Source organism: Cobetia sp. PS-4MA (assembly GCF_057670765.1).
This window is the reverse complement of sequence record NZ_CM173107.1, coordinates 2,934,974-3,396,346: the sequence shown is the minus strand read 5'-3', so window position 1 is coordinate 3,396,346 and position 461,373 is coordinate 2,934,974. Positions and strand designations below refer to the sequence as shown.

The following is a 461,373-nucleotide window of genomic DNA, read 5'->3' as shown; positions in this document are numbered from 1 at the left end:
TCGCGGGCGGCGTCCAGCACTTCCTCGACATGGCCCTTGACCTTCACGCCACGCCATTCGCGCGCCAGGTTGCCGTCGGCGTCGATCAGGAAGGTGGAGCGCACCACGCCGAGACTTTCCTTGCCCATGAATTTCTTCATGTGAATGACGTCAAAGATCTTGCACAGGGTCTCGTCCGGGTCGCTGATCAGCTCGAACGGGTAGCCCTGCTTGGCCCGGAAGTTCTCGTGGGTGCGCAGGCTGTCGCGGGAGACGCCGAGAATCACGGTGTTGGCCGCTTCGAATTCCTTGAGGTGGTCGCGGAAGTCACCGCCTTCGGTGGTACAGCCCGGCGTGTGGTCCTTCGGGTAGAAATAGATGACGGCTTGCTTGCCCTTGAGGCTCGCCGGGGTGACTTCGGTGTCACTGGTGGCTTGTGCGGTAAAATCGGGAATTGGCTGACCGAGGCTGACGCTCATCGTGCTCTCCTGGCGATGACTGACGGCCATGTGGCGGCTGACAGTGTGGAATGAGGAAAAAAACCGGCAGCCATGGGCATCGCGCTTGCCCAGTTCTGCGGTATGTCCTGCATTACACGCAGGGCGCCCGAACTTGTCAAAGACGGGGCAGAACTCTTGTGTTTCACCGCCTTGGCGACCGGCGTCATCGGGCCCGTCCGGCGTGCATCTGTCCCGTGGACAGGCGAGGGAATCCATCGCTTTGCACAACCGGTGCAGATGGCGTCTGTACAGGCTTCGATGGTCTTTGTAACATCATCACCCTTGGCGCGACTCGCGTGTCGGCGTGCCCACGCAATCAGAGTCCTGCGTCAACCAATCTATGTCAGATGTCTGTCCCCGGGATCTGCTGTTTCAACAGCACAGGGACACGCCTGGCGCATCAGGCACCAGAGGAGAATTCGAGGGATGATCACAGGTAGCATTGTCGCACTGGCGACCCCGATGAAGGCCACCGGCGAGATCGACTGGGACGCCCTGCGCCAGCTGGTCGCCTTCCACCTCGAAAATGGCACCGATGCCATCGTCGCCGCCGGCACTACCGGCGAGCCGACCACCATGTCCTTCGCGGAGCACTTCGATGTGATCCGCTGTGTGGTCGAGACGGTCGCCGGCAAGATTCCGGTCATCGCCGGGACTGGCGCCAACGCCACCTCCGAAGCCGTCGAGCTTGCCCGTTATGCCAAGGAAGTCGGTGCGGATTACTGCCTCTCCGTGGCGCCGTACTACAACAAGCCGACCCAGGAAGGGCTCTATCAGCACTTCAAGGCCGTCGCCGAGCAGGCCGGCATTCCGGTCATTCTCTACAACGTGCCGGGTCGTACCTGCTCCGATATCTACAACGAGACGGTCTTCCGCCTCGCCGAGCTCGACAACATCGTCGGCCTCAAGGATGCCACCGGCAATCTGGAGCGTGGTCAGGAGCTGATCGACCGCCTCAAGGGCACCGATTTCGCGCTCTACTCCGGTGATGACCCCACGGCCTGCGACTTCATCCTGATGGGCGGCCACGGTGACATCTCCGTGACGGCCAACGTCGCACCGCGCCTGATGCACGAGATGTGCGCCGCCGCCGTCGCCGGCGATGCCGAGCGTGCTCACCAGATCAACACGCGTCTGATGCCGCTGCACTCCGCGATGGGCGTCGAATCCAACCCGATTCCGGTCAAGTACGCCATGCATCGCATGGCGCTGGCACCGGAAGCCGGCGTGCGTCTGCCGCTGACCTGGCTGTCCGAGCAGTATCACTCCACGGTCGATGAAGCGCTGCAACTGGCCGAGGTGCTCAACTGATGAGTCAGCGTCTTGTGCCACTGGCCCTGCTGACGGCTCTCGCGGTCGCCGGCTGCTCCAGTGATGGTTATTACTATGACCGCAACAGCGAGTATGCGGACGCCAGCATCGCGCCGCCGCTCGAGCTGCCCGAGACACGCAATCGTGCCGAATATCAGGACTCGATGCCGGTGCCACAGGCCAGCAGCGATTTCCTGGCCAGCGATGACTTCGAGGCGCCGCGTCCGCAGCCGCTGGCGACCAGCGAGAAGGGACAGCGCGAATTCGTCGCCCTGCGTCAGAGTGGCGATGCCCGCTGGCTGGCGGTGAATGCCGCGCCTGCGGCGGTCTGGACGCGCCTGCAGACCTTCGCGCGTGACCAGCAGCTGGACGTGCAGAGCATCGATGCCGGCAAGGGCGAGATCACCACCAGCCAGGGCGTGATCAGCGTCAATCAGGGCCTGCGTGCCGACGCCTCTGAAGTGCGTTGTCAGCAGGGCGGTGACGTCTCCGGCAGCTGCCTGAACGCACTGCGTGGCTATCTGGCCGCCTCGCCTGCAGACAGCGGTGTCTCGCTGGCGGCGCAGTCGCTCAGCCGTGACGACCGGGTGCGTCTGGAAGGCCGTGACGGTACCTGGCAGATTGACCTGGCACTGGATACCGAGCGCAGCTGGGCCGAGCTGCTCTACCAGCTGCAGAAGAACTTCAACACCGACTACCAGAAGCTGGTGGATCAGAACCGCTCACGTGGCGAATTCATGGTCAACTACATCCCGCGGGAAGATCGCGACGGTGGCTGGCTGGGGATCGGCGGGGATGGCGAGCCGCTGCCGATGGTGCTCACGCTGCGTGGCGAGCAGGATCATACGCTGGTCACAGCCAAGCGCGCCGACGGTGAAGAGACCACGCCTGCACTGGCCCGCGAGCTACTCGACGCCGTGGCGTCGACGCTGCGCTGAGCATGCTGCTTGATGCGTCTGCCGCCTCATTCGACCTTGCGTCGGATGAGGCGGCTGCGTTCTCGGCGCCGGCCCGCAGCGGCGTGATGTCGATGGCCTCGCTGGGCAGTGGCAGCAAGGGCAACGGCACGCTGATACGCACGCGCGAGGCGCTGGTGCTGGTGGACTGTGGCTTCACGCTCAAGGAGAGCGAGGCGCGTCTGGCGCGGCTCGGGGTGCATCCTTCGCAGCTGGATGCCGTGCTGGTCACCCATGAACATGGTGACCATCTGGGAGGCATCGGGCCGCTGGCGCGCCGTCATGGTGTGCCGGTGCATCTGACCACGGGCACCTGGCTTGCCGGCCGCGCGAAGAAGCTGGGCACGTTGCCGAGCCGTCATCTGATCACGCCGCAGCAGGAATTCGCGATCAAGGATCTCGAGATTCTGCCGGTGACCGTGCCGCATGATGCACGTGAGCCAGTGCAGTTCGTGTTCAGCCGACGTGGCGAGACGGCCACGCGGCGTCTGGGCGTGTTGACGGACCTCGGTCACGTCAGCGAGCACGTGCTGAGCTGCTTTGCCGACTGCGATGGTCTGGTGCTGGAGTTCAACCACGACCCGCAGATGCTGGCCAGTGGCCCTTATCCGCCCAGCCTCAAGCGGCGGGTCGGTGGACGGCTCGGCCATCTGGCCAACGCCCAGGCCTGTGCCGCGCTGCCGTATCTGGGGCTGGAGCGCCTGCAGCGGCTGGTCGCCTCGCACCTGTCGGAGAGCAACAATCATCCGTCATTGGCCCGGGAGGCACTGGCCCCCTGGCTTGCGGATGACGATAGCCGCCTGATCATCGCCGCGCAGGACAGCGGCTTTGGCTGGCAGGCCATCGCCTGATACTCATGACGCCCGGTCGCTTCGCGATCGGGCGTTTGTGATTCTGGATGAGCTGACCAGATGGACAGCTCTCGAATCACGCCATACACCAACGCCACGGTCCTTCTCGACTGGGCGTGACAGACTCAAGCGTGATCGATTCATCGTCGACCGCCTCAACACTCGACGCGACTAGCGTCATCAGGGGGAATCTCATGGAAAAGCGTGAAGAGCTCTACGCTGGCAAGGCCAAATCCGTCTTCGTCACCGACGATCCGGATCTTCTGCTGCTGGAATTCCGCGACGATACCAGCGCCTTCGACGGCAAGCGTATCGAGCAGCTGGACCGCAAGGGCATGGTCAACAACAAGTTCAATGCCTTCATCATGGAGAAGCTCAAGGCGGCCGGTATCCCGACCCACTTCGAGCGTCTGGTCAGCGACAACGAGTGTCTGGTCAAGCGTCTCGACATGATGGCGGTGGAGTGCGTGGTGCGTAACATCTCCGCCGGCTCACTGGTGCGTCGTCTGGGTGTCGAGGAAGGCCTCGAGCTCAATCCGCCGACCTTCGAGCTGTTCCTCAAGAACGACGAGAAGGGCGACCCGATGATCAACGAATCGCTGGTCGAGACCTTCGGCTGGGCAGAGCCCAAGCACCTGGCGCGCGCCAAGGAACTGACCTTCCAGGTCAACGACATCCTCAAGCAGCTGTTCCTCGATGGCGGCATCCTGCTGGTCGACTACAAGCTCGAGTTCGGTGTCTTCAAGGGTGAGGTCGTGCTGGGTGACGAATTCTCGCCGGACGGCTGCCGTCTGTGGGATGCCGAGACGCGCGAGAAGCTCGACAAGGACCGCTTCCGTCAGGGGCTGGGCGGCGTGATCGAAGCCTACGAGGAAGTCGGCCGTCGTATCGGGATCGATTTCACGGCGTGAGCATGGCGTGAGGCCGCCGCCTCACTCACGATGCACGCATGAACGAGACGACCCTCCTGCCAGTGGCAGGAGGGTCGTCTCGTGTCAGAGGTTTGCATGTGCAGAGGTTTGCATGTGCAGAGGTGAAGCGGTACGGAGGCGTTACCCGTGGCGCAGTCTCGCCAGTTCGATCACCTGCTGTGCGACACTCGCCAGCGCGTGATCCTGACCTTCGTCATCCAGGCTGCCATCCTCGCGAAAGGCACTGCCTGCCCGGGATACCGCGATCTGCTGGGGCGCGACCAGCATGCCGAGGTTGTTCAGATAGAGTCGCACGAACGGCAGGGCGCGCATGCCGCCCATCCCGCCCGGGGACGCCGAGACGATGCCGACCGGCATGCCGCGCAAGGCATCCATGCCGCTCTGGCCTTCGGTGTCCGGACGCGACAGCCAGTCAAAGGTGTTCTTGAGCAATGGGCTGAAGAAGCCATTGTATTCCGGGGTGGCCAGCAACAGCCCCTGATGGCTGGCAAACAGGGCCTGCAGACGGTCTGCACTGGCAGGACGCCCGTTGGCTTCTTCGCTGTCCCCATCGTAGAGCGGCATCGGGAAGTCGTTGAGGTCGAGCAGGTTGATCTCGGCTCCCTGATCACCGGCCAGATGGGCGAGGCGAGTGATCAGGCGCCGATTGACGGAGGCCTTGCGGGTACTGGCGGCAAAGGCAAGCAGACGAATACTCATGCGGCGGACTCCCGGTGGAACACGTGAAGATGCTGGAATGCACGCCCAGTATGGTCAGGAGTCGTGACGGTTCGCCAATGCAATCTGGCATTGTCCTGATCTGGTACCGCTCTCTCGTTCAGCTGGCCACGATGGCGGCGACCTGCATCGTCAGGCTGCCGTCGGGTTGGGTGTACGCCGTGAAGCGCACATCCACGTCCACCAGCTGCACGCCATATTGACGCTTGCCATCGGCAGTCTTGGCGGCGTGGTAGGCGGGGCGCGGGTCCTGGGCGAGCACTTCCTCGATCAGCGCGCGCAGCGTGGCACTGTCGGAGCGCTGTTCAAGCTGCTGCTCGGCCTCGTCACTGAACATGACGGCATGGCGTGGCGGCGGGGCAGGCGCGTAACCGGCACGTGCCTGGGGCACGGCATCGACCCACGGCAGATAGGGCTTGATGTCCATCACCGGCGTGCCATCCAGCAGGTCATGGCCGCGCAGCAGCAGGCGCACGCCGCTGTGCCTGCCCGTCTGTCTGCCCCCCGGCCTGTCGCTGGCGCCTGTCTCGACGCCTGCAAGCTCGACCACCGACTGGCCCAGTCGGTTGGGACGATGGGTACTGCGCGAGGCGAACACGCCGGTGCGTGCATTGCCACCCAGGCGTGGCGGGCGGATCAGCGGCGTCCAGCGTGTGGGGCTGGCGTGGAACAGGAAGTGGATCCACAGGTGGCTGAAGCCGTCGATGTCGCGCACGCAGTCCGGGTCATCGAAGGGCGGCAGCAGGTGCAGGATGGCGGTGGCATGGCGTGCCAGACCCGGCTGGCGGGGAATGCCGAACTTGTCCGGGTAGCAGCTCTCGATGATGCCCACCGGCTGCATGGTCTGTTGCCCCAGTGTCATGGCCTGCTCACGCAGATGAGGGGGTAGCAGCGGCATGCGTCTGGCCAGTGCGGCATCGCTCATCGGGCGCTCGGCCGTGTCGGCGGTCGGATGGGGGCTGGCGGGCTGATCGGAAGAGGACATGGCAAGACCGTGGCAGAGGCTGAAGTGATGACGGGGCAGGATGTCGTGTGACATCCCGGGCCGCCATGATGCCATGCTCGTCGTCGTACGGCATGACTGGTCTCGCCGGGCTGGCTTGTGTAGTCTGCCGCGAGAGCAGTGCCCAGCGGCACTGAGTCGTGATGCTGGCGTCGGAGCGAGAGCGCTCCACGCGATTCTTGAGGGCCAATCAGACCATGTCAGACCCCATCGCCATTGCCGCCACCGCCGATGGCCTGCAGCCGACGCTGGATCTTGATCATCTGGCGCAGGCGAGCCAGCAGTTGATCGAGGCCGGGCGCGCACTGGACGCTGCCGGTCAGGTGCCCGCCACGGGCGGCAACTTCTCCTGTCGCCTCAGTGATCGCCTGATGGCGGTGACTGCCTCGGGCTGCCACAAGGGCCGCCTGACCAGTGGCGATATCCTGGTCAGCGATTTCGCCATCAGGTTGCTGGGCACATCACGCAAGGCCTCGGACGAGGCACGCCTGCATGGCCAGCTCTACGAGGATCTGCCGCAGGCGCAGGCGATTCTGCATACCCACTCCAGGGCCGCCACCGTGCTGTCGCTGTGTCATGAGGGCGACACCCTGAACCTGGAGGGCTTCGAGCTCAACAAGGCCCTGGAAGGTATCAAGAGCCATGAGACGCCAGTACGTCTGGCGGTGTTCGACAATACTCAGGACATCGATGCACTGGCGCTGGACGTGCGGGCCCGCCTCAAGGCGGATGCCGGCCTGCATGGCTACCTGATCCGTGGTCATGGCCTCTATACCTGGGCCAGCAGCATGACGGCCTGCCGCCGGCATGTCGAAGCGCTCGATTTCCTGATGGGCTGTGAACTGGAACTGAGGAGACAGCGATGAGCTTTCTGGCCATCTACGCCGAACAGGACGCCTCGCGTCCGCAGTTGATCACGACCGATGGCGCGCGGATCGCCAGCGAACTCGAGGCCGAAGGCATCCGCTTCGAGCGCTGGACGGCGGGCTGCGAGTTGCGTGATCCCACCGACCAGGCTCAGGTGCTGGCGGCCTACGCCGACGATGTCGCGCGTCTCAAGCTGGAAAACGGCTTCGTGACCGCCGACGTGATCGGTCTGACGCCGGATCACCCCGAGCGGGAAGCGCTGCGGGGCAAGTTCCTCGATGAGCATCGCCACGCGGAGCACGAGGTGCGCTTCTTCGTGCGCGGCAGCGGCATCTTCTACCTGCATCTGGGCGAGCGGGTGCTGGCGGTCGGTTGCGAGAAGGATGACCTGATCGCCGTGCCGGCCGGTACCGCGCACTGGTTCGACATGGGACCGACGCCGGACTTCACCGCCATCCGCCTGTTCACCAATCCGGAGGGCTGGGTCGCCAACTTCACCGACAACGACATCGCCGCCCGCTTCCCGCGTCATGAAGCGCTGGCGGAACACTTCACCCAGACTGCCGCCCCGCATTCCCAGGAGTCCGCATGATTCGCGCCATCGTCACTGACATCGAGGGCACCACCGGCTCGATTCGCTTCGTGCATCAGGTGCTGTTCCCCTATGCGCGCGCCAATCTGGGCGATTTCCTGCGCGCCAATGCCGAGCGCGACGATGTCGCCGAGCAGCTGGCAGCCACCCGTGAGCTGGCCGAGGCGCCCGAGGCAGACCTCGAAACCGTGATCGGCATCCTGGAAGGCTGGATCGATGCCGATCGCAAGGCCACGCCACTCAAGGCCCTGCAAGGCATGGTCTGGGCGAAGGGCTACGCGGACGGCGACTTCACCGGCCATGTGTATCCCGATGCCGTGAAGGGATTGCGTGACTGGAAGGAACGCGGGCTGTCCCTGCATGTCTATTCTTCAGGCTCGATCCAGGCGCAGAAGCTGCTGTTCGGTCACTCGGATGCCGGGGATCTCACACCGCTGTTCGCGGGCTACTTCGATACCACGACAGGGCCGAAGCAGGAGGCCGAGAGTTATCGTCGGATTGCCGCGCATCTGGGCCTGCCGGGTGCCGAGATCCTGTTTCTGTCCGATGTGGTGGCTGAGCTCGATGCCGCCGCGGCCGCCGGCTTCCAGACCTGGCAGCTGGTCCGTGAGCCCGGCATGGTCACGGGGGATCACCCTCAGGCCAGTCGCTTCGATGAAGTGTCCTTCAGCGGGTGAGAGGCAGTCGCTGATCAGACGTCTCTCGACACCCTCTGCGCCACCGCGAGTCAGCCGCATTCCCGAAAGCGAATCGCCCCGTCCCGGGGCACAAGGAGGACCTACGATTGCACAGCCAGACCGATAGCCGCGCAGCAGCCTCGCGCATCAGCATCGTGACCGCGCAGCCGCGCCACGCCGCGGATCAGGCCGAGGTGTTCTATCAGGCCGTGATGCAGGGAGCGGCCAGTCACTATGATCTGGCGCAACGCCAGCAATGGGCGTCCCGTGTGCCCAGGGATGCCGAGCGCTGGGCGGCGCGCCAGCATCGCTTCGAAGTGCTGGTGGCCGAACGGGACGGGCGCTGCATCGCCTTCTGCGAGTATGCCCCTGAATGGCCGCTGGCCCGGATCGAGATGCTCTACGTCTACCCGGGGCTGACCGGGCAGGGGATAGGCACCCGCTTGCTGGAGGAGGCCGAACAGGACCTTCGCCGACGCAAGGTGCGGGTGGTGAGTCTGGAGGCCAGTCTGATGCTGTCGCCAGGGCTTGCACGCCGCGGCTGGGAGAGTCTGGGGCTTGAGCACGTCAAGCGAGGCGGCATCTGCCTCAAGCGCGAGCGCTTCGAGAAACGTCTCGACGAGTGACGCGTGCGTCACGGTGATATCGGACATGAAGACGCCCCCACCGGTCACCCGGTGGGGGCGTCTTGCGTTCGACAGGGTAACGGACCTGGCTGGCGATCAGGCCATGGTATCGACGATACCGCCTTCCACCCGCAGCGCGGCACCTGTCGTGGCACTGGCCTGCTCGGAGGCCGCGTAGACGCTCATGTTGGCGACTTCCTCGGGGCTTGCCATGCGCTGGAGGATGGAGGTGGGGCGGGTCTGCTGGACGAAGTCGGCCTCGACCTCCTCAAGCGTCCTGCCTTGCTCCTCGGCGTTCTTCTTGAGCATCTCGAGCACGCCCTCGGAGCGGGTCGGCCCCGGCAGGATGGCGTTGACGGTGACCTGCGTGCCGGACAGCACCTTGGCGAGCCCGCGTGAGACGGACTGGACGGCGGACTTGGTCATGCCGTAATGGACCATCTCGCTGGGGATGTTGAGCGCCGACTCGCTGGACAGGAACTGGATGCGCCCCCAGTCGCGCTCCTTCATGCCGCGCGCATAGTGGCGGGACAGGCGTACCGCCGACATCACGTTGACTTGGAAGAACTGCTCCCAGGTGTCGTCGTCGGTCTCGAAGAAGTCCTGTGGGGCGAAGATGCCGACATTGTTGATCAGGATGTCGGTGTTCGGGACGGTCTGGATCAGCGTGTCGCAGCCTTCGCGCGAGCCCAGGTCCGCGGCCACGCCCTGTACCTTGCTGTCAGGGACATCACGCTTGAGCTGGGCGATGGCGTCATCGACACGTGCCTGGGTACGGCCGGTCAGGGTGACGCTGGCACCCGCGCGGGCGAGTCCCGTCGCGATGGCAAGGCCGATGCCGGCGGTGGAACCACTGATGATGGCGCTGCGTCCGTGTAGATCAATCTGCATGCAACCTCCTTCACGGCAAGCGACGGCGTTCGCACACGATGGCCTGGCACCTGGGTGAGTGCCGGGACAACGGTCACGAATCGGCTCGCTGCTGTCATCTGGATGTCCTTGTTGCGTGGCGGTGCCGGGCGCGCAATGCAAGGGGCAGCGCCGGTGCGGATCAGATCTTGCGAAGGTGCATGTGACGCAACAGGCCGCCAGGCCCGAGGTCGCGGTCTTCCATGCGCTGTATGGCATGCCCTTCCAGCAGGCCATCTAGAGGCACGCTGAGATTGGTGGCCAGCAGGCGGGCCAGCGGATTGAGCAGCCGCCGGATCACCCCGGCTGGCTGCTGACCGCGCAAGCCCTTGTCGAGCAGGGACATCTCGCCGTCCGATGCCAGCACGCGCAATGCTTCATCGAAGGCTGTCTGCGGTTCTGGCACGACCGCGAAGATCAGGTGGGCGATCACGACGTCAAAGTGGCCATCGGGAAAGTCGAGTGCCATGGCATCGCCCAGCTTGACGTTGGCATCGAAGCCCAGCGCCTCGGCGCGCTCGCGGCAGCGGCGCAGCATGGCGGGCGAGGCATCGACCACCTCAAGCTCGATGTCACGGGGCAGGAAGGGCAGGTCGAGCCCGGTACCGCCGCCGAGCAGCAGCACGCGAGTCCCGGCTTTCAGGTCCAGTGTCGCGATGGCGTCTCGGCGTGCCGAGCGCAGGACACGCGCTGCCACGCGGTCGTAGATCGGTGCGTAGAGGCTCCAGCGGCGGGTCTGCCAGCGTCCGCCTGACACCGTGGAGGCGGCAGGCGGACGCTGATGAGGAGATGGCGAGGACATGGGGCGCCTCCCTGGCGGTATGGCAAGGCGTCATGAAGATGGGCCGGCGTCACCGGTGGCATCAGCAGGACAGGAGCTGACCAGCAGGAAGACACTCACCTGTCATCTGGCTAGCGGGTCTCGACAGTGTAGATGCGCATCGATAGGTCGATGGCCGTCACGTCCTTGGTCAGCGCGCCGATCGAGATGCAATCCACGCCGGTGGCGGCGATGCCGGCCAGGGTGCTCTCGTTGACGTTGCCCGAGGCTTCCAGCACGGCTGGCTGGGCATGCGCCTTGTTGCGCGCAACGGCCTCGATGAGCTGATCGTTGTTGAAGTTGTCGAGCATGATGACGTCGGCACCGGCATCCAGCGCCTGTTCCAGCTCCGCGAAATTCTCGACTTCCACTTCGCAGGTCAGGTCCGAGGCGATATCGCGTGCTTCACGGACGGCGGCCGCGATGCTGCCACAGGCGGCGATATGGTTTTCCTTGATCAGGAAGGCGTCATACAGGCCGATGCGATGATTGTGGCCGCCCCCGCAGCTGACGGCGTATTTCTGGGACACTCGCATGCCGGGCAGCGTCTTGCGGGTATCCAGCAGACGCACGCCGCTGCCTTCCACGAGTGAAGCGTAGTGGTGGGCGCGGGTCGCGGTACCGGACAGCGTCTGCAGCAGATTGAGTGCTGCGCGCTCTCCGGTCAGCAGCGAGCGAGCGGGGCCTTCCAGCTCAAGGAAGGGCGTGTCGGCCTCGAGTCGGTCACCATCGCTGGCCAGCCACTTGAGACTGACACGCGAGTCGAGGCGACGAAAGAGCTCATCCACCCAGGGCACGCCGCACAGAATGGCCGCCTCACGGCTGATCACCCGGGCCTTGGCCCACTGTCTTTCGGGAATCAGCTCGGCGGTGATGTCGCCACCGCCAACATCTTCGGCGAGCAGGCGGGCGGCGCTGGTGCGGATATCCTCGGCGAGGGCGTCGTGGAAGTTCATGCGCGTCTGATCCTTGTGCAAGAAGTGCTGCCGGAGCTGGTATCGCGCCGCAGGAAGCCCCCCGACACAGACCCATGGCTGCCGAGCATGCCATAATGTGCGCCATTATAGGAAAAGCCGCGCGGGCGGTCAGTCCCTGTGTGCGATACCGGTGCGATATCTCGCCTGACGGTGCACCGGGCCGGCAGGATCACGATCAGGCCGTCATGAAACTCACGCCCCGCGTGCAATGTCGTTCCCGTCTGGAGTCATCGATGCCCCCCTCGTCTTCCTCCCCATGGTCGGGCCAGCTGGCGCGACTGGCCGTCACCCCTGAGCACTGGCTGGAAAATGCCCGTCAGGTGCCGTCGCCCAACCACAATGCGCGTCCCGAGGGCGAAGTGTCGGCATTGGTGCTGCATTCCATCAGCCTGCCACCGGGGCGCTTCGGGGGGCCGGCCATCGAGCAGCTGTTCACCAATCAGCTCGACCCCGGTGCCCATCCCTACTTTGCCGACATCCATCATCTGCGCGTCTCGGCGCATGTGCTGATCCAGCGTGATGGTCGTCTGGTGCAGTTCGTGCCCTTCGATCGTCGTGCCTGGCATGCGGGGCGGTCGCGCTGGCATGACGGAGCGCGTGAGCGCGTGGAGCTCAATGACTTCAGCATCGGCATCGAGCTCGAGGGCGATGAGGTGCACCCCTACCGCGAGGTGCAGTACCGGACGCTGGTACGGACGGTCGCCGGCCTGATGGCCCGCTACCCGGCGTTGACCCGTGAGCGCATCACCTCGCATGCGCGGATTGCGCCGTTGCGCAAGACGGATCCTGGTCCCGCCTTTGACTGGGCTTACTTCGATCGCCTGCTGGACGACATTCAGGACTAAGGTCGCAAGTGCCTCGCGATGGTGCAATGCAGCATGCAGGGGCCGGATTCCGGTCAGGGAGCGTAGCCACGGGGCGCGTTGGTAGTTTTATTACAAGACGTGCTCCAGGCGACGGCTGGCATGCGGCGGGAAATCCCGCTCGGCACTGGCCGAGACCCGCACGGCCACGGCGGTGCCAGTCCATGGCGCACGGCTGCGCGGCCATGCGCACCGAATTGGCACGGGGGGGTGTTTGCGGTATCTTTCACGCCAAATGACTGCATCTTGTGCCCTGCTTTGACGCACGAAGCACAACGCATCTGGCAGCCGGAGTCTCCGGTTGCCGCGGTTTTATCGGAGACGCGGCCCACTCAGAAGGCTGTGCCCACACTGAAGAGCGCCACTGGTTCCGATGTAGCATTTCGTCGGAACAACTGACAAAAAATTTCTTCACTCGGAGAGACGTCTATGAGTCTGGAGGCAAGAGAAGATCTCGATCCGATCGAAACCACGGAATGGTTGGACTCCCTGGAATCGGTTCTGGATCGTGAGGGTGAGGATCGTGCCCAGTACCTGATGTCACGCCTGGCCGACCGCCTGCGTCGTGATGGCCATCAAGTACCCTTCTCGGTGACCACGCCCCATCGCAACAGTATCCCCGTGCACCGCGAAGCGCGCATGCCGGGCGACCTGTTCATGGAGCGTCGTATCCGTTCGCTTATCCGCTACAACGCCATCGCTCAGGTGATCCGCAACAACCGTGCCCACAAGGGCCTGGGCGGTCACATCTCGAGCTTCATGTCCAGTGCGACGCTTTATGATGTAGGTTTCAACCACTTCTTCCGTGCACCGGAAGGCGATTTCGAAGGTGACCTGCTGTATATCCAGGGCCACGTGGCACCGGGTATCTATGCACGTTCCTTCCTGGAAGGTCGTCTCAGCCAGGAGCAGATGGACAGCTTCCGTCAGGAAGTCGACGGCAATGGCCTGTCCTCCTATCCGCACCCGTGGCTGATGCCGGATTACTGGCAGTTCCCGACCGTCTCCATGGGTCTGGGCCCGATCCAGGCGATCTACCAGGCGCACGTCATGAAGTACCTCAACTCGCGTGAGTTGAAGTCCATGTACGACCGCAAGGTGTGGTGCTTCATGGGTGACGGCGAGTGTGACGAGCCGGAATCCCTGGGTGCCATCTCGCTGGCGGGTCGCGAGAACCTCGACAACCTGATCTTCGTCATCAACTGCAACCTGCAGCGTCTTGATGGTCCGGTGCGCGGCAACGGCCGCATCATGGACGAGCTGGAAGGCGTCTTCCGTGGTGCCGACTGGAACGTGCTCAAGGTCACCTGGGGTCGCTTCTGGGATCCGCTGTTCGAGCAGGACAAGAAAGGCATCCTGCAGAAGCGCATGGACGAAGCGGTCGACGGCGACTACCAGAACTACAAGGCCAATGGCGGCGCGTACACGCGTGAGCACTTCTTCGGCAAGTACCCGGAGACGGCCGATCTGGTCAAGGACATGTCAGACGACGACATCTGGCGTCTGAACCGTGGTGGCCACGACCCGTACAAGGTCTACGCGGCGTATCACGAGGCGGTCAACAACGCCAATGGTCGTCCGACCGTCATCCTGGCGCACACCGTCAAGGGTTACGGCATGGGCATGGGCGATGGCGAAGCGGCCAACGAAGCCCACCAGGTCAAGACCATGGAGCACGAAGCGCTCAAGACCTTCCGTGATCGCTTCGGTATCCCGCTGACCGACGAGCAGCTCGAGGAAGTGCCGTACTACAAGCCGGCGGACGACAGCCCGGAAATGAAGTACATGCACCTCATGCGCGAACGTCTGAACGGCTACCTGCCCCAGCGTCGCACCGAGTATGAAACGCTGGAAATCCCGCCGCTGGACGACAAGATCTTCGCGTCCCAGCTCAAGGGCTCCAACGGTCGCGAAGTGTCCACCACCATGGCCTTCGTGCGCGTGCTCAACGGTCTGGTCAAGCACAAGACCCTCGGCGAGCGTGTCGTGCCGATCATTCCTGACGAAGCGCGTACCTTCGGCATGGAAGGCATGTTCCGTCAGCTGGGCATCTACACCGCGGCAGGCCAGAAGTACGAGCCGGTCGACAAGGGTCAGATCATGTATTACCGCGAGGACCAGAAAGGTCAGGTCCTCGAGGAAGGTATCTCCGAAGCGGGCGCCATGTCCGCGTGGGTGGCGGCGGCAACGTCCTACGCCAACCACAACCTGCCGCTGATGCCGTTCTACGTCTACTACTCGATGTTCGGCTTCCAGCGCATCGGTGATCTGGCGTGGGCCGCAGGCGATCTGCAGGCACGTGGCTTCCTGGTCGGCGGGACCGCCGGGCGTACTACCCTGAACGGTGAAGGTCTGCAGCACCAGGATGGCCACAGCCATATCCTGGCCTCGACCATCCCGAACTGCCGCACCTACGACCCGACCTATGCTCACGAAGTGGCGGTCATCGTGCAGGACGGCATGAAGCGCATGTTCGAGCAGCACGAGCCGGTCTTCTACTACCTGGCGGTGATGAACGAGAACTACGAGCAGCCGGAGCTTGAAACGGTGCCCGCAGACGACATCATCAAGGGCATGTACCTGCTCAAGGAAGGCGCGAAGGACGGCAAGGCACGCGTTCAGCTGCTGGGTTCCGGCACCATCCTGCGTGAAGTCGAAGCCGCTGCCGTGATGCTGAAGGACGACTACGGTGTCGATGCCGACATCTGGAGCGTCACCAGCTTCAACGAGCTGCGTCGCGAAGCGCTGGAACTGGATCGTCAGGCCTTCCTCAAGCCGGAAGAGACCCCGGCCAAGCCGCACATCACCCAGTGCCTGGAAGGACGTGACGGCCCGGTCGTGGCGGCCACTGACTACATGAAGCTGTTTGCTGACCAGGTTCGCGCCTGGGTGCCGGCTGACTATCACGTGCTCGGTACCGATGGTTTCGGTCGTTCCGATACCCGCGAGAAGCTGCGTCACTTCTTCGAAGTCGACCGCAACTTCGTCACCGTCCAGGCCCTGAAGGCGCTGGCGGATCGTGGTGAGATCGACCGCAAGGTGGTCGCGGAAGCGATCAAGACCTACGGCATCGACCCCAACAAGCCGAATCCGCTGAGCGTCTGAGCGGAGATCGCGGAACAGGCGAGCGGCACTCCATCCTCGACATCAAGATGATGCGAAGGTGATTCGGGTGTCGCTCCCCGTGCACGTTTTGGAAGGAGCACGATCTTGAGCAGCGAAATCATCAAGGTTCCCGACATTGGCGGTAGTTCCGATGTCGAGATCATCGAGATACCGGTGGCGGTCGGAGATGTCATCTCCGCCGAAGACACCATGATCACTCTTGAGTCCGACAAGGCCAGCATGGATGTGCCGGCACCGAAGGGCGGCAAGGTGGTGAAGATTCTCGTCAAGGAAGGCGACACCGTCTCCGAAGGCGACGACATCCTGGAGCTGGAAGCGGAAGGCGGTGGTGACACCTCCTCTGATGCTTCTGACGAGCAGGAAGCGCCGAAGGAAGAGGCTCCCAAGCAGGAAGCTTCTGAGCAGCAGGCGCCGAAAGAGGCCGCTGCTGCACCGAAGGCCGCTTCCGGTGGTACCCGGACCGTCGACATCGTCGTGCCGGACCTGGGCGACTCAGAGGCCGTGCCGATCATCGAGATGGCGGTCTCCGAAGGCGACGAAGTCGACGCCGAGGATGCGCTGATCACGCTGGAGTCCGACAAGGCCAGCATGGACGTCCCGAGCCCGCACAAGGGCAAGATCGTCAAGCTGACCGTCAAGGAAGGCGACAACGTCGCGTCCGGTGATGTCATCGGTCAGATGGAAATCGCCGGTGAAGGCGGTGACAGTGCGGCGGAATCAGCGCCGGCGGAAGAATCCTCCGCGTCTGCGTCTGAAGAGACCGCCTCTGAAGCGCCGGCTGCCGAAGAAGAGCCGGCCTCCGGTGAGCCGGCCTCCGGTGAGCCGGAGCGCAAGGAATTGCGTGTCCCGGATCTCTCCGGCAGCGACAGCGTGCCGATCATCGAGATGGCCGTGGCCGTCGGTGATGAGGTCAACGAGGAAGACGCGCTGATCACGCTGGAATCCGACAAGGCGACCATGGACATCCCGAGCCCCTACAAGGGCAAGGTGGTGGAGCTTTCCGTCAAGGAAGGCGACACCGTGTCCGAGGGCGACCTGATCGGTTACCTCGAGGTCGCCGGTGCCAAGCCTGCGCCGAAGGCTGCCAAGGCGGAGGCTCCGGCCGCGCCCAAGGCAGACAAGGCCGAGCAGAAGCCTGAGCCGACACCGGCCGGTACGCCGAGCCCGGAAGCCCAGATGGCGGCCCACAAGCCGAGCAAGGGTGCCAAGGTCCACGCAGGGCCTGCGGTTCGCCTGCTGGCGCGTGAGTTCGGTGTCGATCTGGCGGACGTCTCCGGCAGCGGTCCGAAGGGCCGTGTGGTGAAGGAAGATGTCCAGGCCTACGTCAAGCAGATGATGCAGAAGGCCAAGTCCGCACCGGCAGCCCCTGCCGCGCAGGCCACCGGCGGTGCCGGTATCCCGCAGGTGCCGGATCAGGACTTCAGCCAGTTCGGTGAGATCGAAGAGTCGAAGATGGGCCGTCTGATGAAGGCGGGTGCCACCAACCTGCATCGCAGCTGGCTCAACGTCCCGCACGTGACCCAGTTCGATGAAGCCGACATCACCGAGCTCGAGGCCTTCCGCAAGTCCATGAAGGACGAGGCGGAAGCGGCAGGCGCCAAGCTCACGCCGCTGCCGTTCATGATCAAGGCGGCTGCCCACGCGCTGGCCAAGTATCCGCAGTTCAACGTCAGCCTCAAGTCTGACGGCGAGACCCTGGTGCACAAGAAATACGTGCACATCGGTATCGCGGTGGATACGCCGGACGGCCTGATGGTGCCGGTGATCCGCAATGCGGATCAGAAGAGCCTGCTGGAGCTGGCCCGCGAATCCGTGGAGCTGGCCAAGAAGGCGCAGACCAAGAAGCTCAAGCGCGAAGAGATGACCGGTGGTTGTTTCACCATCTCGAGCCTTGGCTCCATTGGCGGTACCGCCTTCACGCCGATCGTCAACACGCCGGAAGTCGCCATCCTGGGTGTCTCCAAGGCGCAGATGAAGCCGGTGTGGGATGGCGCTGCCTTCCAGCCGCGTCTGATGATGCCGCTGTCACTGTCCTACGATCACCGTGCGGTGAACGGGGCGGATGCAGCACGCTTCACGGCGTATCTGGCTCAGGTGCTGACCGACGTGCGTCGTCTGCTGCTCTGATCCGTACCTTGCATGACAAGGGCAGGTGCCAGATGGCCTGTCGACAGAACGGCCTCCTTCGGGAGGCCGTTTTTTTTGTGCATGTCCGTTGGCGTGGCAGGGCGGCGACAGCTGTTGCTGCCCTGCACAACATGCGATGCTTCACGCCAACCTGCCGCGATCTGCCGCATCGTGCTGGCACTACCCGGGAAGGCCGGTTCTCGCAACACACAAGGAGCAAGACAATGGAATGGTTGATGGACCCTTCGGCATGGGTGGCTCTGGCGACCCTGACCGCGCTTGAGATCGTGCTGGGCATCGACAACATCATCTTCCTGTCGATTCTGGTCGCGCGCCTGCCCGAGGCTCAGCGCCAACGTGGCCGCATGATCGGTCTCGGCCTGGCGATGGGCATGCGCATCGTGCTGTTGATGTCGTTGTCGTGGCTGATGTCACTGACGACACCGTTGTTCAGCGTGCTGGATTTCAGCTTCTCCGGGCGGGATCTGATCCTGGTCTTCGGGGGGCTGTTCCTGCTCGGCAAGAGCACCCATGAGATCCATGCCAACCTCGAGGGTGAGGACCCGGCGGAAGAGGGCGCGAAGAAGGGCGGTGCCAGCTTCATGGCGATCATGGTCCAGATCGCGTTGATCGATATCGTCTTCTCGCTGGATTCGGTGATCACGGCGGTGGGCATGGTCGACCATCTGACGGTGATGATCATCGCGATCGTCATCTCGGTGGGCATCATGATGGTGGCGGCCAAGCCGATCGGTGATTTCGTCGATCGCCACCCGACCATCAAGATGCTGGCCCTGTCCTTCCTGATCATGGTCGGCATGATGTTGATGGTCGAAGGCTTCGGCGTCCATGTGCCCAAGGGCTACATCTACGTGGCGATGGCCTTCTCGCTGGCGGTGGAAATGCTCAACATCCGGCTGCGCGGCAAGCGGGCCAAGGCGGTGCGGCTACGTCGCAGCAGCCAGGCGGAAGAGGTCGCCGAGTGAGGTCATGACCCCCAGGCCATGACGCCTGAACCCTGAAATGAGTGGAACCCTGCCATGACGCCCCTGCGACCGAGTGCCGCGGGGGCGTCATGCCATCGTGAGGCTGGATCACGAGGCGCTGCACGCGCCGATCGCCTCGTCCGTCATCAATGAGCCAAAACAGTGCCAAGGGGCGTCATGCGCGCCTTTGGTGTGCTTGTGCGATGGCCGTGTGAGCGGTATCGTCAGCCCTTGCGTTGCATAGCGATGACATAATGAGATCGTCAGTGCGTGGAGAGTGTTCGTCACGCCACCAGTCGGTCCGCTTCCTGTTTCATCCTGGTCGCAAGCCGCTCGAGGCCCCGTGGCTGTCTCCTTCACTGTCATGTCGATGGGGAGACACTGCGCAGGTCAGCGCGTGAGCCGAGTCGTCTTGAGCGCTCGGCGGCCAGAGCGCCTCGGATGGCCATCTGCCGTCGAGGGCAGGGCACACAAGCCCGGATGACCCATTTACACCCGTTTCACGCTTTTCATTTGCACACTCAAGGAGCAGTACCGATGCGTTTGATCCTGTTGGGCGCCCCCGGCGCCGGCAAGGGCACTCAGGCCCAGTTCATCTGCGAGCGTTTCAACATCCCGCAGATTTCCACCGGAGACATGTTGCGTGCAGCGGTCAAGGCCGGCAGCGAGCTGGGGCTCAAGGTCAAGGAGATCATGAATACCGGCGGGCTGGTGTCCGACGAGATCATCATCGCTCTGGTCAAGGAACGCATCAGCCAGCCCGACTGCGAGAACGGCTTCCTGTTCGATGGCTTCCCGCGCACCATTCCGCAGGCTGACGCCATGAAGGAAGCGGGCGTGAAGCTGGACCACGTGGTCGAGATCGCCGTGGCGGACGAGGAAATCGTCAAGCGTCTGTCCGGTCGTCGTGTGCACCCGGATTCCGGTCGTGTCTATCACATCGAGTACAACCCGCCGCGCGAGGAAGGCAAGGACGACGTCACTGGCGAAGCCTTGATCCAGCGTGAAGATGACCGTGAAGCCACGGTGCGCAACCGTCTGTCCGTCTACCATGAGCAGACCGAGCCGCTGGTCGAGTACTACTCCAGCTGGTCTGCCACTGGCGATGCCCAGGCACCGGCCTACCATCGCATCGAAGGCATCGGCTCCGTCGATGACATTCGTGCCCAGCTGGTCAGCGCGCTGGAGCAGTGAGTCGCGTTGCCTGAGACGGCATGAGGACTATGGCGCCGCCATGGCCCGCATGATGTGCTCTTTCGGTATCAAGCGCCTTGAAAACGCCCGCAGGCTTTGTCTGCGGGCGTTTTCTTTGGTCGCGAAAGCGAAATGGCGTGTTGCGACAGATCCCTTCTGCAGCGCAGGTTCGCGGCCTGTGGCACGACTGACGCACAGCGCCGACACCTGCCGTGGACACCCTGCGTCTTTTGCTGCTAGCGGGGGACGGGTAGAATCGCGTCACATTTTTCTGATGATGAACCGCCCATGACCACGCTTCTGGCCATTGATGCATCCTCCTCCGCCTGTTCCGTTGCCCTGTGGCAGGACGGCGTTGTTACTGCCGAGCGCTGTGAAGCTCCCCGTCAGCATACCCAGCTGATGATGCCGATGATCGAGACGCTGCTGGCAGACGCCCAGCTGACGTTGAAGGATCTGGACGCGCTGGCCTATGGCCACGGCCCGGGTTCCTTCACGGGCCTGCGCATCGCGGCTGGCACCATCCAGGGACTGGCCTTCGGGCTTGAGGTGCCGGTGATCGGTGTCTCGACCCTGGCGGCGCTGGCGCTGCAGGCCCATCGCCATCACCACGCCCGTTTCGTGTTGCCGATGCTGGATGCCCGCATGGGCGAGCTTTACACCGGCGCCTATCGTGTGGCGACCTCCGCCGAAGGTGAGGTCGAGGTCAGCCAGCTGCTGCCCGAGCAGGTCGTGGCGCCGGGACTCGTGGAGTTGCCCCAGGAGCTTCGTGAGCACGACTGGCTGGCCATCGGTTCCGGGCTGGTCATGCACGATGCGCTGCCGGAAGCCTTGCGCGCCAGCATCGTGCAGCGCCTGGAGGCACCGCAGCCGGATGCCGAGGACATGGTCATCCTGGCGGCGCAGGCCTTTGCGCGCGGCGAGGCAGTCGCTGCCGTCGAGGCGCAGCCTGTCTATCTGCGCAACGAGGTGGCATGGCGCTGATGGCGCCAGGGATCGCCATCCTCTCGCGTCAGTCAGGTGGTCTGCCAAGGCTGCCGTAAGGTTTCAGCATCACACTGCGGCCCCTGATATCGGTCGCGCATCGGCTGACAGGGAACCGTTCTGTCATCACCGCACCTCGCAGTGCCACAGGCGATGTCTGTCGTCCGTGTGGGCCATTGAGGCCCGTTACTCTTAAAAGGATGTTTCATGGAACTCATGCACGTGGTGGCGTTGGCCGTCATTCAAGGTCTGACCGAATTTCTGCCGATTTCCTCCTCCGCTCACCTGATCCTGCCCTCCCAGGTGCTTGGCTGGCCGGACCAGGGACTGGCCTTCGATGTCGCGGTCCATGTCGGTACTCTGCTGGCCGTGGTGATGGCCTTTCGCAAGGATGTCGTCAATATCCTCGCTGGCTGGTTCGGACAGTTCAGCGGCTCAGGCGGGCTTGCGGCGCGTCAGACCGACGACAGCCGTCTGGGCTGGGCGGTATTGCTGGCGACGCTGCCGGCCGTCGTCTTCGGTGGCCTGTTGGGCGATGTGGTGGAAACGGCCGGGCGTTCGACTGCCGTGATCGGCACGACCACCATCGTCTTCGGTCTGCTGCTGTGGTGGGCGGATGCCAAGGGCACGCGCACGCGGGATCTGGCGACGCTCACGCTCAAGGGGGCGTTGATCATCGGTCTGTTCCAGGCATTGGCACTGATTCCGGGCACCTCGCGCTCGGGCATCACCATCACTGCCGCGCTGCTGCTGGGCTTCGAGCGTCAGAGTGCGGCGCGCTTCTCCTTCCTGCTGTCGATTCCGCTGATTCTCGCGGCGGGCTCACTCAAGGGGCTGGAGCTGATCGAGACCGGCAGTGAAGCCCAGCTGTTCGATGTCGGACTGGGTGTGGTGCTGTCCTTCGTCTCGGCGCTGGTGTGCATCAAGCTGTTCCTCAAGGCCATCGACAGCATCGGCATGTTGCCCTTCGTCATCTACCGTCTGCTGCTGGGCGTGCTGCTGTTCGGCATGCTGTTGCTGTAAGTCGCTCACGGCAAGTTCAGTCTTTCTCCGACGGCGTCGCTCTTGCGGCGCCGTCGGCGTTTCTGTCAGCCTTGCTTGCGCTTATCATGTCGCCTTTGTGCTGGTCTTTCGCGAGTCCCAGCGTCTCTTCATTTCCATAGAGCCCGTTCATGCTGCCATCCGATCCCCTCGCTCTTTCCTCTGACGCCGCTGACGCGACCCCCGTGATCGCCATCGCTCGCTCGCAGCTGGCGGTGCATCCGGAGCTCGCCATGCTGGCGGCGCACTTCGGGATCGCCATCCGGGACGATGATGCGTTGCCGGCTCTGCGGCTCGAGGTGGCGCAGGACGAGCAGGGCATACCGCGGGTCGTGATCGCCGGTGACGAGCGCGAGTACGGCAAACCGCTGCATGTGGATTTCGTCGCTGGTCGGGCGGACCACCGCCGGCGTTTCGGCGGGGGACGCAATCAGCTGATCGCGCGGGCCTGTGGCCTGAATCGCGGCGTGCTGCCAAGCATCGTCGATGCCACCGCCGGGCTGGGGCGCGATGCCTTCGTGCTGGCCAGTCTCGGATCGCCGGTGCTGATGATCGAGCGTGTCGCCGCGACGGCGGCGATCCTGGTCGATGGCCTGACCCGCGCGCAGGGCTGTGCAGACGACGAGATACGTGAGATCGCGCTACGCATGCAGGCGCTGCAGGGGGATGCCTCGCGTGATCTGGGAGAGCTCGTCGCGCTGTGGGATCAGCCGCCGCAGGTGGTGCATCTGGATCCGATGTACCCGCACCGTGACAAGTCCGCGCTGGTGAAGAAGGAGATGCGGCTCTTCCGTGCCCTGGCGGGGGATGACGCGGATGCGCCGGCCTTGCTGGATTCGGCACTGGAGGTCGCGACCCATCGGGTGGTGGTCAAGCGTCCACGCAAGGCTGAGCCGATCGGCGGCATCGCGCCGAGTCATGTGGTGGAGGAGAAGACCAGTCGTTACGACGTCTACGTCAAGCAGGCGCTGCGCTAGCCGCGATGGCCGGGTGATGCACCCTGACGTGCATGACCGCTCTGAAGGTGACAGGACCCCGCTCGCGTCTGCCGCGAGCGGGGTCCTGTCGTTCATGCGAAGGGATGGCGTGGCACCGTTGTCAGCGTGGCTCGTCAGCCGAGTCAGCATTGTCCTCTGGCGTGTCCGGCGTATCGCGCAGGCGCACATGCTGCAAGCGATGGCGCAATGCCGGGTCGAACAGGTCGCGCCCACGGGTCTGCAGGTCTTCCAGCGCTTCGCCGAAGCACAGACGGTTGTCGTCCAGCCAGATGAAGTCCAGCTCCAGCAGGGTATCCAGCAGGCCACGGAACAGTCGCTTGTCGAAGAACTCGGGCGCGTTGAGGCCCGAGAGCAGCGTCAGCCGCTCTGCCAGCGCGCCGGAGTGGGTCTCGAGGGCTTCGCGATCCAGCGTGCCGCTGCCGTGTTGCAGCAAGGCCGCGATCAGCAGGTAGCCGCGCTCCAGCGTCGGCTGGACCGGCTGGGCCAGCAGCCGCAGCTGCTCGGAGGATTCCTGGCTTGCGACCGGACGCGACCAGCGTTCGGGCGTGTTCTCGGTTGCCGGCTGGTGCTCCAGCAGGCCCTCGTCGCTGAGCAGCGCGAGGGTGGCGGCGATATCGCCTTTCAGCTCCGGGGCTTCCGGCACGAACAGTTCACGTACCAGCACGGGCCAGGCCGGGCTGATCTGCTCATCCAGCGCCTGCAGGGTGTACTGGGCGGTGTTGCGGAAGGCGAAGGCGATCAGTGCCGGCAGCGCCAGCAGATGCAGGACGTTGTTGCGGTACCAGGTCAGCAGGCTGGCCTGTTCCGGTGTGGCGATCACCAGCTCACCGAGGTGCTGGGGGCGCAGGGTGACCAGCCCCAGGTGCGCACAGTGCGCGATCCATTCTTCCGGCGTGCCTTCGGGCAGACTGTGGTCCTGCCGGCCAGGCAGCTTGCCGGCCAGCCGCACCAGCATGGCCAGCTGGCGCTGCATCAGACTGGACTCGATGGCGTGGTGTGCGGTGGAAAGCAGTACCAGCGCCGACAGCGAGACAGGGTTGAGGGCCGCGGCGGCATTGATGCGCGTGGCGATCTCGTTGCCCAGTCGCGGCACGGCACTGGTCAGCCATTCCGGACGCCGCTGGTGGCGACTGGCCTGCCACTCGGGAGTGGTCTCGTCCAGCCAGGCTCCCAGCTTGAGCGGCTCGCCAATGTTGAGATAGACCTTGCCGAAGGGCTGCTTGAGCTGCCCCAGCACGCGAATCAGATCCAGCGGCGACTCCTTCTTCTTGCTGGCGCCCGACAGTTCACGCTGATAGCTGAGGCTCTCGAAGACCTTCTCGTAGCCGATGTAGACCGGGACGAAGGCGACCTCGCGGCGCGTGTCACGCAGGAAGGAACGCAGCGTCATCGCCAGCATGCCCGGACGTGGCGGCAACATGCGGCCCGTGCGTGAGCGTCCACCCTCGATGAAGTATTCCACCGGGTGCCCGCGGGTGATCAGCTGGTGGACATATTCATCGAAGACCGCGCCATAGAGGCGATTGTCACGGAAGCTGCGGCGCAGGAAGAAGGCGCCGCCACGCCGGAGGATCGGGCCGATCACCGGCATGTCGAGATTCTTGCCGGCTGCCACGTGCGGCGTCATCAGTCCTTCGTGGAACAGCACGTAGGACAGCAGCAGATAATCGATATGGCTGCGATGGCAGGGCACATAGATCAGCTCGCAGTCTCCGGCGATCGCCTTGACGCGCGACATGCCGCGGATCTCGATGCCGTCATACAGCTTGTGCCACAAGCGCTTGAGGGCGTGAGCCAGGAAGCGCTGCACGGGATAGCCCATGTTGGAGGCGATCTCGCGGCCGTATCTCAACGCGCGCTTCTCGAGACGCGCGGGACGCTGGTTCTGGTCGCGGGCCAGCTCGCTGATCACGTCCTGTACGGCGGGCGCCTTCTGCAGATTGCGGATCATGGTGTGGCGATGCGAGAGGTCCGGCCCCAGCAGTCGGGTGCGCACGCGACGAAAGTGCACGCGCAGCAGACGAGCGATGCGCCGGCGCGCCAGCGCCTGATCCTCGGGACCTTCGCGCAGCACCTCGTGGAGCTTGAGCGGCTGGCCGAAGTGCACATCCACCGAGCGACCATGCACGAGGATGGCGATGGCGCGACGCAATACCCCGGTGACACGCCAGCTGTCAGCGGAGATGAACTTCCAGAAGCCGAATTCCTTGCCCGGCGCACGCCCCCAGAACACGCTGACCGGTACCAGCTGGACCTCGACCTCATCCGGGGCGTTCTCCAGTGCCTCGATCAGCTGCGCGAGTCGTCGGGAGAGCAGGCCCTTGCCCTTGCGTGAGTGACGCAGCAGGCGCAACCGCGAGTGACTCAAGCGCATGTCGCCTATGCTCAAGGGCAGAGTGGGAGACGGCAGGCCACGCCCCTCGCAAAGCTGCTCGATCACCAGTTCATCGGAGAGCGCCTGATAGGGGAAGACGTAGACCACCGGCAGGTCGGGGTCGAGATTCAGGGCACTGTGGTCCAGCGCGTTGATGTCGGGTTCCACCGCGCGCAGCTCCACCCATTTGTCCAGCAGACGGCGGCTGAGGTTGCGCAGAGGGCGCAATAACAGGGTGACGGGCGACATGGCGGAGCCTCGCAGGTGTACTCGAAAAGTTCGATGGTGAGACGCTGTCACAAGCAGGATCGTTTGCGTTGACTCACAGGATGCGGGAGTGGCGATCTGAGGATATCGACGTTGGGTCGCCGCATGCATGATATTGATCATTATACGCATTCTGTTCGATGACGCCGATATCGGCTGTCATTGCCCAGTGCGGGAGCGATGGGAGGCATGTCATGCTCGGAATGTGGCGTTCAGGCAATCGATTTACCCTGCTGCCGGAGGGGGCGCGCTTTCTGCCCAGCATGCTGGAGGCGGTGGAAGGCGCACGTCACTCGATACTGCTCGAGCTGTATCTGGCCGAAAGCGGTCACCTCAGCCGGGTCCTGATCGAGGCTTTGAGCGCTGCGTGCCAGCGTGGCGTCAATGTACTGGTGCTGCTGGATGGTTTCGGCTCGCTGGGGCTCGAGGAGGCGGATCGCCAGCGCATGACCGAGGCCGGCATCGCCCTGCGCTTCTACAACCCGATTCGCTGGTGGCGGTTCGGTCGCAACCTGACGCGGGATCACCGCAAGCTGCTGGTCGTGGATGGCGAGGTGGGCTTCACTGGCGGTTTCGGGGCGGTCGATGAGTTTGCCGAGGCCTGGTCAGAAGTGGCGATACGCATCGAGGGGCCCTGTATCCGTGACTGGGTCAGGCTGTTCGCGCGGGTCTGGGATTCCGCTGCCAGCGAGGGGCAGGGGCGTCGTGAGGCCGTGCGCAGCGTCAACATCAATGTGGTCAACGTCGTCACGGGATATCTGGGGATGCGCGGGCGTGTCGTCTGGGGCCATGGATTTCGTTATCAGGCGATTCGCCACTCGCTCCAGCATCAGGCCAGCAGCACCCGCAAGCGGCTGTGGATCTGCACGCCTTACTTCGTGCCAACCTTCAGCATGCGTCGACGCCTCAAGCGGGCGGCTCGGCGCGGCGTCGATGTGCAGCTGTTGATCGCGGGACAGCATCACGACCATCCCGGCGTGCGTTCTGCAGGGCAGCGTTTCTATGCGAGTCTCCTCAAGGCGGGCGTGCGGATCCATGAATTCCAGCCGCGCTTTCTGCATGCCAAGTTCTCGCTGGCGGATGACTGGGTCACGCTGGGGTCATGCAACTTCGATCACTGGAGCCTGCAATGGAATCTGGAGGCCAATCAGGAGGTGCAGGACCATCGCTTCGCGGCGGAGGTGGCGGCGCTGTTCGAGCAGCATTTCGCGCGCAGCGTCGAGATCACCCGGGCTGCCTGGCAGCGACGCTCTCTGGCGCAACGCTGTCGCGAGTGGGGCTATGGCACCCTGGATAGCCTGGTGACGCGGCTGCGCTAGCCAGTTCACGGTGTCAGACACTGCTTCGTGACACGACAACGCCGGACGACCCCAAGGGGCGTCCGGCGTTGTCGTGTCTGGCGCTGCGCGGCGCAAAGAGGGGGATGGCGGGGGCTCAGCGCTTCTTGCCGCCACCCTTGCCAGCAGGCTTCTTCGCGCCGCCCTTGCCACTGCCCTTGCCGCCCGCATGCTTGCCACGCGGAATGCCCGCGGCGCCCGGCGTTGCGGCTCCCTTGCGGCGCGGTGATGGCTTGGGGCTTTCCGGCGGCACGCGATAGAGCAGATAGAGATCCAGCAGCAGTTCCGGCAGCTGGTTGACGAAGCGCTGGGCACCGACGGGGTCGGCGATCAGCTCGCCGATCTCCGGGTCTTCATCGTCGAATACGCCCGAGATGGCCATGAAGGGCAGCAGCAGCTCGGCCGCGGTCTCTTCCTGGGTCCCGAACCAGGCTTCCTCGTCCATGAAGACACCTTCCATGAAGCCTGCACACCAGTCACCGATCGGCGTCTCGACGGGGTCGAGGCCACCGAGTTCCAGCTCGAACAGCAGCTCAGGCAGGATACCGTGCTCGAGGGCGTCGATGGCATTGGCGCGCATCTGCTCGAACAGCGCGACCACCTGGGCTTCCTGCTCGGGGCTTTCATAGGCGGGCTGCCCCTGGAACAGCTCCGGCAGCCACAGGCTGGAAGGCACTTCGCGTGGTGCGATGGCCAGTGCCAGCATGAAGCCATGCGCGCTGATGATGTCGAGGGCTTCCGGGCCGACCAGGTCGGATTCAAGGAACTCATCGAGGATGTCGAGGGATTCATCATCCAGCAACGGCTGGGTCTGGACAGGCTCGGCCATGGGGAAGGTCTCACATGCGGGATAGAAGTCGGGCAGGGCGTCGCGGCCACTGCGAATGTGGCTAGTGTATCATCTCGTGGCAAGGGTTTTCGTCGCCACGAAAGCCCCTGAATCGTCGAATTCTCCACTTTCTTCAGCGGTTGCCGTTCACCTCGATCGTCTGGCATCAAGGGGTCGTCTCATGTCTTGTTCCCGTGTCGCGCACGCCGTGGATGGCAGTGTCGTCAGTCGATATCGCTTTCCCGTCGACCATGTGTTGGCGTGTCTCGGTGATGCGGTCGCCGACCCCCTGCCGTTGGCCGATGAGCAGACACTGGATGCCCTCAGCGAGCCGCAACTGCATGCCATGCTGCAATCCCGTGTGCTGGCCTGTCTGGCGCGCGCACGTGCGCACTATCCCGAGATGCGCATGCCCGCCGTGTCCTGTCGTCTCAGAGGACGCACTGCCGGGACAGCCGAACCGGCGCGCCAGCGCCTGCGCTTCAACTGGCAATTGCTGTGCGAGAACCGCCATCACTTCCTGAGCCAGACCGTCCCTCATGAGGTGGCGCACTGGGTGGTGATGGAAGTGGTGGAGCGCGCGTGCGGCCAGCGGGTCAAGCCGCATGGCCCGGAGTGGCAGCAGGTCATGACGAATCTCTATGGTGTCGCACCGGAGGTGACCCACCGCATGGATGTTTCCCGCGCGAGTCCGATGCCCTGGGCCTACGGATGCGATTGCGAGACACCGCACTATCTGAGTCATCGTCGACATGCCAATGCGCTTCGTGGGCAGCGTTACCGATGCCGGCAGTGCGGGAAAGCGCTCAAGGGGCCATTGAGCGATTCCTGATGCCTGCCATCGCCTTCCGTGCTGTCCTGCCTCCCGTTTTCAATGCCGCCGTGGCGCGCTCAGTCCCTCTGGAGTGCGGGTTTTCTGCGGCGAAAGTCGCTGTGACCTTGGTGTTATTTGTTGATAAATAGTTGAAATTATTGGGAAAAAATTGTCTACCAAGGTCTAGTGTGTGGCCCCCCCATGCTTGGGTTTAAGCTGAAACGGACTAGCCATGACTCGTCCGCAGCGTACCCGTGTCGTATGAGGCAGCCCGAGGCGTGTCGCCCGCCAACTTCCAGAGGTCGAACAACAATGAGCGAAGATGCCAAGGTCCACCCGGTCAAGCCTGATGTTGCCGCCCGTGCATGGGTAGATCGTGAGCGCTATCAGGCCATGTATCAGCAGTCTGTCGAGGCACCCGAGGATTTCTGGGCCGAGCAGGCGCAGTCGCTGGACTGGTTCAAGGCGCCCTCGGTGATACGCAGTACCGACTTCGGCCCTGAGAATGTCGATGTGCGCTGGTTCGAGGATGGTCAGCTCAACGTGGCCCACAACTGCCTGGATCGTCATCTCGAGGAGCGTGGCGACCAGGTGGCGATCATCTGGGAAGGGGATGACCCCAGCGAGTCCCAGTCGATCACCTATCGCGAGCTGCATGCGCGCGTCAGCCAGTTCGCCAATGGCCTCAAGGAACTGGGCGTGGGGCGTGGTGACGTGGTCACCCTGTACATGCCAATGATCCCCGAAGCGGCCATGGCGATGCTGGCCTGTACCCGTATCGGTGCGGTGCACTCGGTGGTCTTCGGGGGCTTCTCGCCGGACGCGCTGGCAGGACGGATCGCCGATTCCAGCTCGCGTATCGTGATCACCGCCGATGAATCGCTGCGTGGTGGCAAGCGAGTGCCGCTCAAGGAGAATGTCGACGATGCGCTGGAGCGCGATGGCACCGACTGCGTCGACCACGTGCTGGTGGTGCGGCGTACCGGGGGTGACGTGCACTGGGGGAGTCGTGATCTGTGGTTCCACGAGCTGGTCGACCGTCAGTCCAGCGACTGCCCGGCAGAAGCGATGGGCGCGGAAGACCCGCTGTTCATTCTCTACACCTCCGGCTCCACCGGCACGCCCAAGGGGCTGAAGCACACCACGGGCGGTTATCTGCTCTATGCCGCGATGACCCATCGCTACGTGTTCGATTACCACGATGGCGATATCTACTGGTGCACGGCGGATGTCGGCTGGGTGACAGGGCACAGCTACATCGTCTATGGACCGCTGGCCAACGGCGCGACCACGCTGATGTTCGAGGGGGTGCCCAGCTATCCGACTCACGGGCGCATGGGGGAGATCGTCGACAAGCATCAGGTCAATATTCTCTACACGGCCCCGACTGCCGTGCGCGCGCTGATGGCACACGGTGATGGCGTGATGGACTCCAGTTCCCGCGACAGCCTGCGCCTGCTCGGCTCGGTGGGTGAGCCGATCAATCCTGAGGCCTGGGAGTGGTTCCACCGCGTGATCGGCAAGGGCAACTGCCCGCTGGTGGATACCTGGTGGCAGACCGAGACCGGCGGCATCATGATCGCGCCGCTGCCGGGTGCCACGGATCTCAAGCCGGGTTCCGCCACCTTGCCGTTCTTTGGCGTGCAGCCGGCGCTGGTCGACAACGAGGGCAACATTCTCGAGGGAGCCACCGAAGGCAATCTGGTGATTCTCGACAGCTGGCCGGGGCAGGCGCGCTCCATCTGGGGCAACCATGAGCGTTACGTGCAGACCTATTTCTCCACCTATGCCGGCATGTACTTCACCGGCGATGGCTGCCGCCGTGACGAGGATGGGTATTACTGGATCACCGGACGCGTCGACGACGTGCTCAACGTTTCCGGGCACCGCATGGGCACGGCCGAGATCGAGTCATCGCTGGTCGCGCATGAGGCGGTCGCCGAAGCCGCGGTGGTCGGTTATCCCCACGACATCAAGGGGCAGGGGATCTACATCTACGTGACGCTCAATGATGGCATCGAGCCAAGCGATGAGCTCAAGAAGACCCTGACCCAGTGGGTGCGCAAGGACATCGGGCCGATCGCGTCACCTGATGTCATCCAGTGGGCACCGGGACTGCCCAAGACGCGTTCCGGCAAGATCATGCGGCGTATCCTGCGCAAGATCGCCGCCAACGAGACCGACGGTCTTGGGGATACCTCGACGCTGGCGGACCCGACGGTGGTGGATGATCTGATCGAGCATCGCGCCAACCGCTGAACTCGTCGGATGGCGGCCATGCAGGCCTGACGAGACACGTCGCGACATCGAAGCGCGGGAGCCTGGCTCCCGCGCTTTTTTCGTGTGCGTCCGGGTCATGCGCTCCTGTTTCGTGCGTGCCTGTCTCGTGAGTGCCTGTCTCGTGCACATCCTGGCCGTGTCTGAAGCAGGAAAGGTTGGCCATCGATGAGCGGCTGACTTGATAATGATGCGACAACCCGCATGCGACAGGTGGGCCTGATGGCCTCCATGAGCATTTCCTCATTCACTTCATGATCAAGGCAGCCCCCCATGTCAGCAGGCAAGTCGGATGCATCCTGCGCCACGTCTCAGCCCGCCACTTCCTCACAGGTTTCATCATCGTCATCCACCGAGGGCGAGAACCGTCCACGCGCTGTCGTGCTGATGTGCCTGTCGGCGATCTCCTTCGCGTTGATGGGGGCGATGGTCAAGTTGAGCGGTGACTTGCCGCTGTTCGAGAAGGTCTTCGTGCGCAACCTCGTAAGCCTGGTGGTTGCCGTCGTGATGGTACGCATGGCGGGTGCTCGTCTGCTGGGACACTGGCACCATCAGCCGTTGCTGCTGGCGCGCTCGCTGATCGGGCTTGGCGGCGTGATGAGCTTTTTCTACGCCATCGATCACCTGCTGCTTGCGGATGCGACTATCCTAAACAAGCTGTCGCCGTTTTTCGTGATGCTGTTTGCCGGCATGTTTCTGGCAGAGCGCCTGGGCGGCTGGCGGCTGGTAGGCATGCTGATTGCCTTCGTGGGGGCGACTCTGGTCATCAAGCCGCAGCTGGCGTTCGCCGAGGGAGGTGTGGAGGCACTGTTTCCGGCGCTGGTCGGATTGGGCTCGGCCATGTTGGCCGGCGCTGCCTACACGCTGATTCGGGCGCTGCGAGGGCGTGAGGCTTCCGCGACAATCGTGTTACATTTCTCGCTGGTCTCCAGCATCGTCACCCTGGTGCCGATGCTGATGAATCCGGTGATGCCCAGTGCGCCACAGGCACTGGCCCTGTTGGGGATCGGGGTCTTCGCGGCCGGTGGCCAGATCCTGATGACCACGGCCTATCGGCTGGCGCCCGCGGGGGAAGTGTCGATCTATTCCTATCTCACCATCGTGTTCTCCGCATTGGCCGGCTGGGCGATCTGGGGGGAAGTGCCGGACGCTGCCAGCCTCATGGGTTTCCTGCTGATTGCCGGTGTGGCACTGGTCGGTTGGCATGCGAGTCGCGTTGCGGTTAGGGTGGTCTGACTCTCCATCCGCAGGATGCTGTCAGAATTCACTTGTGCATTGTCCACTCATCATTGGGCAATCCGTGCGATACTCGTGTTCCCCGAGCGAAACATCAGTATGTCTCCCGATGGTGGGCTGCTTTGTTAAACGCGCGTTCCATGGGGTAACATGCCAGAAAATAACGGCGATCATTGACCGGCCAGGAAGGTCGGTGATGATCACCATCGGGGTTTTGGAGGAGACTCAATGGCCTTTGCCCAGAAGTTCATCGTTGCAGACGATCATCCGCTCTTTCGTGCCGCACTGACGCAGGCACTCAGGCAAGTGGCCTCACAGGCAGAGATTGTCGAAGCCGACAGCATGGACGCGACCAACGATATCGTTGCCCGCCACCCCGATGCTGATCTGATCCTGCTGGACCTGCACATGCCGGGAGCCCATGGCTTCTCAGGCCTGATCCAGCTGCGTGGTCAGACGCCGGATATCCCGGTCGCCGTCGTATCCGGTAGCGAGGAGCCCTACGTGGTGCGCCGTGCCATCGATTATGGCGCTTCCGGTTTCATCCCCAAGTCCGCAAGTCTGGATGTGATCGCCGAGGCGATCGGCGAGATTCTCGAAGGCGAAGTCTGGCTGCCGACGGACATCGCCGAAGCCATGGGCGAGTCCAGCGAAGATGAGTCCCGCTTTGCCGAAGCGATCGCCTCGCTGACGCCACAGCAGTTCCGCGTGCTCAACATGCTGACGGAAGGCCTGCTCAACAAGCAGATCGCCTATGAGCTGAATGTGTCCGAGGCCACCATCAAGGCGCACGTGACCGCCATTCTGCGCAAGCTTGGCGTGCATTCCCGCACCCAGGCCGTCATCGCGGCGCAGCGTCTGGAAGTCGAGCCGCCGAAGGTTCGCTCCTGAAGTGGCTGTGATTGACGGGATGATGCATCCCGTTCGATGAGCATGATCCTGCTTCGGAAAGACAAAAGCCCGCCCTGTCAGTGACAGGGCGGGCTTTTTGCGGATACAGCGCCTGCTCGTTCACAGGCGCTGCGCGATTCACCCGCGATCAGCCATCGCCGTTCTCCGGGGCTCCGCCTGTCTCATCCGAGGTACCGCTGGCATGCTTCTCGGCACGATTGGCCTGCAGGGTACGCGTCAGCAGTGCGCGCAGCGCCGCTGGACGCACCGGCTTGAGCAGCAGGTGATAGCCGGCACGGCGTACCTCCTCGGCGACTTCGTCAGTGCGATCCGCGGTGATGACGATGCCGGGCACGGAGCCTGCCAGGCGTTCATCCAGAGCATCCAGCGCCATCAGACCGGTCACTTCATTGTCGAGGTGATAATCGGCGAGGATGGCATCCGGATCACCATCCAGATTGCGAATCACGGATTTGGCGCCACCGATGGACGTGGCGGTGAAGACTTCGCAGCCCCAGCCGGACAGCATCGCCTTCATGCCTTCCAGAATCAGGCTCTCGTTGTCGATGCACAGCACGCGGGTGCCGGTCAGCTTGTTGCCGGCGCGCTTGCGGGCCGGGACGGCATCCGGCTGTTCAGCGGCCGGCAGTGTCTTGCTGATCGGGACGCTGACGGCGAAGACCGTCCCCACACCGACCCAGCTGCGCACCGTGATCGGGTGATCGAGCACGCGACTCATGCGCTCGGCGATCGACAGGCCCAGTCCCAGCCCCTTCTCGCTCTCCTTGTGACGCTCGCTCTGATCGAGACGCCGGAATTCCTGGAAGATCTCGGTCAGTTTGGACTCGGGGATGCCGGGGCCGGTGTCCCAGACTTCGATGCGAATGCGATCCCCCAGGCGGCGACAGCCCAGCAGCACGTGGCCCTGACGGGTGTAACGCACGGCGTTGGACAGGAAGTTCTGCACAATGCGCCGCAGCATCTGGCCGTCAGAATCCACCGCCAGCTGGGTCATCACCACCTTCAGGTCCAGCCCTCGGTCTTCCGCCATCACCTCGAACTCGGCCTTCAGCGGCTTGAGAATATCCGACAGGCGGAACACGCTGCGACGTGGCGCCAGCGCGCCGGCATCGAGCTTGGAGATGTCGAGCAGGGTGCTGAGCAGCTCCTCGGCGGCCTGCAGCGAGTTGTCGATGTGATTGGTGGTGGTCTTCATCTCGCCTTCCACCTGCTGGGCGAGAGCGGAGGTGAACAGACGTGCGGCATTCAGGGGTTGCAGCAGGTCATGACTGGCCGCGGCCAGAAAGCGCGTCTTGGAGGCGTTGGCATCCTCGGCCAGCTGCTTGGCCTGACGCAGTGCCTGCTCGGCTTCCGCGCGCACACGGTTCTCGGTACGCAATGCCTCGTTGACCTGTGACAGCTCCTGGGTACGCACGCGAACGCGTTCTTCCAGATTCTCGTTGGTTTCCTTGAGGGCAATCTCGGCCAGGCGGCGTTCGGTGATGTCCTGATAGAGCGCGAAGAAGCCGAGGATGTTGCCCTTGCCGCTGAAGTGCGGCGTATAGGTCACCAGCATGTAACGCACACCGCCCTCGGGGGCTTCCAGCGAGATCTCGAAGGAGACGCGTTCCCCCGCCAGGGCGCGCGTCATCCAGGGGGCGCGCTGGCGATAGATGTCTTCAGGCATCGCCGCCTCGGCCGGCTCGCCGATGACGGCGGTACGGTCGATGCCCATCACCGCTTCATAGGCGCGGTTGGTGAAGAGGTAACGACACTCCTTGTCGAAGTAGGCGATCAGCGCCGGCACGTTGTCGGTGTATATGCGGATGTTGTTTTCCGAGCGGATCAACGCCTCTTCGGTGCGCTTCTGCTGGGTGATGTCCTGGTAGGTATAGACGAAGCCGCCGCCGGGCATCGGGTTGCCCTGGATCTCCATCACGGTGCCGTCCTGGCGATAGCGCACGTAGCGATGCGGCTCGCCGTCACGGATGGCGTCCAGCAGCTGATCGACATGCTCTTCCGGGTCGCCCGGACCATATTCACCATTGTGCGCGTTGTAGCGGAAGATGCGATCGATCGGGGCGCCGACACGGATCAGGTTGTCAGGGAAGCGGAACATGTCCAGATAGCGCTGATTCCACACCACCAGGCGCATGTGCTGGTCGACCACGCTGATGCCCTGATGGATGTTCTCGATGGTGGCCTGCAGCAGGGCGCGGTTGAATTCCAGCACCTGTGAGGCTTCATCGACGATGGAGATGACATCCGAGATACCGATGCCGCGCCCCTGCAGGGCGGAGTTGACCACGATCCGCGCCGAGGAGGCACCGAGCACGGAAGCCAGGAAGCGCTCGGTGAACTGGATCAGGTCGATTGACGCGCGCCCGTGGAGTTCCAGCGGTTGGCCGCTGCGGCGTGCGTAATCTTCGAAGGCGCGTTCGACCTGCTCATGGCTCAGGAAGCGCTCACAGAGTACGCGCAGGTCCGAGACGGAGGTAGAGCCGGTCCACGGGCGCGAGACGCTGGTCTGACGCGTCTCGACGCTATCGACGAACAAGGATGCCTGGATGCGCTCGACCACGCGTTGCGGCGTCATCTGCGAGACGAAGATATAGCCGAACAGGTTGAGGCCGAGAGACAGCATCACGCCGTGGGTCAGCGGGTCACTGAAGCGGAAGCCGAACAGGCCATGCGGCGAGAGCCAGTCGATGCCGAGCGGACCGTAATTGACCATGTCGGCGGGCATCAGGCCTGCCTGGGCCAGTGCCGGAACCAGCAGGGTCCAGGCCCAGACGGCGAAGCCGAGGTTGAGGCCGACGATGACCCCCAGGCGATTGCCACGCTTCCAGTAGAGCCCGCCCAGCAGAGAGGGCGCGAACTGGGCCACGGCGGCGAATGACAGCAGCCCGATGGCTGACAGCGTGCTGTATTCGGCGATCAGCAGATAGAAGCCGTAGGCCAGGCCGAGAATCATCACGATGGTCAGGCGGCGGGCCAGCAGCACGATATGACTGTAGTCGCGGGCTTCGGTATCGAACCAGCGCAAACGGAACAGCAGCGGGATGACGATCTCGTTGGAGATCATGATCGAGACCGCGACCGCCGCGACGATGACCATGCCGGTCGCGGCCGAGAAGCCCCCGATGAAGGTCAGCAGGGTCAACCAGGTCTGATCTGCCGCCATCGGCAGTGCCAGCACGAAGCTGTCCGGTGATACCGAGCCATCCGGGAACATCGTCAGGCCGGCGGCGGCGATGGGCAGCACGAAGAAGGAGATGGCGATCAGATAGATCGGGAACAGCCAGCGGGCGCGGCGGGCATCCGAGTGGTGGGTGTTCTCGACCACCGCGACATGGAACTGGCGCGGCAGGCAGAAGATGGCCAGCATCGCCAGCAATGTCTGGGCCCAGAAGCCGGAGCCGAAGGTCTGGTTCTCGAGCTGTTGCTGGAGCTCCAGATAGGTGTCCGCCTTGGTGAAAAGATCCCCCAGGCCATTGAACATGCCCCAGGTGACATAGGCGCCCAGCGTCAAAAAGGCGATCAGCTTGACCAGAGATTCGAAGGCGATGGCCTGCAACAGGCCGACATGGTGCTCGGTGGCATCGGTATGCCGCGTGCCGAACAGGATGGCGAATATCGCCATCACCGCCGCGACATAGAAGGCGGTATCCCCTAGCCAGGCAGTGCGCGTGACGTCACTGGTGTCGGTCAGTACCTGATAGGCACTCGACACCGCCTTCAGCTGCAGGGCGATGTAGGGCAGGGTGCCGACCAGTGCCACCAGCGAGGCAAACACGGCCAGTGACTGCGTCTTGCCGTAGCGCGAGGCGATGAAATCGGCGATCGAGGTGATGTTCTGTCGCTTGGCGACGCGAATCATCTTCAAGAGGATCGGCCAGAACAGCAGACAGGTCAGGATCGGCCCGATGAAGATGCTCAGGTAGCTCCAGCCACTGGTCGCGGCCTGGCCGACACTGCCGTAAAAGGTCCAGCTGGTGCAGTAGACCGCAAGCCCCAGACTGTAGACTGCCGGTCGGCGACTGGCCGACCCGTGCTTCTTGGCGTTGCGATCCCCTCGCCACGCAATCATGAACAGTACCGCGATATAGCCCAGCGCCACTGCGATTAGCCACCACCCCTGGAACATGTTGCTCTCCTCTCTGGAAGCGCCATTCTACGCAGGCCCGGCCATGAGTCCCAAGCCTTGCAGGCCGCTCAGGGCTTCCTCCTGGCCATCAGACGACAAGATGTCTGCTCTCGCTCGTCCGTTCTCACCCGGCCTGAGGTGTCTCCGGCAGAAAATTGCGCCGCTTTCTTTCAGTGACATGACGAAAGAGCGGGGCCGTCTCGCCGTCATTTCCGACGCGTCACGAGAATGTCTCGTTACTCATTTGGCCAATAGACCAAGGGAGTGCGTCTTTAGTTTATCTTTCAAGTATCTGTTATTTAAGGAATTGATGAGAGGCGTCATGAGGTCTTCAAGCGGATGCTCATGCTCTCGACTAAAGTCAGCCTGCGATGAGCTGGCCCCTTGGCTACTGTCAGAAGCGAGTCGCCAAGTTTCCTGATAAGCAACGCAAGACGCAGGGAATATCACTCACTCCATGAGGACGAATGATTCAGTCAATGGAGACCATTCATCGGTTCATCGCCGATGGGTCTCTCGCCAATCACAATAACAATGCGAGAACTCCGTCATGAAGGAAGAGAATGCCAAGGCGTATTGGGCCGCCAATATCAGACTGATCATGGGGTATCTCGTGATCTGGTTTGTCGTGTCCTATGGATGCGGAATCCTGTTGGTGGATGTCCTCAACAATATCCAGTTCTTCGGTTTCAAACTCGGTTTCTGGTTTGCTCAGCAAGGGGCGATCTATTTCTTCCTCGCGCTGATCATCTTGTACGCCCGTTCGATGAACAAGCTGGATGAACGCTTCGACCTCCACGAGCAATGAGCGGTGTTGAACCGCTTCCGTGGGCAGGTCTGCGATGAATTCCAGCGACGGCTCTGCAGGAAAGGAACAGGACTGAGCGTTTCATCTCTCACGACAACAAGATGATCGATATCGCCAAGGACAACGCCAATGGATGTTCAATTACTGACGTACCTTTTCGTGGGCGCCTCGTTCGCGCTCTACATCGGCATTGCGGTGTGGTCGCGTGCCGGCTCTACCAAGGAATTCTACGTGGCGGGCGGAGGGGTCCACCCCATCGCCAACGGGGCCGCCACCGCTGCGGATTGGATGTCTGCCGCCTCCTTCATCTCCATGGCGGGCATCATCGCCTATGTGGGCTATGACGCCTCCGTCTATCTGATGGGCTGGACGGGTGGCTATGTGTTGCTGGCGATGTTGCTGGCACCGTATCTGCGCAAGTTCGGCAAGTTCACGGTGCCGGATTTCGTCGGTGACCGTTATTACTCGAGCGTCGCACGTACCGTGGCGGTGGTCTGTGTCATCTTCATTTCCTTCACCTATGTCGCGGGTCAGATGCGCGGCACCGGCATCGTCTTCGCGCGCTTCCTTGAAGTGGACGTGAACGTCGGTGTCGTCATCGGCATGGCGATCGTCTTCTTCTATGCCGTTCTGGGTGGCATGAAGGGGATCACCTATACCCAGGTGGCGCAGTACTGCGTGTTGATCTTCGCCTTCCTGGTACCGGCCGTCTTCCTGTCGATCATGATGACCGGACACGTGCTGCCTCAGACCGGCTTCGGCGGCACGCTGGTGGATGCACAGGGCAACGATACCGGCGTCTATCTGCTGCAGAAGCTGGATCAGGTCGTGACCGACCTCGGCTTCCGCGAGTACACCGAAGGCTCCAAATCCACCATCGATGTCTTCTTCATCACGGCGGCACTGATGTGCGGGACCGCGGGTCTGCCGCACGTCATCGTGCGCTTCTTCACGGTACCGACCGTCAGGGATGCGCGTATCTCCGCTGGCTGGGCGCTGTTCTTCATCGCACTGCTCTATACCACTGCGCCGGCCGTGGGTGCCTTTGCGCGGGTGAATCTGGTCGAGACCGTCAACGAGACAGCCTATGAGGAACTGCCGGGCTGGTTCTACAACTGGGAGAACACCGGTCTGATCGGCTGGGTCGACAAGAATGGCGACGGCATCATCCAGATGCGCGGCGGTGACCCCTTCGCGGGCAAGCCGAGCTATGAAGGCGACGCCGACAGCCAGGCCGCTCGTGGTGAGTATGGTCAGCGTCTGGTGAGCAACACGCCCACCGACAACGAGAGCGAGGTCTACATCGACCGCGACATCATCGTGCTGGCCAACCCGGAAATCGGCAACCTGCCGGCATGGGTCATCGCGCTGGTGGCGGCAGGTGGCGTGGCGGCGGCGCTCTCGACGGCAGCGGGGCTGTTGCTGGTCATCTCCTCGGCCATCTCGCATGACCTGCTCAAGAAGACCTTCAAGCCAGACATCACCGAGAAACAGGAGTTGATAGCAGCTCGCATGGCGGCAGCGGTGGCCATCGTGATCGCCGGTTACTTCGGCATCAATCCGCCAGGCTTCGTGGCGCAGGTGGTGGCCTTTGCCTTCGGTCTCGCGGCCTCGAGCTTCTTCCCGGTCATCCTGCTGGGGATCTTCTCCAAGCGCATGAACAAGGAAGGCGCCATCGCGGGCATGCTGGTCGGGCTGGTGTTCACCTTCAGCTACATCGTCTACTTCAAGTTCATCTCGCCGGAGCTCAACACGGCGGAGTACTGGCTGCTGGGCGTGTCGCCGGAGGGGATCGGCTCGCTGGGCATGGTGCTCAACTTCGTCGTCGCGGTCGTCGTCTGCAAGGTGACACCGCCGCCGCCCGAGCACATCCAGCATATCGTCGAGGATATCCGCGTGCCGCGCGGGGCAGGAACGGCAGTGGATCACTGATCCCTGACGACAGCGCCTGGCCCGCTTGACCTCTCGGTCTGCGGGTCAGGCCCTACATATCCCGAGGCCCCGTCGTGCATTCGCAGGCGGGGCCTCATGGCTTGATGATCCGTGCCCTTCGGGACGGAGAGCCAGTGGAGTCGTGTCATGCAAGCCACATTAGTCGAAATTCCGTTCGGCGAGCCGCCGTTCAGCCTGCTGGATGAGCGCAGCCGGGCACGCCTGGCCGAGAACGTCGACCTGCAGTACTTCGCGGCCCTGGAGCAACCGCTGATACCGGGAGCGGTGGGAGAGGCGCTCTTCATCATCCACAAGGGCGAGGTGGTCGAGCTGGCGGCAGAAACACCATTGCCGGACACCGCCACCCTGGAGCAGGCGCGACGTGAGGGTCACGACGCCTGGCTGAGTCTGCGCATCGGGCATTACAGCAAGGGAGATCTGTTCGGGGCCTTGACCCTGCTCAACGGCGAATGCCGGACACGCTTCGTCTGCGAGCAGGAAACGCTCTGCTATCAATTGCCGGCCGACCACTTCCATCAGCTGTGTGAAGACAATCCCGGGTTCGAGGAGTATTTCCAGCACAGCCTGCGTGACAAGGCCCGGCTGCTCGCGGCGTATCGGGACACCCGACTCGGCAGCAGCCGGGACCAGACAGGCTTCATGCTGGCGAGGGTGATGGATTGCATGCGTCCGCCACTGGTGATGCCAGCCAGCAGCAGCATCGAGGCAGGCGTGAAGGCCATGGGAGAGGCTGGTGCTGACAGTCTGATCATCGAGGTACAGGGCCGTTGTGGCGTGGTCACGCGCACCGATCTGCTCAACGCACTGGTGCTGGAGGGACTCCCTGCCACGCATCGTCTCGCCCCTCTGGGCACCTTCGCGCTGGTGGCGGTCACCGCCGAGGATTATCTGTTTCAGGCACTGGTCCAGATGACGCGTCATCGGGTCGCCCGCGTGGTGGTGCAGGAATCGATCGCTGCCGATGCCAAGGTGGTCGGAGTCATCGAGCTGACCGATGTGCTGGGCTTCTTCTCCAATCGTAGCCAGCTGGTCAGTCTCGAGATCGAGCGCGCGGCGGATCTGGAGGCGCTGGCGCTGGCCAGTGCTCGCCTGCCGGAGCTGGTCCGCGCGCTGGTTCTCCAGGGCGCGCATCTGCGCCATGCCATGGCACTGCTCAGCGCCCTCAATGGACGTCTGATCGAGCGCACCTTCGCCCTGCTGGTGGAAGAGCAGCACCGAGTCTCCTGCTGTCTGATGCTGATGGGCAGTGAGGGGCGTGGCGAGCAGATGCTCAAGACCGACCAGGACAACGGGCTGATTCTCGCTGATGGACATCAATGGCCAGACTGCAGCGACGCCATGCAGACCTTCAGCGCTACCCTGGCACGCCTCGGCTATCCACCGTGTCCGGGCAACATCATGGTCTCCAATCCAGAGTGGGTCGCGACCGAATCCCGCTGGCGCGGCAAGGTGGCGCGCTGGTGTGCCGGACGCGATGGGGAGGCGCTGATGAATCTAGCCATCGTCTTCGATGCACGCGCCAGCGGTGGCAATGCCGAGCTGGTCGACAGTCTGCGCGGACACCTGGTGCAGCATGCCCGACGTGATGAATTGCTGCTGTCGCACTTCGCGCGCCCGGCATTGCGGTTCTCGACGCCGTTGACGCTGTTCGGCTCACTGCGCTCACCCCGCCATGGCATCGACATCAAGAAGGGCGGCATCTTTCCCATCGTGCATGGGGTACGCACCATGGCGCTGGAGCGTGGCGTGATGGCGACCGGCACCTTTGCGCGTCTTGAGGCGCTGGTAGAGGAGGGGCGTATCGAGGCCAGCGACAGCGAAGATCTGTCTGAGGCCCTGTCGCTGTTCTCCGAACTGCGTCTGCGTCAGCAGTTGCGGCATCTCGAGGAGGCGCCGGCCAACGCTGGCAGACACGCTGAGCAAGAGCTGTCCGAGGCACGGGGTGACGCCAGCACCGCCAGTGCCAATCTCATCATCACCCAGTCGTTGTCTTCGCTGGAGCGGGACCTGCTGCGCGATGCCTTGAGTCGGGTCAAGGATTTCAAGCAGCGCCTGGCCCATCGTTATCACCTGGATTACTGACGCGCGGCCGAGCGCCGCAAGGAGATGGCATGTTCCAGCAGCTACGTCGTGCGGCAGACCGCCGCCGCCATGGGCATGGCGAGTTTGCCGAGCTGTTCAGACCCTGGCACGCCAGTGAACATGAGGGAGAGCGGGTGGCACTGGATTGCGAGACCACCAGTCTCGATGTCGAGCGTGCCGAGCTGGTCTCGCTGGCGGCGGTACGTTTCGATGCGCGCCGGGTGAGGACGGCCAGCGCGCTGTCGTTGCAGCTCCAGTGTCCGGAAGGCCTGCGCGGTGACTCCATCCGGATTCATCGCCTGCGCGGAATCGACCTGCATGGTGGCGAGGCGCTCGGCGACGCCTTGCACCAGTTGCTGGCCTTCATCGGCAATCGCCCGCTGGTGGGGTGGTGCATCGATTTTGATGTCGCGGTGATCAATCGCCACCTGCGGCCACGTTTCGGCTTCGACCTGCCCAATCTGCGTCATGATCTCGCGCGCGACTACCTGAAGCGCTGTCGTCACGCTCAGCCCGAGGCCGCGCCGGACCTGCGCTTCGAGGCCATGGCCGAGGCGCTGCAGGTGCCGGTGATCGGGCGGCACACTGCGCTGGGGGATGCCGTGACCAGCGCCATGATGGCGCAGCGCCTGATGCTGCCGGTCACTCAAGTCGTGCCACGTCACGATGCCTGTTAAGGCTCATGAGCCTGAGCCACCTGGTCCATGCGTCACCCGGGCGACGAGCCTGTGGTTGATGACCCTGTGGTTGATGGCCTTGCGATTGATGGCCCTGTCGTTGTTAAACCTCTTGGCTAATAAACCAAGGTCTGTTGCCGGAATGTCCAATGGCAAGACATCACCCGCTTGGCCACACTGGCCCTATACGACGACGCCACGCTGCTTTTCCTCATCGTGACAGGCATGCGCGAGCCCTTGTCGAACCGGATTACACGCCAGTGCAGTACCGACCAGCAACACGGTCAGCCATGCAGGATGCATTACCGAGCAGCTTGATAATCATAACGGGGTAGCGACAGCGTGCAGAGGTCATGATCGACGAAGACCTGCTGTCAGCCAGCCCCAGTCAGGCCCGAGGGATGTGAACGCTTCGCCCTGCGCGATGACGGATGCACTCTCGGGATCGCCATCACTACGCCAGGTGATGGCACCGGGCCTTGGGCACCTGCCTGAGGCCCGGTTTCAGATTGGGCACCACGCGCTGTTGCCTTTCTTGCCTATTCAGGGTTCTTGCCCACGAGGTGCGACATGCTGATCGCGACCAACACGTTATTGATCATTGGCCTTGCCATCGTTCTGTTTGCCTATTCCCTCTACATCCGTCGTACCCAGGATGTCCGGGGAGTACTGATGTTCTGGTCTCGCAAGCTGGCGCTCACCGCGCTCGAATTCCGACTGCAGCGCTTCGGCATCATGGTGATGCTGGGCGGAGTGGTCATCCGCTATCTGGAAGTCCTGCGGCTGTTCTGATCGCTTCCCGGCATCTGCACGAATCCCCCCACGCCCGCTGACTGCGGGCGTCTTGCGTATTGCGGCAGGCCGTCCGCCTCTGTGACGTGACACTGGCCGATGCTAGACTGTGTGCCCTCCCAAACTGCCTGTCTGATGCCCCATGTTCACACCTGAAACTGACGCCACCTCCCGCACGCATGACGCAGCGGATGCCAAGCATGAGCTGAACAAGCTGCAGAAGCGGCTGCGCCGCAATGTCGGCACCGCCATCACGGATTACGGCATGATCCGCGATGGCGACAAGGTGATGGTGTGCCTGTCAGGTGGCAAGGACTCCTACACCATGCTGGACATCCTGATGAACCTGCAGCGCAATGCGCCGGTCCAGTTCAGTCTGGTGGCGGTGAATCTGGATCAGAAACAGCCCGGTTTCCCGGAGCACGTGCTGCCGGCATGGCTTGAGTCAGTGGGCGTGGAATACCACATTCTCGAGCGTGACACCTATTCCATCGTCAAGGAGAAGGTGCCCGAGGGCAAGACGACCTGCGGGCTGTGCTCACGCTTGCGGCGTGGCTCGCTGTACGGCTTTGCCACCGAGATAGGGGCGACCAAGATCGCCCTTGGCCATCACCGCGATGACATTCTCGAGACGCTGTTTTTGAACATGTTCTTCGGTGGCAAGCTCAAGACGATGCCGCCCAAGCTGCTGTCGGATGATCAGCGGCATATCGTCATTCGTCCGCTGGCCTATTGCCGCGAATCGGACATCGAAGCCTATTCCACGGCGCGTCAGTTCCCGATCATTCCCTGCAACCTGTGTGGTTCCCAGGAGAACCTGCAGCGTCAGGTGGTCAAGGAGATGCTGCAGGACTGGGAGACGCAGCATCCCGGGCGGCTCGAGACCATGTTCCGTGCCGTCACTTCCGTGGCACCCTCGCACCTGGCGGACCGTGAGCTGTTCGACTTCGCGGGGCTGGATGAGAAGCGCGATCGCTTCCAGGCCACGCGTATCGATGCGCTGGACATGGACTCGGAGCAGGCCGGCATGGCAGAAGACCTCTTCGAAGCCGAGCGCCGTGTTCAGACTGCCTCCGAGACTGCGGCCTCATTGGGCCGGGAGCTCTAAGCCCGGATCCTGCTGACATCCGCGAATCCCCGACGCCATCTCGCCTGTCGCGAGGTGGCGTCGTGCGTTTCAGGGCCGGTAATCCTTAAATGGCAAGACGGGACAGCGCTGGCGTGCGTGAGTGGAACGTCATCGACAGTTGATGGCCCGCGACCATTGTCGTCTCGCCTGACGGGGCAACTGTCCGCATGCTCTGAGGATGTCGGATGACCCAAGGGCAGGGGGGCGGTGATGGACAATGATGTCGATGAACGTGGCAATGGTCAGCAGGGCCAACGTCTGGCGGCGACGGTGCTGCATGGCTTTGATGAGTACCGCTCGCGCTTCAAGCAGATTTCCAGCGATGCCAGACGGCGTTTCATCGAGGCCGACTGGCGTGAGGCACAGCAGGCCTCGGCGGCACGCATCAACCTCTATGACGAGAAGGTCGCCGCGACCATGGAGCGTCTGGCGCGCGCCTTCGAGCCTGAGCGTCTGAGCGAATGCACCCTGTGGGGCGAGGCCCGACGCCATTACATGACGCTGATCGATCAGCGCCTGGACTACAAGCTGGCCGAGACCTTCTACAACTCCATCTTCTGCAGTGTCTTTTCCCACCGTCATATCCGGGACGACTGGATGTTCGTGTCATCTTCCCGACAGGCGCCAGCTCGCCACTCCGGGATGAGCATCAGCCACCGTGTGCCGGTCGAGGGTGATTGGGCAGGGGCGCTGGACACGGTATTGAGCGAGGCCCCGCTGGGGATCGCCTTCGAACATCAGGGGCGCGACGTGACATTGGGCGCCGAGATGCTGCTCGAGGTGTTGCCACCCGAGGTGCGTGAGGCCTCCGATGCCACCTTCGAGGTGCTGCGCAGCGTCTTCTATCGCAACAAGGGGGCCTACCTCATCGGACGCATCGAGGGCGGCGGGCAGACGCTGCCGCTGGTGCTGCCGGTACTGCATACCGAACGCGACGGCGTCTATCTCGATACCGTGATCATCGAGCCCGAGGAAGTCTCGATCATCTTCTCCTTCACCCGCGCCTACTTCCAGGTCGAGATCGAGGTGCCCGGTGAGGTGGTGGGCTTCCTGCAGACACTGATGCCCGACAAGCCCATCGGCGAGCTCTACGCTGCCATCGGGTTCTACAAGCACGGCAAGACCGAGCTTTTCCGTGGCCTCAACGACCATGTCGCCAGTCGCACCGACCGATTCATCATCGCGCCGGGCGTGCGAGGCATGGTGATGGCGGTCTTCGTGCTGCCCAGCTATCGACTGGTCTTCAAGCTGATCAAGGATCGCTTTGCGCCCAGCAAGGACATGAGCCGCGACCAGGTGCGCCAGAAGTATCGTCTGGTCAAGCGCCACGACCGCGTCGGCCGTCTGGCGGACACCCAGGAGTTCTCCAATTTCGCCGTCGGACGCGATCATTTCGATCCCGACTGCCTGGCCGAGCTGCTGGAGGTCTGCAGCTCCTCCATCACGCTGCGCGGCAACAAGGTATTGATTCGGCATTGTTATACCGAACGCATGATGACGCCGCTCAATCTCTATCTCGAGCAGTGTGATGAGGATGAGACGCGCGCCGTGCTCAATGACTATGGCAATGCGATCAAGCAGCTGGCCGCGGCCAACATCTTCCCCGGCGACATGCTGCTGAAGAACTTCGGCGTGACCCGTCATGGTCGGGTGGTCTTCTACGATTACGACGAGATCAACTATCTCACCGAGTGCAATTTCCGCGAGATTCCCGAAGCGCTCTACCCTGAGCAGGAGATGGCCAGCGAACCCTGGTATTCCGTGGGACCGAACGACATCTTCCCGGAAGAATTCGGCCCCTTCCTGTTCGCGGATCTTGGGCTGCGCAAGCTGTTCTACGAGCTGCATCCGGAAATCTTCCAGGCCAGCTGGTGGAAGGGGCTGCAGGATGCCATCACGGCGGGACGGGTGATCGATGTCTACCCCTATCGCAACAAGCGACGTTTCGGGGTCGATCGCAGCCAGGACTTCATCGATGACTGAAGGCTTGCGTTCGGACAGGAAGCGCCCCCAGGCTCGGCAATGGGACGTCACGATCAAGTTCACAGCGAGAGAGAGTGTTGGATGAGTGAAGGTTTCAGGGATCCTGGCGCGCGCCATGGTCGGCATCTGGTCGTGCTCAGTGGCGCAGGCATCAGCGCGGAAAGCGGTCTGCGCACCTTCCGTGCGGAAGATGGCCTGTGGGAAGAGCACCGTCTGGAGGAGATCGCCACTCCGCAGGCATTTCGGCGTGATCCGCAGAAGGTGCTGCGCTTCTATGATGATCGCCGTGCCCAGGTCCGGCGGGCCAGGCCCAACGCGGCGCACAAGGCACTGGCAGAACTTGAACAGGCCGGTTTTCGTGTCTCGGTGATTACCCAGAATATCGATGATCTGCACGAGCGAGCCGGCTCGCGCGAGGTCATGCATCTGCATGGCGAGATTCTCAAGGCACGCTCGAGCGTCGACCACGGCTTGCGCTACCCGCTGCCGCGCGGTGGCATTCGGCTGGGAGACCTGTGTGACAAGGGCAGTCAGTTGCGCCCGGACGTGGTGTGGTTCGGTGAGGCAGTGCCACTTTACGGCGTCGCCGAAGGCATCGCGGCGGAAGCGGATCTGCTGTTGATCGTGGGGACCTCGCTCAAGGTGATGCCTGCCTCGAATCTCTATGCAGCGGCACCGTTGGATGCCCCCATCGTGCTGGTGGACCCGAATGCCCATGAGCTGGCGGAGCCCGGCGTGCATCCCCTGGCGGAAAGCGCCGGGCAGGCAGTGCCACGTCTTGTGCGCCATTGGTTGTATCAGGGACACCTGGGCCTGCCTGATACGTTATGATGCGCGGCTTCAGGCCTGCCATGGGCGGTGGGCCAGCAATCCCGGAGGCAAGCAACCTTCGGTGACCGGAAATTGAAAGCATGTTTGAGACGCTGAATCGTTTCTTCCCGCTGTGGGCCCTGTTGTTCGCCGGCCTCGCCGTGCTGGCGCCGGCGCCTTTCGTGGCCCTCAAGGATGTCATCCAGCCGCTGCTGGCCCTGATCATGTTCGCCATGGGACTGACGCTGTCGCGTGAGGATTTCATGCGTGTCGCACGTCGCCCGGGGCCCATCGCGCTGGGCCTGCTGCTGCAATACAGCGTGATGCCGCTGGCTGCCTTCCTGATCGCGCGGCTGCTGGGGCTGGACCCCGCGTTGACGGTCGGCATGGTGCTGGTGGGGGCCACTGCGGGGGGAACCTCCTCCAACGTGATGACCTGGCTCGCCGGTGGTCACGTGGCCCTGTCCGTCTCGATGACCATGGCCTCGACACTGCTCTCCATCGTGATGACGCCGCTGTTGACCTGGTGGCTGCTGGGGGCGGACATCGACGTGCCGGTGAGCGGCATGCTGCTGAGCATCGCCAAGCTGGTGGTGGCGCCCATCGTGCTGGGTGTCATCGTGCATCACTTCGCGCGTGACGCCATCCGCGAGTGGGAATCGGCGCTGGCGAGTCTGGCCATGCTGGCGATCGTGCTGATCATCGCCATCGTGGTGTCGCTCAATGTCGGTCGCCTGGCCACGCTGGGCCCGCTGGTGGCATTGGCCGTCGTGGCGCACAACGCCATCGGCCTGAGCGCCGGCTATGGCCTGTCGCGCCTGTTCGGACTGGATGAGCGTACCTCGCGCACCATCGCCATCGAGGTCGGCATGCAGAACTCCGGACTGGCGGCGTCACTGGCCAGCCAGTTCTTCTCTGCCACGGCGGCGTTGCCGGGAGCGATCTTCTCCATCTGGCACAACGTCTCCGGCTCGTTGCTGGCCGGTTACTGGAAGCGTCGGCCGCCGAAGTTCGTGACCGGCGGCAAGCACCGCTACGAGGTATAGCCGCGACACTTGCTGAGTGAACCACGCTCGGCGACACGAGACGGCAACATGAGAAAGGGACACGCATGCTAGAATGCGCGTCCCTTTTTCTTTGGTACTGACCACCCATCATGTGTGATTCCCGTCTTACGCCGGCCGCTGGTCATCCCGCCAGCGTTGATCAAGCCGCTTCCTCCGCCCCGGAGTCGACCGAGCCGGGCGAGGCCAGCGGTATCACGACGCTTCCCAGTGGCGAGCCGGATGAGTGGCACGGACGCCACCCGCGACGGGAATTCAAGGCGCGTGGCAGCCAGGTGATCCGTTGCGAGGCCTGCCGTCTGCCCAGGCTCAACTGCCTGTGCCCGTATCAGGTCTGCGCGCAGTCACGCATCACGTTCTGGTTGATCACCCACCCGCTTGAGCACTACAAGCCCACCAATACCGGGCGCCTGATCGCGGATGTGCTGGCGGGCACCGAGGTCTTCAGCTGGTATCGTGTCGAGCCGGACCCCCGCCTGCTGGCGCTGCTGGAAGATGAGCGCTATCAGCCGTTCATCATCTTCCCGGACGATCAGCCGGACTACGCTGATCGCGTGGTCGACGTGAACGCCATCGCCGGTGTCGGGCCCGAGGTGGCGACGCATACCGCCAGTGGCGAGGAGCGCATTCCAGTCTTCATCCTGCTGGATGGGACCTGGCGTCAGGCGCGTCGCATCTTCCGCAAGAGCCCTTATCTGGACGGTCTGCCGGTGCTGCCGCTGCACACCACGCGTCTGACGCGCTATCACCTGCGCAAGCCGGCGTCCCAGTCACATCTGTGCACGGCGGAGGTGGCGGCGGAGCTGCTGCGTCAGGCGGGGGAGGAGGAGGCGGCCAACGTGCTGGATGATTACTTCGACGCCTTCAACGACTGCTATCGCGCCAGCCGGATTCACTATGTGCTGGAGCCGACCGCACCGATGCGTCGGCTGTTGGCTCGCCGTGAGGCCAAGGCCGGCGAATAGCCGTGACACAGAAGTGAGAACGCCCCCGTCGGAGTCATCCGGCGGGGGCGTTCGCGTTCAGGGGCGGGCAGGAGCTTGTCCGCTCCGCCTGCTCGACGGGCAGGACTCAGCGTCGCCAGAAGGCCGGCGTGAACAGTACCAGAACCGTGAAGATCTCCAGGCGTCCCAGCAGCATCGCCAGAATCAGGATGCCCTTGGCCGCCCCCGGGATATCGCCGTAGTGGGTCGCGACCTCACCGAGTCCCGGCCCCAGGTTGTTGAGCGCAGAGCCGACCGCCGACCAGGCCGTGACCTGATCCAGTCCGGTGGCCAGCATGCCCAGCATCATCAGCACGAACAGCAGCAGGTAGACGGAGAAGAAGCCCCACACTGCCTCCGCGACCCCTTCGGAGATGCGCATCTTGCCCACCTTGACCGAGAGGATGGCGTTGGGGTGGATCAGACGATGCACCTCACGCACGCCCTGCTTGAGAATCAGCAGGATACGGATGACCTTCATGCCGCCGCCGGCGGACCCGGAGCACGCGCCGATGAAGGCGGCGATGAACAGCATCATCGGCAATACGCCCGGCCAGCCGGTGAAGTCGGCGACGCCGAAGCCGGTGGTGGTGGCCACCGAGACGGCCTCGAACAGGCCATGGCGCAGCGCCTTGCTGTCATCGTAGCTGCCGGTGAGCAGCAGGCCGGCGATGGTCACGCAGGTCAGGATCAGCAGCAGGATCAGGAAGAAGCGGGTCTCGGGATCGCGCAGATAATGACTGATCCGCCCCTCGCGCCAGGCGGCGAAGTGCAGGCCGAAACTGATCGAGGACACCACCATGAAGAACACGCAGATCATCTCGATGGTGGCGGAATCGAAGTAGCCGATGCTGGCATCGTGGGTCGAGAAGCCGCCCACCGCGACGGTGGAGAAGCTGTGGCCGAGGGCATCGAACCAGCTCATGCCGGCGGCCCAGTAGCTGGCGAAGCACACCAGGGTCAGGGCGGCGTAGATGTACCAGAGCGCCTTGGCCGTCTCGGTGATGCGCGGCGTCAGCTTGGAGTCTTTCAGCGGTCCGGGGATCTCGGTGCGATAGAGCTGCATGCCGCCGATACCGAGAGTCGGCAGGATCGCCACCGCCAGTACCACGATCCCCATGCCGCCCAGCCACTGCAGCTGCTGGCGATAGTAGAGGATGGAGTGGGGCAGCAGATCGAGCCCCGTCATTACCGTCGCCCCGGTGGTGGTAAGTCCCGAGAACGACTCGAACATGGCGTCGATGATCGACAGGTTCGGGTCCTCGGCGAGCAGGAAGGGCAGCGACCCGAAGGCACCCAGCACCGTCCAGAACAGTACCGTGATCAAGAAGCCATCGCGGTTGCGCAACTCCTTGCGGGCATGCCGGTTGGGATAGAACAGCGCGAAGCCGGTCAGCAGGGTGATGCCGAGGGCGATGGCAAAGGCGCTGAGGGTATGGTCCTCGAAGGCCAGCGAGATGAGCATCGGCGGGACCAGCGTCAGGCTGAACAGCATCAGCAGAATGCCGAGGATGCGATAGATGACGCGCAGGCTCATGCACGGCCCCCACGCATCATGACGCGAATGTGGCGGCCCATGCAGCGAGCCCGGCTTGCGAGAGACATCGTGGCGGCCATCATCAGAAGAAGGTCAGCCCGACCTGGAACAGGCGCTCGACTTCCCGGATACGGCGCTTGTCGACCACGAACAGGATGACGTGGTCGTTGGATTCCACCACCAGATCGTGATGCGCGACCAGCACTTCCTTGCCACGCACCACGGCACCGATGGTGGCACCCTCGGGCAGATTGATGTCCTCGATGCGCCGGCCCACCACCTTGGAGGAGCGCTCATCGCCGTGGGCGATGGCCTCGATGGCTTCTGCCGCGCCGCGCCTGAGAGAGTGCACGTTGACGATGTCGCCCTTGCGCACATGCGTCAGCAGACCGCCGATGGTGGCCTGCTGCGGCGAGATGGCGATATCGATCTCGCCACCTTGCACCAGGTCCACGTAGGCCGCGTTGTTGATCAGCGTCAGTACCTTCTTGGCGCCGAGTCGCTTGGCCAGCATCGAGGACATGATGTTGACCTCGTCATCGTTGGTCAGCGCGCAGAAGATGTCGCAGTCCTCGATGTTCTCCTCCAGCAGCAGGCGCTTGGAGGTGGCGCTGCCGTGCAGGACCACGGTGCGGTCGAGGCGCTCGGACAGGTCGGTGCAACGGGCCAGCGAGTGCTCGATGATCTTGACCTGATGGGTGTGCTCCAGCGTCTCGGCCAGGCGCTCACCGATGTGGCCGCCGCCGGCGATCACCACGCGACGGAAGTTGCGGTCCACGCGGCGCAGTTCGCCCATCACGGTGCGGATATCCTTGCGCGCCGCGATGAAGAACACCTCGTCATCGGCCTCGATCACGGTATCGCCACGCGGGATGATCGGACGATTGCGCCGGTAGATGGCTGCCACGCGAGTATCCACGTTGGGCATGTGACGACGCAGGAAACCGAGTTCCTGACCGACCAGCGGACCGCCATAGTAGGCCTTTACCGCTACCAGCTGGGCGACGCCATTGGCGAAGTCCAGCACCTGCAGGGCGCCGGGATACTCGATCAGGCGGCGGATGTGATCCGTCACCACCTGCTCGGGACTGATCAGCACGTCCACCGGGATGGCATCGTGGGAGAACAGGCCCTTGCGAGTCAGGTAGGCGGTGGAGCGCACCCGCGCGATCTTGGTCGGGGTATGGAACAGGCTGTGGGCGATCTGACAGGCAATCATGTTGACCTCGTCAGAATTGGTCACCGCGATCAGCATGTCGGCATCTTCGCCGCCGGCCTGACGCAGCACCTGGGGATAGCTGGCCGCGCCGGTGACGGTGCGGATATCGAGACGGTTGTGCAGCTCGCGCAGCCGCTCGGTGTCGGTGTCCACGACCGTGATGTCATTTTCTTCATGGGCCAGGTGTTCGGCGAGTGTGCCGCCGACCTGACCTGCACCCAGAATGATGATTTTCATGTCCGGCTCGTCCGCTGTTGCTCAGTCGGCACAGGATAAACCAGTGCCATGACGGAAGACAGCCGTGCCCCGGGAGTCGGGGCACGGCTGTCCTGGTGTGCCAGGCGCATCATCTCGCAAGCCGGGATGCGGTACGCCTGTCCGGTGATCCTGCCGAGCGTCAGGCGCCGGCCTTGGTGATGTGCGCCAGATAGAAGCCATCGTGGCCATTGACCTGCGGCAGCATCTGACGACCGGCACCGGAGACGCGGCCCCAGTCGGCCTTGATGGTCTCGGCCTTGGCATCCGGCGTGGCGGCCAGGAAGCGATCCATCACCCGAGCGTTCTCCTGGGTGATGATGGAGCAGGTGCCGTAGACCAGGGTGCCGCCGGGCTTGAGCATGCCCCACAGGTTCTCCAGCAGCTTGCCCTGCAGGCGCGCCAGGTCCCCGATGTCGTTCGGGCGACGCAGCAGCTTGATGTCCGGGTGACGGCGGATGACGCCACTGCCGGAGCAGGGCGCGTCGAGCAGGATGACATCGAAGGCTTCGCCGTCCCACCAGTCGCGCTCGCTGGCATCGGCGCACACGACGCCGGCGCCCAGTTCCAGACGCTCCAGCGTCTCTTCCACGCGTTCGAGACGCTCGCCGTCGATGTCGATGGCAGTGGCGTCCAGCGCGGGGAAGCGCTCCAGCATGTCCGCCAGCTTGCCGCCCGGCGCGGTGCAGGCATCCAGCAGGCGCACGCCTTCCCCTTCGGGGTTGATGGCCGTCACGGCGGGGGCCAGCAGCTGACCGGCCAGTTGGGCGGCCTCATCCTGCACGCTGACCAGGCCTTCCTCGAAGCCCGGCAGGGCACTGACGTCGCAGGCGCTGGCCAGGGTGATGCCGTGCTCGGCGAAGGGGCAGGCCACGGCGTCGATCTCGGCATCGGCCAGCTGGGCGAGGTAGTCCTCGCGGCTGATGGCGGCGACATTGACGCGCAATGTCATCGGGGCCTGGGCGTTGTTGGCGGCGGCGATGGCCTCCCAGTCGTCCGGCCAGTTGCGCTGGAAGGTGTCCAGCAGCCACTGCGGGTGGGAAAGCGCCACGGCGGGGTCCTTGTCGACCTCGGCTTCCAGTGCTTCCTGCTCACGCTGGAAACGACGCAGGCAGGCATTGAGCACGCCCGTCGCCCAGCCCTTGCCCAGGCCGCGTGCGGCGCCAGCGGTCTCACCGACGGCCGCATGCGGCGCGATGCGCATGTACAGCAGCTGGTAGAGGCCGAGCAGCAGCAGGGCGTGGATATCCTGGTCCTGCGCCTTGAAGGACGATTTCAAAAGCTTGCCCGCGAGTGCGTCCAGACGCGGCAGCTGGCGGCAGACACCGAAGCACAGTGCCTTGTAGAGGCCCTGGTCACGCCCGGCGACGCCAGACGGCAGGCCGTCCAGATTCAGAGAGGTCTTTGCCGCCAGTACCGGCGCCAGGGTGCGCGCAGCGGCAACCCGGACGGCAGCGCCCGGTGAGGCCGGGGCATTGTCAGGCTTGCGGCGCGCACCACCGTGCTTCGAACCACCGCCCTTGCTGCGGGCCGGCGGCAGGGAGTTGCGCTTCTTGCCGTTGCCCTTGGAGGACGGGTTGTCTGACTGGCTCATGCGGAAGTCTCGGTCTGTGAATCGGAATCAGGGGCGTGGTCGGCGCCGAGGACAAGGCCCTCGGGGAAGCGCGCGGCACGTGAGTTGAGCAGGTCCTTGACGGACAGCGGCTTGGCACCGGGCAGCTGGGCACGGGTGATCTCCAGCACCTGATGGCCATCACCGCAGGCGATGCGCAGGCAATCATTGCCGGGCGCCAGCAGAGTGCCGGGTGACACGAAGTCTGCGAGGCGCTGCTCGCCCGTGCGCGACATCCACAGGCGTAGCGGCTCGCCGTCCAGGCGTGTCCAGGCCACCGGCCACGGGTTGAAGGCGCGAATGCGCGCGTCCAGCTCGGCGGCGGGACGGGTGAAGTCGAGTTCCGCCTCGGCCTTGGAGAGCTTGGCGGCGTAGGTGACACCTTCCTCGGGCTGTCGGGTCGCCGGAAGATCGCCATCGGCGATGGCGTCGAGGGCCGTGACGATGGCCTCGCCGCCCTGTGCCGCCAGGGCATCATGCAGCTCGCCGCCAGTGGTGCTGGCGGTGATCGGGGTGCGACGGATCAGCAGCATGTCGCCGGTGTCCAGGCCGGCATCCATCTGCATGATGGTGACACCGGATTCGCTGTCGCCGGCCTCGATGGCGCGCTGGATCGGCGCGGCACCGCGCCAGCGTGGCAGCAGGGAGGCATGGATGTTCAGGCAACCGAGGCGCGGGATGTCGAGCACGGCCTGCGGCAGGATCAGCCCGTAGGCCACCACCACCATGATGTCGGCCTCGAGATCGCGCAGGATCTGGCGATCGGCCTCGTCCTTGAAGTTGAGCGGCTGATGGACGGGAAGGTCGTGCTGGAGTGCCAGCTGCTTGACGGGGCCGGGGGTCAGCTTGCGGCCGCGCCCGGAAGGGCGGTCAGGCTGGGTATGGACACTGACGATCTCATGGCGGCTTTCGAGCAGCGCGGCGAGACATTCGGCGGCGAAATCGGGGGTGCCGGCAAAGGCGATGCGCAGGGCTTTCGACATGCAAGAGCTCTCATATGGGGAGCGCGGCCGAGGGCCAGGCTCAAGGTGCTGACGGTAAAGGAGGGATTCAGGCGGTGCCGGTGAATCACTCATCAACAAGCAGGGAGGCCAGAGGAAATCCTCCGGCCTCCCTGCGATGTGACATGGCGCACCGGAGTCCCCTCCGGCGTGCGGATCACGCTTCCTGCAGCTTGTGGCGCTTCTGCATCTTCTTCATCACCCGATCACGCTTGAGCGGGGAGAGGTAGTCGACGAACAGCTTGCCTTCGAGGTGGTCGTTCTCGTGCTGGATGCAATGTGCCAGCAGGCCTTCGGCCTCGAGTTCGTAGGCCTCACCGTTGCGATCCTGAGCGTTGAGCCGTACTTTCAGATAGCGCGGCACTTCGGCGTAGTATTCCGGGATCGACAGGCAGCCTTCCTGCATCGGCTCCTGCGCTTCGCCGATGGGCGTGTATTCGGGATTGACCAATACCAGAGGCTGGGATTGATCTTCGCTGACGTCGATGACGATCAGACGACGATGCACGTCGACCTGGGTAGCGGCGAGGCCAATGCCACGCGCGTCATACATGGTCTCGATCATGTCGTCGATCAGGGTCTGCAGTTCCGCGTCGAAGGTGTCGATCGGGGCGGCAACATTGCGCAGACGCTCATCGGGGAATTCAAGAATTTCGCGCTTGGCCATGACTGGTGTAATTACCGTTGTGCTGTCAGTGGAGATTTGCCTGATATTGTAGTGTGCACAGCCGAGGAACGGAACCGATGGCCTTCAATGCTGCTACTATCGCGGCAATAGTCATGATTGATCGCGAGTTCCGTCAGGCAGGGGCAAGGCTGGGCGGCACGCGCTCGGCGCGGGTTTGAGACAGGCCATCACCACCGACAACAACAGGTGGCATCAACGCAAGGGACGCAGGAATGGGCATGAAACGACTGGTCGGCAACGCCGTGTTCACGGCACTCCTTGGCATGGCGACGCTGGGGGCAAGCGCAGGGACGTCGCTGGCGCAGGCGGCAACCGTACGTGATGACGTACCCTCCACCTATGTGGTGGTGCGCGGCGACACGCTGTGGGACATCTCGGGACGCTTTCTGCGTGAGCCCTGGCTGTGGCCGGAAGTCTGGCGTGCCAATCCGCAGATCAAGAATCCACACCTGATCTATCCGGGAGATCGCATCTCGCTCTATTACGAGAACGGCGAGCCTCGTCTGCGCCTGGAGCGTGGCCAGGGCGGCGTGGTCAAGCTCTCGCCCAAGATTCGCAAGATTCCCAAGCGCGAGGCCGTGCCACCGATCCCGCTCGAGAAGATCTCCGCCTTCCTCAAGGACCACCGCGTGGTCGATCCTGGCCTGCTCGAGAATGCGCCCTACGTGGTGGCCGGTGACGACACGCGTCTGATCAGTGGTGCCGGGGATACCGTCTATGCGCGTGGTCAGTGGCCGGCCTATGACACCTTCAGCATCTACCGGACGGGGCAGCGTTACCTGGACCCTGTCACCCAGGAATTCCTGGGCCTGGAGATGATCAGTATCGGGGATGTCCAGCTGGAGCGTCGCGAGGGCGACATCGGCGTGATGCATGTGGTCTCGGCCAATCGCGAGATTCTCAACGGTGATCTGCTGTTGCCGGCCGATGGCGGGGCCATCAGCACCAGCTTCCAGCCACAGCCTCCCGTCGAGGTGTCGGGCGGCGAGATCCTCGCGGCACCGGACGGACTGCGCAACATCGGTCGCAATGACATCGTGGCGCTCAACCGCGGGAGCCGGGATGGCGTGGAGCCGGGCTTCGTGTTCGGTGTCGAGCGTCAGGGCGAGACGATCACCGACCCCAAGACAGGGGAGCCGATCACTCTGCCGGGCGAAGAAGGCGGCCTGCTCATGGTCTTCCGTATCTATGACAAGGTCAGCTATGCCCTGGTGATGAGGGCGGAGCGCCCGCTGAGTGTCGGAGACAAGCTGCTGGAGCCGCATGGCTGAGCAGACATGCCCGGTATTTGATCCGCAACTGTGAGCATCCGCTCGGGAGGTGTGGCGTGTCGATCGATGGTGATGTCGAGCAGCGCCGCCCCTCGCGGGCGGATTTCGTCTTTCTGGCGCGTCTTCCGGGTATCGGTACGCACACCGTGGCCAAGCTGCTTGAACGAGCTGACTGGCCACAGGGGTGGCTGGCGGCACTGCCGTCGCGCCTTGCCGCGCCTGTGCGGCTGTGGTGTGAGCGACCCGCATCTTCACCGCTTCATCAACAGGTGATGACGGATCTTGCCTGGCATGCGCCAGAGCAGGGGCGTCATCTGCTGACCCCCGCCGATGCCGACTGGCCTGCCATGCTGGCGCTGTTGCCAGATCCGCCCATCGCGCTGTGGGCCCTGGGCAGGCGCTCCCTGCTCGAGCAGCCCATGCTGGCCATCGTCGGTGCCCGCAAGGCGAGCCCCGCTGGCATGACGCATGCGCATGACCTGGCCGCCGAGCTGGTCTCCCGGGGCTGGAGCGTTGCCAGTGGCCTGGCGCTGGGCATCGATGCCGCAGCGCATCAGGGGGCCTTGAATGCTGCGCAGCGCCTGGAAGCCGATGCCTATCCCGCGCCACCCTCGACTCTCGCCGTGCTCGGGTGTGGCGTCGACGTGACCTATCCTGCCCAGCACCATCAGTTGCGGCTCCGGCTGCTGGAGAGCGGAGGCCTGCTGCTGTCGGAGCATCCGCCTGGCACCGGGGCGCATGCCCGTCATTTCCCGCGTCGCAATCGTCTGATCACCGGCCTCTCGCATGGCGTGCTGGTGGTGGAGGCCACGCTGCGCAGTGGCTCGTTGGTCAGTGCACGTCTGGCGATGGAGCAGAACCGCGAGGTCTTCGCATTGCCCGGGCGGATTGATGACATCGCCTCCAGCGGATGTCTGGAGCTGATCCGTCAGGGGGCTACCTTGGTGCGTGATGTCGATGACATGCTTGCCGAGCTGAGTCATCTGATGCCGACGGAGCAGCGTCGCCCCTTGACCAGCCCTCGAGGTGTCGTTGACGCGCCATCCGCGCCTCGCGTCTCTTCCCCCCGTTCCGTGCCGACGGGGGCGCGCGGCAATGCGCTACCCGAGAATCTGCCGCTGCTGGAGGGGGACAGGCCTGTCGCGGAGACGTCGCCTGTGCCTGCCCCGCTGTGTTATCTGAGTGCGATGCCACTGGCACTGGATCAACTGGTGGAGCTCTCGGGGACGCATGTGAGTGTCCTGAGCATGCAGCTTCTGGAGCTGGAGCTGGAAGGGCGTGTGGTGCAGGCGCCGGGAGGCTGGAAACGCCTGTAAGCCGTTCAGACATCCCGTCATGGCCCGTCGTGTTTCACGCAAGCTTGCGCAGCGAGCCGTCTCTAGACATCAAAACGCCCTTCAGCGCTGCCTCGGCGGCATCTGAAGGGCGTTCCTGTTTTCTGCAGCCCTCAGGCGAGTCACGCTCGCCTGAGGGCGTTGCCGGCCATGCATGGCCGGCAACGTGAACTCACTTGCCTTGGCTGACGCTGCCGCTCTCGGGTTGCCAGACATTCAGTGCCGCCTCGCGCATGGCACGCTTCTCTGCATCGCTTGCTCCCCAGTTGCCGTCATAGACGACACCTTCCCATTCGCCGTAGGTCGGGTTGGGCAGCATGATGAAGCGGCGTCCGAATTCACCGGCCTGCTTCTCGACTTCCGCGTGGCGTGCCGCGCTGGTGGCTTGCTGGAAGGCCTGATCGAAGTCCCCCAGGTTGTCACCCATCAGGATGACGATGTCGTGCTCGGCCGTGACGCTGGCGCGGCGTGCGGTCTTGTCGGAGCTGTCGGTACGCGGCATCACGTGCTCGGCATTCGCCTGCGGGAAGCCCAGTGCGGCGAGATTGTCGATGGTGGCCTGCTTGCCGACCGCCTTGCGATTGGTGATGTAGTAGACATCGACACCGCTGTCGTGGGCGTAGTTGAGGAAGTCGACGGCGCCCGGGGAGGCGGTGGAGACGGCGTCGTCTACCCAGTCCGCCCAGCTCTGGCTGTCGTAGGTACGGCCTTCGCGCAGCGCCCAGCCACCATAGCTGGTGGTGTCGAGCACGGTATCATCGACATCCACGACCACCGCGAGTGGCTTGTCCTCGGCACTGCGGCGCGCGAGTGCCAGATTCAGACGATCATGCGCCACATTGAAGGCCTGCAGCGACAGGCCATGGAATTCAGCGCTGCGTTGTATCCAGAGGGTCGCCAGCATGGCCTGGTCGCTGAGTGGAGCGGCCTGGGCGGCGACGGGGGCCCCACCTTCGGTGGAATTCAGGGAGGGCGTCTGTTCCGCTGTCGGGGCTCCAGAGCTGGCACAGCCGGCCATCGTCAACAGGAGGGCGGCAGACGTACTGAGGGTCGCAAGACGGCGCATGAGGCAGGGTTTCCTTGTTCGGGAGGAGAGGGTGGATTCGTGGTGACCTGCGGTCATCGTGATCCAGGGATGATGCGATTGCGGGATGATGACGTGATGTCGGTGCCATCATAAGTCATGCCTGCGCGACTCAGCGTTGCGTCGGCCTCGCGCTGAGTGGCGTGGTAGAATCCGCCGACTGTCGATGCGGCGACAGGCAAGCCGCCTCGCCGTATCCTCTCTGCCAGTGTCCATTTCCAGGAGTCCGTGCGGATCATGAATGCCAGTGCTGTTTCGTTCGATCTTTCCGCGGTAGCGGCGGCTGCCGAGCATGTGCGTGGTGGCGGCATCGTCGCCTATCCCACCGAGGCCGTGTGGGGGTTGGGATGTGACCCCGACGATGGCGAGGCGCTGTCGCGCCTGATCCGGCTCAAGGAGCGCGATCCGTCCAAGGGACTGATCCTGATCGCCGGCGACGTGACGCAGATCGAGCCCTGGCTTGAAGGGATCTCCGAGCAGCAACGTGAACGGTTGATGGCCAGCTGGCCCGGCCCCTTCACCTGGCTGGTGCCTGACAATGGTCGCGCCCATCCGCTGCTCAAGGGAGAGCACGTGAGTCTGGCGGTACGTGTCAGTGATCATCCTCTGGTCCAGGCGCTGTGTGCGGCGCTGGATGGCCCGCTGGTATCCACCTCGGCCAATCGTGCGGGAGACGCTCCGGCGATGACGGCTGCCGAAGTGCAGGCTGCCTTCGGTGAGGCGCTGGCGGACGACGTGATTCTGACGGGGCCGCTGGGCGGCAATCCTCGCCCCAGTACCATTCGTGATCTGGTGACCGGCGAGGTCCTGCGGGCCTGAGCGTTCACTTTCTTGATGCAGGTCAGGCGCGCAGTCGAGTTCGTCTGCCCGGCCCGCGCGGGAGGGGTATGCTGGCGCTTTCGTTTTCCTCGGCAAGCGCAGCGACGTTATCGTCGCTTTGACATCTTTCATTTTTCGATTCATCGGAGGCATCGTGGCACACGCCAATCTTGAAGACGTGAAGGTCTACCTGCTCGACCTGCAGGACCGCCTGTGTGATGCATTGCAAGCCTGCGATGGCAAGGCTGACTTTCGGGAAGACAGCTGGGAGCGTGCCGAAGGTGGCGGCGGCCGCTCACGAGTCATCGAGAATGGCGGTGTCTTCGAGAAGGGCGGCGTCAATTTCTCGCATGTCTTCGGTCACGAGCTGCCGGCCTCGGCGACTGCCGTTCGTCCTGAGCTGGCGGGCCGCAGTTTCCACGCGGTGGGGGTCAGCTGGGTGTTGCATCCCCATAATCCGCATGTCCCGACCAGTCATGGCAACGTGCGCTTCTTCATCGCCGAGAAGGAAGGCGAGGAGCCGGTCTGGTGGTTCGGCGGCGGTTACGACCTTACGCCGTTCTATCCGGTGCTGGAAGATGCCCGTCATTGGCACCAGACCGCGCACGATGCCTGCATCGCCTTCGGCAGCGATGTCTATCCTCGCTACAAGGCCTGGTGTGACGAGTATTTCTATCTCAAGCATCGCGGTGAGACGCGTGGCATCGGCGGCCTGTTCTTCGATGATCTCAACGAGTGGGGTTTCGAGCGTTGCTTCGCCTTCCAGCAGTCAGTGGGAGACAGCTTCCTCGATGCCTATCTGCCCATCGTCGAGCGCCGTCGTGATACGGCCCATGGCGAGCGTGAACGCAACTTCCAGCTCTATCGTCGCGGCCGGTACGTGGAATTCAATCTGGTCTGGGACCGTGGCACCCTGTTCGGCCTGCAGAGCGGCGGACGCACCGAGTCCATCCTGATGTCGATGCCGCCGGTGGTCCACTGGGAGTATGGTTACCAGCCCGAGGAAGGCAGTCCCGAAGCCGCGCTCTATCGTGACTTCCTGCATGCCCGCGACTGGCTGGGCGGAGAGGCCTGATCGCGTCATTGGCCCTGATGTTTCACTGTGATTGTCACCGGAGTCCTGATGTCCCGCTACGCTGTATTCGGCAACCCGATTGCCCACTCGAAATCCCCGCTGATTCATCGTGCCTTCGCTGAGCAGCTCAAGGACTCCCTGAGCTACGAGGCGCGACTGGCGCCGGTGGATGACTTCGCGGCTGGCTGGGCCGAGTTCGTCGCTGAAGGCGGGCAGGGGGCGAATGTCACCATGCCCTTCAAGGAGCAGGCCTATCGGCTGGTCGAGGTATTGAGTCCGCGCGCTCGTCGCGCCGGGGCCGTGAATACTCTGCTGCTGGGCAAGAATGGCCAGCTGTATGGCGATACCACCGATGGCGTCGGGCTGACCCGTGACCTCGAGCGTCTCGAGGCCCCGCTCACGGACGCGCGTATCCTGATTCTTGGCGCTGGCGGCGCCGTGCGTGGCGTGCTGGAGCCTCTGTTGGCCAAGCAGCCTGCGGCATTGGTGATCGCCAATCGCACCGCTGCCAAGGCCAGCGCGCTGGCCGAGGACTTCGCGGACCTGGCGGGAGATGGCTGTCAGCTCTCCGGTGGCAGCTACGAGGCCATCGAGGGTCAGTTCGACCTGGTCATCAATGGCACCAGCGCATCGCTGGGCGGTGAGTTGCCGCCGTTGCCGGATTCGTTGTTCTCATCGCAGGCACTGGCCTACGACATGATGTATGCCGCCGAGCCGACCGTCTTCATGCGCTGGGCCAGCGAGCAGGGGGCACGGGGCGAGGATGGTCTCGGCATGCTGGTGGAGCAGGCGGCCGAGTCCTACTTCCTGTGGCGCCACAAGCGCCCGGATACGGCACCCGTGGCGGACATGCTGCGCAAGATGCTGGTCAGCGGCTGACAGGTCGCTGAGGCAGGTCAGTCAGTGACTGCAGCCCGGGTGGCCGGGATGCATGCAGGAGCCGGCACTTCGTTCAACGACGTGCCGGCTCCTTGCGTTGCGGGACAGAAAAGAAAGTGGATACCGAGGAGGTGGGTACGATTCTCAAGCGCTGGCAGCGGACAGCGCCGATGGCGTGCAGGTTTCCAGACGATAGCCATGTTGATACACGCTCTTCAGGCGCAGGCCACGCCGACCGTCGAGTTCCAGCTTGCGGCGCAGGCGACTGATATGGGTGTCGACGGTGCGGGTGGAGATGTCGCCGTTGATCCCCCAGACCATCTCGAGCAGGTAAGCCCGCGAGAACAGCTCTCCAACATGACGCAACAGCAGCACGGCAAGCCGGTATTCGCGCTGCGTCAGATTGACGGGATGTTCGCCGCACCAGATGGTGTGCTCATCCTGTTCGATCCGGTACTGGCCGGGGAGCGCTTCCACTTCCTGCGATCCATTGCTGGCCTTGCTGTTGGCAAGGCGTCGTCCCAGCGCGGACACCCGGGCTGACAGCTCTCTGGGATTGATGGGTTTGCTCAGGAAGTCGTCGGCACCATGCTGCAAGGCATGCACGACATCCTCCTCTCCCTGGCTTGCGGTGATGAACAGGATCAACCCCTGCCAGCCGTGTTCATTGCGCAGCGTACGCGTCAGTTCCATGCCGCAGGCATCCGGCAGCTGCCAGTCGATGATCAGCAGATCGAAGCTGCGTTCACGCAATGCGCGCAACAGTTGGCTCGCGCGTTCGAATCCTGCCACTTCATGCCCCTGGGACTCGAGACACAGGGTCAGATAATCACGTTGATCATGGTCATCTTCGAGAATGCCGATATGCATGTCGTTGCCTCCCTGCATGGGTATGACCAGCAGTCTACGCGCCCCTTGCGTGAGACCGCGTCACAATGGTTCACGTTTGGCCCGACGATGGCGGCTTATACTCGTTCCCAGCTGCTCTCTTGCTGTCGTGCACCTCTGCTCATGGTGGCTCGTGATTGGCGATGATGCCTCGCGACGGTGAATCACTGGCCGTGATCAATGGCTACCCATGATCCACAGGAGTCTCCCTCATGCCTCTTCTCGAACTCTCACGCCGCTTCATTCTGGCGTCATGTCGCATGCGCCACTGGCTCCTGCTGATGGCGTTGTCGCTCTCACCCTTCGCCATGGCGCTGGAAGCACCGCAAGGGCCGGTCGTGCTGCGCGTCACGGGTGATATCCGTCACGTCAATGCCGGTGATGAGGCACATTTCGATCGCGCGATGCTACAAGCGCTGCCACAGCGGGAAACCGTGACCACCACGCCATGGCATGACGGTGAAGTCAGCTTCAGCGGACCGCTCGGTTCGGCGCTGATGGAGGCGGTGGGCGTTGACAGTGGCACCATGCGCATCGTCGCGCTCAATGACTACGCGGCCAATGCCCCGGTGCAGGATTACTTCGACTACCCGGTGATACTGGCCATGCAGACCGAGGGCAAGCGTCTTCGGGTACGCGACAATGGCCCGATCTTCATCATCTATCCCTTCAGCGAGCAGCCGGATCTCCTCAACGAGGAAATCATGACTCGCTCTGTCTGGCAGGTGAAGCGGATCGTCATCGAACGCTGAGCCCACATTCTCCGCTCCGTCTGATGAGCTCTGGCAGGATGCCTGTGCATGAATCCTCTTCGTTCTCTGCATTTCAGAACCGCCATCGCCATTGCCGCGACGCTGTTTTTCGTCTCGGCACTGGTGACTGGCGTGTTGGTCTACCAACGCCAGCAGGCCCTTGAGCACAAGCTGCGCGAGAACCTGATCTGGGCGGTCTATCAGTTCGACAGGGAGGTACGCGAGCTGCGCATGGTGGTGGCCGAGGAGCAGCAGTCTCCCACGCCACCGGAACTGATGGATGACAGTGAGCTGCTGTTGCGTCTGGATATCCTGTACAGCCGGGTACAGCTGCTGCAGAACGGTCAACTCGGCAGCATGCTGGCGGGGATGCCGGAACTGCATGTCCAGCTGCTGGCGATGCTGCCCAGAATCGAGGTGCTGGACAACGGCATCATGGAGCTTGCGAGTCGTCAGCAGCGTGAAGAGGCACTCTACGCGCAGCTGCTCAGTCGCCTGGTCTCTCTTCAGGAGCAGACAGGCAAGCTGCTGCTGGATATCAACGCGGAGGCTGCCTTGCAGCGCACGAAGGAGCGTACGGAGCTTCTCAATCTGTATGCACTCGCGCTGTCACTGGTCCTGCTGATGACCCTCAGCGGCACTGTCCTGGTGGTCGCTCTGATCGTCGAGAGTCGCGGGCGGGCCTCCAAGACCCGCAAGCTGGAGGAGCGTACTCAGGAGCTGGATGGCATGGTGCAGCTGGCGCAGGCCGCCAGTCGTGCCAAGTCGGAATTCATGGCGATCATGAGTCATGAAATACGCACGCCTCTCAACGGCATGGTCGGCGTATCGGACCTCATCGGTGAGGAAGTCTCGACCCAGCGTGGGCAGCAATATCTGGTGATGCTGCGTCAGAGTGCCGAGAGTCTGCAGGCCGTCATCAATGACGTGCTGGATTACTCCAAGATCGAGGCCGGCAAGCTGGAGCTGGACCGGCGCTGCTTCTCGCTGCCCGACTTTCTCGAGTCATTGTCCGCGCATTACACCCGTCAGGCAGACGGTGCCGGCAAGGGGTGCTCGCGCATCTTCCTGGAGGAGCGTGCCGATGACCTGCCTGTCTGGGTCGAGGGAGACGTCAATCGTCTGCGCCAGGTGCTGACCAACCTGCTCAACAACGCGTTCAAGTTCTGTCCCCAGGGGACCATCCGGTTGCGGGTGTCGTCGCAAGAGGACGAGACCCTTCATTTCGAGGTCCACGACAGCGGTTGCGGTATCGCCTCTGACCAGGTGAGTCAGCTGTTTGCCCCCTTCACCCAGGTGGATACCTCGATGGCACGTCGCCATGAAGGGACCGGGCTGGGGTTGGCCATCTGCAAGCGGCTGGTGGAGGCAATGGGTGGAGAGATCGGCGTGGAGAGTCATCTTGGCCTCGGCAGTCGATTCTGGTGTCGCGTGCCGTTGCCGGTGCTGACAGCCTCCGAGGCCTGCCCCCAGCAGACGGCGAGGGAAGCCCCCTTGCCCGAGGCCCGCGTTCTGGTGGTGGAAGACAACGAGGTCAATCAGTCGCTGGCTCGCGCAATGCTGGAATATCTGGGGCAGCAGGTCACGATCGTCGAGGAGGGGGAGCAGGCGCTGGCCTGGCTGTCGCAGGCGGACCATGAGGTTGATCTGATCTTCATGGACATGCAGATGCCAGTGCTGGATGGTCTGGAGACGACACGACGCTGGCGTCAACGGGAAGCCGAGACGTCCGCGACCCGCCTGCCGATCATCGCGATGACTGCCAACGTGATGCAGGAAGATGCACGCCGTTGCATCGAGGCCGGAATGGACGGTGTCCTGCACAAACCCTTCACTCGTGATGACCTGCAGCAGGTGCTGCACCAATATCTGACGTCCCGCCAGCGGGAGATCCCCGTGGGCGCTGGCGTGGGCTCTGGCGCGGAGTCTGACGCGAAATCTGGCACGGAAGTTCTCGCCATGGCGAGCCTGGCGGAGGAGCCCTCCGCCAGTAGCGTCAACGTGCCGTTGGCGGATGAGCAAGCGGCGCCGCTCGGTACGGAGCCGTCATCTGATGAGACACATGCTGGCGCCGATCCGGCCTCTGATCAGTGTGACCTGAAGGGCAACCCGTCATCGCTGCTTCAGCAGGCGACCTGTCAGGAGCTGCTTGCCACCCTGAGTCGCGAGGCTTACTCACGACTGTTGAGCAATTACCTGACGCGCCTCGAGGGGCGACTCGACGTGATGTTGACCCTGCTACAGCAGAGGGATCTCGGGGAGCTCAAGCGGGAAGCGCATTCCCTGAAAGGGGCCTCTGCTTCGTTGGGATGCAGCGGTATCGCCAGCGGTGCCAGGGCGTTGGAGGAGGCCGCGATCTCCGAAGACATGACCCGGGCCCATCATCATGTCGCCACGCTGCGCGCCTTGAGTGTGCCGACGCGCGACAGTCTTCTCGAGCAGGGATATTTGCTCTCCTGAAGGGCTTTTTCTCATGAAGTGCCTTTTGCAGGAGCCCTCATGTGAGGGCGATAGGCGAGCGAAGGGAAGTGAAGCGGAAGAGAAAAGAGTGTAGGGAGTGTAGGAAGTGCAGGGCTCGCAAGACAGAAACGCCACCCATGGTGACATGAGTGGCGTTTCTGTCTTGAAGGAGCATCCGCTTGCTCGAGTCGGCTTTCTTGATCCGGGCATGCGTTGATGGGAAGCCTGTCCGTCAGTGAACGGAAGGCGCATGGCGCTGGATGAGGGCGCTGACGGCAGTGGGGGGGCAGTGGCTCCAGGCATTGAAGTCGGTGACTGTCATGGGCCGTGCGAAGAGATAGCCCTGGCCGAGATTGCAGCGAGTATCGCAGAGGTAGTCGCGTTGCTGTGTCGTCTCGATGCCTTCCCCGACGATAGCGAGATTGAGTCGCTGGCCAAGCTCGACGATGGTGCGCGTGATGGCACGGGCTTCCGGGTGGCTATCGCTGCGGCCGACGAAGCACTGGTCGATCTTCAGCTCGTCAAAGGGCAGATTGTAGAGCTGCATCATCGAGGAGAAGCCGGTACCGAAGTCATCCAGTGCCAGGCGATAACCGCGCTCGCGAATGGCGTTCAGGAGATGGCGGGCGTAGGTCAGACAGTCGATACCGCAACTTTCCGTGAGCTCCAGGGTGATCGTATGGGGGTCGACCTGATGCTGGCTGGCAAGTGCATCAAGCTTCTTCAGCATGTCACGCGAGCGAAGCAGTTGTGGGGAAAGATTGAGCGCCAGATTCAGCGTGAGGCCCTGTGATTGCCACTCCTGCTGCTGACCGAATCCCTGATGGATAACCTGCCAGGTAAGCGATTCGATGCGATTGCTGCGCTCCGCCAGGGCGATGAACTGGTTGGGCATGACCATGCCGCGCAGAGGATGCTGCCAACGCACGAGGGCCTCGGCACCACTCAGCTGGCCACTGGCAAGATCGATCTTGGGTTGATAGACGAGATGCAGCTGCTGTTGGGCCAGGGCCTCATCCAGCTCCGCGAGCGTCAGCGGATTATGGTGTTCATCGAGATCATTGAGCATGGACGCCAGATGCTTGAGATCGAACGGCTTGCTGAGCTGTCCCAGCATGTCCAGGCCACTGCGTCGGCCCTGATTGATCATCGCCTGCATGTCGTCATCGTGACAGGCGCTCATCAGAATGATGCCCGCCTCGACATTGCGCTCACGCAGATAGCTGAGAACATCAGCGCCGGTGAAGTCCCCCAGTTCATAATCCACCAGGATGAGGTCTGCCTGCAGAGAGGAAGGGTCACAGGCGATGTCCTGCAGTCCCTCACTTTCCATGCAGCTGAATCCGAAGGTGGAAAGCAGTCCGGCGATCAGCTCACGAAAGTCCGGATCATCGTCGATGATGAGTGCATGTCGCGTCATGTGATACATCCTTGGCTGGGGGCGAGAGGACGCTCACGGTGACATTTCTCGGGGGGTAGGTGAGCGCATGTCTGAAGACTAGCAACGTCGCCACTCACAACGCGTATATCGACACATTTGGCGCCACCTTTTTACATTCATGCGCCTGGTGGAGTCGTCCGGATTCAGAGTGGCGCACGGCGGTGAGACGTCGGGACACGAGATCGATGAATGCGCGGCAGAGATGCCAGAGGCGCCCGACAGGCGCCTCTGGAAGACGGGGACGTTCTCCTGCGTAAGCTGGCTCAGCGCAGCCTGTCGCAGTTGGGCTTCTCGCCGGCGGCCCGTGCCTGTTGGTAGGTCGGCAATGCGGTCTCGAGGCGCTCGTTGAGCGCGGTCATGCGCTGCTCGTCACTGGGGTGAGTGGACATCCAGACCGGAGGCTGAGCGCCACCGGAGGCGTTCATGTTGGCCCACAGCTTGATGCTGGCACGTGGGTCAAAGCCGGCTTCGGCCATCAGGTCCAGCCCCAGCAGGTCGGCCTCGGACTCATGTGAACGCGAGAACGGCTTGAGCACGCCATATTCCGCGCCCATGCCCAGCAATCCCATGAGCTGGTCACCGCCGGTGCCTTCCAGTCCGGCCAGTGCCTGGGTCAGGGAAAGACCTGCGGACGTCAGGGATTGGGTCGAGACGCGCTCATTGGCATGGCGGGCCAGCACGTGGGCGATCTCATGGCCGATGACGGTCGCCAGCTGATCCTGATTCTCGGCGACTTCCAGCAGACCGGTGTTGACGCCGATGTAGCCGCCCGGCAGTGCGAAGGCATTGGCAGAGTCATCCTCGAATACCTTGACCTGCCACTCGCTGATGCCATAGCTGGCGGGCACCTTGGCGGTCACGGCATCTGCCACGCAGCTGACATAGGCATCCTGGCGGCCTTCCACCACCGGCAGCTCCTGTTGGTACTTGCTAAAGCTGGCTTCTCCCATCTTCTCCAGCTCCTGATCCGAATAGAGCGTCAATTGGCTTCGGCCCAGAGGAGAACTGGCGCAGGCACTCAGGGTGACGGACGCCGCAAGAGCCGCCAGCGGGAGCAGACGGCGCAGGGCGCGGGGAGATGAGTGATCGAGCAATCCTGGCATTGAGGCCTCCTGGCAATGGTGACGATGACAACCTTCGAGTGCACGGCAAGGCGGTGCTGAACGTGCAAGAAACGTGCAGACAGCATAACCGGATAGGCGCAGTGGTGCAGTCAGCGAAATGATACGTTGCTGAGATCACAGCAACGTCAGGCCAGACGGGCTCGCCGGGCATGAGATACTGGGCGCGATCTCATGGGCCTGCCACGGCCCTTGCCCCATGTACCTGACAGGGAGTCATCATGTCACCAGAGTTTGAACACCGCCTCTCGCAGTTGCTGGACCGTCTGGAGCCGATGCTGCCGCCGACGGCTGTCGAGGTGGACTGGACACGAGACGTCGCCGCCTTGTGGACCCGCCACCCCCTGGGCGGCCGCCTGACCCCGATCGCGCCGCGTGATGCCCTGACGCTCGAGGATCTGCTCGGCATCGCCCGTCAGAAGCGCGAGCTGCTGGCCAATACCCGCGCCTTCCTGGCGGGTCGGCCGGCCAACCACGCGCTGCTGTGGGGCGCGCGTGGCACCGGCAAGTCATCGCTGGTACGTGCGCTGCTCAACACCCTGGGCAGTGAAGGCCTGCGGTTGATCCAGATAGACCGTCACGACCTGCCGGCGCTGCCGGGGCTGGTCGCCGAGCTGGCACAACAGCCGCACCGCTTCATCGTCTACTGTGATGACCTGTCCTTCGAGGGCAGCGATGACGCCTACAAGGCGCTCAAGAGCGTGCTGGATGGCACCCTGACGGGCCCGCCGGAGAACGTGCTGCTGTACGCCACGTCCAACCGTCGTCATCTGCTGCCGGAGCACATGAGCGACAATCACGACACCCATATCGTCGATGGCGAGCTGCATCATGGCGATGCGGTGGAAGAGAAGATCTCGCTGTCGGACCGCTTCGGCCTGTGGCTGGCCTTCCATCCCTTCAATCAGGATGCCTACCTGGAGACCTGTCAGCACTGGGTGGAATGGCGTCTCGGCGCGGGCAGCTTCGACGAGGCGGCGCGTGCCGAGGCGTTGCGTTACGCCACTCAGCGCGGGGTGCGCAGCGGGCGTGCTGCCTGGCAGTTCGCCAACCTGTGGGCGGGACAGAAGACGCTGGAAGCCTGATGCCATCATGTGACCGGGGTGTGCAGCACCGGCCACTGGCCTGAGGCAATGCGCCCAGACGAAGACGCCGCCCCTGCAGTCATCTGCGGGGGCGGCGTCGTTCAGGTGCGGAACCTGTTCAGAGCATGCGCGGCGGCTGTGATCAGCGGCGTTGCTTGCGTTCCTTGCGGGCTTCCTTGGTGCGCGCCAGTGAACGCTCTTTCGCGCGCTCGCGGTCATCGCTGCCCTGGGCACCGTCGAAGGGGTTGTCGCCTGAGCGGAACTCAAAGCGCATCGGCGTGCCCTTGACCTTGAGCACCTTGCGGAAGGTGTTGGTCAGATAGCGCTTGTAGGCTTCCGGCAGCTTGTTGGTCTGGTTGCCGTGCACCACGATCAGCGGCGGATTGGCGCCGCCCTGGTGCGCCATGCGCAGTTTGATGCGACGGCCGTTGACCATCGGCGGCTGGTGCGCCTGAGTGGCATCCTGCAGCAGGGTGGTCAGGCGCTTGGTCGACCAGCGGGCCACGGCACTCTCGAAGGCGCGGTCGATGGACGGGTAGAGGTCACCCACCGCCGTACCGTGCAGTGCGGAGATGAAGTGCAGGTCGGCGTAGTCGGCAAAGCCCAGGCGACGCTTGATCTCGGAACGCATCTTCTCCTTGGCTTCGCTTTCCAGGCCATCCCACTTGTTGACCACCAGCACCAGGGCGCGACCGCTGGTCAGCACGAAGTCCAACAGGTGGAGATCCTGCTCGACCAGGCCCTGACGGGCATCGAGCACCATCACGGCGACGTTGCACTTCTTGATCGCTTCCAGGGTCTTGATGATGGAGAACTTCTCCACCACTTCGCGCACGTTCTTGCGGCGACGGATCCCGGCGGTATCGACCAGCAGATACGGCTTGCCACGACGCTCGAAGGGAATCTCCACGGCGTCGGTGGTGGTGCCGGCCTGGTCAAAGACGACCACGCGCTCCTCGCCCAGCAGGCGGTTGACCAGCGTCGACTTGCCGACGTTCGGGCGACCGATGATGCCGATGCGCACGCCGCGGTCATCCAGCTCCGGATGCAGGTCCTCGTCTTCGCCTTCCTCGACTTCCGGGTAGGGCGAGAGTACCTCTTCCAGCAGCGTGGTGACGTTGCGACCATGCTCGGCGGCGATGGCGCGCGGGTCACCCAGACCCAGGGTCCAGAAGTCGGACTTGCCGATTTCCTCGTCCATGCCGTCGGTCTTGTTGACCACCAGCCAGGTCTTCTTCTGGTTGATGCGCAGGTGGTTGGCGATGGCTTCATCGGCCATGTTCAGGCCGGCGCGCGCGTCGACCATGAACAGCACGATGTCGGCCTCATCGATGGCGGCCAGCGACTGGCCCGCCATCATCAGGTCGATACCTTCCTCGTCACCGCTGATGCCGCCGGTGTCGATGACGGTGTAGGGCTTGCCACCGACCTTGCCGGTGCCGTACTTGCGGTCACGGGTCAGGCCCGGGAAGTCGGCGACCAGGGCATCACGGGTCTTGGTGAGGCGATTGAATAGCGTCGACTTGCCGACATTCGGGCGGCCGACCAGGGCGATCACGGGGTTCATGAAATCTCACAGCATTCGCAGGGATAGCATCGATGCCGGCCCCGGGCGGTCTGCTTCGAACCATGACGGCTGGAAAGCACCTTGTGCAGGCAGGGCGATAGCGATGATATCGGACTTGGGTCACTGAAGGGCGTCGTCGGCAGGCGCCTGACGAGGCGTGTCTCCAGTATGGCCCGCAGAGTGGGCCTTGGCACTCTCTGCGGAAATGATCTCGGGGCTGAGTTCAGCGAATCTGCCGACACCTTAGCGCGTCAGCCGACTCGTGTGGTCAGCGGGGGCGGTATTCTAGCACTGCGAGCATGACGCTACCAATGGCGTAGACGGCATTGCGTGCCCACAACGCATCAACGGCAGCACTGGGGCTGCCGTTGATGCGTTGCAGAGGCTTCCCGACCGGACTCAGGGAGCTTCGAGATCCAGTGCGGTCAGCTCGCCATCATTGGTGTAGACGAAGATGCGCTTGCCTTCGGTGAGCGGCGTGATGCTGATGCCGTCGCCACCGACGTCGTAGCGGCCAGCCATTTCCCCACTCTGGGCATCGATCAGGTGCACGTAGCCTTCATAATCTCCCACCACCAGCTTGCCATCGATGAAGGCGGGTGAGGTCAGCCAGCGACCCTCGAGGTCTTCCGATTTCCACAGCACGTTGCCGGTGTTGGCATCCATCGCCAGGATGTGGCTGGCGTTGTCGATGCTGAACAGGTAGTCACCCACGACGATCGGTGTCAGGTAGCTGGAGGAAGGCTTGTCCCACAGCGGCTCGCCATTGCGAGCATCCAGCGCGATCAGACGGCCGTTGTAGCTGGTGACGTACAGGCGACCGTCACGGGTCAGCACCGGCTGGCCATCCAGATCCACCAGCTGGTCCACTTCGGTACGCCCGGAGGGCACCGCGACCCGCAGGTCCCACAGCTCCTGACCCGAGCGGTTGTCCAGGGTCACGAGCTTGCCATTGGCGAAGCCGGCGAAGGTGACCGGCTGGATGACGCGCGGTGCGCCGGTGCCGCGCAGCGTCAACGCGGGGATGGTCGCGGAATAGACCCACTGTTCCTCGCCGGTGAAGCGATCCAGTGCGGTCACGCTGCCATCGACGCTCTGCACCACGATCAGCTCCTCGTTGTACTGAGGTGCGGCCAGCACTTCGCTGGAGACTCGCGTGCTCCATTCGATGCTGCCGTCCTGCTGGTCAATGGCGCTGACCTTGCCATCGCGGGTACCGACATACAGACGAGACGGGTCGGCATTCAGTGCACTGGTGATGCCGGCCGGCAGGGTGATCTGCCAGACCTCGTCGCCGGTCTTGGCATCGAAGGCTTCCAGCTCACCCTCTTCAGCCGCCACGAACAGCCGGTCATTGGCCACGATGGGGGCCAGCGGGTAGTGAGCGCGACCCAGGCCGTTGCCGACCGATTCGCTCCAGGCGGAATCCAGCGCCACCGTGGCATCGAAGTCGACGAGTTCCTTGGGGGCATACTCTGGCTGGGCACTGCTGGCGCAACCGGCCAACAGGCTGACGGTCAGCAGCGACACAGGCAGCGACAGGCGGTGATTCAGTTTCATGACGGGCTCTCCACGGCGAGGTCGGCGAGTTTCAGATCCAGCCCGTAGACCGGCTGGCCGCTCTGCTCGGACAGGCGGCTGGCTTCTTGATAGGCCGCGACGGCTTCATCACGCTTGCCTTGTGCCACCAGTGCATCCCCGCGCACGGCGGCGGCCTGTGCCGCGAGGGTCGTGGGCGGGTTCTCCAGCAGGCTCAAGGCCTTGTCCTGCTCGCCGAGCTCCACATGGAGTCGGGCCAGACGCAGGCTGGCCAGCCCCTTGAGATAGCTGTCGGCGTCGCTGTCCACCACGCTCTGCAGTGCCTTGGCGGCAGCGTCGAGGTCATCGGCCTTCACCGACATGCTGGCATCCAGCAGATGGGCCATCTGGGTATAGAGACTGTCGGCGTGCTCGCTTTCCAGCTCACTGATCAGGTTGCGTGCCCGCTGGACACCCGCATCTTCCAGCGTGGGCTGACTGACGAGGCTGATCAGCTGTTGATAGCGCATGGAGGCTGCCTCGGACTGACTGGCCTCGTAATTCTGCCAGGCCTTGAAGGCAAAGATGCCGGCACCGGCCAGCACGACACCGGCGATCAGTGACTTGCCGTTCTCGCTCCACCAGCGCTTGATGGCCTCAAGCTGTTCTTCTTCGCTTCTGAGCTCTTCCGCCACGGGCGGTCTCCTTGACCTGGCCGGTACGCCGGCACATGCATTCGGGAGGCGGGGCGCACTGGCCCCGCCGGATATTCACTGGCCGTCTCAGGCGCTGAAGACACTCGCGAGACGCTCGCCGAGGGCGCGCTGATTCAGGGTTTCCTGATCACGCTCCTCGCGCAGGAACTTGAGTCCCACGGTCCCTTCGATGACTTCATTCTCACCGAGAATCAATGCCACGCGTGCGCCGCTCTTGTCGGCCTTCTTCATCTGGCTCTTGAAGCTGCCGCCGCCGCAATGCAGCACGAGGCGCAGGTCGGGCAGGGCGCTGCGCAGATCTTCGGCCAGACGCATGGATTCGGCTTCCGCCTGCTCGCCCATCGACATCAGATAGACATCGACGGTCTCACGCACGGCCTCCGGGACCAGTTCCAGTGTCTCGAGCAGCAGGATCAGGCGCTCGACACCCATGGCGAAGCCGACCGCCGGTACCGGCTTGCCGCCCAGCTGTTCGAACAGGCTGTCATAGCGGCCACCGGCACACACGGTGCCCTGGCTGCCCAGTGCGGTGGTGGTCCACTCGAACACGCTGCGCGAATAGTAATCCAGGCCACGTACCAGGCGCGGATTGATGACGTACTGGATGCCCGCCGCATCGAGACGTGCCTTGAGGCCCTCGAAGTGCACGCGGGAAGCTTCATCCAGGTGATCGCCGAGACGCGGCGCGGCATCGACGACGGCGGCCATGTCCGGGTTCTTGGTATCGAGAATGCGCAGCGGATTGCTGTGCAGGCGACGCTTGGCGTCCTCGTCGAGCACATCCAGATGCTGCTCGAAGTATTCGATCAGCAGGTCACGATAGGCAGCACGTGCTTCCAGGCTGCCCAGTGAGTTCAGTTCGAGCGTGACGTGCTCCAGCAGGCCCAGCTGACGCCACAGGCGTGCCGAGATCAGGATCATCTCGGCATCGATGTCCGGGCCATCCATGCCGTAGGCTTCGACACCCACCTGATGGAACTGACGATAACGGCCTTTCTGCGGGCGCTCGTGGCGGAACATGGGGCCGGCATACCACAGGCGCTGGATCTGGTTGTGGACCAGACCGTTCTCCATCGCCATGCGCACGCAGCTGGCCGTGCCTTCCGGACGCAGGGTCAGGCTGTCGCCGTTGCGATCCTCGAAGGTGTACATCTCCTTCTCGACGATGTCGGTCACCTCGCCGATGGAGCGCTTGAACAGCGCCGTCTGCTCGACGATGGGCGTGCGAATCTCGCGATAGCCGTACTGGCCCATCAGGGTCTGCACCTGGCGTTCGAAGTATTGCCATACCGGTGAGTGGTCCGGCAGCAGGTCGTTCATGCCACGGATGGCCTGGATCTTGGTGCTCAACGTTCTCTCCTGAATCCTTGCGCATCTCCCCGCGGCAGCGGCATGCAACAGCATGACGTCAGGCGGGGAGACGAAGGCGCATCGTGATGATGCGCAAGCCGACTGAGACGTGCTCAGCCCTGGCGGATGATGGTATCGGCCTCACGGGCCTCTTTTTCGGCGACCTTGTCTCGAATCAGACGTTCCAGATCATCGACGAGCGTGTCGTTGGTCAGCTTGCTGGCCGGCTTGCCGTCCAGATAGACCAGATTCGCCGGGCTGCCGCCGGTCAGACCGACATCGGTCTCCTTGGCTTCACCGGGGCCGTTGACGACACAGCCGATCACCGAGACGTTCAGCGGCGTCAGCACGTCCTCGAGGCGATTCTCCAGCTCGTTCATGGTCTTGATGACGTCGAAGTTCTGACGTGAGCAGCTGGGGCAGGCAATGAAGTTGATGCCCTTGGCACGCAGCTTGAGACTCTTGAGCATGTCGAAGCCGACCTTGATCTCCTCGACCGGGTCCGCGGCCAGCGAGACACGGATGGTGTCGCCGATGCCGTCCATCAGCAGCATACCGAGGCCGATGGAGGATTTCACGGTACCGGAACGCAGACCACCGGCTTCGGTGATCCCCAGGTGCAGCGGCTGTTCGATGCGCGTGGCCAGATCACGATAGGCGGCGACGGCCATGAAGATGTCGCTGGCCTTGACGCTGACCTTGTATTCCTGGAAATCAAGGCGATCGAGGTGATCGATGTGGCGCATGGCGGATTCGACCAGCGCGGCCGGCGTCGGTTCGCCGTATTTCTTCTGGAGGTCCTTTTCCAGGGAGCCCGCGTTGACGCCGATGCGGATCGGGATACCGTTGTCACGCGCGGCACTGACCACGGCACGCACACGGTCTTCACGGCCGATGTTGCCCGGGTTGATGCGCAGGCAATCCACGCCGAGCTCGGCGACGCGCAGGGCGATCTTGTAGTCGAAGTGGATATCGGCCACCAGCGGGATGTTGCTCTGCTGCTTGATGCGACCGAAGGCTTCAGCGGCATCCATGTCCGGCACGCTGACACGCACGATATCGGCACCGGCATCCTCGAGACGCTTGATCTGCGCGACGGTGGCGGCGACATCGTTGGTGTCGGTATTGGTCATGCTCTGCACGGAAATCGGTGCATCGCCGCCGACGGCGACGTTGCCGACATGAATCTTGCGCGAGACGCGGCGCTTGATGGGGGAGTGACTATGCATGGGATTCCGGATCATTCACCGAGTGTGAGTTTGGCGACGGTGCCGCGTGTGGCGCTTTTCAGATCAACCGGCTCGTTCATGTATTCAAGGACGACGCCCGCAGATTTGCCGATGGTGAGCTTGAAAGGCGGCTTGCCTTCCAGCGTCTTGCTGCTGCCTGGCGGGTTGGTGCCGTAGAGCAGTTTCTTGCCATCCGCATCACGGATGTCGGTCCAGGAATCCGTATTGAAGGTCAGTGTCAGCTTGCGCGGGTCAGCGGCAGGGGCGGTAGCTTCCTGTACCGCTTGCGGTTCTGTCGTGTCCTCTGCGCCGGCAGCCGCGGTGTCGCTTGCGGTGTCCGCCGCGAGGCTGGCATCCGCCGGCGTGGTGCCGGTTTCGCTGACGTCGCCGCCAGTCATGGCCGGAGTCGCGCCGGGTGTCGTCGCGACGGATTCGCCGGTGCTGGCCTCCCCGGCATCGTCAGCGGCAGGCGCTGCTGCCGTCTGGGAGAGGGTCAGCTCGATCGAGCCATCGGCATTGACGACCGGTGAGCCATCGTCGGTCGCGCCTTCGCTGAGGGGAGCGGCGTCGGACGTCTCTGACGGTGAGGTGCGTCCATAGTCTCCACTCTGCCACCAGACGTAGCTGAGGCCGATCAGTCCGGCGATGACCAGCAGACTGACGAGTCGAAACAGGTACTTGCCCAGCTTGCCGGGCGGGCGCACCGAGGGGCTCATCGCAGGAGGATGGCGCTCCACCTCGGTGGTGCCGAACTGGGCATTGTACTGGCCGACGACCGCTTTCTCATCCATGCCCAGCAAGCGGGCATAGGCGCGCAGGTAACCGCGGCGGTAGGCCGCGATGGGGATCTGGTCGTAGTGGTCGCGTTCCAGGTCATCGACCAGACTGGGGCGCAGGTTGAGCTGTGTTGCCACTTCATCACGTGACAGCCCCTGATGCTCCCGCTCAGCCTTGAGAAGCTTGCCAGGCAGTGTGTCGCTGACGGACATGTCAGGGGAGGGCTGATGTTCGCTCATGGCGCATCCTTGTAGGGAAGAACGGACGACCGGATACCTGTCCGGGCACTCTTCCGGTATTGCTGTGAACAGTTACTGTAAACAACTGCTGTGAACGATGGTCGTGAAAACGGGTGACTGCCAACAGGAGTGACCATCCGCTCCGGCTGTCGAGCTGACATGCCACGACGGTGACGTGACCTCGCCGGCGATGGCAAGCCGTCATGCCATGTTGACGTCGGCACTATACCAAGGCCGGGCCAGAATTTTCACCGGCATTTCGGTCTTCCGGTGCCTCAACGAAGCAACCTGTCGCCGAGTGGCGCCCGGTGAGCCGGGCGCGCAGGGCGTTTCCCGCGTCACGCCACGCCCGAGCCCCGGTTTCATGGTGTGCGGATGACCGCGCGACCGGCCTCGCGTGTTCTGATCTGCTCCAGCTGTCGGCCGTAGAGGTCCGCCAGACGTGCATCACCGCGTGCCACGGCGACATCCACGGCCAGTTCCAGACTGTCACTGTCGGTGCCGTTCAGTCGGAAATATCGGCTCAGCGCCTGCTGGGCAGCGTCATCGTCACCGGCGTCGTGTTCCATGCGCGCCTTGGCGAGCCACGCCTCGGCTTCCCGCGGGTTGATCTTGACGGCACGATCGAAGTTCGCCCGTGCCTCGCTCGTCTTGCCCAGCTGCAGCTGACAGCGCCCCAGGTTGGTGTAGAGCTGGCCGCGGTTGTCATAGGTCAGATCCTGCGTGGCTTTTTCCAGCTGCTCGCAGGCGGCGACGTATTCCCCGCGCGAGTACAGGAATGCCGCATAGTTGTTGCGTGCCCGCGTGAACGAGGGGTCACTGGCGATGGACTGCTTGAAGTAGTCATCTGCCAGCACGTTCTCGCCCTGACGCTGATAGATCATCGCCAGCCCGGCCTTGGCTTCGGCATTCCCCTGCTGCAGCTTGAGTGCCTTCTGGAAGGCATTGTCCGCGCGTTGCAACTGATTACGACTCAGATAGGCCTCGCCGAGTTCCACATAGGCCGTCGATGCCTTGTTGTCATCGGGGGCCGCGTAAGGGTCATTGGTTTCCACGCGCGTCGCGCAGCCCGACAGGGTCAGGCCGGCAAGACTCAGGCACAGCAGCATGCCGCGAACTCGCGCCGTGGCGCCGCGGCGGGAAAAGCGATGAAGTGGCAGACGACTCGACATGCAATCCTCGCGAGATAAGGCTCGTGATCTGCCTGCGGGCGAGGATCGCTGCAGGCAACAGAAGCGCCTCCATCAAAGCGCTGCACTCCAGACAAGTCAAGGCGGGTTTGTCAGGCAGGGCGGTGGGGGTCGTCACAGTCGCGCGGCAGGCATCCCCATGGGCCATTTGCGGCTTCCCCGCGCGAAAACGCCAGCCATGAAAAGCTCATGGCTGGCGCTGGGAGTCACCGTGGTGGCCTCAGGTATCTGGCCCCGACAAGTGCTCTGGCTCAGTCGGCGTCGAGCTGGATGGCGTTGATGTAACGCTCGGCGCGACGGGTGCGGTCCTTGACCTGACCGACCAGCTGGCCACAGGCGGCGTCGATGTCATCGCCACGTGTCGCACGCACCGGGGCGGTGTAGCCCAGCTCATAGAGACGCTGCTGGAAGCGCATCACCTGATTGCGTGACGGCTTCTCGTAACCGGAATGCGGGAACGGGTTGAACGGGATCAGGTTGATCTTGCACGGCAGCTCGTCGAGCAGCGCGGCCAGTTCCTCGGCGTGCTGGATCTGGTCGTTGACGTCCTTGATCAGGGTGTACTCGATGGTGACGATACGCGCGTCGTCACACTTGGCCAGGTAGCGATGGCAGGAGTCGAGCAGCGCGCGGATGTTCCACTTGCGGTTGATCGGCACCAGCACGTTGCGCAGTTCATCGTTGGCCGCGTGCAGCGAGATCGCCAGGCTGACGTCCATCTCGTCGCCGAGCTGGTCCAGCTTGGGCACCACACCGGAGGTGGAGAGGGTGACGCGACGCTTGGACAGGCCGTAGGCGTTGTCGTCCAGCATCAGCTTCATTGCCGGCACGACGTTGTCGTAGTTCATCAGCGGCTCACCCATGCCCATCATCACCACGTTGGTGACCGGACGCTTGCGGGTGTCCTTGCGGTCTTCGGCGCCACGGGTGGCGACCCACACCTGGCCGATGATCTCGGCGGCGGTCAGGTCACGCTCGAAGCCCTGCTTGCCGGTGGAGCAGAAGCTGCAGTCCAGCGAGCAGCCGACCTGGGAAGACACGCACAGGGTGCGACGATTGCCGTTCTCGGACGGAATCAGCACGGTCTCGACATAGCTGCCGTCGCTGACTTCCAGCACCCACTTGCGGGTACCGTCCTTGGACTCGCCTTCATAGACGATGCCCGGCGCGCGAATCTCGGCGACCTGCTTGAGGCGTTCGCGCAGGGGCTTGGCGAGATTGGTCATCTCGTCGAAGCTGTCGACGCCTTCCTGGTGAATCCATTTCATCACCTGGGTAGCGCGGAATTTCTTCTCGCCGATGCTCTCGAAGAAGGCTTCCATCGCCGGGCGCGGCAGGCCAAGCAGGTTGGTGAGCTTCACGTCGGCAGGTGCCGCGGCATCGGTAGCGGTTGCAGTGGTATCAGTCATGGTCTCGGGCCGGTCGTGTCAGGGATGGGCAGGCGTCAGCTACAAGGATAGACGTCTGCAGGGTGGCGCTGTCAGCGGAGGTGGCGATGACTCGCGGACCTCAATGGACACTCGCAGTCAGGCAATGGGCAGGGAATGGCCGCACGGCACTGGCGGAGGTAGCTGCAGGGCTTCAAGAAAAGCGTATCGGACCTGCTCAAGCGTCGAATCTGCTTCAGGGAATGCAGATTGGCGCACGACGCTTCAGCACGTCCGATACCACGACGGCCCCGCCACGCAGGCAGGGCCGTCGAGTCATGCACGGCTGGTGATATCACGCCCGCAAGGGACAGACATCATCAGGCGCACAAGGCGAAATCAACCGCGCGGGCAGATTTCGTTGTCGCCGAAGAAGTAGGCGATTTCGCGAGCAGCGGATTCCGGCGCGTCAGAACCGTGAACGGCGTTGGCGTCGATGGAAGTGGCGAAGTCTGCACGGATGGTGCCAGCTTCTGCTTCCTTCGGGTTGGTAGCGCCCATCAGGTCGCGGTTCTTGGTGATGGCGTCTTCGCCTTCCAGCACCTGGATCATGACCGGGCCGGAGGTCATGAAGCCGACCAGCTCACCGAAGAAGCCACGTTCGCTGTGCTCAGCGTAGAAGCCTTCGGCCTGTTCCTTGGACAGGTGAACCATCTTGGAAGCGACGATCTGCAGACCGGCCTTCTCGAAGCGAGAGTAGATCTCGCCGATCACGTTCTTGGCGACGGCGTCCGGCTTTATGATGGACAGAGTACGCTGGGTCATGGTGAATCTCCTGAGACAAGCTTTGAAGAGCCGCACGGCCTGGGGCCTTGCGGCGGAAAAGGGCTCTGTCGACGCAGGGCTCGACAAAAGTGGGCGGCATTATAGCTGCTCGCGTCATCCACTGCATCCATCATGCGGATACTGGATGACGCGCGGATGGCAGGCGTCTTGTCTGCAATGACGCTCTACGCGCTGAGCCAGCTCTACACGCTGAAGCTGGATCTACACGCTGAGCCAGGTCTACACGCTGAAGCTCTCGCCACAACCACACTCGTCCTTGACGTTGGGGTTGTTGAAGCGGAAGTAGCGGTTCAGACCGTCCTTGACGTAGTCCACTTCGGAGCCGTCGAGCACGGCCAGCGCTTCGCTGTCGACATAGACAGTCGCGCCGTGATCGACGAAGACGACATCTTCCTCGTTGGCCTCATCGGCGAAGTCGAGCACGTAGCTGTAGCCGGAGCAGCCGCTGGGCTTGACCGAGACGCGCAGGCCAAGGCCGTGGCCGCGCTCGGCCAGCACGACACGGATCTGGTCGGCGGCGGAGGGGGAAATCGACAGGTGTGCCATGAGCAGTCTCCCGGGTCAGGCGCGCAGCGAGGTCAGGGCATGCCTGAGCTCGCCGAGCGCGGATTCAATGTCGGCGGCGGTGGTGAAGCGTCCGAAGCTGAAGCGCAGTGACGCCAGCGCCAGTGGACGGGGCACCCCGATGCCGGTGAGTACGAAGGACGGTTCGACACTGGCGGAATTGCAGGCCGAACCGGTGGAAATCGCGATGCCGCGCAGTGCCATCAGCATCGCCTCACCGTCCACGCCTTCGAAGGCGAGGTTGAGGATGCCGGGGGCGCTGACGTCTATATCGGTATTGAAATGCACGCCTTCAAGGCCGGATAGTCCGGCGACGAATTGCTGGCGCAGCGTGATCAGGTGCTGGTGGTCGGCATCGAACTGTTCGGCGCACAGGCGGTAGGCCTCGCCCATGCCGACGATCTGATGGGTGGGCAGGGTGCCGGAGCGCATGCCGCGCTCATGCCCGCCGCCGTGGATCAGGGCCTCTACCTTGATCTGCGGCTGACGTCGCACGTACAGCGCGCCAACCCCCTTGGGGCCGTAGGCCTTGTGCGCGGACAGCGACAGCATGTCGATGGGCTGTCGGCCGACATCGAGCTGCACCTTGCCGGGAGCCTGGGCGGCATCGACATGGAAGGCCGCGCCATGCGAGCGGGCGATATCGCCGAGGGCATCGAGATCATTCAGGCTGCCCAGCTCATTGTTCACTGCCATCAGCGATACCAGGATCGTGTCGGCGCGCAGAGCGTCACGCAGGCTCTGGGGGCTGATGCGGCCATCCGGCTGCGGTGCGATACGCGTGACCTCGAAGCCCTCGGCTTCCAGCGCACTGGCGGTATCCAGAATCGCCTTGTGCTCGATGGTCGAGGTGATCAGGTGACGCCCACGCTCGGCATTGGCGCGCATGTAGCCGGTCAGCGCCAGGTTGTCGGCTTCGGTGGCACCGCTGGTCCAGACGATCTCGCGCGGGTCGGCGCCGATGGCGTCGGCTACCTGACGACGCGCGCCCTCGACCGCCTGCTCGGCCAGCCAGCCCGGCATGTGACTGCGCGAGGCCGGGTTGGCGAAGGTGCCGTCCTGCGTCAGGTGACGCATCATCAGCTCGGCGACGCGTGGATCGACGGGCGTGGTGGCAGCATAGTCAAGGTAGATCGGCTGGGACATGGTGACTTCCTGAAGACATGACGAACGGGTTCAGCTGCCGGGCATGACGGTGATCGGTGTCGGCTCGCAGGCCTTGCGCTGACGACTGGCAATCTGGCGAACCTCCTCACGTGCGACAAGGTCCGCCAGGCTGATGCCATCGAGAAAGCCATGGATCTCATCGGACAGGTCACACCACAGATGGTGCGTGAGGCAGGTGTCGCCTGCCTGACAGTCCGAGAGTCCCTGGCAACGGGTGGCATCCACCGATTCATTCACGGCATCGATGATGCGCGCCACGGAGGTGCTTTCCAGCTCGACGTCCAGCAAGTAGCCGCCACCCGGGCCGCGTACGCTCTTGACCAGCCCGGCACGGCGCAGGCGAGCGAACAGCTGCTCGAGATAGGACAGGGAAATGCCTTGGCGCACGGAGATGTCGGCAAGGCAGGTCGGACCACAACTGGCATGAAGCGCCAGATCGAGCATCGCGGTGACGGCGTAGCGTCCCTTGGTGGTCAGGCGCATGGCGGAACTCGTGAGCTGGTGGAGCGAATGGCATCGGCGACAGGGCCGCAGTGTCGGCGCCGTCTGCAGGCAGACGGCGCATCAGACTGTCCATTATGGTGAGACGCGGCGAGGGGGTCAATCCCGACTGATTTGGTCAACTTTATCCGTGCTGGCGCTCGGACTCGCCATGACCGGAGGCGCTGGGTGTGGCGTCGGCTTCGCGGGTAACCGGCCGGGCCTGCGGACGCTTGTCCGCGGGCTCACCACCACAGGGCCCCAGCTCATCGATCAGCTGCGCGAAATCGGCGTCGTCCAGCTCGGGAAGGTGGCCGGCGCGATAGCTGGCATCCAGCTTGCGCAGCGTGCCGCACATCTGTTCGATCCGCTTGTCCACCGCATGCATGTGATCGAGCATCGCGTGCATGGAGCGCGCGACCGGGTCGGGCATGTCCTGGCCCATGCCGTAGGCATCGAAGCCGAACTTCTCCTTCATGGCTTCGCGGCTTTCCGGATCGACGGGCGGCTCCTCCGCCACGTCCGGTTCGGCGCGCTTGACGATCTTGCCGGGAATCCCGACCACGGTGGCACCGGCCGGGACTTCGCGTGTGACCACGGCGTTGGAGCCGACCTTGGCCCCGGCGCCGACCGTGAACGGGCCGAGAATCTTGGCGCCGGCCCCGACGATGACGCCATCGCCGAGGGTCGGGTGACGCTTGCCGGCATTCCAGGTGGTGCCGCCGAGGGTGACGCCGTGATAGAGCGTCACGTCATCACCGATCAGCGCCGTCTCGCCGATCACGACGCCCATGCCGTGGTCGATGAAGAAGCGGCGTCCGATGGTGGCGCCCGGGTGGATCTCGATGCCCGTCAGCCAGCGCATCAGGGTCGAACCGGTGCGCGCCAGCCACTTGGCGTTGTGACGCCACAACCAATGATTGATGCGATGCGCCAGCAGGGCGTGCAGACCCGGATAGTTGGTCAGGACTTCAAAGAAATTGCGTGCCGCCGGGTCGCGAGCAAAGACGCTGTTGATGTCTTCACGCAGTCGAGTGAACATGGCGTGTCCTCAAAGAGTGCGGTTTGCCGCGTCGGTCTGTGCCAGGCGGACCTGCTTGTCGACTGACGAGAGAATCCCGCGCAGGATGTTGATTTCCATGCTGTCGGGGCGGGCGCGCAGGTACAGTCTGCGCAGGCGTGCCATCAGCTGGCGCGGTTGTTCCGGGTCCAGGAAATCGATGCTGATCAGCGTCTTTTCCAGATGCTCGAACAGGCGCTCGAGGTCTGCGTGGCTGGCCAACGGACTGTCCCAGTCGATGCCGAATGGCTGGTCATCCTCGGCCCGCGGGGTCTCGCCGGCGGCTTCCTGATCAGCCAGCCATGCCTGGCGGCACTCGTAGGCCAGCACCTGCACGGCCGCGGCCAGATTCAGCGAGCTGAAGTCCGGATTGGTCGGGATGTGGACGTGACGATGGCAGCGCTGCAGCTCTTCATTGGAGAGCCCGGAATCCTCGCGCCCGAACACGATGGCCACGCGGGCCTCCGGCAGGCGGGTCTCATCGGCCAGGGTGGCGCCGAAGGCGCGCGGCGTGATCATCGGCCATGGCAGATTGCGGGAGCGTGCGCTGCACCCGACCACCAGACTGCAGTCCGCCACGGCCTCTTCCAGCGTCTCATGCACGTGGGCATTGGCGACCAGAGTATCGGCACCGGAGGCGCGTGAGGCGGACTCCTGACATTGCACCTGACAGCGCGGCGCGACCAGAGCGAGGTCGGCCAGGCCCATGTTGAGCATGGCGCGGGCTGCACCACCGATGTTGCCGGGATGGCTGGTACCGATCAGGACAATGCGCAGACGTTCAAGCATGAGGACTTCCAGGATAGCGATTGAAGGGCGGGGCAATCGACGCGGCCCGGACACCGGGCAGGGCGGGACGTGCGTCAGGACCCGATATCCTAGCATGAAGCCGGCGCGGGGAGCAGTCAGGCGCTGACCGATCAGGCCGGCTCTCTTCGCCGAAGATCGGGGATGGCGATGGCAGCCGGGCGTCGCATCTGCTAGACTTCGCCGTCCTGTTGTAGCGTATTCGCTCTCCTGCATTGCCGACCCCCGTGTCCGGCAGGTGTCATGAGCGTGGCCGTTGCACCCGCTGGCAGATTTCCGGGCCAGCCGCCTTACTGCGTTACACACCGTTCTTTAACAGCTTCCGACTCGTCAAGGCCTTGATCATGCATCCGATGGTCCAATTTGCGCTGCGTGCTGCACGCGGCGCCGCAGAGCAGTTCGTCCGTGTTCGTGAACGTATCGAAGTCGCGCGCAACGACAACGATCTCGATACCTTCATCGCTGACACCGCACGCCGCGCCGAAGCGCACATCGTGCGTCAGCTGGAACGCGGCTATCCGCAGCACGGCCTCTCCGGCCGTTACACCGACCATCGTGATGGCGAAGGCCAGGGCGCTGACTACCACTGGCGCATCGAGCCGGTGCACGGGTATTCCAACCTGGCATCCGCCTCTTCCGGCTTCGCGCTGTCCGTGGTCTGCCTGTTCAAGGGGCGTGCCGAGCACGCCGTGGTCATCGCGCCGTTCACCGACGAAGAGTACATCGTCAGCCGTGGTCGTGGCGCCCAGCATTCCGGTCACCGTATCCGCGTGACCAATGCCACCTCCATCGAAGGTGCGCGTCTGGCGATGGGTCTGCCGGAAAGCTGGCAGCGTCCGCGTCACCTGGCCACCTACCTGTCCATCGTCCAGCAGGTCGGCCCGCAGCTCGATACCCTGCGTGCCAATGGCTGTGCACTGCTGGATGTGCTCGAACTGGCCGCCGGCCGTGTCGATGCCGTCTACGTGCTGGGTCTGGAAGCCGGTGACAGCGAGATCGTCAGCCTGTTCCTGAAGGAATGTGGCGCACTGGCCGGCAGCGCCGATGGTACGCCGGTTGTCGTGGCGGAAGGCACGCTGATGGCCGCGGGTGCTCGCCTGTACAAGGCGCTGGCGCAGACCATGCAGCCGCACCTGTAAGATGCCGTGATTCGCAGTCCTGCCAGCCGCAGGACGACACGGAGAACGAAAAAAACCCCACCTCTTGCGAGGTGGGGTTTTTTTGTGCCTGGCGATCCGTGCCGGGCTGTCGAGCGAGGCGCTTACGGCGCGCCGTCCTCGAACTGCTCCTTGGGCGGGGGAATCAGATCCACGCGCTTCAGGCCGACCACCAGCAACAGCGCCGCTGCCACGTAGATGGACGAGAAGGTCCCCGCGACCACGCCGATGATCAGCGCGATGGCGAAGTTGTGGATCATGTCGCCGCCCAGGAAGAATAGCGCCAGCAGCACCAGCAAGGTGGTGCCGGAGGTGGACAGCGTGCGTGACAGCGTCGCGTTGATCGCGTCATTGAAGATCGACGGCATGTCATCGGTACGCGATTTGCGAATGTTCTCGCGAATGCGGTCGTAGACGATGATGGTGTCGTTCAATGAGTAGCCGATCACGGCCAGCACCGCGGCCAGTACCGTCAGGTCGAAGTCGAGTCCGAACAGGGCGAAGATGCCCAGCAGGATGATGACGTCGTGACCCAGCGAGATGAGAGCGCCGAGGGCGAACTTGTACTGGAAGCGGAAGGCCACGTAGACCATCACCACGGCCAGGGCGAGCAGCATGCCGAGACCGGACTGGTCACGCAGCTGATCACCGACCTGAGCACCGACGAACTCGGCGCGGATCAGGTTCACGCTATCGCCGGTGGCCTGCAGGTGCGCCACGATGTCATTGCCGATGCCGGCCTCGAAGCTCTGCTGCAGACGTACCAGAATCTCGTTGCTGGCACCGAAGGTCTGGACCGAGACGTCCTTGTAGCCGGCGGCTTCCAGTGTCTGGCGTACGCTGTCCAGCGCCGGCGCTGCCTGGTATTGCACTTCCACCAGGGTGCCGCCGGTAAAGTCGAGGCCCAGGTTCAGGCCGTGAATCACAAGGGCGCCAATGGCCACGATCGTCAGCACGATGGAGACGATGAAGGCCGCGCGCCGCTTGCTCATGAAGTCAAACTGTCGCATCACGATGGCCCCTCAGATCCAGAGTTTCTTGAGTGTCTTGCCGCCAATGGCAAGATTGATGATGCCGCGCGAGACCATGATCGCCGTGAACATTGACGTCAGGATGCCGATGGACAGCGTGACCGCGAAGCCCTTGACCGGGCCACTGCCGATGGAGAACAGGATCACCGCGACCAGCAGGGTGGTGATGTTCGCATCGACGATGGAGGTGAAGGCGCGTTCGAAGCCGGTATGCACGGCCTGGTGCAGCGGCATCTTGGAGCGCATTTCCTCGCGGATACGCTCGAAGATCAGCACGTTGGCATCCACCGCCATGCCCAGCGTCAGCACGATACCGGCAATGCCCGGCAGGGTCAGGGTAGCGCCCAGCATCGACATCGCGGCGATCAGGATCGCCAGGTTGGCGGTCAGGGCCACGTTGGCGACGACACCGAAGGCCTTGTAGCGGGCCAGCATGAACAGCACGACCAGCAGCAGGCCCAGCTCGACGGACAGGATGCCGCGCGAGATGTTCTCGGCACCCAGGCTCGGGCCGATGGTGCGTTCCTGCACGAAGTAGATCGGCGCGGCCAGCGAGCCGGAACGCAGCAGCAGCGACAGCTCCTTCGCCTCGGTCGGGGAATCCAGACCGGTGATGCGGAAGCTGTTGCCCAGCGCGCTCTGGATGGTCGCCAGACTGATCAGGCCCTTCTCGGTGTAGGGGATGCGCTTCTCGACTTCCTCGCCATCCTCCATCACGGTGCGCGTGCGGGTCTTGTGCTCGATGAACAGCACCGCCATGTTGCGGCCGATGGCAGCACGCGTGACGCGGTTCATGATCGAGCCACCGGTGCCATCCAGGTTGATGTTGACCTGCGGACGGCCACTTTCATCGAAGCTGGTGCTGGCGCTGGAGACACTGTCACCGCTGATGATCACGTCCTTCATGATGTTGGCGGTGCGCCCCGGCTGGTTGCGGAAGGCGAAGGTTTCCATCTCGCTGGAGGGCGTGTCGCTGGCCGCTTCGAGACGGAACTCGAGGTTGGCGGTGGCACCCAGTACGCGCTTGGCGGCGGCCGTGTCCTGCACGCCCGGCAGCTCGACCACGATGCGGTTCGGGCCCTGGCGCTGCACCAGCGGCTCGGAGACGCCCAGCTCGTTGACGCGATTGCGGATTGTGGTCAGGTTCTGATTGACCGCGTAATCCTGAATCTCCTTGATGGCGGCGGTCGTCAGAGTGAGATCCAGTACGGCCCCACGATCGACATCGCGCTCATCGTATTCGAAGTTCTGGAAGTCGCGCGAGACCAGTGAACGTGCCTTCGAGCGGTCTTCGTCGTCGGAGAAGGTCAGGCTCAGCGTGCCATCGTTGACCTCACTGCCGCGGTAGCGGATACGCTCCTCGCGTAGGGTTTCCTTGATGGCGCTGGCGTTGACTTCCAGGCGTTGCTTGACCGCGGCGTCCATGTCGACTTCCAGCTGGAAGTGGACCCCGCCGCGCAGATCAAGCCCCAGCTTCATCGGCGAGGCGCCGAGACTGGAAAGCCACGACGGCGTGGCATCAGCCAGATTCAGCGCGACGATGGCGTCATCGCCAAGGGTGTCGCTGATCAGTTCCTTGGCACGCAGCTGCTGGTCGTTGCTGGTGAGGCGAATCAGGCCGGTGGAACCATTGAGTTCCTCGGATTTGGGCGTGATGCCGGCGTTTTCGAGGGCGCTGGTGGCGCGATCGAGATCTTGCTGATCGATGGCATCGGCGCCGCTGGCGGCACTGATCTGCACGGCCGGGTCTTCGGGGTAGAGATTCGGCAATGCGTAGATCACGCCGACGGCAAGTACCAGGCAGATCACCAGGTACTTCCAAAGCGGATAGCGGTTGAGCATGGCAGCCCTGTCCTTGGTGGAGCGGGAGAGAAATAGCATGCTGCCGGCACAGGGGCCGGCAGCAGGAGGGAGATCAGATGGACTTGATGGTGCCCTTCGGCAGGACCGCAGCCACGGCGGACTTCTGCACGTTGACTTCGTTGCCTTCGTTCAGCTCCATGGTGATGAACTGCTCGCTGACCTTGGTGATGCGGCCGACCAGGCCACCACCGATGACGATCTCGTCACCCTTGGCCAGGTTGCTGATCAGGTTCTTGTGTTCCTTGGCGCGCTTGGACTGCGGACGCCAGAGCAGGAAATAGAAAATGACCACGAAGCCGACCAGCATGACGATCTGGCCGATGGCGCCGCCGCCGGCGACAGCCGCTTCGGCTTCCGCGTGTGCGGCAGGAATCAGGAATTCCAGCATGTGTATCTCCAGAGGTTACGAGTGAACTGTTGTTATGCAATGAGCGTGATTCGAGCGCTGCTTCACGCCTGTCTCGAGTCAGATACCAAGGCGACCGGAGCGGGTTGCTCTCCGGTCGCGCTTCGATTCGATCAGTCGGCCAGCGGCGGCACCGGCAGGCCGCGCGCGGCATAGAACTGTTCCACGAAGTCCTGCAATGTACCCGCTTCAATTGCACCGCGCAAACCAGCCATCACGGTCTGGTAGTAGCGCAGATTGTGGATGGTGTTGAGCATGGAACCGAGCATTTCTCCACAGCGATCAAGGTGATGCAGGTAGCCGCGTGAGAAGTTGGTGCAGGTGTAGCAATCGCAGTCCGGGTCCAGCGGTGACGTATCGTGCTTGTGGACGGCATTGCGGATCTTGACCGTACCGGTCGGCGTGAACAGGTGGCCGTTGCGCGCGTTGCGGGTCGGCATCACGCAATCGAACATGTCGACACCACGGCGCACGCCTTCCACGAGATCCTCCGGCTTGCCGACACCCATCAGGTAGCGCGGCTTGTCCTCCGGCATCCACTCGGGGAGGTAGTCGAGCACCTTGATCATCTCGTCCTTGGGTTCGCCCACGGACAGGCCACCGATAGCGTAGCCATCGAAGTCGATCTTCTTCAGGCCCTCGAGGGATTTCTCGCGCAGGTCCGGATACATGCCGCCCTGGATGATGCCGAACAGTGCCGAAGGGGAATCGCCATGGGTATCGCGGGAGCGCTGGGCCCAGCGCAGTGACATCTCCATCGACTTGCGGGCTTCATCATGCGTGGCCGGATACGGCGTGCACTCATCGAAGATCATCACGATGTCGGACCCCAGCGAGCGCTGGACGGCCATCGACTCTTCCGGGCCCATGAAGACCTTGGAGCCATCCACCGGTGAGCGGAAGTGAACGCCCTGTTCGGTAATCTTGCGCGTCTTGCCCAGCGAGAAGACCTGGAAGCCGCCGGAATCGGTCAGGATCGGCTTGTCCCATTGCGCGAAATCATGCAGGTCGCCATGCGCTTCGATGACTTCCGTGCCCGGGCGCAGCCACAGGTGGAAGGTGTTGCCGAGGATGATCTCGGCGCCGATCTCCTTGATGGATTCCGGTGTCATGCCCTTCACGGTGCCGTAGGTGCCGACCGGCATGAAGGCCGGGGTTTCCACCGTGCCGCGCGGGAAGGTCATGCGGCCGCGTCGCGCGCGACCATCGGTGGCGAGCTTCTCAAAGCTCATGAAGCATTCTTTGCGCATGGTTCTCTCTAAGGCTTGGCGGCGAAACAGGCCGCAGCGGGTGTGGGGCTAGCGTAAGCCACGTCGTGTTAACTGCGCATGACGTGGCTCATGTGATGAGGTATCGCTCGGGTCAGGCGCGTTCCAGCAGCATGGCATCGCCATAGCTGAAGAACTGGTAGCGCTCCTGCACGGCAGCCTGGTAGGCGGCCATGGTGTGCTCGTACCCGGCGAAGGCCGAGACCAGCATCAGCAGGGTCGATTCCGGCAGATGGAAGTTGGTGATCAGCAGATCCACCACCTGCCATTCATAACCGGGGTAGATGAAGATGTCGGTGTCACCGGAGTAAGGTGCCAGCTCGCCACCGTGGGCCTTGGCAGCACTTTCAAGGCAGCGCACGCTGGTGGTGCCGACAGCGACCACGCGACGGCCGGCGGCACGAGCGCGGGCGATCGTGTCACAGGCTTCCTGACCGACCTCGATCCATTCGCTGTGCATGTGGTGCTCGAGAATGCTGTCGACACGCACCGGCTGGAAGGTGCCGGCACCGACGTGCAGGGTGACGAAGGCGGTCTCGATGCCTTTCTCGGCCATGGCGGCCATGATCGGCTCATCGAAGTGCAGGCCAGCCGTCGGTGCGGCCACGGCGCCATCGCGCCTGGCATAGACCGTCTGGTAGCGCTCGCGGTCCGACAGCTCGTCATCGCGGGTGATATAGGGCGGCAACGGCATGTGGCCATGCTGGTTGAGCAGCTCGATCATCGGCGTCTCGCCGTGGAAGCGCAGCTCGAACAGCGCGTCCTGCCGACCTTCGACCACGGCGGTGATGCCGCCTTCGAAGATCAGCTCGGTGCCCGGCTTCGGCGACTTGCTGGAGCGAATGTGCGCCAGACCACGGTGTGCATCCAGCGGACGCTCCAGCAGCATCTCGATCTTGCCGCCGGAGGCCTTCTGGCCGTGCAGGCGCGCGGGGATCACGCGGGTGTCATTGAAGACCACGACATCGCCGGGTTCCAGCTGCTCGAGCAGGTCAGGAAAGTGGCGATGCACGATCTCGCCGCTCTTGCCGTCCAGGTGCAGCAGACGGCAATCACTGCGCTGCTCGGAAGGGTAGCGGGCAATCAGCTCATCCGGCAGACTGAAATCATAATCACTGCGCTGGAGCGGGCGCTCGGAAGCGGAGGGGGCAACGCCAGAGGCATCGCCGGAATCGATTCGTGACATGGCCAACGGAAACTCTGGTGGCACGGCGCGCAGAAGGCGCTCCGCTGCAATGGAGATACCCTGCTCGCAGGCGTTCATGCCGTTAGCGCGTCTGTCTGTCTGCCCGCTCTCGAGAGGCAGTGGTCAGGGGCGATACGCAGGATGGACTGGCGAGCCTGGGCAGGCGAAAAAGGTGGCTCATGATACCGAATGGCATGGCTCCCGCGAAGTCCCGTTTTCGAACGACCTGTCCCGCTCAGTGCGTGAATCCGTCGCTGGGATGCGTTGCATGTGTCTGATCTGGCGTGAAAACTCGTTGACCTCGGCGTAGGCTTCCGTATAATTTCGCTCCATTGCCGGTGTGGCGGAATTGGTAGACGCAGCGGATTCAAAATCCGCCGCTTAATAGGCGTGTCGGTTCGAGTCCGACCACCGGCACCATCTTGAAAACAGTCGCTCACGAGCGGCTGTTTGCGTTTCTGGCCCTCGCCTCAGATTCATTGCTCTCAACTTCATTGCCTTGTGATCCCAGAGCACTCTTCTTTCTATTTCCTCTTTCCTCTCTGTCCTTTCTTCGCGCTCTTGCCAGATGATGGTCTGGGTGTCTGAGGCATAAAAAAGCCCCGACCGGATGTCGGGGCTTTCTTGTCTCTGGCGCATCTGCCGGCGATTCACGCCTGATGTGGAACGCTCTTGACGCGTCGGTAGATGCTGTTGCTTGCGAGGGAAGGGTCAAGGAGTGCAATGCGCGTGCTCTGTATCGCGAGTTCCTGGCGCAGGGTAGACCACATGCCGATGAACTCGCGGCAATCCTGGCAGTTCACGAGATGGTCGGCGGATGGTGCATGGTATTGATAGTCCATCTTGAGGCCGGAACATACCGGACAACACAGAGCCGCTCGAGCTTTCCCTTTCATTTCTCCTCTCCCTCTCAGCATTCGACTGAATTCGGTGAGGTTCAGCGTAGTGGTCTCATTTCCTTGAGTTCGCGAGCTTGCCAGTCATCAAGATTCGTAAGCCCACCAGCTCAGGCTTACGGATCTTTCTGGCCGCGTGGCATAGCCCCCACACTCGCGAGTCATCCTCTGACAGGGCCTTTCCCTGGCTGCACTTGCCTGTGCACTTAGCCCATCACTACGCTGAACTCGCCGCTCTCCCTGAGCAGCGATTAAGAAATTACTGATTATTGAAAACTTGTACAAGAGTTAATTTGTTGCACAAGTTTTCAGGTATGTAAGATCGTGTACTTCAAGATAGTCTCATATCAAGATGTTCTCATGTAATGTGGCGTTCGATCGTTCTGATTCGCTGGCGACGCTGTCCGGCGCGCTTGATGGTCCACGTCATGTGCAAGACCAATGTCGCCTACATGACATGGTGATGTCGCTGCCGGGCCAGTCTGACGCTTGGTACAATCGGGCGTATCCGCTGGAGCTGCAGAGGGGAAGGCTGAATACGGAAAGCGCTCTCATCCCGTCAGCCATCGCGGGCAGGGGATTCAGAACCTGTACTGAACTTGAATGGAACTCGCGTGATGCTCGAGGGGCGCCTGGCGGCGAACCGCTGTTCAAGCATCGCTTTCACGAACTGCCATGGAACATGGAAAGACTGTCATGCATTGGATGCCACTGAATCTGTGGTTGTCACTGGTTGCGCTGTGCGCCATGGGGGCGATGTCGCCCGGGCCGAGTCTGGCGATGGTGCTTCGCCACACGCTGGGAGGTGGCAGAAGTGCGGGAGTCGCCGCTGGTATCAGCCATGCATTGGGGGTCGGGTTGTATGCCGCGCTCACCGCCTGGGGACTTGGTGCCTTGATCGTTCATTATCCGGGCATGTTCCAGGCGATCATGATTCTGGGGGCGGCCTATCTGGCCTGGTTGGGCGTCAAGGCATTGCGGGCGGGCCGTGGCGGGGCGCTGGAGGCGCAGGCCGTCACCACATCCCGTTCCATGGCGATTCGCGATGGCTTCATGGTGGCGCTGGCCAATCCCAAGCTGATCCTGTTCTTCGTGGCGCTGCTCAGTCAGCTGATCACGCCGGAGATGAGCGAGATGGGCAAGTGGCTGGTGGTCGTGACGGCGATGGGCATCGACGGTGCCTGGTATGTGCTGGTGGCGATGGTACTGTCGCACTCGCGGGTGCTGCCCTGGCTTCAGGCGCGGGCGGTATGGATCAATCGCCTGACCGGTATCGTGTTGCTGGCGTTGGCGCTGCGGGTCGTATGGGGTGTCTGACCGGCGCATGTCGGGAGTGACATGCACCGTTGAGGAATGAGATTGCCTGGTAGAAGACGGCCGCCCTGACAGGTGATGTCAGGGCCGCGTTGCGTTGCAGGGGGTGGCTGGTGGAGCCGGAAGATCACGGAGTGAAGATGTCGGAGTAATCCTTCACGGGAACCCTGATCTGCTGATCCGGACGTGCCTGAAAGTGCAGGGTCACGGGGATTTCATCGCCTGACGAGATGGGCTGAGTCAGCCCTGTCAGCATCAGATGGGGCCCACCTCCCGGCCGCATCTTCAGTGGGGACTTGGAGGAGAGGTGCAGGTGCCCCAGCTGGCGCATGTGCATCCGGCCTTCGCGCATCTGCATCTCGTGCAGCTCGATGCTCTGCGCCACGGGAGAGCTGGCGCCTGTCAGCGTGACCTTGCCTCGGGGGAGCGAGAGCGTGATATAGAGTGCAGCGGTCGTCGCGCCCGGAGGCGTGGGTAGTGCGAAGGCATCTTCCAGTACGGGATTTTCCAGCACGGGATTTTCCAGCATGGGGTCTGTCGCCACGGGGGGCGTCGCGGCGCTTGCATCGGTGCGCATCCACAGGATGCCGCTCATGGCGATTGCCAGCATCAGGCTCGCGCGTGAGAGTCGTGTCACGTGGTGTCGTCTCCTTGGCCTCTCATGGCAGTACCCGTGCCAACAGATGGCGCGGTGACATGCCCGGCGGCAGCCCATGTACGCCAGTGGCGCCGGGGATGTCGGTGCCTGCCAGTCGTGTGGCGCAGAAAGCCTCGGCCACGTCGGCAGGGGCATGGCGAATCAGCAGGGCAGCCTGCCATAGCACGGCCAGTGACTGGACCAGTTGCCGGGCTCGGGCTTCCTCGGCGTGATGAAGGAGGTTGCCGCGTTCGAAGGTGGCCAGTGCGGCGTCATAGCGAGGACTCTGCCCCCGGGCGTCCCTGAGCTCGCTGAGCAGCGCCTCGCCTGCGTCGGGGTGACGGGTCAGGGTGCGCAGGACATCCAGACACAGCACGTTTCCAGAACCTTCCCAGATGGCGTTGACAGGGGCTTCGCGATACAGGCGCGCTGTCAGGTGTTCCTCTATGTAGCCATTGCCGCCCAGGCATTCCATGGCCTCTGCCAGCAGTGCCGGTGCACGACGATTGTGCCAGTACTTGGCGATCGCCGGCGCAAGGCGGGCCAGGGGGCGCGCATCCGGTTCCCGTGTGGCGTCATCGAACTGTCGCGCAATGCGCAGACACAGTGTGATGCCGGCTTCGACTTCCAGTGCGATGTCTGCCAGCACCTGCTGCATCAAAGGTTGACTGGCCAGCGGCTTGCCGAAGGCATGACGTTGCTGGCAGTGGTGCAGTGCCTCGACCAGTGCCTGGCGCATCAGTGCCACCGGCGCGGTGGCAGCATCCAGTCGGGTCTGGTGGACCATCTCGAGAATGGTGGTGATGCCACGTCCTGGCTCACCAAGGCGCTGCCCTCGCGCATCGACCAGCCGGACTTCGCTTGAGGCGTTGGCGCGATTGCCGCACTTGTCCTTGAGGCGTTGCAGTTGCAGGCCATTGTGGCTGCCATCCTCCCGTCGCCTCGGTACCACGAAGCAGGTCAGCCCTTCCTCGAGCTGCGCCAGAGTCAGAAAGGCATCTGACATCGGGGCACTCATGAACCACTTGTGACCGTTGAGGCGATAGCCTTCACCCTCAGCGTGTGCCTGTGTCAGGTTGCTACGGACGTCGCTGCCGCCCTGACGTTCCGTCATGGCCATGCCGAAGGTCGCGCAGTGCTTGTCGCGAGGGGCACAGGTTCTCGGGTCGTGGCTGCGGGCCCGCAGGCGAGGGCCCCAGAAGGCGGCCAGAGATTCATCCTGACGCAGCGCGGGCCAGGCGGCATGGGTCATGGTGATCGGGCAGCAGAAACCGGGTTCGGCCTGGGTGAGCAGGTAAAGGGCGGCGACATGGGCCTGATGTCCTCCGCAGCCTTCCGCCTCCCAGGCGACACTGTGCCAGCCACCTTCCAGAGCGATGCGCATCAGCCGGTGATAGTCGGGGTGATACTCGACGTCATCCCGCCGCCGCCCTTGTGGGTCATGGGTGTGGAGGACCGGCGGATGCGCATTGACGGCAAACCCCATCGCGCGGGTCTCTAGCGTGCCCACCTGCGCCCCGAGGTCGGCCAGGCGAGTGAGCAGGTCCGCCGAGAGCCCAGGCGCGTGGCAGCGCAGCGCCTCACGCAAGGGGAGGTCATCGACGAAGGCATGGCGCAGCGGTGGTGCCGATTGATTGAGCACCTCATCGCGCCATGGAGCAGGCCGCTCCTCTTCACGAGAGTGCTCAGTCGAGGACGCAGGCAGCGAGTCGGGCATCGTGGGGTCCTGTCATGAGAGGTATGCCTTGAGCGTAGAACACCTGCGGCCTGCTGGCGGAGTGGAAGGCAGCTGCGTCGCATTCTGCTACCGTGGGGGCATCAGTCGGTGCGTGGCATCGCGACGATCAGCACAGGGAAAGGACAGGGTACGGTGATCCAGGACGAAATCATTCAATTGGTTGATGCACGCAATCGCCCATGCGGTACGGCTCCTCGTCGCCAGATGCGACGTTATCGCTACTGGCATCGAGCGACCTATGCCTTCGTGCTCAATGCCAGTGGAGAGCTGTGTATCCAGAAACGCACCATGAGCAAGGAAGTCTTTCCGGGGTATTTCGACCTCGCCAGTGGAGGGGTGGTCGGCGCGGGCGAAGCGGTCCACGTGGCCGCACGACGCGAGCTGGAGGAGGAGATCGGTGCCCGGGGCGTCGCGCTCAGACATTGCTTCGATTTCTGCTATCGCGATGCCACCAATCATGTCTATGGCAGCGCCTACCTCGCACGTTATGACGGTCCCTTGACGCTTCAGGCCGAGGAGGTGGCTGACGCCTTCTGGGTGACACCGCAACAGGCGCTGGAATTGCATCCTTCAACGCCGGACAGCCGTATGGCGCTTGAACGCCTCATTCGTGAGGGCTTTCTCGTCTCTGCCATGGAAGAGTAGGCAATGATGGCCTGTCGGCGGCGCGCCATGACCCTGCACGCGCCTGCATGTGCTTTCTCTGTCCCGCTCTCCCTACCACTCTCTGTGCTGGAGTCTGCGCATGAATGCCAAGGTATCGCCCCAACAGCTGGAAGAGGTGGAGGTTGCACTGTCGAGCGTGCTGGCGGGCAAGCCGCATCAGATCCGGCTCGCTCTGTGCTGCCTGCTGTGTCAGGGCCACGTGCTCATCGAGGATCTGCCCGGGCTTGGCAAGACGACGCTGGCCCAGGGACTGGCGCGTCTGATCGGCACCGACATGCAGCGCGTCCAGTTCACCAGTGATCTGCTGCCCGCCGACATTCTCGGCGTATCGGTCTTCGACCCTCGCGAGAGCGCTTTCCATTTCCATCCGGGCCCCGTCTTTCACTCGCTGGTGCTGGCGGATGAGATCAATCGTGCCACGCCCAAGACCCAGAGTGCGCTGCTGGAGGCCATGGAAGAGCGACAGGTGACCGTGGAGGGCGAGACGCGTCGTCTGCCGGAGCCTTTCTTCGTCATCGCCACTCAGAACCCGCTTCAGCAATCCGGTACCTTCCCGTTGCCTGAGTCCCAGCTGGATCGCTTTCTGATGCGTCTGTCGCTGGGGTATCCAGAGCCTGCGGCTGAGCGAGAGATACTGAGAGGCAATGCCGGTCGCCAGCACATCGAGGCGCTGCGTCCCCTGTTGCCGCTCGAGGTACTGCGTGAGTGGCAGGCATCCGTGACGCGCGTGCGTCTCTCTGAACCGCTGCTGGATTACTTGCAGGCACTGGTCGCTGCCACACGGTCGTCGCCGGAAGTGCCTTATGGCCTGTCGACGCGAGGCGTGCTGGCATTGGCCAACGCCTCGCGTGGCTGGGCGTTGCTCGCGGGGCGTGACTACGTGCTGCCGGAGGATGTCCAGGCCGTCTGGGCGCCGGTGGTCGGCCATCGCCTGAGCGAGGGCAGTGTCGCGGAGGGAGATGCCGTGGCTCGCCATCTGCTGGGGCAGGTGGCGGTGGTGCCTGCATGACACGAGCGGCCAGTGTCGGACCATGGGGCCGGCTCAAGGCGCGCATGTTGCGCAGGATGTCCATCGCCGGCGGTGAGGCGCTCCATCATGCCCGTCTGATGATCCTGCCCACGCCCTTCGGCCTGTTCTGGGCGGTGCTGGTGTGCATGCTGCTGCTGCTGGGGATCAACTACGAGAATTCCCTCGCGCATGCGCTCGCATTCTGGCTGTTCTCGCTGGCGGTGATCAGCATCTTTCGAAGCTGGCGCAATCTTGCCGGTGTGCGCGTCCAGTTGATCGCGGATGGCGAGGCCTACGCAGGCGGTGAGTTGCGCCTGCTGGTCCGGCTGAGCGGGCGGGCGCGGGCGCGCGCCATCGATGTGCGTCTCGGGAATAGTCGTCAGCGTCTCGAGATTCATGCCGGAGAGGGCAGTGCGCCTATGGGGCTGCCGGTCGCTCTTCGTGGGCAGTTCACCTTGCCGCCATTGACGCTGGAGTCTCGCTGGCCGCTGGGGCTGGTGCGTCTGTGGTCCTGGGTCGCGATCGAGATGCCGGTGATGATCCACCCCTGTCCGCAGATGCCGGCCGCACCGCAGGGCAGTCGCAATACGCTGGAACAGGTCGAGCAGGGCGACTTCGCCGGCCTGCGTCGCTATGTGGCCGGTGATCCACCGGCGCATGTGGCCTGGAAGCACTGGGGGCGCAGCGGTGAGCTGGTCACCAAGCGTTTCGAGACGCCGGCACGCCCCTCCTTGTGGCTGGACTACGAGGCGTGCCATGGCGACATGGAACAGCGTCTCGGCGAATTGACGGCACGCGTGCTGGCGGCGGAGAAGTCACAAGCGACCTATGGGCTGCGCCTGCCGGGCCAGACGCTGGCCATCGCCAGTGGTGGGGCGCATCGGCGACGCGTACTGGAAGCGCTGGCCTTGTTTGGAGGAGAGACGGTGCTGCCCTGGGAGGTTCAGCAGCAGGCCGTGGCGTCTCGAGAGCTGGCCGGGAGGGCAAAGACATGACGCGAGCACATGGCAATGTCTCTCGCCGCTGGTGGCAACGCAAACCTCTGACGCCTGATCAGGCGCTTGGCTGGCTTGAACTGCGCCACCTGTTCATTGGCCAGTGTCTCGTGCTGGCGCTGCATCTGTTGTGGATGCCGATCTGGCTTGCACTCCCTGCGCTGCTGGCGGCGCTATGGCGGTTTCAGCAATTGCGCGCCCGCGTGCCGCGTGCCGGCATTCTGCTGCGGCTGGCGGCGGTATGTCTGGTGGCAGCAGGGCTGTTTCTGGAATACGGGCAGATGTTGCGCCTGGAGGCGATGATCGGCCTGCTGGTGGGAATCTATCTGCTCAAGCTGCTGGAAACTGACAGCCTGCGTGATGGTCGCGTGGTCTGTGGGCTGGGGTTTGTCGTGCTGGCCTCCGCATTCCTGCATGATCAGGGGCCGGTGATGGCAGCTGCGGCGATTCTGGCCGCTGGCTGGCTGATCGGTGGTCTGGTCCTGATCGCCGGAGCGCGCCGCAGTGGTGAGGCACTGCGTGAGACTTGCTGGTTGATGGGCTTGTCATTGCCGCTGATGCTGGGATTGTTCGTGCTGTTTCCCCGTCTGCCGCCACTCTGGAACGTTCCTCAGCTGGAAGAGGCCACGACCGGTCTGACGGATAGCGTATCGCCCGGTGATATCGCAGCGCTGGGGCGCAGTGACGAGCTGGCTTTCCGAGCCCGTTTCGACGGTGCCTTGCCGGCAGCTTCAGAGCGCTACTGGCGTGTCTATACCTTGAGTCTGTTTGATGGCGTGCGCTGGTCACGTGCCTCCCCTGATAGGCTGCAGAGTGCGTTGGGTGGGCCAGCGTCGCGCTATGCCGTGCGTGGCAGGGGCGTGGATGGCGGGAGCCCCCGGCACCGTTATGAGCTGTTGCTGGAGCCGGACCCGCGCCCTTGGCGGCCAAGCCTCGGCGCTCCGTTGTCGAGTGATCAGGAGGCGCGTTATCTGGTGGACGGCACTCTGGAAGGGATGTCGTCACTCAACACCCGTGCATTGCTGAAATTGAGTTCCTCCGGTCAGCCTCCCTTGGCGGCACCACAATGGATGCAGCGTCTGGATCTGCTGTTGCCTGAGGATGGCAACCTCCGTGCTCGCGCATTCGCTCGTGATCTGATGCATCAGGCGGGTGGAGACCCCCAGGGCTTCCTTCGCCTCCTGTTCCAGCATTTCCATCGTCAGCCTTACCACTACACCCTCACGCCCCCGCGTCTTGAGGGCATTAATCGTGTGGACGATTTCCTGTTTGATAGCCTGCAGGGGTATTGCACGCATTACGCATCGACTACCGTCTTTCTGGCGCGGGCAGCAGGAATCCCGGCGCGCATGGTGGCGGGCTATCTCGGTGGAGAGGCGCAGGGTGGCGCCGCGAGCGGTGAGCGTGAGTTGAGCATTCGGCAGTACGACGCCCATGCCTGGGTCGAGGTGTTCCATGGGGGGCGCTGGCACCGGTTCGACCCGACGGCGGCGGTGGCTCCCGAGCGTATTGCCCAGGGGGCGCTCAGTCTGCAAGGTCAGCCGGGTTTCATGGCAGATGCCGGTCTGCGCGCCTTCACGCTGAATAATTCCATGCTTCGTGATCTGAGGCGTCAGTGGGAGCGTTTCGAGTACCGCTGGCAGCGAAGTGTCGTGGGGTTCCGCCTGGAACAGCAGCGTAGTCTGTGGCAGCGGATGTTCGGCGAGTTTCGCTGGGAGTGGCTGGTCTGGGGGGTACTCGGATTGCTGGCTTGTGTGGTACTGGTAGGAGCGGTGCTGGTGCTCTGGTCTGGTCGTGAGGTAACGACACATGCCGGTGTCAGAGCCTACCGTCGGCTGGCGAAGCGTCTGGAGCGCTCCGGGCTTGGCCCTGGCCCGGGTGAGGCGCCCGGCAGTCACCTGCGGCGTGTCGCACGGCTGCAGCCGGAAAATGTTAAAGAATTGTTACAGCTGTCGGAAGTCGTTGAACAATGGATTTACAATGATGACGCGCAAGAGGGCGCTTCTCATGCCGGCGGCTCGTCTTCTCGTAGCATGCGTCGCCAGTGGTCAGCGTTATGCCGTAAGTTGTCATAGTTCACGTTTTCCATCGTGGTGGTGTGTGATTCCTTGTTTTCTGGGCATTTTTCGAGATTAGGTATCTCAGTCTCGTTGCGTGGCACCACTACGGAAAATTGCTAGGTTGCGGTAAGTGTTTTTGTGTATCAAAATGTAACCATCTGATTTTGTCGATCATGCCATTGCGCCCTTCGCAGCATGATGCAGCACCTTTCCCCAGCAGGAGTAAGTCCCCATGGTTCAGGTCATTCGCACAGAAGGCACAGTACTTGTTGTTTCCGCCACTAACGAGTCGCAGCGTGTCGTCAATGGAATGACGCTTGAACCTACTGCCACCCTGATCGCGCCGCAGGGAGCGATCATCGTGCTGGAAGACGGTTCTCGGTTGGTGGTGCCGCAAGGGGCCCCGATCGGTATCGAGGTACTGCTCGCAGAGTCTCGCGATGACGCACCTGTCGACCCGACGGTAGAAGCATTGCGCGAAGCGATTGCCCGAGGCGAAGACCCGACGGCCATTCAGGAGGCACCGGCAGCGGGGGAAAATGCAGGGTCTCCGGGCAGCAGTCGCAGTGGCTTCCTGGATGCCTCTGGCGTCGGTCGGGATGGCCGTGTCGAGCGCACTTCCTACGAATATGAAGGTGGGTTCACCGATCCCACCTATACCGATGAAGACGAAGATGGCCTCGGGTTGGATCCTGAATCGACGGAAACCGACCTGGCCTTGACCGTCGATGCGCCGGCGCTGACCTCCGACACCACGCCGACCATCGTCGGCACCACCGATGCCGAAGACGGCAGCACCGTCACGCTGGTCATCACCGACAGTGACGGCAACGAGCAGACCGTCACCGCCACCGTCGAGAATGGCACCTACAGCGTCGATGCCGAGACGCCGCTGAGCGAAGGCGAGTACAGCGTCGAGGCCACTGTCACCGACCCGGCCGGCAACACCGCGACCAGCAATGATGTAGGCGAGGTCGACGCAAGCGCGCCGGCGCTGACCGTCGATGCCCCGGCACTGACCTCCGACACCACGCCGACCATCGTCGGCACCACCGATGCCGAAGATGGCAGCACCGTCACGCTGCTCATCACCGACAGTGAAGGCAACGAGCAGACCGTTACCGCGACCGTCGAGAACGGCACCTATACGGTTGACGCCGAGACCCCGCTGAGCGAAGGCGAATACAGCGTCGAAGCCACCGTCACCGACCCGGCCGGCAACACCGCGACCAGCAATGACGTGGGCGAGATCGACGCAAGCGCGCCGAGCCTGACCGTCGATGCGCCGGCGCTGACCTCCGACACCACGCCGACCATCGTCGGCACCACCGATGCCGAAGACGGCAGCACCGTGACCCTGGTCATCACCGACAGTGAAGGCAACGAGCAGACCGTTACCGCGACCGTCGAGAACGGCACCTATACGGTTGACGCCGAGACCCCGCTGAGCGAAGGCGAATACAGCGTCGAAGCCACCGTCACCGACCCGGCCGGCAACACCGCGACCAGCAATGACGTGGGCGAGATCGACGCAAGCGCGCCGAGCCTGACCGTCGATGCGCCGGCGCTGACCTCCGACACCACGCCGACCATCGTCGGCACCACCGACGCCGAGGACGGCAGCACCGTCACGCTGCTCATCACCGACAGTGAAGGCAACGAGCAGACCGTCACCGCCACCGTCGAGAACGGCACCTACAGCGTCGACGCCGAGACGCCGCTGAGCGAAGGCGAGTACAGCGTCGAAGCCACCGTCACCGACCCGGCCGGCAACACCGCGACCAGCAATGACGTGGGTGAGATCGACGCAAGCGCGCCGGCGCTGACCGTCGATGCGCCGGCGCTGACCTCCGACACCACGCCGACCATCGTCGGTACCACCGATGCCGAAGATGGCAGCACCGTCACGCTGCTCATCACCGACAGTGAAGGCAACGAGCAGACCGTTACCGCGACCGTCGAGAACGGCACCTATACGGTTGACGCCGAGACCCCGCTGAGCGAAGGCGAGTACAGCGTCGAAGCCACCGTCACCGACCCGGCCGGCAACACCGCGACCAGCAATGACGTGGGCGAGATCGATCTGTCCGCCCCGGCACTGACCGTCGATGCGCCGGCGCTGACCTCCGACACCACACCGACCATCGTCGGCACCACCGATGCCGAAGACGGCAGCACCGTCACGCTGGTCATCACCGACAGTGACGGCAACGAGCAGACCGTCACCGCGACCGTCGAGAATGGCACCTACAGCGTCGACGCCGAGACCCCGCTGAGCGAAGGCGAGTACAGCGTCGAAGCCACCGTCACCGACCCGGCCGGCAACACCGCGACCAGCAATGACGTGGGCGAGATCGATCTGTCCGCCCCGGCACTGACCGTCGATGCGCCGGCGCTGACCTCCGACACCACACCGACCATCGTCGGCACCACCGATGCCGAAGACGGCAGCACCGTCACGCTGGTCATCACCGACAGTGACGGCAACGAGCAGACCGTCACCGCGACCGTCGAGAATGGCACCTACAGCGTCGACGCCGAGACCCCGCTGAGCGAAGGCGAGTACAGCGTCGAGGCCACTGTCACCGACCCGGCCGGCAACACCGCGACCAGCAATGACGTGGGCGAGATCGATCTGTCCGCCCCGGCACTGACCGTCGATGCGCCGGCGCTGACCTCCGACACCACGCCGACCATCGTCGGTACCACCGATGCCGAAGATGGCAGCACCGTCACGCTGCTCATCACCGACAGTGAAGGCAACGAGCAGACCGTTACCGCGACCGTCGAGAACGGCACCTATACGGTTGACGCCGAGACCCCGCTGAGCGAAGGCGAGTACAGCGTCGAAGCCACCGTCACCGACCCGGCCGGCAACACCGCGACCAGCAATGACGTGGGCGAGATCGATCTGTCCGCCCCGGCACTGACCGTCGATGCGCCGGCGCTGACCTCCGACACCACACCGACCATCGTCGGCACCACCGATGCCGAAGACGGCAGCACCGTCACGCTGGTCATCACCGACAGTGACGGCAACGAGCAGACCGTCACCGCGACCGTCGAGAATGGCACCTACAGCGTCGACGCCGAGACCCCGCTGAGCGAAGGCGAGTACAGCGTCGAAGCCACCGTCACCGACCCGGCCGGCAACACCGCGACCAGCAATGACGTGGGCGAGATCGATCTGTCCGCCCCGGCACTGACCGTCGATGCGCCGGCGCTGACCTCCGACACCACACCGACCATCGTCGGCACCACCGATGCCGAAGACGGCAGCACCGTCACGCTGGTCATCACCGACAGTGACGGCAACGAGCAGACCGTCACCGCGACCGTCGAGAATGGCACCTACAGCGTCGACGCCGAGACGCCGCTGAGCGAAGGCGAATACAGCGTCGAGGCCACTGTCACCGACCCGGCCGGCAACACCGCGACCAGCAATGACGTGGGCGAGATCGATCTGTCCGCCCCGGCACTGACCGTCGATGCGCCGGCGCTGACCTCCGACACCACGCCGACCATCGTCGGTACCACCGATGCCGAAGATGGCAGCACCGTAACCCTGGTCATCACTGACAGTGACGGCAACGAGCAGACCATCACCGCCACCGTCGAAAATGGCACCTACAGCGTCGATGCCGAGACGCCGCTGAGCGAAGGCGAATATAGCGTCGAAGCCACCGTCACCGACCCGGCCGGCAACACCGCGACCAGCAATGACGTGGGCACACTGGTTGGCAGTGATTCTGGCGCGGTAACAGAGGATGGCGTTACCGAAGCTTCTGGCACGCTTGTCGATGTTGAAAGCACCGATGTGGTCGCTGGCTCCCAAAGCGATGATTACGGCACTTTCAGCGTCAATGAATCAGGTGAGTGGACCTACACGCTCGATAACGAAGCCGCTGCCGTCCAGGGGCTGGATGCAGGCGATACTGTCAGCCAGTCATTTGTGGTCGAGCTGAGCGATGGGACGACCACCACGGTCGACATCGTTATCACTGGTGTGGATGACTCAGCACCGACCATCACCGACATCAGTGGCACAGCCGACAACAGCGTCACCGAAGCCACCGGCGACACCGTCACCGGCAGCTTCACGGTCGCGGCCACCGCCGGGATTGCCGCTGTCACCATCGGTGGCATCGACATCACGGACGCCAGCACCACGCCGGTCGAGATCACCACCGACGAAGGCACCCTGACCGTGACCGGCTACGACGCCGACACCGGTGAGGTCACCTACTCTTACGTCGAAGATGGCGAGAGCGAAGTTCACCCTGATGCGGGCATCACCGACAGCTTCACCGTCGTGGTCACCGACATCACCGGGCAGAGCACCAGCGACAGCCTGGACATCGCGATCCTCGACACCGCGCCGGAGGCCAAGGCTGACACGCGCAACATTGGCGAAGACACCACCACGGCACTCGACGGCAACGTCATCGACGGCACCAACGACACCGCCGATACCCTGGGCGCCGATGCCACCAGCGTGACCAGCGTCACGCCGGACGGCGGGAGTGCGTCTGCCGTCACCGCGGATGATGCGACGGTCGTCACCGGCAGCTACGGCACGCTGACCCTCAACAGTGATGGCAGCTACAGCTATGTGCTGGACAACAGCAATGCCGAGGTCCAGGGCCTGGATGATGGGGCGTCACTGACCGACGTCTTCAGCTACACGATCACCGACGCCGATGGCGATGCCTCCAGCACCACGCTGACCATCACCGTCGACGGCTCGACCGATGGCGTGCCGACCATCACCTCGCTGGATGACCAGTCGGTCACTGAGGCGACCGGCGGCACCGTCACTGACACCTTCCAGGTGGAAGCGGATGCCGGCATCGCCAGCGTCACCGTGAATGGCACTGACATCACCGGCGCGACCGAGGCCGATCCGATCGAGATCACCACCGTCGAAGGTGTCCTGAGCGTGACCGGCTACGACGCCGACACGGGCACCGTGACCTACAGCTACGTCGAGGATGGCGCGAGCGAAGATCACACCGGCGGCGACATCACCGACAGCTTCAGCGTCGTGGTCACCGACATCACCGGGCAGAGCACCAGCGACAGCCTGGACATCGCGATCCTCGATACCGCGCCGGAGGCCAAGGCCGACGCCCGCAACATCGACGAAGACACCACCACGGCACTCGACGGCAACGTCATCGACGGCACCAACGACACCGCCGATACCCTGGGCGCCGATGCCACCAGCGTGACCAGCGTCACGCCGGACGGCGGGAGTGCGTCTGCCGTCACCGCGGATGATGCGACGGTCGTCACCGGCAGCTACGGCACGCTGACCCTCAACAGTGATGGCAGCTACAGCTATGTGCTGGACAACAGCAATGCCGAGGTCCAGGGCCTGGATGATGGGGCGTCACTGACCGACGTCTTCAGCTACACGATCACCGACGCCGATGGCGATGCCTCCAGCACCACGCTGACCATCACCGTCGACGGCTCGACCGATGGCGTGCCGACCATCACCTCGCTGGATGACCAGTCGGTCACTGAGGCGACCGGCGGCACCGTCACTGACACCTTCCAGGTGGAAGCGGATGCCGGCATCGCCAGCGTCACCGTGAATGGCACTGACATCACCGGCGCGACCGAGGCCGATCCGATCGAGATCACCACCGTCGAAGGTGTCCTGAGCGTGACCGGCTACGACGCCGACACGGGCACCGTGACCTACAGCTACGTCGAGGATGGCGCGAGCGAAGATCACACCGGCGGCGACATCACCGACAGCTTCAGCGTCGTGGTCACCGACATCACCGGGCAGAGCACCAGCGACAGCCTGGACATCGCGATCCTCGATACCGCGCCGGAGGCCAAGGCCGACGCCCGCAACATCGACGAAGACACCACCACGGCACTCGACGGCAACGTCATCGACGGCACCAACGACACCGCCGATACCCTGGGCGCCGATGCCACCAGCGTGACCAGCGTCACGCCGGACGGCGGGAGTGCGTCTGCCGTCACCGCGGATGATGCGACGGTCGTCACCGGCAGCTACGGCACGCTGACCCTCAACAGTGATGGCAGCTACAGCTATGTGCTGGACAACAGCAATGCCGAGGTCCAGGGCCTGGATGATGGGGCGTCACTGACCGACGTCTTCAGCTACACGATCACCGACGCCGATGGCGATGCCTCCAGCACCACGCTGACCATCACCGTCGACGGCTCGACCGATGGCGTGCCGACCATCACCTCGCTGGATGACCAGTCGGTCACTGAGGCGACCGGCGGCACCGTCACTGACACCTTCCAGGTGGAAGCGGATGCCGGCATCGCCAGCGTCACCGTGAATGGCACTGACATCACCGGCGCGACCGAGGCCGATCCGATCGAGATCACCACCGTCGAAGGTGTCCTGAGCGTGACCGGCTACGACGCCGACACGGGCACCGTGACCTACAGCTACGTCGAGGATGGCGCGAGCGAAGATCACACCGGCGGCGACATCACCGACAGCTTCAGCGTCGTGGTCACCGACATCACCGGGCAGAGCACCAGCGACAGCCTGGACATCGCGATCCTCGATACCGCGCCGGAGGCCAAGGCCGACGCCCGCAACATCGACGAAGACACCACCACGGCACTCGACGGCAACGTCATCGACGGCACCAACGACACCGCCGATACCCTGGGCGCCGATGCCACCAGCGTGACCAGCGTCACGCCGGACGGCGGGAGTGCGTCTGCCGTCACCGCGGATGATGCGACGGTCGTCACCGGCAGCTACGGCACGCTGACCCTCAACAGTGATGGCAGCTACAGCTATGTGCTGGACAACAGCAATGCCGAGGTCCAGGGCCTGGATGATGGGGCGTCACTGACCGACGTCTTCAGCTACACGATCACCGACGCCGATGGCGATGCCTCCAGCACCACGCTGACCATCACCGTCGACGGCTCGACCGATGGCGTGCCGACCATCACCTCGCTGGATGACCAGTCGGTCACTGAGGCGACCGGCGGCACCGTCACTGACACCTTCCAGGTGGAAGCGGATGCCGGCATCGCCAGCGTCACCGTGAATGGCACTGACATCACCGGCGCGACCGAGACCGATCCGGTCGAGATCACCACCGTCGAAGGTGTCCTGAGCGTGACCGGCTACGACGCCGACACGGGCACCGTGACCTACAGCTACGTCGAAGATGGCGCGAGCGAAGATCACACCGACGGCGACATCACCGACAGCTTCAGCGTCGTGGTCACCGACATCACCGGGCAGAGCACCAGCGACAGCCTGGACATCGCGATCCTCGATACCGCGCCGGAGGCCAAGGCCGACGCCCGCAACATCGACGAAGACACCACCACGGCACTCGACGGCAACGTCATCGACGGCACCAACGACACCGCCGATACCCTGGGCGCCGATGCCACCAGCGTGACCAGCGTCACGCCGGACGGCGGGAGTGCGTCTGCCGTCACCGCGGATGATGCGACGGTCGTCACCGGCAGCTACGGCACGCTGACCCTCAACAGTGATGGCAGCTACAGCTATGTGCTGGACAACAGCAATGCCGAGGTCCAGGGCCTGGATGATGGGGCGTCACTGACCGACGTCTTCAGCTACACGATCACCGACGCCGATGGCGATGCCTCCAGCACCACGCTGACCATCACCGTCGACGGCGCCACCGACGCAGTCCCCATCATCACGTTGGCAGACAAGGAAGTGACCGAGGCCACGGGTGCCACTGTCACTGACACCTTCCAGGTCGAGGCGGATGCCGGCATCGCCAGCGTCACCGTGAATGGCACTGACATCACCGGCGCGACCGAGACCGATCCGGTCGAGATCACCACCGTCGAAGGTGTCCTGAGCGTGACCGGCTACGACGCCGACACGGGCACCGTGACCTACAGCTACGTCGAAGATGGCGCGAGCGAAGATCACACCGACGGCGACATCACCGACAGCTTCAGCGTCGTGGTCACCGACATCACCGGGCAGAGCACCAGCGACAGCCTGGACATCGCGATCCTCGATACCGCGCCGGAGGCCAAGGCCGACGCCCGCAACATCGACGAAGACACCACCACGGCACTCGACGGCAACGTCATCGACGGCACCAACGACACCGCCGATACCCTGGGCGCCGATGCCACCAGCGTGACCAGCGTCACGCCGGACGGCGGGAGTGCGTCTGCCGTCACCGCGGATGATGCGACGGTCGTCACCGGCAGCTACGGCACGCTGACCCTCAACAGTGATGGCAGCTACAGCTATGTGCTGGACAACAGCAATGCCGAGGTCCAGGGCCTGGATGATGGGGCGTCACTGACCGACGTCTTCAGCTACACGATCACCGACGCCGATGGCGATGCCTCCAGCACCACGCTGACCATCACCGTCGACGGCTCGACCGATGGCGTGCCGACCATCACCTCGCTGGATGACCAGTCGGTCACTGAGGCGACCGGCGGCACCGTCACTGACACCTTCCAGGTGGAAGCGGATGCCGGCATCGCCAGCGTCACCGTGAATGGCACTGACATCACCGGCGCGACCGAGGCCGATCCGATCGAGATCACCACCGTCGAAGGTGTCCTGAGCGTGACCGGCTACGACGCCGACACGGGCACCGTGACCTACAGCTACGTCGAGGATGGCGCGAGCGAAGATCACACCGGCGGCGACATCACCGACAGCTTCAGCGTCGTGGTCACCGACATCACCGGGCAGAGCACCAGCGACAGCCTGGACATCGCGATCCTCGATACCGCGCCGGAGGCCAAGGCCGACGCCCGCAACATCGACGAAGACACCACCACGGCACTCGACGGCAACGTCATCGACGGCACCAACGACACCGCCGATACCCTGGGCGCCGATGCCACCAGCGTGACCAGCGTCACGCCGGACGGCGGGAGTGCGTCTGCCGTCACCGCGGATGATGCGACGGTCGTCACCGGCAGCTACGGCACGCTGACCCTCAACAGTGATGGCAGCTACAGCTATGTGCTGGACAACAGCAATGCCGAGGTCCAGGGCCTGGATGATGGGGCGTCACTGACCGACGTCTTCAGCTACACGATCACCGACGCCGATGGCGATGCCTCCAGCACCACGCTGACCATCACCGTCGACGGCTCGACCGATGGCGTGCCGACCATCACCTCGCTGGATGACCAGTCGGTCACTGAGGCGACCGGCGGCACCGTCACTGACACCTTCCAGGTGGAAGCGGATGCCGGCATCGCCAGCGTCACCGTGAATGGCACTGACATCACCGGCGCGACCGAGACCGATCCGGTCGAGATCACCACCGTCGAAGGTGTCCTGAGCGTGACCGGCTACGACGCCGACACGGGCACCGTGACCTACAGCTACGTCGAGGATGGCGCGAGCGAAGATCACACCGGCGGCGACATCACCGACAGCTTCAGCGTCGTGGTCACCGACATCACCGGGCAGAGCACCAGCGACAGCCTGGACATCGCGATCCTCGATACCGCGCCGGAGGCCAAGGCCGACGCCCGCAACATCGACGAAGACACCACCACGGCACTCGACGGCAACGTCATCGACGGCACCAACGACACCGCCGATACCCTGGGCGCCGATGCCACCAGCGTGACCAGCGTCACGCCGGACGGCGGGAGTGCGTCTGCCGTCACCGCGGATGATGCGACGGTCGTCACCGGCAGCTACGGCACGCTGACCCTCAACAGTGATGGCAGCTACAGCTATGTGCTGGACAACAGCAATGCCGAGGTCCAGGGCCTGGATGATGGGGCGTCACTGACCGACGTCTTCAGCTACACGATCACCGACGCCGATGGCGATGCCTCCAGCACCACGCTGACCATCACCGTCGACGGCTCGACCGATGGCGTGCCGACCATCACCTCGCTGGATGACCAGTCGGTCACTGAGGCGACCGGCGGCACCGTCACTGACACCTTCCAGGTGGAAGCGGATGCCGGCATCGCCAGCGTCACCGTGAATGGCACTGACATCACCGGCGCGACCGAGGCCGATCCGATCGAGATCACCACCGTCGAAGGTGTCCTGAGCGTGACCGGCTACGACGCCGACACGGGCACCGTGACCTACAGCTACGTCGAGGATGGCGCGAGCGAAGATCACACCGGCGGCGACATCACCGACAGCTTCAGCGTCGTGGTCACCGACATCACCGGGCAGAGCACCAGCGACAGCCTGGACATCGCGATCCTCGATACCGCGCCGGAGGCCAAGGCCGACGCCCGCAACATCGACGAAGACACCACCACGGCACTCGACGGCAACGTCATCGACGGCACCAACGACACCGCCGATACCCTGGGCGCCGATGCCACCAGCGTGACCAGCGTCACGCCGGACGGCGGGAGTGCGTCTGCCGTCACCGCGGATGATGCGACGGTCGTCACCGGCAGCTACGGCACGCTGACCCTCGAAGCCGACGGCAGCTACAGCTATGTGCTGGACAACAGCAATGCCGAGGTCCAGGGCCTGGATGATGGCGAGAGCCTGGCTGACGTCTTCAGCTACACGATCACCGACGCCGATGGCGATGCCTCCAGCACCACGCTGACCATCACCGTCGACGGCTCGACCGATGGCGTGCCGACCATCACCTCGCTGGATGACCAGTCGGTCACTGAGGCGACCGGCGGCACCGTCACTGACACCTTCCAGGTGGAAGCGGATGCCGGCATCGCCAGCGTCACCGTGAATGGCACTGATATCACCGGCGCGACCGAGACCGATCCGGTCGAGATCACCACCGTCGAAGGTGTCCTGAGTGTGACCGGCTACGACGCCGACACGGGCACCGTGACCTACAGCTACGTCGAGGATGGCGCGAGCGAAGATCACACCGGCGGCGACATCACCGACAGCTTCAGCGTCGTGGTCACCGACATCACCGGGCAGAGCACCAGCGACAGTCTGGACATCGCGATCCTCGACACCGCGCCGGAGGCCAAGGCCGACGCCCGCAACATCGACGAAGACACCACCACGGCACTCGACGGCAACGTCATCGACGGCGCCAGCGACACCGCCGACACCCTGGGGGCCGATGCCACCAGCGTGACCAGCGTCACGCCGGACGGCGGGAGTGCGTCCGACGTCACGGCAGATGCCGCCGCAGTCGTCACCGGCAGCTACGGCACGCTGACCCTCGAAGCCGACGGCAGCTACAGCTATGTGCTGGACAACAGCAATGCCGAGGTCCAGGGCCTGGATGATGGCGAGAGCCTGGCTGACGTCTTCAGCTACACGATCACCGACGCCGATGGCGATGCCTCCAGCACCACGCTGACCATCACCGTCGACGGCTCGACCGATGGCGTGCCGACCATCACCTCGCTGGATGACCAGTCGGTCACTGAGGCGACCGGCGGCACCGTCACTGACACCTTCCAGGTGGAAGCGGATGCCGGCATCGCCAGCGTCACCGTGAATGGCACTGATATCACCGGCGCGACCGAGACCGATCCGGTCGAGATCACCACCGTCGAAGGTGTCCTGAGTGTGACCGGCTACGACGCCGACACGGGCACCGTGACCTACAGCTACGTCGAGGATGGCGCGAGCGAAGATCACACCGGCGGCGACATCACCGACAGCTTCAGCGTCGTGGTCACCGACATCACCGGGCAGAGCACCAGCGACAGTCTGGACATCGCGATCCTCGACACCGCGCCGGAGGCCAAGGCCGACGCCCGCAACATCGACGAAGACACCACCACGGCACTCGACGGCAACGTCATCGACGGCACCAACGACACCGCCGACACCCTGGGGGCCGATGCCACCAGCGTGACCAGCGTCACGCCGGACGGCGGGAGTGCGTCCGACGTCACGGCAGATGCCGCCGCAGTCGTCACCGGCAGCTACGGCACGCTGACCCTCGAAGCCGATGGCAGCTACAGCTACGTGCTCGACACCACCAATGCCGACGTGCAGTCGCTGGACGACGGTGAGTCACTGGCGGATGTCTTCACCTACACCATCACCGACGCCGATGGCGACACCTCCAGCACCACGCTGACCATCACCGTCGACGGCGCCACCGACGGCGCACCGACCATCACCGACATCAGTGGTGACGCCGACAACAGCGTCACCGAAGCCACCGGCGACACCGTTACCGGCAGCTTCACGGTCGCGGCCCAAGCGGGCATCGATACCGTCACCATCGGCGGTGTCGACATCACGGACGCCAGCACCACGCCGGTCGAGATCACCACCGACGAAGGCACCCTGACCGTGACCGGCTACGACGCCGGCACCGGTGAGGTCAGCTACAGCTACGTCGAAGATGGCGAGAGCGAAGTTCACCCTGATGCGGGCATCACCGACAGCTTCACCGTCGTGGTCACCGACATCACCGGGCAGAGCACCAGCGACAGCCTGGACATCGCGATCCTCGACACCGCGCCGGAGGCCAAGGCTGACGCGCGCAACATCGGGGAAGACACCACCACGGCGCTCGACGGCAACGTCATCGACGGCGGCAACGATACCGCCGACACCCTGGGGGCTGACGCCACCAGCGTGACCAGCGTCACGCCGGCCGGCGGCAGTGCGTCCGCCATCACGGCCGATGCCGCCGCAGTCGTCACCGGCGACTACGGCACGCTGACGCTCGAAGCCGATGGCAGCTACAGCTATGTGCTCGACACCACCAATGCCGAGGTGCAGTCGCTGGATGCCAACCAGTCACTGGCTGACGTCTTCAGCTACACCATCACTGACGCCGATGGCGACACCTCCAGCACCACGCTGACCATCACCGTCGACGGCTCCACCGATGGCGTGCCGACCATCACCGACATCAGCGCGATGAGCGACAACAGCGTCACCGAAGCCACCGGCGACACCGTCACCGGCAGCTTCACGGTCGCGGCCACCGCCGGGATTGCCGCTGTCACCATCGGTGGCATCGACATCACTGACGCCAGCACCACGCCGGTCGAGATCACCACCGACGAAGGCACCCTGACTGTGACCGGCTACGACGCCGACACCGGTGAGGTCACCTACTCTTACGTCGAAGATGGCGAGAGCGAAGTTCACACTGATGCGGGCATCACCGACAGCTTCGCGGTCGTGGTCACCGACATCACCGGGCAGAGCAGCACGGACAGCCTGGACATCACCATTCTCGATACCGCGCCGGAGGCCAAGGCTGACGCGCGCAACATCGGGGAAGACACCACCACGGCGCTCGACGGCAACGTCATCGACGGCGCCAACGACACCGCCGACACCCTGGGGGCTGACGCCACCACGGTCACTGACGTCGATGGCAGCACCGTCACGGCAGATGCCGCCGCCGTCGTCACCGGCGACTACGGCACGCTGACGCTCGAAGCCGATGGCAGCTACAGCTACGTGCTCGACACCACCAATGCCGAGGTGCAGTCGCTGGATGCTGACCAGTCACTGGCTGACGTCTTCAGCTACACCATCACCGACGCCGATGGCGACACCTCCAGCACCACGCTGACCATCACCGTCGACGGCGCCACCGATGGCGTGCCGACCATCACCGACATAAGTGGCACAGCCGACAACAGCGTCACCGAAGCCACCGGCGACACCGTCACCGGCAGCTTCACGGTCGCGGCACAAGCGGGCATCGATACCGTCACCATCGGTGGCATCGACATCACTGACGCCAGCACCACGCCGGTCGAGATCACCACCGACGAAGGCACCCTGACCGTGACCGGCTACGACGCCGGCACCGGTGAGGTCAGCTACAGCTACGTCGAAGATGGCGAGAGCGAAGTTCACCCTGATGCGGGCATCACCGACAGCTTCACCGTCGTGGTCACCGACATCACCGGGCAGAGCACCAGCGACAGCCTGGACATCGCGATCCTCGACACCGCGCCGGAGGCCAAGGCTGACACGCGCAACATTGGCGAAGACACCACCACGGCACTCGACGGCAACGTCATCGACGGCGTCAACGACACCGCCGACACCCTGGGGGCTGACGCCACCACGGTCACTGACGTCGATGGCAGCACCGTCACGGCAGATGCCGCCGCCGTCGTCACCGGCGACTACGGCACGCTGACGCTCGAAGCCGATGGCAGCTACAGCTACGTGCTCGACACCACCAATGCCGACGTGCAGTCGCTGGATGCTGACCAGTCACTGACGGACGTCTTCACCTACACCATCACCGACGCCGATGGCGACACCTCCAGCACCACGCTGACCATCACCGTCGATGGCGCCACCGATGGCGCACCGACCATCACCGACATCAGCGCGACGAGCGACAACAGCGTCACCGAAGCCACCGGCGACACCGTCACCGGCAGCTTCACGGTCGCCGCCACCGCCGGGATTGCCGCGGTCACCATCGGCGGTGTCGACATCACTGACGCCAGCACCACGCCGGTCGAGATCACCACCGACGAAGGCACCCTGACCGTGACCGGCTACGACGCCGACACCGGTGAGGTCACCTATAGCTACGTCGAAGATGGCGAGAGCGAAGATCACACCGACGGCGACATCACCGACAGCTTCGCGGTCGTGGTCACCGACATCACCGGGCAGAGCACCAGCGACAGCCTGGACATCGCGATCCTCGACACCGCCCCGGAGGCCAAGGCCGACGCCCGCAACATCGACGAAGACACCACCACGGCACTCGACGGCAACGTCATCGACGGCGCCAGCGACACCGCCGACACCCTGGGGGCCGATGCCACCAGCGTGACCAGCGTCACGCCGGACGGCGGGAGTGCGTCCGACGTCACGGCAGATGCCGCCGCAGTCGTCACCGGCAGCTACGGCACGCTGACCCTCGAAGCCGACGGCAGCTACAGCTATGTGCTGGACAACAGCAATGCCGAGGTCCAGGGCCTGGATGATGGCGAGAGCCTGGCTGACGTCTTCAGCTACACGATCACCGACGCCGATGGCGATGCCTCCAGCACCACGCTGACCATCACCGTCGACGGCTCGACCGATGGCGTGCCGACCATCACCTCGCTGGATGACCAGTCGGTCACTGAGGCGACCGGCGGCACCGTCACTGACACCTTCCAGGTGGAAGCGGATGCCGGCATCGCCAGCGTCACCGTGAATGGCACTGATATCACCGGCGCGACCGAGACCGATCCGGTCGAGATCACCACCGTCGAAGGTGTCCTGAGTGTGACCGGCTACGACGCCGACACGGGCACCGTGACCTACAGCTACGTCGAGGATGGCGCGAGCGAAGATCACACCGGCGGCGACATCACCGACAGCTTCAGCGTCGTGGTCACCGACATCACCGGGCAGAGCACCAGCGACAGTCTGGACATCGCGATCCTCGACACCGCGCCGGAGGCCAAGGCCGACGCCCGCAACATCGACGAAGACACCACCACGGCACTCGACGGCAACGTCATCGACGGCACCAACGACACCGCCGATACCCTGGGCGCCGATGCCACCAGCGTGACCAGCGTCACGCCGGACGGCGGGAGTGCGTCTGCCGTCACCGCGGATGATGCGACGGTCGTCACCGGCAGCTACGGCACGCTGACCCTCAACAGTGATGGCAGCTACAGCTATGTGCTGGACAACAGCAATGCCGAGGTCCAGGGCCTGGATGATGGGGCGTCACTGACCGACGTCTTCAGCTACACGATCACCGATGCCGATGGCGATGCCTCCAGCACCACGCTGACCATCACCGTCGACGGCTCGACCGATGGCGTGCCGACCATCACCTCGCTGGATGACCAGTCGGTCACTGAGGCGACCGGCGGCACCGTCACTGACAGCTTCCAGGTGGAAGCGGATGCCGGCATCGCCAGCGTCACCGTGAATGGCACTGATATCACCGGCGCGACCGAGACCGATCCGGTCGAGATCACCACCGTCGAAGGTGTCCTGAGCGTGACCGGCTACGACGCCGACACGGGCACCGTGACCTACAGCTACGTCGAGGATGGCGCGAGCGAAGATCACACCGGCGGCGACATCACCGACAGCTTCAGCGTCGTGGTCACCGACATCACCGGGCAGAGCACCAGCGACAGCCTGGACATCGCGATCCTCGATACCGCGCCGGAGGCCAAGGCCGACGCCCGCAACATCGACGAAGACACCACCACGGCACTCGACGGCAACGTCATCGACGGCACCAACGACACCGCCGATACCCTGGGCGCCGATGCCACCAGCGTGACCAGCGTCACGCCGGACGGCGGGAGTGCGTCTGCCGTCACCGCGGATGATGCGACGGTCGTCACCGGCAGCTACGGCACGCTGACCCTCAACAGTGATGGCAGCTACAGCTATGTGCTGGACAACAGCAATGCCGAGGTCCAGGGCCTGGATGATGGGGCGTCACTGACCGACGTCTTCAGCTACACGATCACCGACGCCGATGGCGATGCCTCCAGCACCACGCTGACCATCACCGTCGACGGCTCGACCGATGGCGTGCCGACCATCACCTCGCTGGATGACCAGTCGGTCACTGAGGCGACCGGCGGCACCGTCACTGACAGCTTCCAGGTGGAAGCGGATGCCGGCATCGCCAGCGTCACCGTGAATGGCACTGATATCACCGGCGCGACCGAGACCGATCCGGTCGAGATCACCACCGTCGAAGGTGTCCTGAGCGTGACCGGCTACGACGCCGACACGGGCACCGTGACCTACAGCTACGTCGAGGATGGCGCGAGCGAAGATCACACCGGCGGCGACATCACCGACAGCTTCAGCGTCGTGGTCACCGACATCACCGGGCAGAGCACCAGCGACAGTCTGGACATCGCGATCCTCGATACCGCGCCGGAGGCCAAGGCCGACGCCCGCAACATCGACGAAGACACCACCACGGCACTCGACGGCAACGTCATCGACGGCGCCAGCGACACCGCCGACACCCTGGGGGCCGATGCCACCACGGTCACTGCCGTCGATGGCAGCACCGTCACGGCAGATGCCGCCGCCGTCGTCACCGGCGACTACGGCACGCTGACCCTCGAAGCCGACGGCAGCTACAGCTATGTGCTGGACAACAGCAATGCCGAGGTCCAGGGCCTGGATGATGGGGCGTCACTGACCGACGTCTTCAGCTACACGATCACCGACGCCGATGGCGATGCCTCCAGCACCACGCTGACCATCACCGTCGACGGCTCGACCGACGCAGTGCCAGTCATCACGTTGGCTGACAAGGAAGTGACCGAGGCCACGGGGGAGACGGTCACTGACACCTTCGAGGTGGCAGCGGATGCCGGAATCGCCAGCGTCACCATCAATGGCACGGACATCACTTCGGCGTCAGTGGATAACCCCATCGTGGTCCCGGGCGCGACTGAGGACGAAGGCACGCTGACCATCACTGGCTATGATTCCGGCACCGTGTCCTACACCTATGTGGAGGATGGCACGGCTGCGGATCACTCGGCTGGCGACGATAGCGTGTTCGACAACTACGCCGTGGTCGTCACTGACCTGGCCGGGCAGAGCACCAGCGACAGTCTTGACGTCAAGATTCTGGATACCGCGCCGACGGCCAAGCCGGATGAGCGCGATATAGATGAAGATGCGACGGACGAGCTCACGGGCAACGTGATCGACGGTGCCAATGACAATGAGGACGTCCTGGGTGCAGATGCGCCGTTCATGGTCTGCAAACTGGACGATACCGGGATTGCCGACGGCGGCAGTGCCACGGTCACGGGCGACTACGGCACGCTGACGCTCAACAGTGACGGCAGCTATACCTACGTATTGGATACCACCAAGACGCAGTCGCTGGCTGATGGTGTGCAGGCGGAAGATGTCTTCACTTATGTCCTGGAGGACAGTGATGGTGATACGTCTACCACCACGCTGACCATCAACATCACGGGGTCTGACGATCTGCCGGTACTTACCGCAGACACTGGTGCCGTGAGTGAGGACGACGTACTGAGTGCCACTGGTGCGCTGACGGCTACCGACGTGGACGGCATCGCTCCGACCTTCGTCGCCGCCACCGATGACAGCAGTATCTACGGCAGCTTCGAGGTCGCCGCCGACGGCAGCTGGACCTACACGCTTGATAACGACAGTGCAGACGTACAAGGCCTGATTGAAGGACAGACCGTCACCGAGCAATACATCGTGAGCCTGTCGGATGGCACCAGCACTACCGTCGATATCATTATTACCGGTGCTGATGATGGTGAGCCGACCATCGACTCGTTGGAAGATCAGTCAGTCATCGAGGGTGAGGGTGCGACCGTCACCGATACCTTCAATGTCCAGGCTGATACTGGCATCGCTACCGTCACCATCAACGGCACCGATATCACCGGCGCGACTGCAGACAATCCGGTCGCGATTCCTGGCACGGATGGTGATGAAGGTACGTTGACCGTCACTGGCTACGATGCCGACACGGGCACCGTCTCTTACCGCTATGTGGAAGATGGTACTGCCGCTGATCACTCTGGCGGCGATGACAGCGTTGTCGATAGCTTCACCGTGGTGGTGACGGATGTTACCGGTGCAACAGCCACCGACAGCCTCGACGTCACGGTTCTGGATACCGCGCCTGTCGCCAATGATGACACCTACACCATTCGTGAGGACGATACTTCCCCTGATGGTGAGCCGGTGATCAGTACCAATGTCATCACGAGTGTTTTGGGTCGTGGTCAGGATGAGCTTGGTGCCGACGCCGTGACCATCACGAAACTGGACGGCATCTTGCTGGCAGACAACGGGGGTAGTGTTACCGTCGATGGCAGCTATGGCAGCCTGACCCTCAATACCGATGGCAGCTTCAGTTATGACCTGGACGATGTACGTGCCCAGGCATTGGGAGCGGGTGATCTGGTCAAGGAGGAGTTCGAGTACACCATTCTTGATGCGGATGGGGATTCGGATACCGCTGTCATCACCATCAATGTCCAGGGCTTGAACGACAAGCCGGTGGCCTATGACGATGGCCCGATTCTGGTCGAGGAAGATACTCCGGTCAGCGGCAACGTCCTGAGCAACGATGTTGATGCCGATGGTGATGAGTTGAGCGTCTTCAGCTTCACTGTTGACGGCGATACCTACGACCCGGGCGAGACGGCGGATCTTGGCGAAGTCGGCACGCTACTTATCAATGCCGATGGTACCTTCACCTTCACGCCCGGCGAGAACTACAACGGTCCGGTGCCTGATACCACCTATGTGATCACGGATGGTACCGAGTTCGATGAAGCCATTCTCAGCTTCCAGGATGTCACGGCGGTCGATGACCCTGTTGTCATCAGTGCCGATGATGGCGCTGTTGCCGAAGATGGTGTGACACAAGCGTCGGGTACGCTGACCGCGACCGATGTCGATAGTGTTGCGCCGACATTCGTGGCCGCGACCGATGACAGCAGTGACTACGGCAGCTTCACTGTCAATGCTGACGGTAGCTGGACCTATACGCTCGACAACGACACAGCTGCTGTTCAGGGGCTGACGTCTGAAGACGAGATTGTCGAGCAGTACACCGTCACGCTCAGCGATGGTTCCACCACGACAGTGGATATCGTGATCACCGGTACTGATGATGCACTGCCGGTCATCAATTCACTGGAAGATCAGTCCGTCACTGAAGCGACAGGAAGTACGGTCACCGATACCTTTACCGTGAAAGCTGCGGCAGGTATTGCGGCAGTGACGATCGCTGGTGTGGATATCACGGATGCCAACACCTCACCGGTAGTGATCTCCAATCCAGATGGCGAAGGGACGCTGACCGTCACTGGCTATGATGCCGACACCGGGGTGGTCTCCTACAGCTATGTGGAAGATGGCACTGCGGCTGATCATTCCGGTGGCGATGACAGTGTCGTTGACGACTTCGCTGTCGTGGTGACGGATCTTGCCGGTCAGAGCACCACATCCAGTCTGGATGTCACCGTTCTGGACACCGCGCCGATAGCCAATGCTGATACCCGCAGCATGAACGAGAATCGCAGTGCAGCCGTTACCGGCAACGTGGTGGACGGCTCATCTGCGACGGCGGACACCCTGGGGGCCGATGCGGTCACCGTCACCGCCGTCACTTCCGGATCAGAAACCGTCGCGGTGAGCGATGGCGCGGCGGCTGTGATCACTGGTGCTCATGGCGAGCTGACGCTTGAAGCGGATGGCTCCTACAGCTACCAGTCAGCACGCGAAGATCTGCAGTTCCTCGCGGCGGGTGAGTCGGTCACGGATGTCTATACCTACGTGATCAGGGATGCTGACGGTGATACCTCCAGTACTACCCTGACGATCACCATCAATGGTCGCAACGACGGCCCGGCGATCAGCGTCAACAGTGGTGATAGCGCCTCCGCCAGCCTGACGGAAACGGACTCCGCGCTGAGCACCAGCGGTACGCTGTCGGTGACGGATGTGGATCTCAGCAATAGCGTGACGCCAAGCGTGACCAGTGTCTCCAGCAATGGTGATACTGGCGCGCTGGACAACGATGATCTGCTGGCGCTGCTGGGGGTGGACACCGGCGCCATCATCGATGACGAGAACACTGAAGGGACGCTCAACTGGACCTTCGACAGCAGTGCTGCCGGGGAAAGCTTCGACTACCTGTCTGCAGGCGAGTCACTGGTCCTGACCTACACCGTCACTGTCACGGATACGGCGGGAGCGACAGCTACCCAGGATGTCACCATTACCATTCAGGGGACGAATGACGCTCCGGTGGTGACTGCGACTGAAGGCCGCGTCAGCGAAGAAGGGCTCGAAGGCGGTATCGCCGACAGTGATGCGGCTGATGGCTTCACGGATACTACCGATGCCACCATCGTCACCGGTACGGTTTCGGTCACGGATGTCGACAGTGACAGTGTCTCGCTGGTGCTGACGGCGCCCGCCACGGCCATCACCTCCGGTGGCAGTGCGGTGACCTGGTCCGGCAGCGGCACCCAGTCAATGGTGGCAACCGATGCCGAGGGCAATGAAGTCGCGACGGTGACCATCGATGACAGCGGCGCCTATACCTTCACTCTGAGTCAGGCGGTTGATCACTCGGGTGATGGGGAAGATGTCCTGTCTCTGGACTTCGGTGTGCTCGCAACGGATAGCGAAGGCGCAAGCTCCACCGGCACGCTGATCATCGGCATCGAGGATGATGCCCCCGAGCAGCAGGAAGCACAGAGCTTCTCCTCGACGTTGGTGGATACCAATCTCACTATCGTGCTGGATGTCTCTGGCTCCATGGTGACGAGAGATGGCATTGATGGTGAATCTCGACTGGACAGTGCTATCAGCGCGATCAAAACGTTGATTGAGTCCTATGACGATTTCGGGGATGTACGTATCAATCTGGTGACCTTCTCCACGACGGCAGACTCCTACGGTGCTTGGCTGACAGTCGCCGAGGTCGAAGATGTTCTGGATGGCCTGATAGCGGGAGGGGTTACCAACTACGATGCCGCGCTTGCAGAAGCGATGGACAATTATGCTTTGGACGGGGCATTGGAAGATGCGCAAAGCATCTCTTATTTCTTCTCGGATGGTACGCCATATGGTGCTGATGGTGATTCCAATGCGCTGAACAACTCTTTGGACTTCGATACCGTTCAATACACCACGACCAACAGGTTTGGTCAGACGATAACAGTGCCTGTCAGAGATGACTCGGATACTGGTATCAGCAATGTAGAAGAAGGTATCTGGACAGACTTCCTGGTCGATAATGGCGTGAAGTCTTATTCCATCGGCTTGGGTAACAATGTCACAGAAGCCAATCTTGATCCGATTGCCTACGATGGTTCAGCGGATGAAGATATCGATAGTACAGTCGTGACCAGCTTCGAGGATCTCGACGATACGCTCGCTGCCACGGTCCAATCACCTGTCAGTGGTCAGCTGGTATCAGGCAGTTCCGTGGATGGCAGTCTGTTGGGAGCGGATGGTGGTTATCTGCAATCGGTCACTGTGGATGGCACGACCTACAGCTATGATCCGGATACCAATGCTGTTTCTGCCACTGGCACTGACAACAGCAGCTACGATGCAGACAGCCTGGAGTTGACCATCTCGACGGATCTGGGCGGCAGCATGCTGTTCAATCTGGGGACCGGTGATTTCTCCTATACGCCGCCGGACAATGTCAGTGAGCGTTCCACGGACAGCTTCGATTACGTCACGGTCGACAACGACGGGGATACCAACACTTCCAGCGTCAGCATTGATGTCGACAAGTTGGCTGTCGTGATCGGGACTTCCGGTAACGATACTTTGACAGGTGATGGTGACGGGCCTTTCTATGCCGATTATCTGATCGGCCAGGGCGGCAATGACATCTTGAGTGGCGGTGTGGGCAGCGATCGTCTGGAAGGCGGTAGCGGCAACGATACGCTGAGAGGTGGTACCGGCAACGATATCCTGTCCGGTGGCGAGGGCGATGATCTTCTGGTGGGTGGCTCCGGCAACGACATCCTCACTGGCGGCGATGGGGCAGACACCTTCCAGTGGATGAGTGGTGATGACGTCAACAGCGAAGGCGGCATGGCGACGGATACCATCACCGACTTCAGTGTGGCGGATGGCGACGTCATCGATCTGTCGGATCTCCTTCAGTCCAATGGGGACGCCGATGCGCTCTCGAGCTTCCTGCACTTCGAGTCAGATGGGGACGGCGGTACCACCATCGAGATCAGTGTGGACGGCTCTGCGGGCAGCAATGTCACCCAGGAGATCACTCTGCAGGATGTGGATCTGACATCGGGCGGTGATTCCGATGCCCAGATCATCCAGTCGCTGCTGGATAGCAATAGCCTCAAGACCAACGTTGACGGTTGATGCAAAAGATAAGGGAGATGGCTTAGGCCATCTCCCTTTTATTGCATTAGACTTCACCGAATGAATGTCTGCGAAGTGCCCCACTAAGGAGGACAGGTTGAGCGATCAACCCACGCCATTGAGACCAGAGCCGGTCGGCGAAAGAGAGGGCGACCCTCTGCTGAATGCGCTGGTGTTCATGGCGCGTTACCACGGCAATCCCCGGTCAGCCGCCGTGCTGACGGACGGGCTGCCGATGGAGGACGGGCGTTTGCCTCTGGCGCTTGTCAGCCGTGCAGCCGCGCGTGCCAATCTGAGCGCCAAACTGGTCAATCAACAGATCACCGCGATCAGCGATCTGTTGATGCCCTGCATTCTGATGTTGAATGAAGGGCGCGCTGTCGTGCTGCTGGAAGTGGATGCCAAGACAGAAAAGGCGCGAATCCATCAACCGGAAGCGGAAGGCGATGCATGGATCGAACTGGAAACGCTGACGGCACGCCATGATGGACGAGTGGTCTACCTGAAGCAGGAGCACCGTTTCGATGAGCGCGCCCCGGAAACGCTGGAACAGAGCGATGGCCACTGGTTCTGGTCGACGCTGAAGCTCTCGACGCCTATCTATCGTGACGTGATTCTGGCCTCTGTCCTGATCAATCTGTTTGCCGTGGCATCGCCACTGTTCGTGATGAATGCCTATGACAAGGTGGTGCCCAATCTGGCGTTCAACACCTTGTGGGTCATGGCGACGGGCATGGCGATCATCATGGTATTCGATTTCGTGATGCGGCAGACGCGTGCCTATTTCATGGATACCGCCGGCAAGAAGTCCGAGGTGCTGCTGACTTCCAAGCTGTTTGCCAAGACCATGAATCTGCGCATGGAGTCGCGCCCCGGCTCCGTGGGCGGCTATGTGAAGCATCTCCAGGAATTCGATTCCATTCGCGAGTTCTTCACGTCAGCGACGTTGACCACGCTCGTCGACCTGCCGTTTGCGCTGCTGTTTCTCGCCATCATCTGGATCGTCGCCGGGCCCCTGGTACTTGTGCCCCTGATAGCTCTTGTCATCCTGCTGATCTACAGCCTGGCGATACAAAGACCGCTGCGCAACAGCATCGAGAAGGGCTCGCGGCTGGCGACCGAGCGCAATGCACGTCTCGTGGAAGCGGTCTCGGGGCTCGAGAGCCTCAAGCTGGCCAATGCTCAGGGAGAGACCCAGCGCCGCTATGAGCGTGCGGTGGGTCAGATCGCTCATTGGGGAGTGAAGAGCCGCAATCTGACGACATCCGTCAGCTCGCTGAGCATGTCATTGACGCAGGCCACCACGGTGGCACTGGTCGTGTTCGGGGTCTATCTGATCGCGGATGCACGACTCTCGGTGGGTGGGTTGATTGCCGCGGTCATGCTTTCCGGGCGCGCGCTTCAGCCCCTAGGGCAACTGGCGCTGCTGATTACCCGTATCGGGCAGACGCGCAGTGCCATGAGTGCGCTTGAGCAGATCATGGCGTTGCCTGAAGAGGCAGAAGATCGTCGGTACGTGCATCGCGAGACACTGCAGATGCGGATCGAGTTCGATCGTGTCGGCTTCGCCTATGCGCCCAACACGCCGCCGGCGGTGACCGATATCTCGTTGACCATCGAGCCAGGCGAGCGAGTGGCCATCATCGGCCGTATCGGTGCCGGCAAGAGCACCCTGCAGCGCCTGATATGTGGACTCTATCGCGCTACCGCCGGCAGCGTGCGAGTCGATGGTCTTGACCTCAACCAGATCCATCCCGCCGATGTCCGGCGTCATATCGGGCATGCCGGTCAGGACAGTGCGCTGTTCTTCGGCTCTATCCGCGACAACATCACCCTGGGGCAGCCGCATGCCAGTGATACCCAGATTGAGCTTGCGGCCGATGCTGCCGGCGTGACCGAGTTCACTCGCCATCACCCGGAGGGACTTGATCGCCAGGTCGGGGAAGGGGGACGGATGCTGTCCAGTGGCCAACGTCAGACGGTCCTGATGGCTCGGGCGCTTCTGATGCGACCGCCGCTGCTGTTGCTCGATGAGCCCGGTTCGCACATGGACAATCGTGCCGAGCTGCGCCTGAGGCGTATGCTCAAGTCATTGCCGCGTACCCAGACCATGGTGCTGGTGACGCACAAGAGCAGCATGCTGGAAGTGGTAGACCGCGTCATCGTGATGGAAGGTGGGCGTATCGTCGCTGACGGTCCCAAGGACAAGGTATTGAATGCCTTGAATGAAGGGCGTGTGTCCGGGCGCAAGCAGGAGGCTCAACGTGGCTAAGGCACCGATTGAACAGCGCGATCTTCACCACCTGGATGACGTCAGCTCAGCCGTTCTGCTGGCGACCCCCTGGAAGTCACGCATCCTGATCTGGATGGTGCTGGCCTTCATCGTGGTGTTCGTCATCTGGGCCAGCCAGGCAAGCCTGGAGGTCGTGACGCGAGGTTCCGGCAAGGTGGTGCCCTCCACCCACCTCCAGGTCGTGCAGAATCTGGAAGGGGGAATCGTGCGCGAGATCTACATCAAGGAAGGGCAGATCGTGTCGCCCGGAGAGCCCTTGCTGCGCATTGATGACACCAGCGCCGGTTCCGACCTGCGCGAGCGTGTCTCGACCCTGGATGGCCTGCAGGCCACCATCATCCTGTACGACACCGAGCTGGATTCCATCGCGGTGGACGCCTCTGCCGATGACTGGAAGGACCAGGTCGTCATGACCCGCGTCCCCCTGCCATTCGATGAGGAGTTCAAGACTCGCAGTCCTGCACTTGTCGCGCGTGCGATGACCGCCTATCGCACCCACCTCAACCAGTTGAACAGTGGCTTGAATGGCTCTCGTGAGCAGATTCTGCAGAAGGAGCAGGAGCTGAGAGAGCTGAAGTCACGCATCAATAGCCTGGAGCGCAGCTACCAGCTGTCACGTCGTGAGCTCAACATGACAGCACCGCTGGTACGTGAAGGCGTGGTATCGCAAGTCGATCTGCTCAAGATCCAGCGTGAGGTGAATGATCTGCGGGGGGATCTGGAGTCGGCGCGACTGGCAGTGCCTGGCAAGCAATCGGAGCTGGATGAGGCCATCTCGAATCGTGTCGGTGTTGCCCAGGAATTTCGCTCGCGTGCAGCAGATGAGCTGGCCAAGACTCAGGCGGATCTCGGGCGATTGCGTGAGGGGCGTACCAGTCTTCAGGACCGTCTTGACCGTACTTTGGTGACGTCTCCCGTTCAGGGGGCCATCAAGACCTTGAATATCAATACCATAGGCGGGGTCATCGAGCCTGGCGAAGATCTGATGGAAATCGTTCCCATCGAAGATCAGCTGCTGGTCCAGGCCCGGGTGGCACCCAAGGACATCGGCTTCCTGCGTATTGGCCAGCCTGCCGTGGTCAAGCTGTCCGCCTACGACTTCACCATCTATGGAGGGCTCGAAGGCGAGGTGGAGCAGATCAGTGCCGACACCGTTCAGGATGAAGAAGGCAACAGCTTTTATGAAATCAAGGTGCTCACGGAGCAGAACCACCTTGGAAGTGACTCAGACCCGCTCACGATCATCCCGGGCATGCAGGCCAGCGTGGATGTCATCACCGGTGAGCAGACCATCCTGCAGTACCTGATGAAGCCGATTCTGCGCGCCAGGCAAGGTGCCTTGCGTGAACGTTGATCATGGACATGAAGTATTCAAGGGCAACCCATAATGAAAAAGACACTCTTGGCATTGAGCGTGATGGCGGGGATGAGTTCCAGTCTCTCCGCCTCTGCGCAGTCATTGGAAGAAGCCGTTTCCAAGGCAGTGATGGAAAATCCGCGTACCCGCTTGCAGGTGACCCGTCATATCCAGCGTCTGGAAGAAGCGGAAGTCCAGCGTGGGGCCTATCGCCCGACGGTCGATCTGACCGGACGACTGGGCTATGGCAAGTTCGACTCCGAGGATGATGGGGTCAATGACGAGGATGACTGGCACGATTATCGTCGGTTGGATCTCACCATTCGCCAGCTGCTCTGGGACGGTGACACCACGATCGAGCGCATCCGTCAGGCAGAGACCGAAGCTGACTATCAGCGCCTGCAGACGGCCGCCGAAGCCAATGATGTCGCGTTGGATACGGCCGGGGCCTATCTGGATGTCATGCGTGATGAGCTGATTCTCAAATATGCGCAGGCCAATCTCGATGCGCACCGTCGTATTTCCAGTGATATCGGGCGTCGTGCCGAGTCCGGTCTCGGCGCACGCAGTGACGTGCGTCAGGTGGATGGCCGCCTGGCCAATGCCGAGGCCAGCGTGCTGTCCGCCCGGAACAACCTCGAGGATTCCCGCTCGGCGTATCTGCGTCTGGTCGGTGAGCTGCCCACGGATCTGAACCTCCCCAGCCTCGATACCGATCTGATCAGTGCCGATGTGGAGAGTGCCTATGTCCAGGCCAATCAGCGCAACCCCCTGCTGGCAGCGGCACGGGTGTCCATTGATGCGGCTCGTCATGAGGTGAACGCTGAGAAGGGTGACAACTACCCGGAATTCAGCATCGAAGGCAATCGCACGCTGACGGACGATTATGATCAGGACGAGAGCAGTTCCGATGACTGGAGCGTCGAACTGGTCATGCGCTACAACCTGTATCGCGGTGGGCGGGATCAGGCCGAGATTCGCGGACGCCAGGCGGCGCTGGAAACCGTCGAGCATGACAATGATCGCGTGATGCGCGATGTGCGTGACGAGATCCGACTGGCCTGGAATGCACGCGAGAATCTCAAGCGTCAGATCGATTATCTGGAAAGCTATGTGCGTGCCGCGACGGATACGCGCGAAAGTTATCGCAAGCAGTTCGATATCGGCCGCAGGACGCTGCTGGATCTGCTGGACAGCGAAAGTGAGCTGTTCACTTCGCAGCAGAATCTGATTCGTGCACGTTTTGACCTGGAAACGGCCAACTATCGCTTGTTGTCCGCGACAGGTGCATTGCTGGATTCAATGAACGTTGCCGTACCGACCCGACAGGGTTGAGTCGCTCACGGCACCACCAGGAAGTGGTGCCGTGGTCATACTGACGGCTGATGAGGAAATCAGATGAGTCTTTCGCGCCGCCTGTTTACCTTGATGTTGTTGGTGCTGTTGGTGTTTTCCTTCGGTATCTTCTTCATTCAGGTCAACAATACCCGTGATTCACTGGCCGAACGACAGCGTGTCGAGCTCTCGAATCTCGCCCAGAGCCTGAGTCTTGCACTGGTGCCGCATGTCGAGCTTGGTGATGCTGCCAGCGCGGAAACCCTGATTCGCGCCACCCTGGATGGTGGATATGTCCGGGATATCCAGCTGGAAAGCGTCGCGCTCCCGGCCCCCATCGCGTTTGACATCACACGAGAAAGCCAGGCACCCGAGTGGTTTCAGCAGATGATTCCCATGCCGGTAGAAACGGTCAGCCGTGAATTGCCGGGTGGGTGGGCCTCTCTGGGGACGATCTCGCTGACGGGAGAGCCGGCCCAGGGTCACGATGACCTCTGGAAGCTCGCCAAACGGCTCGGACTCTGGTTGCTGTTGGGGGGCTTGTTGACCCTGCTGGTGGCCTCGCTGGTCATGCGTCGCCTGCTGCGCCCTCTGGACCGCCTCTCCGCACGTCTCAACGAGATGGAGACACAGCGTTTCGACGCGCCTCTGGAGGAAACCAGTGTCAAGGAGCTGCGTGGCATCACGTCGGCGGTCAATCGACTCGGGCAGCGTCTGCATACCCAGTTCGAGGCTCAGGCGGCGCAGTTGGCGCGCCTGCAGCGCCAGGCAGAACAGGACGCTGTCTCGGGGCTTGGCAACCGTGGTTACCTCAATCGTGCAGTGGATGAATGGCTGAGTGAGCCTCTGGGAGGCAGCTTCGCACTGTTGCGGGTCGCGCAGCTTGAAGTCGTCTATCAGGAGCAGGGCTACAAGGGACGCGATGCACTGCTGCGCGCCATCGCCCAGCGGCTTGAGCAGCGTGAGCTGGCCGGGGAGCCCATCGTGGCAGGGCGATTGGCCAATCATGACTTCGGCTTGCTGTTGCCAGAAGCCGATGAGTCCGCGCTGCTGGCCTTCTTGAAGGGCATCACCGAAGATATCGATCGACTGCTGGATGCCAATCCCATGGCGAACAGCCGCCCGATCGGTTGTGTCATCGGGGCGGCAAGGCGAGAGCCGGGCATGACCCGCACCCAGTTGTTCACGGTGGCGGACACGACCTTGCTGCAGGCCATCGAGCATGGCAGCAGCGTCGCGCTTGCCGAGGAAGGGGATCAGGCGCGTCCACGCGGCGAATGGCGAGACGTCATCGAGCAGTCGCTGGAGCGCCCTGATGGGCTCGATTTCGTGGCGCAGCCCGTGCTGTTCAATGATGGCAGTGAGCTGCACCGGGAGCTGTTCGCGCGTCTGCGTGAAGGGGACCAGCTGCACCGAGCCGGCGATTTCCTGCCGGTCGTGCGCCATTTCCGTCTGGGAGCACGCTTCGACCTGCATGCCCTGGAGTGGCTGGCTGCCCATGTCGATGGCATCGAGGCCCCACGTCTGGCGCTCAACCTCACCGAGGAGACGCTGGATGATGAGGCGAGCTTCTCGGGACTCATCAGCTGGTTGGGAGTCCATCCGCGTCTCTGCAAGCGTCTGGATATAGAAGTGTCGGAAAGCATCGCGCTTCGCCACCTGGAGCGCGTCAAGCTGCTGTTCCGGCGTGCACGCCGGCTGGGCGCGCGTGGAGGCATTGACCGCTTTGCACGTGAGCTGAAGGAGCTCAGTTATCTGGAGGCGCTGCGTCCGGACTACGTCAAGATCGATCAGGCGTTCTTCAAGCGTGACGATGTGGACACCGAGCTGTTGCAAAGCCTGTGCATGACGGCGCATCAGGTCGAGTCTCTGGTGATCGTGACACGGGTCGAATCCGAACAGGACCAGGCGCGCGTGATGTCCCTTGGCGCCGACGGCTATCAGGGCTATGTGGCACCGGCCGTCGATGTCATGGCGAGGAAGCCCTGATAGACAGCCAGGGGCTGGTCGCCATGTGGCAGAGACGCTGCTTCAGCTGGCTGATCGCCTGGGTATTGATGCTGTTCACGGTCGGTTCCGTATTGGCCCGCGATACGCAGGCACAACGTTTCATCGAGGTCTATGGTCAACCGGGGTGGGCGAGAGTCCAGCAATGGGAGCAGCTGCTCGTGGATCTCGACGGGCAGCCGGCCAGGCGTCAGCTCAGTGAGGTCAATGATTTCTTCAACCGGATGCATTTCACCGATGACATGCGCGTCTGGGGGAAGGAGGATTACTGGGCGACCCCGCTTGAGTTCCTGGGGGCCGGCGCAGGGGACTGCGATGATTTCGCCATGGCCAAGTATCTGACATTGCGTCAGCTGGGCGTGCCGGAGAGTTCCTTGCGCCTGCACTACGTCAAGGCATTGAGGCTCAATCAGTTCCACATGGTCGTCACCTATCAGGGCGCGGGCATGTCGATGCCTGATGTGCTGGACAACCTCAACAGCTCCATCCTGCCGGCCAGTGAGCGCACCGATCTCCTGCCGATCTACAGCTTCAATGGCAACGCGTTGTGGATGAGCAAGCGGCTGGAGGGGGGGGAGCGCATCAGCGACAGCCGAGGGCTGTCGAGTCTCACGGACTGGCAACGACGCTACAAGGACGGCGTCCTGAAAGCTCCCTTGCGCAAGCGCCCCTGAGGTGAGGGGCAGTTCAGCGTCGAATCGCGACAGGTATCGAGCAGAACGCCCCGTGGCCAGACCGCCACGGGGCGTTCTGCTTCATGCGGTGTCGGATCGCTTCATTCCGGCGTGTTGCCGCGCAGATGGAGCACTTCGAGCAGGTTGCCGTAACGGTGACGGCTGGGCATGGTCGCCAGGCCGGAGAACAGCAGCCAGAAGAGGCGCTTCCCGCGAGTGAGCTGATGCGTATGCTGCAGCAGGCGCGACAGCAGACGGTTCTCGTCGCGCTCCTTGTAGCTCGGGGCCATGCTGACCTGCTCACGCACCAGCACCGGGGCCATTTCGAGTCGATACAGCGTTTCGAGTTCCCGGAAGCTCAGGCCGTGTGCCTCGACTACTTCGGCCATGTGCTGATACTCCGCCTCGCGGGGGTCACGCTCCTCCCAGAGAGGCGCCAGCGCCAGCCAGACCTCCTGGCGGCGTTCGAGCAGGGCGGCCACATCGGGGGCGAGGTGAGCGTTCTGGTCGTTCATGGAGAGATCCCGAGCGAAGGCTGTCAGACAGACACACCATCAACGGATGGCGCGAAGCAGGACAGCGGTGTGATGGCGGTGCGCTGAATGCGTCACATGATACGGCAGTCGCCATGGAGGGCTCCAGTGACGTGACATCAGCGCGGGTTGGCCCGCCGGGGCGGACAGCGTCGCCGACAGCCGCTAGAATAGCGGCCAGCAGCAGGCACACACGCCTGCATGTCCTGATTCGACAGCCAGACTCACCAGACGTTTTCAGAGCAAGGCACCGGTCGCGCAGCGTGCGCCGTGGTCGTTGCATACTGGAATCGGGCATCAGCATCGGCGGGTACACGCCGGGCCAACAGCAAACGAGGTTCTTACGTGATCATCAAACCCAAGGTTCGCGGCTTCATCTGCACCACGACTCACCCCAAGGGCTGCGAGCAGAATGTTGCCGAGCAGATCGCCATCACCCGCAAGACGGTCGGTGACAAGCGCGACGGTGGCCCGAAGAAGGTGCTGGTGATCGGTGCTTCCAGCGGCTATGGCCTCGCGGCGCGTATCACGGCAGCCTTCGGTTACGGCGCGGACACCCTGGGTGTCTTCTTCGAGAAGCCGGGCACCGAGAAGAAGGCCGGTACCGCAGGCTGGTACAACTCTGCCGCTTTCGACAAGTTCGCCAAGCAGGAAGGGCTCTACAGCCAGGCCATCAATGGCGACGCCTTCTCGCACGAGACGCGCGCCAAGGCCATCGAGCTGATCAAGGCCAACATGGGCGAAGTCGATCTCGTGGTCTACTCGCTGGCCTCTCCGGTGCGCAAGCTGCCGGACAGCGGTGAAGTGAAGCGCTCCGTGCTCAAGCCGATCGGCGAGACCTACCGGGCGACCGCCATCGACACCAACAAGGACACCATCATCGAAGCGGAGGTCGAGCCGGCCACCGAGCAGGAAATCGAAGATACCGTCACCGTGATGGGTGGTCAGGATTGGGAGCTGTGGATGCAGGCGCTGGACGACGCCGGCGTGCTGGCGGATGGCGCCCGCTCCGTGGCCTTCAGCTACATCGGTACCGAGATCACCTGGCCGATCTACTGGCACGGTGCGCTGGGTCGCGCCAAGGAAGATCTGGACCGCGCCGCCGGCAGCATCCACGAGAAGCTGTCCGCCAAGGGTGGTCGTGCCCACGTGGCCGTGCTCAAGTCCGTGGTCACCCAGGCCAGCGCCGCGATTCCGGTCATGCCGCTCTACATCTCCATGGTCTACAAGATCATGAAGGAGAAGGGCCTGCACGAAGGCACCATCGAGCAGCTCAACCGCTTCTACGCCGAGCGCTTCTATGGTGAAGGCGAGATCATCACCGACGAGTCCGGCCGTCTGCGTCTCGACGATTGGGAGCTCAAGGACGACGTCCAGCAGGCCTGTCAGGAACTGTGGCCGCAGGTCACCAGCGACAATCTGTTCGATATCACCGACTACGCCAGCTACAAGCAGGAATTCCTCAAGCTGTTCGGCTTCACGCGTGATGATGTCGATTACGATGCCGACGTCGCCACCGACGTCGAATTCGATGTCGTGCAGATGTAAGAGCGCTTCAGCAAGCGCAGAGGTCAGGGTAGCGAGCGCTGCCAGCTGACCGCTGCCCGCTGAGCGATGACGACGCCACCCTTCGGGGTGGCGTCGTCGTATGTGGCGGCCTCATCTTGAGCGTCATGCCAGTCCGGGCCAGGCACAAGTGCCAGAGGCATGGCACAATATGGCGGCAGGTTTTCCCCACCCTCACGCGATGGACCTCGACTCACACCCATGCCCGTGGATTCACTGGTTTCCCCCCAGGCCCAGCAACGCCAGATCGGCTTCGTGCTGTTGCCCGGCTTCTCGTTATTGTCCCAGGCCTGTGCGCTGGAGCCCCTGCAGGTGGCCAATCAGCTCGCGGGGCAGACACTCTATCGGGCCGTCACCTTTGCGCTGGACGGGCGCGGTGTGGCGTCCGCAGCGGGCTTGAACCTGTCGCCGGACAGCCTGGTCGCCAGTGATTCGCGCCATCTGGATGCCCTGTTCGTGTGCGGTGCTCAGCCGGCGGGCGAGGCGGGCCTGCAGGAGGTGGCCTCGAATCCCGCGCTGCTGGCCTGGCTCAAGCGTCTGGCCGAGCGTGGCGTGATGCTGGGCGGTATCTCCACCGGCACCCGTGAGCTGGCTCGCGCCGGGCTGCTTGATGGCTATCGTGCGACGATCCACTGGCAGCGTGCCGAGTCGTTCCGTCGCGACTTCCCGCAGGTCAACGTCTCCCATCAGCTGTATGAGCTGGACCGTGATCGTGTCACCTGCGGCGGGGGTACCGCGGCGATGGACATGATGATGACGTTGATCGCCCAACAGCATGGCCGTGCGCTGGCCGAGAAGGTCTCCGAGCATTTCGTCTGCGAGCGTATCCGGCTGGCGGACGAGCCACAGCACGTGCCGCTCAAGAACCGTTTCGCCCATGCGCCCCAGCCGCTGGTGGAGGCCGTGACCCTGATGGAAGCCAATATCGAGGAGCCGCTGTCCACCCACGAGATCGGCGAGCACCTCGGCATCTCGCGGCGTCAGCTGGAGCGGCTGTTCAAGAAGCATCTGCAGGCGGTGCCCAGCCGCTACTATCTGGATCTGCGTCTGGCACGCTCACGTCAGCTCTTGCGCGAGAGTGATCAGCCCATCGGCGAGATCGCGCTGGCCACCGGCTTTTCCAGCGCCGCTCACTTCTCCACGGCGTTCCGCAACCATTTCGGGCGCAGCCCCCGCGACGAACGTCTCATGCTGCAGGCCTGAAATGTCGCATCGGTGACAAAAGTCGCCTCCTGACATAAGTCGTCGTCCTTTCGCTGAAAGTCTTTGTCATCTCGCCTCCCTATACTCGGGAGTCATGACCCGTGGCTCGCCGATCATCGGCCTGCCACGCAACGCCCCCGCGATGAGGAAGAGACGATGACCCAGCTGACCCGTGCCGATTTCGACCATGCCATGGTGCCCAACTACGCACCCCAGGCTGCCATTCCGGTACGCGGCGAGGGCAGCCGTCTGTGGGATCAGGAAGGTCGTGAGTACATCGACTTCGCCGGCGGCATCGCCGTCACCTCGCTGGGTCACTGCCACCCGGCACTGGTCAAGGCGCTCAAGGATCAGGCCGACAAGGTCTGGCACCTGTCCAACGTCTACACCAACGAGCCGGCCCTGGCGCTGGCCAAGGCGCTGACCGAGCGCACCTTCGCCGACAAGGTCTACTTCTGCTCCTCCGGTGGTGAGGCCAACGAAGCCGCGCTCAAGCTGGCACGTCGTTTCGCCCACGACACCCATGGCGAGAAGAAGGACAAGATCATCTCCTTCCGTCAGTCCTTCCATGGCCGCACCTTCTTCACCGTCAGCGTCGGTGGTCAGCCCAAGTATTCCCAGGGTTTCGGACCGATTCCGGGCGGGATCCAGCACGCCGAATTCAACAACCTCGACTCCGTGCGCGAGCTGATGGGCGATGACACCTGCGCGATCATCGTCGAGCCGCTGCAGGGCGAGGGCGGCATCATTCCGGGGGAGCAGGCCTTCCTCGAGGGGCTGCGTGAGCTGTGCGACCAGCACGATGCGCTCTTGATCTTCGATGAAGTCCAGAGCGGTGCCGGGCGGACCGGCCACCTCTACGCCTACCAGCACTTCGGTGTGGTGCCCGACATCCTGACCACCGCCAAGGGCATCGGTGGCGGCTTCCCGCTGGGCGCCATGCTGACCACGGACCGCATCGCGCCGGCCATGGCCATCGGCACTCACGGTTCCACCTACGGCGGCAACCCGCTGGCTTGTGCGGTGGGGCTGGCGGCGCTCGAGACCATCGACACGCCGGAAGTGCTCGAGGGCGTCGCGCATCGCCACCAACTGCTGCGCAATGGCCTGGAAGGCATCGCCAAGCGTCACGGTGTCTTCAAGGAAGTGCGTGGCATGGGCCTGTTGATCGGTGCCCAGATGGCGCCGGACTATGCGGGGCGTGCCAAGGACATTCTCAATCTGGCGATGGAAGAAGGTCTGATGGTGCTGGTCGCCGGGCCTGACGTGCTGCGTCTGGCGCCGTCGCTGGTGATCAGTGAAACCGAGCTCCAGAGCGGTCTCGACAAGCTCGACCGTGCCGTGGCGAGCTTCGTCGCCGCCTCTGCATCTGCATGAGCAGCGCCATGAGCAGTGCCCCGATGCTGGTGGTGCGGCCTGCCGAAAGCCGCGATCTGCTCGCTCTCGAGCGGCTCGCGGCCTCGGCCACGCCACGCCTGACCAATCTGCCGGCACATCGTGACCGCCTCGAGGAGCGCATCACGCGCTCCCAGCGCAGCCTGCGTGCCGAGATCGATTTTCCCGGTGACGAGATCTACTGCTTCGTGCTGGAGGATCTCGACAGCGGGGAAGTGGTCGGTACCGCCTCGCTGCGCGCCGAGGCTGGCGCGCGGGAGGCCTACTACACCTATCGTCAGGAAACGCTGATCCACGCCTCGCAGCAGCTCAACGTGCGCCATGAAGTGCAGACGCTGTCGCTGTCGCATGAGGTGTCGGATGCCACGCTGCTGTGCGCGCTGTCGCTGGATGCCCGCTACCGCGAGACGGATGCGGACAGTCTGCTGCGTCGTGCACGCCTGATGTTCATCGCCCAGTACCCGGAACGCTTCGCCAATGAACTGGCGGTGGCCTTCCCGGGCTATCTGGAAACACGTGACGAGCGTCAGGTCAGCCCGTTCTGGGACAGCGTCGGCCAGCACTTCTTTGATCGCGACTTCAATGACATCAACCAGATGGCGGGGGTGCGCTCCAAGAGCTTCATCGCCGAGGTGATGCCACCGTTCCCGCTCTATCTGCCGCTTCTCACGCGCCAGGCGCGTGCCGCCATCGGGCGCGAGAATCCGCGCCACGAGTACGCCATGCAGGAGATGCTCGCCGAAGGCTTCTCGCGCTCGCGCCACGTCGACATCTTCGATGCGGGCCCCTTGCTGCTGGCGGAGTGCGAACGTCTGCACACCTTCAAGCAGTGTGGCTGGCACCCGGTGCGTATCCGCCCGCAGGAAAGCCTGCCGGACGCGGTGCCGGCGATGGTCGCCAACCAGCGGCTTGGCGATTTCCGCTGCGTGCTGGCGCGCTATGCACTGACGCCGACCGGCCAGCTGATGCTGACGCCGCAGCAGGCCGAGGTACTGGGGGTGGAAGAGGGGCGTGCGGTGCTTGCCGTGCCGATGCCCTTGCCGGCGGTCGATGAGGGAGAGCTGTAATGCGTATTCGTCCTATCGCTCGTCACGATATCGAAGGCCTCAAGGTGCTGGCGCGGGAAACCGGTGTCGGCTTCACCTCGCTGCCGGACAATCATGAATTTCTCAGCGCCAAGATCGAGCGCACCCTGGCCGCCTTCGAAGGCCGGGAACCCGGTGATGATCGCCTGTACTTCTTCGTGCTCGAGGATGAGCGCGACGGCAGCATCGCGGGCTGCTGTGCTATCGAGGCCTGTGTGGGCACCGATGCGCCGTTCTATCACTATCGGCTCGGCTCGCTGGCGCACTCCTCGGTGCAGCTCGACCTGCATCGCACCCTGGATACGCTGACGCTGTGCTCCGATCACACCGGCGATGCCGAGGTCTGCTCGCTGTTCCTGCGTGAGGGCTGGCGCAAGGACCGCAATGGTGCGCTGCTCTCCAAGGTGCGCTGGCTGTTCATGGCCCAGTTCCGCGAGGCTTTCCCCGACAAGGTGCTGGCCGAGATGCGCGGTGTCTTCACGCCCGAGGGGCGCAGCCCGTTCTGGGAGTGTCTGGGCAGCCACTTCTTCCCGATGGACTTCAATGAGGCCGACCGCCTCACCGGCATGGGCCAGAAGAGTTTCATCGGCGAGCTGATGCCCAAGTTCCCGATCTACACGCCGTTTCTCTCCGAGCAGGCGCGTGCCGCCATCGGGCAGGTGCACGAGCACACCCGCCCGGCGGTGGCGATGCTCAAGAAGGAAGGGCTGCGCTGGGAAGGCTATGTCGACATCTTCGATGGCGGCCCGACGGTCGAGGCCTATATCGATGACGTGCGCGGCGTGCGTGACAGCCAGCTGGCATGTGTCGAGGTGATCGCGTCTGATGCCCCGGCCTGTGAGCGTCCCTCCGTCATGGCCGCCACCACCGGCATGGCGGACTTCCGCGCCAGCTGGATCAGCCATGCTGTCACGCGGGACGACGCGGGTGCCTGCCATGTGCGCCTGCACCGTGATGAGGCCGAACGCCTTGGCGTCACTGGCGGCGACACGCTGCGCGTGCTGGCCAGCTGAAGCGTTCGCCACGGACATCCGCTTCTCCGTGCCATCTCGCAGGCCCATATCGCCTTGCGTCCTTTTGCCATCAGCGGGGCAGATCGCCAACTGCCCCGTTATCTCCTTGTTCAGCGTCGCTTACGCGGCGCGCCCTTTCGATGAGGCATGCCATGACCACTACGACTCCGACTCCCGCCACACTCAACGTGCGTCAACAGCTCTTCATCGACGGCGCGTGGCAGGCGGGGGAGGCCGAATCCTTCACCAAGACCGACCCCGTCTCCCAGGCACGCCTGTGGCAGGGCGCCTCGGCCACTGCCGAGCAGGTCGAGCAGGCCGTCGCGGCAGCGCGTCAGGCATTCCCGACCTGGGCGCGCCTGGGTTTCGAGGCACGTCTGGCGGTGGTGGAGCGCTTCCGCGATCAGCTGGAGCAGCATCGTGAAGCGCTGGCGATCAGCATCGCCAGTGAAACCGGCAAGCCGCTGTGGGAAGCGCGTACCGAGGTCGGCGCGATGATCGGCAAGATCGCGATCTCGGTGAAGGCCTATCACGAGCGTACCGGCGAGCGCGCCAAGGATGTCGCAGGCACCCAGGCGGTCCTGCGCCACCGCCCGCATGGCGTGATGGCCGTCTTCGGCCCCTACAACTTCCCGGGTCATCTGCCCAACGGACACATGGTGCCGGCACTGCTGGCGGGCAATGCCTGCGTGTTCAAGCCCTCCGAGCTGACCCCGGCCACCGCCGATCTCACCCTGCAGTGCTGGGAGGCCGCGGGCCTGCCGGCCGGCGTGATCAATCTGGTGCAGGGCGCGGCGGACGTCGGTCAGGCGCTGTCCCAGTCCGAGGGCATCGATGGGCTGCTGTTCACCGGCAGTGCCAAGGTCGGCAAGCTGCTGCACCGTCAGTTCGCCGGTCAGGTCGGCAAGCTGCTGGCGCTGGAACTGGGCGGCAACAATCCGCTGGTGGTGCGTGATGTGCAGGATGAAGCCGCCGCAGTGCTGGCGATCATCCAGTCGGCCTTCGCCTCGGGCGGTCAGCGCTGCACCTGTGCGCGCCGCCTGATGGTGCCGCAGGGCGAGGTCGGTGATCGTCTGATCGAGGCGCTGGCCACGGCGTTGCGCGAGTTGCGCGTGGCGGGGCAGTTCGAGCAGGACGCGCCCTTCTATGGCGGCCTGGCCAGTGTCGCGGCGGCCGAGGGCCTGCTCAAGGCGCAGGATGATCTTGAGGCGCTGGGCGGCAATGTCCTCGTGCGCATGCAGCAGCTTGAAGAGGGCACCAGTCTGCTCAGCCCGGCGCTGATCGATGTCACCGGCCTTGCGCTCGAGGACGAGGAATTCTTCGGCCCGCTGCTCAAGATCCATCGCTACACCGACTGGGACGAGGCCATCGCGCTGGCCAATGACACCCGCTACGGCCTCTCGGCCGGGCTGATCGGCGGTGAGCGTGCTGACTGGGACGACTTCCTGCTGCGCATTCGCGCCGGCATCGTCAACTGGAACCGCCAGACCACCGGCGCCTCCGGCGACGCGCCCTTCGGTGGCATCGGCGACAGCGGCAACCACCGTCCCAGCGCCTATTACGCGGCCGACTATGTCAGCTATCCGGTCGCCTCGATGGAAGCCGAGGCGCTGGCGCTGCCCGCGACCCTGCCGGCCGGTATCCGTCTGTAAGGCCGTCCGTTCGGGCACCGCTGCCGCTTACCCATTGTTGACCACGACGCTCGCCGTGCCTGCTCCCTGAGGTGCCAAGGCGTCGTGGCAGGAGACCTTCATGTCCGACACCCCGTATCACGAGATCAATTTCGATGGCCTGGTAGGCCCGACCCACAACTACGCCGGTCTGGCACATGGCAACGTGGCCTCGATGCGCCACGGCGGGCTGGCCTCCAACCCGCGCGAAGCCGCGTTGCAGGGCCTCGACAAGATGAAGTCGCTGGCGGATCTGGGTTATGCACAGGGGATTCTGCTGCCGCAGCAGCGCCCGGACCTTGGCGCACTGCGTGATCTCGGCTTCACCGGGAGCAATGCCCAGGTGTTGAAGGCGGCCAGCGAGCAGGCGCCGCAGCTTCTGCGCGCGGTGTGTTCCGCCTCCAGCATGTGGACGGCGAACGCCGCCACCGTCACGCCCTCGCGCGACAGCGGTGATGGCCGCGTGCACTTCACGCCGGCCAACCTGCAATCCAGTTTCCACCGCTACCTGGAGCCCGCGACCACCGGACGCATCCTCGGTGCCATCTTCGCCGACGATGCCCATTTCGCGCATCATCCTGCGCTGCCCGCGACGCCGGCCTTCTCCGATGAAGGTGCGGCCAATCATACGCGGCTGTGTGATGGCCACGGCGGGCCGGGCGTGCATCTCTACGTCTATGGCCGTCAGGCCTTCGGCGGTGACGGCGTCGAACCGCGTCGCTATCCGGCGCGTCAGACACTGGAAGCCAGTCAGGCCGTCGCGCGTCAGCATGGCCTGAGCGAGGATCAGGTGGTGTTCGCCCAGCAGCATCCGGAGGCCATCGATGCCGGTGTCTTCCACAACGATGTCATCGCGGTGGGCAATGGCCCGGTGCTGTTCTATCACGAGCTGGCCTTCCGCGATGAGGAGGCGGTGCTCAACGAAATTCGCGCGAAACTGTCCACACCGCTGATCCCGATCCGCGTGCCACTGGAAGCCGTCAGCCTCGAGGATGCCGTCTCCTCCTACCTCTTCAACTCGCAGCTGCTCTCCAATGACGATGGCAGCATGACGCTGGTGGTGCCGGGGGAGTGTCAGGAGAACGAGGCGGTATGGAATGCGCTGCAGAATGCGATTCTGGCCGGCCCGAACCCGATCGGGGAAGTGCTGGTCAAGGACGTCAAGCAGAGCATGCGCAATGGCGGCGGCCCGGCCTGCCTGCGTCTGCGTGTGGTACTGAGTGACGCCGAGCGCGCCGCGCTCTCCGGGCGCGTGATGATGACGGATCAGCTGCACGGCGAGCTGGGTGACTGGGTCAAGCGTCACTATCGTGACAGCCTGACGCCGGCGGATCTCGCCGACCCGCAGCTGGCCGAAGAGACACTGGCGGCGCTGGATGAGCTGACGCGGCTGTTGAAGGTCGGCAATGTCTACGCCTTCCAGCGTTGATCGCCTGGCCCGAGCCCATACGACACAGCCCCATACGACACAGCCCCCATCGGGTTCGCCGATGGGGGCTGTGTCGTTGTGGAGGTGTGGTCTGACATTTGAGAATCAGATGCCGTGGCGCGACTCAGGCCAGTTGTGGCTGCACCATGCGCTTGGGCTCGCGGCGCACCGGCCAGTGCACGAGCGCGGCCAGCAGGCCGAAGATGCCGCTGGCGATCCACAGCAGGTCGTAGCTGCCGGTCAGCTGATAGACCACACCACCGCCCCAGGCCCCCAGGAAGGCGCCGACCTGATGCGCGGCCAGCACCATGCCGAACACGAAGGCCTGACGCTTCTGGCCGAAGTAGAGCGCGACGGCCTGGCTGGTCAGTGGCACCGTCGACAGCCACAGCACGCCCATGATCGCGCCGAAGGCGTAGAGCAGCATGCTGCTGGGCGGGATGACCACCATCGCCATCACCAGTGCGGCGCGGCACAGATAGATCAGCATCAACAGCTGCGGCGGGTGACGGCGGCCGCCCCAGGCACCGAACAGGATGGTGCCGGCGATATTGAGCGCGCCGATGATCGCCAGCGTGTTGCCGGCCACGTTCAGGGGCAGACCGCAGGCGACCACGAAATTGGGCAGGTGGGTGGCGATGAAGGCGACGTGCACGCCGCAGACGAAGAAGCCGCCGGCCAGCGCCAGAAAGCGCCGGTCCTGCAGCAGCGGGCCCTGGCTCGGGACATCCTCTGCCTGTGTTTCACTGCCGGCCGGCGGGCGACGCAGCAAGGGCAGGGCCATGGGAATCAGCAGCAGACAGCTGGCGCCGAGCGCCAGCATGGCGATCTTCCAGTCGATCAGCACCAGCATCGGGGTCGCGACCGAGTAGATCAGCTGCCCGAAGGAGCCGCCGGCCGAGGCGATGCCCAGCCCGATGCCACGATGCTGGAGGGGGACCACGCGAGTGACGGCGGCCAGCACCAGCGGGAAGGTGGTCGCCCCGATGCCGATGCCGGCCAGCACGCCCGCGCCCAGCATCCACACCGTCGGGGTCGGCCAGAGGGCGGTGACGCCCATGCCGACCGCATAGCACAGGCTGCCGACCAGGAAGACGCTGAGGGTACCGAAGCGATCCGACAGCTTGCTGGCGATGGGCGCGGCCAGCCCGAAGACCAGATTCTGGATGGCGAGCGCGAACGACAGGCTGCCCATGCCCCAGGCAAGCTCGCTGGCCATCGGTGGCAGCATGAAGCCCATCGCCTGGCGCGCGCCGGTATTGATGGCGAGTATCAGCGCTGCCAACGCGATCGCCGCCTTCCAGTTGAGTTGCATGTCAGATCCTCATGCCGGGAATCGTTATTGTCGTTGTTGTTGCAGTTCTTGCAGTTCTTGCAGTTCTTGCAGTTCTTGCAGTTCTTGCAGTTCTTGCAGTTCTTGCGGTCCCTGCACCCGGTGCTGGCCATGGGCGGAACATCCTCCATGAGGACTCTCGCTACATTTCACTTTATTCTCATAAAAGTACAGGTGCCGGATACGCCACTGTCAGACGCGTCTGCGACACTCTCGTCCATACCAGGCAGTCACATGGCTTCGCGGGAGTCCTCGCTCCGGTGCGCCGCCATCATTCTCGACCGCTACCGGCCCAGTCCCGAGGCGGACCGATGTCATGCAAACATCTGCCGATGACAAGGCGTGAAACGCTATACTGTGTGGCATGCGAGACAGCATCTGCATGGCCATGATGCGCCCAGTGACATCACACTGTTTCCTTTTTGGCACCGTGGTGCCGAATCGTGACCTGTAGAATTCACCGATTCGAATCGTGCCAGGCCTCAAAGCCTGGGGTCGGTCCCTGACGCCGAACCCACGCCACGTCAGTCAGATGACGCCATGGCTGGCCGCGACACCCTGCACGCGTTGTCCGAACCCTGTCCCCCTGCTTCATGCTCCTGAGGAGAAGCCCCTTGGCCAACTTCACTCTGAACGGCAAGGCCGTCAGTCTCGAGGTCGATCCGCAAACCCCGTTGCTTTGGGTGCTGCGTGAACACCTGGGCCTGACCGGCACCAAGTTCGGTTGCGGAATCGCCCAGTGCGGCGCCTGCACCGTGCACCTGAACGGCACCGCGGCGCGCACCTGTGTCCTGCCGGTACTGGCCGCCGAGGGTGGTGACATCGTCACCATCGAGGGGCTGGCCGAGAACGATGACCACCCGCTGCAGCAAGCCTGGGTCGAGGAGCAGGTGCCGCAGTGCGGTTACTGCCAGTCGGGCCAGATCATGCAGGCCGCCGACTTCCTCAAGCACACACCGAACCCCACCGATGAGCAGGTCACTGCCGCCATGGCGGGCAACCTGTGTCGTTGCATGGCGTACGTGCGTATCCATCGTGCGGTGAAGCGTGCCGCCGCGATCGCCAGTGAGCGCGACACGGCGCAGGTGATGGGCCAGCAGACCGAGGCCACCGCCGCGACTGCCGGTGTCGGCACATTCGATCCGCGTGCCACGGCAGATGCCGTGAGCCATTCTGCTGCCGAGGAGACATCTCATGGCAAGGTTTGAAGATACGCTGGGCCGGTATCAGCGCGCTCAGGCAGCCACTCGTCACCCCTCGAGCCAGCACGGCATCACGCGGCGTGGTTTTTTGATCGGCAGTGTCGCGGGTTCCGCGATGCTGGCGTTCGGGGTCTCCGGCGCGGCCCTGGCCAGCGGCGCCGATGACGGCCGCTCTGCCAGTGAGACGCTGTCCGCCGGCGCCTTCGAGCCGACCATGTGGTATGCCATCGGCACTGACGGCACGATCACCATCCATATCACCAAGGCCGAGATGGGACAGCACGTCGCCACCAGCCTGGCGCGTCTGGTCATTGAGGAGCTCGAGGCCGATCTGGCCTCCGTCGAGATCGTCTACGTCGACAGCGATCCCAAGTGGGGCTACATGATCACCGGCGGCAGCTGGTCGGTGAATCACAGCTACCAGCCGCTGTCGCAGGCAGGGGCTGCCGGGCGTATCGCGTTGATCGAAGCGGGCGCCAGACAGATGGGCGTGTCCGTCGAGAGCTGCAAGGCGCGCAAGGGCCGTGTCATCAGTGGCGATCAGTCACTGGGCTATGGCGAGATCGTCGCGGCAGGCCTTGAGCGCAGCTTCACGGAAGATGAGCTGGCGGCCATCGAGCTCAAGCCGGCCTCCGAGCGCCGCGTGCTCGGCACCAAGGGCAATGCGCTGGACGTGCCGGCCAAGACCAACGGTCAGGCGGTCTACGGCATCGATTACACCCTGCCTGCCGAGGTGGAAGCCCGTGTCGGCAAGACGCTGCATGCGCGCCCGGTGCTGCCGCCGAGTCGCTTCGGCTGCAAGGTCACGGCCGTGGATGACAGCGAAGCCAGCAAGGTCATCGGCTATCGCCAGACCATCGAGCTCAAGGATCCGTCCGGCATGTGTCAGGGGTGGTTGGCGGTCATCGCCGACAACTTCTCGGCGGCCATGCGTGCCACCGACCTGCTCAAGGTGGAATGGAGCAAGGGCGACAGCTATCACATCGATGAGGCGGCAATCCAGGCAGAAGGCCAGCGACTGGTCAGCACCCCGAGTCGTGACAATGGCTCGCTGATGGTGGATCAGGGTGACCCTTCCGCGCTGATCGAAGGTGCGGCGACCACGGTGGAGTCCACCTTCACCACCTCAAGCGTGCTGCACTTCACTCTGGAGCCGGCCAATGCACTGGCCTATGAGGAGGAGGGGCATTGGCATGTCCACTGCGGCAACCAGCAGCAGTCATTGCTGATTCCCCTCGTCGCCAAGGCGCTGGACGTCGAGGATGGCAAGATCACTCACCACCAGTTGTATCTGGGCGGTGGCTTCGGGCGTCGTCTCCACGGTGACTACGCCGTGCCGGCGGCACTGGCGGCCAAGGCCGTGGGGCGTCCGGTCAAGATGATCTTCACGCGCCCGGACGATAGCCGTTTCGATTGCGTGCGCTCGCCCTCGGTGCAGCGTGTGCGTTCCGGTCTGGATGCCGAGGGCCGTGTCGTGGCCTCCGAGCACGCCGCCGCGGCAGGCTGGCCGACTGCCGCGCTGATGCCGAGCTTCCTCGCCGAAGCCGTGGAAGGCGGTGGCAAGCTGGATTCCTTCTCCATCAGTGGCGCGGACCACTGGTACAACGTCGGCACCCAGCGTGTCTGGGCGCAGCAGAACAAGGTCGCTCATGAGGCCTTCGTGCCGGGGTATCTGCGCTCCGTCGCACCGGGCTGGACGCTATGGGCGGTCGAGCAGCACATCGATGAGCTGGCGCAGGCAGCCGAGCAGGATCCGGCCGAATTCCGCCTCTCGCTGCTGGACGCCGAAGGCCGCAATGCCGGCAAGGCGCCGGTCAGCACGGGCGGGGCGGAACGTCTGCGCAACGTGCTCACGCGCGTGATGGAGAAGTCCGGTTGGAGCGAGCGTGACAGCCTGCCGGAAGATACCGGCATGGGCGTGGCGCTGAGCTTCGGTCAGGAACGCAGCATGCCGACCTGGGTGGCCTGCGTGGCACGGGTCAAGGTCGATCGCGCCACTGGCGAGGTCAAGATCGAGAAGCTGACCAGTGTCGTCGATGCCGGTACCCTCGCACACCCGGATGGCGCCATGGCGCAGCTGGAGGGCTCGCTCTTGTGGGGCGTCTCGATGGCGCTGCACGAAGGCACCGAATACCGCGAGGGTGGCCCGGTGGCGCAGAATCTGGGTGCCTACCAGCCGCTGCGCATGCATCAGGTGCCGCAGATGGATCTCGAGTTCGTTGACAGTACCGAGATGCCGGTCGGTCTTGGCGAGCCGGGTACCACGGTGGTCGCACCGGCGGTGGCCAATGCCATCCATCACGCCGTAGGCGTTCGCCTGCGTGATCTGCCGATGCGCCCGGCGGCGCTCAAGGCCGCGCTCAGCGAGGCCTGATCCTCACCGATGAATGCGTCTGATACCCGCCACTCCGGCATGCCCGGGTGGCGGGTTTCGTGTCTTCTGGCTGGGAGCCGGCTTCCGATATGAGAGATTTTTGATGCAACATCTTGATCTTGAAGTGATCTGTCAGGCGATCGACTGGCTGGCGCCGTCAGATGGCACGCGGCCTGACAGCCCGATCTGGCTGTGTACGGTGCTGTCCACCTTCGGCTCCTCACCGCGTGAGCCGGGCGCCTGGCTGGTGGCGCGTGCCGATGGCCAGCATCGTGGCTCGTTGTCCGGTGGCTGTGTCGAGGAGGACTTCCTGGCGCGCCTGACGGGAGGCGAATTCACCGCGAGCGCCCAGGTGATCCGCTATGGCGAGGGCGGCCATCAGGGCGCGGGGATCGCCTTGCCGTGCGGTGGCTTGCTGGACGTGCTGGTCGAGCGCTTCACGGCCAGCGAGGCGGACATCGCGCATCTCAAGGCACTGCGCGAGGCACTCGAGGGTCAGACGCCGCGTCTGCGTCAGGTCATGCTGGCGGGGGATGGCGCGCGTACGCTTCAGCAGGACAGCGGGCTGGGGGAGCGGGTCGAGCCACTCAAGGGTCACGAGGGCGAGGCGTACGGCTATCAGCTCAGGGTCGGGCCGGTGGCGCGTCTTCTCTTGGCGGGACTCTCGCCGGTGGCGGAAGCCTGCGCGGCCTTCGCCGTCAGCCTCGGCTTCGAGGTGATCATCTGCGAGCCGCGTGAGGAAGTGCTGGCGGACTGGGATGCCCGCAAGACGCCGCACACCGGTGTCACCCTGCGTCGTGAGCTGCCCTCGCGCTTCATCGCGGCGGGGGGCTGCCATGCCGCCACCGCCGTGGTGGCGCTGACCCATGATCCACGCATTGATGATCTCGCGATGATCGAGGCGGTACGCCAGCCCGCGTTCTACATTGGCGTGATGGGCTCGCAGCGTACCTCTCAGGCGCGCGCCGAGCGGCTGGCGCGCAGTGGCGGGCTCAGCGCCGAGGAGATCGAGCGTATCGTGATGCCGATCGGACTGAATCTGGGCAGCAAGACGCCGGCCGAGATCGCGCTGGCGGTGATGGCCGATATCGTGCGTATCCGGCGTGGGCGCGCTCGGGAAAGTCTGTGAGACCCGACATGAGTGGGACGATCATTCTGGTGATGGCGGCCGGTCAGAGTCGCCGCTTTGGTAGTGACAAGCGTCAGGCGCGTCTGGCGGATGGCCAGACACTGCTGATGGCGACGCTTTCGCAGGTCATGTCCTGTGAGGTGGACTGGCGTCTGCTGCTGCGTGAGGACGATGATCCCGCCGCACTGCTGAGAGATGACTTCGCGCGTGAGCATGCCCGGCGAATCTGGCGTGCGCCGCAGGCGGGCAACGGCCTCGGCGCCAGTCTCGGCGATGCCTTCCGTCAGCTAGATGATGAGGCTGGATTGGCGCATGTGCAGGTGGCGGCGGTATGGCTGGCGGACATGGCGCAGATCACGCCGCAGACCTTCCACGCCTTGCACCGTGAGGCGAGTGCGGAGCATGTGGTGCGGCCGGTGCTGACAGGCGAGAAGGGCAGCCCCGGGCATCCGGTGCTGTTCGGGCGGACGCTATGGCGTGAGCTGGCAGCGCTTGTGGGCGGTGAGGGTGCGCGGGAAGTGATCCTTCGACATCGTGATGCCTTGCGTGAGGTGGTCGTCAGCGATGCCGGCATTCTCGAGGATGTCGATACACCGGCGATGCTGGCGGAAAGGCGGCGAAGTCTCCCACCCCCAAATGCCTGAGCAAGCGTTGGGTGGCAAGCCATCGCGCCAGACACAAGGACGCCCCGTCACCTTCAGGTGACGGGGCGTCCTTGTGTCTGCTCATCCGCATTCTACAGCGTGCGCACGTCCAGCAGCTTGATGCGCTGGATGCGTGGCTCACCCCAGCTCAGATCCAGCACCCACTCGGCATCGAAATGCGTGTGCAGCACGCTGCCGTCGTGATGCGCGGCGCGGTGCTCGCCGCCCATGCGCAGGGTGGCCGTGTCGAGACTCTCGCGTCGGGCACGTACCCAGCCCAGTGCATGACTGTTGATCAGCAGATCATCCCGGCGCTGTTCCCAATTGGTCAGGAATTCGCTGCCAGTGAGCGTCTCATCCAGCAGCTGGATCACGGCATCGTCTCCCAGCAGCTCGGCCAGCTCGAGGGACGGCGCCAGGCGGTTGAGCAGAGAGAACCAGCGATGCGCGAAGTTCTCGAGTTCAGCCTCAAGGGCCAGATCATTGAAGGTATCGGCGTACATGCTACCCGCTCCCGAGTATTGAACAATGTAGGTTCGGCGGTGTGCCGAGACGATGCGACGAGGCAAGCCAGTGCGACGAGGCAAGCCAGTGTGGCGAGTCATCTCGCGTCGCCGCACTGGCGGTGTGGTCCGTGAAGCCCCGGCTTCTCTAGGTACGCTTCTCGACCATCCTGCGGATGCCGACATAGAACAGTGGCGTCAGCAACAGGCCGAACACGGTGACGCCGATCATGCCGGAGAACACCGCCACGCCCATCGCCTGGCGCATCTCGCTGCCGGCGCCCGTGGCCAGTACCAGCGGTACCACGCCGGCGGTGAAGGCCACCGAGGTCATCAGGATGGGCCGCAGACGCAGGCGACAGGCCGTCAGCACGGCATCCAGGCGACTCTGACCTTCATGCTGCTGCTCACGGGCGAACTCGACCAGCAGGATGGCGTTCTTGCAGGCCAGCGCCACCAGCACGATCAACCCGATCCGCGTGAAGATGTTGTTGTCGCCTCCCGTCAGCCACACGCCAGCCAGCGCCGACAGCAGCGTCATCGGCACGATCAGGATGATCGCCAGCGGCAGCGACCAGCTCTCGTACTGGGCAGCCAGCACCAGGAACACCAGCAGCACCACCAGCGGGAAGATATAGATCATGGTGTTGCCGGCCAGCACCTGCTGGTAGGTCACCTCCGTCCACTCGTAGCCGATGCCCTGGGGCAGATTGGCTGCCAGCACTTCCTCGATGGCGGCCTTGGCCTGATCACTGGAGACACCCGGTGCCGGCGAGCCGTTGATGTCGGCGCTGACATAGGTGTTGTAGTGCATCACGCGGTCCGGCCCGGTGGTCGGCGTCACCTTGACGAAGCTGCCCAGCGGAATCATGCGCCCGTTGTCGCTGCGCACCTTGAGATTGCGGATGTCATCCGGGTCGAGACGCGCCGACTGCTCGGCCTGGGCGCGTACCTGATAGGTCCGCCCGAAGCGGTTGAAGTCATTGACGTACAGCGAGCCCATGTAGATCTGCAGGGTCTCGAAGGCGCGTTCCACCGGGACACCCATGATCATCGCCTGTTCGCGGTCCACATCGATGTCGTACTGCGGCACCTGGATGCGGAAGCTGGAATAGACGCTGCTCAGGCGCGGGTCGGCATTGCCCTTGGCGGTGATGGTCTGCACGGCGGCGAACAGCTGATCGAAGCCCTGGTTACCGCGGTCCTGCAGCTGCAACTTGAAGCCGCCCGTGGTGCCCAGGCCCAGAATCGGCGGCGGCGGGAAGACGGCGACGAAGGCCTCGTCGATGCCGGCAAACTTGCGGTTGAGCTCGGCGGCGATCGCCTGGCCGGAGAGCTGGGGCGACTGGCGATCCTCGAAGTCATCCAGCGGCGTGAACAGGATGCCGGAATTGGAGGCATTGACGAAGCCGTTCACCGACAGCCCCGGGAAGGCCACGGTATGGGCGACCCCTGGTGTCTTGAGTGCCAGCTTCTGCATCTCGTTGATGACCTCGGTGGTGCGATCAAGGCTTGCCGCGTCCGGCAGCTGAGCCATCGCGACCAGATACTGCTTGTCCTGTCCCGGGATGAAGCCGCCGGGCACGCTGTCGAACAGCTTGCCGGTGGCGCCGAGCAGTGCCAGATAGATCACGCCGACGATGACACCGAAGCGCAGCAGCTTCTTGATCAGGCCGGTGTAGCCGTTGGACATGGCATTGAAGGCCCGGTTGAACGGCGCGAACAGCCAGCGTCCGAACAGGCCATCGATGAGGCGTGTCAGCCAGTCCGGCTTGGCACCGTGCGGCTTGAGCAGCAGGGCCGAGAGCGCCGGCGACAGGGTCAGTGAGTTGAAGGCCGAGATCAGCGTCGAGATGGTGATGGTCAGCGCGAACTGCTTGTAGAACTGGCCGCTCAGGCCGCTGATGAAGGCGGTGGGCACGAAGACCGCCGTCAGCACCAGCGCGATGGCGATGATCGGGCCGGTCACCTCGCGCATGGCGATCTGGGTCGCTTCGATGGGGGAGTGGCCCAGCTCGATGTTTCGCTCGACATTCTCCACCACCACGATGGCGTCATCGACCACGATACCGATGGCCAGTACCAGTCCGAACAGCGACAGCGTATTGATCGAGACACCCATCAGCTGCATGACCGCGAAGGTGCCGATCAGCGAGACCGGCACCGCGATCAGCGGGATGATCGAGGCGCGCCAGGTCTGCAGGAACAGGATCACCACGATCACGACCAGCAGGATGGCCTCGAACAGGGTATCGATGACCGCCTCGATGGAGCCGCGCACGAAGACGGTGGGGTCGTAGACGATGTCGTAGCTGACACCATCGGGGAAGGCATCGGACATCTCGCTCATGCGCTCGCGGACCGCATCCGACAGCGCGATGGCATTCGAACCGGGGCGCTGGAAGATCGGCATCGCCACCGCATCCTTGCCGTCGAGTTGCGCGCGCAGCGAGTAGCTGTCGGCACCCAGTTCGACACGTGCGACATCCTTCAGGCGCGTCAGGCGGCCATCCTCATCGACACGGATGACGATGTTCTCGAATTCCTGCGTGCTCTCGAGACGTCCGCGCACATTGAGCAGGCGCTGGAACTGGTTGTCATCCGGGGCGGGCTGGGCACCGACGGAACCGGCGGCGACCTGCTGGTTCTGGGCGCGCAGCGCACTGATCACGTCACCGGCAGACAGTCCACGCGCCGCCACGGCGTCCGGGTCCAGCCATACGCGCATGGAATACTCGCCAGCACCGAACAGGCGCACGTCACCGACGCCGTCGAGACGGGCGAGGTTGTCCTTGAGATTCAGGCGCGCGTAGTTGGATAGCCACAGCTGGTCATAGCGGCCATCCGGGGAGGTCAGGTGGACCACCATCGTCAGGTTGGGCGAGGCCTTCTCGGTGGTGATGCCGAGCTGCTGCACTTCCTGCGGCAGGCGTGGCGTGGCGCGTGCCACGCGGTTCTGCACCTGCACCTGGGCCTTGTCCAGATCCGTGCCCAGCGCGAAGGTTGCCGTCAGGGTCAGGTTACCGTCGGAGGTCGCCTGGGAGTCCATGTACAGCATGCCTTCGACGCCGGTGATTTCCTGCTCCAGCGGCGTGGCGACGGTCGAACCGATGACTTCCGGGTTGGCGCCCGGGTAGTTGGCGCGCACCACCACGGTAGGTGGCACGACTTCTGGATACTCGGAGATGGGCAGCTGGAACAGTGACAGCAGCCCCGAGATGACGATCAGGATCGACAGCACCGCGGCGAAGACCGGGCGCTTGATGAAGAAGCTGGAGACGTTCACGTACGGCCTCCTGCTGCCTGGCGGTCGGCCTCGGCCAGCGCCGCGGCATCCTGATCATTGTCGTGCGACGGCTGATCCTTCTGGTGTTGCGTCAGGCGAGCGACACGCTCGGCGAGGGCCTTGAGGGCACCATCGTCGGACATCTCGACCAGCTTGGGCGTGATCGGCATGCCCGGGCCTGCCTTGGCGGGGCCGGCGGCCAGCACGCGATCACCGGCGGCCAGGCCATCGGTGACGGCACGCAGCGGGCCAAAGCGCGGGCCAGTGGTGATGCCACGGTAGGCGAGGGTGTCATCTTCGCCGATCACCAGCACGAACTGACGATCCAGATCGGTGCCGATGGCACGCTCCGGGATCAGCACGGCATCGCGAATCTCGGGGGAGGCGATGCGCAGGCGCGCGAAGGCGCCCGGCCGCAGGGCAGGGTCCTCTGCGGTGAAGGTGGCGCCAATGCGCAGGGTACCGGTATCGATATCGACGCTGTTGTCGATGAAGTCGAGCTCGCCCTGGAACGGGAAGTCCTGCTGGCCTGCCAGCTGCAGTTCCACCGGCAGATGATCCTCGGCGGAGACGTCGGCAAAGTCCTGATTCCAGGTCAGCTCGCTGATGTCGATATAGGCGTCCAGCTGGCGGGTTTCCACCAGGGTGGTCAACACGCTCTGACCGGCTTGAACGGTATTGCCGCGCGTGATGCGGGCATTGGACAGTCGGCCATCGATCGGGGCACGCACCGTGGCGTAGTCGAGATCCAGACGGGCGCGCTCGAGCTGGGCGATGGCGGCCTTGAGCTGGGCGTTGAGACCGGAGACGCTGGTGCTGCGTGAATCGGCTTCCTCGCGGGAGATCAGGTTGCGCTTGACCAGGCTGGCCGCGCGTCCGGATTCACTGCGGGCGTTGGACAGTTCTGCCTTGACGCGAGCCACCTCGGCTTCCAGACGATCAACCTCGGCCTTGAAGGGGCGCTGATCGAGGCGGACCAGCGGGGTGCCGGCGCTCACCTGACTGCCTTCGGTGAACAGGACCTCTTCGATTTCACCGCTCACGCGCGGGCGCAGCTGTACGCTCTGCGGAGATTCCAGGCGGGTGGTGTAAGTGTGCCAGGCCGCGACCGGCTGAGCCTTGGCCGCGACGACTTCCATCGTGGGAGGTGTCGGCTGGGCGCCAGCGGAAGCCTCGTCATCGCCTTCACTGCAGGCGCTGAGCGCAAGGAGACCGCCAAGGGTCAACAGCAGGGAAGAGGCGATACGAGAAAGGCGCGCCGGACGTGAAGGATGTCTCGACATGGGGGAGCTACCGTTGCAGGAGTGGGATGCTGGGCATCCTAGAGAGGCCGGGCAGATGGGATAAGCCCTCTCAGCCACACTGCTTTGGTTCTCAATTTGCACCAATTGTGCAAGGGGACGCGATGACTTGGCATCTGGCTCAGGCGTGGCGGGGGCTTGCTCTCATTCCCCGGCGGCGCTGATGAAGGGGCTGGGTCGGGAATGACCCTGTCTCAACGCAAAAGTCCCGCGGCAGATGCCAGCGGGACGTGTTGTCTTGCGTGTCACTTGCGCCTGTCAGCTCGCGCGCGTCATGACATGGGAGGCGATCTTACTTCTTCTCGCCGAAGTACTTGGTGTGGATGGTGTCGTAGGTACCATCGGCCTTCAGTTCCGCCAGTGCGCCGTTGATCTGCTCGGCCAGGTCCTTGTCACGCTTGCGCATGGCGATACCGAAGCCGTCGCCGAAGTATTTCTTGGGCTCGGTGACCACTTCCCCCACGGCCTTGTAGTTGCCGTTGCCGCCATCGATGAGGGTGGACTTGCCGACCGGGAAGTCGAGGAAGGCGATGTCGAGGCGACCCGCATCCATGTCCAGCACCAGGTCATCGGCGGTGGTGTAGCGCTTGACCTCGGCATTCTTGGCGTAGAGATCCGTGACGTAGTTGTCCTGCAGGGTGCCGCGCTGCACGCCGATGGCCTTGCCCGCCAGGGCCTCGGTGGAGGTGGCGCTCAACGCGCTGTCGGACGGCGCGAACCAGGCAGACGGCGGCGTGATGTAGGTGTCGGAGAACAGCACCTTCTCACGGCGTTCTTCGTTGATGGTCATCGAGGACATGATGGCGTCGTACTTGCGTGCCATCAGGCCGGGGATGATGCCGTCCCATGCCTGGATGACCCACTCGCAGTCGCGGTTGATCTTCGCGCAGATGGCATTGCCCAGCTCGATGTCGAAGCCGGTCAGCTCGCCGTCCGGTGTCTTGTATTCCATCGGCTCATAAGGCACATCGACGCCGATGCGCAGTGTCTCGGCGGCCTGTGCGCCACCGGCCATCAGTGCTGCACCCAGCAGGGAAATTCCCAGAAGCTTCTTCATGTCGTTCCCGTTCCTCGTTGTTGTTGGTCGAGCTGACGTGTCAGCGACACCAGACGCTCCCTGAAAAGGTATCAGGCGTCTGCGCCGATGAAGACAGGACTGTCGTCAGCCATTGTTCTCCACACTAGCCCAGTCCTGCGCTGTGGTGAAGGGGGAAAATGGTCGGATTCAAACGTTCGTTAAACGAGATGCATTGCTGGATCAGGAGTGAAAAACGAAAGAAGCGCCCGGCAAGAGGCGCTTCTTTCAGTTCAATTCAATGGTTTTAAGTGTGCCAGCAGACGTTTCTCCAGCTGCCTGAAGATGGCAATGATGGTGAAGGTCAGACACAGATAGATGGCGGCGACGAACAGGAAGGCCTCGAAGGGGGCATAGAAGCGTGCATAGATGTCACGCGCCGCCCCGGTGAGATCCAGCAGCGTCACCACGCTGCAGATGGCGCTGGCATGCAGCATGAAGATGACTTCATTGCCGTAGGCCGGCAGTGCACGTCGGAAGGCACTGGGCAGAATGATGCGACGCATCATCTTGCCCCGCGACATGCCATAGGCGCGTGCAGCTTCCATCTCGCCCTTGGGCGTGGACTGGATGGCACCATGGAAGATCTCGGTGGTATAGGCCGCGGTATTGAGCACGAAGGCCAGCAGCGCCGGGACGAAGGGGTCACGGAAGTACTCCCACAGCCAGGTGTCCTGAATGCTGGGGACATGCACGCTGGTGATTCCCAACGAGATGTCGAAGCCATCGAAGAACACCACCCCGTAGTAGATCAGGTAAAGCTGGATCAGCAGAGGGGTGCCACGGAAGACATAGGTGTACAGGTAGACCGGCATCTTGATCCAGCGGCGGCGCGAGCCGCGCAGGATCGCCAATGGCACGGCCAGCACCAGCCCGATGATCAGCGACAGGAATACCAGCTGCACCGTGGTGACCAGCCCCTCCCAGTAGTGCCAGAGAGTGGTGGCGGTGAAGATGTAGTTGTCGCTCAGCACATCATCGAGCATCTGGCCAAGCTGGGCGATGATGCCTGTCGGGCCCGCATCGTTCAGTTGTTCCATGCGCTGGCCTCCCCGAATCCGGTGTTGTAGCGCTTCTTGAGGCGCGAAAGCCCCCATTCGGACACGGTGGCGATCAGCAGATAGCCCGCCGCGACCGGCAACAGGAAGGTGAAGGGCTCATGGGTCGCCTTGGCGGCCTCGCTGGCGACACGCACCATGTCGACCAGCCCGATAACCGACACCAGGGCGGTGGTCTTGAGCAGTACCATCCAGTTGTTGCCCAGCCCCGGCAGGGCGTGACGCATCATCAGCGGGAAGCGAATGCGCTTGAAGACCTTCCAGTTGCTCATGCCATAGGCGCGTCCGGCCTCGATCTGGCCGGCATCCACTGCCATGAAGGCACCGCGGAAGGTCTCACCCATGTAGGCGCCGAAGATGAAGCCGATGGTGATGACGCCCGCGGTGAATTCGTCGACGTTGACGAAGACATCGATGTCATAGCGGTCATACAGCCAGTCGGTGACCATGTTGATGCCGATCTGACCACCGAAGAACAGCAGCAGCATCAACACGATGTCCGGTACGCCACGGATGATGGTGGTGTAGAGCGTCGCGATCCAGCGCAGTGGCGTGGAACGCGACATCTTGGCGGTCGCTGTCATCAGCCCGAGGGCGATGGCCAGCAGCTGGGCCAGCACGGCCAGCTGCACCGTGACCCAGGCACCCTCCAGCAGACTTGGCCCGTAGCCTTGTAGGTCGATCATGGGAATCCTCCCGTGAAGCGCCGTGCAAACCGCTCAGCGGTTTACTGGCTGTTGGCGGTCGCGGCGCTGGCGAAGTACTTGGCGTTGAGACGCTCGAGCGTGCCGTCGGCCTTCAGCGTGTCCAGTGCCTCGTCGATGGATTTCTTGAGATCACGATCGCGCTGCTTCATGGCGATGCCGAAGCCGTCACCGAAGTACTTCTTCGGTTCGCTGATGGCGCTGCCGGTATTGACGAAATTACCATCATTGGCCTCGACCAGGGTGTCCTGACCGACCGGCAGATCAAGGAAGGCGACATCGACGCGACCGCTGTCCATGTCCAGCACCAGATCATCCAGCTTGGTATAGCGACGCACCTCGGCCACGCTGGCGTAGAGGTCGGTGACGTAGTGATCCTGCAGGTTGCCGCGCTGGACACCGATCACCTTGCCCTTGAGAGCCTCGGCATCGAGGCTGTCCGCGCCGGCCAGCGGGCTGTCCGCCTTGACGAACCAGCCGGACGGCGGCGTGAAGTAGGGCGCGGAGAACAGCACCTGACGTTCACGCTCCGGGTTGATGGTCAGCGCGGACATGATGACGTCGTACTTGCGTGCCATCAGGCCAGGGATGATGCCGTCGAAGTCCTGCTCGACCCACTCGCAGCGAGTGGCGAGCTGCTCGCAGATGGCATTGCCCAGCTCGATCTCGAAGCCGGTCAGCTCACCGCTCGGCAGCTTGTAGCCGAAGGGCGCGTAGGGAACGTCGATGCCGAGGCGCAGCGGGTCCGGCACATCGGCGGCCTGCACGGCGCCTGCCGAGATGGCGAGAGTGGAGAGACCGAGGGTGAGGCCCATCAGGGCGCGTGTCGCGAACTGTTTCATCACTTTCATTCCTGAAATCTCTTGCGCCTCGAGGCCTGCCGATGGCATGGCGCTCGCGGTGCTGAATCATGTGCCGGACACGGGATCACCGTGCCGGGGGAAGCGCCGGCGGACCGAGCGGTTGATCAGAGCCGTCCGTCAGTCCTGTTCATCAGTCCTGCCTGTCAGTACTTGGGCGCCAGGAACTGCTTGAGTCGCTCTGACTGGGGATTGCCCAGTACCTCAGCCGGATCGCCGGCTTCCTCGACCAGACCCTGATGCAGGTAGACCACCTGACTCGAGACGTCGCGCGCGAAGCTCATCTCGTGGGTCACCACCACCATGGTGCGGCCTTCCTCGGCCAGATCGCGCATCACCTTGAGCACGTCACCGACCAGTTCCGGGTCGAGAGCCGAGGTCGGCTCGTCGAACAGCATCACTTCCGGCTCCATCGCCAGGGCGCGCGCGATGGCACCACGCTGCTGCTGGCCCCCCGACATCTGGGCCGGGTAGTAGTCGGCGCGCTCGAGCAGGCCGACGCGATCCAGCAGGCTGCGCGCGTGCGCGATGGCTTCTTTCTTCGGCTTGCCGAGCACGTGGATCGGCGCCTCGATGACGTTTTCCAGCAGGGTCATGTGTGACCACAGGTTGAAGCCCTGGAAGACCATCGACAGGCGTGCGCGCATGCGCTCGACCTGACGCCAGTCCATCGGCTCGCGACCGCGGCGGGTGTCCTTGAAGCCGATCTGCTCGCCGTGGACGAAGATGTCGCCACCGTCCGGCTGTTCCAGCAGGTTCATGCAGCGCAGAAAGGTACTCTTGCCGGAGCCAGAGGCACCGATCAGCGTAATGACGTCGCCCTTGCGTGCCTTGAGCGACAGGCCCTTGAGCACCTGATTGCTGCCGAAGGACTTGGTGATGTCGCGAACCTCGAGGGGCAGCACCTCGCGGTTCGGGGTCTCGATCCCGGGGGATGTCTTGGTCATGCCGTTACTCCGATCCAGACGCAGCGCATCGCTGCCTTGCCAGGCGGCGCGGGCGCGTCCTGAGTCTGCCGCAGGGCGGCACGGACCCGTGGGAACTTGTGCGTTGTCGACACGGCGGCACAGGGTGCATGACGTCGCCAGGCGAGACTGAATCTCGCTGGCAGCTGGCCATGTCGTCGCAGCCGCTCGAGTGGTATCACGGTCGTGGTCGTGAAAGGGGGCAGATTCTACCAGCTCAACGCTGGGTTAACTGCTTCCTTGGAGCGTCGCCGGATACGACTTTGGTTGAGCGCGTGTCGGCAAGAGTCGCTGGCTGGCGACAGGAGGGACAGAACGGCAGGAATGCGTCATGAGTGGGGACCTTGTTGTCATTATTGGGGGCGCCCACCCTGCCGATGCGCCGTGCTGCGTGGGGCAGTACGGCGGTGGCTGGCGGGTGGGGCGCATTTCATGATCAGGCTGTCTCGGGGGGAGCACAGCTGGCCAGCAGCAAGGCGGCGCGGGCGCCGATCTCGACACTGGCATTGGGGAATACCACGCTCAGCGGCGTGTCCCCGATGATGCAGGGGCCCGCCAGCGCGTCCCGGGCGATCAGCGTGCCGGGGGCGAAGCGGGTGAAGTTGGCGACGTCCTCGCTGAAGCACAGCGCGAAGTCTGCGGAGTGGCGCATCAGCTCCACTTCCACCTTGAAGTAATCCATGGCACCGGGATCAGACTCATCCGGCGGCGTTCCAGTGGCCAGAGCCGCGAGCAGGCGGGACATCGGCGTCAGTGCCGCCATGTCATTGGCGCCGAATGGACGCACCTGGCCCAGCTCCAGCGTGAAGGCATCGGCATCATGGTAGTGGCGCGAGTAGTGCGAGAAGGTCCAGCTGTGCTGATGTTGATGCAGCACGGCCTGGAGGCCGGCAGCGCTCAATATCGACCACTGTGAGGGACTGATGGCCTCTCCCTCGCTGAAGGGCACCACGGCAAAGCGCGGGTAGTGGCTGTCGCGGATCGCGGTATGCATGTCGTAGTGCAGGCGTCGCGTGCCATCGGCCGGCGGGAAGCGGGCGTAGAAGTCATCCACTGCCGCCATCAGCTGGCGGGCGCGTGCCGGCTCATCATCGGCTGGACAGTCATTGGCCTTGCCGGCAGCCGCGTTGCCGGCGTCCACCGAGATGGCGGTCGCCGTCTCGGTACGTCGGAACAGCCGATTGAGGTTGGTCGCATGGAAGCGCTCACCGGTGCGGATGGCGGGCAGGTTGCCCAGAATCAGCAGCAGCGGGGCACCGGCGATCAGGTGGCCGCTCTCGAGACCGGCGATCAGCTCACCCAGCAGTTCGATGGGCGCCGTCTCGTTGCCGTGAATTCCCGCCGAGAGCACGCAGGGGCGAGCCGCAGGCCCTTGGGTGTCCGGACAGATCTCCAGCACGCCGGGGGCGACGATCTCATAGCGCCCACCGGGGATGCGTCCCATGCCACGCGCGCTGGCGTGGCCTTCGAGTGTCAGGTCAAGCCAGTCGGCAATCACGGGGTGGAGTGCTCCCTTGGGCTGTCCTGGCCGGTATCGGAAGATTCGGTCAGGTGGGTGGATTCGAAGATCTTGTCGGCACTGGCGGCCACGAAACCCTGATACAGCTTGCCGTCGGCATCCGGATAGCGGCGGGCGAACTCGTAGTAGCAGGTCGCGATCTCGTGCTGCTCGCCGCCGGCGAAGGTGAAGGTCTGGCGGTCGGCGAGGGTGGAGGCCTGCTCCAGCAGGACCTCGGGTGAGCCCTTGATGCGTCCGCCGGCCGGATTGATGCCCAGGCCAAGCGCTTCCACGCGCGTCAGCACCTTGTCGAGCGTGTCATGACGGGTAAGTGCATTGACGCTGATGGTGAAGTGATTGGCACGCAGACCGATGATCGACAGCCAGGCCGCGTATTCGCTCTCCTCCATCAGACGCTGATACTGCTCGAAGGTCGGCGCGTCCCACAGGCGACCTGACCACAGCACGGAGGGCTGGGTGGCGGCATCCGGCGAGATCTGGCTGACCAGACCATCGATGATCGACTGGGCGCGCTCGGAAAGCTCATGACATTTCAGCTCGGAGAGGAAGACGCGCGGCATGTCGGGAGACGGCGGCAGATAGCCGAAGGCGCGCAGTTTCTTCTCGCGGAAGTCATAGGGGGCGAAGCGGGTGTAGCCGAGCGCCAGCAGATGAGGTTCCAGCGCGCTCAGGGTGATCGGCCCGCGGTCGAAGGTCCGGAAGGCCACGTGGTCGTTGACGATGGTCTCGCCGTCGGCCACGAAGGCATCCTGGATCTGTTGGGCCTGGGGCGTCATGGCGACGTAATCATCCCACAGGGCGCTGAAGAACTGCTGGATATCCATGGCACGAGCTCCCTCTGAACTGAGTTGCCCAGTGCAGCGAGGTGTCACTGACACTGGGCGACGGCATGTGGCGGTTGGCAGCAGGGCAGCGCACTCGGCGAGACGCTGCCTCGGCAGATTGTCAGCTCACCATTGGCGAGCCGCTGGCGCGTGGCAAGAGGCAAGGTCGGTTGGATGAAAGCGGCTGTCCGCACCATGTAAACGTCACGTGTCGGTTTAGACCTTGGGTGGAGCCTGCGCCCTGAGCAAGCGCCTGCATCATCAGCTCTCGCCGTCAGCGACGGGACATGCCTCACCTTGCTCGACCTTGATCAGTGAATCGGTGGCGAAGCCGAGCTCGGCAGCCTGATCGACCAGCGCCTGATAGGTGCCGTCATCCAGCTGCGGCTCGCGCGCCAGTATCCACAGGTAGTCGCGATCGGCACCGGCCACCAGCGACCACCGATAGTCATCATCCAGTGCCAGCACGTTGTAGCCACCATAGAAGGGGCCGAAGAAGCTGACCTTGAGGGCCGCGGTCTCGCTGCCCTGAGTGAAGTAGGCTCGCCCTTCGGCCTGACTCCATTCGCCCTTGTCGGCATCAAGGCCGCGATTGATGACGCGCACGCCGCCGTCCTCACGGGGCGAGTAATCGGCGGTGACGCAGCTCAGTCCCTCCTCGAAGCTGTTGGGCAGGCGGGCGATCTCGTGCCATTGCCCGTAGTAGCGTTCGAGCTGGAAGTCCCCGACGGGCTGGGTGCCGGACGGGACACCGGCACAGCCGCCAAGGAGGCTGAGGCCAGCGAGCGAGAGGGCGAGATGCGGCAGGCGTGTCATTGGCGGGCTCCATGAGACAGGACGCCCCGGCGAATCGTCGCGGGGCGTCGTTACGTGATGAAAGGCTGCACAGGCATCCTTCTCTCATTGGGGCGTCTGCGGTTGTCTCAAGAGGGAGAGGGCATCATTCGTGGTGGAGGATCACAGCACCAGGCGCAGCGGGTTGGCCGCGACCACTCGCCCGCGGCCACGTTGCTTGGCTTCATACATGGCACCGTCCGCACGCGCGATGATGGTTTCCGGCGTGGCACCGGAGAAGGGGAACAGACAGACGCCCACGCTGGCGCTGACACCGATGATCAGCGGCTCGCCGTCGACCTCGAGGTGGATGGGCCTGCTGATCGCATCCACCAGACGATTGGCCAGTGTTTCCGGGCCCTGGCGGCTATCGCCTTCACGACTGATCAGCACGAGAAATTCATCGCCTCCCAGGCGGCCGACGATATCGTTGCCACGCAGGGTGTCTCCGAGTCGTTCGCCGATGATGCTCAGGACCTGGTCGCCGATATGGTGACCATGGCGGTCATTGATGGGCTTGAAGCCATCCAGGTCGATGAACAGCGCAGCCTGTATGACGCCGGGTGCCTGGATGTCGAGCACCTGATCGAGATGCTCCATCAGGGCGCGTCGATTGAGCAGTCCGGTGAGCGAGTCGCGGGTCGCGTGGTCACGCAAATTGTCTCGCTCGTCGGTGACGTGACATTCGCGCAGGAACAGCAGGCGGCTCTGTCGCTCTCGCGAGTAGGCGCTCATACCGGCCAGCAGGTTGGCGGACATCATGAAGAAGGCTTCGTTGGCTTCCACCAGCACGCCGGTACCACTGTGCAGGATCGCGCAGCTGGCGGTGCAGCCCATCCAGATCAGCAATCCGCAGGCCAGTGCATAGATGAACTGCAGCCCCAGCAGGGTGTAGGTCCAGAACACCAGCAATAGCAGACTGACGAAATAGGCCGGGAATTCACCCTCATGCATCTCATGGTGATCCACTGCGTGGTCATTGCCGAGATGGAACATGGCCAGCGTGCCCAGCGCCGCGCTCAGGGAGGCCAGGCACAGCAGGCCATTGACCCGGTGTCTGTATCGCGCATGGCGTGACAGCAGGAACAGGCTCAGGACACTGACGAGAATGCCGGCGCGCAGCAGCAGCAGGCTCTCGAAATGGTGGGTAAGACTTATCTCGATCAGCGCATAGGACGCGAACATCACACAGCTCAGCGGGATGGTGAACCGGCTGAGCTTGTGTGAGGTCTCGATCTGTTGTCGACGATAGCGTCGTTCCAGGGTGTCATCCGCAAAGCAGAGCGTCATGAGATTCATGGGCGGTACCTGAGTAGCCAGAGTCTCAGGATGCCATCGCCTTGCGTGGTCTGCTGCCGGGACTGGGCGAATTGAATCACTGAGCTTCAACGCTCGCGGGCCGTCGTCAGTCCAGCTGGCGCGCTGTGACGCGCAATGCCGATTCCACCATGTCGTAATCGACGTAGCAGCCTTGCAGGTGCCGGCGCCCGGTGGTCGGGTCGAAGGACCGGCGCCCGTGCATCACGCGGCGGTTGTCGAAGGCCACCATCTGACCGGCCTCGAGCTTGAGGTGCAGGCGGAAGTCCGGTTCGCGCAGGATGCTCCAGTAGTGGCGGTAGGCGTCGTACCAGGCTTGCATCCGTTCCAGCGGCAGGCGCAGGCTATCGCGGATCCAGTTGTTGAAACGCACCTCGATGACCTTGCCGCTGGCATCCAGATGGATGACCGGTTCGCGCACCACGAGGTCGGTCTGCTCATCCGCGAAGCGAAAGTCCACCGGCGTCTCGGCCAGCAGGCGGAAGGCGGCAGGGTCACGCCGGCGCAGTTCCTCGGCGACGGCCATGCCGTCACCGAAGATCGACTCACCGCCCTCGGCGTCATTGACCAGGCAATAGAGCATCTGGATGTCCGGCGGTTGGCGCCAGTTGGGCAGATCCGTGTGCAGTTCCAGCGCGATGGGCGTGTAGGCGGCATTGTTGGGCGCCTGCTTGGAGAAGACCTCGAAGCGCCCGCCGAAGTTGGTGGCACGGATGGGGCCGATGGTGGCCGCGATGGCATCGATCTCACCGCCTTCACAGGTGCCGCCGTCCAGAATCGCGAAGCCGTCGCGGCACAGCGCTTCCAGCCAGCCAAGTCGTGCGGCGCCGCCGGCCATGTAGTCGGCAAAGGCGGTAACGTGAGGCTGATGGCCCTGCTGCCAGGCGCGGCTTGAGGGGACCGGCGTGGCTGGCGGCGCATCACTCGGACGACGTTGCAGCAACCAACCGGCATCGAAGCGACTGGTGTGGCCGTCCTGCCAGATGACGACGAGATTGCCTTGCTCGACACGCAACTGATGCACCGTCAGGGCCGCATCATCCATGAGCATGAAGGTGCGCTCGAAGGTCTGCGGATGACGGCAGGCGTCGCAGGCGCAGTGATCACGCAGCCAGATCAGTGGAAAGCGTGCCTGATCCCCATCGGCCCAGCTCAGAGTCGCCAGTGCCTCGTCATGGGTCGCCTGAATCAGGGGAGTGCCGCGATGATGGGGCTGATATTCCTTCATGTCCCACTGATGACGCGTGCCGGCATCCGTCGCTGCCGTGTCGGTAGTGTCGGTAGTGTCGTTCGTATCGATAGTGTCGTTCGTCACGCTAGTGCCGCCAATACCATCAGTGTCGCTGGTACCGAAAGTGTCGGAATCAGATGCGGTGAGAGTCTCCATTGGCGCCTTCCTTGTCTCTGTCGGTGTCGGTGAGTCTTGTGCTGAGAGTGAGTCTATTGTCTTGCGTGTCATGAAGGCTGACCAACGCGAAATATGACGCCCATGGCTTAGCTGAGCTAATGTGTGGTCATGCTCCTCCATTGTCCGCCACGAGATTGCCATGCACGACTCACCTTCCTCGCCGCCGAGTGTCTTGCCCGTTTCCTTGTCCAGCCCGTTGCCACCCCTGGCCTGGCTGCAGGCCTTCGAGGCGGCGGCACGCCTGATGAGTTTCACGCGGGCGGCCGAGGAGCTGAGCGTCACCCAGTCCGCCATCAGTCAGCGTATCCGCCAGCTGGAGGATCGGCTCGGCCAGCCGTTGTTCGTGCGCCATGCTCGCAGTCTGAATCTGACACCGGCCGGGCAGGCCTGGCTGCCGGCGCTGCAGGATGGTTTCCAGCGTCTGCAGGAGGGCACGCTGGAAGTCTTCGGACCCTCGCGCGCCGCGCCGGTGAGTCTGCGTGCGACGCCGATGAGCCAGCAGGCCTGGTTGTTGCCGCGTCTGGCCAGCTTTCATCGAGATCAACCCGAGATCGCCCTGCGGCTGGTGAGTGCCTTCTGGGCGCGTGATTTCGATGGCGAGGAAGTGGATATCGAACTGCGCTATGGCCAGGGGGACTGGCCGCAGGTCGAGGCGATCAAGGTGGGAGCGGAGCAGGAGCGGATGATCGTCGTGGCAAGCTCGGCACTGAGCGCCCGGTTGAGCACGGCGGCGGATCTGACCGGAATGACGCTGCTGCATGCGGCGGGATTCGCGGTGGGCTGGCGTCGCTGGCTGGTCGCGGCTGGTCAGCTGGGACTGGAGAAGACGACGTCCACCATCAGTTGTGACACCCAGGTCATGACACTGGAAATGGCGCGTCTCGGCATGGGCGTGGCGCTGGTGCATGAAGGCCATTTTCAGCAATGGATGGCCTCCGGCAATGGCGGACTGGAGCAGGCCTTCCCGCTGGCGATTCCTGCCGAGCAGCATTTCTGGCTGGTACGTTCCTCCCAACGTCCCATGCGACCCACGGCCCAGCGTGTCTGGGATTACCTGGTGGAAAAGCCAGCAGTGACCGACTCAGGTACTGCTCTTGATGCATCGGGGAATCGCAACGGCGGGCCCGCCGCGGCACACCCTGATTGATATACCGTTAGCTTGAGCCGGTGGTTGAGGGGGTGAGCGGTCGCTATTCATTGTCCGGATCTTCTTGTCTGCCCGTCTGCCTGCCTATCTGCCTGTCTGGCTGTCAGGCGATCAGTCGTGAGCCGTCGGGCAGCGTGGCAATGGCGATTGGTGGAAGAAGCGTTCCAGCAGGGCATACAGCTCGGGATAGGCGACTTCGAGGGTGTCCGGTGCGGTAAAGAAATACTCGCAGCACACGGCGAAGCATTCGGCGGGGTGACTGGCGGCGTAGTCATCGATCGGCGTGGGAATGCCGTGTGCCAGGCGCTCGCTCAGGTCATCCCAGACGGCGGTGAAGGTGGCGTGCCATTCCTGAGCGCTGATGTGGCCAGGCAGAGGCGGAAAGCCATCGGCATCGGTGGCGTTGGCCATGTCGAGCTTGTGGGCGAATTCGTGGATGACCACATTGAAGCCGCTCCAGTCACCGCTGGCGGCCAGGTCCTGCTGCGTGACCACCACCGGCCCCTGGTACCAGGTCTCACCGGCACGGGTGTCCTGGAAGACATGCACCACGCCTGCCTCATCCATCTCTTCCACTTCACGGCGGATGGCCTCGAACGGCAGCATGATCTCATGGACGCGAGCGCCGGCATCCTGCCAGCGCTCGGCATGCGCCCAACCATTGAGCAACAGCATCGCCTGAGCCGCCAATGCCAGCGCCTCGACCTCCTCGAGAGGCTCGGCGCTGGTCAGCTTCCAGTCATGCAGTTGCCGGCGGGCGCGGCGCTCGAGACGCGTGAGCGCCTTGGCGTCGAGTCCCTCGAGGATCGGCAGACGCTCGCGGACGGATTGCCACAGGGTGTCCCCCTCCTGGATCTGGGAAGAGAAGGGGGCTGAGGCGTCGGCATCATGGCCGTGGCGCTCGGATCGCTGCCACAGTCGTTGCCACCAGGGGGGCATCGAGTCAGTCCTGACGACTGCCGGACTTCCAGGACCAGTCGCGCAGGCGCAGGTCGAAGAGGTCCTTGCGACGGTCCTTGAGGTTGGTCACCGAGCCTTCGCTGCGCACGACCTTGAGACGTTCCAGATCGAGATCCGAGAACATGATCATCTCGGTGTTCGGGGTCGTCTCGGCCATCACCGCATCATGCGGGAAGGAGAAGTCAGAGGGCGAGAATACCGCTGACTGGGCGTACTGGATGTCCAGACTCTCGATGGACGGCAGATTGCCGACACTGCCGCAGACCACCACATAGCACTCGTTCTCGATGGCGCGCGCTTGGGCGCAGTGGCGGACGCGCAGGTAGCTGTTCTTGGTGTCGGTCCAGAACGGCACCATCAGGATGTCCATGTCCTGGTCGGCCAGCAGACGTGACAGCTCCGGGAATTCCACGTCGTAGCAGATCAGCATGCCGATGCGGCCGGCATCGGTCTCGAACACGGCCAGCTCGTCGCCGCCCTTGATGATCCAGTCACGGCGCTCCTGAGGCGTGATGTGCAGCTTGGCCTGACGGTCGATCTCGCCATCGCGGTGACAGAGATAGGTGACGTTGTAGAGCTCGTTGTCATCACCGACCTCCACCATGGACCCGGCCACGATGTTGATGTTGTAGGCCACCGCCATGCGCGAGATTTCCTGCTTGAAGCGCTCGGTGAAGCCGGCAAGGAAGCGGATGCAGCGCACCGGGTCACTCTGGTCTTCCAGCAGGCCGATCAGCGGCGTATTGAACAGCTCCGGGAAGACGGCGAAGTCGCTCTGATAGTCCGAGAGGGCATCGACGTAATATTCCACCTGCTGCAGCACGGATTCGACACAATCGAACTTGCGCATCTGCCATTGGACGGCGCCGACGCGAATCATCGTCTTGCGGCTTTCCAGCACACGCTCGACCGGCTCGAAGAGGATGTTGTTCCACTCGAGCAAGGTGGCATAGCCCTGTGAGCTCTCGTCTTCCGGCAGATACTGGCGCATCAGGCGCTTGACCAGAAATCCATTGGCCAGCTGGAAGGACAGGATGGGGTCGTAGATCTCGCGTCGCTCGACCTTGTCGATGTAGTCGGTCGCGGACAGCTCCGCGGCATACTCGTGATACTGGGGAATGCGCCCACCGGCCAGAATCGAGCGCAGATTCATGGAGCGACACAGTTCCTTGCGCGCTTCATACAGGCGGCGGCCGAGACGATAGCCCCGGTAGTTGGGGTCGATCAGGACATCCAGGCCATAGAGCGCATCTCCCTCGGGGTTGTTGAGGATGACTTCGCGCTGGCCGATCAGATCATCGTACTTGTGCGGGTTCGAGAAGGCGTCGTAATCCACCAGCGCCGTCAGCGCGACCCCGACCAGCATCTCGCCGTCCTCGATCACGATCTGACCATCGGGGAATTCCGCGACCAGGCGATTGATGGTGTGTTCCGGCCAGGCGCCGCCGATGTCGTCGTAGATGCCGTCCATCAGGCGTTTCAGCTGGGGGTAGTCGGATTCCTGCAGGTTGCGCAGGTTAAGGTGCAGGTCTTCGACGGACATCGAGACTCCTTGGGAAATGAGTGATGAGAGCAGGGCGAGACGCGGCGGGTGCGACAGCGTGGATCCATTATTCGCGCTGTCGAGGCCGAGTGTCATCAATATCCTTTGGTCAATGACCGGCGCGTGTCGCGAATCCCTCCTCAATGGGTCCAACCTCGCGCCACTGCAAGGGTGAGCGGGTGGAAGCACGGCGAGCGGCGTATCAGCGGGATATTGAACGAATGCTCATTTTGCTTGCATTTGCGCGGCACAACGTCCAAAACATTGCCATGGGCAAGACGCCCACGGCGACGTCATGCCGAACATCTTGAGCTTGAATGACACCGGAGGATACCTGCATGACCCCAGTACTCTATGAATTGCGAGGCCGTGATGACCGTCTGCGTTTCTCGCCGTTCTGCTGGCGCGCGCGGCTGGCCCTGGCCCACAAGGGCATCGAGGCGGAACTCGTTCCCATGCTGTTCACCGACAAGAGCCCGATCGACTTCTGCGATTCCACCACGGTGCCGGTACTCAAGGATGATTTCGGCGTGTCGATGGACAGCTACGACATCTTCCAGCACCTGGACGAGCATTATCCGGATGCAGGCCATGGCCCGCTGATCGGCGATGCACTGGCAAGGGCGCGCCTGAATTTCGTCAAGGTCTATGCCGAGCAGGTCATGGCCGTCGGTTTCTTCCGCCTGGTGGCGCTGGATCTGGTGCAGGCCATTCACCCGGATGACCGCGAATACTTCCAGAGCGCCCGAGAAGCCCGCTTCGGCATGTCGTTCGAGGAGTTCCACGATGTCGAGATCGCCCGTGGCATTCTCGACAGCGCCTTCAAGCCGTTGCGTGGCCTGTTGGGCAATCAGCCCTTCATGGATGGCGAGTCACCGGCGGCGGCGGATTACCTGATCTTCGGCTTCTTCATCTGGGCCCACATCGTCTCCGACACCTCGCCCTTCGGCGAGACGGAAGACCCCGCTGATCCGCTGGTGCAGTGGCGCGAGCGCATGATGGATCTCCATGACGGCATGGCACGCAAGTCGCCGCGTGCCAGCGAGATCCCGCAGTAATCCCTCGATCGCGTCAGCGATGCGCTTCCTGATGGCTCGAACGCTTCCAGGCGTTCGGGCCATGTCGTCTTGCCCTCGAAAAGGTGCTCACGATGATTGACCTGTATTACTGGACCACGCCCAACGGCCACAAGATCACGATCTTTCTGGAAGAGGCCGGCCTCGAGTACCGACTCATTCCGGTGAACATCAGCAAGGGCGAGCAGTTCGCGCCAGCGTTTCTGGCCATCTCGCCCAACAATCGCATGCCGGCGATCGTCGATCATGCGCCGGCCGATGGTGGCGAGCCGATTTCCGTGTTCGAATCCGGCGCGATTCTGGAATATCTGGCCGACAAGACCGGCCAGTTCCTGCCGCGCGAGACGCGCCCACGCAATGATGTGCTGCAGTGGCTGCATTGGCAGATGGGCGGCCTGGGGCCGATGCTCGGTCAGGTGCACCACTTCACGCACTACGCGCCAGAACCGGTGGAGTACGCCATCGAGCGCTATCACAAGGAAGGCGAGCGCCTCTACGGCGTTCTGGAGCGCCAGCTTGCGGGGCGTGACTTCGTGGCGGGGGACGAGTTGAGCATCGCCGACATGGCCATCTGGCCGTGGCTGAAGGCCGAGAAGCAGGAGATCGATCTGGCCCGCTTCCCGGCGGTGGCTGCCTACCGCACTCGCATGGCCGAGCGTGATGGCGTCAGGCGGGCGATGGCGCGCATCGACGACATCAATCCGGCGGCCAATGTGGCGATGGATGAAGAGGCGCGTCGCCACCTGTTTGGCCAGGGCCGCTGAGTCGCGCTGGTACGTGAGGCCTGCGGGGCTAGGGCTGCCCCCAGTCCTTGGGCACATGGCGCCGGATACGATCCAGCAGCGCGCCCAGCTTGCGCGGCGGGTGCCCGAAGGGATAGTGCAGGCTGACCGGAATCGAGGGCCCTTGCCACTCGGGCAGGCAGGCCTCGAACTGGCCGGGATGTGCCACGGAGCGGGTGCGCACGTGGTGGTCCGGCAGCAGGCCGATACCGGCGCCATGCGCGATGTGGTCGGCATGTACCACGACATTGTCGACCGTGAAGCGCGAGGGCGGCAGGCTCACTCGGTACTCGCCCTGTTCCGGATGGTGGAGCACCAGATCGGGATGATGGCGGTCGATCAGGTTGACCCAGTCGTGGGAGGCAAGCTCGCCGGGATGCTGCGGATGGCCATGCTGACGCAGATAGTCCGGGTGGGCATACAGATGCTGACGCTGGTGGCCCAGCACCTCGTCACGCAGGCCGCTGTCACGGGTCGGACCTTCCCACAGCCACAGCATGACCTGATCATCCTCACGTGTCGGAGGCTGCAGGTTTGAAGTCAGCGTCAGGCGAATGCCCGGATACTCCTCGATGAACTCGGTGAGCAGACGATTGAACCAGCCGCGCAGGAAATGCGGGTGGACGCTGATGCTGAGATCACCGCTCACCTCCTCGCGCAGCTCGTCCAGTGCCATCTGCGAGCGCTCGCCCAGCGACAGCATCTGCTGGCAATACTGATGGAACAGCGTGCCGGCCTCGGTGGGAATCAGGCGGTTGGCCTGGCGATGCAGCAGCGGCTGACCAAGCTGATACTCGAGATGACTGATCCGACGGCTGAGCGTGGACTTGGAGATACCGAGGTGTTCGGCGCCGGCGCCCAGGTTGCCATGGCGCATGATGGCATCGAAGGCACTGAGGCCCTGAAATTCGTCAAGTACGGGAGGCATGGATTGGTGGCACCTGAGACTGTCTGCCACTCGGGCAGCCGATGGCATGAAAGAGAGCGTGGAGGCAGAGCGCGCCGCGGATCTGGCGCAAGGGCCAGTGGCGAGTTGCCGATTTGGCCAGCATTGTAGCCGATTTGGCGGGGGGAGTGGCATGCATGAAAGTGATTCGCGTTCTCTGCTGGCGGGCGCGTTCAGATAATGGGGCTCACGATTCCAGCTCGTTGACGCCCATCCGCGCCCGAGCGGGATGCATGTGGCGGGTGGGCGCGGCATCATGGCATGCAGCAGCGGCACGCGCTGTCACTGCGTTTCACTCTTCCAAGGCCCTTTCGCGGCCTGACAAAGGACCTCGTGATGTCACTCGCCACGCGCTTGCGCGCTCACTTTCGCTCATGCCAGGAATCCGCCTGCCTGAGACGCACCTCTCTGACGGCCCGCTCAACACTGCTGATGACGCTGGTGGCGCTGCTGGCGGCACCGGTGCAGGCCGACGAACCCACCCGGATTCGCGTCATGGCCGCCGCCTCGCTGCATGATGCGATGGATGCCATCGAGGCCCGCTACGAGCGCCTCGCCAACGTGGATATCCTGCCGGTCTACGCCTCGTCCTCGACCCTGGCGCGTCAGCTGGCCAATGGTGCTCCAGCCCAGCTGTATCTGTCGGCCAACGAGCGCTGGATGGACTGGCTCGAGCAGCAGCCCGGCGTGGTGGTGACAGGGCGTCATGATCTGCTGGGCAATCGTCTGGCGCTGGTAGCCGCCGGGGCAAGTTCTCTGGATGCCGGCGTCAGCAATGCCCGGGACGTGACGGACGTGGCCAAGCGACTGGCCGCGACGGGCGACGCCTCCCGGCTGGCGGTGGGGGACCCGGATCACGTGCCGGCGGGCATCTATGCACGTCAATCGCTGGAATCGCTGGGTCAGTGGCAGGCACTGCGCTCGCATCTGGCCAGTGCCGAGGATGTGCGTGCGGCGCTGGCGCTGGTCGAGCACGGTGAAGCCCCACTGGGCATCGTCTACTCGACGGATGCCTCCGTCAGTCATCGCGTCCATCAGATCGGCCTGCTGCCCGAGAGCAGCCACGATCCCATCCACTATCCTGCCGCCTTGATCACGCGGGGCGGGGATGCGCCCGACGAGGCAGCGGAAACCTTTGCCCACTGGCTGTCCAGCAATGAGGCAGGGGCCATCTTCCATCGCTTCGGGTTCACCACCCTTGGGACCCAGACCGCACCCGCCACCGCTGACAGCCAGTGAGAGCGCCCCGGCTGGGCTGGCGCGCTGGCCGGCATGTCCCGGAGGCACGCGGGCCGCTACACTGGAGGTTTTCCGTGGCATCATTGCGGCAATGACGTGGCTGGCAGAGCGAATCATCGAGCGGGCCATGGCGATGCCATGGGCGCGAGTCGTCTCGTGATCGCGCTGCCCTGCGCCACCTGATCTTGTTCGAGGAGAGTGCATGCTGAGCGCACTGGAATGGGAAGCCCTGAGCCTGAGTCTCAAGGTCGCCTGCGTGGCCGTCGGCTTCAGTCTGATTCCCGGCTTCGCCGCGGCCTGGTGGCTGGCGCGACGCGAGTTTCGTGGCAAGGCGCTGGTGGATGGGCTGTTGCATCTGCCGCTGGTGCTGCCACCGGTGGTGGTCGGCTATCTGCTGCTGGTCACCTTCGGACGCAACGGCGTCATCGGTCAGTGGCTGGCGAAGATCGATATCGTGCTGCCCTTCACCTGGCAGGGCGCCGCCGTCGCGGCAGCGGTCATGGCCTTCCCGCTGATGGTGCGTGCCATGCGCCTGTCGCTGGAGGCCATTGACCCGGGGCTGGAGGCCGCTGCTCGTACCCTGGGGGCCAACCCGCTGCGGGTGCTGTTCACGGTGACGATGCCGCTGGCGCTGCCCGGTATTCTGACCGGCGGCATGCTGGCCTTCGCGCGCGCGCTGTCGGAATTCGGCGCCACCATCACCTTTGCGGCCAACATTCCCGGCGAGACCCGTACCTTGCCCCTGGCGCTCTATACCCTGATCCAGACGCCGGGCGAGGAGGGCGCGGCCGCGCGTCTGTGTCTGATCGCGGTGGTGATCGCGATGCTCTCGCTGTTGTCTTCCGAATGGCTGGCGCGCAGGGCCCGACTCCGGATGGAGGGGCGTGATGCTTGATTTCCACCTTTGCCGCACGCTGGGCGCCTTCCATCTCGATGCCGAACTCAAGGTGCCGGCACGCGGGGTCACGGCGCTGTTCGGACGTTCCGGCAGCGGCAAGACCAGCATCCTGCGCATGATCGCAGGGCTCGACCGCCCGGATCATGGTCATCTGCGTCTCACGGGCGAGTGTCTGATCGGCGGCGAGCATGATCACTGGGTGCCTGCCCATCGGCGCAATCTGGGCGTGGTCTTCCAGGAGCCTCGTCTGTTTCCGCACTACAGCGTGCGCGGCAATCTCTGCTACGGCATGCCGCTGGCGCTGACGCGTGCTCAACGCCAGCGCAACCGTGACCACCTGCACGAGATCGTCGCGCTGCTGGGCATCGAGGACCTGCTGACGCGCATGCCGGGTCAGCTGTCGGGTGGCGAGGCGCGGCGTGTCGCCATCGGACGCGCCCTGCTGTCACGCCCACGCATGTTGTTGCTGGATGAGCCGTTGACCGGCCTTGATGGCGCCCGCAAGCAGGAACTCCTGCACTACATCAGCCGTCTGGCTCGCGAGATCGAGATTCCGATCCTGTTCGTCAGTCACGATACCCGGGAGCTGTTCGCCGTCGCGGACCGCCTCGCGCTGGTCGACAACGGGCGCATCACCGCCAGCGGCGAGATCGGCGACATGTTGTCTCGTCTTGATCTGGCCCCGCAGACCGGGCGTTTCGAAGCCGGCTCACTGCTCAGTGCCGAGGTGCTCTCGCACGATGAGGCGCATCAGCTGACCCGTCTGGGGCTCGGGGCGGGATTGAGTCTCAAGCTGGCGCGCCTGGCGATGCCGGTCGGGCGTCGGGTACGCCTGCGACTGCGTGCCCGTGATGTCAGCATCGCGCTGGAAACCCCGCTGAATACCAGCCTGCGCAATACGCTGCCCGCCGTGATTCACGAGATCGAGAGCGAGCGCGGCCACGCCAGTGCGGAACTGGTGCTGGGCATCGCCGGCCAGCGGCTCAGAGCGCGCGTGGACCGGCTGGCCTGCGAGGAGCTGGGGCTCAAGGTCGGCCTCGGCGTCAAGGCATTGATCTCGAGCGTCGCGCTCTCCGGCCCGGACGTGATCAGTCTCGATGTCGGAGACGAGGTCGCGCAGCAGGATGAGGCGGCCGGCACCAGCGAGACGACGTCTCCCTGAGTCTCCCGCGATCCCGCTCCCCTGAGCCCCCTCGGGCCTGGCATTCTGGTAATGTGCCTCGCTCGGTATCCATCGACAAGGAAGACCCTGATGCAGCTGACCCACCTGTGGCGCTACCCCTTGAAGTCAGGCGCCGCCGAGGCACTTGAGAGCACGACTGTCGGCGAGGAAGGCCTGACGCAGGACCGCCGTTTCGTGGTGGTCGCGGCACGCGGCAAGTTCGTCACCGCACGCACGCATCCGCAGATGCAGCGTCTGGCACTGCGCGAGCAGTCGCCGGGCCACTGGCGGCTGTGGCAGCTGGACCGCCCGGCCTGCGGTGAGGTGAGCTTCGCGACCCGTGATGAGGCCGAGCGTCTCGACATCCAGGTGTGGGCAGACCAGTTCAGCGCCCTGAGCGTCAGTGACGAGGCGGATGCCTGGTTGAGCGAGCAGCTCGGCATGCCGGTGCGGCTGTGCTGGCTGGGCGAGCGCTCCGAGCGCTATCGCGAAATCATCCGACAGCGCGTGAGTGCCGCGGACGGCTTCCCGCTGCTGCTGGCCAACGAGGCCTCGCTGGAAGCGCTCAATCGCGAGACGCCGACGGCGGATCACGGCATGAACCAGTTCCGGCCGAATCTCGTGATCAGCGGTGCCGAGGCCTGGGCCGAGGATGGTTGGCAGGAGGTGATGATCGGCGAGGTACGTTTCCGCCTGGTGTCATCCTGCACGCGCTGCGCGATGGTCAATGTCGACCCGGCCACCGGCGAGAAGCGTGGTGACAGGGAGCCGCTGACGACACTGGCGCGGGTGCGTCGTTTCGAGGATGGCCAGGTGCACTTCGGCTACAACCTGGTGGCGGTGGACCCGACGCGCCACCAGCCGCTGCGGGTCGGTGATCCTGTCGAGGTCACGGCCTTCAAGTGACGCCTCGCGGCTGAACGCAGACGCCCGCCACCTTCGATGGCGGGCGTCTGCGTTCAGGGGGCGGTTGGCAAGGCTCAGTCCGGCGGCCCGAACAGGGCAGGCTGACCATGTGCCTCACGCCAGACATCCAGCGCTGCACGGTGCAGCTGACTGTGTCGCCACGCCAGCGCCTCGATATCACGGTCATAGCCGCCGCCGATCACGCAGGCCACGGCCGCGCCTGCCGCGCGACAGCGCTGGATGACATGCCGCTCGCGCCGGTAGAGGCCGCGGTCGCTCAGTTCGAGATGGCCGAGCCTGTCGGCGGCGTGCGGGTCGACCCCGGCATCGAAGATCACGAGTTCCGGCTGCACCCGCGTCAGCACCGCCTCCAGCGTGCGCTCCAGCACCGCCAGATAGTCCTCATCGCCCATGCCTTTCGGCAGGGGTACGTCCAGATCACTCTTCTGCTTGCGGGCCGGAAAGTTGCTCTCGGCATGCAGCGAGAGCGTGAAGACCCGTGGCTCGTCGGCGAAGATCAACGCGGTGCCATCGCCCTGATGGACGTCGAGATCGACGATCAGCACCCGCGTCACGCCATCTTCCAGTGCCTGATGCGCCGCCACGCCGATGTCGTTGAGCAGACAATATCCGCTGGCCGCCTCGGGATGGGCGTGATGGGTACCCCCGGCGGTATTGCAGGCCAGGCCGCGCGTGAGGGCTTCGCGCACGGTGGTCAGCGTGCCGCCCACCGCCAGCACGCTGCGCTCGCGCAGGGCCTCGCTCCACACGAAACCGCTGCGACGCTGGGCCTGATGACTCAAGGTGCCACTGAGAAATTCATGCACGTAGCGGCGGGTGTGCACGCTGAGCAGGTCTTCCTCCTCGGCGGGCTGGGGCATCACCCACTCGACGGCCCAGGCGCAGTCGGCCAACTGGCGGTCCAGCAGCCGTTTGAGCACGCTGAACTTGTCCATCGGGAACGGATGCTTCTCGGGCAGCGCGATGCGATAGCCGGGGTGATGGATCAGCGCCAGTGGCGGGCAGGCAGCCTCAGCGACGTGGGACAAAGTGCACCTCCCGGCCCTCGGTGGTCAGCTGACGAATGGCGATGGGGCGGCCCTTTGCATCGAGATCCACCAGTCCGATACCGCAGGCATTCAGCAGGCGTTCGCCGTGACTTGCGGCATCGTGACGACGTGGCGTGATGCGCATGTTGCGACGCCGTGTCAGCAGGTTGAGCGGTGAGCGTGGGGCGTACAGCCAGCGATTGAGGCGATCCAGCACGTCAAGCAATCCCACCGGGAAGCGGTTGCGGATGCCGCTGCTGGTGATCTGCCAGATGTGCGGGCTGGAGCGGCGGTGCCTGAGGCGCACATCGTAGGCGAAGGAGTAGTGCACATCGCCGGACAGAATCACGAAATGCTGCGGCGTGCGCGAATGGCGGAAGATGTTGAGCATCACGCTGGCGGCGCCCTGGTGGGCCATCCAGTTCTCGGCGTCCACCATCAGCGGCTTGCCGGCGAAGGTGAACAGCTTCTGGATCGTCTCGATCAGCTTGACCCCGAACACGGGAGCCGGAGACACCAGTACCACCGCGCGCTGCTCCACCAGACGTTGCTGGAGTTCACATAGCGCCTCCCAGTCCATCAGACCCGAAGGGTGCGACAGCTTGCGCTCACTGCGCCAGCGGCGAGTGCGGGTGTCCGCCACGATCAGGGCCGGCGTGGTCTCGAGCTGATAGTCCCAGCGCTCGCAGCGCTCGAGCCGGGCGATCAACGCCTCCTGACGCTCGACGTCGAAATGGCCCTCCGGCGCGGTCTCGGTGTCGGCATGCGCATCGGTGAACAGCTCGCTGGCCTGCTCCAGCAGCTCACCGAGCGCCCGAGGTGCGTTGCCCGCGCCCTGACACAGCAGGTAGCCGGTCAGCGCATTGCCGATGATGCGCCGCGAGAAGGGATTGCCGTAGGCGGCTTTTTCCCAGGCGGCACTCAGATTCCAGTCATCGGTGACGTCGTGGTCATCGAAGATCATCAGGCTGGAGACGTTGGCCAGCAGGCGGCGCACCTGACCGAGCCCGGCGCGGAAACGTGCCAGATGGCGTGCCTCGCGGGCATGGCGCTCGCGGGTGGCCTCGTCGTGGCCTTCGAGCGCTGACGGGTCTTCCAGTTCGACCCCGAGGGCCGCCCACGGCACGTCGGACCACACCAGCAGGTACATCGCGACGACTTCCGACAGGCCGATCAGGTGATTGTCAGCCCCGGTGGAGGTGAAGATGGGCTTGCGCTTGGCGCCGAAGAAACTGGCGGCCAGTCCCTCATTGGCTGGCATGTCCGGCAGCAGCTGCGGGCGATGATAGAGGTGCGACGGGTGCTGGCGCAGTTCGCGGCTGTCGGAGACCTCGGCGCCCAGCAAGGTCTCTTCCGGCAGTCCCAGGCGCTCGATCACCTGATCGATGGCCCCCAGCATGGGGCCGGCGACGTCATCGGCGTAGATCTGATCGCCCGTGAACAGCATCACTTCCGGCCATTCCAGCGGTGTGGTGCGCCGCTCTCTCAGCCAGTGATCCAGTGCGACCAGACCATCGCCGGCCGGGCCTTCAGGAGCACTGTCACTGGCGTTGGCACAGACGCGTTCGGCCTCCTTGTCACTCAGGCCGTGATGCGGCTTGCGGCAGCTGCCATGCGCGATGCGGGTCAGCTTCGCCGGCAGACGGAAACGTGGCAGAGGCTCGCCGGGGTAGCAGATCTCTGGGCCCCACTCGGCGATGCCATGCCAGTCGCCGTCCTGCGGCGCGGCGCTACTGTCAGCGGTGTCCTCGCGCTCGCTCAGTGCCAGCTCGTAGGCGATGGCGCAATCGGCGGGCAGGGGAGACTCGGCATGGGCCTCCAGCAACATCAGCCAGGCATGGGTGCCCAGAGGGATGGCCAGATGCTCCGTCAGTCGGGCAGGTGGTGTGTCTGGGAGCCCCGCGAGCGGTGGGCGGCTCTCGTCTTCCGGCAGTAGCCACACGCGGGCCTGTTGAGGGCGCGAGGTCACCAGCCACAGTACGATGCTGTCTGGCGTGACGCGCCTGAGCATCGGACCCGCGAGAACGCGTGGCAGGAGAAGGGAAGACTCGGGGGACGCTGGGCAATCAGTCATGAACGAAACGGACTCGACGGGTGAAAATGGGCAGCGCTGCAGATCGCGGCCGGCAGCATGGTGTGGGTCCCCGGTCAGGCGACACGACGCGACGCCGAGCGTTCAGAGCGGGGCCGGATGCAGGCCTTCAAAGGCAGCCGAGTCGTCAGGCACGCCTTGTCGCAGGCTCGCAAAGCACAGGGTGGCTGACGTAGAGTTGTGGCTCTCTGCGGACGTGGCGTTGGCAGGATAGCATGGGACAGCAGGATGAAAGAGTGCATGGCAGGCCGCTTCAAGGCCATCTGGACAGAGGCAGAAAGCACTCTGGTGGCGCCTGACAAGACCGGGAAGACAGCCGTGGCGATTCGCGCATGGCGTGGGGCGCGGCGGGTCTCCTTGCTGTGCCTTGCTCTGTTGGCGGCAGGCCTTGCCCCGTCTGCCTTGGCGGCGCACGCGTCAGTGCCCCCTGCAAGGGAGTCTCACCCGCTCAAGGCCAACGAATGCCTGCCGGCGCCCAAGGGCAAGGTCGTGCTGACCATCAGCGGCGTGGTGACGTGTGGCAATGCCGGCAGTGAGGCGTCGCCATTGGCTCGCTTTGACATGCCGATGCTGGAGGCGCTGCCCTCGCGCGTGAATGCCACCCACACGCCATGGACCCAGGGAGTCGTCCGCTTCAGCGGGCCCTTGCTGCGCGAGCTGATCCAGCGGGTGGGGCAGGATGTCTCGACGGTGAGCGTGAAGGCCATCAATGACTTTTCCGCCGATATCCCGATGTCGGATATCGCGCGATACGAGGTGTTGCTGGCGACGCGCCGCGATGGCGAGCCGATGCCGGTACGGGATTTCGGTCCCTTGTTCATCCTCTATCCCTTCGATGCCCATCCGGAACTGATGACGGAAGAGATTCGCTTCCGTAGCGTCTGGCAGGTCAACGGGCTGGTGCTGCGATGACCAAGGCTGCGATGACGGATGTCGTCAAGTCGCCTCCGGGCGCCGTCGTCCCGGGCATCCTCGTCCCGGGGACCCCCTTCCTCAGGTACCCTCTGGCTCGCGCTTGAATCGGATCTTCTCGTCTCCCTCGTCCACGCCCGGCAACCCACATGATGGTGAGCCGTCTTCCCCTCGTCGGTGGCGGGCTCCCCTGCATCACGGGATGAGGTGCCGGGCGGCGAGGCAGACTCGCACGCCATGCATGCTCTGGCCCAGGCGCCACGGACACGCTGGCCGCTGTGGGTCGGTATGGCCATCATCATCGCCTTGCTGCTGGCGGCCGTGGGAGTGGGCGGTGTCATCCTCCACAACCAGGTAAAGCTCGAGAATCGCACTCGCGATGATGCCGTCTGGACGGTCTATCAGCTGGACCGCGAGGCCATCACCCTCACCAATTCCCTCGCGCGCTATGCTCAGGCGCAGGGCGTGAAGCGTGGTGCGGCCTGGCAGGAGGTGCTGGAGGATTTCGAGCTGCTCTACAGCCGGACCTTCATCTTCCGGCGCGGCGACTTCCGTCATCATCTGATGAGCCTGGCCTCGGTGCCCATGCTGGCCGATGAGGTGATGAGCCAGATCGACTACCTCGACATCCGATTGGGCGTATGGCGGGAAGAGGGGGAGTGGCGGAAGGAGGCAAAGTGGCGTGAGGGCAGAGAGTTGCCGGACGCCGCCTCTGTCGCGAGGCTGCAGACGCTGAGCGACGAGATCAGTGACGTCACCCAGACGTTGCTGCTGCGGGTGAGAGCCCAGCTTGCCGAGGAGTCCACCCAGGAACGCCAGCAGCGCGATCGACTCGTGCATTGGATGCTGTTGCTGCTCGGGCTGATGGTACTGACGACCCTGCTGGTCAGTCGCCAGGTCTGGCTGCAGGCGCGTGCGCGGGAGCAGGCCCGCCAGCAGCTGCTGAGCCTGTCCACGGCCCTCAAGCATGAAGCCGAACGCGCCGAGCAGGCCAGCCGTGCCAAGTCCGAATTCCTCGCCACCATGAGTCATGAGATTCGCACGCCGCTCAACGGTGTCATCGGCATGAGCGAGCTGCTGCTGGCCGAGCCGCTGGACAACAGCGCGCACCGGTATGCCACCAGCCTGCGTGACAGCGGGGAGGTGTTGATGGGGCTGGTGGATGACGTGCTGGACTTCTCGAAGATCGAGGCCGGCAAGTTGACCGTCGAGCGGCGACCCTTCGATCTCCAGCAGGCCGTCGATGGCGTCATCGATCTGTTGCTGCCGCAACTGGACAGTACCCGTGTGGCCTTCGTTGATCACCGCTCGGCCCAGCTGCCACGCTGGGTCATGGGAGACTCCGTTCGCCTGCGTCAGGTGCTGCTCAACCTGTTGTCGAACGCCTTCAAGTTCACCCGGCACGGCAGGATCACCCTGATGGTGCATCCGCTGCCGGCGGGGCGAGTCCGTTTCGAGGTCAATGACACCGGTATCGGCATCAGCGAGATGCAGGCCAAGCGCCTGTTCGAGCCCTTCACCCAGGGGGATGCCTCGATCGCGCGGCGCTTTGGCGGCACCGGACTGGGACTGGCCATCGCGCGCCGCCTGGTGGAGCTGATGGGGGGGCGTCTGGGCATGAACTCCCGCGAGGGCGAAGGCGCCTGTTTCTGGTGCGAGTTGCCGTTGCCGCTCGCCCCCATGAGCCAGCCGAAGACCGACTCCCACGCGCCTCTGCCGCTCAGCCGTGGAGAGAAGGTGCTGGTGGTGGATGACAACCACATCAATCGTGAAGTGGCGCGCGCCATGCTGTGCAGTCTCGGCTATGCGGTGACGGTGGTCGAGAGCGGTCAGGCGGCGCTGGACTGGTGTACGGAAAACGACGATATCGTGCTGGTGTTGCTGGATCTGCGCATGCCGCGGATGGATGGCTTCGCCGTGGCGCGAGGCTTGAGGGCTCTGGAGCGGCGCGACGGACGCACCGCCAGCTTGATCGTGGCGATGACCGCCAATGTGGAGGCCGGTGAACGGGCGCGCTGTCTCGCGGCCGGCATGAATGACTTCCTCTCCAAGCCGATGCGCCGTCACCAGGTCGCCACCATGCTGGCGCGCTGGCAGCTGCGGGACGGAGGCCTGGCTGGCTGGCATCAGAATGAGGCGGAACCGGACTGGGGGGGCGAGCCGGGGCCCCGCCTTCGCGGCGACGCCGGGGGTGAGGCTCAGCGTGATGCTCAAGGGAAAGCATCGCCGGCAGCATGCGCCGAGACGCCAGGCCGCCCAGGGCCGGCACCGCAAGCCCGTCATCTGGCGAGCCCATCCCCCTCCAGCTTGCGCGATGAGCTGGACATCGCCAGCATCGCCGAGCTCGAGAAGGCCTTCGATGCTCAGCTGACGGAGCAGCATCAACGTCTGACGCGTGCGCTGGCGCAAGGGGATCTGGCGCAGCTCACCCATGAGGCGCATCTGCTCAAGGGCAGTGCCGCAGCGCTGGAGCATGACCTGCTGAGCGATGCCGCGGAGCTGCTTGAACAGCACCTCGCCCGGCAGGCACCCCAGGGACGTATCGAGGCCGCCGTGGATGCGCTGCTGGCGGAAATACGTGAGCATCGTGCCACGGCAGGCGGGCAGGATAGCTGAACCGGTCGCGGGGTCGGGCCCGACGGCGCATGAGGCGTCTAGCGGCGACGCAACTCGCGTTCCACCAGGGTCAGGCCCGGCGTGATATCGCTCTGGATGGCGGCGAGCGCCAGGGTGAGGGTGGTATCCGCGATGCGCTGGTGGCACTGGGGCAGCGAATGGATCGGCAGCGGCAGGAAGTCGAGCAGGCGATCATCGCCGAAGCTGGCCATCGCCCTGGGGGCGTTGACAGGCGGGCCCTTCGAGAACAGCACGTCCAGCACGCCATCCATCAAGGTGTAGGAGGCGGTCACGATCGCCTCCGGCATGGGCGAGTGCGCGAGGTATCCGCGCAGTGCCTCGGCACCGGCGGCGCGCTCATAGCGGGCGGCGTGCAGTGTCGTCGCCTCAAGCGGCGTCTGGCTCTGATGGGTCTCGAGCGCCGAGCGCATGCCCTGGGCACGTTCCCGCGATATCTCGAGTTCCGGCAAGGCATCCAGCCACAGCAGGTCTCGTGGTGAATGCTCAAGCACCGCACGGGTCAGCTGGCTGGCGGCATCGGCATTGTTGCTGACCACGCTGGCGAAGTGGCGCGTGTCCAGTGCGCGGTCCACCCCGATCACCGGGAAGCCATCCAGCGTCAGTTCGCGGTAGAAGGGATCATCCGGTGCCAGACAGCTGGCGGTGATCAAGGCATCGACCCTGCGAGCCTTGAGCATGCGGGCCAGTTCGCGCTCCGTGTCGGGGATGTCGTCGGAGCAGACGATGAACAGCTGATAGTCGCGCTCGCGGGCACCGCGTTCCAGCAGCTTGGCGAGGCGTGCGTAACTGGCGTTCTCCAGATCGGGCAGCATGAACCCCAGTGTCCGGCTTTCCCCACGGCGCAGGGCGGCTGCCTGGGCATCGATCCGGTAGTGATGGCGTTGCACCACCGCCATCACGCGCTCGACCGTCTGTGGGCTGATACGTCGTGCCTGTGCCTGCCCATTGACCACATAACTGGCGGTGGTACGTGAAACGCCTGCAAGACGCGCGATTTCTGCCAGGGTCATGCCACTGTCCTTGCTGGAAGAGGGAGAACGGGACCTGCGAGCTCCATGTGCGAGGAATGATGCTCACTTGTGGCCTGAGGTGCAAATCCTCACTGATGACGGTATCCCTCGACCGACCCCTCGCAACCCCGCACCACAGGCGGCTCTACGCCCAATGTCTAGTCAGGAAAACCGCTCATCTGCATGGCATTCACTTGATCACGCGCAAGAAAACGGCCAGCATGAATCCATTGAGGTGACACGATTCAGCAGTATTCGTCATCACGCCACGCCGCCGCTACCCTTGTGGTACTCGCCCCATGAAGTGCCGGTGCGTCAGATGTCACGCCCGCGCCGCACGTCACACATCCAGGCCTCTTGCCAGAGAGGGGCCTCAAGGAGCCCGCCATGCTCAGCCTTGCTCATGAGGATGTCCTCCTCGCCGCCCACGCCAATGACTGGCGTGACGCCCTGAATCAGGCCGCTGATGCCCTGGTTGCCGGTGGGCGCGCCACGCCGGCCTATCGTGAAGGTCTGCTGGCTCGCGAAGCGCAGTCTTCCACCTACCTGGGGCAGGGCATCGCGATCCCCCACGGGACACCCGACAGTCGTGAGGCCGTGCTGGCCACCGGCGTGCGTGTCCTGCAATTCCCGCAGGGGGTGGAGTGGCACGATGGCAACCGTGTCTTTCTGGTGGTGACCATCGCGGCGCAGTCCGATGAGCACCTCGATATCCTGCGTTCCCTGACGCGCGTGCTGGACCGCGAAGGCGTCAGTGAGCGCCTGGCATCCGCGACGACCGCGGAGCAGATTCTCGCCGAGCTTGGCCGCGAGGTGATTCCGCCACGTCTGGATGCCGATACCGTGCTGTGTGGCTTCCCGGCACGCGACCGCGATGAGCTGGTGCTGGCAGGCGCGGCGCGATTGCGTCAGGCCGGTTGCGTCGGGGACGGCTTTCTCACCGCGATGCTCCAGACCGAGCCGAACGCTCTGGGCCAGGGCATCTGGCTGGTGCAGTCCCGACAGGACGTGAGCCAGCCGGCGCTGTCCGTGGTCACGCCCGAGAAGGCGCTGGATACCCGTCACGGGCGCATCAACGCCGTGGCCTGTCTGGCACTGGACGCTGATGGCGGGCAGCACCGCGTGTTGCTGGAGCGTCTGCTGACGCTGCTGGAAGATGGCGCAGGCGAGCGCCTGCCGGGGCTGTCCACCTCTGCTCTGCTGGCGCGGCTGCTGGGGGAGTCCTCCACGGCACAGCTGGCGAGCGTGACGCTGCTCAATGCACATGGCCTGCATGCCCGTCCCGCCAAGCAGCTGGTGCAGGCCGCGCGGGACGCCGGCGAGAGTTTCGGCATCATTCCCTCGCTGCGCCTCGAGCAGGGGGAAGGCGGTATCGTCAGTGCCGCCAGCCTCACCAAGGTGCTGGGGCTGGGAGCACGTCGTGGCCAGACGCTGGTCTTCAGTGCCAACGGCGAGGATGCCCGGGCCAATCAGGCCGCGCTGAATGCCATGGTCGCGGCGGTCAAGGCAGGACTTGGCGAGTCCGTGGAGCCGCTGATGGATCAGCGTCCCGAGGCCAGTGCGCCGGATGCCCAGCCGGCTTCCGACAAGGTGGCAGCCCCCGAGGCCGACAGTGTCGTGCCGGCGGTGGCGGCCTCGCCGGGCATGGCCATCGCGCCCTGCTGGGTGATGTATCAGCCGCGCTTTCTCTATGAGGCGCGCAGCGATGCGGGCGCCGAGCACGAGGCCCAGCGGCTGGCGAGCGGCATCCAGACGGCGCGTGAGCAGCTGCAGGAGCTGGTCAATCGGGCCGAAGGCGCCGAGATGGCCGAGATTCTCTCCATGCACGAAGAGATGCTCGGCGACCCGGAGCTGTTTGCCGCGGCGCGCGAGAGTCTCGAGGAAGGCCACAGCGCCGAGGCTGCCTGGTGGTCCGCCATCGACAGCGCCGCGCGAGCCCAGGAAAACCTCGCGGACCGTCTGCTGGCCGAGCGCGCCGCTGACCTGCGCGACGTCGGGCGCCGTGTGCTTGGCGTGCTCACCGACACGCCGCTGCCCAGCGCCCCCGAGACGCCGCATGTGCTGGTGACCGAGGATATCGGCCCGTCGGATGTGGCGCGTCTGGATACCTCCCGGGTGCGTGGACTGGTCACGGCCCTGGGCGGGGCCACCTCGCACAGCGCGATTCTGGCGCGTTCACTGGGCATTCCGGCGGTGGTCGGGGCTGGCCCGAGCGTGCTGGCGATCGCCGATGGCAGCGAGTTGATCGTCGATGGTGAGCGCGGGCGTGTCAGCGTGATGCCTTCCGCCAGTCGCCGCGCCCGGGCCGAAGAGGCGATCGCCGGCCATGAACAGCGTCAGGCCGCGGCCTGGGAAACCCGCATGGCGCCAGCCATCACCCGGGATGGCCATCAGGTCGAGGTGGTGGCCAACCTGGGCAATACCGCGCATGCCGGCGACGCCGTCGAGCGCGGTGCCGAAGGGGTCGGCCTGCTGCGAACCGAATTCGTGTTCATGGCCCATCCGCAGGCACCGGATCTCGCCACCCAGACCGCCCAGTACGGTGAGGCACTCGATGCGCTGGATGGCCGCCCGCTGGTGGCACGCACCCTGGATGTCGGCGGTGACAAGCCGCTGCCGTACTGGCCGCTGCCGCGAGAGGACAATCCCTTCCTCGGGCTGCGTGGCATCCGTCTGGCGCTGACGCGTCCGGAAGTGCTCGAGACTCAGGTCAGGGCACTGCTGATGGCGGCGGGCTCCCGCCCGATCCGCCTGATGTTCCCGATGGTCAAGGACCTTGCCGAACTGCGCGCTGCACGTGCCATCGTCGAGCGCGTACGCAGCGAGCTGGACGCCGCCCATGAAGCCGAGCACGGCCAGCCGCTGGTGCGTGACGTGCAGGTCGGCGTGATGATCGAGATTCCCTCTGCGGCGCTGACGGCCGCCAGCATCGCCCCCGAAGTCGATTTCTTCTCGGTGGGCACCAACGATCTTACCCAATACACCCTGGCCATCGACCGCGGCCATGCCACGCTCTCCGCACAGGCCGATGGGCTGCATCCGGCAGTGCTGCGTCTGATCGAGATGACGGTGGCGGCCGCGCATGCCCATGGTGCCTGGGTCGGCGTCTGCGGTGAGCTGGCCAGTGATGATCAGGCCGTGGGTGTGCTGGTCGGCCTGGGGGTGGATGAACTGTCCGTCTCCAGTCGCCAGATTCCGCTGGTCAAGGCGCGGGTGCGTGAGCTGGATCTGACCATGGCGCGCGAACAGGCACGCGTCGCCTTGGCGCAGCCGACGTCGGAAGACGTGCGCAGTGCGCTGGACAGTCTGATCGAACAGAACGCCCAACCCCATCCCCGGCAGGAGGAGCAGGTGTGATGACAGCTTCCCATCACTCGCCATCACACCCGGCTGCTGACTGTCCCGTGCTGTGCGTGACGCTCAATCCTGCGCTGGATCTGAGCATCGGGCTGGACAGTCTGACGCTGGGAACGGTCAACCGTGCACGCAGTCATCATCTGGAAGCCGCGGGCAAGGGCATCAACGTGGCGCGCGTGCTGGCGACGCTGGGCCACCCGGTGACCTTGAGCGGCTTTCTGGGGGCCGACAATCAGGCCGATTTCACCGTGGCCTTTGCCGACTGGGGGCTGGTGGACGCCTTCGAGCGCGTGGCCGGTGCGACGCGCATCAACGTCAAGCTTGGCGAGGCCAGTGGCCGGGTCACCGACGTGAACGGTACCGGCATGCGGGTGGACGAGGACGCCCTGACGCGCCTGGAAGCGCGCATCGATGACTGGATCGACCGCCAGCAGGCCGAGGGCGATCTGCCACGTTGTGCGGTGGTGATCGCCGGCAGTCTGCCGCCGGGGATCAGCCATGCCCAGCTGGCAGCACTGGTGAGTCGCGTGCGCGAACGCCATGTCGCCTGCTGGCTCGATACCAGCGGCGCCGCGCTGGAAGCGGGGCTGGCGGTGCCGCCCACGGCGGTGAAGCCCAATGAACAGGAGCTGGCGCTGTGGGCCGGGGAGCCGCTGGACAGTGATGCGGCCCGCGAGCGTGCGCTCAGGCGTCTGATCGATCACGGCATCGAGCAGGCGCTGATCTCCGCCGGGCCGGAAGGCGTGCTGTGGGCCAGCCCCGGCGCCGCCATGCTGCGCGCTCGGCCGCCGCGCATGCAGGTCGTCAGTACCGTCTGCGCCGGCGATACCCTGCTGGCCGCCATGCTGCATGGCGTGCTCTGTCAGCCCGATGCCTCACCCGAAGACCGCAAGCGGATTCTGCGCCATGCCACCGCACTCTCCGCCGAGGCCGTGACCCATCCCGGTCCCGGCAATCCGCTTGCCACCACACTCAAGACCCTCCAACAACACACCAGCATCGAGACATTGGCGTCTGCCGATGTCGAGACAGCCGGAGAGCCACGCCAATGAACGTCATCATCGTCACCGCCTGCCCCAGTGGCATGGCGACTACCTTCCTGGCGGCGCGCCGCCTGGAGCAGGCCGCGCGTCGTCGTGGCTGGAATCCGATCATCGACATGCGCTCGCGCATCGAACCCGAGATCACCCTCAGCGAGGCGCAGCTGGCCGAGGCGGAGCTGGTGCTGATCGCCGCATCGCCGCTGGCCAGCGTGGCGCTGGACGACTTTCTCGGCAAGCGGGTGCATCTGGCCCCCATCGAGGATGCGCTGCCGGACCCGCAGGCCTTTCTGGAGCTGGCCGACTCGCGTGCCCGGGTGCTGGAGCGCAAGGACATCGCGGCCCTCACGGAATCGGCCGCACCCGCGTCTGCTGCCGGTGAGACACCCGTCACGTCGTCCCGGGGGCCGTCCATCGTGGCGGTCACCGCCTGTCCCACCGGTGTGGCGCATACCTTCATGGCCGCCGAGGCACTGAGCGAGGCCGGGCGGACGCTGGGCTATCCGACCCGTGTCGAGACCCAGGGCTCGGTCGGTGCCCAGGATGCGCTGACCGAACAGGAGATCGCCGAGGCCGAGGTGGTGATTCTGGCCTGTGACATCGAGGTCGACCCGACCCGCTTCGCCGGCAAGCGCGTCTGGCGCACCTCCACCGGCACCGCGCTCAAGAAGCCGCGCGACACCATCGAGCAGGCGCTGGCAGGTGCCGAGGTGGAATCCGCCACGGCCTCTGGCGGTCAGGGTGGCCAGCAGAAGGGCGAGAAGCGCGGTCCCTACAAGCACCTGCTGACCGGGGTATCCTTCATGTTGCCGATGGTGGTGGCAGGCGGCCTGATGATCGCGCTGTCCTTCGTGTTCGGCATCAAGGCCTTCGAGGAGGAGGGCACGCTGGCGGCGGCGCTGATGCAGATCGGTGGTGGCTCGGCCTTCAAGCTGATGATTCCGGTACTGGCGGGCTACATCGCCTACTCGATCGCGGACCGTCCGGGGATCACGCCGGGCATGATCGGAGGCTGGCTGGCCGCGACACTGGACGCCGGGTTCCTGGGTGGCATCATCGCCGGCTTCCTCGCGGGGTACACGGCCTCGGGGCTCAGCCGCTACGTGAAGCTGCCGCAGTCCATCGAGTCGCTCAAGCCGATCCTGATCATCCCGCTGGTGGCGAGCATGGTCACCGGGCTGGTGATGATCTACGTGGTCGGCACGCCGGTGGCGGGGCTGATGACGGCGCTGACCGAGTTCCTCGAGTCCATGGGCTCGGCCAACGCGGTCCTGCTGGGCATTCTGCTCGGCGCGATGATGTGCTTTGACCTGGGTGGGCCGGTCAACAAGGCCGCCTATGCCTTCGGGGTCGGCCTGCTGGCCAGCGAGACCTACGCGCCGATGGCCGCGATCATGGCCGCGGGCATGGTGCCGGCGCTGGGCATGGGACTGGCAAGCTTCATCGCACGTTCCAAGTTCGCCGAACCGGAGCGTGAGGCCGGCAAGGCCAGCTTCATTCTCGGGCTGTGCTTCATCTCCGAGGGCGCGATTCCCTTTGCCGCCAAGGACCCGCTGCGCGTGATTCCCACCTGCATGGTCGGTGGCGCCGTGACCGGTGCCCTGTCGATGCTGGTAGGTGCCAAGCTGCTGGCGCCGCACGGTGGTCTGTTCGTGCTGTTGATCCCCAATGCCATCAACGTCCCGCTGATGTATCTGGGCGCCATCGTCGCCGGCACCCTGGTGACCGCGATCAGCTATGCGATGATCAAGAAGGGCGCACAGCAGGTCGAGACCGTCGCCGCGACCTGAGATGTCCGGTGCCTCGGGCACCCGTGACGTGATGGCGCAGACATAAAAAAGCCCCCGCCGGGAGACCGGCGGGGGCTTTTGTGTTGCAGGCCGAGCGTAGGCTCGGCACCGGGTGACGACTCAGTCGATGTCGGTCTGCTTGCCGATCACGCCTGGCATCACCGGGGCTTCATTGACCGTATCGTTGCGCACGAAGGCCAGATGCTGCTGATAGGCGGTGACCACTTCATCGAGCACCTGAGCACGCGACAGGCCGTTGAGCTCCTGACCGCTGCCACCCTCGGAGAGGTGGACGGCCAGACGCAGGTAGTAGTCATCGTTGGCATCGATGAAGCTCGGCGTCTGGTGACGCACCGAACGCACCTGGTAGACGAAGTTGGAGGCATCCTCGAACTCGACTTCCAGTGTCACGCGCGGCAGCGGCTCGCCCTCTGCCGTCTCTTCACTGACGGAGGAGACCTGGCCGCGACGGTTGAGCTCTTCGGCCAGCTGGTTGAGCGCCGGACGAATGGAGCGCTTCAGCGTTGCCTCGGCACTGCCGCTCTTGGCGAAGTCGAGCACGTGATCCAGACGCTCGTGCCAGTCGACCCCTTCATAGACGCAGCTGTTGTCCTGACGCACGTTCTCCTTGCGGTCCTCGATCATCAGCGCCTTGTACATGCCGATCATCATGAAGATCAGCACGATGGAGAAGGGCACGGCGGTGATCACCACGGCGCTCTGCAGCGCGCTCAGCCCCCCGACCATCAGCAGAGCCAGCGTCAGCAGGCCGATGATGGCGGACCAGAAGATGCGCAGCCAGATCGGTGCATCGTGGTTGACGTCCTTGAGGATGGACGTGAAGTTGGCCAGTACCAGGGCGCCGGAGTCGGCGGAGGTCACGAAGAACACGATCCCCAGAATCGCCACCACGGCGGTGGTGATGGTGGAGTACGGCAGCTGCTCCAGGAAGGTATAGATGGTGTTCTGTGGTGCGTTCAGGGCTTCGGTGGCCAGTGCGCTGACGCCCTGGTTGGCGACCATGTCGATGGCCGAGTTACCGAAGACGCTCATCCATACCATCATGAAGCTCAGCGGGATCAGCAGCGCACCGAACACGAACTGACGGATGGTGCGGCCACGTGAGATGCGCGCGAGGAACAGGCCCACGAACGGGGTCCAGGCGATCCACCAGCCCCAGAAGAACAGGGTCCAGCCGCTCATCCATTCATCGGTACCCGGCGTGTAGGCATAGGTATCGAAGCTCTTGGCGGTGAACTGGGTCAGGTAGTCACCGATGTTGAGCACCAGCGCGTTGAGCAGCTGGGAGGTGTCGCTGACGGCCAGCACGAAGATCAGCAGGGCGGTGGCCAGCAGCATGTTGAATTCGGACAGCAGGCGGATGCCCTTCTCGACACCGGTGATGACGGAAATCGTCGCCAGAATCATCACGCCGATGATCAGTGCCGCTTGCACGGCGAGGTTCTCGGGCACGCCCAGCATGAACTTGAGACCGTAGTTCAGCTGGATGACGCCGATGCCCAGTGAGGTGGCGATCCCGAACACGGTGGAGATGATGGCGAAGATATCCACGGCGTTGCCGATCGGGCCATTGATGCGGTTGCCCAGCAGCGGATAGAAGGCCGAGCGGATGGCCAGCGGCAGGCGGTGGCGATAGCTGAAGTACGCAAGCGACATGCCGGCGAGCACATAGATGCCCCAGCCGGAGAGCCCCCAGTGGAAGAAGGTTTCCACCATGGCGTTGCGGATCGCCGCCTGGGTCTCGGGGTCCCCCGTGACCGGTGCCACATAGTGGGACAGCGGCTCGGCGATGCAGTAGAACAGGATGTCGATGCCGATACCGGCGGCGAACAGCATCGCGGCCCAGGACATCAGCGAGAATTCAGGACGCGAGTCGTCCGGTCCCAGGCGGATGCGCCCGAAGCGTGAGCAGGCGATCAGCACACCGAAGACCAGATAGGCCACGATGGCCAGCATGTAGAACCAGCCGAAGGTATCGATGGTCCAGCTCAGGGCATTGCCGATCCACTGGTCAGCCAGTTCGGTGAACAGCATCGCGAAGGCGAGGAACGCCACGATACCGATGATCGATCCGTAGAAGACCGTCGGATTGATGCGACTCGAGGTCGGCGCAGCGCTCTCGGAGGAAGCGGGTTTCTGCATGAGGAACTCCTGTCATGGGGAAGTTTCACTCGTGCGTAGTGCTTTGCTGACAGCCTGCGGCTGTGGGGGCAACGGCAGGGTGTCAGCAAAGACGGACACGAACGGCACGGGCCTCGCTCAGCACCCGTCATGGGTAGCGCTGAAGCGGTGGCAGTGTCGACTGGCAGGCGGAGGAATGGCAGGTCCATCCGCAGGCAGCAGGCGAGAACGGCCTCAAGGCGATTCACGAAGGTCGGTCGGCGGGCGCCTCGGCAACGGCATGCCTGGCGACTGTCTCGCGACCTTCATCATGGTGAACGTTCACAGGGCGCTGCTGGACGTCAGAGACTGTCTTGCCAAGATCTCTGACTCCGACATCTGCGCGGCGCGAATTCCTTCGCGGCCAGTGCCGGGTCCGCTTTCCGCTGACGGTTGCAGGCATCCCCCTGCGGCGGCTTCTGTCATGGACACCGTTGCTCAATGCCCTGTCGTTCGAGAGAACCCTCGGACGGGGGAGCTCAGCAGTCAGGAAAGCACGACTCTCATCATCACGCCATGTAATGCTCAAGGCCTCGCAAAATTATTTTAATTGATTGTTCAATAAAAATATAACCCCCATTACCCAAAAAGACAGGGGGACTGTCGCTTTCTCTTATGAACCTGTCGCGATCCGTCGGGCGCGAGCCCTCATGCCAGAGCCTCCCGTCAGGAATGTCGCGGAGAGAGACATTTCTGTCGCCAATGGACGAAAACGACACCGCCCCGACCACCAGAAGGCGGCCGGGGCGGCATCGTTTTCGCGTTTTCTTCCCCACAAGACCGATCAGGGTCACTTCATGGGGCGTGTCTGGCTGGCACCTGAAAAGGGGAGTCGCCTCTCAGGTGCCGCGCATCAGGCCTGCGGAGCCGGCTCGCCCGGTCCCTCCTGCGGACCACCGTGCGGGCCGCCATGACGCATGCCATTGGCCATGAAGGCCTCCAGCGCGTCCAGCTGTTCGGCGGACAGGACATCAGCCAGTTTCTCGCGGCCTTCCTGACGCAGTTCCAGGCGCTGCTCCTTCATCTCCTTGCGCATTTCCTGACGGGCCGCGACACGCTCCTGTCTGGTGTCGGCGTCCTTCATGGCATCCCGCATGTCGTCGTGCATCTCTTTCATGCTGTCATGCATCTCGTCACGCATTTCCTTGCGGACTTCCTTGAGCGCCTGCATCTGATCATCGCTCAGATTCCAGCTTGCCAGCAGGGCCTTCATGCCTTCGCGCTGTTGACGCTCCGCCATCTTCGGGCCGCGCTTGTCGCGCTGGTGCATCATGTCCAGCACCTTGATCTGGTCATCGTTGAGCACCTTGGCGAGGCGCTCGTGCTGCGTCTCGCGCAGTTCCTTGAAGGCGGCCTTGCGCGCTTCACGCGAGTCGAAGTCGGTCTCCTTGAGCGACTTCATGTCGTCGCGCATGGCATCGAAGGAATCCTTGAGGGACGCACGCTGGTCCTCATCCAGGTTCCAGCTGTCGAACAGGGCGCCCATCAGTGCCATGCGCTGATCGCCATCGCGTCCCATGTGCTTGCCGCCGGCCGGCTTGTCCTTCATGGCCATCGGCTTGTCGCCATGCTTGCCGGCCCCATCAGGGCGCTTGGCATCATGCTTGCCGTGCATCGGCTTGCCTGCGGCCCAGTAGGCTTCAAGCACTTTGACCTGGTTGTCGTCGAGAATCTCGGCGAGGGCCGCCTTGTGCTGATCACGCTGGGCCTTGATGGCATCACGACGTGCTTCGCGAGAGTCGAAGGTCTGTTCCTTGAGCTGCTTGCGGCTTTCCATCTGCTGCTGCTTCAGCGTTTCGAGCTTCTGTTTCTGAGCATCGCTGAGGTGCCAGCTGGCGAGAATCTTGTCCAGGCCTGCCTGGCGGCCGGCGGCACCGTCGTGCTGTTCCTGTTGCTTGACGCCGCTGGCGGCCATGGCGGTCATCGGCAGTGCCAGGGCGGTCAGCAGACCGGAAACGATGAGCTTGCGAGAAATGCGGTTCATGGCGTACTCCGTATGTCGAGATAAAGAACTGCGTTCATGCGATATAGCGAGTATCGGCGGCGAATGTGCCGGGATTGTGCAAGTACTCGCGGGTAAGTGTGCAATGTGTCATGTCAGGATCTGCAACGCTGTCGCGGCAGCCTGCCACGAGGCCGTCAGTGCCGGGCTTGCTTGCCCGTGCTGGCCTTGTCGGGGTAGTGGCGATCGAAGTGCTGATGAAAACGGCTTGTCTGCTCGGCGTTCAGGATTCTGTCGACCTTGGCCAGATAGTCCTGACGGGCCTTGGCCAGCGCCTTTGCATCGTGGTGGCTCTCGGCCGCCTGACGCTGTTGGCGGTAGTGACGATATTGCGTGTCGAGGGTGTCGCGCTGACTGACGTTCAGGCTGATGCCATCCAGCAATACGCTCAGGGAGACATCGGCGGCGCTGGCGCTGCTCACGGTCAGCGGTGACACCATCAGCATGACGCTCAGCATGCCGGCACTGATCAGACGAGTGCGAGGACGCGCACGCTTGGCAGGACGGTGGGACATGGCGAATACCTCACTTGTGGCGTGAGCCCGAGCTCATGCGGCAGTCGATGTCGCGTACTCAGGCAGTGATGACAGTATCCGTCGCAGTTGGACAGCAAGTTAGCACCGCGGGTGCAACAAAAACGCAACCGCCGTCTGTGGTCACAGACGGCGGTTGTCATGTTGCTGAAAGGTTCGCGGGCCCGGGGAGAGGCGGGGAGTCAGTCCAGCACGTCAGGCTCGAACTTGTAGCCGACGCCGTAGATGGAGCGGATCACGTCGCGCTCCGGCCAGGCACTGGCGATCTTGCGGCGCAGCTTCTTCACGTGGGAATCCACGGTGCGCTCCGAGACGATGCGGTGATCCCGGTACATGTGGTCCATCAGCTGATCACGGGAGAAGATGCGCCCCGGTGATTGCATCATCACCTTGAGCAGCTGGAACTCGACGGCGGTCAGCCCCAGGTCATGGCCATCCGCCAGGGCCTGCCAGCCTTCTTCGTTGAGCGTCAGCTGGCCCTTGGCGGAGCTTTGCGAGAGCGTCTGGTCGAGTGCCTGGCTGCGACGCAGCACGGCCTTGATGCGGGCGACCACCTCGCGCGGGCTGAAGGGTTTGCAGATGTAGTCATCGGCGCCCAGCTCCAGCCCCAGCAGGCGATCCACTTCCTCGACGCGGGCGGTCAGCATCACGATGGGCAGCAGGCCGTCTTCAGCGCGCAGCTGACGGCACAGGGTGAGGCCATCGGTGCCCGGCAGCATCAGGTCGAGCAGGACCAGTGCCGGTCTCTCGTCATTGACCGCGGCGATGACGGCATTGCCATCATCCACGTGGCGGGTGCGATAACCGCTGCCATTCAGATAATCGCACAGCAGGCTGGCGATCTTGGGCTCATCCTCGACCACCAGAATCAGTGGCTTGCGAGATTGTGCCTGGTCATCGGAGTGGTCGGCGTGAATGTCGCTCATGGTCAAGAGTCCTTGCGGATGAAAAAGAGTCAGTCTCAAGTAGACAACAGCGGCAGGCGAATGTCCCATCGCAGCCCGCCCAGTGTGGAGTGCCCCGGCACCAGCTCGCCTTCATGGGCACTCACCAGCGCGCTGGCGATGGCCAGCCCCAGCCCGCTGCCACCGCTTGAGCGATTGCGCGAGTTCTCGACGCGATACAGTCGCTCGGTGAGGTGGGCAAGCTCGGCGTCCGGCACGCCGGGGCTGGAATCCTCCCAGCGCACGATCGCCCAGCCGGGGTGGCCGGCTCCCTGGGCGGGGCTGGCGGCTTCGTGCAGCAGACTGACCTTGAGTCTGCCCGGTGCATCGGTATAGGCACGGGTGTTGCTGGCCAGGTTGCTCCACAGCTGATGCAGGCGTTGCGTGTCGCCCAGCACCCGCAGCGGCAGCGGGATGTCGATCTCCAGTGCGATCCCGGCATCCGCCAGCCAGCCGCGCAGGTCGTCCAGGCTGTCACGGAGCTGGGTATCCAGCGCCAGCGGCTCGCGCCAGGCTTCCAGCGTACCGGCATCGCTCTGTGCCAGCAGGCGCAGGTCCGCCACCAGGCGATTGAGGGCGTCCACCTCCTGGGCCAGCGAGCCGAGGCTTGAATGGCTCATCGGGCGGAAGCCATCCTGCATGGCTTCAATCTCACCCTTGAGCACCGCCAGGGGAGTCCGCAGCTCGTGGGAGATGTCGCTGACCCAGCGCTGGCGGGAATCGCGATTGCTCTCCAGTGTCGCCGCCAGGGCATTGAAGTCCTCGGCCAGCCGCGACAGCTCATCCTGCCCGCGGACCGGCAGACGGGTGGCATAGTCGCCACTCGACAGGCGATTGGCACCAGAGGCCAGGTCACGGACGCGGTGCCCCAGCCACCAGGCGATCCCGGCGGCCGCCAGCAGCGAGGCGAAGGCGGATGAGAGCATGATGATGGCCAGATCGCGCGACTGACGTTCCAGATACTGGTCCTTGCCGCGTTTCAGCATCTCGCTTACCGGCAGATAGCCGAGTTCTCCGATCTTGCTGCCATCAAGCATCAGGTCCTTGAACTGCATGCCGGGAATGGGGCGCGGTGCCCCATTGAGACGCTGGCCATCGGCATCACGCAGCATGTAATCCTGTGGGCGCGTCATGTTGGGCCCCAGCAGCATGGCCTGCTCTCCGACCGGCGGGCGCGACATGCCGGGGCCGGGCATCATGCTGTCCTCCCGTCCCGGCGGGCGCGACATGCCGGGGCCGGGCATCATGCTGTCCTCCCGGCCTGGCGGCGGTGACATGCCGGGCCCGGGCATCATGCCGTCCTCTTCGCTCGGCGGGCGGGAGTGCACGATACGCCCCCAGTTGCGCCGACTCTTGAGCCATTGCCAACTGCCCTCGGCGGCATAGGCGCTGATCAGGTCCGTCGAGATCATCTCGACGCGCTCCTGCTGGGTCTGCTGCAGGTACTCGGCGAAGCCCTTGTCCATGCTCTTGGAAATGAACAGGTAGATGCTGCCGCCGATCACGACATTGGTCAGCAGCAGGATCACGAACAGGCGGACCGAAAGTCTCGAACGCAGGGCGGTCACGGGTTGGATCATGACGCACGTTCCTCCTGAGACGGGGTGCGGGGTGGCAGTCCCAGCAGGCGACGCAGGCTGTGCTGCAGGTCTTCCAGCAGCAGATAGAGCGACGGCACCAGGATCAGCAGGATGACCGTCGCGAACAGGATGCCGAAGCCGATGGAAACGGCCATCGGGATCATGAAGCGAGCCTGGCGCGAGGTCTCGAAGATCATCGGCGCGAGACCGAAGAAGGTGGTCAGCGTGGTCAACAGGATCGGACGCAGACGTCGCGTGGCCGCCATGATGATCGCCTCACGCGCACTGGCTCCGGCCAGCCGCTGGCGGTTGGCATAGTCGATGAGGACCAGCGCATCGTTGATGACGATGCCCGACAGCGCCAGCATGCCCATCAGGCTGATCACCGACAGCCCGTAGCCCATCAGCTGATGGCCGATCACCGCGCCGATCAGGCCGAAGGGAATCGCCGTCATCACCAGCAGCGGCTGCAGGTAGCTTCTGAACGGCAACGCCAGCAGCAGATAGAGTGCCGCCAGTGTCAGCAGCAACGACACCTGCAGGGACCCCAGGTTGTCGGCGGTCTCCTCCTGACGTCCGCCATAGCCGATGCTCAGAGTTGGATACTGACTCTTCAGCTCGGGATAGACATCGCTTTCCAGACTGGTGATCACCTGACTGACCGCATCGGACGGCGTGACGTTGGCGGTGACCTCGATCACGCGGCGACCATCGATGCGCAGGATGCTGGAGGCGGCGCGTCCCTGCTGGATGTCGGCCACCAGTCCCAGCGGCACGCTGACGCCGTCGGCCGTCTGCACGCCGAAATTCTCCAGCTGGGCCAGACTCGCGCGCTGGGCTTCGGGCAACAGCACCTTGACCTCGACCTCATTGCGCCCCTGCTGCTGCTTGAGTGCCGTGGCGCCGGACAGCGGTCCGCGCAGCTGGTTGGCCAGCGTCGCGCCGTCCAGTCCCAGCGAGCGTCCATAGGCATTGAGCTGCAGATAGAGCTCGCGCTTGCCGTCATCCAGGCCGCTGTCGATATCCGACAGCGAGCTGTAATCCTCAAGCGAGGTCGCCAGGGTCGCGGCGGCTGCCATCAGCGCGGCACTGTCGGAGGATGACAGTCGAATGGTGAGGCCCGCGCCGCGTCCCGGCCCGCCGATATCGGATTCGAACAGCAGCGATTCGGTATTGGCGATGGTGCCCGCTTCCTCGCGCCAGGCCTTGATCAGCTGCGAGGGAGACCAGTTGTTCTCCACCGTGGTGTCCAGATTGGCGATGATGCTCAGCGAGTTGCCTTCTATCTCGGCGCTGGTGGAAAAGACCGCCAGGTCGGCTTCGCGCTCGCGCACGCGGTCCAGCGCCGCCAGCAGCAGGGTGCGCACTTCGCGGTCCTGGCTGATCGGGCTGCCCACCGGCAGATTGGCGGTGACGCCGGCGCGGTTGGATTCCACTCGTGGCATCAGCGAGAAGCCGAGACGGCCACTGGCCATCCAGGCCATCGCCAGCACCAGCAGCGCCAGGCCACAGATGGCGGTCAGACCACGGTAGTTCAGACACCCCTCGAGGAAGGGCTGGAAGCGCTGACGCGTGAAGCGCTCAAGTCCGTGCTGGACGCCGTGACGCACGCGGTCCAGCGGTGCCAGCCAGCGAATCGGCTTTTCGCTGGTGTGTCCCAGGTGCGCGGGCAGGATGAAGATCGCCTCGATCCAGCTCAGCGCGAAGATGCTGATCACCACCAGCGGGATGATGCCGAATACCAGCCCGAGGAAGCCGGGCAGGAACAGCAGCGGAATGAAGGCCACGATGTTGGACAGGATCGAGAACGCCAGTGGCACCGCGATCTCGCGTGCGCCGAGGATGGCGGCTTCGCGCATGCTGGCGCCGCGCTCGCGATGCGAGTGGATGTTCTCGCCGACGATGATGGCGTCATCCACCACGATGCCCAGCGCGATGATGAAGGCGAACATCGAGATCATGTTGATGGACACGCCGACCAGCGGCAGGAACAGCATCGCGCCCAGGAAGGCCGTGGGGATGCCCAGGGTGACCCAGAAGGCGAGGCGCGCCTCCAGGAACAGGCCCAGCAGCACCAGCACCAGCACCAGCCCCATCCAGGCGTTCTTGAGCAACAGTTCCAGACGGTCCTGGTAGACCAGCGAATCATCGTCCTCGACACTCAGCGTCAGGCCGCGCGGCAGGCTGGCGGACAGCTCCGGCAGCATCGCCATGGTCGCGGCGGACAGCTCGTTGGGTGTCTGGGAGCCGACCTGATAGATGTCCAGGCCGATCGCCGGTTCACCGTCATAGAGCACTTCCTTGTCACTGTCGGCGAAGCCGTCGGTGACGGTGGCGATATCGCCCAGGCGGATGACATTGCCTTCCTGACTGGAGATCACCGGCAGCTGCGCGAACTCGGCGGCACCGTCGCGTCGCGCCTCGTAGCGCACCAGGTACTCGCCCTGCTGGGTGTCCAGACTGCCGCCGGCCAGGTTGAGCGCCTGATTGCCGATCAGGCTGGCCACATCCTGATGCGAGAGGCCGTAACGGCGCAGCGCCCCTTCCTCCAGTGACACGTGCACTTCCCGGTCACGGATGCCGGTCAGCTCCACCTTGGTGATGTCGTTGCTGTCCAGCAGGCTCAGGCGCAGACGCTCGGCGACGTTGCGCAGGGTCTGGTCATCCGTCTGGCCGTGCAGCTTGAGTTCCATCACGCTGCGCGAGCGACCTGCCAGCGAGTAGACGGGCGGATCGGACTCATCGGGCAGGGTAGTGATGCTGTCGATGGCCTGCTGGATGTCCTGGTAGGCGCGCATGGTCTCGACGCCATCCTGAAGCTCGATGGACAGTGAGCCGAGGCCTTCCTCGGCCGTGGCGGTGATCTCCTCGATCCCCTCCACGTCCTGCACCGCGGATTCCATGGCCTGCAACAGACTCTCGGACACTTCATCGGGGGTCGCGCCGGAATAGCTGACGCTGACGTTGATGATCTCGAGCTCGAAGGAGGGGAAGACCTCCTTCTTGATCTGGCTGGACATCAGCAGACCGCCGAGAATCAGACACAGCATCAGCAGGTTGGCGGCGACACCATGATCATGCATCCAGCGGATGGGGCCCTTGAGGCGCGACGGTGCCGTCATGAGTCACTTCCGGTGGTCGTGGCGCGCTTGTCGGCAACCGTGGCGTTCTTGTCACCAGTCGCGGTGTCCTGCTCAACTGTCGCGGTGCTCTTGTCGCCAGCCGTCGTCTTGTCGTCAGCCGCCTTGTTATCAGGGGTCCTGGTGGTCGGCGTCGGCGCATCACCGCGGGCACGCAGCGCCATGCCGGCCTCGACATTGCTCAAGGCACTCACGATGACCCGCTCGCCATCGCTCAGCCCCCCGGCGATCAGCAGGGTGTCGTTGCCCAGATGGCGCACGCCCACCGCACGTTTCTCCAGATAGCCATCCTCCGTCAGCACCCAGACCTGCTGGCCACTGCGCAGGGCGCTGACCGGCAGCTCGATCAGCGATGCGGTGCGCTGAGGTGTCAGAGTCGCTTCCACCACATCGCCCAGGCGCAGGGCCGGCGTGCTGGCGCTCGCCTCCTCGGAGACGTCGAGCGCCAATGGGTCTTCCACTGCCACCATCACCTGGGTCAGCAGGCCGTTGTCCTCCAGGGACGGCAGGACGCTCCACACTTCGCCGCGCCGATGCTGGCCCTCCGGCCATGCCTTGCTGGACAGCAGTACCGGCGTGCCCTGACCGTCACGGGCATGGGTCGAGAGCCATTCCATGTCGGCCTGCGGGAGATTGAGACGCACCCAGAAGCGGTCGGTGGCCACCAGCGTCAGCAGGTCGGTGAAGGCGTTGAGGTCACTGCCTTCGCCGACCAGACGCTCGCTGATCAGGCCGTCATAGGGCGCGCGGATCTCGGTACGTTCCAGATTGAGTCTGGCCTGGTCGCGGCTGGCGCGGGCACTGTCCACCGCGGCCTGAGCCGACTTGAGCTGAGGCTCGCGCAGCACCAGCGCTTTCTGCGCCGCCGGCAGGTTGCGACCGAAGGTCTTGTATTCCGAGGCCGCGCGGATCTGCTCGCCCTTTTCCGAGGCGAGGCTGGCTTCTGCCGTGGCGAGATCCGCCTCGGCCTGACGCAGCGCCAGCTGGTAATCCAGCTGGTCGAGACTCGCCAGCAGCTGGTTCGCGCGGACTTCACGGCCCGCCTCGATGCCCTCGGGGAAGGGCGCCAGTTGACCGCTGACCCGGGTGGATACGGTCGTCTGACGATCGGCGATCACGCGGCCGTAGCCTTCCAGTGTCGGTGCACTGGCCGTATGGCTGACCGTCACCACTTCCACGCTGGGAACCGGGGCGTCACTGGGCGCGCGCTTGGGGGCGCCGGGGCGATGGGTCATCCACCAGGCCGCCAGCGCTATCGCCAGCGCGAGAATGATCAGCGCCAGCAGGCGCATCCAGATCAGACGGCGGGAGGAGGGTGGCTTGCTGCCAGTGGCGGAGGGTGGCGATGCCGGGGTTGGCGACTCAGGGCTGTTGTCCATGCGGACTCCGGACGAAAGATGTCAGGCCCTGATGCGCAACGGCCTCTGACCAGTCGCGAGAGCGCCGAGCAGAGACGAAGGATCATGGGCCAGAATGGCGGACGAAAGGGTGGATGATCGCATGATGTCATGCAGGCGCAATGCAAAAGTGGGAAATAGCGTGCAAGACGGCGCGATAGGGAATTCTGGCATTTGCCAGGCACAAAAAAAGCTGCCACATGACGTGGCAGCTTTTCGTCAGCGCTCCGGGTCGCGGGTGTCTAGAGGAACAGCCCGATCAGCAGCGCCATGCTGACGCCGATCACGCCGATCAACGTCTCCATCACCGTCCAGCTTTTCAGGGTGTCCTTCTCGGTCAGGCCGAAGTAGCGGCTGACCAGCCAGAAGCCGGAGTCATTGACGTGGCTGAGCACGGTGGCGCCACTGGCGATGGCGATCACCACCAGCCCCAGCACCGGGCCGGACAGCGCCAGCGTATCGATCACCGGCGCCATCAGGCCGGCGGCGGTGATCATCGCCACGGTAGCCGAGCCCTGGATGACACGCACCGCGGTGGCGATCAGGAAGGCGAGCAGGATCGGTGGCAGATTGCTGTCGGCCATCAGGGTGCCGAGCACGTCACCGACGCCGGAGTCGATCAGCATCTGCTTGAAGACACCGCCAGCCCCGGTGACCAGAATGATGATGCCGGCCGGCTCGAGTGCCTTGGTGGCGACTTCCATCACCTGTTCACGCGTCATGCCGCGACGCGTGCCCAGCAAGGTGAAGGCCATCAGCGTGGCCAGACTCAGCGCCACGAAGGGATGGCCGAGAAAGCCCAGCCAGCCGACCAGCGGACTGTCGTCACCGAACAGGAAGCCGGAGACGGTGTTGAGCACGATCAGCGCCAGCGGAAGCAGCACGATGGACAGGATCAACCCGAAGCCCGGTGCGCGCTGATTGACCTCTTCATCGCTCATCACGCTGCCGGCATTTTCCATGTACTCCGGGATCCTGGCATCGATACGCTTGGCGATGAAGCGACCGAAGATCGGGCCCGCGACGATCATCGCCGGCAGACCGCACAGCGCCCCGAACAGGATCACGTAGCCGAGGTCGGCGCCGATCAGCTTGGCGACCGCGATCGGCCCCGGCGTCGGCGGAATAAAGGAGTGGGTGACGGCCAGACCGGCCAGCAGCGGAATGCCGTAATAGAGCAGCGAGCGGCCGCTGCGGCGTGCCAGTGCATAGACCAGCGGCACCAGGATGATGAAGGCCACATCCAGGAATACCGGAATCGCGACCAGGAAGCCGGTCAGCGCCAGCGCCCACTGGGAGCGTGAGGTCCCGAAGCGCCCCAGCAGGGTATTGGCCATGCGGTCGACGCCGCCGGACACTTCCAGCATCTTGCCGAACATCGCGCCGAGCCCGACCACGGTGGCCACGAAGCCCAGGGTGTTGCCCATGCCGTTGGTGACGGAATCGATGATGGCGTCGGGCTGCATGCCGGTGGCCAGCCCGACCCCCAGACTCACCACCAGCAGGGCGACGAAGGCGTGCAGGCGCAGACGCATGACGAGGTACAGCAGCAGCAGGATACCGCCGAGGGCGGCAAGGACGAGGGTGCTATCTGGGGACATGATGGCGAACTCTTGCGGCTGGCGGTGGCGGTGCGATCTGCCACGGCCTTGGGCGTATGGTGTGAGGCGTGTCGTGTGAGGCCTGTGGTGCAGGGCCGGTTTTGCCAGACCTGTTGTGCAGACCTGTTGTGCAAGACCTGTTGCTTCGTGCAGGATGAAAGTTACCGGTAACATAAGCGTCTGTGCAATGATCCGAAAGGTGCATGTCGCCGGGTCGCCACGACATGGATGATGCCTGCGCGGGGTATCCTGCGCAGCGCCGCCGCTCATGGGCTCGCCACACAGGGTTCGCCGTGGCCGGCCCGGGTGGCAAGGTGGGACGACAGACAACACGGATATTCTTCAAGGGGAAGGGGTGTCATGCAGCAGCAGGCAGAAGGGGTGTCATCCACGGCGTCCGCTCAGGGCAGCGTCGCGCTGGACGATGAGAGCGTCACCTTGCCCGAGGGTGGGGTGCGACTGGTGGTGATGGGCGTGTCCGGGTGCGGGAAGTCGCATGTCGGCCAGGCGTTGGCGGCATGTCTGGGGGCGCAGTTCATCGACGGTGATGACTATCATGGCGAGGCCAACGTGGCCAAGATGGCGCGCGGCATCCCGCTCAATGATGAAGACCGCCATGGCTGGCTGGCCCGTCTGGTCGAGCTGATCGATGAGGCGCGTCGCGAGGGACGCAGTCTGGTGCTGGCCTGCTCCTCGCTGAAGCGACGCTATCGCGATCAGCTGCGTGGCGGGGATGCGGCGCTGGGCTTCGTGTTCCTGGAAGGCACGCGCGAGCTGTTGCTGGAGCGTCTGGAGGCACGCACCGATCACTTCTTCAAGGGCGCCGCCATGCTCGATGACCAGCTGGCGACCCTGGAGGTGCCTGAGCGTGAGACGGAGCGCGTCTATACCCTCGACATCAGTGCCACACCGCAGGCGTTGGTCGAACAGGTGTGTCAGCAGCTGACGGCGCAGCACGCATCCTCGAAAGCGCTCACGCCCGGGGCAGACTCCCGCCTCTCTGCAGGCTGAAGCCCAGGTCTTCCCACAGGCCACGCGGCGTGGAGGCGTGGTCGCCGCTCAGGCGTGCCAGCAGCAGGGCGGCGGTGCGTTCGCCGATCTCTCGGCGCGGCGTGACCACGCTGGCAAGCGCAGGCCAGGTGCCACGGGTCATCTCCAGACCATTGAAGCCGGCCAGCGCCAGCCGTGCCGGCACTTCCAGGCCGCGACGCTGACACTCGAACAGTGCACCGGCGGCCAGGTCGTCGTTGCAGCAGAAGACGGCGTCGAGATTCGGCCACCGAGTCAGCATCTCGTCCAGCAATTCGCCGCCCAGCTTGACGCTTGAGGGTGCCGGAGTGGTCATCAGGTACTCCTGTGACAGGCCGGCGGCCTCGACGGCGGCGCGCCAGCCCGCCAGACGCTGCTCGACGCGGCGGTCCATGCGCGCGGCCAGAAAGCCGATGTGCCGGCGGCCACTCTCGATCATCGCCTCCGCCATGGCGCGGCCGGCGGCGTGCTGATCCAGCCCCACCGCCATGTCCAGTGGCGCCTCACGCTTTTCCATGCACTCCACCACGGCACAGCCGGAGCGCGCGATCATCTCGGTGACGCGTTCGCTGTGGCGGCTGCCGCACAGCACCAGACCATCCACGCCGAACGAGAGCCAGGTCTCGATCAGGCGCTCCTCTTCTTCCATCGAATAGCCGGTATGGCCGATCAGCAGCTGATAGCCGGCGGCGGCCAGCGGTGCCTCAAGCCCCCGATGCAGTTCCGAAAACACGGCATTGGACAGTGACGGGATCAGCAGCGCGATCAGCCGGGAGCGACCACTGGCGAGGCTGCCGGCCTGGCGGTTGGGCATGTAACCCAGTTCGCGGGCGCACTCCCGTACCCGCTCGCGCATGGCGGCGGAGACCTTCTCGGGCTGGTTGAGCGCGCGCGAGACCGTGACCTTGGTCACGCCCAGGCGAGCGGCGATGTCGGCGAGCGTCACGCGTCTGGGGCGCGGTGGAGTGTGATGCAGAGGCGGCATGGCAATGTCAGGCGCTGGAAAGAGAGAGGCCGAGTGTCACCGTTCCGGGGTGTCATCGGCAAGGACCACGACGTCAGACGTGGCTGAGCGAGAGCAGGAACAGGATCATCGGCGGCGAGGCCAGCGAGAGCAGAAAGCCGGATACGACGGCCACGGGCACGCAGGCAACGCCGCCGGTCTGCTGGATGACCGGCAAAGTGAAGTCCATCGAGGTCGCGCCGCCGAAGCCGATGGCCAGCGGCGTGAAGCGTTGGATGGTCAGCGGGATCAACAGGAAGGCGAGCAGTTCGCGGCTCAGGTCATTGAAGAAGGCTGCGCCACCCAGAATCGGCCCGAGCTGATCACCGATCAGGATGCCTGACAGCGAATACCAGCCGAAACCGGCCGACATCGCCATGCCCTGATTCCAGTCGAGTGCCAGAAGCGGTGCCGCCAGCAGTCCGCCCAGCAGCGAGCTCGCCATCACCGTCAGCGCGATGAACAGGCCATGGCGGTTGAGCAGGATCTGGCGCAGGCTCATGCCGGAGCTTCTCAGCTGGCAGCCGATCAACGCCAGCAGGGCATAGAGTGCCCACTCGGCCAGGGTGTCGGTGTCGAGCGAGATCTCCATCAGTCCCAGCACGACGCCCGCCGCGACGCCCAGCGCGACCGCCGCCGCCAGTGTCAGGGAGCCGGACAGCGCTTCCCAGCGGGTCATCGGCGCTCCTTCCACCACGCGTGAGGCATCCGCACGCAGTGCACTGCGACGTGACAACGCCCACAGTGCCAGCAGATTCAATGGCGTGATGATGGCGAACAGAATCACCGCCTGCCCGCTCATGGCGGCCATGCCGGCGCCGAGTTGCTCCAGCCCGGCAAGCCCCATGCCCATCAGGAACAGGATGACGTAGATCGAGGCATTCACCAGCTGATTGACGACCGCCAGACGTGCGGGCTGCTCGATACGCACCAGATAGCCGAGAATCAGCGGCAGCAGGATGAAGATGAGACCCGAGAGCATGACCCTTCCTTGTCATTGGCCGTCGACAGGACCAGAGCGACGTAAGCGATTGATTGTCAGTGAGTATCACTGGGAAGGGTTACTGTAACGATTGCCGGGGACAGAGGGTATCCCCGGGAGTGGATCCTGCGCGATAACTGCTGATGGGGGATCAGCGCGGCTTATGCCGCGGCCTGGACACCGAGCACCGGACACCGAGCCTCACGACGGGTCACGGACTGGCCTGGCGCCGCGAGCTGCTGAGCCGGTCGAGGGTCAGATGTGCGGAGCGCTCCGGGACTTCACCTGCGGGGCTGTCCTCGTAGTCGAGGTAGTCGAGAGCCACCATCAGGCCCGGCCAGCGGGGGGCCAGCCACAGGCGGTAGTGCTTCTGATCACGATGCTTGCGCCAGGTGTCCAGCCGCAGGGTGCGGAAGGTCTGACCGGCGGCCACGCGGGATTCCTGTGCCTGGATCTCATACATCAGTGTCCGGGTGCGCCCCTTGTGATCCAGATATTCCAGCGCACAGGGGGCTCCCGTCAGGCAACTTCCCGCGGCCCACTGGGCATCGGCCTGCTGGCTCAGCAGTACCAGCAGGGTCTGGCGGTCGGGGAGGAGCGTCTCGTCAGGCTCGGGTGCCTCGCGGCTGTAGTCCTTGCCGATACCCGCCAGACGATAACCGGAACGATACCCGGCCGGCTGCAGCTGGCCCTCCTTGAGGAGGAAGCGTCCCTGCTCGTAGCCACTGGCCACCTTGATGGAGGCCTCCATGCTGGCGATGTAAAGCTCCCCGCTCTGGCTGATGCGCTGCGTGATGGGCACATCCGGCCAGCCGTCCAGCACCAGGGTGTATTGAGCGGTGAAGGGCACGGGAGACTCCGCGCTGCTCACGTCAGCGCTCGCCTGTTGCGCCGTGCTCAACAGGGCTGATCCCAGCAGCATCGCGCCAAGCCAGCCGTTCAGGCGGCGAGGCGAGGGTATCCGTCGCAGGCGTGTCCAGTGGATTCGTCGTGGTACAAGGGCAAGCATGGTGACTCCTGTCGAAGCTTTCTGTCCGCAAATGGGGCCGCCCTTGGGGAGTGGTGTCGTTCGGGGCGAGAGCATGATGATTGGGCAGCGTGGCCGCATGCAAGGTTCCCTCGCGCTGGCGCACCTCTCCTGCAAGTCGTGGATGACGCATGAGGGCCCGCTGGCGATGGCCCCGATGACAGGCGCATCAGGCACAGGACGCTATTTCAGCGCTTGCTCATGCGCGCCGGACAGGTACTCTGGGAACGCCTTGTGCGTGAGCTGCAGGCTTCCCGACATGTCAGGCAGAGGTGATGTCAGGCGAGCGCGATGCAGTGATGCCAACCCCGTTTGTTCAATCAGGAGATCATCATGGCCAGCATTGTCATCATTGCCGGAGATTTTGTGGAAGACTATGAGCTGATGGTGCCGTTCCAGGCGCTGCAGGCGATGGGTCATCGGGTCGATGTGGTATGCCCGGACAAGCGTGAAGGCGATATCGTCAAGACGGCGATCCACGACTTCGAAGGCGATCAGACCTATACCGAGAAGCCGGGTCACAACTTCGCGCTCAACGCGAGCTTCGCCGACCTCAAGGCGGAAGACTACGATGCGCTGCTGATCCCCGGTGGCCGCGCTCCCGAGTACCTGCGTCTGGACGAGCGCGTGCTGAACCTGGTGCGTCACTTCGTCGAGGCCGACAAGCCCATCGCCGCCGTCTGTCATGGCCCGCAGCTGCTGGCGGCTGCCATGTCGCTGGAAGGCCATCGCGTCAGCGCCTATCCGGCCTGCGCGCCGGAGGTCAAGCTGGCAGGTGGCGAATTCGTGTCACTGGAAGTCACCGATGCCGTGACCTCCGGCAAGCTGGTGACCGCGCCGGCCTGGCCGGCCCACCCGGAGTGGCTGCGTCAGTTCAATGCCCTGCTGGCATGAGGCGTGACTGACCTCCATTGCGGCTGACATGAGCCGTGGCACGAGCTGCCATCGCGCCTCGTGATGCCTGACGACGACACCCCGCCCTTGGCGGGGTGTCGTCGTTTCAGGCGGTGAGTCTTTCGATCCAGGCGCGATGCGGGGCGAGGCGTGACTGGTGTTCCGCCCGCCAGACGGGGTCGCCCAGGGTGCTGGCGTAGCGGCTGGCATGATCACAGGCCAGCAGCAGCCAGCTACCCGTCAGCGCCTCGCCGCGGGCGTGCTTGAGCTCGAGGGTTTCCAGCAGGCCCGCGAAGGCGGTGCCGGTGGAGGGCCCGACGGCAAGCCCGGCATGCTCTGCCAGCCATAGTGCCGCCGCCTGGCTGCGGGCATCCGCGATGCGTCGATAATCATCGAAGTGCACGGGGTCGAACGCCTCCAGTACACAGGGGCGGCCAATGCCCTCGATGGGGTTGGGTGCCTGGGGCGCGGGCAGTGAGGTCATGCGGGTGCCATGGGTGTGATGGTGCTGCCAGCAGGCGTGATAGACGGAGTGTTCGGGGTCCACGCCGATTACGCGAGCGCCATGGCCCCTGTGGTGTAGAGGCCCCGAGTGGTGAAAAGGCCCCGTGTGGTGTAGAGGCCCCGAGTGGCGAAGAAGACCCTTGTGACGCAGATGGCGCGCGAAGGTGGCGGCGCTGCCGCCGGTGCCAGCGCCGAGAAAGACCGCTTCAAGCTCCGGTAGCTCGCGTTCGGCGATCTGTGCCAGACACTCGCCCGGCAGGCTTGTCTCGCTCTGCCAGTCGCTGGCCGTGGCGGCATGCTGGAACTGGTTGAGGAAGTGGCCGCCGCTGTCCTCGGCCAGCGCCTGGGCGGACTGGCAGAGGTGGACGGCATTCTCGATCTCCACGACACGCCCGCCCTCGTCACGAATCGCCTTCAGCTTGTCACATGCGGTGCCCTTGGGTACCACGGCGATGAATTCCAGTCCCAGGCGGCGTGCCAGCCACGCTTCAGAGACCGCCGTGGAGCCTGACGAGGCGTCGATGACCGGGCGTCCGGGACTGAGCCAGCCTTGCTTCAAGGCCTGCTCGAACAACGCCATGGCCAGTCGATGCTTGAGTGAACCACTGGCGTGGGCGCGCTCGTCCTTGATCAGCACGCGCGCCTCGCCAAGCCCGCAAAGCGCAAGCTCCCTGAGCGGAGTGACGGGCGTGGCTGCCTTCAAGGCGGCCAGCTGTGCCAGGCACTCCTGTCGCCATGCTTCCAGAGGCGCCCTGTGCAGCAAGTCCTCCGAGGGAGTGGCGAGTGAAGAGGGCGCACACGGCGAGCGAGGGGGAAAGGCAGTGGTCGGCATGGCAGCAGTTCCTGTCGCGGGGAGGAGCCTTCATGGTACGACCGGCTGTCTGGCAAAACTTGCCAGTTGTCATGGCGTGGGCCATGTTCTGTAGCAAGATTTTGTCGTGAGGAGGGAGTATGGAGAAAATTGTGCTCGATGCCACGGACCGCGCGCTGCTGCGGCTGTTGCAGCGTGATGCCAGCCTGTCATTGGCGGCACTGGCGGAGTCGGTGCATCTGACCACCTCACCCTGCTGGAAACGCCTCAAGCGGCTGGAGGAATGCGGGGTGATCACCGCGCGGGTGGCGCTGCTGGATGCCGAGCGGGTCGGGCTGGGGCTGACCGCCTTCGTGCAACTCAAGACCCGCGATCATTCGCGGGCCTGGTTCGAGCGGTTCGTGGCGGTGATCGAGGAGATCGAGGAGGTCACCGAGTTCTATCGCATGGCGGGCGACTACGACTACCTGCTCAAGGTTCAGGTCGCGGACATGAATGCCTACGACCGTGTCTACAAGCAGCTGGTCAATACCCTCGATGACCTCACCGATGTCTCGGCACGCTTCGCGATGGAGTGTCTCAAGTCGACCACCGCGCTTCCGGTGTGAAACGCACGTCTCAGTAGCCGTGTTCCAGACTGATGCCCGTCAGGGACTCACCGCGCTGCACGCGGCGGATGTTCTCCGCCAGCTGGTCGGCGGCCTCGGAGACCGGGGTCGGGGCGGCGGCGTGCGGGGTGATGATCACCTTCGGGTGCTGCCACAGCGGGCTGTCGCCGGCGAGCGGCTCATGCTGGAAGACATCCAGCAGCGCGCCGCGCAACTGATCCTTCTCCAGCGCCGCGAGCAGATCCTCCTCGACCACGCTGCTGCCGCGGCCGGGATTGATCAGTACGGCGTCACCGGGCAGGGCCGCGAAGACCTCTGCATTCAGCACGTCGCGAGTGGCGGTGGTGTTGGGCAGCAGGTTGATCACCGCCTTGAGGCCAAGCGTTTCATCTCCCAGCACTGCCTTGAGCGAGCGACCGCCTTCCCCCTGTTCATGGTGGCAGGTCACGCCCTCCAGGGTGTGGGCGCTGCGGCTGAAGCCATGCACGGGGTAGCCGTCTGCCGCCAGCGCCTCGGCGATCTGCCGGCCGATGGCACCCAGGCCGAGCACCGCGACCGGATAATGCCTGGCGCGCACCACGCGATGTGGCGCCCAGTGACGCTCTGACTGCTGGACAGCGTAGCGATCGAAGTCACGTCGGAAGTGCAGCAGGCCGTAGCGCACGTAATCGAGCATGTGGCTGGCCATACCGGCATCGCGCAGCTTGAGCACCGGCACCTCTCGAGGCAGGGCGGGATTGGCCAGCAGGCTGTCCACGCCGGCACCCAGATTGAGAATCGCCTTCACGTCGTGTTCGCGATGCCGCTCGAACAGTGCCGCCGGCGGTGCCCACACCACCAGGATGTCGCCCAGGGTCTCGCCGTCATCGGCGAGGATCTCGATGTCGCTGCTGTCCAGACGCTCACGCAGTGCCTCGCACCAGCGTTCTGCCCGCTCGTGATGTACCAGAATTCGCATGTGGCTCATCTGAAAGAGTCTCCTGAAAGGTCCTGGAGTATTTCCCGGTGATGTCGTGATGATGGCGCGGCCCTTGCAAGGGCCGAAGGGAAGGGCGACAGTGCCAGAGTCGCCTTTGACCCGCTGTCGGCAGAGTGACAGACTCGAATCAAGAGGGGAATTCGGATGTTCGCATATACGTTGACGGCTCTGGGCACCAGAGGCGCGCGTAAGGCTCCGCCCCGACGTGCTGCTTGCCTCAAGGCCTGATTGAACAGGAGCGCTGCATGAGCCAATTCCCGTCGCATCCGCCTATTGCCCAGCCTCCATTCGCGGGGCTCAACAACTTGCCGAATGGCGAAGCGCAGGCGATGCCCGACAACTGGGTACCGCGGCCACTGTCGGCCGGACGCCAGGCCTTCACCATCGGGGAATATCACGCCCGTATCCAGCGTGTCCGGGAAGCGATGGCGCGTGCCGGCATCGATGTGATGGTGATTTCCGACCCCTCCAACATGGCCTGGTTGACCGGTTATGACGGCTGGTCCTTCTATGTGCACCAATGTGTACTGCTGGGTCTGAGCGGTGAGCCAGTCTGGTACGGACGCCGTCAGGACGGCAACGGCGCGCTGCGTACCTGCTGGATGGGCGAGGACAACATCCTGTGGTATCCGGATTACTACGTGCAGAATCCGGACATGCATCCGATGGAGTTTCTCGCCCAGTCGATCCTGCCGCAGCGCGGCTGGCACGACGGCGTGGTGGGGGTCGAACTCGACAACTACTACTACTCGGCACGTGCCCATCTGGCGCTGGTCAAGGAGTTGCCCCACGCGCGACTGGTGGACGCCAACTCGCTGGTCAACTGGTGTCGGGCGATCAAGTCCGAGCAGGAGATCGCCTACATGCGCGTGGCGGGGCGCATCGTCGAGCGCATGCACTCGCGCATCCTCGAGATGATCGAGCCGGGCCTGCCCAAGAGCGCACTGGTCGCCGAGATCTATCGTGTCGGGGTCGAGGGTGTGGTCGGGCCGAATGGCGAGATTCTCGGCGGCGACTATCCGGCCATCGTGCCATTGCTGCCGACCGGCAGTGATGCCGCTGCCCCTCACCTGACCTGGGATGACACGCCGTTTCGCGAGGGCGAGGGCACCTTCTTCGAGATCGCCGGCTGCTACAAGCGCTATCACGCGCCGCTCTCGCGCACCGTGTTTCTCGGTCGGCCGCCGCGCGATTTCGTGCGTGGTGAGTCCGCCCTGCTGGAAGGCATCGAAAGCGGCCTGGCCATCGCCAGACCGGGCAATCGCTGCTGCGACATCGCGCTGGCGCTGGGCGCGGCGATGGACAAGTACGGCTTCGACCGGGGGGGCGCACGTTGCGGCTATCCCATCGGCATCAGCTATCCGCCGGATTGGGGCGAGCGCACCATGAGTCTGCGCCCCAGTGACGAGACGGTGCTGGAACCGGGCATGACCTTCCACTTCATGCCCGGCATGTGGATGGATGACTGGGGGCTCGAGATCACCGAGTCGATCCTGATCACCGAGAATGGTGCCGAGCCATTGTGTGACGTGCCCCGCCAGCTGTTCGTCAAGTGACGGGCTGGCCGTTCGTCAGTGATGCGATGCCATACGCCTTTGTTGTTGTGAGTTCGTCCGGCCAAGGAGGCCTGTCATGCGTGAATCTCCCGTCAGCCTGACCATTGACCTGAACGCCGATGGCCTTCAGCACGGCTTCTTCAAGCTGCCGATTTCCACCGATGAGTCTGCCTGGGGTGCCGTGATGACCCCGATCAGCGTGATCGCCAACGGTGAAGGCCCCACGGTGCTGCTCACCGGCGGCAATCACGGTGACGAGTACGAGGGCATCACCGCGCTCTACAAGCTGGCGGCCCGCCTCACGCCCGAGGACGTGCAGGGGCGTGTCATCATCGTGCCGACCATGAATGCGCTGGCGGCCAAGGCCGGCCGGCGCTGCTCGCCACTTGATGGCGGCAATCTCAATCGCAGCTTCCCCGGCGATCCCGAGGGGGGACCTACCGAGCAGATCGCCGACTATTTCACCCGGGTGCTGGTACCGCAGTGTGACTACGCGCTGGACCTGCATTCCGGTGGCCGCACCCTGGATATCCTGCCGTTCGCGGCCGCGCACCGCCTGGACTATCTCGAGGCGTCGCTGGGCGTGGAGCAGTGCCGTCATCAGGAAGCCGAGAGTCTGGCCGGCGCGCTGGCCTTCGGTGCGCCTTCGGCGATGATGATGTTCGAGCTGGATGCCGAGGCGCTCTACGACACTGCCGTGGAACGCCAGGGCAAGGTCTTCGTCACCACGGAGCTGGGGGGCGGCGGTTCCACCACGCCTGAGCGCCAGGCGATCGCCGACCGTGGCGTCGACAACTTCCTCGCCTTCAGTGGCGTGCTGCGCGAACGCAGTCGTGCCGATCTGGAAGGCGATGTCGAGCGACGCCATGCCGACCAGGCGGCCAGGCCGCTGCTGATCGACATGCCGGATGCCAGCTGCTACGTGCAGAGTGAGCATGAAGGCCTGCTGGAACTGTGCGTGGCGCTGGGTGAGCAGGTCAGCGCGGGGCAGTGCGTGGCTCGGGTCTACCCGCTGGGGCGGGCCGGTCAGCCCGCGGTGGAATATCGTGCTGAGCGCGACGGCGTGCTGGTGGCACGGCGCTTCCCGGCGCAGGTCAGTCTCGGCGATACGCTGGCGGTGATCGCTGAGGTGGTGGACGACCTGGCGCGAGATGCCTCATGAGTTCAGGCGCTGCGCGCGCGATGCCCGCGCCCAGGCTTGATGCCTTCGATCTGAAGATTCTGGCGATCCTCGAGCGCGATGGTCGCATCACCAAGTCGCGGCTGGCCGAGGAGATCAATCTGTCGGTCAGCCCGTGCTGGGAGCGGGTCAAGCGCCTTGAGCAGGCCGGCATCATCGAGGGCTATTCGGCGCGCATCAATCAGGCGCTGCTCGAGGCGCAGCGCGGCGGCGCCGTGGTGGCAGCCCCGCGCACGCCGGTATGGGTGGAGATACACCTCAAGCATCACGATGCCGAGAGCTTCCAGCGCTTCGAGCGCGCCATGCGCGAGGCGGACGAGGTGATCGAGTGTGTGGCGGTCGGCGGCGGCGTGGATTATCTGCTGCGTCTCGAGACGGCGAGCATCGATGCCTACCAGCGATTGATCGACCGCTGGCTGGTCTCCGAGCTGGGGATCGATCGTTACTTCACCTACATCGTCACCAAGCAGGTAAAATAGCGCGCCATTGCAGCCGACCTTCCTCTTTCGTAGCGCGAGATATCATCATCATGGCGCCTTCCACCGCCCCTTCAGGCTCCGTTGTCAGCCAGTCCCATGTCCTATCTGACGCGCCTGACGCGCCGGTGCTGATCTTCGATTCGGGGGTCGGAGGACTCTCGGTGGCGGCGGAGATTCGCCGCCAATGGCCGACGTTGCCGCTGGCCTATGTGTGTGACAACGCTGCGCTCCCCTACGGCACCAAGGCCGATGACTGGCTGGTGACGCGCATCGCGCAGGTGTGTGCGGCGGCGGTCGAGGCAAGTGGAGCGCGTGCTCTGGTGGTGGCGTGCAATACCGCCAGCACGCTGGCGCTGCAGGCATTGCGCGAGACGTTGTCGATTCCGGTGATCGGTACCGTACCGGCGATCAAGCCTGCCGCGCTGCTGGCGCGCAGCCGTCAGAGCGCGGTGCGCCGCGCACAGGGCGAGCCGCCAGTGTTCGGCTTGCTGGCCACCTCCGCCACGGTGAGGCGTGCCTATACCGAGCAGTTGATCCATGATTTCGCGGCGGACTGCCAGGTGATTCGCGTCGCGGCGGACCCGCTGGTCGCCGAGGCCGAGCGCCGTCTGCGTGGCGAGGCTGCTCGCCCCGAGGTGGTCGCGGCGAGTCTGGCGGATCTCGCGGCGGTACCGGGGCTGGAGGTGGTGATTCTCGGCTGTACCCACTTCCCGCTGCTCAGCGCGGATATCGCCAGCGCCCTGGGCAGGAATGCGCCGGGTGAACCACCGCTGGCGCTGGTGGATTCCGGCGCGGCGATCGCACGGCGCGTGGCCCAGGTGCTGGAGTTGCCGGCCCGCACGGCGCAGGCCACGCTGGCGCAAGACGAGGTGTCTGACGCAGGCATCGCCCTGGCGACGGATGCCTGTCAGCCCGGCCTTGCCACTGCACTTGAAAGCCAGGGGTTTGCCGCCCCTCGAGGACTCGCGCTCGGCCCCTGACGGCCCCTGTCGCTGCATGAGTCACCAACCCGTGCTTGAGCTTCGCGCTGCCGGTGGTAGGCTAGCGCGCCCAACCTTTGAATGGACGTGATCAGCATGGCTCTCCATGACCTCATCCGCGTCCCTTTGCTCATCGTTTCAGTGCTGCGGTATGCCCGCAGGCAGGAGTCAGTGTGGCCATCGCCGTCGTCGATCCCAGTCAGTATGAACAGCAGCTTGCCGAGAAGGCCGAGCAGACCCGCGCCCGTTTCGCCGCCTTCGATGCGCCAGAGCTCGAGGTGTTTCCCTCGCCGCCCAGTCATTACCGCATGCGCTGCGAATTTCGTATCTGGCATGAGGATGACGACCTCTACTATGCGATGTTCGAGGTGGAATTCGACGACGAGGGCAACAAGAAGAAGACGGTCGTGCGCATGGACGACTTCCCGGTGGCCAGCCAGCGCATCAATACGCTGATGCCGCTGCTGCGTGAGCGGCTCAAGGCCAGTCCGGTGCTGCGTGAGCGTCTGTTCCAGTGTGAATTCCTCACCACCCTGAGTGGCGAGGCACTGGTCACGCTGATCTATCACCGCAAGCTGGAAGAGGACTGGGAAGCCGAGGCGCGCGCGCTGGAGCAGGAACTCGACATCATGATCATCGGGCGTTCACGCAAGCAGCACCTCGTGCTGACGCGCGATCACGTCTTCGAGCGTCTCGAGGTCGATGGACGTGAATATGTCTATCAGCAGGTCGAGAACAGCTTCACCCAGCCCAACGCCGAGATCTGCCGCTCCATGCTCAGCTGGGCGCGCGACGTGACCCATCCGGACAAGGCGCAAGCGGAAGGCCGGGAGCAGGGCGATCTGGTCGAGCTCTATTGTGGCAACGGCAATTTCACCATCGCGCTGGCCGAGAACTTCCGTCGCGTGCTGGCCACCGAGATCTCGCGGACGTCGGTGGCCTCGGCGCAGGTCAATCTGGCGGCCAATGGCATCGACAATGCCCAGGTGGCGCGCATGTCCGCCGAGGACTTCTCGCTGGCACTGGCCGGCGAGAAGGAGGGGCGTCGCGTGGCGGAGATGGACCTCGAGAATCATGACTTCCGCACCGTGCTGGTGGACCCGCCGCGCGCCGGTCTCGATGCCGACAGCTGCGAACAGACCGCGCGCTACGAGCGCATCGTCTATATCTCCTGCAACCCGCAGACGCTGAGCGAGAATCTCGAGGTGCTGTGCCGTACGCATCGCATCGAGCGTTTCGCGCTGTTCGACCAGTTCCCCTATACCGACCACCTGGAGTGTGGGGTCTATCTCGTCAGGAAGTGAGTGAAAGCAGGCGTGTCAGCAAGTGAGAGACGGCGGAGCGTTTTCCGCCTCGACGCTTGAAAAGCCGAGGCCCCGTTGCCAACTAGACTCCAGATCCGGCTCCATGAGCCATCGGGAGTGATAGTGGCGGCGGGGCCTCGTCGTGTCTGTCTCGATGAACGCCTTGTTAGACTTTCGTTTCATGACGCGAGGCGCAAGTCAATACCCGATGCACAGATGTCATGCAGCATGACCAATATGGAACAGGCATGGGGCCGAGGCACAGACTGCGCTAGTCTGTGATGCACTGCATGAGCCTGCGCCTTGGCATCCTGTCACGGGTGCGAGCGCGGGCTCTCTATGACTATTCTTCCTGATACTTCCATCAGGTCAGTCGAGGTGATTGATGCTACACGTGGCGACGGACGGCAAGCAGGAATTCCTTGCGCAGCTCCAAGAGCAGCTGGACAAGCGACTTCCCAAGGACAAGGTGCAGGAAATCGCGGCCTTTGCGCGCGATTATCATGCGACGGCTTCCTTCGAGGACATGGCCGAGCGCAAGCTGGATGACCTCTACGGCTCCACTCTGGCCGTATGGCACTTCCTGCAGAGTCACGCTGCCCCCAAGGTGCGCGCCTACAACCCTGACTTCGAGAAGCATGGTTGGCAGTCCACCCATACCATCATCGAAGTGCTGCACCCGGACATGCCCTTCCTGGTGGACTCGGTGCGCATCGAGCTCAATCGTCGCGGCATCACCGTGCATGCCATCCACAATGCCGTGCTGGCCGTGGCGCGCGATGCCTCCGGTCAGCTGGAGCGCGTGACCGCGCCGCGCGCCGAGAACGCTCCCGAGACGCGCGAGTCACTGATCTATATCGAGATCGATCGTCACAACGATGGCGAAATGCTCGAAGATCTGGAAAACAGCCTGAGTGAAGTGCTGGCTGAAGTGCGGGTCGCCGTGGCGGATTTCGAGGCCATGCGCTCCCAGGGGGCTCAGGCGCTCAGAGAGCTGCGTGACAACCGTCCTGCCACCGTGTCCGAGGCGGATCACCAGGAAGCCTGCGAGTTCATGGAGTGGATGGGCAACGATCACTTCACCTTCCTCGGCTATGACGAATACACCGTCGAAGAGCAGGACGACGGCACTCGCGTGCTGAGCAAGGTCGAGGGTTCCGAGCTTGGCGTCCTGAAGCTGGACCTCGAGCGCTATCACGAGCAGTCCCGCCATCAGCAGAGCGTCAACAGCGATCAGTACGTGCTGATCCCGGAGCTGCTGTCCTTCGCCAAGAGCGCCTTCCACGCCCGCGTGCACCGTCCGGCCTATCCGGACTACATCACTGTCGAGCGCTTCGATGCCGAAGGCCGCGTGATCGGCGAGCGTCGTTTCCTGGGGCTCTACACCTCCACGGTCTACAACCAGAGTCCGCGCAACGTGCCGATTCTGCGTCGCAAGGTGCAGGACGTCATGGAGGCCGCCGGGGTCAACCCGAAGGGCCACAACGGCAAGCACCTGCTGCAGATTCTGGAAGTCTATCCGCGTGATGACCTCTTCCAGATCTCCACGGATGAGCTGACCCGCACCGCCACCAGCATCCTCAATATCCGTGAGCGTCGTCGCGTGCGACTGATCGTGCGTGAAGACCGCTTCGGCAAGTTCTTCTCCGTGCTGGTGTTCGTGCCGCGCGATGTCTACTCCACCGACCTGCGCGTGCGCATCCAGAATCTGCTCTGCGAAGAGCTGGATGCCACCTTCGGTGATTTCACGCCGTATCTGTCCGAGTCCGTGCTGACACGCATCCAGTTCATCCTGCGCTTCAAGGGCGACGAGCCTGGCCAGTACGACATGCGCGCGCTGGAGAACAAGATCGCCCAGCTGGCACGCAGCTGGCGTGACGAGCTGCATGCCGCGATGGTGGAAGGCTTCGGTGAAGAGCAGGCCAATGAACTGATGAGTCGTTATCGCGATGCCTTCCCGGGCAGCTACCGTGATGACTTCTCGCCGCGCACCGCCGTCTACGACGTGGGCCATCTGCGTGCGCTGGATGAAGGCGATGTCGTGGCCTTGAGCACCTATCGTCTGGTCGAGGATGACAACTCGGGTGTCAACCTGAAGCTGTTCCACAAGCATCAGCCGATTCCGCTGTCCGACGTGCTGCCGGTTCTCGAGAACCTGGGGCTGCGCGTCATCGGCGAGCGTCCTTACGAGATCGAGCGCAGCGATGCCACCTGCTGGATCCACGATTTCGATCTGGAGCATCACGGCAAGGGCGCAGTCGAGCTGTCCGAAGTGCGCGAGAGCTTCATCGAAGCCTTCAAGAAGATCTGGTCCGGCGAAGCCGAATCCGACGCCTTCAACCGCCTGATCATCGGCTCCGGCCTTGATTGGCGTGAAGTGGCGATGCTGCGTGCCTACGCGCGTTACCTGAAGCAGATCCGCTTCGGCCTCTCCCAGGCCTACATCGCCAATGCCCTGGGCAGCCATCCGGATATCACCCGCGAGCTGGTGCAGCTGTTCAACCTGCGCTTCGACCCGCAGGGTCAGGGCGATGAGGATGACGTCAGCGCCTGCCGCGAGCGCATCAACGGTCTGCTCGATCAGGTCTCCAGCCTCAACGACGACCGTCTGCTGCGTCGCTACGTGGATCTGATGATGGCCACCCTGCGCACCAACTTCTTCCAGCCGGCGGAAGATGGTCAGGCCAAGGACTACATCAGCTTCAAGCTCGATACCCGTCAGATTCCGGACGTGCCCAAGCCGCGTCCGATGTTCGAGATCTTCGTCTACTCGCCGCGCGTCGAGGGCGTGCACCTGCGCGGTGGCAAGGTCGCGCGCGGTGGTCTGCGCTGGTCCGACCGTCACGAGGACTTCCGCACCGAAGTGCTGGGGCTGGTCAAGGCGCAGCAGGTCAAGAACGCGGTCATCGTGCCGGTGGGTGCCAAGGGCGGCTTCGTCTGCAAGCGCATGCCGGAAAGCAACGACCGTGACGTGATCCAGAAAGAAGGTATCGCCTGCTACCAGATCTTCATCCGCGCACTGCTCGACATCACCGACAACCTGTCCGGTGGTGACGTGGTACCGCCGAACGCCGTCGTGCGCTATGACGAAGACGACCCCTACATGGTGGTCGCGGCGGACAAGGGCACCGCGACCTTCTCCGACATCGCCAATGCCATCTCCAACGAGTACGGCTTCTGGCTGGGCGATGCCTTCGCCTCCGGTGGCGCCAACGGCTATGACCACAAGGGTATGGGCATCACCGCCAAGGGCGCTTGGGTCAGTGTGCAGCGTCACTTCCGCGAGATGGGCATCAACATCCAGGAAGACGAGTTCAGCGTAGTCGGTATCGGTGACATGGCCGGTGACGTCTTCGGCAACGGCATGCTGCTGTCCGAGAAGATCCGTCTGGTCGGTGCCTTCAACCACCGCAACATCTTCGTCGACCCGAACCCGGACACCGCGAAGAGCTTCGCCGAGCGCGAGCGTCTGTTCCGTCTGCCGCGTTCCAGCTGGGACGACTACGACAAGAGTCTGATCAGCGAAGGTGGCGGTCTGTTCTCGCGTGATGCCAAGACCATCACCATCACGCCGCAGATGAAGGAAGTCTTCGACATCCGCGAAGACCGCCTGGCGCCCAACGAGCTGATCAACGCGATGCTCAAGGCGCAGGTCGACCTGATCTGGAACGGCGGTATCGGCACCTACGTCAAGGCCTCCACCGAGACTCACGCCGATGTCGGTGACAAGGCCAACGACGGTCTGCGCATCAACGGCAACGAGCTGCGCTGCAAGGTGGTCGGAGAGGGCGGCAACCTGGGGCTGACCCAGCGTGGCCGCATGGAAGCCGCAGCCAAGCGTGGCGTGCGCGTCAACACCGACTTTATCGACAACGCCGGTGGCGTGAACTGCTCGGATCACGAGGTCAACATCAAGATCCTGCTGGACGACATCGTCGCCCGCGGTGACCTGACCGACAAGCAGCGCAACCAGCAGCTGGCCGAGATGACCGACGAGGTCGGCGAGCTGGTGATCAAGGACAACTATCGCCAGACCCAGGCACTGTCGCTCTCCGAGCTGCAGTCCAAGGAAGGCATGGGTGTCTTCCGTCGCTTCATCAATGAACTCGAAGCGGCCGGTACCCTGGATCGCGAGCTCGAGTTCCTGCCTTCCGATGAGGCGCTGATCGAGCGTTCCAATGCCGGTGAAGCCCTGACCCTGCCGGAACTGTCCGTGCTGGTGTCCTACGCCAAGAGCGATCTCAAGACCAGCCTGATCGCCTCTGACGTGCCGGATGACAGCTACGTGCAGCAGCATCTGGAGCGCGCCTTCCCGCGCGTGCTGATGGAGCGCTTCCCGGAGGAAATGTATCAGCACCGTCTGAAGCGTGAGATCGCCGCCACCCAGATCGCCAATGACCTGGTGGATCACATGGGCATCGCCTTCGTGCGTCGCCTGGAAGACACCACCGGTGCCGGCAAGGCCGAGATTGCGCGTGCCTACATCGTGGCGCGTGACAGCTTCAACCTGGAAGCGCTGTGGACCCAGATCGAGGCGCTGGATCACCAGGTGCCGGCCGACATGCAGTACCGCATGATGAGCGATCTGATGCGCCTGATGCGTCGCGCCACCCGCTGGTTCCTGCGTCAGCGCAGCAGCATGGGCGTCAAGGAGAGCATCTCGCACTTCGCGCCGCGTCTGGCTCAGCTGTCCGAGAGCATCGGCGAGCGCCTCAAGGGCGAAGCCCGCGAGCACTGGGAGGCTCGTCGCGACCACTACGTCGAGGCAGGCGTTCCGGAAGCGCTGGCCAGCACCATCGCGGCGACCTCAAGCCTGTATGCCGGTCTCGGCATCATCGAGGCCGCCAAGGTGACCGGCGAGAAGATCAACCGTGTGGCGGAAGCCTTCTACGGCATCGGCCATCGTCTCGAGCTGCCGTGGGTCGGCGACAAGATCAACGGCCTCGAGGTGCAGGACAGCTGGCAGGCCCAGGCGCGCGAGAGCTTCCGTGATGACCTGGATCGCCAGCAGCTGGCCCTGACCGTCAGCGTGCTCAAGCAGGACAATGCCCCGCGCGAGATCGATGAGCGTGTCGACAACTGGATGGCAAGCCATGAAGGACTGGTCAGCCGCTGGTGCTCACTGCTGGGCGAGATGAAGAGTGGCGCCCAGTTGAGCTTCCCGCTGTTCGCCGTCGCACTGCGTGAACTGGTCGATCTGGCCGAGTCCCGTCGCGAGGCGTGAGCCGGGCAGGAACTCTGCTGACCCGCGATACGCACATCTGTAAGCGTCATCGCTGAACGAAACCCCCGCCAATGGCGGGGGTTTTTTCGTGCAATCAAGAAAATCGCGATTGCCAAGGCTGGGGTAAGGTAACTGTCGTCGAGGGTCTGGTATGCTGAGGGCAGCGAGTGCAACCCCTGTTTCCTGAGCCGCATGGTTGCCGCGATGGCAGCGGTCGGCTTACGTTATCAAGAACTTCAGTACAACAAGGCAGAGACACCATGTCACAACGTGCGTTACCCCTTGCCTGCGCCATTGCGCTCGGCCTCTCCAGTCTCGCATCCCAGGCCGTGCTGGCAGATGGCAGCCCTGCACAGCAGCGCGCCGAAGCCGCTGCGGGCAAGCTGGATATCTCCAAGTTTCTCAAGCCGCGCAGCGATGCCCACAGCCAGAACTTCCAGTTCGGTGGTACCAGTGTCCATCAGTTCACCATCAAGGAAGCCGGACGTTATGAGATCGACGGCAACGCCAACTTCGATGTGAGTGATCCCTACACCCTGGATGCCAGCCTGGAAGACGAGCAGGGTGCGATCATCGCCACGGGCACGGGTGACAGGGCATCGGATGGCCTGAACATGAATGTCGAGCTGGAGCCCGGGGTCTACAAGCTGCGCGTACGCGCCGACAAGCTGGGCGCCGGCAAGTCGGGTGGCAATACCTATGAAGTGAACGTGGCGGGCCTCAGCGAGAGCGGTGAGAAGCTCTCCGCCGAAGAAAGCGGCATCGAGACCGGTGACGGTCTGGTGTTCCTGGACACCGATGGTGATGGCCGTCGCACTGCCTTCGTCGATGCAGACGATGAAGTGGCGACCATCAAGCCGGCCACCGTGGCCGCGGCTGAGCAGGCGGCGCGCGAGCAGAAGGCCGCCGAGACCGGCAACGCTGCCGCGGAAGGTAGCGCTACTGCCGGTGAAGCCGTCGCCAGCACGGCGACTGGCACGGCCGAAGCTGCCACTTCTGCGTCTGCCACCACGGCGGCGGCGACCGGCAGCGCTGCCGTCACCGAGAGTGAAGCGGAGCCGGACCGTCGTTTCGATGAGATCGTCACCGATGTGCGCATTCGCGAGAAGGGCGAGGTCATGACCTTCGATGTCTCCGATCGCGGCACCGTGACCATCGACAGCGAGACCTTCCCGGGCAGCGAAGGTACCTACAAGCTGCAGATGCGCCTGCTGGATGAGAACGGCAATACCGTGGCCAGCGACAAGGGCGAAGGTTTCGAGGGCGACTTCCACCTCGAGACCGTGCTGGAACCGGGGCGCTACACCGTGTGGGTCAGCGGTCAGAAGTTCGGCACTGCCATGGAAGGGGTCAACAACTACACCGTGCGGGTGCGTCAGCTGGACGTCAAATAAGCCCAGCGATCAGACCCTGACAGTGACAAGGAAGGCGGCCCTCGGGGCCGCCTTCCTTCGTGTGTCGCTTCCTTGTCGCCTTCCTCTGTGCCTCATCTTCGTCACTTCTCTTTGTCACTTCTCTTCGTTCTCCCTCGTCATTCTCGCCTGAGGCAATCGCGTCCGGCGGAGTGTCTGTCGCGACGGGCTTCGGGTATACTTCGCGCCCAGTTCCGCTGTCGTCATGCCCCCTGTCGCTGCTGCCTGGAGATCACCATGTACTCGTTTGCTCGCTCGCTTCTGTTCAAGCTCGATCCGGAAACGGCTCATGGTGTGACGCTCAACGCCCTGGACATGGCCCATCGGCTTGGCATGGCGCGTGGATTGGGCGGTGAGGCACCACGTGACCCGGTGACGCTGATGGGGCTCGAATTCCCCAACCGTGTCGGGCTGGCTGCCGGTCTCGACAAGAATGCCGATCACCTCGATGCGCTCGCCGCCCTGGGATTCGGTTTCGTCGAGGTCGGCACGGTGACGCCGAAAGGGCAGGCTGGCAATCCGAAGCCGCGCCTGTTCCGCCTGCCGGAGCACCAGGCGATCATCAACCGCATGGGCTTCAACAATGCCGGGGTTGAGCATCTGGTCGCGAAGGTCAAGGTGAGTCAGGCGCGTGGTGCCTCCGGTGTCGTGTTGGGGATCAACATCGGCAAGAACCTGACCACGGCGGTGGATGATGCGCTGAACGACTATCTGGTCTGCCTCGAGGCCGTGCATGCTCACGCCGACTACATCACCGCCAACATCTCGTCGCCCAACACGCCGGGATTGCGCAATCTGCAGTTCGGGGACCACCTCAATCAGTTGCTGGCGGGGCTGCGCGAGCGCTGTGATCAACTCGATGCCGAGCGTGGCAAGAAGGTCCCGCTGGTGATCAAGATCGCCCCTGACATGGACAGTGAAGAGATTCTGTTCGTGGCGCGTGCGCTGGCTGACAATGGCATCGATGGTGTCATCGCGACCAATACCACCATCGAGCGCTCCGCGGTCGCGGGGAGTTCGCACGCAGAAGAGGCCGGTGGCCTGTCCGGTGCGCCGGTGCGGGAATCCTCCACCCGCGTGATTCGCGGGCTGCGCGAAGCACTGCCGAACATGCCGATCATCGGTGTCGGTGGTATCACGGATGGTGAGAGTGCGCGCGAGAAGGTCGCGGCGGGCGCGGACCTGGTTCAGCTGTACTCCGGACTGATCTATCGCGGCCCGGCGCTGATCGGAGAGTGTGCGCGTGCATTGGAGAAGGCGGATACGCTCATCAAGCTGTGATCAGACAGCCAGACAGCCAGACAGCCAGACAGCCAGACAGCCAGACAGCCAGACAACGAAAGAGCCGCCTCCTGACATCAGAAGGCGGCCTCGGTACCGGCGTGAATGATGATGTGGCAGTGTCAGCGATGTGTCTCGTGAACTGACATTGCCGTGTTGGCTGCCATGTCCAGCCAGCGTGCACGATGCGAAGCGCTTTTGCCGTCAGGGACGGCGGTCGGGTATTGGCCCATCGAGCTCATCGGGTCCGTGGATGGTGATAGCAGGCCTGCAAGAAGCCTGCTGATGCAGTCAAGGTGAACGTTTGCCCGTGTCGTGCTCCGCGCTGAACCGTCGTTCATGCAGGCCGTCGCCTGCCGCGCATTCTCTGGAGCCATGTCGCGAGGGAATCGACACGAGCGCCAACATCTCGGCCTTTCAAGCGGAGAAGCGAGTCGGCCCCATTGCCTACTGCTTCACGCGCCTGACAGTGCCGTGCGTCTTCAAGATAGAAATAAGGCGTTACCTCCCTGGTGGCTTGTCATGTCGCTAAGCGACGTCCTTGGGATTTTCCGGGTGACATCAGCATCGACTGAGTCACCGTGAACACCTCGAGTCCTCTCTGTACGTGCCTTCCGGCGCCATTGATCAGGCGATCCGGTAGACTGATGCCGGAGAATCCGCTTGCGCAGCGCATCAGGCTGCGTGGGCGGGGTGAAAGGCGCCAGGCGCCATCTTCAGGTGTCACTCCTTGACGTCATGCATCCTGAAAGTCATCGGGACGGGAATCATCATCCCGGTGGGAGTATCCTGGTTTGTCCATTGCCGGAGCCCGCTGGGGCTCAGGACAGCACCATGGGGTTCTTGTGGATGCCGGACACGCCGGTCATGCCAGACCATTGGTCGCCACGTCCTTCGCGCCAGCCACTCATCCAGAATTCACGTAGATTGACATCGATACTGGGACAATCATCACGGGAACGACCGGTAACGCCGGCCTTGTAGCCGTGAACATAGGCACGCTGAAAGCGATCACGTTTCTGTCTCTTCATGGATGACCTCTATGTGAGAACCCATCGGCATTGGAGTCACTGTCGTGGTGTCTCTCGAGGAGACATCGTCCGGTGGCAGCGACTCGATACAGCATGGCTTGCCGAGTGAGAGAGTAGGCCGATGACCCGAAGGTCACTGCCGGCCTCGTGCTTCATCACCTCAGTGGCCACTGACCAGCCGTGTCGGGAAAGGCCGTGGATGTGAGATGATGGAGGGTCTTGCCAGTACATGCTCGAGCGTGATGGTGGATAGGTCACTGCAGGCCCGGATCTCTGCTCTGAAGGTTGTGTCATCAGAATCCTGTCTCATCGGTGGCAATGGTCACCGAGATGCAGTCGGGCATGCTGCCTGAATGAGGGTTTCGCTCCGTGAACCTCCTTTTCGCTTGGCGTGTCACCTTTCCGAATTGCAGCTACACCTATAGTTTTTAGAACACTGCCTCTGGCTTGTCGACAGCCGTATAGGAATATCGCTAGTGCCAGAAGCCAACTCACAGGAATAAGTCCGGCCTTTGCCGGTGAGAGATTCATGACTGACACGACTTCTGCGACTTCGCCGCGCGCCCCCAGCAACCCGCTCTCCACCTGGTTTGCGACCTGTCCGCGTGGCCTCGAGACCTTGCTGGCTGACGAGCTGACGTCGCTGGGTGCCGAGGTGACCGGCACCACCGTGGCCGGCGTCCACTTCAATGGAAGTCAGGAGACGGCTTACCGCACCATCCTGTGGTCACGCCTGGCCAATCGCATCATTCGCCTGCTGACCCGCGTGGGCGGCGTGGACACCGGCGAGCAGCTGCGCAAGGCGAGCGCCGGCGTCGACTGGGCAATGGAGTTGCCGGATCGTGCCTCCATCGCCGTCGATTTTCACGGAACATGGAAAGATATTCGACACACCTTCTTCGGCGCTCAGACCGTCAAGGATGGCATCGTCGAGGCGATGTTCGAGGAAGGTCGCCACAAGCCGACCGTCGATGGCAAGAATGCCGATCTGCGCATCTATGCGCACCTGCACAATGGCTACATCACCCTGGGTATCGACCTGGTGGGTCGCAGCCTGCATCAGCGTGGCTACCGCCCCGACCTCGCCCATGCGCCACTCAAGGAGAATCTGGCCGCGGCACTGCTGATGCGTGCCGATTGGCCGGCACGTGCGGCGCGGGGTGAGAGCCTGGTCGACCCGATGTGCGGTTCCGGCACGCTGCTGATCGAGGCGGCCTTGATGGCGGCGGATATCGCCCCACAGTCGCTGAATGAAGACTTCGCCTGCCGCCACTGGGGGCGTCATGACGAGCGTATCTGGAAAGGTCTGCGCGAGGAGATGGAGCAGCGTGCCATCGCCGGGCGCCGCAAGGTCACCGCGCGTCTGTTCGGGCGTGATCATAGCCCGCAGGCGATCTCTGCCGCGCGCTCCAACGCCATGCGTGCCGGGATTCCGGCCCTGATCGAGCTGGAAGGCGCCTCCGTCGCCGAGCTGACCTGTCCTGAGGGCGCCACCACCGGCCTGGTGATGACCAACCCGCCCTACGGCGAGCGTCTGGGTGAGCTGCCGGCATTGGTGCCGCTCTATGCAAGCCTCGGTGAGCGCATGAAGCGTCACTTCGGCGGCTGGACGCTGGGCATGTTCACCGGCAACCCGGACCTCGGTCACCGTCTGGGCCTGCGTGCGCATCGTCAGTACGCCTTCCGCAACGGTCAGCTGGATTGCAAGCTGCTGATGATCGACGTGGCAGCGCGTGAGCGAGCGGTCGACGAGGACAGCGTGGCGGAAGATGCCCGCAGTCAGCCGGCACTCAGCGAGGGCGGCCAGATGTTCGCCAATCGCCTGAAGAAGAACCAGAAGTCGCTGTCCCGCTGGCTCAAGCAGAGCGGCACCACCTGTTATCGCCTCTATGATGCCGACATGCCGGAATACGCGCTGGCCATCGATATCTACGGGCGTCATGTGCACGTGCAGGAATACACGCCGCCCAAGTCCGTGGATGCCAGTCAGGCGCAGCGTCGTCTGATGGATGCGCTGGCGGCGATTCCGCAGGTACTGGGCTGCTCGCCCAACGATATCCATATCAAGCAGCGCACGCGTCAGGCGGGCAAGGCGCAGTACACCCGTCAGGATAGCTCCGGTCAGCGTATCGAGGTGCAGGAAGGCGACGCCAGACTGTGGGTGAACCTCAAGGACTACCTGGATACCGGCCTGTTCCTGGATCACCGTCCGGTGCGCAAGCTGCTGGGCAAGGAAGCGGACGGCAAGCGGGTGCTCAACCTGTTCTGCTATACCGCGACGGCCACCGTGCACGCGGTTTTGGGCGGTGCCAGCGAGAGTGTCAGCGTCGACATGTCCAATACCTATCTGGACTGGGGGCGCGAGAACTTCAAGCTCAATGGCATCAGCGAGAAGCGTCACCAGCTGGTGCGTGCCGACTGCCTGAAGTGGCTGGAGCGTTCCCGCGAGGAGTTCGACCTGATCTTCCTGGATCCGCCGACCTTCTCCAACTCCAAGAAGATGGAAGGCACCCTGGATATCCAGCGTGATCACGCGCGCCTGATCGACCTGGCGATGGCCAGTCTGGCGCCGGGCGGCACGCTGATCTTCTCCAACAACCATCGTCGCTTCGTGATGGATGACAGCGTCAGCCAGCATCATGTGGTGGAAGACCTGTCGCGCAAGCTGCTGGACCCGGACTTCAAGCGCCGTCCGGATATCCACCACGTCTTCCGCATCCGTCGCGCCAGCGACGTGAAGGGCTGAGCGATGGCCAACGTCCCGCTGTGGCTCTACACCACGGCGGGCTGTCATCTGTGTGCTCGGCTGGAAGCCACGCTGCAGGCGCTGGGGGCCGATGTCACGCTCACGCGGGTCGAGATCGCCTTCGACGCGCAACTGAGCGAGCGTTACGCGACACGCATTCCCGTGCTGGCGAGCGCATCGGGTGCAGAGTACTCGCTGGCCGATGGCGAAGAGGTGTTGCCGGAGTGGTTGCGCGCGCAGGGTGTCAAAAAGAGCGTCGAGCAGGGCGTCGATCGGACGCCCCCTGCCGGGCGTGACTCCGGCGTCGAGCCGCAGGGGCATGTCATGCGCCATGGACGTCGCTTTCTGCGCTGATTCGCATCATGCCCGGGCCTGAACGAAAGACCGCCGCTACCTCAAGGTAGCGGCGGTCTTCTTGTCTGCGGGTCCCGGCGGCGGCCTAGCCTTCCAGCAGTGACATCTGGCGCATGGCATCTTCGGCCTCGGGGCTGTCAGCCGTAGCCTCCAGCACCTTGGTGAAGCCACGTGAGGCCTGGATGTGAGCGAGGTCACTGACCCAGGTCATGGCCTGCTCGTAGCTTTCGGCCAGATCGTGCTTCAGTCCGCCGAACTGGGTGCCGATCTGGCCCCAGGAGCGACTGACGATCCAGTCGCCGAACATGTCCTGATGTACATGGACCAGGACGTAATCATGATGGCTTTCCCAGCGGATGATCACGCGTGACTCCCGAGGTGAAACAGAGGTGGCATGTGGATGGCTCGCAAGGCGCTGCAGGCTTGTGGCGCATGCTGCGTACGCCTAAGATGGCACGGCGGCGAACGCTGAATCATACCATTGTAATCTTCGCATGCCTTGCGGCAAGTCAGAAGCTTTGCAAGACGCCATGCACGCGGCAACGACCGCAACGCTACCCACCGGCACAGCAAGGAACAAGGCAACAGATGCACATCATCGTGGATGATAACGTCCTTCTGGCAGAAGAGTTCTTCTCTGAATTCGGGGAAGTGATCTGTCTGCCGACCAGCGAGATCACCAATGCCGTCCTCAAGGAAGCCGACATGCTGATCTGCCGCTCCACGCTCAGGGTGGATGAGGCATTGCTGAAGGGCACTCGGGTGCGCTTCGTCGGCTCGCCGATCATCGGTACGGATCATGTCGATCTCGACTGGCTCGAGTCGGCAGGGATTCACTTCACCAATGCGCCGGGCTGCAATGCCGATTCGGTGGTGGATTACGTGCTGTCCTCGCTGTGGCATCTGGCGGAGCAGGAAGGCTTCGATCTGCAGCTCAATCGTCGTTTCGGCGTGGTCGGTGCAGGTCAGGTCGGCTCGAGGCTGATCAAGCGTCTCGAGTCGCTGGGCGCCGAGGTGCTGGTCTGTGATCCTCCGCGCGCGCTGGCGCAGGAGTCGGGAGAGGAGGCGGCAGAAGCGCTGAATTTCGTCGATATCGATCATCTCGTGGCCGAGTGTGATGTCATCTGCGTGCATACCCCGATGGTGACAGGCGGTGAGTACCCGACCCATCACCTGATCAATGCCGAGCGCATCCGTGCCATGAAGCCCGGCAGCGTATTGCTGAGCGCAGGACGCGGTGGTTGCGTGGATACTGCCGCGCTCAAGCAGCGTCTGCTGGAACAGGCTGATCTGCTGACCGTGCTGGATGTCTGGGAGAACGAGCCGGACATCGATGCGGAGCTGGCCTCGCTGGTGGATATCGCCACGCCGCATATCGCCGGACACAGTCTGGATGGCAAGATGCAGGGAACCGAGATCATCTATCAGCAGGCTTGCCGGCATTTCGGCCTGCCGGCACGACGCAAGCTGGGCCAGTTGAAGCCGGACCCGTGGCTTCGCAAGCTGGTGCTGACGGGGTGGGCGCCGCCGGAAGAGGCCCTCGGTCTCTGCGTTCGGGCCTGTTACGACGTGCGCCGCGATGCCTTGGGTCTGCGTCGCTATCAGCGCCGCTTCGGCAACGCCGAGGGCTTCCTGCGTTATCGGCGTGAATATCCGTTGCGTCGCGAGTTCTCCACGCTGCGCGTCGAACTCAAGAAGAACGCCCGTGAGCTGCGTGAAGTGCTGGAAGGCTTCGGCTTCTCGCGTGTGAAGCTGGCCAGCAAATGATGTGACATGTCATCTCTCCTGCGATATCCACCTGCAGGAGGTGTCGAGGCCGAGTGACGGATCTCGATCGTCAGGCAGTCAGAACGCCCCTGTCAGCTTCGCTGGCAGGGGCGTTCTCGTCTCAGGTACGGATGTGGGGCGGGTGACCCGGTAGATGAAACCGGTTCTCGGACGTTTCGGACTGCGACCTTGGTCGATATAATGTCGCCCAAAATTACGCTGACGACAGATGTCAGGGCGCGCCCCGGGCGACTTGTCCGAGGGTGGTGTGGCCCGCTGGCTCCCCGCGTACTCCCCGTTTCTCGTGCCTTCTGCCATGCCCGTCACGACGGCGCGTGTCGGCGTCCTCATTTCCTGAAGATGGTGTCCTGAATGCAACAATCTCCTGATAGACCAGCCGAGGGCGGTGGCTTTCGCCCCCCCTCCCTGCTGGATGCCCTGATCCCCATCGTGCTGGTCATCGCCATGCTGGTGCTGGCGGTCGTGCTGTTCGGCGCCGATGCTTCCTGGGGGCCGAATCAGGTGGCATTGCTGTCTGGCGCGATGATCGCGGGAGTCATCGGCCTCAAGAACGGTTATCGCTGGAGCGATATCGAAGAGGGGATCAACAAGGGGATCCAGATCTCGTTGGGCGCGATCCTGATCCTGCTGGCGGTAGGCGCGATGATCGGTACCTGGATTCTCGGTGGCACCGTGCCGGCGATGATCTACTACGGGCTGGATGTGATCGCGCCTCAGTATTTCTATGCCTCGGCATGTCTGCTGTGCGCGCTGGTGGCGCTGTCGGTGGGGAGCTCCTGGACGGTGGCCGGCACCATCGGTATTGGCCTGATCGGCATTGCCGATGGACTGGGACTTTCCGAGGCGATCACGGCGGGTGCGGTGATTTCCGGGGCCTACTTCGGTGACAAGCTCTCGCCACTGTCGGATACCACCAATCTGGCGCCGGCGGCGGCGGGGACCACGCTGTTCGCGCACATTCGTCACATGCTGTGGACGACGGTTCCCAGCATCCTGCTCGCGCTGGCAGGCTTTCTGTGGCTGGGCCACGACTCCGTCTCCAGCCTGCAGACGCCGGAGCAGGTCGCCAACCTGCGTGCCCAGCTGGGTGAGCAGTTCAACATCGGCCTGCACCTGCTGATTCCGCTGCTGGTGCTGCTGGTGATGGCCGTGCGTCAGATGCCCGCCTTCCCGGCGATCTTCATCGGTGCGGTGCTCGGGGGTGTCTTCGCGGTCATCTTCCAGCCACAGGCCGTGGCGGGACTGGCGAATGTCCCTGACATGTCCACCGCCATGGCGCTGCTCAAGGGCGTATGGATGTCGATGTTCGATGGCTATGTCTCCCACAGCGGCGATGAGGTGATCGACTCGCTGCTCTCCAAGGGCGGTATGAGCAGCATGCTCAACACCGTGTGGTTGATCCTCTCGGCGATGACCTTCGGTGGCGTGATCGAACGACTCGGCCTGCTGGAGCGTCTGGTGCAGAGCCTGCTGGGCGCGACGCGCAATGCCGGTTCGCTGGTCATCACCACGCTGGGCACCTGCCTGGCCTCCAATGTGGTGACCGGGGATCAATACATCTCGGTCATCCTGCCGGGGCGCATGTATCGCGCTGAATTCCGCCGCCGTCGCCTGGCGCCGGTCAACCTGTCGCGGGCACTGGAAGATTCCGGCACCATCACCTCGCCACTGATTCCCTGGAACAGCTGCGGCGCCTACATGGCGGCAACGCTGGGGGTCGCGACTCTCAGTTATCTGCCGTTTGCGCTGTTCAATCTGGTCAATCTGGTGCTGGCGGTGGCCTATGCCATGGTCGGCTTCAAGCTGGAGCGCCTGGCCGAAGGTGACGAGGCGGATGGCGGAGAGCCGACTCCGCTGGCCGAATCTCTGGTGCTGGATACCCCTCATGAGACGGCAGAGTCTCGCTGATTGACGTACTGGGTGATAGAGACAGGCAAGCCCGCCGCGTGGTGAACGCGGCGGGCTTTTTCATGGGCACTCGAGGGGGGCGTCCAGCGTTCAGTCAGTGCACTGATGACGTGTGAGGCGTATCAGGAACTCGCGATAGCGCTCCAGTTCGGCGATGTCGATGTACTCATCCGCCTTGTGGGCCTGCGTGATGGAGCCTGGCCCGCAGACGACAGTCGAGAAACCGCGATCCTGGAACCAGCCCGCTTCCGAGCAGAAGCCGACACCGCAGCGTTCACGCTGACCCGTCAGCGCAAAGGCCAGCGTCTCTGCCTTGCCGTCGGGCTCCGGCGTGAGCGCCGGTACCGAGGCGTAGTCCTCCAGTGTCTGGATGGCGCACTCCGGTGAGTGCTCCTGCATCTCGAGGGCCAGTCGGGCGGTGAAGTCATCGACTCGCGCGCGTACCGCGTCAGGGGTATCACCGGGCAGGTTGCGCAGCTCCCAATGCAGGCGAGCATCCTTGGCAATGATGTTGGTCGCATTGCCGCCCTGGATGGTGCTGACGTGCAGCGTGGAGTACGGGGGCTCGAACAGTTCGCCCTGTGAGGCCTGGGTGCGCAGGTCGTTTGCCGTGCGTTCCAGCTCCGAGATGATGCGCGCGGCGTAGAACGTGGCCGAGACACCCAGGTCCGGTCGGCTCGAATGCGCCGGCACGCCGGTCACTTCCGTGCGCCAGGCATGCACCCCCTTGTGCGCCGAGACCACGCGTCCCTCCGTCGGTTCGCCGATGATGACGGCGGCGACGTCGGGCAGCGTGTCACGCATGTGGTCGATCAGTGGCAGACAGCCCAGACAGGTGCTTTCCTCATCGTAGGAAAAGGCAAGGTGGAGTGGCCGTTTGAGGGGAGCGTCAAGAAAATCCGGCACCATCGCCAGGCATAGGCCGATGAAGCCTTTCATGTCCACCGAGCCACGACCGTAAAGACGACCCTCCTTCAGCGTGGCCTGATAAGGGTCATGGGACCAGTTCTGGCCGCTTACGGGCACGGTATCGGTATGGCCGGAGAGCACGACACCACCGGCCACCGCGGGCCCTATCGTGGCGAGCAGCGAGGCCTTGTCGCCTTCGGCATTCGAAAGCACGCTCGCCTGGATGCCATGCTCGGCCAGCAGATCGCGAACGAAGTGGATCAATGCCAGATTGGAGCGATCCGAGGTGGTATCGAAGGCGATCAGGCGAGTGATGATGTCGAGGGTGCGTTGCATGTCGGGCCTCATGAGGCATGGCGCCGTTCGGGGAGGGACCGGATGTGAAAGCCCGAGGGGATCACATTGGCGCTGAACGGACGCAGGAGTCTGCTTTATGCAGTTGCCTGCATGCCAAGTCAATCGTGGCCGCAACCCCCCGTGGCACTTCGTGGCTGATCACGATGTGCCGCGAGGCATGCTTGGGAGTCTGCGGGGTCAGCCCTGACGCAAGAAGCCCGCCACGTGACTCACGTGGCGGGCTTCTGCATTGCTCAAGAGTGCGGTGCTGCTCGAGACTTATTTGTAGGCAGCGGCCTTGAGCGCGGCGATACGGTCATCCAGCGGCGGGTGGCTGGCGAACAGCTGCTCCATCAGCTTGCGGCTCTTGCCGGTGGTGATGGCGAAGGCGGTCATGGTGTCGGGCATCTGGTCCGGCAGCTCATGTTCCTGCTTGAGGCGTGCCAGCGCGTTGATCATCGAACCGCTGCCCGCGAGACTCGCGCCTGCGGCATCCGCACGATATTCGCGCCAGCGCGAGAACCAGGCGACGATCATCGAGGCCACCAGGCCCAGCACCAGTTCAAGGACGAAGACCACGGCCATGTAGCCGAAGAAGCCCAGGCCGCCGCTGTTGTCATCTCGCTTCAGGAAGGCGTCGATGGCATGTGCGGCAATGCGCGCGAAGAACATCACGAAGGTGTTCACCACGCCCTGGATCAGCGTCAGCGTCACCATGTCGCCGTTGGCCACGTGACCGATCTCGTGCGCCAGTACCGCACGCACTTCCTCGGGACGCATGCGATTGAGCAGGCCGGCCGAGACGGCGACCAGCGCATCGTTGCGGTTCCAGCCGGTGGCGAAGGCATTGGATTGCTGCGCCGGGAAGATGCCGACTTCCGGCATCTTGATACCGGCGTCGCGAGACAGTTCCTCGACGGTCGTCAGCAGCCAGCGTTCGGTATCGTTCTGTGGCTGTTCGATGATCACGGTGCCCGTCGAGGACTTGGCCATCATCTTGGACAGGAACAGGGAAATCACCGAGCCGGCCATGCCGATGATGAAGCAGAAGATCAACAGGGCGGTGTAATTGATGCCGTTGGCTTCCATGTAGCCATCGAAGCCCAGCAGGCGCAGCGTGACACTGGCCAGCAGCACCACCGCCAGGTTGGTGATCAGAAAGAGGGCTATCCGCATCATGGGGTCAGGTCTCCAATGCCAATCTATCGGTAAGGCGCAATTATCTGCCCGCCATGCTGACAGTGAGATGAATCACTGTGACATGGCGGGCAGATGGCGCGTAACAGGAAGGTATCACCACCGTGCCGGTGTGCGTAGACCTTTCGTGAGGCAGGTATCGACACCGTGGCGTCAGGCCGTCTCGAGGCTCAGTGCTGCGGGAGCCTGCCGCAGGAGAGAGGTGTCTCAGCCCTTGCGGCGGCGCGCCAGGAAACGACCGAGACGCTCGATGGCCTCTTCCAGCTGGTCGGCGTAGGGCAGGGTGACGATGCGCAGGTGATCCGGATTCGGCCAGTTGAAGGCGGTGCCCTGCACCAGCAGCATCTTCTCTTCCAGCAACAGCTCCAGCACCATCTGCTGGTCGTCCTCGAAGGGATACATCTCCGGGTCGAGACGCGGGAACATGTAGAGCGCGCCCTTGGGCTTCACGCAGCTGACGCCGGGGATCTCGTTGAGCTTCTTCCAGGCCGCATCACGCTGGGCCAGCAGGCGGCCACCCGGCAGCACCAGGTCATTGATGGACTGATAGCCGCCGAGTGCCGTCTGGATGGCGTGCTGGGCCGGGACATTGGCGCACAGGCGCATGCTGGCCAGCATGTCGAGACCGGAGATGAAGTCGGCGGCGGGGCGCTTGTCACCGGAGAGAATCATCCAGCCTGAGCGGAAGCCCGCGCAGCGATAGCTCTTGGACAGGCCATTCATGGTCACGACCAGCAGATCATCGGCCAGCGCACCGGTGGAGACGTGCTCGGTATCGTCATAGAGGATCTTGTCGTAGATCTCATCCGAGAACACCACCAGACCGTATTCCCGTGCGACCTGCAGGATGTCCTTCACGACGGCTGGCGGATAGACCGCGCCGGTCGGGTTGTTCGGGTTGATCAGCACGATGCCCTTGGTGTGGCTGGTCACCTTGGCGCGGATGTCCTCGATGGAGGGAGCCCAGTCCTGCGCCTCGTCACACAGATAGTGCACGGCACGACCGCCGGCCAGATTGGCGGCAGCGGTCCACAGGGGATAATCCGGTGCTGGTACCAGCAGCTCGTCACCATCGTCGAGCAGGGCCTGCATGGCCAGCACGATCAGCTCCGAGACACCGTTGCCGATGTAGATGTCCTCGATGCCGACACCCTGGATGTCCTTGCGCTGACACTCCTGCATGATCGCCTTGCGCGCCGAGTAAAGCCCCTTGGAGTCACAGTAGCCCTGCGCGGTCGGCAGATTGCGCATCACGTCCTGCAGGATCTCTTCCGGTGCCTCGAAGCCGAAGGGCGCCGGGTTGCCGATATTGAGCTTGAGAATGCGATGACCTTCGTCCTCGAGACGCTTGGCGTGTTCGAGAACCGGCCCGCGAATGTCGTAGCAGACGTTGTCCAGCTTGTGTGACTTGCGAATTTCGCGGGGCTTTCTTTGCTCGGTATCCATGGTGCTTTCCGTAGATCTCCGTCACGTAAGGTGTAGGGGCGAGTGTCCAGCATATCGCGCCGCCTGCCTGCCGCGCCACGGCCAAGGGCCAATAGCGTGGTTAAATTTGCGGTTTGAAATGTTCAGGCAGAAAAAAAATCCCGCCAGAGGTTATCTGGCAGGATTTTCAACTGGCTTGCAGGCATGGTCCGCGAATGAGATCTGAATTCGACCGTCGTTATCTCACTGTTCTGGTAGCGTTATTCGCTCGCGGACTCAGGTGGTTCGCTCATCCGTGCGCCATCTTGCGTCTCGCCACTGGCTTCCGGCACCGGCTCGGCGGGAATGTCCGCCGGCGTTTCCAGCGTCAGACGTCCGAGCTTGCCATCGCGCAATTCGTGTAGCAGCACCTCGGCACCGCGATGTAGATCGATGATGCCACCGGCGCGCAGGCCGCCACGCTTGCTGGCGATCTCTTCCAGAATCGCGACCCCGTTGAAGCCCGAGAGCGCCATCAGATCGACCTTGCGCGGGCCATCACTCTCGACTCGCTCGGCATCAGGGTTGGCACTGTAGGCCGGCAGTGACTTGAGCTTGTAGCGAGCGATCAGCTCATCGGGATAGCGCCTGGCCAGCTCCGCCGCCACGACCACCGCCACATCGGTGTAGTCGATGGCGGTATCCCGAATCGCGCCGCTGCCGGCCAGACGGTAGGCGCTGGCCTGATCCTCGATCTTTGGCCACATCACCCCGGGGGTGTCGATCAGGGCGATGCCGCCATCGATGCGAATCTTCTGCTGACGCTTGGTGACGGCGGGCTCGTTGCCGGTCTTGGCGATCTTGCGACCCGCCAGACCATTGATCAGCGTCGACTTTCCGACGTTGGGGATGCCCATCACCATCACGCGTGCATCACGATCGACACGGATATGACCGGCCATCTCGCGGCACAGGCGCGGAATCTGCTTGAGATCACGCGCCTCAAGCGTGGTGATCGCCAGTGCACGGGTGTTGGGCAGGGCATCGAAATACTCGACCCATTCGCGCGTGCGTGCCGGGTCCGCCAGGTCTGCACGTGACAGCAGCTTGAGGACCGGCTTGTGGCGGGTCAGCTCGGACAGCACCGGATTGGTGCTGGAGTAGGGGAGGCGGGCATCGAGGACTTCGATGACCACGTCGATCTCGGGCAGCGCGTCCTTTATCTGACGACGCGCCTTGTGCATGTGTCCCGGGTACCAGCCCAGCATGTTGCTTCTCCTGCCGTCAGGGGTATGACGGTTGTCCTGTCACCTCTTGTCCTGCCTCCTCGCCCGCCTGTCAGGAGTCGCTCACCAATGGAGGTGGCGATAGATGACAGGCAGCAAGAAGAGGGGACGCGTATGGCGGCGCATTCTACCAGAGGCCGCTCGGCCATGGAGAAACGCTGGCATCGTCTTCTCGCGCTCTGGCGTCTCAGCTGCGCACCGGCTTGAAGCGCAGCGACACCGAGTTGATGCAATAGCGCTGCCCTGTCTCGGTAGGGCCGTCGGGAAAGACGTGTCCCAGATGGGATTCGCAACGACGACAGCGCACTTCGACACGTCGCATGCCATGGCTGGTGTCGAAATGCTCTTCGACGGCGGCATCCGCATAGGGCCGATCAAAGCTCGGCCAGCCACAGCCGGCGTCGAACTTGGTGTCGTTGTCGAACAGCTTCGCGTCGCAGGCGATGCAGTGATAGGTGCCCGGCGTCGGGCTGACCTCGTGATCGCCACTGAAGGGGCGTTCGGTACCGGCTTCACGTGCGACGCGATACTGCTCCGGCGTCAGGCGCTTGCGCCATTCCTCTTCACTGCGGATCAACTTGTCCTGGGCCGGCTTGTCTTGCTCGCTCATGGTCTCTTCTCTCTATGCGTTTCTCGAATCGATGCCCGCGCGAACCTGCAAGCAAGTCCCCGTGAGCGGCAATCCGAAACAATGGCTACCGGTCTTCACTCGACACCCGGTACATACCCCAAGAATGCGGGCGTCAGGGCGTGACCACAAGCACGTGGTGGATGCACTTGGCCAACGCCGGAAAAATCCTGTTGAAGCAGGGGGTTGACGAAGGGGAAGGGGCTTTGTAATATACGCGCCACCTCGACGAGGCAAGAACGTTACGTCCCATTCGTCTAGTGGTCCAGGACACCGCCCTTTCACGGCGGTAACAGGGGTTCGAACCCCCTATGGGACGCCACTTCTTGCAGCGTAGAGACCGGAGTGCGGGAATAGCTCAGTGGTAGAGCACAACCTTGCCAAGGTTGGGGTCGCGAGTTCGAATCTCGTTTCCCGCTCCAAAGGAAAAGGCAATGCGACAAGGTCGCGAGCTGGTTCGCCAGTCCGATCGAATCTCGTTTCCCGCTCCAGTGTGTCCCATTCGTCTAGTGGTCCAGGACACCGCCCTTTCACGGCGGTAACAGGGGTTCGAACCCCCTATGGGACGCCATCTTCGGTCTTGTGTGGTCACATGATCTGCTTGTGTTGCGGGAATAGCTCAGTGGTAGAGCACAACCTTGCCAAGGTTGGGGTCGCGAGTTCGAATCTCGTTTCCCGCTCCAAAGGAAAAGGCAATGCGACAAGGTCGCGAGCTGGTTCGCCAGTCCGATCGAATCTCGTTTCCCGCTCCAGTACGTCCCATTCGTCTAGTGGTCCAGGACACCGCCCTTTCACGGCGGTAACAGGGGTTCGAACCCCCTATGGGACGCCATGCAGAGCATGATGGTGTGGCAAGCCAGCAGTAAGACAGATGTCGTGAATGAACGTTCATGACACAGGTGCGGGAATAGCTCAGTGGTAGAGCACAACCTTGCCAAGGTTGGGGTCGCGAGTTCGAATCTCGTTTCCCGCTCCATTCGGAACAAGTGGTGTGACAAGGTCGCGAGCTGAACGTCAGCCCGGTCGAATCCCATCTCTCGCTCCAGAGGAAAAGGCAATGCGACAAGGTCGCGAGCTGGTTCGCCAGTCCGATCGAATCTCGTTTCCCGCTCCAGTACGTCCCATTCGTCTAGTGGTCCAGGACACCGCCCTTTCACGGCGGTAACAGGGGTTCGAACCCCCTATGGGACGCCATTATGTTTGACAGCGCAGTTTTTGGTTTCGACAGGCGGGAATAGCTCAGTGGTAGAGCACAACCTTGCCAAGGTTGGGGTCGCGAGTTCGAATCTCGTTTCCCGCTCCAGTCGAACACGATGTGATTGATGAAATAGCAGTACGCCATCGCCTGACAGACACGATCATCGTGCCACGTCACCGGCGATTTTTTTGTGCCTGAATTTCCTCCTCAGGCCGTTCTGCACCGGTCCTTGGTGTTGTCCTCCCAGTTGATTTTTCCCTCCTGCTTGTTTCCCGTATCGCACTAATGCCTTTCCTGTAGCGTGCCTGATGTGGCAGCGCTGAATGCGTTACCATGCGCATCCAATGTCTTGTGTCTGATTTTCATGTTCGAGTGCTGCTCAGCGGTGTCGCTACTGTTGCGCAATTGTTCTCAGATGCGTCTTTTCTGCTGTGCTGGCTGACAGCGTCAATTTGATTACAGGTGTCCGATGTCACGACTTGCCTTGTCCATTCGTGGCCTGACCAAGGTCTACGGTAACGGTTTCGAGGCGCTCAAGGGGATTGATCTCGATGTCCCTGAGGGCGATTTCTTTGCACTGCTGGGGCCCAACGGGGCCGGCAAGTCCACGACCCTGGGGGTGGTGAGTTCGCTGGTGCAGAAAACCGCCGGCAAGGTCGAGATCTCGGGCATCGATATCGACAAGGATTTCTCGAAGGCCAAATACCATCTCGGTGTGGTCCCTCAGGAGTTCAACTTCAATCAGTTCGAGAAGGTGCAGGATATCGTGATGACCCAGGCAGGGTATTACGGTATGCCCATGAAGGAAGCGCGCCCGCGTGCCGAGCGCCTGCTCAAGGATCTCGGGCTGTGGGACAAGCGCGATACCCCGTCACGCATGCTGTCCGGTGGCATGAAGCGCCGTCTGATGATTGCCCGCGCGCTAATTCACAAGCCGCGTCTGCTGATTCTCGATGAGCCGACTGCCGGGGTGGATATCGAGCTGCGTCGCTCGATGTGGGAGTTCATGCGCCGCATCAACCGTGAGGAGGGCACTACCATCATCCTCACCACGCATTATCTGGAAGAGGCCGAGAGCCTGTGCCGCAATATCGCCATCATCAATCACGGCGAGATCGTGCATAACACCAGCATGCGCGAGCTGCTCAAGGAGCTGGACGCCGAAACCTTCCTGCTCGATCTACGTGAGCCGCTTGACAGCGCACCGGTCATCGAGGGTTTCGAGGTCTCTCTGAGCGATCCCCAGCAGCTGTCGCTGTCCGTACGCAAGGGCCAGTCGATCAACACCGCCTTCGCGGCGCTGGATCGCGCCGGGATCACCGTAGTGTCGATGCGCAATCGCGCCAATCGTCTCGAGGAGCTGTTCGTCGACCTGGTCGAGCGCTCCAATGCCGAAAGCGGTATCGCCTCCAATGTCGCCAAGGAGATCACGCAGTGAACCCCCGTCAGCTATGGGTGGCTCTGGTCACCATCGTCGTCAAGGAAGTCCGTCGTTTCACGCGTATCTGGCCGCAGACGCTGCTGCCGCCGTCCATCACCATGACGCTGTACTTCGTCATCTTCGGCAATCTCATCGGCTCGCGCATCGGTACCATGGATGGCATCAGCTACATGGATTACATCGTGCCGGGGCTGATCATGATGTCGGTGATCACCAACTCGTATTCCAACGTGGCCTCGTCGTTCTTCTCCAACAAGTTCCAGCGCAGCATCGAGGAGCTGATGGTCTCGCCGCTGCCGTCCTGGATCATCCTGCTCGGCTATATCATCGGTGGCGCCGTGCGCGGGCTCGGTGTCGGCATCATCGTCACCGCCGTGGCCTTCCTGTTCACGGATCTCGATATCCATCACCCGATCCTGACCATCGTGGTCGTGGTGCTGACGGCGCTGCTGTTCTCCATCGGTGGCTTCATCAATGCGCTGTTCGCACGCAAGTTCGACGATATCTCGATCATTCCGACCTTCGTGCTGACCCCGCTGACCTATCTCGGTGGCGTCTTCTATTCCATCCACATGCTGCCGGACTTCTGGCAGACGGTATCGCTGGCCAACCCGATTCTCTACATGGTCAACACCTTCCGCTACGGCATTCTGGGGGTCTCGGACATCAGTGTCGGCCCGGCGATGGCGGCCATCGTGGCCTTCATCATCGGCCTGTTCGCCTTCGCGCTGTGGCTGCTGGAGCGTGGCAAGGGCATCCGCAGCTGAAGATGTCGCCCAGAGGATGATGGTAAGATGCGCGCTATCGCGCCAGTGCACGAAACGCCGGCTTCTGCCGGCGTTCTGCTGTCTGCGCCCCTGATATCGATGCGTTATTGGCCTATTTCACAGGAGTGCTGTCATGGCTCACCCCACTGCCGTCAACGTGCCCGATGAGGCGCGCCCCGAGACTCTCAAGGATGCCCCGCTCGGGCGAGAGTCCGCTTACCCCGAGCACTACGATGCCAGCCTGCTGTTCCCCATCGCGCGGGCGGCCAATCGTGGTCCCATCGGTATCGATGATGCGGCGTTGCCGTTCGTCGGTGAGGATGAATGGCACGCCTTTGAGGTCTCCTGGCTGGATGAATCCGGCAAGCCGTGGGTGCGTGTGGCCCGTTTCCGCCTGCCGGCGGCTTCCCCGAATCTGATCGAGTCCAAATCCTGGAAGCTCTATCTCAACAGCCTCAATCAGAGCCGCTTCGCCGATCAGGCGGCCGTGCAGACGACGTTGGAGCGGGATCTTGCCGCCGCGGCGGGTGCGCCGGTCGAGGTGCGTCTGCTGGGACTGGATGATGACGAGCTGGACGTCGGGCGCCTGCCGGGAGAATGCCTCGATGACTTGCCGATCACCGTCGAGCACTACACGCCGTCGCCGGAGCTGCTCAGCGCCGATGACGCCGATATCGTCAGCGAAGACCTGCACAGCCATCTGCTCAAGTCCAACTGCCCGGTTACCGGTCAGCCGGACTGGGGCAGCGTCTGGATCCGCTATCGCGGCCCACGTATCGATCGCGAGCGCCTGCTGGCCTATTTGATCAGCTATCGCCAGCACCAGGATTTCCATGAGCACTGCGTCGAGCATCTGTTCGTCGACCTGATGGCGCGCGTGAAGCCTGAGTCCCTGCTGGTGATGGCGCGCTATGTGCGGCGTGGCGGCCTGGATATCAGCCCGTGGCGTGCCACGCCAGATCTCGAGGCCGAGGCCCGTGCCAGCCTGCCGCTGCGTCTCTCGCGTCAGTAGTCCTCTCTATGGTCATGTCGTCTGATCGGCTTGCCAATCAGGCAGATAGCATCGAGTGATGAGACGGCGTGCTGGTGAGATGCTAGTGTGAGAATCATTCTTATCTTAAGTCTGTGACAGGAGAGACGATGGACGCGCTGACGTTACTGCATGAACGCAATTCCATGGGCAAGCTGATGGCGCCAGCCCCGAGCGATGCGCAGATGGAGGCCATCTACCAGGCCGCCCTGCGTGCGCCGGACCACGCCGAGCTGACGCCCTGGCGCTTCATCGAATTCACGGGCAGCGGGCTGGAGCGCCTCGGCGAGCTGTTTGCCGAGGCGGAGCGCAACACGTCGCCGGCAGGTGACGAGGCAGCCCAGGCCGCGGCCAGCAAGAAGCCGCTACGGGCGCCGATGGTCGTCGCGGTGATCGCCAAGGTCACGCCGGACCACCCCAAGGTGCCGCGTGTCGAGCAGGTGGTGAGTGCCGGTTGTGCCGCTCACGCCATGTTGTTTGCCGCTCAGGCACAGGGACTCGGTGGCATGTGGCGCACGGGCGGCTACGCGTTCGACCCAACCGTGCACGCCGGACTGGGCATGAGTGAGCAGGATGAGCTGGTCGGCTTCCTCTACCTCGGCACCCCGGGCGGACGTCTCAAGCCCTTGCCGAGCCGCGAGAGTGCCGACTTCGTCGAACGCTGGCAGTGAGGCGCTGAATGAACGAGCAGTTGCGCTCGAGTGGTGAAGCCTGGCCACCGCTGCCTTTGCCGCGTGATGGGCAGGGGCGGTCGGGCACTCTCGCGGCGCCGGTCGGCGAAGATCTGTCACGGTTCCGTGATTGGCTGAGTCAGGCGATTCCGCTGGCTGCCCACATGGGGCTTGTCGAGATGCAGTGGTCAGAGCCCGAGCGCTCGACGGGTCAGCTGAGCTGGCATCTGCATCTGCCGCCCAATCTCAACGACAAGGGCACGGCCTTCGGCGGGGCCATGAGTCTCGAGGCGACCCTGTGTGGCTGGAGCTGGGTGACGCTCTGGCTGCGTGCTCGCGGTATCCAGCGCGATCTCGTGGTGTCGCGAGCCAGTCAGCAGTTTCTGGCCCCGGTCAGTGGCGATTACCACATCTGCTGTGCGCCGGATGACATGGCCGCGCTGATCGACGTCGGCGAGCGTCTGGCGGCAGGGCGGCGAGCGCGATTGTCGCTGACTCAGCAGTTGTGGTGTCAGGTCGATGGGCAGTCTTCCCCGAGGCTGTGTTTCGAGGCCCGTGGCGATTACGTGGTGCTCGGGCCGTGATGCCGAGCACGGTCTCGGTCCGACCTCGGCCCGAGCGCGGTGGGTGAGGGCGCTGACGCTATCTATCTGAAAGATTTTGGAAAAAAGGCTTGCGTCCCTCAAGGGTTATCGATAATATACGCCGCGTTCTCAAGGGAAACACGACGCAGTCGGGTGACCAATGAGAGCACTGATCTGGAGGGGTGTCCGAGTGGTCGAAGGAGCACGCCTGGAAAGTGTGTAAGTCGAAAGGCTTCGAGGGTTCGAATCCCTCCTCCTCCACCAGATTCAGAAAAGCCCGCATCTCACGATGCGGGCTTTTCGCGTTTCTGAGGGGGGGCCTGGTCGAATTGCCTGCTCTCCTCGTGATTCCCTTCGTCTACTGGTGCCTCAGTCTCCTGTCATTCCCCCTCATTCCCCTCTCATTCCCCTCTCATTCCCCTCTCATTCCTCCCTCATCGCGCGCGCCAGCATATCCACGACAGGCTTGCCGACATAACTGGCGAAGCTGCGCTCACCGGTACGGATCATCACTTCGGCAGGCATGCCGGAAAGCAATCGCATGCTCTCGGTCATGTTGCTCTGGCCGGTCCGGGTGACGCGAATCCGCGCCTTGTAATAGCGGGCACGCGTCGCTTCATCCTCGAAGCTGTTGGCGCTCACGTGCGTGACCTCCCCATCGATGATGTTGGATAAGCGCTGATTGAATGCGCTGAAGCGAATCTCTGCGGGCTGGCCGAGGTAGAGGTGGTCAATATCATGATCCGGGACCCTGGCCTCGACGATGAAGCCGTCGCCGGCGGGCACGATATCAAGCAGGGGGTCGCCACTGCGAATCACCGCGCCCAGCGTATGGACCTTCAGGCCGACCACGGTGCCGGCCACCGGTGCGATGACCTTGGTACGCCTGAGGTTGTCATTGAGCGCGACCAGTCGTTCTTCCGCATCGGTGACCTCTGCCTGAACCTGGCGCAGAGACTCGCCGATCTGTTGCTGGAATTCCTGCAGGCGAATCTGTTTCTGCAGCTCGTTTTCGCTGATCTGGGAACGCAGCCGTGCGACCTCGGCAAATTGGCCGGCATTGTCGCTCTGGTATTCGAGACTCTCACGCTCCATCTCACGCAATCGCTGGTTATTGATCAGACCATTTCGGAACAGCTTGCGATGGTTGGCAACGTCACCATTGAGAGAGTTGATGCGTCGTCTTGTGATGGCCTGGGTATTCTCGAGACCTGCAATCTGCTCGTTCATCTGCACGACCTGCTCATCCAGGGCTGCCATGGCACCGTTCAGCGATTGACGACGTACGTCAAAGAGCCGCTGCTGTACTTCAAGGACCTCCCGCACACGAGGATTGGTCGACTGCCTCAAGGCTTCCGGGAAGGTCAGGGTCTCGGCGTTGCTGTACTCGGCAAGCAGGCGTATCTCACTGGCTCTGGCAATCAGGTATTCAGCCTCGACGATCTTCTGCTGAGAGCGTGCCTGGGTGTCATCGAAGACGATGAGCACGTCGCCGGCCTCGACATGATCGCCATCCTCCACGCGAATCGACTCCACGATGCCTCCCTCGAGGTGCTGGATGGTCTTCGTGAAGCTCTCTACCGATACCGATCCCGGTGCCACCACGGAAATTGCCAGGTTCGCCATGACTGACCAGCTGCCGAATCCGCCGACCGCGATGAGCAGTACGGCCAGGCCCAGGCGTCGATAATTGTGGTCGCGTAGCGGAAGCTCACTGTCAAAGCCGCCATTCATGGAGTGGGAGGTGGTCATCTCGGGCTCTCCTCACCGCCTTCATGGCGGCCTCTGGCGCTGGGTTTCAGCTCGGTGACACGCTGTGCGTTCATGGACGGAGTCGAGTGCCCTTTCCCTGCCACGGCCCGTGCAACGGGTCGTCCTCGCGTCGGCGGGGACAGTGAAGCCACCTGGCCATCCTTGAGGACGAGGATGCGGTCGACCTGCTGCAGAAGACGTTGACGATGGGTGATGATGATGGCCGTGGTGCCTGCCTGGCGCAGTTGCATCAGACACTTGGCCAACGCCTGCTCGCCACTTTCATCCAGGTTGGCGTCCGGTTCGTCGAGCACTACCAGCACCGGTTTTCCATAGAGTGCCCGCGCCAGGCCGATACGCTGTCGCTGACCCGCGGAGAGGGCGGCTCCCCCGTGGGACAGCCAGGTGTCATAGCCTTGTGGCAGGCGAAGGATCATGTCGTGGACACCGGCGCTCTGGGCGGCTTGCACCACGAGTGACGCATCGACCTCCTGGAAGCGCGCGATATTCTCGGCGATTGAGCCATCGAACAGCTCGATATCCTGCGGCAGGTAGCCAAGATGAGGCCCGAGCGCGGTCCGCTTCCACTGACTGACGTCCACGCCATCGAGGCGCACGCACCCCAGCTGCACTGGCCATAGGCCGAGTATCACTCGTGCCAGGGTGGATTTGCCGGCGGCGCTGGGGCCTACCACGGCGATGTGCTCACCCTTGGCAAGTGTCAGAGTGATGTCCTTGAGGGTCGGTAGACGCTCGCCTGGCGGCGCGGCGTTGACTGCCTCCAGTGTCAGTCGGCCCTTGGGGGCCGGCAGAGGCATCGAGGGCGCCTCGGCCGGCACGGCCTCGAGCAGCTCCTCGAGGCGGGCTCGTGAGGTGCGTGCACCGCTGAAGCCTTTCCAGCCGGTGATCATCTGATCGATCGGCGCCAGCGCCCGCCCCATCAGGATCGAGCCGGCAATCATCATGCCGGGCGTCAGGTCGCCGGTCAGCACCAGATAGGCGCCAAGACCGAGGATCAATGACTGGAACATCAAGCGCAGTACCTTGGAGGTGTTGGTCAAGAGACCTGCGCGGTCGCTTGCCTTGGACTGCAGCACCAGATACTCACGGTGGCGCGCCTCCCATCGATTCTGGATGCCCGGCAGCATGCCCATGGCGTGGAGCACTTCGGCGTTGCGCAGATTGCTGTTGGCAAGATCCTGGGACAGGACATGTTGGCCGTTGGCATCGCTCAGCAGCTTCCTGGTGGTCTTCTCGTTGATCAGCGCAATGACGGTCAGAACAAGGCCCGCGCCCAGGGCGAACAGACCAAACCATGGGTGAAACAGTGCCAGCACGCCGATGTATATCGGCACCCAGGGCGCGTCAAAGAAGGCGAACAGGCCGTTGCCGGAAAGGAATTGGCGAAGGGTGGTGAGGTCGTTCAGCGGCTGTGCGGAGGGCTTGCCCGGCGTCATCAGGGAGTGCTTGAACATGGCACTGTAAAGTCTCGGGCTGATCAGTACGTCCAGTCGATTCCCGACTCGGACCAGGATTCTCGAGCGAATCAGTTCAAGGGCCCCCATCACCATGAAGAGGAACACGACCACCAGAGTCAGCATCAGCAGCGTTTCCTGGCTACGTGTCGTGATGACTCGATCATAGACCTGCAGCATGTAGAGCGGCGGCACCAGCATCAGCAGATTGATGAACAAGCTGAAGAGGCCGACATAGACAAAGCTGTGCCGACAGTGGTCCAGGATCTTTTGCAGGTCATTACCTTCCCGGGAGATGGCCATGGTGTCGTTCCCTAGCGTCGTTGGTGTTCTTTTTATCCACGTCACCGTCGTTGACGGCTGCCTGAGCTCGGATATTTCACGTTGTCTTGAGGAGACGCCATGGTTCTGTGGTCAATATTGATCATCTATTTATTAGGCTATTCTTTTTTATTCCTCTGGCTGCCTGTTGAAATATTGCTGCTGAATGATCGGCGAGCAAGTGAATATTTCAATGATCAATAAAAAACTTTCCGGGTTTTATTTTGCTGGTTTTTGCTGTTTATTTTGCTCATGTCTGATGGTGAAGATCCATATGGTTTACGTTTTTCAAAAAGTATGAAGGTTCTGGCTTTCGACAAGATTATCTTCTCTGGTATTCAGCATTGTTTTTCTCCTCACGCAAGTCGTATCGAGGGTTTATAGGGGTGGTGTTTTATTATTTCAAAGCATTCACTGTATTGTTTTCATTGAATTTATTTTGATGTGGGAATCTGATGCATATTGCCATTTCGAGGGTGTGTGGAAATACCTCTTGTCTTGCGATAGGCCGCGTCTAGACTCGTTTTTGACGGGTTTACGAGCCTTTGCCGGTCATGTTCTAACTCTTTGGGAAAGCGTTGGAGAGTGGAACGTCATCGGGGATTCATTGCCGGTGAGGGACGTCGTGTCGTGAGGTCTCAAGATGGCGTAGAAATCGCCACTAAAAATTATTCGAGGGGTAGGGAAAATGTATTCCATGTCATTCGTATCGAGTCGTCTTGAGTCCATGGCATCACGTATCAGGAGTGGTGATCGTCTTGAGGGAAAGACGTTCCAGGATCACGAGATAATGGTTACGCCATTTCCCTCAGCGTGGGGGGATTCCATCAAGTCAATACGAATGACATTCGAGGATGCGCAGGATCGACTGTCGGTATTTGAGCGATTTGAGCGTCCCTTTGTCTTTGATCATCTGCCGACCCCTCTATCAGGCAAGCTCAAGATGATGATCGAAGCGTTGGACGAAAGAGGCGAGGTACTGCCCGGGTCTGGTGAGCAGTTCGGCTTCGAGGTCGAGTCACCGGATGTCGTCGCCGAGGAGGTGAGTGACCAGGAGGACACGCCGCAAGCCGCCCAGGCGCTACTGACCAGTAGTGATGAACCTGCCGCGGGCACAGGACCAGCCTTGCTGGCCGAACCTGCCCCTCTGGCCACGGCGGCGCTCATCGCACCGGAAAGCTTCACTACCCTTCGTATCGAGGCCGAAGACCTCAGCGATGACGACGGAGATGGCAATGCATCCTCCATCGGTGGGGCCGGTATCGAGGTGGTGACCGGGGGGGATAATCCGTCCAATACCGCCAATGCATCAGGCACTGCCTACGTGGACTTCGGCGGCGCGACCGGCGAGACGCTGACCTTCACCTTCAGCGTCACCGAGGCCGGTGAATATGAACTCGCGCTGGGGTATGCGCTCAGCCAGAATGGCGATGGGTCTGATCGCAACCGCCCATTGCGCCTGGACGTCAATGGCGAACTTCAGGATCGAATGTTTGATCTGCCGAGCACGACCCTGACCGGCGACGCCACTGATTTCAGTGAGTTCGGCGAGCGTACCATTCGCGTTCAGCTGCAGGCGGGCGAGAACACGGTGTCCTTCACCTCCAACGGGGCCAGTGGCCCCAACGTCGACTATCTGGAAGTGCGTGCACCGGACCCGGACGTCTTCGTCATTCAGGGTGAGGATCTCGATATCGGCCCGACGTCTGATGTCGCCGACGCTGGCACCAATCGCGTGGTGACGGTCGACAACATCGCCAGCTTCACCGATGGCGGGGAAACCTTCCGCGTCGGGGCCGAAGGGGCCAGCTATCTCGATTGGGCGTCGGGCAATGCCGAAGCCTACGGAGAATTCACCCTTGAAGTGGCTACCGCCGGCACGTACAGCGTCACCGTGACCTACGCGTCCAGCTCCCCGCGCCCCATTGGTCTCTTTCTGGTCGATGACGACACGCCAAGTCAGGTCGGCACCTTCCAGTTCGCAGCGGTAGAGGCGCCGGGCTACTACCCCGATGATGTCGATGATGTGCCCGCGGACAACCAGCCAGGCAATGGCGGGCCTTCCGCGTGGGAGGGCTGGTCGACCGAGACGCTGGAGATCACCCTGGCCGCCGGCAGCAATACCCTGCGTCTGGGCGGCGCGACCAACGGGCCGAACATCGACAAGATCGAGGTGGCGCTTCTGGAGGCCGATGCGGTGGAGCCTGTCGATCCGGTGATTGCGCCAGTCGTGATGCAAGCCGAGGATGCCGTGCTGGGCGCTGATAACGGGGCCGCCACCGTGGTGCGTGACGCCGCGAATCCCGAGGCCGGTGGCTTTGTCGGACTGCGCCCGGACTTTTCCGGCACCGGTTACGTGGATTTCGGCAGTGCGCCGGGTGACAGCCTGACCTTCACCGTCAATGTGGCCGAGGCGGGCGACTACGACCTCAACTTCCGCTATGCCAGCAATGGCGCGCGTCCGTTGGCTCTCTCGATCAATGACGGCGAGTCCTCCGAGCTCGCCTTTGTCGGGACTGACCCCAACGCCGGCAACGTCGACCCTGAGGGCTTCGATGTCTGGAGCTACCACACCCTGACGACGAGTCTGGAGGTCGGTGACAACACCGTCACGCTGACGATCCCTGATGGGCGCAGCAATGGGCCCAATGTCGATCGCCTGGAGGTCACCACGGCGGGCACGGGCCCGGTAGGGGATGTCGTGGCGGATGCCGATGTCTCTGTGCTGACCTTTACCGCCGTAGACCCCCTCCTCAATGGCGCGACCGTCGGTGAAGCGGGCTTCAGCGTCAGCGGACTGGATGCCGACATCACCTTCGTCGGCGTGACCTTCGATGAGGGAATCACGGTCCAGGAGGTGGTGCCGAACCCGGATGGCAGCTTCACGCTGGACCTGTCGGGATTCGCTGATGGCGATCTGTCGGTCACGCTGATCGCCATGGATGCCTTCGGCAACCGTGCCGAACAGAGCCTGGCGCTGACGCTGGATACCACCGCCGATGAGGGGGGCGACCTGGCACTCGAAGGCCCGCAAGATGCCATCGAGGCGGATGACAGCGCCAGCGTGGTATTCGGTGTCGCGGGAATCGATGACGGCTCGACTCTCGAGATCAGCTTCGACGGCGGCGTGACCCGTCAGTCCGTTGTCAGCGATGGCGACACCTTGACGGTCGATCTCTCCACACAGGCCCCGGGCGATGTGATCGTGACCCTGATCGTGACCGATGCCGCCGGCAATGAGGCGAGTGTCGCGGAGGCGGTCACGCTGGCCGTCGTCGGCAGCGTGACGCTGGATGTCACCTTCGATGACGCCACGATCAGCGCCTACAACGCGACCCAGGACAATCCCTCCGTTGGCACGGGGGCGGTGGTGGAAGACGACGGTGGCACTCTGACGTTGAACGACAATGTCTGGAAGCGGGCAGCCCTGCCGGAGGACTACACGATCACCAGTGGCAGCATCCTGACCCTGGATGTGGCCATATCCGATTCGCCGGTCCCCGAGATCGTTGCCATCGGCTTCGATGCCGATTCCAATCCGTTCAATGGCGGAAACAGTGTCTATCAGCTGGGCGGCAGCCAGACGCAGGGTGGCTTTGTCGATCTGCGTGGGCAGGGCATCGACAATGGCGATGGCACCCTGCGCTTCACCATCGATCTCTCGGCGCATGCGGGCATCACCCTCGATTCGCTGGTCTTCGTCAACGACGATGATGTGGGCGCCAAGGGCAGTGCGAGCTTCAGTGGCGTAAGCCTGTCAGAAGCCGATGTCGATGACACCAACAGCGCACCGCGCGTGGTGGGGGGTGGCATCGCTGACCTGAGTCTCGACGAAGGCGCGAATCTCGAGGTTGACCTGCCCTTCGTCGATGACGATGGCGATGACCTCGCCTTCAGCTTCCGGGTCACCGATGGCGATGGCCTGCCGGTCACCGTGGACGGGCTGAGTGTCAGCGACACTGTGCTGTCCGGGAGCCTCGCTGGTCTGGTGCCGGGCGATTACACCATCACGGTGACCGCCGATGATGGCACCGCCAGTACCGATACCGACTTCGCCTTGAGCATCGAGAACGTCAACGACGCCCCGGTGGCGGAGCCTGCCGCTCTCGAGCCCTACTTTGGAGAGGTGGGCGAGAGCTTCCTCCAGATTCCGCTGGCGGACTTCGCCTCGCTGTTCTCCGATGCCGATGGCGACAGCCTGACATTGACGGCCGAGGATCTGCCTGCCGGACTCGAGGTGATCGACGGTGTCATTCAAGGCACGCCAAGTGAAAAAGGCACCTTCGATGTTGTCGTGCGCGCCACCGACCCGAGTGGTCTGTCAGCGACCCAGTCGCTGAGCTTCATCATCGAAGGCACCCAGGTTGGCGATAGCATCACGATCGAGGCGGAAGATTTCACGGATCTCGACGCCGGTAACCTGATCGTCACCGGCAGTGCGTCGGCGTCCAACGAGCAGCTGATTCGTCTGACCAGCAATGCGCCGGCGACGATCGGCACTGATCTCTCGGCGGGCGGTGTGGAGCCGGGCTGGTACATCGCACGCCTCTATGTGTTCGATGAAACCGACGGTGAAGGCACCTTGACCCTGACCATCGGTGACACCGTGCTTGAAGCGCGCAACACGACAACCGATAGCCTGAGCGCCGACGTGGTATTGAACGACGACTTCGGCACCTTCGTCGGCAGTGGCGCGCGCGGAAATGCAGGCCAGAGCGGCAACCGCAAGGAAATCGTCTTCGAGACGCCCGTCGAGATCACCGCCGGTGATCTGGCAAGCCTCGAACTGCGTGGTGCCGGTGGCGAGCTGATGCGTATCGACTCGCTTGAATTCGAGCGTATCGATGAGCCGGTCAATACTGCCCCGACCCTGGCGGGACTCGGTGCCGCGATCAGTGTCGACGAGAACAGTGCAGGCGTGGCGAGTCTGGTGCTTGAGGATGCCGATGGCGACAGCCTGACGGTGACGCTGTCCGGTGCCGATGCCGCGCTCTTCTCCTACGACGTGGCGAGTGGAGGAATCGCCTTCCTCAATCCACCGGACGCGGAACTGGCCGCCGACAGCGATGAAGATGGTGTCTACGAGCTGACCGTGACGGTGACCGATGGCGAGGACAGCGTGTCACAGGACACTCTGATCACCGTGGCAGATCTCAATGAGAGCATCGCCATCAACCAGACCGCGTTTGCAGTGGATGAGAACCTGACCGAGATTGGCGCGATCCCGCTCGTCGATGAAGACGGGGGGACTCTCGGCCTCAACGCGCCGGTATTCGCCATCACTGGCGGGGCCGACTCTCCGCTGTTCACCATTGACGCCACCACCGGCGTGCTGAGCTTCACCAGTGCCCGCGATTTCGAGCTGGCGGTCGATGATGACGAAGATGGCGTCTATGACGTCGAGGTCAGCGTCAGTGACGGCGACCTCTCCACCACCGCGCAGCTCTCGGTCACCGTGAATGATGTCGATGAAGCGCCGTTCTCGCCCCTGCGTCTGCAGGCCGAAGACGGCACGGTGACGAGCTTCGATGACGGCGCCAACGCGACGGATACCGTAGTGCGCGATGCCGACAATCCCGAAGACAATGCGAATCTGGAGAACGGTCTGCGGCCGGGCTTCTCCGGTACCGGCTATCTGGACTTCGGCGACACGGCTGGCGATAACGTCGCCTGGCAGATCGAGGTGGCCCAGGCCGGTCAGTACGACATCAGTGTGCGTTACGCCACCAATACCGATCGTTCGCTGGATCTGGTGATCAATGGCGGCGATCCGTTGATGCTGGCCATGGCCAGCACGGACCCGGACGGCAGCGGCGGGGAAGAAGGCTTCGACCACTGGGTCTTCGAGACCTTCACCGTCAGCCTGGAGGCGGGCAGCAACGCCATCGTGCTGGCGATTCCCGCTGGCGCCACCACCGGCCCCAACATCGATCGCATCGAAGTGACCGACGCCGGCAGCGGCCCGATCCCGGAGGATGTGAGTGCCGATGAGGACGGCGATCTCGCCATCGTCGCGGCTGACGACACTCTCGATGCCAGTCAGCTGGCGGCGGCAGTCTTCAACGTCTCCGGCATCGATGATGACGTGACCAGCGTTGCCGTGTCCTTCGACGGCGGCGCGACCCGTGAGGCAGTGACGCCGGACGCCGATGGCAACATCACGCTGGATCTGAGCGGCCAACTCGATGATCAGAGCGGCGATCTCGCCGTCTCGCTGTTCGTCACCGATGCCACCGGCAACGAGGCCAGCGCCAGCGAGGTGGTCAGCTTCGCGGAAGGCGACGGCACGCCTGCATTCAACTTCGCCATCGAGGGCGAGGCGCTGACCATCATCGATACCGACGGTGATACCCAGGTGCGCGATGCCGACAATCCGGAAACCAATGTCGCCTCCGGGCCAGATGGGCTGTGGGATGACTTTACCGGCACCGGTTATCTGGACATGGGAGCCGACGCCGGTGACGCCGCCGAGTTCCAGGTGGCGGTCGATGAGGCCGGTACCTACACCCTGGAGGTTCGCTATACCAATGCCGGTTCCAACGGTGCCGATCGCCCCATGGACATCCTGGTGGACGGGCTGAGTCAGGGGAATCTGGTCTTTGCCTCCACGGGGACCGATGCCGCCGGCTGGGAGAACTGGACCACCACGACGCTCGAGGTGGAGCTCGAGGCCGGCGACAACACCATTCGCCTTGCCAACCTGGGCAACGCCGGCCCCAACATCGACAGCCTGACGGTGAGCCGTGATGGCGTGGTGCCGGAGCGGCCGGTGGAGCCGGGCGAGCGCTTCTCGGTCAAGATCAACTTCCAGCCCGAAGGCACCGCGGTGCCGGATGGCTACATCGCCGACAACGGCAAGGCCTTCGGCACCCAATCGGTGACCGTAGACGGCCAGACCCATCAGTACGGCTGGATCACCGAGGCGTCGATCTACGACGGCGAGCCCGGCACCGAGCCGCTGGACATCAGCGCGCTGACCAGCGTGGCGGTCAATGACCGCACCGATGACATCGCCGGGCTCGACCCGCGCCAGGGCACCTACGCCCACTTCGACCAGCCGGGAAGCGCCTATGTGCGCGCCGGCTGGGAGATCGAGCTGGACGATGGCTACTACGAGGTCACCGTCTCCATCGGGGATACCTCCGGGCCCTACGACAGTCGCAACGTGCTCAATGCCGAGGGTGAGCTGTTCAATGATCCCTTCACCCCGTTCCGGCCCGATGATTTCCCGGCGGACGGCAATCCGTCAGATGATACCGATGGCTTCCGCTCGGATCTGGTCACCCGCATCGTGCAGGTCAGCGATGGGCGTCTGACACTGGATTCCCTGGGGCTCGACAACGAGAACACCGAGATCCAGTACCTCGAGATCCAGGCACTGCCGGACCTGACGCCGGAAGATGATCGCATCGCCGCCGAGGATTACGCCTTCTTCACTGACGCGCGCGCCATCGCTGGGGTCGGTGACAACGAGGTGGAAGTCGATCTGGATCCCGACGACGGCGGCCTGCCGAGCGGGGTCGACCCGACGTCCGACATCTTCGTCGGCATCTCGGTGGTGGACGGCCGCGGCGGGGCGCTGCTCGAGAGCCTGGCTGACGGTTCGATCCGTCTGATCGAGACGCTGACCGGAGAGGAGGTCAGCTTCAACGCCAACACCACCGGTGGCTTCGATTCCCTGACCATCTCGCCGAGCCAGACGCTCAAGGAGTTCACCAGCTATACGCTGATCATCGACGGCTTCCAGGATCGTGGCGCCAACGACGACCTGGACGCGCCGACCCGTGAGTTCCAGAAGTACACCAACACCTTCATCACCGGCGAAGCCCCGGAGATCGTCGCTCGCGATGTGGCCTTCAATGACGTGGTGGAACTCGACGGTGCCTCTGACAACGCCTTCGGTTTCACCTCGCTGGAGATCACCGCCGATGGCTCGACGATGTACATCGCGACCATTGGGGGGCAGATCCTGCGCTACGACATCGACCCCGTCGATGGCTCCCTCGGCAACCGCCAGGAGCTTTCGCTGCCGAGCGATTACTTCCATCAGGACGGGGCCGATGCCAGCAATGATCGCCGCGGGATCATCGGGCTGGTGATCGACCCCACCGATCCCGACGTGCTGTGGATCACCGACAACTATCCGATCCCGCTGTCTGGCCGTGACAACGGCGTGCCCGACTTCAGTGGCCGGATCACCAAGATCACCCTGGAGGGCGGTAGCGAGTTCTCGGGCACCGCCGAGCCCTACATCACTGGCCTGCCACGCTCCAATGGCGATCATGTGACCAACAGCCTGGAGTTCCGCGCGAATCCGGATTACGACGCCGAGACCAATCCCGATGTCCCGAGTCATCTGCTGTATCTGATCCAGGGCTCCAACTCTGCCATGGGCGAGCCGGACAGCGCCTGGGGCAATCGTCCGGAGCGTCTGTTGAATGCCGCGGTGATGGAGATCGACCCGACCCGTGATGCGCCTCCCGGTGGCTTCGATGTCACTACCGAGCCGCTTCCCGACAACGGCCAGAATACTCGCTTCGATGACCCGGATGGCCATCCCAAGGACGACCCGATCCCGATGGGCAATGGCGAGTTCTTGGTGTTCGATGATCGTGGTGTCGCCACGGTGCAGGACGAGTCCGGCAACGTGCTCGAGTCCTACTACGACCCCTACGCCAGCGACGCGGTGCTGACGATCTTTGCCACCGGGGCGCGCAACGCCTACGACCTGGTGTGGCATTCCAATGGCTTCCTGTACGTGCCGACCAACGGTTCGGCGGCAGGCGGCAACGTGCCGGATGACCCGTCGACGCCGGAGGACGAGCGCTACACCAGTGTCGAGAAGCAGGATGACTATCTGTTCAAGATCGTCGAGGGAGGCTATTACGGGCATCCCAACCCGCTGCGCGACGAATACATCCTGAACGGCGGCAATCCGACCAGTGCCACTGACCCCAATCAGGTCGACAAGTATCCGACAGGCACCAACCCCGAGGGCACCTACGATATCTCGGGTGTCTATTCGCTCGGCGAGAATCGCTCGCCCAACGGCGCAGTGGAATACACCAGTGATGTCTTCGGCGGCAATCTGCAGGGCAACGTGTTGTTCACCGAGTACTCCGGCGGTGATGACGTGCGCTCGATCACGCTGGATGCCAACGGCAACGTGATTGGCGATGACGTACTGCGTGATCCTGAGGGCAACGTCATCAGTTACGTCGACCCACTGGACATCATCGAGAATCCGGTCACCGGCCAGCTTTATCTGCTGACCCTGAATCGCGGCAATGGCCAGAGCCAGATCATTCGCCTCGACCCGGCACCGGGCGGGGTGGTGGATCCGGTCGACCCCGTGGACCCTGTCGACCCGACGGATGAGCTGGTCTCGCTGCTGGTCATTCAGGCCGAGGACAGGACGCCTGACGACGGCACCGCCGTGACGCTCGCGACGGGGACGGACGCCGAGATCCAGATTCGCGACATCGACAACCCCGAGACCAACCAGCCGGACCTGCCCAATGGCCTGCGCCCCGGTGCCTTCGGGCTCGATGGCAATACCGACGACACCGACGGCACGCCAGGTGGCTATGCGGACTTCGGGTCTACCAATGCCGACTTCCTTACCTTCACGTTCGAGCTGGATGCCGAGCAGGCTGGCGACTCGGTGCTGCATCTGCGCTATGCCAACGGCGGCAATGCCGATCGCCCGCTGGAAGTGTTCGTCAACAATGTCAGTGTCGGGGTGTTTGACTTCAGTCCGCCCGACGGCCTGACGGGGGATGCAGCCTGGGCCGAGTGGTTGACCGAGGCCGTGGCGGCGACGCTGGTCAGTGGTCAGAACACGGTGCGCCTGCAGGCCACCGCCGACACCGGCCCCAATATCGACCAGCTGGAGATCCTGCAGGAAGCGCCGGATACCACGCCTGGTGTCGATGAGTACGAGGCCGAGGGGGCAGTGCTCGATGGCGCCGTGGTGGTACTGACAAGCGATGATGATCGCAACGCGTCCGGTGATGGGTACGTCGACTTCGCGGGAACGGGTGATCAGACCATCACCTGGACACTCGATGTCGCCGAGACGGGAAGCTATGACATCGCCTTCCGCTACGCGCTTGCCGCGACCAAGGATGACCGTCCCCTGGGGCTTGCGATCAATGGTGTCGACCTCGGGATGTTGAACTTCGAAGGCCAGAGCAACGCTGACGAGAGCGACTGGTTCTTCCAGAACACGCTGGTCGCTCTGCAGCAGGGCAGCAACACCATCACCCTGACCGCGCCGGGTGCCGTGGGGCCGAACATCGATCTGCTGCAGGTGCCGAATGCACCGTCCGACAGCTTCATCCCGGTCTATGCCGATGTCTCGAACGGGGCGCGCATCGAGCTCGAGAGCGGTGACAGCGCACGCACCCTCAACGAGCTGACCGCCGACTTCTACTTCAGCGTGGACAGCAGCGGACTCTATCGTCTGGATCTGGCCGCGAACGTGGGCGCCGATGATGGCCAGGGCCTGGCCCTGACGCTCAACGGGCAGTCGGTGAAACTGCTGGCCTATCCGGGAGTGGGTGACGCTGGTGAAGAGGGCACCTATGTCGAGCTCGAGGCCGGGGTGGAGTACAACCTGCGTGCGGTGTCCACCGCCGATGGTGCCGATGATCTCGACTATCTCGATGTGATGCCGGTGGTCGGCAGCGACAACGCCGATATCGTGGTAGAGAGCGGTGATGCCGCCTACTACTCCGATCGCCTGCACTTCAGTTATCTGGACAACAACAGCGGCTCGAATCCCGATCGTGACTTCAAGGAAAGTGCCACGGTCACCATTTCCAACACCGGCAGCGATGTGCTGGAAGTGCTCGATGCCGACATCGACGGCCCCTTCACGCTGGCGGACCCCGGGGTGTTTGATGGCCTGACGCTGGCCGCGGGGCAATCCCTCGAGGTCACGGTGCTGTTCGACCGGGACAGCTACACCGCGCCGTCCAACAATGCCGGTGATGGGGTCTTCGAGGGCCGTATCCGTCTCACCACCAACGATGCCGACTCACCGATCGCCGAGATCCACATGGCAGGCTTCTGGCAGGCGCGTGACGAGGGTGGCTGGGAGCCCAACGTCAACGAGGTGTGGGAGGTGTTCGGCTTCGGTAACCGTATCGAAGGCTTGTCGACCGTCGGTGGCGGAGAGAATTCGGTACTCAACGACTTCGATCTGTATCGCCCGGTCAATGATGACGAGGTGCTATCGCGCTACTGGTCTCTGGCCGAAGGGGCTGGCGAGGCCAGGATCACCCAGCTGGCGGCCTATCACGGCGGTGGCGGGGCGACGCTGGGTATCCACAACCCCGGCGACAAGGGGCAGGACGTGATCTTCTCCAATCATGCGGGCGACAATAACCAGTCGATCCTGCCGGTATTGGGCAACGGCAACTTCGCCACCGCGACCTTCGGGCTCGATGATATCCCGGCCGGGTGGGCCGGAAGTGGCGTGTTCGGTATCGAAGTGGCCAATCTGTCCACGGACCCGTCACTCAACCCGACCGGAGGCGGCACCCCGCCGGCCGATGCCGAGGGTATCGAGCGCGGCTATACCGTGCGCATGTTCCGGGCTCTCGATGCCGAGGGCAACGTGATCCCCGACACCTACCTGGGGATCATGGATTACACCGGGATCAACTATGACTACAACGACAACATGTTCCTCATCGAGGGGGTAACGCCGGTCGCTGGCGGTGACCTCACGGTGATCAACAATGATGTGCTGCCGTCCAATGATCGCCTGGTGATGTCGCGCATCGAGAATCCGGTCAACAACCAGGTGGTGCATGACGAGGCCACTATCACCTTGCGCAATGACGGCTTCGAGGACCTGACCATCGACGATGTCGTCGTCAGTGACACGACGCTGTTCGAATTGACCCAGCCGTTCAGTACGCTGACGCTGGCACCGGGGGAATCGGCGGATGTCACGGTGCGTTTCATCGCTGATGACCCCAACGATGGCAGCCTGTATGAGGCCAGCCTGATCATCACCTCCAGCGATTCCGATGGGGGCGAGAAGGTCATCCAGCTTGCGGGTCTGGCCCAGAACCAGTCCGAGAGCGGTCAGGAGCCCACGGTGCAGGAGATCGTCAACGCCTTCGGCTACTCCACCAACGTGGTACAGGACCAGATGAATCAGGGCGGCCTGGTGGAGGCCAACGGAGACGAGATCCTGTCCCCGTACTTCCAGCGTGCCGATGGGGATGAACCGATCAAGATCACCCAGATCGCCGCCTACCATGGCCAGGGCGACATCGCGCGACTGTTCGTGCATGACGTCGACAGTCGCGAGCTCGAAGAAGTCATCGTGCATGACGAGCAGGACGGCCAGACGCTGTTCCCGCGGGCGCTCGATAGCGGCGATCAGCAGGCAGTGGTGAGTCTGGATCGCGATGATCCCTTCGGGTTCTACGCCGAGATATCCGATCGCCAGGGCTATATCTCCTGGTCCGACCCGGATGCCAACCTCTACGAGGACACCATCGATGCCATCGGCAATCCCGGCAGCAATCTGAATTGGGATGAAAGTGATGGCCACCTGATTCGCGTCTACGTGGCCAAGGATGCCGACGGCAACGTGATTCCGGACACCTATATCGTCATCCAGGACTACGCGGGGGTGAATTACGACTACAACGACAACATCTTCCTGGTCGAGAACGTCACCACCTACGACCCCACCGGCGCGGAAGATGCCGATGGCAATGGGCGTGTGGACCTGTACGACGATGACGACAACGACGGTGTGCCGAACTTCCTCGACAATCCCGAGCCGGTGGGACAGAGCGCCTTCAATGCCGGCGAGACTGCCTGGGCGGTGGGAAGCGATGGCCTGACACTGGAGGCGCGCCTGTTCGACAACGGTGGCCAGGGCGTCGCCTACAACGACACCACGCAGGCCCACCAGGGCGATGGCTTCCGTTCCGACGAAGCGGTGGATATCTCCAATGGCAGCCTGGCCATCGGCTATGTGGCCGACGGTGAGTGGCTCGAGTACACCCTGAATGTCGAGACGGCGGGCACCTATGAGCTGAACTTCTCCGCCTCGGCGACTTCCGACGGCAAGTCGATCACCGCCGCCTTCGAGCAGGACGGCAGCTTCTATACCGAGGGCCAGGCGGTGGCGGTACCGGACACCGACGGTTTCACCAACTTCACCGATGTGGGTCCCTTGACCTTCACGCTGGAGGAAGGTGAGCAGGTGCTCAGGTTGACCTTCAACGGCGGACAGCTGGATCTGGCCTCTCTGAATCTGACGCTGGTGGCGCCGGTGGACGATGGCCAGCAGGCATTCACCGACGATGGCCAGCCCTGGCAGGTGGGCAGCGAGTTCAGCCTGGAGGCGGTGAATTACGATGAGGGCGGCCAGGATGTCGCCTACAACGATTCCAGCGAGGTGCAGCAAGGCAGCAACGTGCGTGGCGAAGGGGTGGATCTGGCCAACGGCGGCACTGCCATCGGCTGGATCGAGGACGGAGAATGGGTGGAATACACCCTCGATGTCGAGCAGGCCGGCACCTATGACATGGCTTTCCTGGCTTCACTGGGCACCAGTGGTGGTGGGCAACGTACCGTGACCGCAACCTTTACCAAGGAGGGCGATACCCCTTATGCCAGCGTCACACCGGTAGGGGTCTCACCGACCGGTAGCTGGACCAGTTTCGTGGGTACCGAGACCGCCCAGGTGACCCTGGAGGCTGGAGAGCAGGTGCTGCGACTGACCTTCAATGGCGGATCCATGGATCTGCAGGGATTCTCGCTCTCCCTTGATGGTCAGCAGGCCTTCAATGCGGGAGGCATCCCCTGGCAGGTGCAGGCGGATGAGGGACTCAGCCTCGATGCCGTCAACTTTGATGAAGGCGGGCAAGGGGAGGCCTACAACGAGCTCTCCAGCGCTCAGTTCGGCTCGAACTATCGCGATACACCGGTGGATATCGTCGGCGAGGGGGAAGCGATAGGCTGGGTAGAGGATGGTGAATGGCTTGAGTACACCATCGATGTCGAGCAGGCCGGCGCTCACACGCTGTCATTCGTCACCTCCGCTCCTGACAATGGGCGCAGCATCACGGCCTCGGTGGAGAAGAATGGCGAGTTCTATGACGAGGCCAGTGGCACGCTGCCCAATTCCGGCGCCTGGGGAGTCTATGTCGATGGCCCCTCGCTGACGCTGGACCTGGAAGAGGGGGTGCAGGTGCTACGCATCACCTTCAATGGCGGCTCGCAGGATCTGGCATCGTTCCAGATCACGCGTGATCCGGATGTGGCTCCGGCTGGCTCACCGAATGCACTCGCGATGATGAGCATGCTCGAGGACGGCGCCGCGATTCCGGTCTCCAATGATGAGGAGGCGCCGATGAGCGACGATGTCGGCCTTCAGGGCATACAGGATGATGTCCAGGCCGGCCTGCTCTAGAAAGACGGCGCAAGATGACGGGAAAGGCGTGAGCAAGTGGCCGGGAAGATGGCATGGGCTGGAACCTTGCCTTTCCCGGCCCGCGTAGCTGCCTGGCAGGACATGCGTGAGTCTCTGACGCGCATGTCCTGTCAGGCATCTGCGTGTCGCCAGTTCCCCCCCTCCTTCTTTCGGTGTGACTCTCCGAGATCTCCCGGCAACACCTGATGGCGCGAGACGGGTCTCGATCTCCGCGCCTGCGTCTGGCGTTACCGGAGGCTCGCCTGTCAGAAGCGGCTGCGAACACGCACTGCAGCGTCTGTCTTCCTGAGCTGTTATCATGCCCGCCTTCAGATTCACCTTGTTGGCTGTTGTCTCCCTCATCTTTCGTCTGGCCTCCCGCCATGTCCCTCGTCATGCGCCTGTTGTCGCAGGTCGTCGCTGACAGGACGGCACCTCGGAGACAGAACGCGAACCGGGAGAAGACAGGCACGCATTCGCTTGCAAGAGGACATGAGATGGCTCGTATTGCCATGGCACGCCACATTCTGGTGAAGACCGAGGCCGAGGCGCAGCGTCTCAAGCAGTCACTGGAGCGCGGCCAGCCGTTCGAGAAGCTGGCGAAGAAGCACTCCACCTGTCCTTCCGGCAAGCGGGGCGGTGACCTGGGCGAAGTGCGCCCCGGCCAGATGGTCGGCGGCATTGATCGCGCCATCTTCAAGGGCCCGCTCAATACCCTGCAGGGGCCGCTGAAGAGCAAGTTCGGCTATCACCTGCTGGAAGTCTTCTTCCGTGGCTGATGCCTGACGGACCGCGATTCCAGACCCCGTATCATCCGGCGCCAGCGTGACGCTTCGTCACCGCCCACCTTTTCATTCCAAACGGATATTCCCTCGTGATCTCTACCGCCAATCTCACCATGCAGTTCGGTGCCAAGCCGCTGTTTGAAGACGTCTCCGCCAAATTCGGTCGTGGCAATCGCTATGGCCTGATCGGTGCCAACGGCTGCGGCAAGTCGACCATGATGAAGATTCTCGGCGGCGATCTTGAGCCGTCCGGTGGCCACGTCATGCTCGAGCCCAACACCCGTCTGGGCAAGCTGCGTCAGGACCAGTTCGCCTATGAGGAATACACGGTGCTCGACACCGTCATCATGGGCCACGAGCGCCTGGCGGTGGTCAAGGCCGAGCGTGACCGCATCTACTCGCTGCCGGAGATGAGCGAGGAAGATGGCATGAAGGTCGCCGACCTCGAGGTCGAGTTCGCCGAGCTGGACGGCTACACCGCCGAAGCGCGTGCCGGTGAGCTGCTGATGGGCCTCGACATCCCCATCGAGCAGCACCTCGGGCCGATGAGTGAAGTCGCGCCGGGCTGGAAACTGCGCGTGCTGCTGGCACAGGCGCTGTTCTCCGATCCTGACGTCCTGCTGCTCGATGAGCCGACCAACCACCTGGACATCAACACCATCCGCTGGTTGGAAGGCGTGCTGACCGCGCGCTCCAGCACCATGATCATCATCTCGCACGACCGTCACTTCCTGAACAGTGTCTGCACCCACATGGCGGACCTGGATTACGGTGAGCTGCGTCTGTTCCCGGGCAACTATGACGAGTACATGACCGCCGCCACCCAGGCGCGTGAACAGCTGCAGGCCGACAACGCCAAGAAGAAGGCGCAGATCGCCGAGCTGCAGTCCTTCGTCAGCCGCTTCTCCGCCAACGCCTCCAAGGCCAAGCAGGCGACCTCGCGTGCCAAGCAGATCGACAAGATCCAGCTCAACGAGATCAAGCCGTCCTCACGCGTCAGCCCGTTCATTCGCTTCGAGCAGACCAAAAAGGTCCACAACAACGCGGTGATGATCGACAAGCTCGCCAAGGGCTTCGATGGCAACACCCTGTTCGAGAACTTCAGCTTCACGGTCGCCGCCGGTGAGCGTGTCGCCATCATCGGCCCGAACGGTATCGGCAAGACCACGCTGCTGCGCACCCTGGTCGGCGAGATGCACCCGGATGCCGGTGAAGTGAAGTGGACCGACGCCGCGGAAGTCGGCTACTACGCGCAGGACCACGCGCATGACTTCGCCAACGACATGAGCCTCTACGACTGGATGTCGCAGTGGACCGGTGGGGGCGAACAGGTCGTGCGTGGCACCCTGGGCCGCATGCTGTTCTCCAATGACGACATCCAGAAGTCGGTCAAGGTGCTTTCCGGTGGTGAGCAGGGTCGCATGTTGTTCGGCAAGTTGATCCTCAAGCAGCCCAACGTGCTGGTGATGGATGAGCCGACCAACCACCTGGACATGGAGTCCATCGAGGCACTCAACCTCGCGCTGGAAAACTATCCGGGCACGCTGATCTTCGTCAGCCACGACCGTGAATTCGTCGGCTCGTTGGCCACGCGCATCATCGAGCTGAATGCCGAGGGTGTGGTCGACTTCTCCGGCACCTACGATGACTACCTGCGCAGCCAGGGCGTCATCGTCTGAGCGAGCACGTCTGCTCCCTGGCGTGAAATCGCCGCTCTGATCGCCCCCGTTGCCCCTGGCAGCGGGGGCGATCTGCCATCTGGCGTCGACGATCCGCGCCATTCGATTGCGCGATGTGACTGCATGTGAGAATCATTCGCCGATGAGGTGTATTTGTCTTATCATCTGCGCCTCTTGATCGCACCCGCGCGAAGGCGTGTGCATCCACCTTGTCGTCGCTCACCCCAGGAACAGAGTCATCATGTCAGATGTCGCACCCGGTGCCCCCGCTCAACGGCCCGCCTCGCGCGCCACGTCCATGCATCAGGACACCCCCCGTCAGCGAGGGCGGCGCAAGACCCTGGCGCAGCGACTCAATCCCTGGATCCGCTCTCTGCATCTGTACTGCGGCGTCGCGCTGGTGCCCTTCGTGCTGTTGTATGGCGTGAGCGCCTTCCTGATGAACCATCCCGGTCTGTATCGCGACATCCAGCAGACACCCTTGTCGTCCGAGGCATTGCAACGCGCCGCGTTGGGCCCGGTGGATGCCCAGGCTCTGGCCGTGGCCACCGTGGCGGAAATGAACCGAGTCTCCTCGGGGCGTCACGAATTCACGCTGGTTGACCCGCAGGCGCTCGAAGGGGCGCCGTTGTCTCTGCTGCTGGATTCCCGGGGAGCGGACATGCGTCAGCGCTACATGGTGGATCTTTCCCACGGTGAGGGACGGCGCATCGCCATGCAGGAAAACGCCGCGGGAAATGCGTCGGCTCGTCCTGCTCGCATGCCGCTGGCCGGCCAGACCCTGACGCTTCCTGACACCTCGCCACTGGCGGTGCCACTGGTCAGTCAGCAGGCCCGTCTTCGCGAGGCGATCGGCGCCAGTGAACGTCAGCCGCTCAATGGCAAGGGGACGCTCGACTTCACGCTGGAGGACGGCAGCGGCCAGCGCTTCACTGCCCAGCTGGACCTGTATTCAGGCAAGCTGAAGGGCCAGCCCGTCGGGCAGGTCCAGCCCGGCGCGGGGCTTGGCGAAACCCTGACGCATCTGCACAAGCAGCATGGCTACAAGAGCAGCGTGCTGGAGTGGCTGTGGGCCGTGGTCGTGGATGTCATGGCCTGCGTGATGGTGCTGTGGGGGCTGACTGGCCTGTGGATGTGGTGGCAGATGAAACGTCGGCGCCCCCTGGGCGGCCTGCTCATGGCGGCCGGTATCGGTCTGTCGGCGGCTCTCGGACTGGGGCTGCATGCCGGAATGTGACAGGTGAGGTGAGCAGGCTCTTGGCTTGATGTCGTGTCCAGCGAGACACGACAGAACCTGACGAGATGGCATGTCAGCTGACGTGCGAGCTGACGTGCGAGCTGACGTGCGAGATAAAAAGGAGCGCTGTGGATATCCGCAGCGCTCCTTTTGATGGCCAATCCGCGTTCCACATGTTGCAGGGGACGGCGGGAGCCCGAAACCGGGCGTGGCTTCTGGTAAACTGCGCGGCCGGTGTCTGGCACAGTCGGGCCACCACGGTGCCTCTACTCGAGCACTCGGCGTTTCAGCACCGTCTTTCTCTTCTTGTTGCACGAGGTTTCCAGCATGGCCACATACGACGTCATCATCATCGGCGCAGGCGCGGCAGGCCTGATGTGTGCCGCCACGGCGGGCTATCAGGGCAAGCGCGTGCTGGTGCTGGACCACGCCAACAAGGCCGGCAAGAAGATCCTGATGTCAGGTGGCGGGCGCTGCAATTTCACCAACCTGGATGCCGGGCCGTCCAACTTCTTCTCACGCAATCCGCACTTCTGCATCTCGGCACTCAAGCGCTACACGCCGCATCACTTTCTCGAGCTGGTGGAGCGTCACGGGTTGGAGCATGTCGAGAAGAAGCCGGGGCAGCTGTTCTGCGCGGATTCCGCCAAGGATCTGCTGGCGATCCTGATGACGGAGTGCGAGTGGGCCGGGGCGGAGATTCGTCTCAACACACGCATCACTTCGCTTGAGCGTGCGGGTGAGGGCATGCGGGTCGAGACCAGCAACGGCACGCATACGGCAGGGCGGGTGGTAGTGGCGACCGGTGGCATGTCGATCCCGACGCTGGGCGCGACAGGCTTTGGCTATGATATCGCGCGCCAGTTCGGGCTCGAGGTCACCGAGACCTACGCGGCGCTGGTGCCGTTCACGCTGACCTCGCAGTGGAAGGAGCGCCTGTCGCCGCTGTCCGGGCTTGCCTGTGACGTCAGCGTCACCGCCGGCAAGGGCCAGTATCGCGAACCGATGCTGATCACCCACCGTGGGCTTTCCGGCCCGGCGATGCTGCAGGCCTCCAGCTGGTGGACGCCCGGTCAGCCACTGGACATCGACCTGCTGCCGGGGGTGGACGCCTACGCCGAGCTGCTGGCCCTGCGTGAGCAGCATCCCAAGCGCCAGATCGGCCCCTGGCTTGGCGAGCGCCTGCCCAAGCGTCTCGCCCAGTCGCTGGTCGAGTGGCAGGACGCCGATGCCGGCCGCATCAGCGAGCGCAGCCTCGCCGAGCTCTCCAACGCGCGTCTCGAGCAGCTGGCCAAGGCGCTCAACCACTGGCAGCTCAAGCCGGCGGGCACCGAAGGCTGGCGCACCGCCGAGGTCACCATGGGCGGCGTGGTCACCGATGCCATCTCGCAGAAGGACTTCAGCGTGCGCGATCTCCCGCAGCTGGCCTTCATCGGTGAGGTGCTGGATGTCACCGGCGAACTTGGCGGCTACAACTTCCAGTGGGCGTGGTCCTCGGCGGTGGCCTGCGGGCTGAACTGCTGACCAGCACGTTCTCACCACTGGCCGCGTCTCATGCCATCTGCTGGCGGATGGTGGGGAGGCGCTGCTCGACCAGCGCGACGAAGGCCTCGGTCACCGGTCGGCCCGGTGTGGTCGGATAGTGAAGCTCCAATGGCACCGCCCCGAGCGCCGGACGCAGGGGAATGAACTGACAGCCATCGCACTGCAGACGGCGGATGCAGCCGGGCGCGATGGCGACTCCCAGTCCGGCCGCGACCTCACTGAGCAGTGTCTGCATCATGGCCGGCTGGCGCTGGAGGCGCGGCGAGAAGCCGACATCGCCGCAGGCGCTGATGATCTGGTCAAATAGCCCCGTCGCCTGCGTGCGCTGAAACAGCACGAAGTCCTCCTGCGCAAGCTCGCTCAGGGTGAGCCGCTTGCGGTGCGCCAGACGATGGCCCTCGGGCACGACCGCCATCAGCCTATCCTCGTAGACCGGCAGAGCCGTCAGGGTATCGCGCTGCTCGATGGGCAGCGGACGCGACAGGCCGAGGTCGATCTCGTCACGCGCGAAGGCATCCAGCTGCTGCTGGGCGCTCATCTCATGCAAGGTGAGGCTGACCTCGGGGTGGCTGGCGGCGAAGTCGCGCATCAGCCCGGGAACGAAGCTTGCGCAGGCCGAGCTCATGTAGCCGATGCGCAACGTGCCGGTCTGGCCGCTGGCGGCCATCGCCACGCGCTTGCGTGCCTGTGCCTCCAGCGCCAGCATGCGCTGCGCTTCTTCCAGCAACGCCTCGCCGGGTGCCGTCACTCGCACTTCCCGCGTATTGCGCCACAACAGACTCACGCCCAGTTCGGCTTCAAGATCGGCGATCTGGCGACTGATGGCAGGCTGAACGGTGTGCAGCTCGCGTGCGGCGGCCGAGAAGCTCCGGTGCGTCGCCACGGAAACGAAGGTTCTCAGTGTGCGCAGTTCCATGGCAGCTCTCGTCAGTTGATTGATGTCCATCAAGTATAAGTCATATCAAGTATCGTCATTTCTATTATCAATGCTCGCTCATTAGTCTGGGGACCTGCCAAGCCTCCCTCCGTCAGCTTTCTTCCTCTCGCGCCCTCCCGGCTTTCGTGTCTCACAAGCCAGGAGGGCGCGGCGATGCAGTGGCTGGCAAGAGGGCCCTGTTTCCGAGTGGAGCCGATATGACGACATCAACTTCCCGAGATATCGCGCAGGATACGCGCGATACCTCTCGATCACTTTCTGGCGGCGGGCGTTTCACGCTGCTGGCGGTCGCCTGTCTGACCATCATGGTGGGTACCGTGGTGGCACCGGGGCTTCTGAATATCGCGGCCGCCTTGCAGGTGGAGAGCCATGCCAGCTGGCTGATCACCCTGCCGTCGCTGGGTGCGGTGCTGTTTGCGCCTATCGCCGGGCGCATGATCGACCGCCTCGGGGCCTATCGCGCGCTGACTGGCGGGCTGTTCCTGTATGGTCTGCTGGGGGCGGGCGGGGCACTGCTGGAAGGCACCGTCGCCGTGTTCGCCGATCGCATCCTGCTGGGGGGCGTCACCGCAGTCGTGATGGCGGGCGGCACCACGCTGATCTCCGAGTGGTATCACGGCCATGCGCGACTCAAGATGATTGCCCAGCAGGGCATGTCCATCGAACTTGGCGGTGTGATCTTCCTGTTCGTCAGTGGCGTGCTGGCAGGCATCGCCTGGCAGCTGCCTTTCCTGCTCTACCTGCTGGCCTGGTTGCTGCTGGCCATGCTGTGGATGATGGTGCCCAGGCAGTCACCTGCATCCCCTGATGAAACGGTTGGCAAGTCGGGCCAGCAGGCGCTGTCCGCTTCGCTCACCAGTGTCTATCTGGCGGCGGCCATGGCCATGACGCTGTTCTTCACCGCCATCGTCATGCTGCCCAAGCGCCTGAACCTGCTGGGGCTGAACGAGGCCTCGACCGGCATCTTCCTGGCGGCGATCTCGATGGTCGCGGTGGTGGCGGCGATGTGGATGCCGAAGGTCTCACGTACCTTGCGCGAGATGCCGACGCTGGCACTGGCCTTCGTGCTGTATGCCGCCAGCCTGTTCGTCTTCCAGCAGGCCGAGAGCATGGGGGTGATGAGTGCGGGTGCCGTGCTGGCCGGGATGGGCTTCGGCTTCTCGATTCCGCTGCTCAACCACATGACGGTGGAGCGCAGCCACGCATTGGTGCGTGGACGCAATCTCTCCTACCTGACGATGGCGATCTTCCTGGGCCAGTTCCTGACCTCCTTCCTGGAGTTCCTGCCCGGCGATGGCCGCCATGTCTTCGGTTTTGGCGCCGTGCTGGGCCTGATCTTCGCGGCTCTCTATCTGGGCATCCATCTGCTCAAGCGCGACAGTCGCGGCGCCTGAGTCATCCCGGACAATGCCTGCCCGCTGCATATCGAGACGTGCGACGAAAAAAGCCCCGCGACCTGAGTGCCAGGTGGCGGGGCTTTCGGTATGTATCGTGATCACTTGTCGAACAATATTCTCAGGCGGCGAATCATCACCCAGCCCATCAGGCCGCGCTTGATCAGGCTCAGGCCCTTCTTTGGCCGCAAACCTCCCCGCGCGGCAATCAGGCCGCCCACCAGAACCAACGGGCCACGGTATTGCTGGACCTTGGCCCAGCCACGGTCGATGGGGGCGGTTGCCTCCTTGAGGTCACGCATCGCATGACTGACGTCGAGGCGCTGCTGGCTGATGCGTGCTTCGAGTTCCGCACGCCTGGCATCGCGCGGATGCGCTTGCCGGCGACCGTTCCCCCCTGAGGGGGGCAGTGCCGGCTCACGCTGCGCGAGGGACTGTCTGGAAGAACTCATCTCGCCTCCTTTACAGGGGCTGGCAGGCGGGGGGCATCAGAGGTTTTCGCGTTGGCGCTGGCGTTCCAGTGCGTCGGCGCGGACGTCCTTGAGGCTGTCGCTGTCGCGGCTCAGATTGCTGAGCGTCGAGCGCAGCAGGCTGCGCTGGGAAGCGATCACCTTGACCCGCCAGGCGATCAATCCGCCCAGTGCCAGCAGGATACCGCCGCTCAAGGCGATGGCCAGCAGGCGATGGGTATCCCAGAAGGCCACGACCACCAGCAGGATCGCCAGGCCGATACCGAAGCAGATCAGCATCAGGGCGATACCTGACAGCAGCAGCATCACGAACAAGCGTTCGCGTTCCTCCTCGAGCTCCAGCACGGCGAGACGCAGACGCGTCTCGCCACTCTCCACCAGGCTCGCGGTCAGACGACGGATGGCGCCAAGTACGCGTTCAACCGGCCCTTGCTCCTGCATCAGCGACGGCCAAGCAGCATGCCGATGACGACACCGGCGGCAGCGCCGATACCGACACTGGTCCACGGGTTGTCGTGCACGTAGCGGTCAGCGCAGTCCGCGGATTCACGCGCGCTGGCGGCCAGACGGTCACCCTGGGCACTCAGTCGGGCACGAGTGGCTTCCAGGCGGGTCTGGGCGCGGGCACGCGCTTCCTTCATGCTCTCGCGGGAGTCCTCGGCCGAGGCGTGCAGCAGTTCCTCGACGGTCTGGGAGAGATGACGCAGGTCTTCCTTCAGCTGCTCGGTGTTGGCACCGGTGGCTGAATTGGCTGTGGTCGTATGATCACCGATTTTCTGCATGGCCATGTTGTGTCTCCTTCCCGTGTGTCGAATCAGATTTCGTGAATTGTGAGCGCCAGATGGCGCGCATGACTCTCGAACTCAGTCTTCCCTGGGGCGCCGCTGGCGGCAGGGCATGACCTTTTCAGGTCGCAGCGATTCCTGCCTGGCTGCGTCTTTTCTGGTCATGAACAAATCCTTGGGGCCACCGGGAACAAACACAAGGGCTGGCAATGCCTGGATGATGATATCGGGGGGAGCCGAGGCGCATTCGTTGATCTGGATCAGGGAGGATGAATCCTGTCTGCACGGCCTGAAACGACGCAACGGGCAGCCTGGGCTGCCCGTTGCGTGGCGAGGGGATCATGGCTCGGCGGCCCGTGAGAGGCGCGCTGGCCGAAGATCAGGTCTCTGGCAGGCCGGCGAAGAAGGTGTTGATCGAGAAGCCCAGCCCCAGGCGATTCACGCTGTGGTCGTAGTCGATGAGGCTCTCGCCATAGCCGTGGTAGTACTGCACGTAGCCGCGCACCTTGCCGAACAGCGGGAAGGAGTAATCCAGCTGGTTGCCGAAATTGCCCTTGGAGGGGTTGCCGCGCACCATCCAGGTGAACTCGTGCTGATCCGCGGTATAGCCCACGGTGATGTCGCCGTAGCCGATGTAGTTGTAGAGGTCCGGATTGTCGTCCTCATCGGACTCCTCGGGCACGCGCCAATGCGGCGTGATCGCCACGGCCCAGTCGCCATTCTGGAACATCATGTCGGCATAGACCCGGTTCCAGCTGCGCGACAGCGGGTCGGAACGCCCGTTGGACTGATGGGCGAAACCGATGCGATTGCGCGTGTTGGTCCAGCCCAGCAGTTCATAGCGATTGTCGAACTGAAGGAAGGCTTCCGGCTCGTAGTTGGTCTCGCGGAACGGCGCCGAGGCATCGGAGTTGTAGGCCTGCCACCAGCTGCGCTGGGTATAGGCGAAGTACAGGTCGCCATTGTCATCGAAGATGTCATTCACCAGCCCGACCTTGAGACTGAGCTGGTACTTCACCTCGGTGTTGTCCACCTCGCCTTCGCGGGTCACCTGGGCGAAGCTGCTCTCATTCGGGGTCGAGTTGTAGGCCCAGGGCAGCAGATAGTTGCGCTTGTAGGCGGTGATGGCCAGGGGATTGCTCTCGGCATCGTCCTCGAGCACCACCCGCTCCTCGGCACGTTTCTGAGCCAGGCTGTCCTGCCCCTGACTCTCCTGACCTTCCACGGTGGCAGGGGCGTCATCACTCGCCGCCAGCTCTGCGCCGCCACGTGCGGGTTGCGTATAGATCGGCGTGCGACGTGGATCGCTCTTGCGTGCCCCTGCACGCGCCTGGGCCGGAGTCATCCCCAGTTCTCGGGGCGTGAAGCGCTGGCCATTGGCCAGTACCACGCGGCCCTGGCTGTCCATGGTGTAGGGCACGTCTGCGCTGGCCAGTGGGGCGCAGGTCAGCAGCGCTGACGCCAGCATTCCGGACAGGCATGCCGCGACTGGCCGAGAGCCGGTGGAGGTAGGGCAGAGAAGCATGGAAATATCCTGTCTGTAACACCGCAAGAGACGAGCAGCGCATTATGGGGCAACGATCATGACAAGTCTGCCATTCTACTGGCTGGCAGGCGTGGGGTGCCAGCTGGCAACCGACGACACCTCTGTCGCCTGCCGCTCACATCCCCATGGTGCGCTTGGCGGGGAGGTGTCGGAGCGATTGCGCCTGACTGAGGCTCAGTTGACAATGCAGGCATCGTGGACCCCGAGAGGTCTGCCTCTGGTAACGATGCGGGTGAGGAGATGGATGTGTCAGGCATGAATTCCCTGAGAGCGACGACGCGATGGATCGTGATGATGCTTGTCGTGCTGCTGTGCGCCTTGCCCGGCATGGCACAGGCCGTCGTGGAGCGCAGCGATGTGCAGGGCCAGCTGGAGGACCTGCAGAGCGTCGAGAAGCCTGACGCGGAGACACGCCAGCGGATCGCGGATCTCAAGGAAACCCTGACGGTACTCGATGATCTCGGTGAGGCCAACAGCAACCTCAAGGACATCAAGGCCGAGGTGAAGACGGCGCCGGGTGATCTGGCCGAGGCCCAGGCAGCGCTGGCGAGCCTGCCTCGCGACAGCACCAGTCAGCTCGACGAAGCGAGTCTCGCCGAGGAATCGGTGGAGGCATTGGATGCGCGCATGACGCGTATCCTGGACGAGCTCCAGAGCCTGCAGGACAAGCTCGCGAGTACCAATCGGCGCCTCATCAATGCCCAGAGTCTGCCGGAGCGCTCTCGTTCGACCCTGGCGGATGCCCAGCAGCAGGTGCAGCGCCTGCAGACCCAGCTCTCCGGCAGCGACAGCCAGGCACTGACCGGCACGGGGCGAGACTTGCTGGAGGCGCGTCTGGCCCTGGCCGAGGCACGTGGCGAGCTCAGCCACACCGAGCTCAACTCCAGTTCGCAGCTGCGAGAGCTGGCGCAGGTACGCAAGACGCTCTACAGCCGACGTATCGAGACTCTCGAGCAGGACCTCAAGGTGGTGCAGAGCCTGGTCAACGCCAAGCGGCGAGACCAGTCCGAGCAGACCATCGCGGAGGCCACCAGCGGCGAGAATGCCGAGCTGGCCAGCAACCCCATCTTCCAGCAGGTCCTGAGTCGCAACCGTGAACTCAGCAGCCAGCTGCTGGCGATCACGGATCGCGTCAACGCCGTGATCCGCGATGGTCTCGAGGTGCGCACCCAGCTGGATCGCGTCACCCAGGTCGAGCGCACCATGAGCGAGCAGATCGAGGCCATCAAGGGCAGCGTGCTGCTGGCCCGTATCCTGCGTGAGCAACAGAGTCATCTGCCCAAGGTCGACGTGCGTCAGGACCTGAAGGAAGAGATCGCCGATCTGCGCCTCAAGCAGTTCGAACTCAACAAGGTGCGCGAACAGCTCGCGGACATTCCGCACTATCTGCAAAGCGAAGTGCTGAGCGAAAGCGCCGCGCTGGAGCGCCCCGGCGGCAACGCCGATGCCCAGACGGTCAGCTCCGAGCTGCGTCAGGCGCTGACTCGCCAGCTGGAGGCCCGCAAGGAGCTGGTCGACAAGCTCGACAAGGAATATGACAGCCTGCTGGCGCGCGCCATTGATCTGCAGCTCAACCAGCAGCAGTTGCTCGAAGTCTCCGGACGTCTGCGTCAGACCATCGAGGAGCAGCTCTTCTGGGTCGCCAATGGCAAGCCACTGGACCTGGACTGGCTGTCGCGTACTCCACAAATGCTGGCGGACGAGCTCAAGCCTACCGTATGGCGCGGCGTGGTGGCGGGGCTGTCCAAGGGCTTCCAGCTCAATGATCTGTGGGTGGCGCTGCCGGGGCTGCTGTTGCTGATCTTCATCACCTGGAAGCGCTCGCACATCCGATCGCGCCTGGCGGACCTGCATGCCCAGATAGGCCGCCTCAAGCAGGACACCCAGCTGCACACTCCGCGGGCGATCCTGCTCAACGTGATGCTGGCGATCCCCGGTGCACTCGCGCTGGCACTGATCGGCAGCGTGCTGTCGCTGGGGGAGGGCGTCATGCTGTGGGCGCTGGGCCAGGCACTGCTCAAGCTGGCGCTGGCATGGGGGATCTTCGCCATCTTCCGGCGCCTGCTGGTCAAGGACGGCGTGGCCGAGCGTCACTTCCAGTGGCCCGCCAACTACGTGGCCGAGCTGCGCCGCCATCTGTGGTGGCTGGGCTGCGCGCTGCTGCCGGTCATCCTGACCACCAACATCATCAGCGAGGCGGATCTCAATCTGCTGGAGCGCCCGCTGGGTCTGCTGATCCTGTTCTCGGGGCTATGCGCGATGAGCTTCTGTCTCTCGCGGTTGATCCTGGCGCATGTGCCGTTCTTCGGTCTCAAGCTGTTCCGCCTGATTCTGGGGCTGGCCATGGCCATGGTGCCGGTGGCGCTGGGCGTGCTGATCTGCCTGGGGTATGAGTACACGGCACTGCGCCTCAGTGGTCGCTTCATCACCACGCTGTTCCTGTTCGGTGCCTGGATTCTGGTCGAGGCCACCGTGGTGCGCGGGCTGGCAGTCGCGGCGCGCCGTCTGGCGTATCGACGTGCCGTGGCGCGTCGGCGAGCCCAGGTGCAGGAAGGCGCGGAGGGCGGCGTCGAGGTAGTCGAGGAGCCGCCGCTGGACATGGAGCAGGTCAATTCCCAGTCGCTGCGCCTGTCGAAGCTGATTCTGGTCATCAGCTTCATGTTCATCTTCTATCTGGTCTGGGCGGATCTGCTCAATGTGCTCAGCTACCTGGACAGCGTCGTGGTCTGGGAGATCGCCGCCTCGGCCGAGGGAGATTCCGCGACCCCCATCTCGCTGGCGGATCTGATCGCGGCGCTGGTCACTCTCGGGGTCGCGGTGATGATGGCGCGCAACCTGCCGGGCCTGCTGGAGGTCTCGATCCTGTCGCGGCTCGAACTCAAGCAGGGGTCGAGCTATGCGATCACCTCGCTGCTGTCCTACGTGATCATGGCGACGGGCTTCGTGATGACACTGGGCAGCATGGGCGTCAGCTGGGACAAGTTGCAGTGGCTGGTGGCGGCGTTGAGTGTCGGCCTGGGCTTCGGTCTGCAGGAGATCTTCGCCAACTTCATCTCGGGTCTGATCATCCTGTTCGAGCGCCCGGTACGCATCGGCGACACCATCACCATCGGCAATCTGCACGGGACGGTCAGTCGTATCCGTATCCGTGCCACCACGGTGACGGATTTCGACCGCAAGGAGATCATCATTCCCAACAAGGTGTTCGTGACCGACCAGCTGATCAACTGGTCACTCTCGGACAACGTGACGCGGGTGGTGCTCAACTTCGGCGTCGCCCATGGCAGTGATCTGGATCTGGCGCACCGCCTGCTGATGCAGGCCGCCCAGGAGAACCGGCGGGTGCTCAAGGACCCGGAGCCTCTGGTGTTCTGTCTGAGCTACAACAAGGACAACTTCGGCTTCGAGCTGCGCATCTACGTCAACGACCTTACCGACCGTCTGTATGCGACAGACGAGATCAATCGCTGGGTCGATGCACGCTTCCGCGAGAACGGTCTCAAGGTGGCCTTCCAGCAGATGGATGTCTGGCTGCATCGTCAGGATGGCACCGAGCGTCTCATCGAGCAGCGAGCGGCCACGGGCGAGCCGCTCAGAGCGGCCAGCGGCTCGCCGGAAAGCGTTGAAGCCGAGACGGGAGACGCACCGTCAAGCAGCGAACATCGTGAGGGCGGCGCCTTGATCGCTCGTCGCAAGCCGACCACCGGCGTGGGCGGCCGTGAAGATGCCGGGTTGCGCGAATCCGCGCCCGACGCGACGGACGGCGACGGGGGAGATGGCGGCGGCCGCTAGTCGTCGAGCGTTGCCGGTGAGGCCGGTGTTGCTTGAGTCTCAGGCGCAGGCCTGGTTTCAGACTCAGACTCAGACTCAGACTCAGACGCAGGCTCAGAGCCAGACCTGGGCCCGGGCGCCGGGGCCCGAAACTCCAGCGCCCAGCGGCTCAGGAAGCTGGCCTGCTTGAGCCTGTCGAGGGTGGCGAGCAGGCCGGGGCCTATCTCGATGGGGCGCAGCGCGTTGCCGAGACGTTCACGCAGATCACGCGCGCTGCCGTCACCGCTCACCTCGGGATGCAATGCGCCCAGATCGCTGTCACTGGCCACCGCCTGTTGGCCCTCAAGACTCAACCACCAGTCCAGAAATGCCTCGCCGGCATCACCATGCGGTGCCTGGCGCGGCACGAACGCCAGTCGGCGCTGAATCAGCACGTAGTCTTCCGGCACGATCACCAGCAGCTCAGGGTGCGCGCGGGCAAAGGAGATGGCATAGGGCCCGACCAGGTTGTAGGCGATATCCACCTCGCCGTTGGCCAGTGCCTCGAGCATGGCGCCGGTGGTGGTCACCAGCCGTGCATCGGCCTGACCCATGGCGCGCACCAGTGTCCAGTAGCGAGGCGACTGACGGGCATCGGAGACGGCATAGGTGAAGCCGGAGCCGCTGCGACGCGGGTCGTAGGTGATCACGCGACCGCGCAGCAGCTCCCGGCGTGTCTCCAGCAGATGCCAGAGATCCCGATGACTGCGCAGGGCATCGCGAGGGTCGCGCAGTCCTTCGCTGTCGGCCAGACGCTTCAGCGCATCGCGGCGCGCCACCATCACGATGGGCTCGAAGCTCATGGCGAACAGCTCATTGCGCCAGCGTGAGCTCTCGGGCCAGCCTGTCAGGTTCGCGGCTTGCAGCGGGCGTGCATGGCCGCCATTGGCCAGACGGTACTGCAGGCCCATGGCCGAGGAAATCATCAGGTCGGCCCGAGGTGTCAGGGGGGCGGCCAGATAGCGGGCTTCCAGCGCCAGCGCGGAGCGATTGACGTAATGCAGCAGCATCCCGGGGTGTTCGCGGCTGTAATGTTGCAGCAGCGGACGAATCTCGGGCAGATCCAGCGCTGCATGGATCACCAGATCCGCCTCTTCCCCGGACTGGACGGCCTGCGCGGCCACGGGCTCTCCTGCCTTGAGCCAGAGTGCCTGATGCTCATCGAGTTGCGGGTCGAAGCTCGCGATGTCCTGTGCCGAGCACAACGACGCGACGGCCAGCCCGACGACGGTGAGCACGGCGGCCCAGCAGCGGTGCGTTCTCAACATGCATCCCCCTTGGGGCCGGTCGATGCCTCGCGTGAGGCTGGTGCAGTGGCGGTCACGGGAGGCGGGCAGGGCAGCAGGTGAAAGCTCACGCGCAGTCCCGGCCGAGCGCCATCAGCAGGGGCAGGGTCGGAGGCCTCCAATGACAGCCGGGCATCGTGGTGGCGGGCAATGCCATCGACGATGGCAAGCCCGAGCCCTGCGCCACTCTGCTCGGGTGTCTGGCCGCTAGAAGTGTCGGACATCGGCTGGACAGCCGGGTGCTGGTCTGCCCGGGCATGGCGATGAAAGGGGCGCAGCACCAGCAGACGCCGCTCCGGCGTGATGCCCGGGCCATCATCCTCGACGCTCAGGCGCAGACGGCCTGGCGTCGCCGAGTCACGTGCCGCGTCTTCTCCGCTGGCGGGTATCGCGTGCTCGCGGCTCAGCGTCACGGTCACTACCCGCGCGCCATGCTTGCAGGCGTTGTCGATCAGGTTGGCCAGCGCCTCCTGCAGTTGCCAGTCCACACCCGGCGTCCAGGCGACATGGTCGATGTCCGGCGCGACCTCGAGGCCGAGATCCACACCGGCGCGATCACAGCGCAGGAAATGACGGCTGACCGTGTCGCGCACCAGGCTCGAGAGCTCCAGCGGCACCCGAGGAGGTTGCACTTCCGGATTGTTGAGACGTGTCAGTGACAGCAGCTGATTGGCCAGGTGGGCGGTGTGGCTGGCGGTGGCCTGCATCTGTGCCAGTGCCGCGTGCCAGGCGCTCGGGTCCTGCTGGCGCAGGGCCAGCTCGGCATGCGCGGAGAGACCGGCCAGGGGCGTGCGCAACTGATGGGAGGCATCGCCGATGAAGCGCTCCTGATTGGCACGGACCCGGCGCATGCGGGACAGCAGCTCATTGAGGGCATGCTTGAGTTCCTCAAGCTCGCGCGGCAGCGTCAGCTGCAAGGCCGCCAGGCTGCGCGGGTCGCGTTCGCGGATGGCTCGCCGCAGCCGCGTGAGGGGCGCAAGCGCCATGCGCACGCCCACCAGCACTACCATCAGGGCCAGAATGGCCATGCCCGCCAGGCGCACCAGCGAGCCACGGTACAGCTCCTGGGTCAGCGCATCGCGCCCTTCGCGGGTATGGGCGACACGAATGCTGAAGCGTTGGCCATGACGCGGGTCATCACCCCAGCCACCGAGGCGGGTTTCGAGCGTGCCCAGGCGCAGTGCCTGCCCCTGCCAGGCGATGTCGCGAAAGGCCAGTTCGCCACTGCGTCCCGCCATCTCGTCCCGCGTGCCATGCGCGCCGGCCTCACTTCGTGCATCGGGCAGCCGCGTGTTGCCCGTGACCTGCTCGCCATCGGCGTCCACCAGGCTGTAGAAGACCCGCTCCTGGGCATCGGTGGCCAGCATTTCCAGAGCTGCCGGCGGCAGGTCGAGCCATAGCTGACCATCCTGCCATTTGACCTGCTCGGCGATGGTCACCAGCGAGGCTTCCAGCAGACGATCATAGGCGCGGTCCGCGGCTTCACGCGCGGACAGGAAGGCCTGTACCAGCAACAGGGTACCCAGGGCCAGCAGCGGGATCAGCAGCCAGCTCAGCAGACGACGATAGAGACTGACGGGCTGTTGGGCATCGCGTGGTGGATGTGGGGATGCCGTGGCCTGGTGAGAGTCGAGCGCGCTCAAGGAGTCCGGCTCTCCGCCGGGGCCTGTTCCAGCAGATAGCCGAGGCCGCGAATGGTGCGCAGACTGACGTCGCTGCCGTCCAGGCGCTTGCGCAGGCGGTGGACATAGACCTCGATGGCGTTGTCGCCGACCGCCTCCTGCTCGCCGAAGGCCTCGTGGGTCAGGCGGGCCTTGTCCACCGGCTCACCGGCGTGCTGGATCAGGCAGCCAAGCAGACGCTGCTCGCGCGGGGGCAGTGACAGCGGTGCCTCGGCCAGCAGGAAGCGACCATTCAGCGGCTCGAAGGCCAGACTGCCCACCACCAGTCGCTGTTCGAGCGCCCGGCCCTGATGCGTGGCCTGGCTGGCCTGATGATTGGCATGACGACGCAGCAGAGCACGCACGCGGGCTTCCAGTTCATCGAGCACGAAGGGTTTGGCGAGGTAGTCGTCGGCACCGAGATCCAGTCCGCGTACGCGATCCTCGATGGCACCGCGGGCGGTGAGAATCAGGACCGGGGTATGGCGATCGTGCTCACGCAGGGCGGCCAGTATCTCGAGCCCAGAGGCGCCGGGCAGGTTGAGATCCAGCACGACCAGCGCGAAGCCGTGCGGCTGTCCTGGCGAGAGTCGCGCCAGCGCCGCGCTGCCATCGGCCAGGTGCGTGACGTCGAGTCCCTCGCTGATGAAGACACTGTGCAGGGTACTGGAGAGCAGCGCGTCGTCCTCCACCAGCAGCAGTGACGGCGTCTGTCGGGAAGGTGTGGAAGGTGTCGATTGCGTGGGGGTCATCCGGGCTCCGGGAGATGCACGGTATTCCCGTTCAGGTGGCTGCCGAAGGCACCACGATTCACGGTAGGATCATCAGGGCAACAAGCCATGTGGCTAGCGTACCATCACAGGCTCCCCTCGTGCCGCTGACAAGGATGTCGGAATGTCACTCATCTCGTTCGCGCGCGCTGTCAGACAGCGCTTCAGGACTCCATCCGTGGATAACGATCAGTGGAAATCGCTGGCGGTCTCGCTGGCGCTGGGCGTGGCGGGAGGCAGCCTCTTCCAGCTGACCGGTATGCCGCTGGCGTGGATGCTGGGGCCGCTGGTCGCCAATCTGCTCGGTGCCATGGCCGGGCTGACACTCGCCGTGCCGGAGCGATTGCGCAGCCTGTTTCTCGGGGTGCTGGGTCTGACGTTGGGAGCGCGAGTGTCGCCGGAGCTGGTCTCGCACCTTGCCAGCTGGTGGCTGTCGGGGACATTGCTGTTGCTCGGCGTGCTGGCCTCGACACTGGCCTGTGCCGCCTGGTATCGACGCTGCGGCTTCGATGCCACCAGTGCCTGGTTCGCCTCGGTGCCCGGGGTGCTGACGGCGATGGTGATCATCGGGGAGCGCAGTGGCGGCGATGCCCAGCGTATCGCGGTGGCCCAGTCGCTGCGCGTGCTGCTGGTGATACTCATCCTGCCGCCGCTCTACTGGCTGCTGGAGGGAGGCGGTGGAGCGGACGGGGTAGGCGACCCGCCAGTGAGCGGGCTGTGGCTGGTACTGACGTTGCCGTTGCTGTTGTCTCTGGGCAGGCGCCTGCGCTTGCCGAATGCCGCGTTGCTGGGGCCATTGCTGGTGGCGATGGCGTTGTCATTGGCCGAGGTGGTGCGCTTTGCGCCCCCGATATGGGGGACGGATGTGATGCAGCTGGTGCTGGGCTGCGCCATCGGGGCACGTTTCAAGGGGCTGTCGCCCGCCAGACTGGCGGGGCTGATGGGGCAATCGGGTGTCGCGACACTGATCGCGCTTGCGGTACTGGGTGGCTTCGCCGAAGTGATCCATCAGGCAATGGGCGTGCCGCGCGATGTGGCCTTTCTGGCACTGGCACCGGGCGGTATCGGCGAGATGGCACTGCTGGCGGTGGCGCTGGATCTCGATCCCGTCTTCGTCGCCTTTCATCACCTTCTGCGCATGATCGTACTGATGCTGGCGCTACCGCTGATGGTGCGCCATTTCCGGAGGCGTGCGCCGGTACCTGACGGCGAGGCATACGATGAGAGGAAGGGGGATTGAGGCGCTGCGACATCTCCTCTTGTGAGGGCGGCAACACGCTGTTATAGTGTGCGCCTTGATCACGCCAAGTGCTTGAAGTTCAAGCGATTGGCTCGGTAGTTCACCGATTGATCATGTCTGTGGTGGCCCTGTTGGTCCTCCCGCAATGCTAGGCTGCAAACCCCGCCAGGCCCGGAAGGGAGCAACGGTAGTGGCTGACGCGTGTGCCGGGATGTGGCTGATGGGGCCGCCTCCATTTCAGGGCAGCAAAGATCCGCATGCCTGAAATGCCACGTCTACGTGTTCCCCCGCAAGTCCCCTGATCGACTCCTTCGTACGTTGCCATGCCCTGTCGGGCGTCTTGTCGTGTCCGTCTTGTGCCTTTGGCTTCCCTGTTCGGCGCTTATGTTCAACACCCGCGTTCGGCGCTTATGTTCAACACCCGCGTTCGGCATCTATGACCAACACCCGTGTGCGATCCTCATGCTTGATCATCATGTTCGACTGTCATGTTCCGCCGTCGGGCCCGTCATGCGGGCCTGGAGACAGCAATCCCGTTGCACAAGTGGTTACGTGCTTTGAAGCCACTCGGCAAGTCGCTAGAATGAGCGCATTCTCAGCGAGGCCGCGTCATCGGTCTCCGTCTGTCGACTGTCGGTGGTGACGCTTATCCGGGTCGTGCAGGCTTTCCGCTCATGTTTCAGATCACCCAAGGAATGCCTCGCTCAATGAGCTATCAGGTATTGGCGCGCAAGTGGCGCCCGCGCAATTTTCACGAACTGATCGGTCAGGAGCATGTCAGCCGTGCGCTGGTCAATGCCCTCGATCAGGGGCGCCTGCACCATGCCTATCTGTTCACCGGGACTCGCGGTGTCGGCAAGACGACGCTGGCGCGCATTCTCGCCAAGTGTCTGAACTGCGAGGAGGGTGTCAGCTCCAGACCCTGCGGCGTGTGTGGCACCTGTCGCGAGATCGACGAGGGGCGCTTCGTCGACCTGATCGAAGTCGACGCCGCCTCGCGGACCAAGGTCGAGGACACGCGTGAGCTTTTGGACAACGTCCAGTACGCCCCGACCCAGGGACGCTACAAGGTGTACCTCATCGATGAGGTGCACATGCTGTCGACCCACAGTTTCAATGCGCTGCTCAAGACGCTGGAAGAGCCGCCGCCCCACGTGAAGTTCCTGCTCGCAACCACCGACCCGCAGAAGCTGCCGGTCACCATCCTGTCGCGCTGTCTGCAGTTCACGCTCAAGAACATGCCGCCGGTCCGCGTGGTCGAGCACCTCACCGACATTCTCGGGCGTGAGGAAGTCAGCTTCGAGGAAGACGCGCTGTGGTTGCTCGGCAAGGCTGCCGATGGCTCGATGCGTGACGCCATGAGTCTGACCGACCAGGCGATCGCCTTCGGCCATGGACAGGTGCGGCGCGAAGATGTCGCCGCCATGCTGGGCACCCTGGATCACCGTCATGTGCTGGCGCTGCTGGAATGTCTGGCGGAATTGAACGCCGCGAGTCTGCTGGCGGAGGTCGCGACGCTGGCCGAGCAGGGCCCGGATTACGGTGGGGTGCTGGATGACATGGCCTCCGTCTTCCATCGCCTGGCGATCGCCCAGATGGTGCCGAGCGCGCTGGACAACGGCCATGGTGACCGTGATGCACTGCTGGCGCTGGCCAGCCGCTTCACTGGCGAAGACGTGCAGCTCTATTACCAGATCGCCCTGCAGGGGCGCGCCGACATGGCCAATGCGCCGGATGCCCGCACCGCGCTGGAGATGACGTTGCTGCGCATGCTGGCCTTCCGCCCGCAGGGCGTGCCGCGTCCGGCGCAGACGCCGCTGCCGATGACCGGCCAGCCGGAGGGCGCCGCTCAAGTCCCGGCACCACAGGCGTCCGCGCCGCAGGCTCCTGTTCAACAAGCTCCGGTTCAACAAGCTCCGGTTCAGCAGGCTCCTGTTCAAGAAGCACCGGTGCAGCAGGCCCCGGCTGCCTCTGTGGCTCCCGCCGCGGCGCAGTCTGCCGCACCGGTTACTGAAGTACAGCCGCCGATGGCCGATGAGCCGCCCCCCTGGGCGACGGAGGACGTTCCCCATGACGCCCGGGATGCCGGCTTTCGCGACCTGACACAAGATGAGCCCCAGACATCGGCCGCGACAGGGTCAGCGCCGGCTGCCGAGTCAGCTCCGGCGATGTCTGCCACGGGGGCGCAAGCGCCGCAGCCGTCGGAGCCGGTGGCTACGCCCGCACAGGCAGCCGCTGCGCCCAGCTCGGCGATGTCACGCCTGAGCGCCGCCTTTGGTTCGGCGCAATCGGAGCCGGAACCGGAGCCGAAACCGGAGCCGGAGCCCGCTGAAGCATCAGCACCGGAGCCCGCTGAAACAGCAGCGCCGACGTCTGCTGAATTGTCAGCGCCAGCACAACTAGAGCCTGCTGCGCCGGTCGTGTCTGAGCCGGTCATGCCCAAGCCTGTCGAGGCAGCGGAACCGATGCCGGCAGCGGCTCCCGCGCCGGTTCAGGCATCAGCGCCTGCGCCATCCGATGCGCCGAGTGGTGATGGCCGCTTGAATCACGCGGCGTGGCTGGAGCTATTCCCGGCGCTGGGGCTTGGCGGCATCACACGCAACATCGGTGCGCACTGTCTGGTCGAGCACGACGATGGCACGCACCTCAAGCTGAGGCTGGACCCTGCCCAGTCCGCGATGATGGCGGATGTCCACCGGGAGCGCATTCACAAGGCGCTGGCAGGGCAGGGCGTGGTGCGGGAACTCGAGATCAATGTCGGCCCGCTGCCGGAGGGTCTCGAGACACCTCACAGCCGACGCATTCGACTGCTGGGCGAGCGTCAGCTGCGGGCGGTTGAAGCCTTGCGTGCTGACCCGCATATCCAGTCATTGGAGCAGCAATTGGGCGCGCGCTTGATCGAGGAAAGCGTCAACTCCTTCGAGCCGGATAATTTCTGATCGAGCGTCATCGGTCACCGCGACCGGTGACGCTCCCGGATTCCGGGGGGACGTGCTTGCGGGCATGTGCCCCCACGCCAGCCATGCCAGATGGCGCGGCTGGCAGACAGCATTTATCGTTAGTTCATGTACAACACGTCATTGATGAGGTGAGCCATGTTTGGTGGAAAAGGCGGTATGGGCAACATCATGAAGCAGGCGCAGGAAATGCAGGAGCGCATGCAGAAGGTCCAGGAAGAAGCGGCCAAGGCCGAAGTTCAGGGCGAAGCCGGTGCCGGCATGGTCAAGATCACCATGAACGGGCGCCATGACGTCTCGCGCGTCGAGGTTGACCCGAGCCTGATGGAAGAGGACAAGGAACTGCTGGAAGACCTGCTGGCCGCTGCCGTCAACGACGCGGTGCGCAAGGTCGAGGTCAATTCCAAGAAGCAGATGGAAGAGGCGACTGCGGGTCTCAACCTTCCGGCCGGCTTCAAGATGCCGTTCTGATGGGATTCTCGCCGCTGGTCGATCAGCTGCTGGATGCCCTGCGCGTGCTGCCGGGCGTCGGTCCGCGTACCGCACAGCGCATGGCGCTGCATCTGCTGGAGCGTGATCGCATGGGGGCCGACCGGCTGGTCGGTGTGCTCGGCGAGGCGCTGGAGCGTGTCGGCTATTGCGCGCGCTGCCGGACGCTGACGGAAGAAGAGATCTGTCAGCTGTGCCTGAGTCCTCGGCGTGATGAGCGAGTGCTGTGCGTGGTGGAGTCCCCCGCGGACCAGCTTGCCATCGAAGGGGCGGGTGGCTACGTGGGACGTTACTTCGTGCTGCATGGCCACCTGTCACCGCTGGACGGCATCGGGCCTGAGGACATCGGCCTGGATGCGCTGGAAACCCGTGTGCGCGAGAGTCAGATCGAAGAGCTGGTGCTGGCCACCAACCCGACGGTCGAGGGTGAAGCCACCGCGCACTACATCGCCGAGCAGCTTCGCGATGTGGCGCATGGCGGGCAGCCCCTCAAGCTGACACGGCTGGCCTATGGCGTGCCGATGGGTGGCGAGCTGGAATATGTCGATGGTGGTACGCTGAGTCGTGCCTTCAGCGGCCGATTGCCCTTTACCCTCGGCGAGATCTGAACGTGTCGGGTTCGCCCGGTCGCGTTTCGCCAGCGGCATGTTCTTGACGCGGAGCGTCCGAAAGGCAACAACAGCAGCACGTCTGCGGGCGTGGTGGTCAGGAACCACCACGCCCGCCGTCGTTTCCGCCCGGTGTCTGGCGAGTGCCCGTCACCCTTCATTTATCGCTTGCCCGGGCAAGCCAGTCACCATGAGATATTCTTGCAGATGAGTGATCAATCCGCCGCCACCGCACTGCTGTCAGAGCTAGACTTCGACGCCATCTGGGTCGAGACCCCCGAAGCGCTGGCCGCTGCCTGTGCCGAACTTGAGGGCGCCGACTGGTTGGCGCTGGACACCGAGTTCATCCGTGAGTCCACCTTCTTCCCGATTCCGGCACTGGTGCAGCTGATGGCGGCCCGCGATGGTGAGCTGCCCGGTGCGGATGGCAAGACGCCGCGCATCTTCCTGATCGACCCCACGGTGGTGCCGGCCAGTGACGCGCTCAAGCGTCTGCTGGGTCCTGAGGGGCCGCTCAAGCTGCTGCATGCCTGCGGCGAGGACATGGAAGTCTTCCTGCGCTGGGCGGGCGTGGCGCCGGCACCGCTGATCGATACCCAGATCGCCGAAGGGCTCACGGGTGGCGAGGCCTCCATGGGCTATCAGCGTCTGGTCGAACGTGTGGCCGGCATCACGGTGCCCAAGGAAGAGACGCGCTCCAACTGGCTCAAGCGTCCGCTGAGTCAGGCGCAGTGTGACTATGCCGCTCTGGACGTGCTGTTCCTGCCGCAGGTCTGGGCACAGCAGCGTGAGGCCCTGAATCAGCTGGGTCGCATGGCCTGGCTGGAAGAGGACTGCAGTGCCCCGGGCAGCAGCGGGGGTGCCACGCCGGACCCGGAGTACTGGAAGCGCCATCGCAGCCTGTGGAAGCTCACGCCGCGTGGGCTGGCCGCCTGGCAGTCCCTGTGCGAGTGGCGTGAGGCCCAGATTCGTCTGCGTGACGTGCCGCGCTCGCGCCTGCTGGCGGATGCCCAGCTGTTCGCCATCTGCGAGCGTCTGCCGGTCAATCGTTTCGAGCTGGCCAAGGTCGAGGGGCTCCACCCGCCGCAGATCAAGCGCATCGGCGACAGCGTGCTGGAAATTCTCAAGGACGTGGCGATGATCGATGACAGCCAGTTGCCGCGCGTGCCGCCGTCGCCGTTGGCGCCGGAATGGAAGGCGCGCATGAAGCGCCTCAAGCGTGAGGTCAACGCGGTCGCCGAGGCCCAGGACCTCAAGCCGGAGATTCTCGGCAAGCGTCGCGACATGGAAGCGCTGGTGATCGCCGACTACGAAGGTGAGCCGCTGCCGTTGCCGGGTGGCTGGCGCGGCGCGCTGCTGGCCGAGCGCCTCGCCAAGGCGTTCCAGCCGGAATGAGTCAAGGATTGCCTCCGGCATGGCCGGGGGCGATCACGTAACCAATGTGAGACGTCGTGCGCTCGTGTCCCGTGCGCACGCTGATGCGCGCATGCGCTGCAAGATGACGTGATGGGTGGTCCCGATGACTGATGACAAGATGATCTGCGAGATCTACAAGAGCGCCCGCAAGGACGAGATGTATCTGTACGTCGAGAAGACGCGAGGTCTCAAGGATGTGCCGGAGTCCCTGCTGGAGATCTTCGGCAGGCCTGCGCCGTTGATGACGCTGTTGATCCGTGCCGACAAGCCGCTGGCACGTGTGGCCAGTACCACGGTGCTGGAGAAGATTCGGGAGCAGGGCTTCTACCTGCAGATGCCGCCGGTCAAGGAAAATCTCCTCAAGGAGATTGGCGTGACGCCGCCGGAAACGCACTACTGACGACTGCCCGTCGTCAGACGAGACCGACTGGACCGACCCTGCTGCCCGGCAGGGCGAGGAGAGCAAGATGAGTGATGTTCCGCAACCTGACGGCGGAAAACGTGAGCGTTTCTGGGAGCGGCATGCGCTTTCGGAGCTGAACACGGCCGAGTGGGAGGCACTGTGTGATGGCTGTGGCCAATGCTGCCTGCTGAAATTCGAGGATGAAGACAGTGGCGACATCGCGGTACTGGATGTCGCCTGTCGCCTGCTGGATGTGCGCAAGGTCAGCTGCCGTGATTACCCCAATCGCGCCACACGCGTGCCGGGCTGCATCCCGCTGGATGTCGAGACGGTAGGCAAGCTGCGCTGGCTGCCGGAAACCTGTGGTTATCGCCGCCTGAATGAAGGCCGTGAGCTGCCAGAATGGCATCCGCTGCTGACCGGGGATGCCAGAAGCGTCAAGCGTGCCGGTGTCGCGGTGTCACGCTTCGCCGTCTCCGAGGCCTCGGTGCGCCAGCAGGATCTGGAAGACCATATCATCGCGATCATCGACCCGGAGAGCTGAGGCGCTGACGTTTTCGCGTCTCCCTGTCTGCCCGTCTTGATCGTGCAAGCGCAGCTCCTTGAGCTGCGCTTTTTCTTTGCCTGTTTTTCCTTGTCCGTTTTTCCTTGCCTGGTCTGAGGCAGGTGGGGCCTGGTGGTGTCTGCATCAGAGCCGCCGTCTGCATGGCAAGGCGGGGGCCGGCTGGCGCAATGGCTGGTTGTAAATAAATGAACGTTCATTTATTTTGTGTGGATTCTCATCCTTAGCAGATCCAGAGGCAGACAGGCCATGCGCCATCGTGATGAACACAAGCAGCAGGCGCTGCTGGAAGCCACTCTGCATGAGGTGGCCGAGCATGGTTTTGCCGTGACCTCCGTGGCACGCATCGCGCGTGCTGCCGGCATGTCCCCCGGAACGCTCTATCTTTACTATCGCGACAAGGACGACTTGCTGGAGGCCACCTTCAGCGAGGTCAGCCGCCGCATCATCGAGGTGGCGCTTGATGCCTTCGAGGCCGAGCCGGACGCGCAGGTATCACGGGGCACATCGCCCGCGATGTCCCCCGCGGCCTGGCAGCTCAAGTCAGCGCTGTGTCGGGTCTGGCACGCCCTGGTGATGCTGGGGCGCCGCCAGCCCTCCTTGTTCCGGTTTCATGATCAGTTTCTTCACTCCTCGCATATGCGGGACGCCCTGAAGGTGGCCAACCAGGAGCGGGCCGCGCCCTTGCTGGAAGCCTTCGCGCAGGGCCAGCGGACCGGCATTCTGAAACAGATCGACATCGCTCTCATCGAGGTGTTCATGTTTCGTTCGATCTACAGCCTGCTGCAGGGCTCGGGCTGTCAGGTGCCGGCCATCAGTGATGCCTGCTTCGACCAGGCCTTCGAGATGGCCTGGGACGCGATAGCGCTTCGTCATCCAGCGCCGTGAGCCATGGCCGTACGCATTGCCGGACAGATGACAGATCTTCGTTTTGTGCTTTTCCATTCCAATGACTCAAGGGCCTGCTGATGAAACTTCGACCTGGTGCCAAGCCACACCTGCGTACTCCCGCCGCCTGGCGCGGAGGCCTTGCCCTGCAGCTGTTTGCCGGTCTGCTGCTGGCCCTCGGGCTTTCGGCCTGCAGCGAGGCCGAGGCGCCGCTGAAGAAGCAGAAGGTGCATCCGGTCAAGTTGCTGTCATTGTCGGATGAGGGGGGCGGTGTCATACAGCGCTATCCCGGCGTGGTCGAGGCCTCCGAGCGTTCCAATCTCTCGTTCCGGATCGGCGGTGAGCTGCGTGAGCTCAACGTGCAGGCCGGCCAGGAGGTCACGCAGGGTGAGCTGATCGCGCAGCTGGATGATCGTGATGCCCGCAGTCAGCTCAACAACGCCCGTTCCAGCTTCAATCTCGCCCAGGCGACCTACAAGCGCATGAAGTACTCGGTGGAGAAGGGCGCCATCAGCCGTGCACGCTTCGATGAGGCACAGGCGGAATTCCAGTCGGCACAGGCCCAGTACTCCCAGGCGCAGGACCAGCTCAGCTATACCGAGCTGAAAGCCCCCTATGACGGGGTGATCGCCCGAGTGCCGGTGGACAACTATCAGGTGGTCACGGCGCAGGAAACCATCGCGGTGCTCCAGCAGCCCGGTCAGATCGACGTGACCTTCAATCTGCCGGAACGCCAGGTGCGCGCCATCGACCGTGAGCGTGCCATGGCCGGGCGTCAGGAGGATGCAGCGCTGGCCTGGGTACGCTTCGGGCGCGGTGAACAGCGCTATCCGGCGCGCTACAAGGAGCATGACACCAGCGCCAGTGAGGGCTCGCTGAGCTATCAGGTCACCCTGACCCTGCCGGAGCCTCAGGACATCACCGTGCTGTCCGGCATGAGCGCGACGGTCGAGCTGGACATGCAGCAGCTGACGGGGGCCACCGGGGGGCAATGGCGTGTCCCGGTGGAAGCGGTGGTGATGCGCGATGCCGACCCGCAGCAGGCCGTGGTGTGGCGTTATGTGGAAGACGGCTCTGCCGCCGCCGAGACGTCACCGGACGTCGAGGACGAGGGCAAGGCAGGGCAGGGAACGGTGGAAGCCGTGCCCGTCGAGGTGCTTCAGGCCACGGGCGAGGGGCTGGTGATCACGGGGGAGTTGAATGCCGGTGATCGTCTGGTGACCGCGGGTGCCAGCCGCATGCAAGCCGGGGAGCCTGTGCGCCCCTGGGTCAAGGAAGCGGGGCTCTGATCCATGGTCGATTACTTCCTGAGACACAAGGTCATCAGCTGGATGGTCACGCTGTTGCTGTCGGTGGGCGGCGTGGTGTCATTCTTCAATCTTGGCCAGCTGGAGTTTCCCGAGTTCACCATCCGCAATGCGGTGGTGATCACCCAATATCCGGGCGCCACCCCCAAGCAGGTGGAGGAGGAGGTCACTCTGCCGCTGGAGAAGGCCATCCAGCAGATTCCCAATCTCAAGCGTGTCAGTTCGGTCAACAGTTCAGGCCTTTCGCAGATCACGCTGGAACTCGAGAGCAGCGTGCGCGCAGGCGAGATGCAGCAGTACTGGGATCTGTTGCGGCGCAAGATCAATGATGCCCAGTCGAGCCTGCCACCCGGCAGCTCCTCCTCGGTGGTCAATGATGACTTCGGGGACGTGTTCGGCCTGCTCTACAACCTGAGTGGCGAGGGCTACTCGGCGCATGATCTCGAGGATCAGGCCGATTTCCTGCAACGCGAACTGACGCTGGTGGAGGGCGTGAAGAAGGTCTCCATCGTCGGCGCGCGCAGCGAGCAGGTGATCGTGGCGCTGGACCGTGATCGCATGCAGGCGCTGAACATCTCGCCGGACCAGCTCTCCAATCTGCTCAATGCCCAGAACGTGGTCGGCAATGCCGGTCGTATCCGTCAGAACGGCCTGTCGCTGGAATTGCAGCCGGGCGGGGAGTTCCAGAGCGTGCAGGATCTGGAGCGCCTCGTGGTCGGTCGCCCCGGCAATGGCGGCCTGATCCGCCTCGGGGATATCGCCTCCGTCAGCCGCGAGTACACCGAATCGCCATCACGTCTCTATCACACCGATGGCGAGACCGCTCTGTCGCTGGGGATCTCGTTTGCCTCCGGCGTCAATGTGGTGGAGGTCGGCGAGCGAGTCGACCAGCGTCTGGGGGAGCTTGAATCGCGCATGCCGTTGGGCATGGAGCTGACCACCGTCTATCACCAGCCGCAGGTGGTGGATGAGGCGGTCTCCGGCTTCCTGCTCAATCTGGCCGAGGCCGTCGGTATCGTGATCCTGGTGCTGCTGCTGTTCATGGGCGTCAAGAGCGGGGTGCTGATGGGGCTGGTGCTGCTGATCACCATTCTCGGCACCTTCGTGATGATGTCGATCCATGGCATCGAGCTGCAGAAGATCTCGCTGGGCGCGCTGATCATCGCGCTGGGCATGCTGGTGGACAACGCCATCGTGGTCACGGAAGGCATGCTGATCGGCCTCAAGCGTGGCAAGACCAAGCGTCAGGCTGCCTTCGAGGTGGTCAACCAGAATCGCCTGCCGCTGCTGGGGGCCACGGTGATCGCGATCACCGCCTTCGCGCCCATCGGTCTGTCGCCGGATGCGACCGGGGAATTCGTCGGCTCGCTGTTCTGGGTGCTGTGTTACTCGTTGCTGTTGAGCTGGATCACCGCCCTGACGCTGACCCCGTTCTTCTTCGACATGTTCTTCCGCGAAGCGCGTGAGACATCGGGCAACGACAAGGATGGCGCCGAGCATGAAGACCCTTACCGGGGCGTGATCTTCCGTGGCTTCCGTACCCTGCTGGGCTGGGCGATCCGTCTGCGCTGGCTGACCCTGGGTGGGGCGCTGGCACTGCTGGTCGTGGCCGTGATGAGCTTTGGCCAGATCAAGAATGCCTTCTTCCCGGATGCCTCGACACCGCTGTTCTTCGTCGATGTCTGGATGCCGGAAGGCACCGATGTGCTGGAGACCGAACGGCATGTCTCGCGTCTGGAGCAGCAGGTGCTGAAGATGGAGCGCGTCAATCATGTCACCAGCGTGACCGGGGGCGGTGCCCAGCGCTTCACCCTGACCTACTCGCCGGAAGACAGCTACGCGAGCTTCGGTCAGCTGATCGTCGAGACCGAGGACCGCGACAGCCGCGAAGCGCGCATGGAGGAGGTGATACGCCTGTTGCGCGCCGAGTATCCGCAGGTGGAATACAAGGTGCAGGCCTTGCAGGTCGGCCCGTCCGCCAAGGCCAGTCTCGAGGCGCGCCTCTACGGCGAGGACCCGGCGGTACTGCGCCAGCTGGCCGCCGAAGTGCGTGACGTCTTCGAGCAGGAGCCGCTGGCAGACAGCATTCGCCTGTCGTGGCGCAACCGCGTCAATCGCATCGAACCCGAGTTCCTGGATGATCAGGCGCGGCGTGTCGGCGTGACGCGGGATGCATTGCATGAGGCATTGCTGATCAACAGTGATGGCGAGAGCGTCGGCGTCTATCGCGAGGGCTCCGAACTGATCCCGATCCTGCTGCGCGGTGAGGAGCGTCAGCGCTTTGATCTCGACACCCTCGCCAGTCTCAACGTCTGGAGCGACGAACAGGAAACCTATGTGCCGGCGGGAGCGGTGATGGGCCCGCTCAAGGCCGAACTGCGTGATCCCCTGATCAAGCGGCGAAATCGCGAGCGCATGCTGGCGGTCTATGCGGAGCCGATGCCACTGTCCGGCGAGACGGCCGCCAGTGTATTGAGTCGCATACGACCCAAGGTCGAGGCCATCGAGCTGCCGGAGGGATATCATCTGGAGTGGGGCGGTGAATACGAGACGTCCACCGATGCGCAGAAGGCGCTGTTCTCCTCGCTGCCGATGGGGCTGTTGGGGATGTTCGTGATCACGGTGCTGCTGTTCTCCAACCTGCGCCAGGCGCTGGCCATCTGGTCCATCGTGCCGCTGACGCTGATCGGTATCGTCAGCGGATTGATCGTGTTCGGGGCGCCGTTCACCTTCATGGCATTGCTGGGCACCCTGAGCCTGGTCGGCATGGTGCTCAAGAACGCCATCGTGCTGGTGGAGGAGATCAACGTGCAGCTGACCGAACAGGAGGACCGCTTCCAGGCGGTGATGCTGGCGGCGGTCAGCCGCGTGCGGCCGGTCTCGATGGCGGCGATCACGACCATGCTGGGCATGATTCCGCTGTTCTCGGATGCCTTCTTCTCGAGCATGGCGGTGGCGATCGTCTTCGGTCTGGGCGTCGCGACGCTGCTGACGCTGGTCGTGCTGCCGGTGGCCTACTGTGCACTGTTCCGTATTCCGGCAGGCAAGCACGAGGCGGCGTAGCCACGTCCCCCATGGCCATCCTCCCGGGAGGGCGCCAAGCAGTGATGCCAAGCACTGAGGCATGCCGTGCGCCCGATGACAGCGCCTGTCGTCGGGCGCACTGCCGTTGGCGAGTCAGCGGTGTTCTCACGCGTCATCGCGTTGCAGTCGATCCCGCATGGGGGCATCGCCAACAGCGCCTTTCCGTTACACTATGCGCCGCCAGTGGTGTGTTTAGGGTCCGCTGCTGGCCCGTCGTCATCAAAACCTGTCGAGTCGTGAGGTGTGCCTTGGTCGAACCCCTGAGTGCCTGGTGGGGGCAGCAGCTGGTGTTGTGCGGTTGGCGTTTCAGTGCGACACCCGAAGCGGTGTGGACATCCGAGGAGGCGCGTGCGCGCCTCAAGGCGCTGGAAGTGCCGGATGCCGGCGAGCTGGGCTGGCGCTTGCTGGAAGCGTTCCCCAGTGACATGCCCGACTCGCTGCGTCAGCTGGAAGCGCTGGAGCTGCTGGCGTTGGCGCGGACGGCTGGTTGGCTGTCCGAGACGCGCACGCGTGCCTGGCTGGTGCGATTGCTCATGGCCATCGCATCACGTTTCACCTCGCTGGATGACTGGCTCAAGGCGCTGGCGCATTCGCGCAGCGATGCTGGCTGGACACGCGGCGATGACGGCTTCTTCGAGGCCAGTCTCGCGCTGTCCCGGCTGGAGCAGGAAGAGGCGGGCGTCACCTGGCCGCGTCTGCTGGAGGCGCTGGAAGGCCGTCAGCCGGTACCCGCCACCGAGCTGTGGCCGCAGGGTGAGCGTGACCGGGTGTGGATGGCGCGCGCCATCTTTGCACCCTGGGTCGGCGGGACGGCACTGACGTCGACGGATGACGGCCTCTGCGAGGCGAGTGACAGCGGTTTCGATGCGCAGGGTCACTGGCCCGACGTGCAACGCTGGCTGCGTGATACCTGGGCGATCCGCACTCGTGACGAATTGATCCGTCTGCTGTTGTGGCTGGCCTCGCAAGGGCATCGCTACGGCTGGGACATCGACAGCGCGCGCATGCTGTCGGCCAGTCAGGATGAGCGTGACAAGTGGCTCGACGAGCTGGAGTCTGACGCCGCCTCCGAGGAGGCCGAGCGCAAGGCTCAGGGGCTCGCCGGCACCCCGGCACATGCGGCGGCCAGTGCGGAGCTGGCGGCCGCTGCGGGTCTCGAACAGGGCCCGTCGCCCGTGGCCTACGGGGAGCTGCTGCTCCAGTATCTGGATCGTGGTGAGCCACTGGAATTTGCCGCCTGGGACTGGCTGCGGCTGGTGGATCTGGCCTTTGCCGGTCTGTGTGCCGGCTGGTTGAGTCGTGAGGAGGGCGAGGACTTCGCCGCGCATGGTATCGACCTGCTGGTGCGTCGCTACGCGGATTGGCAGGGCGTGGCGCGCGCCTATCAACGCGGACGCAGCCTGTTCGAGGGGGCGGATCTCACTGGCTCCACCGACAGTGACTGGCGGCCATTGATGGCCTCACCGGTGACGCCGCTGCGCTGCGAGCTGCACGCGTTGCTGCCGGAGGCCATCCGGGATCGCTCCCGCACCGCCATGCGTCAATGGCGCAGTGACAGCCGCCACTGGGTACTGGCCATTGCCAGCATTCGAGAGCCGGATCTTCTCTATCGCCAGGGGCTGCCTGCGGATGTGGCGGACGCGCGGCGTGAAGAGGCGCGTCAGTACCTCAACGAGACGCTGGCCCTGGATACCCGCGATGGCGTGGCCGGCATGGCGCGTTTCTGGCTGCCGGCGCAGGCCCATCACCTCAATCAGCTGGCGGCCGATGCCGCACGGGGTGGGCTGCCTGATCCTCAGACGCCCTTCGGTCGCGCCGATACCGCCGAGCTGGAACGGCGACAGCGGCTGGCAGTCTGTCATCGTCATCCTGCCAGCATCGTGATGGCGGAGAAGTACGCGTTCTATCTGCTGATGGTGCAGGACAGCCGCGATTTCGATGCCGGTGAGCTGGCGCAGTGTGCCGAGCGCCTGCGCAGCGCACTGTGCCGCTTCTATCCGGACGCCGTCCGCCTGCTGGAAGCCTGGGCGGTATGGGAATCCGCGGTCCCGGAACTTGAGGACCACCCGCTGGTCAACGAGATCCGCTGGCATCTCGAGGACCCCGGCAGCCTGTTCCACTGGCTCGACTGGCGCGCCAGTGACTGGCAGGAGCCCGGCGAGCGCCCCAGTCTGGATCGTTTCACGGCGCTGGCACTCAGTGGCCCGCTCAATTCGCCGTGCTGGGGCGAGCCGATGGTCGAGCATGGTCGGGGAGTCGAGGAACTGACCGGCTGGCTGGAAGGTCATTATGGTCTGGCCAACGCCGAGATGCTGATCGGCTTCCTCGATTTCCTGCGTGATGCCGGGGATCGGGACGAATATCAGATCAATTACGGCCCCTATACCCTCAATCGTGCGCGTCTGGACAACGAGATCGATGTGCTCGAGAGCGGTGAACGCGGCGAGGATGAGCAGGTGCACCTCGATCGCCTGCGCCGTGTGCGTGACAACGAGGCCCGCTGCAATGAGCTGGACATGGCAGCCTGGGACATCGCGCAACTGGTGGATCTGGCGATTGCCGGCCGTCAGCTGGGATGGCTGGATGCGGCCACCTTCACGGCCTATCTGGACAGCGCCCATGCGATGGCGCGAGCACACTACGGCAGCTGGAAGGAATATGCGCGCGGGCTGTTCGCCGGCTATGCCTTCTTCATGGGCGATACCGATCAGCGTGACAGCTTCCTGCGCGGCTTCCGTGATGTATTGATCCAGTGGCTGACAGCGGCGCCGCCATTGGCCGGACCCTGGGCCAGTCTGGATTTCCCGGGCGCGCGTCCGGGGCATTGGCCGGCGCTGCATCTGGATACCCTGAGCGGCGATGCTCGTCTGCTGCATTGAGTATTTTCTGATGCTTTAGTCTATCTTGTGAGGCGATGGCATACGGATTGCGGCAATATGCACTACCCTGCTGCGAACGGCATTCAATTGCGCCACAGGTCTCAGGGCATGCCGTTGATCCTGTTGATTCACGTTTCAGGCATGCAGGCATCTCGTGATGACGGGATTCCTGCCGGCTTTCTGTCTTGTCATGCATCACCTGTTATCGCCGTCCGCAAGTGCTGATCACGTTTTGTCTCATGGCACCGGGCCCACGACGAGGAATGTTGGATGCGTCACACGTTATTGTGTTGTCTTTTACTGTTGCCGCTAGGTGTGGCGGGGTGTGCCAGCCATTCACAGCCTCCGAGTGACATGGCCTATTACGATGTCGATCTGCCGGAATTGCCCAAGCTCAAGCGTTACCGTCAGCAGGCCGGCCAACCGCAGGGCCCGGCAGAGCCGCAGCTGGCATCGGGTCCCAGTATCCGGGAAGTGTTGCTGGAAGAGCATGATCGCTGGGCGGGAACGCCCTATCGCCTGGGCGGCACCAACTCACGGGGCATCGATTGTTCCGCGCTGATGCAGCATGTGTTCAGTGACGGTTTCGGGATCGAACTGCCACGTACCACCCGTGATCAGGTCAAGCGGGGCAAGCGTATCGACAAGTCGCAGTTGAAGCCGGGGGATCTGGTGTTCTTCCGCCCCTCACGTCGTTACAACCATGTGGGCGTGTATGTGGGCAACGGCTATTTCCTGCATGCCTCCACGTCACGTGGCGTGAAGCTGTCGCGGCTGGACAATGTCTACTGGTCGCAGCACTACTGGCAGTCGCGGCGGCCCATGCCCCACGAGGCCATGCAGATGAAACTGGCCATGCGCAGTCAATGACGACACTCACATGATGGACAACACCCGGCCCTGGCCGGGTGTTGTCGTTTTCGGCCCGCGAATTCTCGAGCCCCGCCATGTCCGGCAGTCCGCGTCACGGACTTTCGCGTACCACGGAATGTTCGATCACGAAGTCGACGAAGGCCTGTTCGGCCCGCGACAGTCCACGCTCACGTCGCCAGGCCAGCGACAGGTCCAGCCAGGCGGGTTCACTGAAGGAGATGGCGGTGAGGTTGTTTTCCTCACGGTCATCCTCCACCACGCGCTTGAGGAAGGTGGTGATACCGAAGCCGCGTGACACGATCGCCTTGTTGAGCGCGATCAGGTTGGATTCGAAGGCGATACTGGGAATCAGACCGTGCTGGCTTGCCAGACGTTCGATGAAATCGCGATGGAAATAACCGCGCTTGAAGACGACCAGCTCTTCAGCGAAGAACGCTTCGAGACTGATGTGCTCCCGTGTCGCCAGCGGGTGGTCGTTGGGCAGGCAGACCACCATCTCTTCGCGCAGGAAGTGCTGGCTGACCAGCCCGCTGGTGGCGCTGCCGGGGTGTTCCTCGACGATGACGCCCAGATCCAGCTCGCCATTGTCGATCATCTTGCGAAGACTCAGGGTGCCGCCCTCGATCACGCTCAAGGTGATATCAGGGTGGCGCGCCTTGAAGGCCATCAACAGGGGCGGGAAATAGTAGGACCCCAGCATCGAGGACACGCCGATGCGTACCTCACCTTTGACCAGGCCATCCAGTTCGGCCATGGCCAGGGCCGCTCGCTGCGCCTGTTGCAGCAGAGAGCGTGCATGCACGAGCAATGTCTCACCGGCGGGTGTCAGACTCACGCCCTTGGTGCCACGTATCAGCAGCGGCTGGCCCAGCCGGGTCTCCAGGTTGGCGATCGACTGACTGACGGCCGACTGGGCCAGTTGCAGCGCCATGGCGGCGGCGGTGAAGCTGCCGCGCTCCGTGACACTCACGAAGATCTCCAGTGCCCGCAGATCGAAGGGCAGTTTCATATCGCGCTCTTCATGTCTGACGTCATCCTCATCCGTCTCCCTTGTCCCCGACCCTGACCGGCGTCCCTTGCGGCCATCACGCCGTCCAGTCCCCTGGACGTCATTCACCATGCGCAGGCGGTCTGACGGCGTGAGGCCTGCAGGCCAGTGGGTCAGGCTCATGGGTATCACTTTTGCTGATGCCTGGCATCATGTCGAGCTATTTTACTGATGGTGTTCGAGGGCGCAGACTCACGCCATCCCCATGATTGACTGCAGGTACCTGATGGCTTCATCGCTGAGTGCGTCTTCCACCGCCCCATCCGCCTCGGGGCATCACGACACTGCCGGGCAGCCAGTGCTGCCGTCTCCTCTCAAGGCGCACGGCCGTGATTGGCGACGCATGACCCAGGCGTTGTGTCTGGGCTCCTTCGTCGTCTTCATCAATCTCTATGTGGTGCAGCCGATGCTACCGCTGCTGGCGACCGACCTTGGCCTGAGCTCGCTGCAGGCGAGTCTGTCGTTGTCGGTGACCACCCTCACGCTGGCATTGGCGTTGCTGGTCTTCGGCCCGTTATCGGATGCGCTGGGGCGGCGACGTCTGCTGCTCTGGACATTGGCCGGGGGGGTGGCCTGCTCGGGACTTGCCTTGCTGGCTGAAGGTTTCTGGTCGCTGTTGGCAGTACGTGCGTTGCAGGGCTTTCTGCTCGGGGGCTTGCCGGCGGTCGCGGTCGCCTACATGAGCGATGAGATGGAACAGCCGGCGTTGATGGCTGCGGTGGGGCTCTATATCAGTGCCAATTCGCTCGGCGGCATCAGTGGGCGGGTCGCTGGAGGATTCGTGGCCGAGCACTGGGGCTGGCAGATGAGTTTCGCGGTGATTGGCGGTATCAGCCTGTTGCTGCTGGCGGCGCTGTGGCAGTTGCTGCCGCCTCAGCGACGTTTCGTGGCACAGCCCTTCCATCCGGCCAGCATGCTGGCAGGGCTGGGGCGCCATCTGCGCAATCCGCGGCTGTGGCCGGTGTTTCTGCTCGGTGGACTCAACTTCTTCATCTTCGTGAATCTCTACAGCTACATGACCTTTCGCCTGAGCGCGGCCCCCTGGTCACTGGGGAGCCAGTGGTTGGGATTGCTGTTTCTGACCTATCTGGCAGGCACCTTCGGTGCCTCGCAGTCCGGCCGGTTGGCACAGCGTCTGGCCGCCGGGCGTGGGCAGTCACTCGCGCAGGGAGCGCAGCGACAGGAGGAGCAGGATGGTGCGCAACGCCGCGGCCAGGCACTGACCATGATGCTGGGCACCGCGCTCTTGATTCTCGGCACTCTGGTCACGCTGAGCCATTCGTTGATCGGCATGCTGGCCGGCCTGAGCCTGAATGCCTTCGGCTTCTTCCTGGCGCATGCCACCGCGTCGGCCTGGGTCGGGCGCAATGCCGAAGGGGCGCGGGCCAGCGCCAGCGCGCTCTACCTGACGGCTTACTATCTCGGGGCGAGCCTGGGCGGCTTCTGGCTGGAGCCCTTCTGGCAGCAGGCAGGGTGGCCAGGGGTGGTGGTGGGTGGCGTCAGCGTTCTGCTTGTCACCCTGGGGTTGGCGATGCTGTGCTGGCGACGGGCTACGCCGCAGCATTGATATCCACCGTGAGATTCCTGCCTGACACGCAAACGGCTCGCCATCTGGCGAGCCGTTTGCGTGTCAGTGGCAGGTGAGCCGATCCGACGGTGAGACTCAGTGCGCCGGGGCGTCATCTCCCCAGATCTCCTTAAGACGGTCATCACGGCCACAACCCGCGCGATAGAAGCGATAGCGCACCGGGTTCTTCTGGTAGAAGTCCTGGTGATATTGCTCGGCGGCATACCAGGGGCCCGCTGCCTCGATCTCGGTGGCGATGCCTTCGGGGAATCTGTCCTTCAAGTCGTCGAGGCTCGCCTGGGCGGCGTCTTGCTGTGCTTCATCCACCGGATAGATGCCACTGCGGTATTGGGTGCCGGCATCGCAGAACTGACGATCCACCGCGACCGGGTCGATGTTGTGCCAGAAGACCTCCAGCAGAGTGTCATAGCTGACCTTTTCAGGGTCATAGACCACCTTGACCGCCTCCGTATGGCCCGTCCTGCCGGCCGAGACCTGCTTATAGGTGGGATTGTCCGTCTCGCCTGCCGTGTAGCCGGACGTCGTCGAGATCACGCCGTCAAGCTTGTCGAAGGGGCCTTCCATGCACCAGAAGCAGCCACCGGCGAAGATGGCGACCTCCTGGCCTTGAGTGACACCCTCGGCGACGCCTCTGGGCGCCTGTTCCGGGTCAAAGGCATTGGCGTAGCCGGCAATCAGCAGACCGCCAAGTAGGCTGGCAAGCGGTGTGAGACGTTTGAGCGCAGAGGAGGGGAATCGCGTGTATCGGGTCATGGTGTCTCCGGGAAAGGCGTCGTTCCTTCGAGGTGAGAACACGGAAATCTCCATGTCTCGATGGGCCGCGAGGTGGCTTGCCTTGCCATTCCCTCACTGCCTGTATCAGGGAGCTACGCGAATCAACGCGGGATGGATGCGAAGATGTCGAATGAAACGGTACTGTTACCGTGATCATGATGAGGTCGTTCGCGTCATCATGACCTGATGAGTGCATCCAGTCAGCAACGCGTCTCGTAAGGACACGGTACATCCCAATGACATGCCCATGACGGCAGGAATCGAAAAGGAAATCGCCAGTGAATAAACGCAAGTTACTGCTTCTGGGCGCCATCGTCGCTGCCATCGTGGTCTTCTTTGCCAGTGGGGCACAGGACTACTTCACTCTGCAGAGCCTCAAGGCCAGTCAGTCGGAATTTCAGGCACTCTTCGAGGAATCGCCGTTCAAGGTCGCGGGTACCTTCTTCGTCGTCTACGTGGCGATGGCGGCACTCTCGCTGCCGGGTGCGGCATTGCTCACCCTGCTGGGCGGCGCCCTGTTCGGGTTTGGCTGGGGTCTGTTGTTGATCTCCTTCGCCAGTACCATCGGTGCCACCCTGGCCTTCCTCATCTCCCGCACGCTGTTGCGCGAAAGCATCGAAAAGCGCTTCCGTCGTCAGCTGGAATCCCTGAATCGCGGGGTCGAGCGTGAAGGCGGCTTCTATCTGTTCACGCTGCGTCTGGTGCCGGTCTTCCCGTTCTTCATCGTCAATCTGGTGATGGGGCTGACCCGCATGCGTGTGGTCACCTTCTATGTGGCAAGCCAGCTGGGCATGCTCGCCGGTACCGCCATCTACGTGAATGCCGGTCGCGAGCTGGGCCAGCTGGAGTCGCTGTCCGGCATCCTCTCGCCGGGGCTGATCGCCTCCTTCATCGCGCTGGGCCTGTTCCCGCTGATCGCCAAGAAGATCGTCGGCGTGCTGCGCAAGCGCAAGCAGCAGGCGGCCTTCGACAAGCCGAAGACCTTTGACTACGACATGGTCGTCATCGGTGCCGGTTCCGCCGGGCTGGTGACCAGCTATATCGCCTCCGCCGTCAATGCGCGTGTCGCGCTGATCGAGCGCCACAAGATGGGCGGTGACTGCCTCAACACCGGCTGTGTCCCCTCCAAGGCGCTGATTCGTGCCGGGCGTGCGGCTCATGAGATTCGTCAGTCACAGCGCTTCGGGATCACCGCCAATGAGCCGGAAATCGACTTCGCCAAGGTGATGGGGCATGTGCAGGACGTGGTCGAGAGTGTCGAACCGCATGACAGCATCGAGCGTTACGAGAGTCTGGGCGTGGAAGTCCACACCGGCAACGCCAGACTCAGGACGCCCTGGGAAGTGGAAGTCGATGGTCGCGTGCTGACCACGCGCAACGTGGTGATCGCCACCGGTGCCCGCCCGCGTGTTCCTGCGATCCCCGGTATCGAGCTGATCACGCCGCTGACCTCTGACAATCTGTGGAATCTCAGGGTGCAGCCCAAGCGTCTGGTGGTGCTGGGCTCCGGCCCGATCGGCATGGAGCTGGGGCAGAGCTTCGCGCGTCTGGGCAGTCACGTCACCATCATCGAGGGTGCCCCGCGGGTGATGCCGCGTGAAGACGAGGAAGTCAGCGCGCTGATGCACGAGCAGCTGGCCGGTGAGGGCGTCGACCTGCGCATCAATTCCACCGCCACGCGCATCGAGGTGCTCAAGGACAAGGACAGTCAGCCGATGCGCCATCTGGTCGTGAGTTCTCCCGACGGCGAGGAGAGCTGGATCGAGTTCGACGAGCTGCTGGTGGCCATCGGACGCGAAGCCAACGTCGAAGGCTTCGGTCTGGAAGAGCTGGGCATCGCGGTCTCCGAGCGCGGCACCATCGATGTCTCCGAGTCGCTGCAGACGCTGCAGCCGAACATCTGGGCATGTGGCGATGTCGCTGGCCCCTATCAGTTCACCCATGCGGCAGGTCATCAGGCATGGCACGCCGCGGTCAATGCACTGTTCGGCGGCCTGAAGACCTTCAAGGTCGATTACCGCATCATGCCGATGGTCACCTACACCGAGCCGGAAGTGGCGCGGGTCGGCCTCAACGAGACCGAAGCCAAGGCGCAGGGCTATGACTATGAAGTGACCCATTACGAGATGGGCGAGAGTGACCGTGCCCTGGCCGAGCGTGCGACGGAAGGCTTCGTCAAGGTGCTCACCGAGAAGGGACGCGATCGTATCCTGGGCGTGACACTGGTCGGTGCCTATGCGGGGGAATGGCTGGCGGAATTCACCATGGCGATGAAGCATGGCATCGGTCTCAACAAGATCCTGTCCACCATCCATCCGTATCCGACACTGTCCGAGGCCAACAAGGCGGCAGCAGGCATTTGGAAGAACGCCCACAAGCCGGAAGGCGTGCTCAAGGTGCTGGATCGTTACTTCACCTGGCGCCGCAATGGACGCTTCGAGCCGACCAAGACACGCCAGGCGGATGACGCCACCCCTCCCGTGACGGTCGACAAGCACTGATCCTTTCCCATGCCGCGAACCTGCTCGTTCAGGGTCGCGGCATCTTGCTATCAGGAGAAACCTCCATGGCTACGACATGTCTGCCGGGGCGACGTCGCGCACTGGCATTGATGGGTGGGTCACTGGTGTTGATGGCCGGCATGAGTGCCATGCCCTGGGCCACGTCACTGGCGTACGCCGCCGATGCCGCCAAGGGGCGGGCAGTGCCGATGCTGGCTGCACTGGAGTGGAACGTGATCGCCGACAAGGCACGCGGTCAGCGCATCGACTTCCACGCCTGGGGCGGGAGTGAAGCCACCAACGCCTATCTGCGCGCCCAGGCAGAGATCGCGGCACGTGAGCACGGTATCGAGGTGCGTCACGTCAAGATTGCCGATACCGCCGAGAGCGTCTCGACCTTGCTGGCCGAGAAGGCGGCGGGGCGCAGTGATGGCAGTATCGATGTCATCTGGATCAACGGCGAGAACTTCCGCGCGCTCAAGCAGGCCGAGCTGGTGTGGGGACCCTTCGTCGAACGCCTGCCCAACAGCGAGTATCTGCTCGAGGAGATCGGTGCGCGTGACTTCGGGCTCGCCACCGAGGGAATGGAGGCACCATGGGGGCGTGCCCAGCTGATCTTCATGTACGACAGTGCCTTGCTGGAATCGCCGCCACGCTCGATGCGGGCGCTGCTGGACGTGGCGAAGGCCAACCCCGGGCGCGTGACCTATCCACAGCCGCCCAGCTTCCACGGCACCACCTTCCTCAAGCAGGCCTTGCTTGAATTGATGCCAGTGGAGCAGCGCGAGGTGCTGGCATCTCCCGTGGCGAGTGATGCTCTGTTCGCTGAGGTGACCGCACCGCTGTGGGACTATCTCGATGCACTGCATCCGCTGATGTGGGCGCAGGGCGAGCGACAGCCAGCCGGCGCCGAGGAGCAGATGAAACTGCTGGCTCAGCGCAGTGTCTGGATCGCGCTGACCTTCGTGCCCCAGGAAGTGGCCAATGCCCGTCAGGAAGGGCGGCTGCCACCGACCATTGAGCCGTATATCCATGACGGCGGCACTCTCGGCAATGTGCACTATCTGGCGATTCCGGCCAGTGCGCCTCACAAGGCGGCCGCATTGGTGTGGGTCAATCAGTTGATGTCCGCCGAGGCACAGGCTGCCAAGGCGGACCCCTCACGCTGGGGTGACGAGACGGTGCTGGACGTGACGCGCCTGCCGGCGGCACAGCGCGCTGCCTTCGATGCCTTGCCGGAACTTGCGGGTGGCATGTCGCCCGAAGCGCTGGGCACGCCGTTGAGCGAGCCGCATCCCAGCTGGACCGATGCACTGGAGGCCGAGTGGGCGCGACGCTATCGCAACTGACGCAATGGCTTGCCGAGCGCTGGCGCGCTGAGCGCCCGGCGGGGCGCCTGGCATTGACACCGGCTCGCCTGCTGCGCTGGGCGGTATTGCTGTTGTTGCTCGGCCCTACGGCGCTGGGACTGGCAGGACTGGTCGCACCGGCCCTCGGGCTGTGGCCGGCGCTTGGCTTCGAGGAGGTCTCGGCGATCGCCTGGCAGCGCTGGTGGGCCTTGCCGGGACTGGCCGACGGACTGCGTCTGACCCTGGTCAGCGGCATCGGCGGCACGCTGCTGGCGGTACTGCTGACCATGGGCTGGCTGGCCGCGGCCGCCGGTACCCGTTTCGGCGAGCGCCTCGAACGTCTGCTGGCACCGGTGCTGGCGATGCCGCATCTGGCGCTGGCTCTGGGGCTCTTGTGGCTGGCCGCTCCCAGCGGCGTGCTGATGCGACTGCTGCTGGCACCCTTCGAGGTGCTGGCCCCCCCGCAATACCCTCTGCCGGACGCGCATGGCATCACGCTGGCGCTGGGACTGGCACTCAAGGAAGCGCCGTTTCTGATGCTGATGGCCCAGACGGCGCTCTCGCGTCTGCCGGTCACCGCGCAACTGCAGGCGGGCCAGGCGCTCGGCTACAGCATCCCCCAGCTGCGCTGGCGAATTCTGATGCCGCAGGTGATGCGGGCCATCGCCCTGCCCATCGGTGCCGTGCTGGCCTATTCGCTGGCGGTGGTGGATGTCGCTCAGGTACTGGGGCCGACACGTACGCCGACCCTGGCGGTGCGTCTGGTCGAACTGTGGCGTGACAGTGACCCGAGCTCACGTCTACCGGCCAGTGTCGGGGCACTCCTGCTGGCTCTGCTGGTCATCGTGGTGATGGCGTTGGGTGCCGCTGTGGGACGTTATCTGTTGAATCGCCATCGTGACTGGGTGCTCGACAATCCTGCACCTCGGGCGGCAGCACGCCCGGGACGCAAGGGGCAGCGCGGGCGCGTGATCCGCGTTCTGCTCGGCACGGTGGCGGCAGTCTCGCTGCTGGCCTTTGCCGTGATCGCCGTTCAATCGCTGGCCAGAAGCTGGTTCTTCCCGTCACTGCTGCCGGCTCGCTGGGGGCTGGAAAGCTGGCAACAGGCGCTTTCAGGACTGAGTGGGGCCTTCAGCAACAGTCTGTGGCTCGCCGTGCTGGTCGCCACCCTGGCGGTGATGCTCAGTGTGGCGGTCTTCGAGCGTGAGCGTGAGGTGGGTCGCCTGCGAGGCTTCGTGGTGTGCCTCTACCTGCCGTTGCTGCTGCCTCAGGCAAGCTTCCTGTTCGGCTTCCAGGTCGGCTGGCTGAGCCTCGGCGCGGATCCGGGCTGGGTGGGGGTGGTGATCGGCCATCTGCTGTTCGCCTTGCCCTATGCCTGGCTGACGTTGGCCGGCCCCTGGGCCCGCTTCGATGTGCGCCTCGAGCAGGCAGCACGACTGCTGGGGCGCTCGCGGCTTGAGGTGCTGATCGGCATCCGGCTGCGCTTGATGCTCAGGCCTCTGGCCATCAGCTGGGCAGTGGCCTTCGCGGTCAGCATCGCGCAGTACGTGCCGACGGTGGTGCTGGGCGGTGGACGCGTCCCCACCCTGACCACCGAGACGCTGGCGCTGGCCACGGGGGCGGATCCTCGCCTGACGGCGGTCGCGGCCTGCCTGCAGGCCTGTCTGCCGTTGCTGATCTTCCTGCTGGCGAGAGCCGTGCCTGCCGGGCGCGCGCTGGCACCGATACGTGGCTGACGCCTGACACCTTCCCCATTCAATCATTCTGGAGTCGATGAAGCATGCTGGACAAGTGGACCTCACGCTGGGTACAGCCACCCCTGAAGCGCCTGGCACGTAGCGCAGCGGAACGCGGTCTGCATCCTGACCAACTGACGCTGGCTGGCTTCGTCATCGGCATGCTGGCATTGCCGCTGCTGGCCTATGGGCAATTCGGGCTGGCACTGATCGCGATCCTGATCAATCGGGTGGTGGATGGGCTGGATGGTGCCCTGGCGCGTCATGCGGGCTTGAGCTCGGACGCCGGCGGCTTTCTGGATATCTGTCTTGATTTCCTGTTCTACGCCGCCGTCGTGGTGGGCTTTGCACTGGCAGACCCGGCCACCAATGCCATGCCGGCCGTGGCGTTGCTGTTCGCCTTCGTGGGCACGGGATCCAGCTTTCTGGCCTTTGCCATCATGGCGGCCAAGCACCAGCTGGAGCGACCCAATTTCACCCGCAAGGCCTTCTATTATCTGGATGGCCTGACAGAAGGCACCGAGACGATCGGCTTCTTCGTGCTGGCCTGTCTGATGCCGCAACATTTCGCATGGCTGGCGTGGGTCTTCGCGGCGGCATGCATCCTGACCACGCTGACGCGCGTATGGGGAGGGTATGTCACCTTGCGGGCCCAGGACCGCAGCGAGCAGCACGGCACCGACCCGGACTGATACGTGCCAAGCGCGGTACCTGGCCCTGCAGGTGACTCGTCCCGTCATCTTTTTTCATCGCGTTGTTCAAGCGCTCCGGAGTCTTGCCAATGAAAACCACTTCCCGTCAGTTGTCTTGCTTCCTCCCCATGCTCGCGGCAGTCGCCTCCAGTGGCCTGCTGGCGGCGGCGATGCCCTCCGCGGCGCTGGCGGCTGACCAGACCTTCACGCCGGCAGAGATTCTCGCCTGGGGCGAGAAGACCTTCGAAGGCCAGACTGCGTATCGCGTGGTGGAGCGCGAAGGCCGGCCCGCTCTCGAGGCGCGTGCTCAGGGGCAGGCCTCCGCACGCTATCTCGAGGAAGATATCTCGCTCGAGGAGACGCCCTATCTGAAGTGGTGCTGGCAGGTGGACAGCATCTATCCGGGCGTAAACGAGAAGACCAAGGGAGGGGATGACTACCCGGCGCGCCTCTATGTGGTCAACAAGACCGGCATCCTGCCGTGGCAGGTAGAGGCCATCAATTACGTCTGGTCCAGCAATGAGGCGAAGGACAGTCATTGGGACAATGCCTTCACTGACCGCGCCGTGCTGCTGGCAGTGGAGTCCGGTGATCAGAAGGTGGGGCAGTGGGTCGCCGAGGTGCGCGATCTGCGTGCCGACTACTCGGCGCTGTTCGGTAGCACGCCAGACGAGATAGCCGGGCTTGCGTTGATGGCTGACGGTGACAATGCCGGAGGCGACGCCACGGCGCTGTTCCGTGGGCTGAGCCTTTCCAGTGATGCCACGCCGCCCAGCTGCGGCGCCTGATCTGCAGAGCGAATCCCCGGGAAGCCTCATCACAGACAGCATCATCAGAACCGGGCTTCAGAACCGGGCCTCAGAACCGGGCCTGAGAACCAGGTTTCAGACATGAAAAAGCCCCGCGACCGAGAATTCGGTGGCGGGGCTTCAGGTTCAGGCGTCACACATTCTCGTGTGAAGCACTCATCGGGCGACAGGGCCACCCGATGAGGGAAGGGGCGGAGCTTAGTGCTCCACGCCACCTTCACCGTGAACGTGGCCGTGTTCCAGCTCTTCGGCGGACGCTTCGCGCACGTTGGTGATCTCGACGTCGAAGTTCAGGGTCTCACCGGCCAGCGGGTGGTTGCCATCGACAGTGACGGTGTCGCCTTCGACCTTGGTGACGGTGACCATCAGCGGGCCACCCTGGGTCTGTGCCTGGAACTGCATGCCGGCTTCGATCTCTTCGACGCCCTGGAAGGCTTCACGCGGCACTTCCTGCACCAGCGCTTCCTGGACATCACCGTAACCTTCTTCCGGAGAGACAGCGACTTTCAGCTTGTCGCCGGAAGTCTTGCCATCGAGTTCCTTCTCGAGGCCCGGAACGATGTTGCCGGCACCGTGGATGTAGGCCAGCGGCTCACGGCCTTCGGAGCTATCCAGCACTTCACCTTCGTTGTTGGTGAGGGTGTAGTGGAAGGATACGACGGCATTCTGGGCGATTTGCATGTTGAGGGCCTTTCGATAGGTATATGAACGGTCAATGGTAACGTGACCCTGAGGTGGCTGTCAGGGGGCTACGAGGAAAAATCCCGCGTATCGCGTGGCTTGCAGCTTGTTGAACAGCCATCCTGCAGGGCATGTCATCCACGTCACCGTGTCTTGAAATACTAGGTGACGCCCTGAAGGAGGCTTTTCAACCCGGTCCCCGAATTTTTTCTTGCCTGTTGCCCCGGGTGAGACTACACGCCTGCGCGAGCTTCCAGGGCGGGAAGGCGACGGGCATGGAGGAGAGAGGGGCTTGAGGGAAGATTGAGGGAAGAAGGAGAGGGGGAGGAACAGGAGAGAAGAAAGAGGAGAACACGAGAGAAGAAAGGGGGAGCTGGCCGCGCTTCGCTGTACGAGGCAGGGCAACTTCAGGCGCCAATCACGGTCTCATGACCAATGACCGACAATGGTTGGTGCTGTCCGCTTGCGAGGGCATCGGGGGGCCGTTACTCTGCCTGTTCAGACTGCGAATTCTGACGCGGGCCTTTCGTTACCGGCTCCGCTCGCAAGGTCTGCCCCGTGGCCGCTGGCGGGAAACGACAATCACATGTTCCATGCGACCCTATCTTTCAGGAGAGAATTTCGATGACCGTGACACTGATCTGGCTGGTGAGCTTCGCCGCGCTTTTCATGCTGTGCTTGAACCGTTGGGAGGGCTCGCTGGGTGCCACCGTCAAGCGCATCCTGCCGGATGCCCTGAGCATCGACAGCGGTGATCGCTATGTCTGGGGCGCAGCGCTTGCCGTGCTGGGCGCTACTTTCATCGTCAACCCCATTTCCATGCTGATGGCGCTGATCATGCTGGCACTGATCGCCTTCATCGGCGGCAAGCTGATCTGCTGGGGCATGAGCAAGGTCAAGATGCACTGATCTGCCTTTATCATCCCGGGAGGCTTCAGTCCGCGTGTGACGCGCTGATCCGTTGCCTCCCACGGACACACGAAGGCCGGGCATCTGCCCGGCCTTCGTGTGTCTGGCACGCCTGTTCTCACCGTCGGTCTCTGGTCTTCACAGCCAGGTGGAGAGCGTGATGGAGCCGAACTGATCGCTTTCCTGTTGGGTCTCGAATTCGTGCGTGCGCCAGACGTTGACGAAGGCGAGCTGCCAGCGCTGCCAGCTCAGGGCAAAGCCGAGCTGGACATCTCCTACCAGCGGGCGACGGTCCACCGAGTCACTGTCCTCAAAGCTGTTGCCGTCCAGCAGCATGTTGCGCGCCACGGCACGGCCTTCCAGATTGGCGAACAGATACCAGGCGAATTCACCATCCGGCTCGAAATACTGACGCCCACTCTGGGAGGGAGCGACGGTCGGGATGCCGTAGCTGCGTGACAGTCCCTGGCCGATGCGCACACCGCCCCCCACGCCAGCGTAGGTATACAGGTTGCCCAGCGCCATCGAGGCAGAGGGGCCGTACTCCATTTCCAGGCCCCCCAGGCTTGCCGGCAGCCACAGCTGGCTCTGCCAGCCGGCATTGACCACGGCTTCATTGTGAAGCTGATGGTCCCAGCCCTGTGGGTCATCACTGCCGGTGATCTCGTGGACTCCCTTCTGCGCCTTCTCGGCACCTGAGGCGGGACCGACGATGCCGAGATCCAGATTGAAGGTATCGACCCGTCGCCAACCCTCTCCCTCTTCACCGGCGAACAGCGAAAGGCCACCGAACAGATAGCCCGCATAGGGGCGATCATCCTCGTTTGGTTGCTCGCGAGTGATGTCGTTGGGGGTATAGATCTGCTGTCCGAAGCGATAGGCCGTGGCATCCAGACGTGCAGCGCTGAAACCGGGCACCCAGTCGGCGAAGGCGCGAGACCAATGCTGATCCGGTGTCGCGAAGGTATAGCTCAGCGCAAACCCATTGGTGTAGTGGCCGTCATCGCCGGAGGCGAGAAGGTCATTCTCGACCTTGAGAGACAGCACGCCACCCTCGTCCTCGTCAGCCTCCACGATGGGGGCCAGCGCCACCGCGCCGAGCATGATCAGCGCCAGCCCCAGCCGTCGCGTGGAGAAGGCGGGAGCCATCTGCGGGACATGGCGGGTGACGATAGCCGTACACGGACTCTCATCACCAGAACAGCGGTGTCCGTGGGAGGAACAGGTCAAGGATGACGCGCTGCAAGGCGTCTGGCGGGCGCTCTGAGAAGAATCTGTAGGACGGGCAGTGACGGGACGCATCGCAACTCCTGGGACGAAAAGTTGTACACAGAGTCTAGTTAAGCTGCATGTGTATAACTTTGCACAAAAAATCACGATTTCATAGCCTGTTAATCAATAGATGACCAATGGATCACTCCGTACGGCGCGCCGCTCATGCGTGAGGAAGAGAAAAAGAGAGCAAGGGAAAGAGAAAGAGAGAGGAAAATATCGATACGCCAGCGTCAGGCGCGTGCGAGGGACCAGGCAAGCGCATGAATACCGGGAAGGCGAGGGCAGCAAGCAAAGCCGCAAAACGGCAGGAGCCTCTTGAGTGCAGAGAGGCCTGCAACAGAAGTCGTTCAGGGAGGGAAGACACTGAATGGCTGGCACCCGGCAAGGGCACCAGCCATCAAGAGGATCAATACGGGGCGACGCTCAGGTTGGCGCCGTAGCCGACCAGGCGGACACGCTGGCCAACCGAGAAGGCGGTATCGGCCTTCTGGACGACGATGAGGCTGTCGCCAGCATCGCGACGCACCTCGATCTCGTAGGCGTCGATCTGGTCGACGTTGTCGGCGATCGACTTGCCCGCGACGCTACCGCCGATGGCACCGGCGGCGGTCGCGATCGCGCGGCCGGAACCGCCACCGATCTGGCTGCCGAGCAGGCCGCCGACGACGGCGCCACCCAGGCCGCCAAGCACGCCACTGCCTTCATCCTGTGCCTGGATCTGCACCGGGCGCAGCGAGGTGATGGTGCCGTAGCTGACGGACTGCGCGCGCTTGGCCTGATCGCCGGTGTAGACGTTGCCGGAATAGATATCGCTGTTCGCGCAGCCACCCAGTGTCAGCAGGCCAATGGCGATCACTGGCAACCAGCGTGCCGAGCGTTTCGCGTCAGGACGTCGTTGTGAGTGGGTCGGGAAGCTCATGGTGTATTTCCTCGCAGGAAGCGGTGCAACATTCGGTTGTGATGAGGTCATGGGGTGTGGAGGCCGATGACGACGGATGAGAGAAGCTGGCTGGCACGTCCGTTGGCCGCCACCGTGTCGTTGCGCTGTCGAGGGCCGAGGCAATGCCCCCCGTGACAGTGCAAGAACACTGTTTCCTAACAGTATAGACCACGCCGCCATTCTCGGGTTCCCCTGCACGCCATCCCGGGCGGGAGCACCCGTGCCACTGTTGCGTCGCGCCCCATGCACCGAATTCTGGAACGACGAAGACACGCAAGCCCGCGTGAACGGGCTTGCGTGTCTTCGGATGGTGGCCCTCGGTCAAGTCTCTGTCTCGCCGAGGGTTGTCTGCTGTCTACAGGGAAGTGCTGAGATCAGAACTGGTCTTCCTCGGTAGAGCCGGTGAGGGCGGTGACGGAGGAGTTGCCACCCTGGATGACATTGGTCATGTCATCGAAGTAGCCGGTGCCGACTTCCTGCTGGTGTGCCACGAAGGTGTAGCCCTTCTCGGCGGCGGCAAATTCGGCTTCCTGTACCTTCTCGACGTAGTGCTTCATGCCTTCGCCCTGGGCGTAGTCGTAGGCGAGATCGAACATGTTGAACCACATGTTGTGGATGCCGGCCAGGGTGATGAACTGGTACTTGTAGCCCATGTCCGAGAGTTCCTGCTGGAACTTGGCGATGGTGGCGTCGTCGAGGTTCTTCTTCCAGTTGAAGGAAGGCGAGCAGTTGTAGGCCAGCAGCTGATCCGGGTATTCCTTCTTGATCGCTTCCGCGAAGCGGCGTGCTTCCTCGAGGTCCGGCTTGGCCGTCTCGCACCAGATCAGGTCGGCGTAGGGCGCGTAGGCGAGACCGCGTGCGATGGCCTGATCCAGGCCGGCATTGACGCGATAGAAGCCTTCGTCGGAGCGCTCGCCGGTCAGGAACGGCTTGTCGTAGTCGTCGACGTCAGAGGTGATCAGGTCAGCGGCGTTGGCATCGGTACGCGCGATGACCAGCGTCGGCACGCCGGCCACGTCAGCGGCCAGACGCGCGGCGACCAGCTTCTGCACCGCTTCCTGGGTCGGCACCAGCACCTTGCCCCCCATGTGACCACATTTCTTGACCGACGCCAGCTGGTCCTCGAAGTGCACGCCGGAGGCGCCCGCGCGGATCATGGCGGTCATCAGCTCATAGCCGTTGAGTACGCCACCGAAGCCTGCCTCGGCATCCGCCACGATGGGCGCGAAGTAGTCGACGAAGCCGGCATCGCCCGGATTGGCCCCTTTCTGCCATTGGATCTGGTCGGCGCGACGGAAGGTGTTGTTGATGCGCTTGACCACGGTCGGCACGGAATCCACCGGGTAAAGGGACTGATCCGGGTACATGGCCTCGCTGGTATTGTTGTCAGCGGCGACCTGCCAGCCGGACAGGTAGATGGCTTCGATACCGGCCTTCACCTGTTGCATGGCCTGGCCACCGGTCAGAGCGCCAAGACAGTTGACGTAGCCCTTCTTGGCATCACCATTGACCAGTTTCCAGAGCTTTTCGGCACCACGCGTCGCCAGGGTGTTGGCTTCCTGGACGGAGCCGCGCAGGCGCACCACATCCTCTGCGGAATACGGGCGTGTCACGCCTTCCCAACGTGCATTTTCGGCCCAGTCCTTTTCCAGCGCTGCAATCTGTTCGGCACGTGATTGAGTCATGGTGCATCTCCTGATGGCTTCGTCGCAGGGCCTCGAGGGCGCCTGGCATGTCGTGGTGTCTTGAGTCTGTTGCCGTGTCATCTGGTGAATCAGGGCGGGACCTGGTCAGAGACTGGCGTGCGGAAATGTCGTGAGACCGTCCGGGCTGCCTGCCGCTCATCGCCGCCAAGCGCTATCCATCATTTGTCATTGTCATCGTGGGATAGCGAGATCATCGTTTGTTGTTGTGGGTCTTGAAGTCGTGTCGGTCAGGCGAGTTCTCTCGAGCAGCACCTGATGGCAGCCCTCGCGCATCTCAGGATGAGGCTGCAGAGTCAGACGCTCGAGCCAGGGCTGCAGGAAGTAGAGGCTGGCCTCCAGGACTGGCACCGTGCAGTTCGCAAGTCTTGCCGTGACGCGGGGAGGGCGGCCATCCGGCGCTCTGAGGCGCGCGATGAGTTCCCCCCAGCAGAGCGCCTCTCGCACACTGCCGATGTGAGCGATATCGAGCCCAGCATGGCGTTCGCCGCGATGCCGCGCGGCGGCCAGCGTCCAGAAGGCCAGCGGGAGGGGGCGTCCGGCGATCATGAGCCCCTTCACGGCTTGCTCGAGCCCGGGTAGCGCGAGGCGTGAATCAGCCGCCAATCCGTCACCCTGACGTGCCACCTGCCAGGTGTCGTCGCGCAATCCCGGCTCCGGTCCCGTCGACGCCGGCTGCGAGGTCCCATCGAATCGTTTCCATTGCCAGTCGTTGCCTGCCAGGTGCCAGCGCTTGTCACGGCTCAGGTGACAGATCGTCTGTGCCTGTGCAGCGGTCGGTTCTGGTGGAACGCTGGGCAGGAGGTCGATCATCGGGCGAGCCAGTCTGGCGAGGCGTGCCTGCATCTCTCGGGAGCGCCACAGCTCACTCTGGGCTTCCTCCAGTGGCTTCCCCGTGATGCCACTGGTGGCGCTGCGTCCCGGCACATGGCTGCTGACGTTGGCCATGGCGCTCCCGCTGGATGTGGCAAGCGTTGCAGAGGGTATGCCATGCATGGGGAGGCCTCCTGATTGGCGATGCCGCAATGCAGCGTGATGGGGATGACTCCTAGCATCGCTGTGAATCATCGCGTTGTCTTTCATTCCTTGGTCGTATTAAAACGATCGTTTCATGCCGTTTCAACGCTGAGGATAATTCGCATGACAAACGAGTGTTTTAATATTTTCAATATCATCATCATGTCAGGTTTCATGGGCTCTGGGGAATGATGACTTGGTCACGTTTCACGTTGTAGCCAGACTACAAGATATTTCAAGGCATAAAAAAACCGGCCCCCACAGGGAGCCGGTTTCTGGTGACAAAACGTTGCTTTTCAGTTGAGAATCAAGCGCATGCTGCGGTGCGGTATCCCGGCATCGATGAATTCCTCACCGAAGGCCGTGAAGCCCAGGCGTTGATAGAATTCCAGAGCGTGGATCTGGGCATCGAGCAGTACCTCTGCATGACCCGCCTGGCGAGCGGCATGAATGGCCGCCTCCATCAGGCGCAGACCAAGCCCCAGCCCCCGTGCCTGGGAGAGCACGGCGACGCGACCGACATGGCCATCCGGCAACAGGCGAGCGGTCCCGACGGCACGCCCTTCAAGGCGTGCCAGGAAATGGACGCACTGCTCGTCGCGGCCGTCCCATTCCTCGTCCTGCGGGACCTGCTGCTCTTCGATGAAGACCACGCGACGGATCTCGCTGGCCTCATCGGCGAGGGTCTGCCAGTCACCGCGTTCCAGACTGATCATGGCGTCACTCATGCGTCATCTTCCTCCTCGTCCTCTTCGTCCTGCAGGTCGCATTCCAGAATCAGACTGCCGCGATTGACCAGCGCCGTGAGCAGGCTGACCACGGCCTTGCGATCAAGGTCGGCCGTCGTGTAGTCAAGCAACACCGCCGTCAGGCGTTCGCTGGAGGCCAGCGCTTCCGCGAGCGCCGGGGTCGCGGGGACGCCATCGCCATCGACGAACAGGGTGCTGGTGTCATTCTCACCGTGACGGAAGGCGAAGCGCGAGCCCAGCGAGCGCACCAGTACGCCTTCATCTTCCAGATACTCGACCAGCTCATGCGTCTTGAGCGCCGGTTCACGGGCGGCGAGCTGCTCCAGATACTTGGGCTGGGTCATGTAACGACCGAACCACTGGGCCAGCTGAGTCGGATTGTCCAACGTGCTGAGCAACAGTTCACGCACGCGCTCGAGCGAGGCGTCGTCCAGCTCGCCGGCATTGGCGACCGGTGCCATGCCCTGGTCACGGTAGCGCAGCGATTCCGGCAGGCTGGCGCCCAGGTAATCGGCATAGGAGGTGACGACTTCATCGGCGGAAGGGGCACGGAAGCCGACCGAGATGGTCATGCAGTCATCGGACTGGCTGACGCCGTGGTGGGCCAGACGCGGCGGCACGTAGAGCATGTCGCCCGGCTCCAGCACCCAATCCTCGCCCGGTGTGACCTCGAAGTGCTTGAGGATGCGCAGGTCGATGCCATCGATGATCTCGGCGTCATCACCGTGCATGCCGCCCAGCTGCCAGTGACGCTGGCCTTGCGCCTGGAGCAGGAAGACATCGTAGTTGTCCAGGTGCGGACCGACGCTGCCGCCGGTGGGCGCGTAGCTGATCATGATGTCATCGAGGCGCCAGCGCGGCAGGAAGGTGAAGGGCTCGAAGAGGGCAGCGACGTCCGGGACGTAATGGTCCACTGCCTGCACCAGCAGGCTCCACTGGCTGTCGTCCTTGGCGTCGAGACGCGCGAAGGTGGCGTCATCGAAAGGCCCGTGGCTGACCTGCCAGGCCTTGTCGGGACCATGCTCTTCCACCAGGCGTGCCTCGATGCCGTCCTCGCAGGCCAGTCCCGCCAGTTCATCGGCTTCCAGCGGCGTCTCGAAATCCGCGAAGGCGCCGCGAATCAGCAGCGGCTTCTGCTGCCAGTAGTCGCGCAGGAATTCGCGGATGCTCAGGCCGCCCAACAGTGCCAGTGGCGTGTCGGTGTCGTGGGGGGCGGGGGATGTGCTCATGCAGAACCTCTCGAACGTGAGCCGCAGCCCTTGGTGGGCCTGCGTGTCTCGCGATGACGTCGGTGAAGCCGCTTCCGGTTGGCTGGCGGCAATGCGATCCATGCCGGCCCGCGTGGGGCGTGACATGTCGTGCGCACTGACGTGGATACGTCAGTGGTCGTGAATCCAGTGTGTCGTTCAATGTGCAGCGTGCTGCATGCTGTCTAATACGCAATGCATGACGCCGGAGCAGAGGCCCCGGCGTCTTAAGACTTGCAGTGACCTGCGCCGCTTAGAGCGCCTTGGCCTGTGCAATGGCGTTGCCGATGTAGCTGGCCGGGCTCAGAGCCTTCAGCTCGGTCTTGACGTCTTCCGGCAGTTCCAGCGTCTCGATGAAGGCGGCGAAACCGGCCTGGTCGATGCGCTTGCCACGGGTCAGCTCCTTGAGCTTCTCGTAGGGCTTCTCGATGCCGTAACGACGCATGACGGTCTGGATCGGCTCGGCCAGCACTTCCCAGCTGTTGTCCAGATCCGCGTTCAGGCGTTCCGGGTTGGCTTCCAGCTTGCTGATGCCCTTCAGGGTCGCCTGGTAGGCGATCAGGCCCTGCGCCAGGCCGGTACCGAGGTTGCGCAGCACGGTGGAGTCGGTCAGGTCACGCTGCCAGCGGGAGATCGGCAGCTTCTGCGCCAGATGGCCCAGCACGGCGTTGGCGATGCCCAGATTGCCTTCGGAGTTCTCGAAGTCGATCGGGTTGACCTTGTGCGGCATGGTGGAGGAGCCGATCTCGCCGGCCACGGTGCGCTGCTTGAAGTACCCCAGCGAGATGTAGCCCCAGACATCACGATCGAAGTCGATCAGGATGGTGTTGAAGCGGCAGACGGCATCGAACAGCTCGGCGATGTAGTCGTGCGGTTCGATCTGGGTGGTGTACGGGTTGAAGGTCAGGCCGAGGCTCTCGACGAAGGTTTCGGCATTGGCCGCCCAGTCGATGGCCGGGTAGGTGGTCAGGTGGGCGTTGTAGTTGCCCACGGCACCGTTGATCTTGCCGAGCATCTCGATGCGCTCGATCTGGGCCAGCTGACGACGCAGACGCGCGGCGACGTTGGCCATTTCCTTGCCGAGGGTGGTCGGGCTGGCAGTCTGGCCGTGGGTACGCGACAGCATCGGCTGTTCGGCGTGCTGGTGAGCCAGTGCGACGATGGCCTCGGTCACTTCACGCATCTGCGGCAGCAGCACGTTGTCCAGACCGCCACGCAGCATCAGGGCGTGAGACAGGTTGTTGATGTCTTCACTGGTGCAGGCGAAGTGGATGAATTCGGTGACGGCGTTGAGCTCAGCGTTGCCCTCGACCTTCTCCTTCAGGAAGTACTCGACCGCTTTCACGTCGTGATTGGTGGTGCGTTCGATGTCCTTGATGCGCTTGGCATCCTCGACACTGAAGTCGCTGACGATGGCGTCCAGTACGGCGTTGGCTTCCTTCGAGAAAGCCGGCACTTCAGCGATCTCGGCGTGGGCGGCCAGGCGCTGCAGCCAGCGCACCTCGACGGTGACACGGGCACGGATCAGGCCGAATTCACTGAAGTGCTCGCGCAGGGCCTCGGTCTTGGCGCCATAACGGCCATCGACAGGAGACAGAGCGGTGAGGGCGGACAGCTGCATGATGAGAATCTTCCGATGGTGGCAGGACAGGACGTGCTGCCAGTTCAAGTGTCTCGGAACCCGCTTGACGGGTTCCAGCGTTGTTGAAGCGAATTCGGGGTGTGCGCGGTGTTGCCTGGCGGGCGTGCTGCCGGCCAGGCGAGCCGGCATCAGTCCAGCTGGCGCAGGGATTTCTTGAGCGCGGAGCGCTGGAAGATCAGCTTCCAGCGACGGCCGCCCTGCTGGTCCCACAGCAGCGCGAAGCGTACGCCGGCCAGCAGGGCGCAACGGATGCGCTCTGGCATCATGCGTTGCTGCAGCAGACCGGGATCGCCCTGCACCACGATCCGGTAACGGAAGGTGGAGAGGGTCTGCTGGTAGAGCTCGCCGAGGCTTGCGATCACGTTCTCGTGGGTCGGCCCGAAGTGCTCGGCCTGGCCCTGGATACGCGTCAGTCCTGCCCCCAGCTTGTCCAGCATGTCCGGGTCCTGCTTGAGCTTGCTCATCAGCATCACCAGCGAGAAGCCATAGCGCATCACCACGGGGGAGACCTGACGCCGATCCATCACCGCACTCACGGTGTCGATGCCCAGGCGCAGGCGGTTGTGATGCCCGCCGTAGATGGCCTCGAAGCTCTCCGGGTTGGTGTCCAGAGTGGCGTTGACCAGGGTTTCCCAGGCGCGCTCATCGCACTGGCCATGACGGGCGAGCTCATCGACCAGCGCGGCCGCCTGGAAGACGCCCGCCAGCGAAAGCGCCTGGCGGGTGGTGGTATCAGTGACGGGACGGATCGGCACGCTGGTCATTGCGCGGCAGACTCCTCGGGGCCAGAGAGCGGGGCGGCGGCCATGCTGCTGGCCGCTGCCGGAAGTTTCCAGGCGGCATCGATCACGCCGCCACCCAGACAGATGTCGCCGAGATAGAAGACGGCTGACTGACCGGGCGTGACGGCACGTTGTGGCTCATCGAAGCGTACCTCGACACGCTGGCCGTCATTGACGATCAAGGTCGCGGCCTGATCTTCCTGACGGTAGCGATTCTTGCAGCGGATACGCAGTTCGCCGTTGGCATCGGCCGCGGGCGGCTCGCCCGCCACCCAGTCGACGGACTCGGTGCTCAGGACCTGGGTGTAGAGCAGCTCGTGGTGCTTGCCCTGCACGGCGATCAGCACATTGCGCTCCAGATCCTTGGCACAGACGAACCAGGGAGCGTCCGGATGGTTGCGCAGTCCGCCGATGCCCAGGCCCTGGCGCTGGCCGAGGGTGTAGTACATCAGGCCCATGTGCTCGCCGATGACCTCGCCGTCAGGCGTCTCGATCTTGCCCGGCTGGGCCGGCAGGTACTGCTTGAGGAAGTCGGCGAAGCGTCGCTCACCGATGAAGCAGATACCGGTGGAGTCCTTCTTGCGCGCGGTGACAAGCTCATGCCTCTCGGCGATGGTCCGCACTTCGTGCTTCTCCAGTTCTCCCACCGGGAACAGGGTGCGCGCGATGGCGGACTCCGGCACGGCGTGCAGGAAGTAGCTCTGGTCCTTGTTGGTGTCCAGGCCCTTGAGTAGGCGCGCACGACCCTCACGCACGCCGCCACGCACGTAGTGGCCGGTGGCGATCAGCTCGGCACCCAGCATCTCGGCATACTCGAGGAAGACCTTGAACTTGATCTCCCGATTGCAAAGGATGTCGGGATTCGGCGTGCGACCGGCCTTGTACTCGGCCAGGAAGTGCTCGAAGACATTGTCCCAGTACTCCGCGGCGAAGTTGGCGGTATGCAGCTTGATGCCGAGCTTGTCGCACACGGCCTGGGCATCGGCCAGGTCTTCGATGGCGGTGCAGTATTCGCTGCCGTCATCTTCGTCCCAGTTCTTCATGAACAGGCCTTCGACCTGGTAGCCCTGCTCCATCAACAACAGGGCAGAGACAGAGGAGTCGACACCGCCGGACATGCCGACGATGACCTTGGTTCCGGTACCGGTTTCAGCGGTCATCAGTTCTCTCGTCACCCGCGTGGCCGCGAGTCGTCACAAACAGGGGAGGCGGCGGATACGTCATTCTGGCACCGCTTGATTGACCGCGATTATACCTGAAGGCGTGGGTGGGATTCACCCCGCCTGCAGCCTCTGACGCACGGCAGGCGCCTGAGCGGTCACGATGGCGCGCGTCAATCGTGGATGACGTCGAGCGGGAAGCGCTTGCCACGCAGGCTGTCGCGGATACGGCGGGTCACCAGCGGGCTGCGCAGACGCCCCATGGCCTCCAGCTGCTCGATTTCCTCGAGAGTCAGCCAGTGGGTCCTGACGATGTCAGGGTCGAGTGGCGTATTCAGGTGCTCCAGCGCCGCTGCCTCGAAGCCATGCGAGTGGAAATGGGTGCCATCCTCGGCAACGTGCACGTACAGGCCAAGATAGCCTGTCAGCAGGATACGCCAGGCCGTTTCCTCACGTACCTCGCGCTGCACGCCATCAATGATGCGCTCGTGGGGCTCGAGGTGGCCGGCCGGCTGGTTGAACAGCGTCGCGGGGCCGCCCTTGTCCTCTTCGACGATCAGGTAGCGCCCGGCGCGTTCCACGACACAGGCAACGGTGGCATTCGGGGTCCAGCGTGCAGCCATCAGGATTTTCTTCCTTTCTTGTGGGAGGAGGGGCGCGAGGAGGAGGGGCGCGAAGATCCGCCGCTGCGTTTGCCTGCGGCTGCCTTGCCCGACGCTGGCTTGCCGTCGGCATGGTGGCCGGCCTGCCTGTCGGACTGTCGAGGCTTGCGCTTGTCGGCACCCCTGGTGCGCTGCTTCGGCCCCGAGCCGTTCTTGCGCTCCCCGGAGCCGCCGCCAGCGTTCCTGCCGCGAGCGGGCGGGCGCGCCTGGCGTGGCGGCACGGGCATCTCGACCTCCTCGCTGCGCCACTCGCCGGGTGCCAGGTCATCGAGCTTCCAGGGGCCGATGGCGGCTCGGACAAGGCGCAGTGTCGGCAGGCCGACATGTGCGGTCATCCGGCGTACCTGTCGATTGCGACCCTCGCTGATGATGATCTCGAGCCAGTGGGTGGGAATGCTGGCACGAAAGCGCACGGGAGGTTGCCTTTCTGGCAACGCCGGTGGGTCGATGAGCCTGACCTTGGCCGGTCGGGTCATGCCATCCTTGAGCTCCACGCCGGCTCTCAGCGCGGCGATGGCCTGCTCATCAGGGGCGCCTTCCACCTGCACCCAGTAAGTCTTGGGTTGCTTCTTCTTCGGATGTGCGATCTGGTGGGAGAGCGCGCCATCACTGGTGAGCAGCAGCAATCCTTCCGAATCATAATCGAGGCGTCCGGCGGCATAGACATCCGGCACGTCGATGAAGTCCGCGAGGGTCTGACGGCCTTGATCGCGGTCGGTGAACTGCGTCAGAACGCGGTAGGGCTTGTGTAGCAGATATATGAGAGACATGGTTTAGACTTTTGTCGCGGCTGCCGTATAAGCCTACTGTGAGAAGCGGCACGGGTGCTATACTCGCGCCTCCACTGAATCCATGACAGGGGAGTTATCAATGGGGTTCCAGAAGATTGTCGTCCCGGAAGGCGGTGCCAAGATCACCGCAAATTCCGACAATACCCTCAACGTTCCGAATAATCCGATCATCCCGTTCATCGAAGGCGATGGTATCGGCGTGGACGTGACTCCGGCCATGAAGATTGCCATCGACGCTGCTGTCGAAAAGGCCTATGGCGGTGAGCGCAAGATTCACTGGATGGAAGTCTACGCCGGTGAAAAAGCCACTCACGTCTATGACGCTGACACCTGGCTGCCGGAAGAGACTCTCGAGGCTGTCAAGGATTACGTCGTTTCCATCAAGGGTCCGCTGACCACTCCGGTGGGCGGTGGTATTCGCTCCCTGAACGTCGCGCTGCGTCAGAAGCTTGACCTGTACACCTGCCTGCGCCCGGTGCGCTGGTTCACGGGTGTGCCGAGTCCGGTCAAGAAGCCGGCCGACGTCGACATGGTCATCTTCCGCGAAAACTCCGAAGACATCTACGCAGGTGTCGAATGGAAAGCGGGAACGCCGGAAGCCGACAAGGTCATCAAGTTCCTGCGCGAAGAGATGGGTGTCACCAACATCCGCTTCCCGCAGAACTGCGGTATCGGCGTCAAGCCGGTGTCCGAAGAAGGTACCAAGCGTCTGGTCCGTCAGGCTGTCCAGTACACCATCGACAACGACCGTGAGTCGCTGACCCTGGTGCACAAGGGCAACATCATGAAGTTCACCGAAGGTGCCTTCAAGGACTGGGGCTACGAAATCGTCAAGGACGAGTTCGGCGGCGAGCTGCTGGATGGCGGCCCGTGGATGACTTTCAAGAACCCGAACAACGGCAAGGACATCGTGGTCAAGGACGTCATCGCTGACGCCATGCTCCAGCAGATCCTGCTGCGTCCGGCGGAATACGATGTCATCGCTACCCTGAACCTGAACGGTGACTACCTGTCCGACGCTCTGGCGGCGGAAGTGGGTGGTATCGGTATCGCGCCGGGTGCCAACCTGTCCGACACCGTCGCCATGTTCGAAGCGACTCACGGTACTGCGCCGAAGTACGCCGGTCAGGACAAGGTCAACCCGGGCTCCGTCATCCTCTCCGCCGAGATGATGCTGCGTCACATGGGTTGGGTCGAAGCCGCGGATCTCGTGCTGAAAGGCGTCGAGAAGGCCATCGCCAAGGGCGAAGTCACCTATGACTTCCATCGCCTGATGGACGATGCCAAGCTGCTCAAGTGCTCCGAGTTCGGTCAGGCTGTCGCTGACAACATGGATGCCTGAGATCCGACACTTGTCTGACCGGGACTGACGTTCCGTTTCAGGCAGTGCAGGGTTCTCAGAAGAAGGCCCCCGGACGTGTCCGGGGGCCTTCTTGCGTCTTGAGATGTCGTTTCGTCTTCCAGGAGACGACATTCCGGCGCGCTTTGCGCCCGCTCGTGAGCACACTTGAGCGCAGGGCGCTTGCATCATGCGCGACATGCCCTCATCTTTTCCTTATCCCATCAACGTCAATGCCCGGCGATGGAAGTGGCCTTCCGTCGTGGCGCGTTGAGGCAATCAGCTTCGCCACTGCTTGTGTTCACCGGATCAGCCCCTTATGTTCAAGACAGACACATCGTGCAGCAGCTTCTCTTTCTCGCAGCTGTTGCGGATCAGGAATCAGGCTCCCTCGGCACAGGAGCCGTCGCACCAGGAGGATCAGGATGGCGATCTGGCGTTCGCTACCGCTGAGCCCGAACTGGCGCCACCGCCCATGTACAAGGTTGTTCTGCACAATGATGACTTCACGCCGATGGATTTCGTCGTGGAGGTGCTGACCACCTTCTTCAACAAGGATCAGGAGCAGGCAGTACAGATCATGCTCGCTGTCCATCATCAGGGAAAAGGAACCTGTGGCATCTTCAGCCGCGACATCGCGGAAACGAAATGCCACCAAGTGAATCAATATGCTCGAGAGTGCCAGCATCCGCTGCTGTGCGACATCGACCGGGCGGAGTGATCCGTCCAAGACGCGGCCTAGAGGGGACTTGCCATGTTGAGCAAAGAACTTGAACTGACCCTGAACACGGCCTTCACCGTGGCACGTTCCAAGCGCCACGAATTCATGACCGTGGAACACCTCCTGCTGGCACTGCTCGACAATGCCTCCGCTTCGGACGTCTTGCGCGCCTGCGGCGCCAATCTGGACAAGTTGCGAGTCGACCTTCAGGACTTCATCAACTCCACCACCCCGCTGATCCCGGAAGAGCAGGAAGACCGCGAGACGCAGCCGACGCTGGGCTTCCAGCGCGTGCTTCAGCGTGCTGTCTTCCATGTCCAATCCTCCGGCAAGAGTGAAGTGACCGGCGCCAACGTGCTGGTGGCCATCTTCTCCGAGCAGGAAAGCCAGGCGGTCTACTTCCTCAAGCAGCAGAATGTCGCGCGGGTCGATGCGGTCAACTACATCGCCCACGGCATTTCCAAGGTGGCGGGTCACACCCAGGCGCCTCAGGCGTCGGTCGAGAGCGAGGAAGGCGAGGAGAGCAGCAGCGAGAGCGGCAACAGCCCGCTGACCAACTACGCCACCAACCTCAACGACCAGGCACGTCTGGGCAAGATCGATCCGCTGATCGGCCGTGATGAAGAACTTGAGCGCGTGGTGCAGATTCTGGTGCGCCGTCGCAAGAACAACCCGCTGCTGGTCGGCGAGGCCGGTGTCGGCAAGACCGCCATCGCGGAAGGTCTCGCCAAGCGAATCGTCGAGGAAGACGTCCCGGAAGTCATCAAGGAAGCCGTCGTCTACTCGCTGGATCTCGGCGCGCTGCTGGCGGGTACCAAGTACCGCGGTGATTTCGAGAAGCGCCTCAAGGCCCTGCTGGCGGAGCTGCGCAAGGAACCGAACTCGATCCTGTTCATCGACGAGATCCACACCGTCATCGGGGCGGGGGCGGCGTCCGGTGGCGTGATGGATGCCTCCAATCTGCTCAAGCCGCTGCTGTCTTCCGGTGAGCTGCGCTGCATCGGTTCCACCACCTTCCAGGAATTCCGCGGCATCTTCGAGAAGGACCGTGCGCTGGCACGTCGCTTCCAGAAGGTCGATGTCATGGAGCCGTCGGTGGACGACACCATTCGCATCCTCAAGGGGCTGCGAGGTCGCTTCGAGGAACACCATGCCCTCAAGTACACCGATGCGGCGCTCGAGACGGCAGTGCGACTGGCGGATCGCTACATCAACGATCGTCAGCTGCCCGACAAGGCCATCGATGTGATCGATGAAGCCGGTGCACACCAGCGTCTGCTGCCCGAGAGCATCCGTGTCGATACCATCGATACCGAGCAGGTCGAGGCGATCGTGGCGTCCATCGCGCGCATTCCGCCGAAGACGGTCTCCAGCTCCGACAAGAAGCTGCTGTCCAATCTCGAGCGTGATCTCAAGATGCTGGTGTTCGGTCAGGACGATGCCATCACCGGTCTTTCGGCAGCCATCAAGCTGTCGCGTGCCGGGCTCAAGGCGCCGGACAAGCCGGTGGGCAGCTTCCTGTTCGCGGGGCCGACAGGTGTCGGCAAGACCGAGGTCGCGCGTCAGCTGGCAGCGTTGATGGGGATCGAGCTGGTGCGCTTCGACATGTCCGAGTACATGGAGCGTCACACTGTCTCGCGCCTGATCGGGGCACCGCCGGGCTATGTCGGTTATGACCAGGGCGGGCTTCTGACCGAAGCCATCACCAAGCAGCCGCATTGTGTGCTGTTGCTGGATGAGATCGAGAAGGCACACCCGGAAGTCTTCAACCTGCTGCTGCAGGTGATGGACCACGGCCGCCTGACCGACAACAACGGTCGCGAAGCGGACTTCCGCAACGTCATCCTGGTGATGACCTCCAATGCAGGGGCCGAGCAGGTGGCACGTCGCTCCATCGGCTTCAAGCATCAGGATCACTCCACCGATGCGATGGAAGTCATTCGCAAGACCTTCTCACCGGAATTCCGCAACCGTCTGGATGGCATCATCCAGTTCGGCGCGCTGGATCTCGCCGTGGTGCGCAATGTGGTCGACAAGTTCCTGGTCGAACTGCAGGCACAGCTTGACGAGAAACGCGTGCAGCTGGACGTGGCGGATGAAGCGCGAGACCTGCTGGCGACTCTGGGCTATGACCCGGCGATGGGGGCTCGTCCGATGGCGCGCGTCATTCAGGAGAAGCTCAAGAAGCCGTTGGCCGAGATGATCCTGTTCGGTGATCTGTCGGAGTCCGGTGGTATCGTGCATGTCACGGTCGACAACGGCGAACTGCACCTGGAGACCGAGGCTGAAATGGCCTGAGGGTCGCCGCGTCTCGTGATGTATTGATGCCCCGCAGCATCATCACAATGAACGGTCAGTGCTCAGGCACTGGCCGTTTTCTTTTGCCCGCAAGAGCGCATTTGTGCAGTGATTCCGCTCCGCCGAGGGTCAAATGCCGACAGCAGGGGCCATGGCGGAAAGGACGGCCGATGGTGCAGTCAAGAGAGTCAAGAGAGGCAAGAGGGCAGGGAAGAAGAGGGGGTGAGGACGGATTACGCAGAAGGGGAAAGGTGAAAGGCGCCCACGCCAAGGCCTCTGCCGCAAGGGCAGCGTGTCATGGCAGGGGCGGGGGCATGGATGAGCCGCTTGTCCTCATGGGATGGGAGCGAAGGCCAGACGGGCGTTCGGGCTCAGGACGCATCCACGGGGCAAAGCGGCATCATCGGAATACTCTGGCGCGCACCATCGAGACGCGCCTTCAATGTCACGAGGAGTCGTGTCACGAAGGGCTGGTGGTGCGCTGTTCCGGGTCCGAGCGGGGGGATCAGGCAGGAAAGGCTTCCATGTCTGAAATGCCAGGACGGCCGGTTCAGCCAGCCGGTGTCACAGGGAGCCTTGGCAAGTGGGGTGAGGGCAGATCTTGATTTGCCATGCCCCCGCAGCCTGATGCTCGATGTCGAGTGACCGGCAAGGCAGTCAGACCGTGCTCAGCGCGAACGGTAGACGATACGGCCCTTGGACAGGTCGTAGGGAGTCAGCTCAACCTTGACCTTGTCACCGGTCAGGATGCGGATGTAGTTCTTGCGCATCTTGCCAGAGATGTGTGCGGTCACGATGTGGCCGTTTTCCAGTTCTACACGGAAAGTGGTGTTCGGAAGGGTGTCGACGATGACGCCTTCCATTTCAATATGATCTTCACGCGCCATATAGGCTGATCCTCATCTGATACAGGGAGTAATGCGGTGGGTTCCGAGCCATCCGCGCACAGAAAAGTGCCGGATTCGGGACTTCGATAGGCGATATTGTGCCGCAAGGGCGGCAGCAAGGCAAAGTCGAAGCGAGATTGTACGCTCCTTGAGCGCTCGTGGGCAGGCCGCAGGAGCGATAAAATCGTATCCAGTGCCACCGACAGGTTCCGCCGGCGGTAGGGGCTGCCCTGTCCACTCTCGAGCTTCCCTTTCGAATCCCCTCTCGAGAACCCGCTGCAGCGAGGTTGGGCAGCGGCACTGCCATGAGGTTCCCCATCCTTTCAGTGGCGGGAAGGCGAAGGCGGGCCCTAGGCGTCGCGCTGCAGGCTGTCACCAGTCTTGATGAGGCTCAGGGGAAGGTGAGTATCATGGAAGCTGAAGGGGATCCGGCGACGCCAATGGCTGCCATCCAGGTATTCCAACGGTTGGAAATGCTGCTTGTAGTTCATCTTGCGGCAATCCCGTATCCAGTAGCCCAGATAAAGATGCGCCAGAGCCTCCCGGCGCGCCTGTTCTATCTGCCACAGTACGGCGTAGGTGCCGAGGGAGCGCGACTGGAAGGCTTCATCGGGGTCGTAGAAGGTGTAGATGGCGGACAGCCCATGGCTCATGCGATCCATGGCCGCGACCGCCACCAGCCTGCCATCGAGCCGGAAGCTGATCAGGCGTGCATATTCATCGCGTGACGTCAGAAAGGTACGGTATTGCTCGTGGCTTGGCGGGAACATGTCGCCATCGGCGTGACGGCTACGGATATAGTGCGCATACAGACGATAGTGTTCGGGATCGAACAGTGCCGGGCCTTCCTCGATGGTGAGGTCGGCATTGCGCTTGAGCAATTTCTTCTGGGTACGGTTGGGCGTGAAGTCGGCGATGGGGACTCGTACCGAGATGCAGGCGCGGCAATCGCCGCAGTGCGGTCGATAGAGGTGTGAGCCGCTGCGACGAAAGCCGAGCAGAGCCAGAGCATCATAGACGCCGGAGTTGGGCGCTTCCTGTGGGTCGAGGAACAGCGTGGTCGCCTGGCGTCCTTCCAGGTAGCTGCAGGCATGGGGCACGGTCAGGAAGAAGCGCAGATCGCGTTGCGGTTGTTTGGGGGTATTGCTGCTCACCTTCGCTTCATCTCCCTCACTGCATCAGTGTGGACGCTGGCAGCCCATCGTCGGTGATGACCTGCGCCAGGATGGCGGTATCGTTCCAAGGACCTGATGACCTTCACCTTGCGTTATGGCTCACAGGTCTTGATTGCCGTGTTTCAAGGGGCTCGGTTGTCAGTGACCACTTGCCCTCATGCCCTTCGCCAGTGGCATACTGGTCAAGATAGCTGATGAATTCGCTGCGAGCGATGCTGCAAGCCCCAAGGCTCTCCAGGTGCGGGGTGTGCATCTGGCAATCGATCAGCGGAAAGCCGCGTGCTTCAAGTTCACGGCACAACACGACCAGTGCCATCTTCGAGGCATCCGTGGTGCGAGAGAACATGGACTCACCGAAGAAGACCCGGCCACAGGCCACGCCATACAGGCCGCCTACCAGGCTGTCACCCTGCCAGACCTCGACGCTGTGGGCGTGACCCATGGCATGCAGAGCGATGTAGGCCTGCTGCATTTCTGGCAATATCCATGTGCCGGCCTGCCCCTCACGGGAAATGCTGGCACAGGCATCGATGACGCCGGTAAAGTCGCGGTCGATGCTGAAGTGGAACCCGCCATTGCGCAGGCGTTTGGCCAGACTGCGACGTACGCGCACCTCCTCGGGCCTCAGCACCATGCGCGGGTCTGGCGACCACCACAGTATCGGGTCACCCGGGCTGAACCAGGGAAAGATCCCGCGAGGGTAGGCCGCCAGCAACCACTCGGGGCTGAGGTCGCCGCCCGCGCACAGCAGGCCGTCGGGGTCGCTCAGCGCTTCGCTGGCATGCGGGAAGCGTACGGGGGCAGGAGGAAGCCAGGGCAGCATGGGCAGTCTCTTGTTGGATCGTGAACAGCTCAGTGCAATGCGCTCGTGACACCTGGATGTCATGGGCAGACGTGAATCGGCAATTGTGACGTCACTGCCATCGGATGGTTATGATAACCGGCTGAAGGTACATGGAAAATCGCCCACAAGGTGCAAGGGGGATGGCGACTTGACTGCCAAGAGTGCCAGAAAGACAAGTCGGGATCAGGCGAAGCCGGAGACCCGCAGCCGCCGCGCGGCAGCAACACCGAGAAAGCGTGCCCGCCAGAAGGCGGATGCGCCAGGCTTTTTCGCACGTCTGCGGGGCGCTTCAGCGGCCAGCAAGCCCGCGCCCCGCAAGACGCCCAGAGTCTCGGGCAAGCCCGCGAAGAAGGACACGAGCAGGAATGAACCGCGCGAGATGAGCGCGGCGGCCCTGCGCCGTGAAGAGCGCCAGGCTGAACGCGAGGAGCGCAAGGCCATCCGTGCCGAACGACGCGCGGAAGCCCAGGCTCGCCCGCCTTCACGACTGACGACCACCTTGCAGGGTGTCAGCCGTGAAGGCGTGGTCATCCTCATGCTCAGCCTGTGCGTCTTCATGCTGCTGGCGTTGTTCAGCTACGCGCCGACGGACCCCGGCTGGTCCTACAGCGGACCTGAGTCGACGACGAGCAACTGGATGGGCAGCATCGGTGCCTGGTTGTCCGACGTCCTGTATTCCCTGTTCGGTGGCAGCGCCCTGTGGTGGCCTGCCATGCTCGGTTTCGGTGCTTGGCGCCTGATGCGTCAACCCAGCACCGAGCTGGTGTGGGACCCGACCACCATCGCGGTGCGTGCCGGCGGGCTCTTCCTGTTGATCATGGCGACTTGCGTGATCGGCGATATCCAGTTTTACAGCCCTGACAGCCAGCTGACCAACGGTGCCGGCGGTATCCTCGGCAAGGGCATCGCAGGAGCGCTCACGCCCTTGATCGGCATGGGCGGCACCGTGCTGGCGTCGCTTGCCAGCTTCCTGTGTGGTTTCACGCTGTTTACCGGCATGTCGTGGCTGACGGTCATGGACGAGCTGGGCAATGGCTGCATGCGCCTTGGCGTCTGGCTGAAGGAGCGACTCAACAGTCGTCGTGATGATGAATACGATGACGAGGCGACCTATGCCGAGGAAGCGCTGACTCACGACGAGAACGATGCCGACAACGAGCCGGAGCGTGATGACGAGCGACTGAGCTGGTGGCAGCGTCTGTTGCCGCGCCGTCGAGACGAGCGTGTCGAGTGGGAAGAAGACAGTGACGAGATACTGCTTGGCGCAGCGCAGGCCGACGACACTCTGGCGGCTGAGCCACGTGGCAAGCGTCGGGTGGAACCCTCGCTTGGCGGTGACGACGATTTCGCCAATGATCGCAGCACGGATATCCCCTGGCAGACAGCCGAGACCACGCCTTCCGCCAAGGTGCCGGGGGCTGCCTACACCGAACGCATGACGGTGCAGAGTGCCACGGTCAACATCGAGGGCGTCGAGCTTGCCAGCGCCGTGCAGGCTGCCGTGGCGTCCCAGGCTGCCGCGGCCCCCAGAACGGCAGCCTCGCTCGAGAGCGCCGCAGACTCACGCGCCGATGTGACCCGCTCGCGCCTGCCGGATGCCTCTGCCATCGAAGCCGAGCGTCAGCGTCACGCCTCGGCGTCCCGTGACGCCGAGGCGTCGACGTCCGGCAGCACGCCGCCAGTCGATAGCTCGGTGAGCGAAACCCCACCGGTGACAGATTCCCGGCCAGCGAAGGAGTGGGACGCTGCGTCTGCCTTCGCACCTGCAGCGCGTCAGGACACTCGCCAGGCAGAGTCGACCTCCCGCGAAGCTGACAAGGCGTCGCAGAGCCAGGCAGACCGTGAGACTGAGGCGGCCCGCGAAGCAGAAGCGTCACGTGAGGCCGAGGCAGCGCGTGAAGCGGAAGCGGCACGTGAGGCTGAAGCAGCCCGTGAAGCAAAAGCGGCCCGTGAAGCCAAGGCAGTCCGTGAAGCAGAAGCGGCACGTCAGGCCCAGCATGAGGCCGAGACCTCCCGTCAGGCCGCCGCGCAGGAAGCCGAACGCGCTCACAAGGCAGCCAATCCGGCGCTTCAGCCGCCTGAGCCGCGTGATGAAGAGGATGCACCGCTACCGAGAGAGTCCTCCCTGGCAGGCGCTGCGGTCGGTGCCGGCGTGATGGCTGCCGGTGTGGCAGCAGCGGCCTCGCGCAAGGCCGTCGTCTCCTGGGATGATGCCTTCGAGGCCCCCACCGGCAAATCCACCGATGCCACACCCACCGCATCGGGTTCGGCAACTGCTGGTGCGAGCGGTGCTGGTGGCGTCCCGACGTCAACTTCGGCTCCGACACCGACACTGACACCGGCAGAACCGACGGAGCCGGCGCCACGTGCGCCAGAGCCTGAGCAGGTTTCCCGAGAGCCAGCTTCTCGAGAGCTGGCCGCTCGTGAGTCGGCTGCCCCGTTGCAGCCGGCAGAGCCGCAGGTGCCGGAAGACGAGATCGAGCCGCAGCAGGCCCCCGCCAACGCGACGCCTGAGCGTCCGAGCTGGGCCTATGACGGCGATGAGTCCGGCATGGTGCCGGGCGCCGGGCGACTGGCCACGGCGGAAGATGCGCAGGAAGCGGTACGGGATCCCTCCGGGCCGACACTCTGGACCGTGGAGCACCTGCAGAGTCAGCGTCACGAGGGCTCGGATCACGAAGAGGCGCCGGAGGGCGATCTGCCACAGCTCAGCCTGCTGACGCCCCCGGATGAGCAGAAGCCCAACTACAGCGAAGAAGAACTCGACCAGATGGCCGAGCTGCTGGTGGTGCGTCTGCGCGAGTACGGGGTGAAGGCCGAGGTGGCGGATGTGTGGCCGGGGCCGGTCATCACGCGCTTCGAGATCCAGCCGGCGCCGGGGGTCAAGGCCTCCAAGATCTCCAACCTGTCGACCGACCTGGCGCGTTCACTGCTGGTCAAGAGCGTGCGGGTGGTCGAGGTGATTCCGGGGCGTCCCACGGTCGGCATCGAGATTCCCAACCCCAATCGCGCCATGATCCGCCTGCGCGAAGTCTTCGACTCGGATGCCTATCAGCTGGCGGATTCGCCGGTCACGCTGGCGCTGGGTCAGGACATCGGGGGCGCACCGGTGGTGGCCAATCTGGGCAAGATGCCTCACCTGCTGGTGGCCGGTACCACCGGTTCGGGCAAGTCGGTCGGCATCAACTCGATGCTGATCTCGATGCTGCTCAAGGCCACGCCAGATGAAGTGCGCATGATCATGGTCGACCCCAAGATGCTGGAGCTGTCGGTCTATGACGGCATCCCGCACCTGCTGGCACCGGTGGTGACGGACATGAAGGAGGCCGCCAATGCCCTGCGCTGGTGTGTCGCCGAGATGGAGCGTCGCTACAAGCTGATGGCCGCCATGGGGGTGCGTAACCTGGCCGGCTTCAATGCCAAGATCGATGAAGCCGAGGCGCATGGTGCCCAGATCGCTGACCCGCTGTGGGAGCCACAGCCCTGGGAGATGCACCAGCATCCGCCGGTGCTCGCCAAGCTGCCCTACATCGTGGTGGTGATCGACGAGTTCGCCGACATGTTCATGATCGTCGGCAAGAAGGTCGAGGAGCTGATCGCACGTCTGGCCCAGAAGGCGCGTGCCGCGGGGATTCACCTGATTCTGGCCACTCAGCGCCCGTCAGTGGACGTGGTGACCGGCTTGATCAAGGCCAACATCCCGACGCGCATGGCCTTCCAGGTCTCTTCCAAGATCGACTCGCGCACCATTCTCGACCAGGGCGGTGCGGAAGATCTGCTGGGCCATGGTGACATGCTCTATCTGCCGGCCGGTGCCGGCATGCCGACGCGTGTCCACGGCGCCTTCGTCGATGATGACGAGGTGCACCGCGTGGTGGATGACTGGAAGCGTCGCGGCACGCCGGAGTATATCGAGGAGATCCTCACCGGCGGCGTGCAGGCGGATGCGCTGGCCGGGCTTGAGGCCGAAGGCGAGGACGGCGATGCCGAGCAGGATGCACTCTACGATGAAGCGGTCGCCTATGTGGTCGAGTCGCGCCGTGCTTCCATCTCCGCCGTGCAGCGGCGCTTCAAGATCGGCTACAACCGTGCCGCGCGGCTGGTCGAGGCCATGGAGATGGCCGGTGTCGTCTCCGCGATGGGCACCAACGGCTCGCGGGAAGTGCTCGCCCCCAACCATAGCGGCTAGTGCAGCCAAGCGTTTGAGTTGAAACATGAAAGACACGAAGGGGAGCTTTTGGCTCTCCTTCGTGTCAAAGACGTCAGATCACCTGTCAGACTCGCGGCGAGACTGGCAGGCCACAACCCGAATCGCTGACATGAGGTGGATATCGCGCGTCGAGGCCTCAGGCCGCAGCCATGTCCGTCTCATTGCAAGGAGTGTCATGAATACACCGTCACGTTCTTTCGTTTCCTCATTGACCACCCGTCTGGCCAAGGGGCTGGGCGCCGCCTTGATGCTGGGCATGGCCAGCCTGCCGGCCCACGCCGATGACGCCGCCGGAGAGCGTCTTTCTCGCCTGCTGGAGCCCCTCAAGACCTATACCGCCGACTTCGATCAGCAGATTCTCGATGCCTCGGGCCAGCGTCTGCAGGAAGCCCACGGCAAGATGTGGCTGTCACGTCCGGGCAAGTTCCGCTGGAGCGTCGACGCGCCATACCGCCAGGAGGTGGTCTCCGACGGCAAGGAAGTCTATCTGCATGACCCGGATCTGGAGCAGGTCACCGTGCAGCCGCTGGATGAGCGCGTGACGCACACGCCGGCACTGCTGCTGTCCGGGCGTTCCAGCGAATTGACCGCCAACTACGATGTCGAGCGCCAGCAGCAGGGGGCCCGCGAGACCTTCACGCTGACGCCCAAGCAGGCCGACACCCTGTTTGAAAGCCTCAAGCTGACCTTCGACGGCGAGCAGCTCGACATGCTGCAGATGGCCGATTCCACCGGCCAGCGTACGGCCATCGATTTCCATGATGTCCTGTACAACCCGAGTCTGGAGGCCAGTCGCTTCGTGTTCCAGATTCCTGAAGGTGCGGATGTCATTCGCGAGCAGTGATCCGCGAGCAGTGACATGATGATCAGACGACAACGCCCGGGCCATCTGGCCCGGGCGTTGTCGTTTCTGGCGCTCACGACTGGGCGTCAGGCGTGTGCCGGTCGGCGTGGTCATCCAGCTCGCGGCGCCAGCGCTCTATCTCGGCAAAGCGCTTCTCGCCGCCATACTGGGTCGGGCGGTAGAACTGCTGTACCGGCAGTTCCTCGGGCCAGGCGTTGTGCGCCGTGCCGGCGGGATAGCCGTTGGGCTCGTTGTGGGCATAGCGATAGCCTTCGCCCATGCCCAGCTCCTTCATCAGGGTCGTCGGCGCATTGCGCAGATAGACCGGCACCCCGAAATGCGGCTGCTGGCGCACGAAGGCTCTGGCCTCCTTCCACGCCGTGTCGATGGCGTTGCTCTTGGGGGCGATGGCCAGGTGGATCGCCGCATGCGCGATGGCACGCTGGCCCTCGTAGTCGCCCAGGCGCAGATAGGCGTCCCAGGCCGCGATGGTCAGCGGCAGGGCGCGCGGGTCGGCGTTGCCCACATCCTCGGAGGCAATCGCCGCCAGCCGACGCACCACATCCAGCGGATCCCCGCCGCCATCCATGAACCGTGCCATGTACAGAAGCGCCGCGTCGGGGCGCGAGGAGCGTACCGACTTGTGGATCGCCGACAGCAGGTCGTAATAGTCATCGCCCTGCTTGTCGAAGCTTGAGGCCTGATGGCCCAGCACGGCCTCCAGCGAGCTGTCCTCGAGTATCTCGCGCGTTCCCCCCTGGGCATCTGGCTCACGGCGGACGAAGTCGCAGGCGGTTTCCAGAAGGCCCAGGGCACGACGCGCATCTCCCGAGGCTGCTCGCGCAATCCGGGTCAGCGTCTCGCGGCTGGCATCGATCTGACGCGTACCGAGGCCATTGACCTCATCGCGCAAGGCACGGGTCAGCACCTCGATCAGATCCTCCTCGTCCAGTGCCTTGAGCACATAGACCCGCGCCCGCGACAGCAGTGCCGAGTTGACCTCGAAGGACGGGTTCTCGGTGGTCGCGCCGATCAGCGTCAGCAGACCCGACTCCACATGCGGCAGCAGGGCGTCCTGCTGACTCTTGTTGAGGCGGTGGATCTCATCGAGAAACATCACCGTCTGGCGCTCGCTGGCCTGATGGTGGCGCGCTCGCTCCACCACCTCGCGGATGTCCTTCACGCCCGCCATCACCGCCGACAGCTGTTCAAGGTGTGCATCACAGCCGTGGGCCAGTATCTCGGCCAGCGTCGTCTTGCCGACGCCCGGCGGCCCCCACAGGATCATCGAGCGCACCACGCCGGATTCCACCATCTGGCGCAGCGGCATGTCAGGCCCGACCAGCGCCGCCTGGCCGATGTAATCTTCCAGCGAGCGCGGTCGCATGCGGTAGGCCAATGGCGCATGGGAATTCGAGGCGGTATCGGCAAAGAGATCCATCGGCGAGTCAGGCTCCGGCAGGCGTGGGCGGGGAATGCGCTCATCATGGCCGATCCCGCAAGCCTGTACAAATCAGCAGGGCTGGCGCGGCCTGCCAACGGCATCAGGCCATCCGTGACTTCTTCACGGACTGTCATGTTTTCCTGACAGCATGCCTCGCGCATTCAGGCAATCCCGCCCAACGTCTAACGGGCGCTCATGGGATGTGTCCTACACTTCAGGATGACGACATTGCTACATTCGGTAGCAATGCCCGAGGCGGCAGCGCTGTCTGCCAGCATCGGCCACCTGTTCCGTCAGGAGGAGGAAGTCATGCCCAATGTGACTCAGCTGCGCCAGGACCACGCCAACATGGCGCGTCTATTGCACGTGCTCTCGCATCGCCACAGGACACTGGTCAGTGGCGAACGTCCGGACTTTCGCATGATGCGGGAAGTGGTGGATTACATTCTCGATTACATGCAGGGCTTCATCATTCCGCTGGAGCGTCAATGCACGCAGATGCTGTGCGAGCGCTCCGAGGACGCCTCACCCCTGTGTCAGCGGCTCATCCAGCAGTATCACACCCTGCACGGCCGTCTCTCCAAACTGTCCGACAATCTCGACAGCATCCTGATGGATCAGATCATACCGATGGATCAGTTCATCCATGATCTGCGCGACTATGTCGAAGCGCATCGTGACTACCTGCGTGCCGAGCGTACCGAGCTGTTTCCGCTGATGCGGGACAATCTCAGTGATGAGGAATGGCAGCAGCTGACCGATGCCATCCCGCATGCCCGTGCAGAGCTTGAGCGTCTGCAGGAAGCCTATCCGGAACTCTACGCCGAGCTGACCGAAAGTGAGGTCGTGACCGCCTGATCCCCTGCACATGAAGGCCCTGTCGTCTCGTGAAGGTGAGGTCGCGCTCCAGAGCACTGCGCCGGAGCGCGCCCCCGTCTGACAGAAAAAAACCGTCATTTCGCCCGCCACAACAGAAAGAACGCCAAGCCTCTGGCGGGCATTCCCGAAAGTCTCCTCCCGTCACATCCCCCACACTGAAGTCACTGAAACGCGTCCTTCGCAGGCTTCGGGCTGCGCGAAGGACACTGCCCATGCAGTGCTCAGTGATGTGCATCCTTGCCGATATCCACAAGGGGCAGATCGTCTGAGTGTCCAGATGACGGCCCTTCGGCCGGGGAGAGCGCCATGAGTGTCCAGACCCTTACCCGTCAGTGGGCCAGCGCCAGCGATGGCATGGCACTGGAAGACCCTCGACTGTTTCGTCAGCTTGCCTACGTGAACGGCTGCTGGGTGCATGGTGAGGCAGGCCGTGAGGAAGCGGTCTTCGACCCCGCCACCGGCGAGCGCCTCGGTCAGGTGCCGTGGCTCGAGTCCACGCAGATCGATGCTGCCATTGCCGCGGCCGATGAGGCCCAGCGGGAATGGCGCAAGCTGCGGGCGGACCAGCGCGGCGAGCTGCTGGATGCCTGGTATGACCTCATCCGCGCCCACAAGCAGGATCTCGCCATGCTGATGACCCGTGAGCAGGGCAAGTCACTGGACGATGCCCGTGGCGAGGTGGAATACGGCGCAAGCTTCGTTCACTGGTTCGCCGAGGAGGGCAGCCGTGCCTTCGGCGAGACCATCCCCAGTCATATCCCGAATGCCGCGCTGGGCACCGTGCGTGAACCCATCGGCGTGGCCGCGCTGATCACGCCGTGGAACTTCCCGCTGGCGATGATCACCCGCAAGGCCGCGGCTGCATTGGCCGCTGGCTGCACCGTGCTGGTCAAGCCCGCCGGCGAGACCCCGTTCTCGGCGCTGGCGCTGGCGGAGCTTGCCGAGCGTGCCGGGATTCCCGCCGGTGTCTTCAGTGTCATCACCGGCGAGGCCGCGGAAGTCTCGAAGCAGCTGTGTGATGACCCGCGTGTCGCCGGGCTCTCGTTCACCGGTTCCACCCGGGTGGGGCGTCTGCTGCTTTCCCAGTGCGCCGACAGCGTCAAGCGCGTCTCGCTGGAGCTGGGCGGCAATGCGCCCTTCATCGTCGGGCCGGACATGGACCCTGAGGAGGCGGCGCGTGCCGCCGTCGATGCCAAGTTCCAGACCTCCGGCCAGGACTGTCTCGCCGCCAATCGCATCCTGGTGCACGACAGCCTGTATGAGGATTTCCTGAGCCACTTCGTGCGCCTCATGAAGCAGCTCAAGGTCGGCAATGGGCTGGTCTCGGGTATCGACATGGGGCCGCTGATCCACCGTGACGCCGTGGCCAAGGCGCAGACCATCGTCGATGACGCCGTCGAGCAGGGCGCGCGGCTGATCCACGGCGATCAGAGCATGGCCCCCGGCCCCAACTTCTTCATGCCGGTGCTGCTGGCGGATGTCACGCCGAACATGCGCGCCTGGCGCGAGGAGACCTTCTCGCCGGTGGCCGGCGTGACGGCCTGGCACGATGAGGAAGAGGTGATCGCGATGGCCAACGACACCGAATACGGCCTGGCTGCCTATGTCTACACCCACGACATTCGCCGCGTCTGGCAGCTGATGCGCGGCCTGCGCTTCGGCATGGTCTCGGTCAACTCGGTGAAGATGACCGGTGCGCCGATTCCCTTCGGCGGCGTCAAGCAATCCGGCCTGGGCCGCGAAGGGGGTCGCCAGGGGCTGGAGGAATATCTGGATATCAAGTACTACTGCCTGGGTGGGATGGAAAGCGCCTCCGGGAGTTGAGACGGACATCATTCATTGTCACGGGCGGTCAGGGCCACGGCGCGATCGCCCCTTGTGGACCATTCGGAGAGTCACATGAGCACCGATAACACCCAACGCCAGTCTGTCGGCTTCGATGACAGCATCAGCACCGACGAGCTGATTCGCCGTGACCGCAAGGTCACCTTCCATGCCTCCACCCACCTGCGTGATTTCGCCCAGGGTGATCTGCCGGGCCGCGTGATCACCGGCGGCGAAGGCATCCGCATCCGTGAGCGCGACGGGCGTGAGCTGATCGACGGCTTCGCCGGCCTCTACTGCGTCAACATCGGTTACGGGCGCACGGAAGTCGCCGATGCCATTCACGAGCAGGCCCTCAAGCTCAGCTATTACCACACCTATGTCGGCCACTCGAATGAGCCGCAGATCGCGCTGTCCGAGAAGATTCTCGCACTGGCCGGGCCTGACATGTCCAAGGTCTACTACGGCATGTCCGGCAGCGATGCCAACGAGACCCAGCTCAAGCTGGTGCGTTACTACCACAACGTGATCGGCAAGCCGGAGAAGAAGAAGGTCATCTCGCGCTGGCGCGGCTATCACGGCTCCGGCATCGCCTCAGGCTCGCTGACCGGCTTGGCGGCCTTCCATGATCACTTCGATCTGCCGATCGCCGGCATCCTGCATACCGAAGCGCCGGACTACTACCGTCGCCCCGCGGAATGCGCCGAGATGAGCGAGCGTGAATTCTCCGCCTGGTGTGCCGACAAGCTCGAGGCGATGATCCAGGCCGAAGGGCCGGAGACCGTCGGCGCCTTCATCGGCGAGCCGGTGCTGGGCACCGGCGGCATCGTGCCACCGCCGGAGGGCTACTGGGACGCCATCCAGGCCGTGCTCAAGCGCCACGACATCCTGTTGATCTGTGACGAGGTGGTGTGCGGCTTCGGGCGCATCGGCAGCCAGTTCGGCTACCAGCACTTCGGCATCAAGCCGGACCTGGTCACCATCGCCAAGGGCCTGACCAGCGCCTATCAGCCGCTGTCCGGGGTCATCGTCGGCGACCGCGTGTGGAAGGTGCTGGAGCAGGGCACCGGGGAATTCGGCCCCATCGGCCACGGCTGGACCTACTCCGGCCACGCGCTGGGCGCAGCGGCAGGTGTCGCCAACCTGGAGATCATCCGTCGTGAGGGGCTGGTGGACAACGCCCGTGATACCGGCGCCTATCTGCAGAAGGCCATGAAGGAAGCCTTCGCCGATCACCCCATCGTCGGCGACGTGCGTGGTATCGGCCTGCTGGCGGCGCTGGAGTTCTCACCGCAGCCGTCAGAGCGCAAGGCGTTCGATTCCGCACTCAAGGTCGGCCCGCGCATCTCGGCGGCGGCACTCGAGGAAGGGCTGATCGCCCGTGGCATGCCCCAGGGCGACATTCTCGGCTTCGCACCGCCGCTGGTGATCACCCCCGAGGAGATCGATGACATCATCGCCCGCGCGCGTCGCGCCGTGGACAAGGTGCATCAGGAGCTTCTCGACAACGGTGATCTGGCCTCTGGTGACAAGTAGGCCATGGTATTGACCCTGCCCCCGCTCAAGCATCCACGGGAAACGCCGCTGGCGCTGGCTGATATCCATGCCGCGCGCCAGCGGCTGTTTCATTCATCGACTGACACGGGTGTCGAGCGTACGGCGCTGGTGCCATCCCCGGCGCTGTCGCGACGCTTCGATGCCGAGATCCTGCTCAAGCTGGAAACCCGTCAGCTCACCGGCGCCTTCAAGCTGCGTGGTGCCAGCAACCTGCTGGCGGCCGTGGCCGAGCAGTCGTCGGGGGATGCCGTGACGCGCCTGGCGCGCGGCGTGACCACTGCCTCCACCGGCAATCACGGTCGGGCGCTGGCCTATGCCGCGATGCGCCGTGGCCTGAAGGCCATCATCTGTCTCTCCGAGCAGGTACCCGCCAACAAGGTACGGGCCATCGAGGCGCTGGGCGAGCTGGGCGGCGCCTCCGGCGGCAGCGTCGAGGTACGCCGTGTCGGCCGCAGTCAGGACGAGGCCTTCCAGGAAGTCCATCGGCTGGTCGAGGAGGAGGGCATGCTGGCGGTGCCGCCCTTCGATGACCCGCTCATCGCGGCCGGTCAGGGCACCATCGGGCTGGAGCTGCTGGAGGATTGCCCGTCGCTTGATCACGTGCTGATCGGGCTCTCCGGCGGTGGACTGCTCGGCGGTATCGGGGCGGCGCTCAAGGCGATTCGCCCCGAGACCCAGGTGCATGGCGTCAGCCTCACCGAGGGTGCCGCCATGTGGCACAGCCTGCAGGCGGGCGCCCCGGTGGAGGTGGAGGAGGTCGCAAGCCTCGCTGATTCACTGGGCGGCGGCATTGGCCTGGACAACCACACCACGCTGCCGCTGGTGCATCGCGTGATGGATCATCACCATCAGGTCAGCGAGCGCGCCATCGCCCGCGCCATGCTGATGCTGCTGGAGGAAGAGAAGCTTCTGGTGGAGGGCGCTGCGGTGGTCGGGCTTGCCGCGCTCGAGGCCTCGCGGCGAGGCGAGACCGACCCCGCGCTCGCCGAGTCGATCCGTGGCCAGCGCGTCGCGCTGATCATCAGCGGCAACGGCGTCAGCCTGGAAACGCTCGATCAGGCCAGAGCGCTGCTGGCAGACGCTCAGGGGCAAGGCCAGAACGCCTGAAGACACCAGAACGCCTGAAGCACCAGAACGCCTGAAGACACCAGAACGCCTGAAGACAACAGAGTGCCTGAACACATCAGCGCGCTCGATGACACCCGAACCCCGGAGGAGGACGCATGACGGAACCGACTCAGGACAGCATGCAAAGTTATTCACGCGAACAGATCGCCGAGGTCGTGGGGCTGGATACCACGGCACTCAAGGCCATTCGTGATGCCTTCATCGCGTTGGGGCAGGGCAAGGTGGTGCAGCCGCCGATCCTGTCGATGGCCATCGAGGAGGCCAACGGCGAAGTGGACGTCAAGACGGCCCACATCCAGGGGCTCAAGCACTTCGCGATCAAGATCAGTCCCGGCTTCTTCAACAATCCCGCCCGCGGCCTGCCGAGTCTCAATGGCCTGATGGTGGTGTTCTCCGCCGAGACGGGCCTTGCCGAGGCGCTGCTCAATGATGGCGGCTATCTGACGGCGGTGAGAACCGCGCTGGCCGGCGCCGTGGCCGCCGACGCCCTGTCTCGCCCGGACAGCAAGCGGGTCGCACTGATCGGGGCCGGTGAGCAGGCCGGCCTGCAGCTGGAGGCCTTGCGGCTGGTGCGCGACATCGAGAGTGTCGATGTCTGGGCGCGGGACAAGCAGCGTGCCGAGACCTTCGCGCGGGAGACGGAGGAGCGCCTGGAGCTGACGGTGCGCAGTCATGACAGCCTGCATGCGGTCTGTCAGAACGCCGATATCATCGTCACCGCCACCCCCTCGCGAACGCCGCTGCTGGACTACTCGATGCTGCCGGAGGGCGTGCATGTCACCGCGATGGGCTCCGACAGCCCCGAGAAGCGTGAGCTGGAAGCCGATGTGCTCCTCGAGTGCGATCATTTCGTGTGTGATACCCGCGCCCAGTCCGAGACCAACGGCGAGCTGAAAGGGCTGGAGGCCGAGCAGGCCAGATCGCGTGACGTGCATGAGCTGGGCCGTCTGCTGGCCGAGGGGCGTGATCTGCGTTCAGGCGGGTCGGCTCCTGATACCTGCATCACGGTGGCGGATCTCACCGGTACCGGCGTGCAGGATACGGCCATCGCCAGCCTGGCGCTCTCGCGGCTCGTCCGGCGTTAGTACGGGAAGTGTCGGTACGGAAAACGTCGGCACTGGCAGCGTCAGCGCAGGAGCGCCTGAATGTTGCGGCGGACTTGCCCGCAGCGTCGCCGCATGCGAGGGTCACGCAGGTGACGGCAGGAAGCCGTTGACGCCCCTTGCCACTCGGAGCCTGTCGTGACTCGTACCTCGTCCTCATCTGCCGCCCGGCCGCGTGCCCTGAGCGCTGCGCCCGATGTCGAGATCTGCCGCACACCGCTGGCGGATCTCTGCGCCGACTGTGACGCCGTGACCCTGCTGCCGCCGCTCTCGCCGCCGGAGGAGGGCCATGTGCGCCACCACTGTGCGCTGGATGCCCCGCTGGCGGTGTTCGATCTCGACGATACGCTGCTCGATGGCGACTGCACCGGCATGTGGATGCGCTGGATGGTCGCCTGTGGCTGGATCAAGGATGTCGATGCCTTCATGGCCATCGGCGAGCGTCATCAGGTGCAATACCATGCCGGCACTCTGGACATCCACGAGCACACCGGCCATCTGCTCAGCCCGCTCGTCGGGCGGCATCGTGATGAGGTGCGTCGCGAAGTCGATGATTTCGTGGAAGAAATGGTCATGCCGCGACTGCTGGAAGGTGGCATCGCGCGGCTGGCCGAGCACGGTGAGGCCGGCCATCGCACCCTGATCATCTCCGCCTCCATGCATCATCTGGTCGGGCCCATCGCCAGTCGTCTGACCGCCGATGGGGCGCTGGCCACCCATCCGGCCTTTGATGAGCAGGGCTGCTTCACCGGAGCCACCAGCGGTATCGTCACCTTCCGCGAAGGCAAGCTGGCGGCGCTGGATGACTGGCTTGCGGGTGCCGAGCGCATCCATCGCACGCCGCAATCCCTGTGGGGCTATTCCGACTCCCACAATGACCTGCCCCTGCTGGAGCGGGTCGATTTCCCCCACGCCACCCAACCGGACGCACCGCTGCGCCAGCTGGCCGAGGCGCGCGGCTGGCCAGTGGTCGACTGGCGCCTGTCGCGCCTGTCGGACTGACGTCATGAACCCGCTGGCCGGGCGAGAAGCCGCCGCCCGCGCCTCGCGGCAGGCGCGGGGCGTGGCGATGACGGCGCTGGGCGTACTGCTGATCTCGCCGGACGCGCTGCTGCTGCGACTCGCCGATGTCGCCGATGGCCCGCTGGTGTTCTGGCGCGGTCTGCTGACGGCCATCGGCTTTGCACTGCTCCTGCTGGCCCTCCAGCGCGGCACTCCTGCACAGCGCATCACCAGCGCCCTGGCGCGCATGCGTAGCTGCGGACGTACCGGCGTATGGGTCGCGCTGCTGTTCACCGGCTCCACCCTGGGTTTCGTGCTCGCCAACCAATACACCCGCGCCGGTAACGTGCTGATCATCCTCGCCGCCAGTCCGCTGTTCGCGGCCCTGATGTCGCGCCTGTGGCTGGGCGAGCGTCAGCCACGCCATGTGTGGGGCGCGATTCTGGCCTCGCTGGCGGGCATCACGCTGCTGGTGCTCGATGAGGCTGGCAGCGGCACGCTCACCGGCAACCTGCTGGCGCTGGGCTGCAGCCTGTCGCTGGCCGGCAACTTCACGCTGTGTCGCACGCGCCCGGGGCATGACATGAGTCCGATGCTGACACTGTCCGGGCTGGTCACCGCGCTGTGCGGCCTGCTGGCGTGCCTGTGGAGCATGACGCAGGGCGGCGGTGACGTGCTGACGCAGCTGTGGCCCTCTCACGGTGCCGATTTCGCCCAGCGCGCCGGCTGGCTGGTGCTGCTGTGCCTGGTGCTTTCGCCGCTGGGCTTCACGCTGATCCAGCGTGGCCCGATCTATCTGCCCTCCGCGGAAGTGGCGCTGCTGATGTTGCTGGAAAGCGTGTTCGGCATCCTGTGGGTGTGGTGGGTGCTGGAAGAATCGCTCACCCCGCGTGGCTGGGCGGGCGGTGCACTGGTGCTGGGCGCGATGCTCATCAAGAGTCTGATCGACCGTCGTCACCGTCAATCGGTGACGGCGAGCGCGCGTTCTGCGGATGCGTCCACCGGTCGCAGCTGATACAATCCCGCCCATCCCCGAGTTTATTCACTGTCAAATGACAGCCCTCTGGACGCCTCACGGCGACCGGAGCGAATAGCTCATGGCGCGAAGAAAGCCACAGGGCGACCGGAAACGACAGCGGCATCACGACGCAAGCCAGGCGCGAGCGGCACTGCCCCTGCCGGCAGCGATGAAGATTGCCACAACCGGACGCCAGACTGACTCGACAGCGCCAGGATTCAGCACGCACACCACCTTCCCCAACCTGTTGCGGACGACTCGATGACAAGCAGCCTCAAACAGCAGTGGCTTTCCAACCTCCGGCCCGACATCCTGTCCGGCCTGGTGGTGGCATTGGCCCTGATCCCCGAAGCCATCGCCTTCTCCATCATTGCCGGTGTCGACCCCAAGGTCGGCCTGTATGCCTCCTTCTCCATCGCCGTGGTGACCGCCATCGCCGGTGGCCGTCCGGGCATGATTTCCGCCGCCACCGGTGCCATGGCACTGCTGATGGTCGACCTGGTCAAGGACCACGGCCTGGAGTACCTGCTGGCCGCCACCGTGATGACCGGCGTGATCCAGGTCATCTTCGGCTACTTCAAGCTCGGCTCCCTGATGCGCTTCGTCTCGCGCTCGGTGGTCACCGGCTTCGTCAATGCGCTGGCGATCCTGATCTTCATGGCCCAGCTGCCGGAGCTGACCAACGTCACCTGGCACGTCTATGCCATGACGGCCGCGGGCCTGGGCATCATCTACCTGCTGCCGCTGGTGCCGAAGATCGGCAAGCTGCTGCCGTCGCCGCTGGTCTGCATCATCGTGCTGACCCTCTTCGCGATGGCCGTCGGTCTGGATATCCGCACCGTCGGTGACATGGGTGAGCTGCCGGACAGCCTGCCGGTGTTCCTGATTCCGGACATCCCCTTCAATCTGGACACCCTGTGGATCATCCTGCCGTACTCGCTGCCGCTGGCGGTCGTGGGTCTGCTGGAATCCCTGATGACGGCCACGCTGGTCGATGATCTGACCGACACGCCGTCCGACAAGAACCGTGAGTGCAAGGGCCAGGGCGCGGCCAACGTCGTCACCGGCTTCCTCGGTGGCATGGCGGGTTGCGCGATGATCGGTCAGACGATGATCAACGTGAAATCCGGCGGTCGTACCCGCCTCTCCACCATGGTGGCGGGTGTCGTGCTGCTGATCCTGGTCGTGTTCCTCGGCCCGTGGGTGTCGCAGATTCCGATGGCCGCACTGGTTGCGGTGATGATCATGGTCTCCATCGGCACCTTCTCCTGGCAGTCGATCCGTGACCTCAAGAGCCACCCGATGTCCACCAACATCGTCATGCTGGGGACCGTGGCCGTGGTGGTCGCGACCCACAACCTGGCGATCGGCGTGCTGGTCGGCGTGCTGCTCTCGGCGCTGTTCTTCGCCAACAAGATCGGCCAGGTGCTGCATATCGGCAGCGACATGAATGCCGATGGTCGTACCCGCGAATACCGCGTGGTCGGTCAGGTGTTCTTCGCCTCCAGCGAGCAGTTCCAGGCCGGTTTCGACCTCAAGGAAACCGTCGAGCGTGTCGTGATCGACGTCAGTCGTGCGCACTTCTGGGACATTACCGCCATCGGCGCGCTGGATACCGTGGTGGTCAAGTTCCGTCGTGAGGGGACCGAGGTCGAGGTACGTGGCCTCAACGAAGCCAGCGCCACGCTGGTGGATCGCTTCGCGGTGCATGACAAGCCGGACGCGGTCGAGAAACTGATGGGTCACTGATCACGCACGATTGACCCTGCGCGATCGAGTCACTTCGCTTGATCGCGCCGCGTGACAAGGTCAGACGGCGGGCAGTCCTTCACGGGCTGCCCGCCGTTTGCGTTCATGGGGCCGGAAAGTGGTAATCTCGAAACAGGCCGCGCCGGCATCGCGGGGGGAATGTCAGTCCTCCTTCTGCGTCGCCCCGGTCGGCACGCCATCTCCGTTGTCAGTATTTTTTGTTGTCAGCACAAGGAAGCCCGCCATGAGCCAATCCTCTGCCAGTGCCGCGACAGGCCATGACAAGGTCACCGCCTGCATTGACGGCTCCGCCTTCGCCGCCCCCGTGTGTGACGCCGCCGTCTGGGCCAGCCAGCGCCTGTCGGCACCTCTCAGCATCCTGCATGTGATCGACCGCAATGAAAGCGCCGAATCCGCCAATGGCGATCTCTCCGGCAGCATCGGTCTCGGTGCCCGGGAGCACCTGCTGGAGGAGCTCGCCACCCTCGATGAGCAGCGCGGGCGCATCGCCCAGGAGCAGGGTCGCCTGATGCTGGAAGCCGCCTGTGAGCGCGCCACCCAGGCCGGTATCACCGAACCACGCCCGCGCCAGCGCAATGGTGAGCTGGTCGAGACTCTGGCCGAGCTTGAGGACGAGATTCGCCTGCTGGTGATCGGCAAGCGCGGGGAAGGGGCGGAGCAGGCCAGTGAGCATCTCGGCTCCAATCTGGAGCGCGTGATTCGCAGCCTGCATCGTCCCGTGCTGGTAGTGCCGGGCGAGTTTCAGACGCCGACACGCGTGTTGATCGCCTTCGATGGCAGCGCCACCATCAAGCGTGCCATCGAGGTGCTGGCGGCCAGCCCCTTGCTGCAGGGCGCCGAGCTGCATCTGGTGATGGTCGGCGCGGACTCGGTGGAGCATCAGGCTCCGCTTGAGACCGCGCGTGACACTCTCCAGTCAGCGGGCTTCAACGTGCAGGCCAGCCTCAAGGCCGGTGAAGTGGAAGCCTGTCTGCGCGAATACGCCAAGGAGCACGCCATCGACATGCTGGTGATGGGCGCCTACGGCCACTCGCGCATCCGTCAGTTGCTGGTCGGCAGTACCACCACCGAGATGATCCGCAATGCCACGGTGCCGCTGCTGATCCTGCGCTAGCACGTTCAGCACACGCCCTGCCGGGCAATGAGAACGCCGCGCCTTCCCGTGTCATGTCGGGATGGCGCGGCGTCTTTATTTCCACCCCTTGGGCAGTGGCTACAGGTACGCAAGGCAGAAACCCTCACGACGACTGGAAAATACCCCGCAGGTCGCGTTGCGCCGCTCGCCGGAATCTGGAACGCTGATGGCCGCTTATCCTCATTGCGCGCCATGCCGCTGGGGGGCTTTCCCTAACGCAGGCGCGTCTTTCACCACTCCAAGAAGAACGGCACAAGGACACTCTCCATGAGCGATATCCAACGTCACGATACCAAGGCACGCATGAGCCGCGCCGTCATCCACAACAACACCATCTATCTGTGTGGCCAGGTCGCCGGGCCGGAACAACGCTTCAGTGATATCACGGACCAGGCCAACAGCATGCTCGCGCGTGTCGATGCGCTGCTGGAAGAAGTCGGTACCGACCGCGAGCACCTGCTCTCCGCCACCGTCTATCTGAAGACAATGGACGACTTCAAGACCTTCAACGACATCTGGGACACCTGGGTGCCGGAAGGTCACGCTCCCGCCCGCGCCTGCGTCCAAGCCGCCATGGCCAGCCCGGAACTGCTGTGTGAAATTACCGTGGTCGCTGCCGTTAAATAACTCGCAGTATGGTTGTCTCCCCCGGCAGAGATTTCTCTGGCGGGGGAATATTAATTTTAGTTGTTTAGATTGGTAATTATTTTATGAGTACTTGCTTTAATTGCTTGGTATATAATTTTAAAGCTTTTGCTCGATTATGTGCTGGAAGCAAAGCTTATGATTTAAATATTGGACAGGCTGCTTTTGTATTCTCTTCGCTTTCTTTTATTTTAGGTTTCGTTTCATCTTTATTAGAGGGTTTTAATTTTGACCCGAGTAATTCGCTTGAATTTGTTATAGGTTTTATAGCAATTGGGTCTTCGTTCTTGATTGTTTGTATATGTTTGTTTTTGGATTTTTTGTTCAAGTTATTTGGTTTTACGCCGTATTTTTTTATAGATAAAGCCGTCAAAGCATATCTTAATGTTGGTACTGAAGTAGGCATATTGTCTGCATTAACCACTTTTTTTCTTGGTTTTGGTACATTCCCTTATTTCTATGTATTCGGTACATATGATCAATTAGCCGTTAGCTTTGAGCTGATTGAGTATGGTGTTTGGTTCATACTTATATGGACGCTTCTAAATTACGCAAGAAGGTTTTGTTTAGGTTGCAGGGATAAAGTTGTTTATGCTCTTTCTTTGGTTATGTTTATTGCTGCTGTTGCTATTGTTGTATTTACTAACCTTTTCAGTTTTCAAAAATATTTTTTAGTCGGTTTAAATGCTACTGTGTTTGCTTATTTTTTTCTCGGGTTAAGAGTTGAGTAACACTGAATGTAGGGTTAAAGGTTGGCTAGGCTTATGCTAGTTTGCTTGTTTTTTTTACGCTCATTTCTTCCTATAAGCTGGTTTATTGTTCATATGTACCTTGATTAGTGCTCAAATTTTGAATGCTACTCTTTTTCACTATCTATTGTAAGTGATGTATGGTTTTAATATTTTATTCCATTTGGAGCGTTAGCGTTACGAAATTTCTTGCAGAACCTACCATGGCTCACTAAGAGCTGATGTGTGTAATTACCGTGATAGCTTGTATTTAGAAACCAGTAGTATGATTTTACTAGTCTCGTCACAGCATTCTCTAGCGAAATGATTATATGAGGCTAGTATACAACATATAGTTTTTGATCGCTTTGTATTTGATCTTTTGGGAGAGAGTTATGCATGATAAGAAAAATGCTCCTAGTACCACTAGAAGATGTACTGCATCATCAGCCAAGTCTGATGGTATTCATAGGGCTAGGGTAAATGATAATTTTTATAACAAGTTAATTAGAGCTCTTGAAAACCCTAGGTATAAATATAGGTCTGTAGATGGGGTTGCTAAGGAGATTGGTCTGGATCATGGTAAACTTCTTAAGCTTCTTAATCATCATTCTGATGAGATAGTTGTACTAAACCGTAAGGGCAATGATGGTCAAATTTTAATTACTACTCGAAAGCATTATGATAAGAATGCATCTAAGGTAGAAAAGATTAAAAGCGTGCTTATGAATAGAATGTATTGATGGAGGGGTTATGGTCGAAGGCTTTGTTCAAATATCCCCAGGGTTATTAGGGGGGCTGTTTCCCCTAGTTAATTCCTTTGTTGTAAGACATAAAACTCCTAAAACAGAAAGACTTGATTTAGATCTAGAATTTTGGGTAGTTAATGTTCTGCTATTTCCGGGAATAGCAGTAGCCCTAACTTGCCTGGCGTTTCATAATAATGCTATAAATAATTGGCTGGCTGCGCTATATCTAGGGGCAAGTATTCCTGTTTTGATAGAAAAGTTCTTTGCTGGGAGTAAAGTCCCTATAGATTTGTCGCCAGGCCAATGATTTTTCGCGAATATATTGTTGTCATTTTTAACTGCGCCTCATACCTCACCCATTCCCGATAAAACTCGTCCAGTCGTTCTGTCTCGCTGAGGTGTGATGCCTCGGCGAGGCGTTCGCGTGAGTCTGTAGGCAGCATGGCGATGCGGGCGTCGAGGTCGTGGGCGTGGCGGGGGTTGCGGTATTCGAGGTCCAGCCCGAGCGGGAGGGTGGCGAGGCCGACGAGGACATGGCCGTGGCGGTGGGCGATGGAGACGTAGAAGCCCGCCGGTAGCGCAGGGTGATGGGGGGCCTGGCCGCGCGGCGACCAGTCGGCCAGCGCAAGCTGGATACCCTGGGCGGCGGCGAGTTCACCGAGCAGAAGGCGGGCGAGGTGCGATTCGGCTTCTCGTTGCTGGCGACGGCGGTCCTTAGCGGATGACACGGGTGTGTCCGCGTTATCCACATCCGTCTGGCGAGGGCGCATAAAGTTACCGCTGGAAGCCTCACCCGAGGAGTTGATAGAGGGATCAGCAGTACTAAACGCAGGCAGCACACACGCCTCGGCCAGCCACAGGCGGGCTGGCCGAGAGAAGGAATCAGAGCTTTCATTCGGCAAGTCGCGCACAGCGCCGTCAGTCGCAGACGCCAAGTCGGCGGCGAGGGCGTGGGGATCATGCGAGATCAGCGGCTCGCCGTTGACGAGTCGGCGCTCAGCGAACCAGTGCTCAGCGAACCAGTGCTCAGTGAAGCGGAGCCATGCGATACCGCATGCCCCAGCACCACGCAGCGGTAGGTGGGGTGATCGGTCGGGCGCGCCGCAGGAGTCTCCGCCGCGCGCGCCGAGCTGCCTTCGACTGGCTCGCCTGTCTCACTCACATCCTTGCCTTCCCTGGCCGTCATGATGGCGAATCAGTTCTTCGGATGCAGGATCACCAGATCCCCGCGCAACGCGACGCCCGCGACGACATTGCCCGCGTGGCACTCGTACTTCTCGCTGCTGGAGTAGGGCACGTTGTCATAGTCGCTGCGAATGTTGATGACCGCATTGGCCCCGTATTCCCGCGCCTTTTCCTGCAGCTCGCGCAGCGCCGACAGGAACACCCAGCGGCAGGCTGCGGCATCGCTCTTGTTGGTCGCGTTGGTCTTCGGGTTCACGCGTGCCCAGCCACGCTTCTCGATGCGCTCGTAGGGCTGCTTGTCACCGAAGAAGAAGGCCACGTCCTTGCCCAGTCGCTGACTGGCCGCAGTGCTGGCCATCACCGGCATGATGGGCAGGAAGTGCTGCGTATCCCGCGCCTGTGCCGGCGCGGAGGCCAGCAGCCCGGCCGCGCCGAGCACCAGGGCGGACACCAGCACGCGTCCCCGCGACAGGCGGCCGGCCGGCGCCGTGCTGGCGTGGGCCATGGGGTGTGACGAGGAAACGAACGACTGAGCAACGGATGACGCCATCTGACACCTCTCCTGACAGGGTTTGACTGGCTCGACGCCAGGGAATATCGCCTTCATCCAGCCAACGGCGTGAGCCAATCACACCATAGACCATGCAGCGGGCGCGTATCTTGCGCCAGTTGTGACCCGCTGCAAAGTCGTCTGGTGGCGACAGTCACACGCCCGATGACACCGAGGGCCGTGCGGGCGTCGTCAGTCCTGCCAGCGCCGCAGGATCAGCGAGGTGTTGATGCCGCCGAAGGCGAAGTTGTTGCTCATCACCGTATCCGTCTCGATCTCGCGGCCGCCGTCACGCAGGTAGTCCAACGCCGCGCAGCGCGGGTCGATGTCCTTGAGGTTGGCGGTGCCGTGGAACCAGCCTTCGTGCATCATCTCGATGGCGATCCAGGCTTCCAGCGCACCGCAGGCCCCCAGGGTATGGCCGGTGTAGCTCTTGAAGGCACTGATGGGCGTGCGTTCCCCGAACACGGCATGGGTGGCGTGACTCTCGGCGATGTCGCCGCGCTCGGTGGCGGTGCCATGTGCGCTGACATAGCCGATCGCGCTGGCCGAGAGGCCGGCATCGTCAAGGGCCATGCGCATCGCGGCCTCCATCATGTCGGCGTCCGGCTGAGTGACGTGGCGGCCATCGGAGTTGGTGCCGAAGCCGAGAATCTCGGCGTGGATGGTTGCGCCACGCGCCAGGGCGTGGTCCAGCTCCTCGAGGATCAGCGTGCCGGCACCTTCGCCAATCACCAGCCCATCGCGCTCGGCATCGAAGGGTCGCGGCGAGCGGTCCGGCCGGTCATTGCAGGTGCTGGTGGCGAACAGGGTGTCGAACACCGCGGCATCGGCGGCGGACAGCTCCTCGCAGCCACCGGCGACCATCGCTATCTGGCGGCCGAAGCGAATCGCCTCATAGGCATAGCCGATGCCCTGGCTGCCGGAGGTGCAGGCGCTGGAGGTGGTGTGAATCCGCCCCTTGATGCCGAGAAAGACGCCGATGTTCACCGGCGCGGTATGCGCCATCATGCGGATGTAGGAGTTGGCGTTGAGGCCATCGGTGGAGTGGTTGATCAGCATGTTGCCGAAGTCCGCCACCGCGTCCGGCTCACCGGCGGACGCGCCGTAGGCGATGCCCATCTGGCCGCTCTCCTTGAGCGGGCTGTCACTCAGTCCCGCCGCTTCCAGCGCCAGCTCGCTGGAGCGGGTCGCCAGCTGCGCCACACGCCCCATGCTGCGCAGCGCGCGGCGGTTGTAGTGCTTGGGCAGTTCGAAATCGCTGACCGGCGCGCCGAGACGCGTGTTGAGACCCTCGTACTTGTCCCAATCCTCGATATAGCGGATGCCGGTGCGGCCCGCGGCCAGATTGTCGCGCAGGGTCGGCCAGTCATTGCCGATGGGCGAGAAGCCATGCATGCCGGTGACGACGACGCGATGGCCGCGCAGCGGGGAAGAGGGAGCTGTCATCAGAACATCCCTCCGTTCACCGCGATGGTCTGGCGGGTGATGTAGCCGGCATCCTTCGAGCACAGGAAGGCCACGGTGGCGGCGACTTCCTCGGCCTCGCCCGCGCGGCGCATGGGAATCATCTTCAGCGCCTCGTCCATCTCGACCCCTTCGGTCATCTCGGTGGCGATGACCCCCGGCGCGACGGCATTCACGGTGATGCGGCGCTTGGCCAGTTCCACCGCCAGCGCCTTGACCGCGCCGATCAGCCCCGCCTTGGCGGCGGAATAGTTGACCTGACCGCGATTGCCCATCATGCCGGACACCGAGGACATCACGATGATGCGCCCCGGCTTGCGGCGACGCACCATCGGCATCGCCAGCGGCTTGACCACGTTGTAGAAGCCATCGAGGTTGGTGCGGATCACGCTGTCCCAGTCCTCATCGGTGAGCGCCGGGAAGGCGTTGTCGGCGTGGATGCCGGCATTGCAGATGACGCCGTAGTAGCAGCCGTGGGCCTCGACATCGGCCTCCAGCGCGCTGCGTGCGGCCTCGCGGTCGGCGACATCGAAGCTCAGGATGCGCGATTCACCGCCCAGGGCGCTGATCTCACGCGCGACCTCCTCGGCGGCATCACGGCGCGAGCGGCAGTGCAGCACCAGATTGTAGCCTTCGCGGGCCAGACGCAGCGCGATGGCGCGGCCGATGCCACGGCTGGAGCCGGTGACCAGAATCCACTCGCGCGTCTCATTGGCAGCGGCGGCACCCTGGTTGTCAGCAGGGGAAGTTCGAGTAGCGGGGGGTGTGACGGACATCAGACATTACCTTGCGGTGCGGCACCGGCAGCATCCTGCTGACCGGGTGAGTGTTCTGGTGAGTGCCCCTGTGGGCCTGCTTCGGGGCTTCCTTCCTCCGACACGGCAGACGCCACGGCCTGGGCGGGCGGCTCGAAGACGTTCACGCCGGCACGGGCGACCTGCGTGCCGTGCTCGTCGCTGAGGGTGGCCTTGAAGGCGCCCAGGCCGTTGTCGGCGCGATAGTCGAGCTGCACGTCTATCTGCCAGCGTTGCCCGCAGGCGAAGGCGGGCAGCTCGCTCTCATAGCGGCGGCTGCCGAGCAGAAACCCGACACGGGGTGACTGGCCTGTGCGCGCGGCCTGCAGGCCGGACCAGGCGGCGATGGCCTGGGCCATCCACTCGAGCCCGACCCAGGCGGGAATCACGGCCTGGCCAGCGCCGTCCAGCCCCGCGAACAGATCCTCGGGCGAGGGGCGCACGCTCGCGCTCAGCGAGTGCTCGTCACAGGCCAGCACCTCATCCAGCAGGCACATGCCTGCTTCGTGTGGCACATAGGGGCCGATGGCGCAGGGCATGACGGGATAGCCCCCGTCACGGGAAGACGTGCCGTCGGGTAGCGGCGTGGCGGGGGTAGCGGTCGGGGTCAGCATGCAGAGGACTCCGGGTCGGTGGCGTGACGCTCCAGTATCAGCGAGATGTTGTTGCCGCCGAAGGCGAAGGCATTGCTCATCACTCTGAGCGGCGGGGTCTCGGGGCGGTCACGATAGACGATGTTGAGCGCGGGCAATGACGGGTCCAGTGCCTCACGCGGGGTGGCGTGCGGCGGCAGGCGACCATGTTCCAGCGTCAGCCAGCAGAAGGCGGCTTCCAGTGCCCCGCAGGCCCCCAGCGTATGGCCGGTGAGGGCCTTGGTGGAACTGACGGCGGGCGGACGGTTTGCGGCCTCGTCGCCATCGGGACCGAACAGGCGGCTGATGGCGAGGCTTTCCATGGCGTCATTGAGCGGCGTGGCCGTGCCGTGCAGGTTGATGTAGTCGATCTCGCCGGGGGCGCGGCCGGCGCTGGCGAGCGCGCCACGCATCGCGGCCTCGGCACCGCTGCCATCCGGGCAGGGCGCGGAGATGTGATGGGCATCGCTGGATTCGCCGACGCCGGTCAGCTGCACACCGCCGTGCTCCGGCGTGACCACGAACAGCACCGCGGCCTCGCCCAGATTGATGCCGTCGCGCGCGGCGCCCAGCGGCTGGCTTTGCTGGCGGCTGACGGCCTCCAGACTCATGAAGCCCTTCACCGTCATGTGGCACAGGCTGTCGGCCCCACCGGCGATCACCGCATCACACTGCCCGGAGGCCAGTAGACGCCGTGCGCTGGCCAGGGCCTTGGCGCTGGAGGTGCAGGCGGTGGAGAGGGTGTAGACCGGCCCGCGCGCGCCACTCAACCAGGCCACGCACTCGGCGGGCGCGCCCAGTTCCTGACGGCGGTATTCAAAGCTCTCCGGCCAGCTGTCGGCGCTCGGCGTGCCCTGGGCGACGGCGGCGCGCTGGGCGTCCATCGCGGCTTCCGTCTCACCGATACCGGAGGTACTGGTGCCCAGCACCACGCCGATGCGCTCCGGCGCAATGCCCTGGCGCTTGAGGGCCTCAAGCTCCGGTGTCAGCTGCTCAAGCGCGGTGGCCAGCAAGCGATTGTTGCGTGAGCGCAGCGGGGCCGGCCAGTCGCTGTCATCCACCAGCCGCGCGGTGACACGGCCCAGTGACAGCGGCGTGCCGGGACTGAAGTCATCACTGACGCGCAGGCCGCGACTGGCGCTGAACAGCGCACTGCTGATCAGCCCGTGGTCGGCGCCCAGCGGACAGACGATACCGGGCCGAGACAGACGGCATGGGCTGCGAGGGGTGAGGCCATGGCGGGTATCAGGTGCCTCGGGTGTGACGGGTTCAGTCATGCGGGGAAGCTTCCGGTGAGTCGTCAGGGGCTGGGGGAAGACAGGGGATCTAGCGTCATCTGCATCTCGGTGGCCGGGTCCCGCAGGACCACGCGGCCTTCGGCGTCGCGGGTCAGCTCGGCCATGCGCTCGCCATCGCGCAGGATGAGGCGCTGCGCGGTCTGGTGAGGCGTGTCCCACTCGCCGTGCTGCACCAGTTGCCAGGCGCTGCCGGCAAAGGCGTCATCGATCGCGGCCTGTGGCCAGTGGACCCAGGCGATGCGACGGGCCAGCCAGTCGGCGGTGAAGGGCAGCTTGTCGAGCACCTCGGGGCGGGCCTTCTCGAAGCGGCTGCCATCGGCGTCATGCACCAGTGTCAGCAGTCGCTGGCCCTGCACGCTGAGCAGCACCAGCCGCATGGCCTCGGGCGATTGGCGCAGCACGCCGATGAGGGGCGGCAGGTCGCGAGCCTCGTCCTCAGCGGCGTCTGCTGCTGCGCGATTCACGCTGGCCTCACTCTTGTTACGCTCAACGCGCAGAATCAGACGTTGGGTGCTGCTCTCCTGCAGGCTCGTCAGGTCCGGCATCGGGCTCTCGGCGCTGAGCGGACCGGGCGTGAGCAGGCTGCAGCCGCTCAACAGCAGGCTGGTCGCCAGCAGCAGTCCGACAGAACACTTTCTGAAAGAGCGCAGTCCGACGGATCGCCGCCCGACAGAACACTTTCTGAAAGAGCGCAGTCCGACGGATCGCCGCCCGACTGTACGCAGTCCGACGGATCGCCGCCCGACTGAGATGGCATGAGGCGAGAGACGCATGGATATCATGACGACACTTTACCTTTTCTGGCGTCATTCTGCCGCGTGCCGGCCGTTGAGAGAGCGCTTGCGGCGGGCTCGCAGGTCTCCGCTTGCGTCGCCTGCGCTGCCGAGAGCGTGGCCAGTGCGGTCAGGCGACGACGACTGGCGCTGACGAAGGGATTGGCCTCGTCCCAGGCGTAGCCGGCGAGGACCGAACTGATCATCTGGCGAATGCGGTCCGGCGAGCGAGGGTGATAGATGATGTCGGTCAGGCGGCTGTCGTACCAGGCGGTGACGAACTCGCGGAACACCTCGATGCCACGCCGCAATGGCAGCTCGTATTCGCGGGCCCAGTCCGGGCGCTGCTCATCGCGGGTCGCGGTCAGTTCACGCGCGACCAGCGGTGCGGCACGCAGGGCGGATTCCAGCGCGATGGTCACGCCGGAGGAGAACACCGGGTCCAGAAACTCGCCGGCATTGCCGAGCAGCGCATAGCCCGGGCCATGCAGGCGGCTGACATCGGCGCTGTAACCGCCCAGCGACTGCACGGCATTGGCGGGCGTGGCATCGCGCAGCAGCTCCGCCAGGCGCGGTTCTTCCATCACCCACTGCCACAGGCGTGTCTGCGCATCATCCCCGGCGGCAGGCTCGATCAGCTCCCGCGGGCCGACCACGCCCAGCGAGGCGCGGCCATTGGCGAAGGGAATCAGCCAGTACCAGACATCCGGATGCCCCGGGTGCGAGGCGATCAGGATAGTGTCGCGACGATAGCCTTCGGCGGGCGGCGCGAGGTCGGCGATGCCATCGTGGACATGACCGAACAGTGCCATGCGCGGCTCCAGGCGCGGGTCACGCTCAAGCGATTCGAGCCGCGCCAGCACGCGGCCATAGCCGCTGGCATCCAGTACGAAGGCGGCCTTGAGCTCGCGGCCATCGGCCAGCGTGAGGCGTGGCCCCTGTGCATGGCCGGTGGTGTCGCTCTGCGCGGCGTGAGCGGGAGTGAAGCCCGTGACCGTGACGCCGAATTCGACCTCGGCCCCCGCCGCCCGCGCGCCCTCGATCAGACGCTGATCAAAGTCGGCGCGCTCCACCTGCCAGGTGGCGCCGGGGCCGTCGCTGAACTTGTCGCGGAAGTCGATGACGCGATGCTCGCCGCGGCGGGTGAAGGCCGCACCGGTCTTGGGTTGATAGCCACCGGCGGCGGCGGCTTCCAGCAGGCCGCAGGCCTCCAGATGCTGCATGCAACGTGGCAGCAGGCTCTCGCCGATGGAGAAGCGCGGGAAGTGACTGCGCTCCAGCACGCGTACCGCATGGCCGGCGCGCGCCAGCCAGGCCGCCGCCGCCGCCCCGGCAGGTCCGGCGCCGATGATGATGACTTCCTTGCGTGGTGGGTTGTTGCTGCGATCTGCCAATTCCATGGCATCGTCCCCTGTCGTTGTCGTTATGTGTTCATGACGGCATTCGTGTTCCCGCCTCCGTCTGGCCCGCGTGACGAGATCGCCTCAACTGCGGGCGAAGGGCACCAGGCACCAGGTGGCCGTCAGCCCCAGCAGGCAGGCCAGCCCCAGCGCGGCCAATGCCGGTGTCTGACTGAAACTCAACAATCCGAAGGCTAGCAGGCTGGAGGCACATGACAGCGAGATCGCCAGCAGACTGGCCTGCGAGGCGCGGCTGGCGGTGGCCTCTGCGTTGCCTTGTTCGGTTTTGTCATTCGCGCTGCGCGCGGGATGCTCGGCACAGAAGATCCCTGCATCCAGGCCAATCCCCAGTACCAGCAGCAGGCCCAGCAGGTGGAACAGGTTGAGGCCGACGCCCGCCAGCGTCAGGGCGGCGAGCGTCAGTACCAGTCCGCCCAGCGGCGGCAGCAGGGCGCGCCAGGTGCTGCGGCGATAGCGCAGCGCCAGCAGCAGGCTGATCACCACCACCGCAGCGCTGACCAGCCAGGCCATTTCGCTGCGAATGCTGCCGAGCGTCGTCGAAAGCCTGGCGACCTGATCGACGTACTCGAGGCGGTCATCGCCTGCCGCGAGGCGTGCCAGGGCGGCGCTGCCCTCGGCCGTGACGTCACCAAAGCGCACGATGCCGATGGCGGCAGTGCGTGAGTCGAGCCACAGTCGCTGGCCCATCTCGCCGGCAGGCAGTGCGACCCAGTCGGCCGGGCGCAGCGGATGGGCGCTTTCGATGGCCTGCTCGGCCCGCGTGAGCAGCGCGGCGGGCAGGCCTGCGGTGCTCAGCACCTGGGGCAGCAGGGTGCGGGTGCGCTCACGCATGGCGCCGAGGTTGGCCTGCTGCTGTTCAAGCGTCGGCAGTTGCTGGGCGAGGCTCGCCCAGTGCCCCAGTTGCTGCTGGGCATTCAGCTGCTGGAAGGTGTCTTCCAGTGCCTGCAGGCGCGTGAGCAGCGCGGCGTCATCCTCGGCCTGCACGATCAGGTAGCGCAGGCCGTCCGGTTCGGCGAGCAGGCGCTGCACCTCGCGTTGCTCATCGATCAGTGACGCAGGCGAGGGGTTGAGCTGAGTGAGACGGTCATCGCTGCGCAGTCCGTAGAGGCTGGCCAGCGCGGCCAGCAGCAGCAGACCCAGCGCCTGCCAGCTGCGCCTGCCGGGAAGTACGCGTGCCAGCCATCCTGCAGCGCGGGCAGCGGGAGAATCCTCGCGGGTGGCATCCGCCGGCAGTGGCAGTTGCGGCAGCCACAGGCGCACGCTCAGCCAGGCGCCGAGCAAGCCGAGTGCCGCGAACATGCCCATCTGGCGCAGGCCGGGCATCGGCGTCAGGGTGATGGCCAGATAGGCGGCGAGGCTGGAGCACAGGCCCAATGTCAGGCCCGGCCACAGCGCGGCGAGTCCGCCGCGACCGTCTGTCGTCGCCAGGCGGCGCATGCATTCCAGATGCAGCACGTAATCGATGGAGATGCCGATCAGGCTGGCGCCGAAGGCCAGCGTCAGCACATGCAGGCTGCCGAAGGCCCACCAGGTCAGCGGCAGCGCGAACAGCACGCCCGTGGCCACCGGCACCAGCAGCAACGGCAGCCGTCGCGGGGTGCGGAACACCGCCCACAGCAACAGCAGCACGCCGATCAGCGAGCCAAGTCCGATGGTCGACATCTCCTGTCTGGCCTGCTGCGCTCCGGCACTGGCATGGAAGACCAGTCCGGAGCGCAGCAGCCTGACGTCGGGGTAATCGGCCTTCACGCCATTCACGGCCTGTTCCAGCGCCTGCTGATCCCCCATCGCGTAGGCGCTGCCGGTGAGGGTGGCGCTGATCAGCCGATAGCCGCTGCCGGGCTGCTCACCGCTTGACGTCGGCGCGCGCAGCAACAGCTGGCCGCCGGACAGCGACAGGTTGGCGGGTGTCAGCCAGTCCTGCCAGGCGCCGGCGAGACCGAAGGGATCATGGATCAGGTCGCGCTGGCCGCCGGGCTGGAACAGCTGCCTGAGGGCGCGCGCCTGCCACTGCTCGTCACTCAGCTCGGCAAGCCGCGGGGCGATCAGGGCTGGCTGGACCTCGGCCGGCAGGCGCAGGCTTTTGAGGCTCTTGCCGTCATCCAGCGTCGCGAGGGGCGCGAGCGCCTGACGCAGCGCCTGGGCGGCGGCGTCACGCTGCTTGAGTGACGTGGCGCTGGCATCGCGTGCGCCGACCAGCATCACCAGCCGATTGGCGGTGTCCTCCAGCGATTCGGCGCGCGCGGCCAACGGGCTGCGTTCCTGCGCTGGCAGCATGGCGGTGATGCGGGTGTCGATCGCGCCTCGCCATGGGCTCTGCGGGGCGAGCTTCCCGGCCAGCAGCACCGCGCACAGCAGCAGCACGCCAGCCCACAGCCAGCGCCAGGCGGCGCGATCCAGCCCCGTGTCATGCGAGTCGCCGCGCCCTGTCATTCGGGGCACTGATCGCGCGGTGTCAGGGTCAGGGCGAGACGGTCACCGTCGCCGCTGGTGAGGGTCAGGTGGTCAAGCCAGCTGCCACCCTCGATCTCGAGGTGCTCGATGGCCTCGGCCAGACGGGCATCACGCGGTGTCAGGCTGGCCTGCCAGTCATCCGCGCTGCCGGTGAGCGTCAGGGTGAAGTGCTCCTCGAGCGCCTGCCAGTCGCCGTGGAAGAAGTTGACCAACAGCTCCGCCATCGCCTGCTGGTCGGCGGGCAGCGGCTCGCCATCCGGGCCTTCGCTGGCATTCGGGCGCATCTCGAGACGGTCCTCGATGGGGGAGGTGGTTTCCCACACCAGGCCTTCGGGCGCGTTCGGATCCCCGATCAGATGGAACTGGCCACGACTCTTGAGCTGTGCGCCGACATCCTCGAGCCAGCGGGTCTGCTGGAAGTCGCCGCAGACAGGAGCGGTGCGCGCCAGCTGTTGCGTCAGGGCGCGGGCGTCGAATTCGGCGGCGCTGGCCCCGAAGGCACTGGCAGTCAGCAGCAGGGCAGTGGCGGCAATGGCAAGGCGTGACGTCATCACGGCGTTCCTCGTGTCGGGGGCGGGGTGGCAGGCGCGTCCTCGTCGCCTGTCTGTGACGGGGCTACCTGTGACGGGCTGGTCTGTGACTGGCTGGCCTGCCAGGCGGCCAGCCGCTCGCTGAGCGCAGGCGGCGAGGCCAGCAGCATCTCGCCATCCGCGAGTCCGACGGCGACCTGCACGCTATGGCCACGGGTCAGGCGCTTGCCGCTCTCGACATCGCGGATCACGTAATCGAGCTTGAGGCGGTTTTCCCACTCGCGCAGGCGCGCGGTGACGGCGATGCGCTGGCCGAAGCGCGCCGGGCCCGCGTAGCGCAGGCGCAGGTCGATCACCGGCCAGGCATAGCCTGACTCGCGCATCTGCGGGTAGTTGTAGTCGAGCATGTCGAGCAGCTTGCAGCGGGCGATCTCGAGATAGCGCACGTAATGGCCGTGCCAGGCGACTTCCATCATGTCGACGTCGTGGAAGGGCACTTCCATTTCCACCGTGGCGCTGGGCATCGGCGTTTCGGCGGGCTGGTTCATGGCGTTTTTCTCGCTCAGGGCTGTTTTCTCGCTCAAGGCTGGCCGCTCGCTCAGGGCTGTTTTCTCGCTCAAGGCTGTCCGCTCGCTCATGCGTGGGCCTCGTCTGCGCTCAGGGCCCAGTGGCGCTCACGGATGCGTGCGCACAGCAGGCGCAGATCGGCCTCCAGACCGCGATCTTCCTCGAGCGGGGCGATGTCCTCGCGCAGCTCGCTGACGAAGGCCGCCAGGCTCGGCGGCGTGGCGCTGTGGCCGGCGATGGCGGCGCGGTGCTCGCAGCCCTGTGCGGCGGCGTGCAGGGTGGCGGCGGCGACCTGCTCGACCAGCGTCAGCACGCGCAGGGCATCCCGCGCGGCGATGGTGCCCATGCTGACCTTGTCCTGATTGTGGCATTCGGTGGAGCGCGAGAAGACGCTGGCCGGCATGGTCAGCTTGAGGGCTTCCGCCGTCCAGGCCGAGGCACCGATCTGCACCGCCTTGTAGCCATGGTTGAGCGGCGCGCGCTCCGGCGTGGCACCGCTGAGGTTGCTGGGCAGGCCACGGTTGTAGCGGCTGTCAACCAGCAGGGCCAGCTGGCGGTCGAGCAGGTCGGCCAGGTTGGCGACCGCCGTCTTGAGGCTGTCCATCACCATCGCCACATGGCCGCCGTAGAAGTGGCCGCCGTGGAGGATCTTGCCGGCCTCGACATCGATCAGCGGGTTGTCGTTGGCGCTGTTGAGCTCGGTCTCCAGGAAGCGGCGCCACCAGTCGAGACTGTCCTCGACCACGCCGATGACGTGGGGCGCGCAGCGCGTCGAGTAGCGGTCCTGCAGGCGCGGTGAGTTGATCGGTGTGGCATCGACTTCCGGCGCCGCCGGGTGGGCCAGATCATCGCGCAGCCACTGCGCCACGCGGGCCTGACCGGGATGCGGCTTGGCGGCGAACAGGTCGGCATCGAAGTGGTAGGGATTGCCTTCCAGCGCCTGCACGCTGAGCGCGGTGATGCGCGCACTCAGACGGCTGAGGTAGCAGGTGCGACCGAAGGCCAGTGCAGCGAGGGCCGTCATCACGGCGGTGCCGTTCATCAGCGCCAGGCCTTCCTTGGGGCGCAGCACATAGGGTGTCAGGCCGTGCTGGGCGAAGACGTCAGCGGTCGGGCGCAGCGCATGGGGCTGATCTGCACCGGGGCGCACCCACACCTCGCGCTCGCCACACAGCACGGCGGCGAGATAGGACAGCGGAGTGAGATCGCCACTGGCGCCCACCGAGCCTTCCTCGGGGATGCGCGGCAGGATGTCGTGGTCGAGCAGCCAGACAAGGCGTTCCAGCAGCGCCAGGCTGACTCCGGAGACACCACGGCACAGCGAGACGAGGCGCACCATCACCACCGCGCGGCTGCTGACCACATCGAGGTCCGCGCCCATGCCACAGCCGTGGAAGGTGTAGAGGTGGCGTGGCAGGGCTTCGAGGTCGTCCGCGCCTTGCACGGCGCGGGTCACGGAATCGCCATAACCGGTGGTGACGCCGTAGACCACGCCTTCCTCTTCCAGCAGGCGTTCCAGCAGGGCGGGGCCGGCCTCGATGCGTGCTCGGAAGGCCGGCGCATCACTCAGACGTACGCCACACCGGCCCTCGGCGACGTCGATCAGCTGCTCGAGGGTGATATCACTGCCGTCGAGCGTCAGCGCCGGGGCAGTGGTTGAGACGGGATATGACATGACGAGGTACCTGAAAGCCGAGAGCCTGAAAGACGGACAACTGAATCTGAACCTGAATCTGAGCCTGAGCTTGATCCTGAATCTGAACCTGAAACTGAAACAGAGAAAGACGGGGTGACGCGCCAGCCGTCAGGTCACTCGCTCGGACCCCGAGGCACCTTCGCTAGAGGTCGGGACGTCGGGCGCCTGGTGCCAGAAGTCGAAGAAGTTGAACCATTGCAGCGGGTGGCGTTTCACGCGGGCTTCCAGATGGCCAGCATGGCGCTGCATGGCCTGCTCAATCCATGCCTCGCGGGTGCTGCGCTTGACGGCGCGGCTGTCATCGAAGGGTGCGAAATCGACCCGGAAGCGCGGATTGGCACCGCCCTGCTCGCGCACGCAGCTCAGGGTGTAGACGTGACAGCGCAGCAGCGCCGCCAGCATGAAGGGGCCCACGGGGAAGGGCGCAGGTTGATCGATGAAGTCGCAGTGCTGGACACGGGCGCGGGTGACGGCGCTCTGTTCCACGCTCTCCCGCTCGCTTCCCCCCGCGTTTTCCCGTTCTGCCGCCACGCTTTCGGGGGGAATCGGCACGCGGTCCGCGGCGATGACCACGAAGCCACCGCGATTGACGCGGTCACCCAGCGCCATGGCGGTGGCGGGGGTGATCTCGCTGACCTCGATCATCTGCGGCGGCTTGCGCCCGGTGGCCTGTTCCAGCAACTGGTTGAACTTCTCGGCGTGACGCGTGTGCACCAGCGCGCACAGGTCGATGTCGTGGCGCTCGCCGATGGCATTGATCACATCCAGATTGCCGTGGTGGGCGACGAGGATGATGCCGCCCTCGCCACGCAGCGCGGCATCGCGCAGGTCTTCCGGACCGGTGCCGGTCAGCGAGGAGAGCGGAATCTCGCCGCTCCAGGCCGAGACCTTGTCCATGATCGCCTCGCCGAACTGCATGAAGTGGGCGAAGCTTCTGGCCCACAGGCGCATGCCGCCAAGTCCGGGCTCCAGGCGTCTGAGGTAATCGAAGGAGGCACGTCGCGCCACGCCGCGCAGCAGGAAGTACCACATCAGCACCGGGAACAGCGCGATGCGAAACGGCCAGGCCCCGAGCCGACGGCGGATCGTCACCATCAGCCGCATGCCGCTCAATGAGCCGGTTTCGGACAGGCGGGCCCAGTGATTGGGCGCGACGCTGTCGTCGGCGGTCTGTGCTGCACGGTCTTCGCCATCTGTCAGTGCGTCATCTTGAGCGTGGGCGGTTTGCCGCTTGCCGCCTCGGCGGCTCAGCGTGCGCCAGGCCAGTGTCGGCGAGCGCAGCAGCATGCCGCAGAACAGACGGGTATGCATGGCGCTGATCAACAGGTTGTCGTGGCCGGGGCGGAAGTGGCTGACGCCTCCGGTGGGGTAGCTGACACGCACCGGCAGGTTGGCCACCTCGCCCCCGGCCCAGTACCAGCGCACCAGTACCTCGGTGTCGAAGGACATGCGATCGCCACAGTCATTGCGCGCCAACAGGCGATTGGTGGCGGCCAGCGGGTAGAGGCGCACGCCGCACATGGTGTCGCGGATGGCCAGCGACAGGGTGTTGATCCATACCCAGACATGTGAGGCGTAGCGACCGTAGAAGCGGATGCGCGGCACGCTGGCATCGTATTCGGGATAGCCGATCTGCAGGCAGTCGGGATTGTCCTGCATGCCCTTCAGGAAGGCGGGCAGGTCGCTGACATCGTGCTGGCCATCGGCGTCCACCTGCAGGGCATGGGTGAAGCCGAGCTGCTCGGCAGCCTGCAGGCCACTGCGCACCGCCGCTCCCTTGCCGCCGTTGTGCGTGCGACGCACCAGGTGATGGCCCTCGGCCGCCAGCTGATCGAGTACCTCGGCGCAGGGGGCACTGCAGCCATCATCCACCAGCACGATGGGCAGGCCGAGCGGTGCCAGGCCCGCACACACGCCGGCGATGGTGGCGGGGTGATCGTAGACCGGGATCACCACGCAGGCGCGCAGGGCGTTGCTCTGTTCAGGAGCGCTCTGGCGAGAGAGATGCTGCTCAGAATCGTGCTGCGAGTCGCTCACAGGCGCAGGGGATTGGCTCATGACGCCTCCGAGGTGGAATGGGGGGATGGGGTGGCCGCGGGCCCGTCGTCGCGGGCGACGTCCGGAGCATGCGGCTGACCATGACGCAGCCGTCCACTGGCATGCAGGCCTGCGCGGGATTCCAGCCGGAAGTCGAGCCGCAGGCCCTGGGCGTCCTCCACCAGGTGAGTGCTCAGCGTGAAGCGCATGCCGGGCAGCAGCAGGTTGGAGAACTTGAGGCGTTCCAGGCGCAGGAAGGGCGCATCGTCCATGCCTACGCCGTTCACCCGCAGTGTCCTGCCTTGCTCGCGTGCCCACTTGAGCATCACCACGCCCGGCACCAGCGGTTGGGCGGCGAAGTGGCCGTCGAGATAGACCAGACCATCAGGCACCTCGGCTTCCAGGGTGTTCTGCTGTGGCCCGCTGGAGGTGTCCCCCAGCCAGCGTGGCAGGCGCGGATCATCGAGATCGGCGAACAGCCGCGCGATGGAGTCCGCGGTGAACTTGCCCTGGGCATTGAGCGGCAGGCGCGTGACGAAGCGCCAGTAGCGCGGCAGGGCGATGCGCTCGAAGCCCGGCATCAGCGCGCGGCGCAGGCGGGCGATCAGATCGCGGCGGCTGGCGTGATCCTGCGGCAGCGCGCGCTCATCCATCACCACCACTGCGCCCAGGCGATGCTCACGCGTGGGCATCGGCAGGCAACGCACTTCAAGCACCTCCGCTTGCTCGCTCAGGCAGCGCTCCACCGCGCTCAACGAGACCCGCTTGCCGGCCAGCTTGACCAGCCGATCACTGCGCCCCAGCAGCTGAAAGCGTGGCGCCGCGTTCCGTGCGTCGTCACCCTCTGCCGCGTCCTCCACCAGCGCCGCCTTGTCGGCCTGCTGCCACCACTGATCAGGCGCTTTCAGAAATGGCGAGCGCACCGCGAAGTCCGGCGAGAAGGTGATCTCCACTGCCGGCAGCGGCGTCCAGTGGTCTGTCTCTTGCTGGCGGCGCCGGGCGATGCCGCCCGTCTCGGAACTGCCGTAGAGCTCGATCACCGGTGCCTTCAGGCTGGCCTCGGCATGACGGGCGGCTTCTGCCGGCAGCGGAGCGCCCGAAGAAAAGACCCGCAATACCTGACCGAGTTCCGCCAGAGGAGCGGCGGATGGCGTCTGTTCATCGGTCTGTGGCAGACGCGCCAGTTGGGCCGGCGAGCTGACCAGCTGGCAGCGATGACCAAGCCCGGAAAGCTGAGCGATGGCGGCGGCCAGCTGCTCCGGGTAGTGGCAGGCTTCGCTCAGGAACGGCACGCCTTCGCTGAGCGGACGCAGCAGCGAGACCAGCAGGCCGTAGATGTGCTGATGGCTGACCTGACTGAGGCTGACGGTGTCCGGCGTGGACGCCAGGGCAGTGTCAGGGCCTGACGCCAGCGGCCATAGCGCGCGATGCACGGCCAGTTCGGCCTCGAGCTGGTCGAAGCGCTTGGCGATGCGCAGTGGCTCGCCGGTGGAGCCGGAGGTGCAAAGCTCCAGTGCGATGCGTGCGGCATCGGGCGTGGTGTCCGGTTGTACAGGGGCAGGGGCAGAAGCCGTCGCGGCAGTACCTGCAGGGTCGGGCTGTCCCGGTGGCCAGCCATCGGCGGTGGTCTCGGGGAGCTGGCCGGCGCTGTCGCCCGCCAGACGTGCCAGGGTCTCGGGGCGGTCATCTCCCGGCAGGATCGCCCGCATGCCGCGTTCCCACAGCGCCAGCAGCTGCACGCAGGCGCCCAGCGTGGTGGGCTGGAACAGCACCCAGCGTGCGCCGGGCTGGCGGGCGTCGTGATCACCGGGCAGGCGGTCCAGCCAGTGGTGCCAGGCGTCCACGCGCGCCATCAGTTCGGCACGCGTCAATGCGCGCAGTGGGTGACCGGGGATGGCCAGCCAGCAGGCCGGCGCCTCGGGTGACTGTTCGGCGAGTTGACGCCAGACATGCTGCGTCAACAGCGACGTGACCGGCGTATCCGGGCTGACGGGAGATGAGTCAGGCATCAGGTGTGTGAACTCCGCAGGCGACGGCGAACCAGCCATTCACCGCCGAACAGGAGGCCCATCAGCACATAGCTGATCAGGCCGTTGTAGAGCGTCCAGGTCGCCAGGTCGGCATGCAGGGCCGTCCAGCCGGCGATGCTGGCATTGAAGAGGAAGAAGGCACACCACACCCGGGTGACCTGGCGGGTGTAGCGCACGCCGGCAGGGGGCAGGTCGGGTTCCTTGAGGCGTGCGAGGCGCTCGATCACCGGCATGCCGCGCCACAGGCTGGTGGCGAAGACGCTGAGCATGGCCAGATTGACCAGTACCGGATAGGCCCGCAGCCCGAGTTCGGCCTCGCTCGCCACGCTGATGCCCACCAGCAGGGCGGCCAGACCCAGGCGCAGTGCCGGATGCAGCGGCAGGCGCTGGATCAGCAGGGCGCCGAACAGGATCAAGGCCCACACCCAGGGCGACGAGTGTCCACTGACCGCGCCGCTGTCTGCGGTGAGGCGCGACAGCAGGGCGTAGACCAGCAGTGGCCAGCCAAGAGCGGCCACGATGCCCAGCACGCCGAGCAGCACCCTGCTCAGTGCGGGGCGCGTGCGGCTGTCAGGGGACGACGGCGTCATGCCTGGCGCTGTGTCAGCTGTTCGACGGCGGTGACCACATCGTTGAGCGTGCGCACGCTCTTGAAGTCGTTGGCGTCGATGCGTCGGCCGGTGAACTTCTTGAGCTCGACCACCAGGTCCACGGCATCGATGCTGTCGATGTCGAGATCCTCGTAGAGGCGCGCCTCCGGGTGGATGTCAGCGGCCTCGATCTCGAACAGCTCGATCAGGGTGCTGCGGACATGGGCGTAGATCTCCTCGCGGGAGGGGGTCGGTTGATCAGCGCTCACGACGGGCCTCCACCATCTCGCGCAGCGCGTTGAGGCTGGCGAAGTGGGCCCGGGTGTCCTCGGACTCGGCATCCAGGGTGATGCCGTAGCGCTTCTGCAGCGCGAGGCCCAGCTCCAGGGCGTCAATCGAATCCAGTCCCAGGCCGTCCACGAACAGCGGCTCATCGGCGACGATGTCGTCCGGGGTGATGTCTTCAAGCTCCAGCGTATCGATGATCAGCTGCTTGAGTTCCAGTTCCAGTTCCAGCGAGGTGGTATCACTCATGGGAAATCCTCTCTCTAGCGCGTCAGGGTCGTTGATCCATGGATCAGCGATGATGTCGGGGGTCAGTCATTCAATAACGGCAGATATGCCATCTGGATGAATCTGCGGCATGCCTTCGTGACATGTCTGCCACTCATTCCTGGCCTTCCTGCACAGATTTTCATGCCTGATGGGGGCTGTCAGGCTCCGCGATGGCCTGCTGGAAACGCTCGAGCTGCGTGGCGAAGGTGCCCGCCAGCTGGCGGGTCAGTTCGCGGGCATCCCGGGACAGCGGCGCCTCCGGCTCATCCTGCTCCTGTGTACGGGAGACCTCGGGGACCATGTCCGGCAGTACCTTGAGATTGAGCATCACGCGCTGCGCGGGGATGTGGTACCAGGGCTCGCCCTTGGTCAGCGTGCTGGGCTGGCAGTCGATCAGCACCGGGGTGATGTCACAGGGCGTGCGCAGGGCGATGTTGGCGGCGCCGCGACGGAACTTCAGGGCGCGGCCCGGCACGCTGCGCGTCCCCTCGGGGAACAGGATCAGGGCGTTGCCCTTGGCCAGGCTCTCGCGGGCGGCATCCAGCACGCCCTGTGGCTCGTTGTTGGTGATATAGCCGGCGGCGCGGATCGGGCCGCGAGTGAACGGGTTGCGGGCCAGACGCCCCTTGACCACGCAGTCGGCGTGGGGGATCAGCGCGATCAGGAAGACCACGTCGATCAGTGTCGGATGATTGGCCAGCACCAGCAGCCCCGGGCGCTGCAGACGCTGACAGTCGTGCAGACGGTAGTCGAGCACACCCAGGCCGCGCATCAGCTGGAGGAAGCCGCGCATGGCGTGATGGATGATGCGGCGCGCCAGGCGCTGGCGGCGTTCGTCATCGCGCATGCTCACTGTCAGCAGGGGCAGCAGCCCCCCCAGCAGCAGGCCACCCAGCCCGAAGACGCTGAAGCTGATGGCGGTGGCGATGCCACGCCACAGGCGCCCGAGGGGGGAGGATAGCCCGAAGGCACGAGGAGGCGTCATCACTGCGGCGCGGCGTCAGTGATGGGAGGAGAGTTCAGTTGCCAGGCCTGCCGGCGACAGACGAGCGGTGTCTGTCCGGCGGCTTCCAGCCACTCGATCACCTCGATGGGGGTCGGGGCGTGGTGGGCCGGCTCCTCGGCGTCGACTGGCAAGGCGGCGAGCCGCGGGGCCTCAGGCGAGGTACGGCTCAAGCGCATGGCGACGGCACTGGCATGCTCGGGATAGTCGCCGTGGTGCTGGAAGGCCTCTGGCGCGGCGATATCGGAGAACAGCACGATGACTTCCTCCCGCTCCCCCAGATAGCCGAGCGCTTCGCTCATCAGTGCATCGAACTCGTCACCGCAGGCGGCGAGCGCCTCGAGCGGCTGATGGGACTGACGCGTGATCGAGTACATGCCAAGGATGGCGTTGTGCACCGAGAGCGAGAAGCGTGCGGGTGACAAGGCTTCCTGCGGCTGGGTGGCCGAGTCGAGCAGGGCAAGTATCTTGCTGGTGTCGCCATGTCGGGAGGCGTGGATGATCGGCAGATCGCCCTCAGGGTCGAGGGTGAACAGCAGCTTGCAGCATGCCTGCCCGACCGGACTCAGTCGGCGGCGCAGCATCGCCGGTACCTGTTCGGCACGCGGGGAGGGGGTGATGTCGGTGCGACCGTCGTGGGTCGTGCGTGTCGCACTCGCCTGCCAGGCTCGCCAATCAGTCAGACGCATGAGGTTCCTGTCCGTGAACGCATCGTTGCCATATTGGAGCCTCAGTGTACCGCAGGGGAAACGGCCAGCCCAAGCCAGCGGCCCATCAGGCCGGCCGTTGGCGCTCTGGTGGACAAATGCCCGGTGCCGCCCGAGTGAGACGTCGCGGACCCGGCGGCTCGCGCCACCGCGCGCTGGGCGCCTTGCGGGCATGAGCACTGGACTGCCCGCGATGACGGTGTAAGGTGTCGCTTCAGCGAGCCAGAGGCCGAGGGCCTGAGGGCGATGGGAGCGCCGGCAGCGGGGGCGTGTGCGCCTGCCGGGCGGTCCTGTCATGCCTTCTGGTGGTCATAACGAAGGGTGAGGATGGGGAATGAAGCCGATCATGCGTGAGGCAACGTCATGAGCACGCCGAGGGAGGCGAGAGCGGGGGGCCACGGTGCCGCCTTGATGCGCCGTCTGCAGGTGACGGAGTGGCTGCCGGTGGTCCGGGTGCTCGGCCTGCTGCTGTGCGTGGTGGCGGTGATGATGCTGGTGCCGCTGCTGCTGTTGCTGGAAGAGGGCGATGCGGATGCATGGGCCTTCGCGATATCGCTGGGCATCACGCTGGGGTCGGCTCTGGTGATGCTGCTGGTCTCGCACCAGGTGGAGCTGCAGCTCAAGCCCCGCGCGATGTTCGTGCTGACGACCCTGAGCTGGGTGCTGGTGTCAGCCTACTCGAGCCTGCCATTGATCTTCGGCGCGACCCACCTGGGCGTCACCGATGCCGTCTTCGAGTCGGTCTCGGCGATCACCACCACCGGCTCGACCGTGCTGACCCACATCGAAGGACTGTCGGATGGCCTGAAGCTGTGGCGGGGCCTGATGCAGTGGGTGGGGGGGATCGGCATCATCGTGATGGCCATCGCGATCCTGCCGTTCCTGAAGGTGGGTGGCATGCGTCTGTTCCAGACCGAATCCTCGGACTGGTCCGACAAGGTGCTGCCACGTGCCGGGGGTGTCGCCAAGGCGATCGGGCTGGTCTATGTGGGGCTGACGCTGCTGGCGATCCTGAGCTACTGGCTGGGGGGCATGCTGCCGCTGGATGCCGTGGTGCATGGCATGACCTCGCTGGCCACGGGCGGGTTCGCCAACTACGACAGCTCGATGGGCATCTATTCCGATCGCCCGCATCTGCTGTGGATGGCTTCCGCCTTCATGCTGCTGGGGGCGCTGCCCTTCGTGCTGTTCATCCGCGCCTGGCAGGACAGTGCCGGGGTGATGTGGTGCGACGCCCAGGTGCGCGGCTTCCTGCGTTTGCTGGGCTGGGTGATCGCGGCGCTGACGCTCTATCGCGTCGTGCTGGGGGAGGATCTCTTCACGGCGCTGACCCAGGTGACCTTCAACGTCATGTCGGTGGTGACCACCACGGGCTATGCCAGCGATGACTACAGTGCCTGGGGGCCCTTCGCGGTGGTGGCCTTCTTCTATCTGACCTTCGTCGGGGGCTGCAGCGGCTCCACCAGCGGGGGCATGAAGATCTTCCGCCTGCAGATCGGCCTGATCATGCTCGGCAATCACCTGCGCTCGCTGATCCATGCCAACGGGGTCTTTTCCCAGCGCTACAACGGGCGCGCCCTGCCGGATGAAGTGGTGCGCGCGGTCATCGCCTTCTCGTTCTTCTTCTTCATCACCATCGGTGGGCTGGCACTGGCGCTGTCATTGATCGGGCTGGATCTGGTGACCGCCGTGACCGGTGCCGTAACCGCCGTCACCAACGTTGGCCCCGGGCTTGGGGATATCATCGGCCCGGCCGGCAACTTCGCACCGCTGCCTGACAGTGCCAAATGGCTGCTGTGCATCGGCATGCTGATGGGGCGCCTCGAGATCCTGACCGTGCTGGTGCTGTTCTCGCCCAGCTTCTGGCGCAAGTAGGCGCTCGCCGGCAGCAGGCTGCATGAAGCGGCCAGACACGACAACGCCACCGTCGCAGGACGGTGGCGTTGTCGTGTCCAGGGCGGTATCCCGTGAGCGGGATCAGTCGATGGCGGTGGCCTCGGCGGCGTCCAGCTTCTCGTCGAGATCGATGGACAGGCCTTCACGATTGAGGATCGGGTTGGCGTACTGCACCAGCCACCAGTCCCTGAGCTCACTCGGCACGCCGGCGAGACGATTCTCGAACACGGCGCGCTCGGCACCACTGATGGCGGAGACATCCAGCGCGGCGGCCAGGCGTGGCTCGTCACGCAGCTGCGGACGGCTGGCGGCCAGCTTCTCGAGGGCCAGCTGGTGGCTCGGGTAGAGGGTGTAGTGCTGGAGTACCTGGCGGTCGACTTCGGCGACCACGTCGTCCGGAGTGGCGAAATCGCCCTTGAGCGGCTCGCCGAATACCAGCTTGACGCGCCCCTTGTGACCGCTGATGCCGGCGGCGATCGACTGGATGTCCTCGTACTGCACCTTCTCGTAGCGCCCTTCATTGGCGATGGCCGCCAGCTCGCGCGCCTTCTGCAGATCGCAGGGGTCGAATTCGTAGCTGATGGACACCGGCACGATGTTGAGCTCGCTGACGCTCTCGCTGAAGGGGCGTGTCTTGTCGGCGGTGCGGGCCGCCATGGTCAGCATCTTGATGATGGCGCTTTCGGTGCCGTCACGGCCATCCTTGGCACGCCCTTCCCGCTGGGCCAGCCAGATGGAGTGCCGATCGTGGATCAAGGAGTGACGAATATAGCCCGACAGTGACTGGTAGGCCGCCAGCATCGCGCGCTTGCCCTTGGCGGAGCGCGGCACGATGAAGCTCTTGTTGAGGCGCATCAGGTCGGTGACGAAGGGCTTCTGGAGCAGGTTGTCGCCGATGGCGATGCGCACCGTGTCGCGGCCGTGACGATAGAGCGCGTAGTTGACGAAGGCCGGGTCCAGCGAGATGTCGCGGTGATTGGACAGGAACAGATACGGCGTGTCTTCCGACAGCCGCTCGAGTCCCACCGTCTCGAAACTGGTGGTGGTGGTATGGATCATGCGCGCCATGTAGCTGGCGATGCGGGTCTGGAAACTGGCCACGTCCTTCACGCCCATCATCTCGCGCTTGATGGCCAGGCGAGCGATCTGGCGCGCCAGCCACGGGAAGCGCTGGGTCAGTCCCGGCAGGCGGAAGCGAGTCAGGGTGTCGAGCAGTTCGCGGTCCTGCTCGAGGCGCACCAGTACCTCACTTACCTCGTGATCGTGGTAGGGGCGAATCCTGGCGAACGGGTCCTGTTCGTCAGGCGTGGCAGGCTTGGGCGTTGCTGTGTCAGTCATCGACGCACGTCATCCGGATTGTCATTCTTGAGAAGAGAAGAAGGGGGGGGGCGCTCAGCTTCCCGGCTGAGCTTCGCCGCCCAGCCAGGCGGTCATCTGCTCGATCACGCCGGAGAGCACCTGGGCCATCAGCGCGAAGTCGGTCTCCAGTCGCAGGATGGGGTCTTCACCATCCTCCTGGGCATTGGCTTCATCGATGACGGCATCGGCGAACTTGAGGCTCTTGAGCGCCATGTCCTCGCCGAGGATCAACGCCACGCGGCCCTCGACTTCCAGTGCCAGCTTGCTGACCACGCGGCCCAGAGTGAGCGCCGTCTGGATTTCCTCGCCGTCGAGGTCGAACTGACGGGCACGCAGCACGCCATCCTCGCCGCCCGGCGCCTTGAGCTCGACCTGATCACCGACGATGAGGTCATCCGGACGCGAGGCCACGTCCTTCAGCCAGGTGGTCATCACCTGGGAGGGCGGCTGCGCGACGGCCAGCCGCGTGACCTTGAGCGAGCCGAGCGTCTGGCGCAGCAGGTCGAGGACTTCCTCGGCACGTTTGGCATTCGAGGCGTTGACGGCGATCAGCCCGCGACGGCTGTCCCACCACAGGTCAGTGCGCGAGGAGCGTGTGAAGGCGCGTGGCAGCAGCTCCTCGTAGATCTGCTCCTTGAGGGTCAGCTTCTCGCGGCGACGCAGCGGACGACCTTCCGCCGTCTCGCGCTCGGCGACTCGCTCCTCGAGTTCTTCCTTGACCACGGCAGTGGGCAGGACACGTTCCTGACGCAGTGCGCTGATCAGATAATGGCCCTGGATCTCGTGGACCAGCATGTCGCTGTTGCGACCGCCCGGTGCCACCCAGCCGATGCGCTTGGCCTCCACCCCGCTGACGGGGCGGAACAGGTATTCGGGCAGGGCGTCGGCTAGACGACCCTCTTCCAGCGGTGCGCTGTCATGCAGGCGATAGAGCTGCAGGTTCTTGAACCACATGTGACCAGTCCTTGAGTCCGGTGAGCGGGGATTGCCCGCCTGAATGGCGCGTATTATGGCGAAACTCATGCGGCGGGTCATCCGCCGTGGACGTGACCCTGCGTCACACTGCGGTTGCCGACCATCGCGCGCGAGCGCAAAGACATACTGTGTGCACGCTGTGGCGCTAGTCTGAGATCGACCTGGCGGTGCACGGTCTGGCGGTTTGCGGTATCGCCCGACAGATATCGCCCGACAGATATCGACCCGCAGGCATCGACCATCAGATTTGAGACGCGGAGGGCGGCAGAGTGATCGACGACGGTGTTATGAAGACTGCTGTGGGGACTGCTGAGGAGACGGTTGTGGCGGCTTTTGTGAAGAGCAGAGCGTCGGGCGCGAGCGCGCTGAAACGGGCACGGCCGCTGACGCTGGCGGCGCTGACCCTGCTGCTGTTCGGCTGCAGCGGGGAGGATGACGCGCACGACAGGGCGGCCAGCACGGCGGCGGCCAGTGCAACGGTCACGAAAGAGACAGTCGTTGCAGAGGAAGCCACTGACGGCGAACCTGCCCCGGCGGCGGTTGGACTGGATCCTGAGATGTTTGCCGCGGGCGCGATCGTCGGTGAGGTCGAGACCGTCGACTGCACCCTGAGCGGCGGCACGCAGACGACCTGCTATCAGTTCCGCGTGGCCGGTGCGCCCGCGGACCCGGAAACCTCGCCGGAGGGGCCTTTCTGCCCGCCCAATATCCATTCCGGTGAGGAGGAAGGCGGCACCTGGATGGATGGCGAGGGCACCCTCTATCAGGTGGACGGCGAGTTCATCAAGAATCTGGCCACTCTCTATCAGGACAAGGAGTGGCAGATGTACGACGTCAACACGGGGGAGATCACCGTGATCGATGGCGCGCGTGGCTGCGAGGTGGCGGGGAACCCGAATCCCATCGAAGGCTTCGACAACTTCTGTCTCGAGTGTCCGCTGGAGGAACTGGGCGGCGGCATCGAGAAGACTGTCGTGATCCCCAATGTGCCGGTACCGGCCGCCGAGCCGACCTCGCTGGCCGGCCGCGCCAACACCGGCGTGGCGCTCAATGGCGTGCTGTTCGGCCCGCCGGCACCGCTGGAGCTGATCCTGAGCTCTCACACCCTGGGGGTGCTCGATGATTGTGGCGCGCATGCCAATCCGCATGAGGGCTATCACTACCACACCGCCACCGGCTGCTCCGAGATCGGCATTCAGGAGGATGGCCATTCGCCGATGATCGGCTATGCGCTGGATGGCTATGCCATCTATGCCAGAGAGGACAAGGACGGCAATGTTCCCGCTGAGCTGGATGACTGTGGCGGCGAGACGGACCCGGTGCGTGGCTATCACTATCACGCCTCCGCGCCGGGGGTTAACCAGATCTTCGGCTGTTTCATGGGCGAGAAGGGGCACTTCCTCGACGAGGAGGGAGGCGAGAGGCCGCCGCAGGGCCCGCCCGGCGAGTAGCCGTCCTGCAGGTCTGGACGTGAAGGGCATCGCCCGTGGCAGATCCCGCCGCCTTGTCAGGATGGCGTGCAGGGCAGGCGCCATCATTCAACCAAGCGTTTGTTTTTCTGCTCGTGCCCGGCCTAAGATCTGACGACGAGGGCCGAGCAGGCTCATCCGTTTCCCCGCACAGGAGGCAAGGATGCAACAGGACAGCCGTCAACAGGACGCCGCCGATGAGACCGCCGGCACTTTCAGTCGCACGACACTGACGGTGCGAGGTTATCACCTGGATGGCTATGGGCACGTCAACAACGCCCGGTATCTGGAGTTCTACGAAGAAGGGCGCTGGGAGTTCATGCTCGCGCATCTGGACCTGGCGGACCTCAAGCGCGAGGGCATCGCGATGGTGGCGGTCAATGTCAATCTGGACTGGCATTATCCGGCCACCGTGCATGATGAGCTGGTGATCACCACGCGACTCGCTCGGGTCGGGCGGCGCAAGATGATCATGCATCAGGAGATCCATCTGGGCGAGACGCGCATGGGCGAGGTGCATCCGCGCTCCGGCGCACTGGTCTCCCGCGCGGATTTCACCTTCGTGCTGATGAATACCCAGACCGGACGAGCCATGCCGCTGGAGGGAGAAATCGGCACGCTGCTGGTATCATTGCTGTCGCCCGAGCCGCAATGAGCGCTGTCAGCGACAGGGGCGCGGCAGTGGGCCGCGTGCCCTTGAGGCCGTACTACCGTACTGACATCCGTTTGCGGGCTCGTGTGAGCTGCTAGGTGAGCGCGCAAGTGATATAATCCCGCCACTTCGGTGCCGCGGAGCTGGTACCCCGTGTCCGCTTCACGCCACTGCCGCGCTGCAGTAGCGACCGAAACCTGATGCTGCCCGAAATACGGTTGCTGCCCCGAAACATTGTCGCTGCCGCAGTGGCGCCAACAGTTGAGTTCAAGGATTTGACGAATCATGGGTGAGATCGCCAGAGAGATACTGCCAGTCAACATCGAGGACGAGCTCAAACAGTCGTATCTCGATTACGCGATGAGCGTCATCATCGGGCGTGCCTTGCCGGATGTCCGCGATGGCCTCAAACCGGTTCACCGTCGCGTGCTGTTCGCGATGCACGAACTGAACAATGACTGGAACAAGGCCTACAAGAAATCCGCCCGTGTCGTCGGCGATGTGATCGGTAAATACCACCCGCACGGTGACAGTGCGGTCTATGACACCATCGTCCGCATGGCCCAGCACTTCTCCATGCGTTATGTGCTGGTGGATGGTCAGGGCAACTTCGGTTCCATCGATGGCGACAGCGCCGCGGCGATGCGTTACACCGAGGTGCGCATGGCGCGCCTGGCGCACGAGCTGCTGGCCGACCTCGAAAAGGACACCGTCGACTGGGTCGACAACTATGACGGCACCGAGCGCATTCCTGCCGTGCTGCCGACCAAGACCCCGAACCTGCTGGTCAACGGCTCCTCCGGTATCGCCGTGGGCATGGCCACCAACATCCCGCCGCACAACATGGGCGAGGTCATCGATGGCTGTCTGGCGCTGATCGACAACGGCGACCTGACCATCGATGAGCTGATGGAATACATCCCGGGGCCGGACTTCCCGACCGCGGGCATCATCAACGGCCGTGCCGGCATCCTCGATGCCTATCGCACCGGCCGTGGCCGCATCTATGTACGTGCCGTGCACACCATCGAGCACCACGACAAGAGCGGTCGTGACCACATCATCATCACCGAGCTTCCCTACCAGGTGAACAAGGCGCGTCTGATCGAGAAGATCGCCGAACTGGTCAAGGACAAGAAGATCGAGGGCATCGCCGAGCTGCGTGACGAGTCCGACAAGGACGGTCTGCGCGTGGTCATCGAGACCAAGCGTGGTGAGTCCGGTGAAGTGGTCGTCAACAACCTCTTCTCCCAGACCCAGCTCGAGACCGTCTTCGGCATCAACATGGTTGCGCTGCACGAAGGTCAACCGAAGATCCTGAATCTCAAGCAGATTCTGGAATCCTTCGTGCGTCACCGTCGTGAAGTCGTCACCCGTCGTACGCTGTTCGAACTCAAGAAGGCGCGCGAACGCGGCCACATTCTTGAAGGTCTGGCGGTGGCGATCTCGAACATCGATGAGGTGATCGAGCTGATCAAGGGCTCGCCGAGTGCGGCGGAAGCCAAGGAAAAGCTGATCGATCGTGAATGGCAGCCGGGTCAGGTGGTCGAGATGCTCGAGCGCGCCGGTGCCACTTCCTGCCGTCCGGAAGACCTGCCGGAAGGTCTGGGGCTGTCTGAAGATGCCAGGCACTATCGTCTGTCGCCGGCTCAGGCTCAGGCCATCCTCGAGCTGCGCCTGCATCGCCTGACCGGTCTCGAGACCGAGAAGCTGCTGGCCGAGTACTCCTCCATCCTCGAGCGCATCGCCGAGCTGATGGAGATCCTGTCCTCTGCCGATCGCCTGATGGAGGTCATCCGCGAAGAGCTGCGTGAAGTGCGCGCCCAGTACGCCGATGAGCGTCGCACCGAGATCATGACCAGCCGTCGCGACCTGACCATCGAAGACCTCATCAACGAGGAAGACATGGTGGTGACGGTCTCGCGCAGTGGCTATGCCAAGACGCAGCCGCTGTCTGACTACCAGGCCCAGAAGCGCGGTGGCCGTGGCAAGTCGGCGACCGCGATGAAGGACGAGGATGTCATCGAGCACCTGCTGGTCGCCTCGACCCATGACACCGTGCTGCTGTTCTCCAACAAGGGCAAGGTGTACTGGCTCAAGGTCTACGAGATGCCGCAGGCCTCGCGTGGTTCGCGTGGCAAGCCGCTGGTCAACCTGATTCCGCTGGCGGAAGGCGAGTGGGTGACCACCATCCTGCCGGTGCGTGATTACGCCGCCGACAGCTACATCTTCTTCGCCACGGCCAACGGCACGGTCAAGCGTACGGCGCTGAGCCAGTTCTCTCGTCCGCGCAGCGTCGGTCTGATCGCGCTGGACATCGAGGAAGGCGACCGTCTGATCGGCGCCGACATCACTTCCGGCTCCGACCACGTCATGCTGCTGTCGTCCAACGGCAAGGCGATCCGCTTCGAGGAGCAGAACGTGCGTGTCATGGGCCGTACCGCTCGCGGTGTGCGCGGCATGCGTCTGATCGGCGATGCTCAGGTCATCAGCCTGATCATCCCGCGCACCACGGCCATCGATGACAACGAGGCTGACGTCGATGATTCGCTGGATGTGACGGCGGATGGCGTCGAGAGCGCTGATGTGGCAGTTACTGATGTCGCGACGGATGAAGGCGTCGCGACCGGTGAGGTGCCGCAGTGCTACATCCTGACGGCCTCGGCCAATGGCTACGGCAAGCGTACGCGCCTGGAAGAGTTCCCGCTGCGTGGCCGCGGTGGCCAGGGCGTGATCGCGATGCAGACCAGCGAGCGCAACGGCGATCTGGTCAGCGCGGTTCAGGTCAGCGACAACGATGAACTGATGCTGATCACCGACCGCGGCACCCTGGTGCGGACCCGTGTGGCCGAGGTGTCCATCACCTCGCGCAACACTCAGGGCGTGACCCTGATCCGCACGGCGGAAGAGGAGCGACTGGTGACCACGGTGCGTGTCGACGAGCCGGAAGATGTCGTGGTGATCGACGAGGACGGTACGGTCGCTCACGACGTCGAGGGTCAGGAAGAAGGCAAGAAGGACGCGCTGAGCACCGATGAACAGGTGCAGGCGGGAGACGCTGCCGAGTCGACGGATACCCCGCCGACAGACGTGGAATAAGACGCTGGATTGCGACCGCCTTCGGGGCGGTCGCTTCACTTTCGGGAATTAAGACGACATGACACGCAAGTTCAATTTCTGCGCCGGTCCTGCTGCACTGCCGACCGCTGTCCTGGAACGCGCACGCGCCGAGATGCTGGATTATCAGGGCCGCGGACTGTCCGTCATGGAGATGAGTCATCGCTCCGACGACTTCGTGGCCATCGCCGAGAAGGCCGAGGCGGATCTGCGCGAACTGCTCGACATTCCGTCCCACTATCGCGTGCTGTTCATGCAGGGCGGCGCTTCCACCCAGTTCGCGGGGGTGCCTCTGAACCTGCTGGGCGAGGGTGGCAGCGCCAACTATCTGTATACCGGTATCTGGGGCAAGAAGGCGATCAAGGAAGCCGAGCATCTGGCCGTGGGCAGCCATGTGGCCGCCTCCAGCGAGAGCAATGGCCTGATTGCCGTGCCGCGTCAGAATGCGATCCAGCTCTCAGGTGATGTGGGCTATCTGCATTACACCGCCAACGAGACCATCGGCGGCCTCGAGTTCGACTACATTCCCGAGGTGGCAGCGGATGGCGTGCCGCTGGTGTGTGACATGTCGTCTTCCATCCTGTCGGGGCCGCTGGATGTCAGCCGTTTCGGTGTCATCTATGCCGGTGCCCAGAAGAACATCGGTCCGGCGGGTCTGACGCTGGTCATCGTGCGTGAAGATCTGCTCGAGCGTGCGCGCAAGGACTGCCCGACCATGCTGAACTGGAAGACGGCCGCCGAGGCGGGCTCCATGTTCAACACCCCGCCGACCTATGCCTGGTATCTCTCAGGCCTGGTGTTCGAGTGGCTGAAGGATGAGGTCGGGGGTCTCGATGTCATGAATGCGATCAATGATCGCAAGGCGCAGGCACTTTATGCGGCCATCGACGGCAACGACTTCTACTCCAATCCGATCGTCACCGAGAACCGTTCACGCATGAACGTGCCGTTCGTGCTGGCCGATGATCGTCTCGACAAGACCTTCCTTGCCGAGTCCGAGGCGGCGGGTCTGCTCAATCTGGCCGGTCACCGCAGTGTCGGTGGCATGCGTGCCAGTCTCTACAACGCCGTGCCGGAAGCTGCCGTCACTGCGCTGGTGGACTTCATGGGCGACTTCGCGCGTCGTCACGGCTAAGGGAGAGGTGAGATGACGGATTCCAAGCAGAATCCTGCGCCGCAGGTGGCTGCCAAGGCGGTCACGCTGGACGAGCTGCGTCAGCGCATCGATACCATCGACAGCGAGCTGCTGCGCCTGATCAGCGAGCGGGCGGGCTGTGCGCAGCAGGTGGCCGAGGTCAAGATGGCGGCCGGTGACGTGGGCGAGGATGGCCAGGTGCAGTTCTATCGTCCTGAGCGTGAAGCCCAGGTGTTGCGCCGTATCATGGCCGACAACCCCGGCCCGCTGAAGGGCGAGGAGATGGCGCGTCTGTTCCGCGAGATCATGTCCGCCTGTCTGGCGCTGGAGCAGCCGATTCGTCTGGCCTATCTCGGCCCGGAAGGCACCTTTACCCAGCAGGCCGCGCTCAAGCACTTCGGTGACAGCGCCGTGACCAAGCCGATGGCCGCCATCGACGAGGTGTTCCGCGAAGTGGAAGCCGGCGCGGTGCAGTACGGTGTGGTGCCGGTGGAAAACTCCACCGAGGGCGTCATCAATCACACGCTGGATTCGTTCATGGGCTCGCAGCTCAAGATCTCCGGCGAGGTGGTGCTGCGCATTCACCATCACCTGCTGGTGGGCCCGAATACGCGTCGCGAGAAGATCTCGCGCATCTATTCCCACGCCCAGTCGCTGGCCCAGTGCCGCAAGTGGCTGGATGCCCACTTCCCGCACGCCGAGCGCATCGCGGTGTCCTCGAATGCCGAGGCCGCGCGTCAGGTGCGCACCGAGTGGCACAGTGCGGCGATTGCCGGTGACATGGCGGCCAAGCTCTATGAGCTGGAGAAGGTCGAGGAGAAGATCGAGGACAGCCCCGACAACTCCACGCGTTTCCTGATCATCGGCGACAGCTCGGTGCCGGCGTCCGGTGATGACAAGACGTCCATTGTGGTGGCGATGCGCAACCAGCCGGGCGCGCTGCATGACCTGCTGGCACCGTTCCACCGCCACCAGATCGATCTGACCCGTGTCGAGACGCGGCCGTCGCGCTCGGGTGCCTGGAACTATGTCTTCTTCATCGACTTCCGTGGCCACCGTGATGATCCGCTCATCACGGAGACGCTGGAAGAGCTGCGTCAGTGCGCGGCGGACGTCAAGGTGCTCGGGTCCTACCCGGTCGGTGTGCTGTGAGCGAGTCGGAACAGGCAGTGACTGGCGCGGCGGCGGACATGCTGTCCTCGGAGCGGCTGGCCGGCGAGCGGCGTATCCTGCTGGTCGGGCTGGGGTTGATCGGTGGCTCGCTTGCCGCCGCATTGCGTGCGGCGGGTCATCGCGGCGAGATTCTCGCCTGTGATCGGGATTCCAACGAGATCTGCCTCGGTCAGCGCATGAAGCTGATCGATGGCGGCAGTACTCAGCTGGCTGGGCTGGTGCCCGGCGCCTCGCTGGTGGTGCTGTGCGTGCCGGTGATGGCGATGCAGGGCGTGATGGCGGAGATCGCACCGCTGCTGGACGATGATGCGGTGGTCACCGATGTCGGCAGCACCAAGGGCGCGATCCGCGACGCGGCGATCGGCGTGTTCGGTCACATGCCGCCGAATCTGGTGCTCGGGCATCCGATCGCCGGTTCCGAGAAGAGCGGGGTGGCGGCGTCCAATCCCGAGCTCTATCGCGATCACAAGGTGATTCTGACACCGGAACCGGACAGTGACCCCGAGGCCGTGGCACGCGTGGCCGCCATGTGGTCGGTGTGTGGTGCTCAGCTGCTGGACATGAGCGTGGCACGCCACGACGAGGTCCTGGCACGCACCAGCCATCTGCCGCATCTGCTGGCGTTCTCGCTGGTGGAAAGCCTGGCGCGTCAGGATGAGCGCCTGGAGATCTTCCGCTACGCGGCGGGCGGTTTCCGCGACTTCACGCGTATCGCGGGCAGTGACCCGGTGATGTGGCGTGACGTCTATCTGGCCAACCGCGATGCGGTGCTGGAGGCGCTGGATGAATTCGAGGCCGGGGTAGCGCGAGTGCGTGCTGCCGTGACCGCGGGCGATGGCGAGGCGATGCTGGGGATATTCACCCGCGCCAGCCACGCTCGACACTACTTCAATACCCTATTGAAACAGACGAGTTATCAGACAATGGAACAGCAGAACGTGCGGTACCGTGCACTGCCGGGTGGGCAGGTTCAGGGGCGCATTCGTGTGCCGGGTGACAAGTCCATGTCACATCGCTCCATCATGCTGGGCGCGCTGGCGAACGGCGTGACCGAGGTCGAGGGCTTCCTCGAGGGTGAAGACAGCCTGGCCACGCTGCAGGCCTTCCGCGACATGGGCGTGGTCATCGAAGGCCCGCATCAGGGTCGTGTGACCATTCATGGCGTGGGCCTCAACGGCCTGAAGCAGCCGCCGGGCCCGCTGTATGTCGGCAACTCCGGCACCGCGATGCGTCTGTTCGCCGGTCTGCTGGCCGGTCAGGCCTTCGATACCGAGCTGACCGGGGATGCCTCGCTGACCAAGCGCCCGATGGACCGCGTCGCCAACCCGCTGCGCGAGATGGGCGCGGTGATCGATACCGCCGAGAATGGCCGTCCGCCGCTGCGTATCCACGGTGGTCAGCCGCTCAAGGGGATCCGCTACGAGATGCCGATGGCGTCCGCTCAGGTCAAGTCCTGCCTGCTGCTGGCCGGTCTCTACGCCGAAGGCGAGACCCGCGCCATCGAGCCGGCACCGACGCGTGATCACACCGAGCGCATGCTCAACGGCTTCGGCTACAAGGTCGAGCGTCAGGGCGCCGAGGCGTGGCTGACCGGTGGTGGCAGCCTCGAGGCCTGCCCGATCGACGTGCCGGCCGACATCTCCTCCGCGACCTTCTTCCTGGTCGCCGCGGCCATCACGCCGGGTGCCGATCTGGTGCTGGAGCACGTCGGTATCAACCCGACGCGCATTGGCGTGATCAACATCCTTAAGGCGATGGGTGCCGATCTGAGCATCTCCAACGAGCGTGAAGTCGGCGGTGAGCCGGTGGCGGACCTGCACATCCGCTATGCGCCGCTCAAGGGGATCGACATCCCGGAAGATCAGGTCCCGCTGGCCATCGACGAATTCCCGGCGCTGTTCATCGCGGCGGCCAATGCCGAGGGCATGACCCGCCTGCGTGGCGCCGAGGAGCTGCGCGTCAAGGAGTCCGACCGCATCCAGGTGATGGCGGACGGTCTGGCGCAGATCGGTGTCGAGCACGAAGTCGTCGCCGACGGTATCGACATCCGTGGCGGTGCCTACGGTGGCGGTCTGGTCGACAGTCACGGTGACCACCGTATCGCGATGGCCTTCAGCGTGGCGGCGCTGCGTGCGCAGGGCGAGATCCTGATCGATGATTGTGCCAATGTCGCGACCTCCTTCCCGAACTTCGTGGCGCTGGCCAGTGAAGTCGGCATGCAGGTCGAGAACCTCGGTGCCGTGGCACCCGGACAGGAGGCGTCATGAGTGGTGAAGCGACTCCGCATCACAGCCAGGTGAGCGATGAGCCGGTGCTGACCCTCGATGGCCCCGGCGGGGCCGGCAAGGGCACCATCAGCCGTCTGGTCGCGGCGAGCCTGGGCTGGCACCTGCTGGACTCCGGTGCGCTGTATCGCCTGACGGCTCTGGCCGCCGAGCGTCACGGTGTGGCCTTGGAGGACGAGTCCGCGGTGGCCACCATCGCCGAGCACCTCGATGTCCAGTTCGATGCCGAGGGGGATGCCACTCGCGTGATTCTCGAGGGTGAAGACGTCACGCGTGACATCCGTCTTGAGACGGTCGGCAACAACGCCTCCATCATCGCGGCCCAGCCGCGCGTGCGCACCGCACTGCTGGCACGTCAGCGTGCCTTCGCGCGTGCGCCGGGCCTGGTGGCCGACGGTCGCGACATGGGCACGGTGGTCTTCACCGAGGCGCCGCTCAAGATCTTCCTCACCGCCTCGGCCGAGGAACGTGCCCGCAGACGTCATGCCCAGTTGCAGGAAGCGGGTGTGGATGCTAATATTTCGAGCCTTTTGACAGAAATACAGGCGCGCGATGCACGCGACATGGGCCGGGCAGTCGCCCCGCTCAAGCCGGCAGATGACGGCGTGATCCTCGATACGACGGATCTCGACATCGAGCAGGTGGTCGAGCGCATCCAGCAGCTGCTGGTCGAGTATGGCCTGGTGGCGGAACGCTGAAACGGCATGTCCGTGGCCTTCATCGGCAAGCGTACCTGTTGTGTCAGGACAATCGATTGATAGCCTGCTGCTGCATCAAGGCCTTCGGGCCGGGCAGTGGCAGGCTTCGCTCGCTCTGCGAGCGGAGACGCAGGACAAGGCACGACCCAGATGACACTGCGGTGTCATCAACCCCCCGGCCAGGTGTCATGGGGTGCATCGGCGGCAAGCGGAAAGCCGGTGTATCTCGAACCAGCGTCAACGCCCCCGGGGATATGTAGATATGGCCCGTGCTTGCTGGTGGTACGGAGACTGCGGTGCAAGCCGCCCCAAACGTTGATCATGTAGGAATACCATGAGCGAGAGCTTTGCTGATTTATTTGAACAGTCACTCCAGGACATCAACATGGAGCCGGGCGCAATCGTGTCCGCTACCATCGTCGATATCGATGGCGACTGGATCACTGTCAATGCCGGTCTGAAATCTGAAGGTCAGATTCCGTCTGAACAGTTCCGTGACGAAAGTGGCCAGCTGTCCATCAGCATCGGCGACGAAGTCATGGTCGCGCTGGAAGCCGTCGAAGATGGCTTCGGTGAGACCCGCCTGTCCCGCGAGAAGGCCAAGCGTGCCGAAGCGTGGAAAGAGCTGGAAGCCGCCTTCGAGAAGGACGAGATCGTCAAGGGCGTGATCAACGGCAAGGTCAAAGGTGGCTTTACCGTCGACATCAACACCATCCGTGCCTTCCTGCCGGGTTCTCTGGTCGATGTCCGCCCTGTGCGCGACACCGCCCACCTCGAGAACAAGGAACTGGACTTCAAGGTCATCAAGCTCGACGCCAAGCGCAACAACGTTGTCGTGTCTCGTCGTGCCGTCCTCGAAGCCGAGAACAGCGCTGAGCGTGAAGCCCTCCTGGCCACTCTGCAGGAAGGTCAGCAGATTCAGGGTATCGTCAAGAACCTGACCGACTACGGCGCCTTCGTCGACCTCGGCGGCGTTGACGGCCTGCTGCACATCACCGACATGGCCTGGAAGCGCATCAAGCATCCGTCCGAGATCGTTGCTGTCGGCGACGAGATCAACGTCAAGGTGCTGAAGTTTGACCGCGAGCGCAACCGTGTGTCTCTGGGTCTCAAGCAGCTGGGTGAAGATCCGTGGGTCAACATCAAGGCTCGCTACCCGGAAGGCGCCAAGATCAACGCACGCGTCACCAACCTCACCGACTACGGCTGCTTCGCCGAGCTGGAAGAGGGCGTCGAAGGTCTGGTCCACGTGTCCGAAATGGATTGGACCAACAAGAACATCCACCCGTCCAAGGTCGTCAATGTCGGCGATGACGTGGAAGTGATGATTCTGGACATCGACGAAGAGCGTCGTCGTATCTCCCTGGGTATCAAGCAGTGCACCACCAACCCGTGGGAAGACTTCAGCGGCAAGCACAACAAGGGCGACCGTGTCTCCGGTACCATCAAGTCAATCACTGACTTCGGTATCTTCATCGGTCTGGAAGGCGGCATCGACGGCCTGGTTCACCTGTCTGACATCTCCTGGAACGAAGCTGGCGAAGAAGCCGTGCGTCGTTACAAGAAGGGTGAAGAAGCTGAAGCGGTCATCCTGTCCATCGATCCGGAACGTGAGCGCATCTCTCTGGGCATCAAGCAGCTCGAGAGCGATCCGGTCTCTGAATACCTGGCCGTCAACGACAAGGGCGCCATCGTGTCCGGTCGTGTTGTCGACATCGACGCCAAGGAAGTTCAGGTCGAGCTGGCCACTGACGTCATCGCCATCCTGAAGGCGTCTGAAATCAGCGCTGATCGTGTCGAAGACGCACGCAACGTCCTGAGCGTCGGCGATGCTGTCGAAGCCAAGATCGTCGGTGTGGATCGCAAGAGCCGCCTGATCAACCTGTCCGTCAAGTCCAAGGACCAGGTGGAAGCACCGCGTCGCGATGCTGCCAAGCCGCGTACCCAGGAAGTCGAGAGCAACGGCCCGACGACCATCGGTGACCTGATCAAGCAGCAGCTGGGTCAGGAGTGATCCCGAGACATTCCGCTTCCTCGTGAGGCGGGATGTCCGGATCCACGCTGAGGTGACATGCCTCTGGTTGCCACCTCAGCGTCTCCGAATCGGTATCCTGCACACGACGCATGTCATGCGCAGGAACGAAAAAAACCGCCACCCTTCGGGGTGGCGGTTTTTTTGTGTCCAGAGATCGTGTCCGGGAAGTGCGGAGATCGTGTCTGGAAAGTGCAGAGATCGTGCCTGTGCACCCTGTCCTCGCTGTGCGGACGTTACCGGTTGATTCCGCTGGCGAGAGAATGCCCGGAGTCCACACGCTGACTGTTCTGGGCGAGAAGCTGCATCTGGCGCAGGGAGATGGTGCAGTAGAGGCTGCGGTACTGTGCCGGCTGCTCCGTCGGGTCGATCTGATGCAGGCGCTTTTCCAGTTGCTGGATGTCGCGGGCCAGTTGCTGAGGGCTGAGAGAGGCTGTCTGAGTCATGGTGGGCGCTCCTTGAGTTCAATGAACATCATTGCAAGGGTCAGGCGTGACGCCTCTCGTGGCGAGCTGTCGCGCGCTCATCGGGAGTCTTTGCCTGAGGTGGCGGCAGGGGCGGCGGGGTCTGCGTGACCCTGCCACCTTCCGTCGCGAGTCATCGTCGTGACCACTACAGTCTGGACGATGTTCAAGCGTGCGCCTTGATCCATGTCAGGACGATGACGTCGAGCTGACAGTCTGCCTGTGGAATTGGCGGGGCGGGTCAGCAGACCAAGTACCAGTCGTTGCCGGCCCCATCATCTCTTGATTGGTCCATCCCCGCCCAGCCCTGCGTGGTCTAGTCGTTCTCGCTCTGATCGGGCTTGGTGGCTTCAGCGGCGGCGGTCTGGCGTTCCAGGTTGGCCAGCATGCCGCGCAGGATGGACAGCTCACGGCGGGTCGGTTCAGCGCGGGCAAACAGTGCACGCAAGCGCTCTTCGGTCTGTGAGTGCGGTTGATTGAGGAAGCCGGAACCGCGCAGGGCACGGCCGAGGTGCTCGTGGAAGTGGCCGAGCTGCTCGCGGGTCGGCAGCTGATCATCCTCACGACGCGCGACCGGAGCCTCGCTGGTTGGCTCCAGGGTGCGACGCCAGGCGCTGCGACACTCGTGGGCGAGTACCTGTACGGCCTGGGAGACATTGAGGATGCCGTAGTCGGGGTTGGTGGGGATGGACACCTGGTGCGTGCAGCAGCCGATCTCCTCGTTGGTCAGCCCGAAGCGTTCACGGCCGAACACCAGCGCCACCTTGCCATCCTGGGCGGTATCGATGACGCGCGCGGCCATCTCGCTCGGCTCATCGAAGTGAGGCAGCGGCAGACTGCGCAGGCGGGCACTGGCACCGATGACCAGCTGGCAGTCATTGACGGCGTCTTCGAGATGCTCGACCACGCGGGCGTTTTCCAGAAGCTCCGCGGCGCCGCTGGCCATGCGCGTGGCTTCCTCATCGGGGAAGCAGCGCGGGTTGACCAGTACCAGGTCCTTGATGCCCATGGTCAGGATGGCGCGGGCGGTGGCGCCGATATTGCCGGGATGGAAGGTCTGCACCAGCACGACACGCACGTTGTCGAGGGTGGCTGGGCTCGAGGCAGAGCTGGAGGTATCAGTCATGAGAAGAAGATCCTGGGCAAGCGAGGCGCGCGGCCTGAGCGGTTGTCGTCATTGATCGTGGGCGTCAATGCGCTGCCAGCTTCGTGCACTGCCAGCGTCATGCACTGTCATCACGAAGAGGCAATGTCTCAGGTCGCCGCAAAAAAGTGGCGCCTAGTGTAGCGTGACGGGCGAGAGGAGTCAGGTAGCGGCCTGCGCCGTGCAAGCGAGGCATGTCACGGCGGGGAGCGTGAATGTCAGGCATGAAAAAACCGCCCCTGCTTGCGCAGGAGCGGTTCGGGTCACGACGGGTGAGTCGTGGGGTGAGGCTGGCTTACATCATGCCGCCCATGCCACCCATTCCGCCCATGCCACCCATGTCGCCGCCGCCGGCAGCTGCCTTGTCTTCCGGGTCTTCGGCGATCATGCATTCGGTGGTGATCATCAGGCCGCCGATGGAGGCTGCGGACTGCAGGGCAGAACGCGTCACCTTGGCCGGGTCCAGCACGCCCATCTCGAACATGTCGCCGTAGACACCGGTGGAGGCGTTGTAACCGTAGTTGCCTTCACCTGCCTTGACGTTGTTCAGCACGACGGAGGCTTCTTCGCCAGCGTTGGTGACGATCTGACGCAGCGGCGCTTCCATGGCGCGCAGCGCGATGGCGATACCGTGAGTCTGGTCTTCGTTGTCGCCTTTCAGCTCGGTCAGCTGGTTGAGGACGCGAACCAGGGCGGTACCACCGCCAGGCACGACACCTTCCTCGACGGCTGCACGAGTGGAGTGCAGGGCGTCTTCGACGCGAGCCTTCTTCTCTTTCATCTCGACTTCGGTGGCAGCACCGACGCGGATGACGGCAACACCGCCGGCCAGCTTGGCGACACGCTCCTGCAGCTTCTCGCGGTCGTAGTCAGAGGAGGTTTCCTCGATCTGCGCGCGGATCTGGGAGACACGAGCTTCGATGTCGCCTTCGTTGCCGGCGCCATCGATGATGGTGGTGTTTTCCTTGGACATGGTCACGCGCTTGGCGGTGCCCAGGTGGTCCAGGTTGGCCTGCTCGAGGTTGAGGCCGACTTCTTCGGAAATCACGGTGCCGCCGGTCAGGACAGCGATGTCCTGCAGCATGGCCTTGCGACGATCACCGAAGCCCGGCGCCTTGACGGCCGCGACCTTGACGATACCGCGCATGGTGTTGACGACCAGAGTCGCCAGCGCTTCACCTTCGATGTCTTCGGCGACGATCGCCAGCGGCTTGCCGGACTTGGCGACGCCTTCCAGCACTGGCAGCAGTTCGCGGATGTTGGAGATCTTCTTGTCGACCAGCAGGATGTACGGGTCTTCGAGTTCGACCGCCATGGTGTCCTGGTTGGTGACGAAGTACGGAGACAGGTAGCCACGGTCGAACTGCATGCCTTCGACGACTTCCAGCTCGTCTTCGAAGCCACGGCCTTCATCGACGGTGATGACGCCTTCCTTGCCGACTTTCTCCATCGCTTCCGCGATGATCTCGCCGATGCGAGAGTCGCCATTGGCGGAGATGGTACCGACCTGGGCGATGGCCTTGGTGTCGGTGCACGGCACGGACAGCTCACGCACGGCCTTGACGGCTTCGATGACGGCCTTGTCGATGCCGCGCTTCAGGTCCATCGGGTTCATGCCGGCGGTCACGCCCTTCAGGCCTTCATTGACGATGGACTGAGCCAGCACGGTGGCGGTGGTGGTGCCGTCACCCGCGACGTCGGAAGTCTTGGAAGCGACTTCCTTGACCATCTGGGCGCCCATGTTCTCGAAGCGATCCTTCAGCTCGATTTCCTTGGCGACGGACACACCGTCCTTGGTCACGGTCGGTGCGCCGAAGGATTTTTCCAGCACCACGTTGCGGCCTTTCGGGCCGAGGGTAGTCTTGACGGCATCCGCCAGGACATTGACACCACGCGCCATGCGCTTGCGAGCATCATCGGAGAAACGAACGTCTTTTGCAGCCATTGTTATCTCTACCTTTAATCAGTAAGTCGTAGCATTTAAACCGGAAACGCTGGAAATCAGCCTTCCACCACGGCGAGGATGTCGCTCTCGCTCATGATCAGCACTTCTTCGCCGTCGATCTTCTGCTTCTCGACGCCGTAGCCATCCTTGAAGATGACGGTGTCGCCGACTTTCACGTCAAGCGGGCGAACTTCACCGTTCTCGAGGATGCGGCCGTTGCCGGCGGCAAGAATTTCACCGCGCGTCGGCTTTTCCTGAGCGCTGCCGGGCAGAACGATGCCACCTGCAGTTTTCTGTTCTTCTTCCACGCGACGGACCACGACGCGATCGTGCAAGGGACGGATGTTCATTGCTCACGTTCTCCTGATGGTAAATCCCGCCATCTGCCGGTCTTTGCCGGCACGTCTGGCGTTCAATGGGGTTGCCTACCGAGTGTTGGGCCTCGCAGAGGCGAGGCCGTTATCCATTGCACCGCTTTTATGGTGGCGAGAGGACAGCTTTCAAGTAGGCGAACATAAAAAAATTTCAAATCTCGTCATCAACTGCGTCGCCTGAAAGGCACGCACTTGAGGTGCCGACTATCCCGATGCACTACTGTGAGTTGAATCAAGCAGTTGAGTGTATCTGAGCCATACGCCTCTGGCATGTGGACGCCCGACGGTGAATGACGTCCATTGGTACTAGGTGTCAGCGATGAGGCGCGTTGCACAGCGCGGCCATGCACAGCGCGGCCATGCATGGCAACGAAAAGCCCGGCAGGGGAGATGGGCTCCCGTACCGGGCTTAGATCATCATCATGCAGTGGGGGCTCGTCGGGCTCTTTGCCTGTCGAGGCGCGATGCCGGCCTACAGACGTGGCTCATCGCGGCTGATGTAGTCGCCTTCCAGCGGTTGCCCACCCTTGTCGCTGCTATTGGCGCGGCCTGATTCGCGCTGTGGCTCCTCCTGCTGGGCAGTGCCGTGATCCGTGGACTGCCAGTTGCCGGAGTGCGTCTGACGTGACTGACTCTGTGCGGAGAAGCGACCCTTGAAGAAGCGTGCGATGACGTTGTTGCCGCTCAGGCCTCGGGTCAGCAGTCCACGCGAGGCCGGCAGCAGGCAGAGCAGCCCCAGGCCATCCGAGAGAAATCCTGGTGCCATGAGCAGCGCGCCACCGAAGATCAGCGCCGCGCCTTCCATCAGTTCACCGGAGGGCAACTCGCCACGTTGCAGGCGCTCCTGGGCACGCATCAATGTCGCGCGACCTTCGCGTCGAATCAGATGCAGGCCCACGGCGCCGGTGATCAGTACCAGTGCCAGCGTCGGCAACAGCCCTATCTGGCTGCCAAGACTGAACAGCACCACGAAATCCAATAACCCGAACAGGGTAATCACTAGCAGTATGGGCATCGTCTCTCCCGAATCCGGTAAATGGCAGCTTGCACCAATGCGTCAAGGGTAAACCAGCAGCTGGATGGGGAACAGTCGAATCGGTGTCATGAAAGGCTCATGCCGGCCGACGTGGATGGCTGGCGCTGGTGGTAGAGCGGTGCCATGCTGGATGTTGCAGTGCACAATGACAGCGAGTGATACCGTGTCAGGCGCGACGGATGTCTCAAGTGTCCGAAGGTGGCAACGATACGCCTGACCAGGCGGGCCCCATGGCGGCCGGAAAGGACGCGGGCACGTCGCATCAGCACCCGCCTGCAGGCCGCTACGTTGATGACGAGACCGGTTGCGTTGGCCGGTTGGGCCAGCGTTGAGGCAGGACACGTCGCAATCTGTTGCACTGCGTCATGCAGATTCACCGTGAGCCTGCAGCGTTCGTCATCCGTGACAGCTCCAGTCACGGTGGCACACGCGGATGGACGCGGTGCGGGACACTCGACACATTGATCGTGACGCTCGTACGGCATGCGGGCCTCGCACCCGGCAGGCATTTCTCGCTGTCGGCAGACAACCTGGGAGACGGGACATGAAGCTTGACGACAAGGTCATCGCGATTACGGGCGGCGCTCGTGGGCTGGGGCTGGCCATGGCGCGACATCTGGGTGAGAAGGGCGCCGTGCTGGCGCTGCTGGATATCGAACAGGGCGGTCTGGATGACGCTGTCTCGAGCCTGGAAGCGGCGGGCATTAAGGCGCAGGGGTTCGTGACCGACGTCGCGGACGAGGCCTCCGTCACGCAAGCCTTCTCTGCCATCAAGGCGGCGCTGGGCCCGGTGAGTGGTCTGGTCAACAATGCCGGCATTACCCGCGATGGTCTGCTGATCAAGGCGCGTGATGGAGTCGTGGAGAAGACCATGTCGCTGTCCAGCTGGCAGCAGGTCATCGATGTCAATCTGACCGGTGTCTTCCTGTGCACGCGTGAAGCCGCCAGTCAGATGATCGAGGCCGGTCAGCCGGGCGTGATCGTCAACATCTCCAGCATCTCGCGCGCCGGCAACATGGGGCAGAGCAATTACACCGCAGCCAAGGCGGGTGTCGCCGCGATGAGCGTCACCTGGGCCAAGGAGCTGGCGCGCTACAAGATTCGTGTCGGTGCCGTGGCACCGGGCTTCATCGCCACTGAAATGACCGCCGGCATGAAGCCGGAGATGCTCGACAAGATCAAGAGTGGCATCCCGATGCGTGATCTGGGACGTCCGGAAGACATCGCGGGCAGCGTGGCCTTCATCTTCGACAATGATTACTTCACGGGGCGCGTGATCGAATGTGATGGCGGTCTGCGTATCTGAGCCGATGTCTCCTGCCTGACGTCATGCCTCCCTCTGTGAATGCGCAAGCCCCTATGCCGGATCTGCCGATATGGGGGCTTTTTCGTGCATGCGAGAGAGTCGACTTGCGTGCGAGGGCCAAGGTGACATGCATCCAACGAGGCGTGCCGTGCGTAATCCCGGTATCGCGGTTCATATCGGATAAAGGAGATTCGTCATGCAACGTCGCCAATTCATGGGGCTTGTATTGGGTGGCGGTGCGATGTTGGCACTGCCGGGACTGGCTGCCGCTCGCCCGGAGCTTGAGCTGGAGCGCTCGCCGGACATTGCCGAGCTCGTGCTGGATGATGACGAGTGGCGCGCACGCCTGAGTGCAGAGCAGTATCGCGTGCTGCGCGAGGAAGGCACCGAGCGCTCAGGCTCCAGCGCGCTCAACAAGGAATCGCGTGACGGTGAGTACCGTTGTGCCGGCTGTGACCTTGCGCTGTTCACCTCGCGTACCAAGTTCGAGTCCGGCACTGGCTGGCCGAGTTTCTTCGATCATATCGAAGGGCATCTGTTGACCAAGACGGACTACGGGCTGGTGTGGCCGCGTACCGAATATCACTGCGCACGCTGCGGAGGGCATCAGGGACACGTGTTCGAGGACGGCCCCAGGCCCACGGGACTGCGCTGGTGCAACAATGGGGTGGCGCTGCGTTTCGTGCCGGCCTGAGGGGGCCTGTGAAGCTAAAGCAATCCACGGGCTTTGTGGTAACGTGACGGCATCGTGATGCAGGCGGCCCGGTCGACTCAGCGACCGGGCCGCCTGCGTCTTGTCACCAGAATCATAGTCGTGAAGGGATCGATGTTTCATGGACGCTACCGCAACTGACGCCACTACCGCTCGCCCTGCACCGACGCTGTCGCCTGCTGCTACCGCTCGCCGTATCCAGCAGGCGCTGGCGGCGGAGCTGGACGTGCGTGAAGAACAGATCACCGCGACGGTGGAGCTGCTGGATGGCGGCGCCACCGTGCCCTTCATCTCGCGTTACCGCAAGGAGGCGACCGGCGGGCTGGATGACACTCAGATGCGTCTTCTGGAAGAGCGCCTGCGCTACCTGCGTGAGCTGGAAGAGCGCCGTCAGGTGGTACTCGAATCCATTGCCGAGCAGAGCAAGCTGACCGCGAGTCTCGAGCGCGATGTGCTGGCTGCCGACAGCAAGCAGCGTCTGGAAGACCTCTACCTGCCGTATCGCAAGAAGCGTCGTACCAAGGCCCAGATTGCCCGTGAGGCGGGTCTTGAGCCGTTGGCGGATGCCTTGCTTGGCGACCCGACGCTCGTGCCGGAAGACGAGGCAGCTGGCTTCGTCGATGCCGACAAGGACGTGGCCGACCCCAAGGCGGCACTGGATGGGGCCAAGCAGATTCTGATGGAGCGTTTCGCGGAAGACGCCGCGCTTGTCGGTCGTCTGCGTCAGCGTCTGTGGGATGACGGTATCCTCAGTGCCCGGGTGATGAAGGGCAAGGAACAGGAAGGCGCCAAGTTCTCCGATTACTTCGAGCACGACGAGCCGCTGCACAAGGCACCGTCGCATCGCGCGCTGGCCATGCTGCGGGGTCGCAATGAAGGCGTGCTGAGCCTCGCGCTCAAGCTGGAAGGCGAGGACGAGTTGCCGCGGCACCCGATGGAGGGTGCCATCGCGGCGCATTTCTCCCTCGAGGACCAGGGGCGCGCCGCGGATCGCTGGTTGAAGGAGGTGGTGCGCTGGACCTGGCGGGTCAAGCTCTATACCCATCTGGAAAGCGAGCTGATCGGCCGCCTGCGTGAGCGTGCCGAGCAGGAGGCCATCCAGGTCTTCGCCGACAACCTGAAGGATCTGCTGCTGGCAGCCCCGGCGGGGCCCAAGGCCACCCTGGGGCTGGACCCGGGCCTGCGTACCGGCGTCAAGGTCGCGGTGGTGGACGCCACCGGCAAGTATGTCGATCAGGCCACCCTCTACCCGCATGCGCCTCACAATCGTTGGGATGCCTCGGTGGCGGAGCTGGTCAGGCTGGTCGAGCGTCATGATGTCGAGCTGATCGCCATCGGCAACGGGACCGCATCACGCGAGACCGACAAGCTGGCCGCCGACGTGCTGACCCGCCTGTCCGGTCGTCGCCTGCAGAAGGTGATGGTCAACGAGGCAGGGGCGTCCATCTACTCCGCTTCGGAATATGCCGCGCGTGAGTTCCCGGATCTGGACGTGACCATTCGTGGCGCGGTCTCCATCGCCCGTCGCCTGCAGGACCCGCTCGGCGAGCTGGTTAAGATCGAGCCCAAGTCCATCGGGGTCGGCCAGTATCAGCATGATGTCAGTCAGGTGCAGCTGGGGCGCAGTCTGGAGGCGGTGGTCGAGGACTGCGTCAATGGCGTCGGTGTCGATCTCAACATGGCGTCCAGTGCGCTGCTGTCACGCGTCGCAGGTCTGAATACCACGCTTGCCGAGAACATCGTCGCGCATCGTGATGCCAATGGCCGCTTCGCCTCGCGCAAGGAGCTTCTGAAGGTCAGTCGGCTCGGGCCACGTACCTTCGAGCAGTGCGCCGGCTTCCTGCGTATTGCCGAGGGTGAGAACCCGCTGGATGCCAGCGCCGTTCACCCTGAGGCCTACCCGCTGGTCGAGCGTATCGCCAAGGCGCATGGCCGTGAGCTACCCAGCCTGCTGGGCGACAGCAGCTTCCTGCGCAGCGTGAAGCCTGCCGAGTTCACGGATGATCACTTCGGGTTGCCGACAGTCACGGACATCCTGCGGGAGCTGGACAAGCCGGGGCGCGACCCGCGTCCTGAATTCCGCTTCGCCGAGTTCAAGGAAGGGGTCGAGACGCTCAAGGATCTCGAACCGGGCATGAAACTTGAAGGTGTCGTGACCAACGTCACCCATTTCGGGGCCTTCGTGGACATCGGTGTGCATCAGGATGGCCTGGTACACATCTCTGCTCTGTCGCAAAAGTATGTTGCCGACCCGCGTGAGGTGGTGAAGGCCGGTGACATCGTCAGCGTCAAGGTGATGGAGGTCGACATACCGCGTGGACGCATCGCGCTGAGCATGCGCATGAGCGATACTCCCGGTGAAAAAGGCGCGGGAGGCGAGGCGCGACGCGGGGGCGAGGGCAATCGTGGAGGGCGCTCCCAGACCGGCGGTGGCCGTCAGGAACGAGGCGGTCGCGCCAGCGGCTCCAGTGAAGGAGGCGGAGCGGCACCCGCCAACAATGCCATGGCAGCGGCCCTGCTCAATGCACGCAAGTCGAAATCATAAGCCTTGAAAGCATTTTTTACGCGCCCATAATGTGGGCATACTGACTGACGCGAACGGTGGATGCCGTTCGCGTCTTGCATGGCATCCGGTGCAGTCCGCGGGCCATGGTCATCCAACTCGACCGGAGAGGCTGGGCTTCTCCCCATGCGAAAGGGTCAATACCTTGTCCGAGCAACTCGCGTCCGCCATTGCGCGACTCAAGGCCCCCGCCCGTCAGGGACTCTTCGGGCGTCTGCGCCGTGGCATCGAGAAAGAAGGCCTCAGGGTCGACGCCGACGGCCGCATCAGCCAGACCCCGCACCCGCGTGCTCTGGGGTCCAAGCTGACTCACCCGTACATCACCACGGATTATTCCGAGTCGCTGCTCGAGTACATCACGCCGGTCTTCTCGCGTCCCAAGGATTCCCTGGAGTTTCTGGCGGACCTGCATCGTTTCAGCTATCGCAATCTGGGGGATGAGCTGATCTGGCCGGCCAGCATGCCGCCGAGGCTGAACGGCAATGACAGCGTGCCGATCGCGGATTATGGCACCTCCAACACCGGCACCATGAAGCATGTCTACCGCAAGGGACTGGATGTGCGCTACGGGCGCATCATGCAGTCCATTGCCGGTATCCATTACAACTTCTCGCTGCCGGATGATTTCTGGACGCTGCTTCAGAAGATGGAGAATGCCGAAGGCGAGGATGCGCGTGACTTCCGCTCGCGCCGCTACTTCGAGCTGATCCGCAACTTCCGTCGCCATAGCTGGATTCTGCTCTATCTGTTCGGCGCCTCGCCGGGGATCGACGAAAGCTTCCTGGATGGCGGCAATGATGACCGCCTCAAGCGTCAGGCCGACCGCAGTCTGGTCTCGGCCTATGCCACCAGCCTGCGCATGTCGGACCTGGGCTACCAGAACAAGGTCCAGGCGCAGCTCAAGATCTGCTTCAACTCGCTGGACAACTTCGTCGGGACGCTGCGTCACGCCATCGTCACGCCGTGGAAGGACTACGAGAAGCTGGGGGTGAAGCAGGCTGATGGCAGCTGGTCGCAGCTCTCCAGTAACATCCTGCAGATCGAGAACGAGTACTACTCCGACATCCGTCCCAAGCGTGTCACCCGGCACAACGAGACGCCCAGCCAGGCGCTGGAAGGCCGGGGTGTCGAATACATCGAGGTGCGCTGCCTGGATCTCAATCCCTTCCTGCCGGTGGGGATCGACGAGACGCAGATCCGCTTCCTCGATACCTTCCTGATCTGGTGTCTGCTGACCGAGAGCCCATGGATCGATGACGAGGAATGCGCCAACCTTGACGACAGCAAGCGACGCGTCGTGGAGGCGGGACGTGACCCCGAGCTGACCCTGAACGTCAAGGGTGAGGAGCGGCGTCTGCGTGAACTGGCCGCCAACGTGATGGATGAGCTTGGCGAAGTGGCAAGCCTGCTGGACGAGAATCACAAGTCAGGCAGCGAGCATCGCGATGCGCTGGCGGCACTCGCGCCGCGCTTTGACGATGCCCAGACCACGCCCTCGGGCCGTCTGCTGACCAGCATGCTCGACAACGGCAGCAACTTCGTCGATGAAGTGCTGGCACTGGCCAAGGGGCAGGCCGAGCAGTTCAAGACGGAGCCGATGGAGCGTGCACGTGGCTACCTGCTGGATCAACTGGTCGAGACCTCCCTGCAGCAACAGGGCGATATCGAGGCCGGCGACCATCAGGACTTCGATACCTTCATGGCCGAATACTTTGCCTCGGCGCATGCCACGCAACCGGCCTGACTCGTCGATGCAACGCCGATTCATGTTCAGGTCATCCCTGCGCGGCATGATAGGCATCCATCGCTGATCGCGGCGACACCGGCCATCGCGACGACACCGGCCATCGCGACATCATCGGCGCCTCAGACTTGAGGCGCCGATGATGTCTCTGGCCCATGCGTGCGTCCTGGCCAGGCAATGACGCCACGCATGCTCTGAGGTGGTCATGGAGAGATGTCTTCGTGATCGCGCCATTTCTCACCAATGACTCCAGCGGAGTCGGACGGCAAGGACAGCAAATGACACACGCGGACAATCAATCAGGACAACAGCCGACACGCCAGGGTGGGGGGCTCGCCTGTCTGGCGCGCTGGAGCGGTCGTCAGTGGTGCCTGCTGGGGGCGCTGGGGTGCGCGTTGCTGCTCGGTGTCGCCTTCGTGCTGCAGTTTGCCTTTGGTCTGGCACCGTGTTCGCTGTGCATCTTCCAGCGCGTGGCGGTGGCCGTGGCAGGCGTCTTCTTCCTGCTGGGTGCCGTGCATGGGCCGGGGCGTATCGGTACCCGCGTCTATGCGCTGGGTGCGCTGGCGGGCAGTGTGGGTGCCATCGTGCTGGCCGGTCGTCATGTCTGGCTGCAATCCCTTCCGCCGGATCAGGTGCCGGCCTGTGGCCCGGGCCTCAACTACATGCTGGAAGTGCTGCCGGTATGGGACGTGATCACCCAAGTGCTCAATGCCTCCGGTGAATGCGCGCAGATCAGTGCCCAGTGGCTGGGGCTCTCGATCCCTCAGTGGTCGTTGATCGGCTTCTGTGCTCTGACGCTGGTACCGCTGGCCATGCTGTGGAGCAGCTTCCGGCGTTGAGGGCATGACGCCTGCCACCATGGTGGGGGGTTGGCAGCGTCCGTCGCATGGAGGATAGTGGGTTGGCAGCGGGGTGAGCACCTGATGTCAGCCCCACCGTTCGGGTCATGCCAGAGGAGGCGCCCATGCTGGAGGAATGCACCACTGCGGCGGAACGCTTTCGTGGCGTTCATCAGTTGGTTGATCGCTGGCTGGATCAGCGACGCGAGATGCTGGTCTGCTTCATGGATCTGCACGAGGCCTGCGTCAATGATCTCGAGCAGCTCGACATGACACGCGTCAATCGCTTCATCGAGCTGTTGATGGATTACATCTCGGCGGGCCATTTCGAAGTCTATCCTCAGCTCAAGGAAGAGGGGCGTGTCTTCGAGGATACCCAGGCTCTGGCCGCTGCGGAGAAGTTGATGCTGCGTCTGGAGCCCTCGACGGAGCTGGTACTGTCCTTCGATGAAGACTTCTCGAGTCCGACCCGCTGCCAGCACTACCGCACACGCCTGCCCGAGTGGCTGGCCCGTCTTCAGGAGGGGCTGACGGAGCGCTTCGCGCTGGAAGATCAACTGATTCAGCGCCTGCATGCGGTACACGAGCCACTGGCTCACTCGCGGCAACCCGTGGCATGAGCGAATGACTCAGGCAGACATGCTGTCCGCCTGAGTGCTGAGTGCTGAGTGCTGAGTGCTGAGTGCTGAGTACTGAGTGCTGAGTGCCAGCCGCCGTCAGTGGCAACACGAAAAAGCCCCCGTCAGCAGATGCTGGCGGGGGCTTTTCGTTCGGCTCGACTTCCTTCAGCTCACCTGCGCGGCGGTTGGCGCCGCGCGGCGTATCACATCAGGGAAGAGGCTTCCGGGCGTTCGAGTTCGGTCAGCTCGATCTCGCCGGTGAGCAGGTCACGCTCGAAGGCATCCTTGTCGATGTTGAAACCAAGGAATTCCTGAGCGAGATACATGTCCTTCTCGGCGTTGCCCAGACAGCTGGTGCCACCCGGTGACGGCGTCATGTTGAAGACGATGCCGGTGCCCGGATTGATCTTGGCTTCGCCCATCACGAGCTTCTGCTTGCTCTTGTCGATCAGCTGCGGGCGTACGCCGCCGAAGCCCTTGGCGAAGCTGACATCCTTGACGTCCAGGCTCGGGACGATCTTCTTGATGTCGCCGTGGAACAGGCGCTCACGCAGTACCGGCACCTCGAACATGAAGTTCTTGAAGATGTAGTTGCGGATGTCGCGCACCTTCATCAGGTCCCACAGGGCCTTGACGACATTGCGGTCCATGCGCAGTACCTTGAGGAACTCCCAGAAGGTCTTGCCGTTGTAGCGCTCCAGCAGCGGCAGCATCAGAGCGGTCGGCCCGAAGCGGGTCTTGCCTTCCACCAGCACGTCCGGGTCGCCGTGGACGGCGGCGAACGGCAGGTTCTCGTTCTGGATGGTGTAGACCTTGCCGTTGAGCACCTTCGGCGTGAAGTAGAAGGAGCCAGCCATCGGCAGGCAGGACTTGTCCAGTCCGTAGCCCATCTTGTGGGCGAACAGCAGGGAGTGACCACCGGCGCTGACCACGACATAGCGTGCGCTGAGCTCGCCCTTGTCGGTCTTGACCTTGTAGACGTCACCTTCCTTGCGGATGTCTTCCACGGCGGTCGAGAGGCGAACGTCGAAGTTCATGCCTTTCTCGGCCGCTGCCTTCTCGCCTTCGCTGACGAAGGCCTCCGACAGGGTGGTGTAGTTGACGGCGGTGTATTCGTCGGTGGAACCCAGCGCGACGATTTCCTCGTCCGGACGGCGACCTTCCACGACCTTCGGCTCAAGCTCGGCGATGTCATCACGCTCGAGCAGCTTCAGATTCGGGAACAGTGGCTTGAAGGTCTCGAAACGCTTGCGCAGGAACTGGCATTCCTTGGCACCGACCGCCAGTACCATCTTCGGGTACTTGTAGACGATGTGATCGCGCTCACTCTCGCTGAGCTTGGTGGCGAAGTTGACCACCATGCCTGCGGTGCGCTTGGTCACGCGCGCCTTCTCGACCGTGTAGTTGGTCTCGATGTCGCCGCAGTGGATGGTCTGGGAGTTGTTGCGACCGTGCGAGTTGACGATCGCGACATGGTCGTATTTTTCCACCAGGCCGACCGACGAGAGGTCGGTGTAGCGGGCGAGTTCATAGAGAAGGGCGGTGCCGGACACGCCGCCACCCACAATCAGGACATCGTATGTCGTTGAGGACATGGCTGCTCACGCTCAGAGTTGGTGAGGGACATCCCCCGGCACCCGACCGGGCTACCGGGGGCCGTCCTGCCGTGACGGGGCATGCCTCGTCAGGCTCGACGGTTCGATGGACACACATTATAGACACATCGGACGCGAAATGATTCAGCAAATAAGGTCGACTTTATGGTGAATGCCTGTAGCCACATGAAAACCTTATAGATGAAGCTGCATTCCCTTATAGGTCGATTATTTGTTTTAAAATCAATGGCTTGTCAGTCGCGCAGTGAGATGATGCGCCATCCGCGCTGCTGGGCGGTAGCCAACAGTTGCTCATCCGGGTCCACTGCAATGGCAGTATCGACACGCTCGAGCAGCGGAAGATCATTGATGGAGTCACTATAGAAGGTGCTGCCATCCAGGGTGTGATCACGCTCGGCAAGCCAGGCTTCGAGGCGAGTGACCTTGCCGCCCTGGAAGCTGGGAACTCCGTCGACGCGGCCGGTGTAGCGCCCGTCGATGATCTCGGGCTCGATGGCGATCAGGTCATCCACACCAAGGCGCTCGGCGATGGGGGCAGTGATGAAGCGGTTGGTGGCGGTGATGATCAGCAGCGTATCGCCGCGTGCACGGTGACGCGCCAGCAGCTCTTCTGCCCGTGCCAGAATGATGGGCTCGATCTTGGCGGCCATGAACTGCTGGTGCCAGGCGGCGAGTTGTTCCGGACTGTTCTCGGCCAGCGGCTTGAGTGAGAAGGCCAGGTACTCGTGAATGTCCAGTTCGCCACTCTGATAGAGCTGGAAATAGCGCTCGTTGGCTTCACGGTAGGTGTCAGCGTCGACAGCGCCTTGTTCAACCAGGAACTCGCCCCAGGCGTGATCGCTGTCCCCGGCGATCAGGGTATTGTCGAGATCAAAGATGGCCAGACTCACGGAGAACTCCTTGCTCAGCCCAGCCGTTGGCGTGGGCGACGGACGCAGACAGAGGGGCGCGGCAAGGTCGCCGGCCCAGTGTTTGCGCGGGTGTACGGGGGCCAACGGAGGATTTCCGAAGGCGGTGTTGCAGTGCAATACGGTGAAGGGGTCGATTATTGCAGACGTGCCTGGCCTTTCACACCGCCAAACCGCGTATTGAAGCGCTTTCAGCCTTTGTGGAAGAATGGTTTCAATTAACGAATCAAAGGTGACATCCGTGATCGACGCTGACGGCTTTCGCCCCAACGTTGGCATCATCATTGCCAACTGTGAGGGCCAGCTGCTCTGGGCGCGCCGGGTAGGACAGAATGCGTGGCAGTTTCCGCAAGGGGGCATCAAGCCAAACGAGACACCGCAACAGGCGTTGTATCGTGAACTCGAGGAAGAGATCGGCCTCAAGGCCGAGGACGTCGAGATACTGGCCTGTACCCGAGGATGGCTGCGCTACCGGTTGCCCAGACGCATGGTGAGAACGCACTCCCGACCGATCTGCATCGGTCAGAAACAGAAGTGGTTCCTGTTGCAGATCCGCTGTCAGGACAACCGCGTGAGTGTGGATTCCACGCCCAAGCCGGAGTTCGATGGTTGGCGGTGGGTCAGTTACTGGTATCCGCTGGGTCAGGTCGTGGCCTTCAAGCGCGAGGTCTACCGGCGCGCGTTGCGTGAACTGGCACCGCGTCTGCAACGACTGGTGGATTCGCAGGGCAATCTGCCGCTCTCGGCGGTGCAAGGCAACATGCCCTGCAGCGAGGACAAGGTCGCCATCAGGCCGACGGGAAATGATCCCCACATCCCCGATTGAGGTCGGGCTCATCATCTGCAACGTGCGCGTCCGGGCCAGGAACCCTGTTTCCTCGTGAGGCGCGTCATGCTCGAGGTACACCATGCTTGAGGTATTGCGGCGTATCGTTCAGGAGGTCAATGGCGCGCGTTCACTCGACGCGGCGCTGGCGACGATGGTGTTGCGCATTCGCAAGGCCATGAAGACGGATGTCTGTTCCGTCTACCTTCTGGCGCCCGAGACGGACCGATTCGTGCTCAAGGACACCATTGGCCTGCGCTCGTCTTCCGTGGGACAGGTCAGCATGGCGCGCGGTGAAGGGCTGGTGGGCATGGTGGCGCTCAGAGAGGAGCCGCTCAACCTCGAGGATGCCCCGGCGCATCCCCAGTTCCGGTATTTCGAGGAAACCGGCGAGGAGCGCTTCTCCAGCTTCCTGGGCGTCCCCATCATCCATCAGCGCCGCGTGCTCGGCGTACTGGTCATCCAGCAGCACGAGAAGCGTCGTTTCGATGAGGGCGAAGAAGCCTTTCTTGTCACGCTGGGCGCGCAGCTGGCGGGTGTGCTGGCGCATGCGTTGGCGACCGGGGCACTGGGCAAGCTGGCCGGGACCAGCGGCCAGGCGACCTTCAAGGGAGTCGCCGGGTCTCCCGGCGTCGTCATCGGCAAGGCCTTCGTGCTCTCTCCGCCGGCGGATCTGGACTCGGTGCCGGACCTCATTCCCACCGACATCGACTTCGAGATCGCTCGCCTGAAGGAGGCGATCAACGCCGTGCGCGAGGAAATCCGTGTCGCGGCAGAGCGGCTGGCCAGTCGTATCTCCACTCAGGAGCATGCGCTGTTCGAGGTCTACCAGCAGATGCTGGGCGACGCGGCGCTGGGCCAGGAAGTCGAGAAGCGTATCCGGGAAGGGCAGTGGGCGCCTGCGGCACTGGCCGATATCGTGCGCCGGCATGTTCAGTATCTCGAGCGCGTGGATGATGACTATCTGCGTGAGCGCGCCGCGGATATCCGCGATCTTGGCCGGCGGGTGCTCGCGCATCTGCAGGAGGAGGGCGACAGCGGCCCGATCGAGTACCCCGAGAACACCATCCTGATCGGCCATGAGATCAGCCCGGCGACACTGGGCGAGGTACCGCGTGAGCGGCTCAAGGGACTGGTGGCGGTCAGCGGGTCCAGCACCTCCCACGTCGCCATCCTGGCGCGGGCCATGGGAATTCCGACCGTGCTCGGGATGGTGGACCTGCCGCTGTCACGCCTGGGTGGCGCGCCGGTGATCCTCGATGGCCATCGCGGTCGTCTGGTGGTGCGTCCGGAGCATGAGCTCAGCGTGCATTATTCGCGGCTGATCGCCGAGGAGCAGGCGCTGAGCGTGCTGCTGGAGCAGGAGCAGGATCTGCCGAGCGTGACGCCTGATGGCCATGTGATGCCATTGATGGTCAATACCGGCCTGGCGCTGGATGCCGTGGCCTCGCTCAAGACCCGGGTTGGCGGCGTGGGGCTCTACCGCACGGAAGTGCCCTTCATGATGAATGATCGCTTCCCCAGCGAGCAGGAGCAGGCACGACTCTACCGTGAACAGCTGGCCGGTTTTGCCCCACTGCCTGTCACCATGCGTACGCTGGATATCGGGGGCGACAAGGACCTTCCCTATTTCCCCATCAAGGAGGCCAACCCCTTCCTTGGCTGGCGCGGCATACGCGTGACACTGGATCACCCGGAAGTCCTGATGGTGCAGCTGCGTGCCATGCTGCGCGCCGCCGAGGGCCTGGACAATCTGCGTATCATGTTGCCGATGGTCTCGGGGATCGAGGAGGTGGATGCCGCGCTGGCGCTGGTCAATCGTGCCTTGATCGAGCTGGCGGAAGACGGTGTCAACGTCTCACGGCCCAGCGTCGGCGTGATGATCGAGGTGCCGGCGGCCCTCTATCAGCTGGAAGCGCTCGCGACCCGGGTCGACTTCTTCTCGGTGGGGTCCAACGACCTCACCCAGTACCTGCTGGCGGTGGACCGCAACAACCCACGAGTGGCGAGTCTCTATGATGCGTGTCACCCGGCGGTATTGCGCGCGCTGGCGCGCCTGGCGGAAGAATCGAAAGCGCTGGGCATGCCGGTGAGCGTCTGCGGTGAGCTGGCCGGTGACCCTGCCGGCGCCTTGCTGCTGCTGGGAATGGGCTTTGATGGTCTGTCGATGAATGCGCCCAGCCTGCCACGTGTCCGTGCCGCCATTCGCCGCGTGTCGTTGGCGGCAGCCCAGGGGCTGGTCAGCGAGGTCCTGTGTCAGCCGACGGCCAATCAGGTGCATGGCCTGCTGCTGGAACGCATGCAGGCATGGGAGCTGGCGCATCTGTTGCCGCCGCGTGACCACACGCCGGATGCCAGTGCGGCCCAGGCGGCAGTCTCTCGTTAGCGACTTGCAGGCAGGATCGCAGACCTGCGCTCCTGCCTCGGGTGGCGTCCTCTCGCTGGCCTTCCTTCAAGACGTCCCCTGCAGGCAATCGTCAGCTCAGCTGCCATCCCCGTGTCGCTTCCTCCTGGAGGTGCGACACGGCCTTGCGATGAGCGACGCACTGGCCTTGTGGTGAAAAGCGGCGCTCATGCAGTGTCAGTGAGGCCCGCTTGTCATCTCGCTGCCAGCGCACCAGGGTGGCAGCGCGGGTGCCGTACTCGGGGCTGGTGATGAAGGGGCTGGACAGTAGGGCTTCCCGCTCAAGCGCCAGGCCGGTGGCCGGCAACTGTGCCGTCGGCGGCCGCCATCCATCCTGCAGGATACCCAGACAGGCATCGTCATCGTGCATGACCGCAGACGCCTTCAGCGCGGCAAGGCGCTGTCTGAGTCGCCGCTGCTTTGGCCATTCATTGTCCGGGTGACCATTGGACAGGCTATGCAGCCCAGGGAGGAGTCGGATCAGCTGGCTGCCGTCGGGCCCATGATGGAGTCGCCAGAGAGTCCGGCCATCGCAGACCAGCAAATTGCACCAGTCAAGTGCGCTCAAGCTCAGGGGTTCGCAGTGCTCGGGAGAGTCCGCCGCGAGCCTTGCCATGACGGTCTCGCCAGCGCTCAGGGCCTCCAGCCAGTCCCCAAGCGACAGGGTGGAGGCATTGGCCACCGCCTGTCGCACGGCGGCCGTGACCAGCTGACCGCGACTGATGGTGGCTGCATGGGAGGGGCGGTCCAGCTGGCGGACATTGGTCAGCGTCGCCAGGGCGCCGGCCCGATGCATGACCAGCCATCCCCCTCCTGCCACCAGATCACGACCACCGCACAGAGCGGTATCCGGCCAGCGGCACAGACCAGTGGTCGCACGGGCATGAAACTCGTCGCGGTTGCCCAGCAGCGTGAGGCAGTGACCTGTCGTGGCATCTGGCTGCCAATCGAATGCCATCAGGCACATGGCGAGACTCCGAAAGAGGGTGGGCGAGGTTCCCGGGGATCAGGATGTGACAGGTGTCGCGCCGGGAACATGACGCCCGTCAGTGGCTTGCGTATGCTGCAGTCTTGTGGCGAACGGGCCGACGATCTGCCGTGACGTCGGGCTACGGGCAGTATGGCTCGATGCGACCCGATCGTACTGCTGCGGCAATGTCACGCCACGTCACGAATCGCTGCACCCATGCCCGATGGTTTTTGCTGTCAGGTCCATCTACAGGATGCTCCCAGACCATGTTCTCGCGCCGTCCTCCCCCTGTCGAGCCAGCGTCACGCTCGCCCGAGGCTGAATCTTCCCAAGCGGAGGCTCCCCCGACGGGAGCGTCCGGCGTCACCGGCGACGCCACTCGTCTCGAGGATGGCGGCAGTGCGGGGAACCGCAGCGAGAGCAGCCCCAGTGGACTGGAATCGGTATGGCGGCGCATGAGTCGCCTGACGGTGGGCCCGCTGCTGCTCGCCGAGCTGGCAGTGGCGCTCAGCTGTCTGGTCGGGGCCTGGGTCACCTGGGACAGCGAGCGGCACAAGCTCGTGGACAGCGCCCTGGGCGAGCTTCGCCAGCAGCATTCGCTGGCCACTGCCTTGGTGAATGAGCGCTTCGAGGCGCAGCAGCGTCGTCTGCAGATCCTGGCGCGCTACACGCGTCGCCATCTCGACCATGCCGGGGGCGAGGCGGATTCGTCATTGAATGAGCTGGTGTTGACCGAGGAAGGTCAGCTGTTCCGGCCGATCACGCGTGGCGGCGCTGCCTTGTACGGAGAGTTTCACCGCGCATTGGATGAGCAGGATCACGACGTGGCGCGACGCCTGATCCGGATGCAATGGCTGTTGTCGGATCTGTATTCCACGGACCCATTGATCTCGCGACTGTTCGTCAGTCTCGACAACAGCATGATCATGCTCTACCCCTGGTTCAACGTGCTGGATGCCTTCTCACCGGGCACCAGGCTCCTTCCCTACACCGATGTCACACCTGCCACTCAGCGCCAGCTGGCCAGCAGCTCGGACAACGGCGCGCCGCGGGTCGTCTGGCTGCCGCCACATCCCGGTCCGGCGGGCCTGCCTCAGATCACCGCGCTGGTCGAGGTGGAACTCAACGCGGGACAGAAGGTCCATGTCGGGCTGGATCTCGCGGTCCCCCAGATGGAATCTCGCTTGCTGCTGCCTGGTCAGGGCCGCACGGCCCCCTATTGGCTGATCGGTCAGGACCTGGAAGTGTGGGCGGCCAGCAGCAATACGCGTGACCCTCGGCCGCGACGCCTGCCCGATGACGTGGCCCAGGCGGTGGACGGCGGTCTGCGTGGCGCTACCTTGCTGCCAGGACCTGCGGCGCGTGCCGTCGTCTGGGACACCTTGCCTGTCAATGGCTGGCGACTGGTGGCGCGGCGCGATCTTGACGTGCCGGGCGAGATGCCATTGCTGTCATTGCTGCTGGGCAGCGCCGGTGCCTTGCTGCTGGTCTTCGCGGTGAGCATGCTGATTCTGCAATGGCGCCTGCGTCGCCTTGATCAGCGCCTGGGGCAGCCACTGGAATGGTTGGCACGCCAGAGCGTGCGGCTCGAGCAGGGGCAGGTCATGGAGGAGTATCCCGTCTCGGCCCATCAGGCGTATCCGGCCGACGAGATTCTGCGCCGTCACCGTGCTGCCGTGGCATTGCTGCGCCGTGGTCGTGGCCACGAACTGGATGCCTTGCCACTGCCTGCCTTCGTGATGCGTCATGGCCTGCTGGCGATGGCCAATCCTGCCTTCGAGAAGCTGTTCGGGCTGGTGCTACATGAAGCGCTGGGGCGCTCGGTCGGGAGTCTACTGATGCTGGAGCCCAACCCGAGCGTACCCAACAGTCGAGAATTGCGTGTCCATGATGCCGAGGGCCGCATGCGGCGCATGCGTCTCGAGCTGTGCCGTTTCAACAACGACCCCGCCCAGGTGCTGGGCGTGATGATTGATGAATCAGAACATGATCAGGCCAGCCAGCAGTTGCTGGTCGCACGCGACAGGGCGCGCGAGGAAGCCCGCCTCAAGAGTGACTATCTGGACATGCTGCACGCCGAGTTGACGCCTCCCTTGCAGGGATTGGTGCGCAAGCTGGGGCAGTTGCGTCGCGAGCGTCATTTGGAGGATGCCGAGCTGAGCCTGCTGCAGGGGCGTCTCGATAGTGTGGCACAGCTGCTGAATGTGCTGACGGAGCGCGACGATGTCGTGCGCACGCCGCTGGAGGAGAATCTGTTCACGCCGGCCGAGGCGCTGGGAGCGCTGCTCAATGACATGCAGCAGCGCTACCACGACGTGGGGCTGCCCTTCGAGTGGCAGCTGGGCGCGCTGCCTGCATTGCTGCGTGGCGATGTACGGCGTCTGGCGCAGCTCTTCGAGCATCTGTCGGAAGATGGTTGTCGACGCGCCAGCGCGGGTCGGCATCGCGTGTTCGTCGAGGTGGTGGACGCCGAGGGTGCGTCGTCGCTGGCCGGTGGCCCGACGGGAGCTGGCCTGAGGGACACGGAGACAGGGGGGCAATGCTGGCTGAGGCTTGAGCTTCACGATCACTGTGGCCTCGATGTCGGGCGCAATGCGCCTTCCTCGCTGTTGATGGCTCGTCGTCTGGTGGAGGAGCTCGGCGGGCGCTACCGACAGCATGAGACGCAAGGGGAGGAGGTGCTGGAGATCCTGGTGCCGTTGTCCTGGCCGGACAATCCTGTCGAAACTCGCATTCTGGTCGTCGATGATGGTCCGGTGAACGCCATGCTGGCGCGCACGGTGCTCGGCCGCCAGGGGTTGGTGGTGGATACGGCGAGCAGTGGAGAAGATGCGCTGGCCGCGCGCGAGCGCCATTTCTACGACCTGGTGTTCATGGATATCTTCATGCCCGGCATGGATGGCGTCAGCGTTACCCGGAATTGGCGCGAACAGGAGGCCGGGGCCGGCAGTGACAGGCGTAGCGTGATCATTGCCCTGACGGCCAATGCCAGCGAGGCGGACCGCGAGCGTTTCTTCGCGGCAGGTCTGGATGATTATCTTGGCAAGCCCTATCGTCCTCAGGCGTTGATCGACAAGGTTCGCAAATGGCTGCCTCGGGCCACGATGAAGGCACCGGGAGCAGAAGGTGGCGTGACGGGTGATGGGGTCTGAGTTGGCAAGGGTGAGCGATGAGCCATCGGTTCATGGCCTCAACCCGGCCCTTTGACAGAGGTTCTCGATGAAGACAGGTGCAAGGAGTGGGGCATGTGGTGGTGGTATCCCGTGTTGGGGGCCGTGGCGGGTCTGATCGCCGGCCTGTTCGGTATCGGTGGCGGGCTGGTCATCGTGCCGGTGCTGGCGGCAGCCTTTGCGCTGCAAGGTGTCGCCACTGATGTCTTGATGCATCTGGCGATAGGTACCTCACTGGCGACCATCGTGGTGACCTCGCTGTCATCGGCGCGTGCGCATCATGAGCGTGGCGCCGTGCGTCTGGACTGGCTCAAGCGCCTGCTGCCCGGACTGGTGGTGGGAACCGCGCTGGGGGTGGTGCTGGCGGGCGGACTGAGCAGCGAGATGCTCAAGCTGCTGTTCGGTGGCTTCGTGCTGCTGGTCGCCGTCAAGATGGGACTGGATCTCAAGGTGGGTCAGCTGGCGCAGGCGCCGGGGCGTGCCGGGCAGTTTCTTGGCGGTGGCACCGTCGGGGTGGTATCCGCACTCTTCGGGATCGGAGGAGGGACGGTGATGGTGCCGATGTTGACCAGCTGGCAGGCGCGCATGACCGAGGCGGTCGGGACGGCGGCCGCGGCCGGGTTTCCCATCGCCTTGGTGGCAGCGCTGACCAATATCGCGGTGGGCTGGCACGCCCCGGGCTTGCCGGAGCATGCCATCGGCTATGTACATTGGGTTGCCTGGCTCGGCATCGTGCTGGTGTCGGTGCCTTTCGCGCGAGTGGGCGCACGGCTGGCCCATGCGTTGCCGGCGCTGTTGCTCAAGCGGTTGTTCGCGTTGATTCTCGTGATCGTGGGGCTGCGCTTTCTCGTCTCGTGAGACATCTCGGCATGTCCGCTTTGCGGGGAAGGGCTGCTAGGTGGCGTTCATGCGCGAGCTGTTACCCTTCGTCACCTGACCGGTAGCGCATCGGATTGATGGCGAAAGACTTGCGACTGGCGTCAGTCGTGCCGACTTATTCATTCAAGGTTTTCTCATGTTGCAATATCCTCAGATCGACCCCGTGGCGTTGGCATTGGGGCCTTTCAAGATTCACTGGTATGGATTGATGTACGTGATCGGCTTCGCGGCGGCCTGGGGGCTGGCGCGTGCCCGGCGCGGACGGGTCGGCCTGAGTCAGGATGCCGTGGGAGACCTGATCTTCTTCGGTGCGTTGGGCGTGGTGCTGGGTGGGCGCCTGGGGTATGCGCTCTTCTACGGCTTCGACAAGTTGCTGGCGGACCCGGTGTGGATCTTCAAGGTCTGGGATGGGGGCATGAGCTTCCATGGCGGCCTGCTGGGTGTGTTGATCGCCATGCTGGTGTTCGCGCGTCGTCACCAGCTGACCTTCTTCCAGCTGACTGACTTCATCGCGCCGATGGTTCCGATCGGCCTCGGCGCAGGGCGCCTGGGCAACTTCATCAACCAGGAGCTGCCGGGGCGTATCACCGATGTCTCATGGGGCATGGTCTATCCGCTCTACGGGCCGGAGCCACGCCATCCCTCTCAGCTCTATCAATTCGCGCTGGAAGGCGTCGCGCTGTTCGCGATCCTGTGGTTCGCCTCGCGTGAGCCGCGCCAGAAGGGGTTGATCTCCGGTCTGTTCCTGCTCTGCTACGGCAGTTTCCGTTTTATCACCGAGTTCTTCCGCCAACCGGATTCCCAGCTCGGCTTCATCGCCTTCGACTGGCTGACCATGGGTCAGCTGCTGTCGCTGCCGATGGTGCTGTTCGGGTTGCTGCTGATGGCATGGTCGCGTGGTCAGGACGTGGCGCAGCCGCCGCTGCCTCGCGCATCCTGAGGTGGGAATGCAGGTGTGATTACAGGGGGCAATCGGTGTAAACTGGCCCCCTGCCAGATACGCAAGAACGCGGCCATCGGGCCGCGTTCTTGCGTATCTGGCAGCGTAAAATATCGTCAAGTGAACGATTCGAATTCATGAAGAGGCTGGTGCAGGGCCGATCCCCCGGATCCGCTCGCCGAGCCAGCCTCTGATCCGCCGTACGGACCCGCTGCCCATGCAACCCTATCTCGATCTGATGCGCCACGTGCTGGAAAACGGCACGCAAAAGGGCGACCGCACCGGTACCGGTACCTTGAGTGTCTTCGGTCACCAGATGCGTTTCGATCTGGCCGAAGGCTTTCCGCTGGTCACCACCAAGAAACTGCACCTGCGCTCGATCATCCACGAGCTGCTGTGGTTCTTGAAAGGCGACACCAACATCGCCTACCTCAAGGAAAATGGCGTGCGTATCTGGGATGAGTGGGCCGATGAGAATGGCGATCTCGGGCCGGTCTACGGTTATCAGTGGCGCAGCTGGCCGAATCCGAAAGGCGGCAGTGTGGATCAGATCACGCATCTGATCGAGCAGATCAAGACCAACCCGGACTCGCGCCGTCTGATGGTCTCGGCCTGGAATCCGGCGCTGGTGGATGAGATGGCCCTGCCGCCGTGTCATGCCCTGTTCCAGTTCTATGTCGCCGAGGGTCGGCTGTCCTGCCAGCTCTATCAGCGCAGCGCCGACATCTTCCTCGGCGTGCCGTTCAACATCGCCAGCTATGCGCTGTTGACCCAGATGATCGCTCAGGTCTGTGGCCTCAAGCCGGGGGAGTTCATTCATACCCTCGGCGATGCCCACCTCTACAGCAATCATCTGGAGCAGGCGCGTGAGCAGCTGACGCGCGAGCCGCTGGCCCTGCCGACGCTCAAGCTGAATCCGGACGTGACGGATCTGTTCGACTTCACCTTCGATGACATCGCCATCGAAGGCTATGAATCCCATCCGCATATCAAGGCGCAGGTGGCCGTATGAGTGACAAGGAATTTTCTCCGCTGAGTGCCGCCGCCGAGACCGTGGTCCCGGTGGCGATGATCGCCGCCATGTCGGTCAATCGCGTGATCGGTGTCGACAACAATCTGCCCTGGTACCTGCCGGAAGACCTGAAGTTCTTCAAGCATGCGACCCAGGGCAAGCCGGTGATCATGGGGCGCAAGACCTTTGCCTCCATCGGCAAGCCGCTGCCCAATCGACTCAATATCATCGTCACGCGTGACAGCGAGTTCCACCACGATGGCGTACGGGTCTGTCACGATCTGGCGGCGGCGCTCAACATGGCGGATCACCATGCGATGATCGAAGGTGTGGACGAGATCATGGTGATCGGGGGTGGACTGATCTATGCACAGGCACTGCCCGTCGCCACGCGTCTGTACCTGACCGAGGTAGCGGTCGAGATCGAAGGCGATGCGCACTTCCCGGAGCTTGGTGCTGACTGGGAAGAAGCTCAGCGTGTGCCGGGAGAAAGTGGTGAAGGCCTGCCTGCCTATGACTTCGTGCGCTATGAGCGCAGGGACGACTAGCGCTTGCGCCTGCCAGCGGGAACTTTACAGTCAGCAGGTACTGACACAGACTGGTGCCAAACGGAACTGCCCATAGCGTGCAAGGGAGGCTCAGGCCTTGACGATGGATCGCCTCGAAGCGCTGTACTCTGCGCTTGAACATGAAGCCGACACTCAGCGACAGCAGCGTGACGGAGAGCGTCAGGCTCGTCTGGCGCTGGAATCGGAAAATGCCCAGCTACGCGAGACGCTGGCCGCGCTGCGCCAGCAGATGCAGGAGCAGCAGGCGCAGCTGACCGGGCTGAGCGAGGCCTTGATGGCGCGTGATGCCGAGCTGCGCGAGTTGCGCGAACGCAGCGCACAGTCCCCCGCGTCACAGCCGGTGGAGGATGCGCGTCCCAGTGCTGCGCAGGTGGAAGCTGCCGCGGAGCAGCTGGCCTCCGCGAGCGAGTCACCCGGTGTTGCCTCGGGGGAGACCGCTGACGCCGAGTCTGCACCGTCGCCAGCAATGTCTAACGACGCGCCAGTCGAATCCGCTGGCTCTGACGAGACACCGGACCAGGCAACGCCGCCGTCGCCCCAGGCGCTGCTCAAGCAATGGTACAAGCGCTATCCGGATACCTTCTTCAAGGGCCACACCCGCCCCTTGAAGATCGGCATCCATGTCGAGTTGCTGGAGAACGAGCCCTGGGACGAGAAGCTCGTGCGCCGCGCTCTGGCGGGCTACGTCCACTTGCCTCGATACCTGAAGGCCGTTCGTGCCGGCACGCAGCGGGTCGATCTTGAAGGTCAGTCCGTGGGTGCCGTCACGGAAGACGAGGCATTGCATGCACGTCAGCAACTCGCGGAGCTGACTCGTCAGCAGAAGGAGCGTGAGGAGCAGGCTGCCAGCCAGCGCATCAGCCACAAGCTGAGTGAATTGATGACCAAGCACCGCTAGCGACGTGTCGTGCAGGCAGGCCCCATGGCCAGCCCGCACATGTCACCTCGATCGTCAGTGTTCAGAGCCCCTGTGCGGATTGCCGCACAGGGGCTCTGTCGTTGGTGGGTGGAAATCCGCACATCGGGCCGGCGTTGTCGGCAAGCCCACTCATGTCGCGAAGAAGGGTTTCCGCCACAGGTATCTGAATTCAATAGAAAAAACTGGGAATGTGCTGCTCATGGCGCGGTACTCGCTATACCCAGGTGTCCCTGCTCGCGCTCATGTCTGGCGTTGCGACTCGCGCTCATGCCGAGTGTCGTGATGCAGCACACGCCAGGCGGGATGATCAACAGATGACCAACCCCCAATAACAACCAAGATTCCGAGAGGAACTGCCATGCGCCTTTTCAAGCCTGCCCTGACAGCCCTGAGTGCCGCCATTCTGATGGCCTCGACCGCTGTCATGGCCGACCCTATCACCATCAAGTTCTCTCACGTCGTCGCGGAAAACACCCCCAAGGGGCAGATGGGCAAGAAGTTCCAGGAGCTGGTCGCAGAGCGACTGGGGGATCAGGTGGCCGTTGAGCTCTATCCCAGCTCCCAGCTCTATGGGGATGACAAGGTGCTGGAAGCCATGCTGCTGGGCGATGTCCAGCTGGCGGCTCCGTCACTCTCCAAGTTCCAGAAATACACGGATCAGCTGCAGGTCTTCGATCTGCCGTTCCTGTTCAAGGACATGGAAGCGGTGGAGCGTTTCCAGAGCAGCGAGACAGGCCAATCCTTGCTGACGGCGCTGGAGCCCAAGGGACTGGTCGGACTCGGGTATCTGCACAACGGCATGAAGCAGCTCTCCGCGTCCTCACCGCTCACGGTGCCTGATGATGCGGATGGCAAGAAATTCCGCATCATGACCTCTGACGTGCTCGAGGCGCAGTTCGATGCGCTGGATGCCGTCTCGCTGAAGAAGCCGTTCTCCGAAGTCTTCATCCTGCTGCAGACCAAGGCTATCGACGGTCAGGAAAATACCTACTCCAATATCTATTCCCAGAAGTTCTTTGAAGTGCAGCCTTACATCACCGAATCCAATCACGGCGTGCTGGATTACATGGTGGTGTCCTCGGCACGCTTCTGGAATGGGCTTCCGGAGGAGGTGCGTGGCGAGGTCAAGTCAGCGCTGGATGAAGCCATCGCCTATGGCAATGAGCTGTCCCAGGCCAAGAATCTCGAGGCCAAGCAGGCCATCATCGACTCCGGTCAGAGCGAGATCATCACGCTGGACGATGCGCAGCGCCAGCAGTGGGTGGATGCGATGAAGCCGGTGTGGGGTGAATTCGCCGATGATATCGGTCAGGACATCATCGATGCCGCTCAGGATGCCAATCGCTGAGACGCGCAGGCCGACAATCACTTGCCTCGCCGGGAGACGCGACATGTCCGTCCTCTCGTGCGAGGCAAGTCTCCATGAAGGGCATGAGGACATTGCCATGAAACTTGGATGGCTACACAAGGCAGAAGAGACGCTGTTCTCGCTGCTGCTGGTGGCGATGGTATTGCTGGTCTTCGTCGAGGTGGTGCTGCGTTTCGTCTTCAATACCGGTATCAGCTGGTCCCAGGAAGCCACTCTCTATCTGGCGGGCTGGTTCGTGCTGATCGGCGTGTCGTGGGGCGTCAAGCAGGGCGCGCACATCGGTGTGGATGTCGTGGTGAAGATGCTGCCACTGATCTGGCAGCGGGTGGCTACCCTGGCCGCGCTGGTCATCTGCATGGCGTACTGCGTGATGCTGCTGGTCGGCAGTTACGAATATCTGTCCTTGATGCAGATGATCGGTATCGAACTCGAGGATATCGCGATACCCAAGTGGTATGCCCTGACGATTCTGCCCATCGCGATGCTGCTGCTGATGCTGCGCTTCGCGGTATTGGGCTGGAAGGTGATACGCGGAGATGCCAGCGGTTTCGGCTTTCACGACGAAGGCGAGGACAGCATGCACCTGGTGCAGCCGGCTGACTCGGTCATTGGTGACAGCTCCGATGGTGCCGGTGGTAAACGTGACAGTGATCAGGAACCCAGACGATGACCATAGCCACTCTGTTCGCGCTGCTGTTCGGTGGCATCTTTCTCGGCATGCCGATCGCCTTCGCGCTCGGATTTTCCAGTGTCACGACGATACTGCTGTTTTCGAGTGATTCGCTGGGCTCGGTCGCCATCAAGCTGTTTGAAGCCCTGTCGCATCACTACACCTTGCTGGCGATTCCCTTCTTCATTCTTTCCAGCACCTTCCTTTCGACGGGAGGCGTGGCACGCCGCCTGATCACCTTCGCGACCGATGCCATCGGCCATGTCCGTGGCGGGCTTGCGATGGCCTCGGTACTGGCCTGCATGCTGTTTGCCGCCGTCTCGGGGTCCTCTCCGGCCACGGTCGCGGCGATTGGCTCCATCGTGATCGCGGGCATGGTGCGTCAGGGCTACAGCGAATCCTTCGCGGCCGGGGTGATCACCAATGCCGGTACCCTGGGGATCTTGATTCCTCCCTCCATCGTGATGCTGGTGTACTCCGCGGCCACGGAGGTCTCGGCGGCCAAGATGTTCATGGCGGGCCTGATCCCCGGGCTGTTGATGGGCGGCATCCTGATGGTGGCCATCTATATCGCTGCCCGAATCAAGAAACTGCCTTCACAGCCGTTCCCGGGTCTCAGGACGCTGGCTCGCTCGGGGCTGGTCGCGATGGGCGGGCTGATGTTGATCTTCATCGTGCTGGGCTCGATCTACGGCGGGGTGGCCAGCCCCACCGAGGCGGCGGCGGTCGCGACGGTCTACGCCTGGTTCATCGCAGTGGTGGGCTATCGCGACATGGGGCCCTTGAAGGACGTGCCATGGCGCAGAGGCAACGAAGCATGGGGCAGGGCCGGGCTGCGTGCTCTCTGGCAGGTGCCGGCAGGCCTGGTGGGCTCATTCTCGGACCAGGAGGTCAAGAAGGTGGTGCTGGATGGTGCGCGCGTCTCGATGATGCTGCTGTTCATCATCGCCAATGCGATGCTGTTCGCCCATGTGCTGACCACTGAACGCATTCCTCACACCATCGCCGAGACCATCATCGGCTGGGGGCTGCCAGCCTGGGGATTCCTGATCGTGATGAATCTGCTGCTGCTGGCGGCAGGCAACTTCATGGAGCCCTCGGCCATCCTGCTGATCATGGCCCCGATCCTGTTTCCCATCGCGACGCAGCTGGGCATCGATCCGATCCATCTCGGCATCATCATGGTGGTCAACATGGAGATCGGCATGCTGACGCCACCAGTGGGGCTCAACCTGTTCGTCACCGCGGGTATCACCGGCAAGCCGATGACCTGGGTCATTCGTGCCGCACTTCCGTGGCTGTCGTTGTTGCTGCTGTTCCTGGTATTGATCACCTATGTCCCGTCGATCTCACTCTTCCTGCCCAACTGGCTAAGCCAATGATGGCGCCATGCTCCATCGCGGTTTTGAGGCGACAGGAATGTGGAAACTTCGTGCAGGCGACATGTCGATCCTGCGCTATCCCTCACCAGAGTCGCGACGTGAGGTACTGCCGTCAGTGATGCTCTGATCAGCGGCATTCAGCCTGATCATGATCAGGCCACCATGGACTACCCCGGTCACTCCATCGAGTGATCGGGGTTTCATCACGTCAAGGTCATCGGAGGAAAGCGGTGAGTCGTTGAAGAAGACACCGAAAATTGACTGCCATGTCATTTTTCACCGAGGCGCGTCCATGCTCGTTTTCCTTTCGATTCCAGAGATTTGCACGATGGCATGCAAGGGGAATGATGAGCTTCCAATGGCGTGAGATGACAAAGAATTCATCGGCTCAGTGCATGCTACTTTTGTCTTGCATGTCATGGCTGAGGCAAGTGTGTCTTCGCTCTGACTGCCGGGAAATCAGTGAACGTCAAAACCCTCGAGAAAACCCATGGTTGTCATGAATCCTTCATTCTTCCGCTCTAGAGTGTTGGCACGCCAGACAATTGACCGGCGTATTGGTTCAGGACCAGTGATCGAAAACAGTGTTTTTTTCTGTTGCACATCCTGAAAGCCCGGTATATGGTTTCCCTGCGAGCATTGGATAATAACAAGGCCACAGGGTTTTAGAGGCGTCATCAAGCGCCCGGAACCTCGGCCACTGCCACCGGCAGACACGATCGAACAGTTAACGCTAGTTAAGGAACTATCGCGATGAAAAAGACACTTCTGGCTACTGCCATCGCCGGCGCTGCTGCCCTGGCTGCTACCTCCGCTTCCGCTGCAACCGTCTACAATCAAGACGGCACCAAGCTGGACATCTACGGCAACGTTCAGCTGGCATACTCCTATGTCGACCAGCTCGGCGGTGACCCGGAAAGTGAACTGGGCGACAACGGTTCTACCTTCGGTGCCAAGGGTGAGCACAAGATCAACGACGACATCGTCGGTTACTTCAAGGCCGAGTGGGAATACGACGCTGACGAATCCAAGGGCGGCGGCAACGGCCTGAACGATGGCGACCAGTCCTACGTCGGTGCCAAGGGTTCCTTCGGTGACGCGCGTATCGGTTCCTGGGATCAGCTGATGGACGACTGGATCCAGGATCCGATCTCCAACAACGAATACTTCGATCTGACTGATTCCAGCACCCAGATCGACGGTGACAGCCAGACTCGTGAAGGCAACAAGCTGCAGTACATGTCTCCGGTCATGGGCGGCCTGCAGTTCGCTGTCGGTTCCAACTTCGAAGGCGATGGTGAAGACGAGAACGTCACTGATTCCAACCAGGCGTCCTTCTTCGCAGGTGCCAAGTACACCGTCGGCGGTTTCTCTGTCGCTGGTGTGTATGACAACCTGGACCAGTTCGAAGCCACCAACGGCAGTGACATCGGCGACCAGTACGGTATCACCGGTCAGTACACCGTTGACGCCCTGCGCATCGCCGTCAAGGCTGAGCGCTTCGCGGGTGAAGAAGATGACACCGACGTTGATTACTACGGTATCGGCGCACGCTACGGCTACGGCATGGGCGACGTCTACGGCGGCTACCAGTACGTCGACGCTGAAGACAATTCCACTCTTGCTTCTGACAACGGTGGCGACGACAGCTTCAACGAATTCAACCTGGGTGTGACTTACAACATCTCTTCCGCGATGTACACCTACATTGAATACGCCCAGTACGATCGCTCTGGCGACGCTGGTGACGGCGCTGCAGTCGGCATCTACTACGGCTTCTAAGACGCTCTCAAACGTCTAGCAAGCTAACGAAAGCCGGTCCCTCGGGGCCGGCTTTTTTACGTCTGATAGGTGCCGACTTGAGACGGAGATTGCGTGGCTTTCTGCTGCGCTTCGCAGGCATATTTGTTGTTGGTTGGTCTTGGCCAAAAGACGCAGGGCTGTCATGACATCTGGCATGTGTACGTAGAACATGTATTCAAGACATGTACTCAGCAAATGAGGCAAGAACTTGAACCCAGAAAACCAAAAGCCCCGCTGATCATCAGATCAGCGGGGCTTTTACGTGCGCGTCTCAAGATTGTCGCTGGCTCTGAGGTGGCCAGTGACGTCACTCGGGCCGCTCACTGCATGGCGGTGAGGTCTTCTCGAGTCGGTAGCGCGGCATAGGCACCAGGGCGAGTCACGGCAAAGGCGCCGCAGGCTGCTGCACGCTCAAGCGCAGCCTGAAGATGGCTCTCTTCCTCGCACCAGTCACGCAGCAGGGCTGCATCCACACCGGCTTCGCTGAGCGACGAGAGGAAGCCGCCGATGAAGGCATCACCGCCGGCCGTGGTGTCGATGGCCTTGACTACCGGCGGCGTGATGCTGACGGTCCTGGTCTCGCCGCTCTGCTTGCGCACCAGTGCGCGGATGGTGCCCGGGCCGTCGGTCAGCACGATCAGGCGGACGCCGGCCTGCAGGCGTGCCTGCAGCCAATCGGACTCTTGCTGGCCGTCAGTGAGTGCCTCGACCTCTTCCTGGGAAAGCTTGAGGATATCGGCGTTGTCCAGCAGGCGAGTGACCAGTGACACGTCGACCTGCTGATTCGGCCACAGGTTGTGACGCAGATTGGCATCCACGCTGACCAGGGAGCCAGCAGCACGCGCGCGAGACGCCAGCACGAAGCTGGTGTCCGCGATACCGGCGTCGGTCAGGCTGTTGCTGCACAGATGGAAGATGGCGGGTTGAGCGAACAGCTCCGGGCCTGCATGTTCCGGACGAAACAGCAGGTCAGCTGCCGGCGGACGATAGAAGTCGAAGCGACGCTCGCCATCCTCGTCGCGCGAGACGAAGGCCAGCGCGGTGCGTGCCTCGCTGGTGCGCTTGACGTGATCCAGGCGTACGCCATGGGTGGCCAGTTCGTCGTGCAGGAAGTCACCGAAGCTGTCCTGGCCCAGCATGCCCACGAAGTGGCTGGGCAGCCCGAGACGTGCGCAGGCCACGGCGACATTGGCGGGCGCACCACCAGCGTAGGGCGTGAAGGTTTCCTGCTCGACGGCCTGGCCGCCGAGCTTGTTGGACAGCATGTCGACGAGCGCTTCGCCGAATGCGATTACCGGAGTCATCAGGAGGTTGCTCCCTTGGTGGTGGCCGTCGGGGCCTTCTTGCTTGATTTGGTGCTGGTCACGCCTGTCTCTGGCTGCATGCTGTCTCCGGCGGCCGGGAAGTGCTCGCGTACCAGTGCCAGCAGGCCCTGGGTGGAGGGATCGAAGGCCTGGACGTCAGTATCGATGCGTGCGCTGATCTCGCCTGCGATGCGCTTGCCGAGCTGCACGCCCCACTGGTCGAAGGAGTTGATGTTCCAGATCACGCCCTGCACGAAGACCTTGTGCTCATAGAGAGCGATCAGTGCCCCCAGGTTGCGCGGTGTCAGCTCATCAAGCAGCAGCGTGCTCGAGGGGCGGTTGCCCGGGCAATTGTAATGCGGGTCGAGGTTGCTGCCGTCCTGACTGCCTTCCATGAAGGCATTGGCCTGGGCCAGCATGTTGGTGATCAGTGCGAAGTGGTGCTCTTCGGTACCCGGCTCCGGCTTCAGGGAAGCGATGAAGTCGATGGGAACGTAGCGAGTTCCCTGGTGCAGCAGCTGGAAGAAGGCATGCTGACCGTTGGAACCGGTCTCGCCCCACACGATCGGGCCGGTCTTGTAGTCGACAGGACGCCCGAAGATGTCCACCGACTTGCCATTCGATTCCATGTCGAGCTGCTGCAGGAAGGCGGGCAGCTGATGCAAGGCTTGATCGTAGGGCACGATGGCCTGGGTCTCGGCACCCATGAAGTTGATGTACCAGATACCGATGAGGGCCATCAGGACCGGCATGTTCTCGCCCAGCGGCGCTTCGATGAAGTGCTGGTCCATCTCATAGGCGCCTTCCAGCAGTTCCATGAAGCCGTCATAGCCGATGGAGAGGGCGATCGGCAGACCGATGGATGACCACATGGAATAGCGGCCCCCGACCCAGGCCCAGAATTCGAAGACGTTCTCTTCGCGGATGCCGAATTCCTTGGCCGCCTTGCGGTTGGTGGAGGCCGCGACGAAGTGGGCGCCGACGTCGGCATCCTGACCTGCCTGCTCCAGGAACCAGCGACGTGCTGACTTCGCATTGAGCAGGGTTTCCTGCGTGGAGAAGGTCTTGGTGGAGACGATGAACAGGGTCGTGGCCGGATCGAGGCGCTTGAGCACCTTCTGGATGTGGTTGCCATCCACGTTGGAGACGAAGTGGAAGTTCAGCTCCGGATGACGATGCTTGAGCAGGGCGCGGCAGGCCATGTTGGGGCCGAGGTCGGAGCCTCCGATGCCGATATTGACGACATCGCGGATGCGTTGTCCGTCATAGCCTTTCCATTCGCCACTGCGCACGCTTTCGCAGAAGGCGCGGATCTGCTCGCGAGTGCTGTGGATCTCCGGCATCACGTCCTTGCCGTCGACGATGACCGGCGTATTGGACTGGCTGCGCAGGGCCGTGTGAAGGACGGGGCGATTCTCGGTCACGTTGATGATGTCACCCGAGAACATCTGGGAGCGACGCTGAACGAGGGCAGAGTGGTCTGCCAGCTCGATCAGTGCCTTCATCACCTCGTCGGAAATGTGGTGCTTGGAATAGTCGAGGAACAGGCCGCCGACCCGGAGACTCATCTTCTCGAAGCGCTTGGGGTCCGCGGCAAAGTAGTCGCGAATACGGTCGTTGCGGGTTACCTCGCCTAGCCGGGTCAGCGCCTGCCAGGAAACACTACGGGTCAATTGCAGCATGGAAGTGTCCATCGTATGGGTTGTGGATAGCTTGTGTCGCCAGTCTGCAGTCCGTCGCTGACCAGCGCGCCTTGAGCTGACGAATGACGCTGGCAGGCGTGGCATGACACGATTCAGTGCCATGGGAAAGGCACTTGCCGATGATTGCCTGCTGATCGCCGCTCGGTAGCCACCTGTCAGTGGGTGGCTGACAGGTGGTGTATGGATCGTGAGTGTCACCCTTCCTGTTTGAGAGGGGAGATGTGCTGTACCAGCAGATGTTGCGCGCCCGGCGGCAGCCAGACGGGGTCAAGGCGGGTACAGGCAGTCTCGACACACAGGAAGCCACGGGCGTTCTCGACGCTGGTATCGGCCGGCGGTGCATCGCCCGGGTGCCAGACGACCGTGGAGTCGGAGCCCTGCTTTGCAATGCGCAGTCTGCGCTGGCCATCCTCGAGTACCTGGACCTGGCTTGACTGGTAGATGCGATCCAGCGGGCCGCGAATGCCCAGCTCGCCTTGCTGATCAAGACGCGAGAAGTCCTGACGCTTGTCCAGATAGCTGGCGCCGGCGAGGCCGGTGACGCGGCACTGGAAGGCATCTTCCACGGCAAAGTAGGTATGCAGTGCGCCTGTCATCTTGACCGGGGTCTCGCCGCGATTTTCCGTGATCAGCTCCACCTTCAGGAAGTGGCGACCCGCGAAGATGACGACGCGAGGCGAGAGTGCCGCGTGCAGGGGAGATTGCGGAGAGGCGTGGATCTCGACGCCTTCCTCCTCGTCTTCCTCTACCGCGTCGATGCGCCACTCGGCCTTGCGCGCCGGGCCATGCAGCTCTGTCTCGCCCTCAGGATACTCGTCAGCGAACCAGGGCCAGCACAACGGAATGCCGCCACGAATGCTGCCCGGAAGCGCCGCCGGTGTCTCGGTGACCCACAGCCAGGGGCGCTGGGAGGCTGGCTGGTAATGCAGCACCTGGGCGCCCTGGTGGCAGACGACCAGCTCGCCCCAGGCGCGGTTGAGGATCAGGAGCATGCGGCCTTGCCATTCGCAGGTACGTTGGCCGCTCGTGGCATCCACCAGTGCGCGCAGACTTTCAGGAATCATCTCGAGCTTCCTCGACGGTTCAGGAGCGTGGCCGACGGCATCGCGTCAGGCCACCTCTTCATTGTGCAGTGCCTCGGCGGCCCCCAGCAGACCGGTCCACGGCGCGGTCACCACCCAGGTAGGGATCGCGGCATTGTAACGGCTCATGCGGTTCTTGTCGGCGAAGGCGCGGCGAAAATCGCTTTGCCCGAGCAGGTCAAGGTTGCGCGGCAGGACGCCGCCGCAGAGATACACGCCGCCACGCGCGCCGAGCGCCAGGGCAAGATCCCCGGCCACGTCTCCCAGAATCTTCATGAAGCGCAGCACGGCATCGCAAGCCAGGCTGTCCTTGGGTTGCCCGTGCGCATCGCGGGCATGGGCGGCCTGGCTGACGTCCGCGGCACTTTCGAGCGGAGTCGGCAGGCCGCGCAGTTCGCCCAGCGCCCGGTAGATCTCGAGCATTCCCTGGCCACAGAGCAGGCGTTCCACCGAGACTCTGCCGTGCCAGCGCCGGAAGATCTTCAGCAGCGCATCCTCGAGCGCATCGGTAGGGGCAAAACTGACATGCCCACCTTCGGTGGCCAGCGGAATCCAGTTGTGGGTGCCATGTACCAGACCCGCGACACCCAGCCCTGTTCCCGGGCCCATGATCAGACGGGGGGCGGCATCATTGCCCGCTCCTTCCGTGAGTTCCTCACCGATGGGCAGTCGCTCATCGGGCTCGATGTGCGGCACGCCCAGTGCCATGGCGGTGAAGTCATTGAGGCACTTGAAGCGTGTCAGGCCCAAGGATTCGCGCACGTCGCTCTTGGCGAATGACCAATGGTTGTTGGTCATGCTGACCTGCTCCTCATGGACCGGGCAGGCAAAGGCGAGGCAGGCCTCCTTGGGTTGTTCGTCAGGGGCAAGCCCCAGTCTCTGGTAGTAGGCCTGGACGGCCTCCACGAGTCCGGAATGCTCGGCGCAGGCCAGCGTGTGGATGTCATGGAGGGTGTGGCTGCCCGGCTGGACAAGCGCCAGCCGGGCATTGGTGCCACCAATGTCGCCTACCAAGGCAAAGCGGCTCGGTGTCTCACGAGTCATCGTGTGGCGTCCTCAGTCGACTTGCGTGGCTGCTCAGTGGGTATTGCGGTCGTGGCCGCTGCCGGGCTGGTCGCCGTAGCCTGCGAAGCTGGAGGCACCTTCTTCGGCGCCACCGACCAGGGAGCGCATCCCGGAGAACAGCTCACGGCCCAGGCCATGGTGGTAGCTGTCACGGGAGATGCCTTCGGCCTCACGAGCCTGCCATTCGCCTTCCTCGACCAGGGCTTCCAGTGTGCCGGCGTTGGCATCCAGACGAACGACATCGCCTTCGCGCAGTCGTGCCAGCGGGCCACCGTCCAGCGCTTCCGGGGTCATGTGGATGGCGGCCGGCACCTTGCCGGAGGCGCCGGACATGCGGCCATCCGTCACCAGCGCGACCTTGAAACCACGGTCCTGCAGGATACCGAGATAGGGCGTCAGCTTGTGCAGTTCCGGCATGCCGTTGGCGCGCGGACCCTGATAGCGGACCACGGCGACCATGTCCTGTTCCAGCTCGCCGGCCTCGAAGGCGGCCTTGAGCTCGTCCTGATCGCTGAACAGCTTCACGGGGGCTTCGACGAGGCGGTGCTCTTCCTTGACGGCGGAGACCTTGATCACGCCACGCCCCAGATTGCCTTCGAGCACGGTCAGGCCGCCTGTCGGCGCGAACGGATTGGCGACCGGACGCAGCACGTCCTCATCGAGGCTGTCGGTAGGGCCATCCTTCCAGACCAGCTTGCCGTTCTCGAGGAAGGGCTCACGCACGTAGCCGGCCAGGGTGCCGCCGTCCTGGGTGGTGATGTCGTGCAGCAGTCCTGCCTTGAGCAGCTCGCGAATCAGGAAGCTCATGCCACCGGCTGCCTGGAAGTGGTTGATGTCAGCCTGACCGTTGGGATAGATGCGCGTCAGGCTGGGGACCACGGCGGAAAGCTCGGTGAAGTCATCCCAGGTGATGGTCACGCCTGCCGCACCCGCCATCGCGACCAGATGCAGGGTGTGGTTGGTGGAGCCGCCGGAGGCCAGCAGGCCGACCATGGCGTTGACGATGGCGCGAGCGTCGATCTGGCGATAGAAGGGACGATAGTCGCCGCCGACTTCGCTGTTGCGGATGGTCTGCTCGGCAGCGTGACGGGTCAGGGCGTCGCGCAGCGGGGTGCCCGGATTGACGAAGGAGGCGCCCGGCAGGTGCAGGCCCATCAACTCGATCATCAGCTGGTTGGAGTTGGCGGTGCCATAGAAGGTGCAGGTGCCCGGGCTGTGGTAGGAGGCGGACTCGGCTTCCAGCAGCGCGTCGCGGCCCACCTTGCCTTCGGCGAACAGCTGACGTACCCGCGCCTTCTCGTTGTTGGGCAGGCCGGAGGGCATCGGGCCCGCGGGCACGAACAGGCTCGGCAGGTGACCGAAGCGCGCCGCGGCGATGAACAGGCCCGGCACGATCTTGTCGCAGACACCCAGGAACAGGGCGCCGTCGAACATGTTGTGTGACAGGCCTATGGCGGCGGCCATGGCGATCAGGTCGCGGGAGAACAACGACAGTTCCATGCCAGGCTGTCCCTGGGTCACGCCATCACACATCGCGGGTACGCCGCCGGCGAACTGGGCCGTGGACCCCATCGCCTGCACCGCTTCCTTGATGATGCGCGGGTAATCCTCGAATGGCTGGTGCGCGGACAACATGTCGTTATATGACGAAATAATGCCGAGGTTGGCCGAGTTCATCAGCTTGAGGCGATTCTTGTCGGTCTCACCGCAGGCAGCGAAGCCGTGCGCCAGGTTGCCGCAGGAGAGTTCGGAACGATGGACGCCACGGCGTTGCTGGCTTTCCATCAGTTGCTCATAGGCAGCACGACGTTCGCTGGAGCGATCAATGATGCGCTGAGTCACGCGCTCGACGGTCGGATTGACGGACATGCTCTTACCTCATGGGTCAGGCGGCGCAGGGCGCCGAGGCTGGCGAAGGAATGGGGGCTTCCCGTGCATCGGGCGTGCCTGTCTAGGGCGACGCTAGCCAGTGACGGCGGCACTGTAAAGTCTGGAGTCTCGGTCATCCTGCCGAGAGCAGGCTACAGTAGCGCGTCACGTTGCTCAGGAAACGCATTTGTTCGAAATATTCGGTAAACTTAACAAAAAAACTGCTTGAAGACTGGACGACTTTCGGCCAAATTAACGTAAAAGCGTGTAGGATACTTTCATGAGCCACGTTGGTCTGCCCGGGATGCGTCAAGTCTTCCCGAGCAGTGAAGCCATGTGCCAACCTGCACCTGCCATACGCCACAGGAGTTGAGTCATGACATTACGCGTCGCCATCAACGGTTTTGGTCGCATCGGTCGCAACGTGCTGCGTGCGCTGTATGAAGGCCAATACAATGATCGCATTCAGGTCGTTGCCATCAACGATCTGGGAGATCCGAAGCTCAACGCTCATCTGTTGAGCCGCGACACCGTGCATGGTCGTTTCGCCGAGACGGTCTCTCATGACGAAGAGAACCTGTTCGTCGGTGAAGACAAGATTCGTATCCTGGCGGAACGCGATCCGGCCAAACTGCCGTGGTCCAGCCTGAATGTTGACCTGGTGATGGAATGCACGGGTCTGTTCACCAAGCGTGCCGCTGCCGCCAAGCATATCGAAGCCGGCGCCAAGCGTGTGCTGATCTCCGCGCCGAGCGGTGATGCCGATGCCACCATCGTGTTCGGTGTCAACGAAGACACGCTGAAGGCGGAGCATCAGGTCGTGTCCAACGCGTCCTGCACCACCAACTGCCTGGCACCGGTCGCCAAGGCGCTGAACGACGAAGTCGGCATCGAGAACGGTCTGATGACCACCATCCATGCCTACACCAACGATCAGAACCTGTCGGATGTCTACCACTCCGACCCGTACCGTGCCCGCAGTGCCACGCACTCCATGATTCCGACCAAGACCGGTGCCGCGGCAGCCGTAGGCCTGGTGCTGCCGGAACTCAATGGCAAGCTGGACGGTCTGGCGATTCGCGTGCCGGTGATCAATGTCTCGCTGGTCGATCTGACCTTCACGGCCTCTCGCGATACCTCCATCGAAGAGATCAATGCCATCGTGACCAAGGCTGCCGAAGGCTCCAGCGTGCTGGCCGTCAACGAGCTGCCGCTGGTGTCCATCGACTTCAACCACGATGCGCATTCCTCCACCTTCGACAGCAACCACACTCGCGTCAGCGAAGGGCGTCTGGTCAAGGTCATGGCGTGGTACGACAACGAATGGGGCTTCTCCAATCGTATGCTCGACACCGCACTGGCCATGCAGGCCGCCAAGTAAGATGACTCAAGGCCTCGCCTGAGGTTCCCTGAAGAGGCCATCTCTTCAGGCTGGCACAGGTGAGGTCTCAGAATTCGGAGCCCTGTCAGAGACTCGACAGGCTCCCCCAGGTGAGGACGAGTGGCCCGAGGATTCTCGCGTCGCGCTCAGGCTCCACGGACAAGGCAATGTCACTCGTCCCCTCTCAATCGTATGTCGGTCAGGGTTGGCGCCAAGACCGGCTTCGATGCTGCTCGGAATGACATCGCGTCATCCACTCTTTGAACCTCCCAGTCATGGGAGGTTTTTTTTCGCCTGAATCTCGAGATGAGGGCTTGCCTAGCGATGCTCGTCCTCCAGGCATTCGTGTCTTCGTTTGGCATCATTCGCGTGGGGCATGAGAGACAGAGATTACAAAGATGGCGACACTCTCTGAAGTTGGTCGGCATAACGTGCGGTGAAAAGTGTCGAATGGCAGGCAATGTGCCGCTTTCTTGTGGGTGGTGTCGGTGTGATTAGCGAAACTATGAACATGTGTTACACTTTGCTCTTGACATGCGCCGTGTACGTCGCTCGTGAGCGCGGGTGGCATGTCAGATCATGCAGGCACGCTTTCGTCCTGCGAATGTTCATGTACTGGGGCAATGCAGGGAAGGTATTGCCACACTGCCGCTGTTCTCGGCAGATCTCTTGACTTCCAAAGCAGGCTGTCTCAGATGCACGATGCCATTCGCGAAGCCCACGAACTGATCGGTGCGACGCTGCGCGATCCCGGGACACAACGTCAGGGACGCGTGGTCGGCATGGATCTCGGGCGTGAGCAGCCGGCCATCTATGTTCTCTGGCAGGAGAGTGCCGCCGCAGAGCGCATTGACATGACGCCGGATGACTTTCGTTCATTGCTGGAGCACTCCCGCGCCCGTGGTGGTGAGCGGCAGGAAACTGCCACGCGACGTCACGCTACCGGCGCGGCGCAGAGGCGAGCCAAGGCGCCCTCTGCAGCGAGCCGAGTGCGCAAGGATGTCGCCCGCGATGGCGCCCCGCATGACACGGTCAGCGAGCCGGATACTCTGCAGGCTGATGCCATGGTCGGTGCACGTACCGCACAAGGCTAGCACCTTCCGCTCTGACCCCTTCACGCCCGGCCCGGACTCTGTTCCGGGTCGGGCGTTTTCGTGCTGCCCATCGAGATTGTCAGTCCGGAGGCGGTATGGGCCTGCCTGCCCTTGACGCTGACGTGCCCTCCAGCGTTGGCGTGACGCACTGGTCTTGCGCGGGGTGATGACGCACTCTGAGGGGCGACGTCTGACCCAAAGGGGAGTCTCACATTGCTGGAATCGTTCTCAGATGCCCGCCTGCTGCACCATTACCATGCCGTCGCAGGGGATGTCCTGTTCATGTTGAGCGCGGACGGCCAGCGCTTCCTTACCCTGAATCCTGCAGTGGAGCGTCTGCTCGGGTATGGCGAGCGCGACTTCCTCAAGCATCCCGAACTGTGGTTCTCCCTGATCGTGGCGGCAGATCGTCAGCGAGTCAGAGACTTCCGGGCCTCCGGTGCTCCTGCCGGGTCGATGACCTATCGCATCAGGGATCGCAGTGGACACGGCGTGCTGGTGGAGGAAACACTCTGGCGCTCCGGCGCGAATCACCCGGTCTGCGGTCGAGTCGTCGATATCTCCCTACGAGAACAGGCACTTGCCCACGAGCGGCAGCAGCTTCAGGCTTATCGCATGATGCTGATGCGCAGCAGAGACCCCATGGCCATGCTGGAGGTGAGAGGGTCCTCCCTGTACCTGCATGAGGCGAATCCGGCATGGCACCTCTACCATGACGCCGCCATGGCACATGCGGGACAGACCCTGGAGCGGGTGTATCACTCCCACGTCATGCATTGTCTGGAAGGAGCCGGGACCTTGCAGTGTGACGTCAGCCTGAGCTTGCCACGTGGCGATTGTCGTCTTTCCGTCCAGCTGGTGAATCTGGGTCGGACGCAGCAAGGAGACTCGCCTCGAGTCGCCGTGATGGTGCGTGACATCAGCGCGACTCATCACCGGTTGGAGCAGGCGGTCAATCAACGTCAGCGGTTGATGACTCAGCTCAATGACACCCCGGGGGTGCGCTATTGTGCGCGAGGCCCCTGGCCACTGGAGGAGCTGCAATCCATCTCCTCCGGCGTCGAGATGCTGGCGGGCCTGTCGCGGGACCTGCTGCTGGCCAGCCCGCGAATCTGGCAGTCACGCATCTGCGAGGATGACCTGGCGGAATGTCAGGCACGCTTTCAGGAGGCCGTCGACTCGCGCAGTGCCAGCGTCAGCCTGCGTTACTCCTTCCGCCATGTGGATGGCCGCCAATGCTATCTGCAGGATGACATGCACCTCTACTATGCGGCCGGAGGCGCCGTCAGAGAGGTGTTGGGGCAACTGAGTGACATCAGTGAAAGCGAGGCTCACCGACGCCAGCTGGAGTATCTGATACAGCAGATGCCGGGCATGGTGTTTCAATGCCGGCTCAGCCGGGAGGATGAGTTCACCTATACCTATCTATCGCCGGTCGCCCATCAACTGCTGGGAGAGGAAGTTGACGCGACACTTGAGGATGCATCGCGCTTCCTGTCGCATCTCAATGACCAGGAGCGGCAAAGACTGCTTGAATCGGCACGCGCCAGTGCCGAAACCCAGTCGCCCTGGGAGCCGGATATCTACTATGAGCATCCAGATGGGGAAACCCGGCGGCTGGCCTGCGTGGCCTTGCCCCAACCGATGGACCCCATCGATGGCAGCGTGACATGGAATGGTTACTGTGACGACATCACGGCGCGCCATCACATCGAGCGGGCGCTGCGTCAGAGCGAGGAGCGCTATCGATTCATTCTCGATTCCGTCAGCGACATGGTCAGCATTGAAGGCAGTGACGGGATCTGTCAGTACATCAGTCCATCCGTCGAGAGGCTTTGCGGGTTTGGCGTGAATGACATCGAGGGCAGCGAGATCAAGCTGCTGATTCATCCGGATGACAGAGACCGCGTCGCCAGGAAGGTCCATCGTTCCGCCTGTCTTGGAGAGGTCTTTCGTGTCGACTTCCGAATTCTCCACAAGCAGGGCCATACGCTGTGGTTCGAATCCATCTCCACGCCCTCGATGGACCCCAAGACCGGCCGCTATCTCAGGATTCTGTCGGTCTCGCGCAATATCAATGAACGCAAGCTGATCGAACAGCGGCGCGAGCATGAAGCCATGACGGACGCGATGACCGGTGCCATGACCCGCAGCTGCTTCCTCTCCATGCTGGATACGTTGCTGGTATCCGCCTCGCGGGACCAGATTGCCCTGGTCCTGTTCGATGTGGATCACTTCAAGCGGGTCAATGACAGCTTCGGTCATGCCGCCGGAGACCAGTTGTTGAGTGGGTTGGGCGGCATCTGTCAGCAGCAATTGCGGCGCAATGACTATTTCGGGCGATTGGGGGGCGAGGAATTCGGCATCTTGCTGGCTGATGCCGGGGTCGCCACCGCTGTCGGCATGGCAGAGCGTCTGCGTCAGAAGATTGCCGGCATGACCTTCGCGTTCATGCAGCAGGAGCTGCTGTGTACCGTGAGTCTCGGCGTCGCCACGCCGCTGCCCGGGGAGAGCCGTGACGACTTCCTGCATCGTGCTGACATGGCGCTTTACAGTGCCAAGCGGAGTGGTCGTAACCGGGTGGTAGTGGCATCAAGCTCGGTGAGCGAGGACAATCGGGAGTAAGGGATGTGACCGCGACACGACAGTGGGCACGTTCCATCATTCTGTACTCTGTCAATCTGCACAAGGAGTGGGCGATGCGTATGTTACGTGGCTGGTGCGCCGGAAGTCTGTTGTTTGCACAATCGGTGCTGTCCGCGGGGCAGGCATTGGCGGCCGATGATGGCACCCTCGTCGACCGCCTCGAAGGACCGCAGGTCGTCACCGAGGTCGTGACCTATCGTGCCAATGGTGAGGAGCATGTCGGGCTGATCGCGCGTGATGCCAAGGCCAAGGGACGTCGTCCCGGCATACTGCTGGTCCATGAGTGGTGGGGGCTCAACAGTTATGCTCGCAAGCGCGCGGAGCAGCTGGCGGGGCTCGGCTATGTCGTGATGGCGGTAGACATGTACGGTGAAGGCCGCACGGCGGAGCATCCCGAGGATGCCAAGGCCTTCTCGTCGGCGGTGATGAGTGACTGGCCGAAGGCCGAATCCAGCTTCAATTCGGCGCTGGCGGTGCTGCGTTCTCGCCCCGAGGTGGATGGTGACCGCCTTGCGGCCATCGGCTATTGCTTCGGGGGAGGTGTCGTGTTGAACATGGCGCTTTCCGGCGCTCCGCTCAAGGCTGTCGTCAGCTTCCACGGCAGCCCTGGAATCGCCGTCGAGAATCCCGAGCCCTTCGCCGGACGCGTCGTGATCCAGAATGGCGAGGCGGATTCTCTGGTATCGCAGCAAGGATTGGACACGCTGCTGTCTACCTTTGAATCCCTCGGTACGCGGACGACCCTGATCCAGTATCCGGGGGCGAAGCATGCGTTCACCAATCCGGAGTCGGATGCCAAGGCCGCCAGGTACGACCTCCCGCTCGGCTATGATGCGTCGGCGGATGCTGCCTCCTGGCAGGTCATGCTCAATCTGTTCAATGGCGTGTTCAAGTCACCGAAGACCCAGCCGCAGACGTGAGCAGGTTGTCGTGACGCCGAATGCGTGACCTACATGAAGAAGCCCGTTCAGGCATCATCCTGAACGGGCTTCTTCATTGCGGGGTGACGGTGTCAGGGGCGAACGCGTCAGTCTGCCGTCTGATCCAGCTCCTTGAGCGAGAGCACCTGATGCGCGAGACGGATCATGTCCGGATCACCCGTATGCTTGCTGGACACATCCGACAGCTTGATCACCGGCACCCAATCCTGACCCTCGGGCCGGGCTTCCGTCATCTTGATGACCATGTTCATCGGCTGGGGGCCGACGTCATTGGTGAAGTTGGTGCCGATCCCGAACGACATGCCGATACGACCGGCACAGTAGCGCACGATACGGTCAACCTTGTCGGTATCCAGACCATCCGAGAAGATGATCGTCTTGGTCTTGGGATCAATGCCCAGCGACTCATAGTGGCGGATGGTCGCTTCGGCAAACTCGATGGGATCACCGCTGTCGTGCCGTACCCCATCAAACAGCTTGGCGAACTTCTTGTCGAAGCTTCTGAAGAAGGCACGACTGGTAAAGGTATCTGAAAGCGCGATCCCCAGATCACCCCGGTAGACCTTCACCCAGTTTTCCAGCGCCAGGATGTTGGCCATCTTGAACCCGAAGCGCGCTGCATGAAACATGAACCACTCGTGAGCATGCGTCCCGATGGGCTTGGTGCCATGACGCTGGGCCATGTGGACATTGCTGGTACCGATGAAGCAGCCACGGCCCTGTTCCTTGAGGGCGGCCACTACCTGATCATGGACCGCATAGGAATGGCGACGACGCGTCCCGAACTCGGCGACACGTACCCCCAGACGCTTGTAGTGCTCGATCTTGGTCAGCGTACTGTCACGCACGCTCTTGTCGCTGTCACGCTGATCGCCACCAAGGCGGTACCAGAGCTCACTGATCATCGCCATCAGCGGGACTTCCCACAGGATGGTGCGGTACCAGTAGCCCTCGATATGGACCTCAAGCTCCTCACCCGACTGGGTGATGGTGATTTCCGCGGGATCGAAGCGAAAGCCGGCAAGAAAGTCACGATAGGTGGGGTCGAGGAAGGGGCACTGTTGCTCCAGAAACTCCTTTTCCTCAGCACTCAGCGCCAGGCGTGCCATGTCATCCACGGCCGCGCGCAGTGCTTCGCCGAATCCCGGGGGGAAGGCATGCTGGCCCCGGTTGATGAAGGCGTAACGGGTGCGTGCGTAGGGAAACAGTTTCACCACCGCGTTCTGCATGGTGAACTTGTAGAAATCATTATCGAGAATCGAGTGCAGCATCGAGGCTCGCTCAGGTATGAGGCGGCTCACAGGAGCCGGAATCGCTGGCGGGAGCACACCAGGTGCTCAAGGCGGCAGGGTGTCCCGCTGGCATGAAAATCGGGGGCAGGCTGAAGGAGGGTCGTCCTGCGTCAGCTGCTGAACGCCATGATACCGAACATGGTGAGCATCATGCCGCCGAACATCAGCAGACCCGCCAATGACAACGCGATGAGCAGGTAGCCCAGTATGAGGCCGGCCAGCGCCCAGCTATCGCCGGCATCACCGCGCTGGCGAATCTGTCGGCGGGCGAGATGACCGCAGACGATACCACCCAATGCCGCGGGTGCCAGCAGACAGCCCAGCACGCTCAGGGCAAAGGAAGCCAGTGCCATGGCATTGGTCTCGGCGCGGGTTTCCTGCGCAGAGGGAGTGGTGGGACGCTCGGTAGCCGTCGCCGTATCGCGCGTGGGCTCAGGCTTGTCGGCGGGAGGCGATGTATCAGTCATGGCAGTCTCATTGTCTTGCATCATGGCGACACACTAGCATGTCCTGGGGCAGGCGGCATATCGGCCGGGCGGCAGAGTGGGCATCTTCAGAGGAGAGCAGGGTGAGCGAGCACCGGGAAGCAGGGCATCAGGAGAGTGATGCGTCGCGAAGGCAGATCGGGACTGAGGCCACTGACAGACGTGGCGCGAACTGGCAGCTGGACGTGCTCTCGTCGATCAGCGCTGTCACGCCCGCAGAATGGGATGCGCTGGCGGGAAAAGAGTATCCCTTTCTGCAACATGCCTATCTTCGTGCACTGGAAGACAGCGGCGCGGCCTGCGCGTCTACGGGCTGGTACCCGGCGCACTTGCTGGTGCGTGACGAGTCAGGACGGCTTGTCGCCGGCTTGCTGCGCTATCTCAAGCTGCACTCGCGGGGCGAGTATGTCTTTGACCAGCAATGGGCCGAGGCGCTGGAGCAGGCCGGTGGGCGTTATTATCCCAAGCAGCTGTCGGCAGTTCCCTTCACGCCGAGCGCTGGTCCGCGGCTGGTCCTGGCCTCATCGGAGACGGGAGGCCCTTCCCGCCGAGCGCTGCTTGCCTGGTTGTGGCCCAGGCTTCAGGCCGGCGTGGCACCCGCCGTCGACGCAGGCGGGCCCTTGCGACGCTTTGAGCACAGTGGCTTTCATCTGTTGTTCGCGGATCTCGACGAGTGCCGCGACTGGCAAGCCGTCAGTCCGCAGCTGATGCTGCGTGGTGGCATGCAGTATCACTGGCAGTCGCGAGGTGAGCGAGACTTCGATGAGTGGCTGGGCAGTCTGCGCTCCAAGCGACGCAAGGAGATCCGCCGCGAGCGCCGCAAGGTGCTCGAGCAGGGCATCACCCTCGCGCGTCTCAGCGGTGAAGCCATCGGTGAGAGCGATCTCGAAGCATTCCATCGCTGTTACTGCATGACCTATCTGGAGCGCGGACAACGGCCCTACCTGACACTGGCGTTCTTTCAGCGCTTAAGGCGCAGCATGCCCGAGCAGCTGCTGCTGGTGCAGGCGCGTGATGAACATGGCGATCCTGTGGCGGCTGCGTTGTGCCTTGTCGGTGCCGATTGCCTCTATGGGCGCTGGTGGGGCAGTGAAGTGCAGGCGGACTGCCTGCATTTCGAGGTCTGCTATTACCAGGGGCTGGAGTTCTGCCTTGAGCGGGGACTGACGCGCTTTGATCCGGGCACACAGGGTGAGCACAAGATCAGCCGCGGCTTCTCGGCCTATGACACCTGGTCATTGCACTGGCTGGTACATCCCGGACTGCAGTCAGCCGTGGCTGACGCGCTTGAGGAGGAAGCGCGCTGGTTGAGCGGGGCGCGACGCCAGGTGGAGGCGATGCTGCCCTATCATCATCAGCCTGATCTATCCTGAAGGTCTGTCCTGAAGCGCTATCCTGAAGATCTGCCCTGTACCCGTTTCTCCCCTGCTTGTTCCCCCTGGCTGGTGGATGCCCTGACAGGTAGCAGGTGGCAGAGATGGCACTGCGATGACTACACTGAAAACATCTTAATGTTCTAAATTTAGAGGCTCCCATGCTGCTCAAGGATTGTGACTCCAGGGAGTATGACGTTCTGGTACTTGAGGTATTGGCGCAGAATGCCACCTTGAGCACCCAGGAGCGCCAGCAGGTTCTGAGGATGCTGCGAGGCGTTCGAGCGCATCAGGAGCGTCGTCGTTCGCTCGCCCGATTCCTGAACACTCTGTTCGAGTCGCGCGATGACTGGGTCGTGCTGCATGACCTGCGCCTGGAAGGGGATGATGGCGTGATCGAGCTGGATCACGTGTTGATCAATCGCCTCATGCAATTCTGGGTACTGGATGCGTCCTGCTTTGATCTCCCGCTGACGATCTCGCCATTTGGCGAGCTGAGCGCGCACCAGGGCCCCTCTGTCGAGCAAGGCGCTTCCGTCGGGCAGGGCTCATTGGAAGATATCGGGGAGGTCGTTCATAGCGGTGATGAGTTGCGGTTGACGCCATCACCGCTGCTGGCACTCAAGGAACAGCAGCAGTGCTTTCGCCGCTGGCTGGAGAGCTCAGGTCTCCTGCCTTCCAGACTCGGGATGGTGCTGCAGCCACAATTGACGCATCGGTTGGTCATTGCCGCCGAGGAACAGGTCAGCCGGCCTCCCGAAGATATTCTGGACAGTCGAGCGCTGGTGGACCTGCGCGGGTTGTCCGAAGAATGCCTCAATCTGGGGAGCGGGGCGGCCTCCGTCGCCCGCATGCGTGATTTCACCCACCGGATCGACCCGCGTCGTCTGAGGCGTCTCGGTCGTGCCATCCTGGCGCAGCATGGCCCATCACGGGTCGACTGGGCGTCGCGACTCGGCTTGTCAGAACATGCCACCGTGGCCATCCATCCCGATGAGCAGACGGCCTACGCCTGGGCGCCACCCCAGGACCCATCCGCTTCCCCCTCGGTGGCCCCCGTGCGTGATGACGCCATCCCTTCTTCAAGCGGGGATGACGCTCCTCAGGTCACGCCTCGTGAGGAGGGGCCAACACCTTCCGAGACTCGCCGGGCCACTCCTCCAAAGGCCATCTCATCCTCTTTCCAGACACTGATGTCCGGCATGACGCAGACCATGCCCTCGTCCACGTGCCACGGCTTGCAGGCTCAGGACTGGCAGCCTTCAGTTTCTGACGTGAGGCTGCAGGGCGTGTCTTCCGCTGGCGCGAAAGCCTCTGACGTGTCGCACGGCCATCGTGGCATGGGGTCTGGCCATGATGAGATGCAATACCTGCAGCCACGTTGTGATGAGTGTCGTCGCTGGTTGTCCAAGGCCAGTGTGGCGTTATGTCGTAGCGAGGGTCAGCGCGAATTGCTGGGCGACAGGATGTTGTGCCAGCGATGTCGTGCGAGCGACTGAAATCTTCATGACATTCAGGGGCTTGGCGTCTCTGGACAAGAGGGGAGTCAGCCCGGCAGCAGACTCGCAGGGCAAGGGGGTTGATCAATATTGCGTTCCTGATGTTGCAGTGCAGCAAGAGGTGGCTTATGCTGCACTGCAGCGAGGATGGAACCTGTCGAGAATGCTGGCTTGCAGTGAGATCTCGACCTCATGGCTCACAAGCTTGGTTCAGTCCTGGTAGCCAACGGAGCAAAGCTCCGCTTCATTTTCCGTGTGATGCCAAACCCTGGAGGGTGCCCCATGTTCAACACCAATCTTGAGAAGGCCTCTCAGCAGTTCGACGACATGTTCTTCGCTCCGCTGCGTGCTTTCAGCGCCCTGAGCCTCGATTACAGCGAGAAGCTGGTCAGCGCTCAGATGGATCTGACCAAGTCCTACGTTGACACCTCCATGGCGCAGGCGCGTTCCATGCTCGAGATCAAGGACAGCGAAGGCCTGAAGAACTTCGTCAAGGAACAGCAGGAGACGGTCAAGTCTCTGGGCGAGAAGCTTCAGAACGACACCCAGAAGGTGGTCGAGCTGAACCAGGAATACGCCAAGAAAGGTCAGGAACTGGCAGAGAACAATGCCAAGTCCGCCTCCGAGGCCATGCAGAAAGTCGCCAAGTAAGCGGCTGCTGCTGACGCTCTCAGGCGAGCGTCTACAACGCCCATCCGGTCTTCCGGGTGGGCGTTCGCGCGTCTGGAGTCTTGAATCTGATGGCTCGTTGCGGGAGGAGGAAGCGTTGGCACCATCCCCTTGAGCGTCAAGGCAATGATGGCGGTGAGCGGGTAATATCGCAGTGAGCGCGCTGACGCTATCGGTCGGTCTTATCCGGCAGGGTTATCAGGCAGCGTTACCAGGCAGCGTTACCAGGCAGCGTTACCAGATCATATCACCGCAAGTGACGGTCATGGATGATCGAGCAAGGCTCCCCGGCGGCATATGCCGGGAGGCATCAACACAAGGAGTGTGTGATGAATTCTGTCAGTGCGGCATTGGCAGCATTAATGGACGCGGTATCCGGCATGAGTGGGCAATTCGGGGAGGGGGTAGCGTCTCATCTGACGTCGACAGCAGGGCTTCAGCGAGAACATGTCGAGACCCGCTATCAAGGGCAGATGATCGATTTCGATACCTTGCAGTGGCGTGTTCTCAATGACTCCGTGTGTGCCAACCAGCGGCAGAATGCCATGGCACATACCCGCTGCAGCCAGGCGGCCAGTGAGATGTTCGCTTCCACCTGTCAGGAAATGACCGCCAATCCTCCGACCCTGCCCTCCCAGCGTTACCACAGTACGCGGCGCATGGCCTGCCATGCGGCGGTCAGCTATCAGCCCAGCATCGGCAATATCCAGTGGGCTGAATCATCAGGTGCCGATCAACTGGCTGAGGCGGAATGCAATGCTGCCACAGCGGCGCTGCTGGGCAGCAGCGACCTTGATGCCATCCAGTATCAGCGCCGGGTCTGTGGCGGACGCTAGCGGCGAGCGTCGCCTTGGGCCACAATGTGCTGCCACGCCGCCAGTGATTGCCGGCGGCATTTATTCGATCAGTGACAGGTGATAGACATGGCACAGGCCACAGCGCGTCATATTCTCGTTTCCAGCGAAGAACAGTGTGCAGCTCTCAAGACCGAAATCGAGAACGGCCGCGATTTCGCTGATGCCGCTCGCGAGCACTCCTCCTGCCCGTCCGGTCGCAGTGGCGGTGACCTGGGCGCCTTCGGCCCGGGCATGATGGTCAAGGAATTCGACGAAGTCGTGTTCAGCGCACCGATCAACACCGTGCAGGGCCCGGTGAAGACCCAGTTCGGTTATCACCTGCTGGAAGTCACCAGCCGCACGTGATCTCTGGATCACGCTCATGACGTGTCATGAGCGGTTGGCAGCAGGCCATTGAAAACGCCCCGACCAGTGATGGTCGGGGCGTTTTTCGTGCGGCTCAGCGCGTCAGCCTTTCGTGCGCCAATCCCTCTACCTATACCTCCTGATAGAGCTGGCTGCCTTCGCGCTTGAACTTGTCAGCCTGCTCCTGCATGCCGGCCATCACGCTGTCGGCGTCACCGGTCAGGCCGTGTTCGTTGGCGTAGTCGCGGACTTCCTGGGTGATCTTCATCGAGCAGAACTTCGGCCCGCACATGGAGCAGAAGTGGGCGACCTTGGCCGAATCCTTGGGCAGCGTCTCGTCGTGGAAGCTGCGCGCGGTGTCCGGGTCAAGGCCCAGATTGAACTGGTCTTCCCAGCGGAACTCGAAGCGTGCCTTGGAGAGTGCATTGTCACGACGTTGCGCGCCCGGATGCCCCTTGGCCAGGTCCGCGGCATGCGCGGCGATCTTGTAGGTGATGATGCCAGTCTTGACGTCGTCCTTGTTGGGCAGGCCCAGGTGCTCCTTGGGGGTCACGTAGCAGAGCATGGCGCAGCCGAACCAGCCGATCATCGCGGCACCGATACCGGAGGTGATGTGGTCGTAGCCCGGGGCGATGTCGGTGGTCAGCGGGCCGAGGGTGTAGAAGGGCGCCTCGTCGCACTCGCTGAGCTGCTTGTCCATGTTCTCCTTGATCAGGTGCATCGGCACGTGACCCGGACCTTCGATCATGACCTGGACATCGTGCTGCCAGGCGATCTTCGTCAGCTCGCCGAGCGTCTCGAGCTCGCCGAACTGGGCGGCGTCATTGGCATCGGCCACCGAGCCCGGGCGCAGGCCATCGCCCAGTGACAGGCTGATGTCGTAGGCCTTGCAGATCTCGCAGATGTCCTCGAAGTGGCGATAGAGGAAGCTTTCCTCGTGATGCGCCAGACACCACTTGGCCATGATGGAGCCACCGCGCGAGACGATGCCGGTCACGCGGCTGGCGGTCAGCGGCACATAGCGCAGCAGGACGCCGGCGTGGATGGTGAAGTAGTCGACGCCTTGCTCGGCCTGCTCGATCAGCGTGTCGCGGAAGATCTCCCAATCAAGATTCTCGGCCACGCCATCGACCTTCTCCAGCGCCTGATAGATCGGCACCGTGCCGATGGGCACGGGAGAGTTGCGCAGAATCCATTCACGGGTCTCGTGGATGTTGGCGCCGGTCGAGAGATCCATCACGGTGTCGGAGCCCCAGCGGATCGCCCAGGTCATCTTGTCGACCTCTTCCTCGATGGAGGAGGTGACCGCCGAGTTGCCCAGGTTGCCGTTGACCTTCACCAGGAAGTTGCGGCCGATGATCATCGGCTCGCTTTCCGGGTGATTGATGTTGGCGGGAATGATGGCGCGGCCACGCGCGACTTCCTCACGCACGAATTCGGCGGTGATCTCGTCGGGCAGGTTGGCGCCGAAGCTGTGACCCGGGTGCTGGTGGCCCAGAATACTCTCGACGGAGTCGCTGCCCTGATATTCCTCACGCAGCGCGATACGACGCTGATTCTCACGAATCGCGATGTACTCCATCTCCGGCGTGATGATGCCCTGGCGCGCATAGTGCAGCTGGGTGACATTCTTGCCCGGCAGGGCACGACGCGGGCGGTGGTCCAGCTCGAAACGCAGGGACGACAGGCGCAGGTCGGCCTGGCGCACGCGACCATACTCGCTGCTCAGCTGATTGAGCTGTTCGGTATCGCCGCGTTCCTCGATCCACTTCTCGCGCAGTGGCGCCAGCCCGCGACGAATGTCGATCTCGACCGCCGGGTCGGTGTAGGGGCCGGAGGTGTCGTAGACGACGATCGGCGGATTCTCTTCCAGACCGCTGGAGGTCTGGGTCGGCGAGCAGCCGATCTCGCGCATGGGCACGCGGATGTCCGGGCGAGAGCCTTCGATGTAGATCTTGCGCGAGCCGCTCAGCGGCGCGATGGCGGCGGCGTCGACGCGGGCTTCGCTGGCGAGATGGCGACTGCCATCCTTGCGACCGGCACGGGCGCGCGCCTTCGGCGCAGCCTCAGGTTGGGGGGCGAGCGACGGTTCGGCGGCGTTGGTGGCTTGCGGATCTTGAGTCGTGGGGGTAGTGCTCATGCAGGTCTCCTCAAAGGGCGACGTCACGGCAGACGTCATCATGGGAAGACCGTGCGCAGGGAGAGGATGGCCATCGCCGACTCCTTGCCAACAGGTGGCCCGGGAGCGAGGCGGCCGCGGGCAGCGGCTGACCATCAGCTTGATTCCTACGCCGGTCCTAACCGGTTCAGGTTCCACGGGACCCCTTGCTGGCAGCCTCGCCCATTTGGCGGCGAGGTGATGCATGCAGGATCTCAGCCGGTTCCACCGGCACCCCGTCAAGCGTGCTCAGAATTCAATGCGGGCATGACCTGTGCTGAGCGTTGTGCTGGCCCAGGTCATCGTGCTCGCATTCAGGCTCTGATGGCCTGTGGTGTGTCTGGATGATTGGCGAGAGGACCACGTCCCCAGGCCGATGAAAATCGGTGTGTCTTCCGTTCGCGCTGGCGCGGCCTGTCAGGCGACGGCCAGCCACGGATCAGTCGCGATCAAGGCCCATCTGCCAGAAGTCGATCTCGAGACGTGTCGCATCGCGGAAGACATCCACCAGTTCGCCCAGCCGGCGCTCCGAGACCTCCGAGAGCCGAGCGTCCAGCCATTCTCGTTCGGCGTCCACCGCTTCCTTGAAGTCATCGCTGGAGTACATCGCGATCCAGTCCGCGTACGGATTGTCCTCGATCTCGGTGGTGTCCTGATCCAGCAGCCACTCGGCGATCTCGCCGTAGCCGATCAGGCAGGGCGCGAGCGCCACGTGAAGATCGAGAAGATCGCCGCGCTGGCCGCAATCCAGCACGTAACGGGTATAGGCCAGGGTGGCGCGGGATTCCGGCAGCTCACTCAGGTCATCCTCGCTGATGCCCCACTCGCTGCAGTAGCCGATATGCAGATCGAGCTCGGTATTGAGGATGGTGTCGAGACTGGCCGTGGCCTGACGCAGCTCCGCGAGGGTGCGGCTCTTGTAGGCGGCCAGCGCCCAGGCGCGCGCGAAGTGGATCAGGAACAGGTAGTCCTGCTGCAGGTAATGGCGGAAGGACTCCTCTGGCAGACGACCTTCCCCGAGCTGGCGAACGAAGTCATGCTCGAGATAGTCGCGCCATTCCTCGGCGCAGGCACTGGTCAGGTCTGAAAAGCTGGGCATCGACGCATCCCTCGGTGAGCGTGCTGCCAATCCGTGATGGAGTGGCAAAGGTCTGGCTCGAGCGTGGTCAGGTCCGGCAATCTGCAGGGAAAAAGCGGGGGGAGGTGCGGCGTTCACCTGGAAGAGGTGAAGATGATGTGCGGCAACACTTCGCGCTTGATCCCTACGCCGGTACTAACCGGATCAGGTTCGGCGGGATCGTCATACACGCACCTCGATGCAAGGCCTCGAACAGTGCGAATGACATCTCAGCCGGTCTTACCGGCACCCCGTCAAGCTGTGACTCAGACGTCACGATATCTCGAGTGTAACAGTCCAGCGGTGCAGGAAAAGCCTCTGCCGCCCTAAAACCCATGCGACTTTGGGAGGCCTTCTGCGATGCGGAAAGGGCTTCCTGCGATGCGGGAAGCGTGTCATGCGCTGCAGGAAAGATGTCATGCAGGCTGACAGGAGGAGAGGTTCGCCATCAGGGCTGGGAAGTGTCGCCTCAGGCGCACCAGATCGTGAGGCTCATCGACATCCCAGCTGACAGGCAGGCAACCGACGCTTCTGCCTGCCTGAGCCAGCAGTGCAAGAGTCTCCCGGCTCACGTCGGCATGGCTCCAGTGATCCAGCTGGAAGGCCGCCGGGCAGGCTGCTTTCAGGCCAATCAATCCGTATCCCCCGTCTTCGCTGGGCTGCAGCACCGCATCATGGTCATGCAGGCACCGCGCCGCCTCGCGCAGACGTTGACTGTCCAATGCGGGCAGGTCAGAGCCCATCAGCAGCACGGGGCCTGCGGGCAGGTGGCGCAGCATGGCCTGATGCATGCGCTCCCCAAGCCCACCCTGTGGCTGTGCCTCGAGCGTGATCCGCCTGCCATGTGCCGCCATGCTCTCTGCACGCCACTGATCCTCAAGTTCCGTCAGCAGGGCTGCCTGCTCAGGTTGCTGCCGGGCGTGCTCGGGGGAGGGAGTCAGCATCACGACCACCTTGCCGAGGCGTGAGGCGCAGGCCTGCTGAACGATTCTGCGCAGCATGCGCGAGTAGAGGCGTGCCGCCCCCTCGGGACCGAGGGCAGGGATCAGCCGCGTCTTGCATTGTCCGGCCAGTGGCAGGCGGCCGAAGATGATGAGCGTCGGGCGCATGTCATACGCGGCCGTGTCGGTTTCCCTGTCAGCAAGCGAGGTTTCAGGCATGAGGCAAGCCACGCTGTTCGCAGGCCTGAGCGGCGGCACCATATCCATAGAGGCGCGCCAGACGGACAGGAGATACGCCACCCCAGGCTGCCAGGCGCAGCCCCCACATCTTGAGGATGGTGCGACAGGCGCCATGGGTTTCCCAGCGTCTTCCACTGGTGGTGACTCTGGCGGAGAGGTTCAGCGGCGAGGTCAGTCGCTTGAGCCTGACGCTCAGCTGGATGTCCTCCATCAGGGGCACGACGGGAAAGCCCTCGATGGCCTCGAAGGTGGAGCGTCGTACGAACTGGGTCTGATCACCCGTGCTGATGCTGGTCAGGCGTGAGCGCAGATTCATCAGCGTGGCGATCACGGGCAGCAGCGGAGAATCTCCTTCGATGTCGACATCGAAGCGACCCCAGTCGCACTCGCGATGCTCGACGAGGGTCTCTGACAGTACCGAGAGGACATGTGCCGGCAGGCGCGTATCAGCATGCAGGAACAGCAGCCATTGGCCACGAGCCTGAGAGGCACCGGCGTTCATCTGCGTTGCCCGGCCCGGATCACTGCTCAGGCAGCGATCGCACAGCGGCGTTGCCAGCTCGCGGGTAGTATCCGTGGAGCCGCCATCGACCACGATGACCTCGCAATCCCCGCTCGCGCGCAGTGGACTCAAGGCGATCAAGGCCGAGACGATACCGGATGCCTCGTTGTGGACTGGCATGATGATGCTCAGCCACGGAGTGCGTGTCAGGGCGCTGCCCGAACGGACAGCCCCGGGGGCAGGTCTGGCAACTGGCGAGAAGATGGAGGGCTTTGTCATGGCGCAGGCTCCGGCGATGGCGTCGTCCTGAGAGCATACGCATGTGATCACCCCATGGATGCAGAGCGTCGAGACGCTCGCTCAACGCTTGGGCGAAGAATCAACGCGTGAGCCGCCGTGTCGAGTCAGAGGCGGCTGGAGGTCACTGAGAGAAGGTGATCCGATAGAGTCCTGAGGCTCCGGTATCGCTGGTCAGGTAGAGGCTGCCATCCTTGCCGAATGCTACATCCAGTGGGCGTATCCAGCGCTCGCCGCTGGCGGCATCCTGCAGGCCGGTCAGTACCGGCACTAAGCGTGCTTCAGTGTCTGGCGTCGCCAGCTTGAGGCCCAGCAGGCGAGGCTCACGACGACTGGCGGGGTCTCCCCACGCCTTGCCGGACGGTGCCGTGCCCCAGCTGCCGTGGACTGCCACCACGACATCCATGTCAGCAGCCAATGGATGCCCAGGCGGCACCACCGCGATACCCATCGGCGCACTGCGAGCGGGGATCTCGGCCAGTGGCGGTGCAATCTCGTCACGTTCGCGCGGTGAATCGCTCGTGATGCAATCATCTGCCTGCCAGCGGCCATCGATCCACTGATACCAGGGCATGCCATGGAAGCTGCCTTCGCGGGCAGCGACCACCAGCTCGCGGGGATGCTCGTAGCCCCAGTGGTCCGGTCCGTTGTTGGTGGCCAGCAGGCGCGTCTCTCCTGTCGCCTGTGCCTGCCAGGTCAGGCCGACGGGGTTGCGCAGACCACTCGCCCACGCACGCCACTCGGGAGGCTCGCCACTTTCCTCAAGGCGCATCACTCCCCCACGGCGCTGTTGCTGTGGATAGCGAGGCGAGGTGCCCGCCAGATATTGATCGGAGCAGTTGCCCTGGATCCCCAGCGCCAGATACAGGCCATTGTCAGGGCCCAGGCTCAGCGTACGCGAGTTGTGGCCACCGCCGCCGGGAATCGCGATCACGCGCTGGAAGTCGCTCGGGGCAAGGGAGATCCCGGGATGGTAGTCCGCGACCAGCAGGGCGTCCGTGGTCGCGACATACAGGCGCGCATCGCGGACGACGACAGAGTGGGGATAGCCTTCCAGCTCGACCAGCACTTCCATGCGCTTGAGGCTGCCATCATCGGCCAGCTGGCCTCGGTAGAGCTTGCCGGCCCGCGAGCCGATCAACACCTCATCGTGAGCGGTGAGGTGCAGCATGCGAGGTGCCTGAATCGATGCCAGCCGAGTCATGCCGGCCCCTGGTGGCAGCCTCAGGGAGGGGGCGTCCTCGGGAACCGAGCTTGCCGCCTGCAATGCCAGAGTCGGGGCATGAGCAGAGGTCTCGCCATCGAGGGTGTCGTTGCTGCTTGCCTCGCTCCAGGCAGGAGACGACGCGCAGAGACAGCCGATGAGCGCCGTCCCCATCAGCTGTCTGATGCTTGCGCATCCACGGATGTCCTGTTGGCGCTTGCTCATGTGCTCCACTGCCTCCCTGGCCTGTCGCCGCTACCTCGGCAAGTCGACTGGCATCGCTCGCCGCCGTACAGGAAAGTCTGGAAGCTTGTGCCGGTTTGCGCCAGTGCTGCCCTGTCCCTGGAGAGTCAGGAGCGCTTCGCGTTGCGGCGGCGGTACTTGAGGTGGCGGCGCCAGCCCTTGAGGGAAAGCCAGGAATCGTCCCGGGGATAGAAGCGCTTCTCACGCCAGCCCGGCTGCTCGTCCAGTTCTTCCGGGCTCTTGCGCCAGCGCTTGTATTCCCATTGATACTGCGCGGGCGCCAGGGCGATCGCGGCTTCCACTGAGGCATTCACTCCCCGCGCCGAGATGACCTCGTCTTCGGTGTAGACCGCCTCATCCGCGGCGAGGAAGTGGATGGCGAAGCCATGGCCATCTTCCAGGCGTTGAGCGACACCGGTCACCACGCGGGCGTCGGTTCTCGCCACCAGCTTGGGGAGCAGAGTGGCGGTGTAGGCGGGGCGGCCGTAGAAGTCGGCGAAGACACCGCTGCCGCGTCCCGGTTCCTGATCCGGCAGGATGCCGATCGCCTCGGCGCGCTTGAGCGCCTTCAGCAACGCTGCCACGCCGCGGGAGTTGGTAGGCACCAGTCTCGCCCCCATGCGCTCACGCCCGTTGCGAATGATCGGGTCGAGCCGCTCGAACTTGGGAGGCTCGTACATGGCAGTGAAGGGGAAATGGCTCGAGAGCCAGAAATTGAGCACTTCCCAGTTGCCGAAGTGCGGCGCCAGCACGATCACGCCACGTCCCTCGGCACGGGCTTCGTCGAGCAGATTGCGACCGTGCACCTCGAGAATCGAATCGCGCACCGCGTCTTCATCACCCAGCCATACCTTGCCCAGCTCCAGCATGGTGGCGGTGGAGTGCGCGAGGCTCTCGGTCACGAGGCGTGCGCGTGCCTCACGCGGCTGATGAGGGAAGGCCTGGCCAAGATTTCTGCGCGTGACGCGCCGTTCCCGCGGATTGAGCAGTTGCACGAGACGCGCGACCGGGCGCGCCATCCACCACAGCTGGCGGGTGGTCAGGCCCGAGAGTCGCTGCCATAGCCAGGCGACGGCATTGGCCTTGAGGGGTAAAAGGCGCTGTTCCATGGCCTTTTCAAAACGCTTGAGAGTCTTTTCCATCGTCACACATGAAGTTCCGGTGGTCTGGCGTGAGATACCGCACTGGTCAGAGGGCGAGTCCTGCGCTGCCCGTCGCGCCCCATTGTGCCAGAGGGGCGTACGTCATGCAGGTTCGAGGCATCGGGGGGCACGCACTGACCTTCGTCGTGTGTGGCACGGGGCGTGCGGCCCGTTTGCTCTGCCAGTATCATGCTGGCATCGGCACATCCGGGATCACGTCGCTGGCGTGGTCCCGAGGCGCTCTGTCAGACAGTCAGACCACGGCACTGCCCGAGCGGTTCTCGTGTGCCGTGTTTTCCAGTAGTGCTTACCAGTAGTGCTTTTCGGTGATGCTTTCCCTGATGCGCTTTCCCTGATGTGCTCGTCCTGTCATGTCTTGTGCCTGTCATGTCTTGTGCCTGTCGTGTCCCTTGCCCTGTGCGGAGCCCTGATGTCATCTTCCCCCATTGCCCCCGAGTTCCCGGCACAGGCATTGCCTGAATCCGACCATCAATGCCCGCTATGCGCGACGCATGGCAGTCAACCTGTGCTGCATCTGGTGCAACGACGCAAGCCATGTCCGCGGACCGGTCAGCGTCCGCCTGCCGACGAGCGTGATTACCTGCGGTGTGGCGAATGTCATCTGCTGTATCTCGCGCCCTCTCAACGACTGGATGCCCGCGCAGAGCAGGACATCTACGACCAGCACGAGAACGACCCGGCAGACCCGCGCTATCGCACCTTCCTGTCCAGGCTGTTCACGCCGATGTGCGAGCGGCTGGCGGCCGGTGCCAGCGGGCTCGATTTCGGTTGTGGGCCGGGGCCAGCCCTGGCACGGATGTTCGAGGAAGTCGGCCACCCGATGGCATTGCATGATCTGTATTACCACCCGAACCCGGCAGCGCTCGCCCGTCAGCATGATTTCATCGTCAGTACCGAGGTGATCGAGCATCTCTACGCGCCCGGCGATGTCTTCCGTCAGTGGCTTGGGTGTCTCAAACCCGGTGGCCTGCTGGGGATCATGACGCAACCCGCCGCGGATGATCTGGATGCGCTCAAGCGTTGGCACTATCTGCGTGACCCGACCCATGTCTGCCTGTTCAGCCCGACGACCTTCGCCTGGCTGGCGCGGACCCATGGCCTGGCCTTCGAGCAGATTGCGAGCGATAGCGTCATCTTCCGCGTTCCGATGTCCTGAAGGGCTCGCGTGGCGGGTGTGGAGGGGAGATGCCCGCTACCGAGGCATGATCCAGTCGCCCCACGCGCGTGCGCCTGACCGGGCTGGCCGCGAGATTCGGGGCGAGACAATGAACGATGTCGCGAAATGACGTGAAGCTGACGCAAAAACACTTGGATTTGGCGCAGACTGTCACTATATTGCCCGCGCCTTGCGAGATTCCTGCAGGGCGCTTCCCTCTCCCGTAGCTCTCCGCACCTTGCGGCATTGGCCGAACGCAGTCCTGCGCCTGGCCGAGGAACTGGTCATGCCCCGTCATCTGTTGTTGATGTCTCTCGCGCCCTTGCTGGGCCTTGCCTTGCTGGGGATCGGCAATGCCATGCTGACTTCGCTGGTCCCCCTGCGGCTGTCTGCCGCCGGTGTCTCGAGCGAGGCGATCGGCCTGATCAGCTCCGCCTACTATCTGGGGCTTGGACTGGGAGCGCTGGTCAACGACCGCCTGCTGCTGCGCATAGGACACATCCGAGCCTACGCCGGCTTCGCCTCGCTGGTGGCAGTCGCCGCCCTGGCCATGGGACTGGGGGATCATCCCGTGGTGTGGTTCCTGCTGCGCATGATGATCGGCTGGTCGCTGGTCGGCGTCTATCTGGTCATCGAGAGCTGGCTGCTGAGTGCCGCCGACCCTGCCGTACGCGGACGCCTGCTGGCGCTCTACATGATCGTGCTTTATGGCGCGGGCGTGCTGGGGCAGCTGCTGCTGGGAGTAACCGCCATGCTGAGTCTCGAGGCGGCCTTCATGCTGGTGGCGATGCTGGCGGCGGCGTCCGTATTGCCGCTGGTGCTGCTGCCGCGCGTATCACCGCTGATCGAGCAATCCGAGCCGTTGAGTCCCTGGCGTCTGATTCGCATCACACCGACCGGCGTGTTCGGCTGCTTGGCTTCGGGGCTGGTGGTGGCAGTGCTCTACAGCCTGCTGCCCTTGGCATTGGGGGAGGGCGGCGTGCTGGACACCGCGGAGATCGGGCAGCGCATGGCGCTGGTGATTCTCGGCGGCATGCTGCTGCAGTATCCCATCGGGCGCTGGTCTGACAGTCATGATCGTCAGCAGGTATTGATCATCCTGTCGGTGGCCATCATCGGGTTCGCCGCCTTGCTGATGGGGCCGGCACGCGAAGGCATCGCGCAGTTGACGGTGTTGTTCCTGCTCGGCGGCGCGGCCTTCACGCTCTATCCGGTCGCGGTCAGCCATGCGGCAGACCGTGCCCCCGCCGGGGCGCTGGTGCGCATGAGTCAGGGATTGTTGCTGATCAATGCCGTGGGCTCGACCCTGTCACCGCCGGCCGTATCACTGCCGATGGCCGAGATGGGTGCCATGCCCGGCATGGCGCTGAGTCTGGCGGTGATGGGCGGTGGCATGCTGGCCTTCTTCGTCTGGCGACGCGTGATGCGTCCGGCGCCGCAGCCGCTGGCCCCCTTCGAGACCCATGCGCCACAGACACCACTGGGAACGGAGCTTGCCGTCGGGCCGGAACTGGTCGAGGCCGCCGAGGAGCACCTGCGGGATGCCGAGGTCAATGACCCGCTGGTCGAGGTGACTCGCGAGCTGGCCGTCGACATGCCGGAGCTGATCACCGAGGCGTCCCTGGATAGTCTCGAGGAGATCGAGATTCATGAGGGCGAAAGCCAGCGCCAGGCGCCCCGCCATGGCGAGGCATCCGACGGGCGCAACGCAGATTGAGGACTTGTGTGAGCGGCATGCCTCACGTGCGTTGCAAGGGGGTAGGGGAGGGTAGAGGAGTAGGTCGCACTAGCGGGAGGGGTCGACCAGGTTGCCCTGCGAGGCGTTGCGGCGGAACCAGCCGGTCACGCTGGCGCGCGCCTGTTTCGTCGGCAGCACCTCGTGGGGGATCCGTTCGGAAAGAAAGCACACGAAGGTCCCGGCCTCGGGGGTGACACGCCGGATTTCACGGCTGTCATCTTCGGGGTCGTAGAGCACGATCTCGCCACCGGCGTCCGCCGGCCAGTCGGCATTGAGATAGAGCACGCTGGAAATCAGGCGATTGCCACGCCCGCGGAAGCTGTCCAGGTGCTTGCGATAGAAGCTGCCGACCGGATAGTGGGCAAAATGCGCCTCGTACTCGAACAGCCCCAGATAGAGGGCACGGTTGAGTTCATCCTTGAGGACATTCATCGCCTCCAGGTAGGCACGCTGGGCACGCGAATCGCGATCCAGCCAGCGAATCGCATCACCGCGGATGTCCGGGCGAAGGTCATGCTCACGCCCGCGTCCGATTCCCGCAGCCGTCAGTCGCTGATGGCTCTCCAGCGCCCGCAACTCGTCATTGAGATGGCGGATCAGGTGTGCCGGCAGAAAGTCCGGGCGCACGCTGTAGCCATGCTCGACCAGTTCATCGATCAGCAGGTTGAGCGCGGTGGGGTCCAGCAGTGGGGCGGGTGCAGCGGGCATCGGGCGCTCCGGAAAAAGGGCAGAAGGCATCAAGGCGCAGTGTTATAGAGCAGCACGCGCAGGGGCGCAATGCCTTGAGTGAAGGCCTGGCAATCCTCAGCCCGCGAGACATGCGTCAATCACGCCAGAGGCTCATGCCCGTGGTGCATGGGGGCGAGGTGGCAGGTGGCGCAACGGAGCCCCGGGCGGTGGCGGGGAGGACAGGCTGATGGTGTGTCCGAACCCGATGGCCATCATCTCCACCAGCATCATCGCGGAAAGCCCCCACAGCAGCTGCCCGGCCACCTGATAGCCGGGCACGTACCAGGTGTCATCGCCCACGCGGATGACGTCGGTGTGGGCGCGTTCATCGCGCAGCAGCATGCTCAGTGGCATCTCGAAGATATGCGCTATCTCGCCGGGGTCGGCGCGCAGCGGCAGGTCGGGAGCGATGCGTCCCACGAAAGGCGTCACGGTCATGCCGTGCAGCGAGATCACATCGCTCAGTTGCCCGTATATCTCCACTTCGCCGGAGGGCAGAGCCACTTCCTCCTCGGCCTCACGCAGCGCCGTGGCCAGCAGACTGATATCCTCCGGCTCCGCCTTGCCACCGGGGAAGGCGACCTGGCCGGCATGCTGACTCAGGTGACTGGCGCGTTGCGTGAGCAGCAGCGTCGGTTCCGGGCGGTCGATCAACGCGATGAGTACCGCAGCGCGTGGCTGGTCGTTGCTCACGATACGGGGGTGATGGGATTGCAGGCGCTGGCGCAGAGCTTCTAGCATGTCGGGTCCTCGTTGACCTTCATCTTGTGGCGTGGGATGTGAGGCGGTCAAGATGCGAGGTGACAGCCGGCCGAGTCAGCGGCACCATTTCCAGAAGCCGAGCCCGGGCATCGGCGTTCAAGAGTTTCACGGGAGAGCGAATGAACTACTGCAGCCATTGTGGTGAGACGGTGCGTCTGGCGGTGCCACAAGGAGATGATCGACTGCGCTACCTGTGTGATAGCTGCGGCACCATCCATTATCAGAACCCACGCATCATCGCCGGTACCCTGCCGATACGCGATGGCAAGGTGCTGCTGTGTCGCCGCGCCATCGAGCCGCGCCTGGGGTACTGGACACTGCCGGCCGGTTTCATGGAGAACGCGGAGACCACCAGTGAGGCCGCTGCCCGCGAGACGCGTGAGGAAGCGGGGGCCGAGGTCAATCTCCAGGGCCTCTACACCCTGATTGATCTGCCGCACATCAATCAGGTCTACATGCTGTTTCGCGCCGAATTGACCAGCGATTTCTTCGCGGGTATCGAAAGTCTCGAGGTGGCGCTGTTCGCCGAAGAGGAGATTCCCTGGCAGTCACTGGCCTTCCCGACCATGGAAGTGACGCTGAGGCGCTATTTCGAGGACCGTCGTGCCCGCCAGGGAGAAGGCGAATTCCCGTTGCATCTGGAACAGATCGATCTCGAGACGCGCGAGCGCTTCTTCAAGACGACACATCTGCCCAAGCACTGAGCGGGCCGTGGTCAGGCTTCACCCCGGGACCTGCCGTCGCTTGACGGCGTGGCCGGGGTGGGCATCGCACCTTCAGAAGCTTTCCAGTCGCCAGCAGTCAATCGGCACTTCCTCGTAGGGGTGCGCCTCGCGCAGTGCGGCCACTGCCGTGCGAATCAGTGCGTCCTCACACACCATCTCGACCTTGACCTCCTCGACACGTTCCAGCGTGCCGCGTTCGCCGATATGCGGATTGGCACCGGCCAGCGGACGAAACTGCCCCGTGCCGCGCGTCTCGAAGCAGCAGGCCTCGTACTCGCCCATGCGTCCGGCACCCGTGGCGAAAAGCGCTTCCTTGACACCTTCCAGTGCTTCGTGTGGAACGAAGAATGCCAGTTTGTACATGGTGGGCCTCCTTGAGGGACGTGACGGGCGATGAGCGCCAGGGCGCCAATCGCCCCGGGGAAAGACGTGCGCTGGCGAGGACGCAGTCAAGCGTGGCAGAGCCTGCGCGGCGTCCCCTGATGATGGCATAATGCCCGCTGCAACGGCCAAGGACACTGCCATGCTCAAATGGATCAATATCTCACTGCTGCTACTGCTGGCTCTGCTCCAGTACCGGCTGTGGTGGGGCGAAAATGGCGTCACCGAATTGTTCGACATCCGTGCCCGCGTGCAGCAGCTCTCCAGGGAAGCGGCGCAGCTGGACAACCGCAATCAACGCCTGGGCGCTGAAGTGGTCGATCTCAAGAATGGTCTGGCGGCCATCGAGGAGCGTGCGCGCAACGATCTCGGCATGGTGCGCAAGGATGAGCAGTTCCTGTGGGTGCCCAACGTCGAGGTACCCAAGCGCCAGGTCTCGTCCGCGGATGAAGTGGCGGAAGGGGCGCTGGAAGGCAAGGGACTGGAAGAGGGCCTGCCCAAGGTGCTCAACCCATGACTCGCATGAATGATGCCCCGGCGCCGCGTCTCTGGTATCTGGTACCCGCCGCAGGCGTGGGCAGCCGCATGCAGGCTGACCGTCCCAAGCAGTATCTGGAACTGACGCCCGGCGGCAGTGTCCTGGAGGCGACCCTCACCACCCTCAGGCGCGCATTGCCCGAGGCCGGGTTGTGTCTGGTGCTGGGTGCGGAGGATGCCTATTTCACGCCGACGATGGTGCCATGGCAGGAGTGGCTGCGCGCCGATGGTGGCAGCGAGCGTGCCGACAGCGTGCTGGCGGGACTCGAGTGTCTGAGCCGAGTGGCGAGTGATGATGACCTCGTGCTGGTACACGATGTGGCGCGTCCCTGTGTCCGCGAGAGCGACATCCAGGCGCTGGTCAAGGCGGCACGCGAGAGTGACGACGGCGCCATTCTGGCCGCTCCCGCCAGTGACACCATGAAGCGGGCCGCTGTACTGAGCCATGCCGTGGAACGTACCGAGGGCTCAGCGCAGCGCATCGCGCATACCGAATCCCGGACAGGGCTGTGGCATGCCTTCACGCCCCAGGCATTTCCGCTGGGCCTGTTGCGCACGGCGCTGCGTGCCGCCCTCGCGGAGCAGCCCGAGCGCATCACCGATGAGGCCTCGGCACTCGAGGCCTGTGGACGATCCCCCGTGCTGGTGCCCGCGGCGCGCGACAATCTCAAGATCACCCATCCGGAAGACCTCGCCATGGCGCGCCTGTTGCTGGCGGCCCGCGAGGATCACGCCGACAGACCCCGGACACCTGCCTGACATGATGGATCATCCCGTGACCCCCGACACTTCGAGTTCCACGACCTCCCCCGCGACCTCCGGGCATGTCCCGATGTCACTGCGCATCGGGCATGGCTTCGATGTCCACCGTTTCGGCGACGGCGATCATCTGATGATCGGCGGCGTGAAGATCCCCTACGAACACGGTTTCGTGGCGCATTCCGATGGCGATGTATTGCTGCATGCGTTGTGCGATGCGCTGCTCGGGGCCTGCGGGATGGGCGACATCGGCAAGCATTTCCCGGATACCGACAGCGAGTGGTCCGGGGCGGACAGTCGCGGCCTGCTGCGCCACGTCGTCGGGCTGATCAATGCCGCTGGTTTCGGGGTCGGCAATGTCGATCTCACCGTGATGGCGCAGGCCCCCAAGATGGCGCCGCACATCCAGGCGATGCGTGAGGTGATCGCCGAGGACCTGCGTGTGCCGGTGGCGGTCGTCAACGTCAAGGCCACCACTACCGAGCGTCTCGGTTTCACCGGTCGCAAGGAAGGCATCGCCGCCGAGGCCGTGGCGGTGCTTGGCAGGCTGCCCGCCGCGGGTGGAGCCGAGCATGTCTGAAGTGAATGCCATGTCTGAGCCGCCCGAGTCCGATGCGCTGTCTGTCGCGGCGCGAACGGCACTGGAAGCCGCCGGCAGCGAGCCATGGGTCAAGGAAGCCGAGCTGATGCAGCGCTGGCCGCATGCCCATGGCGGCCCGCTGGGCGCAGGTGACTTCCGACACACGCCGGAAGACTTTCGCGTCACGGAATTGATGGACTTCGTGCCCGAAGGTCATGGGGAGCACCAGTGGCTCTGGATCGAGAAGCGCGGTCTGACTACTGACGAGCTGTGCCGCGAACTGGCAGGTCTTTGTGACGTGGCACCGCGTGACATTGGCGTGGCGGGACTCAAGGACAAGCAGGCGATTACCCAGCAGTGGGTCTCGGTATGGTTGCCGGGGCGTGAAGCCCCTGAGCATCTGAGTGAGGCCTTGGCCGAGAAGGGGGCACGCGTGCTGGCCAGCGTGCGGCACCCGCGCAAGCTCAAGCGTGGCGTGCATCGCGGCAATCGCTTTGCGCTGCGGGTGAGCGGCGAGGCCGTGGCCCATCCGGATTTCGAGACTCGCTGGCAGACATTGATACGCGATGGGGTGCCCAACTATTTCGGTCCGCAGCGTTTCGGGCACCAGGGGCATAACCTGGGGCGTGCACGCGCCGTACTGATACGTGGCTGGCGCAAGCGTGATGATCGCAGCGGCATGCTGCTGTCCACCGCGCGCAGCTTCCTGTTCAACGAAGTGCTGGCCGCGCGTCTCAAGGCTGGCTGCTGGGCGACGGCGTTGAGCGGTGAGGTGTTCGCGCTCGACGGGACGGGATCGCGCTTCGTCACCGATGGCAGCGAAGCTGTCGAGACGCTGACCCGGCGCCTTGCCGACGGGGATATCCACCCCACGGGCCCGCTGTGGGGCACCGGCCGTGGCGAGTCCCATGCGCAGGTCGCGGCGCTTGAGCAGGTGCTGGCGTCCAGCTGGCCCCAGCTCTGTGACGGCCTCGAGAAGGCTGGCGTGAAGGCCGAGCGTCGGCCACTGCGCCTGATGCCTGCCAATGCTCGCCTGGAGTGGGCCATCACGCCGGCCCAGGCCGATGCCGAGGCGACTGCGGCCAGTGCGTGGCTGCATTTCGATCTTCCGCGCGGCAGCTTCGCCACCGGCCTGTTGCGTGAGCTGATTGCCCACCCGCTGCTGTAGCGGCCTGCCCAGCGTGCGCCACGACATGACACCGCGATGAACATGAACAGGTGAGACGATGCGCAAGATTCTGCTTTCCAATGATGATGGGGTACATGCCCCCGGGCTCAAGGCCCTGCATGATGCGCTGTGTGATCACGCGCGAATTCGCGTGGTGGCACCGGACCGTGATCGTTCGGGTGCCAGCAACTCCCTGACCCTGAGTCGCCCGCTGATGCTGTCCGCGATGGACAACGGTTTCTACAGTGTCGACGGCACCCCTGCCGATTGCGTCTATCTGGGGGTCAACGGTGTCTGGGACGAGAAACCGGATATCGTGATCTCCGGCATCAACCACGGTGCCAACCTGGGAGACGATGTGCTGTATTCCGGCACTGTGGCAGCGGCGATGGAAGGTCGCTCGCTGGGCATGTCGGCGATCGCGATGTCGCTGTGTGGCAAGACCCATTTCGAGACGGCAGGGCGTGTGGCGGCGAGTCTGGTCGGCGCGGCCGAGACGCTGGCCTTGCCGCCGCGTTCGCTGCTCAACGTCAATGTGCCGGATGTTCCCTGGCACGAGATCCGCGGATTTCGCGTCACGCGCCAGGGGCATCGTGGTCCGGCGGGCGCACCGATCGCCGTGCAGGACCCTCGCGGGCGCACCCGGTACTGGATCGCGCTGGCCGGGGACGGAGTCGACGATGGTGAGGACACCGATTTCGCGGCCATCGCGGCCGGCTATGTGTCCATCACGCCGTTGATGACCGACCTGACCTCCCATGCGGCGCGTCAGGATGTGGAGCAGTGGCTGGAAGCACTGAGTTGACCTCGCGCGCCACCGCCTGACGGTCAGGGGTGTCGGGGATCGATCAGCAAGCCGGCGCAGGCGCGTCGGTCGACAGGATGTAATTCGATGTCATGAAGGACGTGTATCAGAACGGTTTTCCCGCAGTGCAGTCTGAGAGTGGGCAAGCCATGGCGGATTCGTCGGCCACTCGAACCTCATCGCCACCGGTGCCCATGCGCCTGGAGCGCCCGAATGCCGCGCAGTTGAGCGGTATCGGCATGACCTCTCAACGAACGCGTGATCGCATGGTCACGCGACTGGAAGAGGCTGGCATCCAGGACGAGCGGGTACTGGATCTGATGGCGGCGGAACCGCGCCATCTGTTTCTCGATGAGGCGCTGGCGCATCGCGCCTATGAGGATACCGCCCTGCCGCTGGGGCAGGGGCAGACATTGTCGCAGCCCTACATGCATGCCCGCATGACGGAGCTGGCTCTGGCCTCGGCACCGCGCCCGCGCGAGAAGTGTCGGGTGCTGGAGGTCGGCACCGGTTCGGGCTACCAGACCCTGCTGCTGGCGCGGCTGTTCGGTCAGGTGGCCTCGCTGGAGCGTATCGCCTTGTTGCATCTGCGTGCCCGGCAGCGGCTTGAGTGGTTCGGGCTGGACAATGTCCAGCTGCGTCACGCCGATGGCGGGCACGGCTGGCAGACCACGGCGCGTGAGACGGCCGTCCAGGAGTCGGTGACCCTGCCGGGGTTTGATCTGGTGGTGGTGACGGCATGTGCCTCGCACTTGCCGCAGGCATTGCTCCAGCAGCTGGCACCGGAGGGAGTGATGATCGTGCCATTGGCGGAAGACGGCAGTGATCGTCAATGGCTGACACGAGTGCGCCACGTCGGCGACACTCAGGATATTCAGCGGCTCGAGGCTGTGCGCTTCGTGCCGTTGCTCGAGGGAGTGATCAGGTGAAACGAGCATTGAGCGTGTTCTTCAAGGGGGCGGGCATGGGCGCTGCCGATGCCGTGCCCGGCGTCTCGGGAGGCACGATAGCCTTCGTGACGGGCATCTATGAAGAATTGATCGAAACCATCAAGCGCTTCGGACCTTCCGCCATCGGTGTCTGGCGTCAACAGGGCGTCAAGGCGTTGTGGCAGCACTTGAATCTGGCGTTCTTGCTACCGCTTGCCGCCGGCATTCTCGCCAGCCTGATCAGCGTGGCGCACCTCGTCACCTGGCTGATGGAGGCGCAGCCGCTGCTGCTCAATGCCTTCTTCTTCGGTCTGGTGGTGTGTTCCGGTGTGGTCGTGGCGCGGCGCATTACCGGCTTCAGGGTCGGGTATCTGGTGTGGCTGGTGCTGGGGCTGGTACTGGGGCTGGTACTGGCCAGTCAGCTGCCCAGCCTTCTGCCAGCGGGCACTGATGCGCCCTGGGTCATCGTCGCCGGGGGGGCCATCGCCATCAGTGCCATGTTGCTGCCGGGCGTTTCCGGCAGCTTCCTGCTGTTGACCATGGGCCTCTATGGCACCGTGATGACAGGTATCAAGAGCTTCGATCTGACGCTGATCCTGTTGTTCGGAAGTGGCTGCGCCATCGGACTGTTCACCTTCTCGCGTGTACTGTCATGGTTGTTTCGTCACCATCACACCGCGACACTGATGCTGCTGGTCGGCTTCATCCTCGGCTCGCTGCCGGTGCTGTGGCCCTGGCGCACGATTACCGATTATCGACTGGGGCCCAAGGGGGAGCAGGTACCGTTAGATTATCAATTAATGATGCCGGAGACCTATACCAGCGTGACAGGTGAGCCTGCCCAGTTGTGGGCGGCGCTTGCCCTGATGCTGGCAGGTATCCTACTGGTCTGGTTCGCGGGTGAGCGCTCAGGACCGGATGATTCTTCCAGTGATTCCCGCAAGGAGCAGGAACATGCCTGACATGATGGACAAGGGATTCAAGCTGGCGCTGGCGGGTCTGGCGCTGGGCGCTCTGACGGCGTGCAGTACCGCCACGACGCGTCCACAGATCCAGGATCTCAGTGGTGGCACGACACGCATCACCGCAGACAGCTATACGGTCCAGCGCGGTGACACGCTCTATGGCATCGCCTGGCAGAGTGGCCAGGACTTCCGTGACGTGGCGCGCATGAATGGCCTGCGCCCGCCCTACACCTTGCAGCCCGGGCAGACTCTGCGCCTCGACCCTCAGGCACCGTTGCCCGCGAATGCCGGCAACTCCCGTACGGCCGGCACGGCATCGGGGTCGGCATCAGGCACGGGCGTGGTGGCGACCGGGCTTGGCGGCAGCGATGACGCCATCGCCAGCGGCGGCGAGGTGCCTGACTGGCTGGCTCCGGATGAGTCGGCCATTGCTCAGCAGAAGCAGCGTGCTTCCCAGGCGCAGTCCCTGACCACCGGTAGCGGCGGCGTCGCGGCGGCTGCCACGGGCGCGGCCGCTGCTGCGGGCGTCGGCCCGGGCCCCGTGTATCAGGAAGGCAGTGAAGAGGCGCTGGCGGAGTCTGCGCGTGCACAGGCCGCGGACGATGCTTCCCGAGCCGGCGAGGCACTGGAGAGTGCCGGCAGCAATGCCCAGGCCAGGGCGAGTGAGGCCGAGGCTGCTGCTCGCAAGGCGGCGCAGGAGACCGCGGATCGCGAGAAGGCCGAGCAGCTGGCAGCGGCCAAGGCCGAGCGTGACAAGGCGGCGGCAAACGTGAAAAGTGCCTCCGACAAGGTTGAAAAGGGGACCAACGTTGCGGGCGCCACACCCGAGGCGGCACCGGCCAAGAAAACCTATGTGCCGGTAAAAAACGTTGACTGGCAGTGGCCTACGCAAGGCGAGATCATCGGCAAATTCGGTGAGTCCGAGAGTGTGACGGGCGGCATTGATATCGCTGGTCAAAAGGGGCAACCTGTCAAGGCAGCAGGGCCGGGGATTGTGGTCTACGCGGGGAGTGGAGTGCGCGGTTACGGCAACCTCATCATCCTCAAGCACAATGACCGTTATCTGAGTGCCTACGCCCACAACGACAGCCTCCGCGTCTCGGAGAATGATGTTGTCGAGGCCGGACAGGTAATCGCCACTCTGGGAGCCACTGACGCCGAACGTGCGCAGCTGCATTTCGAGATCCGCGAGGATGGGCAGCCGAAGGATCCCTTGAAGTTCCTGCCCAAGCGCTGACGTCCACCGCTGCCACAACAAGAAGTTCCTGGCACCAGACCAGAGACAACGGGGTATCGACATGAGCATGCTGGAAAAGGATATCGATCAGGCCGAGGTGGAGCTGTCCCTCGATGATGTCGAGGAAGACGATACGCTTGAGGCTGAAGCGGAAGAGGCGGCATTCGAACGCGCCCTGAACCGTGAAGAGCGCAAGCACTACCAGAGCCTGGATGCAACGCAGATCTACCTCAACGAGATCGGCTTCTCGCCATTGCTCAAGCCGGAAGAGGAAGTCTATTTCGGGCGACTGGCGCAGGCGGGAGACCCTGCCGGCCGGCAGCGCATGATCGAATCCAACCTGCGTCTGGTGGTCAAGATCGCACGGCGCTATCTGAATCGCGGATTGTCACTGCTCGACCTGATCGAGGAGGGCAATCTGGGCCTGATACGCGCGGTGGAGAAATTCGACCCCGAGCGCGGTTTCCGCTTCTCGACCTACGCCACCTGGTGGATCCGTCAGACCATCGAGCGCGCGTTGATGAATCAGACGCGCACCATCCGGTTGCCGATTCATGTCGTGAAGGAGCTCAACATCTATCTGCGCGCTGCTCGCCAGTTGACGCAGAAGCTTGATCACGAGGCGACGGCCGAGGAAATCGCCGATTTCCTCGACAAGCCGGTGGAGACGGTCAAGAAGATGCTGGGGCTCAATGAGCGAGTGTCCTCGGTGGACTATCCGATGGGCGGCGAGAGCGACAAGCCGTTGATCGAGACGATCGCCGATGAAAATGACACCAGCCCCGAGTCCAGTCTGGTCGATGTCGACGTCAAGGCACATGTCGATGAGTGGCTGGCGGAGCTGACCGACAAGCAGATGGAAGTGGTGGTACGCCGCTTCGGGCTGCGGGGTCACGAAGCCGCCACGCTGGAGGAGGTCGGAGAGGAGATCGGTCTGACGCGTGAGCGAGTGCGTCAGATTCAGGTCGAGGCGCTCAAGAAACTGCGTCGCATGCTCGAGAAACAGGGCCTGTCGCTGGAATCCATCTTCGAATGATTCGCTGACATGTCATCGACGGGACTGGCAGCTGTCATCGTCTGGCCCGATATCCGTGACATCCTGCTGGATAGTGGACGCAACACGACATGAAAACGGCCCCCCGCTTGCGGGCGGGCCGTTTTCATATTTTCTGAGCATTGGTTTGGCAGGCTATGGGGTTGGCAGAAAGATGACGGTGCATATGATTCGACACCGGGGCCGTGTTGCATTGTTGCTGGGATGGAAACGCTGTAAGGCAAATGAAGTTAGCCAACTAACTGGACGCCTTGCAAGGCGACGATTAGACTGAGTCCTTTTTCCACGACCCGCCCCCGAAGGGGCTGATGCCGTCATCAGCCGGCCCGTGAAACGACCTTATCTCCCCTTGCCTTGGTGCCTTTGGCGCATCATGCAGGTCACGACTGACTGTTACCGATCAGGAATACGCATACATGGCCAACATACGCATACTGCCTCTGGTGCTGGCGATGGGTTTCGCGACCCAGGCCCAGGCTGCCGATCTGCTCGACATTACCCGTGATGCGCTGACCCACAATGCCAGCCTGTCGTCCTCTCGCTCTCTGTATCAGAGCGTCGAGGACAACGAGCGGATCGAGCTTTCGGATCTGCTGCCACAGATCTCGGCCACCGGCACCGTGTCACGCACCGATGTCACGGGCAATTCCCAGAGTGGTGTGGAAGGGGATTACACCGACAGCAACATCGTGCTCAACGTGAATCAGCAGCTGTTCGACGCTGCCGACTGGTATGAGTTGGCGACCAGCAAGGACAGTACCGAGCAGCAGAAACTGCTGCTGGATTCCGATCAGCAGCAGCTGTTGTACGATGTGGCTTCCGCATACTTCACCATCCTCAACAACCGGGATGTGCTGGATGCGCGCATCGCGCAGGAGAAGGCCTTTTCCCGTCAGCTGGATCAGGCCAATCAGCAGTTCGAGGTCGGGCTGATCGCGATCACCGATGTCCAGGAGGCCAGAGCGTCCTTTGATGACGCACGCGCCCAGCGGATTGCCGCGGAAGCCGACCTGCAGGTCAGCTTCGAGGCACTTCAGCAATTGACCGGCCAGCAATACGATTCCATCGATGGGCTGGAAGAGGATCTCGCCATCGAAGCGCCGGTGCCCGCCAGTCGTGGCAAGTGGGTCGAGATGGCGTTGGTCAACAATCCCTTGATCGGTGCCGCGCAGAAGGGTGTCGATGTCGCCAAGGGTGACGTCAAGACCTCGCGTGCCGGTCATCTGCCGGAAGTCGGTGCCTTCGCGACCTACTCCTATGATGAAACCGACGTCGCATCCTCCGGGGGATATCAGGAATACAACCAGATCGGTATCCAGGCGTCATTGCCGATCTATACCGGTGGTCGCACTTCCGCGCAGGTACGCCAGAGCACGCACCTGCTGGAACAGAGCCAGTACGACCTGCTGGACCAGCAGCGTTCCACTACCCAGAGCGTGCGTTCGCTCTACAGTCAGGTCCGCAGCGACGTCCTGACGGTCAAGGCGCGCAAGCAGGCCATCGTCTCCAGCCGCAGCGCGCTGGAAGCCACACGCTCGGGGTATGAAGTCGGTACCCGTAACATCGTCGATGTGCTGGATGCCGAGCAGGCGCTCTATCAGGCCCTGGCGGACTATGCCTCCTCGCGTTACACCTACGTGCTGGATCTGCTCAACCTGCGCCAGGCGGCGGGCATCATCGACGTCAACACCGTGCGCGATCTGAACGAGAGCCTCAAGCGCGATCGTCAGGTATCACTGGTTCTGCAGGACGAAGACGACACCGAGCTGGATGGCCCGGCCCAGTGATCTGATACTGGCCTGACCGGCTTCTCCTGACACCCCCATCGGCCATTGCCGGTGGGGGTGTTCGCGTATCGGGGGGCAGAAATCTCGCCGTGAAGCGTGAATCACAACAGCTGTGATGCTTGTCTGGAGGAATATGCCATTGATTTGATGAAAACCAGAGATAACGTCAAGAAGTTGGCTTGATGTTTGGTGGTTTTCACCGTGACCTTGGCGCGATGATGGAAAATAATTGATGGCTGGAGAACGCCTGCTCCGGTTGGCCGCCTCCTTTTCATGGTGCGTGCCTTGCTCGCTCGTTGGCAGGTCCCAACTTGCTGCGTCACCCGTGCGTGATTCGTCGTGTCTGTCCCTCTTTCTCATTGTCTGGAGTTGCCTCATGTCCCGCCCGTTGCGTGCTGATATTGATCTGGATGCCCTGCGCCACAATTATCAGCTGGCCTGTGAGCTGGCGCCGAATTCCCGCTCGCTCGCCGTGATCAAGGCAGACGCCTATGGCCACGGGGCCGTGGCATGTGCCCGTGCGCTGGCAGATCTGGCACCGGCATTTGCCGTCGCGACCATCGAAGAAGCGCTCGCGCTGCGGGAAGGCGGTATCACGCATTCGGTGGTATTGCTCGAAGGTGTCTTCGAGGCATCGGAATACCAGCTGGCGGCGCAGCATGACTTCTGGTGTGCCATCCACAGTGAATGGCAGCTGGCCGCCCTGGAGGCGGCAACGCTCCCCGGGCCGATATCCTGCTGGATCAAGTTCGATTCCGGCATGCATCGTCTCGGCTTCGATGCCGAGCAGGCCAGGGCGGTCAAGGAACGCCTGGTGGCGAGTGGCAAGGCGCAGGACCTTCACCTGATGACGCATTTCGCCACGGCCGACAGCCTGACGCCCGATTATTTCCAGCATCAGATGGCGGCAGTGGAAGCGCTGGCCGCTGAGCTTGCCCTGCCACTCTGTCTGGCCAACTCCCCGGCGACGCTTGCCTGGCCGCAATCGCATGCCGCCTGGAATCGTCCCGGCATCATGCTGTACGGCGCGGACCCGCTGGAAGGGGCCAATGATGCCAGCCGCCGTCTGAAGCCGGTGATGACCCTGTCTTCCGCCATCATTGCCGTACGCGAGATCGCCATCGGCGAGCCGGTGGGCTATGCCGGACGTTTCGTGGCGACGCGTCCGACACGTATCGGTGTCGTCGCCTGTGGCTATGGGGATGGCTACGATCGCCATGCGGTGGACGGGACACCCGTACTGGTCGATGGCCAGGAGACCGTGCTGGCCGGCAAGGTATCGATGGACATGCTGACGGTGGATATCACCGACCTGCCGGAAGCGGGCGTCGGTTCTCGCGTGGTGCTGTGGGGCGAGGGGTTGGAGGTCAATCGCGTGGCCGCCAGTTGTGACACCATCAGCTATACCCTGCTGACAGGGATCCTGCCGCGTGTTCCCAAGCATTATCACGGTGGTCAGGCACGCGAGGCGGACCCGATGGCCTCTCAGGCAGTGGATACGTGCGCCTGACCTGACGGCAGGGCTCGGGCGGTCTACAATGGCCGCCGTTGCCCGTTGAACGAGAGAGTCATGGCCAAGAAGACCTACCCCGAGAGTTTTGCGCATCCCCGTTACTGGCCGGCCTGGCTGGGAATCGGGGCCATGAAGGCCTCGGCCTTCCTGCCCTGGTGCGCCAAGCTGTGGCTGGGGCGCGGCATCGGTGAGCTGGCATGGCGTTTCGGCAAGCGTCGTCGCCATATCACGGACACCAATCTCAAGCTGTGCTTCCCCGAATGGAGCGAAGCGGAGCGTGCGCGTCAGGTACGCAAGACCTTCCATGCCAACGGTATCGGCATCTTCGAGACCGCCACGGGGTGGTGTCGAGACCCGGAGCACATGCGCGACCGCGTGACCTTCAAGGGTCAGGAGCACATGGAGCGCGCCATGGCGCAGGGCAAGGGCGCGCTCATCGTGGGCATCCATTTCTCGACACTGGATCTCGGTGGCGCACTGCACTCGCTGTTCTTCCCGGCCGATGTCGTCTATCGCCCGCATGACAACCCGCTGTTCGAGCGTTTCATGACGCGCGCGCGCAATGGCATCTTCGGCACGGCCATCGATCGCCATGACCTGCGGGGTGTGGTGCGCCGCATCAAGAGCGGGCATGGCGTGTGGTATTCGCCGGATCAGGATTTCGGTCGGGACGTCAGCGTCTTCGCGCCGTTCTTCGGTATCGATGCCGCCTCCATCAAGCTGACGGCCAAGATCGCCCGCATGACAGGGGCGCCGGTGATGCCCTTGATGTTCCATCGCAATCCGGACAATCGTACCTATACGCTGGAGTATCTCCCGGCACTCGACAACTTCCCGAGTGGCGATGATGTCGCAGATGCCACGCGCATCAATGCCTTCATCGAGGGGGCGATCCGCAAGCATCCCGAGCAGTACCTGTGGTTGCATCGCCGTTTCAAGACTCGTCCAGAGAAATCCGATCCGTCCCTGTATTGAGGTGAACCATGAGCAATGACACGTCTTCTCTCGCCACTCTGGCCGATGTCGAAGCACGCCTGGCGGCCGGCGATACCTTCGTCCTCAATCAGATTGCGCAGTGGTGCCCGGACTGCACCGTGCGTCAGCGTCCGGCGCTGCCGGCCTTCGAGGCGGCTCTGGCGCGAGGTGGTCTGCCGCTGGTGAGTCTGTGCGTGCAGGAGACTCGCGGAGTCTATCTGAGTGAGGCACATGCGCAGCTGAGCGAGCGCATCGGTGGGGCGGGCTATCCGCGTACGCTGCTGGTGAAGGAAGGGCGGCCTGCCAGCGTGGACAGTGGCCTGAATCGGGTCGAGGTCATGAGCGAGCCGGAGCTCATCGCCTATGCCGAGGCCATGATCGCGGCGCTGTAAACGTCACTTGAGCCCATGTGTGAGCCGACGAGATCTGCCGTGACGCGACACGCATGGGCATCATCGAAAACGCCCCGGCAGGAACTTCCTGGCGGGGCGTTTTCGATGGAGATCAGGCGGCACCCGACAAGCAGCGCCACTTGTCCGAGCTGCATGCGTGCGGCCAACCGGATGCCGCCTGCCGTGTGCCTGAAAATAGACCTGCGG

At 63.6% G+C, this 461,373-nt stretch carries 343 protein-coding genes, 10 tRNA genes, 1 other RNA gene, 2 pseudogenes and 2 riboswitches (2 of these 358 only partly in view); of the genes and pseudogenes, 202 read left to right on the top strand and 154 right to left on the bottom strand.

Translation table 11 applies throughout. From position 1 onward, the window contains the following. A protein-coding gene (locus AC26AR_RS14280; protein WP_077380170.1) for a peroxiredoxin crosses the window boundary here: on the bottom strand, nt 1-458 show its 5' portion. Its footprint begins 19 nt before the window's first position; the window shows 458 of its 477 coding nt (coding positions 1-458); the start codon lies at nt 456-458; the stop codon falls past the left edge of the window. Nucleotides 459-905: 447 nt separating this feature from the next. Here AC26AR_RS14280 and dapA point away from each other — a divergent pair, with 447 nt between their 5' ends. From dapA to purC, 4 genes are all read left to right on the top strand, one after another. Then, the gene (gene dapA / locus AC26AR_RS14275) at nt 906-1,790 is read left to right on the top strand and encodes a 4-hydroxy-tetrahydrodipicolinate synthase (protein ID WP_077380168.1); all 885 of its coding nucleotides are present in this window, start codon (nt 906-908) and stop codon (nt 1,788-1,790) included. Beyond that, nucleotides 1,790-2,728: a hypothetical protein gene (locus AC26AR_RS14270; protein ID WP_077380166.1), complete on the top strand. Its 939-nt coding sequence runs from the start codon at nt 1,790-1,792 to the stop codon at nt 2,726-2,728. The genes dapA and AC26AR_RS14270 overlap by 1 nt, the downstream gene beginning before the upstream one ends. 86 nt (nt 2,729-2,814) lie before the next feature. Then, a complete protein-coding gene (locus tag AC26AR_RS14265) occupies nt 2,815-3,597 on the top strand; it encodes an MBL fold metallo-hydrolase (RefSeq protein ID WP_084209591.1) in 783 nt (260 codons plus the stop codon). 194 nt (nt 3,598-3,791) lie between these two features. Beyond that, complete coding sequence (gene purC, locus AC26AR_RS14260; RefSeq protein WP_077380164.1) at nt 3,792-4,508, top strand: phosphoribosylaminoimidazolesuccinocarboxamide synthase; 717 nt, start codon at nt 3,792-3,794, stop codon at nt 4,506-4,508. A gap of 141 nt (nt 4,509-4,649) precedes the next feature. Here purC and AC26AR_RS14255 read toward each other — a convergent pair whose 3' ends face one another. Continuing rightward, complete coding sequence (locus AC26AR_RS14255; RefSeq protein WP_077380162.1) at nt 4,650-5,228, bottom strand: NADPH-dependent FMN reductase; 579 nt, start codon at nt 5,226-5,228, stop codon at nt 4,650-4,652. Between the two features lie 118 nt (nt 5,229-5,346). After that, the gene (gene tsaA / locus AC26AR_RS14250; protein ID WP_488107243.1) at nt 5,347-6,231 is read right to left on the bottom strand and encodes a tRNA (N6-threonylcarbamoyladenosine(37)-N6)-methyltransferase TrmO; all 885 of its coding nucleotides are present in this window, start codon (nt 6,229-6,231) and stop codon (nt 5,347-5,349) included. Nucleotides 6,232-6,446: 215 nt separating this feature from the next. Here tsaA and AC26AR_RS14245 point away from each other — a divergent pair, with 215 nt between their 5' ends. From AC26AR_RS14245 to AC26AR_RS14230, 4 genes are all read left to right on the top strand, one after another. Further along, the gene (locus AC26AR_RS14245) at nt 6,447-7,115 is read left to right on the top strand and encodes a methylthioribulose 1-phosphate dehydratase (protein ID WP_488107242.1); all 669 of its coding nucleotides are present in this window, start codon (nt 6,447-6,449) and stop codon (nt 7,113-7,115) included. Further along, nucleotides 7,112-7,708 carry a 1,2-dihydroxy-3-keto-5-methylthiopentene dioxygenase gene (locus tag AC26AR_RS14240; RefSeq protein WP_077380160.1) on the top strand — a complete coding sequence of 199 codons (597 nt, stop codon included), beginning with the start codon at nt 7,112-7,114 and terminating at the stop codon, nt 7,706-7,708. The genes AC26AR_RS14245 and AC26AR_RS14240 overlap by 4 nt, the downstream gene beginning before the upstream one ends. Beyond that, the gene (gene mtnC, locus AC26AR_RS14235; RefSeq protein WP_084207884.1) at nt 7,705-8,385 is read left to right on the top strand and encodes an acireductone synthase; all 681 of its coding nucleotides are present in this window, start codon (nt 7,705-7,707) and stop codon (nt 8,383-8,385) included. Before AC26AR_RS14240 ends, mtnC begins: the two co-directional genes overlap by 4 nt. A 107-nt stretch (nt 8,386-8,492) precedes the next feature. Then, a complete protein-coding gene (locus AC26AR_RS14230; protein ID WP_240499645.1) occupies nt 8,493-9,011 on the top strand; it encodes a GNAT family N-acetyltransferase in 519 nt (172 codons plus the stop codon). 96 nt (nt 9,012-9,107) lie between these two features. On the opposite strand, the gene AC26AR_RS14225 is transcribed toward AC26AR_RS14230, so the two are convergent. The 3 genes from AC26AR_RS14225 to nadC all read right to left on the bottom strand — a co-directional run bounded on the left by AC26AR_RS14225 (nt 9,108) and on the right by nadC (nt 11,696). Continuing rightward, complete coding sequence (locus tag AC26AR_RS14225; RefSeq protein WP_176503944.1) at nt 9,108-9,902, bottom strand: SDR family NAD(P)-dependent oxidoreductase; 795 nt, start codon at nt 9,900-9,902, stop codon at nt 9,108-9,110. Between the two features lie 160 nt (nt 9,903-10,062). After that, a complete protein-coding gene (locus AC26AR_RS14220) occupies nt 10,063-10,722 on the bottom strand; it encodes a class I SAM-dependent methyltransferase (RefSeq protein ID WP_077380154.1) in 660 nt (219 codons plus the stop codon). Nucleotides 10,723-10,832: 110 nt separating this feature from the next. Next, entirely contained in the window at nt 10,833-11,696 is an 864-nt protein-coding gene (nadC, locus tag AC26AR_RS14215) for a carboxylating nicotinate-nucleotide diphosphorylase (protein ID WP_077380152.1), read from the bottom strand. A 254-nt stretch (nt 11,697-11,950) separates the two neighbouring features. On the opposite strand from nadC, the gene ampD reads away from it, so the two are divergent. The 8 genes from ampD (at nt 11,951) to AC26AR_RS14175 (ending at nt 23,015) form a co-directional block, all read left to right on the top strand. Then, nucleotides 11,951-12,562 (top strand): 1,6-anhydro-N-acetylmuramyl-L-alanine amidase AmpD, encoded by a 612-nt coding sequence (gene ampD / locus AC26AR_RS14210; protein WP_488107241.1) that lies wholly within the window; start codon nt 11,951-11,953, stop codon nt 12,560-12,562. Between the two features lie 447 nt (nt 12,563-13,009). Further along, nucleotides 13,010-15,685 carry a pyruvate dehydrogenase (acetyl-transferring), homodimeric type gene (aceE, locus tag AC26AR_RS14205; RefSeq protein ID WP_077380148.1) on the top strand — a complete coding sequence of 892 codons (2,676 nt, stop codon included), beginning with the start codon at nt 13,010-13,012 and terminating at the stop codon, nt 15,683-15,685. A 105-nt stretch (nt 15,686-15,790) separates the two neighbouring features. Next, nucleotides 15,791-17,833, top strand: a complete 2,043-nt coding sequence (gene aceF / locus AC26AR_RS14200) for a pyruvate dehydrogenase complex dihydrolipoyllysine-residue acetyltransferase (RefSeq protein WP_488107240.1) — start codon at nt 15,791-15,793, stop codon at nt 17,831-17,833. Nucleotides 17,834-18,057: 224 nt separating this feature from the next. Next, the gene (locus tag AC26AR_RS14195) at nt 18,058-18,819 is read left to right on the top strand and encodes a TerC family protein (RefSeq protein ID WP_077380144.1); all 762 of its coding nucleotides are present in this window, start codon (nt 18,058-18,060) and stop codon (nt 18,817-18,819) included. Nucleotides 18,820-19,356: 537 nt separating this feature from the next. Further along, complete coding sequence (gene adk, locus AC26AR_RS14190) at nt 19,357-20,013, top strand: adenylate kinase (protein ID WP_077380142.1); 657 nt, start codon at nt 19,357-19,359, stop codon at nt 20,011-20,013. A 288-nt stretch (nt 20,014-20,301) separates the two neighbouring features. Then, a complete protein-coding gene (gene tsaB, locus AC26AR_RS14185; RefSeq protein WP_077380140.1) occupies nt 20,302-20,997 on the top strand; it encodes a tRNA (adenosine(37)-N6)-threonylcarbamoyltransferase complex dimerization subunit type 1 TsaB in 696 nt (231 codons plus the stop codon). Between the two features lie 207 nt (nt 20,998-21,204). Then, the gene (locus tag AC26AR_RS14180; protein WP_077380138.1) at nt 21,205-22,020 is read left to right on the top strand and encodes an undecaprenyl-diphosphate phosphatase; all 816 of its coding nucleotides are present in this window, start codon (nt 21,205-21,207) and stop codon (nt 22,018-22,020) included. A 251-nt stretch (nt 22,021-22,271) separates the two neighbouring features. Beyond that, a complete protein-coding gene (locus AC26AR_RS14175) occupies nt 22,272-23,015 on the top strand; it encodes a class I SAM-dependent methyltransferase (protein ID WP_174775668.1) in 744 nt (247 codons plus the stop codon). Between the two features lie 121 nt (nt 23,016-23,136). Here the strand turns inward: AC26AR_RS14175 and plsB are convergent, their stop codons facing one another. Continuing rightward, complete coding sequence (plsB, locus tag AC26AR_RS14170; RefSeq protein WP_141392096.1) at nt 23,137-25,659, bottom strand: glycerol-3-phosphate 1-O-acyltransferase PlsB; 2,523 nt, start codon at nt 25,657-25,659, stop codon at nt 23,137-23,139. A 212-nt stretch (nt 25,660-25,871) separates the two neighbouring features. On the opposite strand from plsB, the gene AC26AR_RS14165 reads away from it, so the two are divergent. After that, nucleotides 25,872-26,996, top strand: a complete 1,125-nt coding sequence (locus tag AC26AR_RS14165; protein ID WP_488107239.1) for a phospholipase D-like domain-containing protein — start codon at nt 25,872-25,874, stop codon at nt 26,994-26,996. A gap of 115 nt (nt 26,997-27,111) precedes the next feature. Here the strand turns inward: AC26AR_RS14165 and AC26AR_RS14160 are convergent, their stop codons facing one another. After that, the gene (locus AC26AR_RS14160) at nt 27,112-27,843 is read right to left on the bottom strand and encodes a YecA/YgfB family protein (RefSeq protein WP_077380132.1); all 732 of its coding nucleotides are present in this window, start codon (nt 27,841-27,843) and stop codon (nt 27,112-27,114) included. Nucleotides 27,844-28,024: 181 nt separating this feature from the next. Here AC26AR_RS14160 and AC26AR_RS14155 point away from each other — a divergent pair, with 181 nt between their 5' ends. The 4 genes from AC26AR_RS14155 to AC26AR_RS14140 all read left to right on the top strand — a co-directional run bounded on the left by AC26AR_RS14155 (nt 28,025) and on the right by AC26AR_RS14140 (nt 33,061). Continuing rightward, nucleotides 28,025-28,675 carry a SprT family zinc-dependent metalloprotease gene (locus AC26AR_RS14155; protein WP_488107238.1) on the top strand — a complete coding sequence of 217 codons (651 nt, stop codon included), beginning with the start codon at nt 28,025-28,027 and terminating at the stop codon, nt 28,673-28,675. A gap of 294 nt (nt 28,676-28,969) precedes the next feature. After that, entirely contained in the window at nt 28,970-30,916 is a 1,947-nt protein-coding gene (gene acs, locus AC26AR_RS14150) for an acetate--CoA ligase (RefSeq protein ID WP_077380130.1), read from the top strand. Nucleotides 30,917-31,207: 291 nt separating this feature from the next. Continuing rightward, complete coding sequence (locus tag AC26AR_RS14145) at nt 31,208-32,170, top strand: DMT family transporter (protein ID WP_240499646.1); 963 nt, start codon at nt 31,208-31,210, stop codon at nt 32,168-32,170. 228 nt (nt 32,171-32,398) lie between these two features. Continuing rightward, entirely contained in the window at nt 32,399-33,061 is a 663-nt protein-coding gene (locus tag AC26AR_RS14140) for a response regulator (protein WP_077380128.1), read from the top strand. A gap of 148 nt (nt 33,062-33,209) precedes the next feature. Here the strand turns inward: AC26AR_RS14140 and AC26AR_RS14135 are convergent, their stop codons facing one another. Further along, the gene (locus AC26AR_RS14135) at nt 33,210-37,208 is read right to left on the bottom strand and encodes a hybrid sensor histidine kinase/response regulator (RefSeq protein WP_077380126.1); all 3,999 of its coding nucleotides are present in this window, start codon (nt 37,206-37,208) and stop codon (nt 33,210-33,212) included. Between the two features lie 550 nt (nt 37,209-37,758). Here AC26AR_RS14135 and AC26AR_RS14130 point away from each other — a divergent pair. The 10 genes from AC26AR_RS14130 (at nt 37,759) to AC26AR_RS14085 (ending at nt 49,471) form a co-directional block, all read left to right on the top strand. Next, a complete protein-coding gene (locus AC26AR_RS14130) occupies nt 37,759-38,016 on the top strand; it encodes a DUF4212 domain-containing protein (protein WP_077380124.1) in 258 nt (85 codons plus the stop codon). Between the two features lie 129 nt (nt 38,017-38,145). Beyond that, nucleotides 38,146-39,948, top strand: a complete 1,803-nt coding sequence (locus AC26AR_RS14125) for a sodium:solute symporter family protein (protein WP_279876026.1) — start codon at nt 38,146-38,148, stop codon at nt 39,946-39,948. Between the two features lie 147 nt (nt 39,949-40,095). Further along, a complete protein-coding gene (locus AC26AR_RS14120) occupies nt 40,096-42,051 on the top strand; it encodes a DUF294 nucleotidyltransferase-like domain-containing protein (protein WP_488107237.1) in 1,956 nt (651 codons plus the stop codon). Between the two features lie 29 nt (nt 42,052-42,080). Then, the gene (locus AC26AR_RS14115; RefSeq protein ID WP_488107236.1) at nt 42,081-42,728 is read left to right on the top strand and encodes a 3'-5' exonuclease; all 648 of its coding nucleotides are present in this window, start codon (nt 42,081-42,083) and stop codon (nt 42,726-42,728) included. Between the two features lie 570 nt (nt 42,729-43,298). Next, nucleotides 43,299-43,520 carry a hypothetical protein gene (locus AC26AR_RS14110; RefSeq protein ID WP_077380116.1) on the top strand — a complete coding sequence of 74 codons (222 nt, stop codon included), beginning with the start codon at nt 43,299-43,301 and terminating at the stop codon, nt 43,518-43,520. A 142-nt stretch (nt 43,521-43,662) separates the two neighbouring features. Continuing rightward, on the top strand, nt 43,663-44,628 hold the full coding sequence (ttcA, locus tag AC26AR_RS14105; RefSeq protein WP_077380114.1) for a tRNA 2-thiocytidine(32) synthetase TtcA: 966 nt from the start codon (nt 43,663-43,665) through the stop codon (nt 44,626-44,628). Nucleotides 44,629-44,859: 231 nt separating this feature from the next. Next, entirely contained in the window at nt 44,860-46,632 is a 1,773-nt protein-coding gene (gene aceK / locus AC26AR_RS14100) for a bifunctional isocitrate dehydrogenase kinase/phosphatase (RefSeq protein WP_077380112.1), read from the top strand. A gap of 81 nt (nt 46,633-46,713) precedes the next feature. Continuing rightward, nucleotides 46,714-47,463, top strand: coding sequence for an SIR2 family NAD-dependent protein deacylase (locus AC26AR_RS14095; protein WP_077380110.1), 750 nt, complete (start codon nt 46,714-46,716; stop codon nt 47,461-47,463). A gap of 80 nt (nt 47,464-47,543) precedes the next feature. Then, a complete protein-coding gene (locus AC26AR_RS14090; protein WP_488107235.1) occupies nt 47,544-48,488 on the top strand; it encodes a bile acid:sodium symporter family protein in 945 nt (314 codons plus the stop codon). Between the two features lie 110 nt (nt 48,489-48,598). Next, a complete protein-coding gene (locus AC26AR_RS14085) occupies nt 48,599-49,471 on the top strand; it encodes a tRNA-uridine aminocarboxypropyltransferase (RefSeq protein WP_488107234.1) in 873 nt (290 codons plus the stop codon). 106 nt (nt 49,472-49,577) lie between these two features. On the opposite strand, the gene AC26AR_RS14080 is transcribed toward AC26AR_RS14085, so the two are convergent. The 5 genes from AC26AR_RS14080 to def form a co-directional block, all read right to left on the bottom strand. Then, nucleotides 49,578-51,026, bottom strand: coding sequence for a TrkH family potassium uptake protein (locus AC26AR_RS14080; protein WP_077380103.1), 1,449 nt, complete (start codon nt 51,024-51,026; stop codon nt 49,578-49,580). Nucleotides 51,027-51,108: 82 nt separating this feature from the next. Continuing rightward, nucleotides 51,109-52,482, bottom strand: a complete 1,374-nt coding sequence (gene trkA, locus AC26AR_RS14075) for a Trk system potassium transporter TrkA (RefSeq protein ID WP_077380101.1) — start codon at nt 52,480-52,482, stop codon at nt 51,109-51,111. A 160-nt stretch (nt 52,483-52,642) separates the two neighbouring features. Continuing rightward, nucleotides 52,643-54,094 carry a 16S rRNA (cytosine(967)-C(5))-methyltransferase RsmB gene (gene rsmB / locus AC26AR_RS14070; RefSeq protein WP_191237660.1) on the bottom strand — a complete coding sequence of 484 codons (1,452 nt, stop codon included), beginning with the start codon at nt 54,092-54,094 and terminating at the stop codon, nt 52,643-52,645. Further along, on the bottom strand, nt 54,091-55,095 hold the full coding sequence (gene fmt / locus AC26AR_RS14065; protein ID WP_077380097.1) for a methionyl-tRNA formyltransferase: 1,005 nt from the start codon (nt 55,093-55,095) through the stop codon (nt 54,091-54,093). The genes rsmB and fmt overlap by 4 nt, the downstream gene beginning before the upstream one ends. A gap of 175 nt (nt 55,096-55,270) precedes the next feature. After that, nucleotides 55,271-55,780, bottom strand: coding sequence for a peptide deformylase (gene def, locus AC26AR_RS14060; RefSeq protein WP_077380095.1), 510 nt, complete (start codon nt 55,778-55,780; stop codon nt 55,271-55,273). 239 nt (nt 55,781-56,019) lie between these two features. On the opposite strand from def, the gene AC26AR_RS14055 reads away from it, so the two are divergent. After that, complete coding sequence (locus AC26AR_RS14055) at nt 56,020-57,072, top strand: LysM peptidoglycan-binding domain-containing protein (RefSeq protein ID WP_218015102.1); 1,053 nt, start codon at nt 56,020-56,022, stop codon at nt 57,070-57,072. Nucleotides 57,073-57,128: 56 nt separating this feature from the next. Continuing rightward, nucleotides 57,129-58,388 (top strand): DNA-processing protein DprA, encoded by a 1,260-nt coding sequence (gene dprA, locus AC26AR_RS14050; RefSeq protein ID WP_488107233.1) that lies wholly within the window; start codon nt 57,129-57,131, stop codon nt 58,386-58,388. A gap of 190 nt (nt 58,389-58,578) precedes the next feature. Here the strand turns inward: dprA and AC26AR_RS14045 are convergent, their stop codons facing one another. Next, on the bottom strand, nt 58,579-59,472 hold the full coding sequence (locus AC26AR_RS14045; RefSeq protein ID WP_488107232.1) for a 5'-nucleotidase, lipoprotein e(P4) family: 894 nt from the start codon (nt 59,470-59,472) through the stop codon (nt 58,579-58,581). A 255-nt stretch (nt 59,473-59,727) separates the two neighbouring features. Between AC26AR_RS14045 and tsaC the strand changes: the two genes are divergently transcribed. The 3 genes from tsaC (at nt 59,728) to aroE (ending at nt 62,263) form a co-directional block, all read left to right on the top strand. Further along, on the top strand, nt 59,728-60,309 hold the full coding sequence (gene tsaC / locus AC26AR_RS14040; RefSeq protein WP_077380089.1) for an L-threonylcarbamoyladenylate synthase type 1 TsaC: 582 nt from the start codon (nt 59,728-59,730) through the stop codon (nt 60,307-60,309). A 154-nt stretch (nt 60,310-60,463) separates the two neighbouring features. Continuing rightward, complete coding sequence (hemF, locus tag AC26AR_RS14035) at nt 60,464-61,384, top strand: oxygen-dependent coproporphyrinogen oxidase (RefSeq protein WP_488107231.1); 921 nt, start codon at nt 60,464-60,466, stop codon at nt 61,382-61,384. A 45-nt stretch (nt 61,385-61,429) separates the two neighbouring features. Further along, nucleotides 61,430-62,263 (top strand): shikimate dehydrogenase, encoded by an 834-nt coding sequence (gene aroE, locus AC26AR_RS14030; protein ID WP_103751502.1) that lies wholly within the window; start codon nt 61,430-61,432, stop codon nt 62,261-62,263. 144 nt (nt 62,264-62,407) lie between these two features. On the opposite strand, the gene AC26AR_RS14025 is transcribed toward aroE, so the two are convergent. Next, the gene (locus tag AC26AR_RS14025) at nt 62,408-63,133 is read right to left on the bottom strand and encodes a response regulator transcription factor (RefSeq protein WP_077380082.1); all 726 of its coding nucleotides are present in this window, start codon (nt 63,131-63,133) and stop codon (nt 62,408-62,410) included. Nucleotides 63,134-63,363: 230 nt separating this feature from the next. Here AC26AR_RS14025 and AC26AR_RS14020 point away from each other — a divergent pair, with 230 nt between their 5' ends. Then, nucleotides 63,364-63,903 carry a putative pterin-binding protein gene (locus AC26AR_RS14020; protein WP_488107230.1) on the top strand — a complete coding sequence of 180 codons (540 nt, stop codon included), beginning with the start codon at nt 63,364-63,366 and terminating at the stop codon, nt 63,901-63,903. 48 nt (nt 63,904-63,951) lie between these two features. Continuing rightward, nucleotides 63,952-66,363, top strand: coding sequence for an ATP-binding protein (locus AC26AR_RS14015; protein WP_488107229.1), 2,412 nt, complete (start codon nt 63,952-63,954; stop codon nt 66,361-66,363). Between the two features lie 232 nt (nt 66,364-66,595). Here the strand turns inward: AC26AR_RS14015 and AC26AR_RS14010 are convergent, their stop codons facing one another. Both AC26AR_RS14010 and AC26AR_RS14005 read right to left on the bottom strand, forming a co-directional pair. Further along, nucleotides 66,596-67,783 carry an EAL domain-containing response regulator gene (locus tag AC26AR_RS14010; protein WP_488107228.1) on the bottom strand — a complete coding sequence of 396 codons (1,188 nt, stop codon included), beginning with the start codon at nt 67,781-67,783 and terminating at the stop codon, nt 66,596-66,598. A 284-nt stretch (nt 67,784-68,067) separates the two neighbouring features. Then, a complete protein-coding gene (locus AC26AR_RS14005) occupies nt 68,068-68,907 on the bottom strand; it encodes a M48 family metallopeptidase (RefSeq protein ID WP_170877501.1) in 840 nt (279 codons plus the stop codon). Between the two features lie 239 nt (nt 68,908-69,146). Here AC26AR_RS14005 and AC26AR_RS14000 point away from each other — a divergent pair, with 239 nt between their 5' ends. Beyond that, nucleotides 69,147-70,010 carry an ATP-binding protein gene (locus AC26AR_RS14000; protein ID WP_077380076.1) on the top strand — a complete coding sequence of 288 codons (864 nt, stop codon included), beginning with the start codon at nt 69,147-69,149 and terminating at the stop codon, nt 70,008-70,010. A 142-nt stretch (nt 70,011-70,152) separates the two neighbouring features. On the opposite strand, the gene der is transcribed toward AC26AR_RS14000, so the two are convergent. From der to trmJ, 14 genes are all read right to left on the bottom strand, one after another. Continuing rightward, complete coding sequence (gene der, locus AC26AR_RS13995) at nt 70,153-71,577, bottom strand: ribosome biogenesis GTPase Der (protein ID WP_077380074.1); 1,425 nt, start codon at nt 71,575-71,577, stop codon at nt 70,153-70,155. 399 nt (nt 71,578-71,976) lie between these two features. Next, nucleotides 71,977-73,137, bottom strand: a complete 1,161-nt coding sequence (gene bamB, locus AC26AR_RS13990; protein ID WP_077380072.1) for an outer membrane protein assembly factor BamB — start codon at nt 73,135-73,137, stop codon at nt 71,977-71,979. Continuing rightward, on the bottom strand, nt 73,134-73,790 hold the full coding sequence (locus tag AC26AR_RS13985; protein ID WP_084207900.1) for a YfgM family protein: 657 nt from the start codon (nt 73,788-73,790) through the stop codon (nt 73,134-73,136). Before AC26AR_RS13985 ends, bamB begins: the two co-directional genes overlap by 4 nt. Before the next feature lie 87 nt (nt 73,791-73,877). Beyond that, the gene (gene hisS / locus AC26AR_RS13980; RefSeq protein WP_127734456.1) at nt 73,878-75,161 is read right to left on the bottom strand and encodes a histidine--tRNA ligase; all 1,284 of its coding nucleotides are present in this window, start codon (nt 75,159-75,161) and stop codon (nt 73,878-73,880) included. 113 nt (nt 75,162-75,274) lie between these two features. Continuing rightward, nucleotides 75,275-76,390 carry a flavodoxin-dependent (E)-4-hydroxy-3-methylbut-2-enyl-diphosphate synthase gene (ispG, locus tag AC26AR_RS13975; protein ID WP_077380065.1) on the bottom strand — a complete coding sequence of 372 codons (1,116 nt, stop codon included), beginning with the start codon at nt 76,388-76,390 and terminating at the stop codon, nt 75,275-75,277. A gap of 11 nt (nt 76,391-76,401) precedes the next feature. Then, nucleotides 76,402-77,406, bottom strand: coding sequence for a RodZ domain-containing protein (locus AC26AR_RS13970; protein WP_488107227.1), 1,005 nt, complete (start codon nt 77,404-77,406; stop codon nt 76,402-76,404). Nucleotides 77,407-77,768: 362 nt separating this feature from the next. Continuing rightward, nucleotides 77,769-78,578, bottom strand: a complete 810-nt coding sequence (pilW, locus tag AC26AR_RS13965; RefSeq protein ID WP_303567406.1) for a type IV pilus biogenesis/stability protein PilW — start codon at nt 78,576-78,578, stop codon at nt 77,769-77,771. A 269-nt stretch (nt 78,579-78,847) separates the two neighbouring features. After that, nucleotides 78,848-80,005 carry a dual-specificity RNA methyltransferase RlmN gene (gene rlmN, locus AC26AR_RS13960; protein WP_077380059.1) on the bottom strand — a complete coding sequence of 386 codons (1,158 nt, stop codon included), beginning with the start codon at nt 80,003-80,005 and terminating at the stop codon, nt 78,848-78,850. A 357-nt stretch (nt 80,006-80,362) separates the two neighbouring features. Next, on the bottom strand, nt 80,363-80,788 hold the full coding sequence (ndk, locus tag AC26AR_RS13955) for a nucleoside-diphosphate kinase (protein WP_043333812.1): 426 nt from the start codon (nt 80,786-80,788) through the stop codon (nt 80,363-80,365). Between the two features lie 240 nt (nt 80,789-81,028). After that, a complete protein-coding gene (locus tag AC26AR_RS13950) occupies nt 81,029-81,355 on the bottom strand; it encodes a HesB/IscA family protein (protein ID WP_077380057.1) in 327 nt (108 codons plus the stop codon). A 15-nt stretch (nt 81,356-81,370) separates the two neighbouring features. Beyond that, complete coding sequence (locus AC26AR_RS13945) at nt 81,371-82,519, bottom strand: aminotransferase class V-fold PLP-dependent enzyme (RefSeq protein ID WP_077380055.1); 1,149 nt, start codon at nt 82,517-82,519, stop codon at nt 81,371-81,373. Between the two features lie 30 nt (nt 82,520-82,549). Then, nucleotides 82,550-83,023, bottom strand: a complete 474-nt coding sequence (gene iscR / locus AC26AR_RS13940; RefSeq protein ID WP_077380053.1) for a Fe-S cluster assembly transcriptional regulator IscR — start codon at nt 83,021-83,023, stop codon at nt 82,550-82,552. A gap of 142 nt (nt 83,024-83,165) precedes the next feature. Beyond that, nucleotides 83,166-84,062, bottom strand: a complete 897-nt coding sequence (gene cysE, locus AC26AR_RS13935) for a serine O-acetyltransferase (RefSeq protein WP_077380051.1) — start codon at nt 84,060-84,062, stop codon at nt 83,166-83,168. A gap of 9 nt (nt 84,063-84,071) precedes the next feature. Further along, on the bottom strand, nt 84,072-84,869 hold the full coding sequence (trmJ, locus tag AC26AR_RS13930; protein ID WP_077380049.1) for a tRNA (cytosine(32)/uridine(32)-2'-O)-methyltransferase TrmJ: 798 nt from the start codon (nt 84,867-84,869) through the stop codon (nt 84,072-84,074). A gap of 362 nt (nt 84,870-85,231) precedes the next feature. Between trmJ and AC26AR_RS13925 the strand changes: the two genes are divergently transcribed. Further along, nucleotides 85,232-86,026 (top strand): inositol monophosphatase family protein, encoded by a 795-nt coding sequence (locus AC26AR_RS13925; RefSeq protein ID WP_077380047.1) that lies wholly within the window; start codon nt 85,232-85,234, stop codon nt 86,024-86,026. Between the two features lie 122 nt (nt 86,027-86,148). Here AC26AR_RS13925 and secF read toward each other — a convergent pair whose 3' ends face one another. From secF to queA, 5 genes are all read right to left on the bottom strand, one after another. Then, nucleotides 86,149-87,054, bottom strand: coding sequence for a protein translocase subunit SecF (gene secF / locus AC26AR_RS13920; protein WP_077380045.1), 906 nt, complete (start codon nt 87,052-87,054; stop codon nt 86,149-86,151). 12 nt (nt 87,055-87,066) lie between these two features. Further along, a complete protein-coding gene (gene secD / locus AC26AR_RS13915; RefSeq protein ID WP_077380043.1) occupies nt 87,067-88,917 on the bottom strand; it encodes a protein translocase subunit SecD in 1,851 nt (616 codons plus the stop codon). 73 nt (nt 88,918-88,990) lie between these two features. Further along, nucleotides 88,991-89,326: a preprotein translocase subunit YajC gene (yajC, locus tag AC26AR_RS13910; protein WP_077380041.1), complete on the bottom strand. Its 336-nt coding sequence runs from the start codon at nt 89,324-89,326 to the stop codon at nt 88,991-88,993. A gap of 131 nt (nt 89,327-89,457) precedes the next feature. Continuing rightward, on the bottom strand, nt 89,458-90,576 hold the full coding sequence (tgt, locus tag AC26AR_RS13905) for a tRNA guanosine(34) transglycosylase Tgt (RefSeq protein WP_488107226.1): 1,119 nt from the start codon (nt 90,574-90,576) through the stop codon (nt 89,458-89,460). 130 nt (nt 90,577-90,706) lie between these two features. Further along, nucleotides 90,707-91,798, bottom strand: coding sequence for a tRNA preQ1(34) S-adenosylmethionine ribosyltransferase-isomerase QueA (gene queA, locus AC26AR_RS13900; protein WP_077380204.1), 1,092 nt, complete (start codon nt 91,796-91,798; stop codon nt 90,707-90,709). 334 nt (nt 91,799-92,132) lie between these two features. Between queA and AC26AR_RS13895 the strand changes: the two genes are divergently transcribed. Next, nucleotides 92,133-92,218, top strand: a tRNA-Leu gene (locus AC26AR_RS13895). A 1,181-nt stretch (nt 92,219-93,399) separates the two neighbouring features. Further along, a complete protein-coding gene (locus AC26AR_RS13890; protein ID WP_176494327.1) occupies nt 93,400-94,011 on the top strand; it encodes a LysE family translocator in 612 nt (203 codons plus the stop codon). Nucleotides 94,012-94,135: 124 nt separating this feature from the next. On the opposite strand, the gene AC26AR_RS13885 is transcribed toward AC26AR_RS13890, so the two are convergent. Together AC26AR_RS13885 and AC26AR_RS13880 are read right to left on the bottom strand one after the other, a co-directional pair. Then, complete coding sequence (locus AC26AR_RS13885) at nt 94,136-94,645, bottom strand: copper chaperone PCu(A)C (RefSeq protein ID WP_488107225.1); 510 nt, start codon at nt 94,643-94,645, stop codon at nt 94,136-94,138. A 22-nt stretch (nt 94,646-94,667) separates the two neighbouring features. After that, a complete protein-coding gene (locus AC26AR_RS13880) occupies nt 94,668-96,362 on the bottom strand; it encodes an acyl-CoA dehydrogenase family protein (protein ID WP_488107224.1) in 1,695 nt (564 codons plus the stop codon). A 153-nt stretch (nt 96,363-96,515) separates the two neighbouring features. Here AC26AR_RS13880 and AC26AR_RS13875 point away from each other — a divergent pair, with 153 nt between their 5' ends. From AC26AR_RS13875 to AC26AR_RS13830, 10 genes are all read left to right on the top strand, one after another. Beyond that, the gene (locus AC26AR_RS13875; protein WP_254696562.1) at nt 96,516-97,028 is read left to right on the top strand and encodes an NUDIX hydrolase; all 513 of its coding nucleotides are present in this window, start codon (nt 96,516-96,518) and stop codon (nt 97,026-97,028) included. A gap of 100 nt (nt 97,029-97,128) precedes the next feature. Beyond that, the gene (locus tag AC26AR_RS13870; protein WP_077380031.1) at nt 97,129-98,058 is read left to right on the top strand and encodes an AAA family ATPase; all 930 of its coding nucleotides are present in this window, start codon (nt 97,129-97,131) and stop codon (nt 98,056-98,058) included. Next, nucleotides 98,055-99,053 (top strand): DUF58 domain-containing protein, encoded by a 999-nt coding sequence (locus AC26AR_RS13865; RefSeq protein WP_077380029.1) that lies wholly within the window; start codon nt 98,055-98,057, stop codon nt 99,051-99,053. Before AC26AR_RS13870 ends, AC26AR_RS13865 begins: the two co-directional genes overlap by 4 nt. Beyond that, nucleotides 99,050-101,128: a transglutaminase TgpA family protein gene (locus tag AC26AR_RS13860; protein ID WP_488107223.1), complete on the top strand. Its 2,079-nt coding sequence runs from the start codon at nt 99,050-99,052 to the stop codon at nt 101,126-101,128. Before AC26AR_RS13865 ends, AC26AR_RS13860 begins: the two co-directional genes overlap by 4 nt. Before the next feature lie 295 nt (nt 101,129-101,423). Further along, nucleotides 101,424-123,926 carry a VCBS domain-containing protein gene (locus AC26AR_RS13855; RefSeq protein ID WP_488107222.1) on the top strand — a complete coding sequence of 7,501 codons (22,503 nt, stop codon included), beginning with the start codon at nt 101,424-101,426 and terminating at the stop codon, nt 123,924-123,926. A gap of 97 nt (nt 123,927-124,023) precedes the next feature. Continuing rightward, entirely contained in the window at nt 124,024-126,198 is a 2,175-nt protein-coding gene (locus AC26AR_RS13850) for a type I secretion system permease/ATPase (RefSeq protein ID WP_240704257.1), read from the top strand. Continuing rightward, the gene (locus AC26AR_RS13845; RefSeq protein WP_084207911.1) at nt 126,191-127,573 is read left to right on the top strand and encodes an HlyD family type I secretion periplasmic adaptor subunit; all 1,383 of its coding nucleotides are present in this window, start codon (nt 126,191-126,193) and stop codon (nt 127,571-127,573) included. Before AC26AR_RS13850 ends, AC26AR_RS13845 begins: the two co-directional genes overlap by 8 nt. 33 nt (nt 127,574-127,606) lie before the next feature. Next, a complete protein-coding gene (locus AC26AR_RS13840) occupies nt 127,607-128,911 on the top strand; it encodes a TolC family outer membrane protein (protein WP_176493571.1) in 1,305 nt (434 codons plus the stop codon). A gap of 63 nt (nt 128,912-128,974) precedes the next feature. After that, nucleotides 128,975-130,900, top strand: a complete 1,926-nt coding sequence (locus AC26AR_RS13835; protein WP_488107221.1) for a bifunctional diguanylate cyclase/phosphodiesterase — start codon at nt 128,975-128,977, stop codon at nt 130,898-130,900. Nucleotides 130,901-130,923: 23 nt separating this feature from the next. Continuing rightward, a complete protein-coding gene (locus AC26AR_RS13830) occupies nt 130,924-131,592 on the top strand; it encodes a transglutaminase-like cysteine peptidase (RefSeq protein ID WP_077378262.1) in 669 nt (222 codons plus the stop codon). Between the two features lie 101 nt (nt 131,593-131,693). Here AC26AR_RS13830 and AC26AR_RS13825 read toward each other — a convergent pair whose 3' ends face one another. Next, nucleotides 131,694-132,107, bottom strand: coding sequence for a DUF7079 family protein (locus AC26AR_RS13825; RefSeq protein ID WP_077378265.1), 414 nt, complete (start codon nt 132,105-132,107; stop codon nt 131,694-131,696). Nucleotides 132,108-132,470: 363 nt separating this feature from the next. Between AC26AR_RS13825 and fabV the strand changes: the two genes are divergently transcribed. The 7 genes from fabV (at nt 132,471) to astB (ending at nt 141,486) form a co-directional block, all read left to right on the top strand. After that, nucleotides 132,471-133,673: an enoyl-ACP reductase FabV gene (gene fabV, locus AC26AR_RS13820; protein WP_279874326.1), complete on the top strand. Its 1,203-nt coding sequence runs from the start codon at nt 132,471-132,473 to the stop codon at nt 133,671-133,673. Nucleotides 133,674-133,892: 219 nt separating this feature from the next. Next, complete coding sequence (locus AC26AR_RS13815) at nt 133,893-134,894, top strand: GlxA family transcriptional regulator (protein ID WP_169477227.1); 1,002 nt, start codon at nt 133,893-133,895, stop codon at nt 134,892-134,894. 156 nt (nt 134,895-135,050) lie between these two features. Beyond that, the gene (locus tag AC26AR_RS13810) at nt 135,051-136,271 is read left to right on the top strand and encodes an aspartate aminotransferase family protein (RefSeq protein ID WP_176493570.1); all 1,221 of its coding nucleotides are present in this window, start codon (nt 135,051-135,053) and stop codon (nt 136,269-136,271) included. A gap of 23 nt (nt 136,272-136,294) precedes the next feature. After that, nucleotides 136,295-137,356: an arginine N-succinyltransferase gene (locus AC26AR_RS13805; RefSeq protein ID WP_488107910.1), complete on the top strand. Its 1,062-nt coding sequence runs from the start codon at nt 136,295-136,297 to the stop codon at nt 137,354-137,356. Beyond that, on the top strand, nt 137,356-138,387 hold the full coding sequence (astA, locus tag AC26AR_RS13800; RefSeq protein WP_488107220.1) for an arginine N-succinyltransferase: 1,032 nt from the start codon (nt 137,356-137,358) through the stop codon (nt 138,385-138,387). The genes AC26AR_RS13805 and astA overlap by 1 nt, the downstream gene beginning before the upstream one ends. Before the next feature lie 152 nt (nt 138,388-138,539). Further along, complete coding sequence (astD, locus tag AC26AR_RS13795; RefSeq protein ID WP_176493568.1) at nt 138,540-140,039, top strand: succinylglutamate-semialdehyde dehydrogenase; 1,500 nt, start codon at nt 138,540-138,542, stop codon at nt 140,037-140,039. A gap of 100 nt (nt 140,040-140,139) precedes the next feature. Beyond that, complete coding sequence (gene astB, locus AC26AR_RS13790; RefSeq protein WP_404625912.1) at nt 140,140-141,486, top strand: N-succinylarginine dihydrolase; 1,347 nt, start codon at nt 140,140-140,142, stop codon at nt 141,484-141,486. A gap of 124 nt (nt 141,487-141,610) precedes the next feature. Here astB and AC26AR_RS13785 read toward each other — a convergent pair whose 3' ends face one another. After that, nucleotides 141,611-142,801, bottom strand: a complete 1,191-nt coding sequence (locus AC26AR_RS13785; protein WP_271303191.1) for an MFS transporter — start codon at nt 142,799-142,801, stop codon at nt 141,611-141,613. 632 nt (nt 142,802-143,433) lie between these two features. Between AC26AR_RS13785 and AC26AR_RS13780 the strand changes: the two genes are divergently transcribed. The 4 genes from AC26AR_RS13780 to AC26AR_RS13765 all read left to right on the top strand — a co-directional run bounded on the left by AC26AR_RS13780 (nt 143,434) and on the right by AC26AR_RS13765 (nt 148,168). Beyond that, entirely contained in the window at nt 143,434-144,027 is a 594-nt protein-coding gene (locus tag AC26AR_RS13780; protein ID WP_103751465.1) for a (2Fe-2S)-binding protein, read from the top strand. Then, nucleotides 144,014-146,395 carry a xanthine dehydrogenase family protein molybdopterin-binding subunit gene (locus AC26AR_RS13775; protein ID WP_488107219.1) on the top strand — a complete coding sequence of 794 codons (2,382 nt, stop codon included), beginning with the start codon at nt 144,014-144,016 and terminating at the stop codon, nt 146,393-146,395. The genes AC26AR_RS13780 and AC26AR_RS13775 overlap by 14 nt, the downstream gene beginning before the upstream one ends. 103 nt (nt 146,396-146,498) lie before the next feature. Continuing rightward, nucleotides 146,499-147,524, top strand: coding sequence for an XdhC family protein (locus AC26AR_RS13770; RefSeq protein WP_488107218.1), 1,026 nt, complete (start codon nt 146,499-146,501; stop codon nt 147,522-147,524). An 8-nt stretch (nt 147,525-147,532) separates the two neighbouring features. Then, nucleotides 147,533-148,168 carry a nucleotidyltransferase family protein gene (locus tag AC26AR_RS13765; RefSeq protein WP_488107217.1) on the top strand — a complete coding sequence of 212 codons (636 nt, stop codon included), beginning with the start codon at nt 147,533-147,535 and terminating at the stop codon, nt 148,166-148,168. 92 nt (nt 148,169-148,260) lie between these two features. On the opposite strand, the gene AC26AR_RS13760 is transcribed toward AC26AR_RS13765, so the two are convergent. From AC26AR_RS13760 to AC26AR_RS13700, 13 genes are all read right to left on the bottom strand, one after another. Then, nucleotides 148,261-148,671, bottom strand: coding sequence for a hypothetical protein (locus AC26AR_RS13760; RefSeq protein WP_077378298.1), 411 nt, complete (start codon nt 148,669-148,671; stop codon nt 148,261-148,263). A gap of 148 nt (nt 148,672-148,819) precedes the next feature. Then, the gene (locus AC26AR_RS13755; protein ID WP_488107216.1) at nt 148,820-151,957 is read right to left on the bottom strand and encodes an efflux RND transporter permease subunit; all 3,138 of its coding nucleotides are present in this window, start codon (nt 151,955-151,957) and stop codon (nt 148,820-148,822) included. Beyond that, nucleotides 151,954-153,240: an efflux RND transporter periplasmic adaptor subunit gene (locus AC26AR_RS13750; protein WP_488107215.1), complete on the bottom strand. Its 1,287-nt coding sequence runs from the start codon at nt 153,238-153,240 to the stop codon at nt 151,954-151,956. The genes AC26AR_RS13755 and AC26AR_RS13750 overlap by 4 nt, the downstream gene beginning before the upstream one ends. 310 nt (nt 153,241-153,550) lie before the next feature. Beyond that, entirely contained in the window at nt 153,551-154,315 is a 765-nt protein-coding gene (locus AC26AR_RS13745) for a transporter substrate-binding domain-containing protein (RefSeq protein WP_077378307.1), read from the bottom strand. 251 nt (nt 154,316-154,566) lie between these two features. Then, nucleotides 154,567-155,319 carry an ABC transporter permease gene (locus AC26AR_RS13740; RefSeq protein WP_077378483.1) on the bottom strand — a complete coding sequence of 251 codons (753 nt, stop codon included), beginning with the start codon at nt 155,317-155,319 and terminating at the stop codon, nt 154,567-154,569. 41 nt (nt 155,320-155,360) lie between these two features. Next, a complete protein-coding gene (locus AC26AR_RS13735; RefSeq protein WP_084207919.1) occupies nt 155,361-156,077 on the bottom strand; it encodes an ABC transporter permease in 717 nt (238 codons plus the stop codon). A gap of 41 nt (nt 156,078-156,118) precedes the next feature. After that, a complete protein-coding gene (locus AC26AR_RS13730) occupies nt 156,119-156,937 on the bottom strand; it encodes a transporter substrate-binding domain-containing protein (protein ID WP_077378313.1) in 819 nt (272 codons plus the stop codon). A gap of 164 nt (nt 156,938-157,101) precedes the next feature. Continuing rightward, nucleotides 157,102-157,902: an ABC transporter ATP-binding protein gene (locus AC26AR_RS13725; protein WP_077378316.1), complete on the bottom strand. Its 801-nt coding sequence runs from the start codon at nt 157,900-157,902 to the stop codon at nt 157,102-157,104. Nucleotides 157,903-158,356: 454 nt separating this feature from the next. Then, nucleotides 158,357-159,418 (bottom strand): succinylglutamate desuccinylase, encoded by a 1,062-nt coding sequence (locus tag AC26AR_RS13720; protein WP_488107214.1) that lies wholly within the window; start codon nt 159,416-159,418, stop codon nt 158,357-158,359. After that, nucleotides 159,415-160,263: a DUF1338 domain-containing protein gene (locus tag AC26AR_RS13715; RefSeq protein WP_176503231.1), complete on the bottom strand. Its 849-nt coding sequence runs from the start codon at nt 160,261-160,263 to the stop codon at nt 159,415-159,417. Before AC26AR_RS13715 ends, AC26AR_RS13720 begins: the two co-directional genes overlap by 4 nt. A 261-nt stretch (nt 160,264-160,524) precedes the next feature. Further along, a complete protein-coding gene (locus AC26AR_RS13710; RefSeq protein ID WP_289864516.1) occupies nt 160,525-161,079 on the bottom strand; it encodes a lipocalin family protein in 555 nt (184 codons plus the stop codon). Nucleotides 161,080-161,220: 141 nt separating this feature from the next. After that, entirely contained in the window at nt 161,221-162,396 is a 1,176-nt protein-coding gene (locus AC26AR_RS13705) for a GGDEF domain-containing protein (protein WP_488107213.1), read from the bottom strand. Nucleotides 162,397-162,502: 106 nt separating this feature from the next. Further along, a complete protein-coding gene (locus tag AC26AR_RS13700; protein ID WP_488107212.1) occupies nt 162,503-163,801 on the bottom strand; it encodes a TauD/TfdA family dioxygenase in 1,299 nt (432 codons plus the stop codon). A gap of 160 nt (nt 163,802-163,961) precedes the next feature. On the opposite strand from AC26AR_RS13700, the gene AC26AR_RS13695 reads away from it, so the two are divergent. After that, entirely contained in the window at nt 163,962-164,969 is a 1,008-nt protein-coding gene (locus tag AC26AR_RS13695; RefSeq protein WP_341542625.1) for a LysR family transcriptional regulator, read from the top strand. 111 nt (nt 164,970-165,080) lie between these two features. Here the strand turns inward: AC26AR_RS13695 and AC26AR_RS13690 are convergent, their stop codons facing one another. Together AC26AR_RS13690 and AC26AR_RS13685 are read right to left on the bottom strand one after the other, a co-directional pair. Then, nucleotides 165,081-165,908 (bottom strand): M90 family metallopeptidase, encoded by an 828-nt coding sequence (locus AC26AR_RS13690; protein ID WP_488107211.1) that lies wholly within the window; start codon nt 165,906-165,908, stop codon nt 165,081-165,083. A 4-nt stretch (nt 165,909-165,912) separates the two neighbouring features. Continuing rightward, nucleotides 165,913-167,472, bottom strand: a complete 1,560-nt coding sequence (locus tag AC26AR_RS13685) for a carbon-nitrogen hydrolase family protein (RefSeq protein WP_077378340.1) — start codon at nt 167,470-167,472, stop codon at nt 165,913-165,915. Between the two features lie 338 nt (nt 167,473-167,810). Between AC26AR_RS13685 and AC26AR_RS13680 the strand changes: the two genes are divergently transcribed. Both AC26AR_RS13680 and AC26AR_RS13675 read left to right on the top strand, forming a co-directional pair. Beyond that, on the top strand, nt 167,811-168,530 hold the full coding sequence (locus AC26AR_RS13680; protein ID WP_077378486.1) for a glutathione S-transferase N-terminal domain-containing protein: 720 nt from the start codon (nt 167,811-167,813) through the stop codon (nt 168,528-168,530). Between the two features lie 92 nt (nt 168,531-168,622). Further along, the gene (locus AC26AR_RS13675) at nt 168,623-169,312 is read left to right on the top strand and encodes a glutathione S-transferase C-terminal domain-containing protein (RefSeq protein WP_084207923.1); all 690 of its coding nucleotides are present in this window, start codon (nt 168,623-168,625) and stop codon (nt 169,310-169,312) included. A 28-nt stretch (nt 169,313-169,340) separates the two neighbouring features. Here the strand turns inward: AC26AR_RS13675 and AC26AR_RS13670 are convergent, their stop codons facing one another. Next, nucleotides 169,341-170,258 carry a LysR family transcriptional regulator gene (locus tag AC26AR_RS13670; protein WP_077378346.1) on the bottom strand — a complete coding sequence of 306 codons (918 nt, stop codon included), beginning with the start codon at nt 170,256-170,258 and terminating at the stop codon, nt 169,341-169,343. A gap of 354 nt (nt 170,259-170,612) precedes the next feature. Here AC26AR_RS13670 and modA point away from each other — a divergent pair, with 354 nt between their 5' ends. The 4 genes from modA to AC26AR_RS13650 all read left to right on the top strand — a co-directional run bounded on the left by modA (nt 170,613) and on the right by AC26AR_RS13650 (nt 174,481). Continuing rightward, nucleotides 170,613-171,515: a molybdate ABC transporter substrate-binding protein gene (gene modA / locus AC26AR_RS13665; protein ID WP_341542629.1), complete on the top strand. Its 903-nt coding sequence runs from the start codon at nt 170,613-170,615 to the stop codon at nt 171,513-171,515. Between the two features lie 202 nt (nt 171,516-171,717). Next, a complete protein-coding gene (gene modB, locus AC26AR_RS13660) occupies nt 171,718-172,410 on the top strand; it encodes a molybdate ABC transporter permease subunit (RefSeq protein WP_077378349.1) in 693 nt (230 codons plus the stop codon). After that, nucleotides 172,403-173,575, top strand: a complete 1,173-nt coding sequence (gene modC / locus AC26AR_RS13655; RefSeq protein ID WP_141392302.1) for a molybdenum ABC transporter ATP-binding protein — start codon at nt 172,403-172,405, stop codon at nt 173,573-173,575. The genes modB and modC overlap by 8 nt, the downstream gene beginning before the upstream one ends. Before the next feature lie 90 nt (nt 173,576-173,665). After that, nucleotides 173,666-174,481 carry an MOSC domain-containing protein gene (locus AC26AR_RS13650; protein WP_258038322.1) on the top strand — a complete coding sequence of 272 codons (816 nt, stop codon included), beginning with the start codon at nt 173,666-173,668 and terminating at the stop codon, nt 174,479-174,481. A gap of 74 nt (nt 174,482-174,555) precedes the next feature. Here the strand turns inward: AC26AR_RS13650 and AC26AR_RS13645 are convergent, their stop codons facing one another. Together AC26AR_RS13645 and AC26AR_RS13640 are read right to left on the bottom strand one after the other, a co-directional pair. Then, nucleotides 174,556-175,530: a histone deacetylase family protein gene (locus AC26AR_RS13645; protein WP_488107210.1), complete on the bottom strand. Its 975-nt coding sequence runs from the start codon at nt 175,528-175,530 to the stop codon at nt 174,556-174,558. Continuing rightward, nucleotides 175,514-177,541 (bottom strand): metallophosphoesterase family protein, encoded by a 2,028-nt coding sequence (locus AC26AR_RS13640; protein WP_488107209.1) that lies wholly within the window; start codon nt 177,539-177,541, stop codon nt 175,514-175,516. Before AC26AR_RS13640 ends, AC26AR_RS13645 begins: the two co-directional genes overlap by 17 nt. Nucleotides 177,542-177,862: 321 nt before the next feature. Between AC26AR_RS13640 and AC26AR_RS13635 the strand changes: the two genes are divergently transcribed. After that, the gene (locus AC26AR_RS13635) at nt 177,863-178,534 is read left to right on the top strand and encodes a putative pterin-binding protein (RefSeq protein WP_488107208.1); all 672 of its coding nucleotides are present in this window, start codon (nt 177,863-177,865) and stop codon (nt 178,532-178,534) included. Nucleotides 178,535-178,771: 237 nt separating this feature from the next. Then, the gene (locus tag AC26AR_RS13630; protein ID WP_488107207.1) at nt 178,772-181,150 is read left to right on the top strand and encodes an ATP-binding protein; all 2,379 of its coding nucleotides are present in this window, start codon (nt 178,772-178,774) and stop codon (nt 181,148-181,150) included. 38 nt (nt 181,151-181,188) lie between these two features. Here the strand turns inward: AC26AR_RS13630 and cra are convergent, their stop codons facing one another. Then, nucleotides 181,189-182,181: a catabolite repressor/activator gene (cra, locus tag AC26AR_RS13625; protein WP_077378370.1), complete on the bottom strand. Its 993-nt coding sequence runs from the start codon at nt 182,179-182,181 to the stop codon at nt 181,189-181,191. A 387-nt stretch (nt 182,182-182,568) separates the two neighbouring features. On the opposite strand from cra, the gene ptsP (AC26AR_RS13620) reads away from it, so the two are divergent. Genes ptsP (AC26AR_RS13620) through AC26AR_RS13610 form a run of 3 tightly spaced genes read left to right on the top strand, consistent with a single transcriptional unit; the run spans nt 182,569 to nt 188,368 of the window. Then, nucleotides 182,569-185,538, top strand: coding sequence for a phosphoenolpyruvate--protein phosphotransferase (ptsP, locus tag AC26AR_RS13620; protein WP_488107206.1), 2,970 nt, complete (start codon nt 182,569-182,571; stop codon nt 185,536-185,538). Beyond that, nucleotides 185,538-186,590 (top strand): 1-phosphofructokinase family hexose kinase, encoded by a 1,053-nt coding sequence (locus AC26AR_RS13615; RefSeq protein WP_488107205.1) that lies wholly within the window; start codon nt 185,538-185,540, stop codon nt 186,588-186,590. The genes ptsP (AC26AR_RS13620) and AC26AR_RS13615 overlap by 1 nt, the downstream gene beginning before the upstream one ends. Further along, on the top strand, nt 186,587-188,368 hold the full coding sequence (locus AC26AR_RS13610; protein ID WP_488107204.1) for a PTS fructose-like transporter subunit IIB: 1,782 nt from the start codon (nt 186,587-186,589) through the stop codon (nt 188,366-188,368). Before AC26AR_RS13615 ends, AC26AR_RS13610 begins: the two co-directional genes overlap by 4 nt. Nucleotides 188,369-188,488: 120 nt before the next feature. On the opposite strand, the gene betT is transcribed toward AC26AR_RS13610, so the two are convergent. From betT to AC26AR_RS13570, 8 genes are all read right to left on the bottom strand, one after another. Continuing rightward, a complete protein-coding gene (betT, locus tag AC26AR_RS13605) occupies nt 188,489-190,531 on the bottom strand; it encodes a choline BCCT transporter BetT (RefSeq protein WP_077378383.1) in 2,043 nt (680 codons plus the stop codon). Between the two features lie 871 nt (nt 190,532-191,402). Continuing rightward, nucleotides 191,403-192,533, bottom strand: a complete 1,131-nt coding sequence (locus AC26AR_RS13600; RefSeq protein WP_488107203.1) for a hypothetical protein — start codon at nt 192,531-192,533, stop codon at nt 191,403-191,405. A 155-nt stretch (nt 192,534-192,688) separates the two neighbouring features. Next, complete coding sequence (locus tag AC26AR_RS13595; protein WP_077378389.1) at nt 192,689-193,066, bottom strand: hypothetical protein; 378 nt, start codon at nt 193,064-193,066, stop codon at nt 192,689-192,691. Between the two features lie 200 nt (nt 193,067-193,266). After that, nucleotides 193,267-194,010 carry a response regulator gene (locus AC26AR_RS13590; protein WP_077378392.1) on the bottom strand — a complete coding sequence of 248 codons (744 nt, stop codon included), beginning with the start codon at nt 194,008-194,010 and terminating at the stop codon, nt 193,267-193,269. A gap of 35 nt (nt 194,011-194,045) precedes the next feature. Next, nucleotides 194,046-195,608 (bottom strand): ATP-binding protein, encoded by a 1,563-nt coding sequence (locus AC26AR_RS13585; protein WP_417285801.1) that lies wholly within the window; start codon nt 195,606-195,608, stop codon nt 194,046-194,048. Then, entirely contained in the window at nt 195,605-198,730 is a 3,126-nt protein-coding gene (locus AC26AR_RS13580) for an efflux RND transporter permease subunit (RefSeq protein WP_084207932.1), read from the bottom strand. The genes AC26AR_RS13585 and AC26AR_RS13580 overlap by 4 nt, the downstream gene beginning before the upstream one ends. Next, nucleotides 198,727-200,127 carry an efflux RND transporter periplasmic adaptor subunit gene (locus AC26AR_RS13575; protein ID WP_488107202.1) on the bottom strand — a complete coding sequence of 467 codons (1,401 nt, stop codon included), beginning with the start codon at nt 200,125-200,127 and terminating at the stop codon, nt 198,727-198,729. Before AC26AR_RS13575 ends, AC26AR_RS13580 begins: the two co-directional genes overlap by 4 nt. Before the next feature lie 260 nt (nt 200,128-200,387). Next, the gene (locus AC26AR_RS13570) at nt 200,388-201,746 is read right to left on the bottom strand and encodes a GntT/GntP/DsdX family permease (RefSeq protein WP_141392694.1); all 1,359 of its coding nucleotides are present in this window, start codon (nt 201,744-201,746) and stop codon (nt 200,388-200,390) included. Between the two features lie 360 nt (nt 201,747-202,106). On the opposite strand from AC26AR_RS13570, the gene AC26AR_RS13565 reads away from it, so the two are divergent. Then, complete coding sequence (locus AC26AR_RS13565) at nt 202,107-202,757, top strand: gluconokinase (RefSeq protein WP_307722835.1); 651 nt, start codon at nt 202,107-202,109, stop codon at nt 202,755-202,757. Here the strand turns inward: AC26AR_RS13565 and AC26AR_RS13560 are convergent. The 3 genes from AC26AR_RS13560 to AC26AR_RS13550 form a co-directional block, all read right to left on the bottom strand. Further along, entirely contained in the window at nt 202,720-203,760 is a 1,041-nt protein-coding gene (locus tag AC26AR_RS13560; protein WP_176493545.1) for a LacI family DNA-binding transcriptional regulator, read from the bottom strand. The genes AC26AR_RS13565 and AC26AR_RS13560 overlap by 38 nt on opposite strands. A 73-nt stretch (nt 203,761-203,833) precedes the next feature. Beyond that, nucleotides 203,834-204,760, bottom strand: a complete 927-nt coding sequence (locus tag AC26AR_RS13555) for a LysO family transporter (RefSeq protein WP_077378410.1) — start codon at nt 204,758-204,760, stop codon at nt 203,834-203,836. Nucleotides 204,761-204,971: 211 nt separating this feature from the next. After that, complete coding sequence (locus AC26AR_RS13550; RefSeq protein ID WP_139345491.1) at nt 204,972-205,769, bottom strand: hypothetical protein; 798 nt, start codon at nt 205,767-205,769, stop codon at nt 204,972-204,974. A gap of 351 nt (nt 205,770-206,120) precedes the next feature. Between AC26AR_RS13550 and AC26AR_RS13545 the strand changes: the two genes are divergently transcribed. Beyond that, the gene (locus AC26AR_RS13545; protein WP_077378415.1) at nt 206,121-206,681 is read left to right on the top strand and encodes a DJ-1/PfpI family protein; all 561 of its coding nucleotides are present in this window, start codon (nt 206,121-206,123) and stop codon (nt 206,679-206,681) included. 106 nt (nt 206,682-206,787) lie between these two features. Here AC26AR_RS13545 and AC26AR_RS13540 read toward each other — a convergent pair whose 3' ends face one another. Next, a complete protein-coding gene (locus AC26AR_RS13540) occupies nt 206,788-208,017 on the bottom strand; it encodes a PLP-dependent cysteine synthase family protein (protein WP_488107201.1) in 1,230 nt (409 codons plus the stop codon). Between the two features lie 119 nt (nt 208,018-208,136). Between AC26AR_RS13540 and AC26AR_RS13535 the strand changes: the two genes are divergently transcribed. Beyond that, a complete protein-coding gene (locus tag AC26AR_RS13535; protein ID WP_077378421.1) occupies nt 208,137-208,604 on the top strand; it encodes an Lrp/AsnC family transcriptional regulator in 468 nt (155 codons plus the stop codon). A gap of 10 nt (nt 208,605-208,614) precedes the next feature. Here the strand turns inward: AC26AR_RS13535 and AC26AR_RS13530 are convergent, their stop codons facing one another. Further along, nucleotides 208,615-209,571, bottom strand: a complete 957-nt coding sequence (locus AC26AR_RS13530) for a 2-hydroxyacid dehydrogenase (RefSeq protein ID WP_488107200.1) — start codon at nt 209,569-209,571, stop codon at nt 208,615-208,617. Between the two features lie 341 nt (nt 209,572-209,912). On the opposite strand from AC26AR_RS13530, the gene doeA reads away from it, so the two are divergent. The 8 genes from doeA to AC26AR_RS13490 all read left to right on the top strand — a co-directional run bounded on the left by doeA (nt 209,913) and on the right by AC26AR_RS13490 (nt 222,999). Further along, a complete protein-coding gene (doeA, locus tag AC26AR_RS13525) occupies nt 209,913-211,139 on the top strand; it encodes an ectoine hydrolase DoeA (protein ID WP_077378504.1) in 1,227 nt (408 codons plus the stop codon). Between the two features lie 76 nt (nt 211,140-211,215). Beyond that, the gene (gene doeB / locus AC26AR_RS13520) at nt 211,216-212,301 is read left to right on the top strand and encodes a N(2)-acetyl-L-2,4-diaminobutanoate deacetylase DoeB (RefSeq protein ID WP_077378423.1); all 1,086 of its coding nucleotides are present in this window, start codon (nt 211,216-211,218) and stop codon (nt 212,299-212,301) included. Then, nucleotides 212,298-212,798 (top strand): Lrp/AsnC family transcriptional regulator, encoded by a 501-nt coding sequence (locus AC26AR_RS13515; protein ID WP_240499656.1) that lies wholly within the window; start codon nt 212,298-212,300, stop codon nt 212,796-212,798. The genes doeB and AC26AR_RS13515 overlap by 4 nt, the downstream gene beginning before the upstream one ends. Nucleotides 212,799-212,848: 50 nt before the next feature. Continuing rightward, nucleotides 212,849-213,778, top strand: a complete 930-nt coding sequence (gene murI, locus AC26AR_RS13510) for a glutamate racemase (protein ID WP_176493542.1) — start codon at nt 212,849-212,851, stop codon at nt 213,776-213,778. A gap of 173 nt (nt 213,779-213,951) precedes the next feature. Then, on the top strand, nt 213,952-215,082 hold the full coding sequence (trmA, locus tag AC26AR_RS13505; protein ID WP_136938875.1) for a tRNA (uridine(54)-C5)-methyltransferase TrmA: 1,131 nt from the start codon (nt 213,952-213,954) through the stop codon (nt 215,080-215,082). A gap of 385 nt (nt 215,083-215,467) precedes the next feature. Next, entirely contained in the window at nt 215,468-220,306 is a 4,839-nt protein-coding gene (locus AC26AR_RS13500; protein WP_136938874.1) for an NAD-glutamate dehydrogenase, read from the top strand. Nucleotides 220,307-220,566: 260 nt separating this feature from the next. Beyond that, complete coding sequence (locus tag AC26AR_RS13495) at nt 220,567-221,700, top strand: hypothetical protein (RefSeq protein ID WP_284728468.1); 1,134 nt, start codon at nt 220,567-220,569, stop codon at nt 221,698-221,700. 255 nt (nt 221,701-221,955) lie between these two features. Further along, entirely contained in the window at nt 221,956-222,999 is a 1,044-nt protein-coding gene (locus AC26AR_RS13490; RefSeq protein ID WP_417285806.1) for a quinone-dependent dihydroorotate dehydrogenase, read from the top strand. Between the two features lie 821 nt (nt 223,000-223,820). Here AC26AR_RS13490 and rmf read toward each other — a convergent pair. Further along, nucleotides 223,821-224,030, bottom strand: a complete 210-nt coding sequence (gene rmf, locus AC26AR_RS13485) for a ribosome modulation factor (RefSeq protein ID WP_043334308.1) — start codon at nt 224,028-224,030, stop codon at nt 223,821-223,823. Between the two features lie 529 nt (nt 224,031-224,559). Here rmf and rlmKL point away from each other — a divergent pair. Together rlmKL and AC26AR_RS13475 are read left to right on the top strand one after the other, a co-directional pair. Beyond that, on the top strand, nt 224,560-226,776 hold the full coding sequence (gene rlmKL / locus AC26AR_RS13480) for a bifunctional 23S rRNA (guanine(2069)-N(7))-methyltransferase RlmK/23S rRNA (guanine(2445)-N(2))-methyltransferase RlmL (protein ID WP_488107199.1): 2,217 nt from the start codon (nt 224,560-224,562) through the stop codon (nt 226,774-226,776). A 3-nt stretch (nt 226,777-226,779) separates the two neighbouring features. After that, nucleotides 226,780-227,130, top strand: coding sequence for a glutaredoxin family protein (locus tag AC26AR_RS13475; protein WP_488107198.1), 351 nt, complete (start codon nt 226,780-226,782; stop codon nt 227,128-227,130). Nucleotides 227,131-227,215: 85 nt separating this feature from the next. On the opposite strand, the gene AC26AR_RS13470 is transcribed toward AC26AR_RS13475, so the two are convergent. After that, nucleotides 227,216-227,494 carry a WGR domain-containing protein gene (locus tag AC26AR_RS13470; protein ID WP_077378449.1) on the bottom strand — a complete coding sequence of 93 codons (279 nt, stop codon included), beginning with the start codon at nt 227,492-227,494 and terminating at the stop codon, nt 227,216-227,218. Between the two features lie 224 nt (nt 227,495-227,718). Here AC26AR_RS13470 and pdxB point away from each other — a divergent pair, with 224 nt between their 5' ends. Further along, entirely contained in the window at nt 227,719-228,897 is a 1,179-nt protein-coding gene (pdxB, locus tag AC26AR_RS13465) for a 4-phosphoerythronate dehydrogenase PdxB (protein ID WP_141392555.1), read from the top strand. Nucleotides 228,898-229,269: 372 nt separating this feature from the next. After that, nucleotides 229,270-230,826 (top strand): Na+/H+ antiporter NhaC, encoded by a 1,557-nt coding sequence (gene nhaC, locus AC26AR_RS13460; protein WP_077378455.1) that lies wholly within the window; start codon nt 229,270-229,272, stop codon nt 230,824-230,826. Nucleotides 230,827-230,916: 90 nt separating this feature from the next. On the opposite strand, the gene argE is transcribed toward nhaC, so the two are convergent. The 5 genes from argE to msrB (AC26AR_RS13435) form a co-directional block, all read right to left on the bottom strand. After that, complete coding sequence (argE, locus tag AC26AR_RS13455) at nt 230,917-232,071, bottom strand: acetylornithine deacetylase (protein WP_404983162.1); 1,155 nt, start codon at nt 232,069-232,071, stop codon at nt 230,917-230,919. A 279-nt stretch (nt 232,072-232,350) separates the two neighbouring features. Continuing rightward, on the bottom strand, nt 232,351-233,250 hold the full coding sequence (gene htpX, locus AC26AR_RS13450; protein ID WP_077378460.1) for a protease HtpX: 900 nt from the start codon (nt 233,248-233,250) through the stop codon (nt 232,351-232,353). Nucleotides 233,251-233,475: 225 nt separating this feature from the next. Next, on the bottom strand, nt 233,476-234,714 hold the full coding sequence (locus AC26AR_RS13445; protein WP_271303161.1) for a pyridoxal phosphate-dependent aminotransferase: 1,239 nt from the start codon (nt 234,712-234,714) through the stop codon (nt 233,476-233,478). A 239-nt stretch (nt 234,715-234,953) separates the two neighbouring features. Next, nucleotides 234,954-235,940, bottom strand: coding sequence for a ribosome biogenesis GTPase YlqF (gene ylqF / locus AC26AR_RS13440; RefSeq protein ID WP_084207948.1), 987 nt, complete (start codon nt 235,938-235,940; stop codon nt 234,954-234,956). Between the two features lie 205 nt (nt 235,941-236,145). Beyond that, complete coding sequence (gene msrB / locus AC26AR_RS13435; protein WP_341542651.1) at nt 236,146-236,568, bottom strand: peptide-methionine (R)-S-oxide reductase MsrB; 423 nt, start codon at nt 236,566-236,568, stop codon at nt 236,146-236,148. A gap of 264 nt (nt 236,569-236,832) precedes the next feature. On the opposite strand from msrB (AC26AR_RS13435), the gene AC26AR_RS13430 reads away from it, so the two are divergent. The 14 genes from AC26AR_RS13430 (at nt 236,833) to AC26AR_RS13365 (ending at nt 242,541) form a co-directional block, all read left to right on the top strand. Then, a tRNA-Glu gene (locus tag AC26AR_RS13430) sits at nt 236,833-236,908 on the top strand. A 25-nt stretch (nt 236,909-236,933) separates the two neighbouring features. Continuing rightward, a tRNA-Gly gene (locus tag AC26AR_RS13425) sits at nt 236,934-237,008 on the top strand. 73 nt (nt 237,009-237,081) lie between these two features. Next, nucleotides 237,082-237,157 (top strand) — tRNA-Glu (locus tag AC26AR_RS13420). Between the two features lie 37 nt (nt 237,158-237,194). Continuing rightward, nucleotides 237,195-237,269: transfer RNA gene (locus AC26AR_RS13415), tRNA-Gly, on the top strand. Nucleotides 237,270-237,342: 73 nt separating this feature from the next. After that, nucleotides 237,343-237,418 (top strand) — tRNA-Glu (locus AC26AR_RS13410). Nucleotides 237,419-237,487: 69 nt separating this feature from the next. Next, a tRNA-Gly gene (locus tag AC26AR_RS13405) sits at nt 237,488-237,562 on the top strand. Between the two features lie 142 nt (nt 237,563-237,704). Further along, a tRNA-Glu gene (locus AC26AR_RS13400) sits at nt 237,705-237,780 on the top strand. Between the two features lie 34 nt (nt 237,781-237,814). Then, a tRNA-Gly gene (locus tag AC26AR_RS13395) sits at nt 237,815-237,889 on the top strand. 364 nt (nt 237,890-238,253) lie between these two features. Further along, entirely contained in the window at nt 238,254-239,222 is a 969-nt protein-coding gene (locus tag AC26AR_RS13390) for an ABC transporter ATP-binding protein (protein ID WP_191237612.1), read from the top strand. After that, complete coding sequence (locus tag AC26AR_RS13385; RefSeq protein WP_077375500.1) at nt 239,219-239,992, top strand: ABC transporter permease; 774 nt, start codon at nt 239,219-239,221, stop codon at nt 239,990-239,992. The genes AC26AR_RS13390 and AC26AR_RS13385 overlap by 4 nt, the downstream gene beginning before the upstream one ends. 133 nt (nt 239,993-240,125) lie before the next feature. Then, on the top strand, nt 240,126-241,004 hold the full coding sequence (gene queF, locus AC26AR_RS13380) for an NADPH-dependent 7-cyano-7-deazaguanine reductase QueF (protein ID WP_084207951.1): 879 nt from the start codon (nt 240,126-240,128) through the stop codon (nt 241,002-241,004). A gap of 128 nt (nt 241,005-241,132) precedes the next feature. Beyond that, nucleotides 241,133-241,693, top strand: coding sequence for an NAD(P)H nitroreductase (locus tag AC26AR_RS13375; RefSeq protein WP_077375494.1), 561 nt, complete (start codon nt 241,133-241,135; stop codon nt 241,691-241,693). An 8-nt stretch (nt 241,694-241,701) separates the two neighbouring features. Next, nucleotides 241,702-242,277: a YiiD C-terminal domain-containing protein gene (locus AC26AR_RS13370; protein WP_488107197.1), complete on the top strand. Its 576-nt coding sequence runs from the start codon at nt 241,702-241,704 to the stop codon at nt 242,275-242,277. Between the two features lie 176 nt (nt 242,278-242,453). After that, nucleotides 242,454-242,541 (top strand) — tRNA-Ser (locus AC26AR_RS13365). A gap of 159 nt (nt 242,542-242,700) precedes the next feature. On the opposite strand, the gene AC26AR_RS13360 is transcribed toward AC26AR_RS13365, so the two are convergent. Next, nucleotides 242,701-244,029: an HlyD family type I secretion periplasmic adaptor subunit gene (locus tag AC26AR_RS13360; RefSeq protein ID WP_077375488.1), complete on the bottom strand. Its 1,329-nt coding sequence runs from the start codon at nt 244,027-244,029 to the stop codon at nt 242,701-242,703. Next, nucleotides 244,026-245,807, bottom strand: coding sequence for a type I secretion system permease/ATPase (locus AC26AR_RS13355; protein WP_488107196.1), 1,782 nt, complete (start codon nt 245,805-245,807; stop codon nt 244,026-244,028). The genes AC26AR_RS13360 and AC26AR_RS13355 overlap by 4 nt, the downstream gene beginning before the upstream one ends. A 961-nt stretch (nt 245,808-246,768) precedes the next feature. On the opposite strand from AC26AR_RS13355, the gene AC26AR_RS13350 reads away from it, so the two are divergent. The 5 genes from AC26AR_RS13350 to AC26AR_RS13330 all read left to right on the top strand — a co-directional run bounded on the left by AC26AR_RS13350 (nt 246,769) and on the right by AC26AR_RS13330 (nt 265,499). Further along, nucleotides 246,769-260,274 carry a carbohydrate-binding protein gene (locus AC26AR_RS13350; protein WP_488107195.1) on the top strand — a complete coding sequence of 4,502 codons (13,506 nt, stop codon included), beginning with the start codon at nt 246,769-246,771 and terminating at the stop codon, nt 260,272-260,274. Between the two features lie 497 nt (nt 260,275-260,771). Beyond that, a complete protein-coding gene (locus tag AC26AR_RS13345) occupies nt 260,772-261,053 on the top strand; it encodes a peptidylprolyl isomerase (RefSeq protein WP_077375482.1) in 282 nt (93 codons plus the stop codon). A gap of 95 nt (nt 261,054-261,148) precedes the next feature. After that, nucleotides 261,149-262,738 (top strand): ABC-F family ATPase, encoded by a 1,590-nt coding sequence (locus tag AC26AR_RS13340; RefSeq protein WP_077375479.1) that lies wholly within the window; start codon nt 261,149-261,151, stop codon nt 262,736-262,738. Between the two features lie 241 nt (nt 262,739-262,979). Further along, on the top strand, nt 262,980-263,975 hold the full coding sequence (locus tag AC26AR_RS13335; RefSeq protein WP_488107194.1) for a PepSY domain-containing protein: 996 nt from the start codon (nt 262,980-262,982) through the stop codon (nt 263,973-263,975). A gap of 327 nt (nt 263,976-264,302) precedes the next feature. Then, nucleotides 264,303-265,499 (top strand): BaiN/RdsA family NAD(P)/FAD-dependent oxidoreductase, encoded by a 1,197-nt coding sequence (locus AC26AR_RS13330; RefSeq protein ID WP_077375472.1) that lies wholly within the window; start codon nt 264,303-264,305, stop codon nt 265,497-265,499. A gap of 28 nt (nt 265,500-265,527) precedes the next feature. Here AC26AR_RS13330 and AC26AR_RS13325 read toward each other — a convergent pair whose 3' ends face one another. Next, nucleotides 265,528-266,436 carry a LysR family transcriptional regulator gene (locus AC26AR_RS13325; protein WP_488107193.1) on the bottom strand — a complete coding sequence of 303 codons (909 nt, stop codon included), beginning with the start codon at nt 266,434-266,436 and terminating at the stop codon, nt 265,528-265,530. 218 nt (nt 266,437-266,654) lie between these two features. Between AC26AR_RS13325 and AC26AR_RS13320 the strand changes: the two genes are divergently transcribed. After that, nucleotides 266,655-267,851, top strand: coding sequence for an MFS transporter (locus AC26AR_RS13320; protein ID WP_279855432.1), 1,197 nt, complete (start codon nt 266,655-266,657; stop codon nt 267,849-267,851). Between the two features lie 101 nt (nt 267,852-267,952). Here the strand turns inward: AC26AR_RS13320 and AC26AR_RS13315 are convergent, their stop codons facing one another. From AC26AR_RS13315 to AC26AR_RS13300, 4 genes are all read right to left on the bottom strand, one after another. Further along, nucleotides 267,953-268,303 (bottom strand): YqjK-like family protein, encoded by a 351-nt coding sequence (locus tag AC26AR_RS13315; RefSeq protein WP_488107192.1) that lies wholly within the window; start codon nt 268,301-268,303, stop codon nt 267,953-267,955. Nucleotides 268,304-268,339: 36 nt separating this feature from the next. Continuing rightward, nucleotides 268,340-268,762, bottom strand: a complete 423-nt coding sequence (locus tag AC26AR_RS13310) for a phage holin family protein (protein ID WP_043333873.1) — start codon at nt 268,760-268,762, stop codon at nt 268,340-268,342. Next, nucleotides 268,762-269,103: an ElaB/YgaM/YqjD family protein gene (locus AC26AR_RS13305; RefSeq protein WP_065392495.1), complete on the bottom strand. Its 342-nt coding sequence runs from the start codon at nt 269,101-269,103 to the stop codon at nt 268,762-268,764. The genes AC26AR_RS13310 and AC26AR_RS13305 overlap by 1 nt, the downstream gene beginning before the upstream one ends. A gap of 382 nt (nt 269,104-269,485) precedes the next feature. After that, nucleotides 269,486-270,631, bottom strand: coding sequence for a phospholipase A (locus AC26AR_RS13300; protein WP_240499659.1), 1,146 nt, complete (start codon nt 270,629-270,631; stop codon nt 269,486-269,488). Nucleotides 270,632-270,907: 276 nt separating this feature from the next. Between AC26AR_RS13300 and mscK the strand changes: the two genes are divergently transcribed. Continuing rightward, nucleotides 270,908-274,444: a mechanosensitive channel MscK gene (gene mscK / locus AC26AR_RS13295; RefSeq protein WP_488107191.1), complete on the top strand. Its 3,537-nt coding sequence runs from the start codon at nt 270,908-270,910 to the stop codon at nt 274,442-274,444. Here mscK and AC26AR_RS13290 read toward each other — a convergent pair. Genes AC26AR_RS13290 through AC26AR_RS13280 form a run of 3 tightly spaced genes read right to left on the bottom strand, consistent with a single transcriptional unit; the run spans nt 274,441 to nt 278,161 of the window. Next, nucleotides 274,441-275,730, bottom strand: coding sequence for an ABC transporter substrate-binding protein (locus tag AC26AR_RS13290; protein ID WP_488107190.1), 1,290 nt, complete (start codon nt 275,728-275,730; stop codon nt 274,441-274,443). The two genes, mscK and AC26AR_RS13290, sit on opposite strands and share 4 nt — an antisense overlap. Then, a complete protein-coding gene (locus AC26AR_RS13285; RefSeq protein WP_488107189.1) occupies nt 275,724-277,391 on the bottom strand; it encodes a sensor histidine kinase in 1,668 nt (555 codons plus the stop codon). The genes AC26AR_RS13290 and AC26AR_RS13285 overlap by 7 nt, the downstream gene beginning before the upstream one ends. Continuing rightward, the gene (locus tag AC26AR_RS13280; protein ID WP_404983153.1) at nt 277,388-278,161 is read right to left on the bottom strand and encodes a response regulator; all 774 of its coding nucleotides are present in this window, start codon (nt 278,159-278,161) and stop codon (nt 277,388-277,390) included. Before AC26AR_RS13280 ends, AC26AR_RS13285 begins: the two co-directional genes overlap by 4 nt. Nucleotides 278,162-278,357: 196 nt before the next feature. On the opposite strand from AC26AR_RS13280, the gene AC26AR_RS13275 reads away from it, so the two are divergent. The 13 genes from AC26AR_RS13275 (at nt 278,358) to AC26AR_RS13215 (ending at nt 294,882) form a co-directional block, all read left to right on the top strand. Further along, nucleotides 278,358-279,419 (top strand): AbrB family transcriptional regulator, encoded by a 1,062-nt coding sequence (locus AC26AR_RS13275; protein WP_488107188.1) that lies wholly within the window; start codon nt 278,358-278,360, stop codon nt 279,417-279,419. 129 nt (nt 279,420-279,548) lie between these two features. Further along, nucleotides 279,549-279,645: signal recognition particle sRNA small type (gene ffs, locus AC26AR_RS13270), an RNA gene on the top strand. 481 nt (nt 279,646-280,126) lie between these two features. Further along, nucleotides 280,127-282,358, top strand: a complete 2,232-nt coding sequence (gene dnaX / locus AC26AR_RS13265; protein WP_488107187.1) for a DNA polymerase III subunit gamma/tau — start codon at nt 280,127-280,129, stop codon at nt 282,356-282,358. Between the two features lie 156 nt (nt 282,359-282,514). Further along, nucleotides 282,515-282,847 (top strand): YbaB/EbfC family nucleoid-associated protein, encoded by a 333-nt coding sequence (locus tag AC26AR_RS13260; protein ID WP_077375440.1) that lies wholly within the window; start codon nt 282,515-282,517, stop codon nt 282,845-282,847. Next, the gene (gene recR, locus AC26AR_RS13255; RefSeq protein ID WP_077375437.1) at nt 282,847-283,473 is read left to right on the top strand and encodes a recombination mediator RecR; all 627 of its coding nucleotides are present in this window, start codon (nt 282,847-282,849) and stop codon (nt 283,471-283,473) included. The genes AC26AR_RS13260 and recR overlap by 1 nt, the downstream gene beginning before the upstream one ends. 207 nt (nt 283,474-283,680) lie before the next feature. Beyond that, entirely contained in the window at nt 283,681-284,868 is a 1,188-nt protein-coding gene (rnd, locus tag AC26AR_RS13250) for a ribonuclease D (protein WP_084207963.1), read from the top strand. A 124-nt stretch (nt 284,869-284,992) separates the two neighbouring features. Beyond that, nucleotides 284,993-285,289 carry a YcgL domain-containing protein gene (locus AC26AR_RS13245; protein WP_077375431.1) on the top strand — a complete coding sequence of 99 codons (297 nt, stop codon included), beginning with the start codon at nt 284,993-284,995 and terminating at the stop codon, nt 285,287-285,289. Nucleotides 285,290-285,356: 67 nt separating this feature from the next. Then, the gene (locus AC26AR_RS13240; RefSeq protein ID WP_077375429.1) at nt 285,357-285,836 is read left to right on the top strand and encodes a YcgN family cysteine cluster protein; all 480 of its coding nucleotides are present in this window, start codon (nt 285,357-285,359) and stop codon (nt 285,834-285,836) included. Nucleotides 285,837-286,103: 267 nt separating this feature from the next. Beyond that, nucleotides 286,104-286,742, top strand: a complete 639-nt coding sequence (locus AC26AR_RS13235) for a TetR/AcrR family transcriptional regulator (RefSeq protein WP_488107186.1) — start codon at nt 286,104-286,106, stop codon at nt 286,740-286,742. Nucleotides 286,743-286,822: 80 nt separating this feature from the next. After that, nucleotides 286,823-288,031 (top strand): efflux RND transporter periplasmic adaptor subunit, encoded by a 1,209-nt coding sequence (locus tag AC26AR_RS13230; protein WP_341542689.1) that lies wholly within the window; start codon nt 286,823-286,825, stop codon nt 288,029-288,031. A gap of 3 nt (nt 288,032-288,034) precedes the next feature. Continuing rightward, nucleotides 288,035-291,112: an efflux RND transporter permease subunit gene (locus AC26AR_RS13225; RefSeq protein WP_084207966.1), complete on the top strand. Its 3,078-nt coding sequence runs from the start codon at nt 288,035-288,037 to the stop codon at nt 291,110-291,112. A 269-nt stretch (nt 291,113-291,381) separates the two neighbouring features. Next, nucleotides 291,382-294,012: a DUF1266 domain-containing protein gene (locus tag AC26AR_RS13220; protein ID WP_488107185.1), complete on the top strand. Its 2,631-nt coding sequence runs from the start codon at nt 291,382-291,384 to the stop codon at nt 294,010-294,012. 354 nt (nt 294,013-294,366) lie between these two features. Next, on the top strand, nt 294,367-294,882 hold the full coding sequence (locus AC26AR_RS13215) for a C40 family peptidase (RefSeq protein WP_205632728.1): 516 nt from the start codon (nt 294,367-294,369) through the stop codon (nt 294,880-294,882). Between the two features lie 94 nt (nt 294,883-294,976). On the opposite strand, the gene AC26AR_RS13210 is transcribed toward AC26AR_RS13215, so the two are convergent. Continuing rightward, nucleotides 294,977-295,894: a LysR family transcriptional regulator gene (locus AC26AR_RS13210; RefSeq protein WP_176503195.1), complete on the bottom strand. Its 918-nt coding sequence runs from the start codon at nt 295,892-295,894 to the stop codon at nt 294,977-294,979. A 265-nt stretch (nt 295,895-296,159) separates the two neighbouring features. Here AC26AR_RS13210 and AC26AR_RS13205 point away from each other — a divergent pair, with 265 nt between their 5' ends. Continuing rightward, nucleotides 296,160-297,500: an MFS transporter gene (locus AC26AR_RS13205; protein WP_488107184.1), complete on the top strand. Its 1,341-nt coding sequence runs from the start codon at nt 296,160-296,162 to the stop codon at nt 297,498-297,500. 96 nt (nt 297,501-297,596) lie between these two features. On the opposite strand, the gene msrA is transcribed toward AC26AR_RS13205, so the two are convergent. After that, nucleotides 297,597-298,274, bottom strand: coding sequence for a peptide-methionine (S)-S-oxide reductase MsrA (msrA, locus tag AC26AR_RS13200; RefSeq protein WP_488107183.1), 678 nt, complete (start codon nt 298,272-298,274; stop codon nt 297,597-297,599). A 299-nt stretch (nt 298,275-298,573) separates the two neighbouring features. On the opposite strand from msrA, the gene AC26AR_RS13195 reads away from it, so the two are divergent. The 5 genes from AC26AR_RS13195 (at nt 298,574) to AC26AR_RS13175 (ending at nt 305,361) form a co-directional block, all read left to right on the top strand. Beyond that, nucleotides 298,574-300,796: a dihydrolipoyl dehydrogenase family protein gene (locus AC26AR_RS13195; protein WP_488107182.1), complete on the top strand. Its 2,223-nt coding sequence runs from the start codon at nt 298,574-298,576 to the stop codon at nt 300,794-300,796. A gap of 65 nt (nt 300,797-300,861) precedes the next feature. After that, nucleotides 300,862-302,145, top strand: coding sequence for an ABC transporter substrate-binding protein (locus tag AC26AR_RS13190; RefSeq protein WP_488107181.1), 1,284 nt, complete (start codon nt 300,862-300,864; stop codon nt 302,143-302,145). Continuing rightward, nucleotides 302,121-303,881, top strand: coding sequence for an ABC transporter permease (locus AC26AR_RS13185; protein WP_488107180.1), 1,761 nt, complete (start codon nt 302,121-302,123; stop codon nt 303,879-303,881). Before AC26AR_RS13190 ends, AC26AR_RS13185 begins: the two co-directional genes overlap by 25 nt. Nucleotides 303,882-303,925: 44 nt before the next feature. Next, entirely contained in the window at nt 303,926-304,573 is a 648-nt protein-coding gene (locus AC26AR_RS13180) for a CDP-alcohol phosphatidyltransferase family protein (RefSeq protein ID WP_176503191.1), read from the top strand. A gap of 89 nt (nt 304,574-304,662) precedes the next feature. Further along, nucleotides 304,663-305,361, top strand: coding sequence for a DUF3047 domain-containing protein (locus tag AC26AR_RS13175; protein ID WP_488107179.1), 699 nt, complete (start codon nt 304,663-304,665; stop codon nt 305,359-305,361). 219 nt (nt 305,362-305,580) lie between these two features. Here the strand turns inward: AC26AR_RS13175 and AC26AR_RS13170 are convergent, their stop codons facing one another. Beyond that, nucleotides 305,581-306,063: an FKBP-type peptidyl-prolyl cis-trans isomerase gene (locus AC26AR_RS13170; protein WP_065392558.1), complete on the bottom strand. Its 483-nt coding sequence runs from the start codon at nt 306,061-306,063 to the stop codon at nt 305,581-305,583. A gap of 624 nt (nt 306,064-306,687) precedes the next feature. On the opposite strand from AC26AR_RS13170, the gene AC26AR_RS13165 reads away from it, so the two are divergent. Then, nucleotides 306,688-306,972 (top strand): hypothetical protein, encoded by a 285-nt coding sequence (locus tag AC26AR_RS13165; protein ID WP_077375371.1) that lies wholly within the window; start codon nt 306,688-306,690, stop codon nt 306,970-306,972. A gap of 138 nt (nt 306,973-307,110) precedes the next feature. Here the strand turns inward: AC26AR_RS13165 and AC26AR_RS13160 are convergent, their stop codons facing one another. The 11 genes and pseudogenes from AC26AR_RS13160 to AC26AR_RS13110 form a co-directional block, all read right to left on the bottom strand. Further along, a complete protein-coding gene (locus tag AC26AR_RS13160; protein WP_217622059.1) occupies nt 307,111-308,121 on the bottom strand; it encodes a lipid A deacylase LpxR family protein in 1,011 nt (336 codons plus the stop codon). 532 nt (nt 308,122-308,653) lie between these two features. Continuing rightward, nucleotides 308,654-309,166 (bottom strand): outer membrane lipoprotein, encoded by a 513-nt coding sequence (locus AC26AR_RS13155; RefSeq protein WP_077375365.1) that lies wholly within the window; start codon nt 309,164-309,166, stop codon nt 308,654-308,656. A gap of 395 nt (nt 309,167-309,561) precedes the next feature. Continuing rightward, nucleotides 309,562-310,872 carry an isocitrate lyase gene (gene aceA / locus AC26AR_RS13150; RefSeq protein WP_077375362.1) on the bottom strand — a complete coding sequence of 437 codons (1,311 nt, stop codon included), beginning with the start codon at nt 310,870-310,872 and terminating at the stop codon, nt 309,562-309,564. 192 nt (nt 310,873-311,064) lie between these two features. Then, nucleotides 311,065-311,838 (bottom strand): hypothetical protein, encoded by a 774-nt coding sequence (locus AC26AR_RS13145; protein ID WP_488107178.1) that lies wholly within the window; start codon nt 311,836-311,838, stop codon nt 311,065-311,067. Nucleotides 311,839-312,203: 365 nt separating this feature from the next. After that, entirely contained in the window at nt 312,204-312,635 is a 432-nt protein-coding gene (locus AC26AR_RS13140) for a GNAT family N-acetyltransferase (RefSeq protein ID WP_077375356.1), read from the bottom strand. Next, nucleotides 312,632-313,885 carry a cupin domain-containing protein gene (locus AC26AR_RS13135; protein WP_084207975.1) on the bottom strand — a complete coding sequence of 418 codons (1,254 nt, stop codon included), beginning with the start codon at nt 313,883-313,885 and terminating at the stop codon, nt 312,632-312,634. Before AC26AR_RS13135 ends, AC26AR_RS13140 begins: the two co-directional genes overlap by 4 nt. 271 nt (nt 313,886-314,156) lie before the next feature. Beyond that, complete coding sequence (purB, locus tag AC26AR_RS13130) at nt 314,157-315,524, bottom strand: adenylosuccinate lyase (protein WP_488107177.1); 1,368 nt, start codon at nt 315,522-315,524, stop codon at nt 314,157-314,159. Nucleotides 315,525-315,673: 149 nt separating this feature from the next. Beyond that, a complete protein-coding gene (gene hflD / locus AC26AR_RS13125; RefSeq protein WP_077375348.1) occupies nt 315,674-316,309 on the bottom strand; it encodes a high frequency lysogenization protein HflD in 636 nt (211 codons plus the stop codon). Continuing rightward, on the bottom strand, nt 316,306-317,487 hold the full coding sequence (gene mnmA / locus AC26AR_RS13120) for a tRNA 2-thiouridine(34) synthase MnmA (RefSeq protein ID WP_488107176.1): 1,182 nt from the start codon (nt 317,485-317,487) through the stop codon (nt 316,306-316,308). Before mnmA ends, hflD begins: the two co-directional genes overlap by 4 nt. Nucleotides 317,488-317,660: 173 nt before the next feature. Then, nucleotides 317,661-318,110, bottom strand: coding sequence for an NUDIX domain-containing protein (locus tag AC26AR_RS13115; RefSeq protein WP_136938838.1), 450 nt, complete (start codon nt 318,108-318,110; stop codon nt 317,661-317,663). A gap of 221 nt (nt 318,111-318,331) precedes the next feature. After that, a pseudogene (locus tag AC26AR_RS13110) lies at nt 318,332-318,919 on the bottom strand (pseudouridine synthase); the annotation flags it as partial. Between the two features lie 100 nt (nt 318,920-319,019). Between AC26AR_RS13110 and icd the strand changes: the two are divergent. The 3 genes from icd to clpA all read left to right on the top strand — a co-directional run bounded on the left by icd (nt 319,020) and on the right by clpA (nt 323,298). Further along, entirely contained in the window at nt 319,020-320,282 is a 1,263-nt protein-coding gene (icd, locus tag AC26AR_RS13105) for an NADP-dependent isocitrate dehydrogenase (protein WP_065392420.1), read from the top strand. A 316-nt stretch (nt 320,283-320,598) separates the two neighbouring features. After that, nucleotides 320,599-321,000, top strand: a complete 402-nt coding sequence (gene clpS / locus AC26AR_RS13100) for an ATP-dependent Clp protease adapter ClpS (protein WP_077375336.1) — start codon at nt 320,599-320,601, stop codon at nt 320,998-321,000. Between the two features lie 33 nt (nt 321,001-321,033). Then, nucleotides 321,034-323,298 (top strand): ATP-dependent Clp protease ATP-binding subunit ClpA, encoded by a 2,265-nt coding sequence (gene clpA / locus AC26AR_RS13095; protein WP_077375333.1) that lies wholly within the window; start codon nt 321,034-321,036, stop codon nt 323,296-323,298. Nucleotides 323,299-323,966: 668 nt separating this feature from the next. Here clpA and infA read toward each other — a convergent pair. The 3 genes from infA to aat all read right to left on the bottom strand — a co-directional run bounded on the left by infA (nt 323,967) and on the right by aat (nt 326,183). After that, nucleotides 323,967-324,185, bottom strand: a complete 219-nt coding sequence (gene infA / locus AC26AR_RS13090; protein WP_024953359.1) for a translation initiation factor IF-1 — start codon at nt 324,183-324,185, stop codon at nt 323,967-323,969. A 350-nt stretch (nt 324,186-324,535) separates the two neighbouring features. Beyond that, entirely contained in the window at nt 324,536-325,339 is an 804-nt protein-coding gene (locus AC26AR_RS13085; protein WP_084207979.1) for an arginyltransferase, read from the bottom strand. Between the two features lie 103 nt (nt 325,340-325,442). Continuing rightward, a complete protein-coding gene (gene aat / locus AC26AR_RS13080) occupies nt 325,443-326,183 on the bottom strand; it encodes a leucyl/phenylalanyl-tRNA--protein transferase (protein ID WP_488107175.1) in 741 nt (246 codons plus the stop codon). Nucleotides 326,184-326,583: 400 nt separating this feature from the next. Here aat and AC26AR_RS13075 point away from each other — a divergent pair, with 400 nt between their 5' ends. Then, complete coding sequence (locus tag AC26AR_RS13075) at nt 326,584-330,393, top strand: DNA translocase FtsK (RefSeq protein WP_488107174.1); 3,810 nt, start codon at nt 326,584-326,586, stop codon at nt 330,391-330,393. A 196-nt stretch (nt 330,394-330,589) separates the two neighbouring features. Continuing rightward, nucleotides 330,590-331,258 carry an outer membrane lipoprotein periplasmic chaperone LolA gene (gene lolA / locus AC26AR_RS13070; protein WP_488107173.1) on the top strand — a complete coding sequence of 223 codons (669 nt, stop codon included), beginning with the start codon at nt 330,590-330,592 and terminating at the stop codon, nt 331,256-331,258. A 73-nt stretch (nt 331,259-331,331) separates the two neighbouring features. On the opposite strand, the gene AC26AR_RS13065 is transcribed toward lolA, so the two are convergent. Continuing rightward, nucleotides 331,332-332,699: a replication-associated recombination protein A gene (locus AC26AR_RS13065; RefSeq protein WP_271303199.1), complete on the bottom strand. Its 1,368-nt coding sequence runs from the start codon at nt 332,697-332,699 to the stop codon at nt 331,332-331,334. 312 nt (nt 332,700-333,011) lie between these two features. Here AC26AR_RS13065 and AC26AR_RS13060 point away from each other — a divergent pair, with 312 nt between their 5' ends. The 13 genes from AC26AR_RS13060 to AC26AR_RS13000 all read left to right on the top strand — a co-directional run bounded on the left by AC26AR_RS13060 (nt 333,012) and on the right by AC26AR_RS13000 (nt 346,547). Further along, nucleotides 333,012-333,560 (top strand): hemerythrin domain-containing protein, encoded by a 549-nt coding sequence (locus AC26AR_RS13060; RefSeq protein ID WP_077375707.1) that lies wholly within the window; start codon nt 333,012-333,014, stop codon nt 333,558-333,560. Nucleotides 333,561-333,887: 327 nt separating this feature from the next. After that, nucleotides 333,888-335,405, top strand: a complete 1,518-nt coding sequence (locus AC26AR_RS13055) for an NAD-dependent succinate-semialdehyde dehydrogenase (protein WP_375782205.1) — start codon at nt 333,888-333,890, stop codon at nt 335,403-335,405. Between the two features lie 75 nt (nt 335,406-335,480). After that, a complete protein-coding gene (locus AC26AR_RS13050) occupies nt 335,481-336,941 on the top strand; it encodes an aminotransferase (protein ID WP_488107172.1) in 1,461 nt (486 codons plus the stop codon). Between the two features lie 3 nt (nt 336,942-336,944). Next, nucleotides 336,945-338,069 (top strand): pyridoxal-phosphate dependent enzyme, encoded by a 1,125-nt coding sequence (locus AC26AR_RS13045; protein ID WP_488107171.1) that lies wholly within the window; start codon nt 336,945-336,947, stop codon nt 338,067-338,069. 116 nt (nt 338,070-338,185) lie between these two features. Then, entirely contained in the window at nt 338,186-339,175 is a 990-nt protein-coding gene (locus AC26AR_RS13040; protein ID WP_488107170.1) for a cyclodeaminase, read from the top strand. Nucleotides 339,176-339,331: 156 nt separating this feature from the next. After that, entirely contained in the window at nt 339,332-340,195 is an 864-nt protein-coding gene (locus tag AC26AR_RS13035; RefSeq protein WP_077375310.1) for an HAD family hydrolase, read from the top strand. A gap of 4 nt (nt 340,196-340,199) precedes the next feature. After that, nucleotides 340,200-341,210 (top strand): DMT family transporter, encoded by a 1,011-nt coding sequence (locus tag AC26AR_RS13030; RefSeq protein WP_488107169.1) that lies wholly within the window; start codon nt 340,200-340,202, stop codon nt 341,208-341,210. 264 nt (nt 341,211-341,474) lie between these two features. After that, nucleotides 341,475-342,962 (top strand): SulP family inorganic anion transporter, encoded by a 1,488-nt coding sequence (locus AC26AR_RS13025; RefSeq protein ID WP_077375304.1) that lies wholly within the window; start codon nt 341,475-341,477, stop codon nt 342,960-342,962. 244 nt (nt 342,963-343,206) lie between these two features. Next, nucleotides 343,207-344,097, top strand: coding sequence for a universal stress protein (locus tag AC26AR_RS13020; RefSeq protein WP_488107168.1), 891 nt, complete (start codon nt 343,207-343,209; stop codon nt 344,095-344,097). A 288-nt stretch (nt 344,098-344,385) separates the two neighbouring features. Further along, nucleotides 344,386-344,745 (top strand): RidA family protein, encoded by a 360-nt coding sequence (locus tag AC26AR_RS13015; RefSeq protein ID WP_077375298.1) that lies wholly within the window; start codon nt 344,386-344,388, stop codon nt 344,743-344,745. A gap of 83 nt (nt 344,746-344,828) precedes the next feature. Beyond that, nucleotides 344,829-345,494, top strand: coding sequence for a hypothetical protein (locus tag AC26AR_RS13010; RefSeq protein ID WP_488107167.1), 666 nt, complete (start codon nt 344,829-344,831; stop codon nt 345,492-345,494). Nucleotides 345,495-345,886: 392 nt separating this feature from the next. Beyond that, nucleotides 345,887-346,234 (top strand): hypothetical protein, encoded by a 348-nt coding sequence (locus AC26AR_RS13005; RefSeq protein ID WP_341542315.1) that lies wholly within the window; start codon nt 345,887-345,889, stop codon nt 346,232-346,234. A 10-nt stretch (nt 346,235-346,244) separates the two neighbouring features. Then, nucleotides 346,245-346,547, top strand: coding sequence for a hypothetical protein (locus AC26AR_RS13000; protein WP_136938827.1), 303 nt, complete (start codon nt 346,245-346,247; stop codon nt 346,545-346,547). Here the strand turns inward: AC26AR_RS13000 and AC26AR_RS12995 are convergent. The 20 genes from AC26AR_RS12995 to AC26AR_RS12900 all read right to left on the bottom strand — a co-directional run bounded on the left by AC26AR_RS12995 (nt 346,522) and on the right by AC26AR_RS12900 (nt 366,511). Next, nucleotides 346,522-346,968, bottom strand: coding sequence for a 4'-phosphopantetheinyl transferase family protein (locus AC26AR_RS12995; protein WP_488107166.1), 447 nt, complete (start codon nt 346,966-346,968; stop codon nt 346,522-346,524). The genes AC26AR_RS13000 and AC26AR_RS12995 overlap by 26 nt on opposite strands. Before the next feature lie 239 nt (nt 346,969-347,207). After that, complete coding sequence (locus AC26AR_RS12990; RefSeq protein WP_488107165.1) at nt 347,208-347,426, bottom strand: hypothetical protein; 219 nt, start codon at nt 347,424-347,426, stop codon at nt 347,208-347,210. A 9-nt stretch (nt 347,427-347,435) separates the two neighbouring features. Further along, nucleotides 347,436-347,975, bottom strand: coding sequence for a heavy metal-binding domain-containing protein (locus AC26AR_RS12985; protein WP_240499664.1), 540 nt, complete (start codon nt 347,973-347,975; stop codon nt 347,436-347,438). A 192-nt stretch (nt 347,976-348,167) separates the two neighbouring features. Continuing rightward, nucleotides 348,168-349,424: a beta-ketoacyl-ACP synthase gene (locus AC26AR_RS12980; protein ID WP_488107164.1), complete on the bottom strand. Its 1,257-nt coding sequence runs from the start codon at nt 349,422-349,424 to the stop codon at nt 348,168-348,170. Continuing rightward, nucleotides 349,424-350,218, bottom strand: a complete 795-nt coding sequence (fabG, locus tag AC26AR_RS12975; RefSeq protein ID WP_141392798.1) for a 3-oxoacyl-ACP reductase FabG — start codon at nt 350,216-350,218, stop codon at nt 349,424-349,426. The genes AC26AR_RS12980 and fabG overlap by 1 nt, the downstream gene beginning before the upstream one ends. Continuing rightward, complete coding sequence (locus AC26AR_RS12970; RefSeq protein ID WP_488107163.1) at nt 350,218-350,850, bottom strand: hotdog family protein; 633 nt, start codon at nt 350,848-350,850, stop codon at nt 350,218-350,220. The genes fabG and AC26AR_RS12970 overlap by 1 nt, the downstream gene beginning before the upstream one ends. Continuing rightward, on the bottom strand, nt 350,844-352,145 hold the full coding sequence (locus tag AC26AR_RS12965; protein WP_271302139.1) for a beta-ketoacyl-ACP synthase: 1,302 nt from the start codon (nt 352,143-352,145) through the stop codon (nt 350,844-350,846). The genes AC26AR_RS12970 and AC26AR_RS12965 overlap by 7 nt, the downstream gene beginning before the upstream one ends. Nucleotides 352,146-352,168: 23 nt before the next feature. Beyond that, nucleotides 352,169-352,711 carry a DUF3261 domain-containing protein gene (locus AC26AR_RS12960; protein ID WP_488107162.1) on the bottom strand — a complete coding sequence of 181 codons (543 nt, stop codon included), beginning with the start codon at nt 352,709-352,711 and terminating at the stop codon, nt 352,169-352,171. A gap of 233 nt (nt 352,712-352,944) precedes the next feature. Beyond that, a complete protein-coding gene (locus AC26AR_RS12955; RefSeq protein WP_488107161.1) occupies nt 352,945-354,339 on the bottom strand; it encodes an NAD(P)/FAD-dependent oxidoreductase in 1,395 nt (464 codons plus the stop codon). A gap of 84 nt (nt 354,340-354,423) precedes the next feature. Next, complete coding sequence (locus AC26AR_RS12950) at nt 354,424-356,793, bottom strand: MMPL family transporter (RefSeq protein ID WP_488107909.1); 2,370 nt, start codon at nt 356,791-356,793, stop codon at nt 354,424-354,426. Beyond that, complete coding sequence (locus AC26AR_RS12945; RefSeq protein ID WP_077375274.1) at nt 356,790-357,365, bottom strand: LolA family protein; 576 nt, start codon at nt 357,363-357,365, stop codon at nt 356,790-356,792. The genes AC26AR_RS12950 and AC26AR_RS12945 overlap by 4 nt, the downstream gene beginning before the upstream one ends. Then, the gene (locus AC26AR_RS12940) at nt 357,365-357,982 is read right to left on the bottom strand and encodes an acyl-CoA thioesterase (protein WP_488107160.1); all 618 of its coding nucleotides are present in this window, start codon (nt 357,980-357,982) and stop codon (nt 357,365-357,367) included. Before AC26AR_RS12940 ends, AC26AR_RS12945 begins: the two co-directional genes overlap by 1 nt. Continuing rightward, nucleotides 357,979-359,586, bottom strand: a complete 1,608-nt coding sequence (locus AC26AR_RS12935; protein WP_488107159.1) for an HAL/PAL/TAL family ammonia-lyase — start codon at nt 359,584-359,586, stop codon at nt 357,979-357,981. Before AC26AR_RS12935 ends, AC26AR_RS12940 begins: the two co-directional genes overlap by 4 nt. 129 nt (nt 359,587-359,715) lie before the next feature. Beyond that, the gene (locus AC26AR_RS12930) at nt 359,716-361,665 is read right to left on the bottom strand and encodes a glycosyltransferase family 2 protein (protein WP_488107158.1); all 1,950 of its coding nucleotides are present in this window, start codon (nt 361,663-361,665) and stop codon (nt 359,716-359,718) included. Next, complete coding sequence (locus AC26AR_RS12925; RefSeq protein WP_488107157.1) at nt 361,662-363,653, bottom strand: ApeI family dehydratase; 1,992 nt, start codon at nt 363,651-363,653, stop codon at nt 361,662-361,664. The genes AC26AR_RS12930 and AC26AR_RS12925 overlap by 4 nt, the downstream gene beginning before the upstream one ends. Next, nucleotides 363,653-364,264, bottom strand: coding sequence for a COG4648 family protein (locus AC26AR_RS12920; protein WP_077375266.1), 612 nt, complete (start codon nt 364,262-364,264; stop codon nt 363,653-363,655). The genes AC26AR_RS12925 and AC26AR_RS12920 overlap by 1 nt, the downstream gene beginning before the upstream one ends. Next, on the bottom strand, nt 364,261-364,533 hold the full coding sequence (locus tag AC26AR_RS12915; RefSeq protein WP_240499665.1) for an acyl carrier protein: 273 nt from the start codon (nt 364,531-364,533) through the stop codon (nt 364,261-364,263). Before AC26AR_RS12915 ends, AC26AR_RS12920 begins: the two co-directional genes overlap by 4 nt. Further along, nucleotides 364,523-364,798, bottom strand: coding sequence for a phosphopantetheine-binding protein (locus tag AC26AR_RS12910; protein ID WP_303565239.1), 276 nt, complete (start codon nt 364,796-364,798; stop codon nt 364,523-364,525). The genes AC26AR_RS12915 and AC26AR_RS12910 overlap by 11 nt, the downstream gene beginning before the upstream one ends. A gap of 160 nt (nt 364,799-364,958) precedes the next feature. After that, nucleotides 364,959-365,804 carry a lysophospholipid acyltransferase family protein gene (locus AC26AR_RS12905; RefSeq protein WP_488107156.1) on the bottom strand — a complete coding sequence of 282 codons (846 nt, stop codon included), beginning with the start codon at nt 365,802-365,804 and terminating at the stop codon, nt 364,959-364,961. Next, the gene (locus tag AC26AR_RS12900) at nt 365,804-366,511 is read right to left on the bottom strand and encodes a beta-ketoacyl synthase chain length factor (RefSeq protein WP_488107155.1); all 708 of its coding nucleotides are present in this window, start codon (nt 366,509-366,511) and stop codon (nt 365,804-365,806) included. The genes AC26AR_RS12905 and AC26AR_RS12900 overlap by 1 nt, the downstream gene beginning before the upstream one ends. Nucleotides 366,512-366,940: 429 nt before the next feature. On the opposite strand from AC26AR_RS12900, the gene AC26AR_RS12895 reads away from it, so the two are divergent. Next, complete coding sequence (locus AC26AR_RS12895) at nt 366,941-368,404, top strand: TrkH family potassium uptake protein (RefSeq protein ID WP_136938958.1); 1,464 nt, start codon at nt 366,941-366,943, stop codon at nt 368,402-368,404. A gap of 102 nt (nt 368,405-368,506) precedes the next feature. On the opposite strand, the gene AC26AR_RS12890 is transcribed toward AC26AR_RS12895, so the two are convergent. Both AC26AR_RS12890 and AC26AR_RS12885 read right to left on the bottom strand, forming a co-directional pair. After that, nucleotides 368,507-369,763: a 1-acyl-sn-glycerol-3-phosphate acyltransferase gene (locus AC26AR_RS12890; protein ID WP_488107154.1), complete on the bottom strand. Its 1,257-nt coding sequence runs from the start codon at nt 369,761-369,763 to the stop codon at nt 368,507-368,509. 54 nt (nt 369,764-369,817) lie between these two features. Next, on the bottom strand, nt 369,818-370,738 hold the full coding sequence (locus AC26AR_RS12885) for a recombination-associated protein RdgC (RefSeq protein WP_488107153.1): 921 nt from the start codon (nt 370,736-370,738) through the stop codon (nt 369,818-369,820). Nucleotides 370,739-371,082: 344 nt separating this feature from the next. On the opposite strand from AC26AR_RS12885, the gene AC26AR_RS12880 reads away from it, so the two are divergent. The 8 genes from AC26AR_RS12880 to rpsA all read left to right on the top strand — a co-directional run bounded on the left by AC26AR_RS12880 (nt 371,083) and on the right by rpsA (nt 383,302). Then, nucleotides 371,083-372,210, top strand: a complete 1,128-nt coding sequence (locus AC26AR_RS12880) for a YHYH protein (protein ID WP_488107152.1) — start codon at nt 371,083-371,085, stop codon at nt 372,208-372,210. Nucleotides 372,211-372,391: 181 nt separating this feature from the next. Then, nucleotides 372,392-372,883, top strand: coding sequence for an acyl-CoA thioesterase (locus AC26AR_RS12875; protein WP_084208007.1), 492 nt, complete (start codon nt 372,392-372,394; stop codon nt 372,881-372,883). Between the two features lie 282 nt (nt 372,884-373,165). Next, complete coding sequence (gene gyrA, locus AC26AR_RS12870) at nt 373,166-375,979, top strand: DNA gyrase subunit A (protein WP_271302151.1); 2,814 nt, start codon at nt 373,166-373,168, stop codon at nt 375,977-375,979. Nucleotides 375,980-376,037: 58 nt separating this feature from the next. Next, on the top strand, nt 376,038-377,132 hold the full coding sequence (serC, locus tag AC26AR_RS12865) for a 3-phosphoserine/phosphohydroxythreonine transaminase (RefSeq protein WP_176503167.1): 1,095 nt from the start codon (nt 376,038-376,040) through the stop codon (nt 377,130-377,132). A gap of 12 nt (nt 377,133-377,144) precedes the next feature. Further along, nucleotides 377,145-378,284: a prephenate dehydratase gene (gene pheA, locus AC26AR_RS12860; protein ID WP_371861094.1), complete on the top strand. Its 1,140-nt coding sequence runs from the start codon at nt 377,145-377,147 to the stop codon at nt 378,282-378,284. Nucleotides 378,285-378,322: 38 nt separating this feature from the next. Then, nucleotides 378,323-380,572, top strand: coding sequence for a bifunctional prephenate dehydrogenase/3-phosphoshikimate 1-carboxyvinyltransferase (locus AC26AR_RS12855; protein WP_488107908.1), 2,250 nt, complete (start codon nt 378,323-378,325; stop codon nt 380,570-380,572). Continuing rightward, a complete protein-coding gene (gene cmk, locus AC26AR_RS12850; RefSeq protein ID WP_084208009.1) occupies nt 380,569-381,288 on the top strand; it encodes a (d)CMP kinase in 720 nt (239 codons plus the stop codon). The genes AC26AR_RS12855 and cmk overlap by 4 nt, the downstream gene beginning before the upstream one ends. A gap of 334 nt (nt 381,289-381,622) precedes the next feature. After that, nucleotides 381,623-383,302, top strand: a complete 1,680-nt coding sequence (rpsA, locus tag AC26AR_RS12845; protein WP_077375230.1) for a 30S ribosomal protein S1 — start codon at nt 381,623-381,625, stop codon at nt 383,300-383,302. Between the two features lie 254 nt (nt 383,303-383,556). Here the strand turns inward: rpsA and AC26AR_RS12840 are convergent, their stop codons facing one another. From AC26AR_RS12840 to AC26AR_RS12820, 5 genes are all read right to left on the bottom strand, one after another. After that, nucleotides 383,557-383,766, bottom strand: coding sequence for a hypothetical protein (locus AC26AR_RS12840; protein WP_077375227.1), 210 nt, complete (start codon nt 383,764-383,766; stop codon nt 383,557-383,559). 334 nt (nt 383,767-384,100) lie between these two features. Further along, nucleotides 384,101-384,910 (bottom strand): RNA methyltransferase, encoded by an 810-nt coding sequence (locus AC26AR_RS12835; protein ID WP_271302152.1) that lies wholly within the window; start codon nt 384,908-384,910, stop codon nt 384,101-384,103. A 313-nt stretch (nt 384,911-385,223) separates the two neighbouring features. Continuing rightward, nucleotides 385,224-386,873 carry a chaperonin GroEL gene (gene groL / locus AC26AR_RS12830; RefSeq protein WP_065392449.1) on the bottom strand — a complete coding sequence of 550 codons (1,650 nt, stop codon included), beginning with the start codon at nt 386,871-386,873 and terminating at the stop codon, nt 385,224-385,226. A 56-nt stretch (nt 386,874-386,929) separates the two neighbouring features. Continuing rightward, on the bottom strand, nt 386,930-387,223 hold the full coding sequence (locus AC26AR_RS12825; protein ID WP_043331438.1) for a co-chaperone GroES: 294 nt from the start codon (nt 387,221-387,223) through the stop codon (nt 386,930-386,932). A 496-nt stretch (nt 387,224-387,719) separates the two neighbouring features. Further along, nucleotides 387,720-388,262, bottom strand: coding sequence for an FxsA family protein (locus AC26AR_RS12820; protein ID WP_488107151.1), 543 nt, complete (start codon nt 388,260-388,262; stop codon nt 387,720-387,722). 565 nt (nt 388,263-388,827) lie between these two features. On the opposite strand from AC26AR_RS12820, the gene AC26AR_RS12815 reads away from it, so the two are divergent. The 6 genes from AC26AR_RS12815 (at nt 388,828) to rsd (ending at nt 396,067) form a co-directional block, all read left to right on the top strand. Next, the gene (locus AC26AR_RS12815; protein ID WP_084208013.1) at nt 388,828-389,589 is read left to right on the top strand and encodes an SDR family oxidoreductase; all 762 of its coding nucleotides are present in this window, start codon (nt 388,828-388,830) and stop codon (nt 389,587-389,589) included. 196 nt (nt 389,590-389,785) lie between these two features. Then, nucleotides 389,786-390,283: a peptide-methionine (R)-S-oxide reductase MsrB gene (gene msrB / locus AC26AR_RS12810; RefSeq protein WP_077375214.1), complete on the top strand. Its 498-nt coding sequence runs from the start codon at nt 389,786-389,788 to the stop codon at nt 390,281-390,283. Between the two features lie 139 nt (nt 390,284-390,422). Further along, the gene (locus AC26AR_RS12805) at nt 390,423-392,846 is read left to right on the top strand and encodes a Tex family protein (RefSeq protein ID WP_084208015.1); all 2,424 of its coding nucleotides are present in this window, start codon (nt 390,423-390,425) and stop codon (nt 392,844-392,846) included. Between the two features lie 163 nt (nt 392,847-393,009). Continuing rightward, nucleotides 393,010-394,608, top strand: coding sequence for a glutamate--cysteine ligase (gene gshA, locus AC26AR_RS12800; RefSeq protein WP_084208016.1), 1,599 nt, complete (start codon nt 393,010-393,012; stop codon nt 394,606-394,608). A gap of 278 nt (nt 394,609-394,886) precedes the next feature. Further along, nucleotides 394,887-395,447, top strand: coding sequence for a disulfide bond formation protein B (locus AC26AR_RS12795; protein WP_084208017.1), 561 nt, complete (start codon nt 394,887-394,889; stop codon nt 395,445-395,447). A 125-nt stretch (nt 395,448-395,572) separates the two neighbouring features. Beyond that, nucleotides 395,573-396,067, top strand: coding sequence for a sigma D regulator (gene rsd, locus AC26AR_RS12790; RefSeq protein WP_077375202.1), 495 nt, complete (start codon nt 395,573-395,575; stop codon nt 396,065-396,067). 203 nt (nt 396,068-396,270) lie between these two features. Here the strand turns inward: rsd and AC26AR_RS12785 are convergent, their stop codons facing one another. Continuing rightward, entirely contained in the window at nt 396,271-397,662 is a 1,392-nt protein-coding gene (locus AC26AR_RS12785) for an FAD-dependent oxidoreductase (RefSeq protein ID WP_077375199.1), read from the bottom strand. A gap of 254 nt (nt 397,663-397,916) precedes the next feature. Then, nucleotides 397,917-398,573, bottom strand: a complete 657-nt coding sequence (locus AC26AR_RS12780) for a histidinol-phosphatase (protein ID WP_077375196.1) — start codon at nt 398,571-398,573, stop codon at nt 397,917-397,919. Between the two features lie 259 nt (nt 398,574-398,832). Here AC26AR_RS12780 and AC26AR_RS12775 point away from each other — a divergent pair. After that, a pseudogene (locus tag AC26AR_RS12775) lies at nt 398,833-399,306 on the top strand (RNA pyrophosphohydrolase); the annotation flags it as partial. 193 nt (nt 399,307-399,499) lie between these two features. Continuing rightward, a complete protein-coding gene (gene ptsP, locus AC26AR_RS12770; RefSeq protein WP_176503161.1) occupies nt 399,500-401,803 on the top strand; it encodes a phosphoenolpyruvate--protein phosphotransferase in 2,304 nt (767 codons plus the stop codon). Nucleotides 401,804-401,894: 91 nt separating this feature from the next. On the opposite strand, the gene AC26AR_RS12765 is transcribed toward ptsP (AC26AR_RS12770), so the two are convergent. Further along, nucleotides 401,895-402,788, bottom strand: coding sequence for an NRDE family protein (locus AC26AR_RS12765; RefSeq protein ID WP_404625710.1), 894 nt, complete (start codon nt 402,786-402,788; stop codon nt 401,895-401,897). A gap of 269 nt (nt 402,789-403,057) precedes the next feature. Between AC26AR_RS12765 and AC26AR_RS12760 the strand changes: the two genes are divergently transcribed. From AC26AR_RS12760 to AC26AR_RS12715, 10 genes are all read left to right on the top strand, one after another. Continuing rightward, entirely contained in the window at nt 403,058-405,943 is a 2,886-nt protein-coding gene (locus AC26AR_RS12760) for a response regulator (RefSeq protein WP_176503159.1), read from the top strand. A 93-nt stretch (nt 405,944-406,036) separates the two neighbouring features. Then, nucleotides 406,037-406,819, top strand: a complete 783-nt coding sequence (locus AC26AR_RS12755) for a sulfite exporter TauE/SafE family protein (protein WP_077375183.1) — start codon at nt 406,037-406,039, stop codon at nt 406,817-406,819. A gap of 157 nt (nt 406,820-406,976) precedes the next feature. Next, the gene (lgt, locus tag AC26AR_RS12750; protein WP_077375180.1) at nt 406,977-407,780 is read left to right on the top strand and encodes a prolipoprotein diacylglyceryl transferase; all 804 of its coding nucleotides are present in this window, start codon (nt 406,977-406,979) and stop codon (nt 407,778-407,780) included. Between the two features lie 217 nt (nt 407,781-407,997). After that, nucleotides 407,998-408,792, top strand: a complete 795-nt coding sequence (locus AC26AR_RS12745; protein ID WP_279874473.1) for a thymidylate synthase — start codon at nt 407,998-408,000, stop codon at nt 408,790-408,792. Further along, a complete protein-coding gene (locus AC26AR_RS12740) occupies nt 408,789-409,340 on the top strand; it encodes a dihydrofolate reductase (protein ID WP_077375174.1) in 552 nt (183 codons plus the stop codon). Before AC26AR_RS12745 ends, AC26AR_RS12740 begins: the two co-directional genes overlap by 4 nt. A 103-nt stretch (nt 409,341-409,443) precedes the next feature. Next, on the top strand, nt 409,444-410,259 hold the full coding sequence (locus tag AC26AR_RS12735) for a ProQ/FINO family protein (RefSeq protein ID WP_240704264.1): 816 nt from the start codon (nt 409,444-409,446) through the stop codon (nt 410,257-410,259). Nucleotides 410,260-410,638: 379 nt separating this feature from the next. After that, complete coding sequence (locus AC26AR_RS12730; RefSeq protein WP_077375169.1) at nt 410,639-411,628, top strand: TRAP transporter substrate-binding protein; 990 nt, start codon at nt 410,639-410,641, stop codon at nt 411,626-411,628. A 97-nt stretch (nt 411,629-411,725) separates the two neighbouring features. Beyond that, the gene (locus AC26AR_RS12725; protein WP_084209616.1) at nt 411,726-412,319 is read left to right on the top strand and encodes a TRAP transporter small permease; all 594 of its coding nucleotides are present in this window, start codon (nt 411,726-411,728) and stop codon (nt 412,317-412,319) included. Beyond that, entirely contained in the window at nt 412,316-413,701 is a 1,386-nt protein-coding gene (locus tag AC26AR_RS12720; RefSeq protein WP_077375166.1) for a TRAP transporter large permease, read from the top strand. The genes AC26AR_RS12725 and AC26AR_RS12720 overlap by 4 nt, the downstream gene beginning before the upstream one ends. Nucleotides 413,702-414,454: 753 nt before the next feature. Beyond that, nucleotides 414,455-415,483: a porin gene (locus AC26AR_RS12715; RefSeq protein WP_488107150.1), complete on the top strand. Its 1,029-nt coding sequence runs from the start codon at nt 414,455-414,457 to the stop codon at nt 415,481-415,483. A 341-nt stretch (nt 415,484-415,824) separates the two neighbouring features. Here AC26AR_RS12715 and AC26AR_RS12710 read toward each other — a convergent pair whose 3' ends face one another. The 5 genes from AC26AR_RS12710 to edd form a co-directional block, all read right to left on the bottom strand. Further along, on the bottom strand, nt 415,825-416,808 hold the full coding sequence (locus AC26AR_RS12710) for a carbohydrate kinase family protein (protein WP_417285752.1): 984 nt from the start codon (nt 416,806-416,808) through the stop codon (nt 415,825-415,827). Further along, nucleotides 416,808-418,490, bottom strand: a complete 1,683-nt coding sequence (gene pgi, locus AC26AR_RS12705) for a glucose-6-phosphate isomerase (RefSeq protein WP_191237558.1) — start codon at nt 418,488-418,490, stop codon at nt 416,808-416,810. The genes AC26AR_RS12710 and pgi overlap by 1 nt, the downstream gene beginning before the upstream one ends. Nucleotides 418,491-418,705: 215 nt before the next feature. Next, complete coding sequence (locus tag AC26AR_RS12700) at nt 418,706-419,575, bottom strand: aldose epimerase family protein (protein WP_488107149.1); 870 nt, start codon at nt 419,573-419,575, stop codon at nt 418,706-418,708. Nucleotides 419,576-419,620: 45 nt separating this feature from the next. Continuing rightward, complete coding sequence (glk, locus tag AC26AR_RS12695; RefSeq protein ID WP_084208028.1) at nt 419,621-420,637, bottom strand: glucokinase; 1,017 nt, start codon at nt 420,635-420,637, stop codon at nt 419,621-419,623. Nucleotides 420,638-420,670: 33 nt separating this feature from the next. Beyond that, nucleotides 420,671-422,527: a phosphogluconate dehydratase gene (gene edd, locus AC26AR_RS12690; RefSeq protein WP_077375147.1), complete on the bottom strand. Its 1,857-nt coding sequence runs from the start codon at nt 422,525-422,527 to the stop codon at nt 420,671-420,673. Nucleotides 422,528-422,903: 376 nt separating this feature from the next. Here edd and gap point away from each other — a divergent pair, with 376 nt between their 5' ends. The 4 genes from gap to AC26AR_RS12670 all read left to right on the top strand — a co-directional run bounded on the left by gap (nt 422,904) and on the right by AC26AR_RS12670 (nt 428,568). Continuing rightward, nucleotides 422,904-423,908, top strand: a complete 1,005-nt coding sequence (gap, locus tag AC26AR_RS12685; RefSeq protein WP_077375144.1) for a type I glyceraldehyde-3-phosphate dehydrogenase — start codon at nt 422,904-422,906, stop codon at nt 423,906-423,908. A 695-nt stretch (nt 423,909-424,603) separates the two neighbouring features. After that, nucleotides 424,604-425,002, top strand: coding sequence for a hypothetical protein (locus tag AC26AR_RS12680; protein ID WP_191237555.1), 399 nt, complete (start codon nt 424,604-424,606; stop codon nt 425,000-425,002). A gap of 213 nt (nt 425,003-425,215) precedes the next feature. Continuing rightward, on the top strand, nt 425,216-427,627 hold the full coding sequence (locus AC26AR_RS12675) for a diguanylate cyclase (protein WP_488107148.1): 2,412 nt from the start codon (nt 425,216-425,218) through the stop codon (nt 427,625-427,627). Between the two features lie 74 nt (nt 427,628-427,701). Further along, entirely contained in the window at nt 427,702-428,568 is an 867-nt protein-coding gene (locus AC26AR_RS12670; protein ID WP_136938791.1) for a dienelactone hydrolase family protein, read from the top strand. Between the two features lie 107 nt (nt 428,569-428,675). On the opposite strand, the gene pncB is transcribed toward AC26AR_RS12670, so the two are convergent. Both pncB and AC26AR_RS12660 read right to left on the bottom strand, forming a co-directional pair. After that, complete coding sequence (gene pncB, locus AC26AR_RS12665) at nt 428,676-429,860, bottom strand: nicotinate phosphoribosyltransferase (RefSeq protein ID WP_084208033.1); 1,185 nt, start codon at nt 429,858-429,860, stop codon at nt 428,676-428,678. Between the two features lie 131 nt (nt 429,861-429,991). Then, a complete protein-coding gene (locus AC26AR_RS12660) occupies nt 429,992-430,348 on the bottom strand; it encodes a DUF4190 domain-containing protein (RefSeq protein ID WP_240499666.1) in 357 nt (118 codons plus the stop codon). 101 nt (nt 430,349-430,449) lie between these two features. On the opposite strand from AC26AR_RS12660, the gene AC26AR_RS12655 reads away from it, so the two are divergent. The 5 genes from AC26AR_RS12655 (at nt 430,450) to AC26AR_RS12635 (ending at nt 435,109) form a co-directional block, all read left to right on the top strand. Beyond that, on the top strand, nt 430,450-431,739 hold the full coding sequence (locus AC26AR_RS12655; RefSeq protein ID WP_417285749.1) for a GNAT family N-acetyltransferase: 1,290 nt from the start codon (nt 430,450-430,452) through the stop codon (nt 431,737-431,739). A 161-nt stretch (nt 431,740-431,900) separates the two neighbouring features. Further along, complete coding sequence (locus AC26AR_RS12650; RefSeq protein WP_488107147.1) at nt 431,901-433,238, top strand: nuclease-related domain-containing protein; 1,338 nt, start codon at nt 431,901-431,903, stop codon at nt 433,236-433,238. A 282-nt stretch (nt 433,239-433,520) separates the two neighbouring features. Then, entirely contained in the window at nt 433,521-433,889 is a 369-nt protein-coding gene (locus AC26AR_RS12645) for a phasin family protein (RefSeq protein ID WP_488107146.1), read from the top strand. A gap of 347 nt (nt 433,890-434,236) precedes the next feature. Next, nucleotides 434,237-434,743: a hypothetical protein gene (locus AC26AR_RS12640; RefSeq protein WP_127734635.1), complete on the top strand. Its 507-nt coding sequence runs from the start codon at nt 434,237-434,239 to the stop codon at nt 434,741-434,743. 87 nt (nt 434,744-434,830) lie between these two features. Next, a complete protein-coding gene (locus AC26AR_RS12635; protein WP_043331408.1) occupies nt 434,831-435,109 on the top strand; it encodes a peptidylprolyl isomerase in 279 nt (92 codons plus the stop codon). Nucleotides 435,110-435,239: 130 nt separating this feature from the next. Here AC26AR_RS12635 and thiC read toward each other — a convergent pair whose 3' ends face one another. The 6 genes from thiC to AC26AR_RS12605 form a co-directional block, all read right to left on the bottom strand. Then, nucleotides 435,240-437,249 (bottom strand): phosphomethylpyrimidine synthase ThiC, encoded by a 2,010-nt coding sequence (gene thiC, locus AC26AR_RS12630; protein ID WP_136938788.1) that lies wholly within the window; start codon nt 437,247-437,249, stop codon nt 435,240-435,242. Nucleotides 437,250-437,375: 126 nt separating this feature from the next. After that, nucleotides 437,376-437,516: riboswitch (TPP riboswitch) on the bottom strand. Between the two features lie 190 nt (nt 437,517-437,706). Further along, nucleotides 437,707-438,366 carry a thiaminase II gene (gene tenA, locus AC26AR_RS12625; RefSeq protein ID WP_077375119.1) on the bottom strand — a complete coding sequence of 220 codons (660 nt, stop codon included), beginning with the start codon at nt 438,364-438,366 and terminating at the stop codon, nt 437,707-437,709. A gap of 143 nt (nt 438,367-438,509) precedes the next feature. Then, nucleotides 438,510-438,648: riboswitch (TPP riboswitch) on the bottom strand. Nucleotides 438,649-438,800: 152 nt separating this feature from the next. Continuing rightward, nucleotides 438,801-439,493 carry a TIGR04282 family arsenosugar biosynthesis glycosyltransferase gene (locus AC26AR_RS12620; protein WP_341542345.1) on the bottom strand — a complete coding sequence of 231 codons (693 nt, stop codon included), beginning with the start codon at nt 439,491-439,493 and terminating at the stop codon, nt 438,801-438,803. 43 nt (nt 439,494-439,536) lie between these two features. Beyond that, on the bottom strand, nt 439,537-440,346 hold the full coding sequence (locus tag AC26AR_RS12615) for a TIGR04283 family arsenosugar biosynthesis glycosyltransferase (protein ID WP_488107145.1): 810 nt from the start codon (nt 440,344-440,346) through the stop codon (nt 439,537-439,539). A gap of 142 nt (nt 440,347-440,488) precedes the next feature. Then, the gene (locus tag AC26AR_RS12610) at nt 440,489-441,793 is read right to left on the bottom strand and encodes a PQQ-dependent sugar dehydrogenase (protein WP_488107144.1); all 1,305 of its coding nucleotides are present in this window, start codon (nt 441,791-441,793) and stop codon (nt 440,489-440,491) included. 125 nt (nt 441,794-441,918) lie between these two features. Further along, a complete protein-coding gene (locus AC26AR_RS12605) occupies nt 441,919-442,953 on the bottom strand; it encodes a lysophospholipid acyltransferase family protein (protein ID WP_240499668.1) in 1,035 nt (344 codons plus the stop codon). 430 nt (nt 442,954-443,383) lie between these two features. On the opposite strand from AC26AR_RS12605, the gene AC26AR_RS12600 reads away from it, so the two are divergent. Beyond that, nucleotides 443,384-444,130: a class I SAM-dependent methyltransferase gene (locus tag AC26AR_RS12600; protein WP_488107143.1), complete on the top strand. Its 747-nt coding sequence runs from the start codon at nt 443,384-443,386 to the stop codon at nt 444,128-444,130. Between the two features lie 286 nt (nt 444,131-444,416). Beyond that, on the top strand, nt 444,417-445,847 hold the full coding sequence (locus AC26AR_RS12595; RefSeq protein WP_488107142.1) for an MFS transporter: 1,431 nt from the start codon (nt 444,417-444,419) through the stop codon (nt 445,845-445,847). A gap of 69 nt (nt 445,848-445,916) precedes the next feature. Here the strand turns inward: AC26AR_RS12595 and AC26AR_RS12590 are convergent, their stop codons facing one another. Both AC26AR_RS12590 and AC26AR_RS12585 read right to left on the bottom strand, forming a co-directional pair. Then, nucleotides 445,917-446,576, bottom strand: coding sequence for a 2OG-Fe(II) oxygenase (locus AC26AR_RS12590; protein WP_077375102.1), 660 nt, complete (start codon nt 446,574-446,576; stop codon nt 445,917-445,919). A 132-nt stretch (nt 446,577-446,708) separates the two neighbouring features. Then, a complete protein-coding gene (locus AC26AR_RS12585; protein WP_136938781.1) occupies nt 446,709-447,338 on the bottom strand; it encodes a CoA pyrophosphatase in 630 nt (209 codons plus the stop codon). Nucleotides 447,339-447,478: 140 nt separating this feature from the next. On the opposite strand from AC26AR_RS12585, the gene AC26AR_RS12580 reads away from it, so the two are divergent. Further along, nucleotides 447,479-448,063 carry an NUDIX hydrolase gene (locus tag AC26AR_RS12580; protein ID WP_488107141.1) on the top strand — a complete coding sequence of 195 codons (585 nt, stop codon included), beginning with the start codon at nt 447,479-447,481 and terminating at the stop codon, nt 448,061-448,063. 72 nt (nt 448,064-448,135) lie between these two features. On the opposite strand, the gene AC26AR_RS12575 is transcribed toward AC26AR_RS12580, so the two are convergent. Then, nucleotides 448,136-448,447, bottom strand: coding sequence for a YqfO family protein (locus tag AC26AR_RS12575; protein ID WP_084208043.1), 312 nt, complete (start codon nt 448,445-448,447; stop codon nt 448,136-448,138). Between the two features lie 160 nt (nt 448,448-448,607). Here AC26AR_RS12575 and ftsB point away from each other — a divergent pair, with 160 nt between their 5' ends. The 14 genes from ftsB to AC26AR_RS12505 all read left to right on the top strand — a co-directional run. Beyond that, the gene (gene ftsB, locus AC26AR_RS12570) at nt 448,608-448,982 is read left to right on the top strand and encodes a cell division protein FtsB (RefSeq protein WP_077375092.1); all 375 of its coding nucleotides are present in this window, start codon (nt 448,608-448,610) and stop codon (nt 448,980-448,982) included. After that, nucleotides 448,979-449,761 (top strand): 2-C-methyl-D-erythritol 4-phosphate cytidylyltransferase, encoded by a 783-nt coding sequence (gene ispD / locus AC26AR_RS12565; RefSeq protein WP_077375089.1) that lies wholly within the window; start codon nt 448,979-448,981, stop codon nt 449,759-449,761. Before ftsB ends, ispD begins: the two co-directional genes overlap by 4 nt. 73 nt (nt 449,762-449,834) lie before the next feature. Then, nucleotides 449,835-450,341, top strand: a complete 507-nt coding sequence (gene ispF, locus AC26AR_RS12560; protein WP_169477230.1) for a 2-C-methyl-D-erythritol 2,4-cyclodiphosphate synthase — start codon at nt 449,835-449,837, stop codon at nt 450,339-450,341. Further along, nucleotides 450,334-451,509, top strand: coding sequence for a tRNA pseudouridine(13) synthase TruD (gene truD / locus AC26AR_RS12555; RefSeq protein ID WP_308457330.1), 1,176 nt, complete (start codon nt 450,334-450,336; stop codon nt 451,507-451,509). Before ispF ends, truD begins: the two co-directional genes overlap by 8 nt. Nucleotides 451,510-451,567: 58 nt before the next feature. Beyond that, nucleotides 451,568-452,314, top strand: coding sequence for a 5'/3'-nucleotidase SurE (gene surE, locus AC26AR_RS12550; protein WP_136938778.1), 747 nt, complete (start codon nt 451,568-451,570; stop codon nt 452,312-452,314). Nucleotides 452,315-452,508: 194 nt separating this feature from the next. Then, a complete protein-coding gene (locus AC26AR_RS12545) occupies nt 452,509-453,243 on the top strand; it encodes a protein-L-isoaspartate(D-aspartate) O-methyltransferase (RefSeq protein ID WP_488107907.1) in 735 nt (244 codons plus the stop codon). After that, entirely contained in the window at nt 453,240-454,205 is a 966-nt protein-coding gene (locus AC26AR_RS12540) for a DUF368 domain-containing protein (protein WP_488107140.1), read from the top strand. The genes AC26AR_RS12545 and AC26AR_RS12540 overlap by 4 nt, the downstream gene beginning before the upstream one ends. Then, nucleotides 454,198-455,445, top strand: a complete 1,248-nt coding sequence (locus AC26AR_RS12535; RefSeq protein WP_254696544.1) for a peptidoglycan DD-metalloendopeptidase family protein — start codon at nt 454,198-454,200, stop codon at nt 455,443-455,445. Before AC26AR_RS12540 ends, AC26AR_RS12535 begins: the two co-directional genes overlap by 8 nt. A 61-nt stretch (nt 455,446-455,506) precedes the next feature. Continuing rightward, nucleotides 455,507-456,481: an RNA polymerase sigma factor RpoS gene (gene rpoS / locus AC26AR_RS12530; RefSeq protein WP_077375080.1), complete on the top strand. Its 975-nt coding sequence runs from the start codon at nt 455,507-455,509 to the stop codon at nt 456,479-456,481. 434 nt (nt 456,482-456,915) lie between these two features. After that, nucleotides 456,916-458,286, top strand: a complete 1,371-nt coding sequence (locus tag AC26AR_RS12525) for a TolC family outer membrane protein (protein WP_077375077.1) — start codon at nt 456,916-456,918, stop codon at nt 458,284-458,286. A 376-nt stretch (nt 458,287-458,662) separates the two neighbouring features. After that, a complete protein-coding gene (alr, locus tag AC26AR_RS12520; RefSeq protein WP_488107139.1) occupies nt 458,663-459,796 on the top strand; it encodes an alanine racemase in 1,134 nt (377 codons plus the stop codon). A gap of 60 nt (nt 459,797-459,856) precedes the next feature. Further along, nucleotides 459,857-460,774 (top strand): LpxL/LpxP family Kdo(2)-lipid IV(A) lauroyl/palmitoleoyl acyltransferase, encoded by a 918-nt coding sequence (gene lpxL / locus AC26AR_RS12515; protein ID WP_077375072.1) that lies wholly within the window; start codon nt 459,857-459,859, stop codon nt 460,772-460,774. 8 nt (nt 460,775-460,782) lie between these two features. Beyond that, entirely contained in the window at nt 460,783-461,166 is a 384-nt protein-coding gene (locus AC26AR_RS12510) for a TlpA family protein disulfide reductase (RefSeq protein WP_084208046.1), read from the top strand. A gap of 53 nt (nt 461,167-461,219) precedes the next feature. After that, nucleotides 461,220-461,373, top strand: partial view of a hypothetical protein gene (locus AC26AR_RS12505; RefSeq protein WP_488107138.1) — the 5' portion only. Its footprint extends 104 nt past the window's final position; the window shows 154 of its 258 coding nt (coding positions 1-154); the start codon lies at nt 461,220-461,222; its stop codon lies beyond the right edge, outside the window.

What these genes read in the sequence shown, in the direction of transcription:
- AC26AR_RS13870 (WP_077380031.1), top strand. Translation starts at nt 97,129, where the DNA reads ATGAATGCCAAGGTATCGCCCCAACAGCTGGAAGAGGTGGAGGTTGCA.
- AC26AR_RS13530 (WP_488107200.1), bottom strand. Translation starts at nt 209,571, where the DNA reads ATGAGCCACATGCGAATTCTGGTACATCACGAGCGGGCAGAACGCTGG.
- AC26AR_RS13045 (WP_488107171.1), top strand. Translation starts at nt 336,945, where the DNA reads ATGGTATTGACCCTGCCCCCGCTCAAGCATCCACGGGAAACGCCGCTG.
- AC26AR_RS13610 (WP_488107204.1), top strand. Translation starts at nt 186,587, where the DNA reads ATGAACGTCATCATCGTCACCGCCTGCCCCAGTGGCATGGCGACTACC.
- AC26AR_RS13590 (WP_077378392.1), bottom strand. Translation starts at nt 194,010, where the DNA reads ATGAGCGACATTCACGCCGACCACTCCGATGACCAGGCACAATCTCGC.
- AC26AR_RS12855 (WP_488107908.1), top strand. Translation starts at nt 378,323, where the DNA reads ATGCTGTCCTCGGAGCGGCTGGCCGGCGAGCGGCGTATCCTGCTGGTC.
- tsaB (WP_077380140.1), top strand. Translation starts at nt 20,302, where the DNA reads ATGACCACGCTTCTGGCCATTGATGCATCCTCCTCCGCCTGTTCCGTT.
- astD (WP_176493568.1), top strand. Translation starts at nt 138,540, where the DNA reads ATGACCACTACGACTCCGACTCCCGCCACACTCAACGTGCGTCAACAG.
- AC26AR_RS13075 (WP_488107174.1), top strand. Translation starts at nt 326,584, where the DNA reads ATGAGCGCGGCGGCCCTGCGCCGTGAAGAGCGCCAGGCTGAACGCGAG.
- AC26AR_RS13345 (WP_077375482.1), top strand. Translation starts at nt 260,772, where the DNA reads ATGGCTCGTATTGCCATGGCACGCCACATTCTGGTGAAGACCGAGGCC.
- AC26AR_RS12735 (WP_240704264.1), top strand. Translation starts at nt 409,444, where the DNA reads ATGGATCGCCTCGAAGCGCTGTACTCTGCGCTTGAACATGAAGCCGAC.
- AC26AR_RS14005 (WP_170877501.1), bottom strand. Translation starts at nt 68,907, where the DNA reads ATGCCAGGATTGCTCGATCACTCATCTCCCCGCGCCCTGCGCCGTCTG.
- AC26AR_RS12650 (WP_488107147.1), top strand. Translation starts at nt 431,901, where the DNA reads ATGCTGCTCAAGGATTGTGACTCCAGGGAGTATGACGTTCTGGTACTT.
- AC26AR_RS12525 (WP_077375077.1), top strand. Translation starts at nt 456,916, where the DNA reads ATGGCCAACATACGCATACTGCCTCTGGTGCTGGCGATGGGTTTCGCG.
- AC26AR_RS13015 (WP_077375298.1), top strand. Translation starts at nt 344,386, where the DNA reads ATGAGCGATATCCAACGTCACGATACCAAGGCACGCATGAGCCGCGCC.
- def (WP_077380095.1), bottom strand. Translation starts at nt 55,780, where the DNA reads ATGGCCAAGCGCGAAATTCTTGAATTCCCCGATGAGCGTCTGCGCAAT.
- AC26AR_RS12610 (WP_488107144.1), bottom strand. Translation starts at nt 441,793, where the DNA reads ATGAGCAAGCGCCAACAGGACATCCGTGGATGCGCAAGCATCAGACAG.
- AC26AR_RS13830 (WP_077378262.1), top strand. Translation starts at nt 130,924, where the DNA reads ATGTGGCAGAGACGCTGCTTCAGCTGGCTGATCGCCTGGGTATTGATG.
- AC26AR_RS14080 (WP_077380103.1), bottom strand. Translation starts at nt 51,026, where the DNA reads ATGAGCCTGCGCGTCATCTATCGCATCCTCGGCATTCTGCTGATGCTG.
- AC26AR_RS13680 (WP_077378486.1), top strand. Translation starts at nt 167,811, where the DNA reads ATGACCCCAGTACTCTATGAATTGCGAGGCCGTGATGACCGTCTGCGT.
- AC26AR_RS13280 (WP_404983153.1), bottom strand. Translation starts at nt 278,161, where the DNA reads ATGACCCCCACGCAATCGACACCTTCCACACCTTCCCGACAGACGCCG.
- thiC (WP_136938788.1), bottom strand. Translation starts at nt 437,249, where the DNA reads ATGAGCACTACCCCCACGACTCAAGATCCGCAAGCCACCAACGCCGCC.
- AC26AR_RS13670 (WP_077378346.1), bottom strand. Translation starts at nt 170,258, where the DNA reads ATGCCTCCCGTACTTGACGAATTTCAGGGCCTCAGTGCCTTCGATGCC.
- AC26AR_RS13330 (WP_077375472.1), top strand. Translation starts at nt 264,303, where the DNA reads ATGGCCACATACGACGTCATCATCATCGGCGCAGGCGCGGCAGGCCTG.
- ftsB (WP_077375092.1), top strand. Translation starts at nt 448,608, where the DNA reads ATGCTCAAATGGATCAATATCTCACTGCTGCTACTGCTGGCTCTGCTC.
- lpxL (WP_077375072.1), top strand. Translation starts at nt 459,857, where the DNA reads ATGGCCAAGAAGACCTACCCCGAGAGTTTTGCGCATCCCCGTTACTGG.
- AC26AR_RS13815 (WP_169477227.1), top strand. Translation starts at nt 133,893, where the DNA reads ATGCCCGTGGATTCACTGGTTTCCCCCCAGGCCCAGCAACGCCAGATC.
- AC26AR_RS13000 (WP_136938827.1), top strand. Translation starts at nt 346,245, where the DNA reads ATGGTCGAAGGCTTTGTTCAAATATCCCCAGGGTTATTAGGGGGGCTG.
- hflD (WP_077375348.1), bottom strand. Translation starts at nt 316,309, where the DNA reads ATGACCAGCGTGCCGATCCGTCCCGTCACTGATACCACCACCCGCCAG.
- AC26AR_RS13775 (WP_488107219.1), top strand. Translation starts at nt 144,014, where the DNA reads ATGGCAAGGTTTGAAGATACGCTGGGCCGGTATCAGCGCGCTCAGGCA.
- AC26AR_RS13950 (WP_077380057.1), bottom strand. Translation starts at nt 81,355, where the DNA reads ATGGCACACCTGTCGATTTCCCCCTCCGCCGCCGACCAGATCCGTGTC.
- AC26AR_RS12600 (WP_488107143.1), top strand. Translation starts at nt 443,384, where the DNA reads ATGTCATCTTCCCCCATTGCCCCCGAGTTCCCGGCACAGGCATTGCCT.
- AC26AR_RS12755 (WP_077375183.1), top strand. Translation starts at nt 406,037, where the DNA reads ATGTGGTGGTGGTATCCCGTGTTGGGGGCCGTGGCGGGTCTGATCGCC.
- AC26AR_RS13325 (WP_488107193.1), bottom strand. Translation starts at nt 266,436, where the DNA reads ATGGAACTGCGCACACTGAGAACCTTCGTTTCCGTGGCGACGCACCGG.
- AC26AR_RS13225 (WP_084207966.1), top strand. Translation starts at nt 288,035, where the DNA reads ATGGTCGATTACTTCCTGAGACACAAGGTCATCAGCTGGATGGTCACG.
- AC26AR_RS12920 (WP_077375266.1), bottom strand. Translation starts at nt 364,264, where the DNA reads ATGACGCCGTCGTCCCCTGACAGCCGCACGCGCCCCGCACTGAGCAGG.
- AC26AR_RS13490 (WP_417285806.1), top strand. Translation starts at nt 221,956, where the DNA reads ATGTACTCGTTTGCTCGCTCGCTTCTGTTCAAGCTCGATCCGGAAACG.
- AC26AR_RS12760 (WP_176503159.1), top strand. Translation starts at nt 403,058, where the DNA reads ATGTTCTCGCGCCGTCCTCCCCCTGTCGAGCCAGCGTCACGCTCGCCC.
- AC26AR_RS12620 (WP_341542345.1), bottom strand. Translation starts at nt 439,493, where the DNA reads ATGCGCCCGACGCTCATCATCTTCGGCCGCCTGCCACTGGCCGGACAA.
- AC26AR_RS12795 (WP_084208017.1), top strand. Translation starts at nt 394,887, where the DNA reads ATGACACACGCGGACAATCAATCAGGACAACAGCCGACACGCCAGGGT.
- AC26AR_RS13735 (WP_084207919.1), bottom strand. Translation starts at nt 156,077, where the DNA reads ATGATCGACCTACAAGGCTACGGGCCAAGTCTGCTGGAGGGTGCCTGG.
- AC26AR_RS12785 (WP_077375199.1), bottom strand. Translation starts at nt 397,662, where the DNA reads ATGTCCTCAACGACATACGATGTCCTGATTGTGGGTGGCGGCGTGTCC.
- AC26AR_RS14165 (WP_488107239.1), top strand. Translation starts at nt 25,872, where the DNA reads ATGCTCGGAATGTGGCGTTCAGGCAATCGATTTACCCTGCTGCCGGAG.
- AC26AR_RS12815 (WP_084208013.1), top strand. Translation starts at nt 388,828, where the DNA reads ATGAAGCTTGACGACAAGGTCATCGCGATTACGGGCGGCGCTCGTGGG.
- AC26AR_RS14055 (WP_218015102.1), top strand. Translation starts at nt 56,020, where the DNA reads ATGAAACGACTGGTCGGCAACGCCGTGTTCACGGCACTCCTTGGCATG.
- edd (WP_077375147.1), bottom strand. Translation starts at nt 422,527, where the DNA reads ATGTCCGTCAATCCGACCGTCGAGCGCGTGACTCAGCGCATCATTGAT.
- AC26AR_RS13025 (WP_077375304.1), top strand. Translation starts at nt 341,475, where the DNA reads ATGACAAGCAGCCTCAAACAGCAGTGGCTTTCCAACCTCCGGCCCGAC.
- AC26AR_RS13115 (WP_136938838.1), bottom strand. Translation starts at nt 318,110, where the DNA reads ATGGCTGCACGCTGGACCCCGAATGCCACCGTTGCCTGTGTCGTGGAA.
- AC26AR_RS14225 (WP_176503944.1), bottom strand. Translation starts at nt 9,902, where the DNA reads ATGCAGATTGATCTACACGGACGCAGCGCCATCATCAGTGGTTCCACC.
- AC26AR_RS13540 (WP_488107201.1), bottom strand. Translation starts at nt 208,017, where the DNA reads ATGCCGACCACTGCCTTTCCCCCTCGCTCGCCGTGTGCGCCCTCTTCA.
- iscR (WP_077380053.1), bottom strand. Translation starts at nt 83,023, where the DNA reads ATGCGCCTGACCACCAAGGGACGCTACGCCGTCACCGCGATGCTCGAT.
- AC26AR_RS13810 (WP_176493570.1), top strand. Translation starts at nt 135,051, where the DNA reads ATGACCCAGCTGACCCGTGCCGATTTCGACCATGCCATGGTGCCCAAC.
- AC26AR_RS14135 (WP_077380126.1), bottom strand. Translation starts at nt 37,208, where the DNA reads ATGTTCCAGGGGTGGTGGCTAATCGCAGTGGCGCTGGGCTATATCGCG.
- AC26AR_RS13600 (WP_488107203.1), bottom strand. Translation starts at nt 192,533, where the DNA reads ATGAACCGCATTTCTCGCAAGCTCATCGTTTCCGGTCTGCTGACCGCC.
- AC26AR_RS14045 (WP_488107232.1), bottom strand. Translation starts at nt 59,472, where the DNA reads ATGCGCCGTCTTGCGACCCTCAGTACGTCTGCCGCCCTCCTGTTGACG.
- aceK (WP_077380112.1), top strand. Translation starts at nt 44,860, where the DNA reads ATGGACAATGATGTCGATGAACGTGGCAATGGTCAGCAGGGCCAACGT.
- AC26AR_RS13140 (WP_077375356.1), bottom strand. Translation starts at nt 312,635, where the DNA reads ATGAGTGACGCCATGATCAGTCTGGAACGCGGTGACTGGCAGACCCTC.
- AC26AR_RS12945 (WP_077375274.1), bottom strand. Translation starts at nt 357,365, where the DNA reads ATGACGTCACGCCTTGCCATTGCCGCCACTGCCCTGCTGCTGACTGCC.
- AC26AR_RS13765 (WP_488107217.1), top strand. Translation starts at nt 147,533, where the DNA reads ATGAGTGGGACGATCATTCTGGTGATGGCGGCCGGTCAGAGTCGCCGC.
- AC26AR_RS13570 (WP_141392694.1), bottom strand. Translation starts at nt 201,746, where the DNA reads ATGTCCCCAGATAGCACCCTCGTCCTTGCCGCCCTCGGCGGTATCCTG.
- AC26AR_RS14240 (WP_077380160.1), top strand. Translation starts at nt 7,112, where the DNA reads ATGAGCTTTCTGGCCATCTACGCCGAACAGGACGCCTCGCGTCCGCAG.
- rlmN (WP_077380059.1), bottom strand. Translation starts at nt 80,005, where the DNA reads ATGACTGATACCACTGCAACCGCTACCGATGCCGCGGCACCTGCCGAC.
- AC26AR_RS12820 (WP_488107151.1), bottom strand. Translation starts at nt 388,262, where the DNA reads ATGCCCATACTGCTAGTGATTACCCTGTTCGGGTTATTGGATTTCGTG.
- AC26AR_RS12910 (WP_303565239.1), bottom strand. Translation starts at nt 364,798, where the DNA reads ATGAGTGATACCACCTCGCTGGAACTGGAACTGGAACTCAAGCAGCTG.
- AC26AR_RS14010 (WP_488107228.1), bottom strand. Translation starts at nt 67,783, where the DNA reads ATGACGCGACATGCACTCATCATCGACGATGATCCGGACTTTCGTGAG.
- mtnC (WP_084207884.1), top strand. Translation starts at nt 7,705, where the DNA reads ATGATTCGCGCCATCGTCACTGACATCGAGGGCACCACCGGCTCGATT.
- AC26AR_RS13135 (WP_084207975.1), bottom strand. Translation starts at nt 313,885, where the DNA reads ATGAGCACATCCCCCGCCCCCCACGACACCGACACGCCACTGGCACTG.
- AC26AR_RS13700 (WP_488107212.1), bottom strand. Translation starts at nt 163,801, where the DNA reads ATGGAGACTCTCACCGCATCTGATTCCGACACTTTCGGTACCAGCGAC.
- AC26AR_RS12940 (WP_488107160.1), bottom strand. Translation starts at nt 357,982, where the DNA reads ATGAGCGAGCGGACAGCCTTGAGCGAGAAAACAGCCCTGAGCGAGCGG.
- cysE (WP_077380051.1), bottom strand. Translation starts at nt 84,062, where the DNA reads ATGTTCACTCGACTGCGTGAAGACATCAACAGCGTCTTTGCTCGCGAC.
- mscK (WP_488107191.1), top strand. Translation starts at nt 270,908, where the DNA reads ATGAATTCCCTGAGAGCGACGACGCGATGGATCGTGATGATGCTTGTC.
- AC26AR_RS13575 (WP_488107202.1), bottom strand. Translation starts at nt 200,127, where the DNA reads ATGGACAACAGCCCTGAGTCGCCAACCCCGGCATCGCCACCCTCCGCC.
- queF (WP_084207951.1), top strand. Translation starts at nt 240,126, where the DNA reads ATGGCTCACCCCACTGCCGTCAACGTGCCCGATGAGGCGCGCCCCGAG.
- trkA (WP_077380101.1), bottom strand. Translation starts at nt 52,482, where the DNA reads ATGAAAATCATCATTCTGGGTGCAGGTCAGGTCGGCGGCACACTCGCC.
- AC26AR_RS13175 (WP_488107179.1), top strand. Translation starts at nt 304,663, where the DNA reads ATGAAAACCACTTCCCGTCAGTTGTCTTGCTTCCTCCCCATGCTCGCG.
- acs (WP_077380130.1), top strand. Translation starts at nt 28,970, where the DNA reads ATGAGCGAAGATGCCAAGGTCCACCCGGTCAAGCCTGATGTTGCCGCC.
- clpS (WP_077375336.1), top strand. Translation starts at nt 320,599, where the DNA reads ATGTTCAAGACAGACACATCGTGCAGCAGCTTCTCTTTCTCGCAGCTG.
- AC26AR_RS13805 (WP_488107910.1), top strand. Translation starts at nt 136,295, where the DNA reads ATGCTGGTGGTGCGGCCTGCCGAAAGCCGCGATCTGCTCGCTCTCGAG.
- AC26AR_RS13215 (WP_205632728.1), top strand. Translation starts at nt 294,367, where the DNA reads ATGGCCTATTACGATGTCGATCTGCCGGAATTGCCCAAGCTCAAGCGT.
- AC26AR_RS12805 (WP_084208015.1), top strand. Translation starts at nt 390,423, where the DNA reads ATGGACGCTACCGCAACTGACGCCACTACCGCTCGCCCTGCACCGACG.
- astA (WP_488107220.1), top strand. Translation starts at nt 137,356, where the DNA reads ATGCGTATTCGTCCTATCGCTCGTCACGATATCGAAGGCCTCAAGGTG.
- AC26AR_RS13825 (WP_077378265.1), bottom strand. Translation starts at nt 132,107, where the DNA reads ATGAACGACCAGAACGCTCACCTCGCCCCCGATGTGGCCGCCCTGCTC.
- AC26AR_RS13320 (WP_279855432.1), top strand. Translation starts at nt 266,655, where the DNA reads ATGACGACATCAACTTCCCGAGATATCGCGCAGGATACGCGCGATACC.
- AC26AR_RS13205 (WP_488107184.1), top strand. Translation starts at nt 296,160, where the DNA reads ATGGCTTCATCGCTGAGTGCGTCTTCCACCGCCCCATCCGCCTCGGGG.
- AC26AR_RS12925 (WP_488107157.1), bottom strand. Translation starts at nt 363,653, where the DNA reads ATGCCTGACTCATCTCCCGTCAGCCCGGATACGCCGGTCACGTCGCTG.
- AC26AR_RS13170 (WP_065392558.1), bottom strand. Translation starts at nt 306,063, where the DNA reads ATGCAAATCGCCCAGAATGCCGTCGTATCCTTCCACTACACCCTCACC.
- AC26AR_RS13290 (WP_488107190.1), bottom strand. Translation starts at nt 275,730, where the DNA reads ATGTTGAGAACGCACCGCTGCTGGGCCGCCGTGCTCACCGTCGTCGGG.
- AC26AR_RS14115 (WP_488107236.1), top strand. Translation starts at nt 42,081, where the DNA reads ATGTTCCAGCAGCTACGTCGTGCGGCAGACCGCCGCCGCCATGGGCAT.
- AC26AR_RS12635 (WP_043331408.1), top strand. Translation starts at nt 434,831, where the DNA reads ATGGCACAGGCCACAGCGCGTCATATTCTCGTTTCCAGCGAAGAACAG.
- AC26AR_RS12605 (WP_240499668.1), bottom strand. Translation starts at nt 442,953, where the DNA reads ATGGAAAAGACTCTCAAGCGTTTTGAAAAGGCCATGGAACAGCGCCTT.
- pheA (WP_371861094.1), top strand. Translation starts at nt 377,145, where the DNA reads ATGACGGATTCCAAGCAGAATCCTGCGCCGCAGGTGGCTGCCAAGGCG.
- ispF (WP_169477230.1), top strand. Translation starts at nt 449,835, where the DNA reads ATGTCACTGCGCATCGGGCATGGCTTCGATGTCCACCGTTTCGGCGAC.
- astB (WP_404625912.1), top strand. Translation starts at nt 140,140, where the DNA reads ATGTCCGACACCCCGTATCACGAGATCAATTTCGATGGCCTGGTAGGC.
- AC26AR_RS13675 (WP_084207923.1), top strand. Translation starts at nt 168,623, where the DNA reads ATGATTGACCTGTATTACTGGACCACGCCCAACGGCCACAAGATCACG.
- AC26AR_RS13190 (WP_488107181.1), top strand. Translation starts at nt 300,862, where the DNA reads ATGGCTACGACATGTCTGCCGGGGCGACGTCGCGCACTGGCATTGATG.
- AC26AR_RS14110 (WP_077380116.1), top strand. Translation starts at nt 43,299, where the DNA reads ATGCTGATCGCGACCAACACGTTATTGATCATTGGCCTTGCCATCGTT.
- AC26AR_RS12680 (WP_191237555.1), top strand. Translation starts at nt 424,604, where the DNA reads ATGCACGATGCCATTCGCGAAGCCCACGAACTGATCGGTGCGACGCTG.
- AC26AR_RS14145 (WP_240499646.1), top strand. Translation starts at nt 31,208, where the DNA reads ATGTCAGCAGGCAAGTCGGATGCATCCTGCGCCACGTCTCAGCCCGCC.
- AC26AR_RS13335 (WP_488107194.1), top strand. Translation starts at nt 262,980, where the DNA reads ATGTCAGATGTCGCACCCGGTGCCCCCGCTCAACGGCCCGCCTCGCGC.
- AC26AR_RS12720 (WP_077375166.1), top strand. Translation starts at nt 412,316, where the DNA reads ATGACCATAGCCACTCTGTTCGCGCTGCTGTTCGGTGGCATCTTTCTC.
- AC26AR_RS13515 (WP_240499656.1), top strand. Translation starts at nt 212,298, where the DNA reads ATGAGTTCAGGCGCTGCGCGCGCGATGCCCGCGCCCAGGCTTGATGCC.
- doeB (WP_077378423.1), top strand. Translation starts at nt 211,216, where the DNA reads ATGCGTGAATCTCCCGTCAGCCTGACCATTGACCTGAACGCCGATGGC.
- ndk (WP_043333812.1), bottom strand. Translation starts at nt 80,788, where the DNA reads ATGACCCAGCGTACTCTGTCCATCATAAAGCCGGACGCCGTCGCCAAG.
- AC26AR_RS12890 (WP_488107154.1), bottom strand. Translation starts at nt 369,763, where the DNA reads ATGACTGACACAGCAACGCCCAAGCCTGCCACGCCTGACGAACAGGAC.
- dapA (WP_077380168.1), top strand. Translation starts at nt 906, where the DNA reads ATGATCACAGGTAGCATTGTCGCACTGGCGACCCCGATGAAGGCCACC.
- rlmKL (WP_488107199.1), top strand. Translation starts at nt 224,560, where the DNA reads ATGACTGACACGACTTCTGCGACTTCGCCGCGCGCCCCCAGCAACCCG.
- AC26AR_RS13565 (WP_307722835.1), top strand. Translation starts at nt 202,107, where the DNA reads ATGCAGCAGCAGGCAGAAGGGGTGTCATCCACGGCGTCCGCTCAGGGC.
- secF (WP_077380045.1), bottom strand. Translation starts at nt 87,054, where the DNA reads ATGCGACAGTTTGACTTCATGAGCAAGCGGCGCGCGGCCTTCATCGTC.
- AC26AR_RS14265 (WP_084209591.1), top strand. Translation starts at nt 2,815, where the DNA reads ATGTCGATGGCCTCGCTGGGCAGTGGCAGCAAGGGCAACGGCACGCTG.
- AC26AR_RS12965 (WP_271302139.1), bottom strand. Translation starts at nt 352,145, where the DNA reads ATGACTGAACCCGTCACACCCGAGGCACCTGATACCCGCCATGGCCTC.
- AC26AR_RS13040 (WP_488107170.1), top strand. Translation starts at nt 338,186, where the DNA reads ATGACGGAACCGACTCAGGACAGCATGCAAAGTTATTCACGCGAACAG.
- surE (WP_136938778.1), top strand. Translation starts at nt 451,568, where the DNA reads ATGCGCAAGATTCTGCTTTCCAATGATGATGGGGTACATGCCCCCGGG.
- AC26AR_RS12955 (WP_488107161.1), bottom strand. Translation starts at nt 354,339, where the DNA reads ATGGAATTGGCAGATCGCAGCAACAACCCACCACGCAAGGAAGTCATC.
- ylqF (WP_084207948.1), bottom strand. Translation starts at nt 235,940, where the DNA reads ATGCTGGGCTGGTACCCGGGACACATGCACAAGGCGCGTCGTCAGATA.
- ttcA (WP_077380114.1), top strand. Translation starts at nt 43,663, where the DNA reads ATGTTCACACCTGAAACTGACGCCACCTCCCGCACGCATGACGCAGCG.
- gap (WP_077375144.1), top strand. Translation starts at nt 422,904, where the DNA reads ATGACATTACGCGTCGCCATCAACGGTTTTGGTCGCATCGGTCGCAAC.
- cmk (WP_084208009.1), top strand. Translation starts at nt 380,569, where the DNA reads ATGAGTGGTGAAGCGACTCCGCATCACAGCCAGGTGAGCGATGAGCCG.
- pncB (WP_084208033.1), bottom strand. Translation starts at nt 429,860, where the DNA reads ATGCTGCACTCGATTCTCGATAATGATTTCTACAAGTTCACCATGCAG.
- AC26AR_RS13005 (WP_341542315.1), top strand. Translation starts at nt 345,887, where the DNA reads ATGCATGATAAGAAAAATGCTCCTAGTACCACTAGAAGATGTACTGCA.
- AC26AR_RS13240 (WP_077375429.1), top strand. Translation starts at nt 285,357, where the DNA reads ATGAGTGATGTTCCGCAACCTGACGGCGGAAAACGTGAGCGTTTCTGG.
- AC26AR_RS13770 (WP_488107218.1), top strand. Translation starts at nt 146,499, where the DNA reads ATGCAACATCTTGATCTTGAAGTGATCTGTCAGGCGATCGACTGGCTG.
- AC26AR_RS13880 (WP_488107224.1), bottom strand. Translation starts at nt 96,362, where the DNA reads ATGCCCGACTCGCTGCCTGCGTCCTCGACTGAGCACTCTCGTGAAGAG.
- ptsP (WP_176503161.1), top strand. Translation starts at nt 399,500, where the DNA reads ATGCTTGAGGTATTGCGGCGTATCGTTCAGGAGGTCAATGGCGCGCGT.
- serC (WP_176503167.1), top strand. Translation starts at nt 376,038, where the DNA reads ATGACACGCAAGTTCAATTTCTGCGCCGGTCCTGCTGCACTGCCGACC.
- groL (WP_065392449.1), bottom strand. Translation starts at nt 386,873, where the DNA reads ATGGCTGCAAAAGACGTTCGTTTCTCCGATGATGCTCGCAAGCGCATG.
- AC26AR_RS13300 (WP_240499659.1), bottom strand. Translation starts at nt 270,631, where the DNA reads ATGCTTCTCTGCCCTACCTCCACCGGCTCTCGGCCAGTCGCGGCATGC.
- msrB (WP_077375214.1), top strand. Translation starts at nt 389,786, where the DNA reads ATGCAACGTCGCCAATTCATGGGGCTTGTATTGGGTGGCGGTGCGATG.
- AC26AR_RS14155 (WP_488107238.1), top strand. Translation starts at nt 28,025, where the DNA reads ATGTCTTGTTCCCGTGTCGCGCACGCCGTGGATGGCAGTGTCGTCAGT.
- AC26AR_RS13635 (WP_488107208.1), top strand. Translation starts at nt 177,863, where the DNA reads ATGGCAGGCCGCTTCAAGGCCATCTGGACAGAGGCAGAAAGCACTCTG.
- AC26AR_RS12875 (WP_084208007.1), top strand. Translation starts at nt 372,392, where the DNA reads ATGCAACAGGACAGCCGTCAACAGGACGCCGCCGATGAGACCGCCGGC.
- AC26AR_RS13690 (WP_488107211.1), bottom strand. Translation starts at nt 165,908, where the DNA reads ATGCCCCCCTGGTGGCAACGACTGTGGCAGCGATCCGAGCGCCACGGC.
- AC26AR_RS13535 (WP_077378421.1), top strand. Translation starts at nt 208,137, where the DNA reads ATGGAGAAAATTGTGCTCGATGCCACGGACCGCGCGCTGCTGCGGCTG.
- AC26AR_RS13760 (WP_077378298.1), bottom strand. Translation starts at nt 148,671, where the DNA reads ATGTACGCCGATACCTTCAATGATCTGGCCCTTGAGGCTGAACTCGAG.
- AC26AR_RS13710 (WP_289864516.1), bottom strand. Translation starts at nt 161,079, where the DNA reads ATGACACGCCTGCCGCATCTCGCCCTCTCGCTCGCTGGCCTCAGCCTC.
- AC26AR_RS13640 (WP_488107209.1), bottom strand. Translation starts at nt 177,541, where the DNA reads ATGCTCAGGCGCGTCACGCCAGACAGCATCGTACTGTGGCTGGTGACC.
- AC26AR_RS13890 (WP_176494327.1), top strand. Translation starts at nt 93,400, where the DNA reads ATGCCACTGAATCTGTGGTTGTCACTGGTTGCGCTGTGCGCCATGGGG.
- AC26AR_RS14125 (WP_279876026.1), top strand. Translation starts at nt 38,146, where the DNA reads ATGGATGTTCAATTACTGACGTACCTTTTCGTGGGCGCCTCGTTCGCG.
- AC26AR_RS14120 (WP_488107237.1), top strand. Translation starts at nt 40,096, where the DNA reads ATGCAAGCCACATTAGTCGAAATTCCGTTCGGCGAGCCGCCGTTCAGC.
- AC26AR_RS14220 (WP_077380154.1), bottom strand. Translation starts at nt 10,722, where the DNA reads ATGTCCTCGCCATCTCCTCATCAGCGTCCGCCTGCCGCCTCCACGGTG.
- ispD (WP_077375089.1), top strand. Translation starts at nt 448,979, where the DNA reads ATGACTCGCATGAATGATGCCCCGGCGCCGCGTCTCTGGTATCTGGTA.
- AC26AR_RS13740 (WP_077378483.1), bottom strand. Translation starts at nt 155,319, where the DNA reads ATGCTCGATGATGTGCTGAGCGACAACTACATCTTCACCGCCACCACT.
- AC26AR_RS13370 (WP_488107197.1), top strand. Translation starts at nt 241,702, where the DNA reads ATGAACGAGCAGTTGCGCTCGAGTGGTGAAGCCTGGCCACCGCTGCCT.
- lgt (WP_077375180.1), top strand. Translation starts at nt 406,977, where the DNA reads ATGTTGCAATATCCTCAGATCGACCCCGTGGCGTTGGCATTGGGGCCT.
- AC26AR_RS13235 (WP_488107186.1), top strand. Translation starts at nt 286,104, where the DNA reads ATGCGCCATCGTGATGAACACAAGCAGCAGGCGCTGCTGGAAGCCACT.
- AC26AR_RS13160 (WP_217622059.1), bottom strand. Translation starts at nt 308,121, where the DNA reads ATGGCTCCCGCCTTCTCCACGCGACGGCTGGGGCTGGCGCTGATCATG.
- plsB (WP_141392096.1), bottom strand. Translation starts at nt 25,659, where the DNA reads ATGTCGCCCGTCACCCTGTTATTGCGCCCTCTGCGCAACCTCAGCCGC.
- AC26AR_RS13925 (WP_077380047.1), top strand. Translation starts at nt 85,232, where the DNA reads ATGCATCCGATGGTCCAATTTGCGCTGCGTGCTGCACGCGGCGCCGCA.
- AC26AR_RS13350 (WP_488107195.1), top strand. Translation starts at nt 246,769, where the DNA reads ATGATGATCGAAGCGTTGGACGAAAGAGGCGAGGTACTGCCCGGGTCT.
- AC26AR_RS14175 (WP_174775668.1), top strand. Translation starts at nt 22,272, where the DNA reads ATGCTGGCGGCGCACTTCGGGATCGCCATCCGGGACGATGATGCGTTG.
- AC26AR_RS13550 (WP_139345491.1), bottom strand. Translation starts at nt 205,769, where the DNA reads ATGCTTGCCCTTGTACCACGACGAATCCACTGGACACGCCTGCGACGG.
- AC26AR_RS13245 (WP_077375431.1), top strand. Translation starts at nt 284,993, where the DNA reads ATGACTGATGACAAGATGATCTGCGAGATCTACAAGAGCGCCCGCAAG.
- AC26AR_RS12935 (WP_488107159.1), bottom strand. Translation starts at nt 359,586, where the DNA reads ATGTCATATCCCGTCTCAACCACTGCCCCGGCGCTGACGCTCGACGGC.
- trmJ (WP_077380049.1), bottom strand. Translation starts at nt 84,869, where the DNA reads ATGCTTGAACGTCTGCGCATTGTCCTGATCGGTACCAGCCATCCCGGC.
- AC26AR_RS13065 (WP_271303199.1), bottom strand. Translation starts at nt 332,699, where the DNA reads ATGGATCTCTTTGCCGATACCGCCTCGAATTCCCATGCGCCATTGGCC.
- dnaX (WP_488107187.1), top strand. Translation starts at nt 280,127, where the DNA reads ATGAGCTATCAGGTATTGGCGCGCAAGTGGCGCCCGCGCAATTTTCAC.
- AC26AR_RS12615 (WP_488107145.1), bottom strand. Translation starts at nt 440,346, where the DNA reads ATGACAAAGCCCTCCATCTTCTCGCCAGTTGCCAGACCTGCCCCCGGG.
- AC26AR_RS12595 (WP_488107142.1), top strand. Translation starts at nt 444,417, where the DNA reads ATGCCCCGTCATCTGTTGTTGATGTCTCTCGCGCCCTTGCTGGGCCTT.
- ptsP (WP_488107206.1), top strand. Translation starts at nt 182,569, where the DNA reads ATGCTCAGCCTTGCTCATGAGGATGTCCTCCTCGCCGCCCACGCCAAT.
- rsmB (WP_191237660.1), bottom strand. Translation starts at nt 54,094, where the DNA reads ATGAGCCAGTCAGACAACCCGTCCTCCAAGGGCAACGGCAAGAAGCGC.
- fabG (WP_141392798.1), bottom strand. Translation starts at nt 350,218, where the DNA reads ATGTCCGTCACACCCCCCGCTACTCGAACTTCCCCTGCTGACAACCAG.
- AC26AR_RS14255 (WP_077380162.1), bottom strand. Translation starts at nt 5,228, where the DNA reads ATGAGTATTCGTCTGCTTGCCTTTGCCGCCAGTACCCGCAAGGCCTCC.
- AC26AR_RS12645 (WP_488107146.1), top strand. Translation starts at nt 433,521, where the DNA reads ATGTTCAACACCAATCTTGAGAAGGCCTCTCAGCAGTTCGACGACATG.
- adk (WP_077380142.1), top strand. Translation starts at nt 19,357, where the DNA reads ATGCGTTTGATCCTGTTGGGCGCCCCCGGCGCCGGCAAGGGCACTCAG.
- tgt (WP_488107226.1), bottom strand. Translation starts at nt 90,576, where the DNA reads ATGAGCTTTGAGAAGCTCGCCACCGATGGTCGCGCGCGACGCGGCCGC.
- AC26AR_RS12990 (WP_488107165.1), bottom strand. Translation starts at nt 347,426, where the DNA reads ATGACGGCCAGGGAAGGCAAGGATGTGAGTGAGACAGGCGAGCCAGTC.
- AC26AR_RS12985 (WP_240499664.1), bottom strand. Translation starts at nt 347,975, where the DNA reads ATGGCGTCATCCGTTGCTCAGTCGTTCGTTTCCTCGTCACACCCCATG.
- yajC (WP_077380041.1), bottom strand. Translation starts at nt 89,326, where the DNA reads ATGCTGGAATTCCTGATTCCTGCCGCACACGCGGAAGCCGAAGCGGCT.
- AC26AR_RS12725 (WP_084209616.1), top strand. Translation starts at nt 411,726, where the DNA reads ATGAAACTTGGATGGCTACACAAGGCAGAAGAGACGCTGTTCTCGCTG.
- AC26AR_RS13145 (WP_488107178.1), bottom strand. Translation starts at nt 311,838, where the DNA reads ATGGCCAACGTCAGCAGCCATGTGCCGGGACGCAGCGCCACCAGTGGC.
- AC26AR_RS13060 (WP_077375707.1), top strand. Translation starts at nt 333,012, where the DNA reads ATGCCCAATGTGACTCAGCTGCGCCAGGACCACGCCAACATGGCGCGT.
- AC26AR_RS13595 (WP_077378389.1), bottom strand. Translation starts at nt 193,066, where the DNA reads ATGTCCCACCGTCCTGCCAAGCGTGCGCGTCCTCGCACTCGTCTGATC.
- AC26AR_RS14000 (WP_077380076.1), top strand. Translation starts at nt 69,147, where the DNA reads ATGTCACCAGAGTTTGAACACCGCCTCTCGCAGTTGCTGGACCGTCTG.
- AC26AR_RS13585 (WP_417285801.1), bottom strand. Translation starts at nt 195,608, where the DNA reads ATGATCCAACCCGTGACCGCCCTGCGTTCGAGACTTTCGGTCCGCCTG.
- rpoS (WP_077375080.1), top strand. Translation starts at nt 455,507, where the DNA reads ATGAGCATGCTGGAAAAGGATATCGATCAGGCCGAGGTGGAGCTGTCC.
- AC26AR_RS13970 (WP_488107227.1), bottom strand. Translation starts at nt 77,406, where the DNA reads ATGAGCGAACATCAGCCCTCCCCTGACATGTCCGTCAGCGACACACTG.
- der (WP_077380074.1), bottom strand. Translation starts at nt 71,577, where the DNA reads ATGAACCCCGTGATCGCCCTGGTCGGCCGCCCGAATGTCGGCAAGTCG.
- AC26AR_RS12730 (WP_077375169.1), top strand. Translation starts at nt 410,639, where the DNA reads ATGCGCCTTTTCAAGCCTGCCCTGACAGCCCTGAGTGCCGCCATTCTG.
- AC26AR_RS13785 (WP_271303191.1), bottom strand. Translation starts at nt 142,801, where the DNA reads ATGCAACTCAACTGGAAGGCGGCGATCGCGTTGGCAGCGCTGATACTC.
- nadC (WP_077380152.1), bottom strand. Translation starts at nt 11,696, where the DNA reads ATGAACTTCCACGACGCCCTCGCCGAGGATATCCGCACCAGCGCCGCC.
- AC26AR_RS12585 (WP_136938781.1), bottom strand. Translation starts at nt 447,338, where the DNA reads ATGCTAGAAGCTCTGCGCCAGCGCCTGCAATCCCATCACCCCCGTATC.
- AC26AR_RS13495 (WP_284728468.1), top strand. Translation starts at nt 220,567, where the DNA reads ATGTCACAACGTGCGTTACCCCTTGCCTGCGCCATTGCGCTCGGCCTC.
- pilW (WP_303567406.1), bottom strand. Translation starts at nt 78,578, where the DNA reads ATGTCGAGTCGTCTGCCACTTCATCGCTTTTCCCGCCGCGGCGCCACG.
- secD (WP_077380043.1), bottom strand. Translation starts at nt 88,917, where the DNA reads ATGCTCAACCGCTATCCGCTTTGGAAGTACCTGGTGATCTGCCTGGTA.
- aceA (WP_077375362.1), bottom strand. Translation starts at nt 310,872, where the DNA reads ATGACTCAATCACGTGCCGAACAGATTGCAGCGCTGGAAAAGGACTGG.
- AC26AR_RS13650 (WP_258038322.1), top strand. Translation starts at nt 173,666, where the DNA reads ATGCAGCTGACCCACCTGTGGCGCTACCCCTTGAAGTCAGGCGCCGCC.
- icd (WP_065392420.1), top strand. Translation starts at nt 319,020, where the DNA reads ATGGGGTTCCAGAAGATTGTCGTCCCGGAAGGCGGTGCCAAGATCACC.
- AC26AR_RS13560 (WP_176493545.1), bottom strand. Translation starts at nt 203,760, where the DNA reads ATGCCGCCTCTGCATCACACTCCACCGCGCCCCAGACGCGTGACGCTC.
- AC26AR_RS12960 (WP_488107162.1), bottom strand. Translation starts at nt 352,711, where the DNA reads ATGCCGGACCTGACGAGCCTGCAGGAGAGCAGCACCCAACGTCTGATT.
- rnd (WP_084207963.1), top strand. Translation starts at nt 283,681, where the DNA reads ATGAGTGATCAATCCGCCGCCACCGCACTGCTGTCAGAGCTAGACTTC.
- glk (WP_084208028.1), bottom strand. Translation starts at nt 420,637, where the DNA reads ATGACTCGTGAGACACCGAGCCGCTTTGCCTTGGTAGGCGACATTGGT.
- AC26AR_RS13210 (WP_176503195.1), bottom strand. Translation starts at nt 295,894, where the DNA reads ATGAAACTGCCCTTCGATCTGCGGGCACTGGAGATCTTCGTGAGTGTC.
- AC26AR_RS13725 (WP_077378316.1), bottom strand. Translation starts at nt 157,902, where the DNA reads ATGACCAAGACATCCCCCGGGATCGAGACCCCGAACCGCGAGGTGCTG.
- alr (WP_488107139.1), top strand. Translation starts at nt 458,663, where the DNA reads ATGTCCCGCCCGTTGCGTGCTGATATTGATCTGGATGCCCTGCGCCAC.
- AC26AR_RS14085 (WP_488107234.1), top strand. Translation starts at nt 48,599, where the DNA reads ATGTGTGATTCCCGTCTTACGCCGGCCGCTGGTCATCCCGCCAGCGTT.
- AC26AR_RS12900 (WP_488107155.1), bottom strand. Translation starts at nt 366,511, where the DNA reads ATGCGTCTGACTGATTGGCGAGCCTGGCAGGCGAGTGCGACACGCACG.
- AC26AR_RS13695 (WP_341542625.1), top strand. Translation starts at nt 163,962, where the DNA reads ATGCACGACTCACCTTCCTCGCCGCCGAGTGTCTTGCCCGTTTCCTTG.
- pgi (WP_191237558.1), bottom strand. Translation starts at nt 418,490, where the DNA reads ATGCTGCAATTGACCCGTAGTGTTTCCTGGCAGGCGCTGACCCGGCTA.
- AC26AR_RS12580 (WP_488107141.1), top strand. Translation starts at nt 447,479, where the DNA reads ATGAACTACTGCAGCCATTGTGGTGAGACGGTGCGTCTGGCGGTGCCA.
- AC26AR_RS14020 (WP_488107230.1), top strand. Translation starts at nt 63,364, where the DNA reads ATGCCTCTTCTCGAACTCTCACGCCGCTTCATTCTGGCGTCATGTCGC.
- AC26AR_RS12745 (WP_279874473.1), top strand. Translation starts at nt 407,998, where the DNA reads ATGCAACCCTATCTCGATCTGATGCGCCACGTGCTGGAAAACGGCACG.
- AC26AR_RS13355 (WP_488107196.1), bottom strand. Translation starts at nt 245,807, where the DNA reads ATGGCCATCTCCCGGGAAGGTAATGACCTGCAAAAGATCCTGGACCAC.
- AC26AR_RS12575 (WP_084208043.1), bottom strand. Translation starts at nt 448,447, where the DNA reads ATGTACAAACTGGCATTCTTCGTTCCACACGAAGCACTGGAAGGTGTC.
- AC26AR_RS12640 (WP_127734635.1), top strand. Translation starts at nt 434,237, where the DNA reads ATGAATTCTGTCAGTGCGGCATTGGCAGCATTAATGGACGCGGTATCC.
- AC26AR_RS13580 (WP_084207932.1), bottom strand. Translation starts at nt 198,730, where the DNA reads ATGACGGCACCGTCGCGCCTCAAGGGCCCCATCCGCTGGATGCATGAT.
- AC26AR_RS14140 (WP_077380128.1), top strand. Translation starts at nt 32,399, where the DNA reads ATGGCCTTTGCCCAGAAGTTCATCGTTGCAGACGATCATCCGCTCTTT.
- purC (WP_077380164.1), top strand. Translation starts at nt 3,792, where the DNA reads ATGGAAAAGCGTGAAGAGCTCTACGCTGGCAAGGCCAAATCCGTCTTC.
- AC26AR_RS12980 (WP_488107164.1), bottom strand. Translation starts at nt 349,424, where the DNA reads ATGACAGCTCCCTCTTCCCCGCTGCGCGGCCATCGCGTCGTCGTCACC.
- AC26AR_RS13860 (WP_488107223.1), top strand. Translation starts at nt 99,050, where the DNA reads ATGACGCGAGCACATGGCAATGTCTCTCGCCGCTGGTGGCAACGCAAA.
- AC26AR_RS13730 (WP_077378313.1), bottom strand. Translation starts at nt 156,937, where the DNA reads ATGAAACAGTTCGCGACACGCGCCCTGATGGGCCTCACCCTCGGTCTC.
- bamB (WP_077380072.1), bottom strand. Translation starts at nt 73,137, where the DNA reads ATGAAACTGAATCACCGCCTGTCGCTGCCTGTGTCGCTGCTGACCGTC.
- ampD (WP_488107241.1), top strand. Translation starts at nt 11,951, where the DNA reads ATGCCCCCCTCGTCTTCCTCCCCATGGTCGGGCCAGCTGGCGCGACTG.
- AC26AR_RS13020 (WP_488107168.1), top strand. Translation starts at nt 343,207, where the DNA reads ATGAGCCAATCCTCTGCCAGTGCCGCGACAGGCCATGACAAGGTCACC.
- AC26AR_RS13715 (WP_176503231.1), bottom strand. Translation starts at nt 160,263, where the DNA reads ATGGATATCCAGCAGTTCTTCAGCGCCCTGTGGGATGATTACGTCGCC.
- AC26AR_RS13545 (WP_077378415.1), top strand. Translation starts at nt 206,121, where the DNA reads ATGGCCAGCATTGTCATCATTGCCGGAGATTTTGTGGAAGACTATGAG.
- AC26AR_RS13855 (WP_488107222.1), top strand. Translation starts at nt 101,424, where the DNA reads ATGACGCTTGAACCTACTGCCACCCTGATCGCGCCGCAGGGAGCGATC.
- AC26AR_RS13685 (WP_077378340.1), bottom strand. Translation starts at nt 167,472, where the DNA reads ATGTCCGTCGAAGACCTGCACCTTAACCTGCGCAACCTGCAGGAATCC.
- AC26AR_RS13945 (WP_077380055.1), bottom strand. Translation starts at nt 82,519, where the DNA reads ATGTCCCAGCCGATCTACCTTGACTATGCTGCCACCACGCCCGTCGAT.
- AC26AR_RS13630 (WP_488107207.1), top strand. Translation starts at nt 178,772, where the DNA reads ATGCATGCTCTGGCCCAGGCGCCACGGACACGCTGGCCGCTGTGGGTC.
- infA (WP_024953359.1), bottom strand. Translation starts at nt 324,185, where the DNA reads ATGGCGCGTGAAGATCATATTGAAATGGAAGGCGTCATCGTCGACACC.
- AC26AR_RS12765 (WP_404625710.1), bottom strand. Translation starts at nt 402,788, where the DNA reads ATGTGCCTGATGGCATTCGATTGGCAGCCAGATGCCACGACAGGTCAC.
- aceE (WP_077380148.1), top strand. Translation starts at nt 13,010, where the DNA reads ATGAGTCTGGAGGCAAGAGAAGATCTCGATCCGATCGAAACCACGGAA.
- htpX (WP_077378460.1), bottom strand. Translation starts at nt 233,250, where the DNA reads ATGATGCGGATAGCCCTCTTTCTGATCACCAACCTGGCGGTGGTGCTG.
- AC26AR_RS14015 (WP_488107229.1), top strand. Translation starts at nt 63,952, where the DNA reads ATGAATCCTCTTCGTTCTCTGCATTTCAGAACCGCCATCGCCATTGCC.
- modC (WP_141392302.1), top strand. Translation starts at nt 172,403, where the DNA reads ATGCTTGATTTCCACCTTTGCCGCACGCTGGGCGCCTTCCATCTCGAT.
- queA (WP_077380204.1), bottom strand. Translation starts at nt 91,798, where the DNA reads ATGTCACGAATCGATTCCGGCGATGCCTCTGGCGTTGCCCCCTCCGCT.
- fmt (WP_077380097.1), bottom strand. Translation starts at nt 55,095, where the DNA reads ATGTCGAAAGCCCTGCGCATCGCCTTTGCCGGCACCCCCGATTTCGCC.
- AC26AR_RS12545 (WP_488107907.1), top strand. Translation starts at nt 452,509, where the DNA reads ATGCGCCTGGAGCGCCCGAATGCCGCGCAGTTGAGCGGTATCGGCATG.
- AC26AR_RS12840 (WP_077375227.1), bottom strand. Translation starts at nt 383,766, where the DNA reads ATGACTCAGACAGCCTCTCTCAGCCCTCAGCAACTGGCCCGCGACATC.
- msrB (WP_341542651.1), bottom strand. Translation starts at nt 236,568, where the DNA reads ATGAGCGAGCAAGACAAGCCGGCCCAGGACAAGTTGATCCGCAGTGAA.
- argE (WP_404983162.1), bottom strand. Translation starts at nt 232,071, where the DNA reads ATGCAACGCACCCTCGACATCATCACTCGCCTGATCGCCTTCGATACC.
- AC26AR_RS14090 (WP_488107235.1), top strand. Translation starts at nt 47,544, where the DNA reads ATGTTTGAGACGCTGAATCGTTTCTTCCCGCTGTGGGCCCTGTTGTTC.
- modA (WP_341542629.1), top strand. Translation starts at nt 170,613, where the DNA reads ATGTCACTCGCCACGCGCTTGCGCGCTCACTTTCGCTCATGCCAGGAA.
- purB (WP_488107177.1), bottom strand. Translation starts at nt 315,524, where the DNA reads ATGCAGCTGTCCGCCCTCACCGCTCTGTCTCCTGTCGATGGCCGTTAT.
- AC26AR_RS12885 (WP_488107153.1), bottom strand. Translation starts at nt 370,738, where the DNA reads ATGTGGTTCAAGAACCTGCAGCTCTATCGCCTGCATGACAGCGCACCG.
- AC26AR_RS13865 (WP_077380029.1), top strand. Translation starts at nt 98,055, where the DNA reads ATGACACGAGCGGCCAGTGTCGGACCATGGGGCCGGCTCAAGGCGCGC.
- AC26AR_RS13555 (WP_077378410.1), bottom strand. Translation starts at nt 204,760, where the DNA reads ATGCTCTCGGGTCTCATCTTCATCCTGCTGCCGCTGATTCTCGGCTAT.
- AC26AR_RS13375 (WP_077375494.1), top strand. Translation starts at nt 241,133, where the DNA reads ATGGACGCGCTGACGTTACTGCATGAACGCAATTCCATGGGCAAGCTG.
- tenA (WP_077375119.1), bottom strand. Translation starts at nt 438,366, where the DNA reads ATGCCCAGCTTTTCAGACCTGACCAGTGCCTGCGCCGAGGAATGGCGC.
- AC26AR_RS12590 (WP_077375102.1), bottom strand. Translation starts at nt 446,576, where the DNA reads ATGCCCGCTGCACCCGCCCCACTGCTGGACCCCACCGCGCTCAACCTG.
- lolA (WP_488107173.1), top strand. Translation starts at nt 330,590, where the DNA reads ATGAATACACCGTCACGTTCTTTCGTTTCCTCATTGACCACCCGTCTG.
- AC26AR_RS13310 (WP_043333873.1), bottom strand. Translation starts at nt 268,762, where the DNA reads ATGCAGGAGCAAGGGCCGGTTGAACGCGTACTTGGCGCCATCCGTCGT.
- murI (WP_176493542.1), top strand. Translation starts at nt 212,849, where the DNA reads ATGGCGCCTTCCACCGCCCCTTCAGGCTCCGTTGTCAGCCAGTCCCAT.
- AC26AR_RS13165 (WP_077375371.1), top strand. Translation starts at nt 306,688, where the DNA reads ATGACCGTGACACTGATCTGGCTGGTGAGCTTCGCCGCGCTTTTCATG.
- AC26AR_RS12905 (WP_488107156.1), bottom strand. Translation starts at nt 365,804, where the DNA reads ATGACGCCTCCTCGTGCCTTCGGGCTATCCTCCCCCCTCGGGCGCCTG.
- AC26AR_RS13615 (WP_488107205.1), top strand. Translation starts at nt 185,538, where the DNA reads ATGACAGCTTCCCATCACTCGCCATCACACCCGGCTGCTGACTGTCCC.
- AC26AR_RS12740 (WP_077375174.1), top strand. Translation starts at nt 408,789, where the DNA reads ATGAGTGACAAGGAATTTTCTCCGCTGAGTGCCGCCGCCGAGACCGTG.
- AC26AR_RS12510 (WP_084208046.1), top strand. Translation starts at nt 460,783, where the DNA reads ATGAGCAATGACACGTCTTCTCTCGCCACTCTGGCCGATGTCGAAGCA.
- mnmA (WP_488107176.1), bottom strand. Translation starts at nt 317,487, where the DNA reads ATGACCGCTGAAACCGGTACCGGAACCAAGGTCATCGTCGGCATGTCC.
- AC26AR_RS12835 (WP_271302152.1), bottom strand. Translation starts at nt 384,910, where the DNA reads ATGACTGATACCTCCAGCTCTGCCTCGAGCCCAGCCACCCTCGACAAC.
- AC26AR_RS12710 (WP_417285752.1), bottom strand. Translation starts at nt 416,808, where the DNA reads ATGACTCCGGTAATCGCATTCGGCGAAGCGCTCGTCGACATGCTGTCC.
- AC26AR_RS12715 (WP_488107150.1), top strand. Translation starts at nt 414,455, where the DNA reads ATGAAAAAGACACTTCTGGCTACTGCCATCGCCGGCGCTGCTGCCCTG.
- AC26AR_RS14245 (WP_488107242.1), top strand. Translation starts at nt 6,447, where the DNA reads ATGTCAGACCCCATCGCCATTGCCGCCACCGCCGATGGCCTGCAGCCG.
- doeA (WP_077378504.1), top strand. Translation starts at nt 209,913, where the DNA reads ATGCCCGACAACTGGGTACCGCGGCCACTGTCGGCCGGACGCCAGGCC.
- AC26AR_RS12930 (WP_488107158.1), bottom strand. Translation starts at nt 361,665, where the DNA reads ATGAGCCAATCCCCTGCGCCTGTGAGCGACTCGCAGCACGATTCTGAG.
- rpsA (WP_077375230.1), top strand. Translation starts at nt 381,623, where the DNA reads ATGAGCGAGAGCTTTGCTGATTTATTTGAACAGTCACTCCAGGACATC.
- AC26AR_RS13180 (WP_176503191.1), top strand. Translation starts at nt 303,926, where the DNA reads ATGCTGGACAAGTGGACCTCACGCTGGGTACAGCCACCCCTGAAGCGC.
- AC26AR_RS13705 (WP_488107213.1), bottom strand. Translation starts at nt 162,396, where the DNA reads ATGAATCTCATGACGCTCTGCTTTGCGGATGACACCCTGGAACGACGC.
- AC26AR_RS13030 (WP_488107169.1), top strand. Translation starts at nt 340,200, where the DNA reads ATGAACCCGCTGGCCGGGCGAGAAGCCGCCGCCCGCGCCTCGCGGCAG.
- AC26AR_RS13055 (WP_375782205.1), top strand. Translation starts at nt 333,888, where the DNA reads ATGAGTGTCCAGACCCTTACCCGTCAGTGGGCCAGCGCCAGCGATGGC.
- recR (WP_077375437.1), top strand. Translation starts at nt 282,847, where the DNA reads ATGGGATTCTCGCCGCTGGTCGATCAGCTGCTGGATGCCCTGCGCGTG.
- msrA (WP_488107183.1), bottom strand. Translation starts at nt 298,274, where the DNA reads ATGACCCGATACACGCGATTCCCCTCCTCTGCGCTCAAACGTCTCACA.
- AC26AR_RS13305 (WP_065392495.1), bottom strand. Translation starts at nt 269,103, where the DNA reads ATGCAGAAAATCGGTGATCATACGACCACAGCCAATTCAGCCACCGGT.
- AC26AR_RS14195 (WP_077380144.1), top strand. Translation starts at nt 18,058, where the DNA reads ATGGAATGGTTGATGGACCCTTCGGCATGGGTGGCTCTGGCGACCCTG.
- AC26AR_RS13360 (WP_077375488.1), bottom strand. Translation starts at nt 244,029, where the DNA reads ATGACCACCTCCCACTCCATGAATGGCGGCTTTGACAGTGAGCTTCCG.
- AC26AR_RS12895 (WP_136938958.1), top strand. Translation starts at nt 366,941, where the DNA reads ATGCGCCGTCTGCAGGTGACGGAGTGGCTGCCGGTGGTCCGGGTGCTC.
- AC26AR_RS13390 (WP_191237612.1), top strand. Translation starts at nt 238,254, where the DNA reads ATGTCACGACTTGCCTTGTCCATTCGTGGCCTGACCAAGGTCTACGGT.
- AC26AR_RS14160 (WP_077380132.1), bottom strand. Translation starts at nt 27,843, where the DNA reads ATGGCCGAGCCTGTCCAGACCCAGCCGTTGCTGGATGATGAATCCCTC.
- ispG (WP_077380065.1), bottom strand. Translation starts at nt 76,390, where the DNA reads ATGCATAGTCACTCCCCCATCAAGCGCCGCGTCTCGCGCAAGATTCAT.
- AC26AR_RS12535 (WP_254696544.1), top strand. Translation starts at nt 454,198, where the DNA reads ATGCCTGACATGATGGACAAGGGATTCAAGCTGGCGCTGGCGGGTCTG.
- AC26AR_RS14270 (WP_077380166.1), top strand. Translation starts at nt 1,790, where the DNA reads ATGAGTCAGCGTCTTGTGCCACTGGCCCTGCTGACGGCTCTCGCGGTC.
- nhaC (WP_077378455.1), top strand. Translation starts at nt 229,270, where the DNA reads ATGCAACAATCTCCTGATAGACCAGCCGAGGGCGGTGGCTTTCGCCCC.
- AC26AR_RS12660 (WP_240499666.1), bottom strand. Translation starts at nt 430,348, where the DNA reads ATGACTGATACATCGCCTCCCGCCGACAAGCCTGAGCCCACGCGCGAT.
- modB (WP_077378349.1), top strand. Translation starts at nt 171,718, where the DNA reads ATGCTGAGCGCACTGGAATGGGAAGCCCTGAGCCTGAGTCTCAAGGTC.
- AC26AR_RS13745 (WP_077378307.1), bottom strand. Translation starts at nt 154,315, where the DNA reads ATGAAGAAGCTTCTGGGAATTTCCCTGCTGGGTGCAGCACTGATGGCC.
- AC26AR_RS13835 (WP_488107221.1), top strand. Translation starts at nt 128,975, where the DNA reads ATGAGTCTTTCGCGCCGCCTGTTTACCTTGATGTTGTTGGTGCTGTTG.
- AC26AR_RS12970 (WP_488107163.1), bottom strand. Translation starts at nt 350,850, where the DNA reads ATGCTGACCCCGACCGCTACCCCCGCCACGCCGCTACCCGACGGCACG.
- AC26AR_RS13475 (WP_488107198.1), top strand. Translation starts at nt 226,780, where the DNA reads ATGGCCAACGTCCCGCTGTGGCTCTACACCACGGCGGGCTGTCATCTG.
- AC26AR_RS14095 (WP_077380110.1), top strand. Translation starts at nt 46,714, where the DNA reads ATGAGTGAAGGTTTCAGGGATCCTGGCGCGCGCCATGGTCGGCATCTG.
- AC26AR_RS13010 (WP_488107167.1), top strand. Translation starts at nt 344,829, where the DNA reads ATGAGTACTTGCTTTAATTGCTTGGTATATAATTTTAAAGCTTTTGCT.
- AC26AR_RS13500 (WP_136938874.1), top strand. Translation starts at nt 215,468, where the DNA reads ATGCTACACGTGGCGACGGACGGCAAGCAGGAATTCCTTGCGCAGCTC.
- AC26AR_RS13260 (WP_077375440.1), top strand. Translation starts at nt 282,515, where the DNA reads ATGTTTGGTGGAAAAGGCGGTATGGGCAACATCATGAAGCAGGCGCAG.
- truD (WP_308457330.1), top strand. Translation starts at nt 450,334, where the DNA reads ATGTCTGAAGTGAATGCCATGTCTGAGCCGCCCGAGTCCGATGCGCTG.
- aat (WP_488107175.1), bottom strand. Translation starts at nt 326,183, where the DNA reads ATGCTGCCCTGGCTTCCTCCTGCCCCCGTACGCTTCCCGCATGCCAGC.
- betT (WP_077378383.1), bottom strand. Translation starts at nt 190,531, where the DNA reads ATGCAGAAACCCGCTTCCTCCGAGAGCGCTGCGCCGACCTCGAGTCGC.
- tsaA (WP_488107243.1), bottom strand. Translation starts at nt 6,231, where the DNA reads ATGTCCTCTTCCGATCAGCCCGCCAGCCCCCATCCGACCGCCGACACG.
- AC26AR_RS13155 (WP_077375365.1), bottom strand. Translation starts at nt 309,166, where the DNA reads ATGAGCTTCCCGACCCACTCACAACGACGTCCTGACGCGAAACGCTCG.
- clpA (WP_077375333.1), top strand. Translation starts at nt 321,034, where the DNA reads ATGTTGAGCAAAGAACTTGAACTGACCCTGAACACGGCCTTCACCGTG.
- cra (WP_077378370.1), bottom strand. Translation starts at nt 182,181, where the DNA reads ATGACCCTGGCAGAAATCGCGCGTCTTGCAGGCGTTTCACGTACCACC.
- AC26AR_RS13840 (WP_176493571.1), top strand. Translation starts at nt 127,607, where the DNA reads ATGAAAAAGACACTCTTGGCATTGAGCGTGATGGCGGGGATGAGTTCC.
- AC26AR_RS12825 (WP_043331438.1), bottom strand. Translation starts at nt 387,223, where the DNA reads ATGAACATCCGTCCCTTGCACGATCGCGTCGTGGTCCGTCGCGTGGAA.
- AC26AR_RS13315 (WP_488107192.1), bottom strand. Translation starts at nt 268,303, where the DNA reads ATGAGTTCTTCCAGACAGTCCCTCGCGCAGCGTGAGCCGGCACTGCCC.
- AC26AR_RS13750 (WP_488107215.1), bottom strand. Translation starts at nt 153,240, where the DNA reads ATGTCGAGACATCCTTCACGTCCGGCGCGCCTTTCTCGTATCGCCTCT.
- AC26AR_RS14130 (WP_077380124.1), top strand. Translation starts at nt 37,759, where the DNA reads ATGAAGGAAGAGAATGCCAAGGCGTATTGGGCCGCCAATATCAGACTG.
- pdxB (WP_141392555.1), top strand. Translation starts at nt 227,719, where the DNA reads ATGCACATCATCGTGGATGATAACGTCCTTCTGGCAGAAGAGTTCTTC.
- AC26AR_RS14025 (WP_077380082.1), bottom strand. Translation starts at nt 63,133, where the DNA reads ATGCATATCGGCATTCTCGAAGATGACCATGATCAACGTGATTATCTG.
- AC26AR_RS12670 (WP_136938791.1), top strand. Translation starts at nt 427,702, where the DNA reads ATGCGTATGTTACGTGGCTGGTGCGCCGGAAGTCTGTTGTTTGCACAA.
- AC26AR_RS12700 (WP_488107149.1), bottom strand. Translation starts at nt 419,575, where the DNA reads ATGATTCCTGAAAGTCTGCGCGCACTGGTGGATGCCACGAGCGGCCAA.
- gyrA (WP_271302151.1), top strand. Translation starts at nt 373,166, where the DNA reads ATGGGTGAGATCGCCAGAGAGATACTGCCAGTCAACATCGAGGACGAG.
- rmf (WP_043334308.1), bottom strand. Translation starts at nt 224,030, where the DNA reads ATGAAGAGACAGAAACGTGATCGCTTTCAGCGTGCCTATGTTCACGGC.
- AC26AR_RS13230 (WP_341542689.1), top strand. Translation starts at nt 286,823, where the DNA reads ATGAAACTTCGACCTGGTGCCAAGCCACACCTGCGTACTCCCGCCGCC.
- tsaC (WP_077380089.1), top strand. Translation starts at nt 59,728, where the DNA reads ATGAATGCCAGTGCTGTTTCGTTCGATCTTTCCGCGGTAGCGGCGGCT.
- AC26AR_RS14180 (WP_077380138.1), top strand. Translation starts at nt 21,205, where the DNA reads ATGGAACTCATGCACGTGGTGGCGTTGGCCGTCATTCAAGGTCTGACC.
- AC26AR_RS13050 (WP_488107172.1), top strand. Translation starts at nt 335,481, where the DNA reads ATGAGCACCGATAACACCCAACGCCAGTCTGTCGGCTTCGATGACAGC.
- rsd (WP_077375202.1), top strand. Translation starts at nt 395,573, where the DNA reads ATGCTGGAGGAATGCACCACTGCGGCGGAACGCTTTCGTGGCGTTCAT.
- AC26AR_RS13445 (WP_271303161.1), bottom strand. Translation starts at nt 234,714, where the DNA reads ATGGATACCGAGCAAAGAAAGCCCCGCGAAATTCGCAAGTCACACAAG.
- AC26AR_RS12950 (WP_488107909.1), bottom strand. Translation starts at nt 356,793, where the DNA reads ATGACAGGGCGCGGCGACTCGCATGACACGGGGCTGGATCGCGCCGCC.